Below are 455020 nucleotides of genomic sequence, written 5' to 3'. Positions count from 1 at the left end.
CCGGTACGCCGCTGACCGGCACCAACAGCTACACCCTGCGATTCGCGTCAGGGCAGTTGCCGCCGGTCAATTCGTTCTGGTCGATCACGATGTACAAGATGCCGCAGAGCCTGCTGGTGGCCAACCCCATCAACCGCTACCTCATCAACTCGCCCATGCTGCCCAACCTGATTCACGATCCCGACGGCGGCATCACGATCCACGTGCAGAACCAGTCGCCAGGTGCCGACAAGCAGGCCAACTGGCTGCCCGCACCGGACGGGCCGTTCCAGATGATCCTGCGACTGTACTGGCCCAAGGAAGAAGCGCTCAACGGCACCTGGAAAGCGCCCCAAGCGGTCAAGATCTGATCGCCGACGTCGAAAAGCAAACTGCCACAGGGGCGATCACCCGTCAGGTGATCGCCCCTGGATGGCTAGTCGACCCGGTCGGTAGGGCTGTCTGTGTTGTGCAGGTACCACAGGCCGTCGTCGTGCTTCAGGCAGTACCAGTACTTGAGGAAGTCGTCGTCATCGCTGTTCGCAAGGTGTTGGTCGGGACCATCCTTGATGCAGGACGCCTCCGTCGGCCAACTCCACGGAATGCCATTGGCGTCTCTGACGACGACATCATCGGCGTGCGCGACGCCGGTGGCGGTGGCCAACACGGCACCCAGCGCCACCGTGCTCGCCGCGACGATCCTTTTCAGCACAGAAAACTCCTCACACCAGGGCCGGGACCGGACAGTCCCGGCGAACCAAGTGGAACTTATCCAGCTGACGTGCAGTTCGCTTTCAGAAACTGCACAGGCTTTCGGGAAAAGGACCGCGCCCGTGGTCATTGCCGCCTCCGCGACGGGCCGGCGACCCACCGGTGCCGAATCTGATCAGCCGGCACCTGCGTGATGTGGTCGCAGGCCCGGCAGCAGTACGTCCGACAACCGGGCGCGCCGGGCCGCCAGCCGACCAGTACTGTGCCAGGCCCGAATTCGGCGCCGCATACCTCACATCGCTCCGGTGCCACCTCGGTCCACGCCACGGTGTGCACCGTAGACCGGACCCCCGACGGCGGGCGGCCACGTCGGTCAAACTTGTTGCTGCTGAATCGAACTGGACACTGTCCGACGCGCCTCTCGGCTCAGGCCGGCAGCGCTGCGAGCATCTCGGATGCCGCACGGGTCCACGACGCGACGTCTGGTGGCCCGGGGATGTTACCGACCACCAGCACCACGTTCACCAGATACTTGTCAGTGGCGATCCGCATCACTGGGAAATCGCCTGGGCGCGTGAGGGGTTCGATGATCATGCGGAGACCCAGGCCGGGCACGACCGTAGCTCCCGGTTCACCGATGCCGGCGAGTAGCTGCTCGGTGATCACTCCGGTGGCCGGTGACTGGACCTTGATCGACGCCGTGAACGACAGCACGCCTCCCGCGGCGGAGTAGTAACTGCAGTTGTGAGCAACGGTCCCGTCGGTGTTCTTGATGTCCGTGTCGCGGCCGTCGTCGAGGTCAACACCGGCCAGGGCCGACATCTGCCGACCGTTGAGCAGACAGTCCGATGGCAGGACGTGGTCACGCCACTCCATGACAGGCTTGTCCTGGGTCGGCGCAGCGTGGACGTCGCCACCGGCGAGCGGTTGGCCCGGCACAACGTGCGAACAGGCAGTGGCGCATGCGAGTGTCGTGAGAGCTACCGCGATTCCGCCGTTCCTGCCGAGCCGGCCTGGCACACGCACTTCGTCAGCGACCGGAAGAATCAGCTCTCGCGGGCCTGCTCGGCGTGCAGTGCCTTCACCCGCCGCTGCTCACGCAGCACTTCCTGGTAGCTCTCGCGTTCGGCAACCAGCCAGTCGGGCTTCTCCGCGAGCAGCTGATCGATCTGCTCGGTGGTGAGCGCTTTCTCGACACCGCCACGCGCGAGACCGGCGATCGAGATGCCGAGCTTGGCGGCCACGAGGTTCTTCGGATGTGGCCCGTTCTTGCGGAGGTCCTTCAGCCACTGAGGCGGGTCCGCCTGCAGCGCGGCGAGCTCGTCGCGGGTGATGGGCTTCTCTTGGAACTCCGCAGGTGTCGCGGGCAAATACACGTCCAGCTTCTTCGCCGCCGTGGCGGGTTTCATGGACTGCGCGTTCGGCCTGCTCATGGCATCAGCCTATCGGTAGCCTGAGGCGGTGACCTCGCACTCCCTGACCCTCGGGTACGTGCCCGGCGGGACGCCCGCGAAGTGGGCACGGATCTGGGCCGAGCGTCACCCTGAGGTTCCGCTGAGGTTGATCCCGGTCACCGCGGCGGATGCTGCCGACGCGGTGCGGGCGGCCATCGTCGACGTGGCATTGCTCCGGTTGCCGGCCGACACATCCGGGCTGGCCGTCATACCGCTCTACGAGGAGACGACGGTGGCCGTGGTGCCGACCGATCACCTTCTCAGTGCGGTCGACGCGATCACCGTCGGCGACCTGGACGGTGAGCCGACGCTGCTGCCGCTCGACGACGTCATCACGTGGCCGGATGCTCCCGGCACGCCGGTCGATTACCGACCCGAGACCACCAAGGACGCAATAGAACTCGTCGCCGCCGGGATGGGCGCGCTCATCGTTCCGCAGTCATTGGCCCGGCTGTATCACCGTAAGGACCTCACGTACCGTCCGATCACCGACGTGCCGACCTGCCCCGTCGTGCTCGCCTTTCCGCAAGGGCCGCAGCCGGAACTGGTCGAGGAGTTCATCGGGATCGTCCGGGGCCGTAAAGCCAGTTCGTCGCGGGGGCAGGCGCAGCCTGTGGTGAAACGCACCGCACGGGAGAAGACTCTCGCCAAGCAGGCCGCTCGCGCCGCTGCCGGCAAGGTGGCACGCAAGCCGGGGCGCGCTGGGCGCGGTCGACGCTGACGCGGCGTGGCTACCGGTGCGCTCACGGCCGTAAGCGACGAGTGGCCAGTTGTCACACGCCGAACATCAAAAGGCGTGCGACAACTGGCCATTCGACGCAGCTGGCGGACTAGGTGTGCTGAGGGCTCTGAGCCTTCTTGTACATCGACTTCAGCAGCAGGTCACGGAAGGTGTGGTTGTCCAGCGCCTTGAGGCCTGCGCCGGCGACCCCCGGAATCCCCGCGAGCTTGTGGAAGAAGCGGCCCCGCCGGTACTCCCGACCCCACGTCGCCTGCATGCGCTGCGCGTAGTTGGTGAAATCGTCGGGCCCGCCGTTGGTTAGTGCCGCGATGGCGCATTCGCCTGCGGTCAAGCCGGATTCGAGAGCCTTGGAGATGCCCGCGCCGGATACCGGCTTGCCGGCGCCCAGCGAGTCGCCGACGAACAGCACACCGGGACGCCAGGGCGGCCAGGCCGTGAAGCCCATGGGCAATCGCCAGGCCCGCACGCTCTTGTTCTTCTTGAGCTCCTCGATCGGCGGCAGCTCCCACTCACGCGGAAGTGTCCGGAGGAAGTCGCCGAGGAACTGGGTGGCGTTGATCGACTGCCAGTTCTTGTAGCTGTTGACGTAGCCGAGGCCGATGTTGAAGCGGCCACCGCCCATCGGGAACACCCAGCCGTAACCGGGCAGCTGATCGCCCTGGAACAACAGCTTGAGATAGATGTCGAAGCTGTCGGAGTCGGGCCGGTTGGCGTGCATCTCCGAACGGATCGCGATCGCCGAGTAGCCGTTGTACTCGGAGTCGATCTTCAACGCTCGCTTGATGGGGGAGTAGGCGCCGTCGGCCGCGATGACCGCGTCGCCGTACACCTTCTCGCCGCTCTTGAGCACCACGCCCACCACCCGGCCGTTGGCGTCGAACTCGGGGCCTGCCACCTCGGAGCCCTGACGCACCTCGGCACCCGCCGATTCGGCGTGCTTGAGCAGCAGGGTGTCCAATTCGGTACGGCTTACGGAGTGGCCGTGGTTGGGCATGCCGGGACGGCGGGGGAAGGACAGCTCCCACTCGCTCGGGCTGAACACGGTGACCTTGTTGATCCGATGGAACTTGGCGACCTCGTCGGCCAAGCCCATCTTCTGCAGGTAGCTCACCGCCCGGGCGGTGAGGCCATCGCCACAGGGCTTGTCCCGCGGGAACTGCGCCTTGTCCAGGACGACCACCTTGGCGCCGGTCTGGGCGGCCTGCCACGCGGCGGCCGACCCGGAGGGGCCGCCACCGGCAATGACCAGGTCGTATCGCTGCGTCATGAGCCTCGTCTCATCGGTTGAGTGTCGCAGCGATAGTACCGAAGCCGGCTGTGTCCGGCGTGACTGGGACAACCGCCGCTCAGAGGGGTTGTTTGCGGATAACGGGACGGTCTGGGCAGGTCAGCGCTATCAGGGCGAGTACAGTAATCGCGTGCGGCGAGGGGTTAGACCACATACCAGCGGCGAAGCGGGCGTCAAAGTAGACGCCCGCAGCGAGCGCTGGCGTGAGCATCGAAAGCGGGTGCGGTCCGAAATCGTCGAGGCCGCATTCCGGGCCATCGACCGGCTGGGCCCCGAGCTGAGCCTGCGGGAGATCGCGGAGGAAGCAGGCACCGCCAAGCCGAAGATCTACCGCCACTTCGCCGACAAGTCCGACCTGTTCCAGGCCATCGGCGAGCGGCTGCGCGACATGCTGTGGGCGGCCATCTTCCCGTCGATCAACCTGGCCGCCGACCCGGCCCGCGAGGTCATCCGCCGCAGTGTCGAGCAGTATGTGCGCCTGGTCGACGAGCATCCGAACGTGCTGCGATTCCTGATTCAGGGCCGCTTCGCCGAACAGAGCGAGTCGACCATGCGGGCGCTCAACGAGGGCCGGGGGATCACCCTGGCGATGGCCGACATGTTCTCCAACGAGCTGCGTGAGATGGAGCTCGACGGGGCGGCGATGGAGCTGGCGGCGTTCGCCATGTTCGGCGCCGCGGCCTCGGCCACCGACTGGTGGCTGGGCAGCGAAGAGGACAGCCCGCGCCGGATGCCGATCGACGAATTCGTCGCGCATCTCACCACCATCATGGTGGGCTCGATCAACGGCACCTGCGAATTGCTGGGCATCTGGATCGACCCTGATCTGCCACTGCACGAGGGTGTGCAGCGCCGCGAACACGTTGGCTGACCAGGTTCATTGACAGCCGGGTCTCAGGTCCGCAGACTGGCGAGTATCCGGTACCGGTGTTCCCAGGAAAGGACCTGAAGCCATGACGGCTGCCGAGCAATCTGTGCACACCCAGCAACCTGTCCGGACCAGGGCCTTGATCATCGGCAGTGGGTTCTCCGGCTTGGGCATGGGCATCGAATTGCAGCGCCGCGGGGTGGACTTTCTCATCCTGGAGAAGGCCGACGAGATCGGCGGTACCTGGCGAGACAACACCTACCCGGGCTGTGCGTGTGACATCCCGTCGCACATGTACTCGTTCTCGTTCGAGCCCAAAGCCGACTGGACCCACATGTGGTCGTTTCAGCCCGAGATCCAGGACTACCTGCTCGGGGTGACGGCCAAATACGGGCTGCGTCGCTACATCCGGTTCAACACCCATGTCGACCGCGCACATTGGGACGACAGCGAACTGCGTTGGCACGTGTTCACCGACACCGGGCAGGAGTACATCGCCCAGTTCCTGGTCTCCGGCGCGGGCGGTCTGCACATCCCGCAGATCCCGGACATCGAGGGCCGCGAAGACTTCACCGGTGCCGCGTTCCATTCGGCGCAGTGGGACCACAGCGTCGACATCCGCGATAAACGGGTCGCCGTCATCGGGACCGGTGCCAGCGCCATCCAGATCGTCCCCGAGATCGTCAAGGACGTCGCCGAACTCCAGCTGTACCAGCGCACCCCGGCGTGGGTGATGCCGCGGGTGAACAACACCTTCCCGCTGTGGATGCGCCGCGTGTTCAGCTACGTGCCCGGCACCCGCGCGTTGCTGCGCGCCGCGATCTACTGGATTCACGAGGGCGTCGGGTTCGCCATGACCCAACAGCCGCGGCTGCTGAAAATCGGCGAGCTGATGGGCCGCTACAACATCAACCGCAGCATCAAAGATCCGGAACTGCGCCGCAAGCTCACACCGAACTACCGGGCGGGCTGCAAACGAATCCTGAACTCCGACACCTACTACCGGGGTATCGCCAACCCCAAGACCCAGGTGATCACCGAGCGCATCGCGCGGATGACCCCGACCGGCATCGTCACCGCAGACGGCGTCGAGCACCCGGTGGACGTCGTGGTGTGGGCGACCGGTTTCCACGTGACGGATTCGTACACCTACGTCGACATCAAGGGCGCCGGTGGCGAGGACCTGGTGGACCGCTGGAACCGGGAGGGCATCCAGGCCCACCGCGGCATCGCCGTCGCCGGCATGCCCAACCTCTTCTTCCTGCTGGGGCCGAACACGGCGCTGGGGCACAACTCGGTGGTGTTCATGATCGAGCAGCAGATCCGCTACGTCGGTCAGGCGATCGCCGCGGTCGACAGTGCGGGCGCCGAGGCGCTGGCGCCGAGCCGGCGCGCGCAGGACGAGTTCAACGCCGAACTGCAGCACGATCTGCGCGATACGGTGTGGAATACCGGAGGTTGCCGGAGCTGGTACATGGACGAGCATGGCGTCAATCGCACGCTGTGGAGCGGCATGACGTGGCAGTACTGGCTGGCGACCCGCAATCTGGACGCGTCGGAGTTCGACTTCCTGCGCGACGGGCGCGACACGAAAGCACTAGATGTCGGGGTCCCCGCGGGCGCTTAGCCCCAGGGGTAGTGTCAGGGCAGACAAAGTGACCTGCGGAAATGGAGTTCTGGTGAGCGAAGGCATGAAGCTGATCGACCGTGTGTCAGCGATCAACTGGAACCGCCTGCAGGACGACAAGGACGCTGAGGTCTGGGACCGGCTGACCGGCAATTTCTGGTTGCCCGAGAAGGTGCCGGTGTCCAACGACATCCCGTCCTGGGGCACGCTGACCGCCCACGAGAAGCAGATGACCATGCGGGTGTTCACCGGTCTGACGCTGCTGGACACCATCCAGGGCACCGTCGGTGCCGTCAGCCTGATCCCCGATGCGCTCACCCCGCATGAAGAGGCGGTCTACACCAACATCGCCTTCATGGAGTCGGTGCATGCTCGCAGCTACAGCAACATCTTCTCGACGCTGTGCTCGACCGCCGAGATCGACGACGCGTTCCGCTGGTCGGAGGAAAACCCGAACCTGCAGCGCAAGGCCGAGATCGTCATGCAGTACTACAAGGGTGACGAGCCGCTCAAGCGCAAGGTGGCCTCAACGCTGCTGGAGAGCTTCCTGTTCTACTCGGGCTTCTACCTGCCGATGTACTGGAGCAGCCGGGCCAAGCTGACCAACACCGCCGACATGATCCGGCTGATCATCCGCGACGAGGCCGTGCACGGCTACTACATCGGCTACAAGTACCAGCGCGGGCTGGCCCTGGTCGATGAGGAAAAGCGTACGGAGCTCAAGGATTACACGTACGAGCTGCTCTTCGAGCTCTACGACAACGAGGTCGAGTACACCCAGGATCTCTACGACGAGGTCGGGCTCACCGAAGACGTCAAGAAGTTCTTGCGGTACAACGCCAACAAGGCGTTGATGAATCTCGGCTACGAGGCGCTGTTCCCCAAGGACGAGACCGACGTCAACCCGGCGATCCTGTCGGCACTGAGCCCCAACGCCGACGAGAACCACGACTTCTTCTCGGGTTCGGGCTCGAGCTACGTGATCGGTAAGGCCGTCAACACCGAAGACGAGGACTGGGACTTCTAGAGTTCCGGCTCGCGGGGCGGCAGCTTGATCCACCCCGCGAGCAACAGCAACAGCGACGTCTGCGCCAGCACGCCGGGCGCCAGGGTCGGTGCCGGTCCGACCGTCTTGGTGGCTGCGTACCACCACTGCTGCGTGGCCGGCATGGACTCCCAGGTGTCGGCGTAGCGCTGGTCGAGCGGACCCGAATCATGGTTCACGGCAACATGATCGAGCACGCCGTAGGCCGATGCGCCGAGCACGACGAGCACCAGGACGCGAGCGATCAACTGCGCGCCGCGCGCAGACAGTGCGGTCAGCACCGTGGCCACTGAGAGCACCGCGAGGGCCACCCACGGGATCAATTGCTCCGAGTTGTTCCAATGCCGTTCGCTGGCCAGCTCGAAGGCCGTCGCCAGAATGCCCACGACGGTCAACGCGAACAGGGCGACGCGGACGAGCCCCGCCCTGCGGCGGGAGGTCATGGGGTCAACGCGGACACGATCTTGTCCACGGTCTCCTGCCCGGGGTTGTACTTCGCGAGATTGTCGCGCAGCTTGCCGAGGTTGGGATCCTCAGCGGGATACGGCCGGTATTCCACGACCTCCTCAGCCCACCGGGAAGGATTGCTCACCCCTGCGGCCTTGAGCGCCGCGGCGATATCGTCCTCCGACGCGGTATTGGCCGACACCTTGGCGGCGGGGGCTGCGGTCGCCGGAGCGGCGGTCGTGGTCGACGCCGCCGCACCGGATGTCGTGCTGGTGCTGTCAGCCGATGTGGAGCCACCGCAGCCGGTGAACGCGACAGTCGTCGCGATGCTTGCGGACACAATCAAAAGGGCTGCCTTACCTGACATGTCGTCTCCCTTGTGGCGTAGCGGCTAATGTAAGCACGATTCGCCGACCCCACGGGTTCGATTGCGCAGATTTCTGACAGTCTTCTGTGCCTAACCTGTGTGGAGCTACCGCCCTCGCGCAGGCTGAGCAGCGGTTGAAGCCGACGACGACGGCACCGTCGATGGCCGCTCGGTGATCGTCGAATTCGCCGCGCCTACACGGTAACTGGCGCCACGGTGCTCGTCGGCGAGCCGGTCGCCACGCCCCAGCAGCTTGTTGCGCAGACTGCCCGGCGCGTACTCGGTCTGGTAGGCGCCGCGGGCGGTGAGCACGGGGACCACGTAGTCGACGAAATCCGCGAACGAGCCGGGAGTGACGGCGTACGCCAGGTTGAAGCCGTCGACATCGGTCTCCTCGACCCAGTCCTGCAGCGTATCGGCAACGCGCGCACCGGATCCCACGATGCGCGGGCCCATCCCGCCGATCTCGCCCCATTCGGCGATGTCGCGTACTGCCCACTCGCCGCCGTCCGGGTCGGCGGACTGGAAAGCCTTGACCGCCGAGAGGATCGCATTCGAATCGACATTGCCGATCGGCTCATCGAGGCCGTAGCGGGCCAGGTCGACCCCCATCCATCCGGACATGAACACCAGTGCGCCCTCGGGATCGCCGTAGGACAGGTACTCGGCGTGCTTGGCCGCGGCTTCCTCGTCGGTCTCGGCGGTGATGATCGTGGTGAGGTTGAAGATCTTGGCCGCATACGGATCTCGGCCGGCCAGCTCCAGTTCCGCGCGAATCGTCGAAACCGTTTCGCGGAGAATGGTTTTGGTGGGCGCCGCGGTGAAGATGGCCTCGGCGTTCTCGGCGGCGAAGCGCACTCCGCGCGGCGACGACCCAGCCTGGTAGATCACCGGGGTGCGTTGCGTCGACGGCTCTGCGAGATGCACCCCCGGAACGCTGAAATGCGTTCCGGAATGGCCGATGTGGTGCACCTTGGCCGGATCGGTGAACACGCCGCGTTCGGCGTCGCGCACCACCGCGTCGTCCTCCCACGAACCTTCCCACAACTTGTAGAGCACCTCGAGGTACTCGTCGGCATGGTCGTAGCGGGCGTCGTGGGCGGGCTGGTCGGTCTGGCCCATATTGCGCGCCGCCGCAGGCAGATAGCCGGTCACGACATTCCAGCCGATGCGGCCGTTGGTCAGGTGATCCAGCGTCGACATCCGCCGGGCGAACGGGTAGGGGTGCTCGAAACCGGTGCCCGTGGTGATGCCGAACCCGAGATTCTCGGTGACCAGCGCCATCGCCGAGACCAACAGCATCGGATCGCCGACGGGGATCTGCGCGGCCTGGCGGATCGCGGCTTCGTCGCTGCCACCGTAGACGTCGTAGGTGCCGAGCACGTCGGCGATGAACAGTCCGTCAAAACGGCCGCGTTCCAACAGCTTTGCCAGTTCGGTCCAGTAGGTGATGTCCTTGTAGCGCCAGGACTGGTCGGCCGGGTGGCGCCAGAGTCCGGGGGACTGGTGGGCGACGCAGTTCATGTCGAAGGCGTTGAAGCGGATCACACGGGTCACTGCGCCGAGCCTGCCCGTGTCCAGCGGGGGAGTCACCGGTTGTGTTCAGCCGGATTGTTTTTCACTGCTCAAGGATTAACGAGTAGTGAATACCTGGGAACTGTCCGATCCTCGGGTGGTGCCGACGGCTGCGTGATATGAGACTTGCGTGGTGACCGCACAGTCTCTCGTGACCTCGATCCTGAACTGGCTGCGCGCCGGTTACCCGGAAGGCGTTCCGGGCACCGACCGCGTGCCACTACTGGCGCTGCTGCGCGCCACGCCGCTGACCGACGATCAGCTCAAAGAGGTCGTCCGCAACATCACCACAAACGGTGCCGCGTCGCTGGTGGACGGAAAGATCGACCGCGACGTGATCGCGGAATTCATCTCCGAGGTCACCGAGCACGACGCCGGCCCGGAGAACATCAACCGGGTGGCGGCCAAACTGGCCGCCGTCGGTTGGCCCCTGGCCGGCGTCGATCGAGATGCGGGTGCTTCGGAGTAACTAGCCGCGCAGCGAAGCGGTATCGATGACGAACCGGTACCGCACATCACTGGCGAGCACGCGCTCGTAGGCCTCGTTGATGTAGTCGGGTGCGATGACCTCGATCTCGGGGGTCACGTCATGCTCGGCGCAGAAGTCGAGCATCTCCTGGGTCTCCGGGATGCCGCCGATCATCGAACCGGACAGGCTGCGCCGGTAGGCGCCCAGCGGGAAGAACGGCACCACCAGCGGCTTCTCCGGCGCGCCCAGTTCGACGAGTGTGCCGTCGGTGGCCAGCAGGCCCAGGTAGGCGCCCATGTCGAGGTTGGCCGACACGGTGTTGAGGATCAGGTCGAACTTGCCCGCCAGCTTGGTGAAGGTGTCCGGGTCGCTGGTCGCGTAGTACTCGTCGGCGCCGAGCCGCAGACCGTCCTCCATCTTCTTCAGCGACTGAGACAGCACGGTGACGTGCGCACCCATCGCGTGGGCGATCTTGACACCCATGTGACCGAGGCCGCCCAGACCGATGACGGCGACCTTCTTACCGGGGCCGGCATTCCAGTGCCGCAGCGGTGAGTACAGCGTGATGCCGGCGCACAGGAGGGGAGCGGCCTTGTCCAACGGGATGCTGTCGGGGATCCGCAGCACGTAGTTCTCGTCGACGACGATCGCGCCGCTGTAGCCGCCGTGCGTGGGCGTGCCGTCGCGGCCGGTCGCGTTGTACGTGCCGACCATGCCGGTCCCGGTGCAGTACTGCTGCAGTCCGGCCTTGCAGTTGTCGCACTCGCGGCAGGAGTCGACGAAGCAGCCGACACCCACATGGTCGCCGACCTTGTACTTGATGACCTCCGAGCCGACCGCGGTCACGACGCCGGCAATCTCATGGCCCGGCACCACGGGGTAGTTGGGCTGGCCCCACTCGGCCTTCACGGTGTGAATGTCGGAGTGACAGATGCCCGCGAAGTGGATGTCGAACGCCACATCGTGGGGCCCCACCTCGCGACGGGTGATGGTGGTCTTGGTCAGCGGCTCGGTTGCCGAGGTCGCGGCGTATGCGGTAACAGTGCTCATCACAGCCCTCTTCGATCGTCGTCAGTGCATGCTTCTGGGGACATTGGCCCAGTTGACTGGTGCGCCGCAGAACGCGGCCCGACATGTGCAACTATCGCGATGCCGACGTTAGTCCCGCTGTCGACTGTGATGTCTCTCCCTGATGTTTGCCTGGGAGCGGTGGCTCAGAGTCCCGGCGCGCGGATCGACCCGTTGAACGACACCCGCTCGTAGCTCACCAGTCCCTCGAGCGTGTACGGGTCGGTGTCGATGATCTGCTGGGCATCCTCGGCGCTGATGTCGCCGGTGATCAACACGCCGCCGGTCAGGGGTTCCAGCCGGCCCGCGAGCAGGATGCGGCCTGCGGCCACCTCGTCCTTGAGCCATGCGACGTGCGCAGCCCGGGTCTGGTCGACAACTTCGACCGGCTTCAGATAAGTCAACGTGAGGATGTGAAACACGCCAGTGAGACTAATTGATCGGCGCGTTGACCCAGCGCAGGTCGTCGAGGATGCCGCGGGCCGCGACGATGTTCTGGCCGGTCTGCCACACCTCGTTGTTGACCACGAACACCCGGTTGTCCTTCGTGGCCGACAACGCCCGCCACGCCGGGCTGTCCAGGATCGCGGTGGCGTGGTCGCGCGCGGCAGGCGATGCGAACGACACGTACACGATGTCGGCGTCGGCGATGGAGAAGTCACCGCCGGAGGTGGCCAGTTCCTCGAACGGCTTGTCGGTGAACCGCTGCGCCGCGGGCCGGTCCAGCCCGACCGCGGCCAACACGCTGCCCGGGAAGTTGTTGGCGCCGTAGACCCGCACGGTGTTCTCGGTCAGTTGGACCACGGACGCCTGAAAGTGCGCGGCGTCGTTGTCGATGCCGGTCTTGCGGGCCGCGTCGTTGAACTTGTCGACCAGGTCGCCCGCCGCGTCGGCGCGTCCGGTCGCCGCGCCCACCGCGCGCAGAGTGTCCTGCCAGCCGGCGCCGGGCGCGCCGGTGAACAACGTCGGCGCGATCGCGGCCAGCGCACCGAATGCGTCCGGGGTCAGGGTCTGCGACCCCAGGATCAGGTCGGGGTGGGCCGCGGAGATGCCCGAGAGATCCGGTGCGTTGCGGTCGCCGACCGCAGCGACGTCGTGCACGGCCTTACCCAGGTACGACGGCTGGCTGTCCGAACCCACCGGTGTGGCGGCCGCGACGACGCGGGATTGCAGGCCCAGGGCGCACAACGCGTCGAGCTGATCGCCGGACAGCACGACGATGCGTTGCGGATCACCGAAGATCTGCGTGGTCGGAGGGATGCCGTTGCCCTCCGCGTTGTGAACGTCGCGCGGGGCAGGGTCCGCGGGAGCCGGCGCGGGCGCACACGACTCGTCGGGACGGCGCTGATTGCCCAACACGCCGGCGTCGGCGATCTTGGTCACACTCGTGCTGATCGACGGCTGGCCCTGCGGGGCGGCACTTTCTGAACCGCAACCGGCGGACAGTGCCGCGGTCACGGCGATCAGCGCAGCTGCGACACGCGGTCGGTTGATCAACACCGGCCGACGGTAACATTCTGACGCTTCCCAGCTGGTCAGGCCGCCGCGCCGAGAAGTTCCGGGTTGATTACGACAGTTTGTAGGACCCACGGGCGCGCGGGCCTTGGGGAGGGTTAGGATTCAGGTCGATATGCGGGATTTCCCGACGAATCTTTGGAGGATCTCTTGGTAGCCGAAGCGCCCCCAATCGGAGAACTCGAGGCACGTCGTCCTTTTCCGGAACGGATGGGCCCCAAGGGCAACCTGGTCTACAAGCTCATCACGACCACCGATCACAAGTTGATCGGCATCATGTACTGCGTCGCCTGCTTCGCCTTCTTCTTCATCGGCGGGCTGATGGCGCTGCTGATGCGTACCGAATTGGCGTTGCCCGGTTTGCAGTTCCTGTCGAATGAGCAGTTCAACCAGCTGTTCACTATGCACGGCACGGTGATGCTGCTGTTCTACGCGACGCCCATCGTGTTCGGCTTCGCCAACCTGGTGCTGCCGCTGCAGATCGGCGCGCCGGACGTGGCGTTCCCGCGGCTGAACGCACTGTCGTTCTGGCTGTTCCTGTTCGGCGCGCTGATCGCCATGGGTGGCTTCATCACCCCCGGCGGTGCCGCGGACTTCGGTTGGACGGCCTACTCACCGCTCACCGACGCCATCCACTCGCCCGGACCGGGCGGTGACCTGTGGATCATGGGTCTGGCCGTCGGCGGTCTCGGCACCATCCTCGGTGGCGTCAACATGGTCACCACCGTGGTCTGCATGCGCGCGCCCGGTATGACGATGTTCCGCATGCCGGTGTTCACCTGGAACATCCTGGTGACCTCGATCCTGGTCCTGATCGCCTTCCCGATCCTGACCGCCGCACTGTTCGGCCTGGCCGCCGACCGCCACCTGGGCGCCCACATCTACGACCCGGCCAACGGCGGTGTCCTGTTGTGGCAGCACCTCTTCTGGTTCTTCGGCCACCCTGAGGTGTACATCATCGCGTTGCCGTTCTTCGGCATCGTGTCCGAGATCTTCCCGGTGTTCAGCCGCAAGCCGATCTTTGGTTACACCACGCTGATCTACGCCACCATCAGCATCGCGGCCCTGTCGGTCGCGGTGTGGGCGCACCACATGTACGCCACCGGCGCGGTGCTGCTGCCGTTCTTCTCCTTCATGACGTTCCTGATCGCGGTCCCGACCGGCATCAAGTTCTTCAACTGGATCGGCACCATGTGGAAGGGGCAGCTGACCTTCGAGACGCCCATGCTGTTCTCGGTGGGCTTCCTGATCACCTTCACCCTGGGTGGTCTGTCCGGTGTGCTGCTGGCCAGCCCGCCGCTGGACTTCCACGTCACCGACAGCTACTTCGTCATCGCGCACTTCCACTACGTGCTCTTCGGCACCATCGTGTTCGCCACCTACGCGGGCATCTACTTCTGGTTCCCGAAGATGACCGGACGTCTGCTCGACGAGCGCCTGGGCAAGCTGCACTTCTGGCTCACCTTCATCGGTTTCCACACCACCTTCCTGGTGCAGCACTGGCTCGGTGACGAGGGCATGCCGCGCCGCTACGCGGACTACCTGGCCAGCGACGGGTTCACCACGCTGAACGTGATCTCGACCATCGGGTCGTTCATCCTGGGTATCTCGGTGCTGCCGTTCACCTGGAACGTGTTCAAGAGCTGGCGCTACGGCGAGCCCGTCACGGTCGACGACCCGTGGGGTTACGGCAACTCCCTGGAGTGGGCGACCTCCTGCCCGCCGCCGCGGCACAACTTCACCGAGCTGCCCCGGATCCGTTCGGAGCGTCCGGCTTTCGAGCTGCACTACCCGCACATGGTCGAGCGGATGCGTGCCGAGTCCCACGTGGGCCGTTCGCATCATCCCGAGCTTGAAACCGCGGACCGCTCCAGCTGACGACAGGCGTCTACTGGGGGAGATGAGTCGAAAGGTGGCTTCTCCTATCGCCTCTTCGCGTGAGCGCTCATCGGTTCTGATCACCGTCACCGGAGTCGATCAGCCCGGCGTCACATCAGCGTTGTTCGAGGTGCTGTCCAGCCACCAGGTGGACTTGCGCAACGTCGAACAGGTCGTCATCCGCGGCCGGCTCACCCTCGGTGTGCTGGTCGCGGCGCCGGCTGAGGTCATCGACGGCGGTGGTTTGCGCAGCGACGTCGAGGCCGCGATACACGGCGTCGGGCTGGACGTGACGATCGAGCGCAGTGACGACCTGCCGGTGCTGCGTGATCCGTCGACCCACACCATCGTGGTGCTGGGTCGACCGATCACCGCACAGTCGTTCGGTGTGGTGGCGCGCGAGGCCGCGGCTCTGGGCGTCAACATCGACACGATCCGCGGGGTCTCCGACTATCCGGTGACGGGTCTGGAACTGCGGGTCTCGGTGCCGTCCGCGGCGACCTACACCCAGTTGCAGGCCGCGATGGCACAGGTGGCGGTCGACGAGGGCGTGGACATCGCGCTCGAGGACTACAGCCTGTCGCGGCGCGCCAAACGGCTCATCGTGTTCGACGTCGACTCCACGCTGATCCAGGGTGAGGTCATCGAGATGCTGGCCCAGCGGGTCGGCAAGGAGGCCGAGGTGGCTGCCGTCACCGAGGCCGCCATGCGGGGCGAACTGGACTTCGCCGAATCCCTGCACCGCCGGGTGGCCACCTTGGCCGGACTGCCCGCCGAGGTGCTCGACGACGTCGCCGAGCAGCTCGAGCTGACCCCCGGCGCGCGGACCACCATCCGCACTCTGCGCAGGCTCGGCTTCCACTGCGGCGTGGTGTCCGGCGGCTTCCGCCAGGTCATCGACCCGCTGGCCGAGGAGCTGATGCTCGACTACGTCGCGGCCAACCACCTGGAGGTCGTCGACGGCAAGCTCACCGGACGGGTGATCGGACCGATCGTCGACCGGCCCGGCAAAGCGAAAGCCTTGCGCGACTTCGCCAGCCAGGCCGGGGTCCCGATGGAGCAGACCGTTGCCGTCGGGGACGGCGCCAACGACATCGACATGCTGGCCGCGGCCGGGCTGGGTGTGGCGTTCAATGCCAAGCCGGCGCTGCGCGAGGTCGCCGACGCGTCGCTGAGCCATCCCTACCTGGACACGGTTTTGTTCATCCTGGGCATCACCCGCGGCGAGATCGAAGCTGCCGACGCGATCGACGGCATGCTGCGGCGCGTCGAGATCCCCGAAGACTGAGGCACTCCCACGGCCGGGTTCCACCCGCGTCCTGTAACGCTGTCACGTAAGGTGTCGATATGGCGAAGGTGAAGCACGCAGTTCTGGTCGGTGGTTTCGCCGTCGCGGCGGCCCTAGGACAACTGGCATTCGCCTCCCAGGCAGAAGCCAAGCCATGCCCGTCGGGCACGGTGCCGTCGAAGTTCGAGGGAGTCTGTGTCAGCGGCCCGTCGGGCGGCGGCGTGGTTCCGGTGCTCACGCCGGCCAGCGAAGGCTCAGGTGTGACGAATGCGCCCGGTCAGCTGCCGTCGGTCAACGGCATCCCGTGCACCATCGAGCATTACGGCACCTGCCTGGCGCTGTCCCAGCAGCAGTAGGGCGCTTCTAGACCACCAGCGTCGGCTGCTGCGGGCTGCTGACGCCGGTGATGCTGCGCCAGGCGCGCGCCAGCAGCTCGACCGCTTCCTCCAGCTGAGTCTCCGGCAGCGCGTACGGCAACCGGATGAACCGCTCCAGGGTGCCGTCCACCCCGAATCTCGGACCGGCGGGCAGATCGAGACCCAACCGCGACGCACTGGCCGACAGCGCCGTGCTCATCGGTGCGGGCAGCCGAACCCACAGCGACATCCCGCCCCGGCCGTCACCGGGCTGCCAGTCGGGCAGCTCGCGGTCCAGTAATGACACCAGGTACTGCCTGCGTTCGTTGAGCAGCATGCGCCGGTCCGGCAGGATCTGCTCGCGCGCTGCGAGAAGCCTTGCCGCCGTGAGCTGTTCGAGTATGGGCGTGCCGAGATCCAGGGACGGCCGGATGGCGGTGATGGTCGCCAGCGTGGCCCGGTCGGCGCGGATCCAGCCCACTCGTAGACCGCCCCAGAACGACTTCGACATCGAGCCGATGGTCAGCACCAGGTCATCGCGCGGCACTGAGGCTGCCAGCGGCGCGGGTGGTGGTGCGTCGATCCACATGTCGATGATCGACTCGTCGACGATCGTGCGGGTGCGCGTTTCGGAGATGATCTGCCCCAACCGGGTCCGGCCCTCGGCGTCGAGGGTGAACCCGGTGGGGTTGTGGCAGTCGGGAACCAGGTAGGCCAGGCTCGGCGCCAGCTGACGCAGCGCGGCGTGCACGGCGTCGAGTTCCCAGCCATCCTGGGTGAGCGAGACCGGCACCGGGCGCGCCCCGGCATGCGTAATCGCCGACAGCGCACCGTGATACGTCGGTTGCTCGACGAGCACGCGATCGCCGGCCTGGGTGTGCGTCGCCAGGATCAGGCCGATCGCGTGCTGGGCGCCACTGGTCACCATGATCTGGTCCGCGTCGGTGGGCAGCCCGCGCTCGCAGTACCTCTCGGCGATGGCCTCGCGCAGTGCCGTGACGCCGGTGAGCTCGTGCCCCGGCTCGTGCAGGTACGGGGTGATGTCGTGGGCGGCCTCGGTGAACGCCTCGAGCACCGCCGCGCACGGCGCCGAGAGCGCCGCCGCCGCCAGGCTCACGGTCGGCTGAGTCGGTTCGGTCACCACTTCGGATCGCAGGGGGAGCGCCGCGGTGCTGCGGGCGCCGCGGCGGGCGTTGAGATAGCCGTCGTCGCGCAGCTGCGTGAACGCCCCCGTGACGGTGGTGCGCGACACCCGCAACGCATCGGCGAGGGCCCGTTCGCTGGGCAGCCGCGACCCGACCGGCAGCCGGCCGTCGACGATCAACAACCGGATGGCATCGGCGAGTCCCAGATAAGCGGGTCCACTGAGACTGGAAGTGCGCCAGTTGCCGAGCTCGCGAGCCAAAAGGTCCACATCGAGCGCGCGGGCGGCCATATCGCTGCTCATAATCAGGCCAGTATCCGCCAACTGGCTATTGATGAGCAAGCCAGTTGGTCGGAATGATCGAGGAATGAGAACGAATTGGATATCGCGGCTCGCGGAAAATCTCCGTCGTGTGTACGACTCGGGCAACGGCGTCGCAGACTGTGACGTCGACGCCCGCCGGATATCAAGCGAACTCGACGCCATCCGTGTCCGATTCCCGGACCACGCCTGATGACCGCGCTCAAACGGGGCACCTTGCTGCTGATCGGTCTGTGCGGCTACGGCGTGTCGATGGGCATGATGGTGCGCGCCGGCCTGGGCCTGGACCCGTGGGATGTCTTCCATCAGGGCCTGACCAGGCACACGCCCCTGACCATCGGGCTCGCGTCAGCCGCCGCGGGCGTGGTCGTGCTGCTGGCCTGGATCCCGCTGCGCAACAAGCCGGGCATCGGCACTGTCGCCAATGTCATCGTCATCGCGATCACGGTCGACACCACGCTCGCCGTGCTGCCTGCACCTCACGCCATGCCTGCGCGTATCGCGATGATGCTCGGCGCCGTGGTGCTCAACGGCATCAGCACTGTGCTCTACATCGGTGCCGGGCTCGGCCCGGGGCCGCGTGACGGCCTGATGACCGGCCTGGTCGCCCGTACCGGGCTGTCGATCCGCTTGGTGCGCACCGTGATCGAAGCGACCGTGCTCGCGGTGGGCTGGCTGCTCGGCGGCTCGGTCGGGGTCGGCACCCTGGTCTACGCGTTCGGCATCGGCCCGCTGGTGCAGCTGATCCTCAAGTTCACCCCGCGCGCCATCCTGTTCCACGATTTCAGCGGCAGACGCGACCGCGAGGCCGCCGAGGACATCACTACGATGGGCGAGTGCCCGAAACCGGACAAGATGCAGCCGACGGTGCCGGCAGCGAAGACCTGCTGATCGACTTCGCCAGGGTCACGCTCCGACGAGGTGGGAACACCCTTGTCGGGCCCGTCACCTGGGCCGTCGAACTCGATGAACGCTGGGTGGTGATCGGTCCCAACGGGGCAGGCAAGACGTCCCTGTTGCGGATCGCTGCCGCCACCGAACACCCGTCCTCGGGCACGGCCTACGTGCTCGGGGAACGGCTGGGCCGTACCGACATGGCCGAACTGCGCTCCCGCGTCGGGTTGAGCAGTTCGGCCCTGTCGCAACGGATCCCCGACGATGAGCTGGTTCGCGACCTGGTGGTCTCCGCGGGCTATGCGGTGCTGGGCCGGTGGCGCGAGAACTACGAAGAGGTCGACTACGCGCAGGCCGTCGACATGCTGGAAAGCGTCGGCGCCGAGCACTTGGCCGACCGCACCTACGGCACCCTCTCCGAGGGTGAGCGCAAACGGGTGCTCATCGCCCGGTCGCTGATGACCGACCCCGAACTGCTGCTGCTCGACGAACCCGCTGCCGGGCTGGACCTCGGCGGGCGAGAAGAACTCGTGGCGCGGCTCGCCGATCTGGCCGCCGATCCCGATGCCCCGGCGATCGTGCTGGTCACCCACCATGTCGAGGAGATCCCTCCCGGCTTCAGCCACGCGCTGATCCTCTCCGAGGGCGCCGTGGTCGCCGCCGGACTGCTCACCGACGTGATGACGGCGGAGAACCTCTCCAAGGCCTTCGGCCAGTCGATCGCCCTGGATGTGATCGACGGGCGGTACTTCGCGCGACGCATCCGCAGCCGGGCGGCGCACAGGCGGCGAGCATGACCGACGAGCGCTTGCGCGAGGAGCCGATATGACCGATCCTTTGGTCCCCAGGCCAGCCGCGACGGTGATGCTCGTGCGCGACGCGCCGCTCGGCGCCGCCTCGCACATCGAGGTGTTCCTGATGCGCAGGCACGCCGCGATGGAGTTCGCCGGTGGCGTGATGGTGTTCCCCGGCGGCGGCGTTGACGAGCGCGACCGTAATGCCGACATCGCCTGGTTCGGCCCGGAACCGTCGTGGTGGGCCGAGCGGCTCGGCGTGGAGGCCGGGCTGGCCGAGGCTCTCGTGTGTGCCGCGGCCCGCGAGACGTTCGAGGAGTCGGGGGTGCTGTTCGCCGGCCCTGACAACGATCCCGACGGCATCGTCGGCGACGCGTCGGTGTACCGCGATGCCAGGGCCGCGCTGGCCAGCAATGCGCTGTCGTTCGCCGACTTCCTGCGCCAGGAAAAGCTGGTACTGCGCGCCGACCTGCTGCGGCCGTGGGCGAATTGGGTGACTCCGAAAGAGGAACGGACCCGCCGCTACGACACGTACTTCTTCGTCGGTGCCCTGCCCGAGGGGCAGCGCGCCGACGGCGAGAACACCGAGAGTGACCGTGCATTCTGGAGCACGCCGCAGGCCGGGCTCGACGACTTCGCGCAGGGCCGGTCGTTCCTGCTCCCACCGACGTGGACCCAGTTGGATTCGCTGAACGGCCGCACGGTCGCGGAAGTGCTGGCCGTCGAACGCAAGATCGTCGCCGTCGAACCCCATCTGGCCGTCAAGGGCGGCAACTGGGAGATCGAGTTCTTCGACGGCGAGCGCTACAACGCGGCGCGTAACCACCGTTCCCCAGCGACACCGGGTGGCACCCCATGAACGAGTTCGTCAGCATCGTCACCAGCGAGGCCGAGCCGGGGATCGCGACGGTGCTGCTGTCGCGGCCACCGACCAACGCGTTGACGCGGCAGGTGTACCGGGAGCTCACCGGCGCTGCGAAAGACCTCGCCGACCGCCCCGACATTGCGGCGGTCGTACTGTTCGGCGGTCACGAGATCTTCTGTGCCGGCGACGACGTACCGGAGCTGCGCACACTCGACGCCGCCGAGACCGTCGTGGCCGACAAGGTGCTGCACGACTGCCTGGAGGCCGTCGCGGCGATCCCGCGGCCGACCGTCGCGGCGATCACGGGATACGCCCTCGGCAGCGGCTTGGCGTTGGCGCTGGCCGCGGACTGGCGAGTGAGCGGTGACAACGTCAAGTTCGGCGTGACCGAGATCCTGGCCGGGTTGGCGCCCCGCGGCGGTGCGGGCACTCGGCTGGCCGGCGTGATCGGCGCCGGCAAGGCCAAGGAGCTGGCCTACAGCGGGCGGTTCGTCGGGGCCGAGGAAGCCGTGTCGTTGGGGCTGGTCGACGAGATGGTGGCCCCCGATCACGTGTATGACGCGGCGCTGGCGTGGGCGCGCCGGTTCATCGAGCAACCGGTGGCAGCGCTGGCCGCGGCCAAGGCAGCCGTGGACGGGCGCACCGACCGGGACTGACCCGCGCGGCACGGACTATTAGGCTGCCCTGCATGACAGAGATCAAGGAATCCGGCACCGAGGCTGACATGCCGGCTCCTAACCCGCACGCCACGGCTGAACAGGTCGAGGCCGCGATGCACGACAGCAAGCTCGCTCAGGTGCTCTACCACGACTGGGAAGCCGAGACCTACGACGAGAAGTGGTCCATCTCGTACGACCAGCGCTGCATCGACTATGCGCGCGGTCGCTTCGACGCCATCGTGCCCGAGGACGAGCAGCGCGAACTGCCCTACGAGCGGGCCCTGGAGCTGGGCTGTGGCACGGGCTTCTTCCTGCTCAACCTGATCCAGTCCGGCGTCGCCCGGCGTGGTTCGGTGACCGACCTGTCGCCGGGCATGGTCAAGGTCGCGACCCGCAACGGGCAGTCGCTCGGCCTGGACATCGACGGTCGCGTCGCCGACGCCGAGGGCATCCCGTACGAGGACAACACCTTCGACCTGGTGGTCGGACACGCCGTGCTGCACCACATTCCCGACGTCGAGCTCTCGCTGCGCGAGGTGGTCCGGGTGCTCAAGCCGGGCGGCCGATTCGTGTTCGCCGGAGAGCCCACCACGGTGGGTAACCGCTACGCGCGTGAACTGTCCACGCTGACCTGGCACGCCACCACCAATGTCACCAAGCTCCCGGGCCTCGACGGCTGGCGCCGCCCGCAGGCCGAGCTCGACGAATCGTCCCGCGCCGCGGCGCTGGAGGCCGTGGTGGATCTGCACACCTTCGACCCGGCGGATCTGGAGCGCATGGCCACCAACGCCGGCGCGGTCGAGGTCCGTACCGCCAGCGAAGAATTCACCGCGGCGATGCTGGGCTGGCCGGTGCGCACGTTCGAGGCCGCGGTGCCCCCGGGCCGATTGGGTTGGGGCTGGGCCAAGTTCGCCTTCAACAGCTGGATGGCACTGAGCTGGGTGGACGCCAATGTGTGGCGCCGCGTGGTGCCCAAGGGCTGGTTCTACAACGTCATGGTCACCGGGGTCAAGCCGTCGTAGCTTTCACGGTCGCCGATGTCGGCTATCTGCGGTCGCCCGAGGGTCGTCTGGCTCTCGCCGCGACCGCAGAGCTGACTTTGGCGGGCGCCGCCCTGGTCGGTGACATCGCCTCTCTGCGCACACGATTCGGTGAGCGGGCGGCGGTCCTGGTGGAGACCGTGCAGTTGCGCCGCCGGGCCGCGGCCAAATTCGACGATCCGGCGCACTGGCTGTTCACCGACGAGGCGCTGCAGCAGGCCACCGCGGCACCGGTGGCCGCGCACCGCGCCCGCAGGCTGGCCGGATCCAGGGTGCACGACGCGACCTGCTCGATCGGCAGTGAGCTTGTGGCGCTGCAACATTCGGCAGCCGAACTGGTGGGCAGCGATCTCGACCCGGTGCGGCTGGCGATGGCCGCCAACAACGTGCCCGGTGTGGCACTGTGCCGTGCTGACGCGCTGCGGCCGATCACGCGCGACGCCGTGGTGATCCTCGACCCGGCCCGGCGCCAGGGTGGTCGGCGACGGTTCGACCCACGCGCCTACACACCCGCGCTGGACGCTGTGCTGGACGTCTACCGCGATCGCGACACGGTCGTAAAGTGCGCTCCCGGAATCGATTTCGACGAACTCGTCAAGATGGGATTCGAGGGCGAGATCGAGGTCACCTCGCTGGCCGGGGGAGTGCGCGAAGCATGCCTGTGGTCATCAGGGCTGGCCGAACCCGGCGTACGGCGGCGAGCCACCCTGCTCGATCGTGACGAACAGATCACCGACGCCGAGCCCGATGACTGCCCGGTCGCGGCCGCGGGGCGGTGGATCATCGACCCCGACGGTGCTGTGGTGCGGGCCGGACTGGTCCGGCACTATGCGGCTCGGCACGGCCTGTGGCAGCTCGACCCGGACATCGCCTACCTCTCGGGTGACGAATTGCCCGCCGGGCTGCGCGGGTTCGAGGTGCTCGAACAGCTCGGCTATCACGAGCGTCGACTGCGCGAGGTACTGGCGGCCCGGTCGGTCGGTGCGGTCGAAATCCTGGTGCGCGGCGTGAACGTGGACCCAGATGCGTTGCGGCGACGGCTGCGTCTGCGCGGCTCGGAGCAACTCTCCGTGGTCATCACCCGACTGGGATCGGGTGCCGCGAGCACCGCGACGGCGTTCGTTTGTCGGCCGTCGCGGTGACCGCCACGTACCCTGTGGTTGACGCGCCGGAGTCGGAGCCGGCCTCTAGTTGATCGCCTGCGAGGACGACTGACAATGCGATTTCCCCCTGTAGTGGCCGCTTTGACGGCCGGTGTGCTGGTCGGCTGGCTCTCCACGCCGGTGGCGTCGGCCCAGAACGCGTGCGCCGATCTGGGCGGCACCATCGGTCTGGACCTGAACTGCACCGTGCACACCGCCAATGCGTCGTACACGCTCGATTACACGTTTCCCGTCGACTATCCCGACCAACAGCCGCTCACGGACTACCTGACGCAGACCCGCGACGGATTCGTCAACGTCTCGCAGATGCCCGGGTCACGCGATCAGCCGTATGTGCTGGACGCCAGGGGAACCCGGTACACCTCGGGGCTGCCGCCACGCACCCAGAGCCTGGTGTTCGAGGTGTATCAGAATGTCGGTGGAGCGCATCCGCAGACCTGGTACAAGGCGTTCAACTACAACCTCGTGACCCGCGCGCCCATCACGTTCGACACGCTGTTCAAGCCCGGCAGCAAGCCGCTGGACGTGATCTTCCCGATCGTGCAACGCCAACTGCAGAAGCAGTCCGGCGTCGAGCAGGCGGTACCGTCCAGCGCCGGGCTCGACCCGACGCACTACCAGAACTTCGCGATCACCGACGACGCGGTGATCTTCTTCTTCGGTCAGGGTGAACTGTTCGCCGAGACGGCCGGTGCCACCCAGGCGTCGGTGCCGCGAGATGCGTTGGCGGCCTTGCTGGCATGACCGCAGGCCCGGTCACGCCGGGGCGAAGCCGTACACCTGACCGTCGCTGGTCGCGGCGACCACCCGCCGGTCGTGCCCGATGGAGACACCGACCGGCCAACCGGTGGCTTCCGGCAGCGGATAGCTGTTGAGGGTGTGCCCGTCGCTGGTGTCGAACACCAGCAGGGTCTGGCCGTGCCCGCCCTCGCGTGCCACGGTGTAGCCCAGGCCCGCGGCCCGGCTCGTGGTGGTCAGCGGTGTGACGTCATCGCGCGTCCACACCACGTCGCCCTTGTCGCCGTTGTCGCGCACGGCCATCAGCTTCGCGTCCGGTCCGCCGCCGGCCACGATGAGGCCGTTGGGCGACACCGACGGAGGTGTCTGGGCCAGAAAGTTCAGCGGTACCGACCATTTGGCCTTGCCGTCGGCGGTGTTGATCGCCCAGAGGCGTTGATCGCGGCCGTTGACGTAGGCCGTCGCGCCATCCGCGGACAGCACCGGGCTGGCCAGCGGGCCCTGGCCCACCGCGGTGCTGGTCCACTCGCGGTTGAGCATCGGAGTCTGATTGGGGCGGTACCGCAGACCGACCAGAACAGGGCTTTCGGCGCCCGGCTCCCACAGGTTGAGCGCCACGATGTTGGTGGCTTTGGAGAACGCGGGCGCGGCCGCCACCGGGCAACCGCGCCGGCCCTGCGGGCAGTCACCCAGCCCGCGTTGCGAATCGGTCGGATCGACACCGGTGACCAGGTCGAGCGGCGTACCGACCACGGTGCCGCGATGTGCGTCGAACACCAGGACCTGCCCGAGGTGGGTCACCACGAGCAGTTGGCCGTCATCGAGGAGGCGCGGAGTGGTGGGCATACCGATCACGGGTTGGCGCCACCGGATCCACTGGGTCGGCGGGTACGACAGCATGGTGCCGGGTTGGCCGACGTAGAGGTTGTCGAAGCCGTCGAAGAGCGCGCTGGACCAGCCGCCACCGAGCACCAGCCGGGTGCACCAGCGCTGGCGTGCGTTGTTGTCGGACTCCCAGACCATCAACGAGCAACCGCCTGCGGTCTGGGCGTTGGCGGCGAGGTAGCCGGTCGCACCCAGTGCCACCTGAGCACCCAGGGAACCCTTGACCGAGCGGCTCCAGGCCGGCTTCAACGTGTCGGCCCCGTGGACGGCGCTGTAGCTGCTGTTGGCGGCGTCGCCGTACTGGGCGGACCAGCCCGCCGCGGGGTGCGCGTCGACCCATGAGTCGGTGTTCTCACACCCGGTGAGCACGCCGGTGAGCAGCGCCGCTACCGCCAGCGCAAGGTATCGGCGGATCACGGTGTCCTTTCGTCGGAGCCCGGACGGGTCGGCACGGATGGTTGGCTGCACCCGGTCGGCACATGTGGTTCGCGCATGTGGTCAAGCTGAGGGTAACCGTTACGAATGTGAGGGGGCAGGAGCGGAGCGACCCCGAATTGGGTCGAGGCCGCTCGCGTAGGCTTTCGGGCCATGACGACGATGTGGGGCGCCCCGATTCACAAGCGCTGGCGGGGCTCCCGCCTGCGCGATCCTCGGCAGGCCAACTTCCTCACCTTGGACTCGCTCAGATGGGTCATCGCCAACCGCGCCTACACGCCCTGGTACCTGGTTCGGTACTGGCGGCTGCTCAAGTTCAAGCTGGCCAATCCGCACATCATCACCCGCGGCATGGTGTTTCTCGGCAAGGGCGTCGAGATCCAGTGCACCCCGGAGTTGGCCCAGATGGAGATCGGCCGCTGGGTACACATCGGTGACAAGAACACGATCCGCTGCCACGAGGGCTCGCTGCGGATCGGCGACAAGGTGGTGCTGGGACGCGACAACGTCATCAACACCTACCTCGACATCGAGCTCGGCGAGTCCGCGCTGATGGCCGACTGGTGCTACGTCTGCGACTTCGACCACAAGATGGACAGCATCGAGCTGCCGATCAAGGACCAGGGCATCGTCAAGAGCCCGGTGCGCATCGGCCCCGACACCTGGATCGCCGCCAAGGTCACGGTCCTGCGTGGCACCACGATCGGCCGCGGTTGCGTGCTGGGTGCGCATGCCGTGGTCAAGGGCGACATCCCGGACTATTCGATCGCCGTCGGGTCGCCGGCCAAGGTGGTCAAGAACCGCAAGCTGGCCTGGGATACCTCGGCGGCGCAGCGGGCCGAACTGGCAGCTGCGCTGGCCGATATCGAGCGCAAGAAGGCCGCGAGCAACTGAACGAGCCGGCGGAGGGCGCAGGCCCCTGTTCGGGCGAGGAACAGGAGCTTGTCGATTACCGCTTCACACTCGCCAACGAGCGGACGTTCCTGGCGTGGCAGCGCACGGCGCTCGGCCTGCTGGCCGCCGCGGTCGCTGTCATCCAGTTCGTGCCCGAGCTGGGCGTTCCCGAGGCCCGTCACGTCCTCGGCCTGGCGCTCACGGTGCTCGCGACGCTGACCTCCGGGGTCGGCCTGTGGCGCTGGCGGCAGGTCGAGCGGGCGATGCGGACGGGGACGTCGTTGCCCCGCCATCCCACGCCCGCCTACCTTGCGGTCGGCCTGTGCTTGATCGGCGTGCTGGTCCTGATTGTCGCCGTCGTCCGGATGGCCTCCGGTTGAGGGTTTTCGAACGAGGCCTGCAGGCCGAGCGGACCTCACTGTCGTGGACCCGCACGGCGTTCGCCGTATTGGGCAACGGGGCACTGCTCATGCTGCACGACATTCAGGATCACAAGGCCGGATTCGGCTTGCTGGCCGCGTGTGTCGCGGTCGCGGTGGCGCTCCTGGTCTACCTGGTGGGCCTGCGCAGACAACGCGTTCTGGCGCGCGACCCGCTGCCGGGCCGGATCACCCCGTCGCCTGACGTGTATGTGGTAACGGTGGGCGTGCTCATTCTCATTGTGGTGTCGGTGCTTTCGCTGCCGCTCTAGACCACTTTCGCTGCCGCTCTAGACCAAGCGTCAGGCGGGCCAGTCGATGCCGAACTCGCTCGCCAGCGCGGCGCGACCCGTGTCGGTCACCTTCAGTGCGCGGTGCTGCGGCGCGCGGCGCAGCCAGCCCGCGGTCAGGAAGCGGTCGAGCACCGCTCGGCCCAGGCCGCCGGCCAGATGGTGGCGCTGCTCGGTCCAGTCGATGCAGTACCGCACGAGTGGCCTTGAGCCGGTGGGTAATTCAACCCCGATGCGGCGCAGCCGGTCGGCGCCGGCCGCGGTGAGCTCGTAGTGCACATCGCGTCCGGGACTGCTCAGCCGGTCGGAGTCGCCGTCGTGGAACTCGCCGTCGCCGCCGGTCAGCACGTCGTGCTCGATGAAGCTGGTCATGATCTGCACACCGAGCCGCCCGGCGATGTGGTCATAACAGGTGCGGGCGCTGCGCAGACGCGCCGCCCGAGTGCCTTCGCGCAATGAGGTCACCGGGCGGGCAGGCGCCAGCCGGCCCAGTTGCTCGATCAGTTCCCCGATTTCGGGCCCGGCCAGCCGGTAGTAGCGGTGCCTGCCGTGGGTCTGCACGGTCAGCAGGCCGGCTTCGGTCAGCTTGTTGAGGTGGCTGCTGGCGGTCGAGCGGCTGATGCCGGCCTCGTCGGCCAGCACGCTGGCCGGCAGGGCGCGGCCGTCGTCGAGGGCCAGCAGCACCCGGCACCGGGCCGGATCGGCGAGCAGCGCGGCCAGTGCGGCGATGTCCACGTCCGCGGTCGACGGCAGATCGGTGAGATCATGCATGGGTCGTCTCCTTTTCCAGCGCCGGGACGGTGGAGTCCCGCGCCAACCCGAGCGCGGCTGCCGCCCCGGCCAGCTGACACAGCCCGCCGACCACCAACGCGACACGGACCCCGAGATCGCCACCGATGGCCGCCATGGCACTACCCAACACCGCGACACCGACAGTGATACCCAGCAATCGGGACAGATTCACCACTCCGGCGCCCAGCCCCGAGCGCTGTACCGGGATCGCCGACATCGCCAACGACACGGCCGGCCCGGTGTTCAGCGCCAGGCCGGCGCCTGCCAGCACGAGCGACAGTTCCAGCAGCCACACTGACGCGGTCGGGCCGACCGCGGCGTACAACAGCAGCCCCGCCGCCATCAGGCCCAGGCCTGCGGTCATCGCGGTGCGCGCGCTGGTCCGCCGGGCCAGCCCGTTGGCCGCGGGGATCAACGCCAGGTACGTGATCGGCAACGGCAGGAACCACACCGCGGTCGCCAGCGCGCTCAGACCGCGTTGCTGCTGGAACGCGAAACTGTTGACCAGCAGCAGACCGTAGATGCCGAAGGTCATGGTGAACGTCGCGAGCAGTGCACCGACCAGTCGGCGGCTGCCGAACAGATCAAGCGGCAGCATCGGACGGACACTGCGGTGCTGCACGGCGACGAACGCCGCAAGGGCGCACGCCGCGACGAGGGCGACCGGCACGATGCGCTGCCACGGCCAGGTGTGTCCCTCGACGAGGACCAGCGTCAGCGCGGCCAGACCGAGCACTGCCAGGCACTGGCCCGGTATGTCGATCCGGGCGGCGGCCGGGTCACGTGATTCGGGCAGATGCCGCAGGCTCAGGATCAGCGCCAGCGCGCCCACGGGGGCATTGACCCAGAAGATCCACCGCCAGCCCGCCGTGTCGGCCAGCACCCCGCCGAGCAGCGGGCCGATTGCGGTGCTGCTCGCGGCGGCGAACGCCCATGCCGCGGTGGAGCGGGCCCGGTCCGCGGGGTCCGGGAAGGCGGCCGAGGTGATGGCCAGGCCCTGCGGCAACATCATCGCCGCGCCGAGGCCCTGGACCGCGCGGGCGGCCAGCAGCGCGGGCAGCGCCGGTGCCAGGGCACACGCCACCGAGGCGGCGATGAACAGCGTCAACCCGATCTGCAGCAGCCGGCGCCGGCCGAACCGGTCGCCGAGCGAACCTGCGGTCAGCAGGGCCGCGGCGAAGGTGATGTTGTACGCGTCGATGGTCCACTGGGCACCGGCGATGCCGCCGCCCAGATCGTCACGGATCGCAGGCAACGCCAGGTTGACGGCGTTCGCGTCGATGAGCCCGACGAACAGGCCCAGATAGGCGGCGACGAGGGTGAGAACTGCGGCTCGTGTGAGTGCCATACCCGCACGCTAGGGCCGAAATGATTCGACGCCCGTCGAATCATTTCCGGCCTCAGCGGTCGGGCAGTGCGTGCTCGACGATGGGGCGGCGCGGATGTGGTTCGCGGACACCGCGTTTGGCCGCCAGGTACACCTGGGCGGTCTCGGCGGCCACGGTGTGCCAGTCGAAATCGGAGGTCAGCCGGTCGCGCGCAGCGATGGCCCGGACCTGCGCAGCGTCGGGATCGTCGAGCACGGCACGGACGGCGGCGGCCAGCCCGGCCACGTCCCGCGGCACGAACGACATCCCGGTCTGCCCGTTGATCACGGCTTCGCCGAGGCCGCCGACGTTGGAGGTGACCAGCGGGGTGCCGGTGGCCGCGGCCTCCAGCGCCACGATGCCGAACGGTTCGTAGTGGCTGGGCAGCACGGCGGCATCGGCGGTGTGCAGTGCGGCCACGAGCTCGTCGTGGCCCAGTCGGCCGACGAATCGGGTGGCCTTGAGCACCTTGTGCTTTCGGGCCTCTTCGACGAGCCAGTCCTGCTGGGTGCCGTCCCCGGCGATGGTCAGAGTGGTACCAGGATGTGCCCGCCGGATCCGGGGCAGCGCGGCGATCGCGTCGTGCACGCCCTTCTCGTACTCCAGCCGACCCACGTAGAGCAATTGGGCCGGGCCTTGCCGGGGCCGACGCCGCGCGAACGGCCACAGTGCGGCGTCGATGCCGTTGCGGATCACCCGGGTCTCGGCCAGCCCGGGCCCGAACAGTTCGGTGATCTCGTCGCTCATCGACGCCGAACACGTGATGAGCGAATCGGATTCGCGCACCAGCCACGACTCCACAGCGTGCACCTGGCGGCTGATCCGGCCCGACACCCAGCCGGAATGCCTGCCGGCCTCGGTGGCGTGGATGGTGGAAACCAGTGGCACATCAAAGTATTCGGCCAGCGCGATGGACGGATGGGCGACCAGCCAGTCGTGGGCGTGCACCAGATCCGGCTGCCACAGCTCACCCGCGTCGTCCTTGATCCGTAGGCCTGCGCGCACCATGGCGTGGCCCATCGCCAGCGTCCAGGCCATCATGTCGGTGCCGAAGTCGAACTCGTGCGGGTCCTGGGCGGCGGCGACGACGCGGACACCCTCGCTGACCTCGTCGGTCGACGGATGCGTGCTCGGGTCGGTGTCCGACGGTCGCCGGCTCAGGACGACGACCTCATGGCTTGCGGCGACGAGAGCGGTGGCCAGGTGATGCACATGCCTGCCCAGACCGCCGACGACCACTGGCGGGTATTCCCACGACACCATCAGGATTTTCATGGTTGTGCGCTTTCTCCGCGGGGTGGTCATCTGGGCAGCCTGCGCGCGTCGAGCGCGCCGAACAGTCCGTCGGCTTTGTTCCAGCCGTCGGCCAATCGCTGCGCGTGCTCGTCACGGCCCGACGCCAGTGCGTCACAGATCTCGCGGGTCGCGTGCGCGTGCAGGTGTGCGCGGTACCGCGCGTAGTCGGCCGCCGAATCCTTGCTGACCATGAACGGCCAGTCGCTGGAAACCGTGAGCAGGGTTTCGCGCAGGATCTGGTCGGCGACGTGATCCCGCGGTGTGGGGGAGCCCACCGCGGCGTTCTGGGTGAGCGCCTTGTCCACCGCGCTCAGCGCGGTGTCGACGACCTCGGCGTTGAGCTGGACCAGGTCGCTCACCTTCTCGCCGTTCCACACCTGCCAGTCCTTGCCCGAACCCCATGAGCTGGGCGGCAATTCGACCGGGGCGCCGACGAAGCCGTCGGCCTTGGCGTCGGCCAGGGTGCCCACGCGCACGCCCGCCTCGGGCAGCGCCCGCAGCACGCGCTCGAGCCAGGTCGGGCCCTCATACCACCAGTGGCCGAACAACTCGGTATCGAATGCCGCGATCACGTGGGCGGGTCGGCCGATGCGTTCGCTTTCGCGCAGCAGTCGCCGCCGCACGACCGCGACGAAGTCCGCGACGTGGTCGTCGATGGCGCGGTCGGCGCGGTGCGGGTCGTAGGGTGCCTTGTCGTCGGACGCGACGTTGCGTCCGGTGACGCGGGCCGGTTTGAGACCGGTGGTGTGGTCGTAGGTGTGGAAGTCGCGGTAGGCGGCGTGGCCCGGGTAGCCGGACTTGGGGGACCACACGCGGTAGCTGACCTGCAGGTCGCGTCCGAAGGCGATGACGTCGGAGTCACCGACCGGGCGGCCCAACGCGGTGTCGCCGTGCAGCGACGGGCCGTCGACCATGAAGTGGCTCACCCCCGCTGCGGCATAACCGGTTTCCATGCCCGGCGCGTAGGCGCATTCGGGCGCCCAGATGCCGCGCGGGGTGTGTGCGAAGCGTGCCCGGGCATCGGCCAGCCCCTCCCGTAGCGCGAACTCGCGCAGTCGCGGGTTGAGCAGCGGCTGGAACGGGTGCGCCAGCGGGCCGCCGAGCAGTTCGATGGTGTCGGCGTCGATCAGCTCGCGCAACAGCGGGCTGGCGCCGTGCCGCCACCGGGTGGTGAAGTCCTCGACCGCCGCGGCGGCTTCGGCGTGTTCGCGAATCCCGAACTCGCGCAGCCCTTTTTGGTTGCGCAGCGTCGTCGCTTCGAGGGCCCGTAGCTGCCAGTTGGCCAGCCAGTGGTGCATACCCGTCAGGCAGTACGGGTCGTCGAGCTGTGCGGTGACCACCGGGGTCATGCCCAGCGTGATCAGGTGGCTGCGGTCCTCGGCAGCCAGGGTGCGCAGCACCCGCATCAGCGGAAGGTAGGCCGCCGACCACGACTGGTAGAGCCATTCTTCACCCACCGGCCAGCGGCCGTGGTGGGCCAGCCACGGCAGATGTGTGTGAAGGACCAGGGTGAACAGTCCCGGCACCGGCTCGGCTGCCGGGGCACTCACGGGCGCACCGCGATTGCGACGAGGTCGAGGCTGTCGTCGATGTTGCGTTCGGTGGCCGGGGTGATGTCGAAGTCGTCGGTGGACACCGCGGCGACATCGGCGAGCAGTTGTTCGGGCCAGGGTGCGTCGGCGACCGCGCGGGCCACCTGGGCGTCGATGATGGACCCGCCGTGGCGGGCATCGAGGGTGGCCAGCCCCGCGCCGTGAAAGACCCCGGACATCTCTTCGATGTGGAACCCGGCGTCCTCGAGCAGCTCGGTGAGCTCGGCGGCGTTGAGTTCGCGGGTGTGGAACGGGTTGAGGGGGGTGTCGCGGCCGGGGGAGAAGGTGATCCGGTTGGGAGTCGACACCAGGAATACGCCGCCGGGCCGCAGCACGCGGTAGCACTCGGCGACAAATTGTGCCTGGTCCCAGAGGTGCTCGATGACCTGGAAGTTGACGACGACGTCGACCGAACCGTCCTCCAGCGGAAGTTCGGCGAGGTTGCCGTGCCGGATGTCGACGCGTGGATAGCGGGCCCGCACGTGGGCCACCGTCGCTTCGTCGTAATCCAGGCCGATGACCTTGCGGGCAACGCCTGCGATCAAGTCGGCGCCGTAGCCTTCGCCGCAGCCGGCTTCGAGCACGTCGCGCCCCGCGCAGCGCTCTGCGAGCCGCTGGTAGACCACCTCGTGCCGACGGAACCAATAGTTTTCCTCGGCCAAGCCGGGGATGGTCCGCTCACCTGTCAGGGGGAGGGCGTCTTCCGGACCGTCAACAAATGTGCTCATTGGAAGGCAGGCTAACCCAGTCGACCGGTTGGTGGCCTACTCGCGAACGGTTCCCTACTACGTGCGTGTGATAGTGGTCACCGCATACCTAGCTCGACCAGCTATGGTGTTCCTGCGAACTCTGTAAGTTACCGGCTAGTAACATAGGGTAGTCGCAAAGAACGTAATACGGTTGGCCGGTCCCCCGGCCCCACGAGGAGGACGAACCAGAGTCATGACGAACATTGTGGTCCTGATCAAACAGGTCCCAGATACTTGGTCGGAGCGCAAGCTGTCCGACGGCGATTTCACCCTTGACCGTGAGGCCGCCGACGCCGTGCTCGACGAGATCAACGAGCGCGCCGTCGAAGAGGCGCTGTTGATCAAGGAGCGCGAGGGCGGCGACAGCACCGTCACCGTGTTGACCGCCGGTCCCGAGCGCGCCACCGAGGCGATCCGCAAGGCCCTGTCCATGGGCGCCGACAAGGCCGTGCACCTCAAGGACGACGACCTGCACGGCTCCGACGTCATCCAGACGGCGTGGGCGCTGGCCCGCGCACTGGGCACCATCGAAGGCACCGAGCTGGTCATCGCAGGCAACGAAGCCACCGACGGCGTCGGCGGCGCGGTCCCGGCCGTCATCGCCGAGTACCTGGGTCTGCCGCAGCTCACCCACGTGCGCAAGCTGACGGTCGAAGACGGCAAGGTCACCGCCGAGCGCGAGACCGACGACGGTGTCTTCACGCTGGAAGCCCCGCTCCCGGCGGTGGTCAGCGTCAACGAGAAGATCAACGAGCCCCGCTTCCCGTCCTTCAAGGGCATCATGGCCGCGAAGAAGAAGGAAGTCACCGTGCTCTCCCTGGCTGAGATCGGCGTCGAAGCCGACGAGGTCGGTGTGGCCAACGCCGGGTCGAAGGTGCTGTCGTCGACCCCGAAGCCGCCGAAGACCGCTGGTGAGAAGGTCACCGACGAGGGTGACGGCGGTACCAAGGTCGCCGATTACCTCGTCGCCCAGAAGCTCATCTAGCAGCTGCTTCCATCGAATCTAACGAGACGCGAAAGACATAACGAGAAATCCCATGGCTGAAGTACTTGTGCTCGTTGAGCACTCTGAGGGTGCCCTGAAGAAGGTCACCGCCGAACTGATCACCGCCGCTCGGGCGCTGGGTGAGCCCGCTGCCGTCGTGGTGGGCAAGCCCGGCACGGCAGCGCCGCTGGTGGACGGCCTCAAGGCCGCCGGCGCCGCCAAGATCTACGTCGCCGAGTCCGACGACGCCGAGAACTACCTGATCACCCCGGTGGTCGACGTGCTCGCCGGACTGGCCGAGTCGGCTGCGCCCGCAGGCGTGCTGATCGCCGCCAGCGCCGACGGCAAGGAGATCGCCGGACGGCTCGCGGCCCGCATCGGTTCGGGTCTGCTGGTCGACGTGATCGAGGTCAGGGAAGGCGCGGTGGGCGTCCACAGCATCTTCGGTGGCGCGTTCACCGTCGAAGCCCAGGTCACCAGCGACACCCCGATCATCACCGTGCGTCCGGGCTCGGTCGAGGCCGCCCCCGCCGATGGTGCCGGTGAGGTCGTCAACGTCGAGGTCCCGGCCCAGGCCGAGAACGCCACCAAGATCACCAAGCGCGAGCCCGCCGTGGCCGGCGACCGCCCCGAACTCACCGAGGCCACTGTCGTGGTCGCCGGCGGTCGTGGCGTCGGCAGCGCGGAGAACTTCGGCATCGTCGAGGCGCTCGCGGACTCGCTCGGCGGCGCCGTCGGTGCCTCGCGTGCCGCGGTCGACTCGGGTTACTACCCGGGCCAGTTCCAGGTCGGTCAGACCGGCAAGACCGTGTCGCCGCAGCTGTACATCGCGCTGGGCATCTCCGGGGCGATCCAGCACCGCGCCGGCATGCAGACGTCGAAGACGATCGTCGCGGTGAACAAGGACGAAGAGGCGCCGATCTTCGAGATCGCCGACCTCGGCATCGTCGGTGACCTGTTCAAGGTCACCCCGCAGCTCACCGAGGCCATCCAGGCTCGCAAGGGCTGACGTCCGAGTCATACGGGAAACCCCGGCGCATCTGATGCGCCGGGGTTTTTCGTTGTGCGGACTGCTCTGCCGAGCCACCCGGAGACCACGAACTTTCCAGGGTTTCAATCCCGCCGTGCGCTGACAGGCTGGATGTCGTGACCGGATCGCGCACGATTGCGGCCGCGAGGTGTTCGGGTGGATCCTCGCCTGGGTGGGACCACGCCAGAGAAAGGTGTTCGCACAATGAAAATCACAGTGATCGGTGCCAGCGGCCAGATCGGTTCGCGGGTCGTGCGGTTGCTCACCGAAGCCGGGCACGACGTGGTCGCTGCCTCCCTGTCGTCGGGTGCCAACGTCGTCACCGGTGAGGGTCTGGTGGCGGCGCTCAGCGGCGCCGAGGTGCTCGTCGACGTCGTGAACTCACCGTCGTTCGACGACGGGCCGGTGATGGACTTCTTCACCGCGTCCGCGCGGAACTTGGCCGCCGCCGCGCAGGAGACGGGCGTCGGGAACTACGTCGCGCTGTCCATCGTCGGGGCCGACGGCCTGCCCGACAGCGGTTACATGCGGGCCAAGGTGGCCCAGGAGAAGATCATCATCGAATCCGGTCTGCCGTACACGATTGTGCGCGCCACCCAGTTCCAGGAGTTCGCCGAGGCCATCACCGACACCCTCGTGGTCGGGGACGAGGTGCGTGTTCCCGATGCCAGGATCCAGCTGATCTCGGTCGACGATGTCGCCGCCGAGGTGGCCAAGGCGGCCCAGGCCGCGCCACTCGACGGAATCGTCAACATCGGTGGACCCGAGAAGCTGTCGTTCTCGGACATGGCCCGTGCGGTGCTGGCCAAGCGCGGTGACGACAAGCCGGTGGTGATCGACCCGCAGGCCACGTACTTCGGTACCGCCGTCGACGACAACAGCCTGGTCACCGGCGACGACGGGATCCTCGGCGAAACGCACTGGCTCGCGGGACGCTGACATGACCATCTCCGCAGAGCGCGAAAAAGCGCTGCACGACGCCATGACCGTGATCCAGACCGTCGCGCCGCCGTTCATCCCGGCCGACGCCGAGGTGATGACGACCATCATCGAGTGGCCCGCGGGCTCACCCGGGGCGCCGCCCCACCGCCATCCCGCCGGGCCTGCCTTCGGCTACGTGCTGGAGGGGGAGATGCTCTTCGAACTGGAGGGCGAGGCGCCGAGGGTGATCAAGGCGGGGGAGGCGTTCTGGGAGCCCGGTGGCGACGTCATCCACTACTCCGACGCCAACAATCGCGACGATGTACCGCTGCGCTTCCTGGTCAACATGTTGTGCGTGCCCGGCCAACCGATGCTCGTCGTCGTCGATGACGACGAACTCGAGGCCCGCAAGGATCGACGAGTCCGCTGATGGCCGAGTTCTCCGACGTCGTCCGGTCGCGACGGTCATCGCGAATGTTCTTGCCGGACAAGCCTGTTCCACGGGAGCTACTCGATGAGGCGCTCGCCCTGGCGATGCGGGCGCCGTCGAACTCCAACACCCAGCCGTGGCATGTCTTCTTCGCCACCGGTGAGCGGCGCGTCCGGTTGGTCGACGCGCTGCTCACCGCGGTCGAGGCAGCACCTCCGGCGATAGGTTCCGCGGGTCTGCCCCCGCAGTTCGCTCACCTGCGCCGGGAGAGCGGCGCCCTGGTGTACGGGGCGATGGGCATCGCCCGCGACGACGCCGAAGGGCGATGGGCGGCCCAGAAGCGCAACTGGGAGTTCTTCCACGCACCGGTGGCCGCGGTGGTCTGCATGCATCGTGATTTCACCAATGTCGACGCGCTGGGGGTCGGGATGTTCCTGCAGACCCTGCTGCTGGCGTTGAACGAACGGGGAATCGGCAGTTGCGTGCAGGTGTCGATCTCGTTCTATCCCGACGTGCTGCGTGAACAACTCGGCATCCCAACCGATCTGACGATCCTCTGCGGGCTCTCGATCGGCTACGCCGACGAGGCATTTGCGGCCAACCACCTCGACACACCGCGCAATCCGATCAGTGAGAACGTGGTGTTTCTCGACGACTGAGCGGCCAGGCCAATTCGTCACCTAGCGATCACGGACATGTCACGCTGGCGACGCCATCCGGCGACCCGGCTGGGCGACCGTGCTGGTTATGAGCACTTCATCTGTACTCATCGCCGCAGACCGTCCCACCCCGTCGGCCGATTCGCCGCGCTATTCGCTGTTGTTGTCCACCGATGCCGAGCTCATCGACGCAGCGCAGCGGCTGCGCCACGACGTGTTCACCGCCGAGCCGGGCTTCGCGTTGGCCGGCGCCACCGACGGCCGGGACGCCGACCGCTTCGACGAGTACTGCGACCACCTGCTGGTGCAGGACGAGGACTTCGGCGAACTGGTCGGCTGCTACCGCATGCTGCCGCCGCCGGGTGCGATCGCCGCGCGCGGGCTCTACACCGCCACGGAATTCGACGTGACGGGTCTGGACGCGCTGCGTCCGTCGCTGGTGGAGATGGGCCGCGCGGTGGTGCGCAGCGACCACCGCAACGGCGCCGTGGTCCTGCTCATGTGGGCGGGCATCCTGGCCTACCTGGACCGCTGCGGCTACGACTACGTCACCGGCTGTGTCTCCGTGCCGACGGCAGGCACGGCCGACGGCCCTCCCGGTACCCAGATCCGCGGGGTGCGCGACTTCGTTCGTCGCCGCCACGCCGCGCCGCAGGAGTTCACCGTGTACCCCTACCGTCCCGTCGTCCTCGACGGCAAGGGCCTCGACGAGATCGACCCGCCGTCGCGGACCTCGGTGCCGCCGCTGATGCGGGGTTACCTGCGGCTGGGCGCGCAGGTGTGCGGAGAACCGGCCCACGATCCCGATTTCGGGGTGGGTGACTTCCCGGCCCTGCTCGACAAGCGTCGGGCCGATGTCCGCTACCTCAAGCGCTTGCGCTCGGTGTCGGCGGCGGCCGATATGGCCGACGGGATGGGCTCATGACCGTGCCCCGGACGCGAGGAGAAACCAGCCACGAGTGTGAACACTCGTGGCTGCCGAAGGCCTCGTGTGATGCCAGCTGCGTGCATACGGGCAGCGCCGACACCGGCCGCCGGCCGGTCGTGTGGGTCCGCACCACCGTGCGGGTCGTCATGGCGGTGCTGCTGGCGCCCGGTGTCCCGTTGCTGGCGGTGCCGCTGCCCGGCCGCTCGCACATCCAGCGGTTCTACTGCCGGCTGATGCTGCGGTGCTTCGGGGTGCGCATCAGCGTGTCGGGCGGCCCGATCCGCAACCTGCAGGGCGTGCTGGTGGTCAGTGGCCACGTGTCCTGGCTGGACATCTTCACGATCGGGGCGGTGCTGCCGGGGTCCTTCGTGGCCCGCGCCGATCTGATCGAGTGGCCCGCGCTGGGCCGGCTGGCCCGCATCATGAAGGTCATCCCCATCGACCGGGGCAGCCTGCGCCGGCTGCCCGCTGTGGTGAACACCGTCGCGCAGCGATTGACCGACGGCCACACCGTGGTGGCGTTCCCCGAGGGCACCACCTGGTGCGGGCTGGCCTATGGGCAGTTCCGGCCGGCGATGTTCCAGGCCGCCATCGATGCGGCACGGCCCGTGCAGCCGCTGCGGCTGACCTACCGGCACCGCGACGGCCGCCAGTCCACGGTTCCGGCCTTCGTCGGGGAGGACACTCTGCTGTCGTCGGTGCGGCGCGTCATCACCGCACGTCGCACCGTGTGCCACGTGCACGTCGGTTCGCTGCAGCTGCCCGGCGAGGACCGCCGCGATCTGGCCGCGCGATGCGAGGCCGCGGTGCGTCCCGAGCAGGCGCTGCCGACCGCACCGGCTCACGCCCTGGTGGCCTGACCGGCAATTCGGGGCGCTCGCCGGGTGGCGGCTATCCTGGGAACGTTATGACCCCTTCCCCAGGTAGGACGGTCTACCTCGATCACGCCGCCACCACCCCGATGCATCCTGCCGCCATCGAGGCGATGACGGCTGTGCTGGCAACCGTGGGCAACGCTTCGTCACTGCACGGATCCGGCCGACAGGCCCGGCGCCGGATGGAGGAGTCGCGGGAGACGCTGGCGCAGCTGCTCGGGGCGCGACCCTCAGAAGTGATCTTCACCGCGGGTGGCACCGAAAGCGACAACCTGGCGGTCAAGGGCATCTACTGGGCCCGCCACGACGCCGAGCCCACGCGGCGGCGGATCGTCACCACACCGGTCGAACACCACGCGGTGCTCGACGCCGTGGAGTGGCTGGTCGAGCACGAGGGTGCCGAGGTGACGTGGCTGCCGGTCGGCGCGGACGGTGCGGTGTCCCCTGAAGGCCTACGCGCGGCGCTGCAGGAGCACGACGACGTGGCGCTGGTGTCGATCATGTGGGCCAACAACGAGGTCGGCACCATCATGCCGATCGCGGAGTTGGCCGCGGTCGCCACGGAGTTCGGCGTCCACATGCACAGCGACGCGGTGCAGGCGGTCGGTCAGATCCCGGTGGATTTCGGTGCCAGTGGACTGGCGGCGATGAGCGTGACCGCGCACAAGTTCGGCGGCCCCGCGGGTGTCGGAGCGCTGCTGCTGCGCCGCGACGTGGCGTGTGTGCCGCTGCTGCACGGCGGCGGTCAGGAGCGAGACATCCGTTCGGGCACACCGTATGTGGCCGGGGCAGTGGGTATGGCGACGGCTGCGAAGGTGGCGATCGACGGTATGGAGGTCAACAGCGCACGGGTACGGGCGCTGCGGGATCGGCTGATCGACGGTGTGTTGTCGGCCATCGACGACACCTACGTCAACGGTGCCGCCGACACCGACCGGCTTCCCGGCAACGCCCACTTCACTTTCCGTGGCTGCGAAGGCGATTCGTTGCTGATGCTACTCGACGCCAAGGGCGTCGAATGCTCGACCGGCTCGGCCTGCACGGCCGGCGTGGCACAGGCCTCGCACGTGCTGATCGCCATGGGCGCCGATGCTGCGACCGCGCGGGGTTCACTGCGATTGTCGTTGGGGCACACCAGCACCGACGCCGACGTGGACGCTGCACTTGAGGTGTTGCCCGCCGCGGTGGAGCGGGCTCGGCAGGCTGCGCTGGCGAGCGCGGGAACGGGTCGGTCATGAGGGTTCTGGTCGCGATGAGCGGCGGCGTGGATTCGTCGGTGGCCGCCGCCCGCATGGTCGAGGCCGGCCACGACGTCGTGGGCGTGCATCTGGCGCTGTCGTCCGCGCCCGGCACGCTGCGCACCGGATCACGCGGATGCTGCTCCAAGGAGGACGCCGGCGATGCCCGGCGCGTCGCCGACGTGCTCGGCATCCCGTTCTACGTATGGGATTTCGCCGACCGGTTCAAAGACGATGTGATCGACGACTTCGTCGAGGCCTATGCGCGCGGTGAGACCCCGAATCCGTGTGTGCGGTGCAACGAGCGCATCAAGTTCTCCGCGCTGTCGGCCCGTGCGTTGGCACTGGGTTTCGACGCCGTCGCAACCGGTCATTACGCGCGCCTGGAGGACGGCAGGCTGCGCCGCGCGGTCGACGCCGACAAGGACCAGTCCTATGTGCTGGGTGTGTTGACGGCCGAGCAGCTGCGGCACGCGCTGTTCCCGATCGGTGACACGCCCAAGCCGCAGATCCGGGAAGAGGCCGCCGCTCGCGGCCTCGCGGTGGCGGCCAAGCCGGACAGTCACGACATCTGCTTCATCCCGTCGGGAGACACCCAGGCCTTCCTCGGCGCGCGTATCGGGGTGCGTCGCGGCTCGGTGGTCGATCCCGAGGGCGCTGTGCTCGCCGAACACGACGGTGTCCATGGCTTCACCATCGGACAGCGCAAGGGCTTGGGTATTCCCGGGCCCGGCGCCGACGGTAGGCCGCGGTACGTGACCGCGATCGACGCCGAAACCGGGACGGTTCACGTCGGGTCGGCCGAAGACCTCGAGGTGCGGCAGCTGGTGGGGGAGAACCCGATCTTCACCAGCGGTGCGGCATTCGACGGGCCGGTGGAATGCCGGGTTCAGGTGCGCGCGCACGGCGGGATCACCGACACCGTGGCCGAGCTGATCGACGGGCGGTTGGTGTTGGACCTGCGGGCCCCGCTGCGCGGCGTCGCCCCAGGGCAGACCATGGTGCTCTACCGTCCCGACGCAGACGGTGACGAGGTCATCGCCAGCGCCACCATCACCCGCGCGTGAGCGCTTTCGCAGCGGCGACCGGTGTCGGCTCGTGGCCGGGCACCGCCGCGCGCCAGGCCGCCGAGGTTGTCGTCGGCGAACTGCACACGCTGACCCACCTGGTGGAACTGCCGGCCCGCGGCATCGGCGCGGACATGATCGGCAGAGCCGGGGCGCTGCTGGTGGACATCGGTATCGACACCGTGCCTCGCGGCTACCGCATCGCGCCGGGCCGCAGCGCCGCGCTGCGGCGCGCGGTGAGCCTGCTGGGCGAGGACATCGACGCCCTCGAGGAAGCCTGGGAGAAGGCCGGACTGCGAGGCAGCGGGCGGGTCGTCAAGGTGCAGGCGCCCGGGCCCATCACCCTGGCTGCTCAGCTGGAATTGTCCGGTGGGCACCGGGCCATCACCGATCAGGGCGCGTTGCGCGACCTGGCCGCGTCGCTGGCCGAAGGGCTGGCACAGCACCGCGCGGACGTGGCGCGCCGGCTGGACACGACGGTGGTGGTGCAGCTCGACGAGCCGTCGTTGCCCGCCGCGCTGGCGGGGCGGTTGACGGGGGTGACCAGTCTGTCGCCGGTGCATCCGGTCGACGAGGCCGTCGCCGTGAGCCTGCTCGATGCTTGCGCGGCGCGGGTGGGGGCTGATACCGCGGTGCACAGCTGTGCCCCCGAGCTGCCGTGGAAAGGCTTGCTGCGCAGTGCTGTTCACGCTGTCTCCGTCGACGTGTCGACCCTGACCGCGGCCGATCTGGACGGCGTCGGCGAGTTCGTCGACTCGGGCCGTACGGTGCTGCTCGGTGTGGTGCCCACCGCCGCGCCCGAACGGAGGCCGTCGGTCGAGGAGGTGGCGAAGGCCGCTGTGGCGGTGACCGACCGGCTGGGTTTCGCCCGGGAAGTGTTGCGGGACCGCATCGGTATCACGCCTGCCTGCGGATTGGCCGGTGCGACGCCCGAGTGGGCGCGGATCGCCTATGGGCTGGTGCAGAAGGCCGCCGACGGCTTTGCTGCCGATCCCGAAGGGATCTGATCCGGCACTCTTCCGGAAGATTCTGAAGACTAGAAGCAACCAAAAGGTTGCGCATCTGCGGATCGATGATTACCGTGATAGGCAACTGAAAGGTTGCGTATATGAGTACAGATCGAATCGAAAAAGAAGTTCTGCTGCGGGCCCCGCTCGACCGGGTCTGGCGCGCGATCAGCGACTCCGAGGAGTTCGGCCGGTGGTTCGGCGTTCGCTTCGACGGCCCGTTCGTCGCAGGTGAGGCCGTCAACGGCGTGATGACGCCGACCGATGTCGACGACACAGTGGCCGCACAGCAGGAGCCCTACGCGGGCGAGCCGGGCAAGTGGTACATCGAGGCGGTGGAACCGCAGCGACGGTTCGCCTACCGCTGGCATCCGTATGCCGTCGACCCCGGCACCGACTATGCGGCCGAACCCACCACGCTGGTGGAGTTCACGCTCACCGAGACCGACGAGGGTGTGCTGTTGCGTATCGTCGAGTCCGGATTCGACGCGATCCCGGCCGAACGGCGGGTCTCGGCGTACGAGGCCAACAGCGAGGGCTGGGCCATCCAGACCGAACTGGTGAGCAAGTATCTCGCCCTGGGTGAGCAGGTGTGAGCAGCGCCGGCGTCGACGAGCGGGCGCCATTGTTTGACGCCCTCGGCGATCCCAACCGCCTGCGCATCGTCACCCGGCTCTGCGACGGCGGCCCATGCTCGACCGTGCAGCTGACGCAGGTGATTCCGGTGACCCGCCAGGCGGCGACCAAACATCTGCTGTTACTGGAGGCGGTGGGTCTGGTGACCAGCGATCGCAAAGGGCGCGAACGTATTTGGCGCATCCAGCCCGAGCCGTTGGCCGAGGCCAGCGATTACCTGTCCGCACTGTCCAAGCGGTGGGACCGGGCCATCGACCGGTTGCGCGCGTTTGTGGAGGAGCCGCAGTGACGCTTACGAGCGGGCACGCAACTCCCGGCGCAGGATCTTGCCTGCCGACGACTTCGGCACCGCGTCGATGAACTCGACCTGACGCACCTTCTTGTACGGGGCCACCTGGCCGGCGACGAACGCGATCACCTCGTCGCCGGTCAGCTCCGCCCCAGGTTGCTTGACCACGAACGCCTTCGGGATCTCCTCGCCCGTCGCGTCGTCGTGCACGCCGATCACCGCGGCGTCGGCGATACCCGGGTGGGTCAGCAGCACGGACTCCAGCTCGGCGGGCGGCACCTGGTAGCCCTTGTACTTGATGAGCTCTTTGAGCCGGTCGACGATGTAGACGCAGCCCGTCGCATCCACCTGTGCGAGGTCGCCGGTGTGCAGGAAGCCATCGGCGTCGACGGTCTCGCGGGTGGCCTGCTCGTTGCCCAGGTACCCGGCCATCACGTTCGGGCCTCTGAACCACAGTTCGCCGGTGGCGCTCAAACCCTCTGCCGGAATACCGATTTCGGCACCGGTGTCCGGGTCGACCAGCTTGCTCTCGGCGTTGGGCACGGTCCAGCCGCACGAGTCCAACGGCGCGACGGTGCCGATCGTGGCCAGCCCGCCGTCGGTCGGGGTGATGTGGCTGACCGGGCTCAACTCGCTCATGCCGTAGCCCTGAACGACGGTGCAGCCCAAGCGGTTGGCCACCGCATGACCGAGCTCGGCGTCCAGCGACGCAGCGCCCGACATGATGCCCTTGAGCGAGGACAGGTCGTAGGAGTCGACGAGCGGGTGCTTGGCCAGAGCGACCGCCACCGGCGGAGCGATGTAGGCGTAGGTGCACTTGTGATTCTGGATATTGCCGAGAAACTCGGCGAGATCGAAGGACGGCATGACGATCAGCCGGGCCCGGGCGTGCAGGGCCGCGTTGAGCAGCACCGTCATGCCGTAGATGTGAAAGAACGGCAGGACGGCCAACAGGCGGTCGTCGGCCTGCATGCCCTGCAGCGGCCGGATCTGCGCGACGTTGGCGGTCAAGTTGCCATGAGTGAGCATGACGCCCTTGGGATTTGCCGTCGTTCCCGAGCTGTACGGCAGCGCCGCCAGATGCGAGGCCGGGTCGAAGCTGACCTCCGGTGCGGCATGCCCGTCGGGCAGCCCGGCGCCGTCGAGCACCACCACCTGATCTTCTGTCAGGCCCGCCGCCGCGGCCCCTTCGCCGGCATGGGGCAGAAGCGCATCGACCGTCACCAACAACCGGGCCTTCGAATCGGTCAGCTGCTTGGCGATGTCTTTCGCGGTGAACAGGGCGTTGATGGTGGTCGCCGTCGCACCTGCGCGCAGGATGCCGTGAAACGCCACGGCGAACGCGGAACTGTTCGGGGACAACAGCGCAACCACATCGCCGACACCGATGCCGCGCGCCGCCAGCGCACCCGCGAACGCGTCGATGCGGTCGACCAGCTCCCCGTAGGTGGTTTCGGTGCCGGTTTTGGTGTCCACGAGCGCGACGCGGCCGGCATCCTCGGCGGTCAGATCGGCGAACAGGTACTCGTAGACGTTGACCGTCGGAATCTCGACGTCGGCAAAGGGACTCGCAAAACTCATGGTGCCTCCAGTCAGCGTTCGTCGAGTTGTTTGATGAGTTTCTTCGGCGCGATCAAACGGAACGAGGCGTCGAGAAGCTCGGTCACCTCGTCCCAATCCACCTTCGCCGCAGTGAAATCCAGGCCCAACCAGCCGAAGGGCCCCATGTAGGCCGGGAAGAAGAACCGGCGATCCTGCTCCAGCGCGCGGCGGTCGCTGTCATCGACTTTGATCAGCAGGGAGTACGGCATCGGGCGCATCTCTCCGGTGCCCTTGACGTTGCCGCCGTACATCGCGAACATTTTCGGCGCACAGAACACCGGCCTACCCCACGAGACCTTCTCGAACGCCCCGGGGAAATCGAGTGCGATGGTGCGAAGCTCGGCCAGTCCCTGATCATCGTCACTGAACATGATCGGATGCGGCATGCCGCCACCCTAGACGCTGTTTGCCTGTCAGTGCCCTCGGCTACCCTGCGGGGGTGACCTCGAGCGACGTGGAAGACGCTGACCTGCGGCGACGTTGGCAGGAACTGGCCGACGAGGTACGTGAGCACCAGTTCCGGTATTACGTCAGGGACGCGCCGGTCATCTCCGACGCGGAGTTCGACGCGATGTTGCGCGAGTTGCAGGGGCTCGAGGATGCCCACCCTGAGCTGCGGACCCCGGATTCACCGACCCAGCTGGTCGGTGGCGCGGGTTTCGCCACCGACTTCACGCCGGCCGAGCATCTGGAGCGCATGCTGTCGCTGGACAACGTGTTCGACTCCGATGAGCTGTCGGCGTGGGCGGCCCGGATCAGCGGCGAGACCGGCGACGCCGCCCACTACCTGTGCGAGCTGAAGATCGACGGGGTGGCACTGGCGCTCGTCTACCGTGACGGCCGGCTGGTGCGCGCCGCCACCCGCGGCGACGGGCGCACCGGTGAGGACGTGACGCTCAACGCCCGCACCATCGACGACATCCCCGAGCGGCTCACCCCGTCCGACGAGTTCCCGGTGCCCGCAGTGCTCGAGGTGCGCGGCGAGGTGTTCTTCCGGGTCGCAGATTTCGAGGACCTCAATGCCGGTTTGGTGGCCGAGGGCAAGCCGCCGTTCGCCAACCCCCGCAACAGCGCGGCGGGCTCGCTGCGGCAGAAGAATCCGGCGGTCACGGCGCGGCGCCGGTTGCGGATGATCTGCCACGGCCTGGGCTACTCGGAGGGATTCAGCCCGGCTTCGCTGCACGACGCCTACCGCGCGCTGGGACAGTGGGGGCTACCGGTGTCGGCGCACACCACCAAGGTGTCCGGGGTCGCCGCGGTGGCCGAGCGCATCGCCTACTGGGGTGAACACCGCCACGACGTCGATCACGAAATCGACGGGCTGGTGGTCAAAGTCGACGAGGTGGCGCTGCAACGCAGGCTCGGCTCCACCTCGCGCGCCCCGCGCTGGGCCGTGGCCTACAAGTACCCGCCCGAGGAGGCCACCACCAAGCTGCTCGACATCCGGGTCAGCGTGGGCCGCACCGGTCGGGTCACGCCATTCGCGTACATGGAGCCGGTCAAGGTCGCCGGTTCGACGGTCGGTCTCGCGACACTGCACAACGCCACCGAGGTGAAACGCAAGGGTGTGCTGATCGGCGACACGGTCGTGATCCGTAAGGCCGGCGACGTCATCCCCGAGGTGCTCGGTCCCGTCGTGGACCTGAGGGACGGGTCTGAACGCGAATTCGTCATGCCCACAAACTGTCCCGAATGCGGCACCCGGCTCGCCCCGGCCAAGGAAGGCGACGCCGACATCCGCTGCCCCAACACCCGCAGCTGCCCGGCGCAGTTGCGCGAGCGGGTGTTTCACGTCGCGGGCCGTGGTGCGTTCGACATCGAGGGGCTCGGTTACGAGGCGGCGACGGCGCTTCTGGCCGGTGGCGTCATCACCGACGAGGGTGACCTGTTCACGCTGACCGCCGACGATCTGCTGCGCACCGCCTTGTTCACCACCAAGGCGGGCGAGCTGTCCGCCAACGGAAAGCGGCTGTTGGCCAACCTCGACAAGGCCAAGGCCCAACCGTTGTGGCGGGTTCTGGTGGCGCTGTCCATTCGCCACGTGGGCCCCACCGCGGCACGCGCGTTGGCCACTGAGTTCGGCAGCTTGGACGCCATCGTCGAAGCATCCGAGGAACAGCTCGCCGCGGTCGAGGGCGTCGGGCCGACCATCGCCGCCGCGGTGGTCGAGTGGTTCACCGTCGACTGGCACCGCGCGATCGTCGACAAATGGCGCGCGGCCGGGGTGCGGATGGCCGATGAACGCGACGCAAGTGTCGAGCGCACGCTGGAGGGCCTGTCCATCGTGGTCACCGGGTCGCTGCCCGGTTTCTCCCGCGACCAGGCCAAGGAAGCCATCATCGCTCGCGGTGGCAAAGCCGCCAGCTCCGTGTCGAAGAAAACGGCCTATGTCGTCGCCGGTGACGCGCCCGGGTCGAAATATGACAAGGCGGTCGAACTCGGGGTGCCCATCCTCGACGAGGACGGATTCCGGACGTTGCTCGCAGAAGGGCCCGCCTGAAGCGGTAGCCGGCGCAGATTGGTGTCTGCGTGATGATCAACGGCTGCTTAGAATGCCTCCGAACGATAAAAGTCCCCGGCTCCTCGTGTGCACACAGTCGGGTCGCGGAAAGTGGGGGTTTGCCGGTGCGGCATGAACCGCGGTTGGGAGTTCTGCTGTGACGAACTGGTCAGGCGGTGAAGGCGGCTACGGCGGACCGAGCCCGATCGGCGGCCAGGGCGATCAGGGCGGTGCGGACCCGTCGGGTGGTTGGCAGCCGCCTCAGCAGATGCCGCCGCAGCAGCCACCTGCCGCGCAACCCTGGGGCGCCCAGCAACAGCCGGCGTGGGGCGCTCAAGGGCAGCCCGGCTGGCCGCAACCAGGCACCCCACCGCAGGTCGGGCCACCGCAGTTCGACTCGCAGTTCGCGGGCTTCCCGCCACCCGGGGGCAAGCGCAACCGCAAGGCCCTGATCATCACGATCGGTGCGGGCGCGGCAGTACTTCTGGTGATCGTGATCGTCGCCGTCGTCGCCCTGGTCGGACGCGGTGGCGGCGGCGCCTCCAGCGATTCCGCGGGCAAGACGGTGCAGGGCTACCTCGAGGCGCTCGCCAAGGGCGACGCGGAAGCGGCGCTGAGCTTCGGCGCCGACCAGCCGGCCTCCAAAGAATTGCTCACCGACGAGATCCTCAAGTCTCAGGTCGAGAAGATGCCGATCTCCAATATCCGCATCCTGGGCGATGATTCGAACAACGGCATCGGATTCGGCTCGGTGCACGTGACCGCCAACTTCGGTGATCAGGTGTCCGACACCACGTTCATGATGAAGAAGTCGGGCAACAAATGGAAGCTCGACTCCGCTGCGGTCCGGCTGGATTACTCGACGCAGGCCAGCAGCAAGGCCGTGAGCACCCTGACCGCGTTCGGCAAGCCGATCGGCAGCTCGGTGGTCTACGTGTTCCCCGGCTACGTGGACTGGGGCTCCAACAACAGCAATCTGAAGGTCGAGGGCAAGCCGCTGCTGCTCGACTCCCTGACCGGCTACGCAGGCGCCAACCGTCCCGACTTCTCGTTGAGCGATTCGGCGAAGAACAGCATCACCGCGAACATCAAGAGCCTGCTGGACGGCTGCGCCCGCTCGAAGTCGACGTCGCCGCCGAATTGCCCGCAGCACCTCTATGAATACGGCGCCGTCGACGGCACGGTGGATTGGCAGGCCCCGGCACCGGACGGCGCGCAGATCACGTTCTCCGAATACTCGTTGTCGGCCAACGTCACGTTGTCCGGCAGCTTCGGTTATTCGGTGCAGGGCCGTGACGGCGGACGGATTACCGGCACCGACTCCTTCACGCTGTTCGGTGACGCAGACCTGAGCCAGACCCCGCCGACGGTCAAGTGGAGCTGAACGCAGCGACGGCACATCACGTTTGAGTTTGCGCACATTACCGGGGGGAGTAACTCGATGACGACAGTCGCGCGCGTGCAACCGAATCAGCACGAGATGGAAAGTGCCCATCGCATTGTCGGCGCGATTTCGCAGGTGTTCTCGACCAAGGTGGTCGGTCAGGAAAACCTGCGGGAATCGTTGCTGATCGGCCTGCTCACGGGCGGTCACATCCTGCTGGAGAGCGTTCCGGGGCTGGCGAAGACCACCGCGGCGCGCGTTGTCGCCGACGCGATCTCGGGTGGCTTCAACCGAATCCAGTGCACGCCGGATCTGTTGCCAAGCGACATCATCGGCACGCAGATCTACGACTCGTCGTCCGGTCAGTTCGTCACGCAGCTGGGGCCGGTGCACAGCAATATCGTGCTGCTCGACGAGATCAACCGCTCCAGCGCCAAGACACAGAGCGCCATGCTGGAGGCGATGGAGGAGCGGCAGACGACCATCGCGGGCACGCTCCACCCGATCCCGGAGCCCTTTCTCGTCATCGCGACCCAGAACCCCGTGGACCAGGAAGGCACCTATCCGCTCTCGGAAGCGCAGACCGACCGCTTCATGCTCAAGGAAGTTCTGCGGTACCCGACCCCTCAGGAAGAGGCCGAGGTCATCTTCCGGATCGACGCGGGTGTCTACGATCGCCAGGAGAAGCCGAGACCCGTTGTCGGACTGGACGATATGCGGCGCCTGCAGAGCGTGGTGCGCAGCGTGCACCTGGATCCCGTGCTGGTGCACTACATCACCCAGCTCATCCACGTGACCCGTAACCCCCAGCAGTTCCTGCCGCCGCAACTGGCGAAGCTCGTGCAGTACGGTGCCAGCCCGCGTGCCACCATCGCGTTCAGCCGTGCGGCGCGGGCCTCTGCGGTGCTGCAGGGCCGCAATCATGTGCTGCCCGAAGACATTCAGAAGCTCGCGTACCGCGTGCTGCGACACCGGTTGATCCTCGGATTCGAAGCGACGCGGCTGGGCGTGACACCCGAAACGGTCATCGACGCGGTGCTGCAGTCGGTTCGCGTGCCCTGATCCTGCGGACGCGAGGAGCGGGAATACGCGGACGCGAGGAGCAAAACGACATGGGCAAGTACCTCAACCGGGCCAAGCAGTACTTCGGTACCGACGCCAGGGGCCTGCTGGAGGGCGGCCGCTACGCACTGCTGCACACCAGGACACTCGAACTCGACGACCTGCGGCCGTATGTGCCCGGCGACGACGTCCGTGACATCGACTGGAAGGCCTCCGCACGCGCCGGTTCGGTGCTCATCAAGCGGTTCGTCTCGGAACGGCACCACAAGATCCTGTTGGTCGCCGACGCCGGCCGCAACATGACCGCCCTGACGCCGACGGGCGAGGTGAAACGCGAGGTCGCGACCAATGTGCTCGGCGCCATCGGTCTCATCGCGGTGGGCCGCAGCGACGAGGTCGGGATGGTGTACGGCGATGCGCGGGGTTCGGCGAACATCCGCAACCGGCGCGGGGAGACCCACATCGAGAGCATCCTCGAGCACTACTACAACCACAGCCTCGGTGAGGTCGGCGCGAGCGACATCGTCGCGCAGTTGGAGTTCGTCGCACACGCGCATCGCAGACGGTTGCTGGTGATCGTCGTCTCTGACGAACCCGAGGTCAGCCCCCGCCTCGACGCGGCACTCAAAGCGCTTGCCGGGCAACACGAAATCATTTGGCTGATGGTCACCGACATGCCTGCGGTCGGGGCCGACGAGGGGGAACACGACGGGTTCGATGTGGCCACCGGGCGGTTCGTGCTCAACGGAGCCACCCTCGGGCCGCGCGTGGTGGCTGCCTACCGGGCCGCCGAGCAGGCTCGCATCGCCCAGTTGGACAGCTTCCTGTCCTCACACGAGGTCTGCTTCGCCCGCATCGTCGCCAGCGCCGAGATCCGGGACCGGATCGTCGACATGAACGAGGTGTTCGGCAATGCCGGATGATCTGTTGCGGTTCATCGGCGGCCCGCTGTCGTTCTCGTACTGGTGGCTGGGCATCGGCATCGCGCTGATTGTCATTGTGATCCTTTGGTGCACAGGGGTTTTCGTGTGGACGATGGCCCCGGCTCGGCTGCGCACCCTGCCGGTGATCCGAAACCTGCACGGGTCGTTGGTGCGGCGCCGGTTCGCCCGGTCGTTGCAGCGCACCAATCAGCAATATTTGGCCGGCGGTCTCACCCCGGCCCAGGCCGGCGCGGCCGTGAGCCGGATCCTGCGCAGCTTCATCTACGTCACCACCGGAGTGCGGGCGCAGTACCTGCACGTCGGTGACATCGCCGACGGCGATCTGGCGGGGGTCGGCCCGCTGTTCCGTGCGCTCAACGACGTTCAGTTCAGCGCCGCGCCACAGTCCGACATGGTGACGCTCGGTCGGTCCGCCGAAGAGATGGTGCGCACATGGCGCTGAAATGGTGGCCCGTCATCCTGGCCGGGCTGATCTTCCTGGCGGTGTGCGTCATCGCGGCCTCGCTGTTGCCGATGGCCAAGGTGCAGCAGGTGCTGCGCCCGCTCGCACATGTCGACCGGCTGACGCGGCTCCCCGAATACGCGCGCGTGTACCGGATCTACTTCCTGTCGATGATCGTCACCGGCGTCCTGCTGCTGGCGACGTTCGCCACCGCTCTGGTCGCCAGCGCGCGGCCCGTCGGGACGTCCAGCTCCACCAAGGAATTCGAGACCGAGCACCCTCTGGACACCATGTTGTGTGTGGGCGAACCGGTCACGGATCCGAGCACCGCGAACTTCCTGGACTACTACGCCAAGCAGGCGAAGTCGTACGACACCCAGCGGATCGGGCTGACCTCTCCGAGTCTGCGGGTGGTGCCGATGACCCGCGACCATGATTTCGCCGCCGACCGGTTCGAGTACTTCGCGAAACTCGCTCGGATCCAGCAGGATCTGGACACTCACCGGCCGGTGCCGGATGCCGACCGTGCCGAGTTGGAGACCGGGATCGACAAGTTCGCCCAGAAGGTCACCTACGTCGACTACGCGCCGAGCGCCGAGGACATCCTGGCGTTGTGCCTGACCGGTTTCCCGTCGTTCGAAGGCAAGAGCCAGCATCGCCGGTCACTGGTGTACCTGGGCTACAGCGCTCTGCGGTCACCGGACGAACAGCGTGCGCAGCTGTACACCGAGCAGGCCATCAAAGACATGGCGATCAAGGCCGGTGTGCAGATCAATGTGATCTCGCGTTCCGATGTCGCCCAGAGTTCCCCGGACGCCAACAACCGGCTGCAATCGATCGCCGACGCCACCGGCGGCACGTTCGCGTTGTTCAATCCGGCCGGAACCGCGCAGGCCGGGGGCGATTCCACGCTCACCCGCCTGCTCGACGAGATTCGGGACAACCCGCCGCAGGCCGTCCTGCCCAGCGGTCGGGTGGTGACCAGCCAGTCCTGGGATGCGCCCGAGGAGGCGCTCATCGCGGCGGTCGCCGCGGCCGTGTTGCTGTGTGTCTCACTGGCGGTACTGCGCCGATGACCTTCGACCCGATCTTCGCGCCGATCGCACTGTTCGGTCTGGGCGCGCTTCTCATCGTCATCCGCATGGTCGCGTTGTATCGCGTGCTGGTCCGCACCGGGACCGGTCAGTACCGCAGGGTCGTGTTGCGGTGGGCCGGACTGACGCTGGCGGTTCTGATGCTGGTGTTCGCGGCGGCCCGGCCCGGGTTCGATCTGAACGATGACCACCCGGCCGAACAGCCCAAGGGTGCCTCGGCGGTCGACCCCAACCTCAACGTGTTCTTCGTGGTCGACCGCTCGGTGAACATGCGCGTCCAGGATTTCGGTGACCGCCAATCGCGGATGACCGGAGTGCGCGCCGACATTTCGTCGTTGATCAACGAGTACCCGCGGGCCAGGTTCGGCCTGGTTTCGTTCGCGTCGAAAGCCGCTGTGGACTGGCCTCTTTCGGATGACGCCTGGAGCCTGCAGTCGCTGGTGCACGGCTTGTCGCCCTACACGCTGGTGGCGCCCGACGCCATGTACCAGGCCGATCCGACCGCTGCGCGTGACGAGCTGAGTAAGCAGCTGGACGCGGCGGCCGGCCGATTCAAGGACTCCAGGAGCCTGGTCTTCTACTTCGGCTCGGGCGACGCGGGCAGCCGCGCCTCGTCCGCGTCGTTCGGCCTGCCCGACAAGGCCGTCAGTGGCGGTGCGGTACTGGGCTACGGCACGTCCGCCGGGGGCCCGGTCCCACAGGGCTGGGTCGGTGCCACCAAGGTCTATCAGAACGATGCGGCCACCGGCGCGCCGCTGAACTCCTCCCTCGACGAGGCCACGCTGAAGAAGATCGCCGGAGAGCTCGGCGTCCCCTATTTTCACCGCGAGGCGGGCCAGGCCATCACCGCCGTGCTGCCCGCGGTGGATCCGGTAGCCGGGTCCGATGACGAGAACCCGTTGCACGCTTCCAAACTCGTCGAACGTCGAGAACTGTACTGGCTGTTCACAATGCTGGCCGCCGCGCTGGTACTCGGGGAGATCGTGCTGACCATCCGGGAGTTCCGGCGTAACCGGATGTCGCGCAAGGACGTCACCGCATGATGCTGATGAAGGAATCCGGTGCCGCGGTGCGCGCAGCGACCCGGCGGGTGCTGACGTACTACCGGTCGGGCCCGAACCGGTTGCGACTGCGGCGGCGTCTGTATCTGCTTTCCGCCCCGGTCATCGTCGTGCTGCTGGCCGTCGCGGCGAAGCTCATCAGCGTCGTCGTGGCCGGTAATTGGGCGGCATCCGACTTCGACCGCCACGACATCGACGCGTTGCGCGACGACATCTCGATCCTGGGGACGTTCAACGTCGTCGATCCGGCGAAGACATCGTTCGCCGGCGGCGACCTGATGGTTCTGGAAGGCCGGCTGACCGACGCCGAGGCGCGCTTCGGCGAATCGCTGTCGCGCACCGATCCCGCCGCGTCCTGCCCGGTGCGCGTCAACCTCGAATTGGTGCAGGAAACCCTGGGGGATTTGGCAACCCGCGGCAACGACAAACAAGCGGCCGAGCGCTGGTACAACGCCGCGATCGCGATCGTCAAACAGGCACCTGCGCACTGCTTCGAAGGCAATGACGATGCCAACGCCGACCGCAAGGCCATCCGCGACCAGGCGCTGCCGCGGTTGGAGGAGAAGCTGCGCAACCTGCATCGTCCGCCGCCGCCGCCATCCGCACCGCCGCAAACCATGACGCCGCAACCCGCTCCGACAACGTTGACCCCGACCTCGGCCCCGCCGCTGCCGGGCTTGCCCGGCGCATCGCAGTCACCCTCGCCCGCGCCGGGGGAGCCGGGTGCGCCCCCGTCACCCGCGCCCGGGCAGCCAGGCGACGGTCAGCAGACCCCCGGTGCGGCGCCACCGCCGGGACCGGGCCCGAACATGCCGTCGCCGCAGACGCCGGAACCCACGATGACGCCTGGCCCGCCGACGGGAAGCGGTGGCGACGCGCCGATCGCCGGTCCGGATGGCGGCGGACCCGATGCGCTCAACCCGGTCAGCCCCGACCGGCTGCCCAGCACCGGCAACGGCAGGGCACCGGGGCAGCGGCTGGGCGACGGCAATGCCTTGGAGCGCCTCAAGATCCTGTTGGACAACGCCAACGCGCACGGCGGAAATCAGGAGTCCCCGTGATTCGGCGCACGAATGGGGTGAACGCGCAATGACGCAGTGGGGCAACAGCTGGCCGATGGACCACGGGGCCTTCGACCCGTTCGGTCAACCGCAGCAGGCGCCGCCGCCCGAGCAGCCGGGCTCGCGGTGGCCGTCGGTTTCATTGTTCGTCGGGTTGGCCGGCGTCGCGTTGGCCTTCTTCCCGTCGGGAATCGGATTTGTCGCGGTACCGGTCGGGATCTTCGGCGTGTTCGCCGGAATCGTTGGTGTGCAGGCGGTCCAGCGCGAGCAGCGCAACCCGGTGGTTGCGATCTCCGGGATCATCGCGTCGGTGCTCGCGATGGTACTGGCGGTGGTGATGTTCTTCGCGTTTTACCGGTCACCTGCGCCCCTTCCGGCGCCGGCCGAGCCGACACCGACCCCGACGTCGACGCCGCCATCCGGACCGGCCGAGGTCATACCCCGTTACAACGGCAACACCGAGTTGGTGCTCACGAACGAGATGGTGGTGGACTTCGGGCCGTACACCGACGCCGGCGGGGATCCCGAAGTCCGCAATCCCCGCGTGGAGGTCACCATCACCAGCAAGCGTGATATTCCGCGCACCTGCAACTTTCGTATTCAGGCACGCGGCAGGCCTCAACACGCCACCGTCGACGAGTTCTTTGTCGAGGCGGCCGTGAGTGCGAAGGGCACTGTGCGCCAAAACCTGTTCCCCTCTGATGCGACACTCGCGCGATCCAAGGCTGATCAGCTGCGAGCGGCTTCGTTCGAAGTGACCACCGCGAAATGCAACACCTACTGACACGTATCAGGGAGAGGATTGGACGGCCATGAGTAATTTCGGGCCGCCGGGTTACGGTGGCGGACACGGCGATCCGTTCGCGGATCCGTTCGGGCCGTCGATGCCCATGGGACCTCCGGCGGGCGCTTTCGCCGCACCCACGCAGCCGCCGTTGGTACCCGCGCCGGCGCAGCGCGCCACCTCGGTCGCCGCAGGATGGTCGATCGCGTCCGCCGTCACCGGAGTCGTCGCTGTCGCGGTGGCGCTGACGCCGTTCTACACCGGTATCCCGTCATGGGTCGGATTCATCGGTGCGGCACTAGGAATGGGGGCTCTGGCGGCCGGAATCCTCGCGCTGAGGCGAGTTCGCCGTGCAGGTGTGCAACCTTCCTTGCCTGCGGTCACCGGTGTGGTGGCGGCCGGTCTCGCGGGTGTCCTGGTGGTGGTCAGCGTGCTGATCGACGTCAATCAGCCTGGTGGCCATCGGGATTCGACGTCCGACGGCCCGGTCTCGGGGGAGACCAAGGACACCACCGTCGTCATGCGCGACCAACTGGACGTCAGTTTCGGGACGTTCGACTACAAGGTGGACGGCCCGACCATCCGTGGACGTCTGCCCGTAACGTTCCGGAACAAATTGGACAAGCCTCGGCAATACGACGTCAGCGTCGCTGGATTCGAGGGGGAGCACACCCAGGTGTGCAGCACGCTGCGACTCGAGCCGGGCGCGCTCGACGCGCACGCCACCACCACCGTCGACTATTTCGATATCGGCATACCGAATGCCGCCGTCGCCGACCGCCTGCGCTCCTCGACGTTTCGCGTGGTGCAGGCGTGGAGTAGGCCGGTGTGAGGTGACGCGACCATGACTCGACCGTTCAACAGCCCGACCCCGTACCCTCCGCCCGGTGCCGGTCATTACGGCCTCGCTCCAGAACCCGGCGATGAGCCAGAACCCGTGTCCGCGTGGGCCGTCGTCTCGATCGCGGTCGGCGTCGGTGCCCTTGTGCTCGCGTTCATTCCGTTCTACGTCAGTGCGCTCGGGGCGGTTCTGGGCTTGGCCGGTGTGGCGATGGGAACCGTTGGGTTGCTCCGGCGGCGGGGCGGCAGCCCCGCACCGGCCATCACAGGGATCGCAACGTCGACCATCGCGGCCGTTGTCGGGGTCGTCATGGTGTTCGTGCACACCGAGCCGGCCGCCGCACCGCCGCCTGCACTCGCGCAGCAGCAGGCGCAAGCCAAGGAGGATCGTTCCGACACGGAGACGGTGCTCAGCAAGGAACTGGACGTACAGGTGAGTAAATACGAAGCCACGGGCGCTGATTCGGCTCCCGGTCGACTCCCGGTGACCCTGACGAACCGGCTCACGTCGGCGAGGACCTTCAGCGTGTTGGTCGTCGCGTTCGACGGCACCGACCAGCTCGCCTCCGACACAGTGGGTGCGACCCTGAACGCCGGTGAGCAGAAGGTGGAGACGGCGTTCAGCCGGATGAAGTCGGAGTTTCAATACGGCCGTCTCAAGAATGCGACGTTCCGTGTGCTCACCGCCTTTTCGATACCGCCGCAGTGACGACGTGAGGTCACGACACCATGACTGATCCAAACAGGCCGTGGGGTGCCTTCGAGGGCCAGCAGACCCCCAGGTATCCGAATGTTCCGCAGTCCCCCGGATATTCAGTGCCGCAATACACCGCCCCCGCCGGCGGATACGGGCCGCCTGTGCTCGGCGCACCACCAGCACAAGCCGACAGACCCGGCCCGAAGGCCTGCCCCGCCGACCCGTTCTTCCACACGTGGTCGGTGGTGTCGGTGATTTTGGGTGTGTGTGGTGTGCTCGTGGCGCTCACCCCGCGGCCCGCCGGGTGGGTCGGGGCCGTGGCAGGGATCTTCGGGGTGGTCGCCGTGCTCATTGCCTGGCTTCCCAGACGCCGGATTCCGGACGGTTCGGCGACCACCGCCGTCGCGGGAATCGTGGTATCGATACTTGCCATCGGCGTGACAGCCGGGATGGGCTTCGTCTACCGGGATCACCGTGGAGGCGAAACGGCAACCGCTGCAACGGGTGTCAACGCCACCACAGCCGACGTCCTGCGCAATGACCTCGGTGTGGAGATCGGCTCGTTCTCGTATAACGAAACCACGACGCTACCGTCTTACGGTTTGACGGTCACCGTGACGAACAAGCGGGACCTCCCGGCCACATTCCACCTCGCCATTGCCGGCTTCGAGGGTGACGGCTCGACCCAGATCGCCGGCAGCAGCGATTTGGTCACGCTCGCAGGCGGCGCATCCGAGGAGATCATCATGTTTCTGCCGGGGAGGGTATCGGTCGAGCAGGCCAAACGATTGAAGGACGGCGCGACGTTCCGGGTGATCGGCGCGGAGTCGCACTACGACAGGGTGACTCGCTGATGTACCCGCGACCCACTACCCGTTCCGGCGCCACGCGTGATTGGCTGGGCTGGTCCATCGCATCGTTGGTCTTCGCCGTCGCCGGCGTCGCGCTCGCGTATTTTCCTTGGGGCCCGGTGAGTGTCGTTGTCGCCGGGGCGGGGTTGGCCCTGGGTGTCGTTGCGGTGCTGCGCGCCGCGGACGTTTCGAGTGTCCGGTTCGCCCCGCTCGCAGGGGTGGTGATATCTGCCTTGGCGGTCGCCCTCGGGGCCTTCACGGTCCTCGAACCTCACCTCAGGGCTGCATCGGAAGCCTCTGTCGCGGCAGAAGATTCAGGATCTCCGGACATCTACGGGCGGCCGAACAGCGACATCAACGACATCATGGCCAACGAAGTGCAGGTCGACTTCGGTGATTTCAGTGCGGGCGCCACAAGTCGGCCGGTGCTGCATGCAAAGCTGACGAGCAAGATGGATGTCGCCCACATTTTCGTCCTGACTGTCGGTGCCTTCGATGATTCCGGTGTGCAGGTGGCGTCTGACGCGATGGCGCCCGCGGTGCTGGGGCCGCAAGCGACGCAGGCAGTCGAGTTCACGTTCAGAAGGTCCGGATTGACCGTCGCCGAATTGCACAACAAGCACTTCAAGGTGGTGGCGGGCAAGAGCATGCCCTTCGGCGTGTACTGAGGCGACCTACCGCAGGATCGTCGCGACGATGCCGGCCAGGTAGCCCAGCCGGGCCACCTCTGACGGACGGAACCCGGGGCCGCCCGGGCGGCCCAGCAGCACGGCGGTGTCGTGGTCACCCAGTGGTGCGGCAGCCAGGGTGGTGTCCATGTCGCGCCACAGCTGCGGTACCCAGTCCGCGGTGCCGTTCAGCGTCTGCGCGTGTTGCAGCGGCAGCCAGGGTGCCGACGGCAGATGGGTTTCGGGTGCGCCGTGACTGCCCGCCAGTCGCTCGACTCCGGATGCGGTCGCCCGCAGCACCGTGCACCAGCCGACCCGCAGCACGGGGGCCGCTTCCTCGGCGAGGACCTGAAGCCGTGCGGCGCGTCCTGTGGCGGCCGCGACGTGGTCGATCAGTTCGAGTTCGCGGTGTGCCTCCAACAGGCCGGTGTGCGGCCGAATGCTGTCGACGTAGACGCCGGTCAAGTTCTCGGCCGCGGTGATCAGGGCGTCGGGCATGGACCCGGCGGGCAGCTCGACCACCAGATCGTCGATCGCGAATCCCGCGCTGCGCTCGACGACGTCGAGCGACAGGATGTCAGCACCCACGGAACCCAGCGCGACCGCCAACGAACCGAGGCGGCCTGGACGATCCTCCAGCTGGACCCGCAGCAGATAGGAAGGCACGCGCAACACTGTCGCACAACGGTGCGGCGCGGGCATTCCGAGCGGCTCGCCCGCGGCGGCTTCTCTCCTGCCCGCTGCCACCGGCTTTGGCGCAGTGACTAGGCTGCTTTGTCGTGTCGCAGATCTCCCGAGACGAGGTTGCCCACCTGGCGCATCTGGCCCGGCTGGCGCTGACCGATGACGAGTTGGACAGTTTCGCCGGCCAGCTCGACGCCATCCTTGCCCACGTCGGCCGGATCCAGTCCGTCGACGTCACCGGCGTCGAGGCCACCGACAACCCACTCAAAGACGTCAACGTCACGCGGCCCGACGTCGTCGAGCCGTGCCTGACCCAGGACGAGGCGCTGGCCGCGGCGCCCAAGGCGGAGGACGGGCGGTTCGCGGTGCCGCGGATCCTGGGAGAAGCAGAATGACCGATCTCACACGCTATGACGCAGCGACCCTCGGCGCCCAGATCGCCGCGGGCGAGGTCACCTCCACCGAGGTCACCCAGGCGCACCTGGACCAGATCGCCGCGACCGATGAGCGCTTCCACGCGTTCCTCCACGTGGGCGCCGAGGAGGCGCTGGCTGCGGCCGCCGCCGTCGACCGCGAGGTCGCTGCCGGTGAGACGCTGCCGTCGCCGCTGGCCGGGGTGCCGTTGGCGCTCAAGGACGTGTTCACCACGACCGATGCGCCGACGACGGCCGGGTCGAAGATCCTGGAGGGCTGGCGCTCACCGTACGACGCGACGGTGACCACCAAGTTGCGCGCGGCCGGCATCCCGATCCTCGGCAAGACCAACATGGACGAGTTCGCCATGGGCAGCTCGACCGAGAACTCCGCGTACGGCCCGACGCGCAACCCGTGGAACACCGACCGGGTGCCTGGCGGCTCCGGCGGTGGCAGTGCGGCGGCGCTGGCGGCGTTCCAGGCGCCGCTGGCCATCGGTACCGACACCGGCGGGTCGATCCGGCAGCCGGCGGCGCTGACGGCCACCGTCGGCGTCAAACCCACCTACGGCACGGTCAGTCGTTACGGCCTGATCGCCTGCGCATCGTCGCTGGATCAGGGCGGCCCGTGTGCGCGCACGGTGCTCGACACCGCGCTGCTGCACCAGGTCATCGCCGGCCACGATCCCCATGACTCGACCTCGGTCGACGTGCCGGTGCCGGATGTGGTGGGGGCGGCCAAGGCCGGCGCCCAGGGCGACCTCAAGGGCGTTCGGGTCGGTGTGGTCAAGCAGCTGCGCGGTGAGGGCTATCAGTCCGGCGTGCTCGCGTCGTTCAACGCGGCTGTCGAGCAGATCACCGCGCTCGGTGCGGAGGTCACCGAGGTCGACTGCCCGAACTTCGATCACGCGATGGCGGCCTACTACCTGATCCTGCCCTCGGAGGTGTCCAGCAACCTGGCGCGTTTCGACGCCATGCGGTACGGCCTGCGGGTCGGCGACGACGGCACGCACAGCGCCGAAGAGGTCATGGCGCTGACCCGGGCCGCTGGTTTCGGTCCGGAAGTCAAGCGGCGCATCATGATCGGTACCTACGCCCTGTCGGCGGGGTATTACGACGCGTATTACAACCAGGCCCAGAAGGTCCGGACGCTGATCGCCCGCGATCTGGAACGCGCCTACGAAACCGTCGACGTTCTGGTCACGCCGACGACTCCCACCACGGCGTTCGGCATCGGGGAGAAGGTCGACGATCCGCTGGCGATGTACCTGTTCGACCTGTGCACCTTGCCGCTGAACCTGGCCGGGCACTGCGGCATGTCGGTTCCGTCGGGGCTCTCGCCCGACGACGGGCTGCCGGTCGGCCTGCAGATCATGGCCCCGGCTCTGGCCGATGACCGGCTCTACCGGGTCGGCGCTGCCTACGAAGCGGCTCGCGGCCCGATGCCGAGCGCCCTCTGAGTCCGGCGAGCGTAGACCTACCAGCAGTTTTGACCCTTGCCCGGCAGGCCAGTGGCCCGCCGGGCAAGATAGAGCACATGCGCACACGAGGAGCAGCTGACTGATGCGGATCGGAGTCTTGACCGGCGGTGGCGACTGTCCCGGTCTCAACGCGGTGATCCGCGCGGTGGTGCGTACGTGTGATGTTCGGTACGGCTCGACGGTCGTCGGGTTCCAGGACGGGTGGCGAGGTCTGCTGGAAGACCGGCGGGTTCAGCTCAAGAACGACGACCGCAATGATCGGTTGCTCGCCAAGGGCGGCACCATGCTGGGCACCGCGCGGGTGAATCCCGACGAGCTGCGGGCCGGGCTACCCCGAATCAAGCGGACGTTGGAGGACAACGGCATCGACGTGCTGATCCCGATCGGTGGGGAAGGCACGTTGACCGCGGCGCACTGGTTGTCCGAGGAGAACGTCCCGGTGGTGGGCGTGCCCAAGACCATCGACAACGACATCGATTGCACCGACGTCACTTTCGGCCACGACACGGCGCTGCAAGTCGCCACCGAGGCCATCGACCGCCTGCACAGCACCGCCGAATCTCATCAGCGGGTGATGCTCGTCGAGGTGATGGGTCGTCACGCCGGGTGGATCGCACTGAATGCCGGCATGGCCTCCGGTGCGCACATGACGCTGATCCCCGAGCATCCCTTCGATGTCGAAGAGGTCTGCCGGTTGATCAAACAGCGCTTTCAGCGCGGTGATTCGCACTTCATCTGCGTCGTCGCCGAGGGTGCCAAGCCCGCCGAGGGGTCGATGCAGCTGCGCGACGGCGGTATCGACGAGTTCGGCCATGTCCGGTTCACCGGCGTTGCCCACCAGCTCGGCGTCGAGATCGAGAAGCGGATCAAGAAGGAAGTGCGCACCACGGTGCTCGGTCACGTGCAGCGCGGCGGGACGCCGACGGCCTACGACCGGGTGCTGGCCACCCTGTTCGGGGTCAACGCCGCCGACGCCGCGCATGCCGGCGAGTACGGGATGATGGTGTCGCTGCGGGGCGAGAACATCGAGCGGGTGGCATTGGCCGACGCCACCCGCAGGCTGAAGCTGGTGTCGCAGAACCGGTATGACGACGCCGCCGAGTTCTTCGGCTGAGTTTCCCGGGCGAGCAGACGCTGCGGTACGCGACACGCGGCGCTTCGCGGACCCGAGTGTCTGCTCGCCGGAGAAGTCACGCGCTCTTGAAGGCCTCGCGGCGCAGCAGCTGCCACATTGACGGGGTGTCGACTGTCGTCGAAATCGTCACGGTCGCACCGCTTTCCGGTGATTCGGCGAGTTTCAGCAGATAGTCGGCGAGGTCGGTGCGCGACGTGAACGCGCCGACCGGGTCACGTTGTCCGGCAAGGTATTCGGTGACATCCGGCAGGTCGAACAGTCCGGAGGGCCGCACGATCGTCCAGTTCAGTCCGCTGTCGGCCACGATGTCTTCCATCCGGCGCATGTCGGCGTAGAGCGTCTTGCCGAAGACGCTGCTGATCACCGGCTGAACCACGCGCAAGGCGAACGGTGTGTCGGTTCGGCCCGGATAGTCGGCAATCGCGGTGGAACTCACGACGGCGAGCCGATCGACGCCGGCCGTGCGCATCGCGCTGACGATGTTGGCCACGCCGACGGAGTATGTGTCGACCGGCGCCATGGTGAACGTGACGCCGAGGGTGGACAGCACGGCGTCGGTGCCCTCGACCGCGGCGGTGACGGCCGTGAGGTCGCGGACGTCGGCTCCCGCCATGGTCAGCTTGGGATCGGTGATGTGGAACTGCTCGGGATGGCGGGTCACGGCGATCACCGAGTGGCCCGCGTCGAGCGCCCGCCTGGTGAGGATCCGCCCGGTCGCGCCGTTGGCCCCGAAGATCGCGATGCGCATGACTACCTCCAAAGTGATCATTAATTGTGATAGTCACGATAGATGACAATCCCGTCGGGTGCTAGTGTCCGGGCATGACGCAGGACCCGACCGGCATCGCCGCGCTCGACGAGCGCATCCCCTTCCTGCTGTCACAGCTCGGGTCACACGTCGCCGACGAGTTCAAACGGCGGCTCGAATCGCTGGGCATCCACCCGCGGGCCACCGCGATCCTGCTCGCTCTCGCCGAGACCGACGGGCAGTCGCAGCGTGAGCTGTCGGTACGTCTGGGGCTGCACCGCAACGTGATGGTGGCCATGGTCGACGCGCTCGAGGAGCAGGGCCTGGTCGAGCGGCTACCGCATCCGGCGGACCGCAGGGCGTTCGCGGTGTCGCTCACCAAGAACGCCCGCGATGTGCTGCCCGGCCTGGACCGGGTGGTCCGTGACCTGGAGGATCAGATCACCGCGCCGCTGTCGAAGGAGCAGCGGGCGGCGCTGCTCACCGCGCTGCAGCGCATGTCGGCGGCGGCGGGACTGACTCCGGGAGTGCACCCAGGCCTGGCCTGAACCCGTCCAATTAGGATCGTGTCCATGTCTGTTGCCGCGGAACTTGTTGACTACGACGACGTGCTCGCCGCCTACGAGCCCGTGATGGGTATGGAGGTGCATGTCGAGCTCTCCACGGCGACCAAGATGTTCTGTGGCTGCGCCAACCAGTTCGGCGCCGAGCCCAACACCCAGGTGTGCCCCGTGTGTCTCGGCCTGCCCGGTTCCCTGCCGGTGCTCAACGAGGCCGCGGTGGAGTCGGCGATCCGCATCGGACTGGCGCTGAACTGCCAGATCGCGCCGTGGGGCCGGTTCGCCCGCAAGAACTACTTCTACCCCGATCAGCCCAAGAACTACCAGATCTCGCAGTACGACGAACCCATCGCGGTCAACGGCTACCTCGACGTCCCGCTCGACGACGGCACCACCTGGCGCGTCGAGATCGAACGCGCGCACATGGAGGAGGACACCGGCAAGCTGACCCACCTGGGCAGTGACACCGGCCGCATCGCAGGCGCCACCACGTCGCTGGCCGACTACAACCGCGCCGGCGTTCCCCTGATCGAGATCGTCACCAAACCCATCGAGGGCACCGGCGAGCGGGCCCCGGAGATCGCTCGCGCGTATGTCACCGCGCTGCGGGACCTGTTGCGCGCGTTGGACGTTTCCGACGTGCGGATGGACCAGGGGTCGATGCGCTGCGACTCCAACGTGTCGCTCAAGCTCAAGGGTGCCGAGGAATTCGGCACCCGGACCGAGACCAAGAACGTCAACTCGCTCAAGAGCGTCGAGGTCGCCGTGCGCTACGAGATGCGCAGGCAGGCCGCCGTGCTGCAGGCGGGCGGCACCGTGACGCAGGAGACCCGCCACTTCCACGAGGACGGGTACACCACCGCGGGCCGCAGCAAGGAAACCGCGCAGGACTACCGCTACTTCCCGGAGCCCGACCTCGAGCCCATCGCGCCGAGCGATGAGCTGGTGGACCGGCTGCGGTCCACCATCCCCGAGCTTCCGTGGTTGGCGCGCAAGCGAATTCAACAGGACTGGGGCATCTCCGACGAGGTGATGCGCGACCTGGTCAACGCCGGCGCCGTCGAGCTGGTCGCCGCCACCGTCGCACACGGCGCCTCCAGTGAGGGCGCGCGCGCCTGGTGGGGCAACTTCCTGGTGCAGAAGGCCAACGAAAGTGGCGTCGAACTCGATGCGCTGCCGATCACGCCCGCGCAGGTGGCGGCGGTGCTGAAGCTGGTCGACGACGGGAAGCTGTCCACCAAGCTGGCCCGCCAGGTGGTCGAGGGGGTGCTGGCCGGCGAGGGTGAGCCCGAACAGGTGATGAACGATCGCGGCCTGGCGCTGGTCCGCGACGATTCGCTGATCCAGGCGGCTGTCGACGAGGCGTTGGCGGCCAATCCCGATATCGCCGAGAAGATCCGCGGTGGCAAGGTGCAGGCCGCCGGTGCGGTCGTCGGTGCGGTGATGAAGGCGACCAAGGGTTCGGCCGACGCTGCCCGTGTGCGGGAGCTGGTGCTGGCGGCCTGCGGCCAGGGATAGCGGTCAGCCCGCTCCCGCGAACATGGTCATCGCCACCATGGCGAATTGCTCGAGTCGTTCGCGCGGATAGGGTGTCGCATCGTTGATGGCGAGGCGCCCCAGCATCTCCGCGAACGACAGCATCGTGTGCCCGAGCAGGGCCGGGTCGAGTTGCGCCAGGCGCGGGTCCGTCGCCGTACCGGCCTTGGCCAACTGCTCGGCCTGCGTCACCACTTCGGAGCGGGCGCTGCGCAGCGCCGCGCGGTATTCGCGGGGCACGCTGTCGGGCGCCGTGAGGATCAGCCGCCATCGGGTCGGATTCTCCAGCGCGCAGCGCAGGAACGCGGACATCGCGGCCGGGTAGACCCGGTTGGGGTCGCCGGCTGAGGGGTCCGTGGACATCGCCGCACGCACCTGCTCAAGGCCGCGCTGGTGCTCGCGGGTCAGCAGGGCGGCGACCAGCTCCGCTCGGGTGTCAAATGCGGTGTACAGCACGGGTTTACCGACACCGCCCGCCTCCGCGACGGCCTCCATGCTGAGCTCCTGCAACGGGCAGTCGGCAAGGACTGTCATGGCCGCATCGAGCAGTTGTTGCTGCCGTTGCTCGCGTGGAAGCCGCGGCGCGTATCGACGGCGCTGGCGGTCGGGCATCCGGCTCATGCTACGGGACGTCGCATGCGGGCGCGGTCGGGCTGGAGCCGCCGGGCCGGCCGACAGCTCCGCGATATCGAAAAGCGTTGTGTATCAGGTCTTGTCGGCGTTGCTCCGAGGGAAGCCGCCGCCCTGCGGGAACAGTGGGAACACCACGTCGTCGAGCTTCTCGGCGTCGCCGGCCGTGCGGTTCACCGTCGCGCCCCACACGTTGCCGTCGGGCGAGAGTTGCAGCGCCCAGGCGTGGCCGCGCACGTTGTCCCGCAGCACCTCGGGCTCGCCGGTGACCGCACCGGTGTCCTTGGCCAGCCGCACCGCGACCGTCTTCTTGGTGTTGACCAGGTTCACCAGCACCGTGCCGTCGAGCGCCGCGCATCCGGCCACCCCGGGCCGGTCGGGCCAGGTCCACACCGTCGACACCTTCGAGTCCTTGGTGATCCGCTGCAGCCGATCGGCGGTCGGGGCGCGGTCGGTGACGTACAGCGAGCCGTCGGTCGGATCCACGCACATACCCCCACCGGCGCCCAGGCCGCTCAACGCGGTGGTGACAGGGGCCTGATTGACCGTGGTGGGCTGCTCGATCCGCAGCACCTTGCCCGCCAGCGACGCCGGGTCTGCGGCTGCGGCCGGGTTGCCCGCGTCACCGGTCTGTACCAGCAGGGTGGTCGGACTGGTGAAGATCAGCGAGCCGGTGTTACCGGTAGCGCCCTTGGGGATCCCCGTCAGGATCGGCTTGGGCGGATCGGTATTGGCGATGCGGATGACGCGGTTGTCGGTCGGCGTACTGATGTAGGCGTACATCAGCCGGTCCTGGGCGTAGGTGGGGGACAGGACGATGTCGAGCAAACCGCCGTCGCCGGAGGGATCGACGGGGATGACGACCTTGACCTTCGGTTCGGCCTTGGTGGACACCTCTTTGACTGCACCGGTGAGCCGTTCGGCGACGAGCGCGGACTGGCTGTCGGGGCCCATGATCAGACCGCTGGTACTGTCGAGGCAGCCCTGCATCACCCCGGGCGCCGGGCATTCCTTGGGGAAAGGTTTTGCCGGCAGAGGCGGAGGAGGTGGCGGCGACGAGGACGGCGGCGGGCCCATTTGGGGTTCGGTGGTGAACGGCTCAGACTGGGCCGCGTTGAACCGGGCACACCCCGAGCCGGCCAACATCACGGCACACACAACGGCGGCCACCACCGATATCCGCCGACGCGATTCCATGTCGCCAGATTACGGATTGTCGCGCAGTGCCCGCCACGCCGGGCAACAGTGTCCTTTGCGGTAACGGCACCTCGGGGGCCAATACCAGGCGGAAGCGCCGGGGTAAATACCCGGTTCGGGCTTGACTTGCACTTACCCTGGGCAGCGTGACCAGTCACTCGCAGGACCCACTCGCTTGGCAGAGACCAGATAGTTCGGGCACCGGCGACTCCGCCAGACCTGCCACGGCGAGCCTGGTCGACCCCGAAGACGATCTGCCGTCGGCCACCTACGGCGGCGATTTCGAAACCACCGCCATCCCGCGGTACGACTCCGCCAAGCCGGCCGACCAGGCCGGTTTCCCGCTGATGGGCGAGCCCGAGCCGCTGCCGTACGTGCAGCCGGGCCTGCGACAGCCCCTCGGCCCCTACGGTGCCGAACCCGCCGAGATCGAACGTGACCCCCTGCTCGACGACCGTGTCCGGGCGGCGGGTCGACGCGGCACCCAGGACCTCGGGCTGCTCATCCTGCGCCTGGCCGTGGGCGGGCTGCTGATCATCCACGGTCTGCAGAAGGCATTCGGCTGGTGGGGCGGCCCGGGCCTCGACGGGTTCAAGACCTGGCTGCAGCAGGCAGGCTTCCAGCACGCCGACATCGTGACCTACGTCGCGACCGGCGGTGAGCTGGCCATCGGTGTGCTGCTGGTGCTCGGTCTGTTCACCCCGGTCGCGGCGGCAGGCGCGCTGGCCTATCTGATCAACGGCGTACTGGTCGACGCGATGGCTGCGCACGAGGACGCCCGGCTGTCGAGTTTCATGACCGACGGCCACGAGTACCGGCTGATCCCGGTTGCCGTCGCCGCTGCGCTCGTTCTGACCGGCCCCGGGCGGTACGGCTTCGACGCCGGGCGGGGCTGGGCCCGACGTCCGTTCGTCGGGTCGTTCGTCGCGCTGCTGGTCGGCATCGGCGTCGGAATCGGACTGTGGGCCCTGCTCAACGGCGGAAACCCACTGCGCTGACGGAGCGCGGCGCTACGCGTGGTTGAACTGCTCCGCTCCGCTACGCGTACGGGTTGGGGACGCGTCCGCCGCTCACCTCGGTGAGCAGCGGAAGCATCGCGAACGTGACGGCGGGCAGGCGCAGTTCGGATCCGTCGCGCAGGTGGGCGACGGCCCACGACGACCGGTCGAAACGCAGACCGTCGATCTCCGACCACGCCACCGTGCGGCTGCCGAGCAGTGAACGCGCGGTCACGCTGTCGTGATCAGCGACGGTGCGGTAGCGGATGATGGCGTAGGACAACCCGATCGGAAAGATCAGCAGGGGCGTGCCCCACGTGGGATTGGTGAGCACCAACGTCAGCAGGCCGAGTGCAAAGAATCCGACCGCGATGTGCGCCATCGGCGACATTCGCAGGACGACCGGTTTGGTTGCGGATCGGGAACTCACGACATCCATCCTTGCACTGCGGGCCGCCAGGTCCGGCCCGGTGTCCCGGCCGGTCCACGCAGGCCGGCCGCAATTTGACCTTCGACCTGTGCGGCAGCTACCGTCAACGGTTATGCAGACCCCCGGATTGCTCGTAGTAATTGGTTGGCGCGTTGATGCCGCGCTGGCCCTCTGCCGGGCATAGCCACCAGCATCGACGCGCCACCCTCGTACAGCAGCCTGCTGACGGGGGTTTTTTGTTGCTTCCAGCGCGTCTGACCATCATTGACAACCGAGATTTCCGAAGAGAACGTGAAGAGGAAACCGTGAGCGCACCGACAACGCGACCGCCCGAACAGTCGGCCGACCCGGCCAACGGTACGTCGACCGCCACCCAGTCCACCCAGACCCCGTCGAAAAGGGTTGCGCCGCTTCAGATGACGGGCGCCCAGGCGGTCATCCGGTCGCTGGAGGAAATCGGCGTCGACGTCATCTTCGGCATCCCCGGCGGGGCAGTGCTGCCCGTCTACGACCCGCTCTTCGACTCGCAGAAACTGCGCCACGTGCTGGTGCGCCACGAGCAGGGCGCCGGCCACGCCGCGAGTGGCTACGCCCACGCCACCGGCAAGGTCGGCGTGATGATGGCCACCTCGGGCCCGGGCGCGACCAACCTGGTGACGCCGCTGGCCGACGCTCAGATGGATTCGATTCCGGTGGTGGCGATCACCGGTCAGGTCGGGCGCAGCCTGATCGGCACCGACGCCTTCCAGGAAGCCGACATCTCCGGCATCACGATGCCGATCACCAAGCACAACTTCCTGGTGCGCAACGGCGACGACATCCCCAAGGTCATCGCCGAGGCGTTCCACATCGCCGCGAGCGGACGGCCGGGAGCGGTTCTCGTCGACATCCCCAAGGACATCCTGCAGGGGCAGTGCACGTTCAGCTGGCCGCCGCGCATCGACCTGCCGGGCTACAAGCCGAACACCAAGCCGCACAACCGTCAGATCCGCGAGGCCGCCAAGCTGATCTCGGAGGCCAGCAAGCCGGTGCTCTATGTCGGTGGCGGTGTCATCCGCGGTGATGCGTGTGAGCAGTTGCTGGAACTGGCCGAGCTGACCGGGATCCCGGTGGTCACCACGCTGATGGCCCGCGGCGCTTTCCCGGACAGCCACCCGCAGCACATGGGCATGCCGGGTATGCACGGCGCGGTCTCGGCCGTGGCGGCGCTGCAGCGCAGTGACCTGTTGATCGCGCTGGGCACCCGCTTCGATGACCGGGTGACGGGCCAGCTGTCCTCGTTCGCCCCGGACGCCAAGGTGATCCACGCCGACATCGACCCGGCCGAGATCGGCAAGAACCGGCACGCCGACGTCCCGATCGTGGGCGACGTCAAGGCCGTCATCACCGACCTGACCGAGGCGCTGCGCAAGATCGGCGCCGGTTTCGGCGGGCAGGAGCACAGCGACCGGGGGCGCGGCGGAGTCACGCGCAAGTTGGACAGCTGGTGGGAGTACCTGTCCGGCGTCAAGTCCACGTACCCGCTGAGCTACGGCCCGCAGAGCGACGGCAGCCTGAGCCCCGAGTACGTGATCGAGACCCTGGGCAAGCTGGCCGGGCCCGACGCGGTCTACGTCGCCGGGGTGGGCCAGCACCAGATGTGGGCCGCGCAGTTCGTCAAGTACGAGAACCCGCGCACCTGGCTGAACTCGGGCGGTCTCGGCACCATGGGCTTCGCCGTTCCGGCAGCCATGGGCGCGAAGTTCGCCCGGCCCGAGGCCGAGGTGTGGGCCATCGACGGCGACGGCTGCTTCCAGATGACCAACCAGGAGTTGGCCACCTGCGCCGTCGAGGGTGCGCCCATCAAGGTCGCGCTGATCAACAACGGCAACCTGGGCATGGTGCGGCAGTGGCAGACGCTGTTCTACGACGAGCGTTACAGCCAGACCGACCTGGCCACCCACTCGCACCGGATCCCGGACTTCGTCAAGCTGGCCGAGGCCCTGGGTTGCGTCGGATTGCGTTGTGAGCGTGCCGAAGACGTCGAAGACGTGATCCGGCAGGCTCAGGCCATCAACGACCGCCCCGTGGTGATCGACTTCATCGTCGGCGCCGATGCGCAGGTGTGGCCGATGGTTGCCGCAGGCACCAGCAACGACGAGATCATGGCGGCCCGGGACATCCGGCCGCTGTTCGACGACGAAGACGGCGAGGGACACGCCTAATGACCAGCGCAACCCCCACCCACACCCTGTCGGTGCTCGTCGAGGACAAGCCGGGCGTGCTCGCGCGCGTGGCGTCGTTGTTCTCGCGGCGCGGCTACAACATCCAGTCGCTGGCCGTCGGTGCGACGGAGCAGAAGGACATGTCCCGGATGACCATCGTGGTCAGCGTCGAGGACTCGCCGTTGGAGCAGATCACCAAGCAGCTCAACAAGCTGATCAACGTGATCAAGATCGTCGAGCAGGACGAGGACAATTCGGTGGCCCGCGAACTGGCCCTGATCAAGGTGCGGGCCGATGCCAGCACCCGCAGTCAGGTGATCGAAGCGGTCAACCTGTTCCGTGCCAAGGTCGTCGACGTGTCGACCGAGTCGCTGACCGTCGAGGCCACCGGCACGCAAGAGAAATTGGAAGCCCTATTGCGCGTCCTGGAGCCGTACGGTATTCGGGAGCTTGCGCAGTCCGGCGTGGTGTCGGTGTCACGCGGTCCGCGCGGCATCGGGACCGCGAAGTAGCGTCACTATCAAGCTGTAGAGCTAGGAAAGAGAAGGAAAACTCACGCATGGCAATCGAACTGTTCTACGACGACGACGCGGATCTGTCGATCATCCAGGGCCGCAAGGTCGGTGTGATCGGCTACGGCAGCCAGGGCCACGCCCATTCGCTGTCGCTGCGCGATTCGGGGGTGCAGGTCAAGGTCGGTCTGAAAGAGGGCTCGAAGTCCCGCGTCAAGGTCGAGGAGCAGGGCCTGGAGGTCGACACCCCGGCTGAGGTGGCCAAGTGGGCCGACGTGATCATGGTGCTCGCGCCCGACACCGCGCAGGCCGAGATCTTCAAGAACGACATCGAGCCCAACCTGCAGGACGGCAACGCGCTGTTCTTCGGCCACGGCCTCAACATCCACTTCGGCCTGATCAAGGCCCCGGCCAACGTCACCGTCGGCATGGTCGCCCCCAAGGGCCCCGGCCACCTGGTGCGTCGGCAGTTCGTCGACGGCAAGGGCGTGCCCTGCCTGATCGCCATCGATCAGGACCCCAAGGGTGAGGGCCAGGCCCTGGCGCTGTCCTACGCCGCCGCGATCGGTGGTGCCCGGGCCGGCGTCATCAAGACCACCTTCAAGGAAGAGACCGAGACCGACCTGTTCGGTGAGCAGGCCGTGCTCTGCGGTGGCACCGAAGAGCTGGTCAAGGCCGGCTTCGAGGTCATGGTCGAGGCGGGCTACGCCCCCGAGATGGCCTACTTCGAGGTGCTGCACGAGCTCAAGCTCATCGTCGACCTGATGTACGAGGGTGGCATCGCCCGCATGAACTACTCGGTGTCCGACACCGCGGAGTTCGGTGGCTACCTGTCGGGCCCGCGGGTCATCGACGCCGACACCAAGGAGCGCATGCGCGCCATCCTCAAGGACATCCAGGACGGCACGTTCGTCAAGCGCCTCGTCGCCAACGTCGAGAACGGCAACAAGGAGCTCGAGGGCCTGCGTAAGGCCAACGCCGAGCATCCGATCGAGGTCACCGGTAAGAAGCTGCGCGACCTGATGAGCTGGGTCGACCGGCCGATCACCGAAACGGCCTAATTTCACCCGTCGACTGGCCAGTTGTTGCACGCGAACTTCGAAAAAGCGTGCAATAACTGGCCTTTCGCGTTCTAGATGATCCGGTAGCCGATGCCGGCCAGAGTGCGGGCGACGTTTCTGCCGTCGGCGCTGCCCGGCAACTTCGCGTCCCGGTCGATCTGCAGACCCTCGCCGGTGACCCCGTACAGGTCCGTCGACACCGGGTCGTCGGGTTCGGCAGGCTCGATGCGGCCGTCGGGGTGGATGTACTGGGCCCGCATGGCCCAGGTGGTCCGCTGTGCGGCGATCACGTGATAGCCGCACAGCGGCGGGCTCACCCGGTACAGCTCGAGATCGCCGACTCCGATGATCCTCATGACGGGGTCGGTGTGCGGAACGGATCCGACCAGGCGTGCGACTCCCCAAGTGCTCACGGCTCAACCCTAGGGCCGGCCAATGGGGTACGAACGCAGCAGTTTTCAGCCGCCGAGCCGAGCGGCGACACTCACCACCCGACGCGCCAGGTGATCGAGCGCGTTGTAGGTGGTCTCGTCGAACTCTTCGATGTTGTCGTGGTTGGCCAACAGGCTTGCGCCGTACGGGTTGCCGTCGGCGAACTTGAGCGGCTCGGTGTAGCCCGGCGGCACGATGATGCCGCCCCAGTGCATCAGCGTGACGTACAGGGTCAGCAGCGTGGTCTCCTGCCCGCCGTGCGGGGTGTTGGTCGAGGTGAACCCCGCGTAGACCTTGTCGGCGAGCTGGCCCTGCGACCACAGCCCACCGAGCGAGTCGAGGAACGCCCGCAATTGCGATGCGACAGAACCGAACCGGGTGGGGGAGCCGAAGATCACCGCATCAGCCCAGACGATGTCGTCGCCGGTCGCTACCGGAAGGTCCTTGGTGGCTTGATAATTCGCGGTCCAGGCCGGGTTGTGGGCGAACGACTCCGGGGTCTGGGTCTCGGCAACGGGACGCACCCGTACCTCGGCGCCCGCGGCTTCGGCAGCGGCGGCGACGCGGCGCGCCATGGACGAGCCGTGCCCGGTGGCGGAGTAGTAGATGACAGCGACTTTGGTCATGGCGCCAGCTTAGGCATGGTCGTGATGCCGAACTCGCGTTTCAGTGCGGTGCGTGCGGCGTAGTAGCCGGACATGCCGTGCACACCGCCGTTGGGTGGAGCGGCCGCCGAACAGAGATACGCCCCCGGCATCGGCGTGGCCCACGGATTCAGCCGCAGCGTCGGCCCGGCAAGGGCGCGCCATGCGCTGTTGCCGCCGCCGGTGATGTCCCCTGCGGTGAGGCTGGCGTTGTGCTCGGCCAGTTGGGATGCGGGCACACCGCGCGTCGCCACGACGATGTCCCGGAATCCGGGCGCCAAGCGTTCCATGATCTCGATGACGGTCTCGGTCTGATCGACGGGTGAGTCCCGCGGCACGTGTACATAACTCCAGAATGGCCGACGGCCTTGTGCATCAATCCTTTTCGGGTCGCCGACGTGCGGCGATGCGGCCAGCACCATAGGCCGGTCGGCATGCCTGCCCGCGGCGACCTCGCGCTCCGCGCGGGCCATCTGCGGACGAGTGCCGCCCAGGTGGAAGGTGACCGAGCGCGCCAGTCGCCCGTCGCGCCAGGGAATCTCGTCGGCCAGCACGAAATCGACCTTGGCCACGCCGGGATTGGGCCGCAGGCGTCGTAACGCCGCGGCGTACCGCGAGGGCAGCCGGTCACCGTAGATGCTCAGCAACGCCTTGGCCGGGGTGTCGTAGAGCACGACGCCCCGCGGCGGTTCGGTGACGGGTTCGCCGAGCACCAATTCGCCGCCGTGGTCCAGCAAGTCGGCGATCAACGCGTCGGCGATGGCCTGGCTGCCACCGGTGGGCACCGGCCACCCGACCGAGTGGGCCAGCACCGCCAGCATCATGCCCAGCCCCGACGACGTCATCGACGGCATCTGCGAAATCGTGTGCGCGGCGACGCCGGTGAACAACGCGCGGGCGTCCTCACCCCGCAGCAGTCCCCACGCGGGGCCGCCCTGCGTCAGCATCCGCAGGGCGAGCCTGGCCGAGGTGACCGGATCGGGCGGCACCGAGCGCTTGTCGCCCAGCACGAACGCGGTCGCCGCGTCACTGCGCTGCACCATCGGACCCAGCAGCCACCGCCACGACGCCCCGTCGGTCAACTCGGCGCACGTGCGGTCGAGGTCGCGGTAGGCCAGCGCCGCCGGCCGGCCCGGCAGCGGATTGGCATAGGAGATCTCCGGCACGTTCAGCTCGATGCGGTCGGCCAGGCCGAACTCGGCGAAGAACGGCGACGCGTAGGCCAGCGGGTGCACGGCCGAGCACACGTCGTGCGCCACACCGGGGTACTCGGGGTCGACGGCGGTCCGCGTGCCGCCACCCGCGGTCGGTTGGCCTTCGATCACCCGCACCGACAGGCCGGCACGGGCACACACCACGGCTGCGGCCAGGCCGTTGGGGCCGCTCCCGACGACGGTGACGTCCACGCCACCAGTACACCGCACGCGGTGCAGGCGTGGTAAGGCCCACACACTAGGCTGTCCGCGTGAGTCTCCCCGTTGTACTGATCGCCGACAAGCTCGCCGAATCAACCGTTGCCGCCCTCGGCGACCAAGTAGAGGTCCGATGGGTCGACGGACCGGACCGCGAGAAACTCCTGGCCGCGGTGCCCGAGGCGGATGCCCTGCTGGTGCGTTCGGCTACCACCGTCGACGCCGAAGTGCTCGCCGCCGCCCCGAAACTCAAGATCGTCGCCCGAGCCGGTGTCGGCCTGGACAACGTCGACGTCGACGCCGCCACCGCCCGTGGCGTGCTGGTCGTCAACGCCCCGACCTCGAACATCCACAGCGCCGCCGAGCACGCCCTGGCCCTGCTGCTGTCGGCGGCCCGCCAGATCCCCGCCGCGGACGCGACCCTGCGCGACCACACCTGGAAGCGCTCGTCGTTCTCCGGCACCGAGATCTTCGGCAAGACCGTCGGCGTGGTGGGCCTGGGCCGCATCGGCCAGCTCGTCGCCCAGCGGCTCGCCGCGTTCGGCGCCCACATCGTCGCCTATGACCCCTACGTGTCGCAGGCCCGCGCGGCCCAGCTCGGCATCGAGTTGCTGCCGCTGGACGAGCTGCTCGGCCGCGCCGACTTCATCTCGGTGCACCTGCCCAAGACCAAGGAAACCGCCGGTCTCATCGGCAAGGAGAACCTGGCCAAGACCAAGCCGGGCGTGATCATCGTCAACGCCGCCCGCGGTGGCCTCATCGATGAGCAGGCGCTCGCCGATGCCATCACCAGCGGTCACGTCCGGGCCGCCGGTCTCGACGTGTTCTCCACCGAACCGTGCACCGACAGCCCGCTGTTCGAGCTGCCGCAGGTGGTCGTCACCCCGCACCTGGGCGCCTCCACCGAGGAGGCCCAGGACCGGGCCGGTACCGACGTCGCGGCCAGCGTGAAGCTGGCACTGGCCGGGGAATTCGTGCCGGACGCGGTCAACGTCGGCGGTGGCGCCGTCGGCGAAGAGGTGGCGCCGTGGCTCGACCTGGTCCGCAAACTGGGGCTGCTGGTCGGTGTCCTGTCCGATGCGCCGCCGGTGTCGCTGGCCGTGCAGGTCCGCGGTGAGCTGGCCTCCGAAGACGTTGAGATCCTGAAGCTTTCGGCGCTGCGCGGGCTGTTCTCCGCGGTGGTCGACGAGCAGGTCACGTTCGTCAACGCTCCCGCGCTCGCCGCGGATCGCGGTGTGGCGTCGGAGATCAGCACCGCCACCGAGAGCCCCAACCACCGCAGCGTCGTCGACGTCCGTGCAGTCCACGCCGACGGTTCGTCGCTCAACGTGGCGGGCACGCTGTCCGGGCCGCAGCTGGTGGAGAAGATCGTCCAGATCAACGGACGCAACTTCGACCTGCGCGCCGAGGGTTTCAACCTGATCGTCAACTACAGCGATCAGCCGGGAGCCCTCGGCAAGATCGGCACGCTGCTCGGCGGTGCGAACGTCAACATCGTTGCCGCCCAGCTGAGCCAGGACACCACCGGCGATCACGCCACGGTGATGCTGCGCCTGGATACCGATGTCCCCGAGGATGTGCGCGCCGCGATCGCGTCGGCGGTCGGCGCCAGCACGCTGGAAGTGGTTGATCTGTCGTGAGACTAGCGATCATCGCAGGCGACGGCATCGGCCCCGAGGTCATCGCCGAAGCCGTCAAGGTGCTCGACGCAGTGCTGCCCGGAGTCGAGAAGACCGAATACGACCTGGGCGCCCGGCGGTACCACGCGACCGGCGAACTGCTCACCGAGGCCACCATCGAGGAGCTGCGCGGCTACGACGCCATCCTGCTCGGCGCCATCGGCGACCCGTCGGTACCCAGCGGTGTGCTGGAACGCGGCCTGCTGCTCAAGCTGCGCTTCGCGCTGGACCATCACGTCAACCTGCGCCCCGGCCGGCTCTATCCCGGTGTCAGCAGCCCACTTTCGGGCGTGTTTGGTATCGACTTCGTCGTGGTCCGCGAGGGTACCGAAGGCCCGTACACCGGTAACGGCGGGGCGCTGAGGGTCGGTACGCCGCATGAGGTGGCCACCGAGGTCAGCGTCAACACCGCATACGGTGTCGAGCGGGTGGTGCGGGACGCCTTCACGCGAGCCCAGTCCCGGCGCAAGCATCTGACCCTGGTGCACAAGACCAATGTGCTCGCGTTCGCCGGCGGTCTGTGGTCGCGCGTGGTGGCCGAAGTCGGTCAGGAATTCCCCGACGTCGAGGTGGCCTACCAGCACATCGATGCGGCCACCATCCACATGGTCACTGATCCGGGCCGGTTCGACGTCATCGTCACCGACAACCTGTTCGGCGACATCATCACCGACCTCGCGGCTGCGGTGTGCGGCGGCATTGGGTTGGCCGCCAGCGGCAATATCGATGCGACGCGGACCAATCCGTCCATGTTCGAACCCGTGCACGGCAGTGCGCCCGACATCGCGGGGCAGGGCATCGCCGATCCGACGGCTGCGGTGATGAGTGTCGCCCTGCTGCTGGCCCATGTCGGCGAAACCGATGCCGCGGCACGGGTGGACAAGGCGGTTTCCGAACACCTGGCCACTCGCGGAGACACGAAGCTCTCCACCAGCGAGGTCGGCGAGCGGATCCTGTCGCTGCTCTGAGTGCCCTCTCGTGTCGACTCTGCGTTCGCGGCGCTCCTCTCTCGGTCTTTCGCGCCGTAGATGCAGAGTCAATGCCGTGCTAGTCGACTGCTCAGCGTAATCCGCGATGTTCGCGACACTCACCCGCCAATGCTGGTTGTTCGCGATCGGATCGTCGTTTTTCGCCGTCGCCACCGTGCCCGGCTTTCCCCTGCTGGCCGGGGCGGGGGCGACGAACGTGCTGTGCTTCATCGGCTCGTGGTTCTTCACCACCGCGGGTTGGATGCAGTACGCCTTGGCACCGCGTGGCGTCCAATGGTGGTCGGCGGCCATCCAGTTCGCCGGAACCATCCTGTTCAACGTGAGCACCGGTGCCGCCGTGTGGGCGCATGCCGTGCTCGCCGAGCGCCGCTACGTGTGGGCGCCCGACGCCACCGGCTCGCTGGCTTTCCTGATCAGCGGCGCGTTGGCGGTGCTGGCAGTCGGCCTGTGGGCACCGGATTCGATTGACTGGCGGGCGGCCTGGATAAACCTGATGGGCTGTGTGGCGTTCGGGGTTTCGGCGCTGGCGGCCTTCGTCCGCAAGACCGGCGTGACCGTCGACGAACGGGTGGCCAACCTGGGCACGTTCATCGGCGCGGTGTGTTTTTTCGCTGCGGCTTTGCTGATTCTGCCGCGCCGGTCGTCGCCGTGACAGATCGGCCAAAATCAGCCGAGCCCAGAGCATTTCACCGCTAGCCGGGCTAATTGAATCTGGCAGGCGGCAGGCTTAGCCTCAGAGTTGCCCGTAGTCCGGGCGGCCCTGGCTGAGGAGTCGATATGACGACGTCAGACACGCACGATCTCGTCGACATGATCATCACCGACCACCGTGAGGTCGACGAGGTCTTCAAGGAAATCGAGAGCAGCGCCACGCCATCGAAACGGCGTGAACTCGTCGAGCACGTCATCGCCGAACTCGTGCGGCATTCGGTGGGGGAGGAGGAGTACCTCTATCCCATCGCTCGCCGGGTGCTCCCCACGGGCGATGAGGTCGCCAACCGGAAGCTCAAGGAACACACCGACGCCGAGTGGGTGATGAAGAGGCTCGAAGCGTCCCACATCGACGACGCGCAGTTCGGCGAGTTGATCACCAAGCTGATCGCCGACGTTCGCCGCCACTTCGAGGACGAGGAACGCGAGGTGCTGCCCGCGTTGCGTGACGCATGCAGTGAGGCAGACCTGCGGCACCTCGGAGAGAAGTTCGAGCACAGCAGGCGGTTGGCGCCGACTCGGCCGCACCCGTCGGCACCAAACCGCGCCCCCCTCAACAAGATTCTCGCGCCTGGCGAGGGGTTGATCGACCGCCTGCGCGACGCGCTGACCCACCGCAAGACCTAGTGCGGTGTACCAGACCTCGGTGTCGTTACCAGGTCAGGAGAGTGAAGCCGACGCTGCCGGAGGCGTCATCGTCGTTGGGCGGCTGGGCATCTGCGGCATCGGGTCCTCGCGGTGGAGCGCTGTGCGGCGACGCGTCGGCGCCGCCGGCAACGAGTCGCAGGTGACCGCGCACGCGTTCTGCGCCTCGGCTTCGGGCCCGGTCGGCAGCACTTTCGACGCCGTTGGGTGGCATGGCGATCTCCCTCGAATTGCGTATCCAGATCACCTTCTCGTGTTCGGCGGTGAATGGCACGAGTACTCGACTACTCAATTACCCACGCCGACGGGCCCAGGGCCGAAATCGGGAAAGCGTTGCCTACACCGGTAGCCGGCGGTTGATCAGCAGAGCGCACACCGCGGCGAGGAACGCGGCCAGGGCGCCGGTGCGCAGCCACCAGCCCCGGTCGGGACCGTTGATGGTCTGATAGCCGATCTGCTGTTGGATGGACTGGTAGTTGTGGCTCAACTCGTCGACGCTCGTGGCGTTGTAGGACTGCCCACCGGACAGGTCGGCGATGCGTTTGAGCATGTTGTCGTCGACAGGCACCGGGATGTGTTCGTCTTTCAGTTCGACCACACCGTCTTTCGTGCCGAAAGCGATCGTGGACACCGGCACCCCTTGGTCTTTCGCGGCGCGCGCAGCGGTGTAGGCGCCACGCGGGTTGTCCTGATTTGCCGGCTTGTTGGCCGCGCCGTCGGATTCCAGCACGATGCGGGCCGGCGGGGCATCGGTGTTGTCGGAGCTGAGCACCGTGGCCACCGACGAGATCGATTGCAGCGCGGTGAATATCGCCTCACCGGTGGCCGTGGAATCGTCGAGGCTCAGATGGTCGAGGGCCGCCACGGTGGCCTTGTGATCGGGGGTCGGCGACACCAGCAGCGCGGCGTTACCGGCGAACGCCACCAGACCCAGATTGACGCCGGGGGTGAGTTGGTCGGCGAATTGTTTGGCGGCGGTCTGGGCGGCGGCAAGCCGCGTTGGCGCCACATCGGTTGCCCCCATCGATCGGGACTCGTCGATCACCAGCATGATCACCGCGCGGTTGCGTGCGACGTGGATCTCGCGGGTCGGGCCCGCCAGCGCGACGATCAGCAGCACGGTCGCGCACAGGGCCAGCGCCACCGGCACGTGCCGGGTCCACCGGCGGGGCGCGGTGACGCCGGTGAAGCTCTGGAAGCGGCGCTTCCTGGCGACCTGGATGACGACGTAGAGCACCAGCAGCGCGACCGGCACCACCAGCAGTGCCAGTGCGCCCGGTACGGCAAATGTCGTCATATCACCATCCAGTCTGCGCGGTATGCCCTGTCGAGTCACGGGTTGCACTCTCACCTCAGTTATATACTCAAGCAAATGTTTGATCGTGGTGGCGGCATCGGAAGGTCGGAATCCTCATGCTGAACGAGCTGAGTCTTTCCGGGTTCGCCCACCCGTGGTACTTCCTGGGCCTGCTGGCTGTCGTGGTCCTGGTCGCCGGCTACCTGTGGATACAGCGGGCCCGCCGTAAGCGGGTGTTGCGCTTCGCGAACATGGCGGTGCTGGATCAGGTCGCTCCCGCGCAAAAGTCCAGCCGTTGGCGGCACGTGCCTGCCGCGCTGCTGGTCGCGGCGCTCGCGTTGATGACCACTGCCATGGCCGGGCCCACCGACGATGTCCGGGTCCCGCGCAATCGGGCTGTGGTGATGCTGGTGATCGACGTTTCGGAATCGATGGCGGCCACCGATGTGGCACCGAGCCGGATCGAGGCGGCCCGCACGGCGGCGGCGCATTTCGCCGATCAACTGACGCCGGGGGTCAATCTCGGCCTGGTCAAGTTCTCGTCCAGCGCGGTCATGCTGGTGGCGCCGACCGCCGACCACGATGCCGTCAAGCGCGCCATCAGCACGCTGCAGCCCGAGCCGCGCACCGCGACGGGAGAAGGAATCTTCACCGCGCTGCAGGCCATCGCGACGGCGGGGGCGGTCATGGGCGGCGGTGACGGTCCGCCTCCGGCGAGGATCGTGCTGGAGTCCGACGGCAAGGAGACGGTTCCGTCCGATCCGGATGAGCCGAGGGGCGCGTTCTCCGCCGCTCGCGCCGCGAAGGCCCAGAACGTGCCGATATCCACGATTTCGTTCGGGACGCCTTACGGCAGCGTCGATCTCGACGGCCAGCAGATACCGGTTCCGGTCGACGACAGCACTCTGCAGACGATCGTCCAGATCACCGGTGGCCAGGCCTATCACGCAGGCAGCCTCGACGAACTCGATTCTGTCTACTCGGCATTGGAGCAGCAGGTCGGCTATCAGACTGTGCGCGGGGATGCCAGCGCCAGCTGGATCGCGTTGGCGCTGCTGGCGCTGACGGCCGCGGTCGCCGCGGGCATTCTGCTCAACCGCCGACTACCGTTGTAGGCCATGGTGTTGAGGCGTCGGAATCCCCGCGCACGGGACACCCCACGTAGGCGCTGGCTGCAGCCGGCGGCAGTCGTCGCCGCCACGGCCATCGTGATGGCTTCGAGCTGCACGGGCCATTTCGGTTCACCGATTCCCGAGGGAATCCCGCCGCCGCCCGGTGATCACGTACCCGACATCGACATTTCGGCCAGGGGTCGGCCCGCCGACCAGCTTGCGGCGTGGGCGGCATCGCGCGCTGCCGCTCTCGAGTTACCCGTCGCCGCGTTGGAGGCGTACGCGTATGCGGCCAAGGTGGCCGAGATCGTCAACCCGGGATGCCACATCGGCTGGACCACGTTGGCCGGGATCGGCACCGTCGAAAGCCGCAACGGCACCTACCGGGGTGCTCGCATCGCGCCGAACGGCGACGTCGTGCCGCCGATCCGCGGCGTGAAACTCGATGGCACCAACGGCAATCTGCGCATCGTCGACTCCGGCGCAGGTACTCCCGAATACGCCCAGGCCATGGGGCCGATGCAGTTCATCCCGGAGACCTGGCGGCTCTACGGCGTCGACGCACACAACGACGGCGTGGTCAACGTCGACAACATCGACGACGCCGCCCTGGCCGCCGCGGGCTACCTGTGTTATCGCGGACACGATCTGGCCAACCCGATCGGGTGGATGGACGCGCTACTGGCGTACAACAATTCGGGGCTGTATCTGCGTACGGTCCGAGACTGGGCCACGGCGTACGCGGCCGGTCACGCGCTGTGAGCTCCGATCCCCGTCAGTCTGAAGCGGTTTCGCGCAGCGGTTCGCCCCGCACCGGAACCAGCGGCACGGCCAGCGCCGGTAACACCGCGCATACCGCGAATGCCGCCGGATAACCGGCCAGGCCGATCAGCCCGCCGAAGATCGGCGAGGTGAGCCCGGAAGCCAGGAGCTGACTGGTGTTCTGGGTCCCCAAAGCGCGCCCGCTCCAGAACGGCCCGGCGATCTCGGCGATACCGGTGAAGGCCAAACCGTTGTCGGACACCGTGATCACCGAGGCGATCACCATCAGGGCGACGCTGATCGGTGAGCCGAACCAGTCGCTCAGCGCGAGCAGGGCCATGGTGACCGACGCCGCCACCGCGATCGTGCGGATGGGACGCAGCCTTTCGCCGACGACGTCCGACCAGCGTCCCGCGGCGATGCGACCGCCGGCACCCAGCAGCTGCGCCACGGTGACAATGACGCCTGCCGAGGCGGCCGACCATTCCCGGTCGGCGATCAACCAGGTCAGCGCGAACGTCCACAGCAGCGCCTGCGGAACCACCAGGAGCACCGACGTGGCATGGATGCGCCACAGCAGCGCCGAGCCCCGGTACGGGTTGGCCAGATGTTCGGCCGGGGCTTCGGCCCGCGGCGGGCGCGGCGGGTCGATGACGCCGACGGCGCTGACCACGGCGGCCACCGCACAAACGATCGCGGGGAACAGCAGCGCCGGCCCGGCACCGTGCGCCTCGGCCAGCCGCGGAATCACCAACGCGCCCAAGCCGACTCCCAGCGGTGTCGCGGTCTGCCGGATGCCCATCACCAGGCCGCGCTGTTCAGGTGGGAACCATCCGACCACCAGCCGGCCGCTGGCCGAATTGCTGCTGGCGGCGGCCATGCCGCCGAGAAACAACAGAATCCCGGTCGCCACAAGCGAATCCACCGAGGCGGCACCGAATGCGGCCGCCGCGGTCAATGCCGAGCCCAGGGCCAGTACCAGCCGCTCTCCGGCGCGGTCCACCACATATCCCCAGGCGATGAGGGTGGTCACCATGCCGAAACTGGGCATCGCCGAGAGCAGGCCGGCGTGGGCCAGGTCGAGATGGCGTTCGGTGTGCAGGGTGGGTATGAGGAACGCGGCACCGTTGATGAACACGTTGGCGCACGTCGTCGAAGACAGCGCGATCACCAACATGGACCAGCGGCGCGCGGTTCCGATCGTTGTGCGTGCCACCTGGCCATGGTCGCACCACGGTCTCAAAATATCGAACTGGTATCCCACGATATGGGACTCGTTTGCGAAAGCCATAGCCTGGCACGGTGAAACTACGGTTGATGGCCGGCGCGGCAGCTGTGACCTGCGCCCTGTTCTCCGGAACGGCTCCGGTGGCGGTGGCGGCGGAAGCGCCGGACTGGTCGGGACTGGACGCCCGCGACCATGCAGGTCCGATCCCGGCGCCGGGGACCCTCATCGCGACGGTGCCGCTCGACCCGGCCTTGTCGGTGTCCGGCGCCGCGCGCGCCTACCGAATTCTGTATTCGACTGTTAATCAGCATGATTCACCGGCGGTCAGCACCGCGGCGATGTTCGTGCCGCACGGTGAGGCACCGCCGGGAGGCTGGCCGACCGTCGCCTGGGCACACGGCACCGTCGGACTCGGTGACGACTGCACACCGTCGGCGCACCCACGCAGCCAACGCGACGACGAGTACCTGACCCATTGGCTCGACGAGGGATACGCCGTGGTGGGTTCGGACTACGCGGGTCTGGGCACGCCGGGCCTGATGAGCTACCTCAACAGCGTGGCAACCGCGCACAGCGTCGTCGACTCGGTGATCGCCATGCACCACATGGAGCTCCCGCTGTCGCCCAAGTGGGCGATCATCGGCCAATCCCAAGGTGGCGCGGCGGCTGTCGACAGCGCCCGGTGGGCCACCGAATTCAGCCGGGGCAGCGGGCTGGACTACCGCGGGGTGGTGGCGACCGGCACACCGGCCAATGTCCAGAACATCGTCGAGCAGGCCGGTCCCGAGATGGCCCTGCCGCCGAATCTGGGACCCGCGGCCAACAGCTACACCGCCTACATCCTCGCGGGGGTGCGCGAGGCGCGGCCGGACCTCGACATCGACAGCGTGCTGACCCCGGCCGGACTGGATGCGGTGGCCAAGTCCGAGACGCTGTGCAAGACCGACCTGGACCGGGCGCTGGCAGGGATGACCCCCACGGGGTTCTTCCGTGCCCCGCTGGCGACGCTGCCGGGGATCGCCGATGCGCTCGACGCCTACATGGGAACGCCGACCAGCGGCTACGACCGGCCGATCTTCCTCGGCGTCGGACTGCTGGACCGCGATGTGCCGCCGAAACTCTCGATCGACTTCAACGAGCAGCTGGTGGCCCACGGGCAGGACGTCACCCTCAAGATCTATCCCGATGAGGATCACTCGGGCACCGTGCTGGCGTCCATGCGCGATTCCACCGGATTCCTGCGGTCGTTGTTCGACGGGAGCTGACGGCAGTCGACCAGCAGGCCGTCACTACGCTGGCCGCATGCGTCTAGGTCGAATCGCCAGTCCCGCCGGGGTCGCCTTCGTGAGCATCGAGGGCGACGACGCAGACGCCGTCTGCAAAGAGATCGCCGAGCATCCGTTCGGTACGCCCAATTTCACCGGACGGAGTTGGCCGCTGGCCGACGTCCGGCTGCTGGCGCCCATTCTGGCCAGCAAGGTGATCTGCATGGGCAAGAACTACGCGGCGCACGCCGAGGAGATGGGCGGGGTCGCGCCCGAGGATCCGGTGATCTTCCTCAAACCCAACACCGCGATCATCGGTCCGGGGGTGCCCATCCAGCTGCCTGCCGACGCCTTCCCGGTCCATCACGAGGGCGAACTCGCCGTCGTCATCGGACGGCCGTGCAAAGACGTCCCCGCCGCGCGGGCCGCCGAGAACATCCTGGGCTACACCATCGCCAACGACGTGTCGGCGCGCGATCAGCAGAAGCAGGACGGCCAGTGGATGCGGGCCAAGGGCCACGACACCTTCTGCCCGGTGGGTCCGTGGATCGACACCTCGATCGACCCAACCGATCTTGAGATACGTACCGAGGTCACCCGTCCCGTTGCCGGCTCCGCCGACCAGAGTGAAGTCCGGCAGCGTAGCCGCACCTCGCTGATGATCCATGACATCGGTGCCATCGTCGAGTGGGCCTCGGCGGTCATGACGCTGCTGCCGGGCGATCTCATCCTCACCGGAACCCCCGAGGGTGTCGGCCCCATCGAGGACGGTGACACCGTCAGCATCACCGTCGAGGGCATCGGCACCCTCACCAATCCTGTTGTGCGCAAGAAGAAGTAGCGGTAAAGCAGATGCCGCGGACGCGAGGAGCGAAATAATGACCGTCAGGGTTCGGTTCTGTCCGTCACCCACCGGGACCCCGCACGTGGGGCTGGTCCGTACCGCGTTGTTCAACTGGGCGTACGCGCGACACACCGGCGGCACGTTCGTGTTCCGCATCGAGGACACCGACGCCGCGCGGGACAGCCAGGAGAGTTACGAGGCGATCCTCGACGCGTTGCGGTGGCTCGGGCTGGACTGGGATGAGGGACCTGAGGTCGGCGGTCCGCACGAGCCGTACCGGCAGTCGCAGCGCCGCGAGATCTACCTCGACGTGATCGCGCGGCTGCTCGAGGCAGGAGAGGTCTACGAGGCCTACTCGACACCGGGTGAGGTGGAGGCCCGGCACATCGCCGCGGGACGAAATCCCAAGCTGGGCTACGACAACTTCGACCGCACCCTCACCGACGAGCAGCGCGCCCGGTTCGCCGCAGAAGGCCGTCAGCCGGTGCTGCGCCTGCGGATGCCCGACGAGGACCTGTCGTGGAACGATCTGGTGCGCGGACCGACGACGTTCCCCGCCGGTTCGGTTCCCGACTTCGCCATCACGCGCGCCAGCGGGGATCCGTTGTACACGTTGGTCAATCCGGTCGATGACGCGCTGATGAAGATCACCCATGTCCTGCGCGGCGAGGACATCATGCCGTCGACACCGCGTCAGATCGCGCTCTACCGCGCCCTGATGCGTATCGGTGTCGCCGAGCGGGTTCCCGAATTCGCGCACCTGCCAAGCGTGCTCGGGGAGGGGAACAAGAAGCTGTCCAAGCGGGACCCGCAATCGAACCTGTTCCTGCACCGCGACCGCGGCTTCATCCCCGAGGGACTGCTGAACTACCTGGCCCTGCTGGGTTGGGGCATCGCCGACGACCACGACGTGTTCAGCCTCGAGGAGATGGTGGCCGCGTTCGACGTCGCCAACGTCAACTCCAACCCGGCCCGATTCGACCAGAAGAAGGCCGATGCCATCAACGCCGAACACATCCGGTTGTTGACCCCTGAGGAGTTCACTGCGCGACTGCGCGAGTACTTCGTGACCCACGGCCACGACACGGGCCTGGACGACGCGTCGTTCGCCGAAGCCGCCGCATTGGTCCAAACCCGCATCGTCGTGCTCGGCGACGCATGGGGGCTGCTGAAGTTCTTCAACGACGCCGACTTCGAGCTCGACGAGAAGTCCGCGGCCAAGGAGCTCAAGCCCGAGGCGGCGCCCGTGCTCGACGCCGCGCTGAGTGCCCTGGAGGCGGCCGGAGAGTGGACGACGGCATCGATCGAGGCGGCGCTCAAGAGTGCACTGATCGACGGTCTTGAGCTCAAACCGCGGAAGGCCTTCGGCCCGATCCGCGTCGCCGTCACCGGTGCGTCGGTCAGCCCTCCGCTGTTCGAGTCGATGGAACTGCTCGGGCGCGACCGCAGTTTGGCGCGTCTGCGTGCCGCTCGGGAAGGGGTGTGAAAAGTGGGTCGAAATCTTTGGTAGTCTGCTCGTCGGCCCGGAAAGCACAAGCGGGGGACACCCCCGCCGAGCGATCTCGGTCAAATGCCCGTGACCTGCGGTGATGGGCAGCCAATGGGGTATGGTGTAATTGGCAACACAGCTGATTCTGGTTCAGCCATTCTAGGTTCGAGTCCTGGTACCCCAGCCATCCGGAGCGATTAGGTCAGCGTGATCACCTGAGCTATGCTGACCATCCGGAAGTTCTAGCCCCCGTCGTCTAGCGGCCTAGGACGCCGCCCTCTCACGGCGGTAGCGTGGGTTCGAATCCCATCGGGGGTACAGAAGCCAAGGCACCCGGTCCACACGGACCGGGTGCCTTTCGCTTATGCGGATCAACCAGACCGTTCAACGCGGTGCAGTGGCGAACGTCACTCTCGTGGGAATCCACCGCCGGGCCACCGGCCCGACACACCGACTGCGCACGGTGAGAGGTGTCTCACAGTCGCCGGGTCAAGGCGTCTGCGGCGGCGAGAAGATCGGCCGCCCAGCGTGCTCCGGGGCGACGGCCCATCCGGTCGATCGGTCCCGACACCGACACCGCCGCGATCACGTTGCCCCGCCCGTCGCGGACCGGGGCCGACACGCTTGCCACGCCCGCCTCCCGTTCGGCCGCGCTCTGCGCCCATCCGCGCTTGCGAACCTCGGCCAGGGTGCGGTCGGTGAATTTGGCCGTCGGCAGCACCGCCTGTTGCGTCGCGGCGTCGGCGTAAGCCAGCAGCACCTTGGCGCCCGACCCGGCCGTCATCGGAAGCAGCGTGCCGACGGGCACGGTGTCGCGCAGGCCCGCCGGCGGCTCCAAAGCCACCACGCACACCCGGGACAGGCCTTCTCTGCGGTACAGCTGGACGCTCTCGCCGGTGATTTCGCGCAGGCGGGGTAGGACGGCCGCGCCGGCCGCCAGGAGCGGATCGTTGACGTGGGAGGCCAATTCGGTCAGGGCAGGGCCCAGCCGCCAGCGACCGTCCCCGTCGCGCGCCAGCATCCGGTGGGTTTCCAGCCCGGCCGCCAGTCGGTGCGCGGTCGCGCGGGGGAGCCCGGTCCGCTCGCACAGTTCGGCCAGCCCGCACGGGGACTCGGCCACCGTATGCAGCACACCCACCGCTTTGTCGAGCACGCCGATGCCGCTATCATTTCTCACAGAGAGATACTAACGTCTCGCATACTGAGATGGCGACTGTAGCTCCCAGCCCGTTGACTGCAGCCCAGCAGTGCCCTGAACCGAATCGAGTAGTAGCGATGGACCAATCGACACCGACGTCTGCACAGCCGCGCACCATGGCCGAAAAGGTGTGGGCCGACCATGTTGTGGCCTCCCAGGAGGGTGAGCCCGACCTGATCTACATCGACCTGCACCTGGTGCACGAGGTCACCAGTCCGCAGGCTTTCGACGGTCTCCGGATGGCCGGGCGGCCGGTACGGCGGCCCGATCTGACCATCGCCACCGAGGATCACAACGTCCCGACCATCGACATCGACAAGCCGATCGCCGACCCGGTCTCGCGCACGCAGGTGGAGACATTGCGGCGCAACTGTGAGGAATTCGGTATCCGGCTGCACCCGATGGGCGACGCCGAACAGGGCATCGTGCACATCATCGGCCCCCAGCTGGGCCTCACCCAGCCCGGCATGACGGTGGTGTGCGGCGACAGCCACACCTCGACCCACGGTGCGTTCGGTGCGATCGCGATGGGAATCGGCACCTCTGAGGTGGAACACGTGCTGGCGACGCAGACCTTGCCGCTCAAGCCGTTCAAGACCATGGCGGTCAATGTGGACGGCGTGCTGCCGCCCGGTGTGAGCGCCAAGGACATCATCCTGGCGGTGATCGCCAAGATCGGCACCGGCGGCGGCCAGGGCCACGTCATCGAATACCGGGGCAGCGCCATCGAATCCCTGTCGATGGAAGGCCGGATGACGATCTGCAACATGAGCATCGAGGCAGGCGCGCGGGCCGGGATGGTCGCTCCCGACGAGACGACGTTCGAGTTCCTCAAGGGCCGCCCGCACGCCCCGCAGGGCGCGGACTGGGACGCCGCGGTGGCCGCCTGGAGTCAGCTGCGCACCGACGAGGGCGCCGAGTTCGACACCGAGATCTACCTGGACGCCGCGACGTTGAGCCCGTTCGTGACCTGGGGCACCAACCCCGGCCAGGGCGTGCCCCTGTCGGCGGCAGTGCCGGAACCAGAGCTGATCGGCGATGACGGTGAGCGTCAGGCCGCGGAAAAGGCTTTGGCCTATATGGATCTTCGCCCCGGTACGGCGATGCGGGATATCGCAGTGGACACCGTGTTCGTCGGCTCGTGCACCAACGGTCGCATCGAGGACCTGCGGGTGGTGGCCGACGTCCTGCGCGACCGCAAGGTCGCCGAGGGCGTACGGATGCTGGTGGTGCCCGGCTCGATGCGGGTCCGCGCCCAGGCCGAATCCGAAGGGCTGGACCAGGTATTCATCGCCGCCGGAGCCGAGTGGCGCCAGGCGGGCTGCTCGATGTGCCTGGGCATGAACCCCGATCAGCTCTCGCCGGGGCAGCGCTGCGCCTCGACGTCCAACCGCAATTTCGAGGGCCGCCAAGGCAAGGGCGGCCGGACCCATCTGGTGTCGCCGGCCGTCGCCGCCGCCACTGCCGTGCGCGGCACGTTGGCCTCGCCCGCCGATCTGCCCGCCGCCACCACCCGCTAGAGGAGAAGACGATGGAAGCCTTTCAGACCCACACCGGCATCGGCGTTCCGCTGCGGCGGTCCAATGTCGACACCGATCAGATCATTCCGGCGGTCTACCTGAAGCGGGTAACCCGAACGGGTTTCGAGGACGGGCTGTTCGCCGCCTGGCGTTCCGATCCGTCATTCATTTTGAATCTCGCGCCATTCGACAAAGGCTCGGTATTGGTGGCCGGGCCCGATTTCGGCACCGGATCGTCGCGCGAGCACGCCGTCTGGGCGCTGATGGACTACGGGTTCCGGGTGGTTATCTCCTCCCGCTTCGCGGACATTTTCCGGGGCAATGCGGGCAAAGCCGGGCTATTGGCGGCGGAAGTTTCTCAGGATGACGTCGAGCTGCTCTGGAAGCTCATCGAGCAGCACCCGGGCTTGGAAATCACTGTGAATCTTCAAGATCGAAATATCTCCGCGGGAACGGTCGTGGTGCCGTTCAGGATTGACGATTACACCGCCTGGCGGCTGCTCGAAGGACTCGACGATATAGGCCTTACGCTGCGGAAACTCTCCGCGATCGAGGCCTATGAGCAGGGCCGACCGTCCTGGAAGCCCCGCACCCTGCAGGGCTGACGGCGGGCCTCGGCGACCCGAATTCGCCGCCCACCAAACCGGTTCTGCACCCACCCGACAGGAGTCCAAGGGGGGCAAGCGGATTGCCGGAATGTTCGCTAGCTACCCCCGAAATTGCGCGTGGCTCTTGGAAATCAGTGGTCACAGGGTTTACCGTGTCCACTAGTCGGTTCAAAGTGGACCACTGGTTTCGGAGGTTTTGGATGAACAAAGCGGAGCTCATCGACGTACTCACAACCAAACTGGGCACCGATCGTCGGCAGGCTACCGCCGCGGTGGAGAACGTTGTCGACACCATCGTGCGCGCGGTGCACAAGGGCGAGAGCGTGACGATCACCGGCTTCGGCGTGTTCGAGCAGCGCCGCCGCGCAGCCCGTGTGGCGCGCAACCCGCGCACGGGCGAGACCGTGAAGGTCAAGCCCACCTCGGTGCCGGCGTTCCGTCCCGGAGCGCAGTTCAAGGCGGTTGTCTCTGGCGCACAGCGTCTCCCGGCGGACGGCCCCGCGGTCAAGCGTGGTGTGACTGCCGGCCCGGCCAAGCGCACCGCAGCCAAGAAGGCCCCGGCCAAGCGGGCCGCCGTCGCCAAGAAGGCCCCGGCCAAGGCCGCTGCCACCAAGGCTCCGGCGAAGAAGGCCCCGGCCAAGAAGGCCGCGACCAAGGCTCCCGCCAAGAAGGCTGCGACCAAGGCTCCCGCCAAGAAGGCTGCGACCAAGGCCCCGGCCAAGAAGGCCGCCGCCAAGGCTCCCGCCAAGAAGGCCGCCGCCAAGGCTCCCGCCAAGAAGGCCGCGACCAAGGCCCCGGCCCGGAAGGGCCGCAAGTAAATTCCCTGTCAGGCACGCCGTGAGCCGCTACCGCGCTCACGGCGTGCCTTTCTGTGTGGGCCGTTACTTCTTGGTGGGCAGGGGACTGCAGATGTGGTCGGCGGCCACCAGCCGCCCGTCGACAAGGGACATCACCCAGGTGCTGCCCTTGCGGTTGCCCGTCGTCTCGGGACGGACGTTGTCGCGTTCGCACCACCAGGCGATGAGATCGGGAATCACCTTGCCCTGCGTGCAGATCACCGGGATGCCGGCGCGCGTGGCGATCTCGACGACCCGGTTGCGGGTCGCCTTGTGGTCACTGGCGTAGGCCTCTTCGGTCAGCGTGGGCTCGTTGTGGATGTCCACCGCGAGCTCCTGAGCGAGCGGCTCGATCGTCTGATGGCACCGCACCCGGTCGGCGGCGTAGAGCGTACTGGCGCCGAAGGCCAGCAGCTGGCCCACCAACGACTCGGCCTGGGCTCGCCCGTGTTTGTCCAACGGACGCGCCCGGTCGTCGCCCTTGTAGCGGGACCGGCTGCCCGCCGTGGCGTGCCGCACGATCAACACCGTCTTGGTATCAGGCGGGTATTTCATGAAGCGCCGCAACACTTTTCGATCGTAGGGGTACTGCAGCTGGTCCATCGCTGCTTCGGCGGGGAGCCAGATCAGCTTGTCCACTTCGGCGTTGGGGGCGAAGTCTCCACCGGTCGCCTGTGCCACCCAGTACCAGACCCGTTTCTGGCCCTGGGGGATGTCGTAGGAGACCGATCCGAGCCTACGGCCGAGCACGGCGGTATAGCCCGTCTCCTCGTGGACTTCGCGCACGGCGGTCACCGGTTCGGTTTCGCCGGGATCGACTTTGCCCTTGGGCAGCGACCAGTCGTCGTAGCGTGGCCGGTGAATCAGAGCGACCTCGACGGCGCCCCCGCCGGCGGTCAGATCGCTGCCGCGGCGCCAGAGCACCGCACCGGCGGCGGGCACGACCTTCTTACCGGTGGTCGCGTTGTTGTTCGACACCTCAACTCCTGCAGGTCATTCTCCGGTGCCGCTGCTGGCCCGTACTCCGACCCGATCAGCGCTGCCGGTGGCGTTCCATCAGCGACACCTGGTGGTCGCGTACCGTCTGGCCTTCCTGCGGCAGCGCCGTCCAATGGCCGTCGTGCTGCAGTTCCCAGCACCGGGTGGCGGGGTCCATGGCTGATTCGAATACATCGTTCAGTTGCGCGGTGAGCCGCGGGTCCTTCACCTGAGCCATCACCTCGACACGCCGGTCGAGATTACGATGCATCATGTCGGCGCTGCCGATCCAGAACTCGTCGATGGCGCGGAAGTGAATAATCCGCGAGTGTTCCAGGAAGCGGCCGAGGATCGACCGCACCGTGACGTTCTCGGAATAACCGGCGCCGCCGGGCCGTAGCGCGCAGATGCCGCGCACCACGATCTCGACGGGGACGCCTGCCTGCGATGCCCGGTACAACGCGTCGATCACCTGCTCGTCGACCAATGCATTGGCCTTCATGCGAATTCCGGAAGGCGCACCATCGAGATGTGCGGCGATCTCCCGGTCGATCCGCTCGACGATGCCCTTGCGCACGCCGCGCGGAGCCACCAACAGGTTGCGGTAGGAATCCTTGCGAGAGTAGCCGGTCAGCGAGTTGAACAGATCTGTCAAGTCGGCGCCGATGTCGGGGTCGGCGGTCAGCAGGCCCACATCCTCATACAGGCGAGCGGTTTTCGGGTTGTAGTTACCGGTGCCGATATGGCAGTAACGGCGAATGGTCGAGCCTTCACGGCGCACCACAAGGCAGGTCTTGCAGTGCGTCTTGAGTCCGATGAGGCCGTAGACCACGTGCACGCCCGCCTGTTCCAGTGCGCGCGCCCACTTGATGTTGGCCTGCTCGTCGAACCGGGCCTTGATCTCCACCAACGCCACGACCTGTTTGCCTGCCTCGGCAGCGTCGATGAGTGCGTTGACGATCGGCGAGTCGCCCGACGTGCGGTACAGCGTCTGCTTGATGGCCAGCACGCTCGGATCGGCGGCGGCTTGTTCGATGAAGCGCTGCACGGTCGTTGAGAACGAGTCGTACGGATGATGCACCAGCACATCGCCGTCGCGCAGCGTCGAGAAGATGCTCTTGGGCGTCTCCCGCTCGCCGAAAGCCGGTGGTGTCGCGGGCACGAACGGCGGGTCCTTGAGGTCGGGGCGATCGACACCGTAGATCTGCCACACGGTCGACAGGTCGAGCAGTCCCGGCACCTGGATCACGTCGCCGGGATCGACGTCGAGCTCGCGCAACAACAGCTCCAGCATGTTGTCGGTCATGTCGTCGGCGACCTCGAGACGGACCGGCTTGCCGAAGCGCCTGCGGGCCAGTTCGCGTTCCAGCGCCTGCAGCAGATCCTCGTCGCGGTCTTCTTCGACCTCGAAGTCCGCGTTGCGGGTGATCCGGAAGGCATGGTGCTCCACGACTTCCAGGCCCGGGAACAACACCGGAAGGAATGCGGCGATCAGCGCTTCCATCGGCAGGAACCGCAGCACCTGCGGCCCGTCGGCAGGCGGGGGCAGTTGGACGAAGCGGTCGACGTTGTCGGGCACCTTGATTCGGGCGAAGTGCTGACCGCCGTCATCGGGATGGCGGACGGTGATGGCCAGGTTGAGGCTCAGCCCGCTGACGAAGGGGAAGGGATGCGCGGGGTCCACCGCGAGCGGCGTCAGCACCGGGAACACCTGCTCGTGGAAGTAGGTGGAGAGCTTGTCGCGTTCGGCCGCGCTGAGTTCGGCCCACGTGACGATGATGACGCCTTCTTCGGCAAGCTGTGGGCGTACCGAGTTGAGGAAGACCGCGGCGTGCCGGCTCGCGATCTGCTGGGTGCGCTCGTTGATCCGGCGCAACTGCTCGCGCGGGGACAACCCGTCGGCCGACCGCACCGACAAGCCCATCTCGTCACGGCGTTTCAGACCGGCGACCCGGACCATGTAGAACTCGTCGAGGTTCGACGCGAAGATGGCGAGGAACTTCAAGCGTTCCAACAGGGGCAGCGATTGATCGGCCGCCAGCGCGAGCACTCGAGCGTTGAAGTCCAGCCAGCTCAGCTCGCGGTTGAGATAGCGGTCCTCGGGCAGCGCGTTGTCGACGGCGGGGGAGGTGGCCGCAGGCGGCGCCTCGGGTGTCGCATCGGCACCGGCTGACGGTTCCGACCCGTTCGAGGTGTCGCCGCGATCGGTGTCGTCGGCCCGCAGGGTCGGCTCGGCTTCGGTGGCTTCGCTCACCCGTCCGATCATTCCCTATCCGCCAGCCGTCCGGCTACCCGCGCTAGTGATGTCGCGCGAGGGTTTTCGTCGTGGCCGGTCCGACGCCCAGCCTGCGGGCAGCAGACAGATCGTCAGGTGTGTCTATGTCGCAACGCAGCCCCGGCCAGGGGCCGGTGAGTTCGATGGCGCCGGAGTGCCGGTGGCGCGCAGCGGAATCGGCGCCGAACTGCGGTTGCAGGGGCACCCCGAAGGCGAACAGCGCAGAGGTTCCGGTGCCGTGCCGGTCGCCGACGAAACTGCGCGGGTGGGCCTGCGCCGCGGCGAGTGCGCCTGCCAGCTCCTGCGGTTGCAGTGCCGGTAGATCACCTTGCAGCACAACGATGTTCGGCGTGGTCCCGCGCAGTTCCAGCTCAGCGGCGGTGATGGCGTTGTTCAGCGGGTTGTGATGCCCGGCAGGCGTCGGGTCAGAGATCACCCGGGCACCCAGTTGCAGGGCGGCGTCGGCGGCGTCCTCGTCGGGCGTCACAACGGTGACCGCGGCGACCGCCGAGGCCGCGGTGATGGTGTCGACGAGCATGGCCAGCACCACCGCTTCCCGGGTGGACGCGGAAAAGATCGGAGCCAGACGGGTCTTGGCCGCTGTGAGGCGCTTGACGGCGATCACCAGCGCGACCTCGGCGTCCGGCGTCGTGCCGGCGGGGCGGGTACCGCTCATGCCAGCCATCCTGCCAGCCGGGCCGCTGCCGCCGCGTACCTGCGCGCAGCGGCTAGGGTGATGCCGTGGTGGAGGCTGCGGTTATGGGCGCCGGCGGGTGGGGCACGGCGATTGCGAAGGTGCTGGCGGACGCGGGTAACCCGGTGACGATGTGGACGCGACGACCGGAAGTCGCCGACGAGATCAACACCGAGCATCGCAACAGCGAGTACCTCGGCGATGTCGTCCTGCCGTCGGCGATACGGGCCACCAGCGATCCGGCCGAGGCCCTCACCGGCGCGTGCACGGTGTTCCTGGCGGTGCCTGCGCAGCAGCTGCGTGCCAACCTCGAGGGCTGGAAGCACCTGATCGGTGACGACGTCACGCTCGTGAGCCTCGCCAAGGGCATCGAACTGGATTCGCTGATGCGGATGAGTCAGGTCATCGTCCAGGTCACCGGCGCCGACCCGTCCCGGATCGGTGTCGTCACCGGGCCGAACCTGGCCAGCGAGATCGCCGCCATGCAACCGGCCGCGACGGTGATCGCCTGCAGTGACTCCGGGCGCGCAGTCGCCTTGCAACGCGCGATGGCCACCGGATACTTCAGGCCCTACACCAACTCCGACGTCGTCGGCGCCGAAATAGGCGGGGCCTGTAAGAACGTCATCGCCCTCGCGTGCGGGATGGCGGTCGGGGTCGGGCTCGGGGAGAACACGATCGCCGCGATCATCACCCGCGGGCTGGCCGAGATCCTGCGCCTCGGCATCGCGCTGGGCGCCAAGCCCGCAACGTTGTCCGGTTTGGCGGGGGTCGGCGATCTCGTCGCGACCTGCACCTCACCGCGCTCGCGCAACCGCACGTTCGGCGAACGGCTGGGCAAGGGTGGCACCATGGAGTCGGCACTGCTCGCGGCGGGCGGACACGTCGCCGAAGGGGTGTCGTCGTGTGAATCGGTGTTGGCCCTGGCGTCCAGCTACGACGTCGAGATGCCGCTGACCGAAGCCGTCCACCGGGTCTGTCACAAGGGGTTATCGGTAAACGAGGCCGTTGCACACCTGCTGGGACGCAGCACCAAACCGGAGTAGAGATGATCGAAGGCACGTACGGCGATTCCACCCGCAGCGTCAAAGCCGTTGGATCCCAATCGATCCCAGGCGTACCGGTGGCGCCGATGCCCGTTCCGGCGTCGACCTACCACTTGTCGCCCGACGAGACCGAGCCGCTGGACAGCTATGGGCGCAGTTCCAATCCGTCTTGGCGGCAGTTGGAAACGGCGCTGGCCGAACTGGAAGGAGCGTCCGCGGCGCTGACTTTCGGATCAGGCATGGCGGCCATCACTTCGGTGCTTCGGGTCCTGGCCAAGCCGGGTTCGACGCTCGTCGTGCCCGCCGACGGCTACTACCAGGTTCGTCGGTACGCATCGGAATACCTTGCCCTGCAAGGAGTTACCGTCATCGAAGCCGGTGCGGGGGAGATCTGCCAGGCCGCGTCGAACGCGGACGTGGTGCTGGCCGAGACACCGGCCAATCCCGCGCTGGACGTGGTCGACCTGCACCGGCTGGCGCTGACCTGCCGGGGCCGCGGCGCCACGCTCGTCGTCGACAACACCACCGCGACCCCGCTGGGTCAGCAACCGTTGTCACTGGGCGCGGACCTGGTCGTCGCCAGCGCCACCAAATCACTGTCGGGCCACAGTGATCTCATCGCCGGGTACGTCGCGGGCAGCCAGCCCGAGCTGATGGCCGCGGTGGAACGCGACCGGCTACTGGCCGGGCCGATTCTCGGAGCATTCGAAGCCTGGCTGGTCCTGCGCAGCCTGGGCAGCGCCGGGCTGCGCTTCGAGCGGCAGTGCCAGAACGCGCAAGCACTCGCGGTGATGCTGCGCAACCACCCGGCCGTGCGGTCGGTGCGCTACCCGGGGCTGCCCGAGGACCCTTCGCACGATCTGGCCGCCGCACAGATGCAGCGGTTCGGGGGCCTGGTGTCGATCGAACTGGCCGACGCCGCGGCAGTGCACGCGCTGGTCGAGCGCAGCGCGCTGCTCATCGCCTCGACCAGTTTCGGCGGGATCCACACCTCGGTGGACCGGCGTGCCCGCTGGGGAGATCCGGTGCCTGCCGGGTTCGCCCGGATATCGGCCGGTATCGAGGACACCGACGACCTGATCGCCGACGTCAGCCAGGCGCTGCGGTAGAAACCGCAGGTCAGGACGCGCTGAGGTTTGAGGTCCGCCCAGGGCGGTAGCCTCTCTAGGTTGTGACTGTCCGCAATCAGCCCGGATCCCGGATCCGCGTCGCCGTCGTGTACGGCGGACGCAGTTCCGAACATGCGATTTCCTGCGTATCGGCGGGCAGTATCCTGCGCAACCTCGACCCGGAACGTTTCGAGGTGGTCGCCGTCGGAATCACGCCCGAGGGCTCCTGGATGCTCACCGACGGCAGGCCGGAGACCCTGGCCATCACCGACGGCCAACTGCCCGGCGTCACCGACACCTCCGGCACCGCCCTCGCGCTGCCCGCCGACCCCGGGCGCAGCGGTCAGCTCATCTCGTTGGGTTCCGGGCCAGGACAGGTGCTGGCGTCCGTCGACGTCGTGTTCCCCGTGCTGCACGGACCCTACGGCGAGGACGGCACCATCCAGGGCCTGCTCGAGCTGGCCGGGGTGCCGTATGTCGGCTCGGGCGTGTTCTCCAGTGCAGCCGGCATGGACAAGGAGTTCACCAAGAAGCTGCTGGCGGCCGAGGGTCTGCCCATCGGCGACCACGTCGTGCTGCGGCCGAAGGACGCCACCCTCGACCTGGAGCAGCGCGAGCGGCTCGGGCTGCCGGTGTTCGTCAAGCCGTCCCGCGGTGGATCCTCGATCGGCGTGAGCCGCGTGAGCGCGTGGGACGAGCTGCCCGCCGCCATCGAGCTGGCCCGCCGCCATGACCCGAAGGTCATCGTCGAAGCCGCGATCCCGGGCCGCGAGCTGGAATGCGGCGTGCTCGAATTCCCTGACGGCTCAGTCGAAGCCAGCACCGTCGGGGAGATCCGGGTGGCCGGCGTGCGGGGTCGCGAGGACGGCTTCTACGACTTCGCCACCAAATATCTCGTCGACGCCGCCGAACTGGACGTGCCCGCCAAGATCGAGGACGACACCGCCGAAGAGATCCGTAACCTCGCGGTGCGCGCATTCACAGCGCTCGACGGCCAAGGTCTGGCCCGGGTCGACTTCTTCCTCACCGACGACGGTCCGGTGATCAACGAGATCAACACCATGCCCGGGTTCACCACCATCTCGATGTTCCCGCGCATGTGGGCGGCCAGCGGCGTCGACTATCCGACCCTGCTCGCGGCCATGGTCGATACGGCGCTAGCCCGCGGCACCGGCCTGCGCTGACTCGCGCACGCGAGGAGCGCATTGACGCTCAGCGGGCAGGGGCCGGATCCAGCGGGCGGGCCGGCATGGTGCGGGTGATCTGCGCCGAGATCAGCTGAATGGGTGTCGGCCCGGACCCTGCGGGCAGCGTCAGTGCGACGTAGACGGGCCGGTCGACGGCGTACCAGGTGCTCCGGGCCTGGTCGGGCGTGCCGGCGGGGGCTGCCCCCGGCGCGGCTCCCTCGTCAGCCACCCGAAACCACTGCACATCGTCGACGAGCTGCAGAGGCGTGCCCACGACGAAATCGGTGGGGCGGTCCAGGCCGCAGCGCAGGATGACCGGTTCGGTACCGGATTCGCCCTGCCACGCCGCGGTACCCGGCGGCGTGGGCTCGACGGTGGGCGCCCGCAGGAAATCGCCCAGCTGCTCGGGCAGACCGTTGAGCAGGGCGCCGCATTCGGGGCTTTGCGCCTGCGGCGCCGGAACCGAGGAGATCGCCACCGGCGGGTGGTCCGGGGACTGCTGGCGCGCCGCCGCGATCCCCAGCACAGTGATCAACACCGACACCGCCACCACAACGGCCGCTATGAGCAGCGCGCGGGGTGGGCCGTCGGTGGTCTGCGGGTCGGTCACGCAGCCAACTCTATGGCTGAGCTCCGTTGGCGATCGGGCAGGTGAGCGTCCGGGTGATCCCGGTGACCTGCTGCACACTCGGGACCACGTCGGACTGCAGGGCCGCCAGCGTGTCCGCGCCGACGCGCAGCACCACGTCGTAGGGACCGGTGACGTACTCCGCCGACAGCACACCGGGCAGGACCGCCAGCGCTTTGGCGACGACCTCGGCGCGGCCCACCTCGGTCTGGATCAGCATGTAAGCCTCCACCACCCGCCCTCTCCTCTGTATCGCTGCATAGACTCACTCGCCGCAGACAAACAAAACTACCGTAGGTCCGTCCGGTGTTCAGAGCACGGCCGCGACCGGTAGGAGGGGGTTATGGCCGGCGCAAAATCGGGCGGGGACGACGGGGACACTCTGGCCGGCGTCGGTGAGTTCGCCGTCATCGACCGCCTGGTGGCAGGACGGGTCCAGCCCGCCGCGGTGACGCTCGGACCGGGCGACGACGCCGCGCTGGTACTCGCCGGTGACGGTCGCACCGCCATATCGGTCGACATGTTGGTGCAGGACCGGCACTTCCGGCTGGACTGGTCGACCCCGCACGACATCGGCCGCAAGGCCATCGCGCAGAACGCCGCCGACATCGAAGCCATGGGCGGGCGGCCCACGGCGTTCGTGGTCGCGTTCGGAGCACCGGCCGACACCCCCAGTGCCGCAGCGGTCGAACTCGCCGACGGGCTGTGGGACGAGGCGCGGCGGGTCGGGGCCGGCATCGTCGGCGGTGATCTGGTGCGGGCCCCGCAGTGGGTGGTATCGGTCACGGTCCTGGGTGATCTCGATGGTCGGCCCCCGGTGCTGCGCAGCACCGCCCGCCCTGGCGACACCGTCGCCGTGGTCGGTGAGCTGGGGCGGTCGGCAGCGGGATATGCGCTGTGGCACAACGGAATCAGCGATCATCCCGAATTGCGGCGTCGGCATCTGGTACCGGAACCGCCGTACGGTCAAGGGGCGGCCGCGGCGCGCGCGGGCGCCACCGCGATGACCGATGTGTCCGACGGACTGCTCGCCGATCTGGGCCATATCGCCACGGCGTCCGGCGTCGTCATCGACCTGTCTGCCACGGCGCTCGACCCCGACCGGGCCGCGGTCGCCGCCGCTGCCGCGGCGACCGGCGACGATCCGTTGGAGTGGGTGCTCGGCGGCGGTGAGGACCACGCCCTGGTTGCGACGTTCCGCGGCTCCCCGCCGGAGGGCTGGCGGGTGATCGGGCAGGTGCTCGACGGTCCGGCGGCGGTGCTGCTCGACGGCGACGCGTGGGCGGGAAACGCGGGATGGCAGTCGTTTGATTGAGGGCTGAGGCTAGGTTGGTTTTCTGTGACTGCGGACGCGAGGAGCAATTCCACGGTGGCGGACGCGAGGAGCATTTCAACGGTGGCGGACGCGAGGAGCAATTCCACGGTGGCGGACGTGAGGAGTAATTCCACAACGGCACGGCCTATGAGTGAACTCGTCGAGGACGGTTGGGCGCGGGCACTGGAGCCCGTAGGCCCCCAGGTGGCGCAGATGGGGGAGTTCCTGCGCGAAGAACTCGGCGCGGGCAGAAGGTATCTGCCTGCCGGGCAGAATGTCTTGCGCGCCTTCAGCTTTCCGTTCGATCAGGTGCGGGTGCTGATCGTCGGGCAGGATCCCTACCCGACGCCCGGACATGCGGTGGGTCTGAGCTTCTCGGTCGCTCCCGATGTGCGGCCCCTGCCGCGCAGCCTGTCCAACATCTTCACCGAGTACACCGAGGATCTCGGCTTTCCGCAGCCCACCACCGGGGACCTGACCCCGTGGGCCGAACGTGGTGTGCTGCTGCTCAACCGCGTACTGACCGTGCGGCCGGGCACGCCGGCGTCGCACCGCGGCAAGGGTTGGGAAGCGGTCACCGAATGCGCGATCCGCGCCTTGGTGGCGCGGGATCAGCCGATGGTGGCGGTGCTGTGGGGGCGTGACGCGTCGACCCTGAAACCGATGCTGGCCGAGGGTGATTGCGGGATCATCGAGTCCCCGCATCCGTCACCGTTGTCGGCATCGCGCGGATTCTTCGGGTCAAGGCCGTTCAGCCGGGCCAACGAACTGCTGCAGCAGAAGGGCGCCGAGCCCATCGACTGGCAGCTGCCCTGACGGCGCCTCCGCTCACGGCATCGGCACGCCGGGTGGCGACGGGATCGCCGGAGGTGCCGGGATGGCAGGAGGCGACGGGATCGCCGGCGGAGCCGGGATGGCAGGAGGTGACGGGATCGCCGGGGGCGGCGGAACCACGACAGTGCCGTTGCCGCCACCGGTGGTTTCCTCTGGCGGTGCCGTAGGCGCGAGTGAGACTGTAGTCTGCTCCGTCGGCGCGACGGCAGGGCTCGACGTGGTGCTTGAGGTCGTCGACGTCGTGGTTTCAGTGGTCGGCTGATCGCCGGACTTGTTGCTCCCGCATGCCGGCAACGCCGTAGCGACGGCTAGCATGCAGGCGCATCCGAACAGGAACCGACCGGACAAGCGAAGAGGGCTCATGATGGCAGGAGGTACCCTGCCGACCCGACGGTTAAACGACGACCGAAAGCGCGACCGCCCGCGCTTGCGCGCGAGCGGTCTGCGGTGTTGGTCGTCGTCTTCGCGCGAGCGCTCAGCCGCGCGAGACCTTGCCGGCCTTGATGCAGGAGGTGCAGGCGTTCACACGCTGCTTGTTACCGCCCGGGCGTGCCACGGCACGGACCGACTGAATGTTCGGGTCCCAGCGTCGGTTGGTCCGCCGATGCGAATGCGACACCGACTTGCCGAAGCCCGGCGCCTTCCCGCAGATATCGCACACGGCAGCCATATCAACAACTCCTTGAAATCAGTTCTTGGGGGTCTGGGTTTGGTCGCCGCAAAACTGCGCGGCTCGACCCGACAACCTGACCAGGATACCGAGAGGCCAGGCTATCGCCAAAATCGCCGGTGAGCCGCGTGTCAGGTTATGCACAGGACCCGATGGTCTGATCAGCATTGTCGCAGGCACTGGCTAGGCTGACGCGCACGGCGGCCATGCCGCACGCGTGTGTTCTCAGGGGAACGGCTCGGGATCTGGAGGGGGTTCGGTGGCTGCTGGACGGCTCGACGCCTCCGCTCTGCGGAAGTGGGCGCACACCGCCGTCGGTGACCTGATCGCGCACACCGACGAGATCAACCGGCTCAACGTTTTCCCGGTGCCCGACGCCGACACCGGCACCAACATGCTGTTCACGATGCGCTCGGCGTGGGCGCAGGTGGATGCTCAACCGGCCGGCGACGTCGCGCAGGTGGCAGCCGCACTGGCTGCGGGGGCGCTGCAGGGCGCCCGCGGGAACTCCGGGGTGATCCTGTCGCAAATCCTGCTGGCCGTCGCCGAGGTGGTCGCGTCGGCCGCGGCGCAGCGCGACGGTGATCTCTACGACATCGACGGTGTGCTCTACGGCGCGGCCCTTCGGCATGCCGTCGCGCTCGTCGTCGCGTCGATGGGGGAGCCGGTGCCCGGCACGATCGTCTCGGTGTTGCAGGCCGCTGCCGGCGCCGCCGAGCACTGCGCCGCCGACGGCGCCGAACTCGGAGCGGTCACCGTGGCTGCGGCGGACGCCGCTGCCGCGGCACTGGACCAGACACCACACCAGCTCGATGTGCTCGCTGAGGCCGGCGTGGTCGATTCCGGTGGCCGCGGCCTGCTGGTACTGCTGGACGCGATGGCATCCACGATCGCCGGACACACGGCGCGGCGCCCGACATACCAACCGTCGGCCGGGCCGGCGCTTCCTGCCGCAGGCACCTCGGCTCCGCCGCAGTTCGAGGTGATGTATCTGCTCAGCGGATGCGGTGCCGACGCCGTCGAGGGATTGCGGGCAGCGCTCGACCAGCTGGGCGAGTCGGTGACCATCGCGACCTCCGGCAGCAACGAGTTCTCGGTCCACGTGCACGTCGACGACGCCGGCGCCGCTGTCGAGGCGGGTTTGGCGGTGGGCACGCCGAGCCGTATCCAGATCACCGCGTTGCTCGGCGGCCCGGACACGCGTCCGGCGGGCGGCTGGGCCAAGGCGCGGGCAGTGCTGGCCGTTGTCGACGGCGACGGCGGGGCCGAGCTGTTCGCCGGCGAGGGCGCGGCCGTGCTGCGGCCCGCCGACGGTGAGGCGATCAGTGCCAAGCAACTCCTGCGGGCCCTCGTCGACGCGGGCGCCGCACAGGTGATGGTGCTGCCGAACGGATACGTCGCGGCCGAGGAACTCGTCGCGGGCTGCACGGCCGCCATCGGTTGGGGTATCGACGTGGTGCCGGTGCCGACCGGCTCGATGGTGCAGGGACTGGCTGCGTTGGCGGTCCACGACGGCGACCGGCAGGCCGTCGACGACGGCTACACCATGGCCCGCGCAGCCGCAGGCGCCCGGCACGGCTCGGTCCGCGTGGCCACCGAGGAGGCGCTGACGTGGGCAGGCACCTGCAAGCCGGGCGACGGGCTCGGTATCGCGGGCGACGAGGTGCTGATCGTCGGCCCCGACGTCACCACCGCGGCGGCCGGTCTCATCGATCTGCTCCTTCTCGCCGGCGGCGAGCTGATCACGGTGCTGACGGGTGACGGTGTCGCCCCCGATGTCGGCAAGGCGCTGCAGGAACACGTGCACCGCGAACATCTCGGCGCCGAACTGGTGACCTACCACACCGGCCACCGTGGCGATGCCCTGCTGATCGGAGTCGAGTAGTGGCCGGCCTCGCCGACCGGCTGGACCTCGTGATCGGGGCCAAGTCGGCCAAGCCGCTCGAGGAGCACTTCGGTATCCGCACCGTCAACGATCTGCTGCGGCACTACCCCCGCAAATACAGCGACGGCATGACCGTCCGCGGCGAGGGCGAGGCGCTTGATCTGGAAGAGGGCGAACACGTCACCTTCATCGAGGTCGTCACCGAGACCAAGGAAGGGACGATGAAGCCGGTCTTCGACAAGAAGACCGGACGACAGAAGACCCGCAAATGGCTGCGCGTCACACTCGGCAAGCACCGGCCGGCCGTCACCGCAACGTTTTTCAACGCGGGGTGGATGGCCGGCAAGCTTCCGGTCGACACCAGGCTCATGCTCTCCGGCGAGGTCAAGTATTTCCGCAACACCCTGCAGCTGGACCATCCGGCCTTCCTGGTGCTCGACTCGCCGTTGGGCAAGCAGTTCGGCACCAAGTCGCTGAAAACCATTGCGACCGCCTCTGGGGCCAGCGGCGAGGACATGCTGGCGGCGTTCGAGCGGGAGTTCTTCCCGATCTACCCGGCCTGCGCCAAGGTGCAGAGCTGGGACATCTACTCGTGCGTGCGCCAGGTGCTCGACGTGCTCGACCCGGTGCCGGATCCATTGCCGGAAGCTTTTGTCCGGCAACGGAATCTGATGACCGAAGACGAGGCGTTGCGGGCCGTTCACCTGGCCGAGAACGCGGCGCAGCGCGACCGGGCCGCCGAACGGCTGACCTATGACGAGGCCATCGGGCTGCAATGGGGTCTGGTCGCGCGGCGGCATGGCGAGCTGAGCGAGTCCGGCCCGCCCGCGCCGTGGACCGACGACGGGCTGGCCGTCGAGTTGCTGCGCACGCTGCCGTTCGACCTCACGGTGGGCCAGCGGGAGGTCCTCGACGTGGTGTCGGCAGAACTGGCCTCGACGCGCCCGATGAACCGGATGCTGCAGGGCGAGGTCGGCTCCGGCAAGACGATCGTGTCGGTGCTGGCGATGCTGCAGATGGTCGATGCCGGCTATCAGTGCGCACTGCTGGCGCCGACGGAAGTCCTTGCCGCCCAACATGCCCGGTCTGTGCGCGACGCGTTGGGGCCGCTGGCGATGGCGGGTGAGCTCGGCGGTGCCGAGCACGGCACGCGGGTCGCGCTGCTGACCGGCTCGATGTCGGCACCGCAGAAGCGGCAGGTGCGTGAGGAGGTCGCCTCGGGTGCGGCAGGCATCGTGATCGGCACCCACGCGCTGCTGCAGGATGCGGTGGAGTTCGCCAACCTCGGCATGGTGGTGGTCGACGAGCAGCACCGGTTCGGCGTCGAGCAGCGGGATGCCTTGCGCGCCAAGGCTCCTGAGGGCCTGACTCCGCACCTGCTGGTGATGACGGCGACCCCGATCCCGCGCACCGTCGCGCTCACGGTGTACGGCGACCTGGAGACCTCGACGCTGCGGGAACTGCCGCGTGGCCGCCAGCCCATCACCAGCAACACCATCTTCGTGTCGCAGAAGCCGGCCTGGCTGGACCGGGCGTGGGCACGGATCCGCGAGGAGGTGGCCGCCGGCCGTCAGGCCTACGTGGTGGCGTCGCGCATCGACGAATCCGACAAGGACGGCAAGGACGCCAATGGCGGCAGGCAGGCCGGCCCGCCGCCGGTCACCGTCGTCGAGTTGTTCGATGGGCTGCAACGCGGGCCGCTGTCCGGGTTGCGGCTGGGGCTCATGCACGGCCGGTTGTCCGGCGACGAGAAGGACGCGGTCATGGCGGCGTTCCGCGCCGGCGAACTCGACGTCCTGGTGTGCACCACCGTCATCGAGGTGGGCGTCGACGTGCCCAACGCCACCGTGATGGTGGTGATGGACGCCGACCGATTCGGCATCAGCCAGCTGCACCAGCTCCGCGGCCGCATCGGTCGTGGGCAGCATCCCAGCCTGTGCCTGCTGGCCACCCGGCTGCCGGAGACCTCCAAGGCGGGGGAGCGCATCAAGGCGGTCGCGGGCACCCTCGACGGCTTCGCCCTCGCCGATCTCGATCTCGACGAGCGTCGCGAGGGGGATGTGTTGGGGCTCAACCAGTCCGGGCGAACCATCAATCTGCGCTTCCTGTCGCTGCGCGAACATCTCGAGGTGATCACCGACGCCCGAGAATACTGCGAATCGCTCTACGAAACGGACCCGAACAACGCGGGAATGGCCTTGCTGGCAGCCCAGTTCGTCGAGACCGACCGGGTCGAGTATCTGGACAAGTCGTGAACCGGCTGGCGTGGCTGGCGGTTGCGGTCGCGTTGACCGTGATCGTCGCGGTTCAGGTGACGTTGTCGGCGCAGCGGTCCAGCCGGTTCGTCGCCGAAGCCGACGCGCCGACGGTGGCGGCGGGCACGGACGTGCTGGCCGGGATACCGGAGATTCCGGTTCGGGTGCGCGGCAACGATTATCGCCGTGCCGCCTTCGGGGAGGCGTGGGACGACGACAACAGCGCGCCGGGCGGGCACAACGGCTGCGACACCCGCAACGACATTCTCGATCGTGATCTCGTGGACAAGACCTACGTCGCCATCAAGCGCTGCCCGACCGCGGTGGCGACCGGCACCCTGCGCGACCCGTACACCAACGCGGTGGTGGCGTTCGTCCGCGGCAACCAGGTCGGCGCCTCGGTCCAGATCGACCACATCGTGCCGCTGGCGCTGGCCTGGGATCTGGGCGCCCGTGCCTGGCCTGAGGACCTGCGACTGCGGTTCGCCAACGACCCCGCCAATCTGCTTGCGGTACAAGGACGGGCGAATCAGGACAAGGGTGACCAGGAACCTGCGCGCTGGATGCCGCCCAACCACGCATTCTGGTGTCAGTACGCCGTGGCCTTCGTCGCGGTGCTGCGGGGCTACGGTTTGCCGGTCGACGTGCCCTCGGCGGCCGTGCTGCGCGAAGCTGCCGGGACCTGCCCGACGGGCTAGCGGTAGCGGCGAATGGCCACTTGTGCACAGGTTTTCCCGAATCTGCGTGCAACAAGTGGCCACTCGACGAGGGCTAGAGGTCGAGAAGCCAGTTCTGGCCGTTGAGGTCCTGGCCGAAGCTGTGGTGAGGTTCTTCATCGATGAGTCGAAACCCGAACCCCTGGTAGATCTTTCGAGCTGAGGTCAGTACGTCGTTGGTCCACAGCGTGACCTGGCAGTAGCCGGCGTCACGCGCGAACCGCAAGCATTCGTCGACCAGTCGGGCACCCAGCCCGAGGCCCCTGGCCCGCGGCGAGACCAACAAGATCCGTAGCTTTGCAACCCCCGGATCGTCGCCTTGCACGCAGAAGATGCACCCGGCGCGTTCGCCGTCGACCTCGGCGATCCAACCGGCTTCGGTTGCCGGATTGTGTTGTGCGGCAAAGTCGGCCACGATCCTGGCGACCAGCGCCTCGAAATCGGTGGTCCACCCGAACTGCTCGTGATAGATCTCGCCGTGGGCCATCACGACCCATCCGAGATCGCCGGGGCGGTCCACGCGGCGCACCACGATCCGTGACTGCTCGACACTCAACGACATCGACGCGCCTCCGATCGTGAAACAGATCACTGACACACTCGTTTCAGTAGCGCTAGGCTACCAATGTGGCCCCGGATCCGACAACCCCGTCCGCCCGCCAGATCGAACTTCTGGAGAGCGCCTATAAGTACGCGCTGACCCATGGTCTGGCCGAGATGTCGTTGCGGCCGTTGGCGTCGGCGATCGGCTCCAGCCCGCGGGTGCTGCTCTTCCTGTTCGGCAGCAAGGACGGCCTGGTACGCGCGCTGTTGGCGCGCGCACGCTCCGACGAACTCGAACTGATGGACCGCCTGCGCCATGCCGCTGACTCGGATCGCGCCGGATTCGGCGCAGCCGTCGAGCAGATCTGGGGATGGCTCGCCGCCGACGAGCATCAGCCGTTGCTCACACTGTGGGCCGAGGCCTACGCCCGCTCACTGGTGGAAGCAGACGGCGCGTGGGCGGGTTTCGCGCGTGACACAGTCGAGGACTGGCTGGAAGTCTTGGCGGAACATCAAGCGCCGCAAGACAAGAGCAGTGCCGAAGGCATCGCGCGTCGTACCCTGGCGCTGGCCGTGCTGCGCGGTGGCCTGCTCGATCTACTGGCCACCGGCGACAAGGAGCGAGTTGACCGCGCGGTCCGCCTACACCTGGCCACATTGGGCACCTTCTGACGGCGAGCAGACATGGCGGTCCCGCAACCGCGGCGTGTCGCGGACTTGAGTGTCTGCTCGCCGGAGAAAGTCTTGCCGGAGAAAGTCTTGCCGGAGCTAGCCGGTGTAGGTGGCCGGATCCGGTCGGAACCGGGTTCCGTCGTCGAGCCCGTTGAGGGTCGTCATCTCGTCGTCGGTCAGCTCGAAGTCGAACACGCCGAGGTTGGAGGCGATCCGGTCGGGGTTGGTCGACCGGGAGATGACGATGTTGCCCAGTTGGACGCTCCACCGGATCAACACCTGGGCCGCGGTCTTGCCGTGCGCGTCGGCGACGGCCGTGATGGCCGGGTTGTCCAGGAGGTTGCCGACGCCGAGCGGGCTGTAGGCCTCGGTGGCGACGTTGTTCTCGGCGTTGGCGGCGCGCCAGGCGCTCTGATTGAGCAGCGGATGCAGCTCGATCTGGTTCACCGCCGGTGTGTAGAACGTCAGGCCGATGATGGTCGACAGGTCCTCAGGGCTGAAGTTCGCGACCCCGACCGAGCGCGACACACCGTCTTCCTTGACCTTCATCAGACCGCCCCAGCTGTCGACGTACTTGCTGGTGTCGCCGGCGGGCCAGTGGATGAGATAGAGGTCGACGTAGTCCAGGCCGAGCCGTTCGAGGCTGGCCCGGGCGGCGTTCTGCGAGGACTTGTAGCCCTGATCGGGCGTGGCCAGCTTCGTGGTCACGTAGATCTCCTCGCGTGGGATGCCCGACGCGGCGATCGCCCGCCCGACCCCAGCCTCGTTGCCGTAGGAGGCCGCGGTGTCGATCAACCGGTAGCCCGCCTGCAATGCGGCCGAAACCGCCTGCTCGGCTTCGGAATCCGACAGCGCCCCGACTCCCAGACCGACGACCGGGATCGTATTGCCGTCATTGAGAGTGATGGTGGGAATCGCCGCCCCGTCCGATGGGGTCATGTCACCTACCCTGTGAAATTGAAGGTTCGAGGATCGGGACCCAACCGGGTGCCGTTCTCGAGCGACGCGATGGACGCGATGTCCTGCTCGCTGAGCTCGAAATCAAACACGTCGAAATTGCTCGCAATCCGTTCGGGGTTCACCGACTTGGGGATGACGATATTACCCAGCTGGATATGCCACCTGATAAGCACCTGGGCCGGTGTTTTCCCATGTGCGGCGGCAATCTCGGTGATGACGGGATCGGCCAGCAGCGAGCCTTGGCCCAGCGGGCTCCACGCCTCGGTGGCGATCCCGAGCTGGGTATGAACCTCGCGAAGCTCGCGCTGCGGCAGCAACGGGTGCAGTTCGATCTGGTTGACCGCGGGCACGATGCCGGTGGAGTCGATCAGGATCTTCAGATGCTCCGGTTCGAAGTTGCTCACGCCGATCGACCGGATGCGGCCCTGATCCCGCAGATGGGCGAACGCCTTGAAGGTGTCGACGTAGGCGTTCTTGGCGGGCACCGGCCAGTGGATCAGGTAAAGATCCAGGTAGTCCACACCGAGCCGGTCCAGGCTGGCCTCGAATGCGCCCAGGGTGGCGTCGTAGCCCTGGTCGCCGTTCCACAGTTTGGTGACCAGGAACACCTCGTCGCGCGGCACCCCGGCGGACGCCAGGGCCCTACCCGTCTCGACCTCGTTCTGGTAGGCAGCGGCAGTATCGATGTGGCGGTAGCCGGACTGCAGAGCAGCGGTGACCGCGCGTTCGGTCTCGTCCGGAGGGGTCTGCCAGACGCCCAGGCCGACCTGGGGTATGGAATTACCGTCGTTGAGTGCGACGCGTGGGTTCACAGAGGGAGCTGCCATGAGTGAAAGTCTGCCAGGCCGGGGCACTGCCAAGCAGGTCCTGCTGCGCCGGGCGACAAAGCTCACGTTCGCTGCGTTGCCGCGTATCCCCGAACGGAGCAAGCGACTTCTGCTCGGCGGCCGCCCGGTCGAACTGGACGGCAACACCCTGGACTCCACGCTGCAGATGCTGCTGTTGGCGCAGCGCGCCGCCGGACAGGGTGGTCTGGTCGGCGACTTCCGGCCCGACTGCGGCGTGGAATCGTCACGCGCTCAGCTGCGGGCGCAGGCATCCCTGTTGAGCCCGCCGATCCGTGCTGACGTCTCGGAGATGTCGATTCCCGGGCCGGCCGGACCGATTCCGGCGCGGCACTACGTGCCGGACGGATCGGGCCCGGCCCCCACATCGGCGCTGCTGGTGTTCTTTCACGGCGGTGGATTCGTGCTGGGAGACCTGGATACCCACGACAGCCTGTGCCGGCTGATCTGCCGTGACGGCGGAATCCAGGTGCTGTCGGTGGACTACCGGCTGGCCCCCGAACACAAGGCCCCGGCCGCCGCCGACGATGCCTATGCGGCCTACCAGTGGGCTTTGCAGCACGCCGCGGGCCTGGGTGCGACGCGCATCGTGGTCGGTGGGGACAGTGCGGGCGGCAACCTGGCCGCCGTCGTCAGCCAGCGGGCCCACACGGACGGTCTGCCCCTGCCCGATCTGCAACTGCTGCTCTACCCGGTCACGGATTTCTCCAGCCAGACCCGCTCGCGCACGTTGTTCGCCGACGGGTTCTTCCTGACCAAGCGCGATATCGACTGGTGCTTCGGCCACTACCTGGGTGGCTCCGACGTCAGTCCCGAGGACCCCATCGTGTCTCCTCTGCTCACCGAGGACCTGGCGGGACTGCCGCCCGCCCTGGTGTTCACGGCGGGTTTCGACCCGCTGCGCGACGAGGGCAACCGGTATGCCGCGGCCCTGAGAGAGGCTGGAGTGCTGGTCGATCTTCGCGAGGAGCGCTCCCTGATTCACGGCTTCGGCAACTTCTTCCCGCTCGCCGGCGGCAGCGCCACGGCAACCACCGCGATGATCTCAGCCCTGCGGGCACATCTCAGCCACGCCTGAGGCCCACACCTGAACCGCCGGTACGCTTGGCGCCGTGGCCAAACCCAAGAAGACCGCCAAGTACGACCTGAAGGCAGCGGATCGCAAACGGAACCTGCTGATCCAGATCGGCCTGACCGCTGTTGTGGTGATATTCGCCGCGGCGCTGGTGCTCTACATCGTCATGACCGGCAACAAGAAACCGGCTTCCGGTGAAGCCAAGGCCGTCCGGGTGGCTGCGAGCAATGTGATGACCAAAGAGGGCACCAGCGAACCCAAGGTGGTGCTGTCGTTCTACGAAGACTTCCTCTGCCCGGCCTGCGGTAACTTCGAGCGCGCCTTCGGCCCGACCATCAGCAAGATGATCGACTCCGGCGCGGTGGCCGCCGACTATCACATGGTGGCCATCCTGGACCGCTCCGGCGACGGGTACTCGTCGCGCGCCGGTGCCGCCGCCTACTGCGTCGCCGACGAGTCCATCGAAGCATTCCGTCGCTTCCACACCGCGCTGTACACCAAGGAGCTGCAGCCCCAAGAAGGTGGCGGCATCTATCCGGACAACGCGCGGCTCATCGAACTCGCCCGCCAGGCCGGTGCCGCGGGTAAGACGCCCGACTGCATCACCAAGGGCACGTACGTCGACATGGTCAAGGGCATGGCGGCCGCCGCGGGCATCAACTCCACGCCCACCATCCGCATCAACGGCGAGGACTACCAACCGAGCACACCGGATGCGATGGTAGCCAAGGTCAAGGAAATCGTGGGCGACGTGCCCGGGCTGAGTGCCGTCACGCCGCAGGCCCCGGCCGCCGGTGCGCCCGCCGCTCCCGCCGCAGGCGCCCCCGCAGGCAACGCCCCGCCGCGCCGCAGCAGCCGGCCCCGCAGGCAACGCCCCCGCCGCGCCGCAGCAGCCGGCCCCGGCCAAACCGGGTTCGTGACCGTGACCACGGAGTCGCAGGCAGAAGCCGCGCAGTCCGTCGAACAGCCGGGTGTCGAGGTCGCCAAGACCAGCGCCGTATGGGTGCTGATCGCCGGGGTGGTCGGCTTGGCCGCCGCACTGACGCTGACGTACGAGAAGATCGAAATACTGATCAACCCCAAGTACGTCCCGTCCTGCAGCATCAACCCGGTGCTGTCGTGCGGCTCCGTGATGGTCACGCCCCAGGCGTCGGTGTTCGGCTTCCCCAACCCGATGATCGGCATCGTCGCGTTCACCGTCGTCGTGGTCACCGGTGTCCTCGCGGTCGCGAATGTGCGTCTGCCGCGGTGGTACTGGGCGGGTCTGGCGGTCGGCACCCTGCTCGGGGCGGTGTTCGTGCACTGGCTGATCTTCCAGAGCCTCTACCGCATCGGCGCGCTGTGCCCGTACTGCATGGGAGTCTGGGCGGTCACCATTCCGCTGCTGGTGGTGGCTTCCTCGATCGCCCTGGAACCGCTGCACGGCAACGCGGTGCTGCGGGTCATCCATCAGTGGCGATGGTCGCTGGTGGCGCTGTGGTTCACGGCGCTGATCCTTCTGATCGTGGCGCGGTTCTGGAACTACTGGTCGACGCTGCTCTAACGCAGCCGATGTAACACCGCGTAACAATGCTGCGGCTAGGGTTACCCGCGTGATTTCCAAACTCCTGGTGGCCAACCGTGGCGAGATCGCCATCCGCGCGTTCCGTGCGGCGACCGAGATGAACATTGCGACCGTGGCGGTCTATCCCTATGAGGACCGCAATTCGTTGCACCGCCTCAAGGCCGACGAGTCGTATCAGATCGGTGAGGCCGGCCATCCGGTGCGGGCATATCTGTCGGTCGAGGAGATCATCCGGGTGGCCCGCCATGCCGGGGCCGACGCGATCTACCCGGGGTACGGCTTCCTCTCGGAGAACCCCGAGCTGGCCTCGGCGTGCGCGGAGGCGGGCATCACGTTCGTCGGCCCGTCGGCCGAGGTGCTGGAGCTCACCGGTAACAAGGCCCGTGCGATCGCGGCGGCGCGCGCGGCGGGTCTGCCCGTGCTGGCGTCCTCGGAGCCCTCGGCCTCGGTCGACGAGCTCGTGGCGGTGGCCGCCGGGATGCAGTTCCCGTTGTTCGTCAAGGCGGTCTCCGGTGGTGGCGGCCGCGGTATGCGCCGGGTGAGCGATCCCGCCGCGCTGCCCGAGGCCATCGAGGCGGCCAGTCGCGAGGCCGAATCGGCGTTCGGTGATCCGATGGTCTACCTGGAACAGGCGGTGATCAATCCCCGCCACATCGAAGTGCAGATCCTGGCCGACACCCAGGGCGATGTGATCCACCTCTTCGAGCGCGACTGCAGCGTGCAGCGACGCCACCAGAAGGTGATCGAGCTGGCGCCCGCCCCGAATCTGGATCCCGAGGTGCGCGAGCGGATCTGTGCCGACGCGGTGGCGCTGGCTCGGCAGATCAACTATTCGTGCGCGGGCACCATCGAATTCCTGCTCGACGAGCGTGGGCATCACGTGTTCATCGAGTGCAATCCGCGAATCCAGGTGGAACACACGGTGACCGAGGAGATCACCGATGTGGACCTGGTGTCCTCCCAGTTGCGCATCGCGTCCGGAGAATCGCTGCAAGACCTTGGGCTGAGCCAGGATTCGGTGAAGATCCGCGGGGCGGCGCTGCAGTGCCGCATCACCACCGAGGACCCGGCCAACGGTTTCCGCCCCGACACCGGGCGTATCACGGCCTACCGTTCGCCGGGTGGCGCCGGTATCCGGCTGGACGGCGGCACCCACACCGGCGCGGAGATCGGCGCGCATTTCGACTCGATGTTGGTCAAGTTGACCTGCCGCGGCCGGGATTTCGCGACGGCGGTGGTGCGGGCGCGGCGCGCCTTGGCGGAGTTCCGGATCCGCGGTGTGTCGACCAACATCCCGTTCCTGATGGCGGTGCTCGATGATCCCGATTTCCGGGCCGGCCGCGTCAACACGTCGTTCATCGATGAGCGTCCGCAGCTGCTGACCGCCCACACGCCTGCCGACCGCGGCACCAAGATCCTCAACTACCTGGCCGACGTCACGGTCAACAAGCCGCACGGGCAGCGTCCGTCGACGGTGTATCCGCAGGACAAGTTGCCTGCCGTGGACCTCACGGCGGCACCGCCCGCGGGTTCCAAGCAGCGGCTGGTCGAGCTGGGGCCCGAGGGCTTCGCGCGGTGGATGCGGGAGAGCCCCGCGCTGGGCGTGACGGATACGACGTTCCGCGATGCACACCAGTCGCTGTTGGCCACCCGGTTGCGCAGCACGGGTCTGCTCAAGGTGGCGCCGTACGTGGCTCGGTCGATGCCGCAGCTGCTCTCGATCGAGTGCTGGGGTGGAGCGACTTACGATGTGGCGCTTCGCTTCTTGAAGGAAGATCCGTGGGAGCGGCTGGCCGCTCTCCGCGAAGCGGTGCCGAACATCTGTCTGCAGATGCTGCTGCGAGGCCGCAACACCGTCGGCTACACCCCGTATCCGGAGCTCGTCACCTCGGCGTTCGTCGAAGAAGCGACGGCGACCGGCATTGACATCTTCCGGATCTTCGACGCGCTCAACAACGTGGAGTCGATGCGACCGGCGATCGATGCGGTCCGCGAGACCGGAACGGCCATCGCCGAAGTCGCGATGTCCTACACGGGTGACCTGAGCGATCCGGCCGAGCAGCTCTACACCCTGGACTACTACCTGAAGCTGGCCGAGCAGATCGTCGCCGCCGGAGCTCACGTGCTGGCGATCAAGGACATGGCCGGGCTGCTGCGTCCGCAGGCCGCGGCCGCGTTGGTGTCGGCGTTGCGCTCCCGGTTCGATCTGCCGGTGCATGTGCACACCCATGACACCCCGGGTGGGCAGTTGGCGACGTATCTGGCCGCCTGGCAGGCGGGTGCGTCGGCCGTCGACGGGGCCGCCGCCCCGCTGGCCGGGACGACGTCTCAGCCGGCGCTGTCGGCGATCGTGGCAGCGACCGCGCACACCCCGTACGACACCGGCCTGTCCCTGCGCGCGGTGTGCGATCTGGAGCCGTACTGGGAGGCGCTTCGAAAGGTGTACGCGCCCTTCGAGTCCGGACTGCCGGGCCCGACCGGCCGGGTCTATCACCACGAGATCCCGGGTGGGCAGCTGAGCAATCTGCGGCAACAGGCCATCGCACTGGGCTTGGGCGACCGGTTCGAGGATGTCGAGAACGCCTACGCCGGCGCCGACCGTGTGCTGGGCCGGCTGATCAAGGTGACCCCGTCGAGCAAGGTCGTCGGTGATCTGGCGCTGGCCCTGGTCGGCGCGGGCGTGACGGCCGATGAATTCGCCGCCGAACCGGCCCGCTACGACATCCCCGACAGTGTCATCGGTTTCCTGCGTGGCGAACTCGGTGACCCGGCGGGCGGGTGGCCGGAGCCGTTGCGCACCAAGGCTTTGGCGGGGCGAGGTCCCGCCAAGCCCGAGCAGCCACTGTCGGCCGAGGACGAGGCCCTGCTGGCCACGCCCGGCCCCAAACGCCAGGCCGCCTTGAATCGCCTGCTGTTCCCGGGGCCCACAAAGGAATTCGAGGCGCACCGCGAAGAGTACGGGGACACTTCGCAATTGAGCGCCAACCAGTTCTTCTACGGGCTGCGGCAGGGCGAAGAGCACCGGGTCGAGCTGGAGAAGGGTGTTCAGCTGTTGATCGGGCTCGAGGCGATCTCCGATGCCGACGAGCGCGGGATGCGCACGGTGCTGTGCATTCTCAACGGCCAACTGCGTCCGGTGCTGGTGCGCGACCGCAGCATCGCCAGTGACGTCCCGGCCGCCGAGAAGGCCGACCGCAACAACCCCGACCATGTCGCGGCCCCGTTCGCCGGTGTGGTCACCGTCAACGTCAAGGTCGGTGAAGTCGTCGAGGCCGGTGCGACCATCGCCACCATCGAAGCCATGAAGATGGAGGCCGCGATCACCGCACCCAAGGGCGGCACCGTATCCCGCGTGGCCGTGGCACCCACCGGTCAGGTGGAAGGCGGTGACCTGCTGGTGGTGGTCGGTTCGGCGGGCAGGATCGAAGCGACTGGGGGATCAGCCTGACCCGCATCGTCTCCGGCAGCTATGGCGGGCGCCGCATCGCGGTGCCCGCCCGGGGCACCCGGCCGACCACGGACCGCGTGCGCGAGTCGCTGTTCAACGTGCTGGCAGCCCGTCTCGACCTCGCGGGTGTCGCTGTGCTCGATCTGTATGCGGGCTCGGGTGCCCTTGGGCTGGAAGCGCTTTCGCGGGGTGCGGCGTCGGCACTGTTCGTCGAGTCCGATCGGCGGGCGGCCGCCGTCATCGCCGACAACATCGCCGCGCTCGGCGTGAGTGGCGCAACGGTGCGGTGTGCGCCGGTGGCCACCGTAATCGCCGGCGCCGCAGCACGTCCGGTCGACCTGGTGTTCGCCGATCCGCCCTATGAGGTCGCCGTCGCTGATGTCGAGGCGCTGGTCACCGGGCTGGCCGCCGCCGGCTGGGCCCGGCCGGGCACCGTGATGGTCATCGAACGGGCGGCGTCGGGACCGTCGGTGCGCTGGCCGCAGGGCTGGGAGCCGTGGCGGGAGCGTCGCTACGGGGACACCCGCGTGGAGTTCGCCGAACTCGCGTAGCGTGCTGCCTCATGAGTGGCGCCGTATGCCCAGGATCCTTCGACCCCGTCACCCTCGGCCACGTCGACATCTTCGAACGGGCCGCCGCGCAGTTCGATGAGGTCGTCGTCGCGGTTCTGGTGAACCCCAACAAGAAAGGGATGTTCGATCTCGACGAGCGCATCGCGATGATCGTCGAATCCACCGAACATCTCCCGAACCTGCGAGTCGAGTCCGGGCAGGGGCTCGTGGTGGACTTCGTGAAATCGCGGGGGCTGACGGCCATCGTCAAAGGTCTGCGCACGGGCACCGACTTCGAGTACGAGCTGCAGATGGCGCAGATGAACAAGCATGTGGCCGGGGTCGACACCTTCTTCGTCGCCACCACCCCGCGGTACTCGTTCGTTTCGTCGTCACTGGCCAAGGAGGTCGCGTCGCTGGGCGGCGACGTCTCGGCCCTGCTGCCCGAACCGGTCAATCGGCGGTTGCAGGCCAAGCTGGCCGCGCGGTGATCACCGGCGGGTGCGTCGAGTGTGAGCAACGCCTGACAACCCGCTATCGGTAGCGACACACCGACAATCCTCCCGAGTCACAGGCGTAACACCAGGCACACTGGTCACTAACAACGACGCCTGGAGGGTATAGCCGTGTACCGAGTTTTTGAAGCGCTCGACGAGCTGGGCGCCATCGTCGAAGAAGCGCGTGGCGTACCGATGACCGCGGGCTGCGTGGTTCCGCGCGGCGACGTCCTGGAACTGATCGACGACATCAAAGACGCCATCCCCGGCGAACTCGACGACGCGCAGGATGTGCTCGATGCGCGCGACTCGCTGTTGCGTGAGGCCAAGGAGCACTCCGAATCCGTGATGGCGAAGGTCAACGCCGACGCCGACGGCATGATCAACCACGCCAGAGGCGAAGCCGACCGGCTGCTCGCCGATGCCAAGTCGCAGGCCGACCGCATGGTCGCCGAGGCCCGCCAGCACAGCGAACGCATGGTCGGTGAGGCTCGCGAGGAGGCCGCGCGCGTCAGTGCGGCGGCGAAGCGGGAATACGAGGCCAGCACCGGGCGCGCCAAGGCCGAGGCCGACCGCCTCATCGAAAGCGGCAACCTCTCGTACGAGAAGGCCGTCCAGGAAGGCATCAAGGAGCAGCAGCGACTCGTGTCGCAGACCGAGATCGTCGCGACCGCAACCGCCGAGGCGACCCGGCTGGTCGACGCCGCGCACGCCGAAGCCGACCGGCTGCGCGGCGAGTGCGACATCTACGTCGACAGCAAACTGGCCGAGTTCGAGGAATTCCTCAACGGAACGCTGCGCTCGGTCGGCCGGGGCCGCCACCAACTCCGCACGGCGGCCGGAACACACGACTACGCCACGCGGTGATCGCCCCGGGCGCCGTGGGCGTTATTTTCGGCTGACACGGCCGCCGTAGGATTGCTGCATGGCGACGCACGCAAACGCGGGAAGGCACCGCGGTCCACGGTCGCCGCTGGTCATCAACATCTCCCGACTCGGCCGGCGACCCGGCTCGATGATGACTCACCGCGAAACGGTGCCGAGCCCGGTACGTATCGGTGTGGAACTCATCGCCATCGAGGCGGGTGCACCGCTTGAGCTGGACCTGCGGCTGGAATCTGTCTCCGAGGGGGTGCTGGTGACCGGAACGGTTGCCGCGCCGACGGTCGGTGAATGCGCACGATGCCTGACGCCGGTCACCGGCGACATCGAAATCGACCTCACCGAACTGTTCGCCTACCCCGACAGTGCCACCGACGAGACCACGGACTCAGACGAGATGGGTCGGGTCATCGACGACACCGTCGATCTTGAGCAGCCCATCGTCGACGCCGTCGGTCTGGCGCTGCCGTTCTCTCCGCTGTGCGGGCCGGACTGCGCGGGACTGTGCCAGCAGTGCGGCGTCCCGCTGGCCACCGCCGAACCCGGGCACCACCACGAGCAGCTCGACCCGCGGTGGGCGAAGTTGGCCACGTTGCTGCCGACGGACGACGGGGACCAGCACCAGGCATGAGTGAAGCGCATGCACAGCTGCTGGAGGCACTCGGGGTCGTGCTTCCCAGTGAACTGCTGACCATTGCGCTGACCCATCGCAGCTACTCGTATGAACACGGCGGGCTGCCCACCAACGAGCGGCTGGAATTCCTCGGTGACGCCGTGCTCGGGCTCACCATCACCGAGGAGCTGTATCACCGTCACCCGGACCGATCCGAGGGCGATCTGGCCAAGCTGCGGGCCAGCATCGTCAACACCCAGGCGCTGGCCGATGTGGGCCGTGGCCTCAGCGACGGGGGCCTCGGTGCGCACCTGTTGCTGGGCAAGGGTGAGGAGAACTCCGGTGGCGCCGACAAATCCAGCATTCTCGCCGATGGTGTTGAATCCTTGCTCGGCGCAATCTATTTGGAGCATGGCCTGGGTACCGCCCGTGAGGTGATCCTGCGGCTGTTCAGTGAACTTCTCGACACCGCACCGACTTTGGGCGCGGGTCTGGATTGGAAGAGCAGCCTGCAGGAGCTGACCGCCGCGCGCGGCATGGGTGCGCCGGTCTATCTGGTCAGCTCGACCGGCCCCGATCACGACAAGGAGTTCACCGCGACGGTCGTGGTCGCCGAGGCTGAATACGGCAGGGGAGTGGGCCGCACCAAGAAAGAAGCCGAACTGAAGGCCGCCGCGGCAGCCTGGCAGGCGCTCGACGATGGGTGATCGGTGCCCGAACTCCCTGAGGTAGAGGTCGTTCGGCGGGGGCTGCAGGAGCATGTCGCGGGCAAGACCATCACCGCGGTACGTGTGCATCATCCGCGGGCGGTGCGCAGGCACGAGGCAGGCCCTGCCGATCTGACCGCCCGACTGCTCGATGTGCAGGTCACCGGCACGGGCCGGCGCGGAAAGTACTTGTGGCTGACGCTTTCTGACGGGTCGGCGTTGGTGGTGCACCTCGGCATGAGCGGCCAGATGTTGTTGGGGCCCATCGCCGATGACCGTCATCTGCGGATCGCCGCGCTGTTCGACGACGGCACCGCGCTGAGTTTCGTGGACCAGCGGACATTCGGCGGCTGGCAGTTGACCGACCTCGTCGACGTCGACGGCTCCGCGGTTCCTCAGCCCGTCGCGCATATCGCGCGTGACCCGCTCGATCCCCGCTTCGACCGCGATGCCGTCGTTACGGTGTTGCGGCGCAAGCATTCCGAGATCAAACGCCAGCTGCTGGACCAGACCGTGGTGTCGGGCATCGGCAACATCTATGCCGACGAGGCGTTGTGGCGCACCAAACTGAACGGGGTTCGGCTGGCTTCGTCGCTGCCGCGCGCGCGGCTCGGGGAGCTGCTCGACGCGGCCGCCGAGGTGATGACCCAGGCGCTGGCGCAGGGCGGTACATCGTTCGACTCGCTCTACGTCAACGTCAACGGTGAATCCGGGTACTTCGAGCGGTCATTGGATGCCTATGGCCGCGAAGGGGAGCCCTGCCGACGGTGCGGCGCGGTGATGCACCGCGACAAATTCATGAACCGGTCGTCGTTCTACTGTCCGAAATGCCAGCCGCGCCCGCGGGCGCGGCGGTAGGTCAGGGCAGCGACGGCAGATTCGCCAGCCCCGGCGAATCTGTGGTGCACAGCTTCCAGTCACCGCTCTCCTTGCGGAAATAGATGGTGCTGGTGTTGCCGCCGGCTTCGACCTTGGCCGTGGCCCGGTCGCCGTTGACCTCGATGTCGCTGATCTTGGCCGACCCGGACGGCGCCTTGATGGTGGGCTTGGGCACGTTGATGCCGTACTTCTCCAAGCCGCTGGTGTCGATGGCGTCGAGAATCTTGCGGTCGCCGGCGCAGACATACTTCTTCATGTCCGAGATGCTGTTGCCGGAATTCCCGATGTTCTTGAGCAACTGGCCGATTGCGCGCTCGTCACCGGACGGCATCATCATCACGACCACGACGCCGATGATCGCCGCGACAGCCACCACCGCCGCGACGGCGCCACCGATGATCAGCCCCTTGCGGCTGCCACCGCTGTGCTGCGGCGGCATGCCGTAGCCGTACGGAGGCTGGCCGTACTGCGGAGCGCCGAACTGCTGACCGCCGTACTGCGGCGCACCGAATTGCGGCGGACCGGGATACTGCTGAGGACCTCCGTACTGTTGCGGCGGCCCGTACGGCTGGGGCGGCTGATGCTGTGCCCACGGGTCGTGCGGTCCGGACGGAAATGTCATCGTGCTCCTCAGCAGAACGGCGGTACGTCGAGTTTATCGTCCGTCCGGCCTATCACACGGTCGCAGAGCCGGGGGCGTTCCGCGGACGTAGGAGCAAAACGTGCCTTCCCTCGGGGAATAGCCGGTCGTCGCAGCGTGTAGAAATACCGCATGACTGAACTGTGGGTGGAACGCACCGGCGTACGCCGCTACACCGGGCGCAGCTCCCGGGGGGCAGAGGTGCTGGTCGGCAGTGAAGACGTCGATGGCGTGTTCACCCCCGGCGAGCTGATGAAGATCGCGCTGGCGGCGTGCAGCGGGATGAGCAGCGACGCCCCGCTGCGGCGCCGTCTCGGCGACGACTACGCCACCACCATCCGGGTGACCGGCCCGCCCGACCGCGAACAGGAGCGGTATCCGCTGCTGGCCGAGAGGCTCGAGGTCGACCTGTCCGGGCTCTCCGAGGATGAAAGGGCCAGGCTGCTGACGGTTGTCGAGCGCGCCATCGACCAAGTCTGCACCGTCGGGCGGACCCTGAAATCGGGCACCGAGGTGAGGTTCGAGGTTGTGGACAAGGTCACCACGGCGTGACCGGCCCGGAACCCCCGCAGCGCCCGGTGCGGCTCAGCGCCTGGGTGCACGGCCACGTCCAGGGCGTGGGGTTCCGTTGGTGGACCCGGGCCCGGGCGCTGGAACTGGGCTTGACGGGGTTTGCCTCCAACCGGCCCGACGGCCGCGTCCACGTCGTGGCGCAAGGCCCGCGCGCCGCCTGTGAGCGTCTGCTTGACCTGCTGCAGAGCGGCAAAACCCCAGGTGTAGTGGACAACGTCGTCGTCGATTGGTCCGATGCGGGCACACCGATGACGGGCTTTCACGAGCGGTAGCCGACTCGGCGGTAGGGTAAGTCGCCGTGCACCTCAAGAGTCTGACGCTGAAGGGCTTCAAGTCCTTCGCCTCGCCGACGACTCTGCGCTTCGAACCGGGCATCACCTGCGTTGTCGGCCCCAACGGGTCGGGTAAATCCAACGTCGTCGACGCCCTGACCTGGGTGATGGGCGAGCAGGGCGCCAAGACGCTGCGCGGCGGCAAGATGGAAGACGTCATCTTCGCCGGCACCAGTTCCCGCGCGCCACTGGGCCGTGCCGAGGTCACCCTGACCATCGACAACTCTGACAACGCGCTGCCCATCGAGTACTCCGAGGTGTCGATCACCCGCCGGATGTTCCGTGACGGCGCGGGCGAATACGAGATCAACGGCAGCAGCTGCCGGCTGATGGACGTGCAGGAACTGCTCAGCGACTCCGGTATCGGCCGCGAAATGCACGTCATCGTCGGCCAGGGCAAGCTCGCCGAGATCCTGGAATCGCGTCCCGAGGACCGCCGTGCGTTCATCGAGGAAGCCGCGGGCGTGCTCAAGCACCGCAAACGCAAGGAAAAGGCGGTCCGCAAGCTCGACTCGATGGCCGCCAACCTCGCCCGGCTCACCGATCTGACCACCGAACTGCGCCGTCAGCTCAAGCCGCTGGGCCGCCAGGCCGAGATGGCGCGCCGGGCAGCGACCATCCAGGCCGACCTGCGTGACGCGCGGCTTCGGTTGGCGGCCGACGACCTGGTCACGCGGCGCACCGAGTTCGAGAACACCAACCAGGCCGAGAACACGCTGCGCCGCGAGCACGAAGTGGTCGCCGCCCGGTTGGAGGCCGCGACGGTCGAACACGACACGCATGAGGCCGCGGTCGCGGAACTGACCCGGCGCGCCGAAGCCGCGCAACAGACCTGGTTCCGCGCCTCGGCACTGGCCGAGCGGGTCAGCGCCACCGTGCGCATCGCCACGGATCGGGCTCAGCTGCTGGAGGCGGAGCCGGAAACCTCGTCGGGCCGTGATCCCGAGGAACTCGAGGCCGAGGCCGAAGAGGTCGCCGAGCTCGAAATGGAATTGCTCGGTGAGCTGGAGATGTCGCGCATCACGCTGGAGACCGCGCGCGCCGAACTGGCCGAGCGCGAACGCCTGGCAGCCGAGGCCGAGCGCGCACATCTGGCCGCGGCCCGTGCCGAGGCCGACCGCCGTGAAGGGCTGGCCCGGCTGTCCGGGCAGGTCGACACCATGCGCACCCGGGTCGAGTCGATCGACGAGAGCGTGATGCGAATCTCGGTCAACATCGAGGAGGCCGCCACCCGCGTCGAGCAGACCAAGGCCGAGTTCGAGACCGTGCAGGGCCGCGTCAGCGAACTCGACGCCGGGGAGGTGGGCCTCGACGACCACCACGATCGCACCGTGACCGCGCTGCGGCTGGCCGACGAACGCGTCGCAGAACTGCAGGCCGCCGAACGCAGCGCAGAACGTCAGGTGGCCTCGCTGCGGGCCCGCATCGAGGCCCTCTCGGTCGGTCTTGATCGCCGTGACGGCGCCGCGTGGCTGCAGAAAAACCGCAGCGGCTCAGGTCTTTTCGGCTCCATCGGGGATTTTCTCAAGGTCCGCGGCGGATATGAGGTGGCGGTCGCGGCCGTGCTCGGAGCGGCTGCCGACGCCTTGGCCGCCGAGGACTTCGGCGCCGCGGCATCAGCCGTCGCCGCCCTCAAGGAGTCCGACGGCGGCCGGGCCGCCATCCTGCTCGGCGACTGGCCCGTCAACGGATCGTCGCAGGCCGCGGCGCTGCCCGATGGCGCGATCTGGGCGGCCGACGTCGTCACCGTTCCCGATCGGCTGCGCGGTGCCATCGCGGCGATGCTGTCCGGGGTCGCGGTGGTGTCCGACATGGCAGCCGGTCTGCGGTTGGTCTCGGAGCGTGCCGAGCTGCGTGCGGTCACCGCCGACGGCGACCTGGTCGGCGCCGGCTGGGTCAGCGGTGGATCGGACCGCAAGCCCAGCACTCTGGAGATCGCTGCTGAGATCGACAAGGCCCGCACCGAACTCGAGGCTGCCGAGAAGCAGACGGGCGAATTGGCCGCAGCCCTGTCCGGGGCGCTGGCCGAGCAGGCCGCGCGGCAGCTCGCCGCCGAGCAGGCGCTGGCCGCGCTCAACGAGTCCGACGCGGCGATCTCGTCGATCTACGAGCAGTTGGGCCGCCTCGGTCAGGACGCCCGCGGCGCCGAGGACGAGTGGAACCGGTTGATCCGACAGCGCGATGAGCTCGAAGCCGGCCGCACCAAGACCGTCGAAGAGCTCGTCGAACTCGAAGCCCGGTTGCACGGGGCCGAACAGACCCCGATGTTCGAGGCCGAACCGGTCGACCGGCAGGAGTCGGTGGCCGCGGCCGATGCCGCCCGGTCGGTCGAGGTGGAAGCCCGGTTGGCGGTCCGCACCGCCGAGGAGCGCGCGAATGCCGTTCGGGGCCGGGCGGATTCACTGCGCCGGGCGGCAGCGGCCGAGCGTGAGGCCAGGCTGCGGGCACTGCGGGCCCGCGAGGCCCGCGAGCAGGCCGCCAAGGTCGCTGCGGCCGTCGCCGAGTCGGGACGCCTTGTGGCGCAACGCTTGAGCACTGTGGTGGCAGCGGCCGGGCGGGCACGAGACGGGTTGGCCACCGAGCGCCAGATGCGCGCTGCCGCGCTGGCGAAATCGCGCGACGAGGTCAATGAGCTCGGCACCAAGATCAATCAGTTGACCGACGCGTTGCACCGTGACGAAGTGGCCAAAGCGCAAGCCTCGCTTCGCATCGAACAGCTGGAGGCTCAGGTCCTCGACCAGTTCGGGATGCCGACAGCCGATCTGATCGCCGAGTACGGCCCGCAGGTGCCGCTGCCGCCCACCGAGCTGGAGATGGCCGAGTACGAGCAGGCCCGGGAACGTGGCGAGCAGGTCACCGCACCGGCGCCCATGCCGTTCGACCGGCCCACCCAGGAACGCCGGGCCAAGAAAGCCGAACGCGAACTCAACGAGCTGGGCCGGGTCAACCCGCTGGCGTTGGAGGAGTTCGCCGCCCTCGAGGAGCGTTACAACTTCCTGTCGACCCAGCTCGAAGACGTCAAGGCGGCCCGTCAAGATCTACTCGACGTCATCGCCGACGTCGACACGCGCATCCTGCAGGTGTTCACCGAGGCCTACATCGATGTCGAGCGCGAATTCGAGCAGGTGTTCTCCACGCTGTTCCCGGGCGGGGAGGGCCGGCTGCTGCTGACCAACCCCGAGGACATGCTCACCACCGGCATCGAGGTCGAGGCCCGGCCGCCGGGAAAGAAGATCAAACGGCTCTCACTGCTCTCCGGTGGGGAGAAGTCGCTGACCGCGGTGGCGATGCTGGTGGCGATCTTCCGGGCCCGCCCGTCGCCCTTCTACGTGATGGACGAGGTCGAGGCCGCTCTCGACGACGTCAACCTGCGCAGGCTCATCAGCTTGTTCGAGCAGCTGCGCGAGAAGTCACAGCTGATCGTGATCACGCACCAGAAGCCGACCATGGAGGTCGCCGACGCCCTGTACGGCGTGACAATGCGGGGCGACGGCATCACCACGGTGATCTCCCAGCGGATGCGTGGCCAGGAGTTGGTGTCCAGCTCCGGGTCTTGAGCCCGGACCGTCGGCCGATCTGACCCGCCGCGCAGGGGCTTGGGCCGCCACCGCGCCGTCGGTTCATGGGTGCCCCACTGCCGTGGGTGCGGGGCAGATCGTCGAGCGGCGGCACCCCTGCGACAATGGCTGCCGTGTCGGAAGGTCTGTGGATCGCGATAGCGGTCATTGCTGTTCTGCTGGTTACTGCGCTCGTTGTCGGATTGGTTCGGTACCGACGGCGGCGGATCAGCCTGTCGGGCCCGGACACCACCGCCAAGCCCATCGACCGCTCAGGCGGGTACACGGCGTCCTCGGGCATAACGTTCAGCCAATCGGCGACCGCTCCGCCGGCTCCTCCCAAGGCGGCGCCTCCGAAGGTGGAGCGCATCGACACCAGCGGGTTGCCCGCGGTCGGTGACGATGCGACGATCCCGCGGGACGCCCCGAAGCGTCCCATCTCCGACGTGCGGTTGCCCGAACCCCCCGTCGAGGAGGCCGCGCCCCCGGTAGAACGCCCGGTCGAGGACGCCCCGACGGCCGAGGCCGAACCGGTCGTGGACGAGGCGCCGGCGCCCGCCGAAGCGGAGGCGCCCGTCGCGCCCGAGGCGCCCGTCGCGCCCGAGGCGCCTGTCGCGCCCGCGGCGCCCGTCGCGCCTGCGCTGGAGGAGATCGCACCGACCGAAGGCCGCCTGGATCGGCTGCGTGGCCGGCTGTCGAAGTCTCAGAACGCGCTCGGCCGCAGCATGCTGGGGCTGCTCGGTGGCGGTGACCTCGACGAAGACTCCTGGGAGGAGGTCGAGGACACGCTGCTGATCGCCGACCTCGGACCGGTCGTGACCGAATCTGTTGTCGCTGCGCTGCGTTCAGAGATGGCCAGCAAGGGGGTGCGGACCGAGGCCCAAGCCCGCGCGGTGCTGCGCGACGTCCTCATCTCCGAACTGCGACCCGAGCTGGACCGCTCGATTCGTGCCCTGCCGCATGCCGACAAGCCATCGGTGTTGCTCGTGGTCGGTGTCAACGGCACCGGTAAGACCACCACCGTCGGGAAGCTGGCGCGCGTCCTGGTGGCCGACGGCCGCCGCGTGGTGCTGGGTGCCGCCGACACCTTCCGAGCGGCCGCCGCCGACCAACTCCAGACCTGGGCGGCGCGGGTGGGCGCCGATGTGGTGCGCGGCCCGGAGGGGGCCGATCCTGCGTCGGTCGCGTTCGACGCGGTCGACGAGGGCATCTCCACCGGTGCCGACGTCGTGGTCGTAGACACCGCCGGGCGGCTGCACACCAAGACCGGTCTCATGGACGAGCTCGGCAAGGTCAAGCGGGTGGTGGAGAAGCGCGCTGCCGTCGACGAGGTGCTGCTCGTCCTGGACGCCACCATCGGGCAGAACAGCCTGCCGCAGGCCAAGGTGTTCGCCGAAGTCGTCGACATCACCGGCGTGGTGCTGACCAAGCTCGACGGCACGGCCAAGGGCGGCATCGTGTTCCGCGTGCAGCAGGAACTCGGCGTCCCGGTCAAGCTCGTCGGTCTCGGTGAGGGGCCCGACGATCTGGCCCCGTTCGAGCCGGGCGCGTTCGTCGACGCCCTCCTCGGCTGAGCTCTCCGCGCCAAAAGCGCACGGTGTAACACCGGCGAAACGCGACCCGGGCATCCGTTCACGCGAGCGAAACACGACGGCGTCGTCGCCGAAACATCTACTCAGCATTGTCTTGAACCAGGTCAACGGTTCGTAAATCCTTGCGGCCGTGGCGTGGTGAAGGAGGAAACTGCGAGTGGAGCAATTCCCGTTGATGGGCGCACCGGATACCGGTGACACGGCGTGGATGCTGGCCAGTGCGGCGCTTGTGCTGTTGATGACGCCGGGCCTGGCCTTCTTCTACGGCGGCATGGTGCGCGCCAAAGGTGTGCTCAACATGATCATGATGAGCGTGAGCGCCATGGGCGTGGTGACCGTGCTGTGGGTGCTGTACGGCTACTCAGTTGCCTTCGGCAACAACACCGCCGGGGTGATCGGTGACCCGGCCCAGTTCTTCGGCCTCAAGGGGCTGATCGGCACGAACGGATCGGCGGACGCGCCCATCGCGCTCGCAGGCACCATCCCCGCCACCGTGTTCGTCGGCTTCCAGTTGATGTTCGCGATCATCACCGTCGCGCTGATCTCCGGCGCTGTCGCCGACCGGCTCAAGTTCGGCGGATGGCTGCTGTTCGCCGCACTGTGGTCGACGATCGTGTATTTCCCGGTCGCGCACTGGGTGTTCGACTTCGACGTCAAGGATCCCAAGACCGACGCCATCATTCACCACGGTGGCTGGATCGCCAACCAGCTCAAGGCAATTGACTTCGCCGGTGGCACGGCGGTGCACATCAACGCCGGTACCGCCGGCCTGGTCCTCGCCATCATCCTGGGCAAGCGGCTCGGCTGGCCGGGTACCCCGATGCGCCCGCACAACCTGCCGTTCGTGATGCTCGGCGCCGGCCTGCTGTGGTTCGGCTGGTACGGGTTCAACGCCGGGTCCGCGGTGTCCGCCAACGGGGCTGCGGGTGCGACCTTCATCACCACGACGGTGGCGACCGCGGCGGCCATGCTGGCCTGGCTGCTCACCGAACGCATCCGGGACGGCCACGCGACCTCACTGGGTGCGGCCTCGGGCATCGTGGCCGGACTGGTTGCCATCACGCCGTCGTGCTCGTCGGTGAACGTCGTGGGTGCACTCGTCATCGGCGTGTCCGCGGGCGTGCTGTGCGCGCTGGCGGTGGGGCTGAAGTTCAAGTTCGGTTTCGACGATTCGCTCGACGTCGTGGGTGTTCACCTGGTCGGAGGCATCGTCGGCACGCTTCTGGTCGGCCTGGTGGCCACCAAGGAAGCGCCCGCCGGAGTCGCCGGCCTGTTTTACGGCGGCGGGTTCGACCAGCTGTGGCGACAGGCGGTCGGGGCCGGTGCGGTTCTACTCTATTCGGCGGTGGGTACCGCTATCTTGGCGTTGATTGTCAAATACACCGTGGGCCTGCGCCTGGACAAAGAACAGGAGGCGTCCGGCATCGATGAGGCCGAACATGCGGAAAGCGCGTACGACTTCGTCGCTGTCGGAACCGGATCTGTTCTCGGTCGTCGCGGCGGGGAGGAATAAGGAAATATGAAGCTGATCACTGCGATCGTCAAACCGTTCACTCTGGAAGACGTCAAGACCGGTCTGGAGCAGACGGGAATTCTCGGCATGACGGTCAGCGAGGTCCAGGGGTACGGCAGGCAGAAGGGGCACACCGAGGTCTACCGGGGCGCTGAGTACTCGGTGGACTTCGTGCCGAAGGTGCGGGTCGAGGTCGTCGTCGAGGACTCCGCGGTGGACAAGGTCGTCGACGTCATCGTGCAGGCCGCCCGCACCGGCAAGATCGGCGACGGCAAAGTCTGGGTCAGCCCGGTGGACACCGTCGTCCGCGTGCGCACCGGGGAGCGGGGCGCCGACGCCCTGTAGCCGCGGTCGGTCGAGGGCGTGATCGACCGACTCTCCCGGCCAGGCACCGTCGCAGCGCTGGTAGGTAATTGGCCGGGGGAGGGAGTCGAAAATGTTTGAGCAGCAACCAGAGTCCGCGTACGGGCGCTCGCGCGAGGAGCCGGATTCGTTGCGGCCTGCCACCGATCTGGCGGCGGCCACCGCGCAATTGCTTTCGGGTGCACGCCAACTCGACGCGTCGGCACTGCGCGACGCACTGCTCGATCTGTACGAATTCTGGCTCGTCACAAAGGCAACCGAGATCGGTGTCACCGCCGACAGCGGGTTCGCCATAGTGGCCTCCGGCGGGCTCGGGCGCGGCGAGATGCTGCCGTACTCGGACCTGGATCTGATGCTGTTGCACAACAACATGCCGACCGAAGTGGTCAGCGAGGTCGCAGAGAAGTTGTGGTATCCGTTGTGGGACGCCAACATTCGCCTCGACCACAGCGTGCGCACGGTGCCCGAGGCATTGCGGGTGGCCAATGACGACATCTCGGTGGGCCTGGCGATGCTCGAGGTCCGCCACATCGCCGGCGACGCGGACCTGTCCTCGCTCCTGGTCGGCGGCGCGCGCAGGCAGTGGCGCATCGGCGTCGCGTCGCGGTTCGACGAACTTGTCACGCACGCGCAGGCCCGTTGGGAGCGCAGCGGGCAGATCGCGCACCGCGCCGAGCCCGATCTCAAGTCCGGCCGCGGCGGGCTGCGCGACGTCCAGCTGCTCAACGCGCTGGCCATCGCGCAGCTGGCCGATGTGTACCCCAGCCGGGCACTGGCGTCGCCGATCGGAACGCTCGGTGATGCCCACCTGGCGTTGCTCAACGTGCGCACGGAACTGCACCGGGTGTCCGGCCGCGGCCGGGAGCTGTTGCTGGCCCAGCACGCGGACGAGATCGCTGCGGCGCTGCGCATCGGGGACCGGTTCGACCTGGCCCGGGTGCTCTCCGACGCCGCCCGTACGGTCAGCTACTACGTGGACGCGGGGATTCGCACCGCCGCCAACGCATTACCCCGGCGTGGCTTTGCCGCGTTGCGCCGGCCGGTGCGCCGACCGCTCGACGAGGGCGTCATCGAATACGCCGGTGAGGTGATCCTGGCCCGCGATGCTCGGCCGGAACGTGACCCCGGCCTGATCCTGCGTGTCGCCGCGGCCTCGGCCACGACGGGGCTGCCGATGGCCGTATCGACCCTGGGGCGACTGGGGGAACGGGCACCTGAACTGCGCACGCCATGGCCCCGGCAGGCCCTCAAGGATCTACTGGTTCTCCTCGCATCGGGGCCCGCCGCTGTCGCGACCATCGAGGCGCTGGACCGGACCGGTTTGTGGGGCAGGCTCTTTCCCGAGTGGGGGGCCGTGCGCGACCTACCGCCCCGAGATGTCGTGCACATCTGGACCGTCGACCGGCATCTCGTTGAAACAGTCTCGCGGGCAAGCGCTTTCACCACCCGAGTGTCTCGTCCAGACCTGCTGCTGCTCGGCGCGCTGTGTCACGACATCGGCAAGGGCCGCGGCGGGGACCACAGCGTGATCGGCGCCGAACTCGCAACGCAGATCGGCACACGGCTGGGCCTGTGGCCATCCGATATCGACGTGCTGTCGAAGCTGGTGCGCCACCACCTGCTGTTGCCCCACACCGCCACGCGCCGGGATCTCCAGGACCCCAAGACAATTGATGCCGTCGCCGAGACGCTCGGCGGTGACCTGGTGCTGTTGGAGCTGCTCGCCGCGTTGGCCGAGGCCGATTCGCTGGCCACCGGCCCGGGTGTCTGGGGCGATTGGAAGGCGTCGCTCATCGGCGATCTCGTGCGTCGCTGCCGGCTGGTGATGGTGGGTGAGCCGCTGCCGCAACCGGATCCGATCGAGCCGAGGTTCGTTGCGCTGGCCGCCGATGGCGGCGTGCACGTCGAACTGGCCGCCGGCGACGGTCAGCACATCTACAACGTCACGATGATCGCTGCGGACCGGCGCGGTCTGCTGTCCAAGGCCGCCGGGGTGCTGGCGTTGAATTCCCTACGAGTGCACTCGGCTTCGGTGAACAGCCATCAGGGCTCGGCGATCAACACCTTCGTGGTGTCGCCGCTGTTCGGCTCGCCGCCGGAGGCCGGGCTGCTGCGGCAGCAGTTCATCCTCGCCCTCGACGGGGAGCTCGACGTGCTCGGCACGCTGCTGGCGCGCGAGCGCGAGGCCGCGCAGTATCCGACCACCCGGGCGGGCGAGATCCTGGCGGCGGTCCCGGCCAATCATGTTCCGGCGCCACCGCGCATCCTGTGGTCGGACGGCGGGGCGCCGGGGGAGTTGGTCGTGCAGATCCGCAGCGCCGACCGGCCCGGGCTGCTGTCCCGATTGACCGCGGTGTTCGAGCGTGACGGCGTCGACATCGCCTGGGCGAAGGTGACGACGCTGGGCTCCTCGGTGCTCGACGCCTTCGGTATCACGGTTCCGGACCAGGACTCCGCCGGCTCCAGCCGGACCGCACTGCGCGAGGAGCTGCAACGCGATCTGTACGCGATCCTGCCGGCGCCGCCCCCGGCCAAGCCGGCCAAACCCGCCGAGCAGGCCAGTTGACCGCTTACCTGCGGCTCAAGCTCGCCAAGCCCTGAGCCGCAGGCCGCCCGTTGGTTCGTCCGTCAGTCGCGGAAGAGCCGGTCGAGGAACCGGTCAAGCGGACTGTTCGGGAAATGACGGTCGACAAAGCGGTCGAGGTCATGGCGAACAAGGACGGGATGTGGCCGAGGATGGGTCGGTTGGGCCTGCGCGATGCCCGCGCCGAGCCCCAGTCCCGCACCGGCCAGCATCAAGGCCAACACCGTCAACCCGGCGGACTTGCGCAGGCGCGTGATTCCAGTAGTTGTGTTCATGGCCGCTTCCTCCTGAATGTGTGAAGTGATGATCAGAGGGTCGACCCGTTCTGTTCACGAGCCAGGGCAGGCAACCGTTCACCGGGGCAGGCCGGTCGATGGGCCATGATTGGGCGCATGACCGAATTCGGGGGATATGGATCAAGTCATGGGTTTTGAACATCGGAGCGTTCGTACTGTCCTGCCTCATCTGCTGGGCGCTGGACGTCGTGGGAGCCGGCACGCGGCGCGCAACTACAACACCAATCTCGGACCGTTAGGCTTACGACGTGTTTGAGAGCTTGTCTGACCGGTTGACCGGTGCCCTGCAGGGGCTGCGCGGCAAGGGGCGGTTGACCGACGCCGATATCGATGCGACCAGCCGGGAAATCCGGTTGGCCCTGCTGGAGGCCGACGTCTCGCTGCCGGTGGTGCGTGCCTTCGTCGCGCGCATCAAGGACCGGGCCAAGGGCGCCGAGGTGTCGGCCGCGCTGAACCCGGCACAGCAGGTCGTCAAGATCGTCAACGAGGAACTCATCGGCATCCTCGGCGGGGAGACCCGGCAGCTGGCGTTCGCGAAGACGCCGCCCACGGTGATCATGCTGGCCGGTCTCCAGGGTGCCGGTAAGACCACCCTGGCCGGCAAGCTCGCGAAATGGCTCAAGGGGCAAGGGCATACGCCGCTGCTGGTGGCCTGTGACCTGCAACGGCCCGGCGCCGTGCACCAGCTCAAGATCGTCGGTGAGCGCGCCGGGGTGGCGGTGTTCGCGCCGCACCCGGGTACGTCGGTGGAGGGGCTGGAGAACGCCGGCCACGGTGACCCCGTGGCGGTCGCCGGTGCCGGTCTGGCCGAGGCCAAGGCCAAGCACTTCGACGTGGTGATCGTCGACACCGCCGGTCGCCTCGGTATCGACGAGGAACTGATGGGCCAGGCCGCCGCGATCCGCCAGGCCGTCAACCCCGACGAAGTCCTGTTCGTGCTCGACGCCATGATCGGTCAGGACGCAGTCGCCACCGCCGACGCGTTCCGCGAGGGCGTCGGTTTCACCGGTGTCGTGCTGACCAAGCTCGACGGCGACGCCCGCGGTGGCGCCGCGCTGTCGGTGCGTGAGGTCACCGGCGTGCCGATCCTCTTCGCGTCGGCCGGCGAGAAGCTCGAAGACTTCGACGTCTTCCACCCCGACCGGATGGCGTCGCGCATCCTCGGCATGGGTGACGTGCTCACCCTCATCGAACAGGCCGAACAGGTCTTCGATCAGCAGAAGGCCGAGGAGGCCGCGGCCAAGATCGGCTCGGGCGAGCTGACGCTGGAGGACTTCCTCGAGCAGATGCTGGCGATCCGCAAGATGGGCCCGATCGGCAACCTGCTCGGCATGCTCCCGGGGGCGGGCCAGATGAAGGACGCGCTGGCCGCCGTCGACGACAAGCAACTGGACCGGGTTCAGGCCATCATCCGCGGCATGACCCCGGCCGAGCGCAGCGATCCGAAGATCATCAACGCCTCCCGGCGGCTGCGCATCGCCAACGGGTCGGGTGTCACCGTTTCGGAGGTCAACCAGCTGGTCGACCGGTTCTTCGAGGCCCGCAAGATGATGTCCTCGATGGCCGGGCAGATGGGCATGCCGTTCGCCCGCAAGAGCGCCACCCGTAAGGCTGCCAAGGGCAAGAACAAGCAGGCCGGTAAGGGCCGCAAATCGGGCAAGGGTCCGACGCCGCCGAAGGTGCGCAATCCGCTGGCCGGGCCGGGCATGCCTGCCGGGTTCCCCGACCTGTCCAACATGCCCAAGGGACTGGACGAGCTGCCGCCGGGTCTGGCCGATTTCGATCTGTCGAAGTTGAAGTTCCCGGGCCAGAAGTAGCCGCCATGACGGTCCTGCACGTTCGCGGTCGGGGACTGCCAGACGGCGAAGCCGTGCAATGGTGGATCGAACGCGGTGTGCTGCGTGCCGATCCGATCGCCGGCGCCGAGACGGTGTTCGACGGTGGCTGGATCCTGCCCGGCCTCGTCGACGCACACTGCCACGTCGGCCTCGGACCGCACGGTCCGGTCGAATTCGACGAGGCCGTCACCCAGGCGGAGACCGAACGCGGCGTCGGGGCGCTGCTGCTGCGCGACGCCGGATCGCCGGTCGACACCCGCAGCATGGACGACCGCGAGGACCTGCCCAGGATCATCCGGGCCGGCCGACACCTGGCCCGGCCCAAGCGGTATTCACCCGGTCTGCCGATCGACATCGAAGACGAATCGCAACTACCGGAGGCGGTGGCCGAGCAGGCCCGCTGGGGCGACGGCTGGGTCAAACTCGTCGGCGACTGGATCGACCGCAGCGTCGGCGACCTGGCCCCGCTGTGGTCCGACGAGATCCTCAAGGCCGCCATCGACGCCGCCCACGCCAACGGGGCCCGCGTCACCGCGCACGTGTTCGGTGAGGACGCGTTGCCGGGGCTGATCAACGCAGGCATCGACTGCATCGAGCACGGCACCGGGATCACCGACGACATCATCGAGCTGATGCTGGCCAACGGCACTGCCCTGGTACCGACGCTGATCAACATCGAGAACTTTCCCGGGATCGCCGACGCCGCGGCCAAGTACCCGGTCTACGCGACCCATATGCGGGAGCTGTACGCGTCGTGCCGGGCCCGCGTCGGCGCCGCCCACGAGGCAGGCATCCCCATCTTCGCGGGCACCGACGCCGGCGGCATGATCGCGCACGGTCGTATCGGCGACGAGATCGAGGCCCTCAAAACCGTGGGGCTGAGCCCGACGGATGCACTCGGCGCGGGCTGCTGGGATGCCCGTGCGTGGCTGGGCCGGCCGGGGTTGGCCGACGGAGCTCCGGCAGATCTGGTCTGTTACGCCGAAGACCCGCGCAGCGGTGGCGTCGACCACCCCGATCTGGTGATCCTGCGCGGCCGCGTCTACTAGCGATCAGCCGTACTGGCTGAAACCCCAGTCCAACAGCTGCGTCGCCTGGCCGTAGAGGTCGCCGGTGCCGTACATCTGGACGACGATCAGCCGGTGGCTGCCCCGTTGTGCGGCACCGACGTAGGTCTTGCGGGCCAGGTCGGTATAGCCCGTCTTGCCTGCGAGGTCGCCGGGGTAGCGGGTGAGCAACTCGTTCTGACTGGTCAGGGTTCGGCCGGGGAATTGGGCCGTGGTCTGCCGAAAGATCTGGGCGATCAACGGATAGGTCAGCGCGGCGCGGTAGATCACCGCCAGATCGTGCGGTGTGGTCAGCGATTCCCAGCCCGGCCCGTCCAGGCCGGATGGGGAGCCCGCGCGGGTGTTGCGGGCACCCAGCCCGGCTGCCTTACGGTTCATCTTGGCGACCGCGGCGCGCTGTCCGCCGAGCATGTCGGCCAGCATGTTGGCGGCATCGTTGCCCGACACCATCAGCAGGCCCTCCAGCAGTTGCTGCGTGGTGTAGGCCTGGCCGGGTTTGAGCCCGACGCATGAGCACTCGACCTTGGTGTGCGAGTCGTTGGCCCGGGCGAAGTTGTCCGGCCGCAGGTTGTCCAGGACGACCATCGCCAGCAGTGGCTTGATGGTGCTGGCCGGGGCATAGGAGCCGTTGGGATCTTTGGCCGCCAGTACCCGGCCTGTGTCGAGGTCGGCGACCAGCCACGCTTTGGCGGGGCCGTTCGCGAACGCTTGTGCGCCTGCCGGTTCCACGGCCGGATCGGCAGCGGCGACCGGCACCGTCAGCGCCGTGCCGAGGGCGAGCGCGGCCGCCGCGAACAGTGTGCGCACGTGCGCCGACGCTACGGTTCGCAGGACTCGTTCAGCGCGCGTTCAGGTCTCTGTCGGATATCGACGCGAATGCGCTCACAGCGTGCCGATACTCGCGGAGTGGTCCTGCAAAAAGCCCCAATCCAGCAGGGCGGCAGCCTGATCCCAGTACGTCGGACCGCCTTCTTTGACCAGCCCGTGCATCATCGAGATCACCAGACGGCGCCCGTCGCGCTGGGCCGCCGCGACGAACGTCTTCCGCGCGATGTCGGTGAAACCCGTCTTCCCGCCGATGGCGCCGGGGTAGCGCTGCAGCAACTCGTCCTGGTTCTGCAGCACCCGATCGCCGGACCTGGTCGGGAAGACGGTCGACGGCATCGCCGTGATCTGGGCGAACACGGGGTTGGCCATCGCGGCGCGGAAGATCACCGCCATGTCGTGCGGCGTGGACCAGAACGGCATGCCCGGGGCATCCAGGCCCGACGGCGTCACCACATTGGTGTCGTGAGCCCCGAGCTGCGCGGCTTTGGCGTTCATCTTCGCGACCGCGGCGCCCTGGCCGCCGAGCATGTGCGCCAAGGTGTTTGCCGCATCGTTGCCCGAGTCCAGCAGCGCCGCCTCCAGCAGCTGGCGGGCGGTGTAGGTCTGGCCGGGGGTGACGCCGACGCACGTGCACTCGGCCTTCGAGTCGGCCTCGTCAGCCACGATGGTGCTGTCCAGCGGTAGTTCGTCGAGCACCACCTGGGCGAGCAGGGTCTTGATCGTGCTCGCCGGCGCGTAGCGGGTGTTCTCGTTACGCGCCGCCAGCACCTGGCCGGTGTCCAGGTCGGCCACCACCCAGCCTTCGGCGGGCCCGTCGGGGATCGGCGCCGAGCCGATCTGCTGCACGGCCATGTCGGCTCTCGCGGCGGGTGGGCCGACCGCACCAGTGCTCAGAGCCGCGAACAGGACCGCAAGCGCGGCGACGAACCTCACCATGGCCGGTCAGCCTAATCGTGTTGAATCGAGACATGTTGAGCCTGGCTGAGATTTCGGACCGACTGGAGATTCAGCAACTGTTGATCGACTATTCGTCGGCGATCGACCGCCGGCGGTTCGACGACCTCGACCACGTCTTCACGCCGGACGCCTACATCGACTACCGGGCCATGGGTGGCATCGACGGGCACTTCCCGGAGGTCAAGCGGTGGCTGGCGGAGGTATTGCCGAACTTCCCGGCATACGCCCACATGCTCGGCAACTTCGACGTGCGCATCACCGGTGACACGGCGTCCTCGCGCACCATCTGTTTCAATCCGATGGTGCTGCCCGGTGCGGCACAAGCCGAATCTCCGGCACCGCCGACAGCGCAGGTGCTGTTCTGCGGTCTGTGGTACGAAGACGAGTTCGTGCGCACCACCGACGGCTGGCGGATGAGCCGGCGCGTCGAGACCAAGTGCTTCGACAAGGTCGTCTGAGCCGCCCCCGGGCCACCCGTCAGCTGGATTTGGGCAGGCCGGACGCCCTCTGGCACAATGGTCGGCTGTCCGCCGTGCGACTCGTTCGATGCGCTGCGCGGTGGTCACACACGTAAGGCAAAACCGGATCCGGGCAACCCGCCCCGATCGCCGAATTGCAGCGTGGCAATCGTATCGAGGAGCTTCACAGTGGCTGTCAAGATCAAGCTGACCCGGCTTGGCAAGATCCGCAACCCCCAGTACCGCATCATCGTCGCCGACGCGCGCAACCGCCGCGACGGCCGCGCCATCGAGGTCATCGGCCGGTACCACCCCAAGGAAGAGCCGAGCCTGATCGAGATCGATTCGGAGCGCGCGCAGTACTGGCTGGGTGTCGGCGCTCAGCCCACCGAGCCGGTCGCGGCTCTGCTGAAGATCACCGGTGATTGGCAGAAGTTCAAGGGCCTGCCGGGCGCCGAGGGCACGCTGAAGGTCAAGGAGCCCAAGCCTTCCAAGCTGGACCTGTTCAACGCCGCGCTCGCCGAGGCGGAGAGCGGCACCACCGCTCAGGCCGTGACGCTCAAGAAGAAGAAGTCCAAGAAGGACGAAGCCGCCGAGGCTCCGGCCGATTCCGCGGCCGACGAGGCTGCGACTGACGCCGCCAGCGAGAGCTGAGCGCCGAAGTGAGTTCTGTCGTGGTCGACGCCGTCGAGCACCTGGTGCGCGGCATCGTGGACAACCCCGACGACGTGCGGGTCGACATGGTGACCAGCCGCCGCGGACGCACCGTCGAGGTGCACGTCCATCCGGACGACCTGGGTAAGGTCATCGGCCGCGGTGGCCGTACGGCCACCGCGCTGCGCACCCTGGTCGCCGGCATCGGTGGGCGCGGGATCCGCGTCGACGTGGTGGACACCGACCAGTAGCGTCGGCTCCATATGGATCTGGTTGTCGGACGGGTCGTCAAGGCGCACGGGATCACCGGCGAGGTCGTCGTCGAGGTGCGCACTGATGACCCGGACGCCCGCTTCAGCCCTGGTGTCACACTGCGGGGCCGGGCCAAGGGCGGTGCCGAACGTCCCTTCACGGTCGAGTCGGTGCGCGAGCACGGCGGTCGACTGCTCGTTCGGCTGGCCGGCGTCGCCGACCGCAACGCCGCAGATGAACTGCGCGGCACCATCTTCGTGGTCGACGCCGCCGAGCTGCCCGCCATCGACGATCCCGACGAGTTCTACGACCATGAGCTCGAAGGGCTGCGGATGGTGTGCGCCGACGGCACGCCCGTCGGCAAGGTCTCGGAGGTGCTGCACACCGCGGCGGGGGAGTTGCTCGCGGTGAAGGCCGACGCCGACGGGCGCGAGGTGCTGGTGCCGTTCGTCAGCGCCATCGTCACCTCGGTCTCCCGGGAGGACGCGACGATCGTCATCGACCCGCCCGACGGCCTGCTCGACTTGGCCTGACGGAGCGACGCCGTGCGCATTGACGTCGTCACCATCTTTCCGGCATACCTGGATCCGATCCGGCAGTCGTTGCCGGGCAAGGCCATCGACGCCGGCATCGTCACGCTGGCCGTGCACGATCTGCGGGCGTGGACCCACGACGTGCACCGGTCGGTCGACGATTCCCCGTACGGCGGGGGCCCGGGCATGGTCATGAAAGCCCCGGTCTGGGGACAGGCACTCGACGAAATATGCACTGAGGACACGCTTCTGGTGGTCCCCACCCCGGCGGGCCGGCTGTTCAACCAGGCGACGGCCGAGCGGTGGAGCACCGAACGGCACCTGGTGTTCGCGTGTGGCCGATATGAGGGCATCGATCAGCGGGTGGCCGACGACGCGGCCCGGCGCATGCGGGTCGAAGAGGTGTCGATCGGCGATTACGTGCTCACCGGCGGCGAGTCGGCAGCGCTGGTGATGATCGAGGCGGTGGTCCGCCTGATGCCCGAGGTGCTGGGCAATCCTGCTTCACACCAACAGGATTCGCATTCAGACGGGCTGCTCGAAGGGCCCAGTTACACCCGTCCACCGAGCTGGCGGGATCTGGACGTGCCCGCTGTGCTGCTGTCGGGCGATCATGCCAAGGTGGCCGCCTGGCGCCGGGAACAGGCGTTGCAGCGCACCCGGGAACGTCGCCCGGATCTGCTCGACTGAGCCTGCGTCAGATCCGCCCGCCGGGGAACATCGTCTTGACCGCATCGGTGATGGTCTTGCGGGCAGTGGCGTCGTCGGTGGGTTGCATCGAGCCGATGACCATGACGAAACGACGGTCGGCGCCGATCACCCCGGTGGACAGATGCATCCAGTTGCCGCCGTTCCAGCAGCACATCCAGCCCTGCTTGACCGCGACCGGCTCGGCGTACAGCCCGTCGGGGATGCCGAAACGTTGTGGGTAGCCGTCGATTCCGTTCGCGGTGGACTGGGCGAGGTTGGCCAGGATGATGTTCGCCTGCTCCTGGGGCAGCCCGCCGCCGCCGTTCATCAGCAGGTCGTAGTAACGCGCCAGATCGTCGGCGGTGCTCATGGTGTTCCACCAGTGCCCGTCGTAGGGCGTCGAGGTGGACTTCAGACCGTAGCGTGCCGTCACCCGGGTGATGATCGCGCTGCCGCCGTTGCGGTTCCAGAAGTCCTCGGCGGCGCCGTCATCGGAGGACCGCAACATGATGTCGAGCGCCTGACGGTCGTCGGCCGTGACCGTGGTCTGGCCCTTGGCCTCCTGCAGCAGCAGATCATCGGCGATGAACAGCTTGGCCACCGATGCGATGGGGATCGGCGTCGAGTTCCCGTTCGACACCAGCTGGCCGGTGCTGCGATCCAGCACCAGCACCGTGATGTCGGCCCCGGCCTTCGATGCGGTCGAGGTCGCCAGGCTGGCCCGGCTCTGCAGCCCGTCGAAGGTTGCTGCGGGCTCGTCGGCGGGCGCGTCAGGCAGCGGCGCGGCGGTGCCCTGCGGCACGACCACGGTGTACTGCGGAGCATTGGGGACCGGCGGCGGTGTTCCGTACACCCTGGCTTCGCAGCCGGCGATGGTGATCATCCCGATCACGCCGGCTGCTGTCACGGTCATCATCCTTGACGGCCGCCGTTGCATGCCTCTCCTTAGACCCGGTAGCTGGAATCCGGATATCGGAAGCGAGCGACACGTGCGCCTCAGTCGTCAGCAACCGCATTTCGGACGGTTCAGACTAACCGGTTGCAGATGAAATCGCGTAGCTTGTCGGTGACCGCGTTTCCGGGGTTGTGCAAGATTTGCAGCGCAGCCGAACCGCCGGATCTGCCCGGATTTCACTGGATCGGGGCTCGTCTGGCACAATTGAGCAGTTGTCTGCTGCAGCCCAGGGCTGGATATCGCTACCCGGCCGCTGCCAGATACGCCCCGATACACCCGAAAACTAGCTTCGGCTGCGCGTCCGCGCATCGGCCCGGAGCCGCTAACAACAAGGAAGTGTCACCGATGAACACGCTGGACTTCGTCGATCAGGCGTCGCTGCGCGACGACATCCCGACCTTCAGCCCCGGCGACACCGTCAACGTGCACGTGAAGGTCATCGAGGGCTCCAAGGAGCGCATCCAGGTCTTCAAGGGTGTCGTGATCCGTCGCCAGGGCGGCGGCATCCGCGAGACCTTCACCGTGCGTAAGGAAAGCTACGGCGTCGGCGTCGAGCGGACCTTCCCGGTGCATTCGCCCAACATCGATCACATCGATGTCGTGACCCGCGGTGACGTGCGTCGCGCCAAGCTGTACTACCTGCGCGAGCTGCGCGGCAAGAAGGCGAAGATCAAGGAAAAGCGCTGAGCGCGTTGCCCTGCCCGGCGAAGTCCGGACGGCACACGCCGCTACTGTGGACGCCGTGACCGGACCCGCCGACTCTGCCGACTCGTCATCGGAAGACATCGTCAACCCCGATTCCGAGACGTCCAAGCCGGATACCGGCGCCGCCTCTGAAGACGCCACCGAAGAAGCGCCCAAACGCAAGCGTTCGTCGCTGCGTGAGGGCGCCATTCTGGTGACCATCGCGATCGTCCTGTACTACGTGATGCTCACGTTCGTCGCGCGGCCCTATCTGATCCCGTCGGAGTCGATGGAGCCCACGCTGCACGGCTGCAGCGGCTGCGTCGGCGACCGGATCATGGTCGACAAGGTGACCTACCGGTTCACCAAGCCAAGCCCGGGCGACGTGGTGGTGTTCAAGGGTCCGCCGTCGTGGAACATCGGGTACAAGTCGATCCGCTCGGACAACACCGCGGTGCGGTGGGTGCAGAACGCGCTGTCGTTCATCGGCTTCGTCCCGCCCGACGAGAACGATCTCGTCAAACGCGTGATCGCGGTTGGCGGTCAGACGGTCGAATGCCGTGCCGACACCGGGTTGACGGTCGACGGCAAACGACTCAACGAGCCGTACCTGGATCCCGCCACGATGAATGCCGACCCACAGATCTACCCGTGCCTCGGCAACGAGTTCGGGCCCGTCACCGTGCCGCAGGACCGGCTCTGGGTGATGGGCGACAACCGCACCCATTCGGCCGATTCCCGGATCCACTGCACCAATGTGCCCGCCGACGTGCAGCGCGGTGTGCACTGCACCGGGGACCCGATGGCAGGCACCGTACCGGTGGACAATGTGATCGGTAAGGCGCGATTCATCGCCTGGCCGCCGGGCCGCTGGGGCGGCGTCAGCAGCGTGAATCCGCAGACCGACTCATAGGCGCAGGCCCAGTGCCTCAAGAGGTGAAGATGTCGTGGCCGCCTCGAACGGTGATCCGGAAGGCCTCCGGCCTTCGGACCCTGGAGTCCGCGCTGTACCGCAACGGGCTCGGCCCTGTCGCCGGTGTCGATGAGGTGGGCCGGGGAGCGTGCGCGGGGCCGCTGGTCGTGGCGGCATGTGTGCTCGGCCCGAACCGGTTGGAGAGCCTGGCCGACCTCGATGATTCCAAGAAGCTCGGGGAGAAGGAACGCGAACGGCTGTTCCCGCTGATCCGTCGCTATGCGCTGGCCTATCACGTGGTGTTGATCCCGTCGACCGAGGTGGATCGCCGCGGCGTCCATGTGGCCAACATCGAGGGCATGCGCCGCGCGGTGGCCGGGTTGTCGGTGCGGCCTGGTTACGTGTTGTCCGACGGATTCCGGGTACCCGGTCTTGCCGTGCCGTCCCTTCCGGTGATCGGTGGTGATGCTGCTGCAGCGTGTATAGCGGCGGCCAGTGTGCTGGCCAAGGTCAGCCGCGACCGGTTGATGGTGGAGATGGAACGCGAGCACCCGGGCTACGGGTTCGCCGAGCACAAGGGTTACAGCACGCCGGCGCACACCGCGGCGATGGCGAAGCTGGGGCCGTGCGCGCAGCACCGCTACTCGTATGTGAACGTGCGGCGGGCCGCGGAGACTGTCGGAATGCGGCCAGTCCTGCAGTTGCGGGATCGGTGCGACGTGATGGGCTCAGGTGGGGAATGATGGAACGCAACCTAGACGAAGGACAGCAGAGTTTATGAGTGCCGAAGATCTCGAGAAGTACGAAACCGAGATGGAGCTCTCGCTGTACCGCGAATACAAGGACATCGTCGGGCAGTTCAGCTACGTCGTGGAGACCGAGCGGCGGTTCTACCTGGCCAACAGTGTCGAGCTGGTGCCGCGCAACGCCGACGGTGAGGTGTACTTCGAATTGCGGTTGGCTGACGCGTGGGTGTGGGACATGTACCGGCCGGCGCGGTTCGTCAAGCAGGTGCGGGTCATCACCTTCAAGGACGTGAACATCGAAGAGGTCGAGAAGCCCGAGCTGCGGCTGCCGGAGTAACCGGCCGTCACTGCGCAGCGGCGTGCAGGTGCTCGCCGAAGAACGCGAAGACCCGGGTCCAGGCGTCGGCGGTGGCGGCTTCGTTGTAGCCGAACCCGGTGACCCGCAGCAGTGGTTGGGCGGGTAGCAGGTTGGCGAAGCTGTGACCGGCGTCGGGGTAGACCTTGATGTCGGATGTGATGTTCTTCGTGTCGACGATCTTGCGCAGCCGCGCCGGGGCGCCGATGCCGAGCGGGTCGCGGCGCCCGAAGCTGGCGACGATGGGGCACGACGCGTCGAGGATCTCGTCGAGCCGCCGTGGCAGGGGAGTGCCGTAGAACGGCGCCGACGCGGCGAAACCCTTGGGGCCCATGACAAGTGCGAATTGCCCGCCCATGCAGAAGCCGGCGATGCCGACGGTGCCGGTGCACTCCGGCAGGGACTTCAGATGGTCGCGGGCAGCCAGGATGTCATCGAGCGCGCGACCGCGTTGGCTCAACAGGTCACGCATCACCCGCGTGACACACCGGGCCCGGCCGCCGCGGGCGTACAGGTTCGGCGTGAGCGCGAGGTAGCCGGCTGCGGCGATCCGCTCGGACACCAACTCGTTGTCAGGCGCGTAGCCGATGGCATCGTGAACCACCACCACACCCGGCCATGGCCCGTCGCCTTCCGGCGTGTCCAGCAGCGCGTCGATGGGGCCGTCGGGGGTGTCGAGACTGATCGTCGTCACCCTTGCCAACCTAATCGCGCGGTTCAGGTCCCGCAGAACGTGCGGTAGGCGCCGAAGTCGGGCGGTGCGGGTTGGGCGTAGCGCTGCAGTCCGGGCCGCACGTCATACGGTGCGGACACCGCCTCCAGCAGGTCGTCGAGCGGTTCCAGCTCACCGCCGGTCGCCGCGGCCAGAGCCTCCTCGACCAGGTGGTTGCGGGGGATGTAGACGGGATTGACGCGGTCCATCGTGTCGGGCGCAGGGCCGAACGCACGCCAGCGCGTCAGCCAGTCCTCGAACGCCTCGGGTTCGGCGAACAGGTTGCGCACCGGCCCGGCGTCGCCGCGCGCGGCTTGCGCCAGGTCACGGAAGAACGACGTGTAGTCGACGCGGCCTGCCAGCAGGAGCTTGAGCAGCTCCTCGACCAGGCCGCTGGCCTGCTCGTGCGAAACATCCTCGGGCAGGCCGAGTTTGGCCCGCATTCCGGCCAACCAGGCCTCCTGGAACCGGGTGCGGAACCCGGCGAGGGCATCGGTCGCCGAGGCCACCGCGCGCTCGCTGTCCTCGTCGATCAACGGCAGCAGGGTTTCGGCGAACCGGGCGAGGTTCCATTCGGCCACTGCCGGCTGGTTGCCGTAGGCGTAGCGCCCGCCGTGATCGATCGAGCTGAACACGGTCGCCGGATCGTAGGCCTCCATGAAGGCGCACGGTCCGTAGTCGATGGTTTCCCCCGAGATGGTCATGTTGTCGGTGTTCATCACGCCGTGGATGAAGCCGACGAGCATCCACCGGGCCAGCAGTTCGGCCTGTCCGGTGACGACCGCCTCGAACAAGGCCAGGTACGGATTGTCGGCCGTGGCGGCACCGGGGTGATGGCGGGCGATGGCATGGTCGGCCAGGCGCCGCAGCAGATCGGTGGTCCCGGTGGCCCGTCCGTAGGCGGCGGCGTACTGGAAGCTGCCCACCCTCAGGTGACTGGCCGCCACGCGGGCGAGCACCGCGCCAGGTTGTGGGGTTTCGCGCAGCACGCCCCGTCCGGTTGCCGTTACGGCCAGCGACCGCGTGGTCGGGATGCCCATGGCGTGCATGGCCTCGCTGACGATGTACTCACGCAGCATCGGCCCGACGACGGCGAGGCCGTCGCCCCCGCGCGCGAACGGGGTGCGTCCTGAGCCTTTGAGGTGCAGGTCGCGCAGCTGCCCACCGGTGTCGACGAGTTCGCCGAGCAGCAATGCGCGCCCGTCGCCCAGCCGCGGCACGTAGCCGCCGAACTGGTGCCCGGCGTAGGCCTGGGCCACCGGTTTCGCGCCGTCGGGGAGCACGGTTCCCAGCAGCAGACCGACACCGTCCGGGCTGCGCAGCCACGCCGGGTCGAGGTCCAGTTCGAGGGCCAGCGCGTCGTTGAGCACCAGCAGCCGTGGGGACGGCGCGGCTTCAGCCTGCCACTCGACGGCCAGTTCGGGCAGCTCGCGGGCGAACCGGTTGTCGAGCACGACAGCCGGTTTCACGCCCGTCACAGGCTGCCCAGATCGTCGGGGACATCGACGGCGTAGCGCTGCAGGACGTCGAGGGGCACCAGCTCGAGGGTGCTTTCATGGGTGGCGGCCAGGACGACCGGAGCCGCGCAGCCGTCCTGATGCGCGCGCAGCCAATTGCTCGCCGTGACACACCAGCGATCCCCGGGCATCAACCCGGGGAAGCGGAAATGTGGTGCCGGTGTCGACAGGTCGTTGCCGATCACCTTCTGATGTTCCAGGAACTCGGAGGTCACCACCGCGCAGATGGTGTGCCTGCCGAGGTCGCCGTCACCGGTCGAGCAGCAGCCGTCGCGGTAGAAGCCGGTCAGGGGATCGGTACCGCATTCGTCCAACGGACCGCCCAGCACGTTGCGATCAGCCATCAGTCCAGTATTGCCCGTCGGAGCGGTCTCCGGCGGCGGTGGGGATCAGGAAAGCTGTGCGGCGATCTCGTTGAACGCGGCGATGGTGGGGAACAGCTTGGCTGCGTCCTGGGGGTATGGCCAGCTCGACAGCTTGGCGGCGACGATGTTCGCGGCGCGGTTGACGTAGATCATCTGGCCGTGGATACCCAGGCAGAGCAGGACGGTGTTACCCGGCCCGGGGAACCAGCACTGGTTGCGGTACATGCCGCCGGGCATGCGGTTGTCGTCCGGGCTGGCGGCGAATGCGGACCGCGAGTCGATGCCGCCGGCGAAGGTGTCGGCGATCCAGGACAGCGGTACCACCCGTTCTCCGGTCAGCGAGGTGCCGCCATTGACGAAAAGCGACCCGAACCGCACCAGATCCCGCAGGCATGCGTTGATGCCGCCGTCGAACATCCCGGTTCCGACGGAGTCGACGCCGATGGTGGCGTCCTGCTGAGCGCCGAGCTTGCTCCACAGCAGCTGTGACATGAGGTCGGGCATCCTGACGCCGCCGGCGGCCTCGCAGATCCAGCCGAGCACATCGGTTTCGCACGAGCGGTATTCGAACGGGCCGCCGTGGGCCGACTTCTGCCGCAGGGTCAGTAGGAAGTCGTACATGGTCGAGGGCAGCTCGGGCACGGTGCGGGGGGCCCAGCCGATGGCTTGCTCGAGCAGCCGTACCTCGGCCATGGGGTCCAGGTAGGCCTCGGAAAAGGCGATGCCCGAACGCATGTCGAGCAGGTTGCGCACGGTGGCGCCCGCATAGCCCGACTGTTCCAGGGCAGGAACGTATTTGGTCAGGGGTGCGTCGACATCGAGCGCACCGCTGGCCGTCAGTGCGCCGGCGACGATGCCGACCATCGACTTGCTGACCGACATCAGCAGGTGGCTGGAGTCGGGCGTCATGCCGCTGTAGTAGTGCTCCTCGAGCACTTTCCCGCGCTGCGTGACGATCCAGCCGTCGGTCACCGTCGAGGTCATCACCTCACCGACGGTCGTCTGCACCGCGTTGGTGCTGTCGTACATCGGGATCGACGACAGGTCTGCGGGGGCGGCAGGCAGGTCGGCCACCGGCCCGGCGCCGCGGCTGATCACCGCCGTCGGGAGGAAGTCGGCGATGTGCTGGAAGGTCCAGTGCAGCTGCTCGGCGGACTGCCAGTTCTGCAGCGTCAGCTCCGCCGGTACGTTGCCAGATTCAGTAGCGGATTCGTTGCCGAGCAGCATGTGTGTTCCAGCCTCCCAATGCCGTGCCGGTGTTGCCCAGCAATGTCCTCGAACGACACTAACTCAGCGTGCTTCGGCGCTGCGCTGAGCATCGAGGATTAACAGTGCCACGTGCAGCGACGTCATCGACTCGCCGTCCTCTAGGTCCATGTCGAGCCGCCTCTGGATGGCGGCCAGGCGGCTGTACAAGGCCGGTCGGCTCATGTGCAACCGCTTGGCCAACGCCGATTTGTTGCCCGCCAGTTCCAGATAACCCCGCAACACGGCAAGGTCGTTCTCGCCGTGATCGGCGTCACGGATGAGCAGATTCTTGAGTTCGGTCTCGGCGAAGGTCTGCACCCGCGGGTCGTCCTGCAGCAAGGCGAGCAGTCCGCGCAGCCGGACATCCGAGGCCCGGACGAACGGTCGCTGCATTCTCGACATCGACAGCGCCACCTCGGCGACGTGCGCGGATTCCCGCAGGCCGTGCACGGCGTCGGCAAACCCGTTGGCGCTGCCACCCACAGCGACGACGACTTTGTCGGTGTCACCGCCACGGCCGATGGTTTCGCGCAGGCCCTCGGCCAGCCGGGTGAGGCCGGCATCGGCAGTGCTGCCGCGTCGGGTAGCCACGGCCAGTACCAGGCCGATCTCACCGTCACGGCGGACCGAACAGATCGCGGTGTGGCCCTGGGATTTCACGCTGTGGGCGACGGCGTCGAGGATGCGGATGTTGCGGCGCTGCACGGCCACCGGGTCGAGGCGGTCCGCCGGCGCGGCCACCCGGACGGTGACCGGCAGATACGGTCCGCCCGCCCGCAGTCCCAGTGCGATCGCACGGGCGTCGGCGTCGCGGTCGTCGTCGATGCGACCGCCGAGGACGTCGTCGATCAAACCGCTCTGGGCCTGGTGTTCGAGCCCCGAGCGGCCGCGTTCGGCCATCCGGTGCAGGGCCAGCGCCTGGGCGGCGCGCTCGAGCACCATCTTGGCCTGGGCCGGTGCCGCCGGTGGGTGCGGGATGATGAGCCGGCCCCACTCCTCGGCGCGGGGCCCGACCGTGGTCGTGGCCCACGTTTCGGTCATTGCGCGCGATCGCCGTTGCCAGTTGTCGAGCACCACGGTGGCCGCCTCGTGGCGAGGGGATACGGCCAGCACCTGGTGGGAGAGGTCCTCCAGCACCACCGACTCGTCGACCATGTCCGCGGCCGCGCGCACGATGTCGGCAAGCGAGGCGCGCTTCATGCTGAGGTCGGTGAAGGTCTGATGGGTCCGGTGGGCGAACGCGAGCTCCTCGTACTGGTCGGCGACGATGAGCCGGTGCACCGCCTCGGTGACCTCGACGAATTTCGTTTCGCGGTGCAGCACCACCAGCGGCATCCCGAGTGACGCGGCGATGCCGCCGGTGCCCTCGGGCAGCGCTTCGATCCGGGTGCCCAGTTCGACCACGACGCCGACGGCCCCGGCGCGCCCCATCCTGTCGAGATAGTCGTGCGGGGCGTCGCGTAGTGCCGAACCCGTGGTGAGGACCAGCTCGCCGCCCTGCAGCAGGCCGGACAGATCGGGCATGTCGCTGACGTGCACCCAGCGCACCGGGCGGTCGAGGTTCTCGGCGCTGACCACCTCGGGCAGGCCGGCGCGGACGACGGGTAGGTCGACGACGTCGCGGACGGTCGGGATCATTTACAGATTGTAATAAGACAGCTCTGTCCGGATACATAATGACGGGCCCTGGCGGGTGGTGCATGCCGCAAAGTAATAGTCAGAGTTAACCAACCCCGAGGAGGTCCCCGCATATGAGCAACGTCATCCAGCACTGGCGCAACAACGAGACGTTCGCCGGTTCGTCGACGGCCACGTCGCCGGTGACCAACCCGGCTACCGGTGAGGTGACCGGTGAGTTGCGGCTGGCCAGCGTGGAGGACGCGCAGTCGGTGATCGACGCTGCTGCTGCGGCGTTCCCGGCATGGCGGGACACCTCACTGGCCAAGCGCACGCAGGTGCTGTTCACGTTCCGCGAGCTGATCAACGCCCGCAAGGAAGAGTTGGCGGCCATCATCACCTCCGAGCACGGCAAGGTGCTCTCCGATGCCCTCGGTGAGGTTTCCCGCGGTATCGAGGTCATCGAATTCGCTTGCGGCATCCCGCATCTGCTCAAGGGTGGGTACACCGAGAACGCCTCGACCAAGGTCGATGTGCACTCGGTTCTGCAGCCGCTGGGCGCGGTCGGCATCATCTCGCCGTTCAACTTCCCGGCCATGGTGCCGATGTGGTTCTTCCCCATCGCGATCGCCGCGGGCAACACCGTGGTCATCAAGCCTTCGGAGAAGGATCCCTCGGCCGTGATCTGGATGGCCGAGCTGTGGAAGGAAGCCGGTCTGCCCGCGGGCGTGTTCAACGTCCTGCAAGGTGACAAGACCGCGGTCGACGAGGTGCTGACCAACCCCAAGATCAAGGCCGTCTCGTTCGTCGGCTCGACCCCGATCGCGCAGTACGTGTACGCCACCGCCACTGCCGCGGGCAAGCGCGTGCAGGCCCTCGGCGGAGCCAAGAACCACGCCGTCATCCTGCCCGACGCTGATCTGGACCTGGCCGCCGACGCCATGGTCAACGCCGGTTTCGGTTCGGCGGGCGAGCGCTGCATGGCCATCTCCGCGGCTGTCGCGGTCGGCCCGATCGCCGACGACCTGGTCGCCAAGATCGCCGAGCGCACCGCCACCATCAAGACCGGTGACGGCACCAAGGATTCGGACATGGGTCCGCTGGTCACCAAGGCTCACCGCGACAAGGTGGCCTCCTACATCGATGCCGGCGAGGCCGCCGGTGCCAAGGTTGTGGTCGACGGTCGTACCGTGCTGGACGGGGCTGGCCATAGGGATCCAGCCGGGTTCTGGCTGGGCCCGACCCTGCTGGACAACGTCACCCCCGAGATGAGCGTCTACACCGACGAGATCTTCGGCCCGGTCCTGTCGGTGGTGCGCGTCGAAAGCTACGACGAGGCACTCGAACTCATCAACAGCAACCCCTACGGCAACGGCACCGCGATCTTCACCAACGACGGCGGCGCTGCGCGGCGCTTCCAGAACGAGGTCGAGGTGGGCATGGTCGGTATCAACGTGCCGATCCCGGTTCCCATGGCGTACTTCAGCTTCGGTGGCTGGAAGGCCTCGCTGTTCGGTGACAGCCACGCTCACGGCACCGAGGGTGTGCACTTCTTCACCCGCACCAAGGCCATCACCACCCGCTGGCTCGACCCCAGCCACGGCGGCATCAACCTGGGCTTCCCCCAGAACGGGTAAATCTGGACTGTTGTGTGGCCCATCCGGATAAGCCCCTCGCCGGATGGGCCACGCAACTCCAAAGGAACGGCAACCGACCCCCGCTGCTGCGAGCACAAGTGAGAGACTTGACCATGACTTTGACCGACGAGTCCACCCTGCTGCCCAACGGATTGACCGTGGAGGCGGCCCGCGCCGAGGCGGCGCGTACCTACGAGCTCGACCGTGCGCACGTGTTCCATTCCTGGTCCGCGCAGGCCGAGATCTCCCCGATGACGATCACCGCTTCGCAGGGATCGTATGTCTGGGACGGTGAAGGCAACCGGCTGCTGGATTTCTCCTGCCAGCTGGTCAACACCAACATCGGTCATCAGCACCCCAAAGTGGTTGCGGCCATTGCTGATCAGGCAGCCAAGCTGTGCACCGTGGCTCCGCAGTACGCCAACGACGCGCGTTCGGAGGCAGCGCGGCTGATCGCCGAGCGCACTCCGGGCGAGCTGGACAAGATCTTCTTCACCAACGGCGGCGCCGATGCCATCGAGCACGCGGTGCGCATGGCCCGGTTGCACACCGGCCGGTACAAGGTGCTCACCCGGTACCGCTCCTACCACGGTGGCACCGAGACCGCGATCAACATGACCGGTGACCCGCGCCGCTGGCCCAACGACCACGGCAACGCCGGCATCGTGCACTTCTTCGGGCCGTTCCTCTACCGCTCGCGCTTCCACGCCACCACCGAGGCCGAGGAGTCCCAGCGCGCGCTGGAACACCTCGAGGAGACCATCCGCATGGAGGGTCCGTCGACCATCGCCGCGATCGTGCTGGAATCCATCCCGGGTACCGCGGGCATCATGATCCCGCCGCCGGGCTACATCGCCGGCGTGCGCGAGATCTGCGACCGCTACGGCATCATGTACATCGCCGACGAGGTGATGGCGGGGTTTGGGCGCAGCGGAAAGTGGTTCTCGGTCAACCACTTCGACGTCGTGCCGGACCTGCTGACCTTCGCCAAGGGCGTCAACTCCGGCTACGTCCCGCTCGGTGGTGTCGCGATCAGCCCGGCCATCGCCGAGACCTTCGCTCACCGGGCCTACCCGGGCGGGCTGACCTACTCGGGTCATCCGCTGGCCACCGCGGCCGCCGTCGCCACCATCAACGCGATGGAGGAGGAAGGCATGGTCGACAATGCGGCCCGCATCGGCGCCGAGGTGATCGCACCGGGCCTGGCCGAGCTGGCCGCCAAGCATCGCAGCATCGGTGAGGTGCGTGGTGCCGGGGTGTTCTGGGCCGTCGAGCTCGTCGCCGACCAGCAGACCCGCGAACCGCTGGCCGCGTACGGCGGTTCCAGCCCGGCGATGAACGCGGTGATCGCAGCGTGCAAGGCCAATGGCCTGCTGCCGTTCGCCAACTTCAACCGGATCCACGTCGTGCCGCCGTGCAACGTCACGGCCGATGAGGTGCGCGAGGGGCTGGCAATCCTGGACAAGGCATTCGACGTCGCCGACGAACACGCGCGCTAATTTTCCCCACCGATGCCCGGCCGTACGTGTGACGCGGCCGGGCATCGTCATGCTGTGAATCGGTGGCCGACTTGGCAGACTGAACCCCGTGCGTTCACATGCCCAGTGCTGGTTGACAGATATGGACGGAGTCCTCGTTCACGAGGACTCCGCAATTCCCGGAGCCGCGGAGTTCCTGCAGACGTTGGTGGACAAGGAACGGCCGTTTCTGGTCCTGACCAACAATTCGATCTTCACGCCGCGGGATCTGGCGGCCCGGTTGCTGCGTTCGGGCTTGTCGGTGCCGGAGCCTGCCATCTGGACCTCGGCGCTGGCCACCGCGGCGTTCCTCGACGGTCAGCTGCCCGGCGGGTCGGCCTACGTCATCGGCGAGGCCGGGCTCACCACCGCGCTGCACGAGGTCGGCTACACCCTCACCGACACCGCGCCGGACTTCGTCGTGCTGGGCGAGACCCGCACCTATTCGTTCGAAGCGATCACCAAGGCGATCCGGCTGATCATCGGCGGCGCCCGGTTCATCGCCACCAACCCGGACGTCACCGGGCCGTCGGCGGAGGGTCCGCTGCCGGCGACCGGGTCGGTGGCCGCCATGATCACCAAAGCAACCGGCCGCGAACCGTATTTCGTCGGCAAGCCGAACCCGATGATGTTCCGTAGCGCGCTCAACCGGATCGAGGCGCATTCGGAGAACACCGTGATGGTGGGGGACCGGATGGACACCGACGTGGTGGCCGGTATCGAGGCCGGGCTCGACACGATCCTCGTGTTGACCGGTTCCACCCAGGTCGACGACATCCAGCGCTACCCGTTCCGCCCCAGCCGTGTACTGCCGTCGATCGCCCAGGCGATCGAGCTGATCTGAACGTCAGGGGTTTCAGGCGGCCGACGGCGCGAAACGCCGGGCGGGGATGGCCCCACAAACGGGTGATCGCATAGAGTATCCAATATCAGCGAAAGCGAGACCCGATGCCACCCCGAACAGCCACTTCGCGCACGGCCTCTGACGTAACCGCCAAGGGCGGCAAGGGGCCGCGATCGGACTTTGTCAGACCCAAGACTGCGCAGCAGGCCGTTGCGGAGGTGCTCCGTCGGGACATCACGAGCGGCAAGCTCGCGCCCGGGAGCTGGATCGTGCAGGAAAGCCTCGCCGAGCAGTTCGGCATGTCGCGCATCCCGATCCGCGAAGCGCTCAAAACCCTTGAGGCCGAGGAGTACATCACCTACGTGCCGCACAGCGGATACCGGGTGGCCAAGCTCGGCCTCGATGAACTGGTCGAGGTTTTCCGGCTGCGCGACATCCTCGAAGCCGAGCTCATCCGCGATGCCATGCCTGCCGTGACCGACGAGGTCGTTGCGCAGATGCGCGAGCAGATGACCGAGATGGAGCAGGCCGCGGCGGCAGGCGACCTGATCGCCGTGGGCCTGGCCAACCGGCAGTTCCACTTTCTGACGTTCGAGGCCAGCGGGATGGCGCGCACCAAGCGCATCGTGACCCAGCTCTGGAACACCGCCGACGCGTATCGGCCGCTGTACGCCCACCTCATGGATCTGGCCAAGGTCAACAGTGAACACGTGCTCCTGGTGGATGCGATGGCGGCTCGCGACGTCGAGCGGGTGGTCAAGCTGAACCACGAACACCGCCTGCACGCGATCGATCACCTGCACACCGTGTTCGGTCGCGAGGATTCCGAAGCGGGCGCGTGAGCCCGCGGGACCGCCTCGTGGCGTTGGGTTTTGAGATTCCGTCGGCGCCGAAACCCAAAGGGGCGTATTTTCCGAGCCGACGCTGCGGAGACCAACTGTGGATCTCGGGTTCGACCGCGCGGCGGCCCGGGGATCCCGGTGCTGTGGGTGTCGTGGGGGACGACGTCACGGCCGAACAAGCTCGGGTGCAGGCCCGCTTCGCAGCACTGAATCTGATCGCGGCGATCGATGCGGCGGTCGGGTTGCAGGCGGTGACGGCGCTCGTGCACCTTCGCGGTTACGTCCGGGCAAGGCCCGATTTCGACGGGCATCCGGCGGTGATCGACGGTGCCTCCGAGCTGCTGGTCGACGTGTTCGGTGAGGACTGCGGCGCGCACGCCCGCACAGCGATCGGGGTGGCGTCGCTGCCCGGCGGTGCCTGCGTGGAGTTGGAACTCGTAGCGGCCGTGGGCTAGCGGGTCTGGATCAGGCCAGTCGCTCGGCGGTGCGCCCGATGGCCAACCCCAGCGCAACTCCGGCCAGAGCTGTCAATGCAATTGCCAGCCAGTCGTTTTCGTATGTGGGCCGCTGAACGTGCCGGTCCGCGGGTACCGGTTCGTCAGCCGGTGCCATCAACGCGTTGAGCCTGCGGACGAACTGGCCGATGATGCGGTTGCCGACCTGGCTGATGACGCCACTGCCGAACTGGGCGATGCGGCCGCCGAGTTCGAGGTCGGTCCGCACCGTGACCGCAGCTCGGCCGCCGCTGTCGCGGGCCGACATCGTGACGGTCGCCTCAGCCGAGCCGTTACCTTTGCGATCTCGCGCCGTGCCACGTACCACCATGTGATGGGCGGTGTCGTCGCGATCGACGACGGTCGCCGTGCCCGCCAGCGTGAGCCCCACCGGTCCGACCTTGACCGCGACCCGTGCCCGGTAGTCGTCACCCTCGTGGCCTTCGAGTTCAGCGCCGGGTATGCATTCGACAACACGCGGAATGTCGGTCAGCACTGCCCACGCCGCATCGAGCGGCGCATCGACGGAGAACTCGTTGACCAGTTGCATGACGTTTCCTGTCCTCTTCTCGACCGATCCGATCACTCATTTGGAGTTGTGTGACCTGAACCGCACCCCTACGATTGGATACGATATCCAACACGGGCCCAGGAGGTCGATAGTGCTGAGTAAAGGGGTCGGTTTGTTCCCGACCGAGCCGGTGGGCGCCATGTGCGAGTACGTCAAGCTGAGCGAATCGCTCGGCTACGACAACGTGTGGTTCGGTGACTCGCAGAACATCTGGCGTGAATCGTCGACCGTCATGGGGGCCGCGGCCGTCGGCACGGAACGCATCGTGTTCGGCACCGGCGTGACGAACGCGGTAACCCGCCATCCGTCCCTGCTCGCATCCACCTGGGCGACGCTCGCCGAGTTCACCGGTGGCCGCGTGGCGCTGGGGATCGGGACCGGCGATTCCTCATTGCGGACCATGGGCCTCAAGCCGCTCAAGCTCACCGAGCTGGAGCAGTCGATCCTCGACCTCCGTGCGCTCTTCAAAGGTGAGAAGGTGGTGGAGCCGACCAGCGGCGCCGAATACCACCTGAACTACGTGACCGAGCCGATGAACATACCGATCTATATCGCCGCATCCGCACCGAAGATCCTGCGGATGTCCGGGCGCATCGCCGACGGCGTGATCGTCCTTGTCGGTACCGCCCCGCGCTTCATCGAGGCGGCCCTCGCGGCCATCGAGGCGGGTGCTGCCGAGAGCGGTCGCACGCTCGACGACATTCACATCGTGCTGTGGACCCCCACAGCGATCGACGAAGATCGCACGAAGGCTCGGGATCTGGTGCGCGCGCACGTATCTCGGGTCGCGATCCGACCGTTGCCCGCAAAGGTCGAGCCGTCGCTGGAGCAGGCGATCGACCGGATCCGGGAGTCCTACGATTACTACCAGCACATGAACACCGAAGCGTCGCACGCAGATCTGGTACCCGACGAGTTGGTGGATCTGTTCGCACTGGCCGGAACGCCGGACGAATGCGCCCAGCGGCTCAAGGAGATCGAGGCGCTCGGTGTCGACCAGGTGTCGATCGTGCCGTTCGTGCGGCCGGGCGAGAGCCGGGCTCCCACGATCCGCACATTTGCCGAGATCGTGGGCGGCCATGTCTGACACGGCCCGCGCTGCGCAAGCGTATCCGGCGCCGGGAAGCGCGGTGCCCGGCGCGCCGCCTGCGTTGAAGCGGGCCCTCACGCCCGCCGACGGCGTGCAAATGGGTGCGCAGCAGTCGTCGCCTGGTCTTTCCGTCGCGGTGTCCGGCGCACCGGGAGCGGCCGGCGGTTCTCGATACACGGCGGCCGCGGCTCTCATGGGAGTGGCGGTGGGGCTCGAACTGGCCGGCCTGTTGTCGGGAGTTCTCGGGACGCCCCGCCGCTCGAAAACATTGACCTAGATCACAGTAATTCGTATAGTGTATCCAATATTCAACGCCCGGAGGTTGTGTCGGATGCCCTGGTTTCCCAAAGTCTTTGCCGCTGCGTGTACTGCGGTCGCCGTCGTCGTCGGGATGACGGCGTGCGCCGATGAATCCGCCGGTCCGGCCGGTGGCGGCACGGACGCGTTGAGCATCTCGGCGACGGGCGTCGACAGCTTGCCGTTCATGGCGATCCTGCAGGTCGGCATCGACAAGGGTTGGTTCAAGGAGCAGGGCCTCAACGTCGATCTCTATTCCGGGGGCGGCGGCGGGAACACGCTGCGCGTCGTCACGAGCGGCGATGCGGACATGGCCATCGCGGGTAACAGTTCAGTGATTCTCGCTGCACAGCAACCGAATTCGAAGCTCAAGGTAGTTGCACCCTGGTTTCAGATCAACGACTTCTCGTGGATCTCCCCGCCCGGACGCAAACTCGAGAACGCCACTCTCGGTTTCAGCTCGGCGGGATCCTCGACCGAACTCGTCGTCAAGGGCCTGGAGCGCAAACTCAACGTCAAGTCGCAGGCGGTCGGCCCGATGGGCGACAACTGGACCGCGGCCAAGGCCGGTCAGATCACCGCGGGGTGGGCCATGCAGCCGTTCATCGCAGACAAGCAGGCCTCGGATCACGCTGAGGTACTGGTGAATTCGCGCGATGTGGTCGGCGACCTGCCCGCCGACCTGGTGGCGGTGAACACCGACTACGCCGAGCGGAACCCGGAGAACATCCGTGACTTCTTCACCGTCGTCAACCGACTCAACGAATGGCTGGTGGCCAACCCGGACGAGGCCGCTGCGACCATCGCACCGCACGTCGGCGTCAGCCCCGCGGTGATGAAGTCGGCGTTCGCCGCCAACCCCGATCTCGCCAAGGGATACACGCTGAAGGTCGACACCGCAGGGCTGACGAACCTGTCGGAGTTGATGGTGGGGGCCGGCCAGATCTCCGAGCCCATCGACTGGGCCGCGACGCTCGACCAGCAATACCTGCCCGACGCCGCGCGGGCGAAATTCTGAGCCAGGACAGCCAGCTAGCGGAAGAGGCGCACCCCATGGATCATGACGGCATCCGGATCGAGGACGTATCCGTCGTCTTCGATGCCCCAGCAGGCAAGGTGACTGCGGTAACCGACATCACCCAGCATGTGCCGCACTCCAGCTTCGTGTCCATCGTCGGGCCGAGCGGATGCGGGAAATCCACTCTGCTGGCTGTGATCTCGGGTTTGCAGAAGGCCTCGACGGGCCGAGTGCGCGTGGCAGGCAAACCGGTGACAGGCCCTGATCCGTCGATCGGTGTGGTGTTCCAGGAGGATTCGACCCTGCCATGGCGCACGGTCGAGGAGAACGTGGCATTCGCGATGGAGATGATCGGCACCGACAAGGCCGCCCGTCGGCGACGCGCGAAGGATGCCATCGAACTCGTGGGCCTTGGCGGCTTCGAAAAGTCGTATCCCTCGATGCTTTCCGGCGGCATGCGGCAACGGGTCGCGCTGGCTCGCACGTTCGCCGTGCAGCCTGAGGTGGTGCTCATGGACGAGCCGTTCGCGGCGCTCGACCAGCAGACCCGGCTGTTCCTCGGCGCCGAGGTCCGGCAGATCTGGGCCCGCACGCATCAGACCATCGTGTTCGTCACCCACGACATCTCGGAGGCCATCCTGCTGTCCCAACAGGTGTGGGTGATGTCGTACCGGCCGGGGTCGATCATCGACGTCGTCGACATCGACCTGCCGGACGAACGCGACGCAGGCATGGTCTCCACGCCAGAATTCAACGAGCTGCAGAACCGCATCTGGACCTCGCTGCAGGCCGAATCGATGCGCGGGTTCAAGCAGCAGGAGGCTGCCACCACGTGACGACTTCCTATGTGGCACAAGATGACCTGCCCACCGAGACGATGACACCGGATTCCGGCCGGCCGCACCCCGCGCCGCGCAGGCGCAGGCTGAACAACTTCGCAGTGAGCGGCATCTCGACCGTCGTGCTCATCGTCGCGTTCCTGGTGTTCGCCGAGATCGGTGCCAAGGCCGGGTGGTGGAGCGATCGCGTCCTGCCCGCGCCGTCGGTGATCCTGGCCGAGTTGGGCCGCCTGCTCGGACAACCGCAGTTCTGGGACGACGCCGCGCGCACCGGGCTCGAGGTGGCGTTCTCGATCGTGTTCGGCAGCCTGTTGGGATTCGCAGCGGGCCTGGTGTTCTGGAAAGTGCCCGCGGTCGGGCGGATCTTCGAGCCGTATCTGGTCTCGTTCTACGCCGTGCCGCTCGTGCTGTTCTATCCGGTGATGATCGTCCTGGTCGGGATCAACGCCACGTCGGTGATCATCCTCGCGACGGTCATGGCCGCGATTCCCATGGCGCTCAACACCGCGGTCGGGCTCAACTCGATGCCACCGGTGTACCTCAAGCTCGCCCGTTCCCTCAAGGCGTCCCCGCGTCAGACCCTGTTCGCGATCGCGATTCCCGCGGCCGGGCCGTTCATCGTCGCGGGACTGCGCCTGGCCGTGGTCTACGCGTTGATCGGCACCATTGCGATGGAGTTCACCACCGCGCAGGCCGGCCTGGGCTACCGCATCCGCTATCTCTACGAGATCTTCAACAACAACGAGATGTTCGCCTACATCGCCGTGGTGCTGGTGCTCTCATGCATCCTCACCGTGCTGCTGGCGCTGGTGGAACGCGTCCTGCTGCGGGGGAGGTACCGATGACCGCCACGGTGGAAAAGGCCTCGGTACCAACCAAAACCGGGTCGGCCACGCAGCGGATCCGCGCGCTGCTCGGCAACCAGGCCGTGGGCGCGACCGTGCTCGCGGTCCTGGTGGCGATCGTGTGGGAGGTGTTCTCCGACCTCACCTTCGTGATCCCGTCACCCGTGCAGACCATCGGTGTGCTGATCGACAACCTCTCGGACCCGGCATACCTGTTCGACCTGCGCGTCACCGCGCAATCGGTGTTCCTGGCCTTCGTCATCGGAACCGCGATCGGCGGGGGACTGGGGCTGCTGCTGGGGCTTTCGGAGCGACTGCGCGTGATCTTCGAGCCAATGCTGATCATGCTCAACGGCATTCCCAAGATCGTGCTGTACCCGGTGTTGCTGCCGATCTTCAGCCTGACGGGTTCCAAGGTCGTCATGGGTGTGTTGTTCGCGTTGTTCCCGGTGCTCATCAACGTGTCCACCGGTGTTCAGGAGATCCCGCGCGTCTACTGGAAACTCGCCCGCTCGGTGCGTGCCAGCGCGTGGCAGATGCTCGTGCACATCATCATTCCCGCGATCCGGCGCCCGCTGCTGACCGGTATCCGGCTGGCCGTGAGCCTGGCGGTGGTCGGCGTGGTGCTCTCCGAGTTCTTCGCGACCCGTCGCGGTCTGGGCCGGGTGGTGTTGCAGGCCTACAGCCACGGTGACTACCCGTCCATGGTCGCCACGATCATGCTGCTGATCACGATCTCGTTCGGCATCTCGATTGCGTTGTGGCAGTGGGAGAAACGACTCCATTGAGCCGGGGCTACATCGGCAGCTCGGTGCGGCGCCGCGAGGACGAGCGGCTGCTCGGCGGACACGGGCAGTTCGTGGCCGATCACGCGGCGGGCGCACACCACGTGGCGTTCCTACGTTCCAGCGAGCCACACGCCGTCATCACGCGGATCGACACCGCGGTCGCGGCCCGGATGCCCGGCGTGGTGGGTGTTTTCACGGCAGCCGGCCTCGGGCTGTGCGGGGTGCCGATCCCGAGCTTGACCACACCGGATCCGCAGTTCACCGCGGCCACCTCGTGCGTGCTGGCCGAGCAGCGGCTGTCGATCCTCGCCTCCGATCGAGTGCACTACGTCGGCCAGCCGATCGCCGTGGTGGTCGCCGAGGACCGGTACTGCGCCGAAGATGCGTTGGAAGCCATCGAGATCGACTACGAGGCACTCCCGGCAGTCACCGATCCGGAGTCGGCGCTCCAACCGGGCAGTCCGGTGTTGTTCGACCATCTCGACGGCAACGAAGCAGCCCGGCTGCGCTATTCGTTCGGTGATCCCGAGCGCGCATTCGCCGCTGCCGCACACGTTGTCGCCGGAACCTACCGCATGAACCGGCACGGCGCGGTCCCGCTGGAATGCCGGGGCGTGCTCGCGCACTTCGACCCCCGTCGGCAACGCGTCGAGCTGACCACCTCGACCCAGGTTCCACACATGGTGCGCAACGCCATCTGCGCCGTGACCGGCTGGTCCCGTCAGGACATCAAGGTGTCGGTGCCCGATGTCGGTGGCGGTTTCGGCACCAAGGCCAACGTGTACGGCGAGGAGATTCTGCTCGCGATGCTGGCCCGGCGTACGGGCCACCGGGTGATCTGGGTCGAGGACCGTCAGGAACACCTGGTCGCCAGCGCGCAGGGACGTGATCAGATCCATCGCACCCGGCTCGCGCTCGACGCAGAAGGCCACATCGTGGCATGGGCCGACGACTTCGTCGTCGACATCGGCGCCGGAAGCCTCTGGGTCGCAGGCATCATCGCCAACACCGCGATCCACCTGCTCGGCCCCTACCGGATACCGGCGGCCGACATTGCCGGGCGGGCCGCGTTGACCAACAAGACCCTGGTCGCGCAATACCGCGGTGCCGGCCGGCCCGAAGCGACGTTCGCGCTGGAACGTAGCCTCGACGCCGCGGCCGCCGCCCTCGGGTTGTCGTCGGACGAGATAAGGCGGCGCAACCTGCTGACTGACGCCGACCTGCCCTACGCGCGGCCCATCCCATACCGGGACGGCGTGCCGATCAGCTATGACGGCCGCGACTACCGTGCGTGTCTGGAGTCGGTGCTCGAATCGCTGCCGCGGGACGAGATGACACCTTGCGCGGCAACACATCCGCAGTACCGCATCGGGTACGGGCTGTCCTGCTACCTGGAGGCGACGGGCCGCGGCCCGCACGAGACCGCGCGGATCCGGTTGCTGCCCGACGGGCACTTCGAGGTCACCGCCGGGGCGGCGTCCGCGGGCCAGGGCCACGAAACCGTGTTCGCACAGGTGGCCGCCGAAGCGTTGGCGGTGCCGATGGAGCAGGTCTGTTACGTCCCTGGCGACACCGAACGATTGCCCGATGGCGTCGGTACCTTCGCGAGTCGCTCGGCGATCCTCGCCGGTTCGGCCGTACACAAGGCCGCCCACGAACTCGTCGAACTGGCCACCGGGCGAGCCGCACGGCTGGCAGGCGCCGACGAAGCCGACGTGCAGTACACCGACGGCCGATTCCATGTGGCCGCAGAACATTCCGTGAGCTGGCCCGAACTCGCCCGTGCCGCTGCTCTCGGCGGCGATCAGGAGAGCGGTGGCGCACTCGATGTGACCGCCGTGTATCGGGTGCCGACCGTGACCTGGACGATGGGTGTGCACGCCGTGATCGTCGGGGTGCACCGGCGCACCGGCATCGTAAAAGTGTTGCGCTACGCGGTATCACACGAAGGCGGCCGCGAGATCAACCCGAAAATCGTCGAGGGCCAGATCATCGGCGGGGTCGCACAGGGCGTGGGTGGGGCGCTGTTCGAGCAATGGCGGTATTCGGCGTCCGGCCAGCCGCAGTCGACCACATTCGCCGCGTACCACCTGCCGCTCAGCACCGACCTGCCGTACGTGCGGGTGCGGCATCTGCACGTCGACACCCCGGTGAATCCGATCGGGGTGCGGGGTGCGGGGGAGAGCGGCACCATCGCCGTCTACTCGGCCGTGGCCTGCGCTGTCGACGATGCCGTCGGTGGCGGATTCCACGTCGACAGCACACCGATCTCCACAGGTGAGGTGTTCCGGGCCCTGGAGGCATCGTGAAACCCGCTGCGTTCGAGTACTTTCGGCCCGACACCGTTGGTGAAGCGCTGGAACTGCTCGCCACGTACCCGGACGCCAAACTCATGGCGGGTGGACAGTCGCTCATCGCGTTGATGAATCTGCGGCTGGCCCGGCCGAGTGCGATCATCGACATCGGCAGGCTCGAGGAACTCACCCGGATCTTCGACGACACCGACGATCTGATCCTGGGTGCCCTCGTCACGCACCGCACCGTCGAGGTGGATCCGCTGATCGCCGCCCGGGCTCCGCTGCTCGCCGACGCCGCGCGCTACATCGGCCACGTCGGCATCCGTAACCGCGGCACCATCGGCGGATCGGTGGCCCACGCCGATCCCGCCGCCGAAATGCCGCTGGCGACCCTGGTTCTCGGGGCAACGTTTCACAGCGATTCCGCATCCGGTGGGCGCCGCCAGATCCCGGCCGAAGACATGTTCGTGTCGCTCTATACCAACGCACTGGAACCCGACGAGATCATCACCTGGATCTCGGTGCCCGCGACCCGCGCCGGTCAGGGCTGGGGCTTCGTCGAATATGCCCACCAGCACGGTGATTACGGGCTCGCGGGGGCCGGCTGCGTGCTCGCCGTCGGAGCAGACGGACGCATCGCGTCGCTGCGGTGTGCGGTGTTGAGCGCAGCCGACCGGCCGCTGCTGTTCATGGGTGACGACGTCGTCGGCGAACGACCGTCGGCTCGGCTGTGGGACACCCTCGCGACCCGCTGGGCACAGTCGACCGAGCCGTCCGCCGAGGATCCGGACTACGGGCGCCGGCTGTGTGAGGCTGCGGTGCGGCAATCGCTGGCCGACGCGCACCGGCGGCTCGCAATCCTGGAGGGGAATCCCGATGGACGGCGTTGATACCGTCAAACACACGGCGGGCGTGGCGATCTCGGTGGTGGTCAACGGTCGGCTCGTGCAGCGCACCGTGCCGCCGCGGTTGACTCTCGCGGATTTCCTGCGCGACGAGTTGGGCCTGACCGGCACGCATCTCGGCTGCGAACATGGCGTGTGCGGCGCCTGTTCGGTGTTCGTCGACGGCCGCAGCGCGCGCACCTGCCTCATGTTGGCCGTGCAGGTCGACGGGCTACGGGTGACCACCGTGGAGGGCCTCGACGAGTTCGAGGAGACCCGGCGGCTACGCCAGGCGTTCTCCGAACGCGGTGGTTTGCAATGCGGTTTCTGCACGCCCGGCTTTCTCGTCACCGCGGTGGAGTTGCTGCGTGACCCGAACACCGAGAAGCCGCTGACCGAGGATTCGGTGCGGGAGGCGTTGTCGGGCAACATCTGTCGCTGTACCGGATATCAGGGCATCGTGCAGGCGGTGCTGGATGCCGCAGATCGATCAGGATGATGCCTGCCGGTCGACTCCGCACGCCGGAACTGCTGCGTCCGGTCGGCTCCAGCCGGTGGGGCATGGGCGTGGCCCTGGCGTTCGCGCTGGGCGCCATACTCATCGTCCCGGCCATGTCCGGCCACGCCGAAGCGGGCTCGGCCGTGGCCCTCGGGTTCGTCCTGACCGCGGTGCCCGAGCTGCCCACCACACGCCGTGCGGCAATGGAGACAATGGGTGCGCGAGCCGCGACCGTAGTGGTCTGTGGCGTGATCGTGGTGCTGAGCACGCCATACCCCGCCGTCCTGTTGGCCGTGACCGTCGGGGCGGCCATGTTCGGGGCACTGGTGGCCCGGGTGGGCGCCACCGCCGGGTTGGCTGTGGTGCTGCTCGCGACCGATCTGGACGGCGCGCGTGGCCTCGGCGCGCTGTGGCCGTATGTGCTGGGCGCTGCCGTCGTAGGCGTGGCTTGGGCGGTCTGGTTCGGCTGTGCGCGCGACCGGCCCGACGAACCCGCGTCGCCCCGTGCAGGCGGCTGGGCACACGCGCTGCGGGTCGGTGCCGCCGTCGGGGTCGCGGCGTCCGCCGTCACGCTTCTTCCCGTGGACCTGGTGGGTGGGCACTGGCTCGTCACCAGCGTGCTGCTGACCATTCAACCCAGTCAGTCACAGACCGGAATGCGGTTGGCGCAACGGCTTTCGGGTAACACGGTGGGAGCGGTGATCGCCGCGGTATTGCTCGGCGTTCAGCCGCCCGCGCCGGTGACCATCGGCGTGACCGTCGTGCTCTTCCTGCTCGCGATGGCCCTGCGTCCGGTCAATTACACGTGGTGGGCGATCACCGGGCCGCCGGTGTTGCTCGTCATCAGCGAGTATCCCGAACTGTTCCCGTGGTACGAGGGCGGCGTCCGGCTCGCGATGAATCTCGCCGGTGCCGTGATCGTCGCGGTGGTGGTCTTCGCGATCCCGGCGTCGATCCGGGCCTACCGGGAACGGTAGCGGGTCTGTACCGGACATCGATTATCGGATAGTGTATACAAAATCCAAACACTGATTCTGGAGGTTGCGTGACCATCCTGCTCGTGGAGGACATCGGTCTCCTGGTGCATGGCGACGCCACGAGGAAACCGCTGCGGGACACCACGCTGCTGATCGAAGACGGACGCATCGCGGGCATCGGGGTCGACCACCCCCATCCCGACCGCGTGCTCTCGGCCGGCGGACTCACGGTGATGCCCGGCCTCGTCGACGGTCACGTGCACCCGACATTCGGCGAATGGACGCCGGCGCAGAATTCGATCGGATGGATCGGCAACTACCTGCACGGCGGTACCACATCGATGGTATCGGCAGGCGAATTGCACATCCCCGGACTGGATTTCGCGGCACTCACGCCCGAACTCGTACTGAGCATCGCGATCACGTCCAAACACACCACAGGTCGGGCCCGGCCCTCCGGCGTCAAGCTCAGCGCGGGGACCGTGCTGCTCGTGCCAGGCATGACCGAGGAGCACTTCGACCGGGCCCACCGCGAAGGCATCGACCAGCTCAAGTTCATCTTCTACGACTGGAACCGGTTGGGCGACGGGGAAGCCCAGCGCTACGTCGAGTGGGCCCACCAACGCGGCATGACCGTCAAGATGCACTCGGGTGGGGTGTCGCGGTCGGGATCGAGCCGGGTCGCAGGCCGTGACATCGTGGTCGCCGTCCGCCCCGACATCGTCGGCCACATCTCGGGTGGCCCCATCCCACCGCCTGACGAGGACATCCTGGCGATCATCTCCGACGTGCCGACGGCAAACATCGAAGTGTGCAGCTCGATGAACTTCCGGGCCACTAAGCTCGCCGCGGAAGAGTTGTCGGCCCGCGGCGAGCTGGGGCGGCTGACGCTTGGCACCGACACCCCCCGGCGGCACGGGCGTCATCCCGCGGGGCATGCTGCGCAACATCTGCTTCCTCGCGTCGGTCTGCGGTGTCGATCCGGTGGCGGCCATCGCAGCGGCCACCGGCCAGACCGCCAAGGCGCATGGTCTCGACACGGGTGTGCTGACCGAAGGGGCACCCGCCGACCTGCTGGTGCTCGGCCCGATCACGGGTTCCACGGCGCACGATGCGCTGGAGTGCTTCGCGCTCGGTGATCTGCCGGGAATCGCGACGGTGCTCGTCGACGGCGTACCGCTGGTGGAAACCCGCAGCCAACAGACCCCACCGCCGAGCCGCTCCGTGCGCTGGCGCGGCGAAGTGGCGCCTGCCGCCGAGCCGGCTCGCGTCGCCGGATGCTGCTGAACCGACAAGGAGTCCAGACCATATGACCCAAGCCGCTGTCTCCCAGGGTGTTTCGGCCGGTATGAGCGCCGATGCGCTGATCGGAATCGACGCATTGCTCAACGCCGAGGAGCGCGAGATCCGCGATACCGTCCGTTCGGTCGTGCAGCGCAAGATCAATCCGCACATTGCGAGCTGGTACGAGAACGGTGACCTGCCTGTGCGCGAACTGGCCGTCGAACTCGGCGAACTCGGCTTGCTCGGCATGCATCTCAAGGGCTACGGCTGCGCGGGCACCTCGGCCGTGGCCTACGGCCTGGCATGCCTCGAACTCGAAGCAGGCGATTCGGGCATCCGTTCCCTCGTCAGCGTGCAGGGGTCGCTGGCGATGTTCGCGATCTACGCGTTCGGCAGTGACGAACAGAAAGAGCAGTGGCTGCCGGACATGGCGACCGGGCACCGCATCGGTTGCTTCGGCTTGACCGAACCCGATCACGGCTCGAACCCGTCGGGCATGCGGACGCGGGCGACGCGTTCGGGCGGCGACTGGATCCTCACCGGCACAAAGATGTGGATCACCAACGGCTCGGTCGCCGATGTCGCGGTGGTGTGGGCGCGGACCGACGACGGCATCCGCGGATTCGTCGTCCCCACCGACACACCGGGCTTCACTGCGAACACCATCAAATCCAAGCTGTCCCTGCGTGCGTCGGTCACCAGTGAACTGGTTCTCGACGGCGTCCGCCTCCCTGAGGGCGCGTTGCTGCCAGGGGCGACGAGCCTCGGCGCACCGCTGCGGTGCCTGGGCGAAGCCCGGTTCGGGATCGTGTTCGGCGCGCTCGGTGCCGCGCGGGACTGCCTGGAGACCGCCCTCGAGTACGCGCGCTCACGAGAACAGTTCGGCCGACCGATCGGTGGCTTCCAGCTCACGCAGCAGAAGCTTGCCGATATGACGCTCGAGTACGGCAAGGGCGTTCTGCTGGCGATGCACCTGGGCCGCCGCAAGGACGCCGGCGACCTGGTGCCCGAGCAGGTCAGCGTCGGAAAGCTCAACAACGTGCGGGAGGCCATCCAGATCGCTCGCACCGCCCGCACCATCCTCGGGGCCAGCGGCATCACCGGCGAGTACCCGGTCATGCGGCACGCCAACAACCTCGAATCGGTATTGACCTACGAGGGCACGAGCGAGATGCATAGTCTGATCGTCGGGCAGGCACTTACCGGAGTCGGCGCGTTCCGCTGAGCCGTCAACCAGCCACGAGCTCTAGGAGGTCAGGTGGCAGAGTCCATCGACGAATACTTCACCTCGACCGTCTCGGCGCTGGGCCGGCCTGGTGCCGAAACCTGGCCCGATGCGTCGGCGCTGACCGTGCCGAAGGCGTTGGCGCTCTTCGACACCCAGCTCGCGAGCCGTCACCTGGATCTCGCAGCACGCTGGCTGCGGTCGCAGGGTAAGGGTTTTTACACCATCGGCTCGTCTGGGCACGAGGGCAACGCGGCAGTCGCGGCCGCGCTGCGCCCGACCGACCCCGCGCTTTTGCATTACCGGTCCGGCGGCTTCTATCTGGCCCGCGCCGCGCAGGTGGACGGTTCGGATGCCGTCCGCGACGTGCTGCTCGGGCTGGTCGCCGCGACCACCGAACCGATCTCGGGCGGACGGCACAAGGTGTTCGGCCGCCACGACCTCAACGTCATCCCGCAGACCTCGACCATCGCGTCGCATCTCCCGCGTGCCGTGGGCGTGGCGTTTTCGACCGCCCGGGCCCGCAAGCTCGACGTGCCCTGCGCCTGGCCGGACGACGCCGTGACGGTGTGCAGTTTCGGCGACGCGTCGGCCAACCACTCGACCGCGGTCGGTGCCATCAACGCGGCCCTGCACGCCTCCTACCAGGGCCTGCCCATGCCGTTGCTGTTCGTCTGCGAGGACAACGGCATCGGTATCAGCACCAAGACACCGCGGGGCTGGGTAGCCCGTACCTACGCGAACCGGGAGGGTTTGCAGTACTTCGCCGGGGACGGATGCGACCTGGCCGATGCCTACGACACCGCGCTGGCCGCGGCCACCTGGGTGCGTAGTCAGCGCAAACCCGCCTTCCTGCATCTGCGCACCGTGCGACTGATGGGCCACGCCGGCTCCGACTACGAGCCGGCGTACCGCAAACCCGACGAGATCACCGGCGATTTCGACCGGGATCCTGTGCTGAACACCGCGAAACTGCTTGTCAGACATGGCATCCTGACCCCGCAGCAGGTGCTTGAGCGCTACGAGGCGAAGCGTGCCGAGGTGATCGACCTGGCGCGTGAAGTCAGCGAATCGCCACAGCTCGACAGTGCGGCAGCGGTCACCAGGCCACTGCGCGACACTCTCGACGAAGCCAAGGCGGTCGCCGTCGCCGCTCCCGGACCGCCCGCCGACGGACTGACCCTGGCGCTGGCGATCAACCGCGCCCTCAAGGATGTCCTGGCCCAAAACCCGGAAGCGATGGTGTTCGGTGAGGACGTCGCGCGCAAGGGCGGCGTCTACGGTGTCACCCGCGGGCTGCAGGGCAGTGCGGGCCCCGCGCGGGTGTTCGACACGCTGCTCGACGAACAGACCATCCTTGGCCTGGCCCTCGGCGCCGGGGTCTCCGGACTGCTGCCCATCCCCGAAATCCAATACCTGGCCTACCTGCACAACGCCTCCGACCAGATCCGCGGTGAAGGCGCCACCCTGCAGTTCTTCTCCAACCGGCAGTACCGCAATCCGATGGTCGTGCGCATCGCCGGCTACGGCTACCAGAAGGGCTTCGGCGGGCACTTCCACAACGACAACTCGATCGCGGCCATCAGGGACATCCCCGGGGTGGTGATCGCGACGCCTGCCCGCCCCGACGATGCTGCTGCCATGCTGCACACCTGCGTGGCAGCCGCGAAAACCGCTGGCGCGGTGTGTCTTTACCTCGAACCGATCGCGCTGTACCACACCAAGGATCTGTATGCCGATGGCGACGGGGAATGGCTCGCGTCCTATCCGACCGACGCTGTGCAGGTCGGACGCGCCCGCACCTACGGCGACGGCTCCGACCTCACGATTCTCACGTTCGGCAACGGCCTGTGGATGAGCCTGCGGGTGGCCCGCCGGCTCGCAGATCACGACATCGCCGCACGCGTGGTCGACCTGCGCTGGCTGGCCCCGCTTCCGGTCGACGACATCATGCGGGAGGCCAACGCCACCGACCGGGTTCTGATCGTGGACGAGACCCGCGAAACCGGTGGCGTCGGCGAAGGTGTGCTCGCCGAGCTGCTCGCGCACGGGTACACCGGGAAAGTGGCACGGGTGGCCAGCAGTGACAGCTTCATCCCGCTGGGTGACGCCGCGCTGCGGGTGCTGCTCTCCGAGGACACCATCGAGGCCGCGGCGATGAAGCTCGTGGGCAACCGCGCTTGATAGCTTGACCGAATGGTCGAACCTGCAACGCCGGATCTGACCGGCTCCTCGCCGGCACCCCTTGCGGGCGTGCGGATCATCGAGATCTCCAGCTTCGTCGCGGTGCCGCTGGCCGGGATGACACTCGGCCAGCTGGGCGCGGAGGTGATCCGGGTCGATCCGATCGGCGGAGCGGCCGACTATCACCGCTGGCCCGTCACCGAGGGCGGCGAGAGCATCTACTGGGCCGGGCTCAACAAGGGCAAGCGTTCGGTGGCCGCCGATATGCGATCGGTCGAAGGCCAACGGCTGGTGCAGCGGCTGATCGCCGAGGCCGGCGTGTTGGTCACCAATGTGACCGGCCGGCAATGGCATTCGTACGGCGAGTTGGTGACGGCACGGCCCGACCTGATCCACGTCGAGGTGTCAGGGCGCGCCGACGGCGGCACCGGGGTCGATTACACCGTCAACGCCGGGCTCGGGTTCCCGTTGGTGACCGGGCCGGCGCAACTCGCTGCCCCGGTCAATCACGTCCTGCCCGCGTGGGACATCAGCTGCGGGCTCTACGTCGCGCTGGCGGTCAGTGCTGCGCTGCGTCATCGCGACGCCACGGGTGAAGGCAGCCGGATCAGCATTCCGTTGGAGAATGTGGCGCTGGCGACGGCGGGCAACCTGGGATTCCTCACCGAGGTGATGATCAACGGGACCGAACGCGAGCGGCTGGGCAACACTGTTTTCGGCACCTATGGGCAGAACTTCACCAGCAGCGACGGGGTGGCTTTCATGCTCGTCGCACTCACCGGCCGGCACTTCCGCGACCTCAGTGAGGTCACGGGCACCACGAAAGCCGTTGCGGCACTGGCAGAGGCGCTGGGTGCCGACTTCTCCGACGAGGGCCAGCGCTACACCCACCGCGACGCGCTCACCGGCCTGTTCACGCTGTGGTTCAGCCAGCACACCGCCGAGGAGATCGCTGCGGCACTGTCGGGCACGTCGGTGCTGTGGGAGCGCTACCGCAGCTTCACCGAGGTCGCCACCGATCCGCGCGTGACGGCCAACCCGCTGTTCACGCCGCTGGACCAACCGCGTGTCGGGCGGTACCTGGCGCCGGGCCTGCCGATGGCGATCGGCGGGGTATATCCGCCCGCAGTGCCTGCGCCTGCCGTCGGCGACGACACCGCCGCAGTGCTGGCCGAACACCTCGGCCTTGGTGCTGAAGAGATCGCCGCACTGACCGAATCAGGAACTGTCGCAACGGGTTCGACCCGGTGAGCACACTGCTGAAGGTGCTCGACGTGCGCGCCGAGGGCGACGGTTACCGCGGTGAGAGCATGGGGCCGGACGGTAAACGGGCGTACGGCGGGCAACTGGCCGCCCAGAGTCTGGCCGCGGCCTGCCGTACCGTGGAGGCAGACCGGTCACCGACCAACATGCACGTGCAGTTCCTGCGCGGTGGCGACGCGGGAGCACCGGTGCACTACCGGGTACAGCAGCTCTACGATGGCCGCACGGCAGCCGCCCGTCGGGTCGAGTCCTATCAGAACGATCGGTTCCTGACCGCGGCCACGGTGTCTTTTGCGACGGAACTACCGGGGCCCGAACACGGTCACATGCCGTTGCCGGGCGACCCCGAGACGCTGCAACACACGGGGCCGCCCGGGCCGGCTCCGTCACTGCCGTTGGGGGAGTTCGATATCCGCGTCGACGACGCCGGCTCGGCCGAGGCGTTCGTGCGCCGGTTCTGGTGGCGCGTCACCACCGACCTGCCGGCCGACCCGCGGGTACACGCCGTCGTCGCGGTGTACATCACCGACCTGTACGGCATCGACCCGGTGTTGGCCGTCCACGGACACAGCATGCGGTCGCGCGTGTTGCGCAGCGGTACCACCGATTCCTCGATCTGGTTTCATAGGCCGGTGCGTGCCGATCGGTGGAATCTGCTCGAGGCGCGGTCACCGGCGGCCGCGCGCGGACGCGGTGTCGCCACCGCAAGCCTCATCGGGTCTGACGGTTCGGTCGCCGCAACGCTCGTGCAGGAGGGGTTGGTCACCGAGCGTCCCGCGCAGTGATCGATCGCGGATCAGCCGACGATGAGGTTCAGCAGGCCGAGGTCACAATCCTCGATGTCGTCGATGGCGATGTCGGGCTGGATGTCTGGAAGGAAGACGCTGCCGGCGCGATGGTCCGCTGGTCGGTGCTCTTGAGAAGCGTTCCATCGCAGTCGAAGGCGATCACGTTTTCTTTCACGGTGCGATCTTGCCGGTCGTCGGCTCTGCGGGCACTGTCCGGGTGGCGGGCGTGCTCGTCGTCGGCAATCCGGCGGGCCTGCCTGCCATGCGCTTGCGGACGGCCATGACGAGCCGAGTCAGCGCCACCCCGGTCGCCAGTGACAGCACCACCCCGAGCAACGGGTGGCCGCCGGCCAGCGGATACACCTGGTAGTGCGTGAGGTAGATGTACAGCGACGCCTCGGCGAGCACTCCGCAGATCCCCGCCACAGCTGCGGGGCAGCGCAGCGCGGGCAGCCAGATCAGCAACACAAATCCGGCCAGTACCAACATTTCCCGGTCGGGATTGCCGAAGTAGCCGTGCAGGCCCACGGCCAGCACAGCCGTGACGATCGTCCGTTGCCACAGCGTGCTCGCCTTCGCCGCGGCCCAGCCTGCGGCAAAGAACCAGAACGCGAGTACGGTGAACCAGGCCTCGCGACCGAGACCGAACCCGAGAAGGTCATAGCGCAGCGCCAGTCCCAGAACCAGTGCGGCCGCGGCGAATGCGAACGGTCGTCGGCGCTCCCACCGGTCGGCTCCGGGCAGCCAAGACACCACGGTCAATGCCACCAGTATCCAGACCAACACTTCGACGAACCACAGTCTGCCCGCCGTCATACTGTCCGGCGGCCCCAGGAACTTGTTGGCCAGCAACAGGTTCGACAGGTGGTAGTCATCGGTCAGGACCAGAGCGATGGCTACCCATGCGATCGACGGCACGGCGATCCAGGCAATCGTATTGCGAAGGTGCAGAACCCGTTGCCGCCGTGGTACCGGGGTGAGGCAGAAACGGCCGAAGTTGTATCCCGCCACACCGAGCAGCAGATGGGCCCCGCCCCACAGCTTGAACAGATCTGCGTGGGATCCGACGATGAGCACGATGGCGGCAGCACGCAGCGCCACACTCGTCTCCACCGTCGACCCCCAGCGACGCCTGGGTGCGGTGGTGGGCTGCAGCCGGTTCAACGGCATCAGATGCCATTGCGCGGGCAGGTGACCGAGGGCCTGTTCCAGCCGGACCGACATGGCCACGTAGGTCAGCGAGTTCCCGCCGAGGTCGACGAAACTGGCCCGGGTGTCGATGGTGGTGGGGTCGAGGTGCAGGACATCGGCGAACAGCCGCCGCAGATCCACAGCGTCGCTTCCCGCGTCGGGATCTGGCATGGCGGCCAGCCGGCGCACCGCGGGATAGTCCGGTTTACCGGAGGTCAGCCTCGGCAGCTCCGTGACCACGACCGCGCGCACCGCGGTGACCGGGACTCCCGCGGCCGCAGCGGTGAGCTGTTGCAGCTCGCTGGCACTGCGTGGCGTGGTTGCGGCCACCGCGATACTGTCCTCGTCCTCGGCGCACAGGACGGCGGTGTCGTGGCTGCGCAGCGCCGCCTCCAGACGCTGCAGGTCGATCCGCAGCCCGTAGAGCTTCACGAAACGGCTACTGCGGCCGACGATCTCGTAGAGGCCATCGGGTCCGCGTCGGGCGATGTCACCGGTTCTCAGCTCATCGACGGTGGCGCCCAGCGCCAGATCGCCGGGTCGCTGCGCGTATCCCATCATGACGTTGGGGCCGCGGTAGACGAGTTCACCGGTGCCGGCCGGCCAGTCGTCGTTCGAGTCGATCGACAGCACTCCGCCGGGGATGGGCCGTCCGATGCAGCCGGGATGTGACAGCGCCAATTCCGGTGGGAGGTACGCCATGCGGGCGGTGGCCTCGGTCGCGCCGTACATCACGAAGAACTTGCGGCCCCGTTCGCTGGCGTGTGCTGCCCACCGGCTGACCTGCTCGGGTGGCATGCGCCCGCCGGCCTGGGTGAGGTAGCGCAGGTGCGGCAGTTCCATCGCGTCGAAGCCGATCCGGTCGAGCAGATCGAAGGTGTGCGGCACCCCGGCCAGGCTGGTGCCGCGATGGCGACGGAACAACTCCCAGAACCGGTCGTCCACAACGGAGCGGCCGGTGAGGATCAGGCCGGCGCCGCGCAGCAGATGACTGTGCACCACCGACAGGCCATAGCAGTACGAGAGCGGCAATGTGGTTGCTGCCCGGTCGGTTTCGCGTATGTCGAGGTAATCGGCGATGGCGGCGGCATTGCTGATCAGGTTGACGCGCGACAGCCGCACAAGTTTCGGGGATCCGGTACTGCCCGAGGTGGACATCAGCAGCGCCAGGTCGTCGTGGAGGCGGTGGACCGGACGGCGGTGGCGATGGCGGATCCCGGACGCTTCGATCACGGTGTCGGGGTCGTAGGTGTCGATGATCGCGTGGTGATCGCGGTCGGCAGGTACCGGGATCACCACGTGGCCTGCCGCCAGTGCGGCCAGATAACGGGTCAGGGTGTCGGTGTCGTTGCGGGTTTCCAGCAGCACCAGCCGGCGGCCGGTGCCCAGCGACGGCATGGTCGCGGTGACCTCGTCGGCCAGGTCGCGGTATGTCAGCTGGGTTGTCTCGGTGTGCACCGCGACGCGATCACCGTGGGACCGTAGGCAATCCACCAGCGAGGCTGATGGAGTCACCGGAAAACCGTTCCGGTTCCGTGCACGTCGATGTGGACCTTGGTGTCGATCGCCGGGGGATTGAGGCTGTGCTGGCGCACCGTGACAGGTGCGGTGTCGCCGGATGGGTCGATGGTCAACAGCACATCATGGCCCAGGAATTCTGTCGCGATGACGGTGCCGAATCCGCCGGAGGTCCGGCTGCGCGCTTCGGAGTCCGAAATGGCGGTGGCGACAAGCTGTTCGGGCCGCAGGATGACGGTGGCGGGGCCGTCCGCGGTCTCCGGCTGCACAGGAACCCGACCGAGGATGCACTCGGCGAACCCGTCCGTCACAGTGCACGGCAGCGCGATGCAGTCACCGAGGAACTCCGCGGTGAACCGGTCATTGGGTTGGCGGTACACCTGCATCGGACGGCCGACCTGGGTGAACCGCCCATCTCGCATCACCGCGACCTGGTCGGCCAGTGACAGCGCCTCCTCCTGATCATGGGTGACCAAAAGCGTCGTCACCCCGGCCTCGGAGAGAGTGCGTGCGACCACTTTGCGGGTCGATGCCCGCAGTCCCGTGTCGAGGGCGCTGAACGGTTCATCGAGCAGCATCAACGCGGGTTTGCGGGCCAGGGCACGCGCGAGCGCCACGCGCTGCTGCTGACCGCCGGACAGTTGATGCGGTCGGCGGTCGGCGAATGAGCTGTCGAGGGAGACGGTTTCGAGCAGTTCGGTGATCCTGGCGCGTGCCGGGGCTCCGCGTAGCACACCGCGCAGCCCGTAGCCGATGTTCTGGCCGACGGTCAGATGGGGAAACAGCGCCCCGTCCTGGGCCACGTAACCGACGCGGCGTTGATGGGGCGGTACCCAGCTGTGCCCGGCGACCTCGCGTCCGTCGATGGTGACGGTTCCCGCGTCCGGGGTCTCGAATCCGGCGATGAGCCGCAACAGTGTGGTCTTTCCGCACCCGGATGCGCCGACGACCGCGGTGATGGTGCCCGGCTCGAGGTCCAGGTCGATTCCGTGCAGGACGGTGCTGCCGTGGAAGGATTTGGCCAGGACGCGGGTACTCAGGGTCGGTGTGGTCACAGCGCGGCCACCTTCGTCGACTGGCGGAACAGGATGAGCGTGACGGGGATCGCCAGCACCACCAGCATCAGTGCATACGGTGCCGCCGCGGGGTAGTCGAGTTCGCTTGCGTAGGACCAGAACCGCATGGACAGCGTGCGGGTGCCGGTCGGTGCCAGCAGCAGGGTCGCGGTCAATTCGGTGGCCACCGCCACGAACACCAGCGATGCGCCGGCCGCGGCGGCGGGGGCGGTGAGCCGCAGGGTGACCCGGGTGAAGGTGGCCCATGGCGCGCTGCCCAGCGAGCGCGAGGCCTCCTCCAGATTGAGCGGTACCTGCGCGAGCCCCGCCCGTAGGCTCACCAGTGCACGCGGCGTGAACAGCAGCACATAGGCGCCCAGGATCAAGAAGACCGTCTGGTACAGCGGCGGCACCGCCCGGATGGTGACGGTCACCAGCGCCAGCGCGGTGACGATGCCGGGCAGCGAGCTGGTGACGAAGTTGGCGCCCTCGACCATCCTGGCCAGTGCTCCGCTGCAGCGCACGGCGACCCATGCCACCGGAAACGCCAGCATCGTGGTGATCATGGCGGCCGCGGTCGCGAGCCCGATCGTCTGGCCGAGCGCCGGGCCCAGATCGTCGATCTCCCACACCGCGGACCCGCCGATCCACAGCCAGCGCAGGATGGTCCACACCGGCACACCCAACGCTGCCAGCATGAGCCCCAGCAGTGCGGCCTGTGCCGGTAATCTCAAGCGGCCCAACTGAACCGGTTCGGGTCGTCGCGGCGCTCCGGCGCCGATCCGCGCGAAGCGGGCCTGCCCGCGGGCACCGGCCTCGGCGACCAACAGCACCAGGCAGCACAACACCAGCACCCCGGCGAGCATGCTGCCCGCTGCGCCGTCGAATGTTGCCTGGAACTGTTCGAAGATGGCCGTGGTGAACGTGTCGAAGCGCACCATGGCGAACGCGCCGTACTCGGCGAGCAGGTGCACGGCGATCAGCAATCCGCTGCCGAGAACGGCGAGCCGCAACTGGGGCAGCACCACCCGGAACATCACGCCCGCGGTATCGGAACCCAGCGTGCGGGCCGACTCCTCGACCGCAGGGTCCAGGCGGCGCAGCGTCGCCGCGGCCGGCAGGTAGACGAACGGGAAGTACGACAGCGTCGAGACCAGCACGCCACCGGCCAGGCCGTGCAGCGAGGGCACCACCCCGACCCACGCGTAGCTGTTCACGAAGGCCGGAACGGCAAGCGGCGCAACGAACAACGGCCGCCACAGTGCGCGACCAGGCAGGTCCGTGCGTTCCACCAGCCAGGCCACCGTGACGCCGATCAGCACGCACAACGGCACCGTGATGAGCACCAAACCCACCGTGTTGAACAGCAATTCGCCGACGCGGGGGCGCAACAGGAGTTTGGCCGCCTGGGTGGGCCCCGTGCTGACGAACGCCCAGCCCACATAGCCGATCGGGATGAAGCTGGCGGCCACCAGCAGCGCCACGACAGCCGTCACCACCGGACCCGGCCGGTTGGACGTGGCCCGTGGCGGGAGTTGTTTCCCGACGACCGATGGGGCTGCCACGGCGTCAGTGCCTAGAGCAGACCCGCGGCCGTCATCAGATCGGACACCTTCTTGGCGTCCAGATCGGAGGGATCGACGGCGGGCGGATGCAACTGGTCGAGCGGCTTCAGCGCTGAATTGGCAGGGACACCGCTGGCCACCGGGTACTCGTACGACGTGCCGTTCTGCAGGACTTCTTGGCCGGCCTTGCTGGTGATGAACTGCAGGAACTGCTGAGCCTGCTGCTGCTTCTTGCTGGACTTCAGCACACCGCCGCCGGACAACGACAAGAACGCACCCGGGTCGCCGTTGCCGAAGTAGTGCAGCGCGGTGTTGCCGCTGATCTCCTTGGCTTTCGATTGGTCGCGGAACCAGTAGTAGTGGTAGACCACACCGCCGTCGACCTCGCCGTCGTTGACCGCCTTGAGGGTCGCGATGTTGTCCTTGTACAGCACGGCGTTGGTCTTCATGCCGGCCAGCCACTGGGCGGTCGCGGGTTCACCTTTGAGCGCCAGCAGGGCCGCGACGATGGCCTGGAAATCGGCCTTGGCCGGCGGCGCGCCCCAGCGGCCCTTCCACGTCGGCTGCTGCAGATCGAGCAGCGACGTCGGCAGCTGCTCGGGCCGCAGCTTTGTGGTGTTGTAGGCGAAGACGGTGGTCCTGGCTGCGACACCGGTCCATTTGCCGCTCGCCGGACGGTACTGCTCGGGCACCTGCTTGACGGTGTCCGCGGACACGTCGGCGAACAGGCCGGCGCGCTCCACCGCGGCCATGGCGGGCGAGTTCTCGGTGAGGAAGACGTCGGCCGGGGAGGCGCCCCCCTCGGCGACCAGCTGATTGCCCAACTCGGTGTCCCCGCCTTGACGGTAGGTCACCTTGATGCCGGTCTGCTTGGTGAAGGCGTCGATCCACTCCTTGGTCAGCGACTCGTGCTGAGCGTTGTAGATGAGCAGTTCGTCGCTCTTCTCCGAGCTCGTCGAGCAGGCCGTCGCACCCAGGGTGAGCGCGAGGATCGCGGCGACGGAGACGATGGGACCGGCGATCCGGCGCCACGTGCTTCGCATTGATGATTCCTTCCGCGCCGCGTGTGGCGCCCGTTGCCGAGTTGGTTAGCTGAGCATTGCCTAATAACTCTAGCTGGGCCGGCCTCACGGGTGCTCGTCGCGTCCGCCAGTCCGACGATGTCGGGCTCGATAGCCATACCTGAAGCAACTATTACAGTGAGGCATGGCTCGATCGATCGACCGTGCGAAGCGGGAGGAACTGCTCGCCTCCGCCGGCGCCGTGCTCGCTCGCACCGGGCTGACCGAGACATCGCTGCGGGCGCTGGCCGCTGAGATGGGCACCAGTGCCCGCATGCTCGTGTACTACTTCGGCAGCAAAGAGCAACTGACCCTCGACGTGCTCAACCGTCAGCAGCGGGCCGCGATACCCGAAACCGACGAACTCGATCTGCCCGTGTCGGTGGCGGCGCACCGCGAGTGGTGCATGCAGGATTGGCATGCCTGCACGCGTGGCGACCGCAGCGACACCCTGAGGGTCGTCCTCCAGGTGTTCGGTGCCGCGTGCGGGCGGGACAGCGCCTACCGTGAGTACACCTGGGAGACGCTGGCCCTGCTCACCAGGAACTCGCAAGCCCGGCTGGAGGCGCTCGGCATGCCCACCCACGTTGCTGAAACCCGGTCCCGGATCGCGTTGGCCGCGTTTCAAGGCTTGATCATCGAGTACTTCACGGCCGAGGACACCGCACACGTGGACGACACGTTTGTGCGCTTCGTCGACGAGTTCCTCTTGGCCCCCTTCGCGTCTGGCGCATAGGACCGCGGCATGGCAGGTGTTGACGAGTCGGCGCTTGTGGCCGCGGCAGGTTGCCGCGTCGAGCACCGCATGAGCGGTGCGATGCTTGAGATATGGATTGTGCAGGGCGGGTGCTGCGGTCGAGGCCGTGGTGAACGGAGTCGATGACCCTGTGGGCGGCACGGCTGGGCCCACCGAACCGGTCGCTGTGCCGTATCCCTACGAGTGGCCGCAACAGTATCCGTACGACTGGCGGCAACACCCACCGGCGTCCGCGCCGGGTCAGAGTCAAGGTGTGCTCGCAGTGCGGATCGTCGCAGCCGTGCTCGGTGGATGTGCCGCCGTGCCATGGCTACTGGTCGTGTGGATGGTCCTCTCGTCCGCATTCTCCACGAACCCGGCGCAGGATCCACACGGCTACGGCATGATCTTCGGGTTTCTCGCCTACCTTCCGCTGAGCGTGGTCTGCGCGGTGTTGCTGCCCCTGGCGTTGCCAAAACGACTGTGGTGGCGCGGCTTCGCGGTCTCAGCCGTGCTTCTCATTGCCATCACCGCCCTGCTGATACTCGCGATAAACCAGGCGTAATCCGGGGCAGAGATCTGGCGTAGCGTCGACACCGATGCCTGCCTTCGCCGACGCTGATCTGGAGCGCGCGTACTTTCGGGCCTACGACGCGGTCATGGCGCACTGGCCGGTATCGATCGAGACCATCGAGGTCGCTGGGCGGTATGGCACCACCCGGATCACCTCAGCCGGGCCGGCATCGGCACCGCCGTTGGTGCTGCTGCACGGCCTCGGTGCCACATCGGCGATGTGGTACCCCATTGTGGGAATGTTGGCCGACCATCACCGTGTCCGGGCCGTGGACATCATGGGAGAACCGGGCCGCAGCCGCCACGAAGGGGCTCCGATCGCCAGTATGGACGACCTGGTCGCTTGGCTCGCAGAGACTTTCGAGTTCCTCGAGCTATCCGCGGCCGACCTCTGCGGCCACTCGTTCGGCGGGCACCTCGCACTGCGATTCGCTCTGGCGCATCCTGCCCGGGTGCGGCGGCTGGTGCTGCTCGACCCGGTCCTCACGTTCGCCCCATTGCCGCCGGAGTTCGCCGAGTTCGCCCAAAACCGCGACGTCCATCCGTCTTTCGACAACGCCCGCGCGATGTTTGCACCAGGCGTCTCCGGAAGCGGGCCGGCGCGCGAGGCCTACGTGGACCTGCTCGCTCATGGCGCGGCCCACTTTCCGGCCTCACCTGTCGTGACGCCCGAGCTGCCCGATTCACTGCCGCCACTACCGGTGCCGACCCTGGTGCTGGTGGCCGGCGACAGCGCCGTGCACGACGCGCAACGCGCAGCACAGGCCGCGCGCCGGGCAGGGGCACGGACGGCGATCGTGCCGGACGCGGGGCACGGCCTGGTGACCGACGCGCCAGGGCCCGTCGCCGAAATGGTGCTGGACCACCTGCGCTGCCGGCCCTGAGCCGGTTTTCGTCACCCGACCCTGTGGATGAACTACAGGTTGGGGATAACTGACCCGTCCAGGCGGATTCTGTCGGGCCCAGGCCGCACGGTGTTGGCATGACTTCAATGACTCGGGCCGAGATCGGCGCGCTGGGTGAGCAATTGGCGGTGGAGCATATGGCGACCGTCGGGCTGCGGGCCCTGGTTCGCAACTGGCGCTGTCGCTACGGCGAGCTGGACGTGATCGCCGAGGACGCGGCCACAGGCACGGTGGTGTTCGTCGAGGTGAAGACCCGCACCGGCGACGGTTACGGCGGCCTGGCCGAGGCGGTGCCTGCGCAGAAGGTGCGCCGGCTGCGCCGGTTGGCCGCGCTCTGGCTGGCCGAACAGGACCGCAGGTGGTCGGAGGTGCGCATCGATGTGATCGGCGTACGCATCGGCAGGCGGCGTGAGCCGGAGATCATTCATCTGCAAGGGGTGGGTTGAGATGAGTTTGGGCAGAGCGTATTCGGTGGCCGTGCGGGGTCTCGACGGGGTGATCGTGGAGATCGAAGCCGACATCAGCTCCGGCCTTCCCGGTGTGCATCTGGTGGGGCTGCCCGATGCCGCGTTGCAGGAATCCCGGGATCGGGTGCGGGCGGCGATCACCAACTGCGGTGCCAACTGGCCGATGTCACGCCTCACGTTGGCGTTGTCGCCCGCGACGTTGCGCAAGGTGGGGTCGGCGTATGACCTGGCACTGGCCAGTGCGGTGTTGTCGGCGAACACCAAGACCGCGTGGGCCCGGCTGGAGAAGACGGTGCTCTTGGGAGAACTTTCGTTGGACGCTCGGGTGCGGCCGGTGCACGGTGTGCTGCCGGCGGTGCTGGCGGCCAAGCAGGAAGGGTGGCCGACGGTGGTGGTGCCGGTCGACAACCTGGCCGAGGCGAGCTTGATCGATGGCATAGAGGTGTTGGGTGTGAACACGCTGGGCCAGTTGCTGGCGTGGTTCGAGAACAAGGCTGATCTGGCGGCGCGGATCGCGGCGGGAGAACGCGTTGCTGAACCGACCGCTGACCTCGCCGACGTGGTCGGGCAGACGCAGGCCCGCTACGCGGTCGAGGTCGCCGCGGCCGGAGCGCACCACCTGATGCTCACAGGACCGCCCGGCACCGGCAAAACCATGCTCGCGCAACGCCTTCCCGGGCTCCTGCCGCCGCTGTCGCACGGCGAGTCGCTGGAGGTGACGGCGGTTCATTCGGTCGCGGGCCTGTTGGCGAGCGACACTCCGCTGATCACCCGGCCGCCGTTCGTCGCGCCGCACCATACGTCGAGCGTCGCATCGCTGGTCGGGGGAGGTAGCGGCATGGCGCGGCCCGGCGCGGTCAGCCGCGCCCATCGCGGCGTGCTGTTCCTCGACGAGTTTGCCGAGATGGGCACCAGTGCCCTGGAGGCGTTGCGAACACCTTTGGAGGACGGTGAGATCCGCCTGGCCCGCCGCGACGGGGTGGCCTGTTACCCGGCTCGGTTCCAACTGGTTCTCGCGGCCAACCCGTGCCCATGCGCGCCACCGAACCCTGTCGACTGCATGTGCTCGGCGCAAGCCAAACTGCGGTACCGGGGCAAGCTGTCGGGGCCGCTGGTGGACCGGGTGGATCTGCGCGTCGAGCTCAACCCGGTCAGCGCAGGCGTGTTCGTGCCGGACGCGGCGGAGTCGAGCGCCGCGGTCCGGGAACGGGTGGCGGTCGCCAGGTTCGCCGCGGAGGAACGATGGCGGTCGCACGGCATCCGTACCAACGCCGAGGTGAACGGACCACTCCTGCGGCGCGAATTCAGGTTGCCCCGGGCCACGATGGCACCACTGCAGGACGCTCTGGACCGTGGTCTCATCAGCATGAGAGGGGCGGACCGCTGTTTGCGGGTGGCGTGGACCCTGGCGGATCTGGCTGGACGAACGTCACCGGCGATAGCAGATGTGGCCACGGCGTTGAGCTTTCGTCAGGCCGGGGGGATGTCATGACCGAAGAGGAGCGACGAGCGTGGGCGTACCTGTCGCGGGTGGCCGAACCGCCATGCCCCCAGTTGGCTGCATTGGTGGCGCGGTGCGGCCCGGTCGAGGCGGCCGAGCAGGTGAAGACCGGAAAGACTGACGAGAAGTGGGCGCACCGGGTCGAGGCGCGTCGTGAGATGGATTGTGCCCAGGCGGATCTCGATATTCTCGATGGAATGGGTGGCCGGTTGATCACGCCGGACGACGAAGAATGGCCGCTGCTGTCATTCATGGCGTTCAAGGGGATTGACAATCGGTCGAACGGGCATCCGCCGTTGGTGTTGTGGGCGGTCGGGCCCGTACGTCTGGCGGATGCGGCAGCGCGGGCTGCGGCGATCGTCGGTACCCGCGCGGCCACCGCCTACGGCGAACATGTCTCGGCCGACCTCGCGGCGGGTCTGGTCTCCCGGGACTTCACGGTGGTGTCGGGCGGCGCCTACGGCATCGACGGCGCCGCGCATCGCTCCGCACTGGCGTGTGAAGGCATCACCGTGGCCGTGGTCGCGGGCGGCATCGACAACCCGTACCCGTCCGGGCACAGCGCCCTGTTCCGCCGAATCCGCGAGGATTGCCTACTCGTCAGCGAGTACCCGCCCGGAACCGCGCCCGGCCGGCTGCGGTTCCTTACCCGTAACCGGCTGGTGGCCGCGCTATCGGGTGCGACGGTCGTCGTCGAGGCGGGCCTGCGCAGCGGCGCCGCCAACACCGCGTCGTGGGCCGGGGGACTCGGCAGGGCGGTGTGTGCCGTGCCGGGGCCGGTGACATCGGCGGCCTCCGCGGGGTGTCACGCGCTGCTGCGAGGCGGAGCCAAACTGGTGACCCGGGCAGCGGATGTCGTCGAATTGGCCGGGCGGATCGGTGAACTCGCCGACGACGAGCCGCACCCGGCCGGCCCGCTCGACGCGCTCGGCCCCGACGAGAAGCGGGTCTACGACGCGCTGCCCTCGCGCGGTGGCCACACCGTCGACGAGATCGCGGTGGCAGCGGGAGTCCCGGCTCATGCGGTGCTGGGCCCGCTGGCCGTGCTCGAGATCGCCGGGCTGGCGTCGGCGGAGGCGGGTTGTTGGCGCCGCTACAGGCGGCGGAAGTGAGCCGGTGAATGATGAGGTCCCGCGATCCCGCATTCACCGATATCGTCGCTGCCATGGTGGCTGCCATCAACGCAGACCGGTACGAGTTCGCGATCGGTGTCATCGGCGGTGCGACGACGGTGATCGACTACGGCGGGGTGCGGTTCGTCTCCGATCCGACGTTCGACCCGCCGGGTCCGTTCGGCCCGTATTCCAAGGTCGAGGGTCCCGCCGTGCAACCGGAACAGCTCGGTCCCGTGGACGTCGTGCTGCTCAGCCATGACCTCCACATGGACAACTTCGATTACGCCGGTAGGGCTTTCGCCGCCGCGGCCGCACTCCTGCTGACCGGTGGTCAGGCCGCCGGTCGACTCGGGGGCAACGCCCACGGCCTCGCGCCCTATGAGTCGACCGTCATCGAACCGACAAATGGCGCGGCCGCGGTGACGGTGTTCGCCGTGCCGGCGCAGCACGGTCCCAGCGACGGCGAGCGTGACGAATACGGCAACATCAACACCGAGGTCACCGGGTTCGTCCTGCGCAGTCCAGAGCTGCCCACGGTCTACCTCAGCGGTGACAACGCGTCGCTCGCACCGGTCATGCAGATCGGGACCCGGTTCCCGGATATCAGCGTGGGAGTACTGCACATCGGCGCTGCTCGGGTCCCCGCCAAATTTTCCGGTCGTCCGTTGACCCTGACCTCGGACCGTGCCTCCGACGTGGCCGTCACGCTCGGCCTGTCAGATGTGATACCGGCACATTGCCGGGGGTGGTCGCTGTACAGCGAGGGGCCGGAGACCATCCGTAAATCGTTCGCGGATGCCGGGATTGGGCACTGTTTACGATCCGGTGAACCAGGTGTCTGGTCGTACATCGGCGGACCTGATCGCGACCGGTACACCCCAACGGACGCGCGGGGCTCCGTATAGTCGATGAGGTCGGCTAATCAATGGCCGACGTTCGAGTTTTTGGAGGCGGTATGGCGGGACGTCCGGTCCACACGTTTGCGGTGGTGCGTCGTGAGCAGATGACGCCACACATGGTCAGGGTGATACTCGGTGACGCGGGTCCGGGCACCGGGTTCGACACTTTTTCGCCGAACGAATTCACGGATTCCTACGTCAAACTCGTCGTCGTGCCCAACGGGGTGGACGTCGACGCGCTGCCGCAGCCGTTGACCCTCGACAGTTTCGCCGAGCTGCCCACCGCACATCGCCCGACCGTGCGGACCTACACCATCCGGCAGGTCGACACCGAGCGCCGCGAGATCGCCATCGACTTCGTCGTCCATGGTGATCAGGGTGTCGCAGCACCGTGGGCGGCAGCCGTAGTCCCAGGACAGCCCGCTTATCTGATGGGGCCGAGCGGTGCCTACGCGCCCGACCCGGAGGCCGACTGGCACCTGTTGGCCGGTGACGAAGCCGGGCTACCGGCGATCAGTGCGGCCTTGGAAGCCCTGCCCGACAACGCGGTTGGCAAGGCATTCATCGAGGTGGCTGGCCCCGATGACGAGGTGCCCTTGACCGCCCCCGCAGGCGTCGACGTGACCTGGATATACCGCGGCGGTCGGGCCGACCTCGTCGGTGAGGACCGGGCCGGCGACAACGCGCCGCTGATCGAAGCCGTCAAGACCGCCCACTGGCTGCCAGGCCGGGTGCAGGTGTTCATCCACGGTGAGGCCCAGGCGGTCATGCACAACCTGCGGCCCTACATCCGCAAGGAACGCGGTGTCCCGGCGAAGTTTGCCGCGTCGATCTCCGGGTATTGGCGCCGCGGACGCACGGAGGAAACGTTCCGGCAGTGGAAGGCCGAGCTGGCAAAAGCCGAGTCCGCCACCACCGGCTGAGGTCGAACTGGCAGGGTAGCCGGCATGGCATTCGGCGACTACCAACTCGAGATCTACCTCCAGGGCCTGGCCGGTGTTCTGCCGGGTCTGCCGATGGACTACGCGGGACTGGAGGCCAAGGCGCAGGCCGCCATGCCACCGTCGGTGTGGTCGTATGTGGCCGGCGGGGCCGGTGACGAACGCACCCAGCGGGTCAACCGCAGCGCGTTCGACCGGTGGGGCCTGATGCCGCGCATGTTCAACGCGCACAAGGAGCGTGACCTCAGCGTCGAGGTGTTCGGCCTCACGCTGCCCTCGCCACTGTTCATGGCTCCGGTCGGGGTGCTCGGCATCAGCAGCCAAGACGGACACGGTGATCTCGCCGCTGCCCGTGCTGCCGCGAAAACCGGTGTGCCATTGATGCTTTCGACGTTGACCGAAGATCCGATGGAAGATGTCGCCGCGCAATTCGGTGACACCCCCGGCTTTTTCCAGCTCTATACGCCGACCGACAGGGAGTTGGCGGCCAGCCTGGTACAACGCGCCGAGGCCGCCGGGTTCAAGGCCATCGTCGTCACGCTGGACACCTGGGTCCCCGGATGGCGCCCGCGCGACCTGGCGACCTCGAACTTCCCTCAGTTGCGTGGCAAGTGTCTGGCCAACTACACCACCGACCCCGTGTTCCGCGCCGGGCTGGCCCAGCCGCCCGAGCAGAATCCGCAGGCCACCGTGCTGCGTTGGGTGAGTCTGTTCGGAAACCCGCTCACGTGGGACGACTTGCCGTGGCTGCGGTCGCTGACGACTCTGCCGCTGATCGTCAAGGGCATCTGCCATCCCGACGACGTCCGGCGCGCCAAGGACGGGGGAGTCGACGGCATCTACTGCTCGAATCACGGTGGCCGCCAGGCCAACGGCGGTCTCCCGGCGATCGACTGTCTGCCGGGCGTCGTCGAGGCTGCCGACGGGCTGCCGGTGTTGTTCGACTCCGGCGTCCGCAGCGGCGCGGACATCGTCAAGGCGCTCGCGCTGGGGGCGACCGCGGTCGGTGTGGGCAGGCCCTACGTGTACGGGTTGGCCCTCGGCGGCGCGGATGGCGTTGTGCACGTGCTGCGTTCGTTGCTCGCCGAGGCGGATCTGATCATGGGCGTCGACGGCTATCCCACCCTGTCCGACCTCACGCCCGACGCGTTGCGCCGAGTCGAGTAACAGATCAGGTAGTCGGCTACGCGTGCTGGCGGCCGTCGGCACGCCCAACATGATGGGATGCCATCGCCATCACCGCTCGCGCCACTGCGACCCGCAACAACTCTCGACGAGGTCGTCGCCGACATCGACGCCGTGATCGACTGGTCGATCGAAGCGCCGAGCCGACTCGGCTATTTCGCCGCCCTGTACAAGCGGATCACCGTGGCCGTGAAGACAGCGGTATCCGACGGAGTGTTCGAGGACGGCCCCCGGCTGGCGCGACTCGACGTGGCGTTCGCCAACCGCTACTTCGACGCGCTGAACGGCTACTTCCACCCGGACGGGTACGCCAAACCGACGCGGTCGTGGCGGCTGACCTTCGACGCCGCGGCCCGGCCGGAGCCGATCATGTTGCAGCACATGCTCGCCGGAGTCAACGCGCACATCGGCCTTGACCTCGGCATCGTCGCGCAGGCCGTCGATACGGCGACCCGCGACATGAAGACCGACTTCGATCGGATCAACGCGGTCCTGGCGAGCCAGGTCAGCGGCGTCATCGCCGACATCGACGAGCTGTCACCCGCGTTGGCCGACATCTACGCGGTGCTCATGAAGAACGAGATCTTCCTGATCGACCAGTCGGTCACGGCCTTCCGTGACGACGCCTGGCGATTCGCGACAGTGCTGGCGCTCGAGCCGGGTTTCCTGCGGCCGGTGACGATCCGCGTCCGCGACGTCACCGTCGCCGGGCAAGGGGCGCTCGTCTATGACCCGCCGGACGTTGTCGGGCTCATCCAGACGGCGATCGACGCGATCGCGGCACGGGAGAGCCGCGACGTCGTCCGCAACATCCGCGTGCTCGACGAGATCGCCGCAAATCCGGCACCCATGCCTGCGGCGCTCTGAGGGCTGGCGGGAAAGCCCAGGTAACTGACGCTGGCCCCAGATTATTCACTGATGTAGCATTTTCCTTCATGACTGTAGGAACAGTCCGCGAACGGGCCGCACACCTCGGCCCGGAACGGCGTCGTCCACAGGTGCTCGACGCCGCACTGGCGGTCGTCATGGAGCACGGCGTCGCGGCGGTCACGATCGGTGCGGTCGCCAAACAGCTCAAGGTGACCCGCCCGGTGGTGTACTCGTGTTTTCCCGACCGCGTCGAGCTCATCCGGGCGCTGCTCGAACGCGAATTGGGGCTGCTGCTCAACGACGCGATCGAGGCGCTGCCGTACGGCAAGGCCGATGCCGACGAGACGGTGTTCGTCGAGGGCTTTCAGGCCCTGCTGCGCACCGTGGCGAGACGCCCGTACTCCTGGCGGTTGGTGATGAGTGCCGACCCCGATCCGGCCGTCGCCGACCATTTCCGCAACGGTCGAGCGGTGTTGGTGGCCAAGGTCTCTCGACGGTTGGCGCCGACGCTGCAACGGTGGGGCACCGTCGACGCCGACAAGAAGCTGCCGGTGCTCGTCGAACAGTTCGTGTCCAGCTGTGAAGCCGCCGTGCGGACACTGCTGCACGACGACGGAAAAGCCTGGACCCCAGACACATTGGGTGCCTTCATCGGAGCGGCCACCTACCGCGCGTTCCGCACCGCCTGACCGCACGAACAGAGGAGTTCTCCCATGTCCGATCTGCAGCCGATGGCTGACTACGGCTTCTTCGGGCCGGAATCGGTGACCTGGAAAGTCTGGGGTCATGCGACCACCCCGATCATCGGGTTGCAGCGCGCCGTGGTGGTCGAGGAACTCGACCCCGCACTGATCGCCGCAGTGGACACCACCGGCGCGAACTACGACCGGCCCCGCACCCGGTACGACCGGACCGTGCGCTACTTCGCCATGGTCGCATTCGCCGACACCGAGTCGGTGCTCAAGGCGGCTGACGTCCTGGTAAAGGTGCACTCGAAAGCCATCGGCACCGAACCACTCAGCGGTAATCCCTACGACGCCAACGATCCTCACTCACAACTGTGGATCTTGCTGACCGGCTGGCATTCGGTGCTCAAGGCCTACGAGCTCTACGGTGGCGGCAAGCTGACCGCCCAGGAAGAGGCCCGCTACTGGCAGGACTGTGCGACGGCCGCAGAGTTCCAGACCTGCGACCCGCGGGACGTTCCCCGCACCCGTGCGGGCGTCAACGAGTACTTCGAGCAGATGCGGCCGCACCTCGCCGTCAGCGAAGCCGCCCGCGCCATGATGAACCATCTGCTCAACGCCAAGGTGGTGCTGCCGCCCACGCCGAAGATCGCGAGTCCCGCCGTGGAGATTCTCAACTGGTTTCTGCGGGCAGGCACCATCGCGACCATGCCGCGCTGGATGCGCCGGCTCAGCGGGTTCGACCAGCCCCGCCTGATCGACCTGGTGGTGCGGCCCGTGCTCAAGCTCGGCTTCGGTGTGGTCGACCGCGTTCCCCGGCTGAAGTTGTTGGTGGCCAAGGTGATCGCACCGTCAGTGGTCCCGGTGGCGGGGCCCTACATCATGGGCATCCCACCGCGGTCGGCCACAGTGCTCACGCCCGACGAAGGGCGCCGCCGCCACGGCTACGTCAAACCTGCTGATGCGCATAGAGAGCTGCGCGCCCGTCAGCACGAGCGGGTGTTCGGGCACGGACAACTACCCAGTGATGAGGGTCTCATCGAATCTCAGCCCTACCTCGGGAGTTTGGCGTGACCACCCGCCGGACGGCGACGAGATGAAGCCGTGATGCCGGGGCGCGGCGCGTCGGATGCGTGAGGTTCGGGTGTCTGTCACGGTAGGACCATGGACACCGGCGGGCAGGAGTGCAGCGACGCGGGGACATCGCGTGTCCTCGACGAGTTCGACGAGTTCCTCGCGTTGCAGAGAGGTCGGTCCGAGCACACCCGGCGGGCCTATCGCGGTGACCTCCGGTCGTTGTTCGACTACACCGGCGGCGGGCTGGAGACGCTGACCCTGCCGACGCTGCGATCCTGGCTGGCTGCCCAGTCTGCGGCCGGGGCGGCGCGCACCACGCTGGCCCGCCGCACGTCGTCGGTCAAAACGTTCACCGCATGGGCCTGCCGGCGCGGGCTGCTTGCCAGCGACCCGGCGGCGCGGCTGCAGGCACCCCGATCCCGTCGCAACCTGCCCGCGGTGCTGCGTCAGGATCAAGCGCTCGATGCCATGGCCGCACTGAATTCAGGTGCAGAGCAAGGGGATCCGCTGGCGTTGCGCGACCGGCTGATCGTCGAGATGCTCTACGCCACCGGTATCCGGGTCAGCGAGTTGTGCGGGTTGGACATCGACGACGTCGACCGCGAACGACGGGTACTGCGAGTTCTGGGCAAGGGCAACAAGCAGCGCACGGTGCCGTTCGGCGAACCGGCCCAGCAGGCGCTGACCTCATGGCTGTCCAACGGGAGGCCCGCGGTCGCCACGGCAGACTCCGGGCCGGCGCTGTTGCTGGGCGCGCGCGGTGGGCGCCTGGACCCGCGGCAGGCCCGCACCGTGGTGCACCAGACAGTGGCCGCGGTCGACGGCGCGCCGGACATCGGCCCGCACGGCCTGCGACACAGTGCGGCCACGCATCTGTTGGAGGGTGGCGCTGATCTGCGTGTCGTGCAGGAATTGCTCGGCCACACGACGCTGGCCACCACGCAGCTCTATACCCACGTCACCGTGGCCCGGCTGCGCGCGGTGCACGATCAGGCCCACCCGAGGGCATGACCCGCTCGGTCGTAGACCTTCCATCCGGACCGGTCTCCTATCTCACCTGGGCGCCAGACCGTCCGGCGTCGACAGTCGTGTTGTTGCACGGCGGCGGGGTGGACAACGCGTCGTTGTCGTGGGGCGGGCTCGGCCCGCGGTTGGCCCAGGCCGGCCATCGCGTCATCGCCCCGGACCATCCCGGTTTCGGGCACAGCGCACCCGCGCGGCTACCGGTGACGCAGGAGCGGCTCATCGCGTACGTGGGGGAGTTGGTCGACGCACTCGGTCTGCGGCGGTACGCGATCGGCGGTCTGTCACTCGGCGGCGGCATGACCATCGGCCATGTGCTGGACCGGCCTGACGGGGTGACCGCCGCGATGCTGCTCGGCAGCTACGGTGTCATGCCGCGGCTGTCGGACGGGCCGTTGTCCGCTGTGCGCCAACTGGTCACGTGGGCGGCGCTGCGTGCCGGCCTGCTGGGCGCGGCCACCACCTGGGTGGGCGGCAATCGCAGCGCGATGGTCCGCAGCATGCAGGCGTTGATCACAGACCCGCAGCAGCTCACCGACGAGCTGATGGACGAGGTCATGGCAGCTGCGCGCCAACCGGACGGATTCAAAGCCTTCGAACAGTGGCAGCGTGACCAGGTCAAGTGGAACCGGTTGCGCACGGATTACACCCGGCGGTTGGCGTCGCTGACGTGTCCGGTGCTCATCGTCCACGGCGATCGCGACCCGGGCGTGCCGGTCGCCCGGGCCCGCGCGGCCGCGGCGCTGATCCCGAACGCACGCTTGAAAGTGATTGCGGGGGCCGGGCATTGGGTGCAGCGGGACCGGCCGGACGCGGTGCTCGACGCGATGATCGAGTTCTTGGACGCTAACGCAGCAGCTTGATCACCTCGGCCAGGTGCCCGAGCGCCGATTCGCGGCCCGGCCACGCGTCGAACACGGTCCAGTAGCTGATCCCGAAGCGGCGCTGCCGGTCCGCCAGCGCTTCGGCCATCTGCTCGTAGCTGCCGAGCAGGACGAACGGGGATTCCAGCAGCAGGTCCGCCGGAACGCCGAACGGCCCGGCGAGCTCGGCTGCGGTGGGAGCTGGGTCCGCGGTGTGCACGACGAACTGCAGCAGTGCATTGAGTTCGACGGCGTCGAAGCGGTCACCCGCGGCGTCACGAACGACGCCGATCCGGTCCAGCAGGCCGGTGGGATCGAAGTGGGTCAGCCGCACCTCGGTGGCGTCGTGGCTGTGACTGAAACCGGCCAGACCCGCGATATCGGCTGCCCGGCCCGCCAATTGCAGCACGCGCGTGCCGTTTCCGCCGATCAGCAGAGGAACATCGACTCCCGGCGGCGCGACGAGCTGACCCGCGTCTGCCCGCACGCAGTAGTGCGCGCCGTCGACGTCCACGGCCGCGCCGGCCAGTAGCGGGCGGATCACCTCGACCGACTCGATCAGCCGATCCACCCGGGTGGCGCCGGGATCGAATTTCAGGCCGGCCGCGTCATATTCGGATCTCATATGGCCGGCACCCAGGCCCAACTCGAACCGGCCGCCGGAAAGCGCTGCCAGGCTTGCGGTTTCCCGCGCGGTGTCGACCGGGTGGCGGAGGTCGTTGTTGAGCACCAAGGTGCCGGTGTGTAGCGAGGACGTCACCGCGCATGCCGTCGCGGCACTGACGAAGGGGGACATCGACGCCACGAGATGGTCGGGAATCGTCAGTACGTCGAACCCGGATTGCTCGACACCGACCGCGAATTCGGTGAAATCACGTCCCCGGGGCAGCGCGGTGTGCAGACCGAAACGCATCGGTCGGTCGCGGTGTGCTGCCGCTGCAGTGGTCATTGTTCCGACGATAGGCCGCTCCGGTCGCGGCGGTGAGGGTGCGCAAACTGCTGGCGATCGGCTGCGTGCCGGGCAACAGACACGCACGCTCGCCTCACGGGCCGAGCGGCTTGAGTCGGATGGAGGTGTCGGCCAGTAGTCCCAGCGGATCGACGTAGTCGGCCCGCGCGGCGGGCCCCCACATCGCACCCCAGTGCAGGCACGCGGCCACCGGGCAGCCGGCGTGGCCCGCCACCAGCTCGCCGAGCAGCTGCCCGGAGGTGACCACCTGTCCGCGCCGCACCGTGGCGAGCACCGGTTCGTAGCTGGTGTGCAGGCCGCCGGTATGAGCGATGGACACCAGGGGCCGACCGGCGAGAATCCCCGCGAACACCACGGTGCCCGGGCCTGCGGCGTAGACGGGTTGTCCCGCCGTGCCGGCGAGGTCGACCCCGCGGTGACCGCGGTTCCAGTTCGGCGCCGGTGCGTCGAACGCGCGGGTCACCGTGGGCCGCGGTGTCACCGGCCACTGCAGCCGCGCGCCTTCGGCGCGTGCGGTGCCCGGCCAGGCGAGTGCGGTGACCGCCAGCACCGCAGCCAGCCTCATCATCAGATCAGTTCAGCGCGGCGGCTCACTGATGGGAAGCCCGGAGTCGCGGGTCTGTGGATAACCTCGATCAAGAGTGAGGGCCCTCCCGCCAAGCCCTGGCTGCGCGGGGTCAAAGCACCCCGGCGCAGCGTGTAAACTTCTACCCGCAGCTCGCCGAGCGGGCTGACTTCGCGTGTTCGCGCCACGACCGCCCCAGCGGGGGTCGTAACCGGATGCCGGCGGTCCTGACCTGGGATTCCAGGGCGGGTCCGGCAACCAGTGGACACCAGGGCCTGGCATCACCGATACCGGGCGACAACCGACAATAAAAGGACATCGGCTCACTATGGCTGTTGTAACCATGAAGCAGCTGCTCGACAGCGGCGCACACTTCGGGCATCAGACCCGACGCTGGAACCCCAAGATGAAGCGGTTCATCTTCACCGACCGCAACGGCATCTACATCATCGACCTGCAGCAGACGCTGACCTACATCGACAAGGCGTACGAGTTCGTCAAGGAAACCGTTGCCCACGGTGGCAGCGTCCTGTTCGTCGGCACCAAGAAGCAGGCGCAGGAGTCCATCGCCGATGAGGCCACCCGCGTCGGCATGCCGTACGTGAACCAGCGCTGGCTGGGCGGCATGCTCACCAACTTCTCCACCGTGCACAAGCGCCTGCAGCGCCTCAAGGAGCTCGAGGCCATGGAGCAGACCGGTGGCTTCGAGGGTCGCACCAAGAAGGAAATCCTCATGCTCACGCGTGAGAAGAACAAGCTTGAGCGCAGCCTCGGCGGTATTCGCGACATGCAGAAGGTGCCATCGGCCATCTGGGTCGTCGACACCAACAAGGAGCACCTGGCGGTCAACGAGGCCATCAAGCTGGGCATCCCGGTCATCGCGATCCTCGACACCAACTGCGACCCCGACCAGGTCAACTACCCGATCCCGGGCAACGACGACGCGATCCGCTCGGCAGCTCTGCTGACCAAGGTGATCGCCTCCGCGGTTGCCGAGGGCCTGCAGGCCCGCGCCGGCCAGGGTGGGGCCAAGCAGGACGCCGAAGGTGCCGAGCCGCTCGCCGAGTGGGAGCAGGAACTGCTCGCCGGGGCGACCGCGGCCCCCGCCGAGGGCGGTGCCGAAGGTGCTCCCGCATCTGAATCATCCACTGACGCTTCCTGATTTTCTTCAGTCCAAGGAGGACTGCCTACATGGCTAACTACACCGCCGCCGACGTCAAGCGGCTTCGGGAGCTGACCGGTGCCGGCATGCTCGACTCCAAGAACGCGCTGGTCGAGGCCGAAGGCGATTTCGACAAGGCTGTCGAACTGCTGCGTATCAAGGGGGCCAAGGACGTCGGCAAGCGCGCTGAGCGCGCCACCGCCGAGGGCCTGGTCGCCGCCAAGGACGGCGCCCTGATCGAGCTCAACTCGGAGACCGACTTCGTCGCCAAGAACGCCGAATTCCAGGCGCTGGCCGATCTCGTCGTCGCGGCTGCCGCGGCGTCGAAGGCCACCGACGTCGAGGCGCTCAAGGCCGCCAAGGCCGGCGACACGACCGTCGAGCAGGCCATCGCTGACCTGTCGGCGAAGATCGGCGAGAAGCTCGAGCTGCGTCGGGTCGCCTACTTCGACGGCACCGTGGAGACCTACCTGCACAAGCGTGCGGCGGACCTGCCGCCGGCCGTCGGTGTGCTGGTCGAGTACACGGGCGCTTCGGAAGAGGCTGCGCACGCCGTGGCGCTGCAGATCGCCGCGCTGAAGGCCAAGTACCTCACCCGTGAGGACGTGCCGGAGGACCTGGTGGCCAACGAGCGCCGCATCGCCGAGGAGACTGCCCGCAACGAGGGCAAGCCCGAGCAGGCGCTGCCCAAGATCGTCGAGGGTCGTGTCACGGGCTTCTACAAGGACGCCGTGCTGCTCGATCAGCCGTCGGTGTCGGACAGCAAGAAGACCGTCAAGGCCCTGCTCGACGAGGCCGGTGTGACCGTGACCCGGTTCGCCCGCTTCGAGGTCGGCCAGGCCTAGCAACTAGTCGCTCTCATGGGCCGGCGGTACCACTTGGTACCGTCGGCCCATGAGTCGTTTCAGCGCCTTTGGCGACGACGCCCTCGGTGAGCACGACGCGGTTGGACTCGTCGAAGAACTGCGGGCCGGCCGGGTCTCGGCCGCCGAACTCGTCGAGGCTGCCATCGCCCGCACCGAGGCCGTCAACCCGACCCTGAACGGGCTGGCGTTCGAAGCGTTCGATCGCGCCCGTGCCCGGGTGGCCGCTCCGAGCCGCTATGGCGGCTATTTCGATGGCGTACCGAGCTTCATCAAGGACAACGTCGCCGTCGAGGGCATGCCCACCATGCAGGGCACCGACGCGTGGGAGCCGCGACCGCAGCGCGCCAACGGCGACTTTGCGCGGGCCTACCTCGCCACAGGCCTTGTGCCGCTGGGCAAGACGCAGTTGTCCGAGTTCGGCTTCAGCGCGTCGGCCGAGCACCCGCGGCTCGGACCGGTACGCAACCCATGGAATCCCGACTACACCGCCGGTGCGTCCTCATCGGGTTCGGCGGCCTTCGTCGCGGCCGGGGTGGTGCCCATCGCGCACGCCAACGACGGCGGCGGCTCGATCCGGATCCCGGCCGCCTGCAACGGTTTGGTGGGACTCAAACCGTCCCGCGGCCGGTTGCCCCAGGACGCCGAATTCCGCCACATGCCGCTGCGGATCGTTTCCGACGGTGTCGAAACCCGCTCGGTGCGTGACACCGCGGCGTTCTACCGGGAGATGGAGCGGGTGTACCGCAACCCCAAGCTGCCGCCGATCGGCGATGTCAGCCGTCCCGGCAAGCAACGGCTGCGCATCGCGGTCTGCACGCAGTCCATCGTCCGCGACGCCAGCCCGGAGATGTGCGAATACACCCTCAAGACAGCGGCGCTGCTCGAAGAACTCGGCCACCGGGTCACTCCCATCGGCAATCCCGTGCCGGCCCAGTTCAAGGACGACTTCCTGCTGTACTGGGCGTTTTTGGCCTATGCCCTGGTGCGCGGCGGGAAACGGAGCTTCGGGCCGAGCTTCGACCGCGACCGGCTGGACCATCTGACCCTCGGGCTCGAACATCTGGCCGGCGGCCATCTGTACAAGCTGCCGGTGGCCATCACCCGATTGGTGCGCTCCCGCCGGATCACCGAACGGCTGTCGAACAGCTACGACGTGGTCCTCATGCCGACGCTGGCCGAGACCACGCTGCCGATCGGCCGTCTCGACCCGACGGCCGACTATCACCAGATCATCGACCGGCTCATCGACTGGGTGGCTTTCACGCCTTTGCAGAACGCCACCGGTGACCCGGCCATCTCGCTGCCGTTGGCCCAGACCGCCGACGGGATGCCGGTCGGCATGATGTTCTCGGCGACCCTCGGCCGCGAAGCGCGCCTGCTGGAGCTGGCCTACGAACTCGAAGAAGCCCGGCCGTGGCGGCGCATTCAAGACCCCGCTCCGCGGCGCCGAAAAGGTACCCGAAAAGCGCCGTAGCCGGCCGCTGAATTGTTGCCTGTGAATTAGCCAAAGCGCAGTTATGATGACCGGCGAGTATTGCCGAAACGGGGGGATGTGCATGGGGCCGGGTCCGGATAACGAGCCGGGTGAGCAGTTCCAGCCGGGCGAGGACTATCAGCCGGGCCGTGTCGTCCCACCGGGCGAGGAGTACCGGCCCGCACCCGGACAGGGCTCGATCCGCTGGCAGGAGCCGGGCGTCACCACGCCGCGGCCCCCCACCGTCGCCGAGGCCCGCCAGCGCGACAAGGCGCGCAAGGCCCGCGAGGCCGCCGAACAGTGGGCGGCGCTGCAAGAGGAGAAACGCGAGCAGCGCAAGGCCACCGGCCGCAAGGTGCTGATCGGTTCGGTGGCGGTCGTCGGTGTCGTCGGCGCCGTCGCGCTCGGATACCACCTGCTGCACCAGGACGACGAGGTCGCCGCCTCCTGCGTCAAGGACGGGACCAACGAAGTGGTGCCCGACGAGTACTGCAGCCGCGGTTACGCCGGCTCGCACAGCACATTCATCTACGCCGGGTCGCCGTACCGCTACTACTACGGTGGCTCCAGCGGCGGCATCGGCACCATCGCCCGCGGCGGCACCATCGAAATCCCCAAGGGCACAACGGCGAAGACCAAATCCGGGACATCGATCACGAAGTCCGGATCGTCGGTGAGCCGCGGCGGGTTCGGTTCCAAGAGCGGCGGAAGTTCGGGTAGCTGATGCGCAGGGAAAGGCACGCCCCGCGGCCGGGGTGGGAAGACATTGTCGCCGCTCAGGGAATGTGTTTCGGCACCCCGGCGCGCGACGGGTCCGGCGCTGCCCGCCCGTACTGGGACGAGTCGGTGCACTACGTGTTCGACATGGACGAGGTGCTGTCGCTGGAGGCCAGCGTCGAGGTGCTCCATTCGATGTGCCTGCAGGCCGTCGAGCAGGTGGTGCTGATGGAGCGGTACCGCGACTTCGGGCTGCCGGAGTGGAGCTGGGAGCACGTCGAAAAGTCTTGGCGCCGAAGCGATCCGCACTTATACGGACGCTTCGACCTGCGATACGACGGGCGTCGGCCTCCGGTTCTGTTGGAGTACAACGCCGATACGCCGACCACGCTGCTGGAGGCCTCGATCCTGCAGTGGTACTGGAAGACCGACGTCTTTCCGGCCGACGATCAGTGGAACTCGTTGCACGAGAAGCTGGTTGAGCGCTGGGGCAAGATCCGGGACGTGTTGCCCGGCAGCGAGACGCACTTCACCTGGTCGTCGGCGGATGCGTCAGGAGAGGACAACGTCACGCTGGCCTACATCCAGGAGTGCGCTGCCGAGGCGGGGATGAACACCGTCGGCCTGGCGATCGAGGAGATCGGCTACGACGAGGACCTGCACCGGTTCGTCGACCTTGAGGAAGCCCCGATGTCGTCGATCTTCAAGCTATATCCCTGGGAATGGCTGCTCGACGACGATTTCGGGCAGAAGGCCGTCGACCTGCTGCCATCCACGATGTGGGTGGAACCGCTGTGGAAGACGCTGCTGAGCAACAAGGCGATCCTGGCCGTGTTGTGGGAGATGTTCCCCGGCCACCCGAACCTGTTGCCCGCCTACATCGATGACCCGCATGAGCTGACCGAGTACGTGCGCAAACCCAAGCTCGGCAGGGAGGGCGCCAACATCAACATCGTGGGCGCCGGCTACGAAACCGAGACCGGCGGCGTCTACGGCGAAGAGGGCTACGTCTACCAACTGCTGGACCCGCTGCCGCAGTTCGACGACATGCGCCCCGCGCTGGGCGCCTGGATCGTCGGCGACGAGTCTGCCGGGCTGGGTATCCGCGAGACCTCCGGGCTGGTCACCGATGACGGCGCCGCCTTTGTGCCACACCGAATTCCGCAGTGACTCCGGAAGGAAAACTCTTCATGACCCCTGACGTGTCCGTCGTCGCGCTCAGCCGTGACTACTGGTCGGTCGTCGGCCACGGCGCGGCCGCGATCGTGCTCTACACCATCGTGGGGATCGCGCTGATGGTGCTCGGCTTCTTCGTGATCGACTGGACCACACCGGGTCCGCTGCGCGCCCTGGTGCAGGCGGGTCGTCCCAACGCGGCGGCGATCACCGCGTCCGGGGTCATCTCGATGGCGCTCATCGTCGTGCTGGCGATCTACAGCTCCTCGGGTGATCTGGTCCAGGGCCTCATCACCACGCTGGTGTTCGGCCTGCTGGGCATTGCCGCACAAGCGGTCTCGGTGCGACTCATCGAATTCGCCAAGGGCGTCGACATCGGCCGGGTGTTGGCCGAGGAGAAGTTCACTCCCGAGGTGTTGGTGGTGACGGCCTCGTACCTGGCGTTCGGCCTGATCGTCGCCGCCGCGATCCTCTGACGTTTCCTCGCGAGAGGGGGCGCGCCCGGGGAATCAGCCGGCGATGTCCCGGCAGACGGCGGCCGTCGCTCGGGTGAGCGATTGTGCGCCTTCACGCAGCGCCTGTTCGATAGGCGTTGCCGCAGCGGTGATCCCGACGAGTCGGTCCACACCGTTGGCGAGGAGCACGTCGGCGTCTGGCGCTACCCGCCCCGCGAAGATGACCACCTTGGCGCCGGCTCGCGCGGCGGCGCGCGCCACCCCGAACGGTGTCTTGCCCAGCATGGTCTGGGCGTCGACGCTGCCCTCACCGGTGAACACCCAGTCCGCGCCGGTCAACGCCTGCTCCAACCGCACGGTCTCGGCGATCATCTCGACTCCCGGATGGCATTCGGCGCCGAGAAAATCCATCAGTCCAAAGCCCAGCCCGCCGGCCGCGCCGGCGCCGGCCCGTTCGGGATGGGCCACGCCCAGCGTCGACTCGGTCACTGCCACCAGACGGCTCAATCCGGTCTCCAGTGCGTCGACATCGGCCCCGGTGGCGCCCTTCTGCGGCCCGAAAACCGCGCTGGCACCGCCCTCGCCGAGCAGGGGAGCGGTGACGTCGGAGGCGATCCTGATCCGGACCTCGGCCAGTCGAGGGTCGAGGCCGGAGAGCTCGATGCGCTGCAGCCGGGCCAGGGCAGCACCACCGGGCGGCAGCGGGGCGTCGTCGGCGTCGTAGAACATCGCGCCCAGCGCCGTGAGCATCCCGGTGCCGCCATCGTTGGTCGCAGAGCCGCCGAGGCCGATCAGCAGATCGGTGGCGCCGTGGTCGAGTGCCGAGGTGATGAGTTGTCCGACGCCGAAGGTGCTGGCCCGCAACACATCCCGATCGGCCGGAGCGATGAGTTCCAGTCCCGACGCGGCGGCCATCTCCACCACCGCCAGGCCACTGTCGGGAATGAAGCCGTAGTGCGCGAGTGCGGGGCGGCCCAGTGCGTCGCAGACCTCCACCCGGATGCGCTCACCGCCGAGGGCGTCGACGACGGCGTCGGCGGTGCCCTCGCCACCGTCGGCCATCGGCACGCCGACGCATTCGGCGTCCGGCAATACCGACAGCACGCCGTCGCGCATCGCGGCGACGGCCTCAGACGCGGTCATCGACTCTTTGAAGGAGTCCGGGGCGAGGACGATTTTCATTGCGTGAGGATAGTCAGCATCAGTCGACGGCGCGCGCGAGTAGGTGCTTGAGTTCGTGTAGTTCGTCGGCGCTGAGGTTGGCCAGCGCCGCCACGTCGGCGGTGTGGACGACGGCCTCGGCTTGTTTGAGCAGGGCGGCGCCGTCGGGCGTCAGCTCGGCAGGCAGGGCGCGGCCGGAAGCCACACTGGCCGGCCGCCGCACCACGCCGCGTTCCTGAAGCCCGCGCAGCACGTTGTTCATGGCCTGCGGCGAGACGTTGATGTGCCGGGCCAGCTCCGCGTTGGACTGCCCGGGGGCGGTGGAGAGCACTCGAAGGCAGACGAATTCGGGCAGGGTCAGTCCCAGCGGCTGCAGCCGCGCGGCCACGATCGGCTGCAGCACCGCGGTCACGCGGTAGATCAAGAATCCGAGCGGCTGGTCGGCGAGGATGTCACCCATGTCAATGATATTGACACATATCAACCAGATTGATATACCGGACCTATGACCTCATCACAAGAAGCCCAAGAAGTATTCGAATCCGCCTACCGCGGCCAGGCCCCCGAATTCGCGGGCGTCCGCCCTCCGTGGAGCATCGGTGAGCCGCAACCCGAGATCGCGGCGCTGATCGCCGAGGGCAAGTTCCACGGCGACGTGCTCGACGCCGGGTGCGGCGAGGCGGCCACCGCGCTGTACCTCGCCGAGCAGGGCTTCACCACGGTGGGGCTCGACCAGTCACCGACGGCCATCGAATTGGCCCGCGCCGAAGCCGCCAAGCGCGGGCTGACCAACGCGAGCTTCGACGTCGCCGACATCAGCTCGTTCACCGGCTACGACGGCCGCTTCGGGACCATCGTCGACAGCACGCTGTTCCACTCGATGCCCGTCGAGCTGCGCGAGGGTTACCAGCAGTCGATCGTGCGGGCCGCCGCGCCCGGTGCGTCGTACTTCGTGCTGGTATTCGACAAGTCGACCATGGGTGACACCGGCCCGGCCCATCCGGTCACCGAGGATGAGCTACGGGAGATCGTCGGCAAGTACTGGGTGATCGACGACGTCCGCCCGGCCCGGATCCACGCCAACGTGCCTGCCGCATTCGCCAACTTCGCCGATTTCGCGGGCACCGACATCCGCGACGAAGGCGGCGACCGCAAGTCGGTGGCCGCCTGGCTGCTGCAGGCGCACCTGGGCTGACATCACCCGGCCGGCGACACCCGGACAGCTTGCCCCGTCGCTTCGCTCGCCCCAGGTTCTGACCCGGACTTCGCTCGCAGCCCTCGATAAGGCAGGATGGGTTTGCCGTCCTGGGGTATCCCCGGATGGCTCTCTAATGCGAGGAGTGCCGAGGAAACCGATGGCGGATCCGAATGTCGCCGGCCAGGCCGCAGCACCTATTCGCCCCCTCTACACGCGGGTTCTGCTGAAGCTCGGCGGTGAGATGTTCGGTGGTGGCCAGGTCGGCCTCGACCCCGACGTCGTGCACCAGGTGGCCCGCCAGATCGCCGAGATCGTCCGCGCCGGCGCCCAGGTCGCGGTCGTCATCGGCGGGGGCAACTTCTTCCGTGGCGCCCAGCTGCAACAGCGCGGCATGGAGCGCACCCGTTCGGACTATATGGGCATGCTCGGCACCGTGATGAACAGCCTTGCCCTGCAGGACTTCCTGGAGAAGGAAGGCATCGACACCCGCGTGCAGACGGCCATCACGATGGGCCAGGTCGCCGAACCGTACATCCCGCTGCGGGCCGTGCGACACCTGGAGAAGGGCCGCGTGGTCATCTTCGGCGCCGGCATGGGTCTGCCGTACTTCTCCACCGACACCACCGCTGCCCAGCGCGCGCTGGAGATCGGCGCCGAGGTGGTGCTGATGGCCAAGGCGGTCGATGGTGTGTACACCGACGATCCGCGCATCAACCCGGACGCCGAGCTCATCACCGCGATCAGCCACCGTGAGGTCATCGACCGCGGACTCAAAGTGGCCGATGCGACAGCATTCAGCTTGTGCATGGACAACCGCATGCCGATTCTCGTGTTCAACCTCCTCACCGACGGCAATATCGCTCGTGCGGTGGCGGGTGAGAAGATCGGAACACTGGTCACCACCTGACAGGTGCGACAGCGACGGGAGAACCCAAAGTGATCGACGAGACTCTCTTCGACGCCGAAGAGAAGATGGAAAAGGCCGTGACGGTCGCGCGCGACGATCTCGCGTCGATCCGTACCGGGCGCGCCAACCCTGGCATGTTCTCCCGGATCAACATCGACTACTACGGCTCGATGACACCGATCACCCAGCTGTCGAGCATCAACGTGCCCGAGGCTCGCCTGGTGGTCATCAAGCCGTATGAGGCCTCGCAGCTCAAGCCGATCGAGGACGCGATCCGCAACTCCGACCTGGGCGTCAACCCCAGCAACGACGGCAGCGTCATTCGTATCTCCATTCCCCAGCTCACCGAGGAGCGTCGCCGCGACCTGGTCAAACAGGCCAAGAGCAAGGGCGAGGACGCCAAGGTGTCGGTGCGCAACATCCGCCGCAAGGCGATGGAAGAGCTCAGCCGCATCAAGAAGGACGGCGAGGCCGGCGAGGACGAGGTAGGACGCGCCGAGAAGGATCTCGACAAGTCCACCCACACCTACACCGCCCAGATCGACGACCTGGTCAAGCACAAAGAAGGCGAACTGCTGGAGGTCTAGTGACCGATCAGCAGGCGGGTTCCGTGGCAAACACACCGGCTTCAGAGCCGACGAACGAGGCCGTGAAAAGGACGGGGCGCGCCGGGCGTAACTTGCCGGCAGCGATCGCCGTCGGCGTCGGTCTCGGCGGTTCCGTCATCGCCATTCTGCTGTTCGCCCCCAAGGTCTGGGTCGGCGTCGTCGCCGCGGCGATGGCGGTGGCCACCCACGAGGTGGTCCGGCGACTGCGCGAAGGCGGCTACTCGGTACCCGTCGTGCCGCTGCTGATCGGCGGGCAGGCCATGGTCTGGCTGACCTGGCCGTTCGGCGCGGCAGGCGCTCTCGGTGGCTTCGGCGGCACGGTGGTGCTGTGCCTGATCTGGCGGCTGCTGTCCGGCGGCCTGTCGGCAGCACCGGCCAACTACACCCGCGACGTCTCGGTGACGATCTTCCTTGCCGCCTGGATGCCGCTGTTCGGCGCGTTCGGCGTGCTGCTGATCTACCCGCCCGACGGCGCGGGCCGGGTGTTCTGCCTGATGCTGGGCGTGGTGGCCTCCGACGTCGGCGGCTACACCGCGGGGGTGCTGTTCGGTAAGCACCCGATGGTTCCGGCGATCAGCCCGAAGAAATCCTGGGAGGGGCTGGCCGGATCGCTCGTGCTCGGCATCGTCGTCTCGGTGCTGGCCGTGCGGTTCTTACTCGACAAACCGGCATGGGTGGGCGTGCCGCTCGGCATCATGCTCGTCATCACCGGCACGCTCGGCGACCTGGTGGAATCCCAGGTCAAACGCGACCTCGGGATCAAGGACATGGGCACCCTGCTGCCCGGCCACGGCGGTCTGATGGACCGCATCGACTCGGTCCTGCCGTCGGCCGTCGCCACCTGGATCGTCCTCACGCTGCTGGCCTGACGTACCGGCCCGCGAATTCAGCCAACAGGCGAGCGCGCCGACCACCAATCCGACGGCGACCCCGATATCGGGCCGCTGCCCCAGCATCAACCACGACAACAGTCCCGCCACAGCGGGAATGACGGCGAACAGCATCGCCACCGCCGCGGCGCCGTAGCGGTTGACGGCACGCACGTAGAGCGTCATGCACAGCGTGGCGTTGAACAGCACCACGGCGCCGACCGCCACGACCGCCAGCGCAACGTGGTGCACCGACCATGGCATCAACGGGGCCAGCACGGCCACCGGGATCAGCGCGACCGCGTTCTGCAGCGCAGCGGTGGCGCGGAAGTCGACATCGCGACAGAACCGCTGCTGATACACCCCGCCGGAGGCCAATGCCAGCAGAGCGATCACGAGCAGCACGATGACGGTGTCGACGCCGCCGACGGCCAGCAACCGTTTCGCACAGGCGGCGAGAACGGCGATCACGCCCAGGATGAGCGCCACGACCCGCATCGCGGTGAGACGCTCGCCGAGGAACGCGGCGGCGAGGAGGGCAGTGGCCACCGGGTTCATCGAAATGATGACCGCCCCGAGTACGGCGGGGGCTCCGTGCAGCAAGGCCAGGTAGAGGCAGATGAACTGGAGGGCCTGGGTGAGCAACCCGGTGACGAGCACATGGATCAGGGTGGAGCCTGTGGGCCATTTCACACGTGCGACCAGCGCCCACGACGTCAGCAGGACTGTGGCCAGCGCGAACCGGAACACCAGCACACCCATCGGTGACATGGACGAAACCGCCAGCGCCCCAATCGGATAGCCGAGCGCATACAGAAAAGTCAGGATTGACGCGGAGCGCAGTGGCATCGGGCTGGTCGCGCTCGCAGTGGCCATACCGCCATGGTGCTGACGCACTGCGGTGCTCGTCCAATCAATTTCGGCCATGTTGGGATGAGATACTGACAAAGAATCATGACCGGATCCCTACCGCTTGTCTTCGACGCACCGCGACGCGCCATGCCGCCGCGGCATCTCGCCGACCTCGACGAAGAGGGCCGCGCCACCGCCGTCGCCGAGCTGGGACTGCCGAAATTCCGGGCAAAACAGCTGGCCAACCAGTATTACGGCCGGCTCATCGCCGACCCGCAGAAGATGACCGACCTGCCTGCCGCCGTGCGCGATCAGGTCGCCGAGGCGCTGTTCCCGACACTCATCGACCCGGTGAAGCAGATCCAGTGCGATGCCGGTGAGACCCGTAAGACGCTGTGGCGCGCGGGCGACGGGACGACGTTCGAGTCGGTGCTGATGCGGTACCCGCAGCGCAACACCGTGTGTATCTCGTCACAGGCCGGGTGCGGGATGGCCTGCCCGTTCTGCGCGACCGGCCAGGGTGGCCTCAAGCGCAACCTGTCGACCGCCGAGATCCTCGAACAGGTGCGCGCCGCGTCGTCGGCCATGCGTGACGAACATGATGGCCGCCTGTCCAACATCGTGTTCATGGGCATGGGGGAGCCGCTGGCCAACTACAACCGGGTCCTGGCCGCGGTCCGGCGCATCATCGCGCCGCCACCGAACGGTTTCGGCATCAGTGCCCGGTCGGTGACCGTGTCGACCGTGGGGCTCGCGCCCGCGATCCGCAAGCTGGCCGACGAGCGCCTCGGCGTCACGCTGGCGCTGTCCCTGCACACTCCGGATGACGAACTGCGCGACACCCTGGTCCCGGTGAACAACCGGTGGAAGGTCGACGAGGTCCTCGACGCCGCACGCTATTACGCCGACGTCACCGGTCGGCGGGTGTCCGTCGAGTACGCGCTGATCCGCGATATCAACGACCAGCCTTGGCGCGCAGATCTTTTGGGCAAGAAGCTGCACAGCAAGCTCGGTCCGCTGGTGCACGTGAACCTCATCCCGCTCAATCCCACTCCCGGCAGCAAGTGGGACGCCAGTCCCAAGCCGGTCGAGCGGGAATTCGTCAAACGCGTTCAGGCCAAGGGTGTTTCGTGCACGGTGCGCGACACCCGCGGCCGGGAGATCGCGGCTGCCTGTGGGCAGTTGGCGGCCGAGGGCTGATCTTTTCGCGCCGAAACTACGGTTTATGCCGGGATTTCGGTGTTTTCGCGTCAAAAACCGTAGTCTCGGCGGTCAGGGGTGGTTCGCTCACGCGGGCATTCCGATGGTCTTCGACTCGAAATACTCCTTGAAGCCCTCCTCGCCGTTACGCCGGCCCAGCCCGCTCTGCTTGGTGCCCCCGAACGGGCTGTTGATGCCGAAATGGCTGCGGGCGTTGATGGTGACGTTGCCGGTGCGGATGCGACGCGCGACGGCGAACGCACGGTCGAGGTCGGTGGAGGACACCTCGCCGGAGAGGCCGTAGATCGAGTTGTTGGCGATCGCGACCGCTTCGTCGTCGGAGTCATACGGCGTGACCGTCAGCACCGGGCCGAAGATCTCCTCCTGGGCGACGCGGGCGTCGGGGTCCACATCGGCCAGCAAGGTGGGGGCGACGTAGTAGCCGGTGGGCAGGTCCTCCGGAATGCCGCCGCCGGTGACCAACCGGGCGCCGGAGGCGATGCCCGAAGAGATCAACCCGAGCACCTTCTCGCGCTGGGGAGCACTGATCTGTGGGCCCTGCATGATGCCCGGCGTCCACGGATCACCGACCGGGAAGTTCTCCATCGCACCCTGCAGGATCGCGATGCCCTCGTCATAACGGCTGCGCGGCAACAGGATCCGGCTGGGCAGGATGCACGACTGCCCGCTCATCACGCACGCCATCATCGCCGCGATGGGCAGCGCGGAGCCGAAATCGGCGTCGTCGAGCACGATATGAGCCGACTTGCCGCCCAACTCCAGCAGCGTCTTCTTCACCGTCGCGGCCCCGGCAACCAGGATGGCGCGCCCGGTGGCCGTCGAGCCGGTGAACGTGATCATGTCGACGCGCGGGTCGGCGGACAGTGCGGCGCCCACCTCGTTGGCGTTCGATACCACGACGTTGAACACGCCGGGGGGAATGTCGGTGTGCTCGGCCACGATGCGGCCCAACTCGGTGCCCGACCACGGGGTCAGCTGTGCGGGTTTGAGGACGACGGTGTTGCCCGCCATCAGCGCGGGCACGGTCTCGGCGATGTTGAGGTAGAACGGCACGTTCCACGGGGTGATGGCGCCGACGACGCCGACCGGCTCGTAGGCGATCTTGCGGCGCGCCGGGCCCAGCTGAGTGGCGTGCACACCGGTGTCGACGACGTAGGAGAACTCCTTACCGTGCTCGGCCCAGTGTTTGACCTCGCCGAGCGGTTCCTCGATCTGGGAGCCGGTCACGGTGACGGGACAGCCGACCTCGGTCACCAAGATCCGGCGCAGCCGCTCCTTCTCGGCCTCCAGCGCGTCGTGCAACTGCATCAGACAGTGGTGGCGGAACTCGACGTCGCGGCTCCAGTCGGTCTCGTCGAAGGCTCTGCGCGCGGCGCCGACGGCACGTTGCATGTCGGCCACACTGCCGTCGGTGGCCTGGCCCGCAACCTGCTCTGTCGCCGGATGGATCACATCGAATGTCGCGCCGCTGCCGGTGTATTGGAGCTCGCCGTCGATGAGCATGCGTTCGTCGCCGGCCAGCACACCGGTGGCGTCGTGCACCTGGGTCATGCCGAACAGCTTTACAAAAATTGTGGCGAGTGTCATCCCCTGGAGCGAAACTCGTTGAGCAGTCGCTCAGATGGGAAGGGGCGCTAGCTCCCGTCGGGCTGTTTGATCCCGACCGCGTGCCGCAGTTGCGCGAGGAACTGATCGCCGTCGTCACTGCGCACGATGTAGTGCGAGACCGCCACCCGGATCGCGGTCGCCGCCTTCACCGCGGCGTTCGGGCCGGACAACAGCCGCTGCAGGCGGGCCCGCATCACCGGGATGATGTGCGCGAGTTGCGCGATGACGACCTCGGGTTCGATGTCCACCAACCGCACTCCCGAATAGGACTGCTGGTAGGAGACGATGAATCGCAAAGCAGCATCCAGCTTTTCGGTTCCGCGCAGCCCGACTGTCGCGCGGCCGATGCCGGAGTCGAACATCTCGCGTTCGAATTGGCCGAAGGCGTCGAGCAATTGCCACAGCTCGTCGGCATCCAGATCCGGCCCGCCCTCCGCGGCCAGGGCGTGGCGGTACCGCTCGAGCAGGTCGTGTTCCGCGGCCTGTCGGTCGCCGGTGGCCATGCTGGTGATGAGGGTGTAGGCGAGTTCACGGCCCGGATGGCCGCGACGCAGCGCCTGCCAGTCCAGCAGGCCCGCCGCGCCGTCACGGAAGTAGACGTTGCCCGGGTGTGCGTCGCCGTGCGTGACCGTGTGCGGTGGCCGGTCGAGCAACCGGGCGGCGGCCCGGTAGTGCTCGTCGATGAACCGGCCGCATGCCACGTCGATATCCGCGCGTTCGGCGAGCTTGCGGCTGGAGAGCTTGAGCAGCGGGCCGGTGAGCAGGGACGTGTGGTCGCCGGAGGCCGAGTATGCCCACGCCGGCAACCGGCCCCAGAACGTCGCGTGCAGCCGGGCCAGCAGCTCCACGACCAGCCCGGCCTGGTCCTTGTCGAGCGGATGCAGGGTGTCGGGAAACTCGCACGGACCCGCCGCGAGATCCTCGAGTACCAGCACGAACCGGCCCGTCAACGGGTCGAACCCAGACCCGTGACATTGCGGGGTCCCGGCCACGCCGGCTGACAGCTCGTCGTAGAACCGCACCTCGGTGTGCGCGAGCCTGCCGAGCTCACCCATCAACCGGATCGCCGCGGTCTCGGCGGGCATCTTGACGAACACCGACTCGGGAACGTCGTCGCCAACGAGCGCCAGTCGCGCGCGTGACGACGTGCCCGCATCGCCCCCGAGCATCGCGACCGAGGTGACGGTACGGCCGAGCAGGCGCGACAGGTATGCCGGGTCGAGATCGGCGATCCGGCGGGGCAGCGCGCGGATGTGCCCGATGGTCCCGTCGGTCGCGACACGTTGCATCCCATGCCCGAGATGGGTCGCCAGGCCGACGGCGGGGGCGAGGCGACGGACGTGGGTGAGCATTCGCCAAGTTTACAAATATTGGTCAAGTTGTAAATGGGTTTCGGAAAGTGCGGCGATGGCAGGTCCGCTGGACGGGTTCAGCTCGGGTGCCGGCTTCGCCACTCGATGGCTGGAGCTGTGCGCGCACGCATCGTCGATGTGCCCGAACGGGTTTCACCCCTGAGAGTTGATCGCGGCCAGCAGTTCGTCGAGTTGGGCTCGGCTGACCGTGCCGCCCGAGAACCCGACCATGCGCTCGATCGGGATGGATGCGGCCATCCGGAGCAGATCCACCCCGAGCCCAGGCGTGCTTCCGGCTGCCGGCATGACCTCGGCGACGGCCGCCATCACCATCGGGGCCGCGACCGGATCGGCCAACAGCTCACCCAACGTCGACTCTCCGGTGAACGGCCTCGTCACCGCGTCGCCTTCGACGTGGACCGTGGCCTCCAACCGCAGGTCCCGGCTCGAGGAGCCGACCGACACCCGGTAGTCGCCGCCCTCCACCACCCAGCGGTCCTTCCAGTACGCGAGATCGATTCGCCGGACCGGTATTTCGACTACCCGGCGGTCGCCTGGAGCCAAGGTCACTGCGGCGAATCCGATCAGCCACCGAGGCGGTCGGCTCACATCGGACGCCGGGAGCGCGGCGTAGGCCTGGACGACTTCGCGGCCCACCCGGTCGCCGATGTTGGCCACACTCACGCGCAGCCCCGCGAGATCGTCGTCGACCTGCAGCTCCGAATAGTCGAACCGCGTGTAGGACAATCCGTGACCGAACGGAAACGCGACATCCAGGCCACGCGCGTCATACCAGCGGTAGCCGACAAAGATTCGTTCGCCATAGACCGTACGGCCACTCTCGGACGGGAAATTCAGGAAGGCGGGGGTGTCCTGCAGCCGCAGCGGCACCGTCTCGGCCAGCCGACCCGACGGGTTGACCACGCCGAACAGCACATCGGCGATGCCGCCGCCACCGGCCTGCCCCAGCAGTGCGCCGTCGAGGATCGCCGGGGCGAGCTCGGCGACGGCATCGAGGCGCACCACGCCACCGTGGGCAAGGATCACCACGGTGCGTGGCTGTACCGCGACGATCTCGCGCAACAATCTGAGCTGATCATCCGGAAGGTCGATGTGCTCACGGTCGAAGCCCTCGGATTCCTCCTCCGCGGTGAGCCCGAGGAACAGCACTGCGGTATCGGCGGATTGGGCCGCCGCAACCGCGTCGGCCACGGCATCGGGGTGGGAGCCTCCGGGGACGAAGGTCACCTCGTGCGGACCGGCGAGCCGGCGGATCTCGTCGAGCGGGATGTCCAACCGCGTCGGGTTCACGTGTGAGCTGCCGCCGCCCTGATACCGCGGCGTCTGCGCGAACCGCCCGATCACAGCCAGCCGGGATGGGGCCAGGGGCAGCAGATCGCCGTCGTTCTTGAGCAGCACCACGGCCGCGGCAGCAGCCTCGCGCGCCAGGCGGTGGTGCGCATCTACATCGAAAGGAGCACTCTCGGAGGGATTTTCGGTGGTGCGCTGCACCAGCTGTGCCACGCGCTGCGCCGCAAGGGTCACGACGGCGTCGTCGAGTGCGCCGGTCTGCACCGCCGCGACGACGTCGGCGTCGCTGACCCCGCCGGTGCTCGGCATCTCCAGGTCCAGCCCGGCCGCCACGGCGGCGACCCGGTCGCGCACCGCACCCCAGTCGCTGACCACCAGTCCGTCGAAGCCCCATTCGTCACGCAGCACATCAGTGAGCAGCCAGGCGTTCTCGGTGGCGTAGATCCCGTTGATGCGGTTGTACGAACACATCACCGTCCACGGCTGCGCCTCGCGGACCACCTGCTCGAACGCGCGTAAGTAGATCTCGCGCAGTGTCCGGTCGTCGACGTCGGAGCTGGCCCGCATCCGGTCGTATTCGGCGTTGTTGACCGCGAAGTGCTTCACCGAGGCGCCCACGCCCCGGCTCTGGACGCCACGCACCCAGGCCGCGCCGAGCGTGCCGGCCAGCAGCGGATCCTCCGAGTAGTACTCGAAATTGCGCCCACAGCGCGGATCCCGCTTGATGTTGACGCCCGGGCCGAGCAGCACCTGCACTCCCAGAGAGCGGGATTCGTCTCCCAGCGCGGCGCCGACACGCTGCACCAAAGCGGGGTCCCAGGTCTGGGCCAGCCCGACCGCGGGCGGGAAACAGGTGGCAGGTTCACTGGCGCCGAGGCCGAGATGATCTGTGGCACTGCCGGATTGCTTGCGCACGCCGTGCGGCCCGTCGGTCAGCACGATCGACGGGATGCCGTCGACGGCCTTGGTGGTCCAGAAACTCGCGCCACTACCCAGCGCGGCCCGCTGCTGTAACGCCCACGCGGAGATGTCGGCCATGGGCCCACGGTATCGAATGTGCCGATGGGCCAGGACGCGTCGCCGTGACCCTCCGGACAGCCCTCAGTGGGTGACCTCCTGAAACTTGCCCAGCACGGTCACGCCGCCGTCGGACACCACGAATCCGCGGGCGCGGTCGTGCTCTTTGTCGACGCCGATCTGAACCCCGGCGGGTACCACGACGCCCTTGTCGATGATCGCGTTGCGTACCACGGCGTGTGGCCCGATCACCGTGTTGTCCATGATCACCGAGCGTTCGACGACGGCGTGCTCCTCCACCCGGACCCCGGGGGAGAGCACCGACTCCCGCACCAGTGCACCCGAGACGATGACGCCGTTGGAGACCACGCTGTTGACAGCGCGGCCCACGCGGCCGTCGTCCTCGTGGACGAATTTCGCCGGCGGGTGCGGCGGAATGTGGGTGAGGATGGGCCATTGGCTGTTGTAGAGGTTGAAGACGGGCACCAGGGCGCACAGGTCCATGTGGGCGTCGTAGTAGGAGTCCAGGGTTCCGACGTCGCGCCAGTAGCCGGTGTCGGTGGGCGCGGCGCCGGGCACCTCGTTGCTCTGGAAGTCGTATACCTGGGCAAGCCCGCGGTCGACCATCATCGGCATGATGTTGCCGCCCATATCGTGCTTGCTCGAGGGATCTTCGGCATCGGAGCGCAAGGCGTCGAGCAGCACGTCGGTGGAGAACAGATAGTTGCCCATGGAGACGAAGGTTTCGTCGGGGGAGTCGTGCAGTCCCGGTGGATCCGCCGGTTTCTCCAGGAACGCCTCGACTTGACGGCCGTCAGGACCGGTCTTGATCACGCCGAAGGCGCTGGCTTCACTGCGCGGCACGCGAATCCCGGCGACGGTGGCGGCTGCGCCGCTCTCCAGGTGCTGGGCGATCATCTGGCGCGGGTCCATGCGGTAGACGTGGTCAGCGCCGAAAACGATGACCAGATCCGGTTTTTCGTCGTAGATGAGGTTCAGTGACTGGTATATCGCATTGGCAGAACCCGTATACCACTGGGGGCCGAGGCGTTGTTGGGCGGGAACGGGGGTGACGTAGTTGCCGAGCATGCTGCTCATCCGCCACGTGGTGGTGATGTGGCGGTCGAGGCTGTGGCTCTTGTACTGGGTGAGCACCGCGATGCGCAGCACCCCGGCGTTGACCAGGTTGGACAATGCGAAGTCGATCAGTCGGTACAGTCCGGCGAACGGCACGGCCGGTTTGGCACGGTCCAGTGTCAGCGGTGAGAGGCGCTTGCCCTCACCGCCGGCCAGGACGATGCCGAGAACTTTTGGATCGGCCATCTGAGAACTCCTCTGAACGACAACAACCCGCCCAATTCCACGCGGACACTGAATCGTAAAGGCGCAACTCGACATTTGTGTGCGGTCGGCGAAATCAACACGCGGGGATCTTTTCGCAGGCAATCCCAGGCAATCGCAGACGAACACGTTTTAGTCGAACAACGTCGGGGAATATTGCGCGCGTGGGTAATTCGGCCGAGCGCGACGAAACCCAACCGAACACAACGGAAACCACACGTATTGCCACGCGAGTGGGAAAAATTGGTCTAGACTCCGCAATTGCCCTGCGAACGCACTAGGCAGGGTTCTAGTTTGAGCTTTCATGAAACCTCTGGTGATTCGCAGCGCCGTTGTCGCTGCGCTCGGCGGCCTGATTTTCGGGTTCGACACCGCGGTCATCTCCGGCGCGGAGGAGCAGATCCAGCACGTCTTCGCCCTCAGCGACGCGAAGTTGGGCTTCACCGTGACGACCGCGCTCATCGGAACGATCGTCGGGGCCTTGACCGCGGGACGTCCCGCTGACCGGTACGGCCGCAAGAAAGTGCTCTACGCCATCGGCATCTTCTACGTACTCGGGGCACTGGGCTCTGCCCTGGCCACCAACGTGGAGACACTGATGGCCTTCCGGTTCCTGGGCGGCCTCGGTGTCGGCGCAGCCAGCGTGTGCGCCCCGATCTACACCGCCGAAGTGGCCCCGGCCGCCCATCGCGGACGGCTGGTCGGTTTGGTGCAGTTCAACATCGTGCTGGGCATCCTGCTCGCCTATGCATCCAACGCCGTCGTGCGCGCCCTCGCAGACGGCGAGCACGCGTGGCGCTGGATGCTCGGCGTGATGGTGCTGCCCGCGGCTGTTTTCCTGCTGCTGTTACCGACGGTCCCCGAAACGCCACGCTGGCTGGCGACGGCAAGCCGGTGGGATGAGGCCACCGCAACCTGCAACCGGCTGTGCTCCACCCCGGAGGAGGCCGGCTTCGAGATGGCGGAGATCCGGGCGTCGCTGGCGGCCGCCGATAACGCGCCGTCGGTGCCGTTCTTCACCCCCGGGCACCGCAAAGTCATCCTGCTCGCGATCGCCATCGCGTTCTTCAACCAGATGTCCGGCATCAACGCGATCCTGTACTACGCACCGCGCGTCATGCAGCAGGCCGGCGCCAGCACAAGTGCCGCGTACTGGATGAGCGTCGCCGTCGGCGCGATGAATCTCGTTGCGACCATGGCCGCATTGACCGTGATCGACAAGATCGGCCGGCGCAGGCTCATGATCGTCGGCTCGATCGGCTACCTCATCTCGCTGGGCTTCTTGGCGGGCGTGATGTTCTACTACGAGGACGCCCGCGGTGGCGAGTTCACCACCACATCGTCGGTGCTGGTGCTGGCCGGGTTGATGGTGTTCATCGCCGCACACGCGTTCGGGCAGGGCTCGGTGATCTGGGTGTTCATCTCCGAGATCTTCCCGAACCGGATCCGCGGGCGCGGCCAGTCGCTGGGCAGCCTCACGCACTGGGTGTTCGCCGCGATCACATCGTTCGCGTTTCCGCCGATCATCGGGGCGTTCGGCGGGGGAGTCGCGTTCAGCATCTTCTTCATCGCGATGCTCGGCCAGTTGGCATGGGTGCTGAAGGTCATGCCCGAGACCAAGGGTGTGCCGCTGGAGGAGATGGAGGCCAAACTCGGCCTCACCCACGAACCGGGCGGTCCGCTCACGGCGGGGGGACGCTGATGACCGGCCGCGTGCTCAGCCTCGGTGAGGCGTTGATCGACGTCGTCATCCGGCCCGGGTCCATCGAGGAACATGTCGGCGGCAGCCCACTCAACGTCGCGGTCGGTGTCGCCACCCTCGGCCACCCGGCGAGCATCTGCGCCCATTGGGCCGCCGACGACCGAGGGGACATGCTCCGCCGACGCGCCCAGGCCGCAGGCCTGGATATCGTCGCAGGCACCGACTCCGCGGCCAAGACGCCGGTCGCGTTCGCCCATGTCGACGAACACGGCCATGCCACTTACGATTTCGATCTGACCTGGGAGGTGCCGCCGCTGCCCGACCTGTCGGCGTTCGGGCATCTGCACACCGGCAGCATCGCGGTCACCCTGGAACCGGGAGGTTCGGCGGTCGTCGACGTCGCCGCGCGGATGCAGGGGGACTGCACCGTGTCCTACGACCCGAACATCCGCCCGGCGCTGATGAAGTCGCCCGATGCGGTCGTGGACCGCGTCGAACGGATGGTGGCACTGTCCGACGTGGTCAAGGCCAGCGACGAGGACCTGGCGTGGCTGTACCCGCAGACGCCCGTCGAAGACATCATGCGCAGGTGGGTCAAGAGCGGCCCCGCCATGGTGGTGGTCACCCGCGGACCGTGGGGTGCCTACGCGCTGCTGGCCAACAATCGGGACATGCTGCACCTCGATCAGCTGACCGTCGAGGTCGGTGACTCCGTCGGCGCCGGGGACTCGTTCATGGCGGGGTTGATCTCGGGGTTGATGGATGCCCGGCTGCTCGGCTCGTCCTCGGCGCGGCAGCGGCTGGCCGCGGTGAGCTGGTCCGATGTCCAGCCCGCGCTGCACCGCGCCATCATCACCAGTGCGTTGACCGTCAGTCACTCCGGGGCCTACGCGCCGGTGATGGCGGAGGTGGAGGCGGTTCAGGCGGCCGATCCGATGCTGCGCTGACCCGATCGCAGCCACCGCACTGCTTTACAAATTATCCTTCAACTGTCACGCTGAATTTCGTTGTCGCCCCGCGGAAGGAATCTACGTGACCGTTGCCGGCTCGCCGCAGGCACGCGAATACAGCCCATTCGACATCACGTCCCACGGCTTCTGGAGCCGGCCCTTCGCCGAGCGGGACCACACCTTCGCCCGGCTGCGGGCGGGTGACGGATTGAGTTGGCACCAGCCGTTGCCGACGCTGTTCGACATCTCCGAACCCGGATTCTGGGCGCTGACGCGCCGCGCCGACATCCAATTCGCCAGCCAGCACCCGGAGCTGTTCACCTCCGCGCGCGGGGTGGCGCTCGACCCGATGCCGGCCGATGTACAGAAGTTCGCGTCGTTCTTCCTGACGATGGATCCGCCCGAGCACACCACCTACCGCCGGTTGATCAGCTCGGCGTTCACGCCGCGCAACGTCCGCAAGATCGAGGAGCAGATTCACCGCAATGCCGTCGGGGTGGTCGACGACCTGATCGGAGCGGGCGAGGTGGACTTCGTCGAAGCCTGCTCGGCGCAGCTGCCGATGAGGACCATCTCCGACATGTTGGGAGTACCCGCGGCCGATCAACCGGCACTCGCCAAGGCCGCCGAGAAGTTGTTCAGCATGAGCGACGACGAATACTCCAGCATCGAAGAACGTGCCATGGACACGATCAACGAGATCATGCTGATCTCGTCCACAGGCGTCGAGCTGGCGAAGTTCCGCCGGGCCAATCCCGGTGACGACCTGATGACCAGCATCGTCAACGCCGAGGTGGAAGGTCACCGGCTCACCGATGAGGAGATCGGGGCGTTTCTCATCCTGCTCGCCTCGGCGGGCAACGACACCACGAAGCAGACCACGACGCACGCCATGATGGCGCTGGCCGCCCACCCGGACCAAAAGGATTGGCTGCTGGAGGATTTCGACGGCCGCATCGGACTGGCGGTCGAAGAGTTCGTGCGGTGGTCCACTCCGGTGCTGCAGTTCGCGCGGTTCGCGACCGAGGATGTCGAGATCGCCGGCCAGACGATCAGTGCGGGGGACAAAGTCGGCTTGTTCTACTGTTCGGCCAACCGCGACGAGTCGGTGTTCACCGATCCGCAGCGGTTCGACCTGAGCCGGTCACCGAACCCGCAGATCGGCTTCGGGGGTGGCGGGCCCCACTTCTGTCTCGGCAATCAGCTCGCCAAAGCCGAGTTGCGAAACCTGTTCCGGGAGTTGCTGACTCGTATCGAGAGCATCGAGTTCGGAGAGCCCGAACTGCTCTACAGCAGCTTCGTCCACGGCATCAAGCGGGTGCCCGCGCACATCCGCTAGGAGCACCCTCTTTTTTGCTGGCCACCTTTTCCGGCGAACAGACATTGCGGTACCTGAAACGCGGCGTGTCGCGGACTTTGATGTCTGCTCGCGCTAAGAAGGTGGGCGGCGGCGGGCGCGGACCAGGACCGACTGCTGGATGGCGCCAACGGGCCCGGTCTGGTCGAACAGCGTGCCCACCGTGGTGCCGATACCGTCGGGCCCGTAGTTGGTGTCGGCCCGGATGCCGATCCACTCGCCGTCGGGCAACCGATGCACGTGCACGACGAGATCGGTGTTGAGGAACGTCCATTCGCGGATGTCGATCTTGGAACCGATGCCGTTGGCGTCGTCGGCCACGGTGAACAGCCGCTGCAGCGGCGTCAAAGACTCGCCCTTGACGAGGTCGACGGTGGGCTTGAGCCACGATTCGCCGGGCCCGGGCGCCTGCGGCACCGTCAGCCACCGCCAATCCAGGCTGTGCACGTAGTTGGGCTCCCAGTGCTTGGCCATGTCGCGACTGCGGGCCTGCTCCAGCGGTGGCAGCGGTGCGGCGCGCGCCTGCGTCAACGCCGTGGTGTCCAGCTGCAACATGCGCCAACTGCTCGCTCGCGCAACGGTTCTCGGTGTGCCGTCCGGCCCGGGCGCGAGCATCTCGGCGCTCACCAACTCGATCTGCCTGCCGGGCCGCTGCATGTGCGCTGTCACCCAGAGTTCGCCCTCGGACGGCACGCCACCCATGAGGTCGACCACCACCCGGCTGCAGCGCGTGTCCGGCCTCCGCTCGCAGCGTTCCAGTGCCCGCACCAGCAGGGCCGATACCGGAGCAGCGTGCTGGATGGCGGCCGACCAGGTGCCCCGCACCATGTCGGTGGCCCGAAACCTCTCGCCGAGCTGATCCTCGTCGATCAGCTCGTAATACGAATCCGACATGTCCGCCCTGTCAGTGGTGGTGGCCGTGCTCGTGGTCGCCCGGCGCCGGTACATCGACCATGAGCGCCTCGACGCGGGAGAGCTTCGTGCCGATCAGCCGCTGCGGATAAGCGTCGGTGGTGGTGACCAGGAACAGGGTGCGTCCCTCGGGGCCGCCGAGCGCGCACGCGATCGCAGTGCGCTCGCCGACGTCGACACGATCGGTGACAGCACCGCCCTCGATGATGCGCTGGAACTCGTGCGCAAGCGTCAACGCCGTCCACACACCGCCTTCGGCGTCGATCGCCAATCCGTCCGGCGGGCCGTCGAGCCCGTCGGCGAAGATCCGGCGGCCGCTGAGCCCGCCCTCGGAGTCGATGGTGAACGCGGTCAGGCGGCGCCCGGTGGATTCCGCGACGATGAGGGTGCTGCCGTCGGGCGTGATGACCATGCCGTTGGGAAAGTCGAGGTCATCGGCGACGACGTGCACCGTGCGGTCGGGGTCGATCCGCACGACGACGCCGGAACATTCCCCGTCGCTGCGCTCGCCCCCGCCCGAGCGCGCCTGCGAGCCGACATAAGCACGCCCGCGCGCATCGATCACCATGTCGCCGAGCGCGGCCGGGACCACCGCGCTCAGATCGGCAAACAGCTCCACGGTGTCGCCGTCGTAGACCAGCACCTGACGGCGCTCGGTGGAGACGATCAGCAGGGCGCCGTCTGGCCGAAAACCCAAGCCGGACGGTGTATGTCCGGGCAGTGGCAGCGTCGTCAATGCCCCGCCCAGGGTCACCGTGTGCACGGCCTCGCCGAGCATGTCGGAGAACCACAGCAGCCCCTCGAACCAGCGCGGACCTTCGCCGAAGCAGAATCCGTTGGCCAGTTGTGTCGTCCGTGCCAGTCCGGCTTCAACCGTCATCGCCACCCGCCTTTACAAAACACGCCTTGAGTGTCACGCTCGCGGGGTGTCACTGTCAACCACGGGTGTGCGTCGATGAAGAAGTTCTACGGTCACACGCTGCTGTATCTGCACGAGACCATCGACCTGGGCGCGGGCAACGCTGAAGGATTCACGCAGAGGTTCAGCGACACGTACCACCCCATGATGGCCGAGCTCGGCGCCCGCCTGTTCGCCGTCTGGGAGACCACGCCCTATAACGGCCACTGGCCGCAGGCGACCGTCATCTGGGAAATCGACACCTTCGCCGACTACGCCCGGATCGGCAAAGCCCAGGCCGCCGGTGGCAGCCACGAGATGCCGGCCCGGCAGTGGTCGGCGTACCTGTCGGAACTCGGCGCCCGCGGCGAGGGGCGGATCATGTACGCCGGCAAGTACAACCGGACGCTGGCACAGCTGCGGGCGGAGAACTTCGGTGCGGGACTGGTGATCCAGGAGATCATGCAGACCAAGCCGGGCCGCCAGGACGACTACATCCGTGAGCTGGAACGGCTCTACGTGCCATGGTCGGAGTCGACGGGCAAGCGCTGGCTCGGCTCGTTCATCACCACGTTCCGGTTCAACGAGGTGATCCACTACTGGGCCCTGGACGGCGACTGGGACTGCTTCGAAAACCACTACCCGTCCTGGAAGGACAGCCCGCCCGCGGAGATCGTCACCTGGATGAGCGTCGCCCCTGCGCTGCGCGACGGGTGGGAGGACTCGATCCTCGCCGCCTTACCCCCGTCACCGCTGAAGTAGGCGTGCGATGATCCAGTCGGACTTCACCTACGACCCATTCGCCCCCGAGGTGATGGCCAACCCGCTGCCGTACTACCGGACCCTCCGCGACGAGTACCCCGTGTACTACCTCGACAAGTGGGACACCTATGCGCTGTCCCGCTTCGACGACATCTGGGAGGTGCTCGGCATCACCGACGGAACTTTCGTCGCCTCAGAGGGCACCCTGCCCGCCGCGACCGTGCTGGCGGACCACAATGACGGCCCGGTGCCCGATCCGCCGTTGCACCCCATGCCGTTTCACGCCAACTTCGATTCGCCGATCTACGAGACCGTCCGGCGGTGCACCTCGGCGCAGTTCCGGCCCCGTTCGGCGGCCAGACTGGCCGACCGGATCCGCATCTTGGCCAACGAGCGGCTCGACGAATTGTTGCCGCGGGGCACGTTCGACCTCACCCAGGACTACGCAGGCATCGTCGCGGCCGCGATGGTGTGCGAATTCGTCGGATTACCGGCCGATCTCGCGCCGGACGTGCTGGCCACCGTCAACGCGGGCAGCCTGGCCCAACCGGGGGAGGGCGTCGAGATCGGCAACGCCCGCCCGGGCTATCTGTCGTATCTGACCCCGATCGTGGCACGCCGCCGGGCCGCAGGCGCTGACGGGACCGTGGTGATCGCCGACAGCCTGATCGACTTCAGACTGCCCGACGGCTCGGCCTTCACCGACATGGAGGCCGCCGTGCAGATGCTCGGGGTGTTCATCGGTGGCACCGAAACGGTACCGAAGATCACCGCGACCGGGCTCTGGCAGCTGCACCGCCACCCCGACCAATTGGCAGCCGTACGTTGCGATCTCGCCGGCAACGTGCCGATCGCCCGGGAAGAGATCATCCGGCACAGCGCACCCGCGCAGTGGTTCGCACGAACGGTGCGGCGCCCCTACACCATTCACGACACCACCATCACACCCGGCCAGCGCGTCATCACGTTGCTGGCCTCGGCGGCCCGCGACGAACGGGAGTACGACCATCCGGACGACTTCGTGTGGAACCGACCCATCGAGCGGCTCCTGTCGTTCGGTCGGGGACAACACTTCTGCCTCGGCGTGCACGTGGCGCGCCTCGAGATCACGATCATGATCGAGGAATGGCTCAAGCGCGTGCCCGACTATCACATCGTGGAACAGGCAGCGTCGCGCCCACCGTCGAGCTTCCAATGGGGCTGGAACAGCATCCCGGTGGAGGTCTAGCCATGTGGTGTCATCGCCTCGTCGCGCCATACACGTTCGAACGCATCGACGTCGCCGAGCCGGCGCCGGAATCGCTCGTAGAAGGCCAGGTTCTACTGGATTTCCTGGCCGCCGGGATCTGCGGCAGCGACCTGCCCGGCTTCCGCGGCACCCAGGGCAAGCTACCGGGCGACACCGGCCGTAACGCCGCAGGGATCAACGGTTTTCCGGTCCACGAGATCGCCGGCGAAGTGCTCGCCAGCCGGCATCCCGCGCATCGACCCGGCGATCGGGTGGTCGGCTGGGCATCGGGTTTCGACGGTCTCATGGGCCGCGTGGTCTCCGACGGCGACGGGCTGGTGTCCTACGACCCGGCACTGAGCCCGGCCCTGGCGGTCGGGCTGCAACCGCTGGCGTGCGTGCTCTACGCCGTCGAGCAGTTGCCCGAGCTGACGGGCCGGCATGTCGCGGTCATCGGGCAGGGCTCGATCGGCCTGCTGTTCTCCTATGTGGCAAAGGCTTTCGGTGCAGCACAGATCACCGGCGTCGACCCGGTCGACCGGTCCGGGTTCGGCACGCAGTTCAGGGTGGACACCGCCATTCGCGCCAGCAGCGACCGGTGGGTCACCCACCTCGGCGCCACCGATCGGGCCGATGTGGTCATCGAAGCCGTCGGGCATCAGGTCGCCACACTCAACCACGCACTGACGGCGGCGGCGTTCGGCGGCACGGTGTTCTACTTCGGCGTCCCCGACGACGACAGCTACCCGATCAGCATGCGAACCATGCTGCGTAACAATCTGACGCTGAAATCCGGTGTGACACTGGACCGCCGGCGGGTGCTCCAACGGGCCGCGGACTTCGCCGCCGCGCATCCCGACCTGCTGCCCGGCTACGTCACCCACACGTTCGGCATCGACGACGTGCAGAGCGCCTTCGAGTTGGCCGCCCGGCCGGTGCCCGGGCGGGTCAAGATAGCGATCTGCGCATGAGCAGATTCGCCGAGGCGCTGGCCTCCCGCACTCAGATCTGGGGTGGCTGGGTGGTGGCCCCCACGATCATCGGTCCCGAGGAATTCGCCGCCGCCGGCTACCACTACGTCGGATTCGACGTCCAGCACGGCTATCTCGACGACGCCGACGTTGCGATGCTGCTGCGCCGCACCGAGCACCTGCCGATCGCCACCGCGGTGCGGCTGCCCTCGGCCGACCCCGCTCCGATCGGCCGCGTGCTCGACGCAGGCGCCGACGCCGTGATCGTCGCCATGGTGGAGAACCCCGACCAGGCCGCACGAGCGGTCGCCGCTGCCCGCTACGCGCCCGCGGGGGTGCGTAGCTTCGGCCCGTTGCGCGCGAGCCTGGGCCACGACCCGGCTGCGCTGGAATCCCGGGTCAGCGTGTTCGTGATGATCGAGACGGCGCGGGGGCTCGCGGCCCTCGACGAGATCTGCGCCGTGCCCGGGCTGGCCGGGCTCTACGTCGGGCCCGCCGACCTGGCGATCTCGATGGGTTTCGCGCCCGCAGACGCCTGGACTCACCCCGAGGTCCGCGCTGCGACCGCCCGGATCCGCAAGACGATCACCGCGGCCGGGCTGGTGGCGGGCATCCACGCCGGCTCGGGAAAGCTCGGAAACCTGTTCGCGCAGGAAGGCTTCCGCATGATCACGCTGGCTTCGGAGTCCCAGGCGCTACGCCGCGGTGCGGCCGATCATCTCAGCGACGCAATCGGCGAGACCCGCCGCGCTACCGAAAGAGGAGGCTACAACTGAACGCCACAGCAGTCGATCGGGTCGCGCTGGTGACCGGTGCCGCCCGCGGTCAGGGCGCGGCCATCGTGCGCCGACTGGTGGCCGACGCCTACCGGGTGACCGCAGCCGATCTCATGATCGACGAGTTGGTCACGGGTACAGAGGAATTCGGTGATCAGGTGCTCGCGATCGAACTCGATGTGACCTCGCCCGCGCAGTGGCGCGCAGCGGTCGACGCCACGGTTGCCCGGTTCGGTACGCTGAGCGCCCTGGTCAACAACGCCGGGGTGCTACACCGGGCCTCGATCGCCGACGAGACGCCGGGAGCGTTCGAAAACTCTTGGCGGGTCAACTGTCTCGGCCCATTCCTCGGCATCCAGGCCGCACTTCAACCACTGCGGCGGGCCCGCGGAGCGGCCGTCGTCAACACCTGCAGCACCGGGGCGATCCGGCCCTTTGCGCACCACGCGGCGTACGGCGCGTCGAAATGGGCGCTGCGCGGACTCACCCAGGTGGCCGCAGCCGAACTGGGGCCCGACGGTATCCGCGTCAACGCGGTGTTCCCCGGCCCGGTCCAGACCCCGATGCTCGACGAGACCACCCAGGCGCGGCTCGCGCAGCGGGCCACCCTGGGCCGGCTGGGACGGCCGACCGAAATCGCCGACGCTGTCGCGTTCCTGCTCTCCGAGCGGGCCGCGTTCATCACGGGTTCCGAGCTCGTCGTCGACGGCGGCCAATGCCTGCAGATCGGATGACGCGGATGCCCACATCGCCATCAGTCGGGATCATCGGCGCCGGACCTGGTGGGCTGGCGCTCGGAATCTTCCTGAAGAAGGCGGGTTTCGACGACTTCACGATCTTCGACCGCGAAGATGGCGTCGGCGGGACGTGGCGGATCAACACCTACCCGGGGCTGGCGTGCGATGTGAAATCGCACCTGTACTCCTACTCGTTCGACCTCAACGCCGGCTGGTCGCGGCTGTGGTCCGGTCAAGCGGAGATCCTGGCCTACTTCGAACGCAGCGCGCAGCGCCACCGGCTGGGCCCGCACCTGAAACTCAATACCGAAGTGACCGCTGCGCATTGGGACGCCGCCACCTTGACCTGGCGGCTGACCACCGCGACCGGTGAACAACACCGGTTCGACGTCGTGGTCTCGGCGGTGGGGCTGTTCACCAGGCCGGTGATGCCGGATCTCGTCGAGGAAGAACCCTTCACCGGCACCCTCATGCATTCAGCCCGCTGGGACCACGACGTGCGCCTTGACGGTGCGCGGGTCGCGGTGCTCGGCACCGGGTCGACGGCCTCGCAACTGCTGCCGGAACTAGCCAAGGTCGCCGCCAAGGTGTACTCCGTGCAGCGGTCACCGACCTGGATCCTGCCGAAGCCGGACCGCGCCTACACCGACCGTGAGCGCTGGCTCTTCGCCCAGGTGCCGTTCGCCAAGAGGATCTACCGGACGCGGCTGTGGCTGCGCAGCGAGGCGAACATCTCGGTGATCGAGCACGGCAGCGACAAGACCAAGGAGTTCCGCGACGTCGCGCTGAAGATGCTGGAAACTGCTGTCGCCGAACCAGAATTGCGCTCCGTGCTGACCCCTGATCACCCGCTGGGCTGCAAGCGGCTGGTGTTCTCCTCGCACTTCATCCCCGCCCTGACGCGTCCCAACGTTGAGGTGATCGCCAGCCCCGCCCGCGCGCTCAAGGCCCGGTCGCTGGTCACGGCCGACGGCCGCGAACTCGACGTCGATGTGGTGGTATGCGCGACCGGTTATGCGGCCACCGACTATCTGGGGCAGATCGAGGTGGTCGGGGAGGGCGGCACGCGCCTGCACGACACGTGGCGCGACGGCGCCTTCGCGTATCTGGGCATGGCTGTGCCCGGTTTCCCGAACTTCTTCATGCTGTACGGGCCGAACACCAACGTCGGCTCCAACAGTGTCATATTCGTGCTGGAGGCCCAGGCGCGCTACGTGGTGCGGGCGCTGAAACATCTTCGGCGCAAACGCAAATCGTATGTGGCGGTGACGCCTGCGGCGATGGCGCGGTTCATCGCCGACGTCGACCGGTGGATGCAGGGCACGGTGTGGCTGACCCGATGCAGCAGTTACTTCCGCGCACCCAGCGGGCGGGTGGTGACCCAGTGGCCGCGCAGTGCCCGGGCGTTCTGGACGATGACGCGTCGATTCCGTTCTGCCGACTACACTTTCGTCCCGCCCGCGTCGGCCACCACCCCGGCCGCGCACAGCACGTCTGTCGGCGCGCAGGGATAGCCGGTGTCCTGGCTGGATCGCCTCGACCCGGCGTTGCATCACCTTGCCGGCGCGCGCACCGATCTGTCGGTCCAACATCTCGGTGCGGTGCGCGCGTCGCTGGATCAGCGGCGCCGCGACGCTGCGCGAACGCTGGACACCTCGGGCGTCGCGATCACCGGCGCCCGCATCATGCTCGGACGGCGGACGCTCGCGCTGCGCATCTACCGCGGCGGGCCGTCGCCCGCGCCTGCCGTCGTCTACTGCCATTCCGGGGGTTTCGTCCTCGGCAACCTCGATGTCGACCAGATCCAGTGCGTCGAACTCGCCCGGCAGGGCCGGTGCACGGTGATCGCCATGGACTACCGGCTGGCGCCCGAGCATCCGTTCCCGGCGGCGCTCGACGACGCCATGGCGGTGCTGAGGTGGGTGGCCGCGCGTGCGGACGACCTCGACATCGACGCCACGCGGATCGCCGTGGCGGGCAGCAGCGCCGGCGGTGCCCTGGCCGCTGTGCTGGCCCAGTGTTCGGCCGCGGCATCGGCTCCGCCGATCGTGTTCCAGCTGTTGCACCAGCCCGCGCTCGACGACCGCCCGACCGGCTCGAAGGCCGAATTCGGTGATACCCCCGGCTTCGACGCACCTGCCGCCGCCGCGATGTGGCGACACTATCTGGCCGGGCAGGAAGGTGCAGCCGCTGCGGTTCCGGCGCGCGCCGCGACGCTCGACGGACTCGCGCCGGCGCTCATCACCTGCTCGGAGCTCGATCCGCTGCGCGACGAGGCGCTCGACTACGCGCGACGTTTGCTGGCCGCCGGGGTCAGTACGGAACTGCATGTGTTTCCCGGCGCCTGTCACGGCTTCGATTCGCTTTTGCCGCACGGGGAGATGAGCCGGCACCTGCACACCATGCAGGGCTCCGCACTGACGCGCGGGCTGTCGTGATCTCGACCGCGCGGCCGGTCTTCAGGTGGCGTCCGGTTAACGGGCTGGACAATAATGTGTCAACTACGCCGTGGGACGATGGGTTTGGCGCTACAGCGCGATTGACCGATTGAGAGGTAGCTATGTCGGCCGACAACGACCGGCTCGGGTACTCCCGCGACCCCAAGCACGCCAAGGACCCCGCACCCTACGGCGAGGCCGACGCCCTGTTCGGCGGATCTGTCACGTCGCTGACCAACGGCGGGTCCCGGCACGGTGACGTGCCGGCGGGAGCCCCGCCGGTGATCCAGGCGCCCGCGCTCTCGGTCGTGGCGCCGGATCCGACAGAGGCCGAGATCACCGCCAAGCTCCAGCCAATCCCGCCGCGGCCGCCGTGGCCCCTGCAGGACGGGCTGCAGGCGGTCGACGGCTGGGCAGGCCCCAACAGCGGAGTCGGTCTGAGCGAGCATCGGGCGGTCGACAATCTGGCGCGCGTCGGCGTGCGTCCGACGGTCAAGATGCACTCCCAGCGTGGCTGGCGCGGGCTGCTGTACCGCACCACCCGGCTGAATCTGGGGCTTTCGCGCGACGAGCTCTATGAACTCGACCTGTATGCCCGCATCCGTCGTAACGCCAGGGACTCGTACCAGATCGGCGTCTTCGGCCTCAAAGGCGGCGTCGGGAAGACGGCTGTCGCGGTCGCGCTCGGTTCGACGCTGAGCAAGGTGCGCGGTGACCGGATCCTTGCCATCGATGCCGATCCCGCCAGCGGCAACCTCGCGGACCGGGTCGGGCGGCAGTCAGCGGCGACCGTGTCGGATCTGCTCGCCGCCAAAGATCTGTCGCGCTACAACGACATCCGCGGATTCACCAGCATGAACGAATCGAAGCTCGAGGTGCTGTCCGGCCTCGAGTACAGCGCCGCGTCCCGCGCGTTCAACGACGCCGACTGGAAAGCCGCCACCGACATCGTTTCGCAGCACTACAACTTGGTGATCGCCGACTGCGCCGCGGACATGTTCCAGCCCGCGGCCCGGGCCGCGCTGAGCACCGTCTCGGGGGCTGTGATCGTGGCGAGCGCCTCGATCGACGGCGCCCGCCAGGCCGCGGTGACGCTCGACTGGCTGTGGCAGAACGGCCACCGTGACCTGCTGAACCGGACGTGCGTGGTGGTCAATCACGTCGGCTCACGCCGGCCCAACGTCGACACCGGCGCGCTCGTGACGCAGTTTCAGAAGCACCTGCCTCCCGGCCGGGTGTTCGTGCTGCCCTGGGACAAGCACATCGCCTGCGGCACCGAGATCCACCTCGACCTGCTCCGACCGCGGTTCCAGCGGCGGATCCTGGAGCTCGCCGCCGCGCTGTCGGACGATTTCGACGGACCCGTCGCCACTTAAACTGCGCCGAGTTCCCGCGCCACCGCGGCGTGGTAGGCGTCGATGTGAGCCGGGTTCACGATCCGGAAGAAACCGTCCGGCAGCGGTGCATGCCGGTCGGCCTCGATCGTCATGGTGCGACTGAACAACGTCAGATTCTCACCCGGCCGGGTGAAGCGGTACTCGACCGTCATACGACCTTCCAGCCCGCCGGCACCGTTGCTGTCGACGCCGAGCCGCCCGACCGACGCGAACATCCACCGCCATGGACGGGTCGCGACGCCGAGTTGCCAGGTGAAGATCCGATCGGCGCTCGGATGAGACTCGTGCCAGGTGTCGCCGACCCGCAACGGCAGGGCCGAGGGCAGCCCGCTGATCCGCGGCTCGCCCGGATAGGTCCTGGTCCAGTTGGCCGGATTGGTCACGAAGTCGTACACGGTCTCCGCGGACTGCCGATACACCGTCTCGGAGCTGGTGGTCACGATGCCCAAGTGTCTGCCTTCCTCCTTGTCAGCGTTCGCAGCCCGGAAGCTCGGCGAGCACCTGCACCTTGCTGGTGTCGAAGCTCAGAAACCCTTTGACGGGCAACGACTCCGGCGGCGGATCGGGATAACTCCAAGCCACGTCGGCGATCACGGTACCGCCCAGCGTCGCCGACCAGTAGGTGGCGGTGCCCTTGTAATTGCAGTAGCTGGTGGTCGGGCTGCGGTGCAGCAAGTCCGTGCGCACCAGTGCCGGGTTGACGTAGAGCCTTGGTGCCAAAGCGGTTTCGAACAGGATCACGGTGTCGTCGGTGTCGACCAGGACGGTGTCGTCAACTGTCACTCGCAGTCCGCGTCTGGTCCGTCGGCAGTCGATGCGGTGATACGGGTTCGGTGGATAGTGCACCAACCGGCGGCCTTCCTCGAACCACGCGTCGACGGCGTCCCACGCCACCGCCACATATCCGGGGGCTTCGGCAACCGGGCGGCTGGGCAGCCCACCGACTTCGTCGTGCGGGAACGCGTAGCTCAGTGTGTGACCCGCGCGGTGCACCAGCAACGCGTGTTCGGTGTCGATCGCGGCGTCGCTCCCGACAAATGCCTGGATCCGGCGGGGATGCGGCTCGATGTAGACCACGGCGCCGGGCAGCGGGGGAGTGAACCATCCGGCGGGCTGCGTGCCCAACGGGCCATGTCCGGCCACAAGACTCACCTCGCCACCTCCAGTCCGGATCGCTCGGCCGACGCTCGGCCGACGATGGCAGAGACGATAGGAGCTTGCAGATTGGCGAGGAAATGTCACGCTGTTGAGTGACGGGTGACACAGCCGGAGGGTGGCGAATGACGGTGAGGCCATGACGCTGTCCGATATGCCGATCGCAACAAGGTCCCAGCCACGGGTGCGGGCCGCCCACGCGCTGCGATACGAATTGAACGTGCTCGCCCATGACGCGGCCGATGTCGTCGCGAGCATCGGGGGCTGGCTTTTCGACCGGCGGATGGCGGGCTGGGCCGTCACCGTTGCGTTGCCGGACCCTCGCGACGACCGTGCACTACGCATCCTTGGCGTCAAAGCCGTTGAGCTGGACGGTGAATGGCCCTCGACCACGCAGGAACGGATCGTGACAACGGTGGTCGCGGCGGACCTGTTCGACGCGGACGGCGACGTGCGTTCACAGGTCTTCGCAGCCATACGGCACGGCGAGGGCGAAGTCGCGTTCTGGGGCGCCGATGCGCCGGGTCAATTCGGCGGAGGGTTACGCGCCACGCAGTACCGGCTCAGCGCGGCCGCACGGGCGTTCAAGGCGCATGCGCTTGCCGCAGTGGGCAATTCGGAGGCAACCCGCAACGCGGTGGAGGCACTGCTGCTGGGCGGTAGACCGGCGGGCCTGCTCGCCGACGGTTTGGTCCCGATCTGCTGACGCCTGGGCGCTGCGTCAGCTGACGCCTCGCGGTTTCAGGTCAGCGGATCCAGCCGCGGCGGCGCAGCCACCAGTCGCGACCCACCAGCAGCAGGATCAGGGCTGCGAACCCGATGAGGAACCAGTCCTCGACGTGGCCGACGTGGTTGCCGCGCATCATCACGAGCAGGAAGAGTGCGGAGAGCACGCCACCGATGTGGATGACCTTGATGTTCTCCTTCGACCAACCCCATGCCGCCGAGGGCACATCCTCGACATCGACGCCGTTGTGTCGCTCCACTTCGGTGCTGGCCACGGTTGCTCCTCACAGTCGGGCAGGGACTGCAGACATTCTGGCATACGACACTGCGTCGTATGTCGACCGGCACCGGTCATCTCAGCTGTTGATATCGGCGCAACGCTTCGAGCCGTTCCTCCGCGTGGTCGACGATCGGGTCCGGGTAGCGCGCGGGCCGTGCCGAGCCGAGCTTGTGCACGTCGGTGACCTCCGCGAGCTCGGGCACCCAACGCCGGATGTAGTCACCGGCGGGATCGAACTTCGCGCCCTGCGTCGTCGGGTTGAACACCCGGAAGTACGGTGCGGCATCGGTGCCGCACCCGGCGACCCACTGCCAGCCGTGCTGATTGTTGGCGACATCGCCGTCGGTGAGCTGATCGAGAAACCATCGCGCACCCCACTGCCACGGTAAGTGCAGGTCTTTGACCAGAAACGACGCGGCGATCATCCGCACCCGGTTGTGCATGAAGCCGGTCTGGGCGAGCTGGCGCATCCCGGCGTCGACGATCGGGAAGCCCGTCATCCCGGCAGTCCAGGCGTCGAACATCCGCTGCGCGTCGGGGCCGTCATCCACCTCGATCTTGGCCATGCCGCGGTTCCAGCTCTGCCAGGCACTCTCGGGCCAGTGATGCAGCACGGTGGCGTAGAAGTCGCGAAAAGCCAACTCCCGCAAATACGCGTCGGCGTCCGAGTCGAGATCAACCGCCATCGTGCGCGGGTGGATGGTGCCGAACTTCAGATGTGCCGACATCCGGCTCGTGGTGTCGAGGTCGGGACGGTCGCGGTCCGTGGCGTAGCTGGGCAGCGACGTCTCGGCGAACGTCCGCCACTGTGTCGTGGCCGCGAGCTCACCGGCAGGATTGTCCGGCCGGCTTGGGGTGTCAGGAATCTCGGTGCCGCCGGGCAGCCCGGCCGGGTCGATCCACCGCGCAGAGTCGGGTCCCGAGGCGGCGGGAGCGCGCCACCCATGGTCGCGCCAGGCCCGGTAGTACGGCGTGAACACCTGATACGGCGAGCCGTCCTGCTTGCTGATGCGCCCCGGCGAGACCAGGTAGGGCGAACCCGTCGCGCACAGCGGCACACCGGCGAGCGCGGCGCGCACCGCGTCGTCACGCCGCCGCCCGAACGGCGAGTAGTCCTGCGAGATGTGCACCGCATCCGCCCCGACGACGCGCGCGAGGCGCGGAATCTGCTGCTCGGGCTTGCCCCGTACCACCAGAAGCTTCCCGTCCAGGCGCTCCCGCAGCTCGTGCAACGACCGGTAGAGGTAGTGCAGGCGACGACTTCCCGAGGCTCCGGTCAGCCGCGGGTCGAGCACGTAGCAGGCGAGCACCTCGGCGTCGTCCTGCGCGGCGGCCAGCAGGGCGGGGTGGTCGCACAGGCGCAGATCCCGCCGAAACCACAGCAAGGTGGGCATGGCTCCGATGGTGCCCGAACCGAACGGCCTGGCGGTCACACCGGCCCCGTGCACCACGGTGACACTTGATATGACGTCATCATGGTGTCACCATGACACCATGGACTTGCAGCCGTATGTCGACGCCATCCGACACGAACTGGCGGTGGCGGCCGCCGCGGGCGGTGCCGATGCCGAGGCGCTCGCGCGGCGGCTGACCGCGCCACTGGATTCGGCCTTGCGACTCGCCCTGCTCGAAGCGCTTTCCGAGGCCGCCGAACAGATCACCCGCGAACTTGCCCCCGGCGCCGTGCAGGTCCGACTCAACGGCAGGGATCCGGAGTTCGCGGTGGAACTCCCCGAACCCGCCGAGCCGGCCATGTCGCCGCCCACAGGTGCCGCCGACGTTCCCGACGACGACGCCGGCGGCACGTGGCGGGTGACCCTGCGGCTCCCCGAGAATCTGCGCGCCGGTGTGGAGTCCGCGGCACGTGGAGAGGGCGTTTCGGTGAACGCGTGGCTGGTGCGCGCGGCGAGCGCGCGGCTCGGTGGATCCAGTGGCCGAACCCGCAGTGGCGGCAAGTCTTTCAGCGGCTGGGTCCGCTGAACCACCCATCGATCGACAGGAGAAACGCGATGCCCACATTCCATACACCCGAACCCATCTCGGCCGACGTCGAGGTGGTGGCGGGAGTTGTCCGCGTGAGTGCCTCGGACCGGGCCGACACCGTCGTCGAGGTCGCGCCCCGCGATCCGAACCGGCCCTCCGACGTCCGGATCGCCGAACAGGCACGCATCGACTACCGTGACGGCGCGCTGACCGTCAGCGCAGGCCGGCGCATGCTGTCGCTCGGGCGCGGGGGAGCGGTCCGCATCGACATCGCCCTGCCCACCGGGTCCCGGCTGAAGGTAGCCACCGCATCGGCCGACACAGAGGCCGTCGGCAGCTACTCCGACTGCCGGTTCGCCACCGCCAGCGCAGACGTGCGTATCGACACCGTCACCGGAAATCTCAAGGCGGACAGTGCATCCGGCGACGTCGCGGTTGACAGCCTGGTGGGTGATGCGCGCATCGCGACGGCATCGGGCGATGCGCGCATCGACCACGTCGAGGGTGACGTGACATTCCAGGCGGCCAGCGGCAATCTCAGTGTCGGCACGCTGCGGGGCAGTCTCAAGGTCCAGGCAGCCTCCGGCTCAGTGTCCGTCGCCGTCGCTGCCGCCGGTGCGCTCAGCGCACACACCAGCAGCGGTGAGGTCGAGGTCGGCATCCCGGAGGGCACCGCCGCACAGCTGGAACTCATGACCGGCTCCGGCTCCGTCGACAACCGGCTGGCCGCCTCCGACGGACCCGCCGTCGGCGATGAGACCCTGATGGTGCACGCGCGCACCGGATCCGGCGACATCACGATCCGCCGCGCCACGCCCGCACCGGCCGGCCGCAACTCCTAGGCCGGGTCGAACCGGAACACTGTCAAACGTCCTGCCAGCGCCTCGAATTCGTCCGGTGTGCCGTTGAGCACCAAGCCGCTGCGCTTGGCGAAACCGACGCCCACCGGCACCTTCACCGCGAACGCGCGCAGGATCGGTCGGGACTCGTCGGGGCTGAGTTCGACAATGCGCACCCGGCGGGAGCGTCGTCCCCTGGCGAGGGTGCCGGACCCGGCGGCCCGGGCATTGGCCGCCCAGTCCGAACCCGGATAGCCGGCGACGGTGTAGAGGCCCCCATCGTGATCGAACGGGGTCATCGGGGTACTGCGCGGTTGCCCAGTGCGGCGGCCCGGCACGGTCAGCACCATCGCGGGTCCGGTCGGAATGCCCAGGCGTTGCACCGCCATCATCACCTTGTTCATGGGTTTGAGCCAGCGCGGCGGGGTTGGTTCGGGCATGGTTACTCCTCTACTCAGCGATGAAGCGGGCCCGGTTGTCGGCGGCCCACTGGGCGAAAGGTGTTGCGGGACGGCCGAGTATCTTGTCGACCTCGCCGGTGACCAGTGCTGGGCTGCCGACCGTGTCGGCCAGCAACGCCAGGTAGGCGTCGGCGAATGCCGCGGGGAACCCGACCGCGGAGAACCGCTCGCGTACCGCGGCGGGCGACACCTCCTGGTAGCGCAACGGCCGGCCCAGCGCGGTGCCGAGGGCGGCGACCAGCTCGGTGTTGGTCAATGCCTGCGGACCCGTCAGTGGAATGCGTTGCCCCACAAGATCATCGGTCAGCAGAGCGACGGCCGCCACGGCCGCGATGTCGGCGTCGGCGATCACCGCGATCGACGCGTCGGCATACGGCCCCGTCACCACATCGCCTGCAGCGAGCTGCGGCGCCCACATGCCCGCGAAATTGGATGCAAAGATGGTCGGCCGCAGGCTCACCCACTGCAGGCCCGAGGACACCGCCACCTGTTCGCACTCGCGGTTGCGATCCCCGCGCACGCGGGACGGCTGACGGGCATCGTCGTCATCGGCATTGATCGCCGAGAGGGCGACCAGCCGACGTACCCCGGCGGAGCGAGCCTGCTCGACTGTCGCGGCGAGCTCGGCGCCGAGCCCGCGGGAATTGAGAAAGACGGCGTCGGCCCCGGCCAACCCGGCCGCCGCGGTCGGCACCACCTCCACCGCCGCGGGAAAGCCCGCGGTCGCCGGATATCTGCTGACAGCGCGGACCCGGGCGCCCGCGCCGACGAGTTCGGAAACGAGTGGACGCCCGACGTTGCCGGTGGCGCCCGTGACGAGAATGGTTGTGTTCATGCGATCAAGGACGGGGTGGCCCTCGGAAAAGTTACAGCGGCGAGCCGGTAACTTTCCGGACCGGTATCTCGTCCTAACGGCATGAACGATTCACTGGTCGAGGCGGCCTGGCGTGAACACCGCCCGTATCTGGTCAACCTCTGCTACCAGATGCTCGGCGACATCGGTGAGGCCGAAGACGTTGCACAGGAAGCGTTTCTGCGGCTGGCCCGCACCGACGCCGGCCAGCTCGACGACATCCGCGCGTGGCTGACGGTGGTGGCCGGGCGGCTGTGTCTCGACCAGGTGCGCTCGGCGCGGGCGCGCCTCGAGCAGCCGGGGACGGTCGAGACAGCGGCGTCGGCGGAGCCCGACCCGGCCGACCGCGCCACCCTCGACGACCAGGTGCGCACGGCGTTGTTCGAGGTTCTCAACCGGCTCAGCCCGGGGGAGCGGGTCGCGTTCGTGCTCCACGATGTGTTCGCGGTGCCGTTCGACGAGATCGCCGAAACCGTCGGCAGACCGGTCGGAACGTGCCGGCAGCTGGCCCGGCGGGCCCGGATCAAGTTCGCCGGTCTCACGCCGCACCACGTCGACAACGACGCGCAGGCCGGTGGTGTCACGGCAGACGAACATCGCGTCGTCCTGGAGAAGTTCATCGCCGCCTGCGCGGGCGGCGACGTCCTGGCGCTCGGCGCCGTGCTCGATCCGAGCGTGTGGGGAGTCGGCACCATCCTGGCCGAACCCGCCCCGCCTCAGCAGATCAACCACGGACGCGACGCCGTCGCCACCAACCTGCTGCTCTACCTCGGGCCAGGTGCCACGCTGGTCGGCGGACCGGCCGGCGAGCCGGTGCTGCTGGCGTACGCCCAGCGCAGGCTCTTCGCCGTGGTCGTCCTGACCATTCGCGACGGCCTGGTCGTCAAGATTGACGCGACCGCCGACCCGTCGGCGCGTACCCAGTAGGCGGTGGTTGGGGCAGGCACCTGCGGCGCGGCACAATGTAGCGGTGACGGGATCCGGCGGGCAGGAGCGAAGCGACCAGGGGAATACGGCGCGGCTGCGCGTGCTGGTTCTCGGCAGTACCGGGTCTATCGGTACTCAGGCGCTGGAGGTCATCGCCGCCAACCCCGATCGCTTCGAAGTGGTCGGCCTGGCCGCGGGCGGCGGCAACCCGGAGTTGTTCGCCGCGCAACGCGCCGAAACGGGCGTCACGGGCGTCGCCGTCGCCGATCCGGCCGCTGCGGCGCAGGTCGGCGACGTCACCTATACCGGCCCGGACGCCGTCACTCACCTGGTCGAGAACACCGAAGCCGACGTCGTGCTCAACGCCCTGGTCGGGGCGCTCGGTCTGAAACCCACCCTGGCAGCGTTGGCCACCGGCGCCCGGCTGGCGCTGGCCAACAAGGAGTCGCTGGTGGCGGGCGGGCCGCTGGTGCTCAAGGCGGCCGCACCGGGCCAGATCGTGCCGGTGGACTCCGAACACTCGGCGATGGCGCAATGTCTGCGTGGCGGCACCCCAGCGGAGGTCGCCAAGATCGTGCTCACCGCCTCGGGCGGTCCGTTCCTCGGCTGGTCGGCGACCGACCTCGACGGCGTCACGCCTGCGCAGGCCGGCAAGCATCCGACCTGGTCGATGGGGCCGATGAACACCCTCAACTCGGCGACCCTGGTCAACAAGGGCTTGGAACTCATCGAGACACACCTGCTGTTCGGCATCGACTACGACCGCATCGAGGTGGTGGTGCACCCGCAGTCGATCGTGCACTCGATGGCGACGTTCACCGACGGTTCCACCCTGGCCCAGGCCAGCCCGCCGGACATGAAACTGCCGATCGCGCTGGCCTTGGGCTGGCCGGCCCGGGTCCCCGGCGCCGCGGCCGCGTGCGATTTCACCACCGCGTCGACCTGGGAGTTCCTGCCGCTGGACAACGAGGTCTTCCCCGCCGTGGACCTCGCGCGTCACGCGGGCAAAGGCGGCGGCTGCCTGACCGCGGTCTACAACGCGGCAAACGAAGAGGCGGCCGAGGCGTTCCTCGACGGACGTATCCGGTTCCCGGCGATCGTGCAAACCGTCGGTGACGTGTTGCACGCTGCCGACCAGTGGGCCGCCGAACCCGCTACCGTGGAAGACGTACTCGACGCACAACGCTGGGCCAGGGATCAGGCGCGGCGGGCCGTCGAGCGGGAATCCATCAGAAGAGGTCTCGTCAACAAATGATGTTCGCACTGGGTATCGCGGCGTTCGCGCTGGCCATCCTGGTCTCGGTGGCCCTGCACGAATGCGGCCACATGTGGATCGCGCGGGCCACCGGGATGAAGGTCCGGCGGTACTTCGTCGGCTTCGGCCCCACACTGTGGTCGACCAAGCGTGCCAACGCGCTGGGCGAGACGGAATACGGCGTCAAGGCCATTCCGCTGGGCGGGTTCTGTGACATCGCAGGCATGACGTCCATGGACGAGATCGCACCCGAGGACCGGCCGTACGCGATGTACCGGCAGAAGGTGTGGAAGCGCGTCGCGGTGCTCTTCGCCGGGCCCGCCATGAACTTCATCATCGGACTGGTGCTGATCTACGGCATCGCGGTGGTCTGGGGTCTGCCCAACCTGCATGCGCCCACCGGTGCCGTCGTCGGTGAAACCGGCTGTCTGACAAGCGAAGTCAGCAAGGGACAGCAGGGGCCCTGCATCGGTCCGAGCCCGGCGGCGCAGGCAGGCATCAAACCCGGCGACACCGTGGTCAAGGTCGGCGACCAGGACGTGAAGACCTTCTCCGAGATGGCCGCCGCGGTGCGCAAGGCCACCGGCCCGACCCAGATCACCGTCGAGCGCGACGGCAAGCCGATCACCACCACGGTCGACGTCGCCCAGACCCAGCGCTTCATCGCCAAGGACGGCTCCACCGAGGCGACCCCGGCCCAGGTCGGCGCGATCGGCGTCAGCGCGGCCCAGTTCGGCCCCACGCAGTACAACGCGCTGACGGCGGTGCCCGCGACGTTCACGTTCACCGGCGATCTCTCGGTCGAGCTGGGCAAGTCGCTGGCGAAGATCCCGACCAAGGTCGGTGCGCTCGTGCACTCCATCGGCGGTGGGCAGCGCGATCCGGAAACGCCCATCAGCGTCGTCGGCGCCAGCATCATCGGCGGCGAGACCGTCGAGGCCGGGCTGTGGGTGGCGTTCTGGTTCTTCCTGGCCCAGCTGAACTTCGTGCTGGGCGCGGTGAACCTGGTGCCGCTGCTGCCGTTCGACGGTGGTCACATCGCGGTCGCCACCTACGAGAAGCTCCGCAACATGATCCGTTCGGCCCGCGGCAAAGTGGCCGCCGGGCCGGTCAATTACCTCAAGCTCATGCCAGCCACGTACGTGGTGCTCGCGGTCGTGGTCGGCTACATGCTGCTGACCGTGACCGCGGACCTGGTCAACCCGCTCAGCATCTTCCAGTAAGAGAGGCACTGTGACATCGATCGGTTTGGGTATGCCTGCACCGCCGCCGCCCGTGCTTGCGCCCCGGCGCAAGACGCGCCAGCTGATGGTGGGCAACGTCGGCGTCGGGAGCGATCACCCGATCGCCGTGCAGTCCATGTGCACGACCAAGACCCATGACGTCAACTCGACGCTGCAGCAGATCGCCGAGCTGACCGCGTCGGGCTGCGACATCGTGCGGGTGGCGTGCCCCCGGCAGGAGGACGCCGACGCGCTCGCCGAGATCGCCCGGCACAGCCAGATCCCGGTGATCGCCGACATCCACTTCCAGCCCAAGTACATCTTTGCCGCGATCGACGCGGGCTGCGCGGCGGTCCGCGTCAATCCGGGCAACATCAAGGAGTTCGACGGCCGGGTCAAAGAGGTCGCCAAGGCGGCCGGCGACGCGGGCATCCCGATCCGCATCGGCGTCAACGCAGGCTCGCTGGACCCGCGGTTGCTGAAGAAGTACGGCAAGGCCACCCCGGAGGCGCTGGTCGAATCCGCGTTGTGGGAAGCCTCGTTGTTCGAGGAGCACGGCTACGGCGACATCAAGATCTCGGTCAAGCACAACGACCCGGTGATCATGGTGGAGGCGTACCGCCAGCTGGCGGCGCAGTGCGACTACCCGCTGCACCTCGGCGTCACCGAGGCGGGCCCGGCGTTCCAGGGCACCATCAAGAGTGCGGTCGCGTTCGGGGCGCTGCTCAGTGAGGGCATCGGCGACACCATCCGGGTGTCGCTGTCGGCTCCGCCCGCCGAAGAGGTCAAGGTCGGCAATCAGATCCTGGAGTCGCTCAACCTGCGGCCACGGGGCCTGGAGATCGTGTCGTGTCCGTCGTGCGGGCGGGCGCAGGTCGACGTGTACACGCTGGCCAATGCGGTGAGCGCGGGCCTGGACGGGCTCGAGGTCCCGCTGCGGGTGGCGGTGATGGGATGTGTCGTCAACGGTCCCGGCGAGGCGCGCGAGGCTGACCTCGGTGTGGCGTCCGGCAACGGCAAGGGCCAGATCTTCGTCAAGGGCGAGGTCATCAAAACCGTGCCCGAGGCTCAGATCGTCGAGACGTTGATCGAAGAGGCGATGCGACTTGCCGAGCAAGGTACGGGTGATGCCAGCGGTTCCCCGGTGGTGACCGTAAGCTGAGTGTGACCTTGTGAGCAGGGTCACCACCGTCCCGGGTTGAGCAGAGAGAATCGCCGATGTCGGCTCCGCCAATTTTCCGCCTTGTCGACGAGCGCCGGGTCTCGGTGGCGCGTGACGCCGCCGCCGTGCTGCAGGTGCTCGACGAAGATCCGGTCGGATCGTGCATGGTGGCCTCGCGCGTTGCCGAGTTCGGGGTCGAACCCGGCGCGATCGGCGGCGAGCTGTGGACGCGGCGGCGCATCACCGAATCACTGTGTTACGCAGGCCCCAACCTGATCCCGTTGCGCGGCAGCCTCGATGACCTCAAGGCGTTTTCCGACAAGGCGATGAGTGTGCCGCGACGGTGCTCGTCGCTGGTGGGCCACGCCCAGTTGGTGTTGCCGATGTGGCAGCGGTTGGAATCGGTGTGGGGTACCGCCCGCGACGTGCGCGAGCAGCAACCGTTACTGGCATTGACCGCCATGCCGCAGTGCCCCATCGACCCGGCGGTGCGCCCCGTGCGGATGGAGGAACTCGACGCCTATCTCGTGGCCGCGATCGACATGTTCATCGGTGAGGTCGGTGTCGATCCGCGGTTGGGCGACGGCGGCCGTGGGTATCGCCGGCGCATCGCCGGCTTGATCGCCGCGGGCCGGGCCTGGGCCCGGTTCGAACGCGGTGAAGTGGTGTTCAAAGCCGAAATCGGTTCGCAGTCACCGGCTGTCGGTCAGATCCAGGGTGTCTGGGTGCGCCCGGACTGGCGCGGTCACGGCCTGGGTACCGCGGGCACGGCGGCGTTGGCGGCAGCGGTCGTCGCCTCGGGGCGCGTCGCGAGTCTGTACGTCAACGACTACAACACGGTCGCGCGCGCGACCTATGCGCGGATCGGTTTCGATCAGGTCGGCGTTTTCGCGACCGTGCTGATGGACTGAGCTGTCCCCGGGCGCTCTGATCACATCCGCCGCACCGGCCCGAGCTGCGGCAACGGTGGGTTCACGTATGCGTCTCGGTTCGATTACGGTGCGCCTCCAACCGTTCGGGTCTGCACGTTCATAACATCAGTCTCAATGGCAACGCGAACATCATCAGTAACACGGACCGCCAGCCTGCTGACCGTGGCAACGGTTCTGGCGGCCGTCGCGCTCAGCGGGTGTACGCCGCGGCCGGACGGACCCGAACCGGCCGCCGAGAAGTTCTTCGCAGCCCTGGCCACCGGCGACGCCGCGGCGGCCGCGGCACTCTCCGACAAACCGGCCGAGGCCAAGACCGCACTGACCGAGGCGTGGTCGGGACTGCAGGCCACCCGGCTCGACGCGCAGATCCTCGGATCGAAGTACGCGCAAGACACCGGCAGCGTGAACTACCGGTACACCTGGCATCTGCCCAAGAACCGCACCTGGACCTACGACGGCCAGCTCAACATGGTGCGCGAAGAGGGGCGCTGGGAAGTCCGTTGGAGCGCAACGGGATTGCACCCGCGGCTGGGCGAGCATCAGACCTTCGCGTTGCGTGCCGACCAGCCCCGCCGCGCGTCGGTCAACGAGCACGGCGGCACCGACGTGCTGGTTCCGGGCTACCTGTACCACTACGGGCTCGACGCCAGATCCGCTGGCGTCGCGCTGATGTCGACGGCCAAGGCAGTCGCCGACGCGCTGCGCCCGTTCGATCCGACGCTCGACGCGCAGCAGCTGGCCGAGCAGGCGAGCTCGTCGGCCCAGCCGTTGAGCCTGATCACGCTGCGCCAATCCGACCATGACCGCGTGGCCCCGGCGATCGCCGCGCTGCCCGGCGTCGTCGTCACGCCGCAGGACGAGATGTTGCCCACCGACGAGACGTTCGCGCCCGCGATCGTCAACGAGGTCAAGAAGGCCGTGGTCGACGACCTCGCCGGGCAGGCCGGCTGGCGCGTCGTCACCGTCAACCAGAACGGCGTCGACGTCGACGTCCTCAACGAGGTGCCCGGCAATCCCGCGCCGTCGGTGACCATCAGCCTCGACCGGGCCGTGCAGAACGCCGCGCAGAACGCGGTGAACACCACCGGGCGCAAGGCGATGATCGTCGCGATCAAACCGTCGACCGGAGAAATCCTGGCCGTCGCGCAGAATGCGGCCGCCGATGCCGACGGCCCGATCGCCACCACCGGCCTGTTCCCGCCCGGGTCGACCTTCAAGATCATCACCGCAGGTGGCGCCATCGATCGCGACATGGCCAACCCGAACACCCTGCTCGGCTGCCCCGGCACCCTGGAGATCGGGCATCGCATCGTGACCAACTACGACGCGTTCGACCTCGGGGTCGTGCCGATGTCACGGGCATTCGCCAATTCGTGCAACACCACCTTCGCCGAGCTGGCCAGCAGGATGCCGCCGCGAGCCCTCAACGAGGCCGCCAAGCAGTACGGCATCGGCCCCGACTACCACGTCGACGGCATCACCACGGTGTCCGGCTCGGTGCCCCCGACCGTGAGCCTCACCGAACGCACCGAAGACGGCTTCGGTCAGGGCAAGGTCCTGGTAAGTCCGTTCGGCATGGCGCTCGCGGCCGCGACGGTGGCGGCGGGCAAGACCCCGGTGCCGCAGCTGATCGAAGGGCACCAGACGACCATCGACGACGCGGGCGCCCCGATCTCGCAGAAGATGGTCGACGGCCTGCGCCCGATGATGCAGCTGGTGGTGACCAACGGTACGGCCAAGGACATCAACGGGTTCGGCGACGTCCGCGGGAAGACCGGTGAGGCGGAATACAACGGCGGGTCCCACGCCTGGTTCGCCGGATACCGCGGGGACCTGGCGTTCGCGGCACTGATCGTGGGCGGTGGCAGCTCGGAGTACGCGGTGCGGATGTGCAAGACGATGTTCCAGGGCTTGCCGCCGGATTACCTGGCGTGATCTGCGGTACCTGCGGTAGCACCAATCCCGGTAATCTGGACGGGTCATGACCGGGATCAATGAGCAATCGGTGGAGCTGCGCGTCTCCGACGCCGACCGCAACGGCACGTTGCGGCGGCTGCACAACGCCGTCGCGCTCGGCCTGATCGCCATCGACGAGTTCGAAGAGCGCTCGGCGCTCGTATCCCGCGCCCGGCTGCAGGCCGACCTCGACGCGCTGGTCGGCGACCTGCCCGGCCCAGGAGCGATCGTCACCTCCGCGGCCGACCGAGTCGAGCTACGAGGCGTCATGGGCTCGCTCAAACGCCACGGCGAATGGACGGTCCCGACACGGCTCGCGCTCGTGCGCCGGATGGGTTCGGTGGAACTCGATCTGACCCGGGCCCGCTTCGCCGGCCCGATCGTGGTCGTGGAGCTCGACCTGAAGTTCGGTTCGCTGGAGATGCGGCTGCCCGAGGGCGCCAGCGCCTCCATCGATGATGTCGAGGTGATCGTCGGAAGTGCCACCGATCGCCGACGCGACGCACCGGCGGACGGCACTCCGCACGTCATCCTCACCGGCCGGGTGGTGTGCGGATCAGTCGACATCCGTGGTCCGCGCAAGGGATGGTTCGTCCGCGGCCAGCGCGGCTAGCGTCGTTATCGCGGATCCAGCACCGCGAAGCTCAGGGTGGCCCTGGCGGCCGGCCGGTCGCGCGCGGCATCGGTGACGTCGACCGCGGTCACGATCAGCCGCCGGCCGGCCCGCACGATGGTCGCCTCTGCCCGCGCCGGCCCGTCGACCACCGGCGCCAGATAGTGCACGGTCATGTCGGCGGTCGTCACATCCTGACCGGGACCGACGTGGCGGCCGGCCAGCCGACCCGCGGCGATGTCGATCAACGTCGCGATCAACCCGCCCTGCAAGGCCCCGCGGGTGTTGGCGAGATCCGGCCGGTTGTCCATCTCGATGACCAGCCGCTCATCGTTCTCTTCTACGTCGCGAAACCCCATCAGGCGCAGCAGATGGGACGGGGCCGGCTCGGTGAGCATGCCGGTCACGTTAGCACTGTTCTCGATTTTCGAGAATTTCATTCTCACCAGGGGCGCTGCCGCATGTGCGGTGCCCACCGATCGGTACCCTGACCCGTATGTCTGTTCGTTCTGCCCTGCGCCCCGGCGTGCTGTCACCGACCCTGCCGGTGCCCAAGTCGATCCCGCGTCCCGAGTATGTGTGGAAGCCGACGGTGCAAGAAGGCAGCGAACCATGGGTGCAGACGCCCGAGGTGATCGAGAAGATGCGGATCGCCGGGCGCATCGCGGCCCAGGCACTGGCAGAAGCGGGCAAGGCCGTCGCGCCCGGGGTGACCACCGACGAACTAGACCGGATCGCCCACGAATACATGATCGACCACGGCGCCTACCCGTCGACCCTCGGCTACAAGGGATTTCCGAAATCCTGCTGCACGTCGCTCAATGAGATCATCTGCCACGGCATCCCGGATTCGACCGTGATCGAGGACGGCGACATCGTCAACATCGACGTCACCGCCTACATCGACGGGGTGCACGGCGACACCAACGCCACCTTCCTGGCCGGCGACGTCTCCGAGGAACACCGGTTGCTCGTCGAGCGCACGCACGAGGCCACCATGCGGGCCATCAAGGCCGTCAAGCCGGGGCGCGCCCTGTCCATCGTCGGCCGGGTGATCGAGTCGTACGCAAACCGGTTCGGCTACAACGTGGTTCGTGATTTCACCGGGCACGGCATCGGCACCACCTTCCACAACGGTCTGGTGGTGCTGCACTACGACCAGCCCGCTGTGGAGACCGTGCTCGAGCCGGGTATGACGTTCACCATCGAACCGATGATCAACCTCGGCGGCCTGGACTACGAGATCTGGGACGACGACTGGACCGTCGCCACCAAGGACGGCAAGTGGACCGCGCAGTTCGAGCACACGCTGGTGGTCACCGAGGACGGCGTCGACATCCTGACCTTGCCGTGACCTTTTCCCCGCGAACAGTCTCCCGCAAGCGGGCGGTGCCCCCAACCGAGGTTCCCTTTTCGCCGGCGTGTCGGGGGCTTTCACGTCTGCTCGTGCAAGAAGCGTGCGCCCAACAACGGTGAGCGGTGCTCTGCTGGTCGCCGGAACCACTTCGGACGCAGGCAAGTCGATGGTGGTGGCAGGCCTGTGCCGGCTGCTGGCCCGCGGGGGAGTCCGGGTCGCGCCGTTCAAGGCGCAGAACATGTCCAACAACTCGGCGGTGACCGTCGACGGCGGCGAGATCGGCCGGGCCCAGGCCATGCAGGCCCGCGCCGCGGGGCTCGCGCCGCACACCCGGTTCAATCCCATCCTGCTCAAGCCCGGGTCCGACCGCACCTCTCAGCTGGTGCTTCGGGGTCGGGTCGCGGGATCGGTGGCCGCGGGCGACTACTTCACCCATCGGGACCGGCTTGCGGCCGTGGTGGCCGATGAATTGGCCTCGCTGCGAGCCGAATTCGATGTGGTGATCTGTGAAGGTGCCGGGTCGCCCGCCGAAATCAATCTGCGCGCAACGGATCTGGCGAACATGGGGCTGGCGCGCGCCGCGCATGTGCCCGTGATCCTGGTCGGCGACATCGACCGCGGCGGGCTGCTGGCGCACCTGCACGGCACCGTCGCGGTTCTCGAACCTGCCGACCAGGCACTCATCGCCGGATTCGTCGTCAACAAATTCCGCGGCGACCCAGCGCTGCTCGAACCCGGACTGCGCCAGCTGCACACGCTGACCGGCCGGCCGACCTACGGCGTGATCCCGTTTCACGACGGCATCTGGCTCGACACCGAGGATTCGGTGTCGGTGCGCCCGGGCGGACTTGTCGGGCCGCCCCAGCCGCCGCGCGGTGAGCAGACGCTGACGGTCGCGGCCATCCGACTGCCCCGTATCTCCAACTCCACCGACGTCGAGGCGCTGGCCTGCGAGCCTGGAGTCGACGTGCGGTGGGTGGCCGACGCGAGTGATCTCGCCGCCGCAGACGTCGTCGTCATCCCCGGCAGCAAGGCCACGGTCAGTGATCTCGCCTGGCTGACCGAGCGCGGCCTCGCCGAGGCCATCAGAATGCACGCCGCGCGGGGCCGGGCCGTGCTCGGGGTGTGCGGGGGATTCCAGATGCTGTGCCGCCGGATCGACGACTCCGTGGAATCACGAGCAGGCACCGTCGCGGGCCTCGGGCTGCTGGCCGCCGACATCGTGTTCGATCGGGAGAAAACGTTGCGGCGCTGGGACACTCCGCTGTACGGCTTCGAGATCCATCACGGCCGGGTGGTCGGCAACGCGGAACAGGACTGGCTGGGTGTGGGCATCCGCCGCGGTGCCGTCTACGGCACACACTGGCACGGCCTGCTCGACAATGACGCGGTGCGCAGGGCGTGGCTGACCGAGGTTGCGGGGGCGGCGGGGCGCACCGGATTCGTCGTGGCCGACGACATCGACGTGGCCTCGCGCCGCGACGCACAGCTGGACCTGATGGCCGATCTGTTGGCCGAGCATCTCGACACAGATGCCGTCCTGGATCTGCTCGCCCACGGTCCGCCGAGCCGACCCACCATGAGAACGGCACTGGACCGGCCGACTGGGTAGCCTTGGGCTCATGGTCGGGGCTCGGGTGGGTGTGCCGTTGCTGGCCCTGCTGCTGCTCACCGGTTGTGCGTCCGTCGTATCCGGGACGCCGACCTGGCCGGGCGCGACCCTGGAGAAGGTGCTGCTGACCGCCGCCGATTTTCCGGCCGGCGTGCAGTACGACCGCATCGTCGAAAAGCCAGGGCAACCCGATGGGGCGGGTGCGCCGCCGTCGATGCTGTCGAATCCGCAGGGTTGCTCCGACGGGCTCACCCGGGTGATCGCTCGCTCGGCCGAACGCGGCCCGGGCAGTGCGGGCAAGTACGTACTGTCCTACGACGGTGCCCGCATGGTCATCACGGTGCTGACCTCGCCGCTCCCACTGGACCAGATCGATGCGACCGCGCAGCGGTGCGCGCAATTCCGGACCTTCTTCGACCCCAGTGACGCGGGCATCCCGATCACCACCACCAAGCTCACGACGCAGCGGCCCTCGGAGTTGGTCTACCAACAGACCATGCAGCTCAGCGGGTCGGACAGCAGCGCCTATTTCGCGTTCGAGAACATCGGCTCCTGGTCGGTGTTCGCAGTGACCTTCCCGACGCAGAACCCGTCCATACCCGTCAAGGCCACCCTGCCGCAGACCTTCCTCGACGCGTTCGACCAGCAGGTACACCGCATCCAAGCGCGTTGACATCGCTGCTGACAGAACCGTTTACGTCAGCGTCAAGGACCCACTGATTTCCGCCCGCTCGCCGCACATGGGCGGTAGGTTGTCCCAATGCTGACCACCGTGCCGACGATCGACGGGTTCTCGGTGCCCGTCGACGTGGCAGGCCCCGAGAAGGGTTCGGTAGTCGTGCTGCTCGGCGCCGGCCATCACGGTCCCGCGGCATACGGCGCGGTATGCCAACGGCTGCACACGGCATCACTGCGAACCGTCATCATCGCGCCCGACCCCCGGCTGACCGCCAAGTCGGTCGTCGGCATCCTCGACGCCGTCGACGTCAAATGGGCGGTGCTGGTCGGCGACCGGCTCGGCGGCGAGCTGGCCTGGGAGCTGGCAGCGACACGGCTGGACCGGTTCACCAGCCTCGTGGTCGTGGACCGCGGGCACCCCCGCGTCGCCGACCTCACCGGGGTGATCCGCGACGAGGACTGCCCAGCAGTGGAGATGAACACCACCGCTCTGGTCAGCACACCGGCAGCCCGCGCGGTGGCCAAGGCCAGTCAGCGCTACGTGTACGGGGACTTCCGCTTGGTGGAGATGCTCGGCCGGCGCAACGCGCAGGAGTCGACTGCGCAGCTGGCCGCCGAGATCGTCATGCGCACGAGCACCTGGTAGCTCGGGGCTCGGTGCTCACGCCGTCGGTGACGGCGTCCACGCCTGCGGCAGGCCCGGTTGCCCGGGGAACAGGTAGTCGACGAAAGCCGCTGCGGTGGGCTGTGGTTCGTGATTGGCCAGCCCGGGGCGCTCGTTGGCTTCGACGAACACATAGTCGCGGCCGGCGATATCGGGCACCAGCAGGTCGATGCCGGTGACCGGGATACCGATCGCCTGAGCCGCCGTCACCGCCACCCGGCACAGCTCGGGGTTCACCTCGGCGGTGACGTCGTGAATGGTGCCGCCCTGATGCAGGTTCGCCGTGCGGCGCACCCGCAGCCGCTCACCCTCGGGCAGCACGTCGTCGAGCGACCAGCCCGCCTCGGCGACCGTGCCCGCGGTGACGTCGTCCATCGGGATGCGTGACTCGCCACCGGTCGCGGCCTCCCGGCGGCGGCTCTGCGCCTCGATGAGCTCGCGGATGGTGTGCGCGCCGGTTCCCGTGATCTCGGCCGGGCGGCGGATCGCGGCCGCCACCACCTTGCCGTCGATCACCACCAGCCGAAGGTCATCGCCCGGCGCGCGCTGCTCGATGAGCACCTCGGGGTGCTGCTCGCGCGCCCGTTCCAGGGCCGCGTCGAGTTCGTCGTCGCCGTCGACGCCGACGGTGATGCCCTTGCCCTGCTCGCCGCGCGTGGGTTTGACCACCACATCGCCGACTTCGGTGAGGAATTCGTGATCGCCTTGGTCGAAGGTGGCCAGCCGGCCCTTGGCGACGGTGATGCCGGCCTCCGACACGATGCGCCGGGTCTGACGTTTGTCGTCGCAGCGGGCCATGGCCACCGCGGAGGTGAACTCCGACAACGACTCCCGCGTGACGACGCTGCGCCCGCCGTGCGACAGGCGCATCTCACCGGCGCCGGCGTCGAGCACCTCGACCCAGATGCCGCGACGCATCGCCTCGTCGGCGATGATGCGCGCGTACGGGTTCAGGTCGTCGACGGTTTCCGGGGGATGGGTGAACAGCGGCTCGTTGATGGCGTTCTTGCGTTTGACGGCCAGCACCGGTACCCGCTGGAACCCGAGCTTCTCGTACAGCGCGATCGCCGCGGTGTTGTCGTGGGCCACCGACAGGTCGATGTAGGCCCGGCCCCGGTCGCGGAAGATGCCGGCCAGGGTGCGAGTCAGTGCCTCGCCCACCCCCGGCAGCCCGGCGGTCGGATCGACGGCCAGCGACCACAGGCTCGATCCGTTCTCCGGATCGCTGAACAACTTGTGATGGTCCACACCCGTCACGGTGCCGATCACCGAGCCGTCGTCGTCGCGAACCGCCACCAGGTACACCGCCGCACTGCGGATGTGGTTGTCCCAGATGACCTCGACCGGTGCGGGCACCATGCCGCACCGCACGTAGACCCGGTTCATCTCGTCGGCGTCGTCGCGGACCCGCAGCGTCCTGATGGTGAACCCGAACGGTTCGGGCGCGGTGAAATCGTCGGTGAACCGCAACCGGTAGGTGTGGCTCGGGTCGATGAACAGCTCGGCAGGTGAGCGGGCGATCAACACGTGCGACTCGCGCGCGTAGATGCAGATGTCGCGGCGGCCCGGGCCCTCATGGCCGAGCACCTCGGCCAGCGTCTCCGGGTCGGCGAAGGTCTGCCCGAAAATCAGCCGGCCCCAGCCGAGTTCGAGGACCACGTCGTCGGCCATGGCATCGACGAGATGCTGTGGCGACGCGTCGTGCAGACCGAGGGTGATGGCCTCGGTGTGGTCGTCGTCGGCATGCACTGCCGTGCGGTCGCCTGCGGCGGGGTCCACGCTGGTCATGCGGCCGCTCCGGTGATGCCGTGCCGCTGCAGCCACAGCTCCAGCAGGGCGATCTGCCACAGTTCGTTGCCGCGCAGCGGCGTGAGCCGACCATTCGGATCGGCCAGCAGCCGGTCGACGGCCTCCGGCCGGAACAGCCCGCGCTCCTTGGCTTCCGGTGCGTAGAGCGCGTCGCGGACCATGTCGAGATAAAGACCTTCCAGATGGGTCAGGGCGGGCACCGGGAAGTAACCCTTGGGCCGGTCGATGACCTCGGCCGGAATCACCCGGCGCGCAGCCTGTTTGAGCACGCCCTTGCCGCCGTGCGCGGTCTTGAGCTCGGGCGGGCAGGTCGCCGCCAGCTCCACCAACTCGTGGTCGAGGAACGGCACCCGGCCCTCCAGCCCCCATGCCATCGTCATGTTGTCGACGCGTTTGACCGGATCGTCGACCAGCATCACCGTGGTGTCCAGGCGCAGGGCCCGGTCCACGCCGGTCTGAGCGCCGGGCGCGGCGAAGTGATCGGTGACGAACGCGCCGCTGGGATCCGCGGTCGCGGCCCGGTACGCCTCGCTGATCAATGCGTTCACCCCGACGGTGTCCCTGTCGAAGAACGCCCCGCGGTAACCGGCCACCGCTCCCTCGAGCGTCGCCGCACCGGGCTCCGCCATCGGCGGATACCAGTGGTAGCCGGCGAACACCTCGTCGGCGCCCTGCCCGGACTGCACCACCTTGACGTGCTTGGCGACCTCTTGGCTCAGCAGGTAGAACGCCACGCAGTCGTGGCTGACCATCGGTTCGCTCATCGCGTCGATCGCGTCGCCGAGCGCGGGCAGCATGCGGTCGGTGCCGATGCGGATCTGGTGGTGTGCGGTACCGAACCGGTCGGCGATGATGTCGGAGTACTTGAACTCGTCACCCGCGACGCCGCCGACAGACTCGAAACCGATTGAGAAGGTGGCCAATCCGTGTTGGCCGGCCTCGGCGAGCAGCCCGACGATGAGGCTCGAGTCGACACCTCCCGACAGCAGGCAGCCCACCGGCACGTCGGCGACCAACCGGCGCTCGACCGCCTTCCGCAGCGATTCCAACACCGCGTCTTCCCAGTCTCGTTCGGACCAGTCGGCGCGGTCGGCGCGGCGGCTGAAGTCCGGGGACCAGTAGGTGGTCGTGCGGACGGCGCCATCGGGTTCGATGGCGACCACCGACGCGGGCGGCACCTTGCTGACGCCCCGCAGGATGGTGCGCGGCTGCGGCACCACCGAATGGAACGACAGATAGTGGTGCAGCGCGACCGAGTCGATCCGCGTGTCGACGCCTCCGCCGGCGAGCAGCGCCGGCAGGGTCGAGGCGAACCGGATCCGGTGCGCATCCTGCGTCATGTACAGCGGCTTGATGCCGAGGCGGTCGCGTCCCAGCAGGACCCGGCCGGTGTCACGCTCGGCGATCGCGAAGGCGAACATGCCCTTGAGGTGCTCGACGAAACGATCACCCCAGTGGTGGTACGCCTTCAGCAGCACCTCGGTATCGCTGTGCGAGAAGAACCGGTACCCATGCCCGGACAACTCGCGGCGCAAGTCCCGATAGTTGTAGATGCAGCCGTTCCAGCTAAGGGCCAACCCCAGTTCGGGGTCGACCATCGGCTGGGCGCCTGCTTCGGTCAGGTCAATGATTTTCAGTCTGCGGTGGCCCAGGGCGACCCGACCTTGCGACCACACACCCGCCGCGTCGGGACCCCTGAGCGCCATCGCCTCTGCCATGGCCGACACCGCTGAAACATCGGGTGTACGACCATCGAGACGCACCTCTCCGGTGGCTCCACACATCAGTTCGACCCTACAAGCATTACGCGCCGGTGTCTCACTCGCGGCGTGTCGCAGGCGGTTTTCCCTGGTCAGGAAGATGCGTATCGGGTACGCGCCCGATGCCTGGGGTAGGTGCGTACCCGGGTCCGTCAGACCTTCGGAGCCTCCAGCTGCTTGATGGGTCCGGTGAACCAGTGCTTGACCGACACGTGCCAGTACACGAACAGCAGCAGCAGCACGCCACCGACGAGCAGCGGGGTGTAGTTGACGAACTTCCACTCGAAGCTCGGGTCCCACGGCATGCCGCCCAGCGAAGTCGGGAACATCGCGATGATCGCGGTGACGATGATCTCGGCAATGGCCACCGGCGCCATCCACTTGTAGTTGCTGCCCAGGTTCCACCGGCCCTGCTCGAAGGAGTCGCCGGCCTTCCACCGGTAGTAGATCGGCACGGCGAAGCACAGGTACAGCCCGACCACGCCGATCGAGACGACCGCGAAGAACGCGACCGGTGAGGGCACCTCGACACCGTTCACGGGAATCTTCACGGGCACGATCGCGGGCAGCGTGATGATGGCCGCGATGGTCGCGGTGATGATGACGGCGTTGGCGGGCACCTTGGTGGCGTTGACCTTCGACCACAACTGGTGTCCGGGCACCGCCCGGTCCCGGCTGAACGCGAACAGCATGCGCGAGGCACTGGTCTGGCAGGCCGTGGTGCAGAACAGCTGACCGGCCGTCGAGATGAGCAACACGACACCGGCCCACTTCGAACCCAGCGCCTGGGTGAAGATCGTCGCCACCGCACCGCCGTTGGCCGACACCTCATCGGCGTTCTGAACGGCAAAGAGGAAGGACAGCAACAGGATCCAGCCACCGATCGCCGAGTAGAAGATGGACTGCCAAATACCCTTGGCCGCGGCGTTCGCGGCGCTCTTGGTCTCCTCGGACAGATGCGCGGACGCGTCGTAGCCGGTGATCGTGTACTGGGTCAGGATGGCGCTGATCGGGAGCACGAACAGCAGCCAGCCCCACCCGGACGTGGCTCCGGAGAAGATGCCCGAATTGTTGATGGTCTTGGCGAACACATCGGAGACAGTGGCGTGCTGGGCGGGCAGCAGCCACAGGATGGCGATGACCGCGGCCGCACCCGCGACATGCCACCACACCGAGATGTTGTTGATGACCGCCAACAGGTGCGACGAGAAGATGTTGATCACCGCCGACACCGCCAAGATGATCAGGAACATGATGAACACCCGGGTCAGGCTGTAGCCGGCGAGCCAGCTTTCGCTGAACGTCCCGAGGGTGAGGTCCAGGAACGTCGCGCTGCCATAGGACACCGAGGCCAGGATGGCGATCAGGCCGACCAGGTTCAGCCAGCCGGTGTAGAAACCGGCTTTGGGGCCACCGAGTTTCGAGGCCCACCAATAGATTCCACCGGACGTGGGATACGCCGAGACCAACTCGGACATGCACAGCCCGATGATGAGGATGAAGGCCGACACGATCGGCCAGCCCCACGCGATGGCGGCCGGGCCGCCGTTATTCCAGCCGAGCCCGAACGACGTGAAACACCCCGCCAGGATCGAGATGATCGAGAACGAGATGGCGAAGTTGGAGAAACCCGACCAGGACCGATGGAGTTCCTGGACGTAGCCGAGCTTGGCGAGATGTTGTTCGTCGTCAGTGAGGTCTTCGGTGAGTTCTTCGTGCCCCTCGGGCATGGCGCCTCCTCATGGCAGGGCGGTGGGCGGTATTCCTCGGACAATAGAGCCTTATTGGTCTGTTGTCCTACCTTTCGATGGGAAAATCGTGCATATTAAGGAGGCGATCGCCCGTCCGTCGCGGTCGCAATGGTCGACTTGCCGTCACGTAACCGACGGGCAGGAAGGTGCGCAATGAGCCTGAACCGCGGCATGCTGGCACAAGGCGATCTGGAGCAAATGGTCGCCGACGGCGAGATCGACACCGTGATCCTGGCGTTCTGCGACATGCAGGGACGGCTCACCGGCAAGCGGGTGTCGGCGCGGCTGTTCGTCGAGGACGTCGCCGCCCACGGCGCCGAGTGTTGCAACTACCTGATGGCCGTCGACGTCGAGATGAACACGGTGTCCGGCTATGCCACCTCCAGCTGGGAGACCGGCTACGGCGACATGGTGATGCGGCCCGACTTCGCCACCTTGCGCTTGATTCCGTGGCTGCCGGGAACCGCGCTGGTGATCGCGGACCTGTTCTGGCTCGACGGGCGGCCGGTCGCTGCCGCGCCACGTTCCATCCTCGACCGCCAGATCGATCGGCTCAGCGAGCGCGGATTGGTGCCCTATGCCGGTACCGAGCTCGAATTCATGGTGTTCGACAACAGCTTTCGCGAAGCATGGGCGGCGGGCTATCGGGGTCTGACGCCGGCCAGCGACTACAACATCGACTACGCCATGCTCGCGTCGACCCGGATGGAGCCGTTGCTGCGCGACATCCGCCTCGGCATGGAGGGCGCGGGCATGTACTGCGAGGGCGTCAAGGGCGAGTGCAACCTGGGCCAGCAGGAGATCGCGTTCCGCTACGACCATGCCAGGACCACGTGCGACAACCACACCATCTACCGCAACGGTGCCAAGGAGATCGCCGATCAGCACGGCAAGAGCCTGACGTTCATGGCGAAGTTCGACGAACGCGAAGGCAACAGCTGCCACATCCACATCTCGCTGCGCGGGGACGACGGCAGTGCCGTGTTCGCCGACAGCGGCGACCCGCTCGGCATGTCGCCGATGTTCCGCAGCTTCATCGCCGGTCAGCTCGCCACCATGCGTGAGCTGACCTTGTTCTACGCGCCGAACATCAACTCCTACAAGCGGTTTGCCGACGGCAGTTTCGCGCCGACCGCCGTCGCCTGGGGGCTGGACAACCGCACGTGCGCGTTGCGGGTGGTGGGCCACGGCCACGGCATGCGCATGGAGAACCGGGCCCCCGGCGGCGACGTCAACCAATATCTGGCCATCGCCGCGCTGATCGCGGGCGGCCTCTACGGCATCGAGCGCGAACTCGAACTGCCGGAGGCGTTGGCGGGCAACGCCTATGTCAGCGGTGCCGAGCGGCTCCCGACCACGCTGGCCGAAGCGGCCGCGTTGTTCGAGAAGTCCGAGATCGCCCGAGAGGCGTTCGGCGACGACGTCGTCGAGCACTACCTCAACAACGCGCGGGTCGAGGTGGCCGCTTTCAATGCCGCGGTGACGGATTGGGAAAGGGTGCGAGGCTTTGAACGGCTCTGACGCGCACCCGCAGGCTCGCCCGGTGATCGGCGTGAGCACGTATTTGCAGCAGGCGCGGACGGGGGTGTGGGACGTCAACGCCTGTTTCCTGCCTGCCAGCTACGTCGAAGGGGTGAACCGCGGCGGGGGCACCGCGGTGCTTCTGCCGCCGCAACCCGACGGCGCCGCGGTGGCCGACCGGGTACTCGACGGGCTCGACGGACTGGTGATCAGCGGTGGGCGTGACGTCGACCCGGCCGCTTACGGTCAGCCTCGTCATCGCTTGACCGACGAACCCGTGGGCTACCGCGACGAATGGGATTTCGCGCTGGTGCGCGCCGCGCTGCGGCGTCGGTTACCGCTGCTCGGAATCTGCCGCGGCGCACAGGTACTCAACGTCGCGCTCGGCGGCACGCTGCACCAGCATCTGCCCGACGTGCTCGGTCACAGCCGGCATCAGCGCGGCAACGCGGTGTTCAGTACGTCGTCGGTGCAGACGGTGCCCGGTACCCGGCTCGCCGCGCTGATCGGGGAGCACTCCGATGCGCAGTGTTATCACCACCAGGCCATCGACCGGCTCGGTGAGGGTCTGGTGGTCAGTGCTCGCGACACCACCGAGGGCGTCATCGAAGCCGTCGAAACGGACCCGGCACTCGCCGCTGACGCGTTCGTGCTGGCGGTGCAGTGGCATCCCGAGGAACGCCTCGACGACGTCCGGCTGTTCAGCGGCCTGGTTGAGGCTGCCAAATCGTATGCGACAGAGAGGGTTTCATGAGCACTGCGCAAGTCATCAATCCGGCCACCGAGGAGGTCCTGCGCACCGTTGACCTGCTCGACGAGGCGGCGGTCGACGACGCGGTGGGCCGCGCCGAGGACGCGCAACGGCGCTGGGCCCGGTTGGCGCCGGCGGAGCGGGCCGGGGCCTTGCGGGCCTTCGCTGCTGCCGTCGACGCTCACGTCGACGAGCTCGCGACGCTCGAGGTGGCCAACTCAGGGCATCCGATCGGACAGGCCGAATGGGAGGCCGGGCACGTCCGCGATGTGCTGCAGTTCTACTCGGCAACCCCGGAACGATTGAGCGGCAAGCAGATTCCCGTGGCAGGCGGCATCGACGTCACATTCAACGAGCCGCTCGGCGTCGTCGGCGTCATCACGCCGTGGAATTTCCCGATGCCCATCGCGGCATGGGGCTTCGCCCCGGCACTCGCGGCGGGCAACGCCGTACTGCTCAAACCCGCCGAATGGACGCCGCTGACCTCGATCCGAATCGGTGAGTTGGCCGCCGAGTCCGGCCTGGACCCGGATCTGTTCCAGGTACTGCCCGGCAAGGGCGCTGTGGTGGGGGAGCGCTTCGTCACCCACCCCGGCGTGCGCAAGGTCGTGTTCACCGGCTCCACCGAGGTCGGCACGCGGGTGATGGCAGGCGCCGCGGCGCAGGTCAAGCGGGTCACGCTGGAATTGGGCGGCAAGAGCGCCAATATCGTCTTCGACGATTGCGACCTCGAGCGTGCGGCCGCCACGGCGCCGTACGGGGTGTTCGACAACGCCGGCCAGGACTGCTGTGCCAGGAGCCGGATCTTGGTGCAGCGCAACGTCTACGACCGCTTCATGGAACTGCTGGAGCCCGCGGTCAAGGGGGTGGCGGTCGGTGACCCGGCGGTGCGTGCCACCGAGATGGGGCCGTTGGTGTCGCGTCCGCACTGGGAGTCGGTGGCCTCCTACGTCCCCGACGACGCCCCGGTGGCCTTCCGGGGTTCGGCTCCCGAGGGCCCCGGGTTCTGGTTCCCGCCAACGGTGTTGACGCCGCAGCCCACCGACCGGACCGTGACCGAGGAGATCTTCGGCCCGGTGGTCACGGTGCTGCCGTTCGACGACGAGGCAGCCGCCGTCGCACTCGCCAACGACACGCCCTACGGATTGTCGGGTTCGATCTGGACCGACAACCTCTCGCGCGCCGTGCGGGTGTCCCGCGCGGTCGAAGCGGGCAACCTCAGCGTCAACTCGCATTCGTCGGTGCGCTACAACACCCCGTTCGGCGGCTTCAAGCAGTCCGGTCTGGGCCGCGAGCTGGGACCCGACGCGCCACTGTCGTTCACCGAGACCAAGAACGTCTTTTTCGCAGTAGAAGATCGAGCAGAGGAGCTCTAGATGGACCTGACCCAGCGTCTGGCCGGCAAGGTCGCCGTCATCACCGGCGGTGCCAGCGGTATCGGCCTGGCCACCGGCAAGCGGCTGCGTGCCGAGGGCGCCACCATCGTGGTGGGCGACATCGACCCCGCCACCGGCAAGGCCGCCGCCGACGAGCTCGAGGGCCTGTTCGTAGCCGTCGATGTCGCCGACCAGGCCGCGGTGGACAACCTGTTCGACACGGCCGCGTCGACCTTCGGCAGCGTTGACATCGCGTTCAACAACGCCGGGATCTCACCGCCCGACGACGATCTCATCGAGAGCACCGAGCTGCCGGCGTGGCAGCGGGTGCAGGACGTCAACCTCAAGAGCGTGTACCTGTCGTGCCGTGCGGCGCTGCGGCACATGGTGCCCGCGGGCAAGGGGTCGATCATCAACACCGCGTCGTTCGTCGCGGTGATGGGCTCGGCCACCTCGCAGATCTCCTACACCGCGTCCAAGGGCGGCGTGTTGGCGATGTCGCGGGAGCTCGGCGTGCAGTACGCCCGTAGCGGTATCCGGGTCAACGCGCTGTGCCCCGGGCCGGTGAACACGCCGCTGCTACAGGAACTGTTCGCCAAGGATCCCGAGCGCGCGGCGCGGCGCCTGGTGCACATCCCGCTGGGCCGGTTCGCCGAACCCGAGGAGCTGGCGGCCGCGGTGGCGTTCCTGGCCAGTGACGATGCGTCGTTCATCACGGGCTCGACATTCCTCGTCGACGGTGGCATCAGCTCGGCCTACGTGACACCGCTGTGACACCCTGATAGCTCGTTATGACAGCCGAGCCGGATCCGCAGCAGTCGACCGCCCCCACCGTGGAGACGGCCGACGCCCTGCTGCGGCCGGTCCGGCTGGGCAACGCGTTCGAGGACACCGTGGGCCGGCTGCTGGAGACCATCCGCCTCGGGGTGCTGGCCCCCGGTGAGTCGTTGCCGCCGGAACGCGAGCTCGCCGCGCGGCTGGGGGTCAGCCGCGACACCGTGCGGGAGGCGATCAAATCGCTGGCCGATGCCGGTTACCTGGTGTCGCGGCGCGGCCGCTACGGCGGCACGTTCCTTTCCGAGCAGCTGCCGCGGCACACCACCGAGGCGGCGCGGCCCAGCCGGGAGGAGATCGACGACGCGCTGCGGCTGCGCGAGATCCTCGAGGTCGGCGCGGCCCGGATGGCGGCCGGGCGCACGCTGAGTGCCGCCGAACGCGACGGCTTGTTCTCACGACTTGCCGATGTCCGCGAGGCATCGCCCGACGACTATCGGCGGTTGGATTCCCGGTTGCACCTGGCGATCGCCGAAGCGGCAGGCTCGCCGTCGCTGGTGCCGCTGGTCGCGGAGAACCGCATGCGGCTCAATGCCCTGCTCGACCAGATCCCGCTGCTGGCGCGCAACATCGCCCATTCCGACGAACAGCACGAAGCCATCGTCATCGCGATCCTGGCCGGCGACGCCGACGGCGCCGCGGAGGCCATGCTGGCCCACGTGGCCGGATCGGCCGCCCTCTTGCACGGTTTCTTGGACTGACCCACCCCAGCACCGCGACGGTGCGTGTCTGTTGCCCGACACGCCGCAAAACAGCGGCATAACGCGCACCTTCGTGCGGGCCGGATGAAGTCACCCAGCAGGCCGTGGATCAGGTCGCGTTCACAACCTGCGCCCCGTGTACGGGTGAGCGCTCTCGGCTCATTCCTGGGCTACATTCGAATCGTGGACCAGCTCGAAAACCAGGTGCAGGTCGAGCGCGCGGCCTCGGCGCTGGCCGACGTCGACACCGCGGGCTGGGCGCGCCGTTTTGACCTCCTCTCGGACGCGCATCGGCTCGAGATCCTGTTGTGCCTGCACCGGGCGCCCGGCATCTGCGTCGGTGACCTGGCCGCCGCCCTGGGGCGCTCGGAAAATGCTGTCTCGCAGGCCCTTCGGGTGCTCCGCGATCAGGGCTGGGTGAGTTCCGTGCGGGTGGGACGGATGGTCAGTTATCGCCTGGAGGACGAGGTCGTCCACGATCTGCTGCACTGGCTCGGCGCCCGGCACGGATGAATTATCTGTTTACCTAGACAGGTGAAAAGATGAGTTCTACGCTCGGGCGATGAGCATCGGCACCCTGACCGAGAGCACTACCACCACCCGCTTCGACCGCGCCGACTGGATGTCGATCGCCGCCACAGGCGGATTCGTGGCACTGCTGCACATCGTCGGCTGGGGCGTGCTGGTGATCGGTGTGGCACCGCAACACATCACCCTCGGATCGGCCGGGGTGTTCGGTGTGGGCCTCGGCGTCACCGCCTACCTGCTCGGCGTCCGGCACGCGTTCGATGCCGACCACATCGCCGTCATCGACAACACCACCCGCAAACTGGTCGGGGAGGGCACCCGGTCGTTGTCTGCGGGCTTCTGGTTCTCGCTGGGACATTCGAGCGTGGTGTTCGGCCTGGCGTTGTTGTTGGCGCTCGGTGTGCGGGCGCTGGTCGGCCCGGTGCAGGACGAGGGCTCACCGATGCTGCAGACCCTCGGTCTGATCGGTTCGCTGGTGGCGGGAACGTTCCTGATCCTGATCGGGCTGACGAATCTGGTTGCCGCCGTGGGGATCGCCAAGGTGTTCCGGGCGATGCGCACCGGCGACCTCGACGAGGACGAGCTCGAACGGCAGCTCAACCGGCGCGGTTTCCTGGCCCGCATGCTCGGCCGCGTGATGGGTCGGGTGAACAAGCCGTGGCATCTGTACCTGGTCGGCTTCCTGATGGGGTTGGGATCCGACACCGCCAGCCAGGTGGCGTTGTTGGTACTGGCGGCCGGGACGGCGGCATTCACCCTGCCGTGGTACGCGGTGCTGGTGCTGCCGGTGCTGTTCGCCGCGGGCATGAGCCTGTTCGACACCCTTGACGGCATCTTCATGACCCGGGCCTACGGCTGGGCGTTTCTGCAGCCGGTACGCAAGGTGTACTACAACCTCACGGTCACGGTGCTCTCGGTGATCGTCGCGCTGGTCGTCGGCGTCATCGTGCTGGCCGGTCTGCTGGTGGATCGCCTCGGCATCACCTCGGGACCGCTCGCGGTGATCGGGTCGGCCGACCTGGAATTCGCGGGCTTCGCCATCGTCGGTATCTTCGTGGTCAGCTGGATTGCCGCCCTTGCCATCTGGCGGTTCGGCCGGATCGAGGAACGCTGGAGCACCCAGACCTAGTCGGCGAGCCCCAGCAGCGCGTTCTCGATCACCTCGGGTAGCGCCGGATGGATCCAGTACTGCCCGCGAGCCACGTCCTGGGCGGTCTGGCCGAAGCTCATCGCCTGGATGAGCGGCTGGATGATCGACGACGCCTGGTAGCCCATGATGTGCGCCCCCAGGATTCGGCCGGTCCCGCGTTCGCCGATCAGCTTCGCGATGCCGGTGGTGTCCTCCATCGCCCAGCCGTAGGCGGTGTCGCCGTAGTCCTGCACCTTGATCACGATGTCGTGCCCGGCTTCCCTGGCCTCGGCTTCGGTCAGGCCGACCGTGGCGATCTGCGGTTCGGTGAACACCGCCGACGGGACGAACCGGTGATCGGAGGCCAGCAGCGTGGCGGTGTCGTCCCAGTCGCGCAGCAGGTTCTCCTTGACCACACGGGACTCGTGGTTGGCGACATGCTTGAGCTGGTATTCCGACGACACGTCGCCGAGCGCGTAAATCCCAGGCGCCGTTGTGCGTTGATACTCGTCGACCACCACCCGGCCGTCGTCGTCGATCTCGACCCCGGCCTGCTCGCAGTCGAGCCGGTCTCCGTTGGGTATCCGGCCGGTGGCGACCAGCAGCATGTCGGCGGGCAGGGTTTCGCCGTCGTCGAATTCCAGGACGATGGTCTCGCCATCCTGATGTGAACCGACCACGTTCTCATGGGTACGCACGTCCCACTTCGCGGCGGCCAGTTCACTGAACCGGTGGCAGATGGTCTCGTCGAGGTGCGTCAGCAGGCCCGCTCCGCGCACCACGATGGTGATCCGCACGCCCAACGCCGAGAAGATGTGGGCGAATTCGGCCGCTACGAACCCGCCGCCGACGATCACCAGATGTTCGGGCAGCGCGGGAATCCGCATGATGTCGTCGCTGGTGTAGTACGTCACGCCGCACTGCGCGATGGCCGGCGGGATGAACGTGCGTGAACCGGCGGCGATCACCACCTGATCGCTGCTGAACTCGTCGCCGTCCTCGGTGCGCAGGGTGTAACGGCCGTCGGGCAGCTTCGGGCCGAACCGCGTGTGGCTCGCGTACACCGTGACGTTCTCGGCCGAGCGGCGGTACTCTTCGCCGCCTGCCGCGATGGGATCGATGCGGCCGAACACCCGCGAGACGATTTTGGGCCAGCGCACCTTGTCGATGTGGGAGTCGATGCCGTACTTCGCGCTGTCGCGGATCGTGTGGGCGACCTCGGCGGCGTACACGAACATCTTGGTGGGGATGCAGCCGACGTTGAGGCATGTGCCGCCGAAGGTGCCCTGCTCGCAGATCGCGACCTTCTTGCCGGCATAGCGCTCGTCGAGGACGCTGTTGCCCGATCCGGTGCCGATGATCGTCAGGTCGTAGTGTTCCATGGGCCTCTATCCGGAAGGTGTTGTGCTGGACTGCGTTTGCGAACTCAGGTAGCTGTCCAGCCACTGGTTGAGCTCGCGGTAGGCGGCCGCCCGCGGTTCGGCCAGCGACAGGAAGACGTCGTGTTTGGCGTCGACGATCGGGACGATGGTGCTGCGATTGCCCACGCAACCGGCCCAGCGCGCGATCTGGCCGACGTCGAGCACCGCGTCGCCGCGCTGGATGGCCGCCGGATCAGGAGTTTCGGCGACGCTGTGGTCCGAGCGCAGGATCAGATTGGGCACGCCGACGTCAAGGCCGCGGTGTAGCCGAGCCTGCCCGCGCCGGATGGCGTTGATCCACCCGATGGTGATGGGGAAGCCGCCCAACGGCTTCCACTCGAGGTTGTAGTCGAACTCGCCGCCGTAGTCGCGGTGCAGGCTGGTGCCATAGCCACCTTCGGTGGGCCTGCGGACCACACTCAGTTTGCGCACCCGGGCGAGCGCGATGAGGGCGGCCGAGGTCGGGGCGGTGCGCAGGATTGCCGGGCCGTGCAGGTCCAGGAACGGACTGTTGAGGATCAGGCCGCCCACGTTGCGCGTGGTCAACTCGCCCCGTTGACGCAACCGGTCGGCGAACAACGTGACGATCAGGCCGCCGGCCGAATGGCCGGACAGGCAGATCCGGGCACCTCCCGTGTCGGCTGCGACGATCTCCAGCGCGCGGACCAGTTCGGTGTCGTAGTTGGTCAGGTCGGTGGTGAAGTGTGGCGTCTGCCCTTCCAGCCGGGACCGGCCGCACTTGTGCAGATCGATCGCGTAGAACGCGAAACCGCGTTGAGCGAAGCGGTCGGCGAGTTCGGTGTGGAAGAAGTAGTCGGTGTAGCCGTGCAGGGCCAGCACCGCATGCTCGGCAGGACCACCGTCACCCCGGCGCACGAGAGTGGCGACCAGATCACCCTCACCGTCGGGATCCGGGCCGAGCGTGATGGTCTGTTGCCAGAAGCCGGGTAGCACATCCGGCACCCAGGCGGGTTCCCGTGACGTCACGGCTTCACCCTATCCGGCGGCCGCGGTCACTCGGGTGACCGACAGCACTGGTACGCCCGCTCACCGGATGGTCGGGTCACGATAATCTTGGCAGAAGTACAGCCGTCGACGATGACGGGCGCTGCGAACGAAGGACGTGCGATTCAGGTGTCTGACGCAAAGGTAGCTGGGACCGAGAAAACCGACGTCGTCCTGGTGGGTGCGGGGATCATGAGCGCCACGCTGGGAGCGTTGATCCGCCTGCTGGAACCGGACTGGTCCATCACCCTCGTCGAGCGCCTGGACGCCGCCGCCGCAGAGAGCAGCGACCCGTGGAACAACGCGGGCACCGGGCATTCGGCGCTGTGTGAGCTGAACTACACCCCGGAGAGCACCGGCGGCACCATCGACATCAGCAAAGCTGTCACCGTCAACGAGCAGTTCCAGGTGTCGCGGCAGTTCTGGGCCTACGCCGCCGAGAACGGCGTGCTGACCGACGTCCGCAGCTTCCTCAACCCGATCCCGCACGTCAGCTTCGTGCACGGGGCCGAGAACGTCGGTTACCTCAAGCGCCGCTACGAGGCTCTGGTCGGCAATCCGCTGTTCGCCTCGATGGAGTTCATCGACGACAAGGACGAGTTCACCCGGCGACTGCCGTTCATGGCCAAGGGCCGCGACTTCTCCGATCCGGTCGCGCTCAACTGGACCCAGGCCGGCACCGACGTCGACTTCGGCTCGCTGTCGCGTCAGCTCATCGGTTTCACCGCCCAGCGCGGCATGGACACGCTGTTCGGCCACGAGGTCGACAACCTGCGCAAGGAATCCGACGGCAGCTGGACGCTGAAGGTGACCAACCGCCGTACCGGCCTCAAGCGCAAGATCAACGCCAAGTTCGTGTTCGTCGGTGCCGGCGGCGGGGCGCTGCCGTTGCTGCAGAAGGCCGGCATCCCCGAAGCCAAGGGTTTCGGCGGCTTCCCGGTCGGAGGGGCCTTCCTGCGGACCAACAACCAGGAGCTCACCGCCGGCCACCGGGCCAAGGTCTACGGCCTGCCGCCGCTGGGTGCCCCGCCCATGTCGGTTCCCCACCTGGACACCCGCGTGATCAATGGCAAGCAGTGGCTGCTGTTCGGCCCGTTCGCCGGGTGGTCGCCGAAGTTCCTCAAGCAGGGCAAGGTCACCGATCTGCCGTTCTCGGTCAAGCCCAACAACATCATGTCGATGCTCGGCGTCGGGCTCACCGAGATGGGCCTGGTCAATTACCTCGTCGGCCAGCTATTGCTCAGCGAGGCCGACCGCGTCGACACGTTGCGTGAATTCGCCCCCAGCGCAGTCGATTCCGATTGGGAGCTGGACATCGCGGGGCAGCGCGTGCAGGTCATCCGGCGGAAGGGCGCCGGGGGTGTGCTGGAGTTCGGTACCACCGTGTTGTCGGCGGCCGACGGCAGCATCGCCGGGTTGCTCGGTGCATCGCCCGGTGCGTCCACCGCGGTGCCCGCCATGCTCGACGTGCTCGAGCGGTGCTTCGCTGACCGGTACGCGGGCTGGACGCCCAAGCTCAAGGAGATGGTGCCGTCGCTGGGCACCAAGCTTTCCAACGAACCCAAGCTCTATGAGGAGGTGTGGGCATGGGGCACCCGGGCATTGAAGCTCGACGCCCCGGCCGGCGTGTGACGGCGGTGGGCATATGACGGTCGCCCCGCGCCGAAGTTGGGCCAAGGATCTCGACGCCGCAACGCTTTACGAGTTGCTCAAGCTGCGTATCGAGGTCTTCGTGGTCGAGCAGGCCTGTCCGTACCCTGAGCTGGATGGCCGCGATCTGCTGGCCGAGACCCGGCACTTCTGGCTCGAAGGCCCCGACGGTGAGGTGATCTCCACGCTGCGGCTGATGGAGGAGCATCCCGGCGGGGAGAAGGCCTTTCGCATCGGCCGTGTGTGTACCAAGCGGGATGCACGCGGCCAGGGCCACACCACCCGGCTGATGCAGGCCGCGTTGGCCGAGGTCGGCGACTACCCGTGCCACATCGATGCCCAGACCTATCTCGAGGACATGTACTCCCGGCACGGCTTCGTGCGCGACGGTGACGAATATCTCGACGACGGCATTCCGCATGTGCCGATGGTCCGCCCCGGAGCCCGAACCGATGAGCGCTCGCGCGAGGAGCCGATGTGACTACTCAGTCCTACCCGTTCAGTGCGATCGTCGGGCAGGACCGGTTGCGGCTCGCCCTGGTGTTGTGCGCCGTGCGGCCCGAGATCGGTGGCGTGTTGATCCGCGGCGAGAAGGGCACCGCCAAGTCGACGGCGGTGCGGGCGCTGGCAGCGGTGTTGTCCGCGGTCGATGACGATGCACGGCTGGTCGAGCTGCCGATCGGGGCGACCGAGGACCGCGTTGTCGGATCGCTGGATCTGCAGAAAGTGCTGCGTGACGGCGAACACGCGTTCTCGCCCGGTCTGCTCGCCCGCGCGCACGGCGGGGTGCTCTACGTCGACGAGGTAAACCTGCTGCACGATCATCTGGTCGACGTGCTGCTCGACGCCGCCGCGATGGGCCGCGTGCACGTCGAGCGTGACGGTATCTCGCACTCGCACGAGGCCCGGTTCGTGCTGATCGGCACCATGAACCCCGAGGAGGGGGAGCTGCGGCCGCAGCTGCTGGACCGGTTCGGCCTGACCGTCGATGTGGCGGCCTCGCGTGAGGTCGACGTACGGGTCGAGGTGATCCGGGCCAGGATGGACTTCGAGGCCGATCCCGAGGGTTTCGTGCGCCGCTACGCCGACGCCGACGCCGAGGTGGCCGGGCGCATCGCCCTGGCGCGGGCCGCGATCAGCTCAGTGGTGTTGCCCGACAACGAGTTACGACGTATCGCCGCGCTGTGTGCGGCCTTCGACGTCGACGGCATGCGAGCCGATCTGGTGGTGGCGCGTACCGCGGTCGCGCATGCCGCGTGGCGTGCGGCGGCCGCCGGGGCGAGCGAAGTGACGGGAAAAATCATCGTCGAGGAAGACGACATCCGGGTGGCTGCCGAGTTGGCGTTGCCGCACCGGCGACGCCGCGACCCGTTCGACGATCCCGGGCTGGACCCCGAGCGTCTGGACGAGGCGATGGATCAGGCGGCCGAGGCCGCGTCGCAACCGGACGAGGGTGAGGATCCCGAGTTCGACCCAGACCCGCCCGGCGGTGGTGGCGGCGAATCCGGCTCATCCCCGGAAAATCAACCATCCCAAGGTAATTCAAAAGATGCGCCGAACCGTCCCAGTGCACCGCCCGCGGCGGTGTTCCGCACCAAGGCGCTCGTGGTGCCGGGTGTCGGTGAGGGTGCGCCGGGCCGGCGGTCGCGCGCACGCAACCGCACCGGGACGCCCATCGCGGCCACCGCCGAATCCGGAGCCGGACACGGGCTGCACGTGTTCGGCACGCTGCTGGCCACCGCAGGCCGCCAGACCAAGGCGGGCCGGCCCCGCCCGGCGCCCGACGATGTCCGTCGTGCGATTCGCGAAGGCCGCGAAGGCAATCTGGTGATCTTCGTCGTCGACGCATCCGGGTCGATGGCCGCGCGTGACCGGATGTCGGCGGTCGGCGGCGCCACGCTGTCCCTGCTTCGCGACGCCTATCAGCGCCGGGACAAGGTCGCGGTGATCACCTTCCGTCAGCAGGATGCGCGCGTGCTGCTGCCTCCGACGTCCTCGGTGCACATCGCCGGCCGGCGGTTGGCGCGCTTCGACACCGGTGGCAAAACCCCACTGGCGCAAGGCTTGTTGGCCGCCCGCGATGTGGTGGTGCGCGAGCGGGCCCGGGACCGGGCGCGACGTCCACTGGTCGTGCTGCTCACCGACGGGCGGGCCACCGGAGGCCCGGACCCGCTGGGCCGTACCCGCGCGGCCGCGGCCCTGCTGGTTGCCGAAGGAACCGCGGCCGTCGTGGTCGATTGTGAAACGTCGTTTGTGCGGCTGGGTTTGGCGGAGCAACTGGCCCGACAACTCGGTGCCCCGGCTGTGCGCTTGGAACACCTGCACGCCGACAGCCTGACTCGGCTGGTCACGGCGCGGGCCGACGCCGCCTAGCCGCGAAAAGAGAGGACCGTACATGCCACAGGGCCAGCCGCTCACCGTTCCCGACGACGGGCTGACCACCAAAGCCCGCCGCAACGCGCCGCTACTGGCCGTGCACACGGGACCGGGCAAAGGGAAATCCACTGCCGCGTTCGGCATGGCCCTGCGGGCCTGGAATCAGGGTTTCCGGGTTGCGGTGTTCCAGTTCGTCAAGAGCGCGAAGTGGAAGGTGGGGGAGGAGGCCGTGTTTCGTGAACTCGGCCGACTGCACGACGAACACGGCACGGGTGGGCCGGTCGAATGGCACAAGATGGGTTCGGGATGGTCGTGGACGCGCAAGCACGGTTCTGACGTCGACCACGCCGCCGCGGCCGCTGACGGGTGGGCCGAGATCACCCGTCGACTCGCCGCCGAGCAGCACGACTTCTATGTGCTCGACGAGTTCACCTACCCGCTGAAGTGGGGCTGGGTGGACGTCGCCGATGTCATCGCGACCCTCACCGCGCGCCCGGGTACGCAGCATGTGGTGATCACCGGCCGCGACGCGCCGCAGGACCTCATCGACGCCGCTGACCTGGTGACCGAGATGACCAAGATCAAGCATCCGATGGATGTCGGCCGCAAGGGGCAGAAGGGCATCGAGTGGTAGCAGGACGGCAACGCCGCACACTCGCCGCTGCCGAGCGTGCGTGCAATGCCGGTATGTCACGGCGTGTCGGGCAACAGACACGCACGCTCGCGGTGCTGGGGTGAGCGCGGTGCTGGGGTGAGCGCGGTGCTGGGGTGAGCACGACGCCGGCGGTGGTCATCGCCGCACCTGCGTCGGGCAGCGGGAAGACCACGGTCGCAACGGGTCTGATCGGCGCGCTGCGCCGTGCCGGAAATGCGGTGGCGCCGTTCAAGGTCGGCCCCGATTTCATCGACCCCGGCTACCACGCCCTGGCCGCAGGCCGGCCGGGACGCAACCTCGATCCGGTGCTGGTCGGCAACGAGTTGATCGGCCCGCTGTACCGGCACGGCAGCTCCGGTGCTGACATCGCCGTCGTCGAGGGCGTGATGGGGCTGTTCGACGGGCGAATCGACGACCGGATGCACGGCACGCCCCGGGGCTCCACGGCACAGGTCGCCGGCCTGCTGGGTGCGCCTGTGGTGCTGGTGGTCGACGCGCGTGGGCAGAGTCACAGCGTCGCCGCGCTGCTGCACGGGTTTGCGACGTTCGACCCGGAGGTGCACATCGCGGGGGCGATCCTCAACCGGGTCGGCTCGCCCCGCCATGAGGAAGTGCTGCGGCAGGCCTGCGAGCATGCCGGCGTCCCGGTGTTGGGGGCGATCCCTCGTGACGACGAACTCGCCGTTCCGTCAAGGCATCTCGGCCTCGTCACGGCGGTCGAGCACGGCAAGCGGGCGGCCGCTGCGGTGGCCGCGATGACCGCCCTGGTGGCGCGGCACGTCGACCTGGCAGCGGTGCGGGCGGCCGCGGCCGCTCATGTGGCGGCCGACCCATGGTCCCCGGACGGCGCCGACTCGGTGGCCGAGATCACGGTCGCGCTGGCGGCGGGCAAGGCCTTCAGCTTCGGCTACACCGAGCACGGCGAACTGCTGCGCGGAGCCGGTGCGTTCGTCGCGGAGTTCGACCCGCTGACCGACCCGTTGCCGCCGGGCACCGACGCGCTCGTGCTGCCGGGTGGTTTCCCCGAGCAGTTCACCGCCGAGTTGTCGGCCAACGACGTTGTGCGCGAGCAGATCCGCGATCTCGCCCGCCGTGGTGCACCGGTGCACGCCGAGTGTGCGGGCCTGACCTATCTGCTCGACGATCTCGACGGAGCGCCGATGTGCGGGGTGCTGCCCGGCTCGGCGCGGTTCACCGAACGACTCACGCTCGGATACCGAGACGCGGTCGCGGTGGTCGATTCCTCACTGCACGTCGCGGGCGACCGGGTCACCGGACATGAATTCCACCGCACCGCAGTCACTTTCGCCGATACGGTCGATCCGGCCTGGGCGTTCAGCGACGCGCAGCGCCGGCCTGTGACCGACGGTGCGGTACGAGGCGGGGTGCATGCGGGCTACCTGCACACCCACCCCGCCGCCCACCCGCAGGCCATCACCCGGTTCGTGGCGGCGGCGGCAGGCTCTAAGCTCGGCGGGTGATGCGCACGCGAGGAGCCGAAATGACTGCCGAGAACGCCTACCTCGTCGGCCTGCGCCTGTCGGGCAGAAAGGTGGTCGTCGTCGGCGGCGGAACCGTCGCCCAGCGCCGACTGCCGTTGCTGATCGCCAATGGTGCCGACGTACACGTCATCGCCCGCGCCGCCACCCCGGCGGTGGAGGCCTTGGCTCAGGCGGACCCGGGCATCACCCTCGCATTGCGGGATTTCGAGCCGGGGGACCTCGACGGCGCCTGGTACGCGATCGCGGCCACCGACGACGGCGCCGTCAACGCGGCCATCTCCGACGAGGCCCAGCAGCGCCGGATCTTCTGCGTGCGCGCCGACATCGCCCGCGAGGGTTCGGCGGTGACGCCGGCGACCTTCGATTACGACGGACTGTCGGTGGGTGTTCTGGCGGGCGGCGAGCACCGCCGTTCGGCGGCCATCCGTTCGGCCATCCACGAGGCGCTGCAGCGCGGCGTGATCACCGCTGAGGTGACCGGCGAGGCGCCGAGCGGCGTCGCGCTGGTGGGCGGCGGCCCCGGCGATCCGGAACTGATCACGGTGCGCGGGCGGCGGTTGCTGGCCCGAGCCGACGTCGTCGTCGCCGACCGGCTGGCGCCGCAGGATCTGCTCGCCGAACTCGGCCCGCACGTCGAGGTGATCGACGCGGCGAAGATCCCCTACGGGCGGGCGATGGCGCAGGACGCCATCAACCAGGTGCTCGTCGACCGGGCCCGGGCCGGAAAGTTCGTGGTGCGGCTCAAGGGTGGTGACCCGTTCGTGTTCGCGCGGGGCTATGAAGAGGTGATCGCCTGCGCCGACGCCGGCATTCCGGTCACTGTCGTGCCGGGTGTGACGAGTGCCATAGCGGTTCCCGCGTTGGCCGGTGTTCCCGTCACTCATCGGGGTCTGACACACGAATTTGTGGTGGTCAGCGGGCATGTTGCGCCGGGGCATCCCGAATCGTTAGTGAATTGGAATGCGCTGGCCCAGATGTCCGGCACCATCGTGCTGCTGATGGCCGTCGAGCGCATCGAGCTGTTTGCCAAGGCACTTCTCGACGGGGGCCGACCTGCGGATACCCCTGTTCTGGTGGTGCAGCACGGCAGCACGGTGGCGCAGCGGACGTTGCGGGCCACTCTCGGTGACGCGCCGGAGAAGATCCGTGAAGACGGCATCCGACCTCCCGCGATCATCGTGATCGGGGCTGTGGCGGCCTTCGCCAGTTAAAGGATTCTTAAGATTACTGTAAGGTAACCGGCTATGACGGCTCTCAATGACGCAGAGCGCGCAGCAATGGACCGCAATGCCGGGGAGGATCGGGTTTTGCCGATGTACCAGGCGGCAGGCAACGACGGTGACCAGCGTGACGGGATCGCTTCACGGCTCCCGGCTTGGGTCCCGTCGTGGGGTTTTCTGTCGGCAGTCATCGCGATCGCAGGCATGCAGCTGCTCGCCACCATGGACAGCACCGTCGCGATCGTCGCGCTCCCGCGCATCCAGGACGAACTCGGCCTGTCCGACGCCGGACGCAGCTGGGTCATCACGGCCTATGTGCTGACCTTCGGCGGTTTGATGCTGCTGGGCGGCCGCCTCGGCGACACCATCGGCCGCAAGCGCACCTTCATCGTCGGCGTCGCGCTGTTTACCATCGCCTCGATCCTGTGCGGCAGCGCGTGGAACGAGGCCACCATGGTGACCGCCCGGCTGCTGCAGGGCATCGGTGCGGCGATCGCGTCGCCCACCGGCCTGGCACTGGTTGCCACCACGTTCCCCAAGGGGCCGGCCCGAAACCTGGCCACCGCGGTGTTCGGCGCGATGACCGCCATCGGGTCGGTGATGGGACTGGTGGTCGGCGGGGCGCTCACCGAGGTGTCCTGGCGCTGGGCCTTCATGGTCAACGTGCCGATCGGGCTGGTGATGCTCTACCTGGCCCGCACCGCCCTGCGCGAGACCAACCGCGAGCGCATGAAGCTGGACGCGGCCGGTGCGCTGCTGGCCACCCTGGCCTGCACCGCGGCGGTGTTCGCCTTCACCCAGGGCCCTGAGCGCGGCTGGCTCTCACCCGTCACGCTCGGTTCCGGTGCGGCCGCTGCGGTCTTCGGGCTGGCCTTTCTCATCGCCGAACGCAACGCGGAGAACCCCGTCGTCCCCTTCGACCTGTTCCACGAGCGCAACCGCGTCGCCACCTTTGCCGCGATCTTCCTGGCCGGTGGCGTGCTGTTCACCCTGACCGTGCTGATCGGCCTGTACGTGCAGGACATCCTCGGCTACAGCGCCCTGCACGCCGGTGTCGGGTTCATCCCGTTCGTGGTCGGCATGGGCATCGGTCTCGGCGTGGCCTCGCAGGCCGTGCGGTTCTTCTCGCCGCGGGTGCTGGTCATCGGCGGCGGAATCCTGGTGCTGGGGGCGATGCTGTACGGCTCGACGCTGCACGCGGGCATCCCGTACTTCCCGAACCTGGTGGTTCCGATCACGGTCGGCGGCATCGGCATCGGCATGATCGTGGTGCCGCTGACCCTGGCCGCCATCGCCGGAGTGGGCTTCGACCGGATCGGCCCGGCGTCGGCGATCGCGCTGATGCTGCAGAACCTGGGCGGCCCGCTGGTGTTGTCGGTGATCCAGGCCGTCATCACCTCGCGCACGCTGTACCTGGGCGGCACCACCGGCCCCGTCAAGAACATGAACCCCGCGCAGCTGGCCGCACTGGACGCCGGCTACACCTACGGCCTGCTGTGGGTCGCCGCGGTGGCGGTTCTGGTCGGCGGGGCGGCCCTGTTCATCGGATACACCGCCGAGCAGGTGGCGCATGCCCAGGACGTCAAGGATGCGATGGACGCCGGCGAGCTCGACGTCGAATGACGCCGTGAGCCGTCCGACCCGTGAACAGATCTCCGACGCCGTCGGAGATCTGGGTTGGCGCCTGGTCCTCGGGGCCGTCTACACCGAGGTGCTGACGCCCTCGATGGCCGATGCGGTGGCCGCCGCATCACATGCGGTCGAGGCGGCTGGCTCCGATGCGCCCAACCACCTCACGGTCGACGTCCGGGCCGACCGGGCGGTGCTGCGACTGCAGTGCACCGAAACCGGCTGGGTGAGCGAGCGTGACATCGAGCTGGCCGCCGAGGTGTCGCAGGCTCTGGCCGCCCGCGGATTCGAGATGACCACCGGTGGGGCCGTGCAGGCCCTGGAGATCGCGATCGACGCGCTGGACATCGCGGCTGTGCGGCCGTTCTGGAAGGCCGTCACCGGGTATGAAGACGGGCCCGACTCCTCCGACCTCAACGCGGGGCTCGTCGACCCGTTCGGCCGTGGCCCGGCGATCTGGTTTCAGCAGATGGACCAACCCCGCCCCCAGCGCAATCGGATCCATCTGGACATCGACGTCCCGCACGACGTGGCGCAGGCCCGCGTCGATGCGGCACTGGCCGCGGGTGGCACGCTGCTCAGCGACCGCCGGGCGCCGCGCTTCTGGGTGCTGGCCGACGCCGAGGGCAACGAGGCGTGCATCTGTACCTGGCAGGGCAGGGACTGAGCACCACGCTTTAAGGTTGTCGGCTGTGATCACCCGAATGTCAGAGCTGTTTCTGCGCACCTTGCGCGACGACCCCGCCGATGCCGAGGTGCCCAGCCACAAGCTGCTGATCCGGGCCGGATACGTACGCCCGGTCGGCCCCGGCATCTACAGCTGGCTGCCGTTGGGACTTCGGGTTCTGCGCCGGATCGAAAAGATCGTCCGCGACGAGATGAACGCCATCGGCGGCCAGGAGATCCTGTTGCCTGCCCTGTTGCCGCGTAGCCCGTACGAAACCACGAATCGGTGGACCGAATACGGCGACACCCTGTTCCGGCTGCAGGACCGCCGCGGCAACGACTATCTGCTCGGGCCCACCCACGAGGAGATCTTCACGCTGACGGTCAAGGGGGAGTACTCCTCCTACAAGGACTTCCCGGTCCTGCTGTACCAAATCCAGACCAAGTACCGCGACGAGGCCCGCCCCCGCGCGGGCATCCTGCGCGGCCGAGAGTTCGTCATGAAGGACTCGTACTCGTTCGACGTGGACGACGACGGCCTCAAGAACGCCTACCACGCCCACCGCGAGGCCTACCAGAAGATCTTCGGGCGCCTCGGTGTGCGCTACGTGATCGTGTCGGCGATGTCGGGTGCGATGGGCGGCAGTGCCTCCGAGGAGTTCCTGGCCGAAAGCGAAGTCGGCGAGGACACCTTCGTGCGCTGCCTGGAATCCGGGTACGCCGCCAACGTCGAAGCTGTCGTCACCCGAGCCCCGGCGCCGCTGCCGATCGATGGGCAACCCGCGGCCGTGGTGCACGACACGCCCAACACCCCGACCATCGCGACACTGGTCGACTGGGCCAATTCGGCTGGGCTGGAACAGTTCTCCGGACGTGAGGTCACCGCGGCCGACACCTTGAAGAACCTCCTGCTCAAGACACGCGAACCCGGTAAGGACTGGGAACTGCTCGCGATCGGCGTCCCCGGCGACCGCGAAATCGACGAGAAGCGCCTGGGTGCCGCGCTGGAGCCCGCCGAATTCGCGCTGCTCGAAGAGGCCGACTTCGCCAAGAACCCGTTCCTGGTGAAGGGATATGTCGGCCCGAAAGCCTTGCAGGAGAACGGGGTCCGCTACCTCGTCGATCCGAGGATCGTGGCGGGCACGGCGTGGATCACCGGCGCCGACGCGCCCAACAAGCACGTCGTCGGCCTGGTCGCCGGCCGTGACTTCACCCCGGACGGCACCATCGAAGCCGCCGAGGTCCGCGACGGCGACCCGTCGCCCGACGGCGCCGGCGTGCTGACGTCGGCACGCGGCATCGAGATCGGCCACATCTTCCAGTTGGGCCGCAAGTACGCCGACGCCTTCACCGCCGACGTGCTCGGCGAGGACGGCAAGCCGGTCCGGTTGACCATGGGCTCCTACGGCATCGGCGTGTCCCGCATGGTCGCGGTGATCGCCGAACAGCAGCACGACGAGCTGGGGCTGCGCTGGCCTGCTTCGGTGGCCCCGTTCGATGTGCACGTCGTGGTGGCCAACAAGGACGAGGCGGCCCGACAGGGTGCCACCGAGCTGGTCGCCGGGCTGGACAGGCTCGGCCACGAGGTGCTCTTCGACGACCGCAAGGCCTCGCCCGGGGTGAAGTTCAAGGACGCCGAACTGCTCGGCATGCCGTGGATCGTCGTGGTCGGCCGCGGCTGGGCCGACGGCACCGTGGAGCTGCGCAACCGGTTGACGGGCGAGAACCGCGAAATCGCCGTGGACGACGCGGTCACCGAGATCTCGGCGGCGCTCGCCGGCTGACGCGCGCACGCGAGGAACAACCAACTACCGCCCGCGGCGGTGCCGGGTCAGCTGGACTCGGTGCCGCCCGGGAAGGCCACGGTCACCGGCCAGGCATTGAGCTGGGCGCGCCATTTCGCCGCCGTCACCGCAGACTCTGTCAGCGCCGTCACGGCGAAGGCGCGGTCATTGTTGTCGGTGGCCTGCTCGAGCACCGCGCGCCAGGCCACGGCGGCGTCCTGTTCCATGCGCACCGCGAGGTTCGCCGCGTCGGTGGGATTGGCGACGGGTATCGGCACCTGGTACCCGGCCGCGGGCAGTGGTGGAGCCACCGACCGGGCGCCGAGCATCGTGATCGCGGCTTCGCGACGGTCTCGATGTTCGGCCATGGCGGCCGCCACCAGCGCGTTGTCGTCGGGCGTGGAGTGTGCGGAGACCAGGCCGTAGCCGTAGATGATGCCGTGTTCGGAGGCCACGGCGTCGAACAGGGCACGGTCCGCCGGATCGGCCGGGCGCGCGGGTCCTGCAGGTGGCGGTTCGGTGGTCGTCATTGCCCACCGCCCAGTGCGACGGTGTAGGCGGCCGTGCACGCTGCTGCGATGGACCCGACCAGCCCGGCGCGGTACCCGGAGAGCCGGTCGGCCAGCGTCGTCGCCTCCTGCGCGGACTGCTTGAGCGCGTTGATCACATCGGCCGCCGTCGGCGCGGGTGCTGGCGCGCCCGACGGGGGTGTCGTGGTGGACGACGACGCCGACGGCTGTGCGGTCGGTGCCTTCGTCCCGGCCATCCGAACCAGTTCATCGGTAAGTGCCTGGGCATGTGCCGAGCGTTCGGATGCCACGGTCGTCAACGCCCGCGCCTGCGAGGACTGCGGAGGTTGGGCCGCGGCGGCGTCGGAGGCCAGCTTGCTGTCGGCGCGGGCCCGGTCCAGCTGAGCGGCCAGATCCGCGAGATCAGGCGATGGTGGAGGGTCTGCGCAGCCGGCGGCAGCGACGCCAAGCACGGCCAAGGCGGCGGCCGAGACCAATGCCCGCCGCCGGCTGATTTTCGGTAGGGCGCTCGGCACGAGCAACATCCTGCCATTGCTTCGCGCGGCGCAAGCACAGCGCCAAGGCGTGTGGTCCCGCACGGGACATTCGCTGCCCACCGACTTGGTTCGCCCGTTGCTGCCCTGGCGCTGGCGTATCGTGGAAAGTCGATTCCGGGGGGCCTGCCAGGGCTTCGTCCCGGAATCTTGTCCGGACAACTCAAGATGAGGAGCTTCCCGTGGCACCGGATCCGAAGTTGCGGTCTGCGGATTTGCCGTCGCAGAAGCAGGTGATCGAGCTGCTGGACGGCGAATTTGCGCGCGCCGGATACGAGATCGACCAGGTTGTCGTCGACGCTGCCGCGCGCCCGCCCCGCATCACCATCGTGGCCGATGGCGACAACGGCCTCGACCTCGACTCTGTCGCGGAGCTGTCCCGGACGGCCTCGGAGTTGCTGGATCAGCTCGACCGGACCGGCGACACGCCGTATGTGCTGGAGGTCACCTCCCCAGGGGTGGACCGACCGCTGACCGAGCACAAGCACTTCCGTCGGGCCCGCGGGCGCAAGGTGGAACTGACGCTGGCCGACGGCGCGCAGCTGACCGGTCGGGTCGGGCAGGGCGATACCGAGTCGGTCGAGATCGTGGTCAGGGACGGGCGAGATTTCGCCGTGCGCCGTATCGAGCTGGCCGACGTTGTCAAAGCGGTTGTCCAAGTGGAGTTTTCACCGCCAAGCCCGCGCGAGTTGGAGTTGGCTGGAGAAACGGGGAAGGGGGCCTGAGCATGAACATAGACATGGCGGCGCTGCATGCCATCGAAGCCGACAAAGGCATCACGGTCGACGTGGTCGTGGAGACCATCAAATCGGCCCTGCTGACCGCTTACCGGCACACCGATGGTCACGAGCCCGACGCCTATATCGACATCGACCGGAAAACCGGTGCGGTCAAGGTCATGGCCCGCCAGACCGATGCGGACGGCAACGTCATCCACGAGTGGGACGACACGCCCGAGGGGTTCGGCCGGATCGCGGCCACCACTGCGCGTCAGGTGATCCTGCAGCGGCTGCGCGACGCGGAGAACGAGAAGACCTACGGCGAATTCTCGGCTCACGAAGGCGACATCGTGGCCGGCGTCATCCAACGTGACGCACGGGCCAACGCCCGCGGGCTGGTCGTGGTGCGGATCGGCAGCGAGACCAAGGGGTCCGAAGGCGTGATCCCCGCGGCCGAGCAGGTGCCGGGGGAGCGCTACGAACACGGCGACCGGCTGCGCTGCTACGTCGTCGGCGTCACGCGTGGCGCCCGGGAACCGCTGATCACGCTGTCGCGCACCCACCCCAACCTGGTCCGCAAGCTGTTTTCGCTCGAAGTGCCCGAGATCGCCGACGGATCGGTGGAGATCGTCGCGGTGGCTCGGGAGGCGGGGCACCGGTCCAAGATCGCCGTCGCGTCGCGGGTGCCGGGCCTCAATGCCAAAGGTGCCTGCATCGGACCGATGGGCCAGCGTGTCCGCAATGTCATGAGCGAGCTGTCCGGCGAGAAGATCGACATCATCGACTTCGACGACGACCCAGCTCGATTCGTCGCCAACGCCCTCTCGCCGGCCAAGGTCGTGTCGGTGTCGGTGATCGACGAGGCGGCCCGCGCCGCGCGGGTCGTGGTGCCAGATTTCCAGTTGTCGCTGGCCATCGGCAAGGAGGGGCAAAATGCCAGGCTGGCGGCTCGATTGACGGGATGGCGGATCGACATCCGCAGCGACGCCGCTCCGCAGCCCGACTCCGAGCCCGCGCCGCGCGCGGTGCCTGAGCGTTAGGAAGGCGGTCGGTTCGGAGCACAGCCCGCGGGGCGGTAGACTCAGCCGTGATCCAGCGCGAGTCTCCGGCCTCCACGCGTCAACGCAACCCCGGCAGTTCTGTCGGACCGGTGCGGACATGCGTCGGGTGCCGGAAACGAGAGTTGGCCAACGAATTGTTTCGTGTAGTCGCGGTGATCGACGGGAATGGACAGTGTGCCGTTACCGTTGACACAACGGCCAGCCTGCCCGGGCGTGGTGCTTGGTTGCATCCCGACCGGCAGTGCGTACAGGTGGCAATCCAGCGGCGGGCATTCGTACGAGCGTTGCGCATCGCCGGTTCACCGGACACCTCCGCGGTGGTCGAATTTGTCGAAGAGTTGTCAGCCTCGACCGCCCGCTCAGAAGAACAGGTAGCGAAGAACATGAGCACACCGTGAAGTCCCGATGACCATGCGTCATAGCTAACCCGAGGCGCGGCGCCTACCACCGCTGTCGCCTCTAGATGAGGAGAAGTAGTGGCAGGTAAGGCCCGTGTACACGAGTTGGCGAAGGAACTCGGTGTCACAAGTAAGGAACTCCTAGCTAAGCTCAAAGAGCAGGGAGAGTTCGTCAAGTCGGCGTCCTCCACAGTGGAGGCGCCGGTCGCGCGTCGGCTGCGCGAATCGTTCGGTTCGAAGACCGAGTCCAAGCCTGAGGCGCGTTCCAGCGCCAAGCCCGGTGATAGGCCTCGTGGCCAGGGCAACGGCGCACCCACCCCCGGCCCGGCCCGTCCGGCAGCCACCCCGGTCGCACCGGCTCCCTCGCCGGCGACGGCGGCTCGCCCGACTCCCGCGCGCCCTGCCGCGGCGACTCCGGCTCCGTCGGCTCCCGCCGCCCCGGCCGCTTCTGCGGCCCCGGCAGCTCCGGCCAGGCCCTCGGCTCCCAAGCCGGCAGCCCCGCAGCCGCCGGCCGCACCGAGCCAGCCCGCCGCGGCTGCGCCCAGCGCTCCGGCACCCACCCCGGCCCGCGCCCGACTCCCGGCGCCACGCCCGGTCCCCGTCCCGGGCCGTCCAACGCGCCCAAGCCGGCTCCGCGCACACCGCGCGTCGGCAACAACCCGTTCTCCTCGCAGCAGCCGGTGGAGCGGCCCATCCCGCGGCCGCAGCCTCGCCCGGGCGCCCCGCGTCCCGGCGGCCCCGGCCCACGCCCGGCAACATGCCCCCGCGTCCCGCGGCAGGTGCTCCTGGTCGTGGCGGACCTCGTCCCGGGCCGCGTCCCGGCGGTGGTCCCCGTCCCGGCGCAGGTCAGGGCGGTCGTCCCGGTGGTGGCGGCGGCGGTAACTACCGCGGCGGCGGTGCCGGTGGCGGCGCTGGCGGCGGCGGTGCAGCTGCCGGCGGCTTCAGAGGCCGTCCCGGTGGTGGTGGCGGCGGCGGTCGTCCCGGCCAGCGCGGCGGTGCCGCGGGTGCCTTCGGTCGTCCCGGCGGCGCGCCCAAGCGTGGTCGCAAGAGCAAGCGGCAGAAGCGCCAGGAATACGACTCGATGCAGGCGCCGGTCGTCGGTGGCGTGCGGTTGCCGCACGGCAACGGCGAGACCATCCGGCTGGCCCGCGGCGCGTCGCTGAGCGATTTCGCCGACAAGATCAACGCCAACCCGGCATCGCTGGTGCAGGCGCTGTTCAACCTCGGTGAGATGGTCACCGCGACCCAGTCGGTGGGCGACGAGACCCTTGAGCTGCTCGGCAGTGAGATGAACTACGTCGTGCAGGTCGTCTCGCCCGAGGACGAGGACCGTGAGCTGCTCGAATCGTTCGACCTCACCTACGGCGAGGACGAAGGCGGCGAAGAGGACCTGCAGGTCCGTCCGCCGGTCGTCACCGTCATGGGCCACGTCGACCACGGCAAGACCCGACTGCTCGACACCATCCGTAAGGCCAACGTCCGCGAGGGCGAGGCCGGCGGCATCACCCAGCACATCGGTGCTTACCAGGTGGGCGTCGAACACGATGGTTCCGAGCGTCTGATCACCTTCATCGACACCCCGGGTCACGAGGCGTTCACCGCCATGCGTGCTCGTGGTGCGAAGGCCACCGACATCGCGATCCTGGTGGTCGCGGCCGACGACGGTGTCATGCCGCAGACGGTCGAGGCGATCAACCACGCGCAGGCCGCCGATGTGCCGATCGTGGTGGCGGTCAACAAGATCGACAAGGAAGGCGCGGACCCGCAGAAGATCCGGGCCCAGCTCACCGAGTACAACCTGGTGGCCGAGGATTACGGCGGCGACACCATGTTCGTCGACATCTCGGCACGTCAGGGCACCAACATCGAGCAGCTGCTCGAAGCGGTGCTGTTGACCGCCGATGCTGCGCTGGACCTGCGGGCCAACCCCGACATGGAAGCCCAGGGTGTGGCCATCGAGGCACACCTGGACCGCGGCCGTGGACCTGTGGCCACCGTGCTCATCCAGCGCGGAACCCTCCGGGTCGGCGACTCGATCGTCGCGGGCGACGCCTACGGCCGTGTGCGCCGGATGGTCGACGAGCACGGTGACGACATCGAAGAGGCGCTGCCGTCGCGGCCGGTACAGGTGGTCGGTTTCACGTCGGTGCCCGGTGCAGGCGACAACCTGCTGGTCGTCGACGAGGACCGCATCGCTCGCCAGATCGCCGATCGGCGCAACGCGCGTAAGCGCAACGCGCTGGCCGCACGTTCGCGCAAGCGGATCAGCCTGGAAGACCTGGATTCGGCGCTGAAGGAAACCAGCCAGCTGAACCTGATCCTCAAGGGCGACAACTCGGGTACCGTCGAGGCCCTCGAGGAGGCCCTGATGGGTATCCAGATCGACGACGAGGTGGAGCTGCGGGTCATCGACCGCGGTGTCGGTGGTGTCACCGAGACCAACGTCAACCTGGCATCGGCTTCGGACGCGATCATCATCGGGTTCAACGTCCGTGCCGAGGGCAAGGCGACCGAGCTGGCCAACCGCGAGGGTGTGGAGATCCGCTACTACTCGGTGATCTACCAAGCCATCGATGACATCGAGAGCGCGCTCAAGGGCATGCTCAAGCCGGTCTACGAGGAGAAGGAGCTCGGTCGCGCCGAGATCCGGGCGATCTTCCGGTCGTCGCGCGTCGGCAACATCGCCGGCTGCCTCGTGCAGTCGGGGATCATGCGCCGCAACGCCAAGGCCCGGTTGCTCCGCGACAACGTCGTGGTCGCCGAGAACCTCACGGTTTCTTCGCTCAAGCGTGAGAAGGACGATGCCACCGAGGTCCGCGAAGGCTACGAGTGCGGTTTGACGCTGACCTACTCCGACATCAAGGAAGGCGACGTCATCGAGACGTACGAGCTGGTCGAGAAGGCGCGCACCTAAGAAATGGCTGATCCTGCACGCGCGAAGAGACTCGCCAAGCGGATCTCCACGATCGTCGCCTCGGCCATCGAGTACGAGATCAAGGATCCGCGGCTGGCGGGGGTGACCATCACCGACGCGAAGGTGTCGGGCGATCTGCACGACGCCACGCTGTACTACACGGTGATGGGACAGACGCTGGACGACGCGCCGGATTACGCCGGCGCGGCGGCCGCGTTGGAGAAGGCCAAGGGCGTGTTGCGCACCAAGGTGGGCGCCGGGGCCGGGGTGCGGTTCACCCCGACCCTGGCGTTCGTCCGTGACACCGTGCCCGACGCGGCCCACCGCATGGAGGAGCTGCTGGCTGCCGCCCGGGCCGCCGATGAGGATTTGGCGAGAGTTCGGCAGGGCGCCAAGCATGCCGGAGATGCGGACCCGTACCGTGTGAGCGGGGCGGAGGACGTGAACGGGCCTGCTGACGGGGCAGACACAGAGGACGCCGGTGACAGTAACGGATTCCAAGACCGGACATATGGCGACTGACATCGCTGCTCCCGGTGTGCGCGTCGACGCGCACGGGGCTGTCGAGTTGTTGTCGGTCGCATCGAGCGTCAGCGTGGTCTGCCACGTCTATCCCGACGCCGACACCATCGGTGCCGGCCTGGGTCTGGCTCAAGTTCTCGACGCGGCGGGCAAACACGTCCAGGTCGCGTTCGCGGCTCCCGACACACTGCCCGAGTCGCTGCAGACCCTGCCCGGCGGGCACCTGCTGGTTGCCCCGGAAGATATCCGCGAGGACGCCGATCTGGTTGTCACCGTGGACATCCCGAGCGTCAACCGGCTCGGCGCGTTGAGCGGTCTCGCCGAGGACGGCCGGGAGGTGTTGGTCATCGACCATCACGCCTCCAACCGGCTGTTCGGGACCGCCAACTACGTCGATCCGACGGCGGACTCCACCACCATGCTGGTGGCCGAGATCCTCGATGCGTGGGGCAAACCGATCGACCGGCAGGTCGCCCACTGCTTGTACGCGGGCCTGACCACCGACACCGGATCGTTCCGCTGGGCCACGGCCCGCGCGCATCGGCTGGCGGCCCGGCTCGTCGAGCTGGGCGTGGACAACGCGTCGATCAGCCGCAGCCTGCTCGACACTCATCCGTTCGCCTGGTTGCCGATGCTGTCGCGGGTGCTGTCCTCGGCGGAGCTCTGCCCGGACGCCGTCGACGGTCGCGGTCTGGTGTATGTCGTCGTCTCCCACTCCGAGTGGTCCGGGGCCCGGCCGGAGGAGGTCGAGAGCATCGTCGACATCGTGCGCACCACGCAGCAGGCCGAAGTCGCCGCGGTGTTCAAGGAGATCGAGCCGCAGCACTGGTCGGTGTCCATGCGGGCCAAGTCGGTCAACCTCGCCGAGATCGCCAGCTCGTTCGGCGGCGGCGGGCATCCCCACGCCGCCGGATATTCGGCCACCGGCCCTGTCGACGACGTCGTCCGGGCGCTCCGGGTTGCTCTTGGCTGAGTTGCCGAGGCTCCATGCGGACGGCACCGAGTGCCTGGACGGCGTGCGCAGCGTTCCGAGGACGTATCAACCATGCTGCGACGCCTTCGACCGGCGCACCGCATCGTGTGTCAACGACGTCCGGTTCGAGTGGTGGCCGAGGTCGCGGCACTGGGTGGTGATCGTGCCTGACGGCGGCAACAGCGGACTGCACCTGAGGTTCTGCCCGTTCTGTGGATTCGGCCTCGCGGGTGGTCGCCCATGACCTCCGGTGATGGTTCCGCCGCGGTCAACGGCAGGCGCATCGCCGCACTGGCCTTCCCGGCCCTCGGCGTGCTGGCGGCCGAACCGCTCTATCTGCTGTTCGACACCGCGATCGTCGGACGACTGGGCGCGGTCAGCCTGGCCGGGTTGGCCATCGGCGGTCTGGTCCTCAATCTGGTCGGCTCGAATCTGACCTTCCTGTCCTACGGCACCACGTCGCGCTCGGCCCGGTTCTTCGGTGCCGGCGACCGGGCCGCCGCCGTCGGCGAGGGTGTACAGGCCACGTGGCTGGCGGTCGGGATCGGGATGGTGCTCTGCGCGGTGGTGCAGGTCGTTGCGAACCCGCTGTTGTCGGTGATCGCCGGTGGCGGCGAGATCGCTCAGGCCGCTGCACCGTGGCTGCGGATCGCCGTCCTCGGCGCGCCCGCCATCCTGATCTCGATGGCAGGCAACGGATGGATGCGCGGTGTGCAGGACACCGTTCGGCCGTTGCGCTATGTGATCGCGGGTTTCGCGGTGTCGGCGGTGTTGTGTCCGCTGCTGGTCTACGGCTGGTTGGGCATGCCGCGGTTGGAGTTGGCCGGCTCGGCGGTCGCGAACCTGGTGGGGCAGTGGGCGGCGGCGGTTCTGTTCGTCCGGGCGTTGCTGTCGGAGAAGGTGCCGCTGCGACCGCATCCCTCGGTGCTTCGTGCTCAGGTCGTGATGGGCCGGGATTTGCTGTTGCGCACCATGGCTTTTCAAGCGTGCTTCGTGTCCGCGGGCGCCGTAGCGGCCCGGTTCGGCGCGGCCGCCGTCGCCGCGCACCAGGTGGTGCTGCAGCTGTGGAGTTTCCTTGCGCTGGTACTCGATTCACTCGCGATCGCCGCGCAGTCCCTGGTGGGTGCTGCGCTGGGCGCGGGCCAACTCGGCCACGCCAAGGTGGTGGCCTGGCGTGTGACGCTGTTCTCCGCGGCGGCCGCGGCGGTACTGGCGGCGGTGTTCGCGATCGGGGCCCATGTTCTGCCCGTGCTGTTCACCGACGACCACTCGGTGCTCGACGAGATCGGTGTGCCGTGGTGGTTCCTGGTGGGCCAGTTGCCGGTCGCCGGAATCGTTTTCGCGCTCGACGGGGTGCTGCTGGGCGCCGGCGACGCCAAGTTCATGCGCAATGCCACCCTGGTCAGCGCGCTGGTCGGTTTCCTGCCGCTGGTCTGGCTGTCCCTGATCTTCCACTGGGGCCTGCTCGGTATCTGGGCCGGGCTCAGCAGCTTCATGGTGCTACGCCTGGTGTTCGTGGGCTGGCGGGCGTTTTCAGGCCGTTGGCTCGTCGCCGGGACCGCTTAATTTGCACCGCGACCGTGCGTGTCTGTTGCTCGACACGCCGCGAATCCTCAGCATTTCGCGCACCCTCGCGCGCGCCAGGGCTACTTTCGCGTCCCGCAGACCACCCAGACAGCCTGCTTGCCGTCACCTCGTCCTTCCACGCGCACATCGATGAATCCGGTATCGCGGCACAACGCGGCGAACGCCTCGGCCTGCTGTTCGGTCCAGCCGTGACTGGCCAGCCCGGTCGAGTTGGCGGACACCTGCCGTTCGATGGCAATCAACCGCCCGCCCGCCACCAGCACGCGGCGTGCCTCGGCGACCGCCGCGCCGACGTCCTGCCAGTGATGCACTGTGGCCAGTGCCCACACCACGGTGGCCGCGTCGTCAGCAACGGGTAAGGCCTCGGCGGTGCCCTCGCTCCACGTGATCGCCGCGCGCCTGGGCGTGATGACGGACGCGACGCGCAGCATGGCCGTCGACGGGTCGACGCCCGTCACACGCGCTCCGCGGCGGGCCGCCACGCGCGCGGCGGTGCCCGGTCCGCACCCCACATCCACAACATGGTCTGCGGACGAGGCCTGTGCGATGTCGGTGGCCAACCTGGCTTTGGCCCGGCCCACCACGAGGAAGAGCAAGCCGCACAGCACACCGGCTGGGCCGGCGAATCCCGGATGGTCGGCGTGGTGATTGATCGCACGTGCCGCGCTCATGACGTAGACCTTGCCGGTTCAACATGGGTTGAAGTCAAATGGCGGAATGGACGTGATCCCCATCGGCGAGGCCGCCGCGCGGCTGCAGATGAGCCCCTCGGCCTTGCGGTACTACGACGAGCGCGGACTGGTGCGCCCGCGGCTGCGTCGAGCAGGCAAACGGATGTACGGGCCCGAAGAGCTTCGGCGGCTCGCGTTGCTCAAGATCGTGCACCGGTTGGGACTTCCGCTCGATACCGCCGCGGCCGTGCTGGACGCGCCCGGTGACCAGTGGCGGGCGACTGTCCGCGCGCAGATCGCCGAACTGGACCGAGTGATCGCGCAAGCCCACGGGGCGCAACAGTTTTTGACGCATGCTCTGCGTTGTCCGTCCGACCATCCGGCTCGTGATTGCGCAACGATGATGGGTGCCCTGGACCGGCTGGTCGACGGGATGAGCGTCGAAGAACTCGCCACCGACCAGACCGGAAACGGTTGGCTGGTCAGCGACTGACAGCCAGCCTGACAGTCAGTGCACCTGGGCGCGACCGCGCTGCAGTACCGCGTCGCGGTTGGCGGCGACGTCGTTACCTGTCGTCGAGTCCATCCACTGCCGCGCCGAGGCCGCCTCGATCCACAGGCCGGCGTCGGTCTGGGCTGCGTCGATGCGATGGTACGAGGACAGCAGGGCGCGGACGGCGGCCTGATTGTTGCCGACGATCGAGGCGGCCACGCGGCGCGCGGCAGGCAGCAACTCGTCGTGGGCGACGACTTCGGTGACCAGCCCGGCGCGCAGCGCGTCGGCGGCCGAGAGGTAATCGCCGGTGAGGCTCATCCGCCGGGCGAGGCCGACACCGACCTTCTGCGGCAGCCGGACACTCAAGCCCCAGGTGGGCAGCAGGCCCACTCTGGCGTGTGTATCGGCGAAGCGGGCGTGCTCGGAGGCGATCAGGATGTCGCAGTACAGCGCCAGTTCGAGCCCACCGGTGACGGCGGCGCCGTTGATCGCCCCGATCACCGGCTTGCTCATCGCCGGCCACTTGGGGGAGATGTCGGGTAGCTCGGTGGTGTTGCCGAACTCCTTTAGATCAAGGCCGGCACAAAACACCGGATCGGCCCCGGTAAGGATCACCACGTCGACGCCTTCGTCGGCCTGGGCATCACGTAACGCCTGGTAGAACGCAGTGCGCAGCTGCGACGACAACGCGTTGCGCGACTGCGGCCGGTTGAGGGTGAGCGTGCGAACCCGGTCTGTGGTGTCGATCAGCAACACAGTGTTGGTCGGCTCCTCGCGCAAGCGCTCGTCGGCGTCATTCATGCGATCAATCTATCGTGTGTCTCATGTGCCGGAACATCACGGAACTGCGTGGCCTGCAACCCGCCGCCACAGCCGAAGAGATCGAGGCCGCTGCGCGCCAGTACGTCCGGAAGGTCAGCGGTATCACCCGACCGGCCGGTGTCAACGTCGAGGCGTTCGAGGCGGCTGTCGCCGAGGTCGCCGCGACCACCACGCGGCTGCTGGACGGGTTGGCGCCACGCCGGCAGCCACCCAAGACGGTTCCGCCGCTGCGTCGTCCGGAAGTGCAGGCTCGCCTGGCGGCGCGGTGAGTTCTCCTGCGCTCAAGGAGTGGAGCGCAGCGGTGCATGCGCTGCTTGACGGCCGACAAACAGTCCTGTTGCGCAAGGGCGGCATCGGCGAGAAGCGGTTCGCGGTCGCCGCACCCGAGTTCCTGTTGTTCCCGACCGTCGCGCACAGCCACCGCGAGCGGGTCCGCCCTGAACACCGTGATCTGCTCGCGCTCGCTGCCGCCGACAGCACCGAAACGGCTGTCACCATCCGGGCCGCGGCGAAAGTGATTGCCGCCATTGAGGTCAACCGCCCTGAGGCGATCGAGCAGATCGCCGACCTGCACATCTGGACCGCCGATTCGGTGCAGGCCGACAGGCTGGATTTCCGCCCGAAGCACCGGCTGACGGTTCTGGTGGTTCAGGCCAGGCCGCTGATCGCACCCGTCGAGTTGGTGCGTGTGCCGGCATTCGCGGGCTGCAAGAGCTGGGTGGATCTCACATCCGACGACACCGCGCTGCGGACGCGAGGGGCCCACGAGGACGGACCCGTGCACGACGACGCGACGCTGCAGCGCATCGCCGAGCGGGTGCGGGCCTCAGTCGGCTGACGGGGGCCGCGGGCCGGCGGGCAGCAGCAGTCGGGACACGCCGCCGTCGCCGTGCCGCACAGTGTGGGTGGCGCGGACCAGCCGGGAACCGGAGATCGGTGGCTCGCCGGTACCGAGGTTGCGGGCGAAGCGCGGATGCGATCCGCCGGCCACCAGCAGGCGGATCCTCGACCTGGCGGCGAACCGGTGTGCGACAGCGTCGAATTCGATGCGCAGCCGACCCGACTGCTCGGTGCGCCGGACGAACGCCTCGGTGACGTTGCGCGAGCGGCCCTTGGCGTCGACCTCGCTGATCCTGACGAACACATCGTTGTTGGGGTTGTCGCAGCTGTGCTCGAGTTCGGCCACCGCGGTGCCGACGAGGTACAGATCCGCGGGCAGCGGGTCGCCGGTATAGGCCAGCACGTCGGCCCGACGACCCAGCTGCGTATCGTCGCGGTACCCGGCCTCGCGCGCCAGCAGCCGGCCACCGATCGTCGGGGTGGGATTGGCCGGGTGGAACACGAATGACGACGACGGCGCGGTCGGGACCGGCGGCCGCTCCGACAACCGCCCGGTGGGCTGCAGGAACAGCTCGTGCTCGGGCATCGCCGGTGGCCAATCGGGCAGGTCCACCCAGTCGAATCCGTTGACGTAGGCACGCACCGTGGCCCGGCGGGTATCGCGACGTTCGGCGAGGTGAGTGTCCAGCCACGCCAGCGATTCGCCGATCACCGTGGGTAGGCCCTTGGTCAGCAGCTGGGTGTGAGTCCAGGGTCCGATCGTCAACGCCACCGGTACCTCGCGCCGACGCAGTTGCCGGTACTGCTGCAGCGTCTGGTCCAGGAACAGGTCCTGCCAGCCGCTGAGCAACAGGACGGGCACCTCGACCCGGTCGAGTGCCTCGGTGAACCGCAGGCTGTCCCAGAACGGATCCTCCGGGTCGGGATGTTCCAGCCACGATTCGAACCAGGGGGCGCCGCTGCCGAGCAGCTTGCGGCCGGCCGCGCCCATCGGCAATCCGGCGGTGGCCCGCGCGAGCTCCGCGGGGCCGCGGACCTGACGGGCCAAGGCCTGCACCAGACCTGGCTCCTCCTGCCGGGCCACCATCGCGCTCCAACCGAGGAAGTCGTTGAGGGTGAAGGATCCGGTGCCCCACGCCGACTCGCTGAAATCGTGGGGGCCGACGGTGATCACGGCGGCTTTCATCTCCGGCGGCGGATCGGTCAGCAGGGCCCACTGGGTGAAACCGAGATAGGACAATCCGACGGTGGCGAACGAGCCGGTGAACCAGGGTTGCTCGCGCAGCCACGCGACTGTGTCGGCGCCGTCGGCCATCTCGTGGACCATCGGGGTGAACTCGCCGCCCGAGCCGAACGTCCCGCGCACACTCTGCAGCAGTACGTGATAGCCGCGAGCGGCATACACCTGGGCGAACACCGCGGAGAACGGGAACCTGCGGCCGTAGGGTCCGCGGACCAGCAGCGTGCCCGCCGGTGTCGCGGTGTCAGGCGAGTAGTGATCGGCGACCAGCTCGACGCCGTCGCGCATCGGCACCCGCAGTCCGTGCCGCACGGTGTAAGACGTTTCGTGGGGTGGCAGGCCCAGCAGGCGGCTGACCGCCTTGCCGACGTGCCGGCGGAATTCCGTCACCGCACCAGGCTACAAATCAGAATTTGTAGTACGGGGCCAGCTCGTGGGCCCGTTGCATATTCACCTGCAGGCAGTCCGGGCGGTCGGGGGACTTGATCGGCGAGTAGAACAACGACTGCTGGATGAGCCCGTAGCTGGTCTTGAACGCGACCATGCAGGTCACCCACCAGCGATCGTTCCAGTCGGTGGGCTTCATGATCCAGTACTGCGCGGCGCGGTGCCCATCGATGTCGAGTTCCACGGCGTCGGGCGGAATGGTCTGCTCATAGGTCCGCCAGACGAACGCCTCGACCGCCATCTGGTAATCGCCCGCGTCGTAATGGCAGCGCAGGCTGTCCTCCGGGGCCGGCGGTGTGTAGGCCAGCCCGATCCGCTGGATCACGTCGAGCGGGATGTCGTTGCACGGATCGAACGGCGAGGGGTCGGTTGTTGCGATGACCGGCCATTTGATCGTCGTGGACACGTTGGTCATCGGCAGATCGGTCACGTTCAGCTGCGGTGTGCCGGTACCCGACCCCGCTGACGTCCCGGTCTGCAGCACCACGACCACCGCCGCCACCAGCGCACATAGTGCTGACAGCAGGCGCACCCTGGCGGCCATCGAACCCCCTCGCAGAATTGGTCAGAATCTTCCCCGGCTTGCCGGGAGTGTAGCGGTCAGCGACCACGGACTCGACCATAAACGAGAACCTGTTCTAGTCCGGGAGGGCGGGTGGCACCCCGCCGCGCGGTTAGGCTGGTCCGTTGTGGTGATGCAACCGTGGTGATGGACCAGGAGTCGAGGGACCGGCAGCCGATTCTGTGGGCGATCAGCGACCTACACACCGGCCACACCGGAAACAAGCCGGTCACGGAGTCGCTCTATCCCTCCACGCCCGATGACTGGCTCATCGTGGCGGGCGACGTGGGGGAGCGCACCGACGAGATCCGCTGGGCCCTGGATCTGCTGCGGAAGCGTTTCGCGAAGGTCATCTGGGTGCCCGGCAATCATGAGCTGTGGACCACCAACAAAGATCCGATGCAGATCTTCGGCCGGGCCCGCTACGACTACCTGGTCGACATGTGCGACCAGATGGGCATCGTCACACCCGAACATCCTTTTCCGGTGTGGAACGAGCAGGGTGGCCCGGCGACCATCGTGCCGATGTTCCTGCTGTACGACTACACGTTTCTGCCCGCAGGTACTGCGACGAAGGCCGAGGGGCTGGCGGTCGCGCGGGAACGCAACGTGGTGGGCACCGATGAGTTCCTGTTGTCGTGTGAGCCGTACGCGACCCGCGACGCGTGGTGCCGCGACCGGGTCAAGCAAACCCGCGAGAAGCTCGAAGACCTCGACTGGGTGACGCCGACCGTGCTGGTCAACCACTTCCCGCTGGTTCGTGAACCTTGCGACGCGATGTTCTATCCCGAGTTCTCGCTGTGGTGCGGCACCACTGCGACCAAGGACTGGCATACGCGCTACAACGCGGTGTGCTCGGTCTACGGGCATCTGCACATCCCGCGCACCACCTGGTACGACGACGTGCGCTTCGAAGAGGTGTCGGTCGGCTACCCGCGGGAGTGGCGCCGCCGCAAGCCGTACCGGTGGCTGCGGCAGATCCTGCCCGAGCCCCGGTATGCGCCTGGCTATCTCAACGAGTTCGGCGGTCACTTCGAGATCACCGCGGAGATGCGGGCTCATGCCAAGCAGATGCAGGACCGGATCAACTCGAGGCGGGTGTGATGGGGACACTGTTGGGCGAGGTGCTGCCCGGTGTCGTCGCCTCTGCCGAGTTGTACGACGACCCACCGGGTCTGCTGCCGCTGCCGGAAGAGGCACCGCTGATAGCGCGCTCGGTGGCCAAGCGCCGCAACGAGTTCGTCACCGTGCGCTACTGTGCGCGCCAGGCGCTGCGGGAGTTGGGCATCGGCCCGGTCCCGATCCTCAAGGGCGACAAGGGCGAACCGTGTTGGCCCGACGGTGTGGTCGGGAGTCTGACGCACTGTCGGGGATTCCGCGGCGCGGTCGTGGGTCGCACTTCCGACGTGCGGTCGGTCGGGATCGATGCCGAGCCGCATGACGTGCTGCCCAACGGGGTGCTCGACGCGATCACCGTTCCTGCCGAACGCACCGAGCTCACCGCGTTGCCCGACGGCTTGCATTGGGATCGAATCCTGTTCTGCGCCAAGGAGGCAACCTACAAGGCGTGGTTCCCGCTGACGCACCGCTGGCTGGGCTTCGAGGATGCGCACATCACCTTCGCGGTGGACGATTCCGGTACCACCGGTGGTTTCCGGTCCGAGATCCTCATCGATCCGGCCGCTGAACATGGTCCGCCACTTACCGCGTTGCAGGGCCGTTGGTCGGTCCGAGACGGTGTGACGCTGACGGCGATCGTGCTGTGAGCCGGCCGATTCCAGATCCCGCGCACGTGAGGAGCAATCCAGATCCCGGCTTGGTGATCGTCGACAAGCCCGCGGGCATGACGAGCCACGACGTGGTGGGCCGGTGCCGCAGGCTGTTCGGTACCCGCAAGGTCGGCCACGCCGGCACCCTGGATCCCATGGCCACCGGCGTGCTGGTGGTCGGGATCGAGCGGGCCACCAAGATTCTGGGTCTGCTGACCGCGACCGACAAGTCCTACAGCGCGACCATCCGGCTGGGGCAGACAACCACTACCGAGGATGCCGAAGGCGAAGTGCTGCAGACGGCCTCGGCCGCAGCCGTCACCGATGCGCAGATCGCCGAGGCGGTGGCGGCGCTGCGCGGCGAGATCCAGCAGGTGCCGTCGGCGGTGAGCGCGATCAAGGTCGACGGCCAGCGCGCCTACAAGCTCGCCCGCGAGGGCCAGCTTGTCGAACTGGCTGCCAGGCCGGTCCGTATCGACCGGTTCGATGTGCTCGCGGTCCGGCGCGTCGCCGACTTCATCGACGTGGACGTCGACGTGGCCTGTTCGTCGGGCACCTACATCCGGGCACTCGCGCGCGACGTGGGGACCGCGCTCGGCGTCGGTGGTCACCTGACGGCCTTGCGGCGCACCAGGGTCGGGCGCTACGGACTGGACGAGGCGCGCACCCTCGACGACCTCGCCGACGAGGCGCGGCTGAGTTACTCACTCGACGAGGCCTGCCTGGTCGGCTTTGCCCGCCGCGATCTGAATGCGGACGAAACCGAGGACACCAGACACGGCAGGGCGTTGAAGCCGGCAGGCATCGACGGTGTGTACGCGGCCACCGCACCCGACGGTCGGGTCATCGCACTGCTGGAGGATGGCCCGTCGCGCACCAAATCCGTCGTGGTGTTGCGCCCGGCGACTCTGTAGCCGCTACCTGGCCGAGCCGACGAACGGGATCGATGCCGGTGCCGCGAGATCTGCTGCGGCGCCGAACAACCCGCGCTTGCGCAGGATCGGCACGACACCCTCGCCGAACCAGTACAGCTCTTCCAGATGCGGGTAGCCGGAGAAGATGAACTCGTCGATACCGATCGCCGCGTAGTCGGCGATGCGGTCTGCGACCTCGGTGTGGCTGCCCACCAGGGCGGTACCTGCCCCGCCGCGCACGAGGCCGACGCCTGCCCACAGGTTGGGCGCGATCTCCAGGCTGTGCGCGTCGGTCCAGCTGCCGTTGGCGCGGTTGGCTTCGTGCAGGGCGAGCATCCGGCGCTGGCCCTCGGACTGGCTGCGGGCCAGCCCGGCCTGCGCGTTGCGTACGGTGTCCTCGTCGAGCGCGGCGATCAGCCGGCCGGCCTGGGCCCATGCCTCCTCGGAGGTGTCGCGGGAGATGGTGTGCAGCCGGATGCCGAACCGCAGCTTGCGGCCCTGTTCCTCACCCAGCGACCGGATCCAGTCGATCTTCTTCCGCACGGCCTCGGGCGGCTCACCCCAGGTCAGATAGACGTCGGCGTGCCGCGCCGCGACCGGGCCGGCCGCGGCGGAACTCCCGCCGAAGTACAGCGGGGGCACGGGCGTCGGGGGCAGCGCCAGCGAGGCACTCTCGACGTCGACGTGCTCGCCGCGGTGAGTCACGGTCTCACCGGCCCAGAGTCGGCGCACCACGTCGAGGAATTCATCGGCGCGCTGATAGCGGGCGTCCTTTTCCAGGTGGTCGCCGAAGGCCCGCTGTTCATGGGCTTCGCCGCCGACGACGACGTTGAGCAGGATGCGGCCCGGCGCGTGGCGCGCGAAGGTGGCGGCCATCTGCGCCGACAGTGTCGGGCTGACCAATCCGGGACGGAACGCCACCAGGAAGGCCAGGGACGTCGTCTCGCGCGCCAGCAGGGCGGCGGTGATGAACGCGTCCTCGCACCAGGCGCCGGTGGGGATCAGCGCCCCGGTGAATCCGAAAGTCTCGGCCGACCGCACGATCGACGCCAGATAGTCGATGCTGGCGTCGCGATCACTATGAGCGGCGCCGGCGGGTATGCCGTGACCGCCGCCGACGATGTGGCGGCTGTCGCCGTAGGTGGGCAGGAACCAGTGCAATGTGACGCTCACAAGGAGTCGATCTTCGTCGGGATGCGGGCGCAAAGCACGACTAAAAATCGCGCTGATCCCGGCTAGAGCCCGCGCCGGTTGATCAGGCGACGACCCAGATCGCTTCTGCCGCAGGGCTACCCAGGTCGACGGTGACTTCGGCGTCGGAGCTGGACACAGCGCCCGGCTGCTCGACCGCCACGGAGATCATTCCCGCGAAATCCCGGCGGGCCAGCACGCGCAAACGGGAGTCGAGGCTGATGCCCACGCTGTCGAAGTACCGCAGCATCTCCGGATCGGCGTCGGAGATCCGCGCCACCGTGCCGGCGTCGCCGTCCTGGCAGGCCGAGAGCTGGCGGGCCGGCGGGGTGGGCACCCGGCCGTCGGCGGCCGGGATCGGATCGCCGTGCGGGTCGCGCGTCGGGTAACCCAGCTTGGCGTCGATGCGGTCCAGCATCCGGTCGCTCACCGCGTGCTCGAGGATCTCGGCTTCGTCGTGCACCTCGTCCCAGCCGTAGCCGAGCTCCTGGACGAGGAAGGTCTCCATCAGTCGGTGCCGACGCACCATCGCCAGGGCCGCGCAGCGCCCAGCCTCGGTCAGCGTCACCGCGCCGTACTTCTCGTGGTCGACCAGGCCCTGGTCGGCGAGCTTGCGAATCGATTCCGATGCCGTTGAGGCCGATACGTTCATGCGCTCGGCCAGCAGTTTTGTGCTGATCCTCTCCCGCGACCATTCCTGGGCGGTCCAGATGACTTTCAGATAGTCCTGGGCAACCGTCGAGAGGTCGCGATGGTTACCGTCTGGACTCACAGTGAGGAAGTTTAGGCAATCGTCACCTGATCTGGGGATCTAGAGCAGACCGTGGCGCGGGCGGGCCGTAGGCTGAGGGCTGTGCAGCGCTGGCGTGGGCAGGACGAGATCCCCACGGACTGGGGCAGATGTGTGGTCACGATCGGGGTGTTCGACGGTGTGCACCGTGGACACGCCGAGCTGATCAGCCATGCGGTGAAAGCGGGTCGGTCCCGCGGGATACCGGTGGTGATGATGACCTTCGACCCCCATCCGATGGAAGTGGTGTTCCCGGGCAGCCATCCGGCTCAGCTCACCACGCTGACCCGGCGCGCCGAACTGGTCGAAGAACTCGGGGTGGACGTCTTTCTCGTGATGCCGTTCACGTCGGACTTCATGAAGCTCACCCCGGAGCGCTACATCCACGAGCTGCTGGTCGAGGACCTGCACGTGGTCGAGGTGGTCGTGGGGGAAAACTTCACCTTCGGCAAGAAGGCCGCGGGCAACGTCGACATGCTGCGCGCCGCCGGTGAGCGGTTCGGCTTCGCGGTCGAGTCGATGTCGCTGGTCACCGAGAGTCTCGACCCCGAACACCGCGACGAGCGCGTCACCTTTTCGTCCACCTACATCCGGTCGTGTGTCGACGCCGGTGACGTCGTCGCGGCGGCCGAGGCGCTGGGACGTCCGCATCGTGTCGAGGGTGTGGTGGTGCGCGGCGACGGCCGCGGCCGGGTGCTGGGCTTTCCCACCGCCAACGTGGCCCCGCCGATGTACTCGGCGATCCCCGCCGACGGCGTGTACGCGGCATGGTTCACCGTGCTGGGCCACGGGCCGGTGCTGGGCACGGTGGTCCCAGGAGAGCGGTACCAGGCTGCCGTGTCCGTCGGCACCAATCCCACGTTCTCCGGGCGCACACGCACGGTGGAGGCGTTCATCCTCGACAACAACGCCGATCTCTACGGTCAGCACGTCGCGGTCGACTTCGTGGCCCGTATCCGCGGTCAGGAGAAGTTCGATGCGGTCGGCGACCTGGTGGTGGCGATGACGGCCGACACCGACCGCGCTCGGGCGATTCTCGCTGCACAGTGATTCACTGCTAGACTTTCCCGCGATCCGGCACATGCTGCAGGCCGCGGTGGCTGTGTCGAGAATTTGTTCGCGGACCGATTTGATGGAGTTTATTTCGTGGCGCTTACCGCCGAGCAGAAAAAAGAGATCCTGGGCTCCTATGGCCTGCACGAGACCGACACCGGTTCGCCGGAGGCACAGGTCGCGCTGCTGACCAAGCGGATCTCGGACCTGACCGAGCACCTCAAGGCACACAAGCACGACCACCACTCGCGGCGCGGACTGCTGCTGCTCGTGGGTCGGCGTCGCCGGCTGCTCAAGTACGTGGCGCAGGTCGACGTCGAGCGTTACCGCTCGCTGATCGAGCGCCTCGGGCTGCGTCGCTGACGCGGCTTACATGCCATCAGTACCGGCGGCCGTCCTCATCGGGACGGCCGCCGTTCTGGCTGTAGCTGTCCTGCCCAGCTGTTCGCGCGCGTCAGCGGCCGACATGCAGGCGGGAGACTGCCTCAAGATCGGGGGGACCGCCCGCTATCCGGATGCAAGTGAGGCCGTGTGCGGCAGCCCGGAGTCGAACTACAAGGTGGTTTCCACGGTGACCGGCAGCGGCGCCTGCCCGAGTGACGTGGACTCGTCGTACACCTTGAACAGTGCATTCAGCGACGAATCGCAGACGGTCTGCATGGACATCGACTGGGTGCTCGGTGGCTGCATGAGCATCGACCCGGAACACAGAACAGATCCGGTTCGGGTGGATTGCGCGGATTCTGCTGCGCCACACCGGCAACGGGTCAGCCAGGTGCTGCGGGATGTCTCCGCGGTCGATCAGTGCGGGAGCGGCATCGGGTATCCGTACCCGCAGCGGCAGTTCACCGTGTGCGTGGAGGACGTGGCGTAAGCAGCGCCACGATGGCAATCTGGCTGTTGCTGCCGTGTACCATGAGTGCGTTCGACAGCTATTCGAACATGGGTGCGGTACCTGCATATCCGCGGGCGCCGTTCCTGCGAGTCACATAGGACCCGCTCGATCGGGCGGTCTTCGGTAGTGGCCGCCGGGAGTCCCCTTCAGTGGGGTGTGTCCGGCCGCTTCGATCGACGGCCGTAGCCGTATCCGGGTCTGTGGTGTTCGCCGGCGTGACGACGCGAAACAAACGACTGAGTGAATCAGAGAGGCCACCGGACTAAATGTCTGCAGTTGAACTTGAAGACGGTGTGTTCGAAGCCACCGCCGTCATCGACAACGGGTCCTTCGGCACCCGCACCATCCGCTTCGAGACCGGACGGCTGGCCCAGCAGGCCGCCGGCTCGGCCGTCGCGTACCTCGATGACGAGACCATGTTGCTGAGCGCCACCACCGCCAGCAAGAACCCCAAGGACCATTTCGACTTCTTCCCGCTGACGGTCGACGTCGAAGAGCGCATGTACGCCGCGGGCCGGATCCCCGGCTCATTCTTCCGCCGTGAGGGCCGTCCGTCGACCGACGCGATCCTGACCTGCCGCCTTATCGACCGTCCGCTGCGCCCGTCGTTCGTCGACGGCCTGCGCAACGAGATCCAGGTCGTGGTCACCGTGCTGAGCCTGGATCCGAAGGATCTGTACGACGTGCTGGCCATCAACGCTGCGTCGGCGTCCACGCAGCTGGCCGGTCTGCCGTTCTCCGGCCCGGTCGGCGGCACCCGCGTCGCGCTCATCGACGGCCAGTGGGTCGCGTTCCCGACCGTCGAGCAGCTCGAGAAGGCCGTGTTCGACATGGTCGTCGCGGGGCGCGTACTCGAAGACGGTGACGTCGCGATCATGATGGTCGAAGCCGAGGCCACCGAGAAGGTCATCGAGCTGGTGGCCGGTGGCGCGCAGGCGCCCACCGAGGCCGTCGTCGCCGAGGGCCTGGAGGCCGCCAAGCCGTTCATCAAGGTGCTGTGCGCCGCTCAGCAGGAGCTGGCCGATGCCGCCGCCAAGGAGACCGGCGACTACCCGGTCTTCCCTGACTACGCCGAGGACGTCTACTACTCGGTCGCATCGGTGGCCACCGACGCCCTGTCGGAGGCGCTGACCATCGCCGGTAAGAACGAGCGCAACGACCGCACCGACGAGATCAAGGTCGAGGTGCTGGAGCGGCTGGCCGAGACCTACGCCGGCCGGGAAAAAGAGATCGGCGCCGCGTTCCGGTCGCTGACCAAAAAGCTTGTGCGCCAGCGCATCCTGACCGATCACTTCCGTATCGACGGCCGTGGCATCACCGACATCCGCGCCCTGTCGGCCGAGGTGGCCGTGGTGCCCCGGGCACACGGCAGTGCGCTGTTCGAGCGAGGCGAGACCCAGATCATGGGTGTCACCACGCTGGACATGATCAAGATGGCCCAGCAGATCGACTCGCTCGGCCCGGAGACCACCAAGCGCTACATGCACCACTACAACTTCCCGCCGTACTCGACCGGTGAGACCGGCCGTGTCGGTTCGCCCAAGCGTCGCGAGATCGGCCACGGCGCACTGGCCGAGCGGGCCCTGGTGCCCGTGCTGCCGAGCATCGAGGAGTTCCCCTACGCCATCCGTCAGGTCTCCGAGGCGTTGGGCTCCAACGGCTCCACCTCGATGGGTTCGGTCTGCGCCTCGACGCTCGCGCTGCTCAACGCCGGTGTGCCGCTGAAGGCTCCGGTGGCCGGTATCGCCATGGGTCTGGTGTCCGACGACGTCGAAACCGACGGCAAGACGGAACGCCGTTTCGTCGCGCTGACCGACATCCTCGGAGCCGAGGACGCCTTCGGTGACATGGACTTCAAGGTCGCCGGAACCAAGGACTTCGTCACCGCGCTGCAGCTGGACACCAAGCTCGACGGCATCCCGTCGAAGGTGCTGGCCGGCGCGCTGAGCCAGGCCAAGGACGCGCGGCTGACCATCCTCGAGGTGATGGCCGAGGCCATCGACCGTCCCGACGAGATGAGCCCGTACGCGCCGCGGATCACCACCATCAAGGTGCCCGTGGACAAGATCGGCGAGGTCATCGGGCCCAAGGGCAAGATGATCAACTCGATCACCGAGGAGACCGGTGCGCAGATCTCCATCGAGGACGACGGCACGGTCTTCGTCGGTGCTGCCGACGGCCCGTCCGCGCAGGCCGCGATCGACAAGATCAATGCGATCGCCAACCCGCAGCTGCCCAAGATCGGCGAGCGGTTCCTCGGCACCGTGGTCAAGACCACCGATTTCGGTGCGTTCGTCTCGCTGCTGCCGGGTCGCGACGGTCTGGTGCACATCTCGAAGCTGGGCCGCGGCAAGCGCATCGCCAAGGTCGAGGACGTGGTGAAGGTCGGCGACAAGCTGCAGGTCGAGATCGCCGATATCGACAACCGCGGCAAGATCTCGCTGGTTCTGGTGGCTGAAGAGGAAACAGCAGCAGAAGCGACCCCGGCCGCACCTGCTGATGCCGCGCCCGCCGAAGCCTGATCGCAAGGCGTCGACACTGGATACCTCGCAGGTCCGCCGGACCACGTTGCCCGGCGGACTGCGGGTGGTCACGGAGTACATCCCGTCGGTGCGTTCCGCATCCGTCGGGGTGTGGGTTGGTGTCGGTTCCCGCGACGAAGGTCGTAGCGTCGCGGGTGCCGCCCACTTCCTGGAGCACCTGCTGTTCAAGGCGACGCCGTCGCGGAGCGCGGTACAGATCGCGCAGGCCGTCGATGCCGTCGGCGGTGAGCTGAACGCATTCACCGCACGCGAGCACACCTGCTATTACGCACACGTGCTCGACACCGACCTCGAATTGGCGGTCGACCTCGTCGCGGACGTGGTGTTGCGTGGCCGCTGTGCTGCCGACGATGTCGAAGTCGAGCGCGACGTGGTGCTCGAAGAGATCGCCATGCGCGACGACGACCCCGAGGACACCTTGGGTGATGTCTTCCTGACGGCGATGTTCGGCGACCACCCGGTGGGACGACCGGTGATCGGCAGCGTCGAGTCCATCACGGAAATGACTCGGGCGCAGTTGCATTCGTTTCACATTCGGCGCTACACCCCCGACCGCATGGTGGTGGCGGTCGCCGGCAACGTCGACCATGACGTGGTGGTGGCGCTGGTCAAGGAACATTTCGGCCCGAAGCTGGTGTCCGGCCGCGACGCGATCCCGCCGCGTAAGGGTGCGGGTCGGGTCACCGGGCGTCCGGTGCTGGAGTTGATCGAACGCGACGGCGAGCAGACCCATCTGTCGATGGGTGTGCGGACCCCCGGGCGACACTGGGAGCACCGGTGGGCGCTTTCGGTACTCAACACCGCCCTCGGCGGCGGTCTGAGTTCCCGTCTGTTCCAACAGATTCGGGAAAGCAGGGGACTGGCCTACTCGGTGTACTCGACGGTGGACACCTTCTCCGACAGCGGCGCGTTCTCGGTGTACGCCGGATGCCAGCCCGAGCGATTCGACGAGGTGGTCCGGGTGACCACCGACGTGTTGGAAACTGTTGCGCGCGACGGCATCACCGCCGACGAATGCCGCATCGCCAAGGGATCGCTGCGGGGCGGCCTGGTGCTCGGGTTGGAAGATTCGGCGTCCCGCATGCACCGGATCGGCCGCAGTGAACTCAACTACGGTGAACACCGAAGCCTGGAGCACACATTGGCCCAGATCGAGGCCGTCACGCTTGACGAGGTCAACGCCGTCGCGCGCCGGCTGTTGACCCGGGAATACGGCGCGGCCGTGCTCGGTCCGTCGGAACTGGCTCTGCCGCAAAGGCTTCAAGCAATCGCCGGTTAGCGAGTCATGGCCGGCGCGAGTTGATCGGCTAGGCTGGCGTCGATGACTGGACTCTCGCGGCGCAACGTACTGATCGGATCGCTGGCGGCGGTGGCTGTGGCCGGCATCGCGGCACCGGTGGCCTCGGCAGCGCCGCCGGACGACCAGATTGCCGGCCTTGAGAAGCGCAACAACGCGTTGATCGGCGTGTTCGCCGCCAATCTGGATTCGGATCGCACGGTGGCCCACCGGGCTGACGAGACGTTCGCGGTGTGTTCGACGTTCAAGGGCTACGCTGCCGGTCGCGTGCTGCAACTCGTCGACCGAGGACAGTTGGCGCTGGACACCCGGATCTTCATCGATCCGAGCGCCATTGTCGCCAACTCTCCGGTGACCGAAGAGCGGACTGGCGCCGACATGTCGATCGGCGAACTGTGTCAGGCCGCACTGCAGCACAGTGACAACACGGCGGGCAATCTGCTGCTGAAGATGATCGACGGGCCACCGGGTATCACGGCGTTCGCTCGCAGCATCGGTGACGATCGCACCCGCCTGGACCGTTGGGAAACGGCCTTGAACTCGGCCATCCCGGGCGACCCGCGGGACACCTCGACTCCCGCGGCTCTCGGCGCCGGATATCGCGCACTGTTGGCTGGCGACGTGCTGAGCCCGCCGCAGCGTCAGCAGCTCGAAGACTGGATGCGGGGCAATGAGACGTCGAGCCTGCGGGCCGGGTTGCCCGCCGGCTGGACGAGTGCCGACAAGACCGGCAGCGGTGATTACGGGAGCACCAACGACGTCGGTCTCGCCTACGGCCCGGACGGTCAGCGGCTGCTGCTCGCGGTGATGACACGGTCGCGGGCTGACGACCCGAAGGCCGTCAACCTGCGACCGCTCATCGGCGAGCTGACGGCACTGCTCGTGCCGGCGTTGCTCTGAGAGTTACTCGCCGTGGAATTCGCCTGCGGCAGGAGCGATTTCGGCGACCTGATCCTCGACGTCCTGGATGGCGATCTGCCGGGCGCCCGACGGGTTCTGTGAGAGCGGAACCCGCACGGTCAGGATGCCCCGGTCGTAGCTGGCGGTGATCGCCTCCTCGTCCGCGCCGGCAGGCAGGGTCACGGTGCGCAGGAACGAACCGTAGGAGAACTCGGAGCGCGAGTTGATGTCGACCCGCTCGGTGCGCTCGGCCTTGACCGTCAGCTGGCCGTCGGTGACGGTGATGTGGACGTCGGTGGCGGGATCGATGCCGGGGATCTCGGCCCGCAACTCGTAGTGCTCTTCGGTGACCTCGTCCTCGATGCGCATCAGGTTGCGCTCGAAGATCGGCCGCAGGCTGGCGAACGGGGTGATGCCGGCGAAGAACTCCGAGAGCTCAGGCAGGAAGGGGCGGGGCTGGTGTGCGACGGGCAGATTAACCACGGGTAACTCCTCGCATTCTGGTGGTGGCCGCAAAGCGCGGGGAAAAGGCACTGTGACGCTTGCCTTTTCCGATCCAAGCACCGCTGCGGGGCCGCCGGCCTAATGTGCGGTGAACACCGTGAATACGCGATCTGCCGCCGCGGAGTCTCAGACGAGCGGCAGCGAGTTGTCGCGGTACAGAGCGAAGAAGTAGGGCCGGCGCGATCCTCGCAGGTCCATCGCGCCGATCACCGCATCGTCGGACAGTCTGCGGAACACGTCGTTGATGGGCAGCTGGTCGTAGATCATGGTCGCGGTATCGGTGCCGCGGTATCGGGTGGTGCGCAGCCGGGCCTTGGCTGCGCGGGTCTGCAGCACCGGGCGCAGCGCGGCTATCGCACCGGACACCGGCAAGGTGCGAGGCGCCGACAATTTCGCGGGCAGTTTCGCAGTGAGGCCAAGGCCGCCGAATGCCAACGCCGGATTCAACGCCCACAGTGCCTTGCCGTTCGTCGTCGGGAATAGCAGCGGGTGAACGGTCTCGGCGTCGACGAATCGCTTGCCCCACCAACCGCTGGCGGCAAGGAGGCCGTCCATGGGGTGTCCGGTTGGGATTTCGGCGCCATGCCACGTGCCGATCATGAAGGCCGGATCGACGGCCGCGGCCGCGTCGAAGACCTGCAGAGCTTCATCGGTGGTCGTCGGGACGCTGGGCAACAGTTCCTGCAGCAGCATGCGGCCCACCATACTTGACAGGTGTCAAGAAACGCCAACGCCGCGGACGGTGGCCCAAAAGGTCATCGCCCGGCCAGCATGAACGGCCGGCCGGGCGATGGGAGGCGAGTTTCTCAGAGCAGGGTTGCCGGATCGGTGAACGGCAGCCCGAGGTCGGAGGCGACCTGCTCGGACAGCAGAGCACCCTCGTGGGTGGACAGGCCCTTGGCCAGCGCCGCGTCGCTCGCGCAGGCCGCCCGCCAACCCTTGTCGGCCAGCTTCAGCACGTAGGGCATGGTGGCGTTGGTCAGTGCGAACGTGGAGGTACGCGGCACCGCGCCCGGCATGTTGGCCACGCAGTAGAACACGGTGTCGTGCACGGCGAAGGTGGGATCGTCGTGGGTGGTGGGGCGCGAGTCCTCGAAGCAGCCGCCCTGGTCGATGGCGATGTCCACCAGGACCGCGCCCGACTTCATGTGGGCCACAGTCGAATTCGTGACCAGCTTGGGGGCCTTCGCGCCGGGGATCAGCACCGCGCCGATCACCAGGTCGGCCTTCTTGACGGCCTCCTCGAGCTCCAGGCTCGACGAGTAGCGGGTTTCGATGCCGGCATTGGTCTCGTTGTCGATCTTGCGGAGCGTGTTGACGTTGAGGTCGAACACCGTGACATGAGCGCCCATGCCCTTGGCGATGCGGGCGGCGTTGTAGCCCGCGACGCCACCGCCGATGACGACGACCTCGGCCGGTGCGACACCGGGGACGCCGCCCATGAGCACGCCGCGGCCACCGTGGCTGCGCATCAGGTGGTAGGCGCCGACCTGTGCGGACAGGCGGCCGGCGACCTCGCTCATCGGGGCCAGCAGCGGCAGGGCGCCGTCAACAGTCTGCACGGTCTCGTAGGCGATGGAAGTGGTGCCCGAGGCCAGCAACGCATCGGTGCACGGCCTGGAGGCCGCCAGGTGCAGGTAGGTGAAGAGGGTCTGGTCCTTGCGCATGCGGGCGTACTCGGCCTCGATGGGCTCCTTGACCTTGAGCAGCAGCTCGGCCTCGGCCCAAACCTGGTCGGCGGTAGCGACGATCTCGGCGCCGGCGGCCTTGAAGTCGTTGTCTGAGATGGCCGAACCCTCACCGGCGCCGGCCTGGATGATCACGTCGTGGCCGCGGCGGGTCAGTTCGGAGACGCCGGCCGGGGTGATGGCGACGCGGAACTCGTTGTTCTTGATCTCGGTCGGGATACCGACGAGCATGATCGCTCCTTCAAAGTTGGTGTGCTGAAACAAGTGTGAAGAACCTTCGGAGAATGAGCAATATCTCTGATGAAGATTCGTTACTGTGGTGAAGTGATTGAAGAATCGGCGAATGTGACCACGGCTACAGCCCGCTCATCGAAGGATGTTCGGCAGTCCGGCCTCGACGAGGTGGATCGGCGGATCCTGCTGGCTCTGCATGCCGACGCGCGGATCTCCAACAGCGCATTGGCTGACGCCGTCGGGATCGCTGCGTCGACCTGTCACGGCCGCGTGCGGCGGCTCCAAGACATCGGCGTCATCCGCGGCTTCTACACCGACATCGACCCGGCGGCAGTGGGTCTGGGCCTCCAGGCCATGATCTCGGTCAGCCTTCAGTCGAACGCCCGGGGAAAGATCCGCAGCTTCATCGCGCAGATCCGCAAACGCCCGCAGGTGATGGACGTCTACTTCCTGGCCGGCGGTGACGACTTCATCCTGCACGTCGCCGCACGCGACACTGATGATCTGCGGGCGTTCGTGGTCGAGAACCTCAATGCCGACGCGGATGTGGCGGGGACGCAAACGTCGTTGATCTTCGAGCATCTGCGCGGTGCGTCACCGCTGTAACCCGCTATTGGGCGCGCAGTATCAAGCCGTAACCGTCGTCTCGGGTGAGCCGCAACTGGTCGGCGTCGATCGCTGATCGGACCCGGCCGCTGAGTACCCGCAGTACCGCCTGCTCCACGTCACCGACCTCGTCCACGCATGCCATCTTGGTGGTCACCAGTGGGCCGAATTCGATTGTGCTGCCAGTAACTTGGGCATGACCGGTGAACCGATTGCAGCCGGTTGAGCCTGTCGCTGTGCCGTCGGCGGCGATGGTCAGTACCGGTTTGCTCTGCTCCAACGCCGCCGAGGTCGACACGGCATCGGGGGACACCAGGCTGTCTACCTGCCACGTGGTGCCCGTCAATGGCCGGTCCGGATCCACTGCCTTCCTGTCCTTCAGGGTGACGGTTGTGGTGGGGCTTTTCAGGGTGAGAGTGTCGTCGGTGAGCTCCCAGGACGGGACGGCTTGGAAGAATTTCGACACCCAGGCATCGGCGTCGCCGAGTGGTGAAGGGCAGGCCATCATCGTGCTGGCCAATTGCGTGACGATACGGCCATCGGTCAGATCCGCAGTGCCCGAACCGTGATGCAGCCTGCGAACGTGCTGATGCGGTCTCCGTCGAATCCGACCGTCAACGGGCCGCCGCCCGGTATCTGCTCGCCGTCGACCGCGACCGACACGAAAGTCCGGCCCGCGGGACTGGCCGGGCTGTCCGCGCCTGCGGTACTGGAACAGCCGGCAAGGATGAGCGCAGCGGCAAGCGCGGTGAGGAATGGGCGCATGCCCCACCGTAACCACCCGCGCGCTGCTCGCGCCTGGATGTGTTAATCACGGTGTGGGACAGTCTGTTTCGTCGTCGTCTTGGTTGTCGGTGAAGTAGTGCTGGGGGTGGTGGTAGGTGTTGATGCGGGATTGGCCGGTGTCGAGCAGGGCCGGTGGGATCCATTCGCAGCGGCCGTTGGTGTTGATGTGGGTGGTCCATTTGCCGGGGCCGACGAGGCGTTGATGGGGCCCGCAGCCCAGGGTGAGGTCGGTGATGTCGGTCAGGCCGCCGTGGGCGAAGTCTTGGGTGGCGTGGTGGGCCTGGCTGCGGTTGCCCGCGGCGGTGCAGCCCGGGCAGGTGCAGCCACGGTCGCGGGCGAACAGCATCAACCGTTGCCCTGGTGTGGCGAGGCGTTTGGTGCGGCCCAGGTAGAGCGGCACGTTGGCATGTGTGTCGAACACGGCCAGGTAGTGATGGGCATGCGCGGCGAGCCGGATGAGGTCGCCGATGGGCAGTTTGGTGCCGGTGGCGGTGACCGCTATCCCGGCGCCGGCTTGGAGTTCCTGCAGGGTGGTGGTGACCACGATGGACACCGGTAGCCCGTTGTGCTGACCGAGTTCGCCGGACATCAGTGCGTGGCGGCCCAGGGTGAGCAGGGCGTCGTGGGTGCGTTGCCGGGCGGTGCGGGTGTCGGTGTCGATCTGTTCTTGGCTGGGGGTGCCAGAGGTACACGGGGTCGGGTCGTCGGGGTTGCACATGCCTGGGGCGGCCCATTTGCCGGTGATGGCGTCGAGGGTGGCGCCCAGCTCGGCGGTGACCCGGCCGCGGATGGTGCGGGTGCCGTCGGGTTCCTGGGGGCCCAGCACGATGCCGCGGGAGCGGGCGGCCAGGTCCTCGATGGGTTCCTCGCCGTCCTGGTTGAGCAGGTACAACGCTTCGGCGATGGCGTGGTGCAGCACATCGGGGCAGTTGCTCGCGGCGACGGCGACCAGTTTTTCCTCCATCTGCTGCCGGCGCTGGGCATCGACCCAGCCGGGGCAGTGGGCGAAGAACGTCTCCAATTCCTCGATGTGGTCCTGGGTCAGCCAGCCGCCGGCTTGGGCGGCGGCGGTGGCGGCTCGGCGTGCCGGGACGGGTTCGCCGGTCAGGGTGTGCCGTGGTCCGAGGTTGATCGCGTCGCGGAAGCGGCGGCGGGCCTCCTTGTGGGAGATGCGTAGCCGGATGCGCAGGGCTTCGGGCCAGGATTTCGTCCCGATCTGCGCGGGGGTGGTCTGCTCGGCCAGGGCGGTGATGGCGGCATGCTCGGCGGTGGGCAGCAGGTTGTGTGCATCCTGGATTCCCGAGCACACGTCGAGAAGCTCGGCCGGTGACAGTGACCCGAACGGCAGCTCCCGCACCCCCTCGACCGCGGTGCGTAACGCGGCGAGCGCGGCGGCGACCTGCTCCTCCATGCTTCGAACATACATTCGACCCCCGACAAGAACCCACGCGCTGTGACCTGTGATGTCTTAGGACATCGGTGACAGTTCTGCGTCAGGACATCGGTGACAGTTCGGGTGGTCTTGGTGGTGACACTTGCGGCCCCAGGCTCTGGCGGTGGCCGTTAATGAACCCATCGATCCTCGTGTTCGCCTTGCCATCTCGCAGTGGCCTGTTGATGCACCTCGCGGGGCGGTGTCGACGTTCTGCGCCGAACACGGCATCTCCCGAAAGTCGTTCTACGAGTTACGTAAACGCGTGGAGACCGATGGACCGGCCGCGGTGCTCGAACCGAGGACTCGACGGCCGAAGTCGAGCCCGTCGAAGCTCAGCGATGAGGTCAAGCAACAGGCCGTGGCTGTGCGGGCCGCCCTGGAGGCCTCCGGTCTGGATCACGGGCCGATCAGTGTGCACGACAAGATGCACGCGATGGGATTGGGGCTGGTTCCCTCGACGGCGTCGCTGGCACGCATCTTCGGTGAGGCCGGCGTGGCTCGGCTTGAGCCGAAGAAGAAGCCCCGCTCGGCATGGCGGCGATTTGTCTATCCAGCCCCCAACGCGTGTTGGCAACTGGATGCCACCGCGTACGTGCTCAGCGGCGGGCGGACGTGCGTGATCTTCCAGCTCATCGACGACCACTCCCGCTACGCGGTCGCCTCCCACGTGGCATGGTCTGAGACCGCCGAGGCCGCGATCACCGTGTTCGACAAGGCCGTCGCTCTTCATGGCGTGCCCCAACGGCTGCTGTCAGACCACGGGATCGCCCTCAATCCTTCGCGGCGCGGATACCTGGGCCGCCTCGTCGAACACGTCTCACGCCTGGGGGTGCAGGCGATCACCGGCAAGCCCTACAAGCCGACCACTCAAGGCAAAAATGAACGCTTTCACCAAACCCTGTTCCGCTACCTGGACAAACAGCCCCTCGCCGAGACGCTCGACGAACTGCAGGCACAGGTCGATGCCTTCGACGACATCTACAACACCGAACGCCCCCACCAGGGGCCTGCCCGGGCGCATCACGCCGCTGACGGCGTGGGAAGCCACCACGAAAGCCGAAGCTCCTCGCCCCAAGCCCCTCTTCGCCGAACCCGAGCCGAAGCGCAACCGGCCCGCACCGAAGCCCCAGGACCTACCCGCCGGGACCCGAGTCATGACGCTGAACACCGCTGGCACGTTCATGCTCGCCGGGGTCAACTACAAGGTCGACGGACGGCGCGCCTGTGAGCAGGTCTTGGTCGTCACTGACGGTGACAACATCACCGTGGCCGACTTGGACGGCGAAGTCCTCATCGAACACACACGCCCCGCACCCGGGGTGAGATACGTCGGCAACGGACGACCCCGCGGCCCAAGACCCCAAAGAACCAATACGTCACCGATGTCCTGACACACCAACTGTCACCCATGTCCTGAGACATCACACCCACGCGCTGTGACCCCTGGGGCCACAGCGCCCAAAGTTGTTTGATGACCAGCGCGAATGCCGGCGAGGGGTCGGGCAGTAGGCTGCAACCCATGCGTGTTGGAGTTCTGGGTGCAAAGGGAAAAGTCGGCGCGGCGATGGTGCTGGGGGTGGAACGCGCTGAGGATCTGACGTTCTCGGTCGGCGTCGACGTCGGCGATTCACTGAGTCTTTTCACTGATTCCGATACCGATGTGGTCATCGACTTCACTCATCCCGACGTGGTGATGGACAATCTGAAGTTCTTGATCGACAACGGGATTCACGCGGTCGTCGGCACCACCGGCTTCACGGCCGAGCGGATTGCCCAGGTTCAGGCCTGGCTCAAGGACAAGCCCGAGGTCGCGGTGCTCATCGCGCCGAATTTCGCGATCGGCGCGGTCCTGTGCATGCAGTTCGCCAAGCAGGCCGCGAAGTTCTTCGACTCGGTCGAGGTCATCGAGTTGCACCATCCGCACAAGGCTGATGCCCCTTCGGGGACCGCGGCGCGCACCGCCGAGCTGATCGCCGAGGCGCGAAAAGGATTGCCGCCCAACCCCGATGCCACCAGCACGGGCCTTGAGGGTGCACGCGGTGCCGACGTCAACGGCGTCCCGGTGCACTCGGTGCGGCTCGCCGGTCTGGTCGCGCACCAGGAGGTGCTGTTCGGGACGGCGGGGGAGACGCTGACCATCCGGCACGACAGCCTGGATCGCGCATCGTTCGTCCCCGGCGTGTTGTTGGCGGTACGCAACGTGCAGCAGCGGCCTGGGCTCACCATCGGCATTGAGCCACTGCTCGACCTCTCGTGACCGATGGCGCGCGGTCGCTGCGCATCCAATTGCTGATCGGCTTCATGTGCCTGGCGCTGGTCGTCTACTTCTTGATGCTGGGCCGCACCGCGGTCGTCTTCATCGGGTCGGGTGAGCCCGCCGCGATCGGACTCGGAGTTGCCCTGCTGGTCTTTCCCCTGATCGGCGTCTGGGTGCTGTTCAGCACCTTGCGGGCCGGCTTCGCGCATCAGCGCCTGGCCCGGCTGGCTCGAGAGCAGGGCATGGATCTCGATGTGTCCGACCTGCCGCACCGCCCGTCGGGCCGGGTCGAGCGGGATGCGGCCGATGCGCTGTTCGTCACCGTGAAAGGCGAATTGGAGGCCGATCCCGACAACTGGGTGCGCTGGTACCGGCTGGCCCGGGCTTACGACTACGCGGGAGACCGGAGCCGGGCGCGGGAGACCATGCGCACCGCCGTCCGGATGCAGGAGAGTAGGTGACCATGCCGACGCTGCTCATCGTCCACCACACGCCGTCGCCGTACTGCCAGGCGATGTTCGAGGCGGTGCTCGCCGGTGCCACCGACCCTGAGATCGACGGCGTCGACGTGGTGCGTCGTCCCGCCCTCACGGTCTCGCCGGCCGACATGCTGGCTGCCGACGGCTACCTGCTCGGCTCCCCGGCCAACCTCGGCTACATGAGCGGTGCGCTCAAGCATTATTTGGTCGGTTACCCCGCGAATAGGCGCCCAGTGTGGTGAGTCACCGGTGGACGTCTGACGCCGAGATCGCGGAGTCCAAGCGGCAGACGATCGAAGGTGGTGTCGGCAAGCGCCATCACTATGTCCCGCAGATGTACCTACGCCGATGGGCAAACGGAGACGGCAACATTCGGCTGACGAAGACGGACAGCGGCGGCAGTCACATTCAACCGCCGGAGGACGTCGCGAAACGGACCAATCTCTACACAATCACAGCCGACGATCTGGAGCCAGACTTCCCAAGTCGTTGGCTCGAAAAGCACATGTCACGGATAGAGAGTGACGCCGCCGGGTGGCTTCGGGCGCTTGATGACCTCACTGCCGGTCGTATGACTGACCGCGATCTGATCGCGAATCTGGCCGTCTTTGTGGCGCTGCAAGACCAGCGGACGCTCGCAAAGCACGATCGCGAACTGCGCATCGAGGACGCGCTCAATCGTTTTGGGCGCGCCGAGATTCTCAGTCCCTTATTGCCTTTCGTCTGTCAGCTCTACCGGATTCCCTATTCGCCGCACCGTCACGGTGCGATCTTGCAGCAGTTTCTCAACCGGCCATTGATCAGCGCGGAACGTAAGCCCCGCGCCCTTGAGAGCACCATCGGCGTGTGGCGGAATCAAGCCGTTCCACATTTTTCGACGCAACGGACATGGTGGCTGGTTGACAGTGCGTCTCTGTTCCTCACGTGTGATGAGCCTGTGGTCTATCTCGGAGGCTCTGTCGCGCCGCGCTGGCGCACTTTGGGTTGGGCCACTTCGCCGATCGCTCTATTTCCAGTTGATCCGCACCGTCTCGTGGTACTCACGAATGCTGGCCACGATCTCCACCCGCCATTCGAACTGGACGCCGAGGAGGCGGCGCAGGTGAATTTCGAGATCGTTGCGGCGTCGAACGAAGTTTGCTTCGAGCAGCCGGATACCAACATCGCCGCGTCGATCCGAGTCCCGCAGTGGCCAGACAGAGACCCCGCTTCGGCAAGTACGTTCATGGAAGCCGTGCTGCCTCCATCTCGATGGAAAGAGGGAGAGGGGCCGCCGTGGGCGGTTTCCCGGTGGCATCAGTAGACCCGACAGAAGGAGGTGGGGAGGGTGTCGCGCTTGCTGATCATCCACCACACGCCGTCACCGCACTGCCAGGAGATGTTCGAGGCGGTCGTGGCCGGGGCGACCGACCCCGAGATCGAGGGTGTCGAGGTCGTGAGCCGACCGGCGCTCATGGTGTCGCCGGTCGAGATGCTGGAAGCCGACGGCTACGTGTTGGGCACGCCCGCGAACCTCGGGTACGTCTCGGGTGCTCTCAAGCACGCGTTCGACCAGAGCTACTACCAACTGCTCGACTCGACCCGAGGGCGACCGTTCGGTGTCTACCTCCACGGCAACGAGGGCACCGAGGGAGCCGAACGCGCCATCGACGGCATCACCGCCGGTCTCGGCTGGGTGAAGGCGGCGGAGACGGTCGTGGTGATGGGCAAACCGACTAAGGCCGACGTCGAGGCGTGCTGGAACCTCGGCGCAACGGTCGCCGCGACGTTGATGAACGAGTCGTAACGAGCGGCATTCTGTATTTCTGCACGACATGCACAGGGCTAGGTACATCGCTTCGAGTCCCAACATCGCTACCATCCGCGTGTGACTCGCGGCACTGCACGACGGCGGCGGGATAACCGTGGGTGATCGATGGCCATCGATGCGAGGCCGGAAGCTGGCGAAGATCATCGACAAACACTGTGAATATCTCCGCAGTTCCGGCGGCCACCGACGATACCGGGGAAGACACAAGGAGTTCACGTTCGCATACCATGACGGAGACGACATAACGGGAAACATGGTTCGGCGTGTCTTAGTCGAAGATGTCGGCCTGACTGAGTCCGAGGCGCGCAAGGAGGTGAGCAGATGACACACCCTGTGCAAACCGTTATCTATCGCCTTGACGCAGAGCATGACCCGGCGTGGCAGTTTTACTCGATGCCGGAGAGCATCGTCGGCGGGGGCAAGACCCTGGACGACGTACGCGCCGAATACCGCGATGCGCTGGCGTTCTCACTAGACAGCCCCGCTCTGCCCGAGATCCGCGAGTACATCGAAGGGGAAATTGGCAGCCTCGGTATTTGGCTCCGACTTCCGATTGACCATCCGAACGTCGACGCGGTTTTCGAACAGGTGGGCCGCCAGATCACCGCGTATCCCGAGGACCGTGACTGGTTCTTTGCCAATACGACGGCGGGGGGTGATCCGGTGATCGTTACTGCCCCTGCCGACGCGCCGCTGAGCAGCATCCTGGACCAGATGACGATCTACGACACGCTCATCCTGGTCATGCTCCGTCGTGCGGAAGGGACGGTGCAGAACGTATTTCTGTCGCTCGCGGGGGCGGAGACCGTTGACGGGATGGACGAACCGCCGACCAGTTTCGGGTCAATGGGCCTAACACCAGATTCGCCGTTGCGTGATCTACTCGCAGCCGCCTTGAAGCATCACGTCAACAAGGTCAGCGCACTCGCTCTCTGTTAGTCGGCTCGCCCGCCACTGGTGTCGCTCACTTGTCGGCACCCGTTCGTAGACTCCGGTGCATGGGCAAGTACCGAGGTGGTTCGAAGCCGTGGGAGAAAGACGACCCGAAGGGGCGGCGACTCGATCCCGGGCAGTACCCGGAACTCAACGCCGTGTTCTACACCGCCGACCCGGCGGAGTTCATCAAGATGCGGATCGAGTCGCTGTCCCTGATGGCGTGCAGCGACGACCGACTAGCACAGCTGTACGGCTCCGACCGGATGATCGGCCCGGTTCATTTCGGCCCGATGCCGCCTCCGACGTCGGACGCCCGCCAGAGATACCTCCGCATGGAGGCCGTGATGATCGCCAACCATGCCTCAGAGGCGTTGCTGCGACTGTTCTTCGCCCACGTCGAGCATCCCGAGTGTCCGTGGCTCGGTATGTCGGCGTCGACCGGCTTTGCCGAGTACAAGGAGAAGGTGGCAGCCAAGCTGGACAACGGGTTCGACCGCGAGCAGATCTCAACCGTGTTCTTGGGCGGCGTCAGCCGGGTCGATTCGGTCATCGGGCTCACCGACGATGAGTTCGACGATGCAATCGACGCGTTGGAAATGTTGCTGATCGACTGTGCGAATCGCGTCCTCGGCGACGCATTCGTCTACAACGCGGTTAAGCACGGAATCAGCGCGGTCGCCGTCGATGACGATGAGGCCAAGGTCGCCTGGCAGCCTTTGGACGGTGAGCCGGTCACGCTGCACGAAGGGCCGGTCCACGTCTACCTGCACAAGAAAGCGTCTCCGGATGCCGCCAGGAACGAAGCGCATTGGTGGTTCACGATGGAGGACTCCAACCCTGGCCGCGAGATGTCGGTGACTGTGCTCATCACCAAGGCGCTCGACTCGCTATGGGACGTGGCACGTCGCCGTTACCTCGGTGAGAGCGGGACCATCAACTACATCAACAAGGCGGCGGTCGAGATGGCGGTGTGGGGCAACACGATGCAGGCAATGAACCACCTCAAGCGCGCGACTCACGAACTGATCAAGCTCAAGTCCGACGGCACCGTTGACGCCACGGTTCATCACATCGCTGACTACCACATTCCCCGATCGTGGTCGCTGCAAGCCGCCGCAGAAGCGATGGACATTCGGCCAGTCCCGTTGCCCGCCAGGCAGCGTGATCATCAGCTTTACTCGACTGGGCAGCGGTCCTACCTGCCGATCACGCCGCGCGGATTCCAGCGGGCTTAACTGAGGGCGTGCTCTAGGTTGTAGTGATGACTTTCGGCAATTCGCCGGTACGTTTGGACGACGTTTTTGGTGTCGCCCGAGACCTACCCAAGAACTATGTCGTCCGCACGTCGGTCGACAACCGATTCGTTGGAGCACTCAGCCGCGACCAGCACATAGTCGTCTACGGCTCTTCGAAGCAGGGCAAGACCTGCCTCCGGAAGTTCAACCTCAAGGACGACGACTATATCTTCGTCACCTGCTCGAACAGGTGGTCGCTCGCTCAGCTTCACAGCGCGATCCTGAGCAAGGCGGGATATGTAGTCGAGGGCACCTCTACGAAGGCGGTGAGTGGTGAGGCTAAGGTGTCGGCGAAGTTCGGCGGCGGCTTCAACCTGTTCGGAAACAAGGCGACCGCGGAAGCGGCAGCTGAAGGCGCGGGTAAGCGCGAAAACAAGACAGAGACGCGGCCGATGGAGTTGGACCCAGCAGACGTCAACGACATCATCTCCGCTCTCGACAATGCGGGTTGTCCCCGGTTCATAGTCTTGGAAGATTTCCACTATCTGCCTGAGGCCACGCAACGGGACTTCGCGGTCGCCCTGAAGGCATTCCATGAATCATCGAAGTACTCCTTCATCGTCGTCGGAGTGTGGCGAGATCAGAACCGCCTTGTGCAGCAGAACGGTGACTTGACAGGCCGGGTCGTTGCCATCGACGCCGACCGCTGGTTGACCGACGAATTGCTGCAGGTGATTGAAAGTGGCGAGAAGCTACTCAACATCACATTCTCTGAACAGTTCAAGACCAGCCTGCTTGAGAATTGTTTCAGCAACGTGTTTGTGGTGCAGGAAAGCTGTCGGCTCGCGTGCGAGCGCGCGGGTGTCTACGAGACCCAGTCAACGCACCGTGAGGTTGATGCCGATGCGCCCGAACTTATCAAAGAGGCCGTCGACGCTCACTCCGCCCGGTACACGGGATTCATCATCAATTTCGCTGCGGGGTTCCAGACTTCAACTTTGGAGATGTACAAGTGGCTGCTATGGCCGGTACTAAACGCCGACGTGGACGACCTTGAGAAGGGGCTGAACTACGGGGATCTTCGCTCCGCCATCAATGAGCAGCACCCAGAAGCGCCTATCAACCCCGGAAACATCACTCAGGCGCTGCTGTCTACCGCCTCCCTTCAGGTGGGCAAGATGGCGATCAAGCCGATCATTCTCGACTACGACGAGACCAACAGGCGTCTGAACGTCGTCGACCGGAGCTTTCTCATCTGGCTTCAGCACCAGGACCGGGATGAACTGCTGGCCTTGGCCGAACTGCCCATCCGCAACGGGTGAGTCAGCTACCCGCCCAATCGGCGCATCATCCACGCCGAAGGCGGAGCACCCCGCCCCTCGCGCATCCGCCGCTCAGTGTCGATCGGCGAGACGAAGTGGGTCCCACCCGCCCAGCAGCGAGCACGTCGTGAGCGACACGACCGCAGCGGCCAGCGAGTCGGGCTGATGCCGGACTGAGACAGTGTGACCACGCGATATTGACGGGCCGGCAGCCCGCCCGGCACCGTCGCATGGTCGGGACGATACGGTGACCGCCGGGACCAACAGAGAGGAAGTCATGCCGGGTATCGCCGAACTGGCCCTGGGGGCCGCACCGATCGCCGGTGGCGCAATGCTCGGCGTGATCGCGGGCAACTTGAAGCCGCCGGACGTCCGTGGACTGATCATCAAGGACATGGATCTGCTCGATCGGCTCCCGGAAGAGGACGTCGAATTGCGTACGCGCCTGAAGGCGAGCATCGATCAGCGAATCGGCGAACTCGTCACGGCAGGAGAACGCAGCCGGGAGCTTCGCGACGCGGCCATGTCCTACCGCGGAAACTGGCGTGACATCGTCGTATTCGTCTGCGCCGTACTGTTCACGATCGTCTGGTGGAACGTCAGTCACAGCAGATCGAATTGGCTGACGATGTTCATAGCGATGATCATCGTCTCCGTGGCCGCGGGTATCTACGCCGGCCGCGGCTTGCTCCGCGCGATGCGCACTTTCGTCCACCGGGACAAAGAAACTCAGTAGTGGAACGTGTCCGACGGGGCGGGCACGTGGTCAGGGTCGTCACCGTACTCGGACTCGTGGATGCCGTAGGCCTTCGCCAGGTCGAGGATCTTGTTGGCCCGGGCGATGCGGGGCAGGTCCGAGCCGTTGCGGATTTCCCCGCCGTCACGCTGGAACTCGGCGAAAAACTCTCGTGCCCAACTGATCTCGTCCTGAGACGGGGACAGGCCCTCGTTGACCGTCGGGCACTGATCCGGCGTCAGGCAGATCTTGCCGGTCATGCCGAACTCGGCTGACACCGCGGTGGCCTCCGACAGTCGCAAGGCGCTGGAACCCACCGTGGGCCCGTCGATCGCGCTCGGAAGGTGAGCTGCCTTGGCGGCGATGGTGAATCGGGCCCGCGCGTACGCCAGCGTTGCCGGGTTGTCGCCGAATCCGGTGTCGCGGCGGAAGTCGCCGATGCCGAACGCGAGCCGGAAAGTGCCCTTGGTCGCGGCGATCTCGGTGATCCGTTCCAGCCCACGTGCGGTCTCCACGAGCGCGACGATCGGCACGTTCGGGAGCCGCTTGGCGGTTTCGGTGATGTGGTCGACGGACTCCACCATGGCGAGCATGATCCCGCCGACCGATGTCCCCGACAGCATCTCCAGGTCGTCGGCCCACCACCGGGTGCCGAACCCGTTGATCCGCACCCAGTCGGTGTTGTCGTCGCCGAGCCAGCGGATCACGTTGTCGCGGGCGGCGTCCTTGTCCTTCGGCGCGACGGCATCCTCGATGTCCAGGACGACGATGTCGGCGCGGGAATGCGCAGCGGGGGCGAAGCGTTCGTACTGTGCTCCGTTGACCAGCAGCCAGCTGCGGGCGAGTACCGGGTCGATGCGGAAGCCGGGGGCGGCGTTGGGATCCGGTTCACTGGTGCTGGTCTGGTCGTACACGTCTCAATCGTCGCTTACCGGGTGACGACGCGACGCGGCGGGTCAGCCGAGGCGCGAACCGAAGAAGCTCTCCATGGCTTCCCAGTGCTGTTCGTCGGCGGCCTCGTCGTAGGGGGCGTTGTCGGGAACAGCGAATCCATGTGCCGCTGCGTAGGTTTCGATGATGTGTTCGACGCCGGCGGCCGTCAGCGCCTTGTCCAGGGTTTCCGCCTGCTCGGCGGTGAACGAGGAATCATTCTCGGCGCCGCCGACATAGACCGCTGCCTGGATCTTGTCGGCCAGCAGATGCGGGCTGCCCGGGTCGTCGGAGGCCAACCCGCCGCCGTGGAACGACATCGCCGCGGCAACCCGATCGGGCACCCGGCCGGCCACCACGAGGGACGTGCGGCCGCCCATGCAATACCCGGTGGTGCCGAATTTCGCGTCGGTGACCTCAGGCCTGGCCGCCAGATAATCGAAGAACGCCGCCGCGTCGGCCGCCATGACGTCCGGAGTCACTTTCCGCATCATCGCGAACAGCCTGTTGCGTTCGCCGGCGTCGCCGAAGACGGTCGCCATCTCGAACGGCTTCCAGCCCGGGTCGCGGTAGTACACATCCGGCACCAACACGGCGAAGCCGTAGCCGGCCAGCTTTGCGGCCATGTCGTCGAACGTCGCCCGCGCACCGCCGGCGTCCGGGTACATGACCACGCCGGGCCAAGGACCATGGCCTTCTGGGGTCGCGAGCGTCACGGCACAGGTGCCGTCGGGCGTGGTGATGGTGTCCTTGATCGTCGGCATGGCTTCTGTTCTACCCCTAACCGCTGCCCGTAAGCTGAGCGCGTGCCCATCGCGACGCCGTACGAGGATCTGCTGCGGCTGGTGCTGCAGACCGGAACGCCGAAGTCCGACCGCACCGGCACCGGAACCCGCAGCGTGTTCGGTCACCAGATGCGCTACGACCTCGCCGACGGTTTCCCGCTGATCACCACCAAGAAGGTGCACACCAAATCCGTCGTCTACGAGCTGCTGTGGTTTTTGCGCGGTGACTCCAACGTGCGGTGGCTGCAGGAGCGCGGGGTCACCATCTGGGATGAATGGGCTTCTGAGACAGGTGATCTCGGGCCCGTCTACGGTGTGCAGTGGCGGTCCTGGCCGACTCCCTCGGGTGAACACATCGATCAGATCAGCAATTCCCTTGAGCTGCTCAAGCGTGATCCGGACTCCCGGCGCAACATCGTCTCGGCGTGGAATGTCGGCGAGATTCCACAGATGGCCCTGCCGCCCTGCCACGCGTTCTTCCAGTTCTACGTCGCCGACGGCAAGCTGTCCTGCCAGCTGTTTCAGCGCAGCGCCGACCTGTTCCTCGGAGTGCCGTTCAACATCGCGAGCTATGCACTGCTGACCCACATGATGGCGGCCCAGGCGGGTCTGGAGGTCGGCGAGTTCATCTGGACGGGCGGGGACTGCCACATCTACGACAACCACGTCGACCAGGTCACGCTGCAGCTGACGCGCGATCCCCGGCCGTACCCGGAACTCGTTCTGGCCCCGCGTGATTCGATCTTCGACTACACCTACGAAGACATCGCGATCCTGAACTACGACCCGCACCCAGCCATCAAGGCCCCTGTCGCGGTATGAGGTTTGCCAGCAGGACCGAACAGTGACGGGGCGCCTCGGACTGATCTGGGCACAGTCGACATCCGGCGTCATCGGCCGCGACAACCGGATCCCCTGGCGGCTGCCCGAGGACCAGGCCCGCTTCAAGGAACTGACGTTGGGCCGGACCGTGCTGATGGGCCGGTTGACCTGGGAATCGCTGCCGGCGAAGGTGCGCCCGTTGCCCGGCAGACGCAACGTGGTGATCACCCGCGATGCGGGGTTCGCCGCTGAAGGGGCCGACGTGGTGACGGCGCTGCCGGAGCACATCACCGGCTGGGTCATCGGCGGTGCCCAGATCTACGCGATGACGCTGCCGTTCGCCGACCGGTGTGAGGTCACCGAGATCGACATCGACCTGGCACCCGTCGACGGCGACGCCATGGCGCCCGTGCTCGACGACTCGTGGGCGCAGACCACCGGCGACTGGCTGACCAGCGCGTCGGGTTTGCGATACCGGTATTGCAGCTACCGCCGTGATCAGCGGCCCTCGACGACGTAGCCGGCCAACCGCCGCACATCGGGATCCGGGTCGTTGGCCGCCAGCTCGGCGATCCGCCCCCGCAGCGGGTCCGTGTCACGGTCGTCGGGGTCACCCGGACCCAACGGGCCGATCAGGTCGCCGATGGTGACGACGGCGTGCCGCCGGATCACCGGCTCTGGATGGTCGAGCCCAGGCTGCACGCCGGGCAGGTCGGCAGCGTCGAGCGTGCAGTACCCGCGTCCCGGTTCCAGCGCGTCGGCCACGATCGCGGCGACCGTCGGATCGGACAACCCGGCCGCCAGCAGCGTGTAATCCAAGGGCGGGTGGCTGCGAGCATGGTCGCGAAACGAACGGTACGGCGCCGCCACCGCGGCCGCTCTGCTGTCGGCAGGCAGGTCGCGCCGCGTCAGCACCGCCAGGCCCGCACCCAGACGGCCGAGCGCCGCGGCCACCCAGTCGTGGGCGTTGTCGCGCAGCGGTAGCGCTGCCCGCAGTGCGGCCATGACCTCGGGCGTCGCGATATTCAGGTCGGCGAGGAGTTTGGCTCCCGTCCAGGCGGTCTCGTGGTGCCCGAGTGCTGCGATCCCGGCAGGTACCGCGTCCGCACCCGCCTCTAGCAGGAGGCTCAGGGCGCGTTCCCGGCCCAGCAGGTGCCCGAGTTCGTCCCGGCCGCGACGCGGTGTCAGACCCGCCGCCGCGGCCAGCGCTGTCACCCGTTGTTCCGTCGGCATTGCCAGCACATCGCGTTCGGCCTGTGCGGCGGCGGCGTACTCGGGGAAATGGCGGTTCAGCTCATCGGCTGTGAGCGAGCGCACCAGCAGGTCCGCGTCCTCGTCGTCGAGGTAGACGACCACGTCGGGTGGCAGCGTCCCGTCGGTGACCAACTGTGTGCGCATCCGTGCTGCGATGTGCAGCATCGCCTGCGCGAAGCGATCCCATTCCTGCTCCCAGCGCGCGCGCCGCAGTCCCGACACCGCCGCGCTGAGCCGGTCGCCCCACTGCGCATCGGTCTCGCCCCACTCGTAGTCCTGGTATTTCCAATCCGGTGGGCTGAATCGGCAGTCCGGCTCCGTGACCGATTCCTCGGTGGCGAGTGCGAGGCCGGGCAGGTAGATCACGCCCGTCAGCTCCGCGTAGAACTCGCTGAACGCCACGGCGTATGGCCGTTCCGGTGCCGCCGCGGCGACCAGTGCGCGCACCGCATCGGCAGCCGCCAGGGTCAACTCGGTCTCGAACGCATCCCAGTCGAACGCCACGTCGACCAGTATCGCCACCGTGTCGGGCCGACTTGTCGGTGGCTTGGGGAACGATGGCGGGGTGGCCTCCCTAACTACGGCGCAGGCTCGCCGCATCGCCGTCGCGGCACAGGGTTTTCATGAACCGAAACCCGGCGGTGCGGTCGCGCGTGCGCACCTGCGCCGATTGATCTCCCGGATCCAGGTGCTGCAGTTGGACTCGGTGTCTGTCGCGGTCCGCGCCCACTACGCGCCGGTGTTCAGCAGGCTCGGGCCGTACGACCGCGACGTGCTCGACCGGGCCGCCTGGTCGCATACGGCGCGCTCGCCCCGGCTGCTGGTGGAGTACTGGGCTCATGAGGCCGCGTTGATGGCGGTCGAAGACTGGCCCCTGCTGCGCTGGCGCATGCGCGAGTACACCCACGGCCGGTGGGGTACCGAGATCGTCCGGAAGAACCCCAAGCTCGCCGAGGATATCGTCGCGGCGGTCGCCCAGTTGGGCCCGTCGACGGCCGGGCAGATCGAAGCCCACCTGGAAGCCGAGCCGCGCGGGCGCAAAGGCCCGTGGTGGGGGCGCAGTGATACCAAGTGGGTGGCCGAGGCACTGTTCGCGTCGGGGGTGTTCACGACGGCGACGCGCGTCGGATTCGCCCGGCACTACGACCTCACCGAGAATGTGCTGCCACCTGAGGTGGTGTCCCGCGAGGTGGATGACGACGAGGCGATCCGCGAGCTGACGCTGCGTGCGGCGACGGCGCTGGGAATCGGTACCGAACCCGACATCCGGGACTACTTCCGTCTCGGCGCCAAACAGGTGAAACCGGCCATCGCCAAGCTGGTGGCCGATGGCGAGCTGGAGCCCGTCGACATCGAGGGCGTCCCGGCCTACCTGCGGTCGGGGCAGACCGTGCCCCGGCGGGATCGGGGTACGGCCCTGCTGTGTCCGTTCGATCCGCTGATCTTCTTCCGCCCCCGGGTCGAGCGACTGTTCGATTTCCACTACCGCATCGAGATCTATACCCCGGCTCCCAAACGTCAATTCGGTTACTACGTATGGCCTTTCCTGCTCGATGGGCAATTGGTGGGCCGGGTCGATCTCAAACGGACCGACGGTGCCCTGCATGTCGTCGGCGCTTTCACCGAAGACGGTCAGGACCGTTCCCGGGTGGCGCCCGCATTGGCGGGGGAGTTGCGGACGATGGCCGCGTGGCTCGGGGTGGACGACGTGACAGTCGGGCGAAACGGGGATCTTGCCGCGGAACTGGGGCAGAGCTTGCACCGATAATCGAGTGATGTCGATCAGGGGATTGTCCGCAGCGCTCGGCCTCATCGTGCTGTTGTTCGGTGCGACCGGCACTGCGGTCGCGGATACCGGCACGAGTAACGGTGCGACGTACACGGTTTCGTCGACCGCGGTCGATCCCGCGAACGGCTGGAAGCTCGACGTCGGGCAGATATCCGGCGGTGACGGTGCGGTGAGCGCGGCGTTCAACGCGGCCAGTGTGGCTTCCGGCAAGACGATGGCCGCAATGCTCAATCGCGACGAGGTCATTCGCGACAACGCGACCTTCGAGGCGAAACCCGCCGTGAGCTTCCGGCCGACGGCGATATCCCAGGTGCTGACCGGGGTGTACTTCCACCGGCACGCCGCGCATCCATTGGACTACGTCACCACCGTGGTCATCGACAGCCGCAATGGTGGCCCGATCACGCTGGACAATCTGTTCACCGACGAACAAGCGGGTTTGAACCGGCTCTCCGAACAGACGAAATTGTTGTTTCCGACGGTGTCGGGCACGGGAAAACCGATGCCCGACCTGCGGGGCAACGCGCCCGTCGCGGAGAACTTCCACAACTGGATCCCGACCGCGGACGGACTGGAAATCCACTTCGAGGACTACCAGTTCGCCCACGGTCAGCCTGTCATCACCGTCCCGTGGTCGCAGCTGACCGATCTGCTGGCGCCGGACATGCAGGTGCTGGCGCGGTAACTACTCGGCCAGGTCGGGCACACCGCGGCCGCGAATCATATTGGTGGCAAAGATGATTCCCCCGATGATCAGCCACACGATGCCGCCGATCTTCGCCAGTGCGTCGGCGTTGATCAACACGTAGCCGATGATCAGGAAACCGATGGTCGGCACCACGAGGTGCAGCAGGTAATTCTTCGACTTCTTGCGCACCAGGTAGTACCAGGCCACGGAGATGTGCAGCAGGCAGAACCCGAACAGCGCGCCGAAGTTCACCAGCGACGAGATCAGGCCGATCTGGCCGACGAAGAACAGGACCAGCACCAGGCTGAGCGCACTGACCACCAGGATCGCTGCGATCGGCACCTTGCGCGAACTGATGGTCGACAGGAATGTCGGCAGTTGCCGGTCGCGACTCATCGAATACAGCAAACGGCTGGTGGCGGCCTGGGCGGCCATGGCATTGGCGAAGCCCACCGCGAGCACGTTGACCACGAAGAACGCATTCATCCAGCCGGTACTCGAGGCGGCCTGCACCAGGAGGAAAAACGCATTGCCCACCTCGTCGTCGCCGAACGACGCGCGACCACCTGCCAGCAGACTGGCCAGCCAGGTCTGGGTGATGAACAGGAACGCCACCACGAACAGCGCGATGATCATCGCCCGGCCGGCAGGGTTCCTCTTGCCGGTGGACTCCTCGGCGAGTGTCGAAATGCCATCGAAACCAAGGAAACTCAGCACAGCGATCGACAATGCGGCCGCGATCAGCGGGGCGCTGACCACATCGGGATTCCAGATCGGTGTTGTGCTCCACCCGACGTTGGGCAGAGTTTGTCCGTTGATGGCGCGTACCGCGATGACGACGAACAGCGCGACGAACACCAACTCGACGGCCAGGAACATGCGGTTGACGATCTTGAGCGATCCGACGCCGAGCAGGTTGATGACCGTGTTGACGACCACGAACACGACGGCCCAGACCCAGCGCGGCGTCCCCGGAAACAGGCCGACCATCGACTCCGCGGCGAAGACGTACAACAGGGTGGGGATCAGGAGGTAGTCCAGCAGAATTGCCCAGCCTGCGAAGAATCCCAGCCCGGGGTGAATACCGCGGCCCACATACGCGAAGACGGACCCGGCCAGTGGAAACGACTTGGCCATCTGCGAATACGCCAGTGCCGTGAACACCATGGCGATCAGGCCGATGAGGTAGACCAGCGGAACCATGCCCGACGCGCTGTTGTAGACGGTGCCGAAGATCGTCCACGGCGCGATGGGCACCATGAACACCAGCCCGTAGACGATCAGGTCGACGGTGGACACCGAGCGGTTGAGTTCCTGTTTGTAGCCGAATGATTCGAGAGTGCGTTGAGCCTCACCGGTGGTGAGGTGGCTGGTGTTGGCCGCGCCGGTGTCAGTTGCCATAGAAGTCCTGTCGGGTCGGGGGATGGTGGGTGTCAGACCCGGGCGGCGGTGGCCAGATCATGCTCGTGCAGGAACTCCGCGATGACGGCACGGAACTCTTCGGGTTTCTCCAGGTGTGTGCAATGACTGCTGTCGGGAAACACGTGACTGCGGACATCGGCGATGTTGTCCACATACGGCTGCCACGTGGCTGGGGTCGCCTCGTCGAATTCACCGGCCACCACAAGCACCGGTGCGGTGATCGCGGCCAGCCGATCGATGATGCTCCAGTCGCGCAATGTGCCGATCACGTGGAACTCGTTGGGGCCGTTCATGGTGTAGTACACCGTCGGGTCGGCCACCATCTGGGCCTCGCTGTCCGCGAAGTCCTTGGGCATGGGCGTCACCCGGCACACGTGCCGTCGGTAGAACTCCTGTGTGGCTGCCAGATAGGTCGGATCGGCAACGGTTCCGTCCGCTTCATGGCGGCGCATGGCGCCGAGCATGTCGGGCGGGAGTTGTGCCCGGAGTTCGGCGGCCCCGTGGAGCCACAGCTGCATGGATGCCGGGGAATTACAGATGGACAGCGAGGCCAGGCCTGCCGGTTCTCGCACGGCGATCTCGGCACCCAGCATGCCGCCCCACGACTGTCCCAGTACGTGATAGCGGTCGATGCCCAAAGCTGTCCGCACCGTGTGGAACTCGTCGACGAAGAGCTCCGGCGTCCAGAACTCGGCGGGTGCGTCTGGGAGGTGGGTGCTGTTGCCGCAACCGAGTTGGTCGTAGTGGATGACGCTGCGCCCCGTCTCGTCGGCGAGCGCGGCGATGTTGGCGACGTAGTTGTGCGCCATACCCGGCCCGCCGTGCAAGACGAACAAGGGCAGGGCATCGGGGTGGGCGGTTTCGGGCGTCGTGACCTGAACCCAGGTCTCGTGTCCGCGGAACGGGACGGTGCGGGTCGTACATGGCATGGAGGCCAGCATGGGACATTAATGGTCTCGCGGCAAGACCATTAATCGTGTTTTAACAATTGGTGCCGATACTGTGGGGGCGGTTGGGAGAGGGGAGACGCGATGACGCAGCCAGCCGGCGCCGGAGTGCCTGGTTTGCTGGAGTGCGAGCTCGAATCACCGTCGCGGATCGACGAGATCACCGACCGGCTCGTCACCGCGATCGCGCTCGGTGAATACCTGCCCGGCGCGCGATTGCCCGCAGAGCGGGAGCTGGCTGCCGCGCTGAAGGTCGGGCGCATGACAGTGCGCGCGGCATTGGCCAGACTCGTGGACCGTGGATTGGTGGAAACCCGGCGAGGCCGCGGCGGCGGGTCCTACGTACTAGAGCAATGGCCCGAGTCGTCGACGGAGTCGGTGTGTCGGACACTGACCATGCGTCTCGACGAGCTCCGGGATCGTTGCGACGCGATCTGCCGGCTGCACGGGCCATCTGCCGGGCCGCGGCCGAGTCTCGGTCGGACCGCGACGTCGCGGTGCTGCGCGAGCGGCTCGAGGCATATCGGTGCGCCGAGAGCGGACTATCAGCCCAGCAGGCCGACAGCGCATTGCACCTCGCGATCATCGATGCGGCCCACAACGACGTCCTCAAGCAGGTGCTGCTGGACCTTGAAGCGTCGGTGAGCATCGGTGCGCCCGCGCACCTTTGGGGTGAGCCCGCGACCATGCGTCAGATGGAGATGCGCGCGTTGGCCGAGCATGAACAGTTGATCGGTGCGATCGCCGACGGTCGCGGCGACGACGCGGACGCGCTCGCCCGCGCGCACGTCGCCATCGACTTCGAACTCATCTCCGCCGCGATGCGCCGGGCCGGGGCGCTCAGCGACTAATCGTGTGCGCCGGTGCTCACCACCAAGCGGCCCGTGGTCTCCCGCGCGGCCATCCGCCGAAGTGCTTGCGGCAGTTGCTCCCAGGCCACGTTTTCGCCGACCACGGTCTGTAGCCGGCCGGTACGCATCAGCTCCAGAATCTTGACGTGCGCATCGAGACCTTCGGAGCGGGCCGGCCAGTTGAACCCGAGCGTGCGGCGCACGGCGAGCGGATCGGTCACGTACACCAGGCACACCCCGCATACGTCGAAGTTGCCGTAGGCGATGGGCCGCGGCGAGATGTAGTCGCCGTCCTCCAGAGTGATGTCCTCGGCGAATCCGGCCATCAGGTGCCGGCCGTTGAATCCCATGCAGCGGAACGTATCTGTCGTGACGCTGCCGCCCACCGCGTCGAACGCGACGTCCACGCCGCGCCCGTAGGTGAGCTCCATGACCTCGTCAACCCAGCCGCTGTTGCGGTAGTTGACGGCATGGTCGGCGCCCAGCTTGCGGCAGAACTCCAGCTTGTCGTCGCTGCCCGCGGTGGCGATCACTCTGGCGCCCAAGGCCTTTCCGAGCACCAGCGCGCCCGAGCCGGTGCCGCCCGCAGCAGCGTGCACCAGCAGCGTCTCACCGGGCTTCAGGCGGCCGCGTTCGCGCAGTGCGAACCAGCCCAGGTGAAACGGGTAATGCAGGGCGGCGCCGTCGATGTCGCTGACCCACTCCGGCAGATCGAGCACCGTCGCCGCGTCGACGATGGCGTAGGACGCATAGCCGCCGAAGGCCATCACCGGGATTCCCACCACGCGTCGGCCGACCAGATGCTCGGCGCCCAGGCCCGCGCTTTCGACGATGCCGACCGCTTCCATACCGGGCACGAACGGGGGCTGCAGGGGCAGGGTGGTGTAGCGGCCCTTGATGATGTCGATGTCGTTGAAGTTCAGGCAGAACGCGCGCACCGCGACCCGGACTTCTCCTGCGCCCGGCGCCCGTACCTCGACCGTCTGCCGCTCCAACACCTCGGTGGGCTCACCGAGCGCGGTGGCCACCCAGGCGTCAGCCGAGATTGGCTGTGCTGCAGTGTGATTCATTTGTCCTCCGTGGTGGTGAGAAAGCGATCGCAGTAGTCGCGGAATCTCTCGGCGACGGCTGCGGCGTCGAGCTGCAGATCTGCCGGGTCGTAGATGACACCGCCGTACCGTCCGCGGGGGTGTTCGGTGAGGAAGCTGGTCATGGCCGCGCGCACGTCGTCGTCGAACGGTTGGCCGGCGACGCGGTAGATGTCGCGCAGCGTGGCTTCTTCGTCGGCCATGAAGTCGTCGAATCGCACGTCGATCGCTTGCCCGGCGGGCAGCTTGTCGCGATGCCGGATACAGCCGGTCAGCAGATCGTCGATGCGCCCCAGCCAGTATCCGGTCAGCTTGCCGACATCGGGCTCGGCAACCGCCATTCGCGTTGCGTAGCAGATCATGGTCATCATCGACAGCGTCACCTCGACCGGGTCACGGTGCGTGACAATGAAAGTCGCGTCCGGGAAGGTCGCGGCAAGAGTCGGGAACTGTTCCAAATGCTGCGGTGACTTGAGCACCCATCGGGTTCCGCCCCGCAGCCACTGCATGGCCTGCAGGCTGCGCTTGACGTAGCGGTACGAGGCCGCCTGATCGTGCGCCTTGTAGTGGGCGGCGAAACTCGGCACGTAGTACATGGTTTCCCAGAGCATGCCGGAGATGTCATTGGCGAGCAGCTGGATCTCCTCGTGCGCGTGCTCGACGGTCATGTCGTGCATGCGGCGAAATTCCGGCATCGAGGAGTTGATCAGCTCAAGGCCCGCCGCGCAGCGATCCCGCCGCGGTCCGGGTGCCTCTTCACCGGCGGCGGGCACCGGTTCGAGGCTTTCCCAATAGGGCAGATGACGCAGGGCCGGGTCCGCCGCGAGCAGATTGTGCAGATGCGTGGTGCCGGTGCGGGGGAGACCGCAGATGACGATCGGCCGCTCGATCTCGATGTTCTCGATTTCGGGGTGCTCGGTGATCAGGGCTTCCAATCGCAGCCGATTGACCAGGTTGCCCACCAATTGCTCGAAGGTGATCGCCACCCCGGTGTCGGACAGGTCCGCTTCGTCGCGCAGCGCCGTACACAGCACGTCGAGACGTTCCCGAAACGCCGGGTCGCCGAAATCGGTCAACCCGGACCGCTCGGTGGCCGCGGCGAGCAGCGCGGCCGGGCTCACCTCGAGAGTCGCGCCGTAGGCGGCCAGGCCATCGCGGATCGGTTGGGCCGCAGCGGGATACACCGGATGGGTCAGGTCGTCGAACCGGATCGGCGCCGGACGCTGCACGCCCGTGGTCACAGCGCGGCCACCTCGGCCAGGTCGACGACCCGGCACTGCGGGTGGGCCGGGGTCTGCTCGGGCAGGAACCACCGCAGCCAGATCAGGCCCTTGGGCCGGCCGGCCGTCGCGACCCAGTTCGGGTGTCCCGGGTCTTTCTCGCTGATGACGATCCGCCAGGAGCCGTCGGGTTCATAACTGACGTGCGCGCCGTTGATGGTGACCCGCTCGTGGGTGTAGTCGTAGGTGTGCAGGAACGGGTTCCACAGACAGAGGTTCCAGAACACACAGTCCGGTGACGTGCCCTCGATGATCAGCGCCTGATCCGGCGCGAGATCGTAGGCGCCCATCGAGTACGCCGCGTCGGCAGCCGACCAGCCGTACGCGTTCTGCGGCACCGGGAACGGCGGGTGCAGCGCGTTGGCGGGTTCCACCCTGGTGGGCAGGAACGAAACCTGTTCGTGCAGCCAATTTTTGGCGTAACGGAAGCGGCGGGTCAGTTCGGCGGCGCTGTCGGTGCGCCGGGCAGGCGGGTCGAGCGATTCGATCCGCCAGACGGGCCGGCGCCCGGTGCCCGGATCGTTCAGATAGTCGCGGGTCAAGGCGAATTCGGTGTCCGGGTCGAGTTTGAGCCACGCGCCCGGATGCGGATCGGGGCTCATGATGAACTCGAAGTTGCCGTCCTCGTCGAATTCCATGCCGCGATCGTTCATGGTGCCGACGATGCGGTCGCTGTAACGACCTTCGCCCGGCCCGCCGTAGACGGTCATCGAGAGATACACCGCGTCGCCGCGGTTGCCGGTCACGCGGTAGGTACGGGCCGGGTCCAGCGGGGCGAGTTGGTAGTAGGCGTCCGAATTGTCGCCTCCCCATTTGAGATACGGGCTGATGACGTCGACCAGGATCGGCTTGTCGCGGTCGCCCCACACGTAGGCGTCGACGCCGACCCGCAGCAGGCTGAACGGCAGGCGGTACCCGTCGAGCAGGTCGGCCTCGCTCAGTGGAGGGTCTGCGGCGAGCAGCTTCTGCTCGATGCCACGCACCTCGTCGAGCAGGGCGTTGAACGCCTCGGACAGTGCTTCTCGGTCGGTCATGCGGTGTCCTTCTTTCGTGGTTGGGTGCGCCCTGCCCCGTGGATCAGCAACGAGCACAGTCGATCTGCGGCGTCTTCGGCGTCGACGTCCGGTTCCATGTGAGCGATGTAGAACGCGGTCCCGATCAAGGTCTGGTAGACCATGGCAACGTCGACATCCGGACGGACGCGGCCCTGATCGACGCCGCTGTCGAGCAGCGCACGGAATGCGCCCCGGGTCCGTTCGTCGAGCAGCTGCTGGGTCCGGATGTGTAGTTCGGGGTCGCGGCGGCGTTCGGTGAGGATGCCCAGCGCGGCCGCTTCGACCACGGGGTCGCCCCAGAACGTGAGCACCGCGTGGGTGAAGGCGCGGAGGTCGGTCTCGAAATCGCCTGACAAGGATAGGAGTTCGCCGTCCGGCGGCTGGCCGAATGCGGCGTCGAAGGCCAGGTGGGCCTTGGACGGCCAGCGCCGGTAGATGGTGGGCCGGCTGACACCGGCCTCACGGGCGACTGCCTCTATCGAAAGCTGGTCGTAGCCATCCCGCGCCAGCAATTGACGGGTGGCGCTCATGATGGCGTGCTGGGTTTGCGGGTCACGCGGCCGTCCTGGGCCTGTGAGCGAGGACACACCATTACGTTACGACACGTAACGTAATCACGGCAAGGGTTGCCCGCGAATTTGACGAAAAGGCTGCTGTCCGCGGGGATCAGCAACCTTCGCGTCGGATTCGACGGGTCAGATCATGCTCAACGTCTCGAGGTGGACTGCCGTCGATGCGAACTCGTGTGTCGGTGTGGTGCGCTGGTGCCACTTGCCGTCTTGGCGCTTCTCCGTCTGGATGACCCTGCCGTCGACGTTGAACGTAATCTCCAGCTCGAGTGGTTCTCCCGCCCCTTCGTGGCACCGTTGCTCCCACACGATGGTGCGCAAGTCACCATTCGGGCCGCTGTCGAAGATCAATTCCCAATCCCGCTCGGTCGCCCGCTCGCGCACCAGATCCATGACGTGATAGCTCATGTGGTTCCTCTCTGTCGATGCCAGTGCTCGATGGCGTCAAGCGTCGCGCATCGACGGCTCGGCGTCTGTCCGCCGATCGGACGGCTCCGGGATGAACCGGGTGTCCGCCGATTGGGGGAGCGAAGCTAGCCGGCCGCCCGTTCGTACTCCGCCGCGCCGAAGACCGCGACCGCGACGGCGCCGACGATGGCCGCCGCGAAGGCCAGCGCGACGAGCCAGCCATAGCCCGGTCGCGCGGAATCGCCGAGCAGGACCACGCCCACGATGCCGGGCACCACGGTCTCGCCCACCACGAGGGCGGCGGCCACACCGTTGACCGAACCGACTTGCAGCGCAACGGTGAACAGGTAGAAGCCGCCGAGACCGGCGACGATGACTGCCCACAAGGCCGGGTCGGTCAGCAGCACCCGGAGCTGGAACGGCTCGAGCCCGTGGACCACCCGCACCGCGACGGCCATCGCGCCGTAGAGCACACCGGCGATGAGACCGGCGGGCACCGCGGCATTGCGACCGAGCAACCGGACCAGGGCAGCTCCTGCCGCCAGGATCACCGCGGACACCACGAGCACACCCCAGTGCATCGCGGCGCCCGGGTCGCCGTCGCCCAGGCGCCCGGCGGTCGCGCCCAGGATGCACAGGGCCACAAGCACTATGGCGATGGCTATCCAGTCGCGCCGGTGCAGCCGGACGTGCAGCACGAAGATACTGAGAATGGCGGTGACGACCAGGTTGGCGCTGATGATGGTCTGGGACAAGAACAGTGGGATCAGGCGGGCCGAGACCAGGCTGCCCACGAAGCCCAGCAGATCAAGCGCCATCCCCGCGATGAAGATCGGCGCAAGCATGGCCGTGATGGTCGACCGCAGCGTGGGTCCGCCCTCGGGAGTCGCTGCGTGGCCTGGTCCGGAGCTGCCGGCGGCATAAGACTGCAGGACCGAGGCGGTCCCGTAGCCTGCGCAGGCCAGCAGCGCTGCCGCGACCCCGATCAGCACGAGCGGCGGTCTTGCGCGAGGCGGGCGAACTCGGCTCCAGGCATCCGCCAATTGTAGGAAGGTGTCACATGCCGGCGTTCACCGCGGCAAACGCCGCGTCGACCAACGCGATCAGATCGCGATCCTCGTCGTGGGCCCAGGCGGTCAAGGCAGGCGCCACGGCGGCGAGAGCCGCGGCGGCCTGCACGACACACGGCAGGTCGGGTTCGGACAGGCCCGCCCGCCGAGCCAGGGCCCGGGCGAACAGTTCACGGGTCTCGTCCTGCGCGATGAGATTTCGCGCGCGCAGCGCTGGATTGTCCAGGATCAGCCGTGTGCGGATCAGTAGCGCGTCGTGGTCGGTGGCCAATACGGTCTCCAGGCCGGCCCGCAGCGCCCGATGAATCGCGGTGATGGGCGGTAGCTCGGCCGGTTGTTCGGCGATGAGCTGCTCGATCATCGGGTCGTACTCGTCGTATTCGACGACCTCCTCTTTGCGGGGGAAGTAGCGGAAGAAGGTCATGTGGGACACCCCGGAGGCAGCTGCGATCTCCTCGACCGTGGTTGCGTCATAACCCTTTTCGACAAAGAGTCGCAGCGCGTGCTCTTGGATCGACTGCCGGGTGGCGGCCTTCTTGCGGGTCCGCCAGTCGACGCTCATGCCGAGGGTTCCAGTGCCGGACGGCCCAGTGTGGTGTCCAGCCAGGCGTGCAGGCTCTCAGCCGACGAGCCTTTCCATGCCAGGTGGCCGTCGGGACGGATGAGCATCGACTCACCCGACCCGCGCAGCACGGCCACGTCGCCGAGGCGATCGCGGGCGACGGCGGCCAGTGCGCTCGACCCGATCAGTGCCCACTGCGGTCCTAGCGCGTCGTACAGCCGCGTCGCCGTCCCGTCGGCGCTCAGCAGCGCGCGGTCGGGCACCCGGTCACCGGGCCGCAGGCCGGGAAGCCGGCGTTGGGCGAGCGAGCCCGATCGGTAGGACACCTTGAGTTGGGAGGCCTTGTCGGTGATGCGGCGCTGCATCCACGGATTGTTCAGCATGGGGATCGCGAGCTTGTCACGGAGCAGCCGGGAAGCCCGACCCTGCCCGACGAGGATCTGGGTCAGTCCGCTGGTGCTCTGCAGCACACTGCTTGCCACCGGCAGTCGTTCGCGTTCATAGCTGTCCAGCAGAGTGGCGTCGGCCCTCCCGGAAATCACCAGCGCGAGCTTGAATGCCACGTTCTCGGCGTCGCCCATGCCGGTGTTCATGCCCTGCCCGCCGAGCGGGCTGTGGATATGCGCCGCGTCCCCGGCCAGCAGGACGCGGCCGAGTCGATAGGTGTCGGCGAGGCGGCGCTGGATGCGGAACATGGAGGTCCACACCACGGAGCCGATGCTGCCGCCGGTGTCCTCGGCGAGCCTGCTGCCGAGATAGCCGACGATCTCGTCCTGGCCGGGGTTGTCCGGCAGATCGTCCGGCGCGGGCGCCATCACGCGCCACAGATCGGCGCCGGGCAGCGGAAACGCCGCCAGCAGCTTCCTGCTGTGCAGCCACGAGGTGGCCCCCTCGCGGCTGTAGTCGAGTTCGGCGTGGACATCGGCGAGAAGGAACCGCTCGATCAGCGGCACGCCGGGGAAGCCGATGCCCATCGCCTTACGGATGGTGCTGTGCGCGCCGTCGGCGCCGAGCACCCATCCGGTGTGGATCGCCTCGCCACCCGCTGCCACGGTCGCGCCATCCGGATCGGCCCTCACGGCGGTGACCGGCGTGTCCCATTCGACCGATCCGCCGAGCTCCGACAGTCGCTTCCGCAGATTCCCCTCGATTTCGGCCTGGGAGATCAGCAGACCGGCCGGGCCGTGCAGCCGCGTCGGCTGTCCGACCGGAAAACTCGCCAGGGACCGGCCGTCGACGTTGACGTCGACCCGTCGCACCGGCAGGCCCCGTTGCGGCAGATCACCCAGCGCGCCCAGCCGGTCGAGCACCTCCACGCCGCGTGGCTGCAGGCCCAGAGCACGCGACGTGACGGCGGGACTGTCGGCCTTGTCGAGCACCCGGACGCTCACACCGGCCGAACGTAGGCTGCACGCCGCCGTCAACCCGGTCGGTCCGGCACCTACCACCACGACCTCTGGATCCATGGCCCCTCCTCGGTGTTAGTCACTAACATGTTAGTGACTAACATGAATCGAGGCAACGCTCGAATTGTGGGCTCGCGAGCGCGGCGCGGTGGCGACAGTAGGGTGATCGCGTGGCCGAAACCGCCCCGCTGCGCGTGCAACTGATCGCCAAGACCGAGTTCCTGGCACCGCCGGACGTGCCGTGGCAGACCGAAGCCGAGGGTGGTCAGGCGCTCACCGAGTTCGCCGGCCGGGCCTGCTATCAGAGCTGGTCGAAACCCAATCCGAAGACGGCTACCAACGACGCCTACATCGGCCACATCATCGACGTCGGGCACTTCTCGGTGCTGGAGCACGCGTCGGTGTCCTTCTACATCACCGGGATCTCCCGATCCTGCACCCACGAGCTGGTCCGGCACCGCCACTTCTCCTACTCGCAACTCTCGCAGCGGTACGTGCCCGAACATGACGCGGAGGTGGTGACCCCGCCCGGGCTGGAGGACGACCCGGAACTGATGGACATCTTCACCGCGGCCGCCGACGCCAGCCGGGTCGCCTACATCGAGCTGCTGAACCGGTTGGAAGCCAAGTTCGCCGACCAGCCCAATGCGGTCCTGCGGCGCAAGCAGGCCCGGCAGGCGGCGCGCGCGGTGCTGCCCAACGCCACCGAAACCCGCATCGTGGTCACCGGCAACTACCGGGCCTGGCGGCATTTCATCGCCATGCGGGCCAGCGAGCATGCCGATGTGGAGATCCGCCGACTGGCCATCGCCTGCCTGCGGGAACTCGTCGATGTGGCGCCCGCGGTGTTCGCCGATTTCGAGATCTCGACGCTCGCGGACGGCACGGAGGTGGCAACGTCCCCGCTCGCGACGGAAGCGTGAAGGGGAGCGGGTAATCTTGGCGCGTGAGCACCAGCGGAATTGACGTTACCGCCCAGATGGGCACCTTGCTGACCGCAATGGTGACGCCGTTCAAGCCCGACGGCTCGGTCGACTTCGATACCGCAACCAAGCTGGCCACGCACCTGGTAGACGCCGGATGCGACGGTCTGGTGCTGTCGGGCACCACCGGCGAATCGCCGACCACCACCGACGACGAGAAGCTGGCGCTGCTGCGTGCCGTGCTCGACGTCGTGGGCGACCGGGCCCGCATCATCGCCGGGGCCGGCAGCTATGACACCGCGCACACCGTGCACCTCGCCAAGGCCAGCGCGCAGGCCGGCGCGCACGGACTGCTGGTCGTCACGCCCTACTACTCCCGGCCGCCGCAGGCGGGGCTGGTCGCACACTTCACCGCAGTCGCCGACGCCACCGATCTGCCGATCCTGCTCTACGACATTCCGCCGCGGTCATCGATCCCGATCGAGTGGGACACCATCCGCACGCTCGCCGAACACCCGAACATCGTGGGCGTCAAAGACGCCAAGGGTGACCTGCCCGGCGGAGCGCAGATCATCGCCGAGACCGGCCTGGCGTACTACTCGGGCGACGATGCGCTCAACCTCCCGTGGCTGGCCATGGGTGCGGTCGGCTTCGTCAGCGTCTGGGGTCATCTGGCCGCGGGGCAGTTGCGGGACATGTTGACCGCGTTCAATTCCGGAGACGTCGCGACCGCGCGCAAGATCAACGTCGCGCTGGGCCCGCTGGGCGCCGCGCAGTCCCGGCTGGGAGGTGTGACGATGTCCAAAGCTGGTTTGCGATTGCAGGGCTTCGACTGCGGTGAGCCCAGGCTGCCGCAGATCCCGGCCGCGCCGGACGAGATCGAGGCGCTGGCCGCCGATATGCGCGCCGCAGCGGTGCTCAGGTAGGGCGGGCCGTTGAGCACCGATCTCGCGCCGCCCGAGCCGCTGGCCCCTGGAGGGCTACGTGTCACCGCGCTGGGCGGCATCAGCGAAATCGGGCGCAACATGACCGTTTTCGAGCATCTGGGCCGGCTGCTCATCGTCGACTGCGGCGTGTTGTTCCCCGGTCACGACGAGCCGGGCGTCGACCTGATCCTGCCCGACCTGCGGCACATCGAGCATCGCCTCGACGATGTCGAGGCGCTCGTCATCACCCATGCGCACGAGGACCACATCGGCGCCATCCCGTTCCTGCTCAAGCTGCGGCCCGACATCCCGGTGGTGGGCTCGAAGTTCACCATCGCGTTGGTGCGCGAGAAGTGCCGCGAACACCGGATCAAACCCGTGTTCGTGGAGGTCGCCGAACGACAGAGCAGCACGCACGGCGTCTTCGAGTGTGAGTACTTCGCCGTCAACCACTCGATTCCCGGGTGTCTGGCGGTCGCGATCCACACCGGCGCGGGCACGGTGCTGCACACCGGCGACATCAAGCTGGACCAGATGCCCCTCGACGGTCGTCCCACCGACCTGCCGGGTATGTCGCGCCTTGGGGACTCCGGTGTCGACCTGTTCTTGTGTGATTCCACGAATTCTGAGCATCCGGGCGTCAGTCCGTCGGAGAGCGAGGTGGGCCCGACGCTGCACCGGCTGATCCGCGGTGCCGAGGGCCGGGTGATCGTGGCGTGCTTCGCGTCGAACGTCGACCGGGTGCAACAGATCATCGACGCCGCGGTGGCCCTGGGTCGCAAGGTGTCGTTCGTCGGGCGATCGATGGTGCGCAACATGGGCATCGCGCGCGAGCTCGGGTATCTGCGGGTCGAGGATTCCGACATCCTCGACATCGGCGCGGCCGAGATGATGCCTGCGCAGAAGGTGGTACTGATCACCACCGGCACCCAGGGCGAACCGATGGCGGCGCTGTCGCGGATGTCGCGCGGTGAGCACCGCAGCATCACGCTGACCGCGGGCGACCTGATCATCCTGTCGTCGTCGCTGATTCCGGGCAACGAGGAGGCCGTCTACGGCGTGATCGACGCGCTGGCCAAGATCGGGGCCAGGGTGGTCACCAATGCCCAAGCGCGCGTTCACGTTTCCGGCCACGCCTACTCGGGCGAATTGCTGTTCCTCTACAACGGTGTGCGGCCGCGCAACGTCATGCCGGTGCACGGAACCTGGCGGCACCTGCGTGCCAACGCGGCGCTGGCCGCCCGCACCGGGGTGCCGCCGGAGAACATCGTGATCGCCGAGAACGGCGTCAGCGTGGACCTGGTCGCGGGCAGGGCATCGATATCCGGAGCCGTGACGGTCGGCAAGATGTTCGTCGACGGTTTGATCACCGGTGACGTCGGCGATGCCACGCTCGGTGAACGGCTCATTCTCTCATCGGGTTTCGTCGCGGTGACCGTTGTCGTGCACCGGGGCACCGGGCGTCCCGCGGGGCCGGCGCATCTGCATTCCCGCGGCTTCTCCGAGGACCCCAAGGCGCTGGAATCGGTTGCGCAGAAGGTCGAGCGCGAACTGGAAAGCCTTGCCGCGGAGAACATCACCGATCCCACCAGGATCGCGCAGGCGGTACGGCGCACGGTCGGCAAGTGGGTGGGCGAGACCTACCGTCGCCAGCCGATGATCGTGCCGACCGTGATCGAGATCTAACCTGCCAGCAACAGGATTCCGCCGGTGAGCAGGCCGACGATCTTGACGGCCTCCAGCGCGACATAGACGTAGTGCACGCGTGATCGCCCGATGGGCGCCTGGCCCGGGATGGCCGCCAACACGGCATCGGAGCGCTGCGTCAGTTTGGGGCGCACGGCCAGCAACTGCACTGCCAGGGCGGCGATGGCGATCACGAACGCGGCGGTGACCGCAGCCGACGGCCGGCTGATCGCGAGAGTGACGACAACGATTGCCGCAAAAGCTGTTTCGGTGGCGTTGAGAGCGCGGAACACCAGCCGTCCGATGCCGAGTCCGATCTGCAGCGTGACGCCCGGAGCGCGGAACTTCAGCGGCGCCTCCAGGAACGAGATCGCCAACACCATGCCGATCCAGCAGTAGGTGAGGGCGACTGCCACGGCTGCGGTGGTGTTCATCGGGTATCTCCTTCGGTGGTGAGGTGAACCAGGCAGAGGTCAGGTTCGACGAATGCGTCCAGCCGGTCCACGCCGATGGGTGACTGCCAGCTCTCCAGCGCGCCCTGCATGAGGCCCAGATGGATCGGGCACACCACCGCCGCGCGGGTTTCGGCGAGCTCGAGGAAGGGGCAGTGCCGCAACCGCACCTGATCACTCACGGACCGTTCTGGCGCGAAGCCGAATTCGTCGAGCAACCCCACCAGAGCGCCTGCCGGGCTGTCCGAATTCGGTTGGGGGACACCGCGGCCCCAGGCCCGACCGATGTCGAGCGCCCGTGCGCCAGGATCCGGCTCGGTGGCCAGGGCCTGGGTGAGGATGTCGGCAAGCACGCGGTAGCGGGTGGGCCCACCGGGGTCCATGCGGCGGACCGCCCGGAACAGCTGGGGTGGGCGGCCCGGTCCGCGATGATCGGAATCCACCCGCTGCACCTGACCCGTGTCCACGAGCGCCTCCAAGTGGAACCGGGCGGTGTTGGGGTGTACCTCAAGCGCATCGGCCAGCTCGATGATGGTCATGGGTTCAGTGGCCGCACGGAGGATTTCGAGGACGTCGGCGCGTCGGCTCATCGCAATCCTCCTGGTTTTCACAATGCTGGTCTGTATAAACTTTAACGCATGACCGAGCATGAACTCGACGTCCGGGGATTGCCCAAACCCGACAAGCACCCCGCGATCTTCGCCGCGTACCACAGCCTCCCGGTAGGTGCCGCGTTCATCCTGGTCAACAACCACGACCCCCGGCACCTGCGCGACGAGTTCGAGGTGGACCACCCCGGGAGCCACGACTGGGAGTACGTCCAGGCGGGCCCGCAGGTCTGGCGCATCAGGATCACCAAACTGGCGGCGAACCCGCTACCGCGCGTGCTGACCAACACCAACGCCGCGAACCCGGTCGCCGCCGACATGACCGGTGCGGTGTGGAAGCTGCAGATGCATGACTGCGGGCTCGATTCCAACATCATCGTGCTGGCTCCCGGCGCCGGCATCGATGCGCACACCGGGCCGGACCTCGACGTGCTCATCCACGCGTTGGATGGATCCGGTCGGCTCCTCACCGAGCTCGGCGGCGTCGACCTGCGACCGGGCGACGTCGTGTGGCTGCCGAAGCGGTCCCGCAGGCAGTTCGCGGCAGGCCCGGACGGTTTGCGGTACCTGACTGTGCATCAACGGCGCCGCGCGCTGCTGCTGGAGCCCACCGTGCCGGCCAAGGCGGGCTGAGCGCCGCCGGTCAGCGTCGCGCCGCGTAGGCCGTCCACTCCACTTGGGACGCACCGAGTTTGCGGCCGGCCGGCTTGACGTAGTGCTCGACCAGATAGTCGGGACCGGCCTGCTCGATCAGTTCCCAGCCGTAAGGCGAGATGAACGGCGCGATGTCGTCGGGGTTCAGCCCGAACTGCCAGATCCGCTTGCGAACGCAGAACCTGCGATACAACGATTCGGCGCCGTAGCGATGGGTGCCGTCGATGAAGTCGGCACGGACATAGGTGAAGGCCAGTCGGCTGCCCGGTGTGGCCGTGCTCAGGTAGTCGAATGTGGCCCGCACGCCGGCCTCGGTGAGGTACTGCGTCACGCCCTCCCATACGAAGAACGTGCGGTCCGCGGCGCGGTGACCGTGCCTGGTGAGTTCGGCTGCGAGATCGTCGTGTTCGAAGTCGACGGGTATCAGCCGCACCGAATCCGGAACCGCGCCGAGCGCTCGACGCACCACGGAACGTTTGCGGTTGATGTTCACCGGCAGGTCGACCTCGAACACCGGTATGGTGCTGCGTCGTGCCAGTCGATAGGCGCGGGTGTCCATGCCGGCGCCGAGAATCACCACGGCGTCGATGTCGGGCAGCGCGGCGTCGAGCAACTCATCGATGAATCGCTTGCGGCAGGACACGTTTGCCCACAGTCCGGGCTGGGACCGTTCGGCGGCGCGGATGGACCATTCGCGGGGTATGCGCCAGCGCAGCAATCGGGTCATGGCGCGCAGGGACGTCGGTAGAAAGGACTCCGCCAGGTCGTCGTCGACCAGCCGCCCTGGGCCCTGGTACTGCTCAGTGGCGGCCAACACCATTGGGCCGAAAGCAGTTTGAGCGACCGGGTCTGTGCGGCTCATCGCTTGTTGACGATACCTGCGTCCACCGGGAGTGTCACGCCGGTCACGTAGCGGGCCTGATCGGACACGAGCCACGCGACCGCGTTGGCGACATCCTCGGCCTGCACCACCTGAACCGGCAGGGCATTGCCGAAATCTGTTGGTGCGTGCAGCTCCTCGGCGACGTGCTTGAGCCATCGGCGGGTGAACTCGTTGTTGATCATCGGGGTGTCCACGCCGGTGGGGTGCACAGAGTTGACTCGAATGCTGTGTGGGGCAAGGTAGTTGGCGTAGGCGCGCATCAGGCCGACGATGCCGTGCTTGGCTGCGGTGTAGCCGATCGAGCCTCGGTCGCCGCCGCCCACGCCGATCAGCCCCGCCGCTGAGCTGATCAGGACGATCGAACCGCCATCGCCCTGGTCCACCATCGTCGGGAACGCCACCTCGACGGTGTTGTGTACCCCGGTCAGGTTGACGTCGATGACGTCACGCCAGCCGTCGGGGCCGGACTGCATCGGTGCGATCCCCGCGTTGGCGACGACGATGTCGAGTCGGCCCAGTTCGGCAAGCCCGGCCTGCAGCGCGGTACGCAGGGCATCTTCGTCACGCACGTCGGCCTGCCGCGCGACGATGCGGGCACCGGTCTGTTCGACGAGCTCGACCGTCGCGGCCAGATCGTCCGGGGTGGCCATGGGGTAGGGGACCGATGCGATCTGGTCGCACAGGTCCACGGCGATGATGTCGGCGCCGTCCGAGGCCAGCCGCACCGCCTCGGCGCGGCCCTGGCCCCGCGCGGCACCGGTGATGAACGCGACCTTTCGAGCCAGGGGGCCGTTGACCGGCATTACGGCCGCAGCTGACCCTTGGCCGGGTCACCGGCGACGACGGGCTGCAGCATCTTGATGTCGGGTGCGCCGTCGAGGAGTTCACCGACCGTGCCGAACAGGGCGCCGATCGCGGGGGCCGTGCTGTGCGTCTTCAATGCGTCGGCGTCGGCCCACTGCTCGACGAAGACAAAGGTGCCGTCGGCCTCGTGCAGCGAGTACAGCTCACATCCCGGCTCGTTGTGCACCGCCTCGATGGCCTTCTTGCAGGCGTCTCGCACCGTGTCCACGGACTCGGGCTTGGCTTTCATGGTGGCGACGACGACAACTGGCATGGGTGCAGACTCCTCGGGTCAGTATGGCCGGACAGGTGTCCAGCGTACTCATGCCACGTCGACCCAGATCACGAAGGCGATGGTGAGCACGCTCAGCACCGCCAAGATGGTCGCGTCGACGGCGCCCAGTCGCGTGGTCTCCGATGGGCCGACCCGCAATTGCCGGGCGATGAGGAACAGCGGGAAGGTGACGCTGATGGCGATGAGGGCACCGCCGAGCAAGTAGGCCCAGACATAGGGGATGGCGTGTTTGCGTGCCTCGACCACCATGAAGATCGCCGCGGCGAGGAAAAAGAGCACGATGTCGACGGTGATGGAGCGCGAGGCCGGGTTGACCTTGGTATCGCTCCAGAAGGTCAACAGGCCGGTCGGGCTGTGAAAGTAGGCGACGTTCTGGCTCCAGGTGGCGGCCAGGGCAACCGCGGCGATGACTGCGTAGCCGATGCACAGAAGTCTGGTCTGCGTGGCGGGCGAGGTCGGATGACTCATGGCGGGACGGTAGACCGCCATTACGGCAGAAATGCAACGTTTCTGTGACCTGTGTGGCAGATGGTGAATCTGAGGCCAGTGCGACTAGGCTGACGGACATGGCTGACAAGACCGCTGCGCGATCTGGAGCCCGTTCGAGCAGGTCAAAGCCCAGCTCACGCTCCGGGCGGCAGGCACCTGCCCGACCTGCGCCACCCAGGCGCAAGCCGGCCCGCCGGCCCCACGGCTCACCGGTGGCCGTCGCCGGCCAGAAACTCGGTCGCGGCGCGCGCGCCGGGTGGCTGATGCTGGCCAAGGGCGCAGGTTCGACGGCGCGCTCGGTCGGCCGAGCCCGCGAGATCGAACCGGGCCACCGCCGCGACGGGCTCGCGCTGGCACTCCTGGGCATCGCCGTGGTGGTCGCGGCCAGCTCCTGGTTCGACGCGGCCCGTCCCGTCGGCGCCTGGATAGACACGGCATTGCGGACCGTCGTCGGCGAACCCGTTGTGCTTGTTCCGATCGTGCTGGCCGTCGCCGCCGTGGTGCTGATGCGTACCGAACCCGATCCGGAATCGCGCCCGCGGATGATCCTCGGCGTCTCCATGGTCACGCTGCCGGCCTTGGGACTCTGGCACCTGTGGGCCGGCTCGCCGGAGGATCCCGCCGGGCGCAGGCTGGCGGCCGGATTCGTCGGATTCGCCATCGGCGGACCGCTCTCGGACGGACTGACCGCGTGGATCGCCGCGCCGTTGCTCTTCATCGGCGTGCTGTTCGGCGTGCTGCTGATCACCGGGACGACGATCCGCGAAGTGCCCGCGACATTGCGCGCGATGTTCCGGACCCGCGCGTTCGATGATGACGACGAGTACTACGACGACGACTATGACGACGGGTACGCCGACGCGGAGCCCGCCGACGACTTCTCCGACGGCTACTACGACGATCCTGCGTACACGCCGGAACAGGCCAAGAACTGGCCCACCGCCGCGATCGAGGCGCCCAAAGCGCTGACCGGCACGCCGATGGAGAACTACCCGCTGGCCGAAGAGGCCGAAGCGCCAACGGTTCCCGAGCCTGCGGTCAAACCCCGCCGCAAGAAGGTCGCCGAGCCCAAGCCGGCCAAGAAGGCCGACGACACGATCGTCGTCGATCGGGTGGTCGAGGGCCCGTACACGCTGCCGCCCTTGGATCTGCTCATCGCCGGTGACCCACCGAAGCTGCGCACGGCGGCCAATGACCAGATGACCGACGCCATCTCGTCGGTGCTCGAACAGTTCAAGGTCGACGCGGCCGTCACCGGCTGCACCCGCGGCCCGACCGTCACCCGCTACGAGGTGGAACTCGGGCCCGGCGTCAAGGTCGAGAAAATCACTGCACTGCACCGCAATATCGCCTACGCGGTCGCCACCGAGAGCGTCCGCATGCTCGCGCCCATCCCGGGCAAATCGGCCGTCGGCATCGAGGTGCCCAACACCGACCGCGAGATGGTGCGGCTCTCCGACGTGCTCACCGCACCGTCGACGCGACGTGACCACCACCCGTTGGTGATCGGTCTCGGCAAGGACATCGAAGGCGACTTCGTCTCGGCGAACCTGGCCAAGATGCCGCACCTGCTGGTGGCCGGTTCGACCGGTTCCGGTAAGTCCAGCTTCGTCAACTCGATGCTGGTGTCGCTGCTGGCACGGGCCACCCCCGACGAGGTCAGGATGATCCTGATCGACCCGAAGATGGTGGAACTCACGCCGTATGAAGGCATTCCGCACCTGATCACGCCGATCATCACCGAACCCAAGAAGGCCGCCGCCGCGCTGGCCTGGCTGGTCGAGGAGATGGAACAGCGCTACCAGGACATGAAGGCCTCGCGGGTGCGTCACATCGACGTGTTCAACGAGAAGGTGCGCAGCGGTGAGATCAGCACGCCGCTCGGTAGTGAACGCGTCTACAAGCCCTACCCGTACATCCTGGCGATCGTCGACGAGCTCGCCGACCTGATGATGACCGCGCCGCGCGACGTCGAGGACGCCATCGTGCGCATCACGCAGAAGGCCCGTGCCGCGGGAATCCATCTGGTCTTGGCCACCCAAAGGCCGTCGGTGGACGTCGTCACCGGTCTGATCAAGACCAACGTGCCGTCCCGGCTGGCCTTCGCGACCTCATCGCTGACCGACAGCCGCGTCATCCTCGACCAGCCCGGCGCCGAGAAGCTGATCGGTATGGGCGACGGCCTGTTCCTGCCGATGGGTGCCAACAAGCCGTTGCGTATGCAGGGCGCGTTCATCACCGACGAGGAGATCCACGCCGTCGTCGAGGCCACCAAGGCGCAGGCCGAACCGGAGTTCGTCGACGGCGTCACCGCGGTCAAGGCGGGCGAGCGCAAGGACGTCGACCCCGACATCGGCGACGACCTGGATGTCTTCCTGCAGGCCGTCGAGCTCGTGGTGTCCTCGCAGTTCGGGTCCACCTCGATGTTGCAGCGCAAGCTGCGCGTCGGCTTCGCGAAGGCGGGTCGCCTGATGGACCTCATGGAGACCCGTCAGATCGTCGGACCGTCCGAGGGCTCCAAGGCCCGTGAGGTGCTGGTCAAACCCGACGAGCTGGCAGGCACTCTGGCACTGATCCGCGGTGGCGCCGACGCCAACGGTACCGACACCGACGACGAGGCCGACGAGTTCTGAGGCCGCGGGTGTGGAGTCTCACGCGTCGCGAGTACGGGTGAGACTCCACAACTCGCTCAGAGGGTCAGCAGCATCCGGGTGTTACCGAGCGTGTTCGGTTTGACGTAGGACAGGTCGAGGAACTCGGCCACACCGGTGTCGTATGAGCGGCACATCTCCTCGTACACCTCGGCGGTCACCGGGGTGCCGTCGATCTCCTTGAAGCCGTGGCGGCCGAAGAAGTCGATCTCGAAGGTCAGCACGAAGATGCGGCTCAGATGAAGATCGCGGGCGGCCCGGAGCAGCTGCTCGAGCAGAACGTGGCCCACGCCGGTGCCCCGGACCTTCGGATGGACCGCCACCGTGCGCACTTCACCGAGGTCGGCCCACAGCACGTGCAGGGCACCGCAGCCGACCAGTTCGCCGTCGAGCTCGACCACCCAGAATTCCTGAACCGCCTCGTACAGCGTCACCAGGTTCTTTTCCAGAAGGATCTTGCCTGCGTAGATGTCCACCAGCTCCTTGATCCGGGGGACATCGGAGGTGCGGGCCCGGCGCACCAAGGGACTGGTCGCCGGTGGCGCGCTGCCTTCGTTCACAGCTGGAAGAGTATCTGTTTCGGCAACCGATATTCTGTTGCGGTGCCGGGCCAACCTTCTACTGATCCGTTGGTGCCGCATGCCTTCATCGCCAGCTTGCCCAACATTCTCACCGGAGCCCGGTTGGTGCTCGTTCCGGTCTTCCTGGTGTTGCTGTTCGTCGGCGATGGCCATGAAACGTTCTGGCGGATAGTCGCTTTCGCGGTGTTCTCGGTCGCGGTGATCACCGACCGGTTCGACGGCGCCCTGGCGCGCAGCTACGGCGTGGTCTCGGAGTTCGGCGCACTGGCCGACCCGATCGCCGACAAGGCGCTCATCGGGTCGGCGTTGATCGGTCTGTCCATGCTCGGTGACCTGCCCTGGTGGATCACCGGCGTGATTCTGCTGCGCGAGATCGGAATCACGATCCTGCGCTTCATGGTGTTGCGTCACGGTGTCATCCCGGCCAGCCGTGGCGGCAAACTCAAGACGCTGGTGCAGGCGGTCGCGATCGGATTGTTCGTGCTGCCGCTGCACAACTGGCCGGGGATCTGGCTGACTGTGGCGTGGGTGATCATGTGGGCGGCCGTGGTGCTGACCATCGTCACCGGCGCCGACTATGTGGTTTCGGCGATCAGGAATTCACGTGGACGATCCGCTGGTAACTGACGACGCAAAGGCGCTGGTCGCCGACCTCACGGTGAACGGCCAGAGCGTCGCCACCGCAGAATCGCTGACCGGAGGCCTGCTGGCGGCCACGCTGGCCGGCGTGCCCGGTGCCAGCGCCGTGCTGCACGGCGGGCTGGTCACCTATACCGAGGACACCAAGATCTGGCTGGCCGGTGTGGCGCCGCAGGTGCTCGACGCGGTCGGCCCGGTCGCGGCACCCACCGCGCGGGCACTGGCCGTCGGCGCACGGCAGCGCTGTGCCGCCACCTGGGGCGTGAGCCTCACCGGGGTGGCCGGACCCGAGGCGCACGGCGGACATCCGCCCGGAACGGTATTTCTCGGGCTGGCCGGACCGGTCGACACCGAGGTGGTCGAGTTGACGCTGTCCGGTTCCCGCTGGGATATCCGGGTGGCCGCGGTCAACGAGGCGATCGCCCGGTTGCGTCGTCTGGTCGAGCACCAATGAGTTTCTTGCCGACGGGAACCATCGTGGTGGGTCACAGCGTTTGGCAAGTAACAACCGTCGAGTAGGTACCCGAAGGAGGGCACGATGACGGAATTGCTGCGTGAAGTGATCGGCGATGTGCTGCGCACCGCCCGCACCGAGCAGGGCCGCACCCTGCGTGAGGTGTCCGATGCCGCCAGGGTGAGCCTCGGGTATCTGTCGGAGGTGGAACGTGGCCGCAAAGAGGCCTCCAGCGAACTGCTCAGCTCCATCTGCGATGCCCTCGACGTGCGGCTCTCGCGCGTGCTGACCGACGCCGGAGAGCGGATGGCGCGCCGCGAGCAGGCCAACGTGGCCCACATCGACGCTGCCACCAAGGTGGTCATCCCGCAGCCGGTCTCCATGGCCGTCGCCTGAGGCGTACCCAGACCCGGCGAAACGCCCATCGGGGGCTGTGGCGGTCTGCCCGAACCCGATAAGTTGGCACTTGAGCACGACAACTTGACCGACTAGGCGACCACAGGCCCGATCAACCGGGCCCAAACATCAGCGAAGGCGGAAACGTTCCCATGGCCAATCCGTTCACCAAGGCATGGAAGTACCTGATGGCGCTGTTCAGCTCCAAGGTCGATGAGTACGCCGACCCGAAGGTGCAAATCCAGCAGGCCATCGAGGACGCACAGCGTCAGCACCAGGCACTCACCCAGCAGGCCGCCCAGGTGATCGGCAACCAGCGTCAGCTGGAGATGCGGCTCAACCGCCAGCTCGCCGACATCGAGAAGCTCCAGGTCAACGTCCGCCAGGCCCTCACTCTCGCCGACCAGGCAAATGGCGCCGGCGACGTCGCCAAGGCCACTGAGTACAACAACGCCGCCGAGGCGTTCGCCGCGCAGCTGGTGACCGCCGAGCAGGGCGTCGAAGACCTCAAGACCTTGCACGACCAGGCTCTGCAGGCCGCCGGCCAGGCGAAGAAGGCTGTCGAGCAGAACGCGATGATGCTGCAGCAGAAGATCGCCGAACGCACCAAGCTGCTGTCGCAGCTTGAGCAGGCCAAGATGCAGGAGCAGGTCAGCTCCTCGCTGCGGTCGATGACCGACCTTGCCGCGCCGGGCAACACCCCCAGCCTCGACGAGGTCCGCGACAAGATCGAGCGACGCTACGCCAACGCCATCGGCTCGGCCGAACTCGCCCAGAACTCGGTGCAGGGCCGCATGCTCGAAGTGCAGCAGGCCAGTGTGCAGATGGCCGGGCACTCCCGGCTGGAGCAGATCCGCGCGTCGATGCGTGGCGACACGCTGCCCGCGGGCGGCAGCACCGCGACGCCGGCCGCGCCGGCCACCAACCCGGCCCAGACGCCCGAAAATCCGCTCGGCCAATAGTGTTTCGGTGATGTGATCATGGCTACCAAGACCGGTCGAGGAGAAGCCTGGCGGTCGGTGCTGCAGCGGGGTGTCGATACGGCCGCCGACCTGTCCGGCGCCCTGGCCGAAAAGCTCAGTGCTGCCGCCGATCCGCGCGCGAAGCTGCTGCGCAAGCGGCGGTGGGCTGCGCGCCTCGGGGTATTCTTCACGCTCGCCTGCGGGTTCTGGGTGCTGGTGACGGCGGTCCTCGCGTCGTGGCGCACTCCAGTCTGGGTCCTCATCATCACCGGTGTCATCGCCGCCGGTGCCGCGTTCCCCGCGACGCTGCTGTGGCTGCGCTACCGCTGGCTGCGGTCCGAACCCTTGCCGGCCGAACGTCCCGTTGCCGGCCGGCGGCTTCCGCCGTGGGGTTCGGCCGCACGCCAGCCGATGTCGGCGCTGGTGGCATCCGAGCGTGGCATGTTCTCGCTGCTCGGCGTCATGGAACGCGGCCACATGCTGCCCGCCGACGAGCTGCGCGAGCTGACCGCGGTGGCCAACCAGACCGCGCGCACCATGGCCGCCACCGCCACCGAGGTGATCTCGATGGAGCGCGCGATCAGCAATGCGCCTCAGTCGCGGCAGTACCTGGTGCCCACCATCAACGCGTTCACCGCACAACTCGGTCAAGGTGTTCGGCAGTACAACGAAATGGTCACCGCCGCAGCACAACTGGTGTCCGCGGCCAACAGCGGGCCGGTGTCGGCGGCCCCCCTGTCGCAGCAGCGCTACCGCAGCGAGCTGACCAACGCCACCGACCGGCTGATGGGCTGGGCGCAGGCCTTCGACGAGCTGGGCCGGCTGCGCCAGGCCTGACGGTTCAGACCGCGCTGCTGCTGGGTGGCCCCGACCGCGGGCCGTACTTCTCGATGTAGGCCTGATGGATGTGCGCGTTCTTCTCGCGGGAGATCTTGTCGACCAGATTGGGGTCGAGGCCGTGCACGCGCAGCATGTGCCGCCGCCAGATCTTGTTCAGCGCGTGCGAGAAGTAGACGAACGGGATCAGGATCGGCACCGTCATGCTCAGGTGCACGTACAAGGTGGTGTCGATCAGCCAGAACGGGGACAGGATCAGCACCGCGGGCACCAGCACCCGCAGCATCATCCGGCGGGTGGCGCCCTTGCCGGTCAGGTCTTCGCGCACCCAGTCGAGCATCGAATCGGGGAGTCGGCGCCCGAAGCAGTAACCCAGGAACTGAATCGGATTCGGCTTGGTGCGCGCGTTGTTGCTCGTCATCGGTCAGCCGCTACAGCGACGCGCGCAGTGAGGGAATGACGATCCCGACCAGGCCGCGGACCGTCGCCTTGGTCATGTCGAGAAAGTCGAAGTAGTCCCGCCACAGCGTGATTCGGCCCTCGTGCACCTCGAACACCCCACACACCCAGAACTGCAGCCGCAGCGGTCCGATGATCAGGGCGTCGGTGCGTTCGGTCAGCACCGAGGCGCCGTCGGCCGCGATCCGGTGAATCTTCACCTCGAAACCGACCCGGCCCTGCATGGAACGGAACAGTTTCACCGTGCGGTTGCGCCCGTAGATGGTCGGCAACCCGACGTTCTGATACACCAGGTTCTGCGCCAGCGCGTTCTCGGCTGTTTCGAAGTCCTGGTCCTGAAGCGCATTGAGGAAGATCTCGACCGTGCCCGCGGGACTGTTCACCGCGGTGGTTGATTGGTCAGCCATGGCCGAAGCCTAGTTCTCCTGGGCTGTGGCAGGGTAATCCCAATGCGCGTAGCGGTGGTTGCCGGACCCGACCCCGGGCATGCCTTCCCGGCCCTGGCGCTGTGTCTGAAATTCCTGGCGGCGGGGGACACGCCGACCCTGCTGACCGGCGTGGAATGGCTGGACACTGCCCGCGCCGCCGGGGTCGACGCGGTCGAACTGGCCGGGCTGGATCCCACCGACGATGACAACGACGCCGACGCCGGGGCGAAGATCCACTACCGGGCGGCCAGAATGGCAGTGCTCAACGTCCCGCAGCTTCGGGAAATCGGCCCCGACCTGGTGGTTTCGGATGTGATCACGGCGTGCGGCGGGCTGGCCGCCGAACTGCTCGGGGTGCCCTGGGTGGAACTCAACCCGCATCCGCTCTACTTGCCGTCGAAGGGGCTGCCGCCGGTGGGCAGCGGTTTGGCACCGGGCGTCGGGTTGCGCGGCCGGTTGCGCGACTCCGTGATGCGGGCGCTGACGGCGCGGTCTCTGCGGTCGGGTCTGGCGCAGCGCGCCGAAGCCAGGGCGGGGATCGGCCTGCCCGCGACCGATCCCGGGCCGCTGCGTCGCCTGATCGCGACCCTGCCCGCACTCGAGGTGCCGCGTCCGGATTGGCCGGCGGAGGCCGTCGTGGTGGGGCCGCTGCATTTCGAGCCGACGGACGCGGTGCTGCCCGTGCCCGCCGGTAGGGGCCCGGTCGTGGTGGTCGCGCCGTCGACCGCGACCACCGGCACCCAGGGGATGGCCGAGCTCGCGCTGGGGTCGCTGCGGCCCGGCGAGACGCTGCCCGACGGGGCTCGGCTGGTGGTGTCTCGGCTGGGCGGGGCCGACGTCGAGGTCCCGCCGTGGGCGGTGGTCGGACTGGGACGCCAGGACGACCTGCTCACTCACGCCGACCTGGTGATCTGCGGGGGTGGCCACGGCATGGTGTCCAAGACCCTGCTGGCCGGTGTGCCGATGGTGGTGGTTCCGGGCGGCGGAGACCAGTGGGAGATCGCCAATCGCCTGGTGCGCCAAGGCAGTGCGCAATTGGTGCGCCCGTTGACAGCCGACGCGTTGATCACCGCCGTCGGCGAGGTGCTCGGCTCGTCGAGGTATCGCCGGGCCGCACAGCAGGGCGGGGCATCGGTGGCCCACGTGGCAGATCCGGTACGGGTGTGCCATGACGCGTTGGCGCCCGCTCGGTAGGTTGGGCTCGTGCGCTTGACGGAATTCCACGAGCTGGTCGACGGCCGGTTCGGCTCGATGCGGGGGCGGTCCATGCTCGTCGACCATGTGCTGAGCAGCATGGGGCGCACGGCCGCGCAGGCCATCGAGGCAGGCGTGGAGCCGCGTGACGTGTGGCGGGCCCTGTGCGCCGATTTCGACGTCCCACGCGAAGAGTGGTAGCCAGGTGTGACGTAGCTCACTGGGGCGCGTATACCGGAGTTATGCGACTAGGTGAGCATCCTCAACGGACGCCGCTCTACGGTGTGTTGCTGGTCATCGCCGCGGTTCTGTTGTGCTGGCTGGTCGCGTCGACGTTGGGTGGCTGGCATGCTGCGGTCGGCTACTTCCTGGCCATCGCCGTCGGCGCGGTCGGTTTTGTCATGACGCTGCGGGATCTCGACAACTTCCCGAACTGGCGTCGCTGAGTCAGTGCTGGATCAGCAGCTGCGCGGTCTCGCGGTGCAGCCGGCCGAAGTTGTAGTACGCCGCGCACGCGCCCTCGGGTGACACCATGCACGTGCCGATGGGTGTCTCGGGGGTACACGCCGTCCCGAACACCTTGCACTCCCACGGCTTGATGACGCCCTTGAGCACCTCTCCACACTGGCAGGCCTTCGGGTCTGCCACGCGCACCCCGGGCATGTCGAATACCAGCTCGGCGTCGTACTCGGCATACTCGCGGTGAATCTTCAGTGCGCTCTGGGAGATGAACCCGAGGCCGCGCCATTCGAAGTGGGGTCGCAGCTCGAACGTCTCCGCCATCAGCTTCAGGGCCTGGAGATTGCCTTCTGGGCGCACCACGCGCGTGTACTGGTTCTCCACCTCGCAGCGGCCCTCGCGGATCTGCTGCAGGAGCATGTGCACCGAGGCCAAGATGTCGAGCGGCTCGAACCCCGCGACCACGATGGGCTTGCCGTAGACGGCGGGGACGAAGCGGTACGGCCGCAGCCCCACCACGGTGGAGACGTGACCCGGACCGAGGAATCCCGACAGTCGCAGGTCGGGGGATTCGAGGATGGCCTTGATGGGCGGCACGATCGTGACGTGGTTGCAGAACACGCTGAAGTTGTGCACCCCCAGCGTGCGTGCTCGGACGAGCGTGACAGCCGTCGACGGTGCGGTGGTCTCGAACCCGACCGCGAAGAACACGACATGCCGGTCGGGGTTGTCGCGGGCGACCTTCAGCGCGTCCAGGGGGGAGTAGACGAAACGCACGTCGGCCCCACGGGCCTTGGCTTCGATCAGGTTCCCGCGTGAGCCGGGCACGCGCATCATGTCGCCGAACGTGGTGAAGATGATGCCGGGCTGTTCGGCCAGCCACATCGCGTCGTCCACCCGGCCCATCGGGATCACACAGACCGGGCAGCCCGGCCCGTGTACCAACTCGATCGAACTCGGCAGGAGGTGTTCGATGCCGTGCCTGTAGATGGTGTGAGTGTGGCCGCCGCACACCTCCATGAATTTGAACTCGTCGTCACCGGCGAGTTCGGTGATCGATTTGACCAGGGCCCGCGCGGCGGCCGGATCGCGGAATTCGTCGACGAACTTCATGTCAAGCCTCTCAAGCGATTTCGGAGTCGTTGAACGCGGCGATCTCCTGCTGATAGTTCTCGCCCATCTTCTGCACCTGATCCAGGGTCAGGGCGGCTTCGCGTTCGTCGATCTTGGCCATCGCGAACCCGACGTGGACCAGCACCCAGTCGCCGACCTGCAGATTGTCTTCGGCGAGCAGTCGGACACTGATGATGCGCCGTACGCCGTTGACGTCGACCTTGGCCAGGTAGGCCTCGGCGTCGACGAAATCGACCACTTGGCCGGGGATTCCGAGACACATTGCAGTTTTCCTCTCAGCAGATGCGTGGCAGCGGGTCGCCGACGAGCATGTCGACGATGCGGGTACCGCCGAATGATGTTCGGAGCGCCACGATCCCGTGCGGCTCGGGGATGATCTCGCCCACGACGGCGGCACGCGCGCCCTGTGGGTGGGTGCGCAGGGCGGCGACGGCGGCATCGGCCTCCTCGGGTGCGACGACGGCGAGGAACTTGCCCTCGTTGGCGACGTAGAGCGGGTCGATGCCGAGCAGATCGCAGGCACCGAGCACCTGGGGTTCGATCGGCAGCCTCGGCTCGTCGAGGACCACCGCGAACGGCCGATCTTTGACGAGTTCGTTGCACACGGTTCCGACACCGCCACGGGTCGCGTCCCGCATCCACCGTGTGGACGGCGCGGCAGCCAGCAGGGCCTCGACAAGTTCGTGCACGGGCGCGGTATCCGACGCGATGTCGGCGTCGATGGCCAGGTCGCCGCGGGCCAGCATCACCGCCATGCCGTGATCGCCGATCGTGCCCGACAACACCACCTTGTCGCCCGGTTGCACGAGTTCGCGGGCCAGGCGCCGGCCTTCGGGAATCACGCCGACGCCTGCGGTGCAGATGTACACCCCGTCGGCCGCGTCTTTTCCGACCACCTTGGTGTCGCCGGTGACGATCAGCACTCCGGCATGCGCGGCGGCTTCGGCCATGTCTGCCACGATCTCGCGCAGTTCACTGATCTGGAAACCCTCCTCGATCACGAACCCCGCCGACATCCAGCAGGGCCGGGCACCCGAGACGGCGAGGTCGTTGATCGTCCCGTGCACTGCGACGTGGCCTATGGACCCGCCGGGGAAACGATGCGGCGCAACGACATACGAATCGGTCGAGAACGCCAGCCGATCCCCGGCCGGGGTGGTCACCACCGCGGCGTCGCCGAGCTGCTCCAGTTCAGGGTTGCGGAAGGCTTCCACGAACACGGCATCGACCAGTGCCGCAGACGATTTGCCGCCCGCACCGTGGGCCAGGGTCACGACGTCGTCGAGTAGCCGCGGGCGCCGCTGCCGGAACTTGTCGATCCGTTCGAGCGCTCGGTCCTCGCGTTGCGCCGCCGTGGTGGCGGTCATGATGCGTGCTCCCGCAGGCGGGCCATGCGCTCCTGGGCGACCGACCAGAGCCGGTACCCCAGCATGGCGTGGCTTTCCTGGATGCGATGAATGCTCTGGCTGTGCACGGTGAAACAGAAGTCCAGGTCTTCGGCGGTGCCCATGCGCCCACCGTCGTGACCGGCGAATCCGATGGTGAGCAGTCCCCGCCGCTTGGCCTCGGTGATCGCCGTCATCAGGTCCTCGGAGTTGCCGGAGGTCGACAGCGCGATGGCGACATCGTGGTCGCGGGCATGGGCGATGATCTGGCGTTTGAAGATGAGCTCAAATCCCACGTCATTGCCCAGTGCCGTGACGACGGCTTCGTCGGCAGCCAACGACCAGGCCGCCACTGGTCGGCCCCGCGCCGGGCGGCTGAACAGGGTGGCCAGGGTGGCCGCATCGGTGGAGCTGCCGCCGTTGCCCAGCGTGTAGAGCCTGCCACCGCGGGCGAACCGGTCGGCCATGGCCTGGCCTGCCTCGACCAGTCCGGGATCGTATTCGCGTAGTGATTCCTGTTGTAGCCGGGCGCTTTCCGCCGCTTTCCCACGCGCCGAGGACGCCAGGTCGTCGAGCAGGGATCGCGCGTCGGTCTCTTCGGACTCGATGAACGGATAGAGGAATCCGGTGCTGTCGGATTGGTTCGTTGTCATGAGGCCGACTCCGTTTCCAGCCGGGCGATCCCGGTGCCTGCATGCACGAGGATCAGGTCGTTGGGTGACACGTCGCCGAGCAGTGCGACGTCGACCCACTGTTCTCCGTCGCGGGTGCGGATGAGTGCTTGCCCGCTCGAATCCTCGGGAGCCAGAATGACTTCCGCGAGCTGGCCCTCATCGCTGCAGGTCACGCAGACCTCTTCGGTGCGCTCGGCGTCGGCGGGTTTGAGCAGTCCTGGATGCTCGAAGCACACGTGGGTGAGCTCCCAGAGCAGGTGGTACAGCAAGACGAACCGGCCGGTCGCGGGCACCATCGGGTCGTCGGAGTCGACCCACAGGATGTGATGGGCGCCCCCGGCTGCAGGACGTGGGCCCGATCCGATCCACACCGTCGTGACGCCCCAGGCGGGTGCGCGGCGCATGGCATCTTTGACTGCGGGCTCGTCCGCCGATGCGACGGCCAGCAGCAGATCACCGGGCTGACTGGCCACCCTGGCCTGCGCGACGGGATCCGGCTCGACCAGCGCCACGGACGGCAGGGCGCGTTTGCCCATGATGACCGGGTGGACGAATTCGACGGCGACGTGATGCGCGTGCGGCTCCCATTGCGGCGCAATGACCCACAGGGTGGCGCCGTCGTGGAACTTGCGGGCGACATCCAGTGCTGCCGCGGCGAGGTCAGCCGACAACTGGGTGTCGACAAACGGTTGTGCGGTGACGGTCATGGGAGACCTCCTGTTCTTCTTCGGGCGGCGTTCACCATGTCGAGCGTTGTCGTGGTGGCCTCGCGCAGTGCCTTCCACTCGGCGCCGGTGAGGGTGTCGCACACCCAGTCCCAGTGGGCTGACACAACAGTGCCGGGTGTCGGTGCGGTGACGAACGACGCGCCGTCGCGGCTCCAGCGCACCCGGTCGGGGCGCCGCACGCCCAACCGCAATGCGCCGTCGTCGAGGACGAGGGGACTGGAATCGATGACGGCATGTTCGCCCTCGACGGCCGTGACGGTGCCCCATCGGATCCGGCAACTCTGCAATACCCTCAGTGCCGTTGCGGGTTCCCGATCGAGAAAGCGCACCCACGGATAGACGACGAAGACATGAAAGCTGTGGTGTGCCAAGACAGCCGGCGTGCATTCGACATCATCGAGCAGGCCGCTCACCTGCCCCGTAAACGCCGCCCGCAGCGTGTTGAGCAGGACGGCGGGGTTGACGCGCCGCAGCGCAGGGCTGCCCACCCAATATCCGCGGACCACGTCGACGTCCAGCGGGTCCGATCCCGTGGCGCGGGCGATGGTGCTCAGATATGGCCAGGCCCCGTCGAATTCCCTGGCATGGCTTGCCACCCGGGCCGCATCGTCACCGCGCAGCAGCACACCGGAGTCGCCCGGCCCGCAGTATCCCAGCTCGTTGGGCGGGTAGGCGTAGCGCGCGAAGAGCGCCGATCCCGAGGGCAGCGTGTGCAATCCGATGACCGTCATGGCTCACCCGGCATTTCCGACCAGGAGCTGGCCCAGCGCGATGCCGCCGTCGTTCGGAGGCACCTGGCGGTGGGTGAACACCTGGAATCCTTTGGTGTGCAGCGCGGTCAGCGTCTGGCGCAGCAGCAGCGCATTTTGGAACACTCCGCCCGAGAGCACCACGGGCTGGCCCGGCACCGCGCGGATTTCGGCCAGTGCGACGATCAGATCGGCCACCGCCCGATGGAATCGGGCCCCGATCACCGCGACCGGTACGTCGCCGCGGAGATCCTCGATCACGGCCGCGAGCACCGGCCCGGGATCGAACACCAGCGGATGCCGGTCGGTGTCGAGGGTGAACGTGTAATGGGTGGTACCGGCGGCGCAGCGGCCTCTGCCGGCTTCGGCGGTGCGCGACAACCCCTCCAGCTCGATGGCGGCCTGTGCCTCGTAGTCCACCACCTGACCCACCCCGATCAAGGCGGCGACGGCGTCGAACAGCCGGCCCATGCTGGAGGTCGGGGTGCACCCGGCGTCCCTGCGCAACTGATGTTCGAGTACGCGCAACTCGTCGGACGGACATGCCCGCACCGGCGGCAGGTCAGTGTCCCAGTCGAGCCCGGCTGCCCGTAAATGCGACAGTGCCATCCGGTAGGGCCGTCGCACGCTGATGTCGCCGCCGGGCATCGGCACATATCGCAGGTGCGCCAGCCGCTGGTAACCCTTGTAGTCCGCTTCGAGCAGCTCGCCACCCCACACCGCGCCGTCGGGGCCGTATCCGGTTCCGTCGAACGCGAATCCGAGCACCGGACAGTCCAGGCCGTGTTCAGCCATCGCCGCGGCGATATGGGCGTGGTGGTGCTGCACCGTCCGCACCGGTCGGCCGTCGGCGTTGCGGTGCGCCCAGCCAGTCGACCGATACTCGGGATGAGCGTCGGCGACAAGGACTTCGGGCGCGACGGTGGTGAGCGCCTCGAGGTGCCCGACCGCTTGGCCGAACGCGGTGAGCGTGGCCAGCCCGTCCATGTCGCCGATGTGTGCGCTCAACCAGGCGTAGCGCTGATCGGCCACGGCCAGAGTGTTCTTGACATCGGCACCCACGGCCAGCGTGGGTGGTACGGCTATGGGGAGGGCAACGGGCAGTGGCGCGTATCCCCGTGAGCGGCGGATCGGCAGTTCGGTGCCGTCGACCACGCGGAGCACGGAGTCGTCGCAGGGCACCAGGATCGCCCTGTCGTGCGTGAGCCAGCCGTCGGCCAGGAACGAAAGCCGGTGCAGCGCATCGTCGTCGGTGTAGCAAATCGGTTCGCCACTGAGATTGGCCGACGTCATCACGAGCACGCGGGGCGCCGGTCGGTCGCCGGGTAGCCCGAACAGCAGGGCGTGCAGCGGACTGTAGGCGAGCATCACCCCGAGGTCGGGATTGTGTGGAGCGACGGAGTCGGCGACCGCCGCACCGGAGCGGCGTGGCAGCAGGACGATCGGACGCGCCGGGCCGCCCAACAACCGCGCTTCGGCAGCGCCGATGTCGGCGATGTCGTGTGCTGCGGCAAGGTCGGGCACCATCACCGCGAAGGGCTTGTCACCGCGGCGTTTGCGTCGGCGCAGTTCGGCGACCGCTCGATGATCGCTCGCATCGCAGGCCAGGTGGTAGCCGCCGATTCCCTTGACGCCGAGGATTTTCCCGTCGCACAGCAGTTGCCGGGCATCCTGCACCCCCGATTCGGCCGTGGCGGTGGTGTCGCCGTGGAAGGTCACGGTAGGCCCGCACCGCGGGCAGCACACCGGCTGCGCGTGGAACCGCCGGTCGGCGGGGTCGGTGTACTCCCGGGCGCAGTCGGCACACATGGCGAAAGGAGCCATCGCCGTCGCCGCGCGGTCATAGGGCAGTGACGCGATGATGGTGAAGCGGGGGCCGCAGTTGGTGCAGTTGATGAACGCGTGCCGGTAGCGGCGATCAGCCGGATCGCGCTGTTCGGCCGCACATTCGGCGCACATCGCGACATCGGGTGAGGCCAGGGTGCGGCCGCCGTCGGCCCTCGAGGTATCGGCGATGACGAATCCGGTCCCGCCTGTCACCGGGATGCGCGCTGCCTCGATCGACTCGACGACGGCCAGCGGAGGGGGACTGTCGCTCAGCCGATTCAGGAATTCGTCGAGGGCGGTGCGATCGCCCTCGACCTCGATGACCGCACCCGAACTGTCGTTGCGCACACATCCTGTCAGGCCCAACGCCGCCGCGGTGGTGTACACGAACGGCCGGAAACCGACGCCCTGCACCACGCCGTGGACGCCGACTCGAAGTCGTTGTCGCACACTCATGGTGGATCCTCGGTGCTGCGGCCGCGGCCGAGTAGCTCAAGTCCGCGCAGGGCCGCGTCGGCACCGGCCGCGTCGGTCTTGTCGACGGCGAAGCCCATGTGGATGATCACCCAGTCGCCGGTGCGCAATGTCGCATCGGCCAGCATGCCGACGTTGACCTTGCGGTGCTCACCGGCCACGTCCACGAGGGCTAGCTGACCGCCGTAGCCCTCCAGCATGCCCACCACCTGCCCCGGGATTCCCAGACACATGATCAGACCTCCCGGTTCGCGAGGCGGGCCGTCGCGGCTTCGATCGCCGCGACCGCATGGGGAATCGCTGCTGTCACACTGTCGGACAGGCCGATGCCGTCGGCGACTGTTTCGACTTCGCAGCCGATCACCACCGTGTAGGGCGGTGCGCCGCCGAGCGCGGTGAGACCGGCGAACACCGCCGCCGGGTCCATCGCGTGAGCATCCAGACCGGCCGGGCCGGGCAGACCTGCGAAGTCGGCTTCGAACACGTGCAGTGTCCCCGGTGATCCCTGGCACGGGAGCGCGTCGACCAGGATCAGGGCATCCCAGTCGTCGAGCAGGTCGTACGCCAGATGCATGCCGCCGATCCCGTAGTCGCGCATGCGGATTCGCGCGTCGTCGGCATGTCGGGGGACATGCCTGATCACCTCGGGCCCGAATCCGTCGTCTCCGAGGAAGATGTTGCCGATACCGGCTACCAGTACTCCGGACGTGATGTCACCGGCTACATGCGACGCATCTTCAGGTAACGCTGCGCATCGGGAATCGACCTCAGGCCGACCACTGCTCCGGCGGCCACGACAGCCGCCACGACCACGACGGCGATCCAACCCACGACTTCCATTGCGACTCCTCTCATTGCACCAACGGTTCGACTTCATCGGGTGAGAAGTACAGGTAGCGGCCATACCATTCGTGAAGGTCGGCGGCCGGATCGTCGTCGAGCACGACGCCCAGATGGTGCTCGCCGTCGACATCCTCGTGCACCGACGTCACATGCGCGATCTTGTCGACGAAGAACAGGTCCTGGGCGTCGGCGCGGCGCGACGGGTGCAGCCGGACGCGGCTGCCTCGACTCACCCGCACCCCATTGACCAGTACAGCATCGACGGCAGGGTCGACCGCGCCGTCGGCAAGGGGATCCCACCACTCGATGCCGTCGGGCAGTTCCGGGATGAGTCCCGGTTCGCCGGAAGCATGTGGATTGCGCAGCACGCCATGCAGATTGAGCATCGCCTCGGGCGACATCGACTCGCACCGGTCGATGATGTGCGCGGCGCGCGGGTCGGTCGCGCGGGCCTGCGCCTTCTCCTGGTCGGTCATCGTCATGATCCGCAGGGTGAGGATCTCGTCGATCTCGGTCGAGTCGTAGAGCGTGCCCCCACTTTGCTCGGCGATCTCGGGATGGTCGTAGAGGATGATCGGTGACACCAGCATGAGCCGGCTTTCCTCGGGTGGGCCGGCCAGGACGGGAAAGCAGCGCTGATGCTTGCATCTGGACGCAGCCGCGCTCGCGTCTGCGGGCGGGTCCAGCAGAGAGACGAATTCGCCGTCGGCGACAGACAGTACAAGATGGGTTCCGATCAACGACACCGCGATGGCGTCGTCCTTGCTCGACGCGGGCGCCGCGGTGTTTGTGATGGACAGGCTCAGCCGTAGTAGCCCGTCGTCGGGCTCGCACGCGACGGTAAGCTCCCCGCGTAGCTCGCGTCGCGACCGCACCAACCGTCCGCCTTCGAGATATTCGATGTCGGCGCCCGGTCGAACCGCCACATGGCATGTCTGTGCCGCGCCGAGCTCGGCCAGATCGAACGGGCCGAACTGGATTTCGTGTTCGATCGCCTCATCCCACGTGAGCCACACTCCGTGTGCGGTCACCAGCTCGTCGACTGCTTCGAACCGCTGCCCGGAGCAGCGACGCTCGGCGGTGCGGCGCTGCAGTTGGAGGAACCGAACAACGACCGAAACCTCCGGGCGGTCGTGCGGACGGACGAGCAGCTGGGTCGACAGCACGCTGTCCTCCCCGATCCCGGTCCGGGCTGCGCCAGTGGGGCCCAACACGCCGAATTGCCAGCGGGACTGGTTCTTCTGCGAGTCGGCCCGATAGGGATACAACAGGTAGCCCTCGTAGAGGACCGCGTCGGCGACCGCCCGTACCTGTTCCCAATCGGCGCTCATGAAATTTCCTGCCGGGACAACAGCGAGGTGATGGTCTCGTCGAAGGACAGCAGACCATGTCGGGACTTGTAGGCGGCCAGGTCCGTGAGTGTGTCGTGCCTCAGGCGCAGCCAACCGGTGTTCGGGAAGTGTTGTGCGACCAGGTTCTGCCATATCGCGACCGGCATGTCGAACCGGTCCTCACGGTCCCATGGCACCTGGGTGACGGCGAAGCCGCGCGATCCACGGGTGAATACGGTGCCGCTGAACAGGAACTGCAGCGGGATGGTTCCGCCGCGCAAGGCGTGCAGGTACTTAGCGGCGGCCACCTCGAAGTCGTAGGTGCATTCGAGTGCGAGCCCGACCTGGGTGGTGCCGGTGAACCCGGGCACCATGGCGGTGGCGTGCTGCCACAAGAAGGTGCGCTGGGTGGTGTTCCAGCGTTCGCGCGGGCCGAAAAGGTCCAGCAGACCGGTGGCCTCGTCGTCGCGGTAGCCGCGCCGCATGGGTTCGATGCGGACCTGACAACGCAGTGCCAGCGCATGGACGGGGTCGTCACCGATCGCCGCCACGCCGATGCGCGCGGTGAGAATCGGTGTCACCGCATAGGGTTCGGGGCTGACCTCAAGGACGGCGAAGGTCAGCTCCGTCGCCTGCGGCGTCGGGCCGGTCACGGTGGCACCACCCGGCTGCGGTGAGCGAGTGCGCCGAAGTACTCGCCGATGTAGCGGCGGACGTCTTGCCCACCGTCGAATCCGCGCCACAGCAACCGTATTCGGCCGACGAACTCGTAGCACGAGTCGATGGGGACGACGTAGCACTCAGGTTCCAGGGAATCGTCGTCGGGCAGGCGGATCAGCAACGCCTCGGTATCGGCGGCAGGCAGGCCCAGCCTGGGGTCAAGGTCGACCATCGTGTTCCAGGCGTCCAGATCGAGTTCGGATTCGGTGGCGCCCGCCGGGCCCGGGTAGAACGCGACGATCCGGCCGAGTGCGGAGTTGCGGAAGAAGAACGCCAGACCGACGGGAATCTGCAGGGCTTCCCAATCCGCCCTGCTGACAGCACAATCGGGAAACACCAGATAGCGGTCGGGGACCGCGCGGTACCGCAGCTGTGCCTCACTGTCGGTGAACAGCAGGTAACAGCCGCGGCATACGCACATCAGTTGGCGGCCTTCGACATTGACCACGTGCTGGTGTTCGTCGGTGATGGGCTCCGAGCACATCTCGCACTGCTCACCGGGCTCCTCCGGTGCACCGCGGCCCGCACGGATCCGGGCCAGTACGTCCAACGGGCTGTTCACGTCATGGCTTCCTGCGCGATCGCCATCGACGGCACGCCGTCTCGCCTCAACACCGGGACGGGCTCGAGGTGCTGATCGCTGCCGTCATCCTGCGCACGACCAGCGTGAACCGCGTCGAAACCGCAACCGCAGTGCGGGCACGTCAACACCGTGCCGGTCAGTGTCGCCCCCGCCATCCCATGAGTGCAGACCGGACAGCGATCGCGGTACCCGAAGAGTTCGTCGTCGATGCGGCACACGAGCACCGAAGTGCCTGCGACGGCGAAACCGCCCACCTCTGCTGGCATCAGGTCGTCGAGTGCGGGCACGGGATGCCAGGTGGCGGATCGCTGTCCGTTGGTGTGCACGCGGGCCAGCAGCGACTGTGCGGGTATCAGCTGACGAGCGTCGCCGTCGGGCACCACCTCGATCGAAGAGACTTCGGGCGCGGCGTTCTTGACCGCGTCCTCGATGGCCAATTCGAGAGTGGCCGCCGAGGACGGGCAACTCTTGCAGCTTCCGCTGAACCGTAGCCGGACCACCGGCCCGTCGACTTCGAGCAGGTCGACATCGCCGCCATGCGATCCGAGGTAGGGGCGGACCCGGTCGAGCGCGTCGGCGATCCTCCGCTCGACCGGATGCGGATGCAGGCCGTGGACGAGCAGCAGACTGGCCACCAGATCGTCGCCTGCCACCGCTTCGACCATCGCCGGATCCGCGGCGACGATCGTCAAGATCCGTTGCAGCCCGGCGCCGTACAGGTCGGTCACCTCGCGTACGAGCCGTTCGGCACGATCCAGTGCCGCAGCCCCGCCGGCGGCGCTGGCGTCCAGGAGATTCTGTATTCGGTCGCCTGCCGAGCGCCAGTGCGCTACGTCATCGGGTTCGTCGTGGACCGGCGTTACGGCGGGCGTCATGTGTCAGTCCACGGTGGCTGACTGGGTGGGGGAGTGCATGAGCTCCAAGGACTTTCCGTTCCCGAGGTACATGTGTACGCCACACGGCAGGCAGGGGTCGAAGCTACGCACCGTGCGCATGACGTCGATGCCCTTGAAGTGCTCCCGATCGTTCTCCTCGAAGATCGGTTGGTCCTGCACCGCATCCTCGTATGGCCCCGGAGTGCCGTAGCTGTCGCGCGGACTCGCGTTCCACGGCGTCGGCGGATAGGGGTGGTAATTGGCGATCTTGCCGTCCCGGATCACCATGTGGTGGCTCAGCACCCCGCGGACCGCTTCGGTGAAGCCGCAACCGATGGCCTCGTCGGGCACATCGAATTTCTCCCACGTCTTGGTGCGGCCGGCTCGGATTTCCGCCAACGCCTGCTCGGCGAAGTGCAGCGCGCATGCCGCGGCGTAGGCCTGGAAGTAGGTGCGGGCTCGGTTGCGCTCGATGGTGTTGCTGCCCTTGTCCGGAATCTTCCATTCGAACTCGACCGGACCCTTCAGCGCGGTCTTCGGCAGGTTGATCTGGACGCTGCGGCCGGTCGCCTTGACATACCCGATGTCGACGAGACCCGCGAGCGCCGTCGACCACAGCCGCGCCAACGGACCACCGCCGGTGTCCAGCGCCAGGTGATCTTTGCCGTCGTACCAGCGCGGGGACATCACCCAGCTGTAGCTCTCGTCGAAATCGCGCTTCTGGGGCTTGGGGTTGGTGTGTTGGTTCCAGGGGTGGCGGCGGTCGACGGGGTTGCCGAGCGGATCGGTCTTGACGAACATCTCCTGATCGGACCAATCATCATAATAACTGTGTCCCAACAGGATTCGGATTCCGAGGTTGATGTCCACCAGTGAGTGGGTGACGAGTTTGCCGTCGACCACCACGCCGGGTGTGACGAACATGGCGTCGCCCCAACGCTCCATGTCCTTGTAGGCGAAATTGCACACCTCGGGATCCTGGAAAGACCCCCAGCAACCGAGCAGGGTGCGGCGCAGACCGACCTGGTCATAGCCCGGCAGGGCCTCGTAGAAGAAATCGAACAGATCGTCGTGCATCGGCACGACCTTCTTCATGAACTCGACGTAACGCATCAGCCGGGTCATGTAGTCGGTCATCAGCTGCACCGTCGCGGTCGTGCCGATACCGCCGGGATACAGCGTCGACGGGTGGACGTGGCGACCTTCCATGAGGCAGAACATCTCTCGCGTCCACCTGCTGACCTGCAGGGCCTCCCGGTAGAACTCGCCGGTGAACGGGTTGAGGGCCCGCATGATGTCGGCGATGGTGCGGTGGCCGTGCGCGTCGGCATGCGGTGCGGCAGTGTTCTCAGCCTTGGCCAGCACGCTGGGATTGGTCTCGGACACCATCTTCTCGCAGTAGTCCACGCCCACCAGGTTCTCCTGGAAGATGTTGTGGTCGAACATGTATTCCGCGGCCTCGCCGAGGTTCACCAGCCATTCGCCGAGATGCGGTGGCTTGACCCCGTAGGCCATGTTCTGGCAATAGCATGAGCAGGTGGCGTGGTTGTCGCCGCAGATACCGCAGATGCGACTGGTGATGAAATGTGCGTCGCGCGGGTCCTTGCCCTTCATGAAGATCGAGTAGCCGCGGAATATCGATGAGGTGCTGTGGCATTCGACGACTTCGCGGTTCTCGAAGTCGATCTTGGTGTAGATGCCGAGGCTGCCGACGATGCGCGTGATCGGGTCCCATGCCATCTCCACCAGTTGGCCGGGTTCGCGCTTGATGTGTGACGGCTCGGGGATGATGGTTGTCATCGAACTTCTCTTTCAAGTGGGCAGATAAAGCCAGGAATGCCAACTGTTCCCGTATTCCGGCGGGAGATTGACGGGTCGGGGCCACGGTGCCCCGACCCCGCATCTACCAGGTGCGAGTAGCTCCGGTCTCCAGCGTCGTACCGCGATGGCGCCACTTGGGCTCCTTGTCGACGGTGCGGCCGGTGACGTGGCGCAAGCTGCGGATCACCGACCCGTAGAGCCCGGATGCTGTCGTGGACACCTTGCCGCCTGGTGGTTCGTCCATGAACGGCATGAACTTGTCCGGGAAGCCCGGCATGGTGCACCCGATGCAGATGCCGCCGACGTTGGGGCAACCGCCGATCCCGTTGATCCAACCGCGCTTGGGTACGTTGCACTTGACCACGGGTCCCCAACACCCAAGTTTCACAATGCATTTCGGTGACCCGTATTCGGTTGCGAAGTCGCCTTGCTCGTAGTAGCCGGCGCGGTCACAGCCTTCGTGGACGGTGTTGCCGAACAGCCATGTGGGTCGGAGCGCGTCATCCAACGGGATCATGGGCGCCTGGTCGGTGGCCATGTACAGCAGGTAGGTCAGGGTCTCGGCGAGGTTGTCCGGTTGGATCGGGCAACCCGGCACACAGACGATCGGGATGCCGGCCTTGCTCTTCCAGTCCCAGCCGAGATAGTCGGGAACCCCCATGGCGCCGGTCGGATTGCCCGCCATCGCATGGATGCCACCGTAGGTGGCGCAGGTTCCGACCGCGACGACGGCCGTGGCCTTGGGGGTCAGCCGATCCAGCCATTCGCTGGTGGTCATCGGCTGGTTGGTCGCCGGGTCGTTGCCGAACCCGCACCAGTAACCCTCGCTCTTGATCTGTTCGTTGGGAATGGAGCCCTCGACAACGAGGACGAACGGATCGAGTTCCCCTCTGTCGGCTTTGAAGAACCACGCGAGGAAATCATCGGCACCGCCGGCCGGGCCACATTCGAAGTCGATCAAGGGCCAGTGGACGGCGATTTTCGGTAGACCGGGAAGGGCTCCGAGGGCAATTTCTTCGATGCTCGGTTGAGTGGCGGCAGTCAACGCCACCGAGTCACCATCACAACTCAATCCGGCGTTGATCCACAGCACATGGATCAGTGCCTCTTCCGCTTTGACCGCTGCCTCTGTTGGCATACGTCACGGCTTCCTTGGGGCCCGGGCTGGGAGTCCCAAACTCTGATCTAGACGCTCACCGGCTTCTTCAGGGCGCCTGAAATCTGGGTCTACTCCTGGGAGTTCATGTTGTCAACGGCCGACGCTGACGTCACGGTTTTTGCGCAGGTGTCAATCCAGGAGTACCACTGCTCGAGGCCGTCCCCGCGCGTCGCTGACACCGGCAGGATGTCAACCCCGGAATTGACGGATCGAGCTCTGCTACAACATGTTTCGATGTCGAAATCCACGTAGGGCATGAGGTCGATCTTGTTGATGAGGACCAGGTCCGCGACCGCGAACATGTAAGGGTATTTCAATGGTTTGTCGGCCCCCTCGGTTACCGAGACAACGACGATTTTGTTGCGTTCACCAAGGTCGAACAGGGCCGGGCAGACCAGGTTTCCGACGTTCTCGATGAACAGCACCGAATCGGGCTCGGGATCGAGCGCGTCGAGGGCCCCGCGGACCATGCTCGCGTCCAGATGACAGCCGGCCCCGGTGTTGACCTGAACCGAGCGTGCGCCCGCGGACCTGATCCGGTCGGCGTCGAGCAAGGTCTCCTGATCTCCTTCGAGCACCGCGATGGGCCGACGGGCCCCGTACTCGCGGACGGTGCGCTCGAGGAGAGTGGTCTTGCCCGCCCCCGGCGAACTCGTCACGTTGAGGGCCAGGATGCCGCGGCGGGCGAGCCACCGGCGATTCTCTTCGGCGACGAGGTCGTTCTTGGCGAGCACTTTCTGTTCGAGCGTGACGGTCTCGGTGTGCTCGCCGTGAGGGTGGTGGTGCTCATGAGGATGGTGGTGGTCGTTGCCGGGGATGGTGATCATCGGGCCGTCGTGGCCATCGTCGCCGCAACCGCAGGTGGCGCACATGTCAACTCACTTCCATCGAGAGGATGCGTAGATCCCGCCCGGCGGTCACCTCGACGTCGGCGCTGCCGCACCGGCAGAGCAGGATCAGGTCGGGAAGTTCGAAATCGGTCCCGCAGCCGCGGCAGTGTGCCGTGCCCGGTTGGATGTCGAGGTCCAGTCGGGCGCCGTCGGCGACCGTGCCCTTGGTCACCAGGTCGAAGCAGAACAGCATGGAGTCCGGGACGACTGCGCACAGCGCTCCGACTTCGAGTCGCACACTGCATATCCGACGACCGGCGGCGTGTTCACACACCGCGTCGACAACGCTCTGGGTTATCGCCAACTCGTGCATCGCTGCCCCGTTCGGGCCGGATCTCCTCACGATATGCCTGAATCGCCGTAACCACGGCGTGTCCACTTGAATCGAACAGGTGTTCGTCTACTGTGGGTTGCAGTTCGACTGAGCTGACTTGTCGGTGGCCTGCTCTAGCGTCACGGCCAACCGATCGGAACACCGGTCAACACGACTACTTGGAGAGGCACCACCATGGCGCAGCAAGCCCCTGATCGCGAAAAAGCCCTCGAGCTGGCGATGGCGCAGATCGACAAGAATTTCGGCAAAGGTTCGGTGATGCGCCTCGGTGAGGAGGTTCGTCAGCCGATCTCGGTGATCCCCACCGGATCGATCTCGCTGGATGTGGCGCTCGGCATCGGCGGCCTGCCGCGTGGCAGGGTTGTCGAGATCTACGGCCCGGAATCCTCGGGTAAGACCACGGTGGCGCTGCACGCGGTGGCCAACGCCCAGGCCGCAGGTGGTATCGCGGCGTTCATCGACGCCGAGCACGCACTGGATCCCGAGTACGCCAAGAAGCTCGGGGTAGACACCGACTCGCTGCTGGTGTCCCAGCCCGACACCGGTGAGCAGGCGCTGGAGATCGCCGACATGCTGGTCCGCTCCGGCGCGCTGGACATCCTGGTGATCGACTCGGTGGCCGCCCTGGTGCCTCGCGCCGAGATCGAGGGCGAGATGGGTGACAGCCATGTCGGCCTGCAGGCCCGCCTGATGAGCCAGGCGTTGCGGAAGATGACCGGCGCGCTGAACAACTCGGGCACCACCGCCATCTTCATCAACCAGCTCCGCGAGAAGATCGGCGTGATGTTCGGTTCGCCCGAAACCACCACGGGCGGTAAGGCTTTGAAGTTCTACGCCTCGGTCCGGCTGGACGTCCGCCGCATCGAGACCCTCAAGGACGGCACCGACGCGGTCGGTAACCGCACCCGCGTCAAGGTCGTCAAGAACAAGGTCTCGCCGCCGTTCAAGCAGGCCGAGTTCGACATCCTCTACGGCCACGGCATCAGCCGTGAAGGCTCGCTCATCGACATGGGTGTCGAGCACGGCTTCATCCGTAAGTCCGGGTCCTGGTTCACCTACGACGGTGAGCAGCTGGGGCAGGGCAAGGAGAATGCTCGAAAGTTCTTGCTGGAGAACGTCAACGTCGCCAACGAGATCGAGAAGAAGATCAAGGAGAAGCTCGGTATCGGCGCCGATGTGTCTGTGGATGATGACGCACTTCCCGCCCCGGTCGACTTCTGAGTCGGCTGACGACACCCGCGAAGAGCAGACGCAGGATCCCCGCAAGCGCGAGGAGCAGGCGCGTGACGTGTGTCTGCGTCTGCTCACTGTGCGGGCACGCACCCGCGCCGAGCTGGAGGGTCAGCTCGCCAAGCGTGGCTATCCCGACGAGGTGAGCGCCGCAGTCCTCGACCGGCTCGCTGACGTCGGGTTGGTCGATGACGAGGACTTCGCCGAACAGTGGGTTCGGACGCGGCATGCCAACTCCGGTAAAGGCAAGCGCGCCTTGGCCGTCGAGCTTCGCAAGAAGGGCGTCGACGGCGAGGTCATCTCGGCTGCGCTGGCCGACCTCGACCCGGCCGCCGAACGTCAACGTGCCGAGCAGCTGGTACGCGACAAGCTGCGCCGGGAACGGCTGGGCGATGACGACGATGTGAAGGTGACCCGCCGGCTGGTCGGCATGCTGGCCCGCCGCGGCTACAGCCAGTCGATGGCCTTCGATGTGGTCAGCGTCGAGTTGGCCAGCGAGCGGGAGCGCCGCCGCGTATAGCGCGGCCGGCGCTAATCCCGCTGGTCCTGCAACACCACGGCGCCGGGGGCGCCCTCCTGCTCGACGGCCTCGGCACGCATGGGCGCAGGCCCGCGAGTCGACCGTCGCAGCCGGCGTTCCAGCCGGGTCGCCAACGCCGACAGCGCGAAGTTCACGGTGATCATCAGCACCGCGATCACGATCAGCGCGGGAATGTAGTTGCCGTACGCCGAACCGACGACGGTGCCCTGACGCACCATTTCCACGAACGTGATCTGGTAGCCGATCGCCGTGTCCTTCAGCACCACCACCATCTGCGACACCAGCACCGGCAGCATCGAGGTGATGGCCTGGGGCAGCAGGATCGACCGCATGGTCTGGCCCCACGTCAGCCCCAGAGCCGACGCCGCCTCGGCCTGGCCCCGTGGCAACGCGTGGACGCCCGCCCGCACGATCTCGGCGATCACCGCGCCGTTGTAGAGCGTCAGGCCCGTCACCACACCCGCCAGCGCCAATTGCTTGGACGGGAACACGTCGTACATCGCGTACAGGGCGTAGCTGAACAGCATCATGATCAGCACCGGTACGGCCCGGAAGAACTCGACGACCACCGCACACACCCACCGCAGTGGACCGATCGGCGACAGCCGACCGACGCCGAGCACACATCCGAGCACGAGCGCCAGCACGATCGACAACACCGCCGCGGTCAGCGTGCCCTGCACACCCGGCAACACGTACGTCGTCCACAGGCCGCCGGTCAGGAACGGCTTCCATTTCTCCGCCGTGAGCTGGCCCGCATCGCCGAACCGCCACACCACCGCGACCGCCGCGACCAACACGACGGCCACCGTCACGACGGCGGTCACAAGATTGCGCGCCCGGGCCCGCGGACCCGGGGCGTCGTAGAGAACTGACGATTCACTCATCTGCGTTGTCCGTTCTTCGCGCGAGCGCTCATCACCGCACCACCGCCCAGCGTTTCCCGAGCCAGCCGAACAACAACCCCAATGGCAGGGTGAGCACCAGGAACCCGGCGGCGAAGATGCTGCCGACCGCCATCAGGGCCGCCGTGTTCTCGATCATCTCCTTCATCAGCAGCGCCGCCTCGGCCACACCGATCGCCGAGGCGATGGTGGTGTTCTTGACCAGGGCGATCAGCACCGAACCCAGTGGGATGATCACCGCGCGGAAAGCCTGCGGCAACAAGATGATTCGGAGGTTCTGTCCGAAACTCAGCCCGAGCGAGCGGGCGGCCTCGGCCTGGCCGATGGGCACGGTGTTGACGCCGGACCGCAGCGTCTCGCACACGAACGACGCGGTGTACACGGTCAGACCGAGAACCGCCAGCCGGAACCCGCTGTCGGCGATGGATGTCGGGGAGTTCGGATCGGTCAGCGTGATGTGCAACGTCGTCCCGATGCCGAGCGAGCAGAAGATGAGGATCAGCGTCAGCGGCGTATTGCGCACCACGTTGACGTAGGCCGCGCCCAACCACCGCATCACCGGCACCGGGGACAGCCGCATCGCGGCCAGCAGTGTGCCGAGCAGCAGTGCCCCGATCGCCGAGTACACGGTGAGCTTGATCGTGGTCCAGAACGCCGAGACCATCTGCCCGCTGTACTTGCCGAGGTTCAGGCCGGTCTCGCCGGCTTCCGTGCCGGTCGAGGTGTCCAGTGGTGGCGGCGCGGGGGTGGCGATACCGGCCGGCCCGAGGTTCCGCTCGAACGCGGCCTGCCAGGCCCCGTCCTGCTGCATCTTGATGATGGCCTTGTTGATCTTGGTCTGCAGCGTGGTGTCGCCCTTGCGCAGGCCGATGCCGTACTTCTCTACCGAGAACGGCTTGCCGACGACCTTGAAGGCGCCGGGGAACTGCGCGGCGAAGCCTGCCAGGATCACCTCGTCGGTGCTCAGCGCGTCGATGGCGCCCGTGCGCAGCGCCTCGACACACGCCGAATAGGTGTCGTACTGCTGCAGCTGCACACCCGGGTACTTGTCCTTGATGCGCTGAGCGGGTGTCGAGCCCGTCACCGAGCACAGCTTCTTGCCGTTCTGCAGCGACTCGACGCCGGTGATGTCGTTGTCGTCGGCCCGCACCAGCAGGCCCTGCCCGGTGATCAGGTACGGCCCGGCGAAGCTGACCTTCTTCTTGCGGGCATCGGTGATCGAGTAGGTCGCGACGATGTAGTCGACCTGGCCGTTCTCGATCAGCGTCTCCCGCTGACCTGACGGCGCCTCTTTCCATTCGATCTGGTCGGGCTTGTAACCCAGCTCGCCGGCGACATAGGTGGCGACGTCGACGTCGAACCCGGCCATCGAGCCGTCGGGTTTCTTGACTGCCAGGCCGGGCTGGTCGAACTTGGTGCCGATGACGAGTTTGTTGCTGTCGCTGCCGCAGCCGGAGGCGATGAACGGCAACGCGACGGCCAGCAGGGCGAGGATGATCAGGCGTAGCGGCCGGGTGCGGCGAGTGCGAGTGGGCATCTGATCGTCGCCCATCAGTGGTCGAGGATCTTGCCGAGGAAGTCCTTGGCCCGGTCGGACTTCGGATTGGTGAAGAACTCCTCGGGCGCCGCGTCCTCGACGACCGCGCCGTCGGCCATGAACACCACCCGGTGTGACGCGCGGCGGGCGAAGCCCATCTCGTGGGTGACCACCACCATGGTCATGCCTTCGCCGGCCAGGTCGGTCATCACGGCCAGCACCTCGTTGATCATCTCCGGATCGAGCGCGCTGGTCGGCTCGTCGAACAACATCACCTTCGGATGCATGGCCAGCGAGCGGGCGATCGCCACGCGTTGCTGCTGCCCGCCGGACAACTGGGCCGGATACTTGTCGGCCTGACTGGCGACGCCGACCCGCTCCAGCAGGGTCATCGCCTCCTTGCGGGTTTTCTCCTTGTCGGCCTTGCGCACCTTGATGGGGGCGAGCGTGACGTTCTCGAGGATCGTCTTGTGCGCGAACAGGTTGAACGACTGGAACACCATGCCGACGTCGGAGCGCAGCTGGGCCAGCTTGCGGCCTTCGGCGGGGAGGGGGTCGCCGTCGATGGTGATGGTTCCGGTGTCGATGGGTTCGAGCCGGTTGATGGTGCGACACAGTGTCGACTTGCCGGAGCCCGAAGGTCCCAGCACGACGACGACTTGTCCGCGTTGCACTTCGAGGTTGATGTCCTTGAGGACATGGAGGGCGCCGAAATGTTTGTTGACGCCCTGGATCGAGATCATCGGGACCGAGGTCGCGGTGGCCATGGGTGCAGACCCTACCCAGGGAACGCTCAGCTTGGGGCGTATCTGCGTCCCCGTAACATGTTCGTCGTGACTTCCACGGTGGCGCGCGGCGCTCAGGCACCCCATGAGGGGGCGGCCGACGTGCGTACCTACCAGGTCCGTACGTACGGCTGCCAGATGAATGTGCACGATTCGGAACGACTGTCGGGGCTGCTCGAATCGGCTGGTTATCGGCGTGCCGCCGACGACGCCGAGGCTGACATCGTCGTGTTCAACACGTGCGCGGTGCGGGAGAACGCCGACAACAAGCTGTACGGAAACCTCAGTCACCTGGCTCCGCGCAAGCAGTCCGATCCGAACATGCAGATCGCCGTCGGTGGCTGCCTGGCGCAGAAGGACCGTGACACGGTGCTGAAGAAGGCGCCGTGGGTCGACGTGGTCTTCGGAACCCACAACATCGGTTCACTGCCGACGCTGCTCGAACGTGCCCGGCACAATCGCGAAGCCCAGGTCGAAATCGTCGAAGCGCTCCAGGAATTCCCTTCGACCTTGCCTGCAGCCCGCGAATCCGCTTATGCGGCATGGGTTTCCATCTCGGTGGGCTGCAACAACACGTGCACCTTCTGCATCGTCCCCGCCTTGCGCGGCAAAGAGGTGGACCGCAGGCCCGGCGACATCCTGGCCGAGGTGCAGTCGCTGGTCGACCAGGGTGTGCTCGAAATCACGCTGCTGGGCCAGAACGTCAACGCCTACGGTGTGTCGTTTTCGGACGAGCGCTTGCGCGAGGACCCGACAACGCCGCCCGAGCTGCCGCGCGATCGCACCGCGTTCTCGAAACTGCTGCGGGCCTGCGGCAGCATCGACGGACTGGAGCGGGTGCGGTTCACCTCGCCGCACCCGGCCGAGTTCACCGACGACGTCATCGAGGCGATGGCCCAGACGCCGAATGTGTGCCCGACGCTGCACATGCCGTTGCAGTCGGGTTCGGACCGCATCCTCAAGGCGATGCGCCGCTCCTACCGGGCCGAGCGTTATCTGGGCATCATCGACAAGGTGCGGGCCGCGATCCCGCACGCGGCGATCACCACCGACATCATCGTCGGGTTCCCGGGTGAAACCGAGGAGGACTTCCAGGCCACCCTCGACGTCGTCGAGCGGGCCCGGTTCGCAAGCGCATTCACCTTCCAGTACTCGATCCGACCCGGCACCCCGGCCGCCACCATGCCCGACCAGCTCCCCAAACACGTTGTCACCGAGCGTTATGCGCGCCTGATCGAATTGCAGGAGCGAATCTCGCTGCAGGACAACCAAGCTCAGGTCGGCCGCACCGTCGAGCTGCTGGTCGCCACCGGCGAGGGCCGCAAAGACGCCGCAACCGCGCGGATGTCGGGACGGGCCAGGGACGGCCGGCTGGTGCACTTCACACCCGGCGGCATCGCGCCCGAGGCGATCCGGCCCGGCGACATCGTGACCACCACGGTCACCGCAGCCGCCCCGCATCATCTGATCGCCGACGCACCCGTCACGCAGCACCGGCGCACCCGCGCAGGAGACGCCCATGCGGCCGGGCAGCGGCCACGCACAGGCGTCGGCCTGGGATTGCCCCGCGTCGGCGCTCCGCCTGTCCAACCCCCATCGGGAGGATGCAGCTGTTGACCGACGAGCACTTCGACCAGTTCAAGGGTGACCTCGACGCCGTCGAACGCAAGATGGCCCGGGAATTCGACCCGGGCAGCCGGGCGGTGGTGGTGGCGATCCTGGTGTTCGTCGTGCTGCTGTCGTTCGTGCTGCCGCACACCGGATCGAGCAAGGGTTTCGACGTGCTGGTCGGTGACGCCAAGGCAGTCGCAGACGGCATCTCCCTGCCGTCGCGGGTGTTCACCTGGATGGCCCTGGTCTTCGCTGTGGGTTTCTCCACGCTGGCGCTGTTGACGCGGCGGTGGGCCCTGGCCTGGATCGCGCTCGCCGGGACCGCGGTGGCCAGCGCCACGGGCATGCTGGCGGTGTGGTCGCGGCAGACCGCCGTGCACCATGCCGGCCCCGGTATCGGGTTGATCATGGCGTGGATCGCGGTGATCGTGCTGACCTTCCACTGGGCGCGGGTGGTGTGGTCTCGGACGGCAGTCCAGCTGGCCGCTGAGGAAGAGCGTCGCCGCGCCGCCGCCAAGCGACACCAGCGTGGCCTGCTCGACGACATCAAGGACGACAAGCCGACCGATCCCGACAACCCGGACGCCTGACGGCGTAACCGGGTCGGGGACTTTCTGGCCTAGCGGCGCTTGCCCAGCGATTCCGCGGCGGCGTCGGCCCACTGGCGCCACTGCTCGGCGCTGGCGCGGGCCGCCTCGGCCTCCTTGGTCCGGCCCGCGGCCTCAGCCTTCTGCGCCTGCTTCTCGAACTGCTCGACACGGCTACGGAACTGGTCAGCGCGGGCCTGGGCCTCCGGATCGACGCCGCCGGTGGGTGCATCGCGGATCTTCTTCTCGATCACCCGCAGCCGACGTTCCAGCTCGGCGCTGCGTTCGCGGGGCACCTTGCCGATCGCGTCCCACTTGTCGCCGATCGTGCGCAGTGCTGCCCGGGCGGCGTCGAGATCGGCCGTGTCGAGCTTCTCTGCCTCGGCCAGCAACGCTTCCTTGGCCACGGCGTTGGCCTCCAGTTCGGCGTCCCGCTCGGCATGGGCCGCGTTGCGGGCGGAGAAGAACACGTCCTGGGCGGCCTTGAACCGCTGCCACAACGCGTCGTCGACGTCCTTGGCCGCGCGACCGACGGCCTTCCACTGGTTCAGCAGCTCGCGGAACGCCGCGCCGGTGGCACCCCAGTCGGTGGAGTCGGCCAACTGCTCGGCCTTCTCACACAGCTCTTCCTTGGCTTGCCGGGCGCTGGCCCGGCCGCGGTCGAGTTCGGCGAAATGCGAGCCACGCCGCCGGTTGAACGTCTCGCGTGCCGCCGAGTAACGCTTCCACAGCGCGTCGTCGACCTTGCGGTCCAACCCCGTGATCGAGCGCCACTCGTCGAGAATCTCCCGAAGCCGGTCGCCTGCGGCCTTCCACTGGGTGGCGTTGGCGGCCAGGTCTTCGGCCTCGGCGGCCAGCGCCTCCTTGCGGGCGGTCTGCGCGGCGCGATGCTCGTCGCGCTGCGCCCGTTCGGTCGCCGCGGCCGAGTCCGCCTGGTCGAGGATGGCCGTCAGCCGGGCGCTCAAGGCATCGACGTCGCCGAGAACCGCTGCGGTGGGCAGGGTTTCGGCCAACGAAGCTGCGGCGGATTTGATCTTGCGGGCATCGCCGGTGCCGGAGGACAGCCGGTGTTCGAGCAGCGCCACCTCGGTGTGCAGATCGTCGAAGCGGCGGCCGAAATGTGCGAAGGCCGACTCGTTGTCGCCTGCCTGCCAGGATCCGATGACGCGTTCGCCGGATCCGGTGATCAGCCACACCGTGCCGTCGTCGTCCACGCGGCCGAACCGGTGCGGATCGCTCGTCGGTGCGACGGGAACGACCGGTGCAGCGGTGGTGGTGGGGTGGGGGACGGGGCGCGGTGGCCCGGGCCGGGGGCTGGGTTTGGGGGTGTGCTCGCCAGGCTGGCTGGTTGTCATATCGGCTCCTCGTACTTCCCCGCGGTCTACCCGCGCATCTGCCGCGCGACGCGGCGCCCGATAGCTGTCAGTTTCGAACGCTATTCAAGCAGGTCGGCTTGTGTCCTGCCCATGCCTTTCGGGTCAATGGGCTGACAAACTCGCTGTCGGCACCCCCGCACACGGGGTGACTAGGACCGATGGGCGGCCCTACGGGCCGGTGCGGTGGTGCCTGCGCACTAGTTTGGTGTGGTGCTGAGCGCCATCGCGATCGTTCCGTCGGCACCTGTCCTGGTGCCCGAGCTCATGGGTGCGGCCGCCGCTGAACTGACCGACCTGCGGGCTGCGGTTGTCGCGGCGGCGCAGACACTGCCCGCGCGCTGGGTGGCCGTCGGCGTCGGCGACACCGACACCGTCATCGGCCCGGAGGGGGCGGGGACGTTCGCCGGATACGGCGTCGACGTGGCGGTCGCGCTGGGACCTGGTGGCCCGCACCCACCCACGGAACTCCCGCTCAGCGCGCTCGTCGCCGGTTGGATCAGAGGACACGCGAGTCCCGGCGCCGCCGCCGAAATGCGCGTGTACGCCGACTCCCATTCGGCTGACGCGGCCCAGGCCCGCGGGCGCCGGCTGCGCGCGCTGATCGACGACGCGGTAGACCCGGTCGGGGTGCTGGTGGTCGCCGACGGCGCGTCCACCCTCACCTCGAGCGCACCGGGCGGCTATGACCCGGAGTCCGGCGCGATCCAGTCGGCCCTCGACGCTGCGTTGGCAGCAGGCGATGCCGCGGCTCTGCTTCGGCTGCCCGAGTCGATCGTGGGCCGGGTCGCCTATCAGGTGCTGGCCGGGCTCACCGAGCCTGCGCCCGCCGGGTCACGTGAGCTCTACCGCGGCGCGCCCTATGGCGTCGGATACTTCGCGGGGGTGTGGCAGCCGTGAGGCCGATCGCCGTCATCGGGCCGACCGGAACCGGCAAGTCTGCGTTGGCATTGGCCCTGGCCGAACGGCTCGGCGGCGAGATCGTGAACGCCGACGCCATGCAGCTCTATCGCGGCATGGATATCGGCACCGCGAAGCTGACCGTCACCGAACGCCGCGGCATCCCGCATCACCAGCTCGACGTGCTCGAGGTGACCGAGACCGCCACCGTTGCCCGCTACCAGCAGGCTGCGGCGGCCGACGTCGAAGCCATCGCGGCGCGCGGCGCGGTGCCCATCATCGTGGGCGGCTCGATGCTCTACATCCAGTCGCTGCTGGACGAGTGGGCGTTTCCGGCCACCGACGCAGCGGTGCGAGCGCGGTGGGAGGAGCGGTTGGCCGAGGTCGGAGTGGCGGCCCTGCACGCCGAGCTGACCGCGGTCGATCCCGCGGCGGGCGCGTCGATCCTGCCCACCGACGGCAGACGGATCGTGCGGGCGCTGGAGGTGGTGGAGCTGACCGGACAGCCGTTCGCGGCCTCCGCGCCGCGCATCGGGACACCCCGCTGGGACACCGCGATCATCGGATTGGACTGGGCCACCGAGGTTCTCGACGAGCGGCTGGCGCAGCGCACCGACAAGATGTTCGCCGACGGTCTGGTCGACGAGGTCCGGGCGCTGCGCGAGCGGGGTTTGCGCGATGGTGTCACGGCCGCGCGGGCGCTGGGGTACGCACAGGTGCTGGCCGACCTCGACGCCGGCGGAGACGGCTCGGCCGCTGCGGAGCCGACGTTCATCGGCACCCGCCGCTACGTGCGCAGGCAGCGGTCCTGGTTCCGCAGGGATCACCGGGTGGCCTGGCTGGACGGGGCCTCCGACCGGGCGGTCGAGGACGCCGAGCGGATCTGGCGACACGTATCCTGATCAGGTGATCTTCGCCAAGGGGCACGGCACCCAGAACGATTTCGTGGTGCTGCCCGACCTCGATGCGCGCCTGTCGCTGCAGCCCGGCGCGGTGGCCGCGCTGTGCGACCGCCGACGCGGCCTGGGCGCCGACGGCGTGCTGCGGGTGACCACGGCGGGTGCCGCCCTGGCCGCAGGCGTGTTCGACCGGTTGCCCGACGGTGTCGCGGCCGGCGACTGGTACATGGACTACCGCAATGCCGACGGGTCCATCGCGCAGATGTGCGGCAACGGCGTCCGTGTGTTCGCGCACTACCTGAAGGCCTCGGGCCTGGAGACCGCCGACGAGTTCGTGGTCGGCTCGCTGGCGGGGCCGCGCCCGGTGGTGCTGCACCACGCCGACGCCGACACGGCCGAGGTCACCGTCGAGATGGGCAAGGCCAACCGGTTCGGCACCGGCTCGGCCGTTGTCGGCGGCCGCAGCTTCACCGGCCTGGCCGTCGACGTGGGCAATCCGCATCTGGCCTGCGTGGGGATTGACGAGGCCGAGCTGGCCGCCCTGGACGTGGGTGCGCCGGTGTCGTTCGATTCCGGGTTGTTTCCCGATGGTGTCAACGTCGAGATCCTGACCGCACCGGTCGACGGCGCGGTGAGCATGCGCGTGCATGAACGCGGTGTCGGCGAGACCCGGTCGTGCGGCACCGGAACCGTCGCCGCAACGGTGGCCGCGCTGGCGAACCGGGGCGCCGAGACGGGGACCCTGCAGGTGCGCATCCCCGGCGGCCAGGTGTCGGTGACCATCACCGAATCCAGCAGCTACCTGCGTGGTCCGTCGGTCCTGGTGGCCCACGGGGAACTGTCCGAGGCCTGGTGGCACACTGCACACGCGTAATTGGGGTGCGCGCCGGGCGGCCGGCGTGACAATCTGGAAGTACATATGACGTATCCACAGACGCCCAGCACCGGCGAACTCGCCCTCCAGGATCGCGCCTCACTGCGCCGCGTCGCCGGGCTATCCACCGAACTCACCGACGTCTCCGAGGTCGAATACCGCCAGCTACGGCTCGAGCGGGTCGTGCTCGTCGGCGTCTGGACCGACGGCACCTCGGCCGACGCCGACGCCAGCCTGGCCGAGTTGGCGGCCCTGGCCGAGACCGCGGGCTCAGAGGTTCTCGAAGGCCTCATCCAGCGCCGGGACAAGCCCGATCCGTCCACCTACATCGGCTCGGGCAAGGCCGCCGAACTGCGCGAGGTCGTCCTCGCCACCGGAGCCGACACCGTGATCTGCGACGGCGAGCTCTCCCCGGCACAGCTGAACTCCCTGGAAAAGGTGGTCAAGGTCAAGGTCATCGACCGCACCGCGCTGATCCTCGACATCTTCGCGCAGCACGCGACCAGCCGTGAGGGCAAGGCCCAGGTGTCGCTGGCCCAGATGGAATACATGCTTCCGCGACTGCGCGGCTGGGGCGAATCGATGTCCCGGCAGGCCGGCGGTCGGGCCGGCGGTGCGGGCGGCGGCGTCGGCACCCGTGGTCCGGGCGAGACCAAGATCGAGACCGACCGGCGGCGGATCCGCGAGCGCATGTCCAAGCTGCGTCGCGAGATTCGCGACATGAAGAAGGTCCGCGACACCCAGCGCAGCCGCAGGCTGACCTCCGACGTCGCGTCGGTGGCGATCGTCGGCTACACCAACGCCGGTAAGTCGAGCCTGCTCAACGCCTTGACGGGGGCCGGGGTGCTGGTGGAGAACGCGTTGTTCGCGACCCTCGAACCCACTTCGCGCCGTGGGGAATTCGACGACGGGCGGCCGTTCGTGCTGACCGACACCGTCGGCTTCGTGCGGCACCTACCCACGCAGTTGGTGGAGGCGTTCCGGTCCACCCTCGAAGAGGTCGTCGACGCCGACCTGCTCGTGCACGTGGTCGACGGCTCCGATGCGAATCCGCTGGCCCAGATCAGCGCGGTGCGGCAGGTGATCGGCGAGGTGATCGCCGAACACGACGGGCGACGGGCACCGGAACTGTTGGTGGTCAACAAGATCGATGCCACCGGCGACCTGGAACTGGCCCAGCTGCGCCGAGCCCTGCCCGACGCCGTGTTCGTCTCGGCGCACTCCGGTGACGGGCTGGACCGGCTGCGGCAGCGGATGGGGGAGTTGGTCGAGCCGACCGACACCATGGTCGACGTGACCATCCCGTACGAGCGCGGCGATCTGGTCGCCAAGCTGCACGCCGAGGGCCGCATCGACGCCACCGAACACGGCGCCGACGGCACCAGGATCAAAGCGCGCGTGCCGATCCCGTTGGCGGCCAGCCTCGGCGAGTTCGCCACCTTCTGACGCCGAGCAGACGCTGAGGTATCCCGACACGCCGTGTTTGAGGTACCGCGACGTCTGCTCGGCAGAGATCAGGCCGCGGGCTTCGACGCCGCCTTGGTGTCGGCGCCCGCGTCGCTCTTGTCGGTGGCCTTCGCGGTGTCCTGCCCGAGAGCCTTGCGCACCGTGCTGCCGAGCGACTTCGCCAGATCACGGACCGGATGTCCGTTGATGCCCAACGCTTTTCGCAGCGACGGGCGGTCGAACTGAGTGGTCGTCGAGGCGGGCTTGGTGACGGTGCTCGGACGTAGTACGGGCTTGAGATCGGTGACGGCCGCAACTTTCTGGACGTCCGCAGTGTCGGTGGAGGTGACCGGCGCGGGTGTGGTATCGGGCGTGATCGTCGCCGTGGTGGCGCTCTGGGTGGGGTCTGTCCAACCGGGCAACGGGGCAAGCCCGGGTTGGCTCGCGGCGGTGATTCCTTCGGGGATGTCGTTGATGAGGTCGCCGGCCAGCGTGACGGGGTTGACTCGCGGCACCAGCTGGAACGGTGTCGGTGTGCCGTAATTGGTTCTGTCGTAACCGGTTTCGATGAGCGTCTGGGTCATCGGCGAGATCAGGTTGACCACCGGCACGACGAGCGCCGACGTACCGGTCGCCGCGCCCAGGTCAAGTGCGGGCTGCATGATCGGGAGGTACTTGGCCGGCAGGGTGATGTAGTAGGTGTCGCCCTGCTTCTGGCAGTGGGTCGCCGCGCTGCAGTCGGCCTTGGCGTTGGCCACGGCGGCCTGCACCTGCTCGGGTGTGTAGCCGTAGGGCGTGGCCGACGGGGCGTCGGTGCCGTCGGGCGCCAGGTAAGTGCCGTGGACGTATTCGAAACCCGCGACGGCGTTGGCCATCGCCAGCGGATTGAGCACCCAGGACGGCGCATCGGAGACACCGTCGTACTGCAGCGCGATGTCATAGGTGGTGATGCCGGTGTCGGTCGGGGTCGGTTGACCGAAGGTCGCGTCGAGAACCGGCACGGTGCCCAGGATCGCGAGCCGTTCGAACAGCCCGCCGTTGGGCCGGTTCGGGTTGCCGATCAGCACGAACGTCAGGTCGTTCTTCTGATCGGCGGGCAGATCGGCCAGCTGGCCCTTGACGATGCTGGCGACGGTCGCGCCCTGCGAGTAGCCGAAGACGATGACCGGATGGTCGTCGGTGGGATTGTTGGGCCCGACGAGCTGGCTGGTCAGGCTCGTCACACCGCTGGCCACCGAGACATTCCATTTCGCACCCTGCAACCCGCCCCACCCGGCGAACGGGAACGGCCAGAACTGGGCGATGTAGGGCACCGGCACCGGTGCGGCGCAGCCGTCGGTTCCGCAGGTACCGCCCGGCTCGACGTAGTAGCTGACGGCATTGTTCATGTAATTGGTGGAATCAGCGGGGTTCGGTGTTCCCGTGCCCGGCACGACCAACGGCGTCACCGCCGCATTCAGCGCGACCTCGGCCGCCAGCGTCGTCGTCACGCCGATGACTGCCGAACCGGACATCGCCACGCCGGCCACCAGCATGGTGCGGACCATCGATCGGGCTGAGATTCGCATGCGGGCTCTCCTTCCGCTGACGCCGACGTCAGCGCTCAGGGGATCTTTGCATCGTCACGCATCGGTCACACGCAAATCGAGCGAACTCCCACCTCGGGCGAGCCTCAGTCGGAGGCGGCCCGGATCACGGGTGGTTCATGAGCCCGCAACGGTGGCAGCGGCCCGTCGAACTTCTCGACCTCGACCAGCACGTGGGCCCCGGTGCAGCCGTGCGCCAGCGATGACGTCCCGACGTCGGCGGTCAGCACATTCGGATTACCATGCGCGCACATAGAATTCGGGTCGGCAGGGTCGGCCGGATCGAACCAGGCGCCGGTCGACAGCTGCACCACATCCGGGCGCAGCCGGTCGTCGACGACAAGTCCGGCGAGGCAGGCGCCGCGGTCGTTGAACACTCGCACGATGTCACCGTCGACCAGCCCGCGGCGGGTCGCGTCGACAGAGTGCATCCTGATGGGTTCGCGCCCTTGGATTTTCGACGCCTGACTGGCAGCGCCGCCGTCCAGCTGGCTGTGCAGCCGGGTCGCCGGTTGGTTCGCCAGCAGGTGCAGTGGATAGCTGCGTGCACGTGCACCGCCGAGCCATTCGGCCGGTTCGTACCACGCCGGGTGGCCGACGCAGTCGGTGTAGCCGAAGCCGTCGATGTCCTCGGAGAAGATTTCGATGCGGCCGCTCGGCGTGGCCAGGCGGTGGGCCCGTGGGTCGGCCCGGTAGTCGGCCAACAGCGTCAGGCCCGGTTCGGTCGGCAGCCGCAGCTGGCCGGCCGCCCAGAACTCGTCGAACGCGGGAACCTCGAAATCCAGTCCGGCAGACCACTTCTCGTACATGTGCACGAGCCACTGCCGCGCAGTGCGGCCCTCGGTGAACCGCTCGCCGAAGCCGAGCGCAGTGGCCAGCGCGGCGAAGGTCGTGTAGTCGTCGCGTGACTGCGCGTAGGGCTCGGCGAGCCGCGGCATTGCCACCAGTAGCGGATCGTTGCGGGAACCGGAGTAGTCCTCGCGTTCGTAGGCCGTCGTCGACGGTACGACGATGTCGGCGTGTTTGGCCATGGCGGTCCAGTACGGGTCGTGCACCACCACGGTGTCGACGCGCGCCAGCGCTCGGCGCAGCCGGGGGATGTTCTGGTGATGGTGGAACGGATTGCCGCCGGCCCAGTACACGCATTTGATGTCGGGGTAGGTCAGCCGCTGACCGTTGTAGTCGAACTGCTCGCCCGGATGCAGCAGCATGTCGCTGACGGCCGCCACCGGGATGAACGTCTGCACCGGGTTGGGGCCCTGCGGAAGCACCGGCAACCGGCAGCGCAGCGGCGGTAGCCCGGGTTCGTTCATCGACCCGTAGCCGTGGCCGAATCCGCCGCCGGGAACCCCGATCTGGCCCAACATCGCGGCCAGCGTCAGGCCCATCCACGGAGCCTGTTCGCCGTGGCGGATCCGTTGCAGGGACCAGCTGACAGTGACCAGCGTGCGCCCGGAGGCCATGCGTCGCGCCAGCGCAGTCAGTTCGTCGGCGGCGATCCCGCTGATCTGCGCCGCCCACCGTGGCGACTTCGCGATGCCGTCGTCACGGCCCAGGAGATAACGCTCGAACCGCTCGTAGCCGGTGCAGTAGGTGTCGAGGAACGCGCGGTCGGCCAGCCCCTCGGTGGCCAGCACGTAGGCGAGCCCGAGCATGACGGCGACGTCGGTGCCAGGCACAGGTGCGTGCCATTCGCATTCACCGTCGACGTCGTCGCGCAGCGGGCTGAACGACACGATGCGCCCGCCCCGGTCCCGCAACCGGCGCAGCGCGTCGCGGGCGGGGTGCGCGGTGGTGCCACCGTGGTTGATGGCGGTGTTCTTCAGCGCGAGGCCGCCGAAGCTGACGAGCAGATCGGTGTGGGCGACGATGACGTCCCAGTCGGTGGACCGCTTGAACAGGTCATCGTGGGTGCCGACCACGCGGGGCATGATCACCGCGGTGGCGCCCAGGCTGTAGGAGTTCCGCGAGGAGGTGTAGCCGCCGAGCATCTTGAGGAAGCGGTGCACCTGGCTCTGGGCATGGTGAAACCGCCCGGCGCTGGCCCATCCGTAGGAGCCGGCGTAGATGGCCTCATTTCCGTGGGTGTCGACGACCCGGCGCAGTTCGGCGGCCAACAGTTCCGTCAGTTCGTCCCAGGACACCGCGACGAACTCGTCGGCGCCCCGCCCACTACTCGGGCCGGGGCCGTCGCGGAGCCAACCGCGCCGCACCGCCGGGCCGGTGATGCGCGAGCGGTGCCGGATGGCGCCGGGAAGGTTGCCCAGCAGCGGAGACGGGTCGGTGTCGCCGGCCGGCGGTGTCACGGCAGTGATGTCTCCGGCGTCGACTCGGGCGGTGAACGCACCCCAGTGCGTGAGGCTTGTCGGGGACGCCGGCACGACGGCCAGTCTACGGCGCAGCACATACACCTCGGATGTGCCCAACCATCCGGTTGGTATAAGTTGGCCCCAAGTCGAAAACCCAGTACCGGAGGTCACACCATGAGCGGTGTCGTGAAGTACGAGCGCACTCTGTTCGAGCCTGAGCACGAACTCTTCCGCGAGTCCTACCGGGCCTTCCTCGAACGGCACGTCGCGCCGTACCACGATCAGTGGGAGAAGGACAAGATCGTCGACCGCGGGGTCTGGCTGGAGGCCGGTAAGCAGGGCTTTCTCGGTATGGCCGTGCCCGAGGAGTACGGCGGTGGCGGCAACGGGGACTTCCGCTACAACACGATCATCACTGAAGAGACGGTCGCGGGCCGCTACAGCGGGATCGGCTTCGGGCTGCACAACGACGTGGTCGCGCCGTACCTGCTGCGGCTGGCCAACGAGGAGCAGAAGCAGCGGTGGCTCCCGAAGTTCTGCACCGGAGAAATCATCACGGCGATCGCAATGACCGAACCGGGCACCGGCAGTGACCTCCAGGGCATCAAGACCCGCGCCGTGTGCGAGGGCGACCACTACATCCTCAACGGCTCGAAGACCTTCATCACCAACGGCATCCACTCCGACCTCGTGATCGTCGTGGCCCAGACCGACCCCGACAAGGGCGCGCTGGGCTTCTCGCTGCTGGTCGTCGAGCGTGGCATGGAGGGTTTCGAACGCGGCCGTCATCTCGACAAGATCGGCCTCGAAGCCCAGGACACCGCCGAGCTGTCGTTCACCGACGTGAAGGTTCCGGTCGAGAACCTGCTCGGCGAGGAGGGGCAGGGCTTCGTCTACCTGATGCAGAATCTGCCGCAGGAGCGCATCTCGATCGCCATCATGGCCGCCGCAGCCATGGAGACGGTGCTCGAACAGACGCTGCAGTACGCCAAGGAGCGCAAGGCGTTCGGCAGGCCGATCGGCAGTTTCCAGAACAGCCGGTTTCTGCTGGCCGAGCTGGCCACCGAGGCCACCGTCGTGCGGATGATGGTCGACGAATTCGTGCGGTTGCACCTCAACGAGAAGCTGACGGTCGAACAGGCGGCGATGGCCAAGTGGTACTCGACCGAAAAGCAGGTCAGCCTCATCGACCGGTGTCTTCAGCTGCACGGCGGCTACGGATACATGCGTGAATACCCGATCGCGCGGGCCTACCTGGACGCCCGGGTGCAGACCATCTACGGCGGCACCACCGAGATCATGAAGGAGATCATCGGTCGTAGTCTGGGGGTCTGACCCGGTCGGGACTATCCGAAAACGCCGGTGCGCAGCCCGCTGAACGGTTGAATCGCAGGGTTTTTTGACCCGCGATCGGCGATGTTCCTTGGTTATCGCCGCCGACTAAAGCAGAGTTGTCGGGCGGGATACATTCTTCGGAACTTTGCCGAACAGCGGGGAGGATGCATGACGAGGCCGGGAACAAGGCTGAACGGGGCCGTTCGGCGGGTGACGGCCGGTCTGTTCGCAGTGGCCGTCGCCGGCCTGTTGGCGCCGGTGGCGGCGGCGAGCCCCGAATCCGATGCGGGTGCCGCCATCTCCGCGGCCTGGGATGCCAGCGGTGGGGACGGCGGACCGCTGGGGGCGCGCAACGGCGATGTCTACGCCGCCGGCTCGGGGTTCGGGCAGAACTTCGCCACCGGAAAGATCTTCTTCACCCCCCGCGACGGGTGCGCACTACGTGACGGGCGCCATCCTCGAGAAGTACGAGGCGCTCGGCGGCCCCGCCGACAGCGATCTCGGATTCCCCACCATCGACGAAGGTGCCGGACGTGCGCCGGACAGCCGCAATTCGACCTTCAGCGCATCCGACAAACCGGTCATCTTCTGGACCCCGACGACCGGGGCGCACGTAGTTCGCGGCGCGATCAACGCGGGGTGGGACAAGCTCGGCGGATCCGCAGGGGTGCTGGGCGTGCCCTCCGAGGACGAGGCCTACCGCGGCGACGTCGTCTCGCAGAAGTTCACCGGCGGTGAGCTGTCCTGGAACCCCAAGACCAAGGAGTTCACCACCGATCCACCGGATCTGGCAGGCCAACTCAGCGGTCTGACCGTTGCCGACGACCCGACCACCGCCATCAGCGCGGCGCACCGCGCCGAAGGCGGCGATATGGGGCCGCTGGGCGCCAAGGACGGTGACCAGTACCCGATCGGTGCCGACGGCGTCGGGCAGAAGTACGCGCACGGCGCGATCTTCTACACCCCCGCCACCGGGGCGGCCGCGATCAGTGGCCAGCTGCTGGAGAAATACCAGAGTGTCGGCGGCCCCGAGGGTGATCTGGGCTTTCCCACCAGCAGCGAAGCCGACGGTGGGTTCGCGCAGAACAGTCGGACCGTGAGCTTCGCGGCGTCCGACAAGCCCGTCATCTTCTTGACCCCCGACTACGGCGCCGTGATCGTGCGCGGTGCCATGAACGCGGCGTGGCAGAAGCTCGGCGCTGGCCACGGTGATCTCGGCGCGCCGATGTCGGATCAGACCGAGAACGGCAGCGTGATCACGCAGAAGTTCAGCGGGGGAGCGATCTCCTGGGACCGTTCGGACAACACCTTCACCACAGAGCCGCCGAACCTGGCGTCGTCGCTGGCCGGCCTGGAGATCCCCGGGCTGGACGCCAATCAGCCTCACGGGACTCCGCAGGCGTCGCCGTCGGAGCCGAGCAAGCCGTTCGCCTGGCACTGGAACTGGTGGTGGCTGCTCGCGGTGATCCCGGTCGTCTTGCTGGCCGGCCTGATCGTCGGCGCCGCACTGTGGCACCGGCGTCGCGGTCGGGGCGACGACGACTTCGACCACGACGGATTCGAGGACGACGACCACTACGGCTCCGACTACGACGATGCCCGCTATGACGACGGGCACGACGATGACGACGCGCCGCACGATGAAGGCCACTACGACCAGGTCGGTTACCAGCAGGGCCGCTATCAGGCGCACGACTACGACGAGGCCCAGGCACCGACGCAGCATGTCGACGAGTCGAATCCGTTCGAACCGGCCGGGTACGGGGCAGCCGAGGCGGGCACGGCGCGGTTCGCAGGGTCTTACGAGTCCGCAACGCCGGCCGCGGCATACACCCCGGCAGCCTCGCCGTACGACGACCCGACCGACATCGCGATGCCCGTGAGCCAGTGGGCTTCCCCCGGCGGGGTGGACCCCATCGGTGACGTCGATGATGACGAACCGCCGGAAGAGGCCGTCGAGCTGCTCAGCGGCCACGACGATGACGAGGACGACCTCGACGAGCAGGACGACACCGATGCCGCCGATGCCGCCGCCGACGTCGCCGAGGAGCCGCGCGAGCACACCGCGACGCCGGTGGATCCCGACTTCGACTCCGACAACGTCGACACCGCGCCGACGCCCATCCCGACGCTGATACCGCGGATCGATCCTGACGCAGAGACCCACAGTGGGCGGCACGCGGCGATCGAACTGGACGAGCCGGTGGCCAGCGCCACGGCGCTGCACCTGCCGCTGGACGATCCTCAGCGGGCACCGCAGGGTTACCCCATCAAGGCGGACACCAAGTCGGGCATGTACTGGTCACCCGACAGTCGTCAATACGACGATGCGGTTGCCGAGATCTGGTTCGCCAGCGAGGAGTTCGCCCGGACGAATGGATTCGTCCGGGCCGAGTGAGACGCGCCTCGAACGGGGTCTAGATCTTGCGGATGACGGTGACGACCTTGCCGAGCACGGCGGCGTCGTTGCCGGGGATCGGGTCGTAGGCCGGATTGTGCGGCATGAGCCATACCTGGCCGCGGGTCCGCTTGAACGTCTTGACCGTCGCTTCGCCGTCGATCATCGCCGCCACGATGTCGCCGTTGTCGGCGACGTTCTGCTGCCGCACGACCACCCAGTCGCCGTCGCAGATCGCGGCATCGACCATGGAGTCGCCGACCACCTTGAGCAAGAACAGCGAGCCTTCGCCCACAAGCTCGCGCGGCAGCGGGAAGACATCCTCGACCGCCTGCTCGGCGAGGATCGGGCCGCCCGCGGCGATACGACCGAGCACAGGGACGAAAGTGGGCTCGGGCAGCGCATCGGACCCGGCCACGTCGGTGGTCACCACCGGCGTCACCACGGGATCGTCGGCTGCCCGCACATCGACCGCACGCGGCCGGTTGGGGTCACGCCGTAGGTAGCCCTTGCGCTCGAGCGTGCGCAATTGATGCGCGACCGACGACGTCGAGGTCAGGCCGACCGCGTCGCCGATCTCACGGATGCTCGGCGGGTAGCCGCGACTGGTGACCGACGCCCGGATCACCTCGAGGATGGTCCGCTGCCGTTCGGTGAGGCTGCTGTCGGGACTGCGGCGCCGACTGGTGCCGTCGGTGTCGGCCGGGGTGTCGCCGCGCACGTGAGGAGCAGAAGTGTCGGTGCTCTCGTCGCTCATGGCGCCGAATCTAGTCGCTGTACGCGCAATGATCAAACATGTGTTCGAGGCGTGTCGTCCCCGGGCGACCCCAGGGCCGGGCCGGGGTGCGGATGTCAATCGCCTCAACCGAACTTGTCGGTACCCCGGTCTATCTTTTGGCAACAGTTCGATCACACGTTCTATCGTTCGAACACCTGATCGATTATATTCGAACACAGAAGCGAACGCCCGGACTTGAAAGGCAGTCAGATGGCCATCCTCCACATTCCCGCCGAGACCCGCGCAGCTGTGTTGGCGAGCCGGCCCGCTCCGCTGCCCCAGCGTGATGCCCGTCCCGTTCGCAGGCCTCGGTCGGTGGGCCGGCCAGCTCCGATGCGTCCTGGTGGGGCGGCCCTGCGGTACCGGGGTACCGGGGTGCTGATGTCACGGGCGTCGCATCGCCGCAAGCCCATCACGCCCGTGACCACAGTCCTGTTGGCGCTGGTGGCCGCCGGGATCACCGTATGGCTGGGCCTGGTGGCGCAGATGGGCGGTGTGGTCGGGACCGCCGCACCGACACCCGACGAGTTGGCCGTCGTGCAGGTGCGCAGCGGTGAGTCCCTGCAGCAGGTGGCCCGGCGGGTGGCTCCCGATGCACCGGTCGCCGAGGTCGTGCAGCAGATCCGCGATCTGAACCAGCTCAAGTCCGTCGCCGTGGATGCGGGTCAGACGCTGATCGCACCTGTCGGCTGACCGTGCCATGAGCGGCGAAACGGCTTGGTGTGCAACGGCACTCGCCGGATGTCCGGCGAAGTACGTGCCATTGGACCCGGCGTGGGCAGTACCGCCGGCGGCGCAGGTAGGCTCAAGGGCGCTCGAACTTGTGGTCTGGCGGAATGACGAAGGAGCGGTGATGCACTGTCCCTTCTGCCGTCATCCCGATTCGCGGGTGGTCGATTCGCGAGAAACCGACGAGGGGCAGGCCATTCGGCGTCGGCGTTCGTGCCCCGAATGCGGCCGCCGATTCACCACGGTAGAGACTGCCGTGCTGGCGGTCGTCAAACGCAGTGGCGTCACGGAGCCGTTCAGCCGGGAGAAGGTCGTGCGGGGCGTGCGGCGCGCCTGCCAGGGCAGGCAGGTCGACGACGACGCGCTGAACCTGCTGGCACAGAAGGTCGAGGATGCGGTGCGGGGCCTCGGCACACCGGAGATCCCCAGCCATGAGGTGGGCCTGGCAATCCTCGGGCCGTTGCGCGAACTCGACGAGGTCGCCTATCTGCGGTTCGCCTCGGTGTACCGGTCGTTCACGTCGGCCGATGATTTCGAGCGGGAGATCGAGGCGCTGCGCGCCCATCGGTCTGGCTGACCGGGTCGCTAGTTGTACTGACCTGAGAGGTTAGGCACGCGGCTGGCAGGTGGTTGACCCTTGAGTGCTGTGTGGCCGCGGTGGTGATTGTAGTTGTGTAGCCATCGCGGGTACTCGGCGCAGCGGTCGGTGTCGCTGGTGTAGAGCCGGGCGTAGGCCCATTCGTCGGCCAGGGTGCGGTGGAAACGTTCCACTTTGCCATTGGTTTGTGGCCGGTAGGGGCGGGTGCGCCGGTGCTCGATGTCACCCAGGGCATCGCGAAATTTGTGCGACCGATAGCAGGACCCGTTGTCGGTCAACACTTTCCGCACCGTAAAGCCGCAATGATTGAACCAGGCGTTGGCCCGCAGCCAGAACGCTGCGGCCGTCTCTTTGCGTTCGTCTGCCAGTAGTTCGGAGTAGGCCAGCCGTGAGTGCGCATCGATGGCGGTGTGCAAGAAGTGATACCCCCGCACCGGATTGCCGTACTTGCTGGTCTGCCCTGAACTCTTGTCGGCCTGCCTGTTGCGGCCACCGATAGGTTTTCCCAACATCCGCCAGCCGCCTCCGTCCGGGATCTTGCCCAGCTTCTTGACATCGACATGCACGAGATCGCCGCAGGCCGCGGATTCCATCCGGCGGATGACCCGCCCGGTCGGGCGGTCGAGCCAGCGCAGTTTGGCCAGGCCGTACCGGGTCAGCACGCGGTGCACCGTCGAGGGATGCAACCTCAGCAGATAACCGATACGCGCAGGCCCCAACGCCGGATGACCCGGACTTTGATGATGCGCCGCTCAGTTCGGGTGGGTGTTCTCTTGGGGCTGTGGTGAGGCCGTGAGCTGCGATCAGCCATGCCGGCATCACCGAGTTCGCGGTACCGCCCGGCCCAGCGAGCTGCGGTGCTCACCGAGACCTGGAACCGCTCGGCAGCCCGCCGCAGCGGCCAACCGTCCTCAACAATGCACCGAGCTAGGCGCAGACGTCCGGTTTCTGACAACGGGGCATTACGGTGGGACATGAAGACCTCCGGAGTGAGTTGGTGCGTTCCTCGACAGCTCGCACTTCACTCGGAGGTCTTCGTCATGTCACTACGCCACGCCGTACCTAACGTCGGTGGTCAGTACAGCTAGTCCAGTTGCGTGCTGCCGTCGTTGACCACCCGGCCCGCCACCCGAACCCAACCCTCAGGGCTCCAGCGCGTGTGAATCACCGACCCTTTGCCCTGGATGATTTTCAGATCCCGGCTGAGATAGTCGGTCATCCGGACGGCCGCTGCGCCGGTGGCCTCGTCCTCGGGAATACCCAGGTGCGGAGCGAACATCCGTGACCGCATGATGCCCTGATCCTGGTCGATCCACGTCCACAGGTAGTTCTCGACGTCGTCGGAGAAGTCGTCGGGTTGGGCGGCCATGAGTTCGTCGGTCGACGACAGGTCGTGGATGGCGAACTCGGGCGCCCATTCGGAGCGCGCGCTCACCGCAGCCAGGTCACCGTCGTATTCGACCTGCACAATGCCTGCCGGCACGTGCAGGGTCTTGACCGGCTTCCCGGTTTCGCGCAGCCACCACGATGCGCCGACGGTGGGGTGGCCGGCAAATGCCATCTCCGCCGCCGGCGTGTAGATCCTGGCCTGCGCCGACGTGCCGCCCGGCGGTGGTACGTCGATGAAAATGGTTTCGCTGTAACCTAATTCGGTGGCGATGCGCTGCCGGTCGGCCGGATCCACGGTGCTGTTGTCGACCACGCCCAGCGGGTTGCCGAACTTGCCGTCGGAATCGGTGAACACGCGCAGGACGGTCACATCAATGGCCATAAGCCGATGCTACGTGGCAGCGATCACCGATGGGCTGATCCCCGGGCCGGGGCTACGTCGCGCTGCGTTCGTCGGCACCCATCGCATCGAGCACCGCGACCTGGGTGTCCAGCGGCCCGGAGATCGTGGCCTCGCTGATTCCTGAGCGCAGCAGATTTCGCAGCAGTTCCTGGTCGTAGACGGCAGGCTCGGTGGAGTCGATGAACCGTTCGACGACCTCGACGAAGCGGTCGGGGTCGTCGTGGAACGGAAAATGCCCGGACCCCTCGAAGATCTCGAGCTGGGAACCGGGCATTGCCGCGTGTGCCATGAGTGCGTGACTGACCGGGATCACCGAGTCCGAAGCGCCCCAGATGAGTTGCACGGGAACGGATTCGGTCAGATAACAGCGGTCCAGCATGGTGACGACCTGGCCTCGCCAGTCCACCACGGCGCGCAGGGTGCGGGCGAAAGCCGACGACGCGGTGGGTTCGGGCAGATCGGCCAGGATGCGCAGCATGTCCGGGATGTCCCGGCCGACTCCCGTGGAGCCGAACAACGCTCCCGCAGCCCGGCCGATGATCTGCAGCGCGGGCAGCAGCAGCGGCAGGCGCAGCAGCGCGAGCGCTTCGCTACCCATCGGCAGTGACGCGATCCGCAGCGCGACGTTGACGTCTTTGGTGACCCCTCCGGCACCGACGAGAACCAGTCGGTCGACCAACTGCGGGAACTGGTAGGCGAACTGCATGGCCACTCCACCGCCCAGGGAGTGCCCGATGACGGTGACCCGGTCGATGTCGAGGACGCTGAGCAGGTCACGCATCCCGTTGGCGTAGGCGGCGACGGAGTAGTCCGCACGCGGTTTGTCCGATCGGCCGTGGCCGAGCAGATCGGGGGCGATCACGGTGAATCGCTGCGCCAGGGCGGTCTGCACGGTCTGCCAGGTGGTCGAGTTGTCACCGATGCCGTGGATCAACAGGATCGCCGGCCCGGACCCGGCGACGCGGTACGCGCGCCGGTATCCGTGCACAGTGCGGAACTCGAGTGCCGGTGTGACCTCCCTGACCGACCGCAGATTGGGCTTTCGCTCCGTCATGTTCGCCAACCTCGCTGTCGGCCCTGCTGCGGGCTCCTATGGATGGTCCGGGTCTGTGTCGTCGGGGTCGTCCGACTGTCTGTCCTCGCGGTACAGGTCGTCGCGATACCTGTCGTCCTTGTACTTGTCGTCTTTGAATTTGTCACCGGTCTGCTGGGCGAGGAATCGTTCGAACTCGGCACCCAACTCGTCGCCGCTGGGCAGTTCGTCGTCCCGTGCCAGCAGGGACCGGTTTTCCTGTGCGGCAACGAACGCATCGTACTGTTGCTCCAGCGCCGCCACCACTTGGGCGACCTCGGTGCTGGCCTCTACCTGCTCGTTGATCTTTCCGTACACCTCGGCGCCCGCCTCGGACAGTGCAGCCAGCGGCAACTGTAGCGAACCCGTCCTGGCCACCTCGGCCAGCAGCGCCTCGGCCGCAGGCGGGTACGCGGTCTGGGCCAGGTAGTGCGGGACATGGACGGTGAAGCCGACCACCTCGTGGCCGTGCTGCGCCATCCGGAACTCCAGCAGGTTCGACACACTGGCGGGCACCTGCACCTCGCCGACCCACGGGGTGTGCTCGGCGATCAACTCCTTGTTGTTGGCGTGCGCGGTGAGAGTGACCGGGCGGGTGTGCGGCACCGCCATCGGGATGGTCCCGAGTCCGATGGTCTGCCGGACGCCGAGCCGCTCGGCGAGCAGCCGGACGGCAGTGATGAAGCGTTCCCACCGCAGGTCCGGTTCCATGCCCGCGAGCAGCAGAAACGGTGTGCCGACGCTGTCGTGCAGGGCGTACAGATTGAGTTCGGGGTCCTCGTAGCCGGTGAAGTGGTCGGTCTTGAACGTCATCAGCGGCCGCCGCGACCGGTAGTCGAGGAGTTCGTCGATGGCGAACGAGGCGACGAGCTCGGTGTCGAGGCTGTTCTTCAGGTGCTCGGCCGCCAGACGGATCGCGTGGCCGGCGTCGGAGAACCCTTCGAGCGCGTGGATCATCACCGGTCCGCGCCCGTCGGACGCAGACAACTGCGGCGCGGGAAACTCCAGCTCGTACATCCCGCTCTGATCGGGCTGGTAGTGGTGCTCAGGGTGGTCGCTACTGTCGGCCATCACTCCGTCTCCTTGTCACTGCACGCCCTGGTTCAGATCCTGCCGAACCCTCGTGCTGTGCCATATAGTGTCGCGCATTCCCATCATGCGGCGCGTTATGCCCCGCATGTGGAATCGAACAGGCAGCGCCCACCCGGCATTCCAGCCTGAGCGACGGATTTTCGGGCAGGATCGGTGGTCATGCAGGTGGTGAGGGTTCGAACGCTCGCGGCAGCGGCGGCCATCACGGCCGTCGTCGCGTCGTGTGCGGCACCCGCGCCTGCGCGGCACACCGGTTCCGCTGCGACGCCCGCCACCTCGGCGGGATCGGCCCCACACGCCGACCCCGAGGCCAATGCCGTCTCGGGCGCCGCGCCCGTCGCGCCCGACCCGCGGGTGGGAGCGGTGTTTCTCGGCGGTGGGACCGGCGAATCGGTGCACACCTGCAGCGCTGCGGTCCTCGACAGCAGTACCGGCGATCTGATCCTCACCGCCGCGCATTGTGTGGCCGATGGCATCGGCACCACGTTCATCCCAGGCTTCCATGACGGGGACGACGACATCTGGCGGATCACCACGGTCTATCTCGACCCCAGATGGGTCGCATCGCAGGATCCGCATGCCGACTTCGCGATCGCACGGGTGCATCACGAGGCCGACGGGGGAGCGGTCCAGTCGTTCGCGGGCGGGCTGACGCTCGGCTCGGCACCCCCGGCGGGGACATCGGTCACGGTCACCGGCTACCCGATGGGGTCGGGCGGCGATCCGCTGCGGTGTCAGGGGGTGACCGGGTTGTCGCACGACGGATATCCGTCGCTGCCGTGTATCGGTCTGACCGACGGCTTCAGCGGCGCGCCATGGGTCGTGGGTTCTACGGTGATCGGATTGATCGGCGGGCCCGACGGCGGCGGTTGCGACGACGACCTGTCCTTTTCACCCCGATTCGACGAATCGATCCTGGGGCTGCTGGCGCGCGCGGAGACAGGCGGGGCGGGCGACTCCGCGCCGTCCGCCTACGACAGCGACTGCTAAGCGCGGAACTGGTTGAGCGCGCGCAGCTTGTTCATCACGTCGAGCGCGGCGACCTTGTAGGCCTCGGAGAAGGTCGGGTAGTTGAACACCGCGTCGACGAGGTACTCCACGGTGCCGCCGCAACCCATCACGGCCTGGCCGATGTGCACCATCTCGGTGGCGCTGGTGCCGAAGATGTGTACCCCAAGCACCCGCAGATCCTCGGTGGACACCAGCAGTTTGAGCATGCCGTAGGAGTCGCCGGCGATCTGACCGCGGGCCAGCTCGCGGTAGCGGGACACGCCCACCTCGTAGGGGATCGAGTCCTTGGTGAGGTCCACCTCCGTGGCGCCGACGTAGGACACCTCGGGAATCGAGTAGATGCCGATCGGCTGCAACTGCATCATGCCCTTGGTGGGCTCGCCGAACGCGTGGTAGGCCGCCAGGCGGCCCTGCTCCATGGACGTCGCGGCCAGGGCAGGGAAGCCGATGACGTCGCCGACGGCGTAGATGTGGTCGACCTTGGTGCAGAAGTTGTCGTCGACGAAGATTCGACCCCGGTTGTCGCACTCCAGGCCTGCGTTGGCCAGGTCGAGATGATCGGTCTGGCCCTGGCGGCCCGCCGAGTACATGACCGTCTCGGCGGGGATCTGCTTGCCGCTGGCCAGGGTTGTGACGGTTCCGGCGGAGCCGACGTCGACAGCGGTGACCTCCTCGCCGAACCGGAAGGTCACCGCGAGGTCGCGCAGGTGGAACTTGAGTGCCTCAACGATCTCCGGATCACAGAAATCGAGCATGGAGTCGCGCTTTTCGACCACGGTCACCTTGGTGCCGAGCGCAGCGAACATCGATGCGTATTCGATGCCGATGACGCCTGCGCCGACCACCACCATCGAGGTGGGCAGCGACTTGAGGTCGAGGATGCCGTCGGAGTCCAGCACGCGCTCTTCGTCGAACTCGACGCCCGCGGGGCGGGCGGGTTTGGTGCCGGTGGCCAGCACGATGTAGTGGCCCCGCACCGTGACGAGCTCGGCACGGTTGGGATCTTCGACCAGGATGGTGTGCTCGTCGGCGAAGCGGCCGTGCCCGGTGTAGAGCTCGATGCGGTTGCGCATGAGTTGCGAGCGCACCACGTCGATCTCTTTGCCGATGACGTGCTGGGTGCGCGCCAGCAGATCGGCCGGGGTGATCTTGTCCTTGACGCGGTAGCTGGCGCCGTACAGCTCGCGCTGGCTCATGCCGGTCAGGTAGACGACCGCTTCGCGCAGTGTCTTGGAGGGGATGGTGCCGGTGTTGACGCACACACCGCCGAGCATCCGTCCGCGTTCGATGACGGCGACCGACTTGCCCAGTTTTGCGGCGGCGATGGCGGCACGTTGGCCGCCGGGACCTGAACCGATGACGACGAGGTCGTACTCCTGCATCGAACCCATGGGAGAGTGTTTACGCCGGTTGCTCGGTTCTTGCACGCCGACCGCGTCAAATTGCGCATGAACAATTGCTCCGGACCGTTATCCCCAGAACGATTTTCATCCACAGGTGGCCGTGATCGGGCTGCGCGGCGAATCGCGTTGACGGTGCCTGCTGCGACGGTCGTGCCATGACATATTCATCGGATTCACCGGATACCGAGCAATTCAACCTCGACCGGCCCGGCACCCTGATCGCCGCGCTGCCCGCGGTCCTCGGTTTCGTTCCCGTACACTCGCTGGTGCTGGTCACCGTCGACGATGGCGCGCTGGGATGCGTTATGCGCGTTGATCTTTCACAAGACATGTCGGCCCGGATAGATCATTTGGCCGAAGTGGCCTCGGCCGCCGAACCGCAGACCGCCGTCGCCGTGTTCGTCGACGAGAACGGGGCCGACTGCCAGCAGTGCAACGACGAGTTCCGCGAACTGGCCGGCCTGCTGGCCGAGCGGCTGGCGGCCGGCGGCATCGAACTGCTCGGCGCGCACGTCGTCGACCGGGTGGAAGCCGGCGGCACCTGGCACTGCGCCGACGGGTGCGGCAGCCACGGCGTTGTCGAGGACCCATCCGCGTCACCGTTAGCTGTGGCCGCAGTGCTCGACGGCCGCAGGCTCTACCGGCGGCGCGAGGAACTGCAACAGATCGTCGAGGCCGACTCCGTCCGCGGTGCGCGGTTGGCTCGGGTGATCGCTGAGCTGCCGGCCACGCCACCGACCCGCGGTCGGGCCCGGGTCCGCGCGGACATCGAAGCCGCGATAGCCGCTGCCGGCCGGTTCGCGGACGGGCAGCCACCCAGCGACGAGGAGATGGCCCGGATCGCGGTGGCGCTGACCGATCCGCAGGTCCGCGACACGTTGTACGCGCTGGCGGTGGGGGACAGCGCGGGCCCGGCGGAGTCACTGTGGGCCGAGCTGGCGCGCGCGGTGCCGCCGCCGTGGCGGGCAGAGGCCCTGGTGCTGCTGGCATTCTCGGCCTACGTCCGCGGTGACGGACCGCTGACCGGGGTATCGCTGGACGCCGCGCTCGACTGCGATCCGGAGCACCGGATGGCGGGCATGCTCGACACCGCACTGCAGTCGGGGATGCGCCCCGATCAGGTCCGTGAGCTCGCGCTCAGCGGCTACCGGCAGGCCGATCGGCTCGGCGTGCGGTTGCCGCCGCGTCGGACCTTCGGGGGTGTCAGACCTTCTCGACCTTGACGGCGTGCGCCATCTGGTGGGGCAGCTCAACCTGTTGGTGGCCGGGGATCAGGATCATCACTCCGCCGTGGTCGTTGGCCTCGACCGTGACACGGGCGTTGGGCACGACGCCGGCTTCCTTGAGCCGTCCGATCAGCTCGGTGTCGCCCTGGACGTGTTCGGTCAGCTGACGCACCACGACCGCGACCGGGAGTCCGACTGGCAGCTCGGTCAGCCGGACCAGGCTCACATCGTCGGAGAAACCGGTGGTTCCGACACCGAGTTCGGACAGGCCGGGGATCGGGTTGCCGAACGGTGAGGTGGTGGGGTTGTTCAGCACCTGCATCAGGCGGCGCTCGACATCTTCGCTCATCACGTGTTCCCACCGGCATGCCTCGGCGTGCACGTCTTCCCACGGGAGTCCGATGACGTCGACGAGAAGCCGTTCGGCGAGCCGGTGCTTGCGCATCACCGCGATGGCCAGGGAGCGGCCCTTGTCGGTCAACTCCAGGTGCCGGTCACCGGCCACGTGCAGTAGCCCGTCGCGCTCCATCCGCGACACCGTCTGGCTGACGGTGGGACCACTCTGGTCGAGCCGCTCGGCAATCCGGGCGCGCAACGGCACCACGCCCTCTTCTTCGAGGTCGTAGATGGTTCGCAGATACATCTCAGTGGTATCGACAAGATCGTTCATTCGCGCCTTCCAAGCCCAAACGTCACACGACAGTCTACCGTTCGGGCGGCACGAACTGGCGGCCAACGTAGTCGTGCCGTTCGTCCCCGCGGCGGCGCCGCTCAAGGCGATAAAACCGACGGAAATGCGATGTGCCCGCCGGGTATCCGGCGGGCACATCCAGGGGCACGTCTAGCTTGCGTACGACCGGAGCCGATCGGCGCGATCACCGTTGCGGAGCTTGGCCATCACTTCGCGCTCGATCTGACGGACCCGCTCACGAGAGAGCCCGAACAGCTTTCCGATCTGGTCCAGCGTCCGCGGCTGACCGTCGTCGAGTCCGAACCGCAGCCGGATCACCTGCTGCTCACGTTCGTCGAGCGTGGCGAGCACATAACGGATGTCGGTGTGCAGCAACTCGGAGATCACTGCGTTCTCCGCCGACATGGCTTCGGAGTCCTCGATGAAGTCGCCCAACGGCGCCTCCTCGTCGGTGCCCACCGGCATGTCCAGGCTCACCGGATCCCGGCTGTGCTCCAGCAGGTCGTTGATCTTCTCCACCGGAATACCCGACTCTTCGGCGAGCTCTTCGTCGGTGGCTTCCCGGCCCAGGTTCTGGTGCATCTCCCGCTTGATCCGGGCCAGCTTGTTCACCTGCTCGACGAGGTGGACGGGCAGTCGGATGGTGCGGCTCTGGTCGGCCATGCCGCGGGTGATGGCCTGGCGGATCCACCACGTGGCATACGTGGAGAACTTGAAGCCCTTGGTGTAGTCGAACTTCTCCATCGCTCGGATCAGCCCCAGGTTCCCCTCCTGGATCAGATCCAGCAGCGGCATGCCGCGGCCGGTGTAGCGCTTCGCCAACGACACCACCAGGCGCAGGTTGGCTTCGAGTAGATGGCGCCGGGCGGCTTCGCCGTCCCGGACTACGGTCGCAAGCTCGCGTTTGCGGGTTTCACCGAGGCGCTTCTTGGTGTCCAGCAGGTGCTGGGCATACAACCCGGCCTCGATGCGTTTCGCGAGCTCTACTTCATCGGCAGCATTGAGCAACGCCGTTTTGCCGATGCCGTTCAAGTACACGCGCACGAGGTCTGCAGCCGGGCTCTGGGCGTCCAGATCGGTGTCAACGCGGCTTGTGGTGGCATTTGCCATGACGGCCTCCTGATCGGCTCGAACTGTCACCACTTATAACGCAGTGGACACAGTAAGAGTTCCCACCAGTTGCCGATTTCATGCCGCTTGACCTGCAGTTTTTCGGCGACGACCTGAGATTATCCTGAGAATAGCTAAAGAAGCCCCTCAGCCTGGAACGTCGCCTCCCGGCCGGTCCTCATCCGGTTGCGGCGACGGGTGTTCGTCAGGCTGTAGCGCCGGCCTTTGCGCGGTCGGGAAAAGGGGTACCCGCTCGCCGCCATGGTGATACCGCCGGGGCTCCTCGGCCTTGCGGGGAGGACGGTCGTTGGCGATGAGCACGGCCATCCACGGCAGGGGTACCGAGACCAAGATGATCGCCAACGAGATCAGGCCGTTGCCCCAGAGGTTGTAGGCAAGTGCCGCCAGGAGCAACGCCGGGATACGGAACGCCATCAACGTCAGGTACTTGCGTACCCGGGCGCGGTGCTGTTCTTCGTAGGCCGGCGCGGCGCGCGTGATGAGAATCGGGCGACCTTCGCCGTCGAAATCGTCGTCGAAACTCAGCTCGTGGCTTTGTTTCATACCTCTACTGTTCCACACCTGGGTGACGTCGGCGCAGGCGGATTTCCTGGGCCCGGGTGGGCGGGCACAATATGAGTCCGGCGGACGCGAGGAGCACAATGAGAGTCCGGACGCGAGGAGCACAATAAAGACATGCAGACCCAGACGATCGAGCGCACCGACGCAGATGAACGCGTCGACGACGGGACCGACAGCGACACTCCGAAGTACTTCCACTACGTCAAGAAGGACAAGATCGCCGAGAGTGCCGTGATGGGCACCCACGTTGTCGCGCTGTGCGGCGAGGTGTTCCCGGTGACCAAGGCCGCCAAGCCCGGCTCGCCCGTCTGCCCCGACTGCAAGCGCATCTACGAATCGCTCAAGAAGTAGTCGGCTTCTCGTTGGCGTCGGCGGCCGAGTCCTTGGCCGCCGCGCCGTTGCCGTTGAGGGCCTTGTCCTCCAGCCAGTCCCGCAGACGCTGGGCGTGCGTGTCCGCGGCAGGCCACTCCTCCTGGATGGCAGCGTTGAGCTCGGCGCCCAGCATCACCGCGAAGCCCAGGAAGAACGCGAACAGCAGGAACGCGATGGGCGTCGCGAGCGCGCCGTAGGTGTAGCCGGTGCGGGTGATCCAGTTCAAGTAGAACCGCAGGCCCACAGTCGCCACCAGGAACACCACAGTGGCCAGCACCGAGCCCAGCAGCAGCCGGTGTGATGGCAGTGGCTTGGGCAACGACACCCGGTAGAGCAGCGTCACCCCGCCGACCCCGGCCAGGAACAGGGCGGGGAAATAGCCGTAACGCAGGACGTTGTCCCAGCTGTCGGGGATGTGCTCGCTGATGGTGCGTGGCCCCAACGCGATGAACGGCGCGGTGGCGATGACGCCGATCAGCATCACCACGTAGAGCCCGAGGGCGTAGAACCGCTGCCGTACGGGGTGGCGCAGCGGGGTCTGGTCATGGGCCTCGACAACCGAGTCGACGAATGCCGACACCGCAGAGGACCCCGCCCACAACGAGATCACGAACCCCAGTGACACCACCTCGCCGCGGGCGCTGGAGGCGATGTCACGGATCGTGGGCTCGATGATCTCGTTGACGACGTTCTTCGAGAAGAAGCTGTTCGCCGCATTGATCAGCTGGCTGATGATCGCGGTCAACGTATCCGGCCCGAACAACGGGGCGATATACGCCAAGCTGCCCAGCACCCCCAACAGCAGCGGCGGTAACGACAGCGCACACCAGAAAGCTGCCTGGGCCGATTCCGAAAAGATGGAGTCGTCCCAACTCTTGGAGAGTGTGCGCCGTGCGATATGCCAGATGTGATGGCGTGATGGGGGTAGTGGAAGCGGCTGGCCGGTCATGTTCAGACCAGCATTACGGACGAAGCGTGCTCCTGCCCAGTCGGGTGGTGCTCAGCGGCGTTTATGCCTCGACCGGACTGACTTCGATGACGGCTGCCAGTTCGACCAGCTTGGCCTCGTGCTCGTTGGCGTGGTGCTGGCAGAAGAGAAGCTCGCTGCCTGACGGCAGGGTCGCGCGCACGCGTGCGGCGGCACCGCAGCGGTCGCAACGATCGGCTCTGGTTAGCTCCGGGGTGGTCAGAGTTGCGTTCATGGCTCCTCCGTCTTCTGCTCTGCGCCTCCCGGCAATGGCGCCGGGTTTGCGTATGTCTACTCTCTCAGACGTTTTCGGTTCCGGCCTTGTTCCCTAGGGGTTTACCGGTGTGTCGTGTCTCACTTGTCCGCCGAGTTGCTCGACCGGCAAGCTGGCGTTATGCATCCGTCGCCGCCCGTGCTGGTTCACCTGTGCAGTGCCGATGAGTGGCGGTACGCCCAGGCGTCCGGGGAGCACCGCCCCTCCTCGTTGGACGCTGCGGGCTTCGTCCACCTGTCGGCGCCCGAGCAAGTGCACCTGCCTGCCAACCGGCTCTACGCCGGTCGCACCGACCTGGTGCTGCTCTACATCGACGCGGCGGCGCTGACTGCGCCGGTGCGCTGGGAGCCCGGCGTGCCGTCCGATCCCGAGGCCATGCTGTTCCCGCATCTGTACGGGCCGCTGCCTGCCGAGGCGGTGACGGCTGTCAATGCCTACCTGCCGGCCTCCGACGGTACGTTCTCGCCACTTGCGGCGACGTAGGCGTCGGTCTCGATCTCGACCAGCAACTCGGGGGCGATCAGCGCCGAAACCTCGACCATCGTCGTCACCGGACGGATGTTCCCGAATACCTCGGCGTGGGCCGCCGCGACGTCTTTCCATCGGCTGATGTCGGTGACGAAGACCCGGGTGCGCACCACGTCGGCCAGGCTGGCGCCCGCGTCCTGCAGGGCCTTTTCGACGCGGGCCAGTGCGTCGCGGGTCTGGGCGGCGACGTCGTCTCCGGCGCCCGTGGTGCCGGAGACCGCGACGTGATCGCCGACCCGGACGGCGCGGGAGTATCCGACGATGTCCTCGAACTCGGATCCGGAGCTGATGTTGATACGCGGCTGCGACATGCGGTCAGCGTAGAGGGCAGCCGATCGACTCCCGCGCGGCGGGACACGGTCATCGCTGCGACGTGGCCGCCCTCAGGAGCGGCCGGGGCCCAGCGCGTCGCGCATCCGGGCGGCCAGCACACCCCGGGCCGCCCGGGACCACGTGAAGCCGACATGCCCGGCGTTGAACCACTGCACATGGCCGCCCCGCCACGCCTGCGCGAGGGCGCGGGACTGCTCGATCGGGATCAGCCGGTCGGCCCGGGCCGCGAAGAGAGACAGCCGCTCCGGTGCGATCACCGGCGGTAGCTCCAGCGGCGACGTGACTCGGAAGGTGTCCCTGGCCGCCGCACTCCCGATCACCTCCCGGTAGTCGCTCGGCGGTCCGTGATGCTGCAGCAGTCCCAATACGTCGGTGAACGGCAGAGCGGCCGCGACCGCGTCGAGTGGCTCGAGGCCGGCCAACAGGGTGGCCAGGAATCCGCCCAGGGAGACCCCGTAGACGCCCACCGGCGCGTCGGTGTTGCCGCGGATCCAGCTCACCAGTCGCCTGACATCCCACACCGATTGGGTGATGCCATGCAGCATCGCCGTGAGGTCCAGCGACAGCAACTCCCCGTCACTGGGCGCCCTGCGGGTTCCGTGCAGCGGCGAAACCGGAAGTGCCACATTGAAACCCAGCTTGGAGTGCAGATAGCTGGCCCACAGCACGGCCAGGTCGAAACGCGACGCGCCCATCCCGAAGCCGTGCAGGCAGATCACCCACGGGGCCCGGGACTCCTCGCGGCGCAACACGCGGACCGAGACGGTGTCGTTGCGGTCGTTCTCCGGCCACAGCGTCGCGCCCGGTTCGATGGCGCGGGGTCGAAATCCCGATGCAAACGTCATGGTCTCGTGTCCCCACGGGCGGGCGTGCGTGCGCCGGCTCCGCACCTCGGAATCGAGCAGCGGCGGGGGAGCGCGGTGATACGTCGCCGGCATCGCCAACCAGCCGCGCTCGGCGAAAAGCGTTGCCGCCGCGGCCATGTCCGCGGCTGTCCGTTCGGCCGCGGCGGTACTCGACCGTCGCGGCTGGCGGCGGCGCATCACGGCCAGCACTGCCTCGTCGAGCGCGATGTGGGGCGTGATGGTCGCGCGCTGCGTCAGGTTCACGCAGTCCGAGCGGGTGCCCGAGAACCTACCAGCGCCATTGCGGCTTGCCGACAACGGAACCTCCTTGTTTCGCAGTCGTTTCGCAGGTCGGTCAGCTGGAATGTGTTGGGGTGACGGGGATCCGGCCCGCGCTGGCGCCTCCGTCGACCGTGAGGTCGGCCCCGGTGATGTAGGACGACGCGTCGGACGCCAGGAATGCCACCACCTCGGCCACTTCCTCGGGCGTGCCGACCCGGGTCAGCGGTGCGCCGGGGTGCCCGCCCGGACCGCGTTCGACGTCGAGGTGCGCGATCATCGGGGTGTCTATCATGCCGGGGTAGACGGTGTTCACTCGAATTCCCAACGGTCCCAATTCGATTGCCGCCACCTTGGACATGCCGCGCAGGCCCCATTTGGACGCGCCGTAAGCGGTGTAGCCGGCCAGTCCCTGTACGCCGGCCTGCGATGAGATGTTGACGATGGACCCGCCGCCGGCTGCTTTCATCGGCTCCACGACGGCCTTGATCCCGAGAAACGCGCCGAGGAGGTTGACCCGGAACATCTGGTCGAACCCGTCGGCGGTCTGCTCGGTCAACGGCACCACCTTGCAGATGGCGGCGTTGTTCACCAGCACGTCGAGGCGGCCGAATTCGCTGACGGCGGTGTCCACGGCCGCGGCCCAGCCGCTTTCATCGGATACGTCATGGTGCAGGAACCGTGCCGAGTCACCGATGGCTGCCGCCACCTCCCGGCCTTTGTCCACCAGGACGTCGGTCAGCACCACCCGCGCACCCAGGTCGGCGAACAGGCGGGCTTCTGCTGCGCCCTGCCCTTGAGCCGCACCGGTGATGATCGCGACCTTCCCGGACAGGTCGACGCCCGGCATCAGTCCATGTCCTGGTCGATGCCGGTCAGCATGAGCTCGGAGACCCGGCGCGGGAACTCGGTGAACTTGGCCATGGCCACGATGTTGCGCGGCAGGATGACATGGCGACGGTTGCGTTCGATCGCGTCGGCGATGGCCTCGGAAACCGCTGCCGGGTCGAGCGATTCACGGGGAATCATCCGCCACCGGATGGACCGCTCGATGGTGCGCCGTGCCGGGCCGAATTCCCGGATGTTGTCGATCATGTCGGTCTTGACCTCGCCGATCTGCACGAGCGTGGTGCCCACCGGTTTGCCACGCAGTTCCATGCGAATCCCGGCGGTGAAGTGGCTCAGTCCGGCTTTCGACGTGCCGTACAGGGTCAGTCCGGGGCCCTGCGATATGGCGCCCATCGACGACACGTTGACGATGTGGCCACGGCCGCGCGAGACCATGCGCGGCAACACCTGACGGCAGATTTCCATCGGCGCCGCGAGGTTGATCTGCAGTAGGTCGCGTACCTGCTGGGGGCTGACCTGATGGAACCGGCCGACGTGGTCGACACCGGCGTTGTTGACCACGATGTCCACCGGACCGTCTGCTTCGACCCGGTCGACGAGACTTTCCACCGCCGCGGGATCACCCAGGTCGGTCGGGTAGGCCTTGCCACCCAGCTCCTGGGCCAGTGCCTCGAGGGCTGCGCCGTTCCGCGCGACCAGCGCGACCTCGGCGCCCCGGCGCGCCAGCACCTCGGCGATACTCTTGCCGAGTCCGCGGCTGGCGCCGGTGACCAGCACCCGCGCGTTTCGTAGTTCCATGGGTGTGCCTTTCACGATGTTCCGATGTGGGGTGATGTTCAGGGCTGGGTGCCCAGGGCATCGCGGACGACGGTGCAAACGTCGTCGGTGGCTTGTGCCGCGTCCGGCAGATGGTCGGCGAGATTGAAGAATCCGTGGAAGCCACGGTCGTACCGTCGGACGCTGACTTTCGCGCCGCCTGCGGCAAGCCTGCGCGCGTACTCCTCGCCCTCCTCGCACAGCGGGTCCAGTCCTCCGGTGAGCACATGGGCGTCCGGAAGTCCCGACAGGTCACCGAGAATCGGCGATACCTGTGCGCTGCTCCGGTTCCCGTCTACGCCGAGGTACTGCTCGGTGAACCACTGCATGTGCGCCGCGGTGAGCACACCGCTTTTGGTGTGCGGGCTCGCCAGTGACGACTTGCGGCGCTGGTCGACGACGGGATAGATGAGCACCTGGAATGCGATGGCCGGGGCGCCGCGGTCGCGGGCCGTCATCGCCATCACGGCGGCGAGGTTGCCGCCGGCGCTGTCACCGGCGAGCACCAGCCGGGCCGGATCACCACCGAGCTCGTCGACGTGGCTGCCCACCCACTCGGTGGCCGCCCACGCATCGTCGACGGCGGCCGGGAACGGATGCTCCGGAGCCAGCCGATAGTCGACCGAAACCACCACGGCGCCAATGCCATTGGACAGCCGGCGGCAGCAGGAGTCGTGTGAATCGAGGTCGCACAGCACGAATCCGCCGCCGTGGAAGTAGATCACCACGGGCAGGTGAGTGTCGCCGGCGCCCAGCGGTTGGTAGATGCGTACCGGTATCTCGCCCGCGGGGCCGGGTATCGTCCGGTTTTCGACCTTGCCGACCTCGACGGGTTTGGCGGGACGGCGGCTGGCCTTGAGCCGGGCGCGTACCTCGGCCGCCGCGGCGATGGGATCCATGCCGCCTTCGACGATCGGGGCGAAGGCGTCGCCCATGCGGCCCGCCACCTCGCGCTTCATGGTGTCGGAGTCACTCATTTGGCGCCTCCGGTCAGCTCGCCGCGCAGCACCTTGCCGGTCGCGTTGCGGGGCAGCCTGCTGAGGAATTCGACGTCGCGGGGCACCTTGTAGCGCGCCAGGTTTGCTTTCACGAACTCTTTGACACCCTCGGCGTCGAGGGTGGCTCCGTCGTTGAGCACCACGTAGGCGTTGAGCCGTTGGCCGAAATCGGCGTCGCTGACCCCGATCACCGCGACCTCGTCCACGTCGGGGTGGCCCGTGATCAGGTTCTCGACCTCCAGCGGGTAGACGTTCTCGCCGCCGCAGATCACCATGTCGTCGTCACGGCCGTCGACGTAGAGCCGACCGGTTTCGTCGAAATGGCCGACGTCACCGCTGCTTTGGAGGCCGCCGATGGACTGCTTGGTGCGGCCGTCGGTGTAGCCGCCGAAGCTCACGTCGCTGCCGGCGAAGATCCTGCCGATCACGCCCGGCTCGGTGATTTCGTTGTCAGCCGAATCGTAGAGCCGCACAGCGCAACCCACCGGGGGGCGGCCCGCGGTGCGCGGGTCGTGGCGCAGGTCCTCAGGCATGGCGACGGCCATCACCGCGAGCTCGGTCGAACCGTAGAGGTTGTAGAGCACAGGGCCGAATTCGGCGAGCGTGCGTTCGACCAGCGCGGGCGGCATGGCCGAACCCGACGCGAAGATGATCTTCAGTGACGACGTGTCGTAGCTGTCGCGAACCTCGTTGGGCAGCGCCAGGATTCGCTGCAGCATGGTCGGCACCACGACGAGTACGTCGCACCGGTAGGTCTGCACCGCGCGCAGCGTGGCTTCGGGATCGAACCTGCGGCGGAGTACCAGCCGGTTGCCGAGCGCCAGCGACAGCACCGCCTGGCCCAGCCCGGTGCCGTGGAACATCGGGGCGGCCAGCATGCAGGTCTGGTTCCGTCGGCGCGGCACGCGGTCGAGCAGTTGGGCGGAGAACAGTGGCGAGGTCTTGCCGCGCGGGGCGCCCTTGGGCGTACCGGTGGTGCCGCTGGTCAGCAGCGTCATGCCACCGGGCTTGGCGGGGGCGGCCACCGGCGCCGTCGACGTCGCCGCGATGAGGCCCTCGAGGGTGCCTTCGATGTCGGTGGTCGAACGGTCGTCGGTCCAGGCCAGGAATCGCCGCACGTCCGGATCGATCGCGCTGACCAGGTCGGTGAATTCCTCGTCGTAGACGAGCACGTTGACCTTCTCGCGGGCGGCGACATCGGCGAGCTGCGGTTTGGCGAAACCGGTGTTCATCAGCAGTAGTTGGGCGCCGACCTTGCCCGTGGCGGCCAGCACAGTGAGGAGCCCGCGGTGGTCGCGGCAGAGTGCGGCGATCACCGAGCCCTGCCCGATACCGCGCGAATTCCACGCTCGCGCCAGGGCATTGACCCGGCCGCCCAGTTGCGCGAACGTGATGTCGCCGATCTCGTCGGTGATCGCGATGGCGTCCGGGTTGCGTGCGGCGGCACTTTCGATGACGGCGGCGAAACCACCGAACTGACGAACGAGCCGGGCCTGCCTGATGCCGTCGGCGGCCCCTCCGGACAGTCCGGATTCGCGCAGTACCGCGATGCTGCGGGCGATGACCCGCATCCGGTGGATCCTGGCGGCAACGGCCTCGCTTCCTGGGATAGCTCGCTTCATGGCACGAAACCGTACGGCGCGTCACCGGGGCCGTGGATCGTCAAATCCCGCTGGCCGGGACACCTTGTCTCGTGGGACACAGAAATAGAGAAGAGTGATCACAGCCACATACGCCGCCGCGCCCGGCGGCCGAACAAGCGAGGTGAACATGCGCCGTTTGAAGGGTGAGGACAACAGCTTCCTGGCGTGGGAGAGCTCGGTGCAACCGCAGCACACCATCAAGGCGGTTGTGCTGGATCCTGCCCGGGTTTCCGAGCCGCTCAGCTTCGATCGGCTCAAGACTGTGGTCCAGGGTTGGGTGGACCGCGTCGAGCCCATGCAGTGGCAGTTGCTCTCGCCACGCGTCGGTGTCGGTCGCCCGTGGTGGGTGTCCCGGCCGCGGATCGACCTCGACCATCACGTCCAGCGGACCACCGCGCCGGCCCCCGGCGGTGACGAAGAGCTCGCAGCCACCATCGGGGACATCTTCGAGGTCGCGCTCGACCGCGACCGGCCAGCGTGGCAGCTGTGGTACGTCGACGGTCTGGCCGGCGGCCGGATCGCACTGGTGCTCAAGATTCATCATGCGGTGGCCGTTGGCAGCGCCTCGCTGCGCTTGCTGGAAATGCTCTACAGCACCGATCCCGAGACGCCGCTGCCGCAGCCGCGGAAGATTCCGCTGCCCGACGAGAAGCGCCCGGCCGCCGTGGTGTGGTGGCCGTGGGTGCTGCGGCACCAGATCGCCGCGCTCAGCCGGTTCCCGCGCATCGTCACGCGCACGGCCAAGGTCACGGGCGTGATCCGGCGGCGGCAGAAAGCCGGACAGCCCGGCTACGCCGAGGCGTTCACGGCGCCCGCAATGGCTTTCAACGAGCCGTTCTCGGCGCGCCGCCGGTTCGCCTACCGCTGTTGCGACGCGGCCGAGATCAAACGGGTCGCCAAGGCATTCGGAGTCACGGTCAACGATGTGTTCCTCACGCTGTGCGGGGGAGCGCTGCGCGGCTATCTGCAGGAGCACGACCAGCTCAGCGATGAGCCGCTGACCGCCGTGGTGCCGGTGTCGATGCGGCCGGCGGGCAGCGAAGCGCAGTGGGGCAATCAGGTCGCCCGGTGGAACGTCGACCTGGCGACGCACATCGCCGATCCCGTGGCACGGCTGCAGGCCGTGGCGGCGGCCACCCGCACCGCGCGTGAGGTCCAGGGCGAACGTGACGCCTGGCTGCAGCACGACTGGATGGAATATTGGCCGCTGTTCTGGTTGTATTCGCGGGTGCTGCCGATCCTGGGCGCTCGGATCAAACAGCGCCCGATGTTCAGCCTGATCGCCTCGAACATGCGCGGGCCGCAGCAGACTCTGTATCTCGGCGGCGCCCCCATCGAGCAGCTCATCTCGTCGGGCCCGGTGGTGTTCCCGATGGGTCTCAACTTCACCGGCTGGAGCTATCGGGATGACATGACGATCTGCGTCCTGACCTGCGGGGATCACGTCCCGGACCCATACGGTATCGCCGATCGGTTGCCAGGTGTCCTCGCCGAGCTGTCCGAGCGGGCAGGCTCAGCCGGTGCCGGGATCGTCGAGGATGCGGACCGCCAGGCGGTATCCGGCTGACACGTCCAGCCACAACCTGGTGACCGGGTCGGTGGCGTCCAGCGCGTGGCGGTTGCCGCTGGACAAGAGCCGGTCGGCGGCGTCGCGGGCCCGGGCGACGGCTTGCAGTTGGGCCCGGGCCGCCGGTGCGGCCTGGGCGTGCAGTGATGCATCGAGTTGCAACGTGGCGGCATCGATGGCAGAGGCGGTTTCGGCCACCGCCACCGCCGATGCCGTGCGCTCGGCGGTGTCCTCACTGCCGTACGAGGTGGCCAGCCGCTCGCGTACCTGGTCGACGTGGGCCTGCCAGATTCCGGAAGCGGCACCGAGCACCGCGGCCGCAACGGCGGCTCCGGTGACGATCCTTGGGGCGACGTCGAATTCGGCATCGGCACAGAGGTTTTCCTCGACACAGCGGTGCACGGAAGACGCGTCGACGACGGTATCGGCCACGGTCACGTCGCAGATGCCGGTGGTGCGTAGGCCGGCGATGTCGTTGCGCTGTGCCGGCTCGACCGCGTCGCGTGGGAGCAGCACCCAGTGGGCAGTGCCGTCGAGATCGGCGCGCAGCAGCAGCCAGTGTGCGAATGCCGCACCGGTGACCGTGTTCCACCGGCCGGTCAGCCGAAAGTTGGGGCCCTGCCGGATCAATCGCCCGTCGGCGCGCGTCGCCATGGTCACCAGAGCGGCCGTGTCGCGGCCCCACACCCGCTCTGCGACATCGCTGCCGACGGCAGCGACCTGGTTGGCGGCGGCGTTGAGGATGGCCGCGAGCCAACCTGCGGAGCCGTCGCGTCCGGCGAGTTCGGATATCGCCGAGACGAATTCGGACACCGGAACACCCCGACCGCCGTTTCTGGCCGGCTGCAGCAGTCGCGTGGTGGACGAATCGTCCAGCACGGCAATTGATTCACCGGGCGGCTGGGCCATATGACCTCCTGGGCGGGGCGACGAATGGTATCCACGATGGTGACACACTCCAGACACCGCGCAGGCGGGATAGGCGGTAGGCGATGACACAGAGCGTGCGCAGCGCGATCGGTCGATTGCTGCCGGTGATCGACGGGGCCGCGTCGGAGGTGGACCGCAGCGGTGCGGTCGACGCATCGGTGATCGCGCGTCTGCACGATGCCGGGTTTTTCGCCATGCTGCGGCCCAAGGCCTTCGGTGGGCTGGAAGCCGACCCGGTCGAGTATCTGTCGGTGGTGCGGGAACTGTCAGCGGCCTGCATGTCCACCGGGTGGGTGGCGGGCTGGCTCGGCGTGAACACCTGGCATCTGTCGCTGTTCGACGAGCAGGCCCAGAGCGACGTCTGGGGTGCCGACCCGAACACGCTGATCTGTGAGTCGTATGCCCCGACGGGCCGGCTCGAGCGGGCCGGGGACGGTTTCCGGCTGTCGGGCCGGTGGAGTCGATGTACCGGCATCGCGCACGCGGCGTGGTTGATGGCGGCGGCCGTCCTCGTCGGTGACGACGGGGCCGCCCAGGATTTCGTGGTGGCGCTGGTGCCTCATGAGGACTACACCGTCGAATCAAGCTGGAACAGTGTGGGTTTGCGGGGTATCGGCGCTCACGATGTCGTCGTGTCTGGGGCACTGGTGCCTCGCTACCGCACGTTCGGCTGGGTCAGCGGTGACCAGCGGGAGGTTCCGGGGCCGCTCTACCGATTGCCGCAGCCGACGATGTACATCCACACCGGAACGGTTCCGTTGATCGGTGCGGCCGACCGGGTGCTGGCAGCCCTGCGGCCGGATGTCTCCTCGCCGCTGGGTCCGGTCGCGATGGCGAGTTCCGATGTCGAGCTGTCGATGCGGCAGATCGACGGCAACATCGCCGCCCTGATGGACTGTGCCCGCGCCGACGCGGCCCCCGACACCGGGCTGGTGTTGCGCTCACGGCGCGACCAGGTGCTGGCTTCCGATCGGGCCTACGGCGCGATCCAGACGTTCATGCGGCACGCGACCGACCACGCCGCCGATGATGCTGTGGTGGAACGGATTTGGCGCGACGTACAGACCGCGCGCACCCACGTGGCGAGCAACGTCGAGCAGGTGCTCGCCCTTGTCGGGCGCTACTCGTTCGGCATGGAGGTCGATGACATCCTCTGGTGACTGTCAGACCCAGGCGTCGGAGGTGATCGTCCGCAGCACCCGGGACAGCAGGTTGTCGGTGGCCAGAGCTGGAGCGCCCGACGATGCCGGCTTGGCGCCCAGGTCGGCGCCAAGTTGCTGGGAGATGTGCCGCGCGGCGCGGATGACGAACGGGGCCGTGCGTTGCAACCGGTGCAACGGGACGGTTCCGCTCAGCGACAGGCCGGCCACCTCACCGTCGACCGAGCGCAACGGGGCCGCCACGCTTGTCAGGCCGATGGCGAGTTCTTCGTTGTCGTAGGCAAGACCGTGGCGCGACCGGATGCGGGCCAGCTCCCGGTGCAGGGTCGGTAGATCGCCGATGGTGGCCCGGGTGCACCGCACGAGCCGTTGCCCGACGATGGCGTCGACGTCTTCGGCGGGAAGTTGCGCCAGCATGGTCTTGCCCAGGGCGCTGGCGTGCGCGGGGGTGTGGCCGGCCACGCGGGTCGGTACGACGGCGCTGTTGCGGCCCGCGACCTTGTCGAGATAGACGACGTCGCCTCCGAAGAGCACCCCGAGGTGCACCACCAGCCCGGTGTCGGCGTGCAGCCGCGACAGGGTCGGTGAAGCCACGCCACGCAGTTGCGAGTGGTCGACCATCCTGGTCACCGGCAGGGGTGAGGCGGCCAGCGCGTAGCCGTCGCGGCGGTGCTGCAGCAGGCCGGCCTTGTGGAGCTGTTTGAGGATGCGGTGCACCGACGAGCGCGGCAGCTCGGTGCGGCCGGCGATCTGATCCAGCCGCAGGTGCTTGCCCGGTTCGTCGAACGTGTTCAGGATCAGCGCGACTCGATCCACCATGGACACCGCGTTGCTACCTTGGTGCTCCTCGCGTGCGCGGTTACTTGGGTGCTCCTCGCGTGCGCGGCTACTTTGGTCGGGCCGCGGCTTTGCCGGTTCACGGCTTGTGTAACTCGGCATCTGCGCCGTCCCTTCTGCGTGGACGTCGGATCCTCGGTCCACCACGATCCCATTCAGTGAGATTGCGGCGCAACCCCGCGATCACATCCCCCACGATGGTCGACAGCGCGCAATGCGGGCGACAAGGGAGTTGTGGATGCGTGGTGTTGACATGACCAGAGATGTTCTGGAAGGCATCGACGAACAGGCCGAGGTGTTGCGTGCCCTCGGACCGGTCAACGAGGCGCTGGGCCGGTTGGACGATCGTTGCGCCGACGCGTTGCGCCGTTGCGGGGTGATGCACCTGCTGCAGCCCGAGGAGTTCGGCGGCGTCGAAACGCACCCGGCGGATTTCGCGGACGCCGTCTACGAGATCGCCCGCCTGGACGGTTCGGCGGGCTGGGTCGCGGGATCGGTCGGCGTGCCCCCGTGGATCGTGGCCACCGCGGCCCGGCGCCCGCGCGACGAGGTGTGGGAAGCCGATCCGGGTAGCTGGATCGCATCGGCGTATTCCGCTGCGGGACTGTTGCTTCCGGTTGCCGCCGGCTACCGGCTGTCGGGTGAGTGGCAGTTCGTGGCGGGTGTCGATCATTGTGACTGGGTCATTCTGGGAGCCCGCGTGGTCGACACCGCCGACGCGTCGGGCGACACGTACGTCCTGGCGCCGACCGCCGATCTGTTGATCGTCGAGGATTCCTGGAATGGTGTCGGGTTGGCGGGTGCCGGCAGTAAGACGATCGCCGCCGACGACATCTTCGTGCCGGCATACCGGGTGCATCGCGGCGTCGCCGACGGGACCGCGGCCGCACAGGCCGGCCTGCGTAATCCCATCTACCACTTGCCGTTCGGGATGGTGGTGCCGCTGGGCATCACGGCCGCGGTGATCGGGATGGCCGATGGTGCGCTGGCACATCACGGCGCGGCGGGGGGATCCGACGATGCGGTCGTCGAGCAGGCGGCCGCGGAGATCAGGGCTTCGCGGCTGGCGCTGCTCGACACTGTCAGCGCGTCGTTCCATCTTGTCCTCGACGGGCCGATCGATGCCGGTGTGCGGGAGCGGGCACGGCGCGATCAGGTGGCCTCGGCGCGCCGTGCGGTGCGTGCGGTCGACGACATCGTGTCGCGGTCGAGCATCGACGCGCTGCGTCGCGACCACCCGCTGCAGAGGTTCTGGCGGGATGCCCATGTCGGGCTTGCCGGGGTGGTTGCCGCGTCGGGGCTGATGGGCTGAACGCCCCGACGCGCCCCGCCTGATCAGGCGTGGGTGCCACCGTCGATGCGGATCTCCGTGCCACTGATGAACACGCCGTCGTCGGAGACCAGCATCGCGATCACACCGGCGACCGCGCTGGGATCGCCCATGGCGGCGGTGCCCGAGGTCAACGTTGTCGGCACGATGGGCGACAGCTTGGCGAACAGTGACCAGTCTGCGTCGGAGGGGATGAAACCCGGTGTGGCGTCGGTGATTCCGGACTTGATGCTGCCGGGCGCGACGCTCACGGCGCGCAGCCCCTGCTTGCCGTACTCCAGTGCCAGAGAGTGTGTCATCGACTGGATTCCGCCCTTGCTCGCCGCATACGCCGCCATGTAGGGATGGGCAAACGCCGCCGAGGTGGAGCTGAAGTTGACGATCGCGCTGCGCGGGTTGGCCAGCAGCGCAGGCAGGGCTTCGCGGATCACCAGGAAGGTACCGGTCAGGTTGACCGCGATGATCTGGTTCCACGACGCCAGGCTCATCTCGTGGGTGTGCACGGCGCGCAGCATGCCCGCCGCATTGACCAGGGCGTCGAGGCCACCGAGCGCCTCGATTCCGGCCTTGACCCCCTCGACGACCGAGGTCTCGTCCCCGATGTCCATGGTCAGAGCCGTGAACCGGGAGTCGCTGCCGGCCTGCTGGGCGAGCTCGCCCGTCTGGACCAATCCGTCGGTGGAGATGTCGGCGCCGACAACGGTCGCGCCTTCGTCGAGCAGGCGCAGGACGGTGGCCTGCCCGATGCCCGATGCTGCGCCGGTCACGAGGATCCGGTGGTCTTCGAGTCGCTTCATGCTGGAGTGCTCCCGTCGTAGGTCCGGTCGGCGGATGTCATTGACCCATCACGTATTTCACGGTGGGGCCGGCGGTCCAGCCGCCGTCGACGGCGATCTCCGCGCCGGTGACGTAGGAGGCGGCGGGGGACAGCAGATAGGTGACGGCGCCGGCGATCTCGTCGGCCTCGCCGACGCGGCCCATCGGGGTGTTGGGGTAGTTGCCCTCACCATGCACGATGCCGACCTGTGCCGTCATCGGTGTGTAGGTCATGCCGGGATGCACCGAGTTGACCCGGATGCGGTCGCCGCCGAGTTCCACGGCGGCGATCTTGGTCAGGCCGCGCACCCCCCACTTCGAGGCGCCGTATCCGGCCGTCAGCGCCAGGCCCATCATTCCGGCTGCCGACGAGATGTTGACGATCGAACCGCCCCCTGCGGCGCGCATGGGGGCGATGACCGCTTGCAGGCCGTTGAAGACGCCGACGAGGTTGACCTCGAGCACGGTGCGGAAGTGGTCGAGCGGTTCGTGCTCGATGAACTGCCCGGTGGAGATGCCCGCGTTGTTCACCAGACCGGTAAGGGTGCCGAACTCGGCAAGGGTGAGTTGAACCGCCGACTTCCATTGCACCGGATCGGTCACGTCGAGGTGGACATAGCGCGCGCTGGGCCCGAGGTCGGCCGCCAGTTGGCCACCCTCGTCGTCCAACACGTCGGCGATGACGACCTTGCCGCCACCGGCGACGATGTGTCGCGCGAACGACGCGCCGAGCCCCCGTGCCCCGCCGGTGACGATGGCCACCACGCTCGACAAGCCATGTGAATCCGCCTGCATCCCAGCAACTTCCTTTCAGCGTCGACTGGACAGAGACCTCGGCCGGGTCTGCCCACGCCTTGACGCAATCACATCGCGGGAGGTCGCGCGGGGTTTAGTCCTACTCAGTGGGAATTCGGGTGCCGGGCCGTCTCGGTGGGCGGAACCGGTCAACCGGCGGCGGCCATCAGTTTCTCGAGCTCGGCCTTGGCGCCCTCGAGAAGTTCCCACGGGTCGTCCATCAGATCTGGATCGGCTTGCACACCGACGTCCACGTAGTTGCCGTAGCTGAACACCGTGACGTTGATACCCATACCGACCGTCAGCGGGCCCACCGGCACGATGTGTTCTATGCGTGCACCGGCCATGTACAGCTGGACCGGCGGACCGGGAACGTTCGACACGATGAGGTTGCTGCCCAGCGGCAGCTTGTCTTCGAGTTTGGCCGCGCGGAATCCCTTGAACAACAGGTTCAGCAGCACCGGCGGAGCGAAGTCGGTCAGGCCGACCGACTGCTGTGACTGCAGGTCCTCGGCCAGCGCCTTGGCGCTGTTCATGCCGTTGTGGATGGCCGAGAGCCGCTCGACCGGGTCCTCGACGTCAGTACACATCGACGCGACCATCGCGTGCACGAAGTTGCCGAGTTCGTCGTCGCCGGCGTCGCGGGTCGACATCGGGACGGTGGCCAGCACCGAGTTCTGCGGCAGCTCATCGCGTTTCAGTAGATAACTGCGCAGTGCGCCCGCAACGACACACAGGATGACGTCGTTGACCTTGACGCCCAGGCTGTTCTTGACGTGCTTGATGTCGGCCATCGGCAGGGAGGTGTAGGCGAAGCTGCGGTGCGAACTCAGCGCGCCGTTGAAGCTGGTCTTCGGGGCACTCATCGGCCGTGGCGGCGGGTTGTCGCGCCGCAGGTGACTGATGGTTGTCACGGCGCCGCGGACGGTCTGGCCCAGGTACTGCACGATTTTCGGAGGTGAGGTCGCGGCCGCGACCGTGCCCTTGGCGAACAGCTCGAGGGCAGAGTGCCGCGGTTGTTCGTCCTCATCGGGCAGAGCGACCAGCGGCTTGTCGGCCTTCGGATGTGCGTCGCACAGCACTGACGACAGGCCGGCGCCGGAGACCCCGTCGACCATCGAGTGGTGGGTCTTGGCGATGTAGGCGACGCGGCCACCTTCCAGGCCCTCGACGAACCAGCTTTCCCACAGTGGCTGGTTGCGGTCGAGTTGGCGGCCCAGGATCTCGCCGACGACGTCGGCCAGCTCGCGTTCGCCACCGGGCGCGGGTAGCGCCGCGCGGTGGATGTGGTAGTCGAGTTTGAACGAGGGGTCGTCGACCCACACCGGCCGGTCGAGTCCCAGCGGCACCTCTTGGATGCGACGCCGGAACTGGGGCAGGTAGGGTAGCCGCCGGTTCAGGTGGTCACGCAGGTGCTCGAAATCGAATCCTGGTGCGTCACTGGGGTCGAGGATCATCAACCCCAGCGTGTGTTGCGGCCACTCGGTGCCCTCCATGGACAAGAACATGGCATCCATACCTGACAAGCGTTTCACCGAGCACTCCATTCGCGGACCACGTAGCCCTGCAGGCACGAACGTACCGAGAAACCGGCTCCGAGCTGGGAGTTGTTCCCGGTCAGCGGGACACCGGTTGAAGTCGGGGCAGGAGCATCCGGATAGCGCCCCGCCACCGCGCCGGGGCTCGGCGGGGTTGTGCCGGTGAGTGAGACAACGGCTGTGGCCGCACGGATCCGATTCGTACCGTGGCACCTCCGAACACCACGTGAAAGGCGACCATAGTGGCAGTCCAGGCACCATCGTCAGAGAACGCGGAGGCTCCGGCCAGGGTGGATGTCGTGGTGGTCGGCGCCGGTTTCGCCGGACTGTACGCGTTGCACCGCCTTCGCGGTCAGGGACTTTCGGTGCGGGTGTTCGAAGCGGCCGACGGTGTGGGCGGCGTGTGGTACTGGAACCGGTACCCGGGCGCACGCTGCGATGTCGAGAGCGTCGACTACTCCTATTCGTTCGACGAGGATCTGCAGCAGGACTGGGACTGGAGCGAGAAGTACGCAACCCAGCCGGAGATCCTGCGCTACCTCAACCACGTGGCCGACCGGTTCGACCTGCGCCGCGACATCACGTTCGGGACCAGGGTGACCGACATGATCCTCGATGAGCAGACGCTGCGCTGGGAGGTCCGCACGGACCGTGGTGACGTGGTGTCGGCGCGCTTCTGCATCCTGGCGGTGGGGCCGCTGTCGAACGCGAACATCCCCGCGATCGACGGGCTGGACTCGTTCACCGGCGAGGTGTACCACACCGCTCACTGGCCGCACGACGGCGTCGACTTCACGGGCAAGCGAGTCGGCGTGATCGGTACCGGATCCTCAGGCATTCAAGCGATTCCGTGTATCGCCGCACAGGCCGCGCAGTTGTACGTCTTCCAGCGGACTCCGAATTACAGTGTTCCGGCAGGCAATGTGCCGCTCGATGACGAAACGCGGGCTCGGCAGAAGGCGAATTACGCCGAGCGGCGGCGGCTCTCGCGCGCCAGCGGTGGGGGCTCCCCGCATCAGCCGCATCCCAAGTCGGCGCTTGAGGTCTCCGACGACGAGCTCCGGGAAACCTACGAGCGCCGCTGGGAGCTGGGCGGCGTGCTGTTCTCCAAGGCGTTTCCCGATCAGCTGATCACCCTCGAGGCCAACGACACCGCACGCCGGTTCTGGGAGCAGAAGGTCCGCGGTGTCATCGATGATCCGGCGATCGCGGATCTGCTGATCCCGAAGGATCATCCGATCGGTGCCAAGCGGATCTGCACCGACGACAACTACTTTCAGACGTTCAACCGCGATCATGTGCACCTCGTGAACCTGCGGGCGACGCCGATCGAGCGGATAGACGCCACGGGGGTCGACACCTCCGATGCCCATTACGCGTTGGACGCCCTGGTGTTGGCCACCGGGTTCGACGCGATGACCGGGTCGGTGCAGAAACTCAATGTCGTCGGCCGCGGTGGACGCACGCTCAACGATGCGTGGGCGCATGGCCCCGCCACCTACCTCGGGCTCGGGGTCACTGGTTTCCCGAACATGTTCAACATCGCCGGACCGGGCAGCCCGTCCGTGCTGGCCAACATGGTGTTGCATTCGGAGTTGCACGTGGACTGGGTGGCCGACGCGATCACCTATCTCGACGAGCGGGATGCTCGTGCCCTGGAGGCACGTGCGGACGCCGCAGCGGAGTGGGTGCGGGAGTGCAGCCGCCGGGCCGCGGGAACCTTGATGCCGCAGGCGAATTCGTGGTACCTAGGCGCCAACATCCCGGGCAAGCCGCGAGTGTTCATGCCGTTCGTCGGGGGCTTCGGGGTATACGGCGAGATCATCGCCGACGTGGCCGCAGCCGGTTACAAGGGATTCGACATCCACGAGGACTGACCAGGTCCGGCACCGTCGCGAGTGTGCAGCCTCTGCGAAAACCGGGCCAGGAAATCGCAGACAGTTCACACTCGCGACGGCGCTGGCCGATTGCTAGTCGTCTGCACAGCGCTTCAAGATCGAACTGATATCGCCGGCTACCCGGCGGCGGGCCTCGCCGGCCACGGCGAGAGCGGGCATGGTCATGAAACCGTGGATGGCGCCGCAGTAGCGCCGATGAAGTACCGGAACACCCTTGGCCGCAAGGGCTTCGGCGTACTGATCGGCTTCGGAGCGCAACGGGTCGAAGCCCGCCGTCAGGACGACCGCCGGGGGCAGTCCCGACAGGTCCGCATGCAGCGGTGAGGCATGCGGATGGGTGCGGTCCGACACCTCGGGAATGTACTGATCCCAGTACCAGGCCATGGCGGCCGCGGTGTTGTAGTAGCCGGTCGCGAACTGGCGGTAGGACTGCGTGGTGAAATCGGCGGCGATCACCGGATACAGCAGGGCCTGACCCGCAATGCGGGGACCGCCGCGATCGCGCGCCAAGATCGCTGTCACCGCAGCGAGGTTGCCGCCCGCGCTGTCGCCGGCGACCACCAACCGGGCCGCGTCGGCCCCGAGCTCTCCGGCACGCTCGGCGGCCCAGCACACTGCGGCGTACAGATCTTCGGCAGCCGCGGGCCACGGCGACTCGGGCGCAAGCCGATAGTCCACCGACACCACCACGGCACCGATGTCGTTGGCGAGCGACCGGCACAGGTCGTCGTGGGTGTCCAGATCGCAGAACACGAATCCACCGCCGTGGGCGAATACCACCAGCGGCAGTGGGCAGGTGAGAGGCATTGCCGGCCAATAGATTCGGACCGGTAGGCCGACGGGTATGACGCTGTCGCGCACGGCGCCGACCGGTCGCGGCGCGGTGGGCGGTCGGAACCGGGCCCGGACCGCTGCGCGGGCCTGCGCGCCCGTCATGGTCTCGACGGCGGGGAAGCCGGTGTTGAGGGCCGGCAGCAGCTCGGCGACCTCGGGATCGAGGTCCGGGTGCTCGGATTGTCGGTCGGGAGCTACCACTGGCGCAACCGCCCCATGCCACTGAGTTGATTGATGACGTCTTCGAGTCGTCCACCCGGAACGTCCACCTGCCACTCGGCCACCCTTCCTCTGAGGTGCACGGTGTTCGGGCCGAAGCTGATGGCGGTGAGTTCGAGTTCGCGCGGCAGTGTCGGCAGCCTCATGCGGTAGGCGGGCACGCGGGACGGCAGATTCCATCTGGTGCGGCGCAGGACCAGCACGCGTGGCCTCACCAGTAGCGTCGACCCGTCGATGGCGGCGTCTACTTCGAGGTGGCCCAAGCCGGGGCGGCGGGCCCACCGGATCTGCGCGACGCCGTTCGCGTCGACCCGACCTGTCAGCTGCGGTGCGGCGAGGTCGAAGAGCGTGTCGACGACGGCAGGGGACACTTCGACGGTCAGGTCGAGTGGCGCCGTGACCAGCACCGGCGGGGTGGCGGGTTTGATGTGCACGTTGTGCATGACCACAGTGGCCCGGTCGAGCTGGTGACCGTTCCAGGAGATTTCGGCGACGGACAGGGACACGTCGTTGAGTTGGCCGACCGAGAGGCCCCGCATGTCGAGATCGGACTCGAACTCGGTGACTGTCAGCGTGATCTCGCCCGAGTCGAGGCCGATGTTGAGCCGGCGGCCGACGATAAGTCGGCGCAGCGTGGTGAACACGGTCCGGTAGGCGCCAGCCGATCCGCTGCCGTGCTGGCTGACCATCGCCGACGACCACAACGACGCGATGGAGTCCAGCGGCCGGAACGAGTCCCAGTTGCGGAACGGCCCCGAGTACGTCATGACTGAAGATCGTCACCGCGGGGGCTGAAATATTGCACAACCTGTACCGCTGAGCGGGACAACGGCCCATGAATAGGTCTCGTGCACTGCACCATCACAATGCCCGGCACAAAACCGAACGCTGGTGCCGTAAGCGATTTCATGATCAAGCAGATGAGGAGACAGTCATGGTGCCGGCCGTCAAGGACAGCCCCGATACCCCGCCGATTGCTGCGATCGGACGGGTGTCAGCGCTGCTGGATGCCTTCGACGGTGGTAATCGACTGACCCTGGCGCAGATTGCCCGTCGGACCGGCCTGCCGCGCTCCTCGACTCACCGCATGCTCGACCAGTTGGTGCGGCTGCAGTGGCTGCTCCGCAGCGGACACGAGTACGAGCTCGGAACCAAACTCATCGAACTGGGCCACCGCGCCGTGCATCAGAATCGCGTGTACCGGGCGGCAGCGCCTTTCCTGTGGGATCTGCATCGCGCGACGGGCATGGTGGTGCATCTGGCGATTCTCGACGGCGCCGACGTCGTCTATCTCGAAAAGGTGGGCGGCCGCATGGGACTGTCGATTCCGACGCAGGTCGGCTCGCGCCAACCGGCGCATTGCACGGGTGTGGGCAAGGCGATTCTGGCCTACCGCCCCCTCGGCCGGCTCGAGGACCTCGAGGAGGCCGAGCTGACCCGCAAGACCAACTACTCGATCACCGACTCGGCCGAGCTTCGGGTCGCCCTGAGCGAGATCAGAACTCGCGGCGTCGCATTCGACCGCGAGGAGTGCGCGCCCGGGTTCGGCTGTGTGGCAGCCCCGGTCGGGCCGATCGACGAACCCGTCGCCGCGGTGTCGGTGTGCGGCCCCGTCGACCGGCTCCCGTTCGACAACCGGCTCGCGGCACCGGTGCGCATCACAGCCCTGCAGATCTGGCGCAATCTGGATGATGCCGCAGTCGGCCGGTCGGGTCCGCGGCAACGGGCCCGGCAGCGCACCGTCGGAACGAATGCTGCCGATCATCTGCCGACCTGCCATAAGCCTGCCCGCTGAACCGAGATCGGCCCCTTCCATTCGCGAAGTGGGCCGATCTGACGATTGCCTGCGGCGCCCGCGCCGAAAATTCGAGTAGTGCATTACTCGATCCCGCATGCCGACCCCGGCCATATGCTCGCCACAAGGTATTCCACAGGAAACGCGAGCAAGGATCACTGGCAAGATGAAGCGCGATCCGGCGGGAAGCGTCGATTGTTCGGACAGGTGGACGAACAACCATGATTGACGGCGTTGTGCTGCAGGAAAAGCTGCGGGTGCCCGAGGTTTCGGGTCTCGCCCGGGCCCGGCTGGAAGGGCCGCTGCTGTCCGGCTCGCAAACTAACGTCGACCTCGTGGTGGCGCCCGCCGGCTGTGGCAAGACCACTCTGCTGTCCCATGTCGCGACGGCATCGGACCGGCCGGTGGGGTGGTACCGCATCACCTCCGACGATTCGACCGAATCTCGGATGGTCGCGCACTTGGCGGCGGCGCTGTCGGCGGTGAGCGATACCGACGATGCGGGTTCGATGGCTGATCTGCTCGCTGCTCTGGATCGCAGGACGAGCGTGTGTGGCGTCTTGATCCTCGATGATGTGCACGAGATCGCGGACACCCCGGCCGAGCGGGTGTTGGAGCAGTTCATCTCGCTGCGACCGCGCGGACTTCAACTGATCTGCGGGTCGCGCCGGATGCCCGATTTCAACATCTCCCGGATCCGGGTTTCGGGGTCGATCTCCGAAACGGGAAGTGACGACTTGCGTTTCCGGTCCTGGGAGGTCGAGGAGTTGTTCGCCTCGGTCTACCGCGAGCCGTTGCGTCCAGAGGCCGCCGCCGCGTTGACGCGTCGCACCGGCGGGTGGGCCGCGGGGCTGCAGTTGTTCCACCTGGCCACCGTGGGACGCACCGCGGTCGAGCGTCATCAGGCGGTCGCCGGCCTCGGCGGCCGGTCCAAACTGGTCCGCTCCTATCTGACCCGCAATGTGCTCGCAGAGCTTCCGGCCGATCGGCGGGAGTTCTTGTTGCGAACCTGCACGCTCGGGCGCCTCTCCGGTACTGCCTGCGATGCCCTGCTGGGAATCACCGGCAGTCACCGCATCCTCGAAGACCTGGAAAGTGCCCAGCTGTTCACCTTCACCGACGACGGCGGTGTCTACTTCCGCTATCACGAGGTGCTGCAGTCGCATCTGGAGCTGGCGCTGGTCGAGCAGTACGGTCCGGCAGCTGCCCGCGAGTGCTACCGCAAGAGTGCAGGCGTCCTGGAATCGCTCGGTGAGACCCGTTCGGCAGCAAGGGCGTTCGCGAAGGCCGGCGACTGGTCCTCGGTGTCGCGCCTCGTGCAGGACACCGGTGGCCCGCGTATCGATGCGACGGCGCTCGATGATGCCCACCTCCTGCCGGCCAGCACCTGGCAGCACGACCCGTGGTTGGCGCTGGCGCATGCACGACGCTTGGTCCGCGAAGGCGCCTTGGTGCGTGCCGTCGAGGCCTACCGGCACGCCCGCACGCTCTACGACGAGCCCAACTATCAACAGATGTGCCGCGACGAAGCCGGTGTGGCGTCGGCCTGGTTGTCCGCCGACCACGCCAGGCGGGCACCGGGTTCGGGAACCCTGGCACATCACTGGAGCGGGTCGTTGCGCCAAGCCCTGGTCCGCTCGCCCGACGCCGGCGGCGACCACCGGTGCATGGATGCCCGCGAACAGTTGACATGCGGGCTTGCGGCGATGGCCGCCGGTGAGCTCAGCTCAGCCCGGAATCTTTTGGAGTCGATCGACGGGACCGTACCGGCCGAGGGGACCGTCGATGTGCTGGCAGCAGTCGGTGCCGATCTCGCACTGGCCGCGCTCGATTTACTCGACGGTGCCGCTGCCGATCCGTCCGCGCGGTTCAGCACCATCGCGGTGGCAGCCGAAAACGAGGGACTGCCGTGGGTGGCGCGGCTCTGCCACGGGTTGGAACAAGTCTCCCTGATCGTGTCACGAGATGCGCTGTGGCGCTTGGAGAGTTGCTCGGACATCATCGACGCCGCCGAACGGGTGGGTGATCGCTGGGGCGCCGGACTGCTGCTGTTCGCGGCGGGCCTTGCCAAGAATCGGGTGGGCCAGGACGGCAGCGGCGAACTGGACAGTGCCAGCACGATATTCGGTGAGCTCGGTGCTCCGGTGCTGCAGCTGTGGTGCCAATTGGTAGCGGCGGCTCGGGGCGCAACCGATGTCGCGATCCGGCAACTGCTGGCAGCCAGCCAAACACTGCGGTCGCGCGGTGCGCAGGCGGTGGTACTCGGACTGCTGGCGTCGACGCGGACCGGCGCGGAGGCGACCGAAGCTGCCCGGATGGCCGAGACCTGCGGCGTACCGCTGCTGCGTCGCGGGGACGCCGACGCGCCCCGGGGTGCGATCGCCACCGCGACCGAGGTGGTCGAGGCGAGTCTGCCACCGGTGGCGATCACCTGCTTCGGCGAATACCACATCGCGATCGACGGAGAGATCGTAGGACTGAATCAACTTCGGCCCCAGGCGCGTTGGGTCCTACAGATCCTGTCGGCAGCGCCCGGGCGCGACCATCACCGCGAACTCCTGGAGGACATCCTGTGGCCGGGTGTAGACCATGCGGTCGCCTGCCACCGCCTGCAGGTGGCGGTGTCGAGCGTGCGGACCATGTTCGGTCAGGCGGATCTGGTCATCGGTCGTCGCGGCGAGTCCTACCGCCTGGAACTGGGTGAGCGGTCCACCGTCGACGTGCGCGACTTCACCGATGCGCTGGCCCGGGCGGCGGCCGCGTCGGCACGCGGAGATCTGCACGGCCGGATGACTGCACGGCATGAGGCGATGAACCTGTACACCGGGGAATTGCTGCCTGAGATCTCGGGCTCGTCTTACCTTGACGCAGAACGTGATCGGCTCCAGCGCGCGGCCGCGGCCGCCGCCGCTGCGCTCGCGGCAGATCACCGGAGCCTCGGGGAGGTCGAGCAGGCGCTTGTGATGGCGCAACGCTCGGTGCAGCTTGAGCCGTACCAGGACACCGCCTGGGTGGTGCTGGCCGAACTGCACGAGTCGCTCGGCGATCACAGCTCCGCCGAATTGGTGCGCCGCGAGCACGCGCGGATGCAGGCCGAGCTGGAACCGTCACATCTTTAAGTCGGGACGCCACCTCACGTCGGCACGGTATGCGACTGGCGGGGTGCTTACTTTCCCAACTCGGCGTCGAAAGCACCGTCCTCGAGCCGGCGTTTGATGGTGGTGACGAAGCGTCCGGCGTCGGCGCCGTCGATGAGGCGGTGGTCGTAGGTCAGGGGCAGGTAGCAGACCGACCGTACGCCGATGGATTCGTTGCCGTAGGCGTCGGAGATCACCCGGGGGCGTTTGACGATGGCGCCGGTGCCCAGCATGGCTGCTTGTGGCGGTACCAGGATGGGGGTGTCGAACAGGGCGCCCTGGCTGCCGATGTTGGTGATGGTGAAGGTGCCGCCGGACAGTTCGTCGGGTTTGAGGTTGCCTGAGCGGGCGCGGGCGGCGATGTCGGCGATGGCGCGGGCCAGCCCACCGAGGGAGAGGTCACCGGCGTTGTGGATGACCGGGGAGAGCAGGCCCTGGTCGGTGTCGACGGCGAAGCCGAGGTGTTCGGCGTCGTAGTAGGTGATTTCTTTGGTGTCTTCGTTGTAGCTGGCGTTGACGTTGGGGTGGATCTTCAACGCGTCGATGACGGCGCGGGCGATGAAGGGTAGGTAGGTGAGGTTGACGCCTTCGCGTTCGGCGAAGTCGGCTTTGGCGCGGGCCCGCAGTGCCACGATCTTGGTCATGTCGACCTCGTGGGTTTGCGTCAATTGTGCTGTGGCCTGCAGGGATTCGCGGGTCTTCTTGGCGGTGATCTGGCGGATCCGGTTGGCTTTTTGGGTGGTGCCGCGCAGGTGCGCCAACGCCGGTGCGGGCGCCGCCGCGGCGGGTGCCGCGGGTGATGCTGCCGCGGGTGCGGCGGCTGCCGCCGGGGCGGGGGGTGCTTTTTTGGCGTCGGCGGCGGCGAGGACGTCTTGTTTGCGGATGCGGCCGCCGACACCGGTGCCTTTGACCGCGGTGAGGTCGATGTTGTTCTCCGCGGCCAACTTTCGCACCAGCGGGGTCACGTAGGGGGCGCCATCGGCAGACCCGGCCGCCGCCGCGGGGGCGGCGGGTTTGGGCTGCGGGGCCGGGGCGGCCTTGGGCTGCGGGGCCGGTTGCGGCTTGGGTTCGGCCTTGGGTTCGGGTGCTGGGGCGGCCTTGGGTTCGGGTTTCGGTTCGGGCTTCGGTTCGGGCTTGGGCTCGGGTTGCGGCTTGGGCTCCGGGGTGGCCGGTGCGGGTGCGGCGGCGGCGTCGCCGATCTTGGCCAGTTCGCCGCCGACAGCGACGACGTCGTCTTCTTCGGCGCTGATCGAGAGCAGGGTGCCGGCGACCGGGGAGGGGATTTCGGTGTCGACCTTGTCGGTGGACACCTCGACGAGGGGTTCGTCCACGCCGACGCTGTCGCCGACTTTTTTCAGCCAGCGCGTCACGGTGCCTTCGGTGACCGATTCGCCCAGTTCGGGCATCACCACCGAGGTCGCCGCGCCCGACGACGCCGGTGCCGCGGGCGCCTGCGCGGCCGGGGCCTGCTGTGTGGCCGGTTCGGGTTCGGGGGCCTGGGCAGCCGGTTCGGGCTCCGGCTCCGGCTCGGGCTCGGCTTCGGCCTGGGGGGCCGGGGCTTCGGAGGCGGCTTCGCCGGCCTCACCGATCACGGCCAGTTCGCCGCCGATCTCGACGGTGTCGTCTTCCTGGGCCACGATCTTGGTCAGCACACCCGCGGCCGGGGCCGGGATTTCGGTGTCGACCTTGTCGGTGGAGACCTCCAGCAGCGGCTCGTCGAGTTCGACCGTGTCGCCCTCCTGTTTAAGCCAGCGGGTGACGGTCCCCTCAGTGACACTCTCACCTAGCGCGGGCATCTGGACGGAGATGGCCATGTGTATTGACTCCCTCGGACGGTCACTCGTGACGACACGAACCCGGAACTAGTTCGGATCTACTGGCGGACAGCGTTTCTCAAAAGTTGATCATGTGGCCGGTGAGGCCGTGGAAGCATTCCTGTAGTGCTTCGGACAGGGTCGGGTGGGTGTGCACGTTGCGGGCCAGCTCATGGGCGGTGAGGTCCCACTTTTGGGCCAGGGTCAGCTCGGGTAGCAGTTCGGAGACGTCGGGGCCGATGAGGTGCCCGCCGAGCAGTTCGAGGTGTTTCTTGTCGGCGATGAGTTTGACGAACCCGGTCGGGTCGGCCAGGCCGTGGGCCTTGCCGTTGGCGGTGAACGGGAACTTGGCCACCACCACGTCGTAGCCCTCGTCCTTGGCCTGCTGTTCGGTCAACCCGAAACTGGCCACCTGCGGCTGGCAGAACGTCGCGCGCGGCATCATCCGGTAATCCCCGAGCGCCAACGTCTCGGCACCGGCGATGGTCTCGGCGGCCACCACGCCCTGGGCCTCGGCCACATGCGCCAACTGCAGCAGCGCCGTGACATCCCCGATCGCATAGATGCCCGGCACGTTGGTGCGCATGTACTCGTCGATCGCGATGGCCTTGCGGTCGGTGAGCGCCACCCCGGCGGCTTCCAGGCCGTAGCCCTCGACGTTGGGGGCGAACCCGATGGCCTGCAACACCTTGTCGGCCTTGAGTTCCTCGGTCTTGCCGTCCTTGCTCACGGTGACCTTCACGACCGAGCCATCATCGGCGATGGCCTCGACCTTGGTGCCGGTGAGGATCTTCACCCCGAGCTTCTTGTACTGCTTTTCGATCTCCTTGGACACCTCGGCGTCCTCGTTGGGCAGCGCGCGGGGCAGGAACTCGACGATGGTGACATCCACGCCGTAGTTCTTGAGCACGTAGGCGAACTCCATGCCGATCGCACCGGCGCCGGCGATGATGATCGACCCGGGCAGCTCGCGCGAGAGGATCTGGGTCTCGTAGGTCACCACGTTGTCGGACAAGGTGGTGCCGGGCACCAGGCGGGTCGACGACCCGGTGGCGATGATCGCGTTGTCGAACGTGACGTTGTCGGTGCCGCCGTCGTTGAGTTTCACCGAGATCGACTTGGGGCCCGTGAAGGTGCCGTAGCCGTGGATCTCGGTGATCTTGTTCTTCTTCATCAGGAAGTGCACGCCGGCCACCCGGCCCTCGGCGACCTTGCGGCTGCGGTCGAACGCCGCGCCGTAGTCGAAGCTGGCCTCACCGCTGATGCCGAAGGTCTTGGCTTCCTTGGCGAAGATATGGGCCAGCTCGGCATTGCGCAGCAACGCCTTGGACGGGATGCACCCGACGTTGAGGCACACCCCACCCCAATACTTGGGTTCGATGATGGCGGTGTTCAGCCCCAGTTGAGCGGCACGAATAGCCGCGACGTATCCACCGGGACCAGCTCCGAGAACGACGACGTCAAAGTGGGTCACATCGCCACCCTAGTATCGAGACGCAAAGTGTATCGGGCATTTTGGTGGAATTGGCCAACGTTGTTCGTAGGTCTCATCGTAATCACCTCAAGCTGCGTAATAACGTGAACCAGAACAATTTTCATGTTCTGTGCGAAGCTTCCTAATCGTCGTAACCGGCGCGCCACACGGTCCTGTGTATCGCGTCGGCGATATCGTCATGCGTCTTGGTCGCGACGCCGTCGGCGACGGCTGCTCGGTACACGGCTTCGGCGACCTGGACGGATATCTCGGGGAGATTGGTGACATCGGGCAATATCGCGGCCCCGGGCGGTGTTGGGTCTACTTGACGCGCAATCGCTTTGGCGGCCGAGTCGAGCATGCGCCTGGTCACTTGCGTCGCACGTGCCAGAACGACGCCGAGGCCCAGACCGGGGAACGCGAGCATGTTGTTGGCCTGACCGATGGTGTACGTGGTTCCGTTGAGTATGACCGGCGGGGTAGGTGATCCTGTTGCTACCAAAGCGTTTCCGTTCGACCATGCGATGGCATGGGCTGGACTGACTTCCATGTGGGAAGTGGGATTGGACAGGGGGAAGATCAACGGGCGCCCGGTGGATGCTGTCATCATCTCGATCACCTCACGCGTGAACGCACCGGCGACCGTGGAGCATCCGAGAAGGATCGTCGGCGACGCGATTCGGATCGCCTCGACGAGATCAACTCGACGGTCCGCGTCGATACCGAGTGCATGGCGGGATTTGGCGTATGGCCTTTGAAAGTCGTGCAGGTCATCCATGTCGTCGAACAACAGTCCGGCTCTGTCGATCGCCCAGATCTGCGAACTCGCTTGCTCATTGGTCGCACCGTCGGCGACCATCGCATCGCGGATCTGATCGGCAATGCCGATGCCCGCGCTGCCGGCTCCGAAGACCACGACCTTCTGGTCTCTCATCGGAATGCCGGTGACCTGGAGTCCGGAGTAGATCGCCGCCATCAAAACGGCGCCGGTGCCTTGCACATCGTCGTTGAACACGCAGTGTTCTTGCGAGTACTTGTCGAGGATCGCGCGTGCGTTCGCCGGACCGAAGTCCTCAAAGTGCAAGAGCGCGTGCGGAAACATCCGGCTGGCGACCTCCACGTACTGTCGGATGAACTCGTCGTATTCCGCACCACGACGGCGGGCGTGCCGATTTCCCACATAGAACGGGTCGTTGAGAAGTTGCTCGTTGTCCGTGCCGACATCCAATGACACGGCGATGGTCCGGCGGGGATCGATACCGCCTCCGGCGGTGTAGAGCGCGAGCTTTCCGACCGCGATCTGGATGCCGCCGACGCCCCAATCTCCGATGCCCAGGATCGACTCCGCATCGGTGCACACGATGAGATCGATATCGTCGGGTCCTTGCCCGAGTGTCTTGAATGCGTCCTCGATCTCGTCGGGATGATTGACCGACAGGTACAGGCCACGCTGACCGCGGTACTCGTCGGAGAACCGTTGAATCGCCTCGGCTACCGTCGGGGTATAGACGACGGGCGTCAATTCGGTGAGGTGATCGGCGAGAACCTTGAAGAACAGGACTTCGTGACGGTAGTGCAGCTGATCGAGCAGCAGGTTACGCGCGAGATTTGTTGACAGGCCTTGCAGTTGGTGCCACACGCGCTCGGCCTGCTGCTCCAAGGTCAGAACACCGGAGGGCAGCCGCCCCGTGAGTCCGAGTTCACGCCGCTGCTCGCGGGTGAAGCCGACACCGCGATTGAGACTGGGCGAAGACAAGACATTCGGGATCTGAGGCGGGGAACTGTTCATCGTCACAGCCTTTCTGGAGAACCGGGGTCTCTGAAGTGCTCGGGAAGCGGGTGTTTTAGCGGGCGAACATTAAGGCGCGTTTGACTTCTTGGATGGCTTGGGTGACTTGGATGCCGCGGGGGCAGGCTTCGGTGCAGTTGAAGGTGGTGCGGCAGCGCCAGACACCGTCGACTTCGTTGAGGATGTCGAGGCGTTCGGCGGCGGCTTCGTCGCGGGAGTCGAAGATGAAGCGGTGGGCGTTGACGATGGCGGCGGGGCCGAAGTAGGAGCCTTCGCTCCAGTAGACGGGGCAGCTGGTGGTGCAGCAGGCGCAGAGGATGCATTTGGTGGTGTCGTCGAAGCGGGCGCGGTCGGTGGCGCTTTGGATGCGTTCGCGGGTGGGTGGGTTGCCTGAGGTGATGAGGAACGGTTTGACGGCGCGGTAGGCGTCGAAGAAGGGTTCCATGTCGACGACGAGGTCTTTTTCCACGGGTAGGCCGCGGATGGGTTCGATGGTGATGGTGAGTTGTTTGCCGGGTTTTTTGGGTAGCAGGTCGCGCATGAGGACTTTGCAGGCCAGGCGGTTGACCCCGTTGATGCGCATGGCGTCGGAGCCGCAGACGCCGTGGGCGCAGGAGCGGCGGAAGGTCAGGGTGCCGTCGAGGTAGCCCTTGACGTAGAGCAGCAGGTTGAGTAGCCGGTCCGAGGGGAGGCAGGGCACGCGGAAGCTTTGCCAGCCGGCGGCGTCGGGGTTTTCCGGGTTGAATCGGGCGATTTTGAGGGTGACCATGACCGCGCCGTCGGGGATGGGGGGCAGGGGCGGGTCGCCGGCTTCGGGTTTGTCGATGACGGGGGCACTCACGGGGTCGTCTCCTCTTCGCGTAAGCGGCTCATCGGTCAGTATTTCCGTTCCATCGGCTCGTAGCGGGTTTGGACGACGGGTTTGTAGTCCAACCGGATATCGGCCAGCAGGCCGGGACCTTCCTTATAGGCCATGGTGTGGCGCATGTAGTTGGTGTCGTCGCGGTTGGGGTAGTCCTCGCGGGCGTGCCCACCGCGGGATTCTTTGCGGTTGAGGGCGCCGACGACGGTGACTTCGGCGAGTTCGAGCAGGAACCCGAGCTCGATGGCTTCGAGCAGGTCGCTGTTGTAGCGCTTGCCCTTGTCGTGCACGGTGATCCGCGAGTAGCGCTCTTTGAGGGCGTGGATGTCGGTCAACGCCTGCTTCAACGTTTCTTCGGTGCGGAACACCGCGGCATTGTTGTCCATGGACTGTTGCAGGGCGGTGCGGATGTCGGCGACGCGTTCGTTGCCGTGTTCGGAGAGGATGTCGGCGACCCAGCCCACCACCATGTCGGCGGGATTGTCGGGGAGGTCGACGTGGTTGTGGTTGTTGGCGTATTCGGCGGCGGCGATACCGGCGCGGCGGCCGAACACGTTGATGTCGAGCAGCGAGTTGGTGCCCAGCCGGTTGGCGCCGTGCACTGAGACGCAGGCGCATTCCCCGGCGGCGTACAGGCCGGGGATGACGTTGGTGTTGTCGCGCAGGACTTGGCCATGCACGGTGGTGGGGATACCGCCCATGACGTAGTGACAGGTGGGGTAGACCGGGACCAGTTCGGTGACCGGGTCCACACCCAGGTAGGTGCGGGCGAATTCGGTGATGTCGGGCAGTTTGGCTTCCAGCACGTCTTCGCCGAGGTGGCGCACGTCGATGTAGACGTAGTCCTTGTTGGGGCCGGCGCCGCGGCCTTCGAGCACTTCCAGCACCATGGAGCGGGCGACGATGTCGCGCGGGGCGAGGTCGACGATGGTCGGCGCGTAGCGTTCCATGAACCGTTCGCCTTCGCCGTTGAGCAGCCGGCCGCCTTCGCCGCGCACGGCTTCGGAGATGAGGATGCCCAGCCCGGCCAGGCCGGTGGGGTGGAATTGGTGAAACTCCATGTCTTCCAGCGGGAGTCCTTTGCGGAAGATGATGCCCAGGCCGTCGCCGGTCAGGGTGTGGGCATTGGAGGTGGTCTTGTACATGCGCCCGGACCCGCCGGTGGCGAACACGATGGCCTTGGCGTGGAAGATGTGGATGTCGCCGGTGGCCAACTCGTAGGCGATGACGCCGGTGGCGACCGGGCCGGCGGGGGTGTCGGTCAGCGCGACGTCCAGCGCGTAGAACTCGTTGAAGAATTCGACGTCGTGTTTGACGCAGTTTTGGTAGAGGGTTTGCAGGATCATGTGGCCGGTGCGGTCGGCGGCGTAGCAGGCCCGCCGGACCGGGGCTTTGCCGTGATCGCGGGTGTGTCCGCCGAAGCGGCGTTGGTCGATGCGGCCTTCGGGGGTGCGGTTGAACGGCATCCCCATTTTCTCTAAGTCCAGTACGGCGTCGATGGCTTCTTTGGCCATGATTTCCACGGCGTCCTGGTCGGCGAGGTAGTCGCCGCCTTTGACGGTGTCGAAGGTGTGCCATTCCCAGTTGTCTTCTTCGACGTTGGCCAGTGCGGCGCACATGCCGCCCTGGGCGGCGCCGGTGTGGCTGCGGGTGGGGTAGAGCTTGGTCAGCACCGCGGTGCGGGCGCGCGGGGCGGCTTCGACCGCGGCGCGCATGCCGGCGCCCCCGGCGCCGACGATGACGACGTCGTAGCGATGGTGGTGAATCATGGTGTTAGCCCCCGATGTTGGCGTCGAAGGTGACCAGGACGTAGGTGCCCAGCACCAGGGTGAACCCGGTGGCCAAAAGTAGCAGTGAGTTCAGGTAGAACTTGGTCACGTTTTTGCGGGCGTAGTCGCCGATGATGGTGCGCATGCCGTTGGCGCCGTGGATCATGGCCAGCCACAGCAGGGCCATGTCCCAGATCTGCCAGAACGGCGAGGCCCATCGGGTGGCGACGTAGTTGAAGTCGATGCGGTACACGCCGTCTTGCCACATCAGCATGATGAACAGGTGCCCCAACGCCAAAAACACCAGCGCCACCCCGGAGAACCGCATGAACAGCCACGCGTACTTCTCGAAGTAGGGGATGCCGCGCGGGCGGCGTGGGGCGCGGGGGTGATCCAGCGCCGCGGGACGGTCGTGTTCGCGTTCCAGTACCGGTGCGGGCCGGCCCAGGCGCGATTCACCCGGGGCGCTCACAGGAACCGCTCCGTCATGTGCATACCGAGTACTCCTAGTCCGGCGATCAAGGCGATGACGAATACGGTGACGGCCACGGCGAGCATGTGGCGTTGATAGCGCGGGCCCTGGGCCCAGAAGTCGATGAGGATGACCCGGATGCCGTTGAGGGCATGGAAGAGCACCGCGGCGACCAGACCCATCTCCATCAACCCGACAATCGGGGTTTTGTAGGTCTCGATGACCGCGTTATAGGCCTGCGGGCTCACCCGCACCAACGCGGTGTCCAACACATGGACAAACAGGAAAAAGAAAATCGTCGCGCCGGTGATGCGATGCAACACCCACGACCACATCCCCGGATCCCCGCGATACAACGTGCGCCGGCGCGGTTTCCCCGATCGCGCAGCCGGCACCTCCGTCTGAGTACTCACATCGCCCTCCAACGTCATCGGTGGACTCAAACGCCCTGACACACCGGTGGCACGTCAGCCTCTGGCGACGAGTTCGGGTGCCGCAGCTTAACAAGACTTTCGAAGTGGTCTCGTTCGACGAGCGATTAAAACAATTAATGAATCACTTCTCGGCGCTGCTCATCATGGCGGTGCCGCACACTCATTGTCGGGCAGCGCTTCTCAGTGAGTCGATTCATGCGGTGACCAGTTTGGCCTGCAATTCAATTAGACATGGCATCGGTCACACATAGCCCTGCGGTCGCTGCTAGCCTGAGAATCTCCAAATGTCGCAACCCGTCCACCTTCATCGAGGGGTTCGATTGTGGCCGTGTCGGTTTCATGCACGACGAGTTCACTGGCACAACGTGATTGCGTCTGCCGGCAGCGTACGCGGTATCCAGAACGTCGTGACGGTCGTCGCGAGGAGGAGAGGACATGTCTGGTACATCTCACGGCCAGGGGAGCACGCCCGATCCGTACGGGGGGATGGCCGAGTTCTTGCTTGCCTCGACCGAGCGGAACATGGCGCTCGCTCGCCGCTGGTCGGACTCGCTGCTGACAACATTTGCCGACCAGTCCGAGGACGCACGGGCCACGCTGTCCACCTTGACGGCGTCGCTGGAGGCCATGGAACGGGTGCTGGCCAGTCAAGAAGAGACCAACCGGGCTCTGCGGCTCAGCCTGCAGGGCTATCGACAGATCGTGGATCGCTATCTGACGGCGCAAGAGCGAACGGCCCGGCTGGTACAGACCTCAGTCGACGATCTGAAAACCGCAGGCGATAGCCAGATGGAGGCAGCGAAAGCGCTCCTGACACCGTCGGCCTGGTCTGCTCCGACCGAGGCGGTTGCGCAGTTGATGTCGATGTGGGCCGGTGCGTTTACGCGTTCCGACGACGAGAGCAGTGCGGAACACCGCTGACCGCGGTGGTCCCGACCGCTTGCAGGGTCCGATCGTCGTTGATCCACTCGCGTGGCGGCAGGACATCGCGCAGGAGTCGTCGTAGCGCCGGTGTGGTCCTGTCGGCGCGCCAGATGGCGTCGAGTTTGACGGGATGTGACCGAATGGCGGCGATCGATCGAAAGACCACGGCATCAGAATGCAGGTGTGCCGCTGATGCCGGTACCACGGCGATACCTGTTGCAGAACCCACCAGAGCAAGCATGGTGTGTACCTGACTGACGTACTGCACGTAGCGCGGAGTAACTCCGGACGCCGCGAAGGCGCTGACCAGCAGCTCATGGAAATAACGGGAATCGACCGGTGAATACATGATGAGATCGTGACCGTCGATATCGCTGAGCGTTAAGGGGCGCTGCAACCGTGCTAGCGGATGGGCGGCAGGCAACGCGGCGACGAGTTGTTCATGGAGGAGCGGTCGGGACGCCAGGCCAGGGCGCTTGAAGTGTGGGCGGGCCAAGCCGAGATCGAGTTCGCCGGCAAGCAGCGCCTCAACTTGAGCGGCTGTCGGCAGTTCGCGAAGATCCAGCGTGACGTCCGGCAGCTTCTCCCGTACCTTTTCGAGCAGCCGAGGCAGCACCGACACGGCAGATGTAGCGGTGAATCCGACAACCACCGTGCCCATTTCGCCTGCCGGCGCGCGCTTTACGTTGAGGGCGGCACGCTCGGCAAGGTGCATGATCCGTCGCGCGTCGGGGAGCAGCGCAACGCCGGCGGGTGTCAGGGTCACCACCCGCGTTGTCCGGTCGATCAGCTGTACGCCCAACTCGGATTCGAGTTGCTGAATTTGGCGTGATAGGGGAGGCTGAGTCATGTGCAGCCGTTCGGCGGCACGGCCAAAATGGAGTTCTTCGGCGACTGCTATGAAACAAGCTAGTCGAGCCAGCGCAAACATGGTGCACTCCTTGCAATGGTGCGTTGTGTCTTATGTGTTGGCAACACACCGGTTTGTTGCAGTTGCGTAATCACCGGCACGGGCTCCGTCGCCCCGACGGTCAGTCAGAGTTGTTCATCTGAGTTCAGTTGTGCCGATGCGTCGGTGGCCGTGACACACCGGGGTCGGCAGGCTGTCCGCGCTGGACACCACCCAAAACCTTTCGAGCAGCGCGGCTACGCGCTGTTTGGGGCCGTGTCGTCATGGGCGGAATGCCCTGGAAAATCTAGGATCCTGTGCGCGATCGACGATCCATGACCAAGCATCGGCGACGGCGTTCGTTCGTATTGATCAGGTGGTCGACCGAGCGGGTCGGTACATCGAGCGCGTCACATCACGCCAAGGGCGTCAGCGCGCCGCCGTCGAAGAATTTCCCGGCGCTGTACACCATCGCATGGCGGTCGCTGACCTCGGCATGCATGACTCGACAGAAGAACAGGGTATGCGTGCTGGCCTGGAGTCGTTCGCGGATCTCGACTTCCATCCGGGCAGCGCTGCGCTGGATCAGCGGGCTGCCGAACGGTCCGGGCTCCCAGTCCAGACCGGCGAACTTGTCTTCGGTCTTGGTCGCGAACACGCCGACGACGTCGAGTTGGTCGGTGGAGAGGATATTGATGGCCAGATGCTGTGCACGGTAGAGGCATTCGTGGGTGGAGGAGGTCCGCTGCACAGCGACCATGACGGTAGGCGGCTCCAGTGAGACGCTTGAGAACGCGTTGACCGCAAGGCCGCGCGGCTTTTCGCCGTCCATCGCGGTCACGACGGTCACACCGCTCACGAACTGGCGGTTTACCTGCTTCATCAGGTCCAGATCGGGTTTGGTCGAACTTGCGCTCATCGGGTACTCCTTGTTGGTTGTTGTTGGCGGTGCGGTGCAGGTAAGTGGGGCTCGGGATCGGCTGGGGTAAGCCGAAAACCATTGGCAGATAGAGATTATGCGAAACCGCGATTCGATCTGGTGCTATCGCTGACTATTCGATGATTTCTTGGTCGAGTTGTTGCCGGGCCATCTTCCTGTTGCCGAGTGCATCGAGGGCCGATGGTCGACATGATCGTGCACTCCTTGTCTCACTGCGGTATTCGGGCGCTGGTGTCGAGTTTCGTCGGGATCGTGTGGTTCTGGCGCCTGCCGTTGCCGTTGGGTGGTCGGGTGTTTTGTACAGCTGGGGCGAGCCGATTTGGCCCTTCCTGTATGTTCAATTATTGAACGGGGTGATCAAAATTGTGCCACGTACCTCAGTGGTCGTCAAGGATGGCGTGCGACACAAAAGTGCAGTCGCGCCTCACGACGGCGCGCGGGTCGAGCGGCTTGTCGCTGACACTTCTGGCGGCGGGAGCGTCCTCGCGACGTACTTTCGCGGGCCATTCTTGCCTCGGCCCGAAGCCCCTCATCCGGTAGCGTTTGCGGCGCTGACCAGGTAAGGAGCGCAGCAAAGACGCTCTCGTGCGCATCGGGCGTGATGTCGGACGGCCCGGAATATGACTGGGTGCACCTGAGCGGTCTCGGCAAATGTTGGGCAACCCGGCGACATGTGTGGGAACCTTGCGAAGACGCTCGAAGACAGGATGAACCTCTCGGCGCAACTTCATCGCGGATCTCCCGCTAGCTACTACCCAGTATGAACGCAGTGTTCGTTATTCGAACTGGAACTTGCTGGATTGCGTGCCTCATTGGGCAGGAAGGATCCGGCGGGAACCTTCAGGTGCATGGAATGGACTTCTGGCTACGAATTACCCACTGCCCGAACCGCAGCCGTATTGGTACGGCCGGGCCTTAGTGGCGGGGCGGGACACGTCATCGTGGCAACCGCGGCGCATTGTCCAGGTGGGTGTGCCCACCATGTGCGTCACGCCTGTTGGGCTGGGTATCGACCCGGGGTCGCGATGAATACTTTGTTCACTAATTGAACGCTTTAGCGTTAGAATCACCATACGTGGAGGCCAGGGGCAGTGTGCCGCGAGACGTGAGCGCTTGGGGAAGGGATGTGGCATGGGCGAGCCGATCGAGCCGACGGAGTTGACGAACAAGTCGGTGACCAAAGCGGTGCGATTGCTGCGGGAGTTGGCCGCTCAACCTCGATCGGGTGCGACGGTGACCACGCTGGCCAAGGCCGTCGGCATTTCCCGCCCGACCGCGTTTCGCCTGCTCTACAGCCTGGAACGCACCGGTTTCGTCGACCGGGTCGACAACAACTACACCCTCGGGTGCGAATTGGCACGGTTGGGTAGGCGCGCCGATCCCTACGCCGGCTTGGTGGCCCGGGCCCAGCCCCTGCTGCAGGAACTGGCCGACAAATTCAACGAAACGGCCACGTTGGCGGTGCCCAATGCACAGGACGGGTTGGACCTGATCGCCGAGGCCATCGGCTCCCGAGTGGTCGGGGTGATGTCGGGCAACATGATCGGCAAACAGTGGCCGCTGCACGCGAGTTCGTCCGGGAAGGTGCTGCTGGCGGATATGCCGGTCGACAAGGTGGTTGCGCTGCTGCCGGAAACCCTCGAGGCCTACGCCGAGCGCACCATCACCGACCGCAAGACCCTGCTCAAAGAACTCGAGCAGGTCCGCGAGCAGGGGTTCGGAGTCATCGACAACGAACTCGAAGAAGGGCTGCTGTCGCTGTCACGTCCGGTACGCGATTCCTCCGGCACCCTGGTGGCCGTGCTGTCCCTCAATGCCCCGCGGTACCGGTTCGGCCGTGACCGTATCCCCGAGGGACTGCAGCAGATGCACGTCACCGTCGACCGGCTCACCGACGAGATTTGGCAGGACGCGTCGGTCGCCGACTGAAGATCGTGGGGGAGAGCAGCTTTCAGCGCCGAGATCCAGCCGGATCACCGGAGTCGGTGCCGCATTTCGCCGACGCCTTGCATACGGGTGACGAGCTCATCGCCCGGTTGGAGGAATCGCTGCGGTGACCTGCCGATACCAACGCCTGCTGGGGTGCCGGTGAAGATGATGTCGCCGGCCAATAGTGGGGTGATTCTCGACAGGCGCGCGACGATCTCGGGGACAGGGAAAACCATGTCGGCAGTAGTGCCGCTCTGAACCGGTTCGCCGTTGATGCTGCAACCCAATGCGATGTTGTTGGGATCCTCGAATTCATCAGGGGTAGCCAATACGGGGCCCATCGGCCCAAAACCTGGAAACGACTTGCCCAGACTGAACTGTGGGGCATCCCCACTGAGCTGCATCGAGCGCTCCGAAAGATCCTGTGCCACAGTGACACCGGCGACATGGTCCCAGGCGTGTTCAGCACAGATGTGCTGACCTCCTCGCCCGATGACCGTCACCATCTCGACTTCCCAGTCCACTGTCCCGGGCGGCAGGGTGATTGTTCCGTAAGGCCCGGCCAGGGAAGTGACGAACTTGGTGAATACCGTCAATTCCTCGGGGACAGCAAGGTTGGCCTCTGCTGCGTGGTCGGCGTAGTTGAGGCCGATGGCAAAGATCTGACGCGGTTGGGGCGCTGGACTTCCATAGTCGGTCAGCGGAACCTGTGACAGGCCGGGACCTGTCACAGGTAGGTCCGCAATGACATCTAGCAGTTCGTCCCAGCGTTCGTAGCAATCCTGAATCCGAGTACCGAACCTACCGCCGGATCCGGTTGCAATGTCGATGATTTGGTCGTCGGGACCGACCAGCGTCGCGCGGTTGGCGATGTTGGCAAGACGCATACGGCGACTACCTCCCGCTGTGGATCGACGTGTTCAGTTCTTGGTGGAATCGACGACGTCGAATTCGACGGTTCCGAACCCCTCGAACGTCCCCGACCAACGACCCACTTCCCGCATGGGGACCGCCTTCAGGCAGCTGCCGGGCAGGATCAACTGGCCGGGCTCGAACACAACGTCGTATTCGGCCAACCGGTTGACCAGCCAGGCGACTGCGGCCAGGGGGTTGCCGAGGATGTTGGCCGTCGTTCCGGCGATGACTTCGCGGTCATTGAACCGCAGCACACCGCGGGTGTCGCGCAACGTCAGCTCGGTGAGGCGCCGGGGAGTGCCGCCGACGATCACGGCTCCGACAGAACCGTTGTCCGCCAACGTGTCCGGCAGGTCGATGGCCCAATCCTTGACCCGCGAGTCGATGATCTCGATCGCCGGCATCGCGTACTCGATGGCGTTGATGACGTCGACCACGGTGATGTTGGGGCCACGAAGCTCCCGACGCAGGACGAACGCGGGCTCCAGTTCGACGAACGGCTCGATGAAATTGTCGAGGTCCAGGGCAGTGTTCTCGTAAGCGGTCTGGCTGGCCAGGAGATGTCCATAGTCAGGCTGGCCGAGGCCGAAGGCCTCCTGCATCACCTTTGCGATGTTTCCCAGCTTGTAGCCCACGAGCCGGTCTCCGTTGGCGACGGCGTTGGCGACGCCGATCTTCGCGACCTCGAAGCCGCCGTCGGCGTCCAGACCGGGCCAGGTCGTGCTCGGCGGGGCGATCGGCTTGCGCTCCCGCCGTGCGGTATCAAGGCTGTTCGCGATCTCTTCGAGATTGATTGCGGCCATGAGTATGGGCCTTTCCGTTCATGGGTGGTCGATTGTCATCGGCACCGCGGAGGGGAACCGGTGGATTCGGGGGTGAGGTTTACTGCGCGGTCTGGGAAACCGCTTCAGGCGCCGTCACCGAGGGCGGTGCCACGCGTCGCGGTGACGGCGGGGTCTGCTTGGCGCGGAAAGCCGCTGCTGGGTGAGTGTCGAGAGTCCGCTTGTGCCCGGGATACAGCTTCTCTCGCATGGTGACCGGTGCTTGGTCGTCGGCACGTGCCGGCGCTATGAGTCCTTGCTCCCGCAGCACCGGAAGAGCCAACTCGATGAATTCTTTCCAGCCGCCGGGTTTGGTGGTGTAGCTGAGGTTGATTCCGTCGATATCACCCTCATCCCGCCAGCGACGCAGCTCGGCCGCCACGGTTTCTGGGGACCCGACGATCGTGCAGCCGGTGCCGCCGATGGCGAGGAATTCCGCGACCTGGCGCGGTGTCCAGTCGCGGTTGGGGTCGGCCTTGGAGAATAGGTCCACCATGGACTGGCTGGCTTTTGTCTCAACAGATTTCAGCGGTGTGTCGAGGTCGTAGGTCGACATGTCGATTCCGGTCCAGCCGCTGAATCGGGCCAAACACCCTTCGGCCGTGGCGTTTTGCAAGTACTGCTCGTACTTGGCCTGGGCTTCCTCATCGGTGGGGGCGACGACGACGGTGATCAGTGCGACGACCTTGACGTCCTGGGGATCACGTCCCGCGTCGGCGGCTGCCTGCCGGATCTTCTTCGCGCTGGACTTCGCCTGGCCGACCGATGTGGTGTTGATGAAGGCAGCTTCAGCATGCTTGCCGCCGAACGCAACTCCCGACGACGAAGAGCCGGCCTGGAAGAGCACCGGGGTGCGCTGGGGGGAGGGTTCGCACAGGTGGAAACCGGGGACGGTGAAGTGCTTGCCGCTGTGGTTGATCGGATGGACCTTGGCGGGATCGATGTATGTCGCGGATTCGCCGTCGCGGACCACCGCGTCGTCTTCGAAGGAGCCTTCCCACAACTTGTAGACGACGTCCATGTACTCGTCGGCCAACTCGTAACGCTCGGCGGGACTGAGTTGTTCGACCTTGCCGAGGTTGCGAGCGGCGGACTCCGAGTAAGAGGTCACGACGTTCCATCCGACGCGGCCGTTGGTGAGGTGGTCCAGGCTGCTGAATCGGCGAGCCAGCAAGTACGGCTGCTCGTAGGTCAGCGACACGGTGACGCCGAACGTGAGATGCTCGGTCACGGCGGCCATTCCGCTGATCAGCACGGTCGGATCGTCGATGGGATACTGCGCCGCATCGCGCATCGCCGCGTCGCCCGTACCGGCGTACACGTCGTGAACGCCGACAGTGTCGGCAAAAAAGATGCCGTCGAAGTTCGCGTCCTCAAGCATCCGGGCTGTGTCGAGCCAATACTTCAGGTCGGTGTAGCGGTATCCTTCGTCGCCTTCGCTGCGCCAGGATGCCGTCGTGAGATGCGACGGGGCAAAGACGTCGAAGGCGAAGAGGGCCAGCGGTGCATTCTTCACGGCGGTGCACTTCCTTGGAACTCGCGCCGAACGCGTCGGCGGCGTTGCGTATGGAGATTGTGAACACGTTCAATAAGTGAACGTGATGTTCAGTCTAAGTGTTGGCTAGCCCGAATTTTTCGCGGAATGTTGCCTTTGGCGGTGTGTAGATAAGCGAAAGTGCCTGTCCTGCAAGGGATAATTGGACTTCTCTACGGTTCAAAGATCCTGACGGGAAGGCACTTCGCAGGTGAAGAATATCGCGGCCGCATCGCGGGTGAAAGTGTCGGCCGACGGCCATGGCGTCGTGTCGCATGCCGGGATGGGCCTGCTACGTGAACTGGCCGATCGGACCGGGTTATCGGCGCAGGTCACGGCTGCTTTGGCCGACACCTACCGCGGGCCGTGGGTGTATGCGCCCGGAGACGTGTTCGCTGATCTGGCGGCTGCGGTTGCTGACGGGCGGACTGCATCGACGGGGTCGGCCAGCTCTGCGGCGACCGTGAGCACGCCTTCGGTGCGAAAGCCTCGACGACCACGATGTGGCGGCTGGTCGATGAGCGCATCGACGCCGCACACCTACCCGCGGTGCGGGCGGCCCGAGCGGGCGCGCGGGCGGCGGCCTGGGCCGCCGGTGCCGCCCCCGCTCCGGGTGACTGGCTGCACATCGACATCGACGCCACCCTGGTGATCGATCACTCCGACAACAAAGGCGGTGCGACGCCGACCTGGAAGAAGTCGTTCGGGCACCATCCGCTGCTGGCATTTCTGGACCGCCCGAGATCGCCGGCGGGAAGCCCTGGCCGGGCTGCTACGCACCGGCAACGCCGGCTCCAACACCGCCAGCGACCACGTCATCGTGCTGGCCCAAGCGCTGGCAGCGCTGCCCGCGGCCTGGCGACCCGACCCCAGGGCTGGCGATCATCCCGACAAGCCCAAGGTGCTGGTGCGCTGCGACACCGCCGGAGCCACCCACACCTTCGCCGACGCCTGCCGGGCCGCCGGGGTGGGGTTCTCCTTCGGTTACCCCGTCGACTGGCGCGTCCAAGACGCGGTGGACACCCTCAACCTCGCCGAGGGCTGGTACCCGGCGATCGGCACCGCCGGCGGTCTCCGCGACGGCGCCTGGATCGCCGAAGCCACCACCCTGGTCAACCTGTCGTCGTGGCCACCGGGCACGCGGCTGATCCTGCGCAAAGAAAGGCCGCATCCGGGCGCCCAGCTGCGATTCACCGACGCCGACGGGATGCGGATCACAGCGTTCATCACCGACACACCACCCGGCGTCGTGTCAGGACAGGTCGCCGGCCTGGAACTGCGCCACCGTCAGCACGCCCGCGTCGAAGACCGCATCCGCGAACTCAAAGCCACCGGCCTGCGCAACCTGCCCTGCCACTCATTTTGGGCCAACGCCGCATGGCTGGAAATCGCCCTCACCGCCGCCGACCTGGTCACCTGGTGCCGACTCATCGGATTCCGCACCCACCCGGGCCTGGCCCGCACCGAGATCGCCACCTTCCGCTACCGGGTCCTCCACGTCGCCGCCCGCATCACCCGCAGCGCCCGCCAAACATGCCTACGTCTCGACGCCACCTGGCGATGGGCCGCCCAGATCGCGACCGCCTGGCAGCACATCCGCACCGCCTTCGACTGATCCACAGCTCATCTGATCCAACTGACGAAAGGCCCACTGGCCCTGGGAAAGCCCGCCCAGCCCGGCGATAAGGGACCACCCCGCCACGCCCCGTGACCGCAGAAGCCACCTCACGGCCCATCTTGCCCCAACGCTCCACCGCAATCACCTTGGACGAAAAATCGAGGCTAGCTCACTGTCAAGGTTCATATGGTGGTTGGGTCTCGCTGACTGGACACTCGGTGCTGGTTTGCACGACGTCGAATGCATTGCCGAATGATCGGACGCCGCGCACAGCGCCCACGTTGAAAACCGATATTGATACGCAATTCGCATAAAAATCTGAATGGCGGACCGCATCAGTTATTTTTGGAGCGCAGTCAACTGCTTGGCGGTGTGACGCCGGATTTCCGCGAGCCCCAACCGACCTCGGCTTCTGGCGTCGTCGGCCGTGTTCTCCCACCACCCGAGATCCTGGCGTAGGGATGAATTTCGTAGTAGGAGGACTGGCGGTGCGGATAGCCGAAATTCACGTGTATCAGATGGATGTTCCGGTGACGCGGACGACCTATCGGATGTCGTCGGGGCCGTATACGAGTCTGGATTCGACGATTGTGCAGATCGTGTCGGATGCGGGTGTTTCGGGTTGGGGCGAGACGTGTCCCGTGGGTCCGGTGTATGCGCCGGAGCATGCGCTCGGCGCGCGGGCAGCGCTACAGCAGATGGCGCCAGGAATGGTCGGCGCTCCCGTCACCGGCCCGCGGGAGGTGCGTCGAGCGTTGGATCGACTTCTCAACGGGCACAACTATGCCAAGGCTGCGATTGACATCGCGATCCACGACTTGATCGGTAAGACCTATGGGATGCGGGTCTGCGACATGTTGGGTGGTGCGACGACCGATTGGGTGGACTCGTACTATGCGCTCTCCGTGGGTGAGCCCGACGAAATCGCGGAAAAGGCCGCCGAGAAATTCGCCGAGGGGTATCCGCGGTTGCAGGCCAAGGTTGGTGGGCGGCCCGTCGAGAAGGATATCGAGACGATTCGCAAGGTGTGGGAAGCTACGGGCTGCACCCGACTGGCGTTGGATGGCAACCGCTCATTGCTGGCACGCGATGTGCTGCGGATCGGGCGGGAGTGCGCTGACATTCCCTTTGTGTTCGAGCAGCCCTGTAACACAATGGACGAGATCGCTGCCATCCGAGGCCAATTGCACCATGGCGTATACCTCGATGAGAACACCGAGAGCATCAACGATGTCCTGCGGGCGATTTCGCTCGGGATCTGCGACGGATTCGGATTCAAGGTGACGCGTCTGGGCGGGCTGGCCAATCTTGCCGCGGTGCGGGATATCTGCGAAACGCGTGCCATGCCGCATACCTGTGATGATGCTTGGGGCGGGGACATCATCGCGGCGGCGTGTGTCCACATCGGTGCCACGGTGCAACCGCGGCTGCTCGAGGGCGTATGGATCGCCGAGCCCTACCTGGATGTCCACTACGACTCCGAAAATCCGATCCGGGTGGAGAAGGGGCGTATCAAGGTGCCGACCGGCCCGGGTCTTGGTGTCACTCCCGATGAGGGGGTGTTCGGCGAGCCGGTCGCGTCGTTCGGATAGCGGCTTCCTCGGCACGGGGCGCAAACCAGTTCACTGATGTGCCGCATGAAATCTTCAGCCAGTCCCGGTATCGGGATGATGATGCGTTGGCCATCATCATGATTGAACCGGTGAAGACTGGCGAACACTCGACGGGATTCTCCGGGAGGGAATGCTCAGTGGGGCGGCGATATCGGCGAGCGTCGAGTCAAACTACTCGTTGAACAATCACGAAGGGGCAACAAATGGAACGAACCCCAATTGAGGACTTCGTCCGGCGTGTTCGGGAGCGCGAGCAGCTTGTCGGATACTGGCTGCTGGCCGACTCGCCGGTGATGGCTGAGCGATTGGCTCGCGTCGGATACGACTACCTGTGCTTGGATCAGCAGCACGGCCTCATGGGCTACCAGGGCATCCGCGACGGCCTGATGGCCATCGATGCGGGCGGAACCCTGGGGCCTCGGCCCACTGTTGGTCTCGTGCGTACCGCAGCGAACGACCTGCACTGCATCGGTCAGGCGCTTGACGGTGGCGCTGCAGGCGTCATCGTGCCGATGATCGACGATGCCGAAGCAGCGCGGCAGGCTGTCCGCAACTCGAAATATCCGCCGCTGGGGCGTCGGTCCTACGGTCCGATGCGAGCGGAGTTGCGGCGCAACGGAGATCTCGCACGTGTCAACGACACGACCCTGGTAGCCGTGATGATCGAGACGGCGTCGGGGCTGGAACACGTCGAGGAGATTGCGGCGGTGCCGGGCGTCGACGCACTGTACGTCGGCCCGTACGATCTGACCGTCGCGGTCGGCGGCGGGGACCCCGATGATCCGTCCGCAACGGCGGCTCGAGATGCCGCGCTCGACCGGATTCTGCGGGCCGGACACGGTGCCGGTAAGGCTGTGGGCATCCATGCCGACGACGGTGACTCCGCAGCCGAACGCCTTGCACTCGGATTCGACTTCATCAGCATCGAGGGTGATCTGGTCCATTTGGAGCAGATCGCCCAGGTGCATCTCGCCAATGCCCGCGTGCGGCTTTGACCGTCGCGCGGGTGTGATACCCAAATGCACTGTGCCCCTGGGTGGTCTGCGGTAGATCGCCCAGGGGCACGCGGCCACTAATTGATCGCCGCGAGCTGCAACGGCATCGTGCGGGTGTCAATTTTCGGGTTGGTGTTCTGCCCGGCGACGAGGGCTTCCGCCTCCTCGCGGGTTGCGACGACGGGCACGGAGCCGAGCAGCGGACGACCCGCGGGCTCGCGCATCTTCCAGATCGCGAAGACTGCGACGATCGAGAAGAACATGACGTACAACGCCGGCGAGTACAGATTGCCGGTGCCATTTACCAACATCTGGCTGAACAGCGGGGTCGTACCGCCGAATATCGAGATGGCAACGTTGTGCGTGAAGCCCACGCAGCCGTACCGCGATGCCGTCGGGAACAGCTCCGACATGAGGGCGCCGGTGTTCGCGAGGAACAGTGCGCTCGGGACGGCGAGCATGAACAGCGTCGTGTACAGCGCCCAGAACGTACCGTGTTGAGCGAGGGCGAACGCAGGTAACAGCAGAACAATGTTGCCGATGGCGGCGGTGAACAGCACCGGCCGACGCCCGAAGCGGTCTCCCGCCATCGCGAAGAACGGTATGAGGACCGCCTGCATCACGAGGACGACGACGGCAGCCGTGGCAGTGTGGGACGCTGGGACGCCCATCTCAACTTCCATGTAGGTCGGCATGTAACTCTGGAGCAGGTATACGGCCGATCCGTCGGCCGCGATCACGCCGATACCGATGAGGATCTCCGGCCAGTACCGGCGCAGGATGTCAGCGAGACCGTGACGCTCGAACAGTGGGTCGAGTTTGTGGCCCTCCGCGTGCTCGTGCTCCTCGACGGACTCTGCGAGTTCGAAGGCGGGCGACTCAGGGATGCGGGTGCGGAACCAGACCGCCAGGATGCCCAACGGTGCCGCGATAAGGAAGGGAATGCGCCAAGCTCCATTGACCATCGCGTCCTCGCCCCACACCGACGTGGACCAAGCGGTGGTGACGGCGACGATGCCCGCGCCGGCGGCGAAGCCGAGCTGGGAGCCCACGTTGAGCAGGCCCACCATCAAACCGCGGCGCTTATCGGGGGAGAACTCTGCGATGTAGGTCGAAGCGCCCGAGTATTCCCCGCCAGTCGAGAAGCCCTGCATCATCTTCAGCATGTAGAGCGGAACAATAACCCAGAGGCCTACTTTCTCGGCTGACGGCAGACAGCCGATGAGCGTCGTGGCGGTCGCCATGAGTGCGATGGTGAAGAAAAGCATCTTTCGCCGGCCGATCTTGTCACCCAACGGGCCCAGGATCATGCCGCCGATAGGGCGCACCACGAATGAGACCGCGAAGCCGAGCAGCGTGACGACGAGACCCATCGATCGATCCATGCCTGCGGTAAACACAGCGGTCATGGTGACGGCGAGATAGCCGTAGACTCCGATGTCGTACCACTCGATGAAGTTGCCGACGCCCGCACCGATGTGCGCGATCCTCAACTCCTTCTTGTTTGCAATGATGACGTCGTTGACCTCAAGCCGTCTCGCCGGCGGGGGTTCAGATCCTCGTATCGACATCATTGTCCTCCTGGAGCTGAGGGGTAGCTGAAATCTGTCGAGCCAGAGGCGTAATCGCGGCCTCCGTGTGGGCTGGCTTTCCCGTCGGACCAACGGTCTTCGAGCTCCGCGTGGCAGGTGGGAAAGCCGAACGGTTTACCCGGTGGCAATGTCTCACCCTGGCCTGCCACACGGTGGCCCGTAGTCCGTGCGACTTCGTATGCACGGCAAAATGATCGAACGCCGCGGGCTGTGCGTCGGTCGAAAACCGATATTGATGCACGATTCGCATAACAAGGCTCACCGGCGATTCGGGCGTGGTTGGCTTATGCGACGTCGACCACCCCATGCTGGATTTCGCGCGCTGCAGCCAAAGTGCCACCGGGGCACTGAATCTCAAGTCACAGCGCGCGCAGCGCACCGCCGTCCACAGCGATGGTGGAACCGGTGATGTAGGACGCAGCAGGCGACGCGACAAATGCGACTGCACGGCCGAACTCGGCGGGGTCGCCGATACGTCCCAGGGGAATGTTGTCGAGTTCTTGTGCGGTCGCGCTGGCGCCACGCGCGGTGTTGAACAGCCCCGGCAACATGCTCACCACACGGATGCCGCGGGGCCCCAGTTCGTCGGCAATGTCTTTCGCCACCATCGCCAAGCCTGGGCGCAATCCGTTGGAGATGCCGAGTCCTGTCAACGGGGACTTTACCGATGTCGACAGCACCAGTACGACGGCGCCTCCCTCTGTCATCGCGGGGACGGCTGCGCGAACCAGTCGGATGGCGCCCAGAAATACTGAGCGGAACGCACTTTCCCAGTCGTCGTCGGCCGCGGCGAACGCGGTGGCGGCAGGCGGTCCGCCCACGCTGATGACCATGCCGTCGAGTCGGCCCCACCGCGACGTCGCCGCCGCGACTACGCGGTCAGCCGCACCGGGATCCCCGTTGTCGACGGCGACACCGTCGACCGCGCCGGGCCTGTCTCGACCGAGTCGGTCCACCGCGTCCGCGACTTTGGCTTCTGTGCGCGATGAAATGGTCACGACTGCGCCTTCGCGGGTGAGTTCACGTGCAGACGCGAATCCCAGGCCCTCGCTGCCGCCCGTCACGACGAAGGCCTTGCCGGTCAGTCCGAGGTCCACGGGTTCCTCCTTGTTGGCATCTACCTGCGGTCTTACTCGGTGTCGTCGACGTGGACGCGGAGTCCGCCGGCCACCGCGATGGCGTCCATCTCCACGAGCATGCCCTCGACCAGGAAGTCGTTCTGCACAGCCGTCACGGCCGGCCACGGGCTGGAGAAGAACTCACTGCGGATCTTCTTGAATGCCTCGAAATCACCCTTGTCGCCGAGGTAGGCGGTCAGCTTCACCACCGACGACAGCGACGCGCCGTGTTGGATGAGGACGGCCTCGATGTTGTGGAGCACCTGGCGGGCCTGGGCCTCGAACCCGTCCAGCAGGTTGCCCGCGTCGTCATACCCGGCCTGACCCGACGTGAACACGAGGTCACCGGCTTTGGCGCCCTGGCTGTACTGCGCTGATTGGGCCCAGGTGAACGGTGCGCTGCGGGTTTCGACGGTGGTCATGTGGTCCCTTCGAGGCGGTGGGATGAAAGCGGCTGTGGCTCAGCCGATGTGCTGCAGCGTGTGGCCCATGCGGTCGCGTTTGGTGGTGAGATAGCCGCGGTTGTAGTAGCCGGGCGACACCTCATGTGCGACCTGCTCGACGACGGTGATCCCGTGCTCGTCGAGGGCGCGGGTCTTGTCGGGGTTGTTGGTCATGAGCCTCACCGCACGGACGCCGAGATCGTCGAGAATCTGGCAGGCGCTGGTGAAACTGCGGCTGTCAATGGGCAGTCCGAGGCTCACGTTGGCATCGACCGTGTCGAGGCCTTCGTGTTGCTGAAGTTGATAGGCGCGCAGCTTGTTACCGAGACCGATTCCCCGGCCTTCGTGGCCGCGCAGGTAGATCATCACCCCGGTACCGGCGTCGGCGATGGCCTGTAGCGCCGACTGGAACTGGGTTCCGCAATCGCACCGCAGTGATCCTGCGAGATCGCCGGTGAGGCACTCGCTGTGCACCCGGACGAGCGGGGCTGTGGCCGATGCGGGGTCGCCCATCACCAATGCGAGATGTTCGACGCCGTCCTCGGGGGAGTGGTATGCGATGGCGTGGAAGGTGCCGGTCTCGGTCGGCAGCGTGCTCTGGCCGGACCGTACGATGCTGGGTTGCTGAGCCGTCGCCGAGAGGGGGTGACCTCGCCGGCGCCATGCTCGTAGTGCATCGATGGAAATGATCGGCAGCCCGTGCGTTTTCGCGAACTGTTCGAGTTCGGTGCGACGCATCATGTCTCGCCGATCCGGGGTGACGATCTCGCACAGCAGGGCTGCACCGCTCAACCCTGCTGCCTTGCACAAGTCCACGCCGGCCTCGGTATGGCCGGCGCGTTCCAGCACGCCGCCGGGCTTGGCCTGCAGCGGGATGACGTGGCCGGGCCGCGACAGGTCGTCGGGCGCGACGGCGGGATCGGCCAGTGCTCGCACCGTGGCAGCGCGGTCTCCGGCGCTGATGCCTGTGGTGGTGCCGTGCTTGTAGTCGACAGTGACCAGGTACGCGGTGCGGTGCCGGTCGGTGTTCGTGCGGGCCATGGGTTCCAGTGACAGTTCATGGGCGCGGTTCTCGTCGATCGCCACACAGAGGAATCCGGAGGTGTGCTGCAGGAAGAATGCCACGGCCTCGGTGTCGGCGTGTTCGGCGGCCATGATCAGGTCGCCCTCGTTCTCCCTGTCCTCGTTGTCCACGACGACCACCATCTTCTTGCCGGCCAGCGCTTCGATGGCTTCGGGAATTGTCGAGAGCATCTGGAACTCCTTGTCTTGCTTGGTGTTCAGGACGGGGGAGGGTGACGAGGTGCTGAGATCACCGGTCATCCGACCGCGATGATTGCAGGTGTTCAGTTACTGAACAAGGCGACCAAAGTGTGACACGCGGCTCAGTGTGTCGTCAATACCGCCTGAGGCACACCGTGACCGTGCGGAGGGCATCTGGCGAGGTGAATACCCGGAAATTCGCATCGAACCGCTGCCTTCGATGCTCGTGGGCGCCAAGTCGGTGCGCGGACTTCACGGCCTGCCTATTGACAGATTGTGATTCGGATCGCACGATAGGTAGCAATCGAACACAACGTTCAAATAATGAACGTGAAACTATCGGTCCAGTCGGCCGAACGACCCGGAAGGACTACAACGATGACAGCGATGATCGAGCAGACGCACTACCGCACCGTCATGGGCCACCTCCCGACCGGCGTCGTGGCCGTATCGGCGATCCTTCCGGACACGGCTCAGCCGTGGGGGATGATCGTGGGAACCTTCCAGTCGCTCTCGCTCGGTCCCGCGCTGGTGAGTTTCAGTGTCGCCCACACGTCGACCAGCTGGCCCAGGCTCCGCACCGCCGGACAGCTTTGTGCGAGCGTGCTGGGCGTTGGACAGAAGGACGTGTGTAAAGCCCTGTCCGGCAAGAACCCCGACAAGTTCGCCTACGTCGACTGGAGGCTTTCCCCGGGCGGCTCGCCGCGCGTCACCGGAGCCCACGCCTGGATCGACTGCCAGGTGGTCCACGAGTTCGACGGTGGTGACCACGTCATCGTCGTCGCCGAGGTCACCGCCATGGACGGTGGCGACGGCGAGCCGCTGGTGTTCCACAAAGGGCAGCTCGGCGGTTACCGCCAACCCATCGCCGTGTAATAGACGAGATACCAAGGAGAAACCGACTGATGTCAGTTGTTCACGAGCATCTGAACGAATCCGCCGAAACCACCGACCACGAACTCGACCGAGTGCTCGATGCAGCCGTCGCCGCCGCATCGGCGTGGGAGGACCAGACCCCGACACAGCGCGCTCGGGTGTTGGTGGCGCTGGCCGACGCCCTGTCCGCGCACGTTGATTCATTGGTCGCCGTCGCGGGTGAGGAGACCGGTCTGCCCGAAGCGCGACTGCGAGGCGAGGTTTCGCGTACCAGCGTGCAACTGAGGATGTTCGCAGAGGAGCTGCTGGCCGGCCGCTTCCTCGACGTGGTGATCGACCTGCCGGATCCGCAGTTCGTCCTCGGACCGCGCCCCGATCTGCGTCGCTATCAGGTGCCCGTCGGGCCCGTCCTGGTGTTCGCGGCGAGCAACTTCCCGTTCGCCTTTTCGGTCGCTGGTACAGATACGGCTTCGGCCTTGGCGGCCGGGTGCCCTGTGATTCTCAAAGCCCACCCCGGCCATCCGCGAACCTCGGCGATGACCGCCGACATCGTGACCGCCGCGCTCGCAGCTGCCGGTGCTCCAGCAGGAATCTTCGCCATGATCACCGGAGTCGATGCGGGGGTCCGGGCGCTGCAGGACCCACGGGTCGCGGCAGCGGCCTTTACGGGCTCCGTTCCCGGCGGCCGGGCACTGTTCGACATCGCGTCGGCACGTAAGTGCCCGATTCCGTTCTACGGCGAGTTGGGCAGCCTCAACCCCGCCGTCATCACATCAGGTGCAGCCGCCGAGCGAACAGAGGACATCGCCGCGGGCTTCGTCGGCTCGTTCACGCTGGGCGCGGGCCAGTTCTGCACCAAACCGGGTCTGTTGCTCGTGCCGCACGGGTCGGCGTTGGTTGCCCGCATTGCCGAATTGGCAGCGGAGGTTCCGGCCGCGCGCATGCTCACCGCCAAGATCGCGCAGGGATTCCGCAGCCGACTCGATGATGTCCGACGCGTAGACGGTGTCGACGTGCTGGTCGACGGTGCTGAGGTTCCGGCCGGCGAAGATGGTGTGCCGTCGTTCAGCCCGACGCTGTTGCGCACCAACGCAACTGCTTTGCTTGAACATGCGGAAGTCCTGCTGGAGGAGACCTTCGGCCCCACGGCAATCGTCGTCGAATATGCCAGTGTCGCTGAGGTTCATGAGATTCTGTCGCGTCTCGACGGCGCCTTGACCGTCACGGTGCACACGCCGGCCAATCCAGACGCTGCCGAGCGTCAGGAGCTGCGTGGGCTGATCCGTGTTGCCGCCGCCCGCACAGGACGCGTGGTCTTCAACGGCTGGCCGACCGGCGTGGCGGTAACACCCGCGCAGAACCACGGAGGCCCGTACCCGGCCACCACGGCGATTGCGCACACCTCGGTGGGAACCTCCGCGATGAATCGTTTCTTGCGCCCGATCGCCTACCAGGACGCACCGACGGAGCTCCTTCCCGAGCAATTGCAGGATGCCAACCCGATGGGCGTGCCTCGCAGGACACATGAAGCAGGCCAATCACAGTCATGGGGTCAGGCGGCGTTCTGACCTGAACGGATAGCAGTTGTGCGTGAACCGACAGATGATCATCGACAGTGAAGGGTGGGGATGGCCGAGGCTGCTGGGTCTGAGGATCTGGTCAACAAGTCGGTGACCAAGGCTGTTCGGCTGCTGCGGGAGCTGGCGGCGCAACCCCGCACGGGGGCGACGGTCACCGTGCTGGCCAAGGCGGTCGGTATCTCACGCCCCACAGCATTCCGGTTGCTGTTCAGTTTGGAACGCAGCGGGTTGGTCGACCGCGTCGACAACAACTACGTTCTGGGCTGGGATCTCGCGCGGCTGGGCCGTCGGGCCGACCCGTACGGCGGTCTTGTCGCACGTGTCCAGCCGCTGCTGCAGAAGCTCGCTGACAAGTTCAACGAGACGGTGTCGATCTCGGTACCGAATTCGCAGGATGGGGTCGACCTGATCGCCGAGGCGTTCGGATCACATCTGGTCGGTACGGGATCCGGTATGGCCCAGCACATGGTCGGGCAACGGTGGCCGCTGCATGCCAGCTCATCGGGCAAGGTGTTGTTGGCGGAGATGCCTGCCCGGAAGGCCATGGCGGTTCTGCCAGAAGAGCTTCCGGCGTACACCGAGCACACGATCACCGACCACGACAAACTGCTGCGCGAGTTGCAGGAGATTCGTGAACAAGGGTTCGGCGTGATCGACAACGAACTCGAAGAGGGTCTGTTGTCGCTGTCGCGACCCGTACGGGACGCGTCGGGCACCATGATCGCAATCCTGACCATCAATGCGCCGCGGTATCGCTTCGGGCGCAATCGGATTCCAGAGGCGCTGCAGTGCATGCAGCACATCGTCGACGGGTTGGTCGGCGCCTTATGGTCGGACTCTGCCGAGTAGCGGCGTCGCCACAGTCAGACAGCGAGTGGGAATGCCGCCGGAAACAGGTGCGCGATAAGGGGTTCGGCCCGGAACGGCTGCCAGTCGTCCACTGACACGGCGAGCCGGTTGAGGATGACGTGGACGACGGTGGCGTTGGCACCCAGCCCGAAATGGGATCCGTAGACCTCGACGTTTTCGGCGCGCGGTCCCTCATCCACGCAGGCGGCCTTCCATTGCACGATTCCGTCCGACTTCGAGAATATCGAGGTGATCGGCTGAACGGGATTGTCGTGATGGGTGCGCCACTGGTCCAACGAGTATGACGGTAGGTGCTTGGCTTCGAAGAGGTCGTAGAGTTCTGCGCGCGCGGATTGTCGCTTGTCGATCGCGTTGACCGGTGACCCCATGGTGATCACCCGGTCGACGAGATGCGGTCGCAGTGTGGCGAGTTCACGCGCGAACAAGCCGCCCAGGCTCCAACCGATGACCGGTATCGGTCCGCTCTGTCGTTGGGCGAGGTCTTCCAGCCTGGTCAGGATGCCCTCGATGGCCGGGCGGGTCGGGCCGATGTTTCGGCCGAGTCGCCAGCCGTGGGACCGGTAGCCGGCCAGATCGATGGTCTTGCGCATCAACCGCGTCGACAGGTCGTCGGAGAGCAGACCGGGTATCACCAGTACGTGGCGGCCCTGCCCTTCGCCGGCATGCGCCAGGCCCAAGGCCGGGATGGCGCCGACGAACGCCATGTGCTCCGCCACGGCGCGGTACGGCTCGGCCAGATAGTGGTACAGGCTGGGCGTCTCCACTGCTACTCGATCACTCATGGTCGGGTGTCGTCCTTCGTGTCGGTGCCTGCCGCGTGGCGGTGGGGTGAACGGCAGTCGACTCGACAGTAGATGCGGATCGACGCGTACGGGTGCGGTTTGCTGATGTCGTGAAGGTCACGATCGCGTTCTGCGAGAGGGCAGTTGGGGCGTTCTGCGGCCGCACGCGGGTGTTTGTCGATGACCTTCGGCAGAGTGGAAGGACCCGCCACCAGCGAGTGGTGGCGGGTCCTCATCGGCCGAAGAGTGGCCGTAACCTCAGTGCTGAGTTGTTACTTGGCCTCGGCCGGGGTGGACTTTTCGATCACGGCCAGGGTGAAGTCGCGCTGCGCTTCGAGCAGCCGCTGGGCGATCGCGTAGTTGGCTTCCACGACCTCCTTGGGGCTGGGCAGGCTCGGCACCTCGGGGAAACCGGCGGTCGAGACACCCGGGATGGTGGGCAGAGCCTTCAGGCTCTCATCCAGGTCGGGCAGAGCGTTCTTCGCGCGCTCCAGCGACGCGATCCACTGGTCGGTGAGCTGGTTTGCGATCTCGGTGTAGTCAGACATGGTGTTCTCCTCTGGGGATTCGGGGATCAGGTCGGGTTGACCATCGATTTGTAAAGCTGTAGAAGCAACGATCTCTGCTCGTCGCTCAACCGGCTGTCGGCGCGAAGCGCGGCTTCCACCGCGTCACTCTGGTCGTCCGGTTGAACCGTTGGCAGCCAGCCGGCCATCTTGAAGAAGACGTCAGGCTGCATGTTCAACCCCTTTGCTATGTTGCTGAGGAACTGCGCCGAGGGCTGATATCTGCCCTTCTCCACCTGGCTCAGGTAGGAGTCGGACACCTGGGCTATGCGGGCCAGGTGACGCACGGAAAGCTGTGCCAGCTCTCGCTGCGCCTTGATGTAGCGCCCTAGGTCGTCGATCGCCTCATCATCGGCAAATGGATTGTTCATCGGATTGTCCTTCTGACTCGAGTCGCCGATCCGGGTTTGCCGTACCGACATTGCGTAGTCTACAACGCATCTGCGTTGTACGCAACGCACCTGCTGCGCGTGGTTCGAAACGCCGCTGAAGCCGCTGGTGAGAGGCGCTCTGGTGGGGAAGTGGCGCTGATGGCGCCTCACTCATGTGTGCACCGGCATCCGTCATTGTCTGTCTGGTCGTGTCAGGCACTCAGGGTGTGCGGGGGAGAGGTTGTCGCTCATGGCATTTCCTACGGGGTTCAGTGTTGCGTGACATCAAGGTGAGCGTCGAGTGTCGCAGGTTTGCGGCAGTCGGTCACCGGTTAACCGCAAGCAGACAACCGTCTTCGTGAGTTACGGTGGTCGTGCGATCGATTGATGAGCAGCAGTTGAGGAGTGCATATGGGGGCCACGCGCCGACTTGCGCGCCCGGAGGCATTGGGCGATCAGGTGGTAGCCGCGTTGCGGTCCGACATCCTCTCCGGTGAGATCGCACCGGGCGAGTCACTGGTCGAGGCGGTGGTGGCGCAGGCATTCGAAGTCAGCCGAGGGCCGGTGCGGGATGCGTTGCGCACGCTGGCATCCGAGGGGCTCATCGCAGCCGCTGGGCGCAGCTATCGTGTGGTCGGTCTGCGCGAGCAGGATCTGCGCGATCTGTTCGATCTTCGTGAACTATTGGAGGTTACCGCCGCACAGAAGTGCGTCACGGCCGACTTCGACGGATACCGCAAGGCGGCCGAAGCGGCGCTGGACGATATGAGGAAGGCGGCGGTCGCTGGTGATACTGAGGCGTTTGCACGCGCTGATGTCGCGTTCCATTCCGCGTCCTTTGACTTCTGTGGCAACCGGCGGTTGCGAGCAGTGTGGGAACAGCAGGTGCCTACCTTTGAGGAGCTCTTCAGGCTGACCACGGCACTCGATGACCCCTTGTCGTCGGTGGACTGGCACCGCGCCATGCTCGACACCATGGGTAGTGGCGATCTCGAACTGGTCGCTGCCCAAGTACGCAAGCTCGTCACAGGCGGTGAACAGCAGATCATTGCGGCGCAGCGTCAGCTCATAGAGGAACGTCGAAACTCGAGCCGATAGCTGTTTCGGCCTGTTCGGGGTCGTCGGCTGCACCCTGATGTCCACTTGGTTTACAGGCCAAGTCCGATGGGGGTAGTCCATCTTGATGCGATCGCGGTACGCCGTCAGTCGACCGAGGAAGCCAGTCGTAGAACACGTTTGGTGAACCGCGATTGTCGCCCCGTCGGCATACGACGAGTGCCGATTCTCTTCGTTGCATTGAAACAACTCGAGCATCGGCCGTAAGTGATCTTTTCGGTAATCGGTTAACCGTTGACTTTACCGCCTGCGACGATGCAGTCTTGACCAGGATCCGAAAGCGTTGCGTGTGCAATTCAGCCGCATATATCGCATCGGTGACACGTTCACACCATCGCGAAGGAGATCCTTGTGACGACACCACAGTCCAAATCCTTTGAATATCAGAGTGATCGGGCGCGGAAACGCCGATTCCTGATTCGTTTGACCGCGGTGGTGTCCGGCGGGATGTTCCTCGACGGCTACATCCTCGGGATCATCGGCACCGTCATCGGCCTCATCAAGATCGATCTGTCCATGTCGGTGTTCTGGGAAGGGGCAGTAGCCTCGGCGGCGCTCGTCGGCATCTTCTTCGGCGGTCCGCTCGGCGGGTGGCTCACCGACAAGTTTGGGCGCAAGCTGCTGTTTTCGCTGGACCTACTCCTGTTCACTGTCGGCTCCGTCGTCCAGTTCTTCGCCGATACTCCCAGCCAGCTGTTCGTGATCCGATTGGTGATGGGCATGGCGATCGGCGCCGACTACTCCATCGGGTGGCCGTTGCAGGCTGAATTCAGCCCCCGCCACCTCCGCGGAAAGTTGCTCGCGGTGCAGGAGGTGATCTGGTACGTCGGCTTCGTCTTCGCTTACATCATGGGTTACTTCATGGTGAACACGTGGCACGTGGACTGGCGGATCATCCTGGGTAGCAGCACATTACCGGCCGTCATCTTGCTGGTCGCCCGCATCGGATTGCCGGAGTCGCCACGCTGGCTGATGCAGCAGAAGCGCAACGCCGAGGCGATACAGATCGCCCAGCACTACCTGGAAGACCCCGACGACATCGCCGACCTGAGCAACGAGAAGGTCAACAAGGGCTCGTTCGGCATGCTGTTCAACCGGCAGAACCGACGCAACGTGTTCTTCATCTCGATATTCTGGTTTTGCGCCATCACCCCTGAGTTTGCGATCGCGACTTTCGCCGTCAGCATCCTTGAGAAGTACGGGCTCAGCGACGGATTGCTGGGAGCCATCGTGATCAACGGCGCGGCCGTCATCGGTGTCATGGTGTCGGTGTTGGTCATTGAACGCGTCGGCCGCCGTAGGTTGACCATCGGCCCGCAATGGATCTGTGCCGTCGTGTTGGTCGCCATCGGCGTCTGGACTGGAGCGCCGCCGATGTTGGTGCTCGTGGGGTTCTTCCTCTTCTCGTTCTTCAACGCGATGTACACCGCATTGACCGGCGTCTACCCCGGCGAGGTGCTCCCCACTGAGATCCGCGGTCTGGGAACAGGATTCGCATGCTCAGTCAGTCGCATCGGAGCCGGCCTAGGCACGTTCCTCATGCCGTGGTCCATGACCCACCTGGGCGGGCCCACCACCATGGTCATTGCCGCGATGTTCTGCGTTGTCGGTGCCGTGGTGTCTCAGAAACTGGCCCCCGAGATGACCGGCCGGGCCCTCAGCGACACCGCCCGAATCCAGCCCGTCACCTGACGGCAACTCGGATTCGGCTGTCCCATCCCTAGTACCTCCGTCCCTAGCCAAAGGAGATCCATATGAAGGTCGCACAGGCATTGCCCACGACCATGGCAGCCGTACTGCTCACCGGCCACGGCGGCCCTGAGAAACTCGAATACCGCACCGACGTGCCGGTGCCCACACCGCGCGACGACGAGGTGTTGATCCAGGTCGAAGCGGCGGGCATCAACAACACAGACATCAATACTCGCATCGGCTGGTACTCCAAGGCGGTCAGTGGCGACACCAACTCGACCGCAACCGACGGCACGAACCAGGCCGACGACGACGATGCCTCGTGGTCGGGAATTCCGTTGAGCTTTCCCCGCATTCAGGGTGGCGATGTCTACGGCAAGATCGTCGCAGTCGGCGACGACGTGGATGCGGGTCGCCTAGGCGAGCCCGTGGTTGTGCGAAACCTGATGCGCCACTACGTCGATCGTCGGCCCTACGAGTGCTGGACCTACGGCAGCGAATGTGATGGCGGCTTCGCCCAATTCGCCGTCGCTCCCTCGAGTGAGTCGTTCACGGTGCAGTCCAACCTCTCAGCGGCTGAGCTCGGCACTATCTCTATAGCGTTCACGACTGCCGAGGGCATGCTCTATCGGGCCAACCTCGGCGCTGAAAGGGTTGTCGTCACCGGCGCATCGGGCGGTGTCGGTCTCGCGGCAGTCGAGCTCGCGAAGCTGCGCGGCGCGGAGGTCGTCGCGGTCTGTTCGGCGAGAAAGGCCGATGCGGTGCTCGCTGCAGGCGCGGATCGCGTGATCGACCGCAACGCCGACATCGTCGCCGAACTCGGCTCTCGGTCGGTTGATGTGGTCGTCGACGTTGTGGGCGGCGCACAGGTGAACGATTTGCTCACGCTGCTGCGTCCCGGCGGCCGTTACGCGACCGCGGGGGCGATTGCCGGGCCGCTGGTCGAGATCGATTTGCGCACTGTATATCTCAAGGACCTGTCCCTGTTCGGGTGCACCTTCCAGGAGGACGCGGTCATCGAGAACGTTGTGCGCTACCTCAACGAGGGCAAGCTCAAGCCACTCGTCTCGAAAACCTATCCACTCAGTGAGATTCACCAAGCGCAGGAGGACTTCATCGCGAAGAAGTACCCCGGCAAGCTCGTACTCATCCCGCCGCACGTCGAGGTAGCGAGCGCTGAAGCCTAGAGTCGGGATTCATCGCTCCGCGGCACGGCGGAACGCCATTTGGCGAGATGCTTACGCGCCAAAGGTCTTTGAGCGATCAATCCTACCCGCAACATCGAAGCGGTAGTGCACGTTCCTGAGTTTCAAATGACTTGAAATGAAACGTCTCTGCCCTTGTTCAAACCGACCAAGATGGAAGTAGCCCGATGAAGATCACTGAAATCGCAATCTACGCCTACGATCTGCCCGTGAATAACGGCCCGTACCGCATGTCGCACGGCGAGGTGTTCTCGCTTGATACCACCCTCGTGCGCATCACGACCGACACCGGTCTGGTCGGCTGGGGCGAGGCCTGCCCGGTGGGGCCCGTCTACGAGCAGCATCACGCCGCGGGCGACCGTGCGGCGCTCGCAGGCATGGCCCAGGGCCTCCTCGGGCAGGACCCCACCAACCTCGTGCGGCTGCACCGGCGCATGAACGGACTGCTCAACGGGCATCTCTACGCCAAGGCCGCGATCGACATCGCAGCGCACGACCTTACCGGCAAGCACTACGGCGTGCGCGTAGCAGATCTGCTCGGAGGAGTGGAGACTGAACGGGTCCCGTCGTACTACGCTGTGGCGGTCGACGAACCCGATGTTGTCGCCGAGCGCGCCGCCGAGAAGGCGGCCGAAGGTTACCCGCGCCTGCAGGTCAAGGTCGGCGGGCGGCCCGTCGAGCTGGATATCGAGACGATCCGCAAAGTCTGGGAACGCGTAAAGGACCGCGGCATCAGCCTGTCGGCCGATGCGAATCGCGGCCTCACCGTCCGCGATGCGCTGCGGCTCAGCCGTGAGTGCCCCGACGTGCCGTTCATCCTCGAGCAGCCGTGCAACACCCTCGACGAGGTGCTAGCGCTGCGCAACCGAGTCAATCACGCCATCTACCTCGACGAAATCACCACCGACCTCACCAAGGCTGTGGGTGCGCTGGCGAAGGGCCAGTGCGACGGTTTCGGCATGAAAGTCACGCGCATCGGCGGTCTGCATCCGATGGCGGTCGTGCGCGACGTGTGCGAGGCGTATTCGACTCCGCACACCACCGATGACTCATGGGGCGGGGACATCATCGCCGCGGCGTGCGCGCACCTCGGAGCAACTGTGCGCCCGGGACTCAACGAGGGTGTCTGGGTCGCCGCGCCTTACATCGAGGGCCATTACGACACTCGGGGCGGCATCAGCGTCGAGGGCGGTCACATCCGGCTGCCCGAGGGGCCCGGTCTCGGCCTCGAGATAGATGAGTCAATATTTGGCGCGCCCGTCGCGGTGTTCGGCTGACGATGGCCGACTGTTTCAGCGTTTGGTCACTCCCAAATCAATAGCGCACAAAAGGAACTCACAAGCAATGCAGATCTCGAAGATCGATCTCTTCCAGGTCGACCTGCCGTACTCCGGCGGCGTCTACCATCTCTCTCGCGGCCGCACCTACGAGACGTTCGATGCCTCGATCGTGCGCGTCACCGCGGATGACGGCACCGTGGGCTGGGGCGAGAGTACGCCCTTCGGCTCGACCTACGTTGCCGCTCACGCAGGCGGGACGCGCGCGGCGATCGAGTTGCTCGCCCCGATGCTGCTGGGACGCGACCCGCGCCAGGTCGATCGCATCAGTGAGCTGATGGACGAGACGCTGCTCGGACACAATGACGCCAAGGCGGCGCTCGACATCGCATGCTGGGATCTGCTCGGTAAATCGGTTGGGCTACCGGTCTGCGAGCTTCTCGGCGGCAGCACGAACATCCCGCTGCCGCTGATCTCGTCGATCCACACCGGTGAGCCCGAGGAGATGCGCGCCCGCGTCGCCGATCACCGCGCCCGCGGGTACCTGGGGCACTCGATCAAGATCGGCACCGCTGACCGGGACGGCGGACCCGCGGTCGACGCAGAACGCATCGTCGCGTGCCTGGCCGACAGGCAGCCGGGCGAGTGGTTCCTCGTCGATGCGAACACAGGGCTCAGTCCGGAGACGGCGCGCAGGCTCTTCAGCCTGTTGCCTGATGGCCTCGACTTCGTGCTCGAATCGCCTTGTGCCACCTGGCGGGAGACCTTGGCGGTGCGCAAGGCCTCACCCTATCCGCTCATCCTCGATGAGCTGGCGACGAACGATGACGACCTCATCCACGCGATCGAACTCGACATCGCCGACGGCTTCGGCCTGAAGGTGAGTCCTGCCGGCGGCCTCACCCCGGCGCGTCGCCAACGCGATATTGCCCGGGCGGCAGGCCTGATCATGACGGTTCAGGACACCGTCGGGTCTGACATCTCGTATGCAGCAGTAGTGCACCTCGGTGCGACGGTTCCCGCTGACCTACTGCGATGTGTCCTGAAGACCTCGGACATGGTCACGCTGACGACGGCGAAGTTCGAGCCGCTCGAGGTGCACGGCGGCGTGCTTCCGCCCAATCTGCCGGGCCTCGGTATCGAGGTGGACGAGTCGGTGCTCGGGGAGCCGCTGAATAGCTGGCGCCGGTAGGGAAAAGCCGGTGTACGGGCCGTGTGTCACGAGCGGCCCGAAGCGGCTAATCGATGGCGATGTCCTGCCAGATCATGTCGGTGAGCCGGTCGACGGTGAGTTGCATCTGCTGCAGGGCCTCGGGGATGCGGTCGCGGCCGAATCGGTACCGGGGGCCGTTGAGGGACAGCACCGCGACGAGGGTGCCTGAGGAGTCGCGGATTGGGCGTGACAGGGACAGCAGCCCTTCTTCGAGTTCGTTGTCGATGAGGCCGAATCCTTGCTCGCGGACCTGCTCGAGTTCTTTGAGCAGGGTCTTGCGGTCGGTGATGGTGCGCTCGGCGTAGGCCTCGAGGGTTTCCGGCAGCAGCGCGACCACTTTGTCGACCGGCATGTCCGCCAGCAGCACCTTCCCGGATGCACTCGCGTGCAGCGGCCAGTGTTTGCCGATCATGTTGCCCGACATCACCCCGACGACTCGGGAGCCGATGGCCTCGGCGATCAGGTCCAACCCGTCCTGTGCATTGGGCACCGCCAAGGTGACGGTCTCGTTGAATTTGTCGGCCAGTTCCTGCAGCAGGGGTTGGGCGCGGGCGACCAGTCCGGCGTAGGGATCGGCGCGCCTACCCAACCGTGCGAGCTCCCAGCCCAGGGTGTAGTTGTTGTCGACCCGGTCGACGAAACCGGTGCGTTCCAGGCTGTAGAGCAGGCGAAACGCGGTGGGGCGGGAAATACCGACGGCCTTGGCCAGCGTGGTCACCGTCGCACCCGATCGAGGCTGAGCGGCCAACTCACGCAGCAATCGCACCGCTTTGGTCACCGACTTGTTCGTCAACTCCGTCGGCTCGATCGGCTCGCTCATGCCATCCCTTCCCCATATCGCACACCCTCGTGCACTTGGCCAACCCTAGCTGACTCGTTCATATTGTGAACATCGATGGTCAGATTTGTGGCTATGGCGGCGTTGCCAGATGTCGCCGAACCCGGGCAGAACGGCTGGGTGTCAGGTAGGGGTAACCGGGCCCGCGGACGGCCCGCACGCTGAGTCGAATGGAACTCGGTTATTCCCGCGTCTGTCGTTCCGGGAGGCTTTGAAGCGTCGAGAGTTTGACTCGTTCGACGAGCTGTCGCAGCGCGGGTTCTTCGGGTGTGCCCCGGTACCCGTCCAGCCAGTCGTTGATGCGGGACAGCAGCGACAGGCGAAGCGGAAGTCCGCTGTCCGCTGCCGCTCGCAACAATTGACCGACGGCGGATAAGTAGTTCTCGCACGCGATGTCGGCGACCAACAAACCGCGGTCTGTGGACTCGAAGCATCCGGCAGTGACATCGACCAGCTGCCAAGCCAACTCGGCACCGGTAACCGGTGACCGGCGCCCGACCAGACCGCTGAGCCAGGATGCTCGCTCCGTCACGGCACGAATGCTCCGAGGCGGTGCGAGGGCTGGGCGTCCGGATCAGCCGACGTGGCGCGGCGCTGGTACCCCTGCCGTCCGACTTCCACCTGTCCTCCCTTGTACGCCGACGCACTCAACCGAGCGCGACTGAAACCGAAATTCGGTCGCACTCGGTCGAGGTGTGTCGGGCAGGTCGCATCCCAAGTGGTGAGACCCGAGATGATCCCGGTTAGTGCCCAACGCCGACGGCAGTGTCGCTGAGGTTCTTGCCCATTGTCTCGGGGCAAAGCCACTGCGACAGAGCCGCACCGACAAGAGCGACACCAGCGGCGATCAGCATGGTGACCGAGGTGCCGAGGTTGGTCATCGACCACGGGAGCAGGAACGTGCCGGCTGCGGCGCCGAGTCGGCTGACGGCCGCACCGAAGCCGGTTCCGAGGCCGCGGATCTCGGTCGGGAAGACCTCGGCCGGGTAGAGGCCGGTGATCGCGGTGTACATCGCGTTGAAGAAGGAGAAGACAAGGAAGAGAACCAGCACGATCACCGGGGGCGCGCCCGCCCATAGGCCGATGATTGCCAGGACCACGGTGCAAAGCCACTGTGGCGGGACTGTCAGGATGCGACGGCCGATCTTGTCGATGTACAACACAGTGACCACCACGCCGGCTGCTGCCACGGCAGACAGGCCGAGACCACCGGCGAGTCCACTGCTGAGGCCATAGTTCTTCAGCACGCTTTCAGCGAAGGTGGCGATCGCGAAGTACGGTGTGACGGAACAGAACCAGAACCCTGACACGAACAGGGTGGACCGCCAGTACTGCCGCGAGAACAGCATCCCGAAGGTGCCCTTGCGGGTGTCCTCATGCGCGATGTCCGTGATGTCTTTGGACTCCATCATGTACTTGTTCGCGATGGCCACGGCCTCATCCCTGCGGCCGACATTCCACAGCCACCGCGGCGACTCAGGCAGGCCAATACGGGCGATGAACAAGACCAGCGCAATCAACGTGCTCGTCCCGAGGATGATTCGCCAACTCACGTCTGTCGAGGTGGTCAGGATGTAGCCGACCAGGAAGGCGACCATGAACCCGACGTACCAAGCGACTTCAGACCCGCAGAGCAGTCGGCCCCGCAGCCGGGCCGGTGAAAACTCGGACATCAGTGGCCAACCGACTGCGTACTCCGCGCCGATCGCGATGCCCATCAAGAGCCGGACCACGAACAGTTGCCATGCCGAGTCGACGAAGAACTGCAGTACCGATGCGGCGACGAACAATCCCATGTCAGCCATGAAGAGTGGTTTGCGGCCCCACTTATCCCCGGCCCAGCCGGCAAGCGGCGCGCCGATCATGATGCCGAGGAGGGCTGACGCCGCGACCAGTCCCTCCCAGAGATCCGAAAAGTTCAGCTCGTGGGTGATCGGTGTGATGACCGTCCCGAGAATGCCGAGGATGAAACCGTCGAGGAACATGCCGCCGATCAGAACGGTGACAAACCTGACCATGAATCGGCGCTTGAACGCATCTGCGGTGTGATCCGTACTGACGCCTGGATTTTCAGTGGATGGCATCGGTCACTCCTCGCGGTCCAGATCAAACGGCATGGTTTCTCCTTTAGGTTTTCCTGGGGCGGGACTGTCCAGGCGATGAGCACGAGCCCGGCTTGGTCCAACGCCTGGGGAGACCGGCAAAGATCGGGTGTGCGACGCGTATGAAATTGAATTCTGAAAGACGTTCATGTAGTGAACGTAGTGCTCAAAAGTGTGACATCCGTCGCGCGCTGCGTCAAGAGTGGTTCACGACATAGTCACTGTTTGAACTGGCTGGACATGCAGGCGAGGGTCGTAACAGTGCCGATGCCGCGTGGGTGAGGCAGGAGTCATTGGCACTGTGCGTCATCTTGGTGTCCCGAAACTGACTCATAGACAAGGGAATTGACTGACGATACAAGAGTCGAGGGCGTCCTCGCTATGCTCGACGAGTCGGGAACCTGTGGCGGGGGGGCGGGCAGTGTCGCCGGCGTCGGGTGCTCGGATTCGGACTCGGTCGTCGGCCGCCGAGAGCTCCACACCTAGGCGATGCGGCGAAAAATAAACAATGTGTTCAGTTATTTGACCACGCTCAGACCGGTTCTCTGGCATGTTCAGTCCACCTCGTGCCAGAAGACATCGGTCAGGCGATCCACCATCTCCCGCATGGCGCCGAGCGCATCTGGAATGCGGTTACGGTTGAAGCCGTGCCGGGAGCCGTTCAAGGTCAGAACGGCGACCATCGTGCCGGCCGAATCGCGCACCGGACATGACAGGGACGTCAACCCATCTTCGAGCTCACCGTCGACTACGCCGAAGCCTTGCTTCCGAATGTCGCTGAGCTCGCTGAGTAGTTTTGCACGATCGGTGATGGTGCGGTCGGTGTAAGCCTCGAGTCGTTCCGGAAGTAGGGCAAGCGCCTTGTCTTCCGGCATCTCGGCGAGCAGTACCTTCCCAAATGAGCTGGCGTGCAACGGCGCTCGTGGCCCGATCAGCTGCGACATCTGCAGCCCGATCGCCACGTAATTCGGGCTGCAGGCCTGGGCTATCAGATCCAGGCCATCGTGTGCGTTCGGCACGGACATGGAGACCGAGTGGTTGAATCTGTCGGCAAGCTCTTGTAAGAGCGGCTGGGCTCGGGCCGC

Annotated in this window: 446 protein-coding genes, 2 tRNA genes and 14 pseudogenes (2 of these 462 cut by a window edge); 275 read left to right on the top strand and 187 right to left on the bottom strand. The window is 67.2% G+C overall.

All coding sequences use genetic code 11. The features are described from left to right. Positions 1-350 carry the end of a DUF1254 domain-containing protein gene (locus BTO20_RS23985; RefSeq protein ID WP_087078580.1) on the top strand. 1069 nt of this gene lie to the left of the window's left edge, so the window shows 350 of its 1419 coding nt (coding positions 1070-1419); its start codon lies off the left edge, out of view; the stop codon is at positions 348-350. Positions 351-415: 65 nt separating this feature from the next. On the opposite strand, the gene BTO20_RS23980 is transcribed toward BTO20_RS23985, so the two are convergent. From BTO20_RS23980 to BTO20_RS23970, 3 genes are all read right to left on the bottom strand, one after another. After that, the gene (locus BTO20_RS23980) at positions 416-691 is read right to left on the bottom strand and encodes a hypothetical protein (RefSeq protein WP_157680314.1); all 276 of its coding nucleotides are present in this window, start codon (positions 689-691) and stop codon (positions 416-418) included. A gap of 425 nt (positions 692-1116) precedes the next feature. Beyond that, positions 1117-1629, bottom strand: coding sequence for a hypothetical protein (locus tag BTO20_RS23975; RefSeq protein WP_087078579.1), 513 nt, complete (start codon positions 1627-1629; stop codon positions 1117-1119). Between the two features lie 107 nt (positions 1630-1736). Then, the gene (locus BTO20_RS23970) at positions 1737-2123 is read right to left on the bottom strand and encodes a DUF5997 family protein (RefSeq protein WP_087078578.1); all 387 of its coding nucleotides are present in this window, start codon (positions 2121-2123) and stop codon (positions 1737-1739) included. A 28-nt stretch (positions 2124-2151) separates the two neighbouring features. Between BTO20_RS23970 and BTO20_RS23965 the strand changes: the two genes are divergently transcribed. Next, on the top strand, positions 2152-2865 hold the full coding sequence (locus BTO20_RS23965; protein ID WP_087078577.1) for a LysR family transcriptional regulator substrate-binding protein: 714 nt from the start codon (positions 2152-2154) through the stop codon (positions 2863-2865). Positions 2866-2974: 109 nt separating this feature from the next. On the opposite strand, the gene BTO20_RS23960 is transcribed toward BTO20_RS23965, so the two are convergent. Next, complete coding sequence (locus tag BTO20_RS23960; protein ID WP_087078576.1) at positions 2975-4153, bottom strand: NAD(P)/FAD-dependent oxidoreductase; 1179 nt, start codon at positions 4151-4153, stop codon at positions 2975-2977. 151 nt (positions 4154-4304) lie between these two features. Between BTO20_RS23960 and BTO20_RS23955 the strand changes: the two genes are divergently transcribed. The 3 genes from BTO20_RS23955 to nrdF all read left to right on the top strand — a co-directional run bounded on the left by BTO20_RS23955 (position 4305) and on the right by nrdF (position 7696). After that, positions 4305-5045, top strand: a complete 741-nt coding sequence (locus BTO20_RS23955) for a TetR/AcrR family transcriptional regulator (protein WP_083162001.1) — start codon at positions 4305-4307, stop codon at positions 5043-5045. An 82-nt stretch (positions 5046-5127) separates the two neighbouring features. Further along, positions 5128-6669 (top strand): flavin-containing monooxygenase, encoded by a 1542-nt coding sequence (locus tag BTO20_RS23950; protein ID WP_087078575.1) that lies wholly within the window; start codon positions 5128-5130, stop codon positions 6667-6669. A 64-nt stretch (positions 6670-6733) separates the two neighbouring features. Further along, positions 6734-7696, top strand: a complete 963-nt coding sequence (gene nrdF / locus BTO20_RS23945; protein WP_087078574.1) for a class 1b ribonucleoside-diphosphate reductase subunit beta — start codon at positions 6734-6736, stop codon at positions 7694-7696. Here the strand turns inward: nrdF and BTO20_RS23940 are convergent. The 3 genes from BTO20_RS23940 to BTO20_RS23930 form a co-directional block, all read right to left on the bottom strand. Further along, entirely contained in the window at positions 7693-8157 is a 465-nt protein-coding gene (locus tag BTO20_RS23940; protein WP_087078573.1) for a hypothetical protein, read from the bottom strand. The two genes, nrdF and BTO20_RS23940, sit on opposite strands and share 4 nt — an antisense overlap. Beyond that, on the bottom strand, positions 8154-8528 hold the full coding sequence (locus tag BTO20_RS23935) for a hypothetical protein (RefSeq protein ID WP_087078572.1): 375 nt from the start codon (positions 8526-8528) through the stop codon (positions 8154-8156). The genes BTO20_RS23940 and BTO20_RS23935 overlap by 4 nt, the downstream gene beginning before the upstream one ends. Before the next feature lie 105 nt (positions 8529-8633). Then, entirely contained in the window at positions 8634-10085 is a 1452-nt protein-coding gene (locus tag BTO20_RS23930; protein WP_087078571.1) for an LLM class flavin-dependent oxidoreductase, read from the bottom strand. 151 nt (positions 10086-10236) lie between these two features. Here BTO20_RS23930 and BTO20_RS23925 point away from each other — a divergent pair, with 151 nt between their 5' ends. Then, on the top strand, positions 10237-10572 hold the full coding sequence (locus BTO20_RS23925; protein WP_087082566.1) for a DUF3349 domain-containing protein: 336 nt from the start codon (positions 10237-10239) through the stop codon (positions 10570-10572). Here the strand turns inward: BTO20_RS23925 and BTO20_RS23920 are convergent, their stop codons facing one another. From BTO20_RS23920 to BTO20_RS23910, 3 genes are all read right to left on the bottom strand, one after another. After that, positions 10573-11622: an NAD(P)-dependent alcohol dehydrogenase gene (locus tag BTO20_RS23920; RefSeq protein ID WP_087078570.1), complete on the bottom strand. Its 1050-nt coding sequence runs from the start codon at positions 11620-11622 to the stop codon at positions 10573-10575. Positions 11623-11786: 164 nt separating this feature from the next. Beyond that, positions 11787-12062, bottom strand: a complete 276-nt coding sequence (locus tag BTO20_RS23915; RefSeq protein ID WP_087078569.1) for a YciI family protein — start codon at positions 12060-12062, stop codon at positions 11787-11789. Positions 12063-12072: 10 nt separating this feature from the next. After that, positions 12073-13140 carry an iron-siderophore ABC transporter substrate-binding protein gene (locus BTO20_RS23910; protein ID WP_087078568.1) on the bottom strand — a complete coding sequence of 356 codons (1068 nt, stop codon included), beginning with the start codon at positions 13138-13140 and terminating at the stop codon, positions 12073-12075. A 165-nt stretch (positions 13141-13305) separates the two neighbouring features. On the opposite strand from BTO20_RS23910, the gene ctaD reads away from it, so the two are divergent. The 3 genes from ctaD to BTO20_RS23895 are packed head-to-tail and all read left to right on the top strand — an operon-like array spanning position 13306 to position 16677. Then, positions 13306-15033: an aa3-type cytochrome oxidase subunit I gene (gene ctaD, locus BTO20_RS23905; RefSeq protein WP_087082564.1), complete on the top strand. Its 1728-nt coding sequence runs from the start codon at positions 13306-13308 to the stop codon at positions 15031-15033. A gap of 46 nt (positions 15034-15079) precedes the next feature. After that, the gene (gene serB / locus BTO20_RS23900; RefSeq protein ID WP_087082562.1) at positions 15080-16321 is read left to right on the top strand and encodes a phosphoserine phosphatase SerB; all 1242 of its coding nucleotides are present in this window, start codon (positions 15080-15082) and stop codon (positions 16319-16321) included. A gap of 59 nt (positions 16322-16380) precedes the next feature. Next, positions 16381-16677, top strand: a complete 297-nt coding sequence (locus BTO20_RS23895; RefSeq protein ID WP_087078567.1) for a hypothetical protein — start codon at positions 16381-16383, stop codon at positions 16675-16677. A gap of 7 nt (positions 16678-16684) precedes the next feature. Here the strand turns inward: BTO20_RS23895 and yczR are convergent, their stop codons facing one another. Next, positions 16685-18124: a MocR-like transcription factor YczR gene (gene yczR, locus BTO20_RS23890; protein ID WP_087078566.1), complete on the bottom strand. Its 1440-nt coding sequence runs from the start codon at positions 18122-18124 to the stop codon at positions 16685-16687. A gap of 210 nt (positions 18125-18334) precedes the next feature. On the opposite strand from yczR, the gene yczE reads away from it, so the two are divergent. From yczE to BTO20_RS23850, 7 genes are all read left to right on the top strand, one after another. Continuing rightward, positions 18335-19033, top strand: coding sequence for a membrane protein YczE (gene yczE / locus BTO20_RS23880; RefSeq protein ID WP_198344039.1), 699 nt, complete (start codon positions 18335-18337; stop codon positions 19031-19033). Continuing rightward, positions 18979-19833 carry an ABC transporter ATP-binding protein gene (locus BTO20_RS23875; protein ID WP_087078563.1) on the top strand — a complete coding sequence of 285 codons (855 nt, stop codon included), beginning with the start codon at positions 18979-18981 and terminating at the stop codon, positions 19831-19833. Before yczE ends, BTO20_RS23875 begins: the two co-directional genes overlap by 55 nt. 28 nt (positions 19834-19861) lie before the next feature. After that, on the top strand, positions 19862-20689 hold the full coding sequence (locus BTO20_RS23870; RefSeq protein ID WP_087078562.1) for an NUDIX hydrolase: 828 nt from the start codon (positions 19862-19864) through the stop codon (positions 20687-20689). Further along, positions 20686-21351 (top strand): enoyl-CoA hydratase, encoded by a 666-nt coding sequence (locus BTO20_RS23865; RefSeq protein WP_087078561.1) that lies wholly within the window; start codon positions 20686-20688, stop codon positions 21349-21351. The genes BTO20_RS23870 and BTO20_RS23865 overlap by 4 nt, the downstream gene beginning before the upstream one ends. Before the next feature lie 32 nt (positions 21352-21383). After that, complete coding sequence (locus tag BTO20_RS23860; protein ID WP_087078560.1) at positions 21384-22376, top strand: class I SAM-dependent methyltransferase; 993 nt, start codon at positions 21384-21386, stop codon at positions 22374-22376. Then, the gene (locus tag BTO20_RS23855) at positions 22334-23536 is read left to right on the top strand and encodes a THUMP-like domain-containing protein (RefSeq protein ID WP_087082560.1); all 1203 of its coding nucleotides are present in this window, start codon (positions 22334-22336) and stop codon (positions 23534-23536) included. The genes BTO20_RS23860 and BTO20_RS23855 overlap by 43 nt, the downstream gene beginning before the upstream one ends. A 75-nt stretch (positions 23537-23611) precedes the next feature. After that, complete coding sequence (locus tag BTO20_RS23850; protein WP_087078559.1) at positions 23612-24301, top strand: esterase; 690 nt, start codon at positions 23612-23614, stop codon at positions 24299-24301. Between the two features lie 12 nt (positions 24302-24313). Here the strand turns inward: BTO20_RS23850 and BTO20_RS23845 are convergent, their stop codons facing one another. Beyond that, positions 24314-25597, bottom strand: a complete 1284-nt coding sequence (locus BTO20_RS23845; protein ID WP_087082558.1) for an outer membrane protein assembly factor BamB family protein — start codon at positions 25595-25597, stop codon at positions 24314-24316. Between the two features lie 171 nt (positions 25598-25768). Between BTO20_RS23845 and BTO20_RS23840 the strand changes: the two genes are divergently transcribed. The 3 genes from BTO20_RS23840 to BTO20_RS23830 are packed head-to-tail and all read left to right on the top strand — an operon-like array spanning position 25769 to position 27200. After that, entirely contained in the window at positions 25769-26509 is a 741-nt protein-coding gene (locus BTO20_RS23840; RefSeq protein WP_087078558.1) for an acyltransferase, read from the top strand. Further along, positions 26506-26889 carry a YidH family protein gene (locus BTO20_RS23835; RefSeq protein WP_087082556.1) on the top strand — a complete coding sequence of 128 codons (384 nt, stop codon included), beginning with the start codon at positions 26506-26508 and terminating at the stop codon, positions 26887-26889. Before BTO20_RS23840 ends, BTO20_RS23835 begins: the two co-directional genes overlap by 4 nt. Next, entirely contained in the window at positions 26886-27200 is a 315-nt protein-coding gene (locus BTO20_RS23830) for a DUF202 domain-containing protein (RefSeq protein WP_087078557.1), read from the top strand. The genes BTO20_RS23835 and BTO20_RS23830 overlap by 4 nt, the downstream gene beginning before the upstream one ends. A 30-nt stretch (positions 27201-27230) precedes the next feature. Here the strand turns inward: BTO20_RS23830 and BTO20_RS23825 are convergent, their stop codons facing one another. Genes BTO20_RS23825 through BTO20_RS23805 form a run of 5 tightly spaced genes read right to left on the bottom strand, consistent with a single transcriptional unit; the run spans position 27231 to position 32993 of the window. Continuing rightward, positions 27231-27989 carry an ArsR/SmtB family transcription factor gene (locus BTO20_RS23825; protein WP_087078556.1) on the bottom strand — a complete coding sequence of 253 codons (759 nt, stop codon included), beginning with the start codon at positions 27987-27989 and terminating at the stop codon, positions 27231-27233. Then, positions 27982-29358: an MFS transporter gene (locus tag BTO20_RS23820; protein ID WP_087078555.1), complete on the bottom strand. Its 1377-nt coding sequence runs from the start codon at positions 29356-29358 to the stop codon at positions 27982-27984. Before BTO20_RS23820 ends, BTO20_RS23825 begins: the two co-directional genes overlap by 8 nt. A 52-nt stretch (positions 29359-29410) precedes the next feature. Continuing rightward, positions 29411-30652: a glycosyltransferase family 4 protein gene (locus BTO20_RS23815; RefSeq protein WP_087078554.1), complete on the bottom strand. Its 1242-nt coding sequence runs from the start codon at positions 30650-30652 to the stop codon at positions 29411-29413. A gap of 26 nt (positions 30653-30678) precedes the next feature. Next, positions 30679-32223 carry a 1,4-alpha-glucan branching protein domain-containing protein gene (locus tag BTO20_RS23810; protein ID WP_087078553.1) on the bottom strand — a complete coding sequence of 515 codons (1545 nt, stop codon included), beginning with the start codon at positions 32221-32223 and terminating at the stop codon, positions 30679-30681. Next, positions 32220-32993 (bottom strand): class I SAM-dependent methyltransferase, encoded by a 774-nt coding sequence (locus tag BTO20_RS23805; RefSeq protein ID WP_087078552.1) that lies wholly within the window; start codon positions 32991-32993, stop codon positions 32220-32222. The genes BTO20_RS23810 and BTO20_RS23805 overlap by 4 nt, the downstream gene beginning before the upstream one ends. Before the next feature lie 214 nt (positions 32994-33207). On the opposite strand from BTO20_RS23805, the gene BTO20_RS23800 reads away from it, so the two are divergent. The 12 genes from BTO20_RS23800 to BTO20_RS23745 all read left to right on the top strand — a co-directional run bounded on the left by BTO20_RS23800 (position 33208) and on the right by BTO20_RS23745 (position 43079). Beyond that, entirely contained in the window at positions 33208-33999 is a 792-nt protein-coding gene (locus tag BTO20_RS23800) for an electron transfer flavoprotein subunit beta/FixA family protein (protein WP_087078551.1), read from the top strand. A gap of 52 nt (positions 34000-34051) precedes the next feature. Continuing rightward, on the top strand, positions 34052-35008 hold the full coding sequence (locus tag BTO20_RS23795) for an electron transfer flavoprotein subunit alpha/FixB family protein (protein ID WP_087078550.1): 957 nt from the start codon (positions 34052-34054) through the stop codon (positions 35006-35008). 225 nt (positions 35009-35233) lie between these two features. Then, positions 35234-35968 (top strand): SDR family oxidoreductase, encoded by a 735-nt coding sequence (locus BTO20_RS23790; protein WP_087078549.1) that lies wholly within the window; start codon positions 35234-35236, stop codon positions 35966-35968. Position 35969: 1 nt separating this feature from the next. Next, positions 35970-36380: a cupin domain-containing protein gene (locus tag BTO20_RS23785; RefSeq protein WP_087078548.1), complete on the top strand. Its 411-nt coding sequence runs from the start codon at positions 35970-35972 to the stop codon at positions 36378-36380. Beyond that, complete coding sequence (locus tag BTO20_RS23780) at positions 36380-37039, top strand: nitroreductase (protein ID WP_087078547.1); 660 nt, start codon at positions 36380-36382, stop codon at positions 37037-37039. The genes BTO20_RS23785 and BTO20_RS23780 overlap by 1 nt, the downstream gene beginning before the upstream one ends. Before the next feature lie 88 nt (positions 37040-37127). Then, positions 37128-37964: a GNAT family N-acetyltransferase gene (locus BTO20_RS23775; protein ID WP_087078546.1), complete on the top strand. Its 837-nt coding sequence runs from the start codon at positions 37128-37130 to the stop codon at positions 37962-37964. Then, a complete protein-coding gene (locus tag BTO20_RS23770; protein WP_087078545.1) occupies positions 37961-38827 on the top strand; it encodes a lysophospholipid acyltransferase family protein in 867 nt (288 codons plus the stop codon). The genes BTO20_RS23775 and BTO20_RS23770 overlap by 4 nt, the downstream gene beginning before the upstream one ends. A gap of 47 nt (positions 38828-38874) precedes the next feature. After that, on the top strand, positions 38875-40080 hold the full coding sequence (locus BTO20_RS23765) for a cysteine desulfurase family protein (RefSeq protein ID WP_087078544.1): 1206 nt from the start codon (positions 38875-38877) through the stop codon (positions 40078-40080). Next, entirely contained in the window at positions 40077-41147 is a 1071-nt protein-coding gene (gene mnmA, locus BTO20_RS23760) for a tRNA 2-thiouridine(34) synthase MnmA (protein ID WP_087078543.1), read from the top strand. The genes BTO20_RS23765 and mnmA overlap by 4 nt, the downstream gene beginning before the upstream one ends. Further along, the gene (locus BTO20_RS23755) at positions 41144-42154 is read left to right on the top strand and encodes a uroporphyrinogen decarboxylase/cobalamine-independent methonine synthase family protein (protein ID WP_087078542.1); all 1011 of its coding nucleotides are present in this window, start codon (positions 41144-41146) and stop codon (positions 42152-42154) included. The genes mnmA and BTO20_RS23755 overlap by 4 nt, the downstream gene beginning before the upstream one ends. A gap of 101 nt (positions 42155-42255) precedes the next feature. Continuing rightward, positions 42256-42750, top strand: coding sequence for an SRPBCC family protein (locus BTO20_RS23750; protein WP_087078541.1), 495 nt, complete (start codon positions 42256-42258; stop codon positions 42748-42750). Continuing rightward, entirely contained in the window at positions 42747-43079 is a 333-nt protein-coding gene (locus tag BTO20_RS23745) for an ArsR/SmtB family transcription factor (RefSeq protein WP_087078540.1), read from the top strand. Before BTO20_RS23750 ends, BTO20_RS23745 begins: the two co-directional genes overlap by 4 nt. Positions 43080-43082: 3 nt before the next feature. Here the strand turns inward: BTO20_RS23745 and BTO20_RS23740 are convergent, their stop codons facing one another. Both BTO20_RS23740 and BTO20_RS23735 read right to left on the bottom strand, forming a co-directional pair. Next, a complete protein-coding gene (locus BTO20_RS23740) occupies positions 43083-44660 on the bottom strand; it encodes a 4-coumarate--CoA ligase family protein (RefSeq protein ID WP_087078539.1) in 1578 nt (525 codons plus the stop codon). An 11-nt stretch (positions 44661-44671) separates the two neighbouring features. Beyond that, complete coding sequence (locus BTO20_RS23735) at positions 44672-45067, bottom strand: MmcQ/YjbR family DNA-binding protein (RefSeq protein WP_087078538.1); 396 nt, start codon at positions 45065-45067, stop codon at positions 44672-44674. Between the two features lie 53 nt (positions 45068-45120). On the opposite strand from BTO20_RS23735, the gene ligA reads away from it, so the two are divergent. The 13 genes from ligA (at position 45121) to BTO20_RS23670 (ending at position 58069) form a co-directional block, all read left to right on the top strand. Beyond that, a complete protein-coding gene (gene ligA, locus BTO20_RS23730) occupies positions 45121-47181 on the top strand; it encodes an NAD-dependent DNA ligase LigA (protein WP_087078537.1) in 2061 nt (686 codons plus the stop codon). A gap of 157 nt (positions 47182-47338) precedes the next feature. Continuing rightward, the gene (locus BTO20_RS23725) at positions 47339-48565 is read left to right on the top strand and encodes a DUF4878 domain-containing protein (RefSeq protein ID WP_087078536.1); all 1227 of its coding nucleotides are present in this window, start codon (positions 47339-47341) and stop codon (positions 48563-48565) included. A 57-nt stretch (positions 48566-48622) separates the two neighbouring features. Continuing rightward, on the top strand, positions 48623-49627 hold the full coding sequence (locus tag BTO20_RS23720; RefSeq protein WP_087078535.1) for an AAA family ATPase: 1005 nt from the start codon (positions 48623-48625) through the stop codon (positions 49625-49627). Between the two features lie 50 nt (positions 49628-49677). Next, positions 49678-50550 (top strand): DUF58 domain-containing protein, encoded by an 873-nt coding sequence (locus BTO20_RS23715; protein ID WP_087078534.1) that lies wholly within the window; start codon positions 49678-49680, stop codon positions 50548-50550. Then, positions 50540-51013, top strand: a complete 474-nt coding sequence (locus BTO20_RS23710) for a hypothetical protein (RefSeq protein ID WP_087078533.1) — start codon at positions 50540-50542, stop codon at positions 51011-51013. The genes BTO20_RS23715 and BTO20_RS23710 overlap by 11 nt, the downstream gene beginning before the upstream one ends. Next, the gene (locus tag BTO20_RS23705; RefSeq protein WP_087078532.1) at positions 51004-52089 is read left to right on the top strand and encodes a hypothetical protein; all 1086 of its coding nucleotides are present in this window, start codon (positions 51004-51006) and stop codon (positions 52087-52089) included. The genes BTO20_RS23710 and BTO20_RS23705 overlap by 10 nt, the downstream gene beginning before the upstream one ends. After that, on the top strand, positions 52086-53150 hold the full coding sequence (locus tag BTO20_RS23700) for a vWA domain-containing protein (protein ID WP_087078531.1): 1065 nt from the start codon (positions 52086-52088) through the stop codon (positions 53148-53150). Before BTO20_RS23705 ends, BTO20_RS23700 begins: the two co-directional genes overlap by 4 nt. Further along, a complete protein-coding gene (locus tag BTO20_RS23695; protein ID WP_087078530.1) occupies positions 53147-54229 on the top strand; it encodes a hypothetical protein in 1083 nt (360 codons plus the stop codon). The genes BTO20_RS23700 and BTO20_RS23695 overlap by 4 nt, the downstream gene beginning before the upstream one ends. A gap of 28 nt (positions 54230-54257) precedes the next feature. Continuing rightward, the gene (locus BTO20_RS23690; protein WP_087078529.1) at positions 54258-55013 is read left to right on the top strand and encodes a hypothetical protein; all 756 of its coding nucleotides are present in this window, start codon (positions 54258-54260) and stop codon (positions 55011-55013) included. A gap of 28 nt (positions 55014-55041) precedes the next feature. Further along, positions 55042-55845, top strand: a complete 804-nt coding sequence (locus BTO20_RS23685; RefSeq protein ID WP_087078528.1) for a hypothetical protein — start codon at positions 55042-55044, stop codon at positions 55843-55845. A gap of 12 nt (positions 55846-55857) precedes the next feature. Beyond that, a complete protein-coding gene (locus BTO20_RS23680) occupies positions 55858-56562 on the top strand; it encodes a hypothetical protein (RefSeq protein ID WP_087078527.1) in 705 nt (234 codons plus the stop codon). A gap of 20 nt (positions 56563-56582) precedes the next feature. Beyond that, on the top strand, positions 56583-57404 hold the full coding sequence (locus tag BTO20_RS23675; protein ID WP_157680313.1) for a rhomboid family protein: 822 nt from the start codon (positions 56583-56585) through the stop codon (positions 57402-57404). Beyond that, positions 57404-58069 carry a hypothetical protein gene (locus BTO20_RS23670; protein WP_087078525.1) on the top strand — a complete coding sequence of 222 codons (666 nt, stop codon included), beginning with the start codon at positions 57404-57406 and terminating at the stop codon, positions 58067-58069. Before BTO20_RS23675 ends, BTO20_RS23670 begins: the two co-directional genes overlap by 1 nt. 6 nt (positions 58070-58075) lie before the next feature. Here BTO20_RS23670 and BTO20_RS23665 read toward each other — a convergent pair whose 3' ends face one another. Further along, positions 58076-58735 carry an ACT domain-containing protein gene (locus BTO20_RS23665; RefSeq protein ID WP_087082554.1) on the bottom strand — a complete coding sequence of 220 codons (660 nt, stop codon included), beginning with the start codon at positions 58733-58735 and terminating at the stop codon, positions 58076-58078. Positions 58736-58848: 113 nt separating this feature from the next. On the opposite strand from BTO20_RS23665, the gene gatC reads away from it, so the two are divergent. From gatC to BTO20_RS23650, 3 genes are all read left to right on the top strand, one after another. Then, complete coding sequence (gene gatC / locus BTO20_RS23660) at positions 58849-59148, top strand: Asp-tRNA(Asn)/Glu-tRNA(Gln) amidotransferase subunit GatC (RefSeq protein WP_029366064.1); 300 nt, start codon at positions 58849-58851, stop codon at positions 59146-59148. After that, the gene (gatA, locus tag BTO20_RS23655) at positions 59145-60626 is read left to right on the top strand and encodes an Asp-tRNA(Asn)/Glu-tRNA(Gln) amidotransferase subunit GatA (RefSeq protein ID WP_087078524.1); all 1482 of its coding nucleotides are present in this window, start codon (positions 59145-59147) and stop codon (positions 60624-60626) included. Before gatC ends, gatA begins: the two co-directional genes overlap by 4 nt. A 103-nt stretch (positions 60627-60729) precedes the next feature. Next, positions 60730-61761 (top strand): ATP-dependent 6-phosphofructokinase, encoded by a 1032-nt coding sequence (locus BTO20_RS23650; protein ID WP_087078523.1) that lies wholly within the window; start codon positions 60730-60732, stop codon positions 61759-61761. Positions 61762-61837: 76 nt separating this feature from the next. On the opposite strand, the gene BTO20_RS23645 is transcribed toward BTO20_RS23650, so the two are convergent. Next, entirely contained in the window at positions 61838-62530 is a 693-nt protein-coding gene (locus tag BTO20_RS23645; protein ID WP_087078522.1) for an NAD(P)-dependent oxidoreductase, read from the bottom strand. Between the two features lie 74 nt (positions 62531-62604). Here BTO20_RS23645 and BTO20_RS23640 point away from each other — a divergent pair, with 74 nt between their 5' ends. Both BTO20_RS23640 and gatB read left to right on the top strand, forming a co-directional pair. Further along, positions 62605-63078, top strand: coding sequence for a MarR family winged helix-turn-helix transcriptional regulator (locus tag BTO20_RS23640; protein ID WP_087078521.1), 474 nt, complete (start codon positions 62605-62607; stop codon positions 63076-63078). 24 nt (positions 63079-63102) lie between these two features. Beyond that, complete coding sequence (gene gatB, locus BTO20_RS23635) at positions 63103-64608, top strand: Asp-tRNA(Asn)/Glu-tRNA(Gln) amidotransferase subunit GatB (protein WP_087078520.1); 1506 nt, start codon at positions 63103-63105, stop codon at positions 64606-64608. A gap of 3 nt (positions 64609-64611) precedes the next feature. Here the strand turns inward: gatB and BTO20_RS23630 are convergent, their stop codons facing one another. Both BTO20_RS23630 and BTO20_RS23625 read right to left on the bottom strand, forming a co-directional pair. Then, positions 64612-65238, bottom strand: a complete 627-nt coding sequence (locus BTO20_RS23630) for a TetR/AcrR family transcriptional regulator (protein WP_087078519.1) — start codon at positions 65236-65238, stop codon at positions 64612-64614. 93 nt (positions 65239-65331) lie between these two features. Continuing rightward, positions 65332-66453, bottom strand: coding sequence for a PQQ-dependent sugar dehydrogenase (locus BTO20_RS23625; protein ID WP_198344037.1), 1122 nt, complete (start codon positions 66451-66453; stop codon positions 65332-65334). A gap of 146 nt (positions 66454-66599) precedes the next feature. On the opposite strand from BTO20_RS23625, the gene BTO20_RS23620 reads away from it, so the two are divergent. Further along, positions 66600-67451: a DoxX family protein gene (locus BTO20_RS23620; protein WP_087078518.1), complete on the top strand. Its 852-nt coding sequence runs from the start codon at positions 66600-66602 to the stop codon at positions 67449-67451. 40 nt (positions 67452-67491) lie between these two features. Here BTO20_RS23620 and BTO20_RS23615 read toward each other — a convergent pair whose 3' ends face one another. Next, a complete protein-coding gene (locus tag BTO20_RS23615; RefSeq protein WP_087078517.1) occupies positions 67492-67890 on the bottom strand; it encodes a PH domain-containing protein in 399 nt (132 codons plus the stop codon). Between the two features lie 296 nt (positions 67891-68186). Here BTO20_RS23615 and BTO20_RS23610 point away from each other — a divergent pair, with 296 nt between their 5' ends. Genes BTO20_RS23610 through ilvC form a run of 3 tightly spaced genes read left to right on the top strand, consistent with a single transcriptional unit; the run spans position 68187 to position 71658 of the window. After that, a complete protein-coding gene (locus BTO20_RS23610; protein ID WP_087078516.1) occupies positions 68187-70085 on the top strand; it encodes an acetolactate synthase large subunit in 1899 nt (632 codons plus the stop codon). After that, positions 70085-70597 (top strand): acetolactate synthase small subunit, encoded by a 513-nt coding sequence (gene ilvN, locus BTO20_RS23605; RefSeq protein ID WP_087078515.1) that lies wholly within the window; start codon positions 70085-70087, stop codon positions 70595-70597. Before BTO20_RS23610 ends, ilvN begins: the two co-directional genes overlap by 1 nt. Positions 70598-70656: 59 nt before the next feature. Then, entirely contained in the window at positions 70657-71658 is a 1002-nt protein-coding gene (ilvC, locus tag BTO20_RS23600) for a ketol-acid reductoisomerase (RefSeq protein WP_198344559.1), read from the top strand. A gap of 71 nt (positions 71659-71729) precedes the next feature. Here ilvC and BTO20_RS23595 read toward each other — a convergent pair whose 3' ends face one another. The 3 genes from BTO20_RS23595 to BTO20_RS23585 are packed head-to-tail and all read right to left on the bottom strand — an operon-like array spanning position 71730 to position 74140. Then, positions 71730-72071: a hypothetical protein gene (locus BTO20_RS23595; RefSeq protein WP_087078513.1), complete on the bottom strand. Its 342-nt coding sequence runs from the start codon at positions 72069-72071 to the stop codon at positions 71730-71732. Between the two features lie 45 nt (positions 72072-72116). Then, complete coding sequence (gene wrbA, locus BTO20_RS23590) at positions 72117-72716, bottom strand: NAD(P)H:quinone oxidoreductase (protein ID WP_087078512.1); 600 nt, start codon at positions 72714-72716, stop codon at positions 72117-72119. Beyond that, positions 72713-74140 carry a phytoene desaturase family protein gene (locus BTO20_RS23585; protein ID WP_087078511.1) on the bottom strand — a complete coding sequence of 476 codons (1428 nt, stop codon included), beginning with the start codon at positions 74138-74140 and terminating at the stop codon, positions 72713-72715. The genes wrbA and BTO20_RS23585 overlap by 4 nt, the downstream gene beginning before the upstream one ends. A gap of 59 nt (positions 74141-74199) precedes the next feature. Between BTO20_RS23585 and serA the strand changes: the two genes are divergently transcribed. From serA to BTO20_RS23565, 4 genes are all read left to right on the top strand, one after another. After that, positions 74200-75786, top strand: coding sequence for a phosphoglycerate dehydrogenase (gene serA / locus BTO20_RS23580; protein WP_087078510.1), 1587 nt, complete (start codon positions 74200-74202; stop codon positions 75784-75786). After that, positions 75783-76793, top strand: coding sequence for a 3-isopropylmalate dehydrogenase (locus BTO20_RS23575; protein ID WP_087078509.1), 1011 nt, complete (start codon positions 75783-75785; stop codon positions 76791-76793). Before serA ends, BTO20_RS23575 begins: the two co-directional genes overlap by 4 nt. Before the next feature lie 106 nt (positions 76794-76899). Continuing rightward, the gene (locus BTO20_RS23570; protein ID WP_087078508.1) at positions 76900-77466 is read left to right on the top strand and encodes a hypothetical protein; all 567 of its coding nucleotides are present in this window, start codon (positions 76900-76902) and stop codon (positions 77464-77466) included. Positions 77467-77591: 125 nt separating this feature from the next. Continuing rightward, positions 77592-78152, top strand: a complete 561-nt coding sequence (locus BTO20_RS23565) for a hemerythrin domain-containing protein (protein ID WP_087078507.1) — start codon at positions 77592-77594, stop codon at positions 78150-78152. A gap of 25 nt (positions 78153-78177) precedes the next feature. Here BTO20_RS23565 and BTO20_RS23560 read toward each other — a convergent pair whose 3' ends face one another. Then, positions 78178-78444 (bottom strand): hypothetical protein, encoded by a 267-nt coding sequence (locus BTO20_RS23560; protein ID WP_087078506.1) that lies wholly within the window; start codon positions 78442-78444, stop codon positions 78178-78180. Positions 78445-78507: 63 nt separating this feature from the next. Continuing rightward, on the bottom strand, positions 78508-79467 hold the full coding sequence (locus tag BTO20_RS23555) for a VWA domain-containing protein (protein ID WP_087078505.1): 960 nt from the start codon (positions 79465-79467) through the stop codon (positions 78508-78510). 116 nt (positions 79468-79583) lie between these two features. Between BTO20_RS23555 and BTO20_RS23550 the strand changes: the two genes are divergently transcribed. Next, positions 79584-80582 (top strand): VWA domain-containing protein, encoded by a 999-nt coding sequence (locus tag BTO20_RS23550; protein ID WP_087078504.1) that lies wholly within the window; start codon positions 79584-79586, stop codon positions 80580-80582. A gap of 3 nt (positions 80583-80585) precedes the next feature. Beyond that, entirely contained in the window at positions 80586-81341 is a 756-nt protein-coding gene (locus BTO20_RS23545) for a lytic transglycosylase domain-containing protein (RefSeq protein ID WP_087078503.1), read from the top strand. Between the two features lie 13 nt (positions 81342-81354). Here the strand turns inward: BTO20_RS23545 and BTO20_RS23540 are convergent, their stop codons facing one another. Continuing rightward, the gene (locus tag BTO20_RS23540; RefSeq protein ID WP_198344036.1) at positions 81355-82557 is read right to left on the bottom strand and encodes an MFS transporter; all 1203 of its coding nucleotides are present in this window, start codon (positions 82555-82557) and stop codon (positions 81355-81357) included. Positions 82558-82658: 101 nt separating this feature from the next. On the opposite strand from BTO20_RS23540, the gene BTO20_RS23535 reads away from it, so the two are divergent. From BTO20_RS23535 to BTO20_RS23515, 5 genes are all read left to right on the top strand, one after another. Continuing rightward, positions 82659-83834, top strand: a complete 1176-nt coding sequence (locus BTO20_RS23535) for an alpha/beta hydrolase family protein (protein WP_157680437.1) — start codon at positions 82659-82661, stop codon at positions 83832-83834. A gap of 37 nt (positions 83835-83871) precedes the next feature. Beyond that, on the top strand, positions 83872-84675 hold the full coding sequence (locus tag BTO20_RS23530) for a fumarylacetoacetate hydrolase family protein (protein ID WP_087078502.1): 804 nt from the start codon (positions 83872-83874) through the stop codon (positions 84673-84675). A gap of 37 nt (positions 84676-84712) precedes the next feature. Beyond that, complete coding sequence (gene gltX, locus BTO20_RS23525) at positions 84713-86164, top strand: glutamate--tRNA ligase (protein WP_087078501.1); 1452 nt, start codon at positions 84713-84715, stop codon at positions 86162-86164. Positions 86165-86279: 115 nt separating this feature from the next. Continuing rightward, positions 86280-86354 (top strand) — tRNA-Gln (locus BTO20_RS23520). Positions 86355-86412: 58 nt separating this feature from the next. Then, a tRNA-Glu gene (locus tag BTO20_RS23515) sits at positions 86413-86485 on the top strand. A 157-nt stretch (positions 86486-86642) separates the two neighbouring features. On the opposite strand, the gene BTO20_RS23510 is transcribed toward BTO20_RS23515, so the two are convergent. Further along, positions 86643-87344 carry an IclR family transcriptional regulator gene (locus BTO20_RS23510; protein ID WP_087078500.1) on the bottom strand — a complete coding sequence of 234 codons (702 nt, stop codon included), beginning with the start codon at positions 87342-87344 and terminating at the stop codon, positions 86643-86645. 98 nt (positions 87345-87442) lie between these two features. Here BTO20_RS23510 and leuC point away from each other — a divergent pair, with 98 nt between their 5' ends. From leuC to BTO20_RS23495, 3 genes are all read left to right on the top strand, one after another. Beyond that, on the top strand, positions 87443-88885 hold the full coding sequence (gene leuC, locus BTO20_RS23505; RefSeq protein WP_087078499.1) for a 3-isopropylmalate dehydratase large subunit: 1443 nt from the start codon (positions 87443-87445) through the stop codon (positions 88883-88885). 11 nt (positions 88886-88896) lie between these two features. After that, entirely contained in the window at positions 88897-89490 is a 594-nt protein-coding gene (gene leuD, locus BTO20_RS23500; RefSeq protein WP_087078498.1) for a 3-isopropylmalate dehydratase small subunit, read from the top strand. Between the two features lie 203 nt (positions 89491-89693). Next, on the top strand, positions 89694-90311 hold the full coding sequence (locus tag BTO20_RS23495; RefSeq protein ID WP_083162171.1) for an HU family DNA-binding protein: 618 nt from the start codon (positions 89694-89696) through the stop codon (positions 90309-90311). A 63-nt stretch (positions 90312-90374) separates the two neighbouring features. Here BTO20_RS23495 and mutT1 read toward each other — a convergent pair whose 3' ends face one another. From mutT1 to cofC, 3 genes are read right to left on the bottom strand one after another with little or no spacing between them, the layout of a single operon-like run. After that, positions 90375-91307, bottom strand: a complete 933-nt coding sequence (mutT1, locus tag BTO20_RS23490) for an 8-oxo-(d)GTP phosphatase MutT1 (RefSeq protein ID WP_087078497.1) — start codon at positions 91305-91307, stop codon at positions 90375-90377. 55 nt (positions 91308-91362) lie between these two features. Next, entirely contained in the window at positions 91363-93573 is a 2211-nt protein-coding gene (locus BTO20_RS23485) for an RNA degradosome polyphosphate kinase (RefSeq protein WP_087078496.1), read from the bottom strand. A 31-nt stretch (positions 93574-93604) separates the two neighbouring features. Continuing rightward, positions 93605-94258, bottom strand: coding sequence for a 2-phospho-L-lactate guanylyltransferase (cofC, locus tag BTO20_RS23480; RefSeq protein ID WP_198344035.1), 654 nt, complete (start codon positions 94256-94258; stop codon positions 93605-93607). 83 nt (positions 94259-94341) lie between these two features. Here cofC and BTO20_RS23475 point away from each other — a divergent pair, with 83 nt between their 5' ends. From BTO20_RS23475 to BTO20_RS23465, 3 genes are all read left to right on the top strand, one after another. Further along, on the top strand, positions 94342-95322 hold the full coding sequence (locus BTO20_RS23475) for an NAD(P)H-dependent glycerol-3-phosphate dehydrogenase (RefSeq protein ID WP_198344558.1): 981 nt from the start codon (positions 94342-94344) through the stop codon (positions 95320-95322). Positions 95323-95327: 5 nt separating this feature from the next. Beyond that, on the top strand, positions 95328-96431 hold the full coding sequence (locus BTO20_RS23470; protein ID WP_087082546.1) for a cystathionine gamma-lyase: 1104 nt from the start codon (positions 95328-95330) through the stop codon (positions 96429-96431). A gap of 62 nt (positions 96432-96493) precedes the next feature. After that, positions 96494-97615 (top strand): D-alanine--D-alanine ligase family protein, encoded by a 1122-nt coding sequence (locus tag BTO20_RS23465; RefSeq protein WP_087078494.1) that lies wholly within the window; start codon positions 96494-96496, stop codon positions 97613-97615. Positions 97616-97643: 28 nt separating this feature from the next. On the opposite strand, the gene BTO20_RS23460 is transcribed toward BTO20_RS23465, so the two are convergent. Then, positions 97644-98228, bottom strand: coding sequence for a DUF3515 domain-containing protein (locus BTO20_RS23460; RefSeq protein ID WP_087078493.1), 585 nt, complete (start codon positions 98226-98228; stop codon positions 97644-97646). Between the two features lie 10 nt (positions 98229-98238). Then, positions 98239-98481 (bottom strand): Lrp/AsnC ligand binding domain-containing protein, encoded by a 243-nt coding sequence (locus tag BTO20_RS23455; protein WP_087078492.1) that lies wholly within the window; start codon positions 98479-98481, stop codon positions 98239-98241. Between the two features lie 108 nt (positions 98482-98589). Here BTO20_RS23455 and BTO20_RS23450 point away from each other — a divergent pair, with 108 nt between their 5' ends. The 3 genes from BTO20_RS23450 to BTO20_RS39955 all read left to right on the top strand — a co-directional run bounded on the left by BTO20_RS23450 (position 98590) and on the right by BTO20_RS39955 (position 100657). Then, a complete protein-coding gene (locus BTO20_RS23450) occupies positions 98590-99561 on the top strand; it encodes a thiamine-phosphate kinase (RefSeq protein ID WP_087078491.1) in 972 nt (323 codons plus the stop codon). Positions 99562-99708: 147 nt separating this feature from the next. Next, on the top strand, positions 99709-100377 hold the full coding sequence (locus BTO20_RS23445) for a uracil-DNA glycosylase (RefSeq protein WP_087078490.1): 669 nt from the start codon (positions 99709-99711) through the stop codon (positions 100375-100377). Positions 100378-100438: 61 nt separating this feature from the next. Continuing rightward, on the top strand, positions 100439-100657 hold the full coding sequence (locus tag BTO20_RS39955; RefSeq protein WP_198344034.1) for a hypothetical protein: 219 nt from the start codon (positions 100439-100441) through the stop codon (positions 100655-100657). A gap of 213 nt (positions 100658-100870) precedes the next feature. On the opposite strand, the gene rpmB is transcribed toward BTO20_RS39955, so the two are convergent. Next, a complete protein-coding gene (gene rpmB, locus BTO20_RS23440; protein WP_019969600.1) occupies positions 100871-101065 on the bottom strand; it encodes a 50S ribosomal protein L28 in 195 nt (64 codons plus the stop codon). Positions 101066-101324: 259 nt separating this feature from the next. Between rpmB and BTO20_RS23435 the strand changes: the two genes are divergently transcribed. Genes BTO20_RS23435 through BTO20_RS23425 form a run of 3 tightly spaced genes read left to right on the top strand, consistent with a single transcriptional unit; the run spans position 101325 to position 105903 of the window. Beyond that, positions 101325-102950: a DAK2 domain-containing protein gene (locus BTO20_RS23435; RefSeq protein WP_087078489.1), complete on the top strand. Its 1626-nt coding sequence runs from the start codon at positions 101325-101327 to the stop codon at positions 102948-102950. Continuing rightward, the gene (recG, locus tag BTO20_RS23430) at positions 102950-105205 is read left to right on the top strand and encodes an ATP-dependent DNA helicase RecG (RefSeq protein ID WP_087078488.1); all 2256 of its coding nucleotides are present in this window, start codon (positions 102950-102952) and stop codon (positions 105203-105205) included. The genes BTO20_RS23435 and recG overlap by 1 nt, the downstream gene beginning before the upstream one ends. After that, positions 105202-105903 carry an HNH endonuclease family protein gene (locus tag BTO20_RS23425; protein WP_087078487.1) on the top strand — a complete coding sequence of 234 codons (702 nt, stop codon included), beginning with the start codon at positions 105202-105204 and terminating at the stop codon, positions 105901-105903. Before recG ends, BTO20_RS23425 begins: the two co-directional genes overlap by 4 nt. A gap of 73 nt (positions 105904-105976) precedes the next feature. Here BTO20_RS23425 and BTO20_RS23420 read toward each other — a convergent pair whose 3' ends face one another. Next, a complete protein-coding gene (locus BTO20_RS23420; protein WP_087082542.1) occupies positions 105977-106483 on the bottom strand; it encodes a GNAT family N-acetyltransferase in 507 nt (168 codons plus the stop codon). Positions 106484-106548: 65 nt separating this feature from the next. Here BTO20_RS23420 and BTO20_RS23415 point away from each other — a divergent pair, with 65 nt between their 5' ends. Beyond that, positions 106549-107136 carry a TetR/AcrR family transcriptional regulator gene (locus BTO20_RS23415; RefSeq protein ID WP_087078486.1) on the top strand — a complete coding sequence of 196 codons (588 nt, stop codon included), beginning with the start codon at positions 106549-106551 and terminating at the stop codon, positions 107134-107136. Positions 107137-107232: 96 nt separating this feature from the next. On the opposite strand, the gene BTO20_RS23410 is transcribed toward BTO20_RS23415, so the two are convergent. Beyond that, positions 107233-108075, bottom strand: a complete 843-nt coding sequence (locus BTO20_RS23410) for an aldo/keto reductase (protein WP_087078485.1) — start codon at positions 108073-108075, stop codon at positions 107233-107235. Positions 108076-108080: 5 nt separating this feature from the next. Further along, positions 108081-108908 carry an aldo/keto reductase gene (locus tag BTO20_RS23405; protein ID WP_087082540.1) on the bottom strand — a complete coding sequence of 276 codons (828 nt, stop codon included), beginning with the start codon at positions 108906-108908 and terminating at the stop codon, positions 108081-108083. 13 nt (positions 108909-108921) lie between these two features. Here BTO20_RS23405 and BTO20_RS23400 point away from each other — a divergent pair, with 13 nt between their 5' ends. From BTO20_RS23400 to mutM, 10 genes and pseudogenes are all read left to right on the top strand, one after another. Further along, the gene (locus BTO20_RS23400; RefSeq protein ID WP_087078484.1) at positions 108922-110019 is read left to right on the top strand and encodes an alpha/beta hydrolase; all 1098 of its coding nucleotides are present in this window, start codon (positions 108922-108924) and stop codon (positions 110017-110019) included. A 34-nt stretch (positions 110020-110053) separates the two neighbouring features. After that, positions 110054-110794 (top strand): annotated as a pseudogene (locus tag BTO20_RS23395) (DsbA family protein); the annotation flags it as partial. 138 nt (positions 110795-110932) lie between these two features. Beyond that, a complete protein-coding gene (locus tag BTO20_RS23390) occupies positions 110933-111559 on the top strand; it encodes a vitamin K epoxide reductase family protein (protein WP_087082538.1) in 627 nt (208 codons plus the stop codon). Between the two features lie 49 nt (positions 111560-111608). Then, complete coding sequence (locus tag BTO20_RS23385; protein WP_087078483.1) at positions 111609-115028, top strand: pyruvate carboxylase; 3420 nt, start codon at positions 111609-111611, stop codon at positions 115026-115028. Beyond that, complete coding sequence (gene rsmD, locus BTO20_RS23380; RefSeq protein WP_087078482.1) at positions 115025-115579, top strand: 16S rRNA (guanine(966)-N(2))-methyltransferase RsmD; 555 nt, start codon at positions 115025-115027, stop codon at positions 115577-115579. Before BTO20_RS23385 ends, rsmD begins: the two co-directional genes overlap by 4 nt. 11 nt (positions 115580-115590) lie before the next feature. Then, on the top strand, positions 115591-116070 hold the full coding sequence (gene coaD / locus BTO20_RS23375; RefSeq protein ID WP_087078481.1) for a pantetheine-phosphate adenylyltransferase: 480 nt from the start codon (positions 115591-115593) through the stop codon (positions 116068-116070). Between the two features lie 135 nt (positions 116071-116205). Further along, positions 116206-116943, top strand: coding sequence for a cell division protein SepIVA (sepIVA, locus tag BTO20_RS23370; protein ID WP_087078480.1), 738 nt, complete (start codon positions 116206-116208; stop codon positions 116941-116943). 58 nt (positions 116944-117001) lie between these two features. After that, the gene (locus BTO20_RS23365; protein ID WP_087078479.1) at positions 117002-117589 is read left to right on the top strand and encodes a YceD family protein; all 588 of its coding nucleotides are present in this window, start codon (positions 117002-117004) and stop codon (positions 117587-117589) included. Continuing rightward, positions 117586-118278, top strand: coding sequence for a ribonuclease III (rnc, locus tag BTO20_RS23360; protein WP_087078478.1), 693 nt, complete (start codon positions 117586-117588; stop codon positions 118276-118278). The genes BTO20_RS23365 and rnc overlap by 4 nt, the downstream gene beginning before the upstream one ends. Positions 118279-118281: 3 nt before the next feature. Further along, positions 118282-119136 (top strand): bifunctional DNA-formamidopyrimidine glycosylase/DNA-(apurinic or apyrimidinic site) lyase, encoded by an 855-nt coding sequence (mutM, locus tag BTO20_RS23355; protein WP_087078477.1) that lies wholly within the window; start codon positions 118282-118284, stop codon positions 119134-119136. 1 nt (position 119137) lies between these two features. On the opposite strand, the gene BTO20_RS23350 is transcribed toward mutM, so the two are convergent. Continuing rightward, positions 119138-119779 carry an Rv0361 family membrane protein gene (locus BTO20_RS23350; RefSeq protein ID WP_232490832.1) on the bottom strand — a complete coding sequence of 214 codons (642 nt, stop codon included), beginning with the start codon at positions 119777-119779 and terminating at the stop codon, positions 119138-119140. 150 nt (positions 119780-119929) lie between these two features. On the opposite strand from BTO20_RS23350, the gene BTO20_RS23345 reads away from it, so the two are divergent. From BTO20_RS23345 to BTO20_RS23315, 7 genes are all read left to right on the top strand, one after another. After that, positions 119930-120349 carry an OsmC family protein gene (locus BTO20_RS23345; protein WP_087078476.1) on the top strand — a complete coding sequence of 140 codons (420 nt, stop codon included), beginning with the start codon at positions 119930-119932 and terminating at the stop codon, positions 120347-120349. Further along, on the top strand, positions 120346-120642 hold the full coding sequence (locus tag BTO20_RS23340) for an acylphosphatase (RefSeq protein WP_087078475.1): 297 nt from the start codon (positions 120346-120348) through the stop codon (positions 120640-120642). The genes BTO20_RS23345 and BTO20_RS23340 overlap by 4 nt, the downstream gene beginning before the upstream one ends. Positions 120643-120668: 26 nt before the next feature. After that, positions 120669-124259 (top strand): chromosome segregation protein SMC, encoded by a 3591-nt coding sequence (gene smc, locus BTO20_RS23335; protein WP_087078474.1) that lies wholly within the window; start codon positions 120669-120671, stop codon positions 124257-124259. Between the two features lie 125 nt (positions 124260-124384). Next, positions 124385-125833, top strand: a complete 1449-nt coding sequence (gene ftsY / locus BTO20_RS23330) for a signal recognition particle-docking protein FtsY (protein WP_087078473.1) — start codon at positions 124385-124387, stop codon at positions 125831-125833. Positions 125834-126008: 175 nt separating this feature from the next. Beyond that, positions 126009-127364: an ammonium transporter gene (locus BTO20_RS23325; protein WP_198344032.1), complete on the top strand. Its 1356-nt coding sequence runs from the start codon at positions 126009-126011 to the stop codon at positions 127362-127364. A gap of 6 nt (positions 127365-127370) precedes the next feature. After that, on the top strand, positions 127371-127709 hold the full coding sequence (locus tag BTO20_RS23320; protein WP_018600748.1) for a P-II family nitrogen regulator: 339 nt from the start codon (positions 127371-127373) through the stop codon (positions 127707-127709). Between the two features lie 91 nt (positions 127710-127800). Beyond that, a complete protein-coding gene (locus BTO20_RS23315; protein ID WP_087078472.1) occupies positions 127801-130293 on the top strand; it encodes a [protein-PII] uridylyltransferase in 2493 nt (830 codons plus the stop codon). A 62-nt stretch (positions 130294-130355) separates the two neighbouring features. On the opposite strand, the gene BTO20_RS23310 is transcribed toward BTO20_RS23315, so the two are convergent. Next, on the bottom strand, positions 130356-130586 hold the full coding sequence (locus tag BTO20_RS23310; RefSeq protein ID WP_087078471.1) for a hypothetical protein: 231 nt from the start codon (positions 130584-130586) through the stop codon (positions 130356-130358). A gap of 269 nt (positions 130587-130855) precedes the next feature. On the opposite strand from BTO20_RS23310, the gene ffh reads away from it, so the two are divergent. Next, a complete protein-coding gene (gene ffh / locus BTO20_RS23305; RefSeq protein ID WP_087078470.1) occupies positions 130856-132424 on the top strand; it encodes a signal recognition particle protein in 1569 nt (522 codons plus the stop codon). Positions 132425-132429: 5 nt separating this feature from the next. Next, the gene (locus tag BTO20_RS23300; RefSeq protein WP_087078469.1) at positions 132430-133494 is read left to right on the top strand and encodes an amidohydrolase family protein; all 1065 of its coding nucleotides are present in this window, start codon (positions 132430-132432) and stop codon (positions 133492-133494) included. Between the two features lie 3 nt (positions 133495-133497). On the opposite strand, the gene BTO20_RS23295 is transcribed toward BTO20_RS23300, so the two are convergent. Together BTO20_RS23295 and BTO20_RS23290 are read right to left on the bottom strand one after the other, a co-directional pair. Further along, positions 133498-134319, bottom strand: coding sequence for a D-alanyl-D-alanine carboxypeptidase (locus BTO20_RS23295; RefSeq protein WP_087078468.1), 822 nt, complete (start codon positions 134317-134319; stop codon positions 133498-133500). 75 nt (positions 134320-134394) lie between these two features. Continuing rightward, positions 134395-135276: a D-alanyl-D-alanine carboxypeptidase family protein gene (locus BTO20_RS23290; protein ID WP_087078467.1), complete on the bottom strand. Its 882-nt coding sequence runs from the start codon at positions 135274-135276 to the stop codon at positions 134395-134397. Positions 135277-135308: 32 nt separating this feature from the next. On the opposite strand from BTO20_RS23290, the gene BTO20_RS23285 reads away from it, so the two are divergent. From BTO20_RS23285 to trmD, 5 genes are all read left to right on the top strand, one after another. Continuing rightward, positions 135309-135755: a nuclear transport factor 2 family protein gene (locus tag BTO20_RS23285; protein ID WP_087078466.1), complete on the top strand. Its 447-nt coding sequence runs from the start codon at positions 135309-135311 to the stop codon at positions 135753-135755. Between the two features lie 189 nt (positions 135756-135944). Further along, positions 135945-136409: a 30S ribosomal protein S16 gene (rpsP, locus tag BTO20_RS23280; protein ID WP_087078465.1), complete on the top strand. Its 465-nt coding sequence runs from the start codon at positions 135945-135947 to the stop codon at positions 136407-136409. Positions 136410-136417: 8 nt separating this feature from the next. Further along, on the top strand, positions 136418-136660 hold the full coding sequence (locus BTO20_RS23275) for an RNA-binding protein (protein WP_003881089.1): 243 nt from the start codon (positions 136418-136420) through the stop codon (positions 136658-136660). Positions 136661-136672: 12 nt separating this feature from the next. Then, entirely contained in the window at positions 136673-137194 is a 522-nt protein-coding gene (gene rimM, locus BTO20_RS23270; RefSeq protein WP_087078464.1) for a ribosome maturation factor RimM, read from the top strand. 12 nt (positions 137195-137206) lie between these two features. Next, a complete protein-coding gene (gene trmD, locus BTO20_RS23265; RefSeq protein ID WP_087078463.1) occupies positions 137207-137884 on the top strand; it encodes a tRNA (guanosine(37)-N1)-methyltransferase TrmD in 678 nt (225 codons plus the stop codon). Between the two features lie 7 nt (positions 137885-137891). Here trmD and BTO20_RS23260 read toward each other — a convergent pair whose 3' ends face one another. After that, entirely contained in the window at positions 137892-138821 is a 930-nt protein-coding gene (locus tag BTO20_RS23260; RefSeq protein WP_087078462.1) for a serine hydrolase, read from the bottom strand. Positions 138822-139184: 363 nt separating this feature from the next. Between BTO20_RS23260 and rplS the strand changes: the two genes are divergently transcribed. From rplS to BTO20_RS23240, 4 genes are read left to right on the top strand one after another with little or no spacing between them, the layout of a single operon-like run. Next, positions 139185-139526: a 50S ribosomal protein L19 gene (rplS, locus tag BTO20_RS23255; RefSeq protein WP_029372100.1), complete on the top strand. Its 342-nt coding sequence runs from the start codon at positions 139185-139187 to the stop codon at positions 139524-139526. A 46-nt stretch (positions 139527-139572) separates the two neighbouring features. Next, the gene (lepB, locus tag BTO20_RS23250; RefSeq protein WP_198344031.1) at positions 139573-140436 is read left to right on the top strand and encodes a signal peptidase I; all 864 of its coding nucleotides are present in this window, start codon (positions 139573-139575) and stop codon (positions 140434-140436) included. Between the two features lie 23 nt (positions 140437-140459). Then, the gene (locus BTO20_RS23245) at positions 140460-141179 is read left to right on the top strand and encodes a ribonuclease HII (protein ID WP_232491260.1); all 720 of its coding nucleotides are present in this window, start codon (positions 140460-140462) and stop codon (positions 141177-141179) included. 34 nt (positions 141180-141213) lie between these two features. Next, the gene (locus BTO20_RS23240; protein WP_018600763.1) at positions 141214-141519 is read left to right on the top strand and encodes a DUF2469 domain-containing protein; all 306 of its coding nucleotides are present in this window, start codon (positions 141214-141216) and stop codon (positions 141517-141519) included. A 7-nt stretch (positions 141520-141526) separates the two neighbouring features. On the opposite strand, the gene BTO20_RS23235 is transcribed toward BTO20_RS23240, so the two are convergent. The 5 genes from BTO20_RS23235 to BTO20_RS23215 form a co-directional block, all read right to left on the bottom strand. Beyond that, the gene (locus tag BTO20_RS23235) at positions 141527-142231 is read right to left on the bottom strand and encodes a dienelactone hydrolase family protein (protein WP_087078461.1); all 705 of its coding nucleotides are present in this window, start codon (positions 142229-142231) and stop codon (positions 141527-141529) included. Positions 142232-142254: 23 nt separating this feature from the next. Further along, complete coding sequence (locus tag BTO20_RS23230; RefSeq protein WP_087078460.1) at positions 142255-143727, bottom strand: protein adenylyltransferase SelO; 1473 nt, start codon at positions 143725-143727, stop codon at positions 142255-142257. After that, complete coding sequence (locus tag BTO20_RS23225; protein WP_087078459.1) at positions 143724-144110, bottom strand: DUF2237 family protein; 387 nt, start codon at positions 144108-144110, stop codon at positions 143724-143726. The genes BTO20_RS23230 and BTO20_RS23225 overlap by 4 nt, the downstream gene beginning before the upstream one ends. Before the next feature lie 45 nt (positions 144111-144155). Beyond that, entirely contained in the window at positions 144156-145358 is a 1203-nt protein-coding gene (locus BTO20_RS23220; RefSeq protein ID WP_087078458.1) for a serine hydrolase domain-containing protein, read from the bottom strand. 63 nt (positions 145359-145421) lie between these two features. Then, the gene (locus BTO20_RS23215; protein ID WP_087078457.1) at positions 145422-147017 is read right to left on the bottom strand and encodes a PucR family transcriptional regulator; all 1596 of its coding nucleotides are present in this window, start codon (positions 147015-147017) and stop codon (positions 145422-145424) included. Positions 147018-147130: 113 nt separating this feature from the next. Here BTO20_RS23215 and BTO20_RS23210 point away from each other — a divergent pair, with 113 nt between their 5' ends. From BTO20_RS23210 to BTO20_RS23190, 5 genes are all read left to right on the top strand, one after another. Continuing rightward, entirely contained in the window at positions 147131-148633 is a 1503-nt protein-coding gene (locus BTO20_RS23210) for a CoA-acylating methylmalonate-semialdehyde dehydrogenase (RefSeq protein ID WP_087078456.1), read from the top strand. Positions 148634-148746: 113 nt separating this feature from the next. Then, positions 148747-150132 carry an aspartate aminotransferase family protein gene (locus BTO20_RS23205; protein WP_087078455.1) on the top strand — a complete coding sequence of 462 codons (1386 nt, stop codon included), beginning with the start codon at positions 148747-148749 and terminating at the stop codon, positions 150130-150132. Positions 150133-150220: 88 nt separating this feature from the next. After that, positions 150221-150994: an HAD-IIA family hydrolase gene (locus BTO20_RS23200; protein WP_064943719.1), complete on the top strand. Its 774-nt coding sequence runs from the start codon at positions 150221-150223 to the stop codon at positions 150992-150994. A gap of 104 nt (positions 150995-151098) precedes the next feature. After that, positions 151099-151836: a GntR family transcriptional regulator gene (locus tag BTO20_RS23195; RefSeq protein ID WP_087078453.1), complete on the top strand. Its 738-nt coding sequence runs from the start codon at positions 151099-151101 to the stop codon at positions 151834-151836. Further along, on the top strand, positions 151833-152291 hold the full coding sequence (locus BTO20_RS23190) for a RidA family protein (protein ID WP_087078452.1): 459 nt from the start codon (positions 151833-151835) through the stop codon (positions 152289-152291). Before BTO20_RS23195 ends, BTO20_RS23190 begins: the two co-directional genes overlap by 4 nt. A gap of 10 nt (positions 152292-152301) precedes the next feature. Here BTO20_RS23190 and BTO20_RS23185 read toward each other — a convergent pair whose 3' ends face one another. Then, positions 152302-152880: an SRPBCC family protein gene (locus tag BTO20_RS23185; RefSeq protein ID WP_087078451.1), complete on the bottom strand. Its 579-nt coding sequence runs from the start codon at positions 152878-152880 to the stop codon at positions 152302-152304. A 112-nt stretch (positions 152881-152992) separates the two neighbouring features. On the opposite strand from BTO20_RS23185, the gene BTO20_RS23180 reads away from it, so the two are divergent. The 10 genes from BTO20_RS23180 to BTO20_RS23135 are packed head-to-tail and all read left to right on the top strand — an operon-like array spanning position 152993 to position 162435. Further along, a complete protein-coding gene (locus BTO20_RS23180) occupies positions 152993-153988 on the top strand; it encodes an LLM class flavin-dependent oxidoreductase (protein ID WP_232490831.1) in 996 nt (331 codons plus the stop codon). Beyond that, positions 153981-154268, top strand: coding sequence for a hypothetical protein (locus BTO20_RS23175; RefSeq protein ID WP_087078450.1), 288 nt, complete (start codon positions 153981-153983; stop codon positions 154266-154268). The genes BTO20_RS23180 and BTO20_RS23175 overlap by 8 nt, the downstream gene beginning before the upstream one ends. 54 nt (positions 154269-154322) lie before the next feature. Next, the gene (locus BTO20_RS23170) at positions 154323-155306 is read left to right on the top strand and encodes an ABC transporter substrate-binding protein (RefSeq protein ID WP_087078449.1); all 984 of its coding nucleotides are present in this window, start codon (positions 154323-154325) and stop codon (positions 155304-155306) included. A 35-nt stretch (positions 155307-155341) separates the two neighbouring features. Beyond that, a complete protein-coding gene (locus tag BTO20_RS23165) occupies positions 155342-156142 on the top strand; it encodes an ABC transporter ATP-binding protein (protein ID WP_087078448.1) in 801 nt (266 codons plus the stop codon). Next, positions 156139-156990, top strand: coding sequence for an ABC transporter permease (locus BTO20_RS23160; protein ID WP_087078447.1), 852 nt, complete (start codon positions 156139-156141; stop codon positions 156988-156990). Before BTO20_RS23165 ends, BTO20_RS23160 begins: the two co-directional genes overlap by 4 nt. After that, positions 156987-157778: an ABC transporter permease gene (locus tag BTO20_RS23155; RefSeq protein WP_087078446.1), complete on the top strand. Its 792-nt coding sequence runs from the start codon at positions 156987-156989 to the stop codon at positions 157776-157778. Before BTO20_RS23160 ends, BTO20_RS23155 begins: the two co-directional genes overlap by 4 nt. Next, entirely contained in the window at positions 157757-160087 is a 2331-nt protein-coding gene (locus BTO20_RS23150) for a xanthine dehydrogenase family protein molybdopterin-binding subunit (protein WP_087078445.1), read from the top strand. Before BTO20_RS23155 ends, BTO20_RS23150 begins: the two co-directional genes overlap by 22 nt. Then, entirely contained in the window at positions 160084-160965 is an 882-nt protein-coding gene (locus BTO20_RS23145) for an FAD binding domain-containing protein (RefSeq protein ID WP_087078444.1), read from the top strand. Before BTO20_RS23150 ends, BTO20_RS23145 begins: the two co-directional genes overlap by 4 nt. Continuing rightward, complete coding sequence (locus BTO20_RS23140) at positions 160952-161458, top strand: (2Fe-2S)-binding protein (protein ID WP_087078443.1); 507 nt, start codon at positions 160952-160954, stop codon at positions 161456-161458. Before BTO20_RS23145 ends, BTO20_RS23140 begins: the two co-directional genes overlap by 14 nt. Further along, positions 161458-162435 carry an FUSC family protein gene (locus tag BTO20_RS23135; RefSeq protein WP_157680312.1) on the top strand — a complete coding sequence of 326 codons (978 nt, stop codon included), beginning with the start codon at positions 161458-161460 and terminating at the stop codon, positions 162433-162435. The genes BTO20_RS23140 and BTO20_RS23135 overlap by 1 nt, the downstream gene beginning before the upstream one ends. Positions 162436-163036: 601 nt before the next feature. On the opposite strand, the gene BTO20_RS40700 is transcribed toward BTO20_RS23135, so the two are convergent. Continuing rightward, a complete protein-coding gene (locus BTO20_RS40700; protein ID WP_232490830.1) occupies positions 163037-163273 on the bottom strand; it encodes a hypothetical protein in 237 nt (78 codons plus the stop codon). Between the two features lie 98 nt (positions 163274-163371). Here BTO20_RS40700 and BTO20_RS40695 point away from each other — a divergent pair, with 98 nt between their 5' ends. The 5 genes from BTO20_RS40695 to BTO20_RS23110 are packed head-to-tail and all read left to right on the top strand — an operon-like array spanning position 163372 to position 169176. After that, positions 163372-163722, top strand: coding sequence for an amidohydrolase family protein (locus tag BTO20_RS40695; RefSeq protein ID WP_232491259.1), 351 nt, complete (start codon positions 163372-163374; stop codon positions 163720-163722). Between the two features lie 22 nt (positions 163723-163744). After that, complete coding sequence (locus tag BTO20_RS23125) at positions 163745-164944, top strand: acyl-CoA dehydrogenase family protein (RefSeq protein WP_087078441.1); 1200 nt, start codon at positions 163745-163747, stop codon at positions 164942-164944. Between the two features lie 33 nt (positions 164945-164977). Continuing rightward, positions 164978-167128: a thiamine pyrophosphate-dependent enzyme gene (locus BTO20_RS23120; protein ID WP_087078440.1), complete on the top strand. Its 2151-nt coding sequence runs from the start codon at positions 164978-164980 to the stop codon at positions 167126-167128. Positions 167129-167140: 12 nt separating this feature from the next. Then, positions 167141-168379: a CoA transferase gene (locus tag BTO20_RS23115; RefSeq protein ID WP_087078439.1), complete on the top strand. Its 1239-nt coding sequence runs from the start codon at positions 167141-167143 to the stop codon at positions 168377-168379. Beyond that, the gene (locus BTO20_RS23110; protein WP_087078438.1) at positions 168376-169176 is read left to right on the top strand and encodes an acyl-CoA thioesterase; all 801 of its coding nucleotides are present in this window, start codon (positions 168376-168378) and stop codon (positions 169174-169176) included. Before BTO20_RS23115 ends, BTO20_RS23110 begins: the two co-directional genes overlap by 4 nt. A 174-nt stretch (positions 169177-169350) precedes the next feature. Here BTO20_RS23110 and BTO20_RS23105 read toward each other — a convergent pair whose 3' ends face one another. The 4 genes from BTO20_RS23105 to BTO20_RS23090 are packed head-to-tail and all read right to left on the bottom strand — an operon-like array spanning position 169351 to position 175551. Further along, the gene (locus BTO20_RS23105; RefSeq protein WP_087078437.1) at positions 169351-171885 is read right to left on the bottom strand and encodes an AMP-binding protein; all 2535 of its coding nucleotides are present in this window, start codon (positions 171883-171885) and stop codon (positions 169351-169353) included. After that, entirely contained in the window at positions 171882-172943 is a 1062-nt protein-coding gene (locus BTO20_RS23100) for an ABC transporter ATP-binding protein (protein WP_087078436.1), read from the bottom strand. Before BTO20_RS23100 ends, BTO20_RS23105 begins: the two co-directional genes overlap by 4 nt. Then, complete coding sequence (locus BTO20_RS23095; protein ID WP_087078435.1) at positions 172940-174508, bottom strand: ABC transporter permease; 1569 nt, start codon at positions 174506-174508, stop codon at positions 172940-172942. Before BTO20_RS23095 ends, BTO20_RS23100 begins: the two co-directional genes overlap by 4 nt. A gap of 11 nt (positions 174509-174519) precedes the next feature. Next, complete coding sequence (locus tag BTO20_RS23090) at positions 174520-175551, bottom strand: iron ABC transporter substrate-binding protein (protein ID WP_087078434.1); 1032 nt, start codon at positions 175549-175551, stop codon at positions 174520-174522. Positions 175552-175714: 163 nt separating this feature from the next. Between BTO20_RS23090 and BTO20_RS23085 the strand changes: the two genes are divergently transcribed. The 14 genes from BTO20_RS23085 to BTO20_RS23020 all read left to right on the top strand — a co-directional run bounded on the left by BTO20_RS23085 (position 175715) and on the right by BTO20_RS23020 (position 188410). Continuing rightward, complete coding sequence (locus BTO20_RS23085; RefSeq protein WP_087078433.1) at positions 175715-176305, top strand: TetR/AcrR family transcriptional regulator; 591 nt, start codon at positions 175715-175717, stop codon at positions 176303-176305. 127 nt (positions 176306-176432) lie between these two features. Beyond that, positions 176433-176870: a hypothetical protein gene (locus tag BTO20_RS23080; protein WP_157680311.1), complete on the top strand. Its 438-nt coding sequence runs from the start codon at positions 176433-176435 to the stop codon at positions 176868-176870. Between the two features lie 34 nt (positions 176871-176904). Continuing rightward, positions 176905-177762, top strand: coding sequence for an alpha/beta fold hydrolase (locus tag BTO20_RS23075; protein ID WP_087078431.1), 858 nt, complete (start codon positions 176905-176907; stop codon positions 177760-177762). Positions 177763-177860: 98 nt separating this feature from the next. Continuing rightward, positions 177861-178229, top strand: coding sequence for a YraN family protein (locus tag BTO20_RS23070; protein WP_198344030.1), 369 nt, complete (start codon positions 177861-177863; stop codon positions 178227-178229). Between the two features lies 1 nt (position 178230). Next, positions 178231-179742, top strand: a complete 1512-nt coding sequence (locus tag BTO20_RS23065) for a YifB family Mg chelatase-like AAA ATPase (RefSeq protein WP_087078429.1) — start codon at positions 178231-178233, stop codon at positions 179740-179742. Then, a complete protein-coding gene (dprA, locus tag BTO20_RS23060; RefSeq protein WP_087078428.1) occupies positions 179739-180863 on the top strand; it encodes a DNA-processing protein DprA in 1125 nt (374 codons plus the stop codon). Before BTO20_RS23065 ends, dprA begins: the two co-directional genes overlap by 4 nt. Before the next feature lie 8 nt (positions 180864-180871). Continuing rightward, entirely contained in the window at positions 180872-181771 is a 900-nt protein-coding gene (locus BTO20_RS23055; RefSeq protein WP_232490829.1) for an MBL fold metallo-hydrolase, read from the top strand. 50 nt (positions 181772-181821) lie between these two features. Further along, positions 181822-182688: a siderophore-interacting protein gene (locus BTO20_RS23050; protein ID WP_087078427.1), complete on the top strand. Its 867-nt coding sequence runs from the start codon at positions 181822-181824 to the stop codon at positions 182686-182688. Positions 182689-182712: 24 nt separating this feature from the next. Beyond that, on the top strand, positions 182713-183873 hold the full coding sequence (locus BTO20_RS23045; protein ID WP_087078426.1) for a lactate 2-monooxygenase: 1161 nt from the start codon (positions 182713-182715) through the stop codon (positions 183871-183873). Positions 183874-183930: 57 nt separating this feature from the next. After that, positions 183931-184758 (top strand): DUF5995 family protein, encoded by an 828-nt coding sequence (locus tag BTO20_RS23040; RefSeq protein ID WP_087078425.1) that lies wholly within the window; start codon positions 183931-183933, stop codon positions 184756-184758. Between the two features lie 68 nt (positions 184759-184826). Continuing rightward, entirely contained in the window at positions 184827-185450 is a 624-nt protein-coding gene (locus BTO20_RS23035) for a TetR/AcrR family transcriptional regulator (protein WP_087078424.1), read from the top strand. A gap of 24 nt (positions 185451-185474) precedes the next feature. Next, positions 185475-186521 (top strand): oxygenase MpaB family protein, encoded by a 1047-nt coding sequence (locus tag BTO20_RS23030; RefSeq protein ID WP_087078423.1) that lies wholly within the window; start codon positions 185475-185477, stop codon positions 186519-186521. Positions 186522-186611: 90 nt separating this feature from the next. Continuing rightward, entirely contained in the window at positions 186612-187535 is a 924-nt protein-coding gene (locus BTO20_RS23025) for a tyrosine recombinase XerC (RefSeq protein WP_087078422.1), read from the top strand. After that, positions 187532-188410 (top strand): alpha/beta fold hydrolase, encoded by an 879-nt coding sequence (locus BTO20_RS23020; protein WP_087078421.1) that lies wholly within the window; start codon positions 187532-187534, stop codon positions 188408-188410. The genes BTO20_RS23025 and BTO20_RS23020 overlap by 4 nt, the downstream gene beginning before the upstream one ends. Here the strand turns inward: BTO20_RS23020 and BTO20_RS23015 are convergent. Together BTO20_RS23015 and BTO20_RS23010 are read right to left on the bottom strand one after the other, a co-directional pair. Continuing rightward, positions 188394-189359: a TIGR03621 family F420-dependent LLM class oxidoreductase gene (locus BTO20_RS23015; RefSeq protein WP_198344029.1), complete on the bottom strand. Its 966-nt coding sequence runs from the start codon at positions 189357-189359 to the stop codon at positions 188394-188396. The genes BTO20_RS23020 and BTO20_RS23015 overlap by 17 nt on opposite strands. Before the next feature lie 94 nt (positions 189360-189453). After that, a complete protein-coding gene (locus BTO20_RS23010; protein WP_087078419.1) occupies positions 189454-189948 on the bottom strand; it encodes a M23 family metallopeptidase in 495 nt (164 codons plus the stop codon). A 325-nt stretch (positions 189949-190273) separates the two neighbouring features. Between BTO20_RS23010 and rpsB the strand changes: the two genes are divergently transcribed. The 6 genes from rpsB to BTO20_RS22980 all read left to right on the top strand — a co-directional run bounded on the left by rpsB (position 190274) and on the right by BTO20_RS22980 (position 195816). Further along, the gene (gene rpsB, locus BTO20_RS23005; RefSeq protein WP_083162313.1) at positions 190274-191107 is read left to right on the top strand and encodes a 30S ribosomal protein S2; all 834 of its coding nucleotides are present in this window, start codon (positions 190274-190276) and stop codon (positions 191105-191107) included. 29 nt (positions 191108-191136) lie between these two features. Beyond that, positions 191137-191952, top strand: coding sequence for a translation elongation factor Ts (gene tsf, locus BTO20_RS23000; protein ID WP_087078418.1), 816 nt, complete (start codon positions 191137-191139; stop codon positions 191950-191952). Positions 191953-192001: 49 nt separating this feature from the next. After that, entirely contained in the window at positions 192002-193447 is a 1446-nt protein-coding gene (locus BTO20_RS22995) for an amidase (protein ID WP_087078417.1), read from the top strand. A 199-nt stretch (positions 193448-193646) separates the two neighbouring features. Continuing rightward, on the top strand, positions 193647-194171 hold the full coding sequence (locus tag BTO20_RS22990; RefSeq protein WP_087082525.1) for a hypothetical protein: 525 nt from the start codon (positions 193647-193649) through the stop codon (positions 194169-194171). After that, positions 194171-195334, top strand: coding sequence for a glutathionylspermidine synthase family protein (locus tag BTO20_RS22985; protein ID WP_087078416.1), 1164 nt, complete (start codon positions 194171-194173; stop codon positions 195332-195334). The genes BTO20_RS22990 and BTO20_RS22985 overlap by 1 nt, the downstream gene beginning before the upstream one ends. 20 nt (positions 195335-195354) lie before the next feature. Next, positions 195355-195816 carry a DUF350 domain-containing protein gene (locus BTO20_RS22980; RefSeq protein WP_087078415.1) on the top strand — a complete coding sequence of 154 codons (462 nt, stop codon included), beginning with the start codon at positions 195355-195357 and terminating at the stop codon, positions 195814-195816. Between the two features lie 33 nt (positions 195817-195849). On the opposite strand, the gene BTO20_RS22975 is transcribed toward BTO20_RS22980, so the two are convergent. Continuing rightward, a complete protein-coding gene (locus BTO20_RS22975) occupies positions 195850-196977 on the bottom strand; it encodes a glycerate kinase (RefSeq protein ID WP_087078414.1) in 1128 nt (375 codons plus the stop codon). 19 nt (positions 196978-196996) lie between these two features. After that, on the bottom strand, positions 196997-197416 hold the full coding sequence (locus BTO20_RS22970) for a MarR family winged helix-turn-helix transcriptional regulator (protein WP_198344028.1): 420 nt from the start codon (positions 197414-197416) through the stop codon (positions 196997-196999). A 45-nt stretch (positions 197417-197461) separates the two neighbouring features. Here BTO20_RS22970 and BTO20_RS22965 point away from each other — a divergent pair, with 45 nt between their 5' ends. The 4 genes from BTO20_RS22965 to BTO20_RS40690 all read left to right on the top strand — a co-directional run bounded on the left by BTO20_RS22965 (position 197462) and on the right by BTO20_RS40690 (position 200538). Next, positions 197462-198151 carry a class I SAM-dependent methyltransferase gene (locus BTO20_RS22965; protein ID WP_087078413.1) on the top strand — a complete coding sequence of 230 codons (690 nt, stop codon included), beginning with the start codon at positions 197462-197464 and terminating at the stop codon, positions 198149-198151. A gap of 160 nt (positions 198152-198311) precedes the next feature. Beyond that, positions 198312-199061, top strand: a complete 750-nt coding sequence (pyrH, locus tag BTO20_RS22960) for a UMP kinase (protein WP_087078412.1) — start codon at positions 198312-198314, stop codon at positions 199059-199061. A gap of 29 nt (positions 199062-199090) precedes the next feature. Further along, positions 199091-199648, top strand: a complete 558-nt coding sequence (frr, locus tag BTO20_RS22955; RefSeq protein WP_083162347.1) for a ribosome recycling factor — start codon at positions 199091-199093, stop codon at positions 199646-199648. Continuing rightward, the gene (locus BTO20_RS40690; protein ID WP_087078411.1) at positions 199648-200538 is read left to right on the top strand and encodes a phosphatidate cytidylyltransferase; all 891 of its coding nucleotides are present in this window, start codon (positions 199648-199650) and stop codon (positions 200536-200538) included. Before frr ends, BTO20_RS40690 begins: the two co-directional genes overlap by 1 nt. On the opposite strand, the pseudogene BTO20_RS22945 reads toward BTO20_RS40690, so the two are convergent. Further along, a pseudogene (locus tag BTO20_RS22945) lies at positions 200536-201414 on the bottom strand (DMT family transporter); the annotation flags it as partial. The gene BTO20_RS40690 and the pseudogene BTO20_RS22945 sit on opposite strands and share 3 nt — an antisense overlap. A gap of 78 nt (positions 201415-201492) precedes the next feature. Here BTO20_RS22945 and rlmN point away from each other — a divergent pair. Then, positions 201493-202590 (top strand): 23S rRNA (adenine(2503)-C(2))-methyltransferase RlmN, encoded by a 1098-nt coding sequence (gene rlmN / locus BTO20_RS22940; RefSeq protein ID WP_087078410.1) that lies wholly within the window; start codon positions 201493-201495, stop codon positions 202588-202590. A gap of 87 nt (positions 202591-202677) precedes the next feature. Here the strand turns inward: rlmN and BTO20_RS22935 are convergent, their stop codons facing one another. From BTO20_RS22935 to glgC, 5 genes and pseudogenes are all read right to left on the bottom strand, one after another. Continuing rightward, the gene (locus BTO20_RS22935) at positions 202678-204162 is read right to left on the bottom strand and encodes an aldehyde dehydrogenase family protein (RefSeq protein ID WP_087082521.1); all 1485 of its coding nucleotides are present in this window, start codon (positions 204160-204162) and stop codon (positions 202678-202680) included. Positions 204163-204245: 83 nt separating this feature from the next. Next, positions 204246-204617: pseudogene (locus BTO20_RS40685) on the bottom strand (TetR/AcrR family transcriptional regulator); the annotation flags it as partial. Next, positions 204615-205571 (bottom strand): annotated as a pseudogene (locus tag BTO20_RS22930) (phosphotransferase); the annotation flags it as partial. The pseudogenes BTO20_RS40685 and BTO20_RS22930, both read right to left, overlap by 3 nt. Positions 205572-205724: 153 nt before the next feature. Further along, a complete protein-coding gene (locus BTO20_RS22925) occupies positions 205725-207920 on the bottom strand; it encodes a glycoside hydrolase family 3 protein (RefSeq protein ID WP_087078408.1) in 2196 nt (731 codons plus the stop codon). Positions 207921-207983: 63 nt separating this feature from the next. Then, positions 207984-209222 (bottom strand): glucose-1-phosphate adenylyltransferase, encoded by a 1239-nt coding sequence (gene glgC, locus BTO20_RS22920; RefSeq protein WP_087078407.1) that lies wholly within the window; start codon positions 209220-209222, stop codon positions 207984-207986. Positions 209223-209544: 322 nt separating this feature from the next. Between glgC and BTO20_RS22915 the strand changes: the two genes are divergently transcribed. From BTO20_RS22915 to BTO20_RS22905, 3 genes are all read left to right on the top strand, one after another. Then, entirely contained in the window at positions 209545-210942 is a 1398-nt protein-coding gene (locus BTO20_RS22915) for a sugar porter family MFS transporter (protein ID WP_087078406.1), read from the top strand. Continuing rightward, positions 210942-211889: a carbohydrate kinase family protein gene (locus BTO20_RS22910; RefSeq protein WP_087078405.1), complete on the top strand. Its 948-nt coding sequence runs from the start codon at positions 210942-210944 to the stop codon at positions 211887-211889. Before BTO20_RS22915 ends, BTO20_RS22910 begins: the two co-directional genes overlap by 1 nt. 85 nt (positions 211890-211974) lie before the next feature. Then, the gene (locus BTO20_RS22905; RefSeq protein ID WP_087078404.1) at positions 211975-213231 is read left to right on the top strand and encodes a cytochrome P450; all 1257 of its coding nucleotides are present in this window, start codon (positions 211975-211977) and stop codon (positions 213229-213231) included. 93 nt (positions 213232-213324) lie between these two features. Here the strand turns inward: BTO20_RS22905 and BTO20_RS22900 are convergent, their stop codons facing one another. Together BTO20_RS22900 and BTO20_RS22895 are read right to left on the bottom strand one after the other, a co-directional pair. Further along, positions 213325-214143: a thioesterase family protein gene (locus BTO20_RS22900; protein ID WP_087082519.1), complete on the bottom strand. Its 819-nt coding sequence runs from the start codon at positions 214141-214143 to the stop codon at positions 213325-213327. A 10-nt stretch (positions 214144-214153) separates the two neighbouring features. Beyond that, positions 214154-215041, bottom strand: coding sequence for an SMP-30/gluconolactonase/LRE family protein (locus BTO20_RS22895; RefSeq protein ID WP_087078403.1), 888 nt, complete (start codon positions 215039-215041; stop codon positions 214154-214156). A 75-nt stretch (positions 215042-215116) separates the two neighbouring features. Here BTO20_RS22895 and BTO20_RS22890 point away from each other — a divergent pair, with 75 nt between their 5' ends. The 8 genes from BTO20_RS22890 (at position 215117) to BTO20_RS22855 (ending at position 223347) form a co-directional block, all read left to right on the top strand. Beyond that, positions 215117-215821 carry an NIPSNAP family protein gene (locus BTO20_RS22890; protein WP_087078402.1) on the top strand — a complete coding sequence of 235 codons (705 nt, stop codon included), beginning with the start codon at positions 215117-215119 and terminating at the stop codon, positions 215819-215821. Positions 215822-215828: 7 nt separating this feature from the next. Beyond that, positions 215829-217049 carry a cytochrome P450 gene (locus BTO20_RS22885; protein WP_087078401.1) on the top strand — a complete coding sequence of 407 codons (1221 nt, stop codon included), beginning with the start codon at positions 215829-215831 and terminating at the stop codon, positions 217047-217049. A 2-nt stretch (positions 217050-217051) separates the two neighbouring features. Then, on the top strand, positions 217052-218020 hold the full coding sequence (locus tag BTO20_RS22880; RefSeq protein WP_087078400.1) for a zinc-binding dehydrogenase: 969 nt from the start codon (positions 217052-217054) through the stop codon (positions 218018-218020). Then, complete coding sequence (locus BTO20_RS22875) at positions 218017-218796, top strand: HpcH/HpaI aldolase family protein (protein ID WP_087078399.1); 780 nt, start codon at positions 218017-218019, stop codon at positions 218794-218796. The genes BTO20_RS22880 and BTO20_RS22875 overlap by 4 nt, the downstream gene beginning before the upstream one ends. A gap of 29 nt (positions 218797-218825) precedes the next feature. After that, on the top strand, positions 218826-219530 hold the full coding sequence (locus BTO20_RS22870) for an SDR family NAD(P)-dependent oxidoreductase (RefSeq protein WP_232490827.1): 705 nt from the start codon (positions 218826-218828) through the stop codon (positions 219528-219530). Further along, positions 219512-221047: a flavin-containing monooxygenase gene (locus BTO20_RS22865; RefSeq protein WP_087078397.1), complete on the top strand. Its 1536-nt coding sequence runs from the start codon at positions 219512-219514 to the stop codon at positions 221045-221047. Before BTO20_RS22870 ends, BTO20_RS22865 begins: the two co-directional genes overlap by 19 nt. A 3-nt stretch (positions 221048-221050) precedes the next feature. Then, complete coding sequence (locus BTO20_RS22860) at positions 221051-221971, top strand: alpha/beta hydrolase (RefSeq protein WP_087078396.1); 921 nt, start codon at positions 221051-221053, stop codon at positions 221969-221971. 122 nt (positions 221972-222093) lie between these two features. Beyond that, positions 222094-223347 (top strand): MinD/ParA family ATP-binding protein, encoded by a 1254-nt coding sequence (locus BTO20_RS22855; RefSeq protein ID WP_087078395.1) that lies wholly within the window; start codon positions 222094-222096, stop codon positions 223345-223347. On the opposite strand, the gene BTO20_RS22850 is transcribed toward BTO20_RS22855, so the two are convergent. Together BTO20_RS22850 and BTO20_RS22845 are read right to left on the bottom strand one after the other, a co-directional pair. Continuing rightward, a complete protein-coding gene (locus tag BTO20_RS22850; protein ID WP_087078394.1) occupies positions 223344-223817 on the bottom strand; it encodes an SRPBCC family protein in 474 nt (157 codons plus the stop codon). The genes BTO20_RS22855 and BTO20_RS22850 overlap by 4 nt on opposite strands. A 19-nt stretch (positions 223818-223836) precedes the next feature. Next, positions 223837-224520 (bottom strand): DUF427 domain-containing protein, encoded by a 684-nt coding sequence (locus tag BTO20_RS22845; RefSeq protein WP_087078393.1) that lies wholly within the window; start codon positions 224518-224520, stop codon positions 223837-223839. Between the two features lie 142 nt (positions 224521-224662). Between BTO20_RS22845 and BTO20_RS22840 the strand changes: the two genes are divergently transcribed. After that, positions 224663-225229, top strand: coding sequence for a hypothetical protein (locus BTO20_RS22840; protein WP_157680310.1), 567 nt, complete (start codon positions 224663-224665; stop codon positions 225227-225229). A gap of 40 nt (positions 225230-225269) precedes the next feature. Here the strand turns inward: BTO20_RS22840 and BTO20_RS22835 are convergent, their stop codons facing one another. Both BTO20_RS22835 and BTO20_RS22830 read right to left on the bottom strand, forming a co-directional pair. Next, a complete protein-coding gene (locus BTO20_RS22835) occupies positions 225270-225524 on the bottom strand; it encodes a DUF2631 domain-containing protein (protein WP_029373311.1) in 255 nt (84 codons plus the stop codon). 76 nt (positions 225525-225600) lie between these two features. Then, positions 225601-226923, bottom strand: coding sequence for a cryptochrome/photolyase family protein (locus tag BTO20_RS22830; protein ID WP_087082517.1), 1323 nt, complete (start codon positions 226921-226923; stop codon positions 225601-225603). Positions 226924-227023: 100 nt separating this feature from the next. Here BTO20_RS22830 and BTO20_RS22825 point away from each other — a divergent pair, with 100 nt between their 5' ends. Then, positions 227024-227509, top strand: a complete 486-nt coding sequence (locus tag BTO20_RS22825) for a histidine kinase (protein ID WP_087078391.1) — start codon at positions 227024-227026, stop codon at positions 227507-227509. A gap of 29 nt (positions 227510-227538) precedes the next feature. Beyond that, positions 227539-228354, top strand: coding sequence for a DUF4097 family beta strand repeat-containing protein (locus BTO20_RS22820; protein WP_087078390.1), 816 nt, complete (start codon positions 227539-227541; stop codon positions 228352-228354). On the opposite strand, the gene BTO20_RS22815 is transcribed toward BTO20_RS22820, so the two are convergent. Next, on the bottom strand, positions 228351-228791 hold the full coding sequence (locus BTO20_RS22815) for a nitroreductase family deazaflavin-dependent oxidoreductase (RefSeq protein WP_087078389.1): 441 nt from the start codon (positions 228789-228791) through the stop codon (positions 228351-228353). The genes BTO20_RS22820 and BTO20_RS22815 overlap by 4 nt on opposite strands. Before the next feature lie 10 nt (positions 228792-228801). Then, positions 228802-229647, bottom strand: coding sequence for an NmrA family NAD(P)-binding protein (locus BTO20_RS22810; RefSeq protein ID WP_087078388.1), 846 nt, complete (start codon positions 229645-229647; stop codon positions 228802-228804). A gap of 81 nt (positions 229648-229728) precedes the next feature. Here BTO20_RS22810 and sigI point away from each other — a divergent pair, with 81 nt between their 5' ends. From sigI to BTO20_RS22775, 7 genes are all read left to right on the top strand, one after another. Continuing rightward, complete coding sequence (gene sigI, locus BTO20_RS22805; protein WP_087078387.1) at positions 229729-230592, top strand: RNA polymerase sigma factor SigI; 864 nt, start codon at positions 229729-229731, stop codon at positions 230590-230592. Between the two features lie 43 nt (positions 230593-230635). Next, positions 230636-231847 (top strand): 1-deoxy-D-xylulose-5-phosphate reductoisomerase, encoded by a 1212-nt coding sequence (gene dxr, locus BTO20_RS22800; RefSeq protein WP_087078386.1) that lies wholly within the window; start codon positions 230636-230638, stop codon positions 231845-231847. Beyond that, the gene (locus BTO20_RS22795) at positions 231844-233070 is read left to right on the top strand and encodes a M50 family metallopeptidase (RefSeq protein WP_087078385.1); all 1227 of its coding nucleotides are present in this window, start codon (positions 231844-231846) and stop codon (positions 233068-233070) included. Before dxr ends, BTO20_RS22795 begins: the two co-directional genes overlap by 4 nt. Positions 233071-233101: 31 nt before the next feature. Further along, a complete protein-coding gene (gene ispG / locus BTO20_RS22790) occupies positions 233102-234232 on the top strand; it encodes a flavodoxin-dependent (E)-4-hydroxy-3-methylbut-2-enyl-diphosphate synthase (RefSeq protein WP_083162424.1) in 1131 nt (376 codons plus the stop codon). A gap of 56 nt (positions 234233-234288) precedes the next feature. Beyond that, the gene (locus BTO20_RS22785) at positions 234289-235143 is read left to right on the top strand and encodes a GNAT family N-acetyltransferase (protein ID WP_087078383.1); all 855 of its coding nucleotides are present in this window, start codon (positions 234289-234291) and stop codon (positions 235141-235143) included. A 135-nt stretch (positions 235144-235278) separates the two neighbouring features. Then, entirely contained in the window at positions 235279-237099 is a 1821-nt protein-coding gene (locus BTO20_RS22780; RefSeq protein ID WP_087078382.1) for a penicillin-binding transpeptidase domain-containing protein, read from the top strand. 46 nt (positions 237100-237145) lie between these two features. After that, on the top strand, positions 237146-237733 hold the full coding sequence (locus BTO20_RS22775) for a DUF1707 SHOCT-like domain-containing protein (RefSeq protein WP_087078381.1): 588 nt from the start codon (positions 237146-237148) through the stop codon (positions 237731-237733). A gap of 5 nt (positions 237734-237738) precedes the next feature. Here BTO20_RS22775 and BTO20_RS22770 read toward each other — a convergent pair whose 3' ends face one another. Next, positions 237739-238131 carry a PaaI family thioesterase gene (locus tag BTO20_RS22770; protein WP_087082515.1) on the bottom strand — a complete coding sequence of 131 codons (393 nt, stop codon included), beginning with the start codon at positions 238129-238131 and terminating at the stop codon, positions 237739-237741. Positions 238132-238229: 98 nt separating this feature from the next. Here BTO20_RS22770 and map point away from each other — a divergent pair, with 98 nt between their 5' ends. From map to BTO20_RS22750, 4 genes are all read left to right on the top strand, one after another. Next, the gene (gene map / locus BTO20_RS22765; protein ID WP_087078380.1) at positions 238230-239087 is read left to right on the top strand and encodes a type I methionyl aminopeptidase; all 858 of its coding nucleotides are present in this window, start codon (positions 238230-238232) and stop codon (positions 239085-239087) included. A 118-nt stretch (positions 239088-239205) separates the two neighbouring features. Continuing rightward, the gene (locus BTO20_RS22760; RefSeq protein WP_087078379.1) at positions 239206-240702 is read left to right on the top strand and encodes a cobyric acid synthase; all 1497 of its coding nucleotides are present in this window, start codon (positions 239206-239208) and stop codon (positions 240700-240702) included. Between the two features lie 10 nt (positions 240703-240712). Continuing rightward, positions 240713-241375 carry a hypothetical protein gene (locus BTO20_RS22755; RefSeq protein ID WP_087078378.1) on the top strand — a complete coding sequence of 221 codons (663 nt, stop codon included), beginning with the start codon at positions 240713-240715 and terminating at the stop codon, positions 241373-241375. Between the two features lie 87 nt (positions 241376-241462). Then, positions 241463-242026, top strand: a complete 564-nt coding sequence (locus BTO20_RS22750; protein ID WP_087078377.1) for an alpha/beta fold hydrolase — start codon at positions 241463-241465, stop codon at positions 242024-242026. Positions 242027-242041: 15 nt separating this feature from the next. On the opposite strand, the gene ngg is transcribed toward BTO20_RS22750, so the two are convergent. The 3 genes from ngg to BTO20_RS22735 all read right to left on the bottom strand — a co-directional run bounded on the left by ngg (position 242042) and on the right by BTO20_RS22735 (position 247343). Then, positions 242042-243832, bottom strand: a complete 1791-nt coding sequence (gene ngg, locus BTO20_RS22745) for an N-acetylglutaminylglutamine synthetase (protein ID WP_087082513.1) — start codon at positions 243830-243832, stop codon at positions 242042-242044. Beyond that, complete coding sequence (locus tag BTO20_RS22740) at positions 243829-245637, bottom strand: N-acetylglutaminylglutamine amidotransferase (protein WP_087078376.1); 1809 nt, start codon at positions 245635-245637, stop codon at positions 243829-243831. The genes ngg and BTO20_RS22740 overlap by 4 nt, the downstream gene beginning before the upstream one ends. Before the next feature lie 128 nt (positions 245638-245765). After that, positions 245766-247343, bottom strand: coding sequence for an amino acid permease (locus BTO20_RS22735; RefSeq protein WP_087078375.1), 1578 nt, complete (start codon positions 247341-247343; stop codon positions 245766-245768). A gap of 174 nt (positions 247344-247517) precedes the next feature. On the opposite strand from BTO20_RS22735, the gene BTO20_RS22730 reads away from it, so the two are divergent. The 7 genes from BTO20_RS22730 to nicT all read left to right on the top strand — a co-directional run bounded on the left by BTO20_RS22730 (position 247518) and on the right by nicT (position 254204). After that, positions 247518-248885: a glutamine synthetase family protein gene (locus BTO20_RS22730; protein WP_087078374.1), complete on the top strand. Its 1368-nt coding sequence runs from the start codon at positions 247518-247520 to the stop codon at positions 248883-248885. Continuing rightward, positions 248872-249639, top strand: coding sequence for a gamma-glutamyl-gamma-aminobutyrate hydrolase family protein (locus BTO20_RS22725; RefSeq protein WP_087078373.1), 768 nt, complete (start codon positions 248872-248874; stop codon positions 249637-249639). The genes BTO20_RS22730 and BTO20_RS22725 overlap by 14 nt, the downstream gene beginning before the upstream one ends. Continuing rightward, positions 249636-251012, top strand: coding sequence for an aldehyde dehydrogenase family protein (locus tag BTO20_RS22720; RefSeq protein WP_087078372.1), 1377 nt, complete (start codon positions 249636-249638; stop codon positions 251010-251012). The genes BTO20_RS22725 and BTO20_RS22720 overlap by 4 nt, the downstream gene beginning before the upstream one ends. Beyond that, positions 251013-251786, top strand: a complete 774-nt coding sequence (locus tag BTO20_RS22715; protein ID WP_029373334.1) for a 3-oxoacyl-ACP reductase — start codon at positions 251013-251015, stop codon at positions 251784-251786. A gap of 17 nt (positions 251787-251803) precedes the next feature. Then, positions 251804-252547 carry a FadR/GntR family transcriptional regulator gene (locus tag BTO20_RS22710; RefSeq protein ID WP_087078371.1) on the top strand — a complete coding sequence of 248 codons (744 nt, stop codon included), beginning with the start codon at positions 251804-251806 and terminating at the stop codon, positions 252545-252547. A 183-nt stretch (positions 252548-252730) separates the two neighbouring features. Then, positions 252731-253060, top strand: coding sequence for an ArsR/SmtB family transcription factor (locus BTO20_RS22705; RefSeq protein ID WP_087078370.1), 330 nt, complete (start codon positions 252731-252733; stop codon positions 253058-253060). Positions 253061-253109: 49 nt separating this feature from the next. After that, positions 253110-254204, top strand: a complete 1095-nt coding sequence (nicT, locus tag BTO20_RS22700) for a Nickel transporter NicT (RefSeq protein WP_087078369.1) — start codon at positions 253110-253112, stop codon at positions 254202-254204. Here the strand turns inward: nicT and mtr are convergent. Then, a complete protein-coding gene (mtr, locus tag BTO20_RS22695) occupies positions 254201-255586 on the bottom strand; it encodes a mycothione reductase (RefSeq protein WP_087078368.1) in 1386 nt (461 codons plus the stop codon). The two genes, nicT and mtr, sit on opposite strands and share 4 nt — an antisense overlap. Before the next feature lie 6 nt (positions 255587-255592). Beyond that, entirely contained in the window at positions 255593-256588 is a 996-nt protein-coding gene (locus tag BTO20_RS22690; RefSeq protein ID WP_198344554.1) for an alpha/beta hydrolase, read from the bottom strand. Between the two features lie 171 nt (positions 256589-256759). Here BTO20_RS22690 and mqo point away from each other — a divergent pair, with 171 nt between their 5' ends. From mqo to BTO20_RS22645, 9 genes are all read left to right on the top strand, one after another. Beyond that, positions 256760-258262: a malate dehydrogenase (quinone) gene (mqo, locus tag BTO20_RS22685; protein WP_087082511.1), complete on the top strand. Its 1503-nt coding sequence runs from the start codon at positions 256760-256762 to the stop codon at positions 258260-258262. Between the two features lie 13 nt (positions 258263-258275). Further along, positions 258276-258761 (top strand): GNAT family N-acetyltransferase, encoded by a 486-nt coding sequence (locus tag BTO20_RS22680; RefSeq protein WP_087078366.1) that lies wholly within the window; start codon positions 258276-258278, stop codon positions 258759-258761. Next, positions 258758-260653 carry a magnesium chelatase subunit D family protein gene (locus tag BTO20_RS22675; protein ID WP_087078365.1) on the top strand — a complete coding sequence of 632 codons (1896 nt, stop codon included), beginning with the start codon at positions 258758-258760 and terminating at the stop codon, positions 260651-260653. The genes BTO20_RS22680 and BTO20_RS22675 overlap by 4 nt, the downstream gene beginning before the upstream one ends. 22 nt (positions 260654-260675) lie before the next feature. Continuing rightward, the gene (gene cobO / locus BTO20_RS22670) at positions 260676-261290 is read left to right on the top strand and encodes a cob(I)yrinic acid a,c-diamide adenosyltransferase (protein WP_087078364.1); all 615 of its coding nucleotides are present in this window, start codon (positions 260676-260678) and stop codon (positions 261288-261290) included. A gap of 134 nt (positions 261291-261424) precedes the next feature. Next, a complete protein-coding gene (locus BTO20_RS22665; protein WP_087078363.1) occupies positions 261425-262792 on the top strand; it encodes a cobyrinate a,c-diamide synthase in 1368 nt (455 codons plus the stop codon). Between the two features lie 20 nt (positions 262793-262812). Beyond that, a complete protein-coding gene (cobA, locus tag BTO20_RS22660; RefSeq protein WP_087078362.1) occupies positions 262813-264024 on the top strand; it encodes a uroporphyrinogen-III C-methyltransferase in 1212 nt (403 codons plus the stop codon). Positions 264025-264126: 102 nt separating this feature from the next. After that, positions 264127-265656, top strand: coding sequence for an MFS transporter (locus BTO20_RS22655; protein ID WP_087082509.1), 1530 nt, complete (start codon positions 264127-264129; stop codon positions 265654-265656). Beyond that, positions 265622-266329, top strand: a complete 708-nt coding sequence (locus BTO20_RS22650; RefSeq protein ID WP_087078361.1) for a VOC family protein — start codon at positions 265622-265624, stop codon at positions 266327-266329. The genes BTO20_RS22655 and BTO20_RS22650 overlap by 35 nt, the downstream gene beginning before the upstream one ends. 25 nt (positions 266330-266354) lie before the next feature. Next, a complete protein-coding gene (locus tag BTO20_RS22645; protein ID WP_087078360.1) occupies positions 266355-268112 on the top strand; it encodes a proline--tRNA ligase in 1758 nt (585 codons plus the stop codon). A 47-nt stretch (positions 268113-268159) separates the two neighbouring features. On the opposite strand, the gene BTO20_RS22640 is transcribed toward BTO20_RS22645, so the two are convergent. After that, positions 268160-268642 (bottom strand): ferritin-like domain-containing protein, encoded by a 483-nt coding sequence (locus tag BTO20_RS22640; protein ID WP_087078359.1) that lies wholly within the window; start codon positions 268640-268642, stop codon positions 268160-268162. Further along, positions 268639-269166, bottom strand: coding sequence for a hypothetical protein (locus BTO20_RS22635; protein ID WP_087078358.1), 528 nt, complete (start codon positions 269164-269166; stop codon positions 268639-268641). The genes BTO20_RS22640 and BTO20_RS22635 overlap by 4 nt, the downstream gene beginning before the upstream one ends. 191 nt (positions 269167-269357) lie before the next feature. Here BTO20_RS22635 and rimP point away from each other — a divergent pair, with 191 nt between their 5' ends. The 7 genes and pseudogenes from rimP to BTO20_RS22595 all read left to right on the top strand — a co-directional run bounded on the left by rimP (position 269358) and on the right by BTO20_RS22595 (position 277328). After that, a complete protein-coding gene (gene rimP / locus BTO20_RS22630) occupies positions 269358-269900 on the top strand; it encodes a ribosome maturation factor RimP (protein WP_087078357.1) in 543 nt (180 codons plus the stop codon). Between the two features lie 2 nt (positions 269901-269902). Continuing rightward, positions 269903-270934 (top strand): transcription termination factor NusA, encoded by a 1032-nt coding sequence (gene nusA, locus BTO20_RS22625; protein WP_087078356.1) that lies wholly within the window; start codon positions 269903-269905, stop codon positions 270932-270934. Positions 270935-271077: 143 nt separating this feature from the next. Next, positions 271078-271353, top strand: coding sequence for a YlxR family protein (locus BTO20_RS22620; protein ID WP_232490824.1), 276 nt, complete (start codon positions 271078-271080; stop codon positions 271351-271353). Between the two features lie 78 nt (positions 271354-271431). Continuing rightward, positions 271432-274267, top strand: a pseudogene (infB, locus tag BTO20_RS22615) (translation initiation factor IF-2). 3 nt (positions 274268-274270) lie between these two features. Further along, positions 274271-274789 (top strand): 30S ribosome-binding factor RbfA, encoded by a 519-nt coding sequence (rbfA, locus tag BTO20_RS22610; RefSeq protein ID WP_087078355.1) that lies wholly within the window; start codon positions 274271-274273, stop codon positions 274787-274789. Next, complete coding sequence (locus BTO20_RS22605) at positions 274779-275762, top strand: DHH family phosphoesterase (protein ID WP_087078354.1); 984 nt, start codon at positions 274779-274781, stop codon at positions 275760-275762. The genes rbfA and BTO20_RS22605 overlap by 11 nt, the downstream gene beginning before the upstream one ends. Positions 275763-276002: 240 nt before the next feature. Further along, positions 276003-277328, top strand: coding sequence for an MATE family efflux transporter (locus tag BTO20_RS22595; RefSeq protein WP_087078352.1), 1326 nt, complete (start codon positions 276003-276005; stop codon positions 277326-277328). 80 nt (positions 277329-277408) lie between these two features. On the opposite strand, the gene BTO20_RS22590 is transcribed toward BTO20_RS22595, so the two are convergent. Next, entirely contained in the window at positions 277409-278020 is a 612-nt protein-coding gene (locus BTO20_RS22590) for a class I SAM-dependent methyltransferase (protein ID WP_087078351.1), read from the bottom strand. Positions 278021-278066: 46 nt separating this feature from the next. On the opposite strand from BTO20_RS22590, the gene BTO20_RS22585 reads away from it, so the two are divergent. Then, positions 278067-278513: a MerR family transcriptional regulator gene (locus BTO20_RS22585; RefSeq protein WP_087078350.1), complete on the top strand. Its 447-nt coding sequence runs from the start codon at positions 278067-278069 to the stop codon at positions 278511-278513. Positions 278514-278528: 15 nt separating this feature from the next. On the opposite strand, the gene BTO20_RS22580 is transcribed toward BTO20_RS22585, so the two are convergent. Beyond that, positions 278529-279317, bottom strand: a complete 789-nt coding sequence (locus tag BTO20_RS22580; RefSeq protein ID WP_087078349.1) for an enoyl-CoA hydratase — start codon at positions 279315-279317, stop codon at positions 278529-278531. Positions 279318-279340: 23 nt separating this feature from the next. On the opposite strand from BTO20_RS22580, the gene BTO20_RS22575 reads away from it, so the two are divergent. Beyond that, on the top strand, positions 279341-279607 hold the full coding sequence (locus BTO20_RS22575) for a DUF2277 family protein (RefSeq protein WP_198344026.1): 267 nt from the start codon (positions 279341-279343) through the stop codon (positions 279605-279607). Continuing rightward, complete coding sequence (locus tag BTO20_RS22570) at positions 279604-280176, top strand: DUF1802 family protein (protein ID WP_087078347.1); 573 nt, start codon at positions 279604-279606, stop codon at positions 280174-280176. Before BTO20_RS22575 ends, BTO20_RS22570 begins: the two co-directional genes overlap by 4 nt. Here BTO20_RS22570 and BTO20_RS22565 read toward each other — a convergent pair. Continuing rightward, positions 280165-281808 (bottom strand): CocE/NonD family hydrolase, encoded by a 1644-nt coding sequence (locus BTO20_RS22565; RefSeq protein WP_087078346.1) that lies wholly within the window; start codon positions 281806-281808, stop codon positions 280165-280167. The two genes, BTO20_RS22570 and BTO20_RS22565, sit on opposite strands and share 12 nt — an antisense overlap. Before the next feature lie 16 nt (positions 281809-281824). Then, complete coding sequence (locus BTO20_RS22560) at positions 281825-282409, bottom strand: DUF3558 domain-containing protein (RefSeq protein ID WP_029373815.1); 585 nt, start codon at positions 282407-282409, stop codon at positions 281825-281827. Positions 282410-282574: 165 nt separating this feature from the next. On the opposite strand from BTO20_RS22560, the gene BTO20_RS22555 reads away from it, so the two are divergent. From BTO20_RS22555 to truB, 3 genes are read left to right on the top strand one after another with little or no spacing between them, the layout of a single operon-like run. Then, positions 282575-283531, top strand: coding sequence for a metallophosphoesterase family protein (locus tag BTO20_RS22555; protein ID WP_198344553.1), 957 nt, complete (start codon positions 282575-282577; stop codon positions 283529-283531). Next, the gene (pptT, locus tag BTO20_RS22550) at positions 283531-284193 is read left to right on the top strand and encodes a 4'-phosphopantetheinyl transferase PptT (RefSeq protein ID WP_198344025.1); all 663 of its coding nucleotides are present in this window, start codon (positions 283531-283533) and stop codon (positions 284191-284193) included. Before BTO20_RS22555 ends, pptT begins: the two co-directional genes overlap by 1 nt. A 26-nt stretch (positions 284194-284219) precedes the next feature. After that, positions 284220-285110: a tRNA pseudouridine(55) synthase TruB gene (truB, locus tag BTO20_RS22545; protein WP_087082507.1), complete on the top strand. Its 891-nt coding sequence runs from the start codon at positions 284220-284222 to the stop codon at positions 285108-285110. Positions 285111-285113: 3 nt separating this feature from the next. Here truB and BTO20_RS22540 read toward each other — a convergent pair whose 3' ends face one another. Together BTO20_RS22540 and mntR are read right to left on the bottom strand one after the other, a co-directional pair. Next, complete coding sequence (locus BTO20_RS22540; RefSeq protein ID WP_198344024.1) at positions 285114-286283, bottom strand: LLM class flavin-dependent oxidoreductase; 1170 nt, start codon at positions 286281-286283, stop codon at positions 285114-285116. An 82-nt stretch (positions 286284-286365) separates the two neighbouring features. After that, positions 286366-287073: a manganese-binding transcriptional regulator MntR gene (mntR, locus tag BTO20_RS22535; protein WP_087078343.1), complete on the bottom strand. Its 708-nt coding sequence runs from the start codon at positions 287071-287073 to the stop codon at positions 286366-286368. A gap of 81 nt (positions 287074-287154) precedes the next feature. On the opposite strand from mntR, the gene BTO20_RS22530 reads away from it, so the two are divergent. From BTO20_RS22530 to bla, 6 genes are all read left to right on the top strand, one after another. After that, positions 287155-288141, top strand: coding sequence for a bifunctional riboflavin kinase/FAD synthetase (locus tag BTO20_RS22530; RefSeq protein WP_087078342.1), 987 nt, complete (start codon positions 287155-287157; stop codon positions 288139-288141). A 96-nt stretch (positions 288142-288237) separates the two neighbouring features. Further along, positions 288238-288507 carry a 30S ribosomal protein S15 gene (rpsO, locus tag BTO20_RS22525; RefSeq protein WP_019969736.1) on the top strand — a complete coding sequence of 90 codons (270 nt, stop codon included), beginning with the start codon at positions 288238-288240 and terminating at the stop codon, positions 288505-288507. 10 nt (positions 288508-288517) lie between these two features. Beyond that, a complete protein-coding gene (gene lppU, locus BTO20_RS22520) occupies positions 288518-289018 on the top strand; it encodes an LppU family putative lipoprotein (RefSeq protein WP_408632122.1) in 501 nt (166 codons plus the stop codon). A gap of 287 nt (positions 289019-289305) precedes the next feature. Then, positions 289306-291561 carry a polyribonucleotide nucleotidyltransferase gene (locus BTO20_RS22515; RefSeq protein WP_087078340.1) on the top strand — a complete coding sequence of 752 codons (2256 nt, stop codon included), beginning with the start codon at positions 289306-289308 and terminating at the stop codon, positions 291559-291561. Further along, positions 291539-292861, top strand: a complete 1323-nt coding sequence (locus BTO20_RS22510) for a M16 family metallopeptidase (protein WP_087078339.1) — start codon at positions 291539-291541, stop codon at positions 292859-292861. The genes BTO20_RS22515 and BTO20_RS22510 overlap by 23 nt, the downstream gene beginning before the upstream one ends. 42 nt (positions 292862-292903) lie before the next feature. Next, on the top strand, positions 292904-293779 hold the full coding sequence (gene bla, locus BTO20_RS22505; RefSeq protein ID WP_087078338.1) for a class A beta-lactamase: 876 nt from the start codon (positions 292904-292906) through the stop codon (positions 293777-293779). A gap of 3 nt (positions 293780-293782) precedes the next feature. Here the strand turns inward: bla and BTO20_RS22500 are convergent, their stop codons facing one another. The 3 genes from BTO20_RS22500 to ald all read right to left on the bottom strand — a co-directional run bounded on the left by BTO20_RS22500 (position 293783) and on the right by ald (position 296202). Then, positions 293783-294262, bottom strand: a complete 480-nt coding sequence (locus BTO20_RS22500; protein WP_087078337.1) for an Hsp20/alpha crystallin family protein — start codon at positions 294260-294262, stop codon at positions 293783-293785. 147 nt (positions 294263-294409) lie between these two features. After that, positions 294410-294976 carry a DUF4334 domain-containing protein gene (locus BTO20_RS22495; RefSeq protein WP_087082503.1) on the bottom strand — a complete coding sequence of 189 codons (567 nt, stop codon included), beginning with the start codon at positions 294974-294976 and terminating at the stop codon, positions 294410-294412. 113 nt (positions 294977-295089) lie between these two features. Further along, on the bottom strand, positions 295090-296202 hold the full coding sequence (ald, locus tag BTO20_RS22490) for an alanine dehydrogenase (protein WP_087078336.1): 1113 nt from the start codon (positions 296200-296202) through the stop codon (positions 295090-295092). Between the two features lie 69 nt (positions 296203-296271). Between ald and BTO20_RS22485 the strand changes: the two genes are divergently transcribed. Further along, the gene (locus BTO20_RS22485) at positions 296272-296811 is read left to right on the top strand and encodes an HTH-type transcriptional regulator AldR (RefSeq protein WP_087078335.1); all 540 of its coding nucleotides are present in this window, start codon (positions 296272-296274) and stop codon (positions 296809-296811) included. A 4-nt stretch (positions 296812-296815) separates the two neighbouring features. Here BTO20_RS22485 and BTO20_RS22480 read toward each other — a convergent pair. Both BTO20_RS22480 and BTO20_RS22475 read right to left on the bottom strand, forming a co-directional pair. Continuing rightward, positions 296816-297576, bottom strand: a pseudogene (locus tag BTO20_RS22480) (META domain-containing protein). A gap of 46 nt (positions 297577-297622) precedes the next feature. Beyond that, positions 297623-299008, bottom strand: a complete 1386-nt coding sequence (locus BTO20_RS22475; protein WP_087078334.1) for an HNH endonuclease signature motif containing protein — start codon at positions 299006-299008, stop codon at positions 297623-297625. 145 nt (positions 299009-299153) lie between these two features. On the opposite strand from BTO20_RS22475, the pseudogene BTO20_RS22470 reads away from it, so the two are divergent. The 10 genes and pseudogenes from BTO20_RS22470 (at position 299154) to BTO20_RS22420 (ending at position 307807) form a co-directional block, all read left to right on the top strand. Further along, positions 299154-300423: pseudogene (locus tag BTO20_RS22470) on the top strand (integrase core domain-containing protein). Positions 300424-300551: 128 nt separating this feature from the next. Further along, positions 300552-301289 (top strand): 4-hydroxy-tetrahydrodipicolinate reductase, encoded by a 738-nt coding sequence (gene dapB / locus BTO20_RS22465; protein ID WP_087082501.1) that lies wholly within the window; start codon positions 300552-300554, stop codon positions 301287-301289. Continuing rightward, the gene (locus BTO20_RS22460) at positions 301286-301750 is read left to right on the top strand and encodes a hypothetical protein (RefSeq protein ID WP_087078333.1); all 465 of its coding nucleotides are present in this window, start codon (positions 301286-301288) and stop codon (positions 301748-301750) included. The genes dapB and BTO20_RS22460 overlap by 4 nt, the downstream gene beginning before the upstream one ends. Positions 301751-301752: 2 nt before the next feature. Further along, positions 301753-301968 (top strand): annotated as a pseudogene (locus BTO20_RS22455) (flavodoxin family protein); the annotation flags it as partial. A gap of 35 nt (positions 301969-302003) precedes the next feature. Beyond that, a complete protein-coding gene (locus BTO20_RS22450) occupies positions 302004-303071 on the top strand; it encodes a DUF4238 domain-containing protein (RefSeq protein ID WP_087078331.1) in 1068 nt (355 codons plus the stop codon). Between the two features lie 24 nt (positions 303072-303095). Next, complete coding sequence (locus BTO20_RS22445; RefSeq protein WP_087078330.1) at positions 303096-303554, top strand: flavodoxin family protein; 459 nt, start codon at positions 303096-303098, stop codon at positions 303552-303554. Positions 303555-303899: 345 nt separating this feature from the next. Then, on the top strand, positions 303900-304517 hold the full coding sequence (locus BTO20_RS22435; protein WP_087078328.1) for a hypothetical protein: 618 nt from the start codon (positions 303900-303902) through the stop codon (positions 304515-304517). Between the two features lie 59 nt (positions 304518-304576). Further along, positions 304577-305749: a hypothetical protein gene (locus BTO20_RS22430; RefSeq protein WP_087078327.1), complete on the top strand. Its 1173-nt coding sequence runs from the start codon at positions 304577-304579 to the stop codon at positions 305747-305749. A gap of 26 nt (positions 305750-305775) precedes the next feature. After that, positions 305776-307071, top strand: a complete 1296-nt coding sequence (locus BTO20_RS22425; protein ID WP_087078326.1) for a hypothetical protein — start codon at positions 305776-305778, stop codon at positions 307069-307071. Between the two features lie 277 nt (positions 307072-307348). Further along, a complete protein-coding gene (locus tag BTO20_RS22420) occupies positions 307349-307807 on the top strand; it encodes a hypothetical protein (RefSeq protein ID WP_087082499.1) in 459 nt (152 codons plus the stop codon). On the opposite strand, the gene BTO20_RS22415 is transcribed toward BTO20_RS22420, so the two are convergent. Next, the gene (locus BTO20_RS22415; protein ID WP_087078325.1) at positions 307801-308721 is read right to left on the bottom strand and encodes an HpcH/HpaI aldolase/citrate lyase family protein; all 921 of its coding nucleotides are present in this window, start codon (positions 308719-308721) and stop codon (positions 307801-307803) included. The genes BTO20_RS22420 and BTO20_RS22415 overlap by 7 nt on opposite strands. 42 nt (positions 308722-308763) lie before the next feature. Beyond that, a complete protein-coding gene (locus BTO20_RS22410) occupies positions 308764-309501 on the bottom strand; it encodes a dienelactone hydrolase family protein (RefSeq protein WP_087078324.1) in 738 nt (245 codons plus the stop codon). Positions 309502-309543: 42 nt separating this feature from the next. Between BTO20_RS22410 and BTO20_RS22405 the strand changes: the two genes are divergently transcribed. Continuing rightward, a complete protein-coding gene (locus BTO20_RS22405) occupies positions 309544-310344 on the top strand; it encodes a thymidylate synthase (protein ID WP_087078323.1) in 801 nt (266 codons plus the stop codon). Between the two features lie 22 nt (positions 310345-310366). Next, the gene (locus BTO20_RS22400) at positions 310367-310864 is read left to right on the top strand and encodes a dihydrofolate reductase (RefSeq protein WP_087078322.1); all 498 of its coding nucleotides are present in this window, start codon (positions 310367-310369) and stop codon (positions 310862-310864) included. On the opposite strand, the gene BTO20_RS22395 is transcribed toward BTO20_RS22400, so the two are convergent. Then, positions 310843-312102: a DUF4303 domain-containing protein gene (locus tag BTO20_RS22395; RefSeq protein ID WP_198344023.1), complete on the bottom strand. Its 1260-nt coding sequence runs from the start codon at positions 312100-312102 to the stop codon at positions 310843-310845. The two genes, BTO20_RS22400 and BTO20_RS22395, sit on opposite strands and share 22 nt — an antisense overlap. Before the next feature lie 61 nt (positions 312103-312163). Between BTO20_RS22395 and BTO20_RS22390 the strand changes: the two genes are divergently transcribed. Together BTO20_RS22390 and BTO20_RS22385 are read left to right on the top strand one after the other, a co-directional pair. Next, entirely contained in the window at positions 312164-313366 is a 1203-nt protein-coding gene (locus BTO20_RS22390; RefSeq protein ID WP_087082497.1) for a winged helix-turn-helix domain-containing protein, read from the top strand. Between the two features lie 7 nt (positions 313367-313373). Beyond that, entirely contained in the window at positions 313374-314072 is a 699-nt protein-coding gene (locus tag BTO20_RS22385) for an RsiV family protein (RefSeq protein WP_087078320.1), read from the top strand. Here BTO20_RS22385 and BTO20_RS22380 read toward each other — a convergent pair whose 3' ends face one another. Together BTO20_RS22380 and BTO20_RS22375 are read right to left on the bottom strand one after the other, a co-directional pair. Further along, positions 314073-315476, bottom strand: coding sequence for an APC family permease (locus tag BTO20_RS22380; RefSeq protein WP_087078319.1), 1404 nt, complete (start codon positions 315474-315476; stop codon positions 314073-314075). It lies immediately after the preceding gene. Between the two features lie 32 nt (positions 315477-315508). Further along, entirely contained in the window at positions 315509-316426 is a 918-nt protein-coding gene (locus BTO20_RS22375; protein ID WP_232490821.1) for a proline iminopeptidase-family hydrolase, read from the bottom strand. Between the two features lie 102 nt (positions 316427-316528). On the opposite strand from BTO20_RS22375, the pseudogene BTO20_RS40675 reads away from it, so the two are divergent. Together BTO20_RS40675 and BTO20_RS40670 are read left to right on the top strand one after the other, a co-directional pair. Further along, positions 316529-316714: pseudogene (locus BTO20_RS40675) on the top strand (GntR family transcriptional regulator); the annotation flags it as partial. A gap of 110 nt (positions 316715-316824) precedes the next feature. After that, positions 316825-317295 carry an FCD domain-containing protein gene (locus BTO20_RS40670; RefSeq protein WP_232490820.1) on the top strand — a complete coding sequence of 157 codons (471 nt, stop codon included), beginning with the start codon at positions 316825-316827 and terminating at the stop codon, positions 317293-317295. On the opposite strand, the gene BTO20_RS22365 is transcribed toward BTO20_RS40670, so the two are convergent. From BTO20_RS22365 to BTO20_RS22330, 8 genes are all read right to left on the bottom strand, one after another. Continuing rightward, positions 317292-318365 (bottom strand): zinc-binding dehydrogenase, encoded by a 1074-nt coding sequence (locus BTO20_RS22365; protein ID WP_087078317.1) that lies wholly within the window; start codon positions 318363-318365, stop codon positions 317292-317294. The two genes, BTO20_RS40670 and BTO20_RS22365, sit on opposite strands and share 4 nt — an antisense overlap. Next, complete coding sequence (locus tag BTO20_RS22360; RefSeq protein ID WP_087078316.1) at positions 318362-319624, bottom strand: sulfotransferase family protein; 1263 nt, start codon at positions 319622-319624, stop codon at positions 318362-318364. The genes BTO20_RS22365 and BTO20_RS22360 overlap by 4 nt, the downstream gene beginning before the upstream one ends. Then, positions 319621-320697, bottom strand: coding sequence for a DUF1214 domain-containing protein (locus BTO20_RS22355; RefSeq protein WP_087078315.1), 1077 nt, complete (start codon positions 320695-320697; stop codon positions 319621-319623). The genes BTO20_RS22360 and BTO20_RS22355 overlap by 4 nt, the downstream gene beginning before the upstream one ends. Beyond that, a complete protein-coding gene (locus BTO20_RS22350; RefSeq protein WP_232490819.1) occupies positions 320694-321248 on the bottom strand; it encodes a TetR/AcrR family transcriptional regulator in 555 nt (184 codons plus the stop codon). Before BTO20_RS22350 ends, BTO20_RS22355 begins: the two co-directional genes overlap by 4 nt. Positions 321249-321413: 165 nt before the next feature. Further along, positions 321414-321695: a hypothetical protein gene (locus BTO20_RS22345; protein WP_087078313.1), complete on the bottom strand. Its 282-nt coding sequence runs from the start codon at positions 321693-321695 to the stop codon at positions 321414-321416. A gap of 125 nt (positions 321696-321820) precedes the next feature. Then, entirely contained in the window at positions 321821-322687 is an 867-nt protein-coding gene (locus tag BTO20_RS22340; protein ID WP_087078312.1) for a DMT family protein, read from the bottom strand. Between the two features lie 64 nt (positions 322688-322751). Next, complete coding sequence (locus tag BTO20_RS22335; protein ID WP_087078311.1) at positions 322752-323327, bottom strand: TetR family transcriptional regulator; 576 nt, start codon at positions 323325-323327, stop codon at positions 322752-322754. Then, positions 323324-324793: an FAD-dependent monooxygenase gene (locus tag BTO20_RS22330; protein WP_087078310.1), complete on the bottom strand. Its 1470-nt coding sequence runs from the start codon at positions 324791-324793 to the stop codon at positions 323324-323326. The genes BTO20_RS22335 and BTO20_RS22330 overlap by 4 nt, the downstream gene beginning before the upstream one ends. A 110-nt stretch (positions 324794-324903) precedes the next feature. Between BTO20_RS22330 and thyX the strand changes: the two genes are divergently transcribed. From thyX to BTO20_RS22315, 3 genes are read left to right on the top strand one after another with little or no spacing between them, the layout of a single operon-like run. Next, positions 324904-325656, top strand: coding sequence for an FAD-dependent thymidylate synthase (gene thyX / locus BTO20_RS22325; RefSeq protein WP_087078309.1), 753 nt, complete (start codon positions 324904-324906; stop codon positions 325654-325656). 23 nt (positions 325657-325679) lie between these two features. Further along, on the top strand, positions 325680-326582 hold the full coding sequence (dapA, locus tag BTO20_RS22320) for a 4-hydroxy-tetrahydrodipicolinate synthase (protein ID WP_087078308.1): 903 nt from the start codon (positions 325680-325682) through the stop codon (positions 326580-326582). 9 nt (positions 326583-326591) lie between these two features. Beyond that, entirely contained in the window at positions 326592-328268 is a 1677-nt protein-coding gene (locus BTO20_RS22315) for a ribonuclease J (RefSeq protein ID WP_087078307.1), read from the top strand. Here BTO20_RS22315 and BTO20_RS22310 read toward each other — a convergent pair. Continuing rightward, positions 328265-328702 (bottom strand): hypothetical protein, encoded by a 438-nt coding sequence (locus BTO20_RS22310; protein WP_087078306.1) that lies wholly within the window; start codon positions 328700-328702, stop codon positions 328265-328267. The two genes, BTO20_RS22315 and BTO20_RS22310, sit on opposite strands and share 4 nt — an antisense overlap. Further along, positions 328699-329310, bottom strand: coding sequence for a helix-turn-helix transcriptional regulator (locus BTO20_RS22305; RefSeq protein WP_087078305.1), 612 nt, complete (start codon positions 329308-329310; stop codon positions 328699-328701). The genes BTO20_RS22310 and BTO20_RS22305 overlap by 4 nt, the downstream gene beginning before the upstream one ends. A 48-nt stretch (positions 329311-329358) precedes the next feature. Here BTO20_RS22305 and BTO20_RS22300 point away from each other — a divergent pair, with 48 nt between their 5' ends. Then, on the top strand, positions 329359-329961 hold the full coding sequence (locus tag BTO20_RS22300; protein WP_087078304.1) for a DUF2249 domain-containing protein: 603 nt from the start codon (positions 329359-329361) through the stop codon (positions 329959-329961). A gap of 10 nt (positions 329962-329971) precedes the next feature. Here BTO20_RS22300 and BTO20_RS22295 read toward each other — a convergent pair whose 3' ends face one another. From BTO20_RS22295 to BTO20_RS22280, 4 genes are read right to left on the bottom strand one after another with little or no spacing between them, the layout of a single operon-like run. Continuing rightward, positions 329972-330844: an SAM-dependent methyltransferase gene (locus tag BTO20_RS22295; protein WP_087078303.1), complete on the bottom strand. Its 873-nt coding sequence runs from the start codon at positions 330842-330844 to the stop codon at positions 329972-329974. Continuing rightward, a complete protein-coding gene (locus BTO20_RS22290; RefSeq protein WP_087078302.1) occupies positions 330841-331668 on the bottom strand; it encodes a mycofactocin-coupled SDR family oxidoreductase in 828 nt (275 codons plus the stop codon). Before BTO20_RS22290 ends, BTO20_RS22295 begins: the two co-directional genes overlap by 4 nt. Continuing rightward, positions 331668-331982 (bottom strand): putative quinol monooxygenase, encoded by a 315-nt coding sequence (locus BTO20_RS22285; protein ID WP_087078301.1) that lies wholly within the window; start codon positions 331980-331982, stop codon positions 331668-331670. Before BTO20_RS22285 ends, BTO20_RS22290 begins: the two co-directional genes overlap by 1 nt. 48 nt (positions 331983-332030) lie before the next feature. Further along, positions 332031-332471, bottom strand: a complete 441-nt coding sequence (locus BTO20_RS22280) for a DUF2834 domain-containing protein (protein WP_087082495.1) — start codon at positions 332469-332471, stop codon at positions 332031-332033. A gap of 98 nt (positions 332472-332569) precedes the next feature. Here BTO20_RS22280 and BTO20_RS22275 point away from each other — a divergent pair, with 98 nt between their 5' ends. Beyond that, positions 332570-335125, top strand: a complete 2556-nt coding sequence (locus BTO20_RS22275; protein WP_198344022.1) for an FtsK/SpoIIIE family DNA translocase — start codon at positions 332570-332572, stop codon at positions 335123-335125. A 56-nt stretch (positions 335126-335181) separates the two neighbouring features. Here the strand turns inward: BTO20_RS22275 and BTO20_RS22270 are convergent, their stop codons facing one another. Continuing rightward, positions 335182-335664: an amino-acid N-acetyltransferase gene (locus BTO20_RS22270; protein ID WP_087082493.1), complete on the bottom strand. Its 483-nt coding sequence runs from the start codon at positions 335662-335664 to the stop codon at positions 335182-335184. A gap of 81 nt (positions 335665-335745) precedes the next feature. On the opposite strand from BTO20_RS22270, the gene pgsA reads away from it, so the two are divergent. The 5 genes from pgsA (at position 335746) to pspM (ending at position 339012) form a co-directional block, all read left to right on the top strand. Further along, positions 335746-336351, top strand: coding sequence for a CDP-diacylglycerol--glycerol-3-phosphate 3-phosphatidyltransferase (gene pgsA / locus BTO20_RS22265; protein ID WP_087078299.1), 606 nt, complete (start codon positions 335746-335748; stop codon positions 336349-336351). Then, positions 336329-336817: a CinA family protein gene (locus tag BTO20_RS22260; protein ID WP_087078298.1), complete on the top strand. Its 489-nt coding sequence runs from the start codon at positions 336329-336331 to the stop codon at positions 336815-336817. The genes pgsA and BTO20_RS22260 overlap by 23 nt, the downstream gene beginning before the upstream one ends. Before the next feature lie 84 nt (positions 336818-336901). Next, entirely contained in the window at positions 336902-337213 is a 312-nt protein-coding gene (gene clgR / locus BTO20_RS22255; protein ID WP_029370106.1) for a transcriptional regulator ClgR, read from the top strand. Positions 337214-337365: 152 nt separating this feature from the next. Next, positions 337366-338175: a phage shock protein PspA gene (pspA, locus tag BTO20_RS22250; protein WP_087078297.1), complete on the top strand. Its 810-nt coding sequence runs from the start codon at positions 337366-337368 to the stop codon at positions 338173-338175. A gap of 18 nt (positions 338176-338193) precedes the next feature. Beyond that, positions 338194-339012, top strand: a complete 819-nt coding sequence (gene pspM, locus BTO20_RS22245) for a phage shock envelope stress response protein PspM (protein WP_087082490.1) — start codon at positions 338194-338196, stop codon at positions 339010-339012. Between the two features lie 4 nt (positions 339013-339016). Here the strand turns inward: pspM and BTO20_RS22240 are convergent, their stop codons facing one another. Together BTO20_RS22240 and BTO20_RS22235 are read right to left on the bottom strand one after the other, a co-directional pair. Beyond that, positions 339017-339433, bottom strand: a complete 417-nt coding sequence (locus tag BTO20_RS22240) for a DUF5313 domain-containing protein (protein ID WP_087078296.1) — start codon at positions 339431-339433, stop codon at positions 339017-339019. 10 nt (positions 339434-339443) lie between these two features. Beyond that, a complete protein-coding gene (locus BTO20_RS22235; protein WP_087078295.1) occupies positions 339444-339878 on the bottom strand; it encodes a limonene-1,2-epoxide hydrolase family protein in 435 nt (144 codons plus the stop codon). Between the two features lie 42 nt (positions 339879-339920). On the opposite strand from BTO20_RS22235, the gene BTO20_RS22230 reads away from it, so the two are divergent. From BTO20_RS22230 to BTO20_RS22220, 3 genes are read left to right on the top strand one after another with little or no spacing between them, the layout of a single operon-like run. Continuing rightward, positions 339921-341093, top strand: a complete 1173-nt coding sequence (locus BTO20_RS22230) for a glycosyltransferase (RefSeq protein ID WP_087078294.1) — start codon at positions 339921-339923, stop codon at positions 341091-341093. A 9-nt stretch (positions 341094-341102) separates the two neighbouring features. Next, positions 341103-341294, top strand: a complete 192-nt coding sequence (locus BTO20_RS22225; protein ID WP_083168714.1) for a DUF3046 domain-containing protein — start codon at positions 341103-341105, stop codon at positions 341292-341294. 41 nt (positions 341295-341335) lie between these two features. Next, positions 341336-341539 (top strand): hypothetical protein, encoded by a 204-nt coding sequence (locus BTO20_RS22220; protein WP_062831094.1) that lies wholly within the window; start codon positions 341336-341338, stop codon positions 341537-341539. 1 nt (position 341540) lies between these two features. On the opposite strand, the gene hypD is transcribed toward BTO20_RS22220, so the two are convergent. From hypD to BTO20_RS22130, 18 genes are all read right to left on the bottom strand, one after another. Then, positions 341541-342665, bottom strand: a complete 1125-nt coding sequence (hypD, locus tag BTO20_RS22215; protein ID WP_087078293.1) for a hydrogenase formation protein HypD — start codon at positions 342663-342665, stop codon at positions 341541-341543. A gap of 10 nt (positions 342666-342675) precedes the next feature. After that, positions 342676-342948 (bottom strand): HypC/HybG/HupF family hydrogenase formation chaperone, encoded by a 273-nt coding sequence (locus BTO20_RS22210; protein ID WP_064946431.1) that lies wholly within the window; start codon positions 342946-342948, stop codon positions 342676-342678. Positions 342949-342961: 13 nt separating this feature from the next. After that, a complete protein-coding gene (hypE, locus tag BTO20_RS22205; protein ID WP_087078292.1) occupies positions 342962-344053 on the bottom strand; it encodes a hydrogenase expression/formation protein HypE in 1092 nt (363 codons plus the stop codon). Then, positions 344050-344724, bottom strand: coding sequence for a D-sedoheptulose-7-phosphate isomerase (locus tag BTO20_RS22200; RefSeq protein WP_087078291.1), 675 nt, complete (start codon positions 344722-344724; stop codon positions 344050-344052). Before BTO20_RS22200 ends, hypE begins: the two co-directional genes overlap by 4 nt. Continuing rightward, a complete protein-coding gene (locus BTO20_RS22195) occupies positions 344721-345452 on the bottom strand; it encodes a phosphoheptose isomerase family protein (RefSeq protein ID WP_087078290.1) in 732 nt (243 codons plus the stop codon). Before BTO20_RS22195 ends, BTO20_RS22200 begins: the two co-directional genes overlap by 4 nt. Beyond that, entirely contained in the window at positions 345449-346204 is a 756-nt protein-coding gene (locus BTO20_RS22190; protein WP_087078289.1) for a DUF6390 family protein, read from the bottom strand. The genes BTO20_RS22195 and BTO20_RS22190 overlap by 4 nt, the downstream gene beginning before the upstream one ends. Before the next feature lie 3 nt (positions 346205-346207). Beyond that, positions 346208-348505 carry a carbamoyltransferase HypF gene (hypF, locus tag BTO20_RS22185; RefSeq protein ID WP_087078288.1) on the bottom strand — a complete coding sequence of 766 codons (2298 nt, stop codon included), beginning with the start codon at positions 348503-348505 and terminating at the stop codon, positions 346208-346210. Beyond that, positions 348502-348756 (bottom strand): HypC/HybG/HupF family hydrogenase formation chaperone, encoded by a 255-nt coding sequence (locus tag BTO20_RS22180; RefSeq protein WP_087078287.1) that lies wholly within the window; start codon positions 348754-348756, stop codon positions 348502-348504. Before BTO20_RS22180 ends, hypF begins: the two co-directional genes overlap by 4 nt. Before the next feature lie 2 nt (positions 348757-348758). Next, positions 348759-349235 carry a hydrogenase maturation protease gene (locus BTO20_RS22175; RefSeq protein ID WP_087082488.1) on the bottom strand — a complete coding sequence of 159 codons (477 nt, stop codon included), beginning with the start codon at positions 349233-349235 and terminating at the stop codon, positions 348759-348761. 8 nt (positions 349236-349243) lie between these two features. Further along, entirely contained in the window at positions 349244-349363 is a 120-nt protein-coding gene (locus BTO20_RS41390; RefSeq protein WP_087078286.1) for a DUF6893 family small protein, read from the bottom strand. Positions 349364-349374: 11 nt separating this feature from the next. Beyond that, positions 349375-350697 carry a hypothetical protein gene (locus tag BTO20_RS22165; protein ID WP_087078285.1) on the bottom strand — a complete coding sequence of 441 codons (1323 nt, stop codon included), beginning with the start codon at positions 350695-350697 and terminating at the stop codon, positions 349375-349377. Next, positions 350694-351350 carry a DUF6084 family protein gene (locus BTO20_RS22160; RefSeq protein WP_087078284.1) on the bottom strand — a complete coding sequence of 219 codons (657 nt, stop codon included), beginning with the start codon at positions 351348-351350 and terminating at the stop codon, positions 350694-350696. Before BTO20_RS22160 ends, BTO20_RS22165 begins: the two co-directional genes overlap by 4 nt. After that, entirely contained in the window at positions 351347-351979 is a 633-nt protein-coding gene (locus tag BTO20_RS22155; protein WP_087078283.1) for a DUF5947 family protein, read from the bottom strand. Before BTO20_RS22155 ends, BTO20_RS22160 begins: the two co-directional genes overlap by 4 nt. Beyond that, the gene (locus BTO20_RS22150; protein ID WP_087078282.1) at positions 351976-352875 is read right to left on the bottom strand and encodes a NifU family protein; all 900 of its coding nucleotides are present in this window, start codon (positions 352873-352875) and stop codon (positions 351976-351978) included. The genes BTO20_RS22155 and BTO20_RS22150 overlap by 4 nt, the downstream gene beginning before the upstream one ends. Positions 352876-352878: 3 nt before the next feature. Beyond that, positions 352879-354675: a nickel-dependent hydrogenase large subunit gene (locus BTO20_RS22145; protein WP_087078281.1), complete on the bottom strand. Its 1797-nt coding sequence runs from the start codon at positions 354673-354675 to the stop codon at positions 352879-352881. Positions 354676-354778: 103 nt separating this feature from the next. Next, on the bottom strand, positions 354779-355834 hold the full coding sequence (locus tag BTO20_RS22140) for an NADH-quinone oxidoreductase subunit B family protein (protein ID WP_064946420.1): 1056 nt from the start codon (positions 355832-355834) through the stop codon (positions 354779-354781). Positions 355835-355923: 89 nt separating this feature from the next. Then, the gene (hypB, locus tag BTO20_RS22135) at positions 355924-356727 is read right to left on the bottom strand and encodes a hydrogenase nickel incorporation protein HypB (RefSeq protein ID WP_087078280.1); all 804 of its coding nucleotides are present in this window, start codon (positions 356725-356727) and stop codon (positions 355924-355926) included. A 1-nt stretch (position 356728) separates the two neighbouring features. Continuing rightward, entirely contained in the window at positions 356729-357058 is a 330-nt protein-coding gene (locus tag BTO20_RS22130; protein ID WP_087078279.1) for a hydrogenase maturation nickel metallochaperone HypA/HybF, read from the bottom strand. A gap of 195 nt (positions 357059-357253) precedes the next feature. Here BTO20_RS22130 and recA point away from each other — a divergent pair, with 195 nt between their 5' ends. After that, positions 357254-358300 (top strand): recombinase RecA, encoded by a 1047-nt coding sequence (gene recA / locus BTO20_RS22125; RefSeq protein WP_087078278.1) that lies wholly within the window; start codon positions 357254-357256, stop codon positions 358298-358300. Beyond that, positions 358269-358829 (top strand): recombination regulator RecX, encoded by a 561-nt coding sequence (gene recX, locus BTO20_RS22120; protein ID WP_087078277.1) that lies wholly within the window; start codon positions 358269-358271, stop codon positions 358827-358829. The genes recA and recX overlap by 32 nt, the downstream gene beginning before the upstream one ends. Before the next feature lie 11 nt (positions 358830-358840). Here the strand turns inward: recX and BTO20_RS22115 are convergent, their stop codons facing one another. The 4 genes and pseudogenes from BTO20_RS22115 to BTO20_RS22105 form a co-directional block, all read right to left on the bottom strand. Continuing rightward, on the bottom strand, positions 358841-359737 hold the full coding sequence (locus BTO20_RS22115; protein WP_087078276.1) for an amino acid ABC transporter permease: 897 nt from the start codon (positions 359735-359737) through the stop codon (positions 358841-358843). 31 nt (positions 359738-359768) lie between these two features. Beyond that, positions 359769-360419, bottom strand: a complete 651-nt coding sequence (locus tag BTO20_RS40665; protein WP_232491256.1) for an amino acid ABC transporter permease — start codon at positions 360417-360419, stop codon at positions 359769-359771. Between the two features lie 60 nt (positions 360420-360479). Then, positions 360480-361292 (bottom strand): annotated as a pseudogene (locus BTO20_RS40660) (glutamate ABC transporter substrate-binding protein); the annotation flags it as partial. Positions 361293-361306: 14 nt separating this feature from the next. Continuing rightward, complete coding sequence (locus BTO20_RS22105; RefSeq protein WP_198344551.1) at positions 361307-362035, bottom strand: amino acid ABC transporter ATP-binding protein; 729 nt, start codon at positions 362033-362035, stop codon at positions 361307-361309. A gap of 81 nt (positions 362036-362116) precedes the next feature. Between BTO20_RS22105 and miaB the strand changes: the two genes are divergently transcribed. After that, on the top strand, positions 362117-363694 hold the full coding sequence (gene miaB, locus BTO20_RS22100; RefSeq protein ID WP_087078274.1) for a tRNA (N6-isopentenyl adenosine(37)-C2)-methylthiotransferase MiaB: 1578 nt from the start codon (positions 362117-362119) through the stop codon (positions 363692-363694). Next, positions 363682-364278: an Rv2732c family membrane protein gene (locus tag BTO20_RS22095; RefSeq protein WP_087078273.1), complete on the top strand. Its 597-nt coding sequence runs from the start codon at positions 363682-363684 to the stop codon at positions 364276-364278. Before miaB ends, BTO20_RS22095 begins: the two co-directional genes overlap by 13 nt. Positions 364279-364307: 29 nt before the next feature. Here the strand turns inward: BTO20_RS22095 and BTO20_RS22090 are convergent, their stop codons facing one another. Further along, positions 364308-365630: a DUF349 domain-containing protein gene (locus tag BTO20_RS22090; RefSeq protein ID WP_087078272.1), complete on the bottom strand. Its 1323-nt coding sequence runs from the start codon at positions 365628-365630 to the stop codon at positions 364308-364310. Between the two features lie 231 nt (positions 365631-365861). Between BTO20_RS22090 and BTO20_RS22085 the strand changes: the two genes are divergently transcribed. The 4 genes from BTO20_RS22085 to hflX are packed head-to-tail and all read left to right on the top strand — an operon-like array spanning position 365862 to position 369767. Then, on the top strand, positions 365862-366548 hold the full coding sequence (locus BTO20_RS22085; RefSeq protein ID WP_198344020.1) for a class III extradiol ring-cleavage dioxygenase family protein: 687 nt from the start codon (positions 365862-365864) through the stop codon (positions 366546-366548). Further along, positions 366545-367450, top strand: coding sequence for a tRNA (adenosine(37)-N6)-dimethylallyltransferase MiaA (gene miaA, locus BTO20_RS22080; RefSeq protein ID WP_087082484.1), 906 nt, complete (start codon positions 366545-366547; stop codon positions 367448-367450). Before BTO20_RS22085 ends, miaA begins: the two co-directional genes overlap by 4 nt. 4 nt (positions 367451-367454) lie before the next feature. Then, positions 367455-368321: a diaminopimelate epimerase gene (dapF, locus tag BTO20_RS22075; protein ID WP_087078270.1), complete on the top strand. Its 867-nt coding sequence runs from the start codon at positions 367455-367457 to the stop codon at positions 368319-368321. Between the two features lie 45 nt (positions 368322-368366). Further along, positions 368367-369767 (top strand): GTPase HflX, encoded by a 1401-nt coding sequence (hflX, locus tag BTO20_RS22070; protein ID WP_087078269.1) that lies wholly within the window; start codon positions 368367-368369, stop codon positions 369765-369767. Positions 369768-369835: 68 nt separating this feature from the next. Here hflX and BTO20_RS22065 read toward each other — a convergent pair whose 3' ends face one another. Continuing rightward, a complete protein-coding gene (locus BTO20_RS22065) occupies positions 369836-371335 on the bottom strand; it encodes a PE-PPE domain-containing protein (RefSeq protein WP_087078268.1) in 1500 nt (499 codons plus the stop codon). 104 nt (positions 371336-371439) lie between these two features. Next, positions 371440-373734, bottom strand: a complete 2295-nt coding sequence (locus tag BTO20_RS22060; RefSeq protein WP_087082482.1) for a molybdopterin guanine dinucleotide-containing S/N-oxide reductase — start codon at positions 373732-373734, stop codon at positions 371440-371442. A 102-nt stretch (positions 373735-373836) separates the two neighbouring features. On the opposite strand from BTO20_RS22060, the gene BTO20_RS22055 reads away from it, so the two are divergent. Together BTO20_RS22055 and BTO20_RS22050 are read left to right on the top strand one after the other, a co-directional pair. Then, positions 373837-374997 (top strand): acyl-CoA dehydrogenase family protein, encoded by a 1161-nt coding sequence (locus BTO20_RS22055; protein ID WP_087078267.1) that lies wholly within the window; start codon positions 373837-373839, stop codon positions 374995-374997. 168 nt (positions 374998-375165) lie between these two features. Continuing rightward, positions 375166-377395 (top strand): annotated as a pseudogene (locus tag BTO20_RS22050) (LGFP repeat-containing protein). 19 nt (positions 377396-377414) lie between these two features. Here BTO20_RS22050 and lexA read toward each other — a convergent pair. Further along, positions 377415-378152 carry a transcriptional repressor LexA gene (gene lexA, locus BTO20_RS22045; RefSeq protein WP_087078266.1) on the bottom strand — a complete coding sequence of 246 codons (738 nt, stop codon included), beginning with the start codon at positions 378150-378152 and terminating at the stop codon, positions 377415-377417. Positions 378153-378383: 231 nt separating this feature from the next. Here lexA and BTO20_RS22040 point away from each other — a divergent pair, with 231 nt between their 5' ends. After that, positions 378384-378866, top strand: a complete 483-nt coding sequence (locus BTO20_RS22040) for a LysM peptidoglycan-binding domain-containing protein (protein ID WP_087078265.1) — start codon at positions 378384-378386, stop codon at positions 378864-378866. 160 nt (positions 378867-379026) lie between these two features. Further along, positions 379027-379479 (top strand): transcriptional regulator NrdR, encoded by a 453-nt coding sequence (gene nrdR / locus BTO20_RS22035; protein ID WP_064949548.1) that lies wholly within the window; start codon positions 379027-379029, stop codon positions 379477-379479. 8 nt (positions 379480-379487) lie between these two features. Here nrdR and BTO20_RS22030 read toward each other — a convergent pair. The 4 genes and pseudogenes from BTO20_RS22030 to BTO20_RS22015 form a co-directional block, all read right to left on the bottom strand. Further along, a pseudogene (locus BTO20_RS22030) lies at positions 379488-380476 on the bottom strand (IS481 family transposase). Positions 380477-380584: 108 nt separating this feature from the next. Beyond that, complete coding sequence (locus BTO20_RS22025) at positions 380585-381271, bottom strand: PhzF family phenazine biosynthesis protein (protein ID WP_087078264.1); 687 nt, start codon at positions 381269-381271, stop codon at positions 380585-380587. A gap of 52 nt (positions 381272-381323) precedes the next feature. Beyond that, complete coding sequence (locus tag BTO20_RS22020; protein WP_087078263.1) at positions 381324-382346, bottom strand: alpha/beta fold hydrolase; 1023 nt, start codon at positions 382344-382346, stop codon at positions 381324-381326. A gap of 36 nt (positions 382347-382382) precedes the next feature. Next, positions 382383-383435, bottom strand: coding sequence for a proteasome assembly chaperone family protein (locus BTO20_RS22015; RefSeq protein WP_087078262.1), 1053 nt, complete (start codon positions 383433-383435; stop codon positions 382383-382385). Positions 383436-383615: 180 nt separating this feature from the next. Between BTO20_RS22015 and BTO20_RS22010 the strand changes: the two genes are divergently transcribed. Then, positions 383616-384446, top strand: a complete 831-nt coding sequence (locus BTO20_RS22010; protein ID WP_087082480.1) for a trypsin-like serine peptidase — start codon at positions 383616-383618, stop codon at positions 384444-384446. On the opposite strand, the gene sthA is transcribed toward BTO20_RS22010, so the two are convergent. After that, the gene (gene sthA, locus BTO20_RS22005; protein ID WP_198344550.1) at positions 384443-385849 is read right to left on the bottom strand and encodes a Si-specific NAD(P)(+) transhydrogenase; all 1407 of its coding nucleotides are present in this window, start codon (positions 385847-385849) and stop codon (positions 384443-384445) included. The two genes, BTO20_RS22010 and sthA, sit on opposite strands and share 4 nt — an antisense overlap. Before the next feature lie 176 nt (positions 385850-386025). On the opposite strand from sthA, the gene BTO20_RS22000 reads away from it, so the two are divergent. After that, positions 386026-387093, top strand: coding sequence for a DUF4192 domain-containing protein (locus BTO20_RS22000; RefSeq protein ID WP_087078260.1), 1068 nt, complete (start codon positions 386026-386028; stop codon positions 387091-387093). Here the strand turns inward: BTO20_RS22000 and BTO20_RS21995 are convergent. The 3 genes from BTO20_RS21995 to BTO20_RS21985 all read right to left on the bottom strand — a co-directional run bounded on the left by BTO20_RS21995 (position 387074) and on the right by BTO20_RS21985 (position 389461). Beyond that, the gene (locus tag BTO20_RS21995) at positions 387074-387766 is read right to left on the bottom strand and encodes a metal-dependent transcriptional regulator (RefSeq protein ID WP_087078259.1); all 693 of its coding nucleotides are present in this window, start codon (positions 387764-387766) and stop codon (positions 387074-387076) included. The two genes, BTO20_RS22000 and BTO20_RS21995, sit on opposite strands and share 20 nt — an antisense overlap. Positions 387767-387937: 171 nt before the next feature. After that, positions 387938-388927, bottom strand: coding sequence for a sigma-70 family RNA polymerase sigma factor (locus BTO20_RS21990; RefSeq protein WP_264028723.1), 990 nt, complete (start codon positions 388925-388927; stop codon positions 387938-387940). Between the two features lie 117 nt (positions 388928-389044). Continuing rightward, a complete protein-coding gene (locus tag BTO20_RS21985; RefSeq protein ID WP_087078258.1) occupies positions 389045-389461 on the bottom strand; it encodes a DUF3099 domain-containing protein in 417 nt (138 codons plus the stop codon). A 132-nt stretch (positions 389462-389593) separates the two neighbouring features. On the opposite strand from BTO20_RS21985, the gene BTO20_RS21980 reads away from it, so the two are divergent. Continuing rightward, positions 389594-389830 (top strand): DUF3039 domain-containing protein, encoded by a 237-nt coding sequence (locus tag BTO20_RS21980; RefSeq protein WP_018600547.1) that lies wholly within the window; start codon positions 389594-389596, stop codon positions 389828-389830. On the opposite strand, the gene BTO20_RS21975 is transcribed toward BTO20_RS21980, so the two are convergent. Beyond that, positions 389820-390800 carry a YihY/virulence factor BrkB family protein gene (locus tag BTO20_RS21975; RefSeq protein ID WP_087078257.1) on the bottom strand — a complete coding sequence of 327 codons (981 nt, stop codon included), beginning with the start codon at positions 390798-390800 and terminating at the stop codon, positions 389820-389822. The two genes, BTO20_RS21980 and BTO20_RS21975, sit on opposite strands and share 11 nt — an antisense overlap. A gap of 61 nt (positions 390801-390861) precedes the next feature. After that, entirely contained in the window at positions 390862-391053 is a 192-nt protein-coding gene (locus BTO20_RS21970) for a DUF7455 domain-containing protein (RefSeq protein WP_026356416.1), read from the bottom strand. A 159-nt stretch (positions 391054-391212) separates the two neighbouring features. Between BTO20_RS21970 and BTO20_RS21965 the strand changes: the two genes are divergently transcribed. After that, complete coding sequence (locus tag BTO20_RS21965; RefSeq protein WP_087078256.1) at positions 391213-391575, top strand: DUF952 domain-containing protein; 363 nt, start codon at positions 391213-391215, stop codon at positions 391573-391575. Here BTO20_RS21965 and BTO20_RS21960 read toward each other — a convergent pair. The 6 genes from BTO20_RS21960 to BTO20_RS21935 all read right to left on the bottom strand — a co-directional run bounded on the left by BTO20_RS21960 (position 391527) and on the right by BTO20_RS21935 (position 397362). Next, positions 391527-391931: a RidA family protein gene (locus BTO20_RS21960; RefSeq protein ID WP_087078255.1), complete on the bottom strand. Its 405-nt coding sequence runs from the start codon at positions 391929-391931 to the stop codon at positions 391527-391529. The genes BTO20_RS21965 and BTO20_RS21960 overlap by 49 nt on opposite strands. A gap of 72 nt (positions 391932-392003) precedes the next feature. After that, the gene (locus tag BTO20_RS21955) at positions 392004-393062 is read right to left on the bottom strand and encodes an alpha/beta hydrolase family protein (RefSeq protein WP_087078254.1); all 1059 of its coding nucleotides are present in this window, start codon (positions 393060-393062) and stop codon (positions 392004-392006) included. 91 nt (positions 393063-393153) lie between these two features. After that, positions 393154-393927 (bottom strand): glucose 1-dehydrogenase, encoded by a 774-nt coding sequence (locus BTO20_RS21950; RefSeq protein WP_087078253.1) that lies wholly within the window; start codon positions 393925-393927, stop codon positions 393154-393156. Next, positions 393927-394724, bottom strand: coding sequence for an SDR family NAD(P)-dependent oxidoreductase (locus BTO20_RS21945; RefSeq protein WP_087078252.1), 798 nt, complete (start codon positions 394722-394724; stop codon positions 393927-393929). The genes BTO20_RS21950 and BTO20_RS21945 overlap by 1 nt, the downstream gene beginning before the upstream one ends. A gap of 38 nt (positions 394725-394762) precedes the next feature. Then, a complete protein-coding gene (locus BTO20_RS21940; protein ID WP_087078251.1) occupies positions 394763-395719 on the bottom strand; it encodes an alpha/beta hydrolase in 957 nt (318 codons plus the stop codon). Next, complete coding sequence (locus tag BTO20_RS21935; protein ID WP_087078250.1) at positions 395716-397362, bottom strand: AMP-binding protein; 1647 nt, start codon at positions 397360-397362, stop codon at positions 395716-395718. Before BTO20_RS21935 ends, BTO20_RS21940 begins: the two co-directional genes overlap by 4 nt. Before the next feature lie 148 nt (positions 397363-397510). Between BTO20_RS21935 and BTO20_RS21930 the strand changes: the two genes are divergently transcribed. Then, on the top strand, positions 397511-398950 hold the full coding sequence (locus tag BTO20_RS21930; protein ID WP_087082476.1) for a wax ester/triacylglycerol synthase family O-acyltransferase: 1440 nt from the start codon (positions 397511-397513) through the stop codon (positions 398948-398950). On the opposite strand, the gene BTO20_RS21925 is transcribed toward BTO20_RS21930, so the two are convergent. Then, the gene (locus tag BTO20_RS21925; RefSeq protein ID WP_157680308.1) at positions 398897-399859 is read right to left on the bottom strand and encodes an acyl-CoA dehydrogenase family protein; all 963 of its coding nucleotides are present in this window, start codon (positions 399857-399859) and stop codon (positions 398897-398899) included. The genes BTO20_RS21930 and BTO20_RS21925 overlap by 54 nt on opposite strands. A gap of 83 nt (positions 399860-399942) precedes the next feature. On the opposite strand from BTO20_RS21925, the gene BTO20_RS21920 reads away from it, so the two are divergent. Further along, positions 399943-401040 carry an acyl-CoA dehydrogenase family protein gene (locus BTO20_RS21920; RefSeq protein ID WP_087078249.1) on the top strand — a complete coding sequence of 366 codons (1098 nt, stop codon included), beginning with the start codon at positions 399943-399945 and terminating at the stop codon, positions 401038-401040. Positions 401041-401043: 3 nt separating this feature from the next. Here the strand turns inward: BTO20_RS21920 and BTO20_RS21915 are convergent, their stop codons facing one another. Continuing rightward, positions 401044-401859 (bottom strand): IclR family transcriptional regulator, encoded by an 816-nt coding sequence (locus tag BTO20_RS21915; protein ID WP_087078248.1) that lies wholly within the window; start codon positions 401857-401859, stop codon positions 401044-401046. Positions 401860-402130: 271 nt separating this feature from the next. On the opposite strand from BTO20_RS21915, the gene BTO20_RS21910 reads away from it, so the two are divergent. Beyond that, positions 402131-403189 carry an acyl-CoA dehydrogenase family protein gene (locus tag BTO20_RS21910; RefSeq protein WP_157680307.1) on the top strand — a complete coding sequence of 353 codons (1059 nt, stop codon included), beginning with the start codon at positions 402131-402133 and terminating at the stop codon, positions 403187-403189. A gap of 23 nt (positions 403190-403212) precedes the next feature. On the opposite strand, the gene BTO20_RS21905 is transcribed toward BTO20_RS21910, so the two are convergent. The 3 genes from BTO20_RS21905 to BTO20_RS21895 form a co-directional block, all read right to left on the bottom strand. Continuing rightward, positions 403213-404004 (bottom strand): SDR family NAD(P)-dependent oxidoreductase, encoded by a 792-nt coding sequence (locus tag BTO20_RS21905; RefSeq protein ID WP_087078246.1) that lies wholly within the window; start codon positions 404002-404004, stop codon positions 403213-403215. 37 nt (positions 404005-404041) lie between these two features. Next, positions 404042-404818: an SDR family oxidoreductase gene (locus BTO20_RS21900; protein ID WP_087078245.1), complete on the bottom strand. Its 777-nt coding sequence runs from the start codon at positions 404816-404818 to the stop codon at positions 404042-404044. A 149-nt stretch (positions 404819-404967) separates the two neighbouring features. Further along, positions 404968-406353, bottom strand: a complete 1386-nt coding sequence (locus BTO20_RS21895) for a WS/DGAT/MGAT family O-acyltransferase (RefSeq protein ID WP_198344019.1) — start codon at positions 406351-406353, stop codon at positions 404968-404970. A 245-nt stretch (positions 406354-406598) separates the two neighbouring features. Here BTO20_RS21895 and BTO20_RS21890 point away from each other — a divergent pair, with 245 nt between their 5' ends. Further along, positions 406599-408233, top strand: coding sequence for a flavin-containing monooxygenase (locus tag BTO20_RS21890; RefSeq protein ID WP_087078243.1), 1635 nt, complete (start codon positions 406599-406601; stop codon positions 408231-408233). A gap of 93 nt (positions 408234-408326) precedes the next feature. Here the strand turns inward: BTO20_RS21890 and BTO20_RS21885 are convergent, their stop codons facing one another. Together BTO20_RS21885 and BTO20_RS21880 are read right to left on the bottom strand one after the other, a co-directional pair. Beyond that, positions 408327-409289 (bottom strand): alpha/beta hydrolase, encoded by a 963-nt coding sequence (locus BTO20_RS21885; RefSeq protein ID WP_232490818.1) that lies wholly within the window; start codon positions 409287-409289, stop codon positions 408327-408329. Continuing rightward, positions 409283-410074 (bottom strand): hypothetical protein, encoded by a 792-nt coding sequence (locus BTO20_RS21880; RefSeq protein ID WP_087078242.1) that lies wholly within the window; start codon positions 410072-410074, stop codon positions 409283-409285. The genes BTO20_RS21885 and BTO20_RS21880 overlap by 7 nt, the downstream gene beginning before the upstream one ends. Before the next feature lie 167 nt (positions 410075-410241). On the opposite strand from BTO20_RS21880, the gene BTO20_RS21875 reads away from it, so the two are divergent. Then, positions 410242-411102, top strand: coding sequence for an IclR family transcriptional regulator (locus BTO20_RS21875; RefSeq protein ID WP_087078241.1), 861 nt, complete (start codon positions 410242-410244; stop codon positions 411100-411102). 221 nt (positions 411103-411323) lie between these two features. Continuing rightward, complete coding sequence (locus tag BTO20_RS21870; RefSeq protein ID WP_087078240.1) at positions 411324-414221, top strand: BTAD domain-containing putative transcriptional regulator; 2898 nt, start codon at positions 411324-411326, stop codon at positions 414219-414221. A 47-nt stretch (positions 414222-414268) separates the two neighbouring features. Here the strand turns inward: BTO20_RS21870 and sucB are convergent, their stop codons facing one another. The 7 genes from sucB to sdhC form a co-directional block, all read right to left on the bottom strand. Continuing rightward, a complete protein-coding gene (gene sucB, locus BTO20_RS21865) occupies positions 414269-416053 on the bottom strand; it encodes a 2-oxoglutarate dehydrogenase, E2 component, dihydrolipoamide succinyltransferase (RefSeq protein ID WP_087078239.1) in 1785 nt (594 codons plus the stop codon). 79 nt (positions 416054-416132) lie between these two features. Next, positions 416133-417527 carry a dihydrolipoyl dehydrogenase gene (lpdA, locus tag BTO20_RS21860; protein ID WP_087078238.1) on the bottom strand — a complete coding sequence of 465 codons (1395 nt, stop codon included), beginning with the start codon at positions 417525-417527 and terminating at the stop codon, positions 416133-416135. 142 nt (positions 417528-417669) lie between these two features. Continuing rightward, on the bottom strand, positions 417670-419316 hold the full coding sequence (locus BTO20_RS21855; protein ID WP_087078237.1) for an NAD-dependent malic enzyme: 1647 nt from the start codon (positions 419314-419316) through the stop codon (positions 417670-417672). Between the two features lie 55 nt (positions 419317-419371). Then, positions 419372-420157 (bottom strand): succinate dehydrogenase iron-sulfur subunit, encoded by a 786-nt coding sequence (locus BTO20_RS21850; RefSeq protein WP_087078236.1) that lies wholly within the window; start codon positions 420155-420157, stop codon positions 419372-419374. Positions 420158-420192: 35 nt separating this feature from the next. Then, a complete protein-coding gene (sdhA, locus tag BTO20_RS21845; RefSeq protein ID WP_087078235.1) occupies positions 420193-421947 on the bottom strand; it encodes a succinate dehydrogenase flavoprotein subunit in 1755 nt (584 codons plus the stop codon). Positions 421948-421951: 4 nt separating this feature from the next. Further along, the gene (locus BTO20_RS21840; RefSeq protein ID WP_083166605.1) at positions 421952-422419 is read right to left on the bottom strand and encodes a succinate dehydrogenase hydrophobic membrane anchor subunit; all 468 of its coding nucleotides are present in this window, start codon (positions 422417-422419) and stop codon (positions 421952-421954) included. Then, the gene (gene sdhC, locus BTO20_RS21835) at positions 422416-422850 is read right to left on the bottom strand and encodes a succinate dehydrogenase, cytochrome b556 subunit (protein ID WP_408632121.1); all 435 of its coding nucleotides are present in this window, start codon (positions 422848-422850) and stop codon (positions 422416-422418) included. Before sdhC ends, BTO20_RS21840 begins: the two co-directional genes overlap by 4 nt. A gap of 438 nt (positions 422851-423288) precedes the next feature. Here sdhC and BTO20_RS21830 point away from each other — a divergent pair, with 438 nt between their 5' ends. After that, complete coding sequence (locus tag BTO20_RS21830) at positions 423289-423774, top strand: hypothetical protein (protein WP_157680306.1); 486 nt, start codon at positions 423289-423291, stop codon at positions 423772-423774. Here the strand turns inward: BTO20_RS21830 and BTO20_RS21825 are convergent. Together BTO20_RS21825 and BTO20_RS21820 are read right to left on the bottom strand one after the other, a co-directional pair. Then, entirely contained in the window at positions 423734-424708 is a 975-nt protein-coding gene (locus BTO20_RS21825) for a LysR substrate-binding domain-containing protein (RefSeq protein ID WP_087078233.1), read from the bottom strand. The genes BTO20_RS21830 and BTO20_RS21825 overlap by 41 nt on opposite strands. A gap of 373 nt (positions 424709-425081) precedes the next feature. Next, positions 425082-425585, bottom strand: coding sequence for a flavin reductase family protein (locus tag BTO20_RS21820; protein ID WP_087078232.1), 504 nt, complete (start codon positions 425583-425585; stop codon positions 425082-425084). Between the two features lie 1152 nt (positions 425586-426737). On the opposite strand from BTO20_RS21820, the gene BTO20_RS21815 reads away from it, so the two are divergent. Continuing rightward, on the top strand, positions 426738-427535 hold the full coding sequence (locus BTO20_RS21815; protein WP_087078231.1) for an IclR family transcriptional regulator: 798 nt from the start codon (positions 426738-426740) through the stop codon (positions 427533-427535). A 44-nt stretch (positions 427536-427579) separates the two neighbouring features. On the opposite strand, the gene BTO20_RS21810 is transcribed toward BTO20_RS21815, so the two are convergent. From BTO20_RS21810 to BTO20_RS21800, 3 genes are all read right to left on the bottom strand, one after another. Then, positions 427580-428422, bottom strand: coding sequence for a fumarylacetoacetate hydrolase family protein (locus BTO20_RS21810; protein WP_087078230.1), 843 nt, complete (start codon positions 428420-428422; stop codon positions 427580-427582). Positions 428423-428455: 33 nt separating this feature from the next. Next, positions 428456-429253: a 2-keto-4-pentenoate hydratase gene (locus tag BTO20_RS21805; protein ID WP_087078229.1), complete on the bottom strand. Its 798-nt coding sequence runs from the start codon at positions 429251-429253 to the stop codon at positions 428456-428458. 79 nt (positions 429254-429332) lie between these two features. Next, on the bottom strand, positions 429333-430787 hold the full coding sequence (locus BTO20_RS21800) for an LLM class flavin-dependent oxidoreductase (protein WP_087078228.1): 1455 nt from the start codon (positions 430785-430787) through the stop codon (positions 429333-429335). A gap of 229 nt (positions 430788-431016) precedes the next feature. On the opposite strand from BTO20_RS21800, the pseudogene BTO20_RS21795 reads away from it, so the two are divergent. From BTO20_RS21795 to BTO20_RS21785, 3 genes and pseudogenes are all read left to right on the top strand, one after another. Beyond that, positions 431017-432420: pseudogene (locus tag BTO20_RS21795) on the top strand (IS1380 family transposase). A 464-nt stretch (positions 432421-432884) separates the two neighbouring features. Continuing rightward, complete coding sequence (locus BTO20_RS21790; RefSeq protein WP_269770299.1) at positions 432885-434015, top strand: mandelate racemase/muconate lactonizing enzyme family protein; 1131 nt, start codon at positions 432885-432887, stop codon at positions 434013-434015. Between the two features lie 224 nt (positions 434016-434239). After that, a complete protein-coding gene (locus BTO20_RS21785; protein WP_087078226.1) occupies positions 434240-435031 on the top strand; it encodes an HpcH/HpaI aldolase family protein in 792 nt (263 codons plus the stop codon). Positions 435032-435108: 77 nt separating this feature from the next. Here BTO20_RS21785 and BTO20_RS21780 read toward each other — a convergent pair whose 3' ends face one another. From BTO20_RS21780 to ribA, 4 genes are all read right to left on the bottom strand, one after another. Then, positions 435109-436524, bottom strand: a complete 1416-nt coding sequence (locus BTO20_RS21780) for an MFS transporter (protein ID WP_232490817.1) — start codon at positions 436522-436524, stop codon at positions 435109-435111. Positions 436525-436982: 458 nt separating this feature from the next. Continuing rightward, the gene (locus BTO20_RS21775) at positions 436983-437720 is read right to left on the bottom strand and encodes an SDR family oxidoreductase (protein ID WP_087078225.1); all 738 of its coding nucleotides are present in this window, start codon (positions 437718-437720) and stop codon (positions 436983-436985) included. Positions 437721-437752: 32 nt separating this feature from the next. Next, complete coding sequence (locus BTO20_RS21770) at positions 437753-438163, bottom strand: RidA family protein (RefSeq protein ID WP_087078224.1); 411 nt, start codon at positions 438161-438163, stop codon at positions 437753-437755. A gap of 39 nt (positions 438164-438202) precedes the next feature. Beyond that, positions 438203-439438: a GTP cyclohydrolase II gene (gene ribA, locus BTO20_RS21765; RefSeq protein WP_087082467.1), complete on the bottom strand. Its 1236-nt coding sequence runs from the start codon at positions 439436-439438 to the stop codon at positions 438203-438205. 387 nt (positions 439439-439825) lie between these two features. On the opposite strand from ribA, the gene BTO20_RS21760 reads away from it, so the two are divergent. From BTO20_RS21760 to BTO20_RS21750, 3 genes are read left to right on the top strand one after another with little or no spacing between them, the layout of a single operon-like run. Further along, positions 439826-440323, top strand: coding sequence for a flavin reductase family protein (locus BTO20_RS21760; protein ID WP_087078223.1), 498 nt, complete (start codon positions 439826-439828; stop codon positions 440321-440323). A gap of 29 nt (positions 440324-440352) precedes the next feature. Beyond that, positions 440353-441891, top strand: a complete 1539-nt coding sequence (locus BTO20_RS21755) for an aldehyde dehydrogenase (NADP(+)) (RefSeq protein ID WP_087078222.1) — start codon at positions 440353-440355, stop codon at positions 441889-441891. A 60-nt stretch (positions 441892-441951) separates the two neighbouring features. Continuing rightward, entirely contained in the window at positions 441952-442752 is an 801-nt protein-coding gene (locus tag BTO20_RS21750) for an IclR family transcriptional regulator (protein WP_087078221.1), read from the top strand. 14 nt (positions 442753-442766) lie between these two features. On the opposite strand, the gene BTO20_RS21745 is transcribed toward BTO20_RS21750, so the two are convergent. The 3 genes from BTO20_RS21745 to BTO20_RS21730 form a co-directional block, all read right to left on the bottom strand. Further along, complete coding sequence (locus tag BTO20_RS21745; protein WP_087078220.1) at positions 442767-443555, bottom strand: esterase/lipase family protein; 789 nt, start codon at positions 443553-443555, stop codon at positions 442767-442769. A gap of 272 nt (positions 443556-443827) precedes the next feature. Beyond that, positions 443828-444103, bottom strand: a complete 276-nt coding sequence (locus BTO20_RS21735) for a hypothetical protein (RefSeq protein ID WP_198344017.1) — start codon at positions 444101-444103, stop codon at positions 443828-443830. Positions 444104-444129: 26 nt separating this feature from the next. After that, complete coding sequence (locus BTO20_RS21730; RefSeq protein ID WP_087082465.1) at positions 444130-444492, bottom strand: helix-turn-helix domain-containing protein; 363 nt, start codon at positions 444490-444492, stop codon at positions 444130-444132. Positions 444493-444903: 411 nt separating this feature from the next. On the opposite strand from BTO20_RS21730, the gene BTO20_RS21725 reads away from it, so the two are divergent. From BTO20_RS21725 to BTO20_RS21705, 5 genes are all read left to right on the top strand, one after another. Continuing rightward, positions 444904-445590 (top strand): GntR family transcriptional regulator, encoded by a 687-nt coding sequence (locus BTO20_RS21725; RefSeq protein WP_087078218.1) that lies wholly within the window; start codon positions 444904-444906, stop codon positions 445588-445590. A gap of 369 nt (positions 445591-445959) precedes the next feature. After that, complete coding sequence (locus BTO20_RS21720; RefSeq protein ID WP_232490816.1) at positions 445960-447300, top strand: MFS transporter; 1341 nt, start codon at positions 445960-445962, stop codon at positions 447298-447300. A 62-nt stretch (positions 447301-447362) separates the two neighbouring features. Beyond that, entirely contained in the window at positions 447363-448487 is a 1125-nt protein-coding gene (locus BTO20_RS21715) for an alcohol dehydrogenase family protein (RefSeq protein WP_198344016.1), read from the top strand. A 185-nt stretch (positions 448488-448672) separates the two neighbouring features. Then, the gene (locus BTO20_RS21710; RefSeq protein ID WP_087078217.1) at positions 448673-449782 is read left to right on the top strand and encodes a mandelate racemase/muconate lactonizing enzyme family protein; all 1110 of its coding nucleotides are present in this window, start codon (positions 448673-448675) and stop codon (positions 449780-449782) included. A gap of 67 nt (positions 449783-449849) precedes the next feature. Next, positions 449850-450974 (top strand): mandelate racemase/muconate lactonizing enzyme family protein, encoded by a 1125-nt coding sequence (locus BTO20_RS21705; RefSeq protein ID WP_087078216.1) that lies wholly within the window; start codon positions 449850-449852, stop codon positions 450972-450974. Positions 450975-451020: 46 nt separating this feature from the next. Here the strand turns inward: BTO20_RS21705 and BTO20_RS21700 are convergent, their stop codons facing one another. From BTO20_RS21700 to BTO20_RS21685, 4 genes and pseudogenes are all read right to left on the bottom strand, one after another. After that, positions 451021-451815, bottom strand: a complete 795-nt coding sequence (locus BTO20_RS21700) for an IclR family transcriptional regulator (protein WP_087078215.1) — start codon at positions 451813-451815, stop codon at positions 451021-451023. A 199-nt stretch (positions 451816-452014) separates the two neighbouring features. Continuing rightward, the gene (locus BTO20_RS21695) at positions 452015-452365 is read right to left on the bottom strand and encodes a hypothetical protein (RefSeq protein ID WP_087078214.1); all 351 of its coding nucleotides are present in this window, start codon (positions 452363-452365) and stop codon (positions 452015-452017) included. 211 nt (positions 452366-452576) lie between these two features. Continuing rightward, on the bottom strand, positions 452577-453917 hold the full coding sequence (locus tag BTO20_RS21690) for an MFS transporter (RefSeq protein WP_232490815.1): 1341 nt from the start codon (positions 453915-453917) through the stop codon (positions 452577-452579). A 572-nt stretch (positions 453918-454489) separates the two neighbouring features. Then, positions 454490-455020 (bottom strand): annotated as a pseudogene (locus tag BTO20_RS21685) (IclR family transcriptional regulator); its annotated part runs 213 nt beyond the window's last position; the annotation flags it as partial.

It is taken from the genome of Mycobacterium dioxanotrophicus (assembly GCF_002157835.1).
Lineage (GTDB): Bacteria > Actinomycetota > Actinomycetes > Mycobacteriales > Mycobacteriaceae > Mycobacterium > Mycobacterium dioxanotrophicus.
The sequence above is the reverse complement of the archived record's forward strand: the minus strand, read 5'-3'. Positions and strand labels throughout refer to the sequence as shown.

What these genes read in the sequence shown, in the direction of transcription:
- BTO20_RS23970 (WP_087078578.1), bottom strand. Translation starts at nt 2,123, where the DNA reads ATGAGCAGGCCGAACGCGCAGTCCATGAAACCCGCCACGGCGGCGAAG.
- BTO20_RS23960 (WP_087078576.1), bottom strand. Translation starts at nt 4,153, where the DNA reads ATGACGCAGCGATACGACCTGGTCATTGCCGGTGGCGGCCCCTCCGGG.
- BTO20_RS23950 (WP_087078575.1), top strand. Translation starts at nt 5,128, where the DNA reads ATGACGGCTGCCGAGCAATCTGTGCACACCCAGCAACCTGTCCGGACC.
- nrdF (WP_087078574.1), top strand. Translation starts at nt 6,734, where the DNA reads ATGAAGCTGATCGACCGTGTGTCAGCGATCAACTGGAACCGCCTGCAG.
- BTO20_RS23940 (WP_087078573.1), bottom strand. Translation starts at nt 8,157, where the DNA reads ATGACCTCCCGCCGCAGGGCGGGGCTCGTCCGCGTCGCCCTGTTCGCG.
- BTO20_RS23935 (WP_087078572.1), bottom strand. Translation starts at nt 8,528, where the DNA reads ATGTCAGGTAAGGCAGCCCTTTTGATTGTGTCCGCAAGCATCGCGACG.
- BTO20_RS23920 (WP_087078570.1), bottom strand. Translation starts at nt 11,622, where the DNA reads ATGAGCACTGTTACCGCATACGCCGCGACCTCGGCAACCGAGCCGCTG.
- BTO20_RS23895 (WP_087078567.1), top strand. Translation starts at nt 16,381, where the DNA reads ATGGCGAAGGTGAAGCACGCAGTTCTGGTCGGTGGTTTCGCCGTCGCG.
- yczR (WP_087078566.1), bottom strand. Translation starts at nt 18,124, where the DNA reads ATGAGCAGCGATATGGCCGCCCGCGCGCTCGATGTGGACCTTTTGGCT.
- yczE (WP_198344039.1), top strand. Translation starts at nt 18,335, where the DNA reads ATGACCGCGCTCAAACGGGGCACCTTGCTGCTGATCGGTCTGTGCGGC.
- BTO20_RS23870 (WP_087078562.1), top strand. Translation starts at nt 19,862, where the DNA reads ATGACCGATCCTTTGGTCCCCAGGCCAGCCGCGACGGTGATGCTCGTG.
- BTO20_RS23865 (WP_087078561.1), top strand. Translation starts at nt 20,686, where the DNA reads ATGAACGAGTTCGTCAGCATCGTCACCAGCGAGGCCGAGCCGGGGATC.
- BTO20_RS23860 (WP_087078560.1), top strand. Translation starts at nt 21,384, where the DNA reads ATGACAGAGATCAAGGAATCCGGCACCGAGGCTGACATGCCGGCTCCT.
- BTO20_RS23850 (WP_087078559.1), top strand. Translation starts at nt 23,612, where the DNA reads ATGCGATTTCCCCCTGTAGTGGCCGCTTTGACGGCCGGTGTGCTGGTC.
- BTO20_RS23840 (WP_087078558.1), top strand. Translation starts at nt 25,769, where the DNA reads ATGACGACGATGTGGGGCGCCCCGATTCACAAGCGCTGGCGGGGCTCC.
- BTO20_RS23825 (WP_087078556.1), bottom strand. Translation starts at nt 27,989, where the DNA reads ATGCATGATCTCACCGATCTGCCGTCGACCGCGGACGTGGACATCGCC.
- BTO20_RS23820 (WP_087078555.1), bottom strand. Translation starts at nt 29,358, where the DNA reads ATGGCACTCACACGAGCCGCAGTTCTCACCCTCGTCGCCGCCTATCTG.
- BTO20_RS23815 (WP_087078554.1), bottom strand. Translation starts at nt 30,652, where the DNA reads ATGAAAATCCTGATGGTGTCGTGGGAATACCCGCCAGTGGTCGTCGGC.
- BTO20_RS23805 (WP_087078552.1), bottom strand. Translation starts at nt 32,993, where the DNA reads ATGAGCACATTTGTTGACGGTCCGGAAGACGCCCTCCCCCTGACAGGT.
- BTO20_RS23800 (WP_087078551.1), top strand. Translation starts at nt 33,208, where the DNA reads ATGACGAACATTGTGGTCCTGATCAAACAGGTCCCAGATACTTGGTCG.
- BTO20_RS23795 (WP_087078550.1), top strand. Translation starts at nt 34,052, where the DNA reads ATGGCTGAAGTACTTGTGCTCGTTGAGCACTCTGAGGGTGCCCTGAAG.
- BTO20_RS23790 (WP_087078549.1), top strand. Translation starts at nt 35,234, where the DNA reads ATGAAAATCACAGTGATCGGTGCCAGCGGCCAGATCGGTTCGCGGGTC.
- BTO20_RS23785 (WP_087078548.1), top strand. Translation starts at nt 35,970, where the DNA reads ATGACCATCTCCGCAGAGCGCGAAAAAGCGCTGCACGACGCCATGACC.
- BTO20_RS23780 (WP_087078547.1), top strand. Translation starts at nt 36,380, where the DNA reads ATGGCCGAGTTCTCCGACGTCGTCCGGTCGCGACGGTCATCGCGAATG.
- BTO20_RS23775 (WP_087078546.1), top strand. Translation starts at nt 37,128, where the DNA reads ATGAGCACTTCATCTGTACTCATCGCCGCAGACCGTCCCACCCCGTCG.
- BTO20_RS23770 (WP_087078545.1), top strand. Translation starts at nt 37,961, where the DNA reads ATGACCGTGCCCCGGACGCGAGGAGAAACCAGCCACGAGTGTGAACAC.
- BTO20_RS23765 (WP_087078544.1), top strand. Translation starts at nt 38,875, where the DNA reads ATGACCCCTTCCCCAGGTAGGACGGTCTACCTCGATCACGCCGCCACC.
- mnmA (WP_087078543.1), top strand. Translation starts at nt 40,077, where the DNA reads ATGAGGGTTCTGGTCGCGATGAGCGGCGGCGTGGATTCGTCGGTGGCC.
- BTO20_RS23750 (WP_087078541.1), top strand. Translation starts at nt 42,256, where the DNA reads ATGAGTACAGATCGAATCGAAAAAGAAGTTCTGCTGCGGGCCCCGCTC.
- BTO20_RS23740 (WP_087078539.1), bottom strand. Translation starts at nt 44,660, where the DNA reads ATGAGTTTTGCGAGTCCCTTTGCCGACGTCGAGATTCCGACGGTCAAC.
- BTO20_RS23735 (WP_087078538.1), bottom strand. Translation starts at nt 45,067, where the DNA reads ATGCCGCATCCGATCATGTTCAGTGACGATGATCAGGGACTGGCCGAG.
- BTO20_RS23720 (WP_087078535.1), top strand. Translation starts at nt 48,623, where the DNA reads ATGACGACAGTCGCGCGCGTGCAACCGAATCAGCACGAGATGGAAAGT.
- BTO20_RS23715 (WP_087078534.1), top strand. Translation starts at nt 49,678, where the DNA reads ATGGGCAAGTACCTCAACCGGGCCAAGCAGTACTTCGGTACCGACGCC.
- BTO20_RS23710 (WP_087078533.1), top strand. Translation starts at nt 50,540, where the DNA reads ATGCCGGATGATCTGTTGCGGTTCATCGGCGGCCCGCTGTCGTTCTCG.
- BTO20_RS23705 (WP_087078532.1), top strand. Translation starts at nt 51,004, where the DNA reads ATGGCGCTGAAATGGTGGCCCGTCATCCTGGCCGGGCTGATCTTCCTG.
- BTO20_RS23700 (WP_087078531.1), top strand. Translation starts at nt 52,086, where the DNA reads ATGACCTTCGACCCGATCTTCGCGCCGATCGCACTGTTCGGTCTGGGC.
- BTO20_RS23695 (WP_087078530.1), top strand. Translation starts at nt 53,147, where the DNA reads ATGATGCTGATGAAGGAATCCGGTGCCGCGGTGCGCGCAGCGACCCGG.
- BTO20_RS23690 (WP_087078529.1), top strand. Translation starts at nt 54,258, where the DNA reads ATGACGCAGTGGGGCAACAGCTGGCCGATGGACCACGGGGCCTTCGAC.
- BTO20_RS23685 (WP_087078528.1), top strand. Translation starts at nt 55,042, where the DNA reads ATGAGTAATTTCGGGCCGCCGGGTTACGGTGGCGGACACGGCGATCCG.
- BTO20_RS23680 (WP_087078527.1), top strand. Translation starts at nt 55,858, where the DNA reads ATGACTCGACCGTTCAACAGCCCGACCCCGTACCCTCCGCCCGGTGCC.
- BTO20_RS23675 (WP_157680313.1), top strand. Translation starts at nt 56,583, where the DNA reads ATGACTGATCCAAACAGGCCGTGGGGTGCCTTCGAGGGCCAGCAGACC.
- BTO20_RS23670 (WP_087078525.1), top strand. Translation starts at nt 57,404, where the DNA reads ATGTACCCGCGACCCACTACCCGTTCCGGCGCCACGCGTGATTGGCTG.
- gatA (WP_087078524.1), top strand. Translation starts at nt 59,145, where the DNA reads ATGACCGATCTCACACGCTATGACGCAGCGACCCTCGGCGCCCAGATC.
- BTO20_RS23650 (WP_087078523.1), top strand. Translation starts at nt 60,730, where the DNA reads ATGCGGATCGGAGTCTTGACCGGCGGTGGCGACTGTCCCGGTCTCAAC.
- BTO20_RS23645 (WP_087078522.1), bottom strand. Translation starts at nt 62,530, where the DNA reads ATGCGCATCGCGATCTTCGGGGCCAACGGCGCGACCGGGCGGATCCTC.
- BTO20_RS23640 (WP_087078521.1), top strand. Translation starts at nt 62,605, where the DNA reads ATGACGCAGGACCCGACCGGCATCGCCGCGCTCGACGAGCGCATCCCC.
- gatB (WP_087078520.1), top strand. Translation starts at nt 63,103, where the DNA reads ATGTCTGTTGCCGCGGAACTTGTTGACTACGACGACGTGCTCGCCGCC.
- BTO20_RS23630 (WP_087078519.1), bottom strand. Translation starts at nt 65,238, where the DNA reads ATGCCCGACCGCCAGCGCCGTCGATACGCGCCGCGGCTTCCACGCGAG.
- BTO20_RS23625 (WP_198344037.1), bottom strand. Translation starts at nt 66,453, where the DNA reads ATGGAATCGCGTCGGCGGATATCGGTGGTGGCCGCCGTTGTGTGTGCC.
- BTO20_RS23615 (WP_087078517.1), bottom strand. Translation starts at nt 67,890, where the DNA reads ATGGATGTCGTGAGTTCCCGATCCGCAACCAAACCGGTCGTCCTGCGA.
- ilvN (WP_087078515.1), top strand. Translation starts at nt 70,085, where the DNA reads ATGACCAGCGCAACCCCCACCCACACCCTGTCGGTGCTCGTCGAGGAC.
- wrbA (WP_087078512.1), bottom strand. Translation starts at nt 72,716, where the DNA reads ATGACCAAAGTCGCTGTCATCTACTACTCCGCCACCGGGCACGGCTCG.
- BTO20_RS23570 (WP_087078508.1), top strand. Translation starts at nt 76,900, where the DNA reads ATGTTCGCGACACTCACCCGCCAATGCTGGTTGTTCGCGATCGGATCG.
- BTO20_RS23565 (WP_087078507.1), top strand. Translation starts at nt 77,592, where the DNA reads ATGACGACGTCAGACACGCACGATCTCGTCGACATGATCATCACCGAC.
- BTO20_RS23555 (WP_087078505.1), bottom strand. Translation starts at nt 79,467, where the DNA reads ATGACGACATTTGCCGTACCGGGCGCACTGGCACTGCTGGTGGTGCCG.
- BTO20_RS23550 (WP_087078504.1), top strand. Translation starts at nt 79,584, where the DNA reads ATGCTGAACGAGCTGAGTCTTTCCGGGTTCGCCCACCCGTGGTACTTC.
- BTO20_RS23545 (WP_087078503.1), top strand. Translation starts at nt 80,586, where the DNA reads ATGGTGTTGAGGCGTCGGAATCCCCGCGCACGGGACACCCCACGTAGG.
- BTO20_RS23535 (WP_157680437.1), top strand. Translation starts at nt 82,659, where the DNA reads ATGGCCGGCGCGGCAGCTGTGACCTGCGCCCTGTTCTCCGGAACGGCT.
- BTO20_RS23530 (WP_087078502.1), top strand. Translation starts at nt 83,872, where the DNA reads ATGCGTCTAGGTCGAATCGCCAGTCCCGCCGGGGTCGCCTTCGTGAGC.
- gltX (WP_087078501.1), top strand. Translation starts at nt 84,713, where the DNA reads ATGACCGTCAGGGTTCGGTTCTGTCCGTCACCCACCGGGACCCCGCAC.
- leuC (WP_087078499.1), top strand. Translation starts at nt 87,443, where the DNA reads ATGGACCAATCGACACCGACGTCTGCACAGCCGCGCACCATGGCCGAA.
- leuD (WP_087078498.1), top strand. Translation starts at nt 88,897, where the DNA reads ATGGAAGCCTTTCAGACCCACACCGGCATCGGCGTTCCGCTGCGGCGG.
- BTO20_RS23495 (WP_083162171.1), top strand. Translation starts at nt 89,694, where the DNA reads ATGAACAAAGCGGAGCTCATCGACGTACTCACAACCAAACTGGGCACC.
- BTO20_RS23485 (WP_087078496.1), bottom strand. Translation starts at nt 93,573, where the DNA reads ATGATCGGACGGGTGAGCGAAGCCACCGAAGCCGAGCCGACCCTGCGG.
- cofC (WP_198344035.1), bottom strand. Translation starts at nt 94,258, where the DNA reads ATGAGCGGTACCCGCCCCGCCGGCACGACGCCGGACGCCGAGGTCGCG.
- BTO20_RS23475 (WP_198344558.1), top strand. Translation starts at nt 94,342, where the DNA reads ATGGGCGCCGGCGGGTGGGGCACGGCGATTGCGAAGGTGCTGGCGGAC.
- BTO20_RS23450 (WP_087078491.1), top strand. Translation starts at nt 98,590, where the DNA reads ATGGCCGGCGCAAAATCGGGCGGGGACGACGGGGACACTCTGGCCGGC.
- BTO20_RS23445 (WP_087078490.1), top strand. Translation starts at nt 99,709, where the DNA reads ATGAGTGAACTCGTCGAGGACGGTTGGGCGCGGGCACTGGAGCCCGTA.
- BTO20_RS39955 (WP_198344034.1), top strand. Translation starts at nt 100,439, where the DNA reads ATGGCAGGAGGCGACGGGATCGCCGGCGGAGCCGGGATGGCAGGAGGT.
- rpmB (WP_019969600.1), bottom strand. Translation starts at nt 101,065, where the DNA reads ATGGCTGCCGTGTGCGATATCTGCGGGAAGGCGCCGGGCTTCGGCAAG.
- BTO20_RS23420 (WP_087082542.1), bottom strand. Translation starts at nt 106,483, where the DNA reads ATGTCGTTGAGTGTCGAGCAGTCACGGATCGTGGTGCGCCGCGTGGAC.
- BTO20_RS23410 (WP_087078485.1), bottom strand. Translation starts at nt 108,075, where the DNA reads ATGACCCCATCGGACGGGGCGGCGATTCCCACCATCACTCTCAATGAC.
- BTO20_RS23400 (WP_087078484.1), top strand. Translation starts at nt 108,922, where the DNA reads ATGAGTGAAAGTCTGCCAGGCCGGGGCACTGCCAAGCAGGTCCTGCTG.
- coaD (WP_087078481.1), top strand. Translation starts at nt 115,591, where the DNA reads ATGAGTGGCGCCGTATGCCCAGGATCCTTCGACCCCGTCACCCTCGGC.
- BTO20_RS23365 (WP_087078479.1), top strand. Translation starts at nt 117,002, where the DNA reads ATGGCGACGCACGCAAACGCGGGAAGGCACCGCGGTCCACGGTCGCCG.
- rnc (WP_087078478.1), top strand. Translation starts at nt 117,586, where the DNA reads ATGAGTGAAGCGCATGCACAGCTGCTGGAGGCACTCGGGGTCGTGCTT.
- BTO20_RS23350 (WP_232490832.1), bottom strand. Translation starts at nt 119,779, where the DNA reads ATGACATTTCCGTCCGGACCGCACGACCCGTGGGCACAGCATCAGCCG.
- BTO20_RS23345 (WP_087078476.1), top strand. Translation starts at nt 119,930, where the DNA reads ATGACTGAACTGTGGGTGGAACGCACCGGCGTACGCCGCTACACCGGG.
- ftsY (WP_087078473.1), top strand. Translation starts at nt 124,385, where the DNA reads ATGGCTGCCGTGTCGGAAGGTCTGTGGATCGCGATAGCGGTCATTGCT.
- BTO20_RS23320 (WP_018600748.1), top strand. Translation starts at nt 127,371, where the DNA reads ATGAAGCTGATCACTGCGATCGTCAAACCGTTCACTCTGGAAGACGTC.
- BTO20_RS23315 (WP_087078472.1), top strand. Translation starts at nt 127,801, where the DNA reads ATGTTTGAGCAGCAACCAGAGTCCGCGTACGGGCGCTCGCGCGAGGAG.
- BTO20_RS23310 (WP_087078471.1), bottom strand. Translation starts at nt 130,586, where the DNA reads ATGAACACAACTACTGGAATCACGCGCCTGCGCAAGTCCGCCGGGTTG.
- BTO20_RS23300 (WP_087078469.1), top strand. Translation starts at nt 132,430, where the DNA reads ATGACGGTCCTGCACGTTCGCGGTCGGGGACTGCCAGACGGCGAAGCC.
- BTO20_RS23290 (WP_087078467.1), bottom strand. Translation starts at nt 135,276, where the DNA reads ATGGTGAGGTTCGTCGCCGCGCTTGCGGTCCTGTTCGCGGCTCTGAGC.
- BTO20_RS23285 (WP_087078466.1), top strand. Translation starts at nt 135,309, where the DNA reads ATGTTGAGCCTGGCTGAGATTTCGGACCGACTGGAGATTCAGCAACTG.
- rimM (WP_087078464.1), top strand. Translation starts at nt 136,673, where the DNA reads ATGGATCTGGTTGTCGGACGGGTCGTCAAGGCGCACGGGATCACCGGC.
- BTO20_RS23260 (WP_087078462.1), bottom strand. Translation starts at nt 138,821, where the DNA reads ATGCAACGGCGGCCGTCAAGGATGATGACCGTGACAGCAGCCGGCGTG.
- rplS (WP_029372100.1), top strand. Translation starts at nt 139,185, where the DNA reads ATGAACACGCTGGACTTCGTCGATCAGGCGTCGCTGCGCGACGACATC.
- BTO20_RS23240 (WP_018600763.1), top strand. Translation starts at nt 141,214, where the DNA reads ATGAGTGCCGAAGATCTCGAGAAGTACGAAACCGAGATGGAGCTCTCG.
- BTO20_RS23225 (WP_087078459.1), bottom strand. Translation starts at nt 144,110, where the DNA reads ATGGCTGATCGCAACGTGCTGGGCGGTCCGTTGGACGAATGCGGTACC.
- BTO20_RS23220 (WP_087078458.1), bottom strand. Translation starts at nt 145,358, where the DNA reads ATGCTGCTCGGCAACGAATCCGCTACTGAATCTGGCAACGTACCGGCG.
- BTO20_RS23215 (WP_087078457.1), bottom strand. Translation starts at nt 147,017, where the DNA reads ATGATCCCGACCGTCCGCGACGTCGTCGACCTACCCGTCGTCCGCGCC.
- BTO20_RS23210 (WP_087078456.1), top strand. Translation starts at nt 147,131, where the DNA reads ATGAGCAACGTCATCCAGCACTGGCGCAACAACGAGACGTTCGCCGGT.
- BTO20_RS23205 (WP_087078455.1), top strand. Translation starts at nt 148,747, where the DNA reads ATGACTTTGACCGACGAGTCCACCCTGCTGCCCAACGGATTGACCGTG.
- BTO20_RS23195 (WP_087078453.1), top strand. Translation starts at nt 151,099, where the DNA reads ATGCCACCCCGAACAGCCACTTCGCGCACGGCCTCTGACGTAACCGCC.
- BTO20_RS23185 (WP_087078451.1), bottom strand. Translation starts at nt 152,880, where the DNA reads ATGCAACTGGTCAACGAGTTCTCCGTCGATGCGCCGCTCGATGCGGCG.
- BTO20_RS23175 (WP_087078450.1), top strand. Translation starts at nt 153,981, where the DNA reads ATGTCTGACACGGCCCGCGCTGCGCAAGCGTATCCGGCGCCGGGAAGC.
- BTO20_RS23170 (WP_087078449.1), top strand. Translation starts at nt 154,323, where the DNA reads ATGCCCTGGTTTCCCAAAGTCTTTGCCGCTGCGTGTACTGCGGTCGCC.
- BTO20_RS23165 (WP_087078448.1), top strand. Translation starts at nt 155,342, where the DNA reads ATGGATCATGACGGCATCCGGATCGAGGACGTATCCGTCGTCTTCGAT.
- BTO20_RS23155 (WP_087078446.1), top strand. Translation starts at nt 156,987, where the DNA reads ATGACCGCCACGGTGGAAAAGGCCTCGGTACCAACCAAAACCGGGTCG.
- BTO20_RS23140 (WP_087078443.1), top strand. Translation starts at nt 160,952, where the DNA reads ATGGACGGCGTTGATACCGTCAAACACACGGCGGGCGTGGCGATCTCG.
- BTO20_RS23135 (WP_157680312.1), top strand. Translation starts at nt 161,458, where the DNA reads ATGCCTGCCGGTCGACTCCGCACGCCGGAACTGCTGCGTCCGGTCGGC.
- BTO20_RS40695 (WP_232491259.1), top strand. Translation starts at nt 163,372, where the DNA reads ATGCTGCGCAACATCTGCTTCCTCGCGTCGGTCTGCGGTGTCGATCCG.
- BTO20_RS23125 (WP_087078441.1), top strand. Translation starts at nt 163,745, where the DNA reads ATGACCCAAGCCGCTGTCTCCCAGGGTGTTTCGGCCGGTATGAGCGCC.
- BTO20_RS23115 (WP_087078439.1), top strand. Translation starts at nt 167,141, where the DNA reads ATGGTCGAACCTGCAACGCCGGATCTGACCGGCTCCTCGCCGGCACCC.
- BTO20_RS23090 (WP_087078434.1), bottom strand. Translation starts at nt 175,551, where the DNA reads ATGCGAAGCACGTGGCGCCGGATCGCCGGTCCCATCGTCTCCGTCGCC.
- BTO20_RS23085 (WP_087078433.1), top strand. Translation starts at nt 175,715, where the DNA reads ATGGCTCGATCGATCGACCGTGCGAAGCGGGAGGAACTGCTCGCCTCC.
- BTO20_RS23075 (WP_087078431.1), top strand. Translation starts at nt 176,905, where the DNA reads ATGCCTGCCTTCGCCGACGCTGATCTGGAGCGCGCGTACTTTCGGGCC.
- BTO20_RS23070 (WP_198344030.1), top strand. Translation starts at nt 177,861, where the DNA reads ATGACTTCAATGACTCGGGCCGAGATCGGCGCGCTGGGTGAGCAATTG.
- BTO20_RS23065 (WP_087078429.1), top strand. Translation starts at nt 178,231, where the DNA reads ATGAGTTTGGGCAGAGCGTATTCGGTGGCCGTGCGGGGTCTCGACGGG.
- dprA (WP_087078428.1), top strand. Translation starts at nt 179,739, where the DNA reads ATGACCGAAGAGGAGCGACGAGCGTGGGCGTACCTGTCGCGGGTGGCC.
- BTO20_RS23055 (WP_232490829.1), top strand. Translation starts at nt 180,872, where the DNA reads ATGATGAGGTCCCGCGATCCCGCATTCACCGATATCGTCGCTGCCATG.
- BTO20_RS23050 (WP_087078427.1), top strand. Translation starts at nt 181,822, where the DNA reads ATGGCGGGACGTCCGGTCCACACGTTTGCGGTGGTGCGTCGTGAGCAG.
- BTO20_RS23045 (WP_087078426.1), top strand. Translation starts at nt 182,713, where the DNA reads ATGGCATTCGGCGACTACCAACTCGAGATCTACCTCCAGGGCCTGGCC.
- BTO20_RS23040 (WP_087078425.1), top strand. Translation starts at nt 183,931, where the DNA reads ATGCCATCGCCATCACCGCTCGCGCCACTGCGACCCGCAACAACTCTC.
- BTO20_RS23035 (WP_087078424.1), top strand. Translation starts at nt 184,827, where the DNA reads ATGACTGTAGGAACAGTCCGCGAACGGGCCGCACACCTCGGCCCGGAA.
- BTO20_RS23030 (WP_087078423.1), top strand. Translation starts at nt 185,475, where the DNA reads ATGTCCGATCTGCAGCCGATGGCTGACTACGGCTTCTTCGGGCCGGAA.
- BTO20_RS23025 (WP_087078422.1), top strand. Translation starts at nt 186,612, where the DNA reads ATGGACACCGGCGGGCAGGAGTGCAGCGACGCGGGGACATCGCGTGTC.
- BTO20_RS23020 (WP_087078421.1), top strand. Translation starts at nt 187,532, where the DNA reads ATGACCCGCTCGGTCGTAGACCTTCCATCCGGACCGGTCTCCTATCTC.
- BTO20_RS23015 (WP_198344029.1), bottom strand. Translation starts at nt 189,359, where the DNA reads ATGACCACTGCAGCGGCAGCACACCGCGACCGACCGATGCGTTTCGGT.
- BTO20_RS23010 (WP_087078419.1), bottom strand. Translation starts at nt 189,948, where the DNA reads ATGATGAGGCTGGCTGCGGTGCTGGCGGTCACCGCACTCGCCTGGCCG.
- rpsB (WP_083162313.1), top strand. Translation starts at nt 190,274, where the DNA reads ATGGCTGTTGTAACCATGAAGCAGCTGCTCGACAGCGGCGCACACTTC.
- tsf (WP_087078418.1), top strand. Translation starts at nt 191,137, where the DNA reads ATGGCTAACTACACCGCCGCCGACGTCAAGCGGCTTCGGGAGCTGACC.
- BTO20_RS22995 (WP_087078417.1), top strand. Translation starts at nt 192,002, where the DNA reads ATGAGTCGTTTCAGCGCCTTTGGCGACGACGCCCTCGGTGAGCACGAC.
- BTO20_RS22985 (WP_087078416.1), top strand. Translation starts at nt 194,171, where the DNA reads ATGCGCAGGGAAAGGCACGCCCCGCGGCCGGGGTGGGAAGACATTGTC.
- BTO20_RS22980 (WP_087078415.1), top strand. Translation starts at nt 195,355, where the DNA reads ATGACCCCTGACGTGTCCGTCGTCGCGCTCAGCCGTGACTACTGGTCG.
- BTO20_RS22975 (WP_087078414.1), bottom strand. Translation starts at nt 196,977, where the DNA reads ATGAAAATCGTCCTCGCCCCGGACTCCTTCAAAGAGTCGATGACCGCG.
- BTO20_RS22970 (WP_198344028.1), bottom strand. Translation starts at nt 197,416, where the DNA reads ATGGGTGACATCCTCGCCGACCAGCCGCTCGGATTCTTGATCTACCGC.
- BTO20_RS22965 (WP_087078413.1), top strand. Translation starts at nt 197,462, where the DNA reads ATGACCTCATCACAAGAAGCCCAAGAAGTATTCGAATCCGCCTACCGC.
- pyrH (WP_087078412.1), top strand. Translation starts at nt 198,312, where the DNA reads ATGGCGGATCCGAATGTCGCCGGCCAGGCCGCAGCACCTATTCGCCCC.
- rlmN (WP_087078410.1), top strand. Translation starts at nt 201,493, where the DNA reads ATGACCGGATCCCTACCGCTTGTCTTCGACGCACCGCGACGCGCCATG.
- BTO20_RS22935 (WP_087082521.1), bottom strand. Translation starts at nt 204,162, where the DNA reads ATGACCCAGGTGCACGACGCCACCGGTGTGCTGGCCGGCGACGAACGC.
- BTO20_RS22925 (WP_087078408.1), bottom strand. Translation starts at nt 207,920, where the DNA reads ATGGCCGACATCTCCGCGTGGGCGTTACAGCAGCGGGCCGCGCTGGGT.
- glgC (WP_087078407.1), bottom strand. Translation starts at nt 209,222, where the DNA reads ATGGCCGATCCAAAAGTTCTCGGCATCGTCCTGGCCGGCGGTGAGGGC.
- BTO20_RS22915 (WP_087078406.1), top strand. Translation starts at nt 209,545, where the DNA reads ATGAAACCTCTGGTGATTCGCAGCGCCGTTGTCGCTGCGCTCGGCGGC.
- BTO20_RS22910 (WP_087078405.1), top strand. Translation starts at nt 210,942, where the DNA reads ATGACCGGCCGCGTGCTCAGCCTCGGTGAGGCGTTGATCGACGTCGTC.
- BTO20_RS22900 (WP_087082519.1), bottom strand. Translation starts at nt 214,143, where the DNA reads ATGTCGGATTCGTATTACGAGCTGATCGACGAGGATCAGCTCGGCGAG.
- BTO20_RS22895 (WP_087078403.1), bottom strand. Translation starts at nt 215,041, where the DNA reads ATGACGGTTGAAGCCGGACTGGCACGGACGACACAACTGGCCAACGGA.
- BTO20_RS22890 (WP_087078402.1), top strand. Translation starts at nt 215,117, where the DNA reads ATGAAGAAGTTCTACGGTCACACGCTGCTGTATCTGCACGAGACCATC.
- BTO20_RS22885 (WP_087078401.1), top strand. Translation starts at nt 215,829, where the DNA reads ATGATCCAGTCGGACTTCACCTACGACCCATTCGCCCCCGAGGTGATG.
- BTO20_RS22880 (WP_087078400.1), top strand. Translation starts at nt 217,052, where the DNA reads ATGTGGTGTCATCGCCTCGTCGCGCCATACACGTTCGAACGCATCGAC.
- BTO20_RS22875 (WP_087078399.1), top strand. Translation starts at nt 218,017, where the DNA reads ATGAGCAGATTCGCCGAGGCGCTGGCCTCCCGCACTCAGATCTGGGGT.
- BTO20_RS22865 (WP_087078397.1), top strand. Translation starts at nt 219,512, where the DNA reads ATGCCTGCAGATCGGATGACGCGGATGCCCACATCGCCATCAGTCGGG.
- BTO20_RS22855 (WP_087078395.1), top strand. Translation starts at nt 222,094, where the DNA reads ATGTCGGCCGACAACGACCGGCTCGGGTACTCCCGCGACCCCAAGCAC.
- BTO20_RS22840 (WP_157680310.1), top strand. Translation starts at nt 224,663, where the DNA reads ATGACGCTGTCCGATATGCCGATCGCAACAAGGTCCCAGCCACGGGTG.
- BTO20_RS22830 (WP_087082517.1), bottom strand. Translation starts at nt 226,923, where the DNA reads ATGCCCACCTTGCTGTGGTTTCGGCGGGATCTGCGCCTGTGCGACCAC.
- BTO20_RS22825 (WP_087078391.1), top strand. Translation starts at nt 227,024, where the DNA reads ATGGACTTGCAGCCGTATGTCGACGCCATCCGACACGAACTGGCGGTG.
- BTO20_RS22820 (WP_087078390.1), top strand. Translation starts at nt 227,539, where the DNA reads ATGCCCACATTCCATACACCCGAACCCATCTCGGCCGACGTCGAGGTG.
- BTO20_RS22815 (WP_087078389.1), bottom strand. Translation starts at nt 228,791, where the DNA reads ATGCCCGAACCAACCCCGCCGCGCTGGCTCAAACCCATGAACAAGGTG.
- BTO20_RS22810 (WP_087078388.1), bottom strand. Translation starts at nt 229,647, where the DNA reads ATGAACACAACCATTCTCGTCACGGGCGCCACCGGCAACGTCGGGCGT.
- sigI (WP_087078387.1), top strand. Translation starts at nt 229,729, where the DNA reads ATGAACGATTCACTGGTCGAGGCGGCCTGGCGTGAACACCGCCCGTAT.
- BTO20_RS22795 (WP_087078385.1), top strand. Translation starts at nt 231,844, where the DNA reads ATGATGTTCGCACTGGGTATCGCGGCGTTCGCGCTGGCCATCCTGGTC.
- ispG (WP_083162424.1), top strand. Translation starts at nt 233,102, where the DNA reads ATGCCTGCACCGCCGCCGCCCGTGCTTGCGCCCCGGCGCAAGACGCGC.
- BTO20_RS22785 (WP_087078383.1), top strand. Translation starts at nt 234,289, where the DNA reads ATGTCGGCTCCGCCAATTTTCCGCCTTGTCGACGAGCGCCGGGTCTCG.
- BTO20_RS22780 (WP_087078382.1), top strand. Translation starts at nt 235,279, where the DNA reads ATGGCAACGCGAACATCATCAGTAACACGGACCGCCAGCCTGCTGACC.
- BTO20_RS22775 (WP_087078381.1), top strand. Translation starts at nt 237,146, where the DNA reads ATGACCGGGATCAATGAGCAATCGGTGGAGCTGCGCGTCTCCGACGCC.
- BTO20_RS22770 (WP_087082515.1), bottom strand. Translation starts at nt 238,131, where the DNA reads ATGCTCACCGAGCCGGCCCCGTCCCATCTGCTGCGCCTGATGGGGTTT.
- map (WP_087078380.1), top strand. Translation starts at nt 238,230, where the DNA reads ATGTCTGTTCGTTCTGCCCTGCGCCCCGGCGTGCTGTCACCGACCCTG.
- BTO20_RS22755 (WP_087078378.1), top strand. Translation starts at nt 240,713, where the DNA reads ATGGTCGGGGCTCGGGTGGGTGTGCCGTTGCTGGCCCTGCTGCTGCTC.
- BTO20_RS22750 (WP_087078377.1), top strand. Translation starts at nt 241,463, where the DNA reads ATGCTGACCACCGTGCCGACGATCGACGGGTTCTCGGTGCCCGTCGAC.
- ngg (WP_087082513.1), bottom strand. Translation starts at nt 243,832, where the DNA reads ATGACCAGCGTGGACCCCGCCGCAGGCGACCGCACGGCAGTGCATGCC.
- BTO20_RS22740 (WP_087078376.1), bottom strand. Translation starts at nt 245,637, where the DNA reads ATGTGTGGAGCCACCGGAGAGGTGCGTCTCGATGGTCGTACACCCGAT.
- BTO20_RS22735 (WP_087078375.1), bottom strand. Translation starts at nt 247,343, where the DNA reads ATGCCCGAGGGGCACGAAGAACTCACCGAAGACCTCACTGACGACGAA.
- BTO20_RS22730 (WP_087078374.1), top strand. Translation starts at nt 247,518, where the DNA reads ATGAGCCTGAACCGCGGCATGCTGGCACAAGGCGATCTGGAGCAAATG.
- BTO20_RS22720 (WP_087078372.1), top strand. Translation starts at nt 249,636, where the DNA reads ATGAGCACTGCGCAAGTCATCAATCCGGCCACCGAGGAGGTCCTGCGC.
- BTO20_RS22715 (WP_029373334.1), top strand. Translation starts at nt 251,013, where the DNA reads ATGGACCTGACCCAGCGTCTGGCCGGCAAGGTCGCCGTCATCACCGGC.
- BTO20_RS22710 (WP_087078371.1), top strand. Translation starts at nt 251,804, where the DNA reads ATGACAGCCGAGCCGGATCCGCAGCAGTCGACCGCCCCCACCGTGGAG.
- nicT (WP_087078369.1), top strand. Translation starts at nt 253,110, where the DNA reads ATGAGCATCGGCACCCTGACCGAGAGCACTACCACCACCCGCTTCGAC.
- mtr (WP_087078368.1), bottom strand. Translation starts at nt 255,586, where the DNA reads ATGGAACACTACGACCTGACGATCATCGGCACCGGATCGGGCAACAGC.
- BTO20_RS22680 (WP_087078366.1), top strand. Translation starts at nt 258,276, where the DNA reads ATGACGGTCGCCCCGCGCCGAAGTTGGGCCAAGGATCTCGACGCCGCA.
- cobO (WP_087078364.1), top strand. Translation starts at nt 260,676, where the DNA reads ATGCCACAGGGCCAGCCGCTCACCGTTCCCGACGACGGGCTGACCACC.
- cobA (WP_087078362.1), top strand. Translation starts at nt 262,813, where the DNA reads ATGACTGCCGAGAACGCCTACCTCGTCGGCCTGCGCCTGTCGGGCAGA.
- BTO20_RS22655 (WP_087082509.1), top strand. Translation starts at nt 264,127, where the DNA reads ATGTACCAGGCGGCAGGCAACGACGGTGACCAGCGTGACGGGATCGCT.
- BTO20_RS22650 (WP_087078361.1), top strand. Translation starts at nt 265,622, where the DNA reads ATGCGATGGACGCCGGCGAGCTCGACGTCGAATGACGCCGTGAGCCGT.
- BTO20_RS22640 (WP_087078359.1), bottom strand. Translation starts at nt 268,642, where the DNA reads ATGACGACCACCGAACCGCCACCTGCAGGACCCGCGCGCCCGGCCGAT.
- BTO20_RS22635 (WP_087078358.1), bottom strand. Translation starts at nt 269,166, where the DNA reads ATGTTGCTCGTGCCGAGCGCCCTACCGAAAATCAGCCGGCGGCGGGCA.
- nusA (WP_087078356.1), top strand. Translation starts at nt 269,903, where the DNA reads ATGAACATAGACATGGCGGCGCTGCATGCCATCGAAGCCGACAAAGGC.
- rbfA (WP_087078355.1), top strand. Translation starts at nt 274,271, where the DNA reads ATGGCTGATCCTGCACGCGCGAAGAGACTCGCCAAGCGGATCTCCACG.
- BTO20_RS22605 (WP_087078354.1), top strand. Translation starts at nt 274,779, where the DNA reads ATGGCGACTGACATCGCTGCTCCCGGTGTGCGCGTCGACGCGCACGGG.
- BTO20_RS22595 (WP_087078352.1), top strand. Translation starts at nt 276,003, where the DNA reads ATGACCTCCGGTGATGGTTCCGCCGCGGTCAACGGCAGGCGCATCGCC.
- BTO20_RS22590 (WP_087078351.1), bottom strand. Translation starts at nt 278,020, where the DNA reads ATGAGCGCGGCACGTGCGATCAATCACCACGCCGACCATCCGGGATTC.
- BTO20_RS22585 (WP_087078350.1), top strand. Translation starts at nt 278,067, where the DNA reads ATGGACGTGATCCCCATCGGCGAGGCCGCCGCGCGGCTGCAGATGAGC.
- BTO20_RS22580 (WP_087078349.1), bottom strand. Translation starts at nt 279,317, where the DNA reads ATGAATGACGCCGACGAGCGCTTGCGCGAGGAGCCGACCAACACTGTG.
- BTO20_RS22575 (WP_198344026.1), top strand. Translation starts at nt 279,341, where the DNA reads ATGTGCCGGAACATCACGGAACTGCGTGGCCTGCAACCCGCCGCCACA.
- BTO20_RS22560 (WP_029373815.1), bottom strand. Translation starts at nt 282,409, where the DNA reads ATGGCCGCCAGGGTGCGCCTGCTGTCAGCACTATGTGCGCTGGTGGCG.
- BTO20_RS22555 (WP_198344553.1), top strand. Translation starts at nt 282,575, where the DNA reads ATGGACCAGGAGTCGAGGGACCGGCAGCCGATTCTGTGGGCGATCAGC.
- pptT (WP_198344025.1), top strand. Translation starts at nt 283,531, where the DNA reads ATGGGGACACTGTTGGGCGAGGTGCTGCCCGGTGTCGTCGCCTCTGCC.
- lppU (WP_408632122.1), top strand. Translation starts at nt 288,518, where the DNA reads ATGCCATCAGTACCGGCGGCCGTCCTCATCGGGACGGCCGCCGTTCTG.
- BTO20_RS22515 (WP_087078340.1), top strand. Translation starts at nt 289,306, where the DNA reads ATGTCTGCAGTTGAACTTGAAGACGGTGTGTTCGAAGCCACCGCCGTC.
- BTO20_RS22510 (WP_087078339.1), top strand. Translation starts at nt 291,539, where the DNA reads ATGCCGCGCCCGCCGAAGCCTGATCGCAAGGCGTCGACACTGGATACC.
- bla (WP_087078338.1), top strand. Translation starts at nt 292,904, where the DNA reads ATGACTGGACTCTCGCGGCGCAACGTACTGATCGGATCGCTGGCGGCG.
- BTO20_RS22495 (WP_087082503.1), bottom strand. Translation starts at nt 294,976, where the DNA reads ATGCTGCTGCAGGAACTGTTGCCCAGCGTCCCGACGACCACCGATGAA.
- ald (WP_087078336.1), bottom strand. Translation starts at nt 296,202, where the DNA reads ATGCTCGTCGGTATCCCGACCGAGATCAAGAACAACGAGTTCCGCGTC.
- BTO20_RS22485 (WP_087078335.1), top strand. Translation starts at nt 296,272, where the DNA reads ATGAAGATTCGTTACTGTGGTGAAGTGATTGAAGAATCGGCGAATGTG.
- BTO20_RS22475 (WP_087078334.1), bottom strand. Translation starts at nt 299,008, where the DNA reads ATGGAGGAGCAGGTCGCCGCCGCGCTCGCCGCGTTACGCACCGCGGTC.
- dapB (WP_087082501.1), top strand. Translation starts at nt 300,552, where the DNA reads ATGCGTGTTGGAGTTCTGGGTGCAAAGGGAAAAGTCGGCGCGGCGATG.
- BTO20_RS22435 (WP_087078328.1), top strand. Translation starts at nt 303,900, where the DNA reads ATGACACACCCTGTGCAAACCGTTATCTATCGCCTTGACGCAGAGCAT.
- BTO20_RS22430 (WP_087078327.1), top strand. Translation starts at nt 304,577, where the DNA reads ATGGGCAAGTACCGAGGTGGTTCGAAGCCGTGGGAGAAAGACGACCCG.
- BTO20_RS22425 (WP_087078326.1), top strand. Translation starts at nt 305,776, where the DNA reads ATGACTTTCGGCAATTCGCCGGTACGTTTGGACGACGTTTTTGGTGTC.
- BTO20_RS22420 (WP_087082499.1), top strand. Translation starts at nt 307,349, where the DNA reads ATGCCGGGTATCGCCGAACTGGCCCTGGGGGCCGCACCGATCGCCGGT.
- BTO20_RS22410 (WP_087078324.1), bottom strand. Translation starts at nt 309,501, where the DNA reads ATGCCGACGATCAAGGACACCATCACCACGCCCGACGGCACCTGTGCC.
- BTO20_RS22385 (WP_087078320.1), top strand. Translation starts at nt 313,374, where the DNA reads ATGTCGATCAGGGGATTGTCCGCAGCGCTCGGCCTCATCGTGCTGTTG.
- BTO20_RS22380 (WP_087078319.1), bottom strand. Translation starts at nt 315,476, where the DNA reads ATGGCAACTGACACCGGCGCGGCCAACACCAGCCACCTCACCACCGGT.
- BTO20_RS22375 (WP_232490821.1), bottom strand. Translation starts at nt 316,426, where the DNA reads ATGCCATGTACGACCCGCACCGTCCCGTTCCGCGGACACGAGACCTGG.
- BTO20_RS22365 (WP_087078317.1), bottom strand. Translation starts at nt 318,365, where the DNA reads ATGAATCACACTGCAGCACAGCCAATCTCGGCTGACGCCTGGGTGGCC.
- BTO20_RS22355 (WP_087078315.1), bottom strand. Translation starts at nt 320,697, where the DNA reads ATGACCGACCGAGAAGCACTGTCCGAGGCGTTCAACGCCCTGCTCGAC.
- BTO20_RS22350 (WP_232490819.1), bottom strand. Translation starts at nt 321,248, where the DNA reads ATGAGCGCCACCCGTCAATTGCTGGCGCGGGATGGCTACGACCAGCTT.
- BTO20_RS22345 (WP_087078313.1), bottom strand. Translation starts at nt 321,695, where the DNA reads ATGAGCTATCACGTCATGGATCTGGTGCGCGAGCGGGCGACCGAGCGG.
- BTO20_RS22335 (WP_087078311.1), bottom strand. Translation starts at nt 323,327, where the DNA reads ATGAGCGTCGACTGGCGGACCCGCAAGAAGGCCGCCACCCGGCAGTCG.
- BTO20_RS22330 (WP_087078310.1), bottom strand. Translation starts at nt 324,793, where the DNA reads ATGGATCCAGAGGTCGTGGTGGTAGGTGCCGGACCGACCGGGTTGACG.
- BTO20_RS22310 (WP_087078306.1), bottom strand. Translation starts at nt 328,702, where the DNA reads ATGAACACCACCGCAGCCGTGGCAGTCGCCCTCACCTACTGCTGGATC.
- BTO20_RS22305 (WP_087078305.1), bottom strand. Translation starts at nt 329,310, where the DNA reads ATGAGCCGACGCGCCGACGTCCTCGAAATCCTCCGTGCGGCCACTGAA.
- BTO20_RS22300 (WP_087078304.1), top strand. Translation starts at nt 329,359, where the DNA reads ATGACCGAGCATGAACTCGACGTCCGGGGATTGCCCAAACCCGACAAG.
- BTO20_RS22295 (WP_087078303.1), bottom strand. Translation starts at nt 330,844, where the DNA reads ATGAGCCGCACAGACCCGGTCGCTCAAACTGCTTTCGGCCCAATGGTG.
- BTO20_RS22290 (WP_087078302.1), bottom strand. Translation starts at nt 331,668, where the DNA reads ATGCCGGTCAACGGCCCCCTGGCTCGAAAGGTCGCGTTCATCACCGGT.
- BTO20_RS22285 (WP_087078301.1), bottom strand. Translation starts at nt 331,982, where the DNA reads ATGCCAGTTGTCGTCGTCGCCACCATGAAAGCCAAGCCCGAGTCCGTG.
- BTO20_RS22280 (WP_087082495.1), bottom strand. Translation starts at nt 332,471, where the DNA reads ATGAGTCATCCGACCTCGCCCGCCACGCAGACCAGACTTCTGTGCATC.
- BTO20_RS22275 (WP_198344022.1), top strand. Translation starts at nt 332,570, where the DNA reads ATGGCTGACAAGACCGCTGCGCGATCTGGAGCCCGTTCGAGCAGGTCA.
- clgR (WP_029370106.1), top strand. Translation starts at nt 336,902, where the DNA reads ATGACGGAATTGCTGCGTGAAGTGATCGGCGATGTGCTGCGCACCGCC.
- pspA (WP_087078297.1), top strand. Translation starts at nt 337,366, where the DNA reads ATGGCCAATCCGTTCACCAAGGCATGGAAGTACCTGATGGCGCTGTTC.
- pspM (WP_087082490.1), top strand. Translation starts at nt 338,194, where the DNA reads ATGGCTACCAAGACCGGTCGAGGAGAAGCCTGGCGGTCGGTGCTGCAG.
- BTO20_RS22240 (WP_087078296.1), bottom strand. Translation starts at nt 339,433, where the DNA reads ATGACGAGCAACAACGCGCGCACCAAGCCGAATCCGATTCAGTTCCTG.
- BTO20_RS22235 (WP_087078295.1), bottom strand. Translation starts at nt 339,878, where the DNA reads ATGGCTGACCAATCAACCACCGCGGTGAACAGTCCCGCGGGCACGGTC.
- BTO20_RS22230 (WP_087078294.1), top strand. Translation starts at nt 339,921, where the DNA reads ATGCGCGTAGCGGTGGTTGCCGGACCCGACCCCGGGCATGCCTTCCCG.
- BTO20_RS22220 (WP_062831094.1), top strand. Translation starts at nt 341,336, where the DNA reads ATGCGACTAGGTGAGCATCCTCAACGGACGCCGCTCTACGGTGTGTTG.
- hypD (WP_087078293.1), bottom strand. Translation starts at nt 342,665, where the DNA reads ATGAAGTTCGTCGACGAATTCCGCGATCCGGCCGCCGCGCGGGCCCTG.
- BTO20_RS22210 (WP_064946431.1), bottom strand. Translation starts at nt 342,948, where the DNA reads ATGTGTCTCGGAATCCCCGGCCAAGTGGTCGATTTCGTCGACGCCGAG.
- hypE (WP_087078292.1), bottom strand. Translation starts at nt 344,053, where the DNA reads ATGACCGCCACCACGGCGGCGCAACGCGAGGACCGAGCGCTCGAACGG.
- BTO20_RS22200 (WP_087078291.1), bottom strand. Translation starts at nt 344,724, where the DNA reads ATGACAACGAACCAATCCGACAGCACCGGATTCCTCTATCCGTTCATC.
- BTO20_RS22195 (WP_087078290.1), bottom strand. Translation starts at nt 345,452, where the DNA reads ATGACCGTCACCGCACAACCGTTTGTCGACACCCAGTTGTCGGCTGAC.
- BTO20_RS22190 (WP_087078289.1), bottom strand. Translation starts at nt 346,204, where the DNA reads ATGACGGTCATCGGATTGCACACGCTGCCCTCGGGATCGGCGCTCTTC.
- hypF (WP_087078288.1), bottom strand. Translation starts at nt 348,505, where the DNA reads ATGAGTGTGCGACAACGACTTCGAGTCGGCGTCCACGGCGTGGTGCAG.
- BTO20_RS22180 (WP_087078287.1), bottom strand. Translation starts at nt 348,756, where the DNA reads ATGTGTCTGGGAATCCCGGGGCAGGTGGTGGGCATGCTGGAGGGCTAC.
- BTO20_RS41390 (WP_087078286.1), bottom strand. Translation starts at nt 349,363, where the DNA reads ATGGAAGTCGTGGGTTGGATCGCCGTCGTGGTCGTGGCGGCTGTCGTG.
- BTO20_RS22165 (WP_087078285.1), bottom strand. Translation starts at nt 350,697, where the DNA reads ATGAGCGCCGATTGGGAACAGGTACGGGCGGTCGCCGACGCGGTCCTC.
- BTO20_RS22150 (WP_087078282.1), bottom strand. Translation starts at nt 352,875, where the DNA reads ATGACGCCCGCCGTAACGCCGGTCCACGACGAACCCGATGACGTAGCG.
- BTO20_RS22145 (WP_087078281.1), bottom strand. Translation starts at nt 354,675, where the DNA reads ATGACAACCATCATCCCCGAGCCGTCACACATCAAGCGCGAACCCGGC.
- BTO20_RS22140 (WP_064946420.1), bottom strand. Translation starts at nt 355,834, where the DNA reads ATGCCAACAGAGGCAGCGGTCAAAGCGGAAGAGGCACTGATCCATGTG.
- hypB (WP_087078280.1), bottom strand. Translation starts at nt 356,727, where the DNA reads ATGTGCGCCACCTGCGGTTGCGGCGACGATGGCCACGACGGCCCGATG.
- BTO20_RS22130 (WP_087078279.1), bottom strand. Translation starts at nt 357,058, where the DNA reads ATGCACGAGTTGGCGATAACCCAGAGCGTTGTCGACGCGGTGTGTGAA.
- recA (WP_087078278.1), top strand. Translation starts at nt 357,254, where the DNA reads ATGGCGCAGCAAGCCCCTGATCGCGAAAAAGCCCTCGAGCTGGCGATG.
- recX (WP_087078277.1), top strand. Translation starts at nt 358,269, where the DNA reads ATGACGCACTTCCCGCCCCGGTCGACTTCTGAGTCGGCTGACGACACC.
- BTO20_RS22115 (WP_087078276.1), bottom strand. Translation starts at nt 359,737, where the DNA reads ATGAGTGAATCGTCAGTTCTCTACGACGCCCCGGGTCCGCGGGCCCGG.
- BTO20_RS40665 (WP_232491256.1), bottom strand. Translation starts at nt 360,419, where the DNA reads ATGGTCTCGGCGTTCTGGACCACGATCAAGCTCACCGTGTACTCGGCG.
- BTO20_RS22105 (WP_198344551.1), bottom strand. Translation starts at nt 362,035, where the DNA reads ATGATCTCGATCCAGGGCGTCAACAAACATTTCGGCGCCCTCCATGTC.
- miaB (WP_087078274.1), top strand. Translation starts at nt 362,117, where the DNA reads ATGTTCGTCGTGACTTCCACGGTGGCGCGCGGCGCTCAGGCACCCCAT.
- BTO20_RS22095 (WP_087078273.1), top strand. Translation starts at nt 363,682, where the DNA reads ATGCAGCTGTTGACCGACGAGCACTTCGACCAGTTCAAGGGTGACCTC.
- BTO20_RS22090 (WP_087078272.1), bottom strand. Translation starts at nt 365,630, where the DNA reads ATGACAACCAGCCAGCCTGGCGAGCACACCCCCAAACCCAGCCCCCGG.
- hflX (WP_087078269.1), top strand. Translation starts at nt 368,367, where the DNA reads ATGACGTATCCACAGACGCCCAGCACCGGCGAACTCGCCCTCCAGGAT.
- BTO20_RS22065 (WP_087078268.1), bottom strand. Translation starts at nt 371,335, where the DNA reads ATGCGAATCTCAGCCCGATCGATGGTCCGCACCATGCTGGTGGCCGGC.
- BTO20_RS22055 (WP_087078267.1), top strand. Translation starts at nt 373,837, where the DNA reads ATGAGCGGTGTCGTGAAGTACGAGCGCACTCTGTTCGAGCCTGAGCAC.
- lexA (WP_087078266.1), bottom strand. Translation starts at nt 378,152, where the DNA reads ATGAGCGACGAGAGCACCGACACTTCTGCTCCTCACGTGCGCGGCGAC.
- BTO20_RS22040 (WP_087078265.1), top strand. Translation starts at nt 378,384, where the DNA reads ATGGCCATCCTCCACATTCCCGCCGAGACCCGCGCAGCTGTGTTGGCG.
- nrdR (WP_064949548.1), top strand. Translation starts at nt 379,027, where the DNA reads ATGCACTGTCCCTTCTGCCGTCATCCCGATTCGCGGGTGGTCGATTCG.
- BTO20_RS22025 (WP_087078264.1), bottom strand. Translation starts at nt 381,271, where the DNA reads ATGGCCATTGATGTGACCGTCCTGCGCGTGTTCACCGATTCCGACGGC.
- BTO20_RS22020 (WP_087078263.1), bottom strand. Translation starts at nt 382,346, where the DNA reads ATGACGGAGCGAAAGCCCAATCTGCGGTCGGTCAGGGAGGTCACACCG.
- BTO20_RS22015 (WP_087078262.1), bottom strand. Translation starts at nt 383,435, where the DNA reads ATGGCCGACAGTAGCGACCACCCTGAGCACCACTACCAGCCCGATCAG.
- BTO20_RS22010 (WP_087082480.1), top strand. Translation starts at nt 383,616, where the DNA reads ATGCAGGTGGTGAGGGTTCGAACGCTCGCGGCAGCGGCGGCCATCACG.
- sthA (WP_198344550.1), bottom strand. Translation starts at nt 385,849, where the DNA reads ATGCAGGAGTACGACCTCGTCGTCATCGGTTCAGGTCCCGGCGGCCAA.
- BTO20_RS22000 (WP_087078260.1), top strand. Translation starts at nt 386,026, where the DNA reads ATGACATATTCATCGGATTCACCGGATACCGAGCAATTCAACCTCGAC.
- BTO20_RS21995 (WP_087078259.1), bottom strand. Translation starts at nt 387,766, where the DNA reads ATGAACGATCTTGTCGATACCACTGAGATGTATCTGCGAACCATCTAC.
- BTO20_RS21985 (WP_087078258.1), bottom strand. Translation starts at nt 389,461, where the DNA reads ATGAAACAAAGCCACGAGCTGAGTTTCGACGACGATTTCGACGGCGAA.
- BTO20_RS21980 (WP_018600547.1), top strand. Translation starts at nt 389,594, where the DNA reads ATGCAGACCCAGACGATCGAGCGCACCGACGCAGATGAACGCGTCGAC.
- BTO20_RS21975 (WP_087078257.1), bottom strand. Translation starts at nt 390,800, where the DNA reads ATGACCGGCCAGCCGCTTCCACTACCCCCATCACGCCATCACATCTGG.
- BTO20_RS21970 (WP_026356416.1), bottom strand. Translation starts at nt 391,053, where the DNA reads ATGAACGCAACTCTGACCACCCCGGAGCTAACCAGAGCCGATCGTTGC.
- BTO20_RS21965 (WP_087078256.1), top strand. Translation starts at nt 391,213, where the DNA reads ATGCATCCGTCGCCGCCCGTGCTGGTTCACCTGTGCAGTGCCGATGAG.
- BTO20_RS21960 (WP_087078255.1), bottom strand. Translation starts at nt 391,931, where the DNA reads ATGTCGCAGCCGCGTATCAACATCAGCTCCGGATCCGAGTTCGAGGAC.
- BTO20_RS21950 (WP_087078253.1), bottom strand. Translation starts at nt 393,927, where the DNA reads ATGCCGGGCGTCGACCTGTCCGGGAAGGTCGCGATCATCACCGGTGCG.
- BTO20_RS21945 (WP_087078252.1), bottom strand. Translation starts at nt 394,724, where the DNA reads ATGGAACTACGAAACGCGCGGGTGCTGGTCACCGGCGCCAGCCGCGGA.
- BTO20_RS21940 (WP_087078251.1), bottom strand. Translation starts at nt 395,719, where the DNA reads ATGAGTGACTCCGACACCATGAAGCGCGAGGTGGCGGGCCGCATGGGC.
- BTO20_RS21935 (WP_087078250.1), bottom strand. Translation starts at nt 397,362, where the DNA reads ATGAAGCGAGCTATCCCAGGAAGCGAGGCCGTTGCCGCCAGGATCCAC.
- BTO20_RS21930 (WP_087082476.1), top strand. Translation starts at nt 397,511, where the DNA reads ATGCGCCGTTTGAAGGGTGAGGACAACAGCTTCCTGGCGTGGGAGAGC.
- BTO20_RS21925 (WP_157680308.1), bottom strand. Translation starts at nt 399,859, where the DNA reads ATGGCCCAGCCGCCCGGTGAATCAATTGCCGTGCTGGACGATTCGTCC.
- BTO20_RS21920 (WP_087078249.1), top strand. Translation starts at nt 399,943, where the DNA reads ATGACACAGAGCGTGCGCAGCGCGATCGGTCGATTGCTGCCGGTGATC.
- BTO20_RS21915 (WP_087078248.1), bottom strand. Translation starts at nt 401,859, where the DNA reads ATGGTGGATCGAGTCGCGCTGATCCTGAACACGTTCGACGAACCGGGC.
- BTO20_RS21910 (WP_157680307.1), top strand. Translation starts at nt 402,131, where the DNA reads ATGACCAGAGATGTTCTGGAAGGCATCGACGAACAGGCCGAGGTGTTG.
- BTO20_RS21905 (WP_087078246.1), bottom strand. Translation starts at nt 404,004, where the DNA reads ATGAAGCGACTCGAAGACCACCGGATCCTCGTGACCGGCGCAGCATCG.
- BTO20_RS21900 (WP_087078245.1), bottom strand. Translation starts at nt 404,818, where the DNA reads ATGCAGGCGGATTCACATGGCTTGTCGAGCGTGGTGGCCATCGTCACC.
- BTO20_RS21880 (WP_087078242.1), bottom strand. Translation starts at nt 410,074, where the DNA reads ATGACGTACTCGGGGCCGTTCCGCAACTGGGACTCGTTCCGGCCGCTG.
- BTO20_RS21875 (WP_087078241.1), top strand. Translation starts at nt 410,242, where the DNA reads ATGGTGCCGGCCGTCAAGGACAGCCCCGATACCCCGCCGATTGCTGCG.
- BTO20_RS21870 (WP_087078240.1), top strand. Translation starts at nt 411,324, where the DNA reads ATGATTGACGGCGTTGTGCTGCAGGAAAAGCTGCGGGTGCCCGAGGTT.
- sucB (WP_087078239.1), bottom strand. Translation starts at nt 416,053, where the DNA reads ATGGCCATCTCCGTCCAGATGCCCGCGCTAGGTGAGAGTGTCACTGAG.
- BTO20_RS21855 (WP_087078237.1), bottom strand. Translation starts at nt 419,316, where the DNA reads ATGAACAGTTCCCCGCCTCAGATCCCGAATGTCTTGTCTTCGCCCAGT.
- sdhA (WP_087078235.1), bottom strand. Translation starts at nt 421,947, where the DNA reads ATGATTCACCACCATCGCTACGACGTCGTCATCGTCGGCGCCGGGGGC.
- sdhC (WP_408632121.1), bottom strand. Translation starts at nt 422,850, where the DNA reads ATGACGTTGGAGGGCGATGTGAGTACTCAGACGGAGGTGCCGGCTGCG.
- BTO20_RS21830 (WP_157680306.1), top strand. Translation starts at nt 423,289, where the DNA reads ATGTCTGGTACATCTCACGGCCAGGGGAGCACGCCCGATCCGTACGGG.
- BTO20_RS21825 (WP_087078233.1), bottom strand. Translation starts at nt 424,708, where the DNA reads ATGTTTGCGCTGGCTCGACTAGCTTGTTTCATAGCAGTCGCCGAAGAA.
- BTO20_RS21820 (WP_087078232.1), bottom strand. Translation starts at nt 425,585, where the DNA reads ATGAGCGCAAGTTCGACCAAACCCGATCTGGACCTGATGAAGCAGGTA.
- BTO20_RS21815 (WP_087078231.1), top strand. Translation starts at nt 426,738, where the DNA reads ATGGGCGAGCCGATCGAGCCGACGGAGTTGACGAACAAGTCGGTGACC.
- BTO20_RS21810 (WP_087078230.1), bottom strand. Translation starts at nt 428,422, where the DNA reads ATGCGTCTTGCCAACATCGCCAACCGCGCGACGCTGGTCGGTCCCGAC.
- BTO20_RS21805 (WP_087078229.1), bottom strand. Translation starts at nt 429,253, where the DNA reads ATGGCCGCAATCAATCTCGAAGAGATCGCGAACAGCCTTGATACCGCA.
- BTO20_RS21790 (WP_269770299.1), top strand. Translation starts at nt 432,885, where the DNA reads ATGAATTTCGTAGTAGGAGGACTGGCGGTGCGGATAGCCGAAATTCAC.
- BTO20_RS21785 (WP_087078226.1), top strand. Translation starts at nt 434,240, where the DNA reads ATGGAACGAACCCCAATTGAGGACTTCGTCCGGCGTGTTCGGGAGCGC.
- BTO20_RS21770 (WP_087078224.1), bottom strand. Translation starts at nt 438,163, where the DNA reads ATGACCACCGTCGAAACCCGCAGCGCACCGTTCACCTGGGCCCAATCA.
- ribA (WP_087082467.1), bottom strand. Translation starts at nt 439,438, where the DNA reads ATGCTCTCGACAATTCCCGAAGCCATCGAAGCGCTGGCCGGCAAGAAG.
- BTO20_RS21760 (WP_087078223.1), top strand. Translation starts at nt 439,826, where the DNA reads ATGACAGCGATGATCGAGCAGACGCACTACCGCACCGTCATGGGCCAC.
- BTO20_RS21755 (WP_087078222.1), top strand. Translation starts at nt 440,353, where the DNA reads ATGTCAGTTGTTCACGAGCATCTGAACGAATCCGCCGAAACCACCGAC.
- BTO20_RS21750 (WP_087078221.1), top strand. Translation starts at nt 441,952, where the DNA reads ATGGCCGAGGCTGCTGGGTCTGAGGATCTGGTCAACAAGTCGGTGACC.
- BTO20_RS21745 (WP_087078220.1), bottom strand. Translation starts at nt 443,555, where the DNA reads ATGAGTGATCGAGTAGCAGTGGAGACGCCCAGCCTGTACCACTATCTG.
- BTO20_RS21735 (WP_198344017.1), bottom strand. Translation starts at nt 444,103, where the DNA reads ATGTCTGACTACACCGAGATCGCAAACCAGCTCACCGACCAGTGGATC.
- BTO20_RS21730 (WP_087082465.1), bottom strand. Translation starts at nt 444,492, where the DNA reads ATGAACAATCCATTTGCCGATGATGAGGCGATCGACGACCTAGGGCGC.
- BTO20_RS21725 (WP_087078218.1), top strand. Translation starts at nt 444,904, where the DNA reads ATGGGGGCCACGCGCCGACTTGCGCGCCCGGAGGCATTGGGCGATCAG.
- BTO20_RS21715 (WP_198344016.1), top strand. Translation starts at nt 447,363, where the DNA reads ATGAAGGTCGCACAGGCATTGCCCACGACCATGGCAGCCGTACTGCTC.
- BTO20_RS21710 (WP_087078217.1), top strand. Translation starts at nt 448,673, where the DNA reads ATGAAGATCACTGAAATCGCAATCTACGCCTACGATCTGCCCGTGAAT.
- BTO20_RS21705 (WP_087078216.1), top strand. Translation starts at nt 449,850, where the DNA reads ATGCAGATCTCGAAGATCGATCTCTTCCAGGTCGACCTGCCGTACTCC.
- BTO20_RS21700 (WP_087078215.1), bottom strand. Translation starts at nt 451,815, where the DNA reads ATGAGCGAGCCGATCGAGCCGACGGAGTTGACGAACAAGTCGGTGACC.
- BTO20_RS21690 (WP_232490815.1), bottom strand. Translation starts at nt 453,917, where the DNA reads ATGCCATCCACTGAAAATCCAGGCGTCAGTACGGATCACACCGCAGAT.